417 protein-coding genes, 6 tRNA genes, 1 rRNA gene and 1 pseudogene are annotated in these 451585 nt (G+C 31.2%); 159 read left to right on the forward strand and 266 right to left on the reverse strand.

The annotated features are described in order from the left end of the window. The 9 genes from VK164_RS05895 to VK164_RS05935 form a co-directional block, all read right to left on the reverse strand. A partial coding sequence (locus tag VK164_RS05895; RefSeq protein WP_324208476.1) for a choice-of-anchor J domain-containing protein occupies positions 1–3070 on the reverse strand: 3070 nt, incomplete at its 3' end. Positions 3071–3230: 160 nt separating this feature from the next. Then, positions 3231–4421: an enoyl-ACP reductase FabV gene (fabV, locus tag VK164_RS05900; RefSeq protein WP_324208477.1), complete on the reverse strand. Its 1191-nt coding sequence runs from the start codon at positions 4419–4421 to the stop codon at positions 3231–3233. A 64-nt stretch (positions 4422–4485) separates the two neighbouring features. Then, positions 4486–6138, reverse strand: a complete 1653-nt coding sequence (recN, locus tag VK164_RS05905) for a DNA repair protein RecN (protein WP_324208478.1) — start codon at positions 6136–6138, stop codon at positions 4486–4488. Between the two features lie 31 nt (positions 6139–6169). Next, positions 6170–7060, reverse strand: a complete 891-nt coding sequence (locus VK164_RS05910) for a DUF4835 family protein (protein ID WP_324208479.1) — start codon at positions 7058–7060, stop codon at positions 6170–6172. Further along, the gene (coaBC, locus tag VK164_RS05915) at positions 7050–8261 is read right to left on the reverse strand and encodes a bifunctional phosphopantothenoylcysteine decarboxylase/phosphopantothenate--cysteine ligase CoaBC (RefSeq protein ID WP_324208480.1); all 1212 of its coding nucleotides are present in this window, start codon (positions 8259–8261) and stop codon (positions 7050–7052) included. The genes VK164_RS05910 and coaBC overlap by 11 nt, the downstream gene beginning before the upstream one ends. A 6-nt stretch (positions 8262–8267) precedes the next feature. Beyond that, complete coding sequence (locus tag VK164_RS05920; RefSeq protein ID WP_166235835.1) at positions 8268–8582, reverse strand: DNA-directed RNA polymerase subunit omega; 315 nt, start codon at positions 8580–8582, stop codon at positions 8268–8270. A gap of 6 nt (positions 8583–8588) precedes the next feature. Continuing rightward, positions 8589–9383 (reverse strand): outer membrane protein assembly factor BamD, encoded by a 795-nt coding sequence (locus tag VK164_RS05925; RefSeq protein ID WP_324208481.1) that lies wholly within the window; start codon positions 9381–9383, stop codon positions 8589–8591. Positions 9384–9481: 98 nt separating this feature from the next. Then, positions 9482–10360, reverse strand: coding sequence for a 4-hydroxy-tetrahydrodipicolinate synthase (gene dapA, locus VK164_RS05930; RefSeq protein WP_324208482.1), 879 nt, complete (start codon positions 10358–10360; stop codon positions 9482–9484). A 1-nt stretch (position 10361) separates the two neighbouring features. Beyond that, positions 10362–10880: a DUF6913 domain-containing protein gene (locus VK164_RS05935; RefSeq protein WP_324208483.1), complete on the reverse strand. Its 519-nt coding sequence runs from the start codon at positions 10878–10880 to the stop codon at positions 10362–10364. Positions 10881–10925: 45 nt separating this feature from the next. Here VK164_RS05935 and VK164_RS05940 point away from each other — a divergent pair, with 45 nt between their 5' ends. Continuing rightward, positions 10926–11711, forward strand: coding sequence for a 5'-nucleotidase (locus VK164_RS05940; protein ID WP_324208484.1), 786 nt, complete (start codon positions 10926–10928; stop codon positions 11709–11711). 14 nt (positions 11712–11725) lie between these two features. Beyond that, the gene (locus VK164_RS05945) at positions 11726–12640 is read left to right on the forward strand and encodes a metallophosphatase (protein ID WP_324208485.1); all 915 of its coding nucleotides are present in this window, start codon (positions 11726–11728) and stop codon (positions 12638–12640) included. Here VK164_RS05945 and VK164_RS05950 read toward each other — a convergent pair. The 12 genes from VK164_RS05950 to VK164_RS06005 form a co-directional block, all read right to left on the reverse strand. Beyond that, positions 12630–13355, reverse strand: a complete 726-nt coding sequence (locus VK164_RS05950; protein ID WP_324208486.1) for a hypothetical protein — start codon at positions 13353–13355, stop codon at positions 12630–12632. The two genes, VK164_RS05945 and VK164_RS05950, sit on opposite strands and share 11 nt — an antisense overlap. After that, positions 13324–14040, reverse strand: a complete 717-nt coding sequence (locus tag VK164_RS05955; protein WP_324208487.1) for a hypothetical protein — start codon at positions 14038–14040, stop codon at positions 13324–13326. The genes VK164_RS05950 and VK164_RS05955 overlap by 32 nt, the downstream gene beginning before the upstream one ends. Next, complete coding sequence (ligA, locus tag VK164_RS05960) at positions 14033–16024, reverse strand: NAD-dependent DNA ligase LigA (RefSeq protein WP_324208488.1); 1992 nt, start codon at positions 16022–16024, stop codon at positions 14033–14035. The genes VK164_RS05955 and ligA overlap by 8 nt, the downstream gene beginning before the upstream one ends. A gap of 1 nt (position 16025) precedes the next feature. Then, positions 16026–16499: a DUF6495 family protein gene (locus VK164_RS05965; RefSeq protein ID WP_324208489.1), complete on the reverse strand. Its 474-nt coding sequence runs from the start codon at positions 16497–16499 to the stop codon at positions 16026–16028. 73 nt (positions 16500–16572) lie between these two features. Then, positions 16573–17016: a 50S ribosomal protein L9 gene (gene rplI, locus VK164_RS05970; RefSeq protein WP_324208490.1), complete on the reverse strand. Its 444-nt coding sequence runs from the start codon at positions 17014–17016 to the stop codon at positions 16573–16575. A gap of 64 nt (positions 17017–17080) precedes the next feature. After that, positions 17081–17377 carry a 30S ribosomal protein S18 gene (gene rpsR, locus VK164_RS05975; protein ID WP_008253655.1) on the reverse strand — a complete coding sequence of 99 codons (297 nt, stop codon included), beginning with the start codon at positions 17375–17377 and terminating at the stop codon, positions 17081–17083. Positions 17378–17379: 2 nt separating this feature from the next. After that, positions 17380–17721, reverse strand: a complete 342-nt coding sequence (gene rpsF / locus VK164_RS05980; RefSeq protein ID WP_166235845.1) for a 30S ribosomal protein S6 — start codon at positions 17719–17721, stop codon at positions 17380–17382. A 113-nt stretch (positions 17722–17834) separates the two neighbouring features. Continuing rightward, entirely contained in the window at positions 17835–19184 is a 1350-nt protein-coding gene (locus VK164_RS05985; protein ID WP_324208491.1) for a hypothetical protein, read from the reverse strand. After that, positions 19177–20442 carry an O-antigen translocase gene (locus VK164_RS05990; RefSeq protein ID WP_324208492.1) on the reverse strand — a complete coding sequence of 422 codons (1266 nt, stop codon included), beginning with the start codon at positions 20440–20442 and terminating at the stop codon, positions 19177–19179. The genes VK164_RS05985 and VK164_RS05990 overlap by 8 nt, the downstream gene beginning before the upstream one ends. A gap of 1 nt (position 20443) precedes the next feature. Beyond that, positions 20444–21013, reverse strand: a complete 570-nt coding sequence (locus tag VK164_RS05995; protein WP_324208493.1) for an acyltransferase — start codon at positions 21011–21013, stop codon at positions 20444–20446. Beyond that, the gene (locus VK164_RS06000) at positions 21014–22114 is read right to left on the reverse strand and encodes a DegT/DnrJ/EryC1/StrS family aminotransferase (protein WP_324208494.1); all 1101 of its coding nucleotides are present in this window, start codon (positions 22112–22114) and stop codon (positions 21014–21016) included. Then, positions 22111–23088, reverse strand: a complete 978-nt coding sequence (locus VK164_RS06005; protein WP_324208495.1) for a GNAT family N-acetyltransferase — start codon at positions 23086–23088, stop codon at positions 22111–22113. The genes VK164_RS06000 and VK164_RS06005 overlap by 4 nt, the downstream gene beginning before the upstream one ends. A 112-nt stretch (positions 23089–23200) precedes the next feature. Between VK164_RS06005 and VK164_RS06010 the strand changes: the two genes are divergently transcribed. Next, positions 23201–25015: a gliding motility-associated C-terminal domain-containing protein gene (locus VK164_RS06010; protein WP_324208496.1), complete on the forward strand. Its 1815-nt coding sequence runs from the start codon at positions 23201–23203 to the stop codon at positions 25013–25015. On the opposite strand, the gene VK164_RS06015 is transcribed toward VK164_RS06010, so the two are convergent. Beyond that, on the reverse strand, positions 25016–25756 hold the full coding sequence (locus VK164_RS06015; protein WP_324208497.1) for an RDD family protein: 741 nt from the start codon (positions 25754–25756) through the stop codon (positions 25016–25018). Positions 25757–25776: 20 nt separating this feature from the next. Between VK164_RS06015 and VK164_RS06020 the strand changes: the two genes are divergently transcribed. From VK164_RS06020 to VK164_RS06120, 21 genes are all read left to right on the forward strand, one after another. Further along, positions 25777–26754 (forward strand): stage II sporulation protein M, encoded by a 978-nt coding sequence (locus tag VK164_RS06020; RefSeq protein WP_324208498.1) that lies wholly within the window; start codon positions 25777–25779, stop codon positions 26752–26754. After that, a complete protein-coding gene (locus VK164_RS06025; RefSeq protein ID WP_324208499.1) occupies positions 26738–27676 on the forward strand; it encodes a hypothetical protein in 939 nt (312 codons plus the stop codon). Before VK164_RS06020 ends, VK164_RS06025 begins: the two co-directional genes overlap by 17 nt. Next, the gene (locus VK164_RS06030) at positions 27666–28370 is read left to right on the forward strand and encodes a DUF4129 domain-containing protein (protein ID WP_324208500.1); all 705 of its coding nucleotides are present in this window, start codon (positions 27666–27668) and stop codon (positions 28368–28370) included. The genes VK164_RS06025 and VK164_RS06030 overlap by 11 nt, the downstream gene beginning before the upstream one ends. 52 nt (positions 28371–28422) lie before the next feature. Beyond that, positions 28423–29568: a DUF4350 domain-containing protein gene (locus VK164_RS06035; RefSeq protein WP_324208837.1), complete on the forward strand. Its 1146-nt coding sequence runs from the start codon at positions 28423–28425 to the stop codon at positions 29566–29568. Next, positions 29568–30578, forward strand: a complete 1011-nt coding sequence (locus VK164_RS06040) for a MoxR family ATPase (protein ID WP_324208501.1) — start codon at positions 29568–29570, stop codon at positions 30576–30578. Before VK164_RS06035 ends, VK164_RS06040 begins: the two co-directional genes overlap by 1 nt. A 24-nt stretch (positions 30579–30602) precedes the next feature. After that, complete coding sequence (locus tag VK164_RS06045; RefSeq protein ID WP_324208502.1) at positions 30603–31937, forward strand: DUF58 domain-containing protein; 1335 nt, start codon at positions 30603–30605, stop codon at positions 31935–31937. Between the two features lie 83 nt (positions 31938–32020). Then, complete coding sequence (locus tag VK164_RS06050) at positions 32021–35047, forward strand: amidohydrolase family protein (RefSeq protein WP_324208503.1); 3027 nt, start codon at positions 32021–32023, stop codon at positions 35045–35047. A gap of 2 nt (positions 35048–35049) precedes the next feature. Beyond that, on the forward strand, positions 35050–36342 hold the full coding sequence (locus tag VK164_RS06055; protein ID WP_324208504.1) for an amidohydrolase family protein: 1293 nt from the start codon (positions 35050–35052) through the stop codon (positions 36340–36342). Between the two features lie 62 nt (positions 36343–36404). Then, complete coding sequence (locus tag VK164_RS06060) at positions 36405–37193, forward strand: RNA methyltransferase (RefSeq protein ID WP_324208505.1); 789 nt, start codon at positions 36405–36407, stop codon at positions 37191–37193. 83 nt (positions 37194–37276) lie between these two features. Then, the gene (locus VK164_RS06065; RefSeq protein ID WP_324208506.1) at positions 37277–39496 is read left to right on the forward strand and encodes a RelA/SpoT family protein; all 2220 of its coding nucleotides are present in this window, start codon (positions 37277–37279) and stop codon (positions 39494–39496) included. A 95-nt stretch (positions 39497–39591) separates the two neighbouring features. Then, complete coding sequence (locus VK164_RS06070; protein WP_166235861.1) at positions 39592–40029, forward strand: Fur family transcriptional regulator; 438 nt, start codon at positions 39592–39594, stop codon at positions 40027–40029. 32 nt (positions 40030–40061) lie between these two features. After that, positions 40062–41333 carry an adenylosuccinate synthase gene (locus VK164_RS06075; protein WP_324208507.1) on the forward strand — a complete coding sequence of 424 codons (1272 nt, stop codon included), beginning with the start codon at positions 40062–40064 and terminating at the stop codon, positions 41331–41333. 118 nt (positions 41334–41451) lie between these two features. Continuing rightward, positions 41452–43116, forward strand: coding sequence for an OstA-like protein (locus tag VK164_RS06080; RefSeq protein ID WP_324208508.1), 1665 nt, complete (start codon positions 41452–41454; stop codon positions 43114–43116). A 69-nt stretch (positions 43117–43185) separates the two neighbouring features. Beyond that, positions 43186–44388 carry an aspartate aminotransferase family protein gene (locus VK164_RS06085; RefSeq protein WP_324208509.1) on the forward strand — a complete coding sequence of 401 codons (1203 nt, stop codon included), beginning with the start codon at positions 43186–43188 and terminating at the stop codon, positions 44386–44388. A gap of 157 nt (positions 44389–44545) precedes the next feature. Further along, a complete protein-coding gene (locus VK164_RS06090; protein WP_324208510.1) occupies positions 44546–45940 on the forward strand; it encodes a tetratricopeptide repeat protein in 1395 nt (464 codons plus the stop codon). Positions 45941–45952: 12 nt separating this feature from the next. Further along, a complete protein-coding gene (locus VK164_RS06095; protein WP_324208511.1) occupies positions 45953–46603 on the forward strand; it encodes a VTT domain-containing protein in 651 nt (216 codons plus the stop codon). 75 nt (positions 46604–46678) lie between these two features. Continuing rightward, the gene (gene aroE, locus VK164_RS06100; RefSeq protein ID WP_324208512.1) at positions 46679–47434 is read left to right on the forward strand and encodes a shikimate dehydrogenase; all 756 of its coding nucleotides are present in this window, start codon (positions 46679–46681) and stop codon (positions 47432–47434) included. A gap of 188 nt (positions 47435–47622) precedes the next feature. Then, positions 47623–49518, forward strand: a complete 1896-nt coding sequence (locus VK164_RS06105) for a DUF349 domain-containing protein (protein WP_324208513.1) — start codon at positions 47623–47625, stop codon at positions 49516–49518. Between the two features lie 129 nt (positions 49519–49647). Beyond that, a complete protein-coding gene (locus tag VK164_RS06110; protein WP_324208514.1) occupies positions 49648–50880 on the forward strand; it encodes a hypothetical protein in 1233 nt (410 codons plus the stop codon). A gap of 198 nt (positions 50881–51078) precedes the next feature. Then, on the forward strand, positions 51079–51705 hold the full coding sequence (locus VK164_RS06115) for a Crp/Fnr family transcriptional regulator (protein ID WP_324208515.1): 627 nt from the start codon (positions 51079–51081) through the stop codon (positions 51703–51705). Positions 51706–51795: 90 nt separating this feature from the next. Next, complete coding sequence (locus VK164_RS06120; RefSeq protein WP_324208516.1) at positions 51796–52002, forward strand: DUF2892 domain-containing protein; 207 nt, start codon at positions 51796–51798, stop codon at positions 52000–52002. 48 nt (positions 52003–52050) lie between these two features. Here VK164_RS06120 and VK164_RS06125 read toward each other — a convergent pair whose 3' ends face one another. From VK164_RS06125 to VK164_RS06150, 6 genes are all read right to left on the reverse strand, one after another. Next, positions 52051–52338: an antibiotic biosynthesis monooxygenase gene (locus VK164_RS06125; protein WP_324208517.1), complete on the reverse strand. Its 288-nt coding sequence runs from the start codon at positions 52336–52338 to the stop codon at positions 52051–52053. Between the two features lie 95 nt (positions 52339–52433). Beyond that, a complete protein-coding gene (gene mazG / locus VK164_RS06130; RefSeq protein WP_324208518.1) occupies positions 52434–53207 on the reverse strand; it encodes a nucleoside triphosphate pyrophosphohydrolase in 774 nt (257 codons plus the stop codon). A gap of 116 nt (positions 53208–53323) precedes the next feature. After that, positions 53324–53755, reverse strand: coding sequence for a DUF5606 domain-containing protein (locus tag VK164_RS06135; protein ID WP_324208519.1), 432 nt, complete (start codon positions 53753–53755; stop codon positions 53324–53326). Positions 53756–53870: 115 nt separating this feature from the next. Continuing rightward, a complete protein-coding gene (def, locus tag VK164_RS06140; protein ID WP_324208520.1) occupies positions 53871–54458 on the reverse strand; it encodes a peptide deformylase in 588 nt (195 codons plus the stop codon). 55 nt (positions 54459–54513) lie between these two features. After that, positions 54514–54927, reverse strand: coding sequence for a Holliday junction resolvase RuvX (gene ruvX, locus VK164_RS06145; RefSeq protein WP_324208521.1), 414 nt, complete (start codon positions 54925–54927; stop codon positions 54514–54516). Positions 54928–54955: 28 nt separating this feature from the next. Then, entirely contained in the window at positions 54956–55792 is an 837-nt protein-coding gene (locus VK164_RS06150; RefSeq protein ID WP_324208522.1) for a copper resistance protein NlpE N-terminal domain-containing protein, read from the reverse strand. Between the two features lie 108 nt (positions 55793–55900). On the opposite strand from VK164_RS06150, the gene VK164_RS06155 reads away from it, so the two are divergent. Both VK164_RS06155 and VK164_RS06160 read left to right on the forward strand, forming a co-directional pair. Continuing rightward, entirely contained in the window at positions 55901–56716 is an 816-nt protein-coding gene (locus tag VK164_RS06155) for a 2,3,4,5-tetrahydropyridine-2,6-dicarboxylate N-succinyltransferase (RefSeq protein WP_324208523.1), read from the forward strand. A gap of 142 nt (positions 56717–56858) precedes the next feature. Beyond that, the gene (locus VK164_RS06160; RefSeq protein WP_324208524.1) at positions 56859–58727 is read left to right on the forward strand and encodes an LTA synthase family protein; all 1869 of its coding nucleotides are present in this window, start codon (positions 56859–56861) and stop codon (positions 58725–58727) included. Here the strand turns inward: VK164_RS06160 and VK164_RS06165 are convergent. Then, a complete protein-coding gene (locus tag VK164_RS06165; RefSeq protein WP_324208525.1) occupies positions 58713–59474 on the reverse strand; it encodes a glycosyltransferase family 2 protein in 762 nt (253 codons plus the stop codon). The two genes, VK164_RS06160 and VK164_RS06165, sit on opposite strands and share 15 nt — an antisense overlap. 87 nt (positions 59475–59561) lie before the next feature. Between VK164_RS06165 and VK164_RS06170 the strand changes: the two genes are divergently transcribed. Next, complete coding sequence (locus tag VK164_RS06170; protein ID WP_324208526.1) at positions 59562–60623, forward strand: glycosyltransferase family 9 protein; 1062 nt, start codon at positions 59562–59564, stop codon at positions 60621–60623. On the opposite strand, the gene VK164_RS06175 is transcribed toward VK164_RS06170, so the two are convergent. From VK164_RS06175 to VK164_RS06185, 3 genes are read right to left on the reverse strand one after another with little or no spacing between them, the layout of a single operon-like run. Continuing rightward, positions 60613–61434: a glycosyltransferase family 2 protein gene (locus VK164_RS06175; protein ID WP_324208527.1), complete on the reverse strand. Its 822-nt coding sequence runs from the start codon at positions 61432–61434 to the stop codon at positions 60613–60615. The genes VK164_RS06170 and VK164_RS06175 overlap by 11 nt on opposite strands. Before the next feature lie 24 nt (positions 61435–61458). Continuing rightward, on the reverse strand, positions 61459–62226 hold the full coding sequence (locus VK164_RS06180; RefSeq protein WP_324208528.1) for a lipopolysaccharide kinase InaA family protein: 768 nt from the start codon (positions 62224–62226) through the stop codon (positions 61459–61461). A gap of 3 nt (positions 62227–62229) precedes the next feature. Continuing rightward, complete coding sequence (locus VK164_RS06185; protein WP_324208529.1) at positions 62230–63084, reverse strand: hypothetical protein; 855 nt, start codon at positions 63082–63084, stop codon at positions 62230–62232. Positions 63085–63141: 57 nt separating this feature from the next. On the opposite strand from VK164_RS06185, the gene VK164_RS06190 reads away from it, so the two are divergent. Both VK164_RS06190 and VK164_RS06195 read left to right on the forward strand, forming a co-directional pair. Further along, entirely contained in the window at positions 63142–63939 is a 798-nt protein-coding gene (locus tag VK164_RS06190) for a glycosyltransferase family 2 protein (RefSeq protein WP_324208838.1), read from the forward strand. Further along, positions 63939–64859 (forward strand): glycosyltransferase family 2 protein, encoded by a 921-nt coding sequence (locus tag VK164_RS06195; protein ID WP_324208530.1) that lies wholly within the window; start codon positions 63939–63941, stop codon positions 64857–64859. Before VK164_RS06190 ends, VK164_RS06195 begins: the two co-directional genes overlap by 1 nt. Positions 64860–64906: 47 nt before the next feature. Here VK164_RS06195 and VK164_RS06200 read toward each other — a convergent pair whose 3' ends face one another. Beyond that, positions 64907–65827 carry a hypothetical protein gene (locus tag VK164_RS06200; protein ID WP_324208531.1) on the reverse strand — a complete coding sequence of 307 codons (921 nt, stop codon included), beginning with the start codon at positions 65825–65827 and terminating at the stop codon, positions 64907–64909. Positions 65828–65832: 5 nt separating this feature from the next. Then, positions 65833–66969 (reverse strand): glycosyltransferase family 4 protein, encoded by a 1137-nt coding sequence (locus VK164_RS06205; protein ID WP_324208532.1) that lies wholly within the window; start codon positions 66967–66969, stop codon positions 65833–65835. A 168-nt stretch (positions 66970–67137) separates the two neighbouring features. Between VK164_RS06205 and VK164_RS06210 the strand changes: the two genes are divergently transcribed. The 5 genes from VK164_RS06210 (at position 67138) to VK164_RS06230 (ending at position 71698) form a co-directional block, all read left to right on the forward strand. Further along, a complete protein-coding gene (locus tag VK164_RS06210; protein ID WP_324208533.1) occupies positions 67138–68157 on the forward strand; it encodes a polysaccharide pyruvyl transferase family protein in 1020 nt (339 codons plus the stop codon). A gap of 20 nt (positions 68158–68177) precedes the next feature. After that, positions 68178–68738 carry an L-threonylcarbamoyladenylate synthase gene (locus tag VK164_RS06215; RefSeq protein ID WP_324208534.1) on the forward strand — a complete coding sequence of 187 codons (561 nt, stop codon included), beginning with the start codon at positions 68178–68180 and terminating at the stop codon, positions 68736–68738. Positions 68739–68813: 75 nt separating this feature from the next. Then, positions 68814–70229 (forward strand): CCA tRNA nucleotidyltransferase, encoded by a 1416-nt coding sequence (locus tag VK164_RS06220; RefSeq protein ID WP_324208535.1) that lies wholly within the window; start codon positions 68814–68816, stop codon positions 70227–70229. Positions 70230–70303: 74 nt separating this feature from the next. Continuing rightward, positions 70304–71323, forward strand: coding sequence for a COX15/CtaA family protein (locus VK164_RS06225; protein WP_324208536.1), 1020 nt, complete (start codon positions 70304–70306; stop codon positions 71321–71323). Between the two features lie 6 nt (positions 71324–71329). Next, positions 71330–71698: a hypothetical protein gene (locus tag VK164_RS06230; protein ID WP_324208537.1), complete on the forward strand. Its 369-nt coding sequence runs from the start codon at positions 71330–71332 to the stop codon at positions 71696–71698. A gap of 3 nt (positions 71699–71701) precedes the next feature. Here the strand turns inward: VK164_RS06230 and VK164_RS06235 are convergent, their stop codons facing one another. The 5 genes from VK164_RS06235 to VK164_RS06255 all read right to left on the reverse strand — a co-directional run bounded on the left by VK164_RS06235 (position 71702) and on the right by VK164_RS06255 (position 77215). Next, positions 71702–72454, reverse strand: coding sequence for a LytTR family DNA-binding domain-containing protein (locus tag VK164_RS06235; RefSeq protein ID WP_324208538.1), 753 nt, complete (start codon positions 72452–72454; stop codon positions 71702–71704). A gap of 22 nt (positions 72455–72476) precedes the next feature. Next, positions 72477–72845, reverse strand: a complete 369-nt coding sequence (locus VK164_RS06240) for a 2TM domain-containing protein (RefSeq protein WP_324208539.1) — start codon at positions 72843–72845, stop codon at positions 72477–72479. Between the two features lie 20 nt (positions 72846–72865). After that, complete coding sequence (locus tag VK164_RS06245) at positions 72866–74203, reverse strand: 2TM domain-containing protein (protein ID WP_324208540.1); 1338 nt, start codon at positions 74201–74203, stop codon at positions 72866–72868. 14 nt (positions 74204–74217) lie between these two features. Beyond that, a complete protein-coding gene (locus tag VK164_RS06250) occupies positions 74218–74838 on the reverse strand; it encodes a hypothetical protein (RefSeq protein WP_324208541.1) in 621 nt (206 codons plus the stop codon). 223 nt (positions 74839–75061) lie between these two features. Further along, the gene (locus VK164_RS06255) at positions 75062–77215 is read right to left on the reverse strand and encodes a TonB-dependent receptor (protein WP_324208542.1); all 2154 of its coding nucleotides are present in this window, start codon (positions 77213–77215) and stop codon (positions 75062–75064) included. 131 nt (positions 77216–77346) lie between these two features. Here VK164_RS06255 and VK164_RS06260 point away from each other — a divergent pair, with 131 nt between their 5' ends. From VK164_RS06260 to VK164_RS06320, 13 genes are all read left to right on the forward strand, one after another. Continuing rightward, on the forward strand, positions 77347–78261 hold the full coding sequence (locus VK164_RS06260) for a glutaminase (protein WP_324208543.1): 915 nt from the start codon (positions 77347–77349) through the stop codon (positions 78259–78261). An 11-nt stretch (positions 78262–78272) separates the two neighbouring features. Then, entirely contained in the window at positions 78273–78728 is a 456-nt protein-coding gene (locus tag VK164_RS06265; RefSeq protein ID WP_324208544.1) for a YciI family protein, read from the forward strand. A gap of 81 nt (positions 78729–78809) precedes the next feature. Next, positions 78810–79361, forward strand: a complete 552-nt coding sequence (locus VK164_RS06270; protein WP_324208545.1) for an IS1096 element passenger TnpR family protein — start codon at positions 78810–78812, stop codon at positions 79359–79361. A 101-nt stretch (positions 79362–79462) separates the two neighbouring features. Further along, the gene (locus tag VK164_RS06275; RefSeq protein ID WP_324208546.1) at positions 79463–80521 is read left to right on the forward strand and encodes a nucleoid-associated protein; all 1059 of its coding nucleotides are present in this window, start codon (positions 79463–79465) and stop codon (positions 80519–80521) included. 141 nt (positions 80522–80662) lie between these two features. Beyond that, positions 80663–81322 carry a TetR family transcriptional regulator C-terminal domain-containing protein gene (locus VK164_RS06280; protein WP_324208547.1) on the forward strand — a complete coding sequence of 220 codons (660 nt, stop codon included), beginning with the start codon at positions 80663–80665 and terminating at the stop codon, positions 81320–81322. Positions 81323–81327: 5 nt separating this feature from the next. Continuing rightward, positions 81328–82638 carry an ABC1 kinase family protein gene (locus VK164_RS06285; RefSeq protein WP_324208548.1) on the forward strand — a complete coding sequence of 437 codons (1311 nt, stop codon included), beginning with the start codon at positions 81328–81330 and terminating at the stop codon, positions 82636–82638. A gap of 128 nt (positions 82639–82766) precedes the next feature. Further along, on the forward strand, positions 82767–83663 hold the full coding sequence (locus VK164_RS06290) for an ABC transporter ATP-binding protein (protein ID WP_324208549.1): 897 nt from the start codon (positions 82767–82769) through the stop codon (positions 83661–83663). Positions 83664–83670: 7 nt separating this feature from the next. Continuing rightward, a complete protein-coding gene (locus tag VK164_RS06295; RefSeq protein ID WP_324208550.1) occupies positions 83671–84522 on the forward strand; it encodes an ABC transporter permease in 852 nt (283 codons plus the stop codon). A 16-nt stretch (positions 84523–84538) separates the two neighbouring features. Continuing rightward, complete coding sequence (locus VK164_RS06300; RefSeq protein ID WP_324208551.1) at positions 84539–86545, forward strand: choice-of-anchor L domain-containing protein; 2007 nt, start codon at positions 84539–84541, stop codon at positions 86543–86545. Positions 86546–86589: 44 nt separating this feature from the next. Next, a complete protein-coding gene (locus VK164_RS06305; protein WP_324208552.1) occupies positions 86590–87606 on the forward strand; it encodes a bifunctional oligoribonuclease/PAP phosphatase NrnA in 1017 nt (338 codons plus the stop codon). Further along, entirely contained in the window at positions 87606–88166 is a 561-nt protein-coding gene (gene gldI / locus VK164_RS06310; RefSeq protein WP_324208553.1) for a gliding motility-associated peptidyl-prolyl isomerase GldI, read from the forward strand. The genes VK164_RS06305 and gldI overlap by 1 nt, the downstream gene beginning before the upstream one ends. A 9-nt stretch (positions 88167–88175) precedes the next feature. Then, positions 88176–89264, forward strand: a complete 1089-nt coding sequence (locus tag VK164_RS06315) for a peptidylprolyl isomerase (protein WP_414655547.1) — start codon at positions 88176–88178, stop codon at positions 89262–89264. 10 nt (positions 89265–89274) lie between these two features. Further along, positions 89275–90456 (forward strand): peptidylprolyl isomerase, encoded by a 1182-nt coding sequence (locus VK164_RS06320; RefSeq protein WP_324208555.1) that lies wholly within the window; start codon positions 89275–89277, stop codon positions 90454–90456. Between the two features lie 60 nt (positions 90457–90516). On the opposite strand, the gene VK164_RS06325 is transcribed toward VK164_RS06320, so the two are convergent. From VK164_RS06325 to proS, 6 genes are all read right to left on the reverse strand, one after another. Further along, positions 90517–90948, reverse strand: a complete 432-nt coding sequence (locus tag VK164_RS06325) for a hypothetical protein (protein ID WP_324208556.1) — start codon at positions 90946–90948, stop codon at positions 90517–90519. Positions 90949–90993: 45 nt separating this feature from the next. Then, a complete protein-coding gene (typA, locus tag VK164_RS06330) occupies positions 90994–92793 on the reverse strand; it encodes a translational GTPase TypA (RefSeq protein ID WP_324208557.1) in 1800 nt (599 codons plus the stop codon). 145 nt (positions 92794–92938) lie between these two features. Further along, the gene (gene rpsT / locus VK164_RS06335; protein ID WP_073583040.1) at positions 92939–93190 is read right to left on the reverse strand and encodes a 30S ribosomal protein S20; all 252 of its coding nucleotides are present in this window, start codon (positions 93188–93190) and stop codon (positions 92939–92941) included. Between the two features lie 155 nt (positions 93191–93345). Continuing rightward, positions 93346–93417, reverse strand: a tRNA-Glu gene (locus tag VK164_RS06340). Positions 93418–93447: 30 nt separating this feature from the next. Then, positions 93448–93519 (reverse strand) — tRNA-Glu (locus VK164_RS06345). Positions 93520–93603: 84 nt separating this feature from the next. Next, a complete protein-coding gene (gene proS, locus VK164_RS06350; RefSeq protein WP_324208558.1) occupies positions 93604–95082 on the reverse strand; it encodes a proline--tRNA ligase in 1479 nt (492 codons plus the stop codon). A gap of 99 nt (positions 95083–95181) precedes the next feature. On the opposite strand from proS, the gene VK164_RS06355 reads away from it, so the two are divergent. From VK164_RS06355 to VK164_RS06370, 4 genes are all read left to right on the forward strand, one after another. Continuing rightward, a complete protein-coding gene (locus tag VK164_RS06355) occupies positions 95182–96201 on the forward strand; it encodes a hypothetical protein (RefSeq protein ID WP_324208559.1) in 1020 nt (339 codons plus the stop codon). Between the two features lie 45 nt (positions 96202–96246). After that, positions 96247–97779 carry an OmpP1/FadL family transporter gene (locus VK164_RS06360; RefSeq protein WP_324208560.1) on the forward strand — a complete coding sequence of 511 codons (1533 nt, stop codon included), beginning with the start codon at positions 96247–96249 and terminating at the stop codon, positions 97777–97779. 188 nt (positions 97780–97967) lie between these two features. Beyond that, positions 97968–99269: a 30S ribosomal protein S12 methylthiotransferase RimO gene (gene rimO / locus VK164_RS06365; protein WP_324208561.1), complete on the forward strand. Its 1302-nt coding sequence runs from the start codon at positions 97968–97970 to the stop codon at positions 99267–99269. A 130-nt stretch (positions 99270–99399) separates the two neighbouring features. Beyond that, positions 99400–99636, forward strand: coding sequence for a YdcH family protein (locus tag VK164_RS06370; RefSeq protein WP_166235911.1), 237 nt, complete (start codon positions 99400–99402; stop codon positions 99634–99636). A gap of 68 nt (positions 99637–99704) precedes the next feature. Here VK164_RS06370 and VK164_RS06375 read toward each other — a convergent pair whose 3' ends face one another. From VK164_RS06375 to VK164_RS06405, 7 genes are all read right to left on the reverse strand, one after another. Then, positions 99705–101123 (reverse strand): MBL fold metallo-hydrolase, encoded by a 1419-nt coding sequence (locus VK164_RS06375; RefSeq protein WP_324208562.1) that lies wholly within the window; start codon positions 101121–101123, stop codon positions 99705–99707. A 68-nt stretch (positions 101124–101191) separates the two neighbouring features. Then, positions 101192–102319: a LysM peptidoglycan-binding domain-containing protein gene (locus tag VK164_RS06380; RefSeq protein ID WP_324208563.1), complete on the reverse strand. Its 1128-nt coding sequence runs from the start codon at positions 102317–102319 to the stop codon at positions 101192–101194. A 92-nt stretch (positions 102320–102411) separates the two neighbouring features. Continuing rightward, the gene (locus tag VK164_RS06385; protein WP_324208564.1) at positions 102412–103953 is read right to left on the reverse strand and encodes an acyl-CoA carboxylase subunit beta; all 1542 of its coding nucleotides are present in this window, start codon (positions 103951–103953) and stop codon (positions 102412–102414) included. Positions 103954–104034: 81 nt separating this feature from the next. After that, positions 104035–105474: an acetyl-CoA carboxylase biotin carboxylase subunit gene (locus VK164_RS06390; RefSeq protein WP_324208839.1), complete on the reverse strand. Its 1440-nt coding sequence runs from the start codon at positions 105472–105474 to the stop codon at positions 104035–104037. A 97-nt stretch (positions 105475–105571) separates the two neighbouring features. Next, positions 105572–106057: an acetyl-CoA carboxylase biotin carboxyl carrier protein subunit gene (locus tag VK164_RS06395; RefSeq protein WP_324208565.1), complete on the reverse strand. Its 486-nt coding sequence runs from the start codon at positions 106055–106057 to the stop codon at positions 105572–105574. 91 nt (positions 106058–106148) lie between these two features. After that, positions 106149–108254, reverse strand: a complete 2106-nt coding sequence (locus VK164_RS06400) for a response regulator (RefSeq protein ID WP_324208566.1) — start codon at positions 108252–108254, stop codon at positions 106149–106151. An 88-nt stretch (positions 108255–108342) separates the two neighbouring features. Continuing rightward, positions 108343–110532 (reverse strand): B12-binding domain-containing radical SAM protein, encoded by a 2190-nt coding sequence (locus VK164_RS06405; protein WP_324208567.1) that lies wholly within the window; start codon positions 110530–110532, stop codon positions 108343–108345. Positions 110533–110642: 110 nt separating this feature from the next. On the opposite strand from VK164_RS06405, the gene VK164_RS06410 reads away from it, so the two are divergent. From VK164_RS06410 to VK164_RS06425, 4 genes are all read left to right on the forward strand, one after another. Beyond that, the gene (locus VK164_RS06410; protein ID WP_324208568.1) at positions 110643–113987 is read left to right on the forward strand and encodes a T9SS type B sorting domain-containing protein; all 3345 of its coding nucleotides are present in this window, start codon (positions 110643–110645) and stop codon (positions 113985–113987) included. Positions 113988–114059: 72 nt separating this feature from the next. Next, entirely contained in the window at positions 114060–115655 is a 1596-nt protein-coding gene (bshC, locus tag VK164_RS06415) for a bacillithiol biosynthesis cysteine-adding enzyme BshC (RefSeq protein ID WP_324208569.1), read from the forward strand. Positions 115656–115806: 151 nt separating this feature from the next. Further along, positions 115807–116634 carry a formylglycine-generating enzyme family protein gene (locus VK164_RS06420; RefSeq protein WP_324208570.1) on the forward strand — a complete coding sequence of 276 codons (828 nt, stop codon included), beginning with the start codon at positions 115807–115809 and terminating at the stop codon, positions 116632–116634. A gap of 57 nt (positions 116635–116691) precedes the next feature. Beyond that, entirely contained in the window at positions 116692–117111 is a 420-nt protein-coding gene (locus VK164_RS06425; RefSeq protein WP_008253880.1) for a nucleoside-diphosphate kinase, read from the forward strand. Between the two features lie 48 nt (positions 117112–117159). On the opposite strand, the gene VK164_RS06430 is transcribed toward VK164_RS06425, so the two are convergent. Next, positions 117160–118635: a helix-turn-helix domain-containing protein gene (locus VK164_RS06430; RefSeq protein WP_324208840.1), complete on the reverse strand. Its 1476-nt coding sequence runs from the start codon at positions 118633–118635 to the stop codon at positions 117160–117162. 190 nt (positions 118636–118825) lie between these two features. On the opposite strand from VK164_RS06430, the gene aceB reads away from it, so the two are divergent. Together aceB and aceA are read left to right on the forward strand one after the other, a co-directional pair. Continuing rightward, the gene (aceB, locus tag VK164_RS06435) at positions 118826–120406 is read left to right on the forward strand and encodes a malate synthase A (protein ID WP_324208571.1); all 1581 of its coding nucleotides are present in this window, start codon (positions 118826–118828) and stop codon (positions 120404–120406) included. 85 nt (positions 120407–120491) lie between these two features. Next, positions 120492–121769, forward strand: a complete 1278-nt coding sequence (gene aceA / locus VK164_RS06440; RefSeq protein WP_324208572.1) for an isocitrate lyase — start codon at positions 120492–120494, stop codon at positions 121767–121769. Between the two features lie 63 nt (positions 121770–121832). On the opposite strand, the gene VK164_RS06445 is transcribed toward aceA, so the two are convergent. Beyond that, positions 121833–122129: a DUF721 domain-containing protein gene (locus VK164_RS06445; RefSeq protein WP_324208573.1), complete on the reverse strand. Its 297-nt coding sequence runs from the start codon at positions 122127–122129 to the stop codon at positions 121833–121835. Positions 122130–122131: 2 nt separating this feature from the next. Then, entirely contained in the window at positions 122132–122548 is a 417-nt protein-coding gene (locus tag VK164_RS06450; protein ID WP_324208574.1) for a lipocalin family protein, read from the reverse strand. Positions 122549–122652: 104 nt separating this feature from the next. Between VK164_RS06450 and VK164_RS06455 the strand changes: the two genes are divergently transcribed. Then, positions 122653–123720 carry a serine hydrolase gene (locus tag VK164_RS06455; protein WP_324208575.1) on the forward strand — a complete coding sequence of 356 codons (1068 nt, stop codon included), beginning with the start codon at positions 122653–122655 and terminating at the stop codon, positions 123718–123720. A 198-nt stretch (positions 123721–123918) separates the two neighbouring features. On the opposite strand, the gene ftsY is transcribed toward VK164_RS06455, so the two are convergent. The 11 genes from ftsY to VK164_RS06510 form a co-directional block, all read right to left on the reverse strand. Next, the gene (gene ftsY, locus VK164_RS06460; protein ID WP_324208576.1) at positions 123919–124872 is read right to left on the reverse strand and encodes a signal recognition particle-docking protein FtsY; all 954 of its coding nucleotides are present in this window, start codon (positions 124870–124872) and stop codon (positions 123919–123921) included. Between the two features lie 125 nt (positions 124873–124997). Then, on the reverse strand, positions 124998–125150 hold the full coding sequence (locus VK164_RS06465) for a DUF4295 domain-containing protein (protein ID WP_113988621.1): 153 nt from the start codon (positions 125148–125150) through the stop codon (positions 124998–125000). 8 nt (positions 125151–125158) lie between these two features. Then, positions 125159–125341: a 50S ribosomal protein L33 gene (rpmG, locus tag VK164_RS06470; RefSeq protein ID WP_008253902.1), complete on the reverse strand. Its 183-nt coding sequence runs from the start codon at positions 125339–125341 to the stop codon at positions 125159–125161. Between the two features lie 21 nt (positions 125342–125362). Then, positions 125363–125605: a 50S ribosomal protein L28 gene (rpmB, locus tag VK164_RS06475; protein ID WP_008253904.1), complete on the reverse strand. Its 243-nt coding sequence runs from the start codon at positions 125603–125605 to the stop codon at positions 125363–125365. Between the two features lie 79 nt (positions 125606–125684). Further along, positions 125685–126932 carry a CinA family nicotinamide mononucleotide deamidase-related protein gene (locus VK164_RS06480; protein WP_324208577.1) on the reverse strand — a complete coding sequence of 416 codons (1248 nt, stop codon included), beginning with the start codon at positions 126930–126932 and terminating at the stop codon, positions 125685–125687. Between the two features lie 30 nt (positions 126933–126962). Next, positions 126963–127307, reverse strand: coding sequence for an Hpt domain-containing protein (locus VK164_RS06485; RefSeq protein WP_166235925.1), 345 nt, complete (start codon positions 127305–127307; stop codon positions 126963–126965). 1 nt (position 127308) lies between these two features. Further along, complete coding sequence (locus VK164_RS06490; protein WP_324208578.1) at positions 127309–127920, reverse strand: fumarylacetoacetate hydrolase family protein; 612 nt, start codon at positions 127918–127920, stop codon at positions 127309–127311. Positions 127921–127989: 69 nt separating this feature from the next. Further along, positions 127990–128760, reverse strand: a complete 771-nt coding sequence (locus VK164_RS06495) for a 3'-5' exonuclease (RefSeq protein WP_324208579.1) — start codon at positions 128758–128760, stop codon at positions 127990–127992. A 38-nt stretch (positions 128761–128798) separates the two neighbouring features. Continuing rightward, positions 128799–129365 (reverse strand): DUF2306 domain-containing protein, encoded by a 567-nt coding sequence (locus VK164_RS06500; protein ID WP_324208580.1) that lies wholly within the window; start codon positions 129363–129365, stop codon positions 128799–128801. A 65-nt stretch (positions 129366–129430) separates the two neighbouring features. Then, complete coding sequence (locus VK164_RS06505; protein WP_324208581.1) at positions 129431–130381, reverse strand: YARHG domain-containing protein; 951 nt, start codon at positions 130379–130381, stop codon at positions 129431–129433. Positions 130382–130391: 10 nt separating this feature from the next. Then, on the reverse strand, positions 130392–131270 hold the full coding sequence (locus VK164_RS06510; protein WP_324208582.1) for a PPK2 family polyphosphate kinase: 879 nt from the start codon (positions 131268–131270) through the stop codon (positions 130392–130394). Between the two features lie 83 nt (positions 131271–131353). On the opposite strand from VK164_RS06510, the gene VK164_RS06515 reads away from it, so the two are divergent. The 5 genes from VK164_RS06515 (at position 131354) to VK164_RS06535 (ending at position 135174) form a co-directional block, all read left to right on the forward strand. Continuing rightward, positions 131354–132175: a DUF6929 family protein gene (locus VK164_RS06515; protein WP_324208583.1), complete on the forward strand. Its 822-nt coding sequence runs from the start codon at positions 131354–131356 to the stop codon at positions 132173–132175. 64 nt (positions 132176–132239) lie between these two features. Beyond that, on the forward strand, positions 132240–132773 hold the full coding sequence (locus VK164_RS06520; protein ID WP_133607877.1) for an RNA polymerase sigma factor: 534 nt from the start codon (positions 132240–132242) through the stop codon (positions 132771–132773). Positions 132774–132775: 2 nt separating this feature from the next. After that, positions 132776–133672 carry a hypothetical protein gene (locus tag VK164_RS06525; protein ID WP_324208584.1) on the forward strand — a complete coding sequence of 299 codons (897 nt, stop codon included), beginning with the start codon at positions 132776–132778 and terminating at the stop codon, positions 133670–133672. Positions 133673–133709: 37 nt separating this feature from the next. Next, entirely contained in the window at positions 133710–134837 is a 1128-nt protein-coding gene (locus VK164_RS06530; protein WP_324208585.1) for a carboxypeptidase-like regulatory domain-containing protein, read from the forward strand. After that, positions 134827–135174 (forward strand): hypothetical protein, encoded by a 348-nt coding sequence (locus VK164_RS06535; RefSeq protein ID WP_324208586.1) that lies wholly within the window; start codon positions 134827–134829, stop codon positions 135172–135174. The genes VK164_RS06530 and VK164_RS06535 overlap by 11 nt, the downstream gene beginning before the upstream one ends. Positions 135175–135210: 36 nt before the next feature. Here the strand turns inward: VK164_RS06535 and VK164_RS06540 are convergent, their stop codons facing one another. The 10 genes from VK164_RS06540 to VK164_RS06585 all read right to left on the reverse strand — a co-directional run bounded on the left by VK164_RS06540 (position 135211) and on the right by VK164_RS06585 (position 144830). After that, a complete protein-coding gene (locus tag VK164_RS06540; RefSeq protein WP_324208587.1) occupies positions 135211–136845 on the reverse strand; it encodes an ABC-F family ATP-binding cassette domain-containing protein in 1635 nt (544 codons plus the stop codon). Between the two features lie 163 nt (positions 136846–137008). After that, positions 137009–137227: a DUF2007 domain-containing protein gene (locus VK164_RS06545; RefSeq protein ID WP_324208588.1), complete on the reverse strand. Its 219-nt coding sequence runs from the start codon at positions 137225–137227 to the stop codon at positions 137009–137011. Between the two features lie 18 nt (positions 137228–137245). After that, a complete protein-coding gene (locus VK164_RS06550; protein WP_324208589.1) occupies positions 137246–137860 on the reverse strand; it encodes a DEAD/DEAH box helicase in 615 nt (204 codons plus the stop codon). Between the two features lie 77 nt (positions 137861–137937). Then, complete coding sequence (locus VK164_RS06555) at positions 137938–139101, reverse strand: sigma-54 dependent transcriptional regulator (protein ID WP_324208590.1); 1164 nt, start codon at positions 139099–139101, stop codon at positions 137938–137940. 68 nt (positions 139102–139169) lie between these two features. Next, on the reverse strand, positions 139170–140468 hold the full coding sequence (locus tag VK164_RS06560; protein ID WP_324208591.1) for an ABC transporter permease: 1299 nt from the start codon (positions 140466–140468) through the stop codon (positions 139170–139172). Positions 140469–140470: 2 nt separating this feature from the next. Then, complete coding sequence (locus tag VK164_RS06565) at positions 140471–141391, reverse strand: ATP-binding cassette domain-containing protein (RefSeq protein WP_324208592.1); 921 nt, start codon at positions 141389–141391, stop codon at positions 140471–140473. 159 nt (positions 141392–141550) lie between these two features. Then, positions 141551–142669, reverse strand: coding sequence for a molecular chaperone DnaJ (gene dnaJ / locus VK164_RS06570; protein ID WP_324208593.1), 1119 nt, complete (start codon positions 142667–142669; stop codon positions 141551–141553). 61 nt (positions 142670–142730) lie between these two features. After that, positions 142731–143294, reverse strand: coding sequence for a nucleotide exchange factor GrpE (locus VK164_RS06575; protein ID WP_324208594.1), 564 nt, complete (start codon positions 143292–143294; stop codon positions 142731–142733). Between the two features lie 83 nt (positions 143295–143377). Then, complete coding sequence (locus tag VK164_RS06580) at positions 143378–144283, reverse strand: TIGR01777 family oxidoreductase (RefSeq protein ID WP_324208595.1); 906 nt, start codon at positions 144281–144283, stop codon at positions 143378–143380. Positions 144284–144374: 91 nt separating this feature from the next. Next, positions 144375–144830 (reverse strand): DUF4442 domain-containing protein, encoded by a 456-nt coding sequence (locus VK164_RS06585; RefSeq protein WP_324208596.1) that lies wholly within the window; start codon positions 144828–144830, stop codon positions 144375–144377. A 234-nt stretch (positions 144831–145064) separates the two neighbouring features. On the opposite strand from VK164_RS06585, the gene VK164_RS06590 reads away from it, so the two are divergent. From VK164_RS06590 to VK164_RS06605, 4 genes are all read left to right on the forward strand, one after another. Then, positions 145065–145394 (forward strand): PadR family transcriptional regulator, encoded by a 330-nt coding sequence (locus VK164_RS06590; RefSeq protein ID WP_166235945.1) that lies wholly within the window; start codon positions 145065–145067, stop codon positions 145392–145394. Between the two features lie 5 nt (positions 145395–145399). Beyond that, positions 145400–147148 (forward strand): PspC domain-containing protein, encoded by a 1749-nt coding sequence (locus VK164_RS06595; RefSeq protein ID WP_324208597.1) that lies wholly within the window; start codon positions 145400–145402, stop codon positions 147146–147148. A 2-nt stretch (positions 147149–147150) separates the two neighbouring features. Continuing rightward, positions 147151–147876, forward strand: a complete 726-nt coding sequence (locus tag VK164_RS06600) for a head GIN domain-containing protein (protein WP_324208598.1) — start codon at positions 147151–147153, stop codon at positions 147874–147876. A gap of 282 nt (positions 147877–148158) precedes the next feature. Next, entirely contained in the window at positions 148159–148995 is an 837-nt protein-coding gene (locus VK164_RS06605) for a GIN domain-containing protein (protein ID WP_324208599.1), read from the forward strand. 63 nt (positions 148996–149058) lie between these two features. Here VK164_RS06605 and trxB read toward each other — a convergent pair whose 3' ends face one another. Both trxB and VK164_RS06615 read right to left on the reverse strand, forming a co-directional pair. Next, on the reverse strand, positions 149059–150006 hold the full coding sequence (gene trxB, locus VK164_RS06610; protein ID WP_324208600.1) for a thioredoxin-disulfide reductase: 948 nt from the start codon (positions 150004–150006) through the stop codon (positions 149059–149061). A 135-nt stretch (positions 150007–150141) separates the two neighbouring features. Next, a tRNA-Pro gene (locus tag VK164_RS06615) sits at positions 150142–150216 on the reverse strand. A 189-nt stretch (positions 150217–150405) separates the two neighbouring features. Here VK164_RS06615 and udk point away from each other — a divergent pair. The 6 genes from udk (at position 150406) to VK164_RS06645 (ending at position 158273) form a co-directional block, all read left to right on the forward strand. Next, positions 150406–151014, forward strand: coding sequence for a uridine kinase (gene udk / locus VK164_RS06620; RefSeq protein WP_324208601.1), 609 nt, complete (start codon positions 150406–150408; stop codon positions 151012–151014). After that, the gene (locus VK164_RS06625; RefSeq protein ID WP_324208602.1) at positions 151014–151379 is read left to right on the forward strand and encodes a septum formation initiator family protein; all 366 of its coding nucleotides are present in this window, start codon (positions 151014–151016) and stop codon (positions 151377–151379) included. The genes udk and VK164_RS06625 overlap by 1 nt, the downstream gene beginning before the upstream one ends. 11 nt (positions 151380–151390) lie before the next feature. Then, positions 151391–152755 (forward strand): methylmalonyl-CoA mutase subunit beta, encoded by a 1365-nt coding sequence (locus tag VK164_RS06630; protein ID WP_324208603.1) that lies wholly within the window; start codon positions 151391–151393, stop codon positions 152753–152755. After that, a complete protein-coding gene (gene scpA / locus VK164_RS06635) occupies positions 152755–154881 on the forward strand; it encodes a methylmalonyl-CoA mutase (protein WP_324208841.1) in 2127 nt (708 codons plus the stop codon). Before VK164_RS06630 ends, scpA begins: the two co-directional genes overlap by 1 nt. A 115-nt stretch (positions 154882–154996) precedes the next feature. Then, the gene (locus VK164_RS06640; protein WP_324208604.1) at positions 154997–155782 is read left to right on the forward strand and encodes a hypothetical protein; all 786 of its coding nucleotides are present in this window, start codon (positions 154997–154999) and stop codon (positions 155780–155782) included. Positions 155783–155786: 4 nt separating this feature from the next. After that, a complete protein-coding gene (locus tag VK164_RS06645; RefSeq protein WP_324208605.1) occupies positions 155787–158273 on the forward strand; it encodes a DEAD/DEAH box helicase in 2487 nt (828 codons plus the stop codon). Between the two features lie 8 nt (positions 158274–158281). Here the strand turns inward: VK164_RS06645 and VK164_RS06650 are convergent, their stop codons facing one another. Continuing rightward, positions 158282–158848 carry a hypothetical protein gene (locus VK164_RS06650; RefSeq protein ID WP_324208606.1) on the reverse strand — a complete coding sequence of 189 codons (567 nt, stop codon included), beginning with the start codon at positions 158846–158848 and terminating at the stop codon, positions 158282–158284. 60 nt (positions 158849–158908) lie between these two features. Here VK164_RS06650 and VK164_RS06655 point away from each other — a divergent pair, with 60 nt between their 5' ends. From VK164_RS06655 to VK164_RS06690, 8 genes are all read left to right on the forward strand, one after another. Further along, a complete protein-coding gene (locus VK164_RS06655; RefSeq protein ID WP_324208607.1) occupies positions 158909–160036 on the forward strand; it encodes a methionine aminotransferase in 1128 nt (375 codons plus the stop codon). Positions 160037–160465: 429 nt separating this feature from the next. Continuing rightward, on the forward strand, positions 160466–161230 hold the full coding sequence (locus tag VK164_RS06660; RefSeq protein WP_291264470.1) for a ParA family protein: 765 nt from the start codon (positions 160466–160468) through the stop codon (positions 161228–161230). An 8-nt stretch (positions 161231–161238) separates the two neighbouring features. Further along, positions 161239–162138, forward strand: coding sequence for a ParB/RepB/Spo0J family partition protein (locus VK164_RS06665; RefSeq protein WP_324208608.1), 900 nt, complete (start codon positions 161239–161241; stop codon positions 162136–162138). Further along, positions 162138–162701, forward strand: coding sequence for a DUF5683 domain-containing protein (locus VK164_RS06670; protein WP_324208609.1), 564 nt, complete (start codon positions 162138–162140; stop codon positions 162699–162701). Before VK164_RS06665 ends, VK164_RS06670 begins: the two co-directional genes overlap by 1 nt. Positions 162702–162745: 44 nt before the next feature. Continuing rightward, the gene (gene dapB, locus VK164_RS06675; protein WP_324208610.1) at positions 162746–163453 is read left to right on the forward strand and encodes a 4-hydroxy-tetrahydrodipicolinate reductase; all 708 of its coding nucleotides are present in this window, start codon (positions 162746–162748) and stop codon (positions 163451–163453) included. A gap of 36 nt (positions 163454–163489) precedes the next feature. Further along, positions 163490–165052 (forward strand): signal peptidase I, encoded by a 1563-nt coding sequence (gene lepB / locus VK164_RS06680; RefSeq protein WP_324208611.1) that lies wholly within the window; start codon positions 163490–163492, stop codon positions 165050–165052. 29 nt (positions 165053–165081) lie between these two features. Further along, on the forward strand, positions 165082–165450 hold the full coding sequence (locus VK164_RS06685) for a four helix bundle protein (protein ID WP_324208612.1): 369 nt from the start codon (positions 165082–165084) through the stop codon (positions 165448–165450). A gap of 33 nt (positions 165451–165483) precedes the next feature. Beyond that, complete coding sequence (locus VK164_RS06690) at positions 165484–166095, forward strand: WbqC family protein (protein WP_324208613.1); 612 nt, start codon at positions 165484–165486, stop codon at positions 166093–166095. On the opposite strand, the gene VK164_RS06695 is transcribed toward VK164_RS06690, so the two are convergent. From VK164_RS06695 to VK164_RS06730, 8 genes are all read right to left on the reverse strand, one after another. After that, positions 166096–167133 carry an endonuclease/exonuclease/phosphatase family protein gene (locus VK164_RS06695; protein WP_324208614.1) on the reverse strand — a complete coding sequence of 346 codons (1038 nt, stop codon included), beginning with the start codon at positions 167131–167133 and terminating at the stop codon, positions 166096–166098. Between the two features lies 1 nt (position 167134). Beyond that, on the reverse strand, positions 167135–167998 hold the full coding sequence (locus VK164_RS06700; RefSeq protein ID WP_324208615.1) for a rhomboid family intramembrane serine protease: 864 nt from the start codon (positions 167996–167998) through the stop codon (positions 167135–167137). A 109-nt stretch (positions 167999–168107) separates the two neighbouring features. After that, positions 168108–168905 (reverse strand): rhomboid family intramembrane serine protease, encoded by a 798-nt coding sequence (locus VK164_RS06705; RefSeq protein ID WP_324208616.1) that lies wholly within the window; start codon positions 168903–168905, stop codon positions 168108–168110. Beyond that, the gene (mutL, locus tag VK164_RS06710; protein WP_324208617.1) at positions 168902–170755 is read right to left on the reverse strand and encodes a DNA mismatch repair endonuclease MutL; all 1854 of its coding nucleotides are present in this window, start codon (positions 170753–170755) and stop codon (positions 168902–168904) included. The genes VK164_RS06705 and mutL overlap by 4 nt, the downstream gene beginning before the upstream one ends. Positions 170756–170855: 100 nt before the next feature. Beyond that, on the reverse strand, positions 170856–171623 hold the full coding sequence (locus tag VK164_RS06715; protein WP_324208618.1) for a sulfite exporter TauE/SafE family protein: 768 nt from the start codon (positions 171621–171623) through the stop codon (positions 170856–170858). Positions 171624–171694: 71 nt separating this feature from the next. Continuing rightward, the gene (gene murA, locus VK164_RS06720; protein ID WP_324208619.1) at positions 171695–173005 is read right to left on the reverse strand and encodes a UDP-N-acetylglucosamine 1-carboxyvinyltransferase; all 1311 of its coding nucleotides are present in this window, start codon (positions 173003–173005) and stop codon (positions 171695–171697) included. A 4-nt stretch (positions 173006–173009) separates the two neighbouring features. Continuing rightward, complete coding sequence (locus VK164_RS06725) at positions 173010–173708, reverse strand: DUF4290 domain-containing protein (RefSeq protein WP_324208620.1); 699 nt, start codon at positions 173706–173708, stop codon at positions 173010–173012. A 6-nt stretch (positions 173709–173714) separates the two neighbouring features. Beyond that, the gene (locus tag VK164_RS06730) at positions 173715–173999 is read right to left on the reverse strand and encodes a DUF493 family protein (protein WP_324208842.1); all 285 of its coding nucleotides are present in this window, start codon (positions 173997–173999) and stop codon (positions 173715–173717) included. A 126-nt stretch (positions 174000–174125) separates the two neighbouring features. Between VK164_RS06730 and VK164_RS06735 the strand changes: the two genes are divergently transcribed. The 5 genes from VK164_RS06735 to VK164_RS06755 all read left to right on the forward strand — a co-directional run bounded on the left by VK164_RS06735 (position 174126) and on the right by VK164_RS06755 (position 178671). Further along, a complete protein-coding gene (locus VK164_RS06735; RefSeq protein WP_324208621.1) occupies positions 174126–174665 on the forward strand; it encodes an ATP-binding protein in 540 nt (179 codons plus the stop codon). Positions 174666–174703: 38 nt separating this feature from the next. Further along, complete coding sequence (locus VK164_RS06740; RefSeq protein WP_324208622.1) at positions 174704–176590, forward strand: ATP-dependent DNA helicase RecQ; 1887 nt, start codon at positions 174704–174706, stop codon at positions 176588–176590. Continuing rightward, positions 176590–177537, forward strand: coding sequence for a methionyl-tRNA formyltransferase (gene fmt / locus VK164_RS06745; protein WP_324208623.1), 948 nt, complete (start codon positions 176590–176592; stop codon positions 177535–177537). The genes VK164_RS06740 and fmt overlap by 1 nt, the downstream gene beginning before the upstream one ends. Positions 177538–177714: 177 nt before the next feature. After that, positions 177715–177993, forward strand: a complete 279-nt coding sequence (locus VK164_RS06750; RefSeq protein WP_111567791.1) for an HU family DNA-binding protein — start codon at positions 177715–177717, stop codon at positions 177991–177993. A 117-nt stretch (positions 177994–178110) separates the two neighbouring features. Continuing rightward, positions 178111–178671: a YqgE/AlgH family protein gene (locus VK164_RS06755; RefSeq protein WP_324208624.1), complete on the forward strand. Its 561-nt coding sequence runs from the start codon at positions 178111–178113 to the stop codon at positions 178669–178671. Here VK164_RS06755 and VK164_RS06760 read toward each other — a convergent pair. Then, positions 178664–179503, reverse strand: a complete 840-nt coding sequence (locus VK164_RS06760) for an aminotransferase class IV (RefSeq protein WP_324208625.1) — start codon at positions 179501–179503, stop codon at positions 178664–178666. The genes VK164_RS06755 and VK164_RS06760 overlap by 8 nt on opposite strands. Before the next feature lie 49 nt (positions 179504–179552). Then, the gene (locus VK164_RS06765) at positions 179553–179945 is read right to left on the reverse strand and encodes an START-like domain-containing protein (protein ID WP_166235965.1); all 393 of its coding nucleotides are present in this window, start codon (positions 179943–179945) and stop codon (positions 179553–179555) included. A 150-nt stretch (positions 179946–180095) separates the two neighbouring features. On the opposite strand from VK164_RS06765, the gene VK164_RS06770 reads away from it, so the two are divergent. Together VK164_RS06770 and VK164_RS06775 are read left to right on the forward strand one after the other, a co-directional pair. Continuing rightward, positions 180096–180169: transfer RNA gene (locus VK164_RS06770), tRNA-Met, on the forward strand. Between the two features lie 332 nt (positions 180170–180501). Continuing rightward, on the forward strand, positions 180502–185433 hold the full coding sequence (locus tag VK164_RS06775) for a LamG-like jellyroll fold domain-containing protein (protein WP_324208626.1): 4932 nt from the start codon (positions 180502–180504) through the stop codon (positions 185431–185433). Positions 185434–185468: 35 nt separating this feature from the next. Here VK164_RS06775 and VK164_RS06780 read toward each other — a convergent pair whose 3' ends face one another. Together VK164_RS06780 and VK164_RS06785 are read right to left on the reverse strand one after the other, a co-directional pair. Next, a complete protein-coding gene (locus tag VK164_RS06780; protein WP_324208627.1) occupies positions 185469–191159 on the reverse strand; it encodes a choice-of-anchor D domain-containing protein in 5691 nt (1896 codons plus the stop codon). Between the two features lie 11 nt (positions 191160–191170). Next, on the reverse strand, positions 191171–196132 hold the full coding sequence (locus tag VK164_RS06785; protein ID WP_324208628.1) for a reprolysin-like metallopeptidase: 4962 nt from the start codon (positions 196130–196132) through the stop codon (positions 191171–191173). 321 nt (positions 196133–196453) lie between these two features. On the opposite strand from VK164_RS06785, the gene VK164_RS06790 reads away from it, so the two are divergent. Together VK164_RS06790 and VK164_RS06795 are read left to right on the forward strand one after the other, a co-directional pair. Then, positions 196454–197131: a prolyl oligopeptidase family serine peptidase gene (locus VK164_RS06790; protein WP_324208629.1), complete on the forward strand. Its 678-nt coding sequence runs from the start codon at positions 196454–196456 to the stop codon at positions 197129–197131. Positions 197132–197149: 18 nt separating this feature from the next. Then, a complete protein-coding gene (locus VK164_RS06795) occupies positions 197150–198094 on the forward strand; it encodes a tRNA-dihydrouridine synthase family protein (RefSeq protein ID WP_324208630.1) in 945 nt (314 codons plus the stop codon). A 2-nt stretch (positions 198095–198096) separates the two neighbouring features. Here VK164_RS06795 and VK164_RS06800 read toward each other — a convergent pair whose 3' ends face one another. Both VK164_RS06800 and hisS read right to left on the reverse strand, forming a co-directional pair. Beyond that, a complete protein-coding gene (locus VK164_RS06800; protein ID WP_324208631.1) occupies positions 198097–198444 on the reverse strand; it encodes a hypothetical protein in 348 nt (115 codons plus the stop codon). A gap of 43 nt (positions 198445–198487) precedes the next feature. Further along, entirely contained in the window at positions 198488–199861 is a 1374-nt protein-coding gene (gene hisS / locus VK164_RS06805; protein ID WP_324208632.1) for a histidine--tRNA ligase, read from the reverse strand. A 301-nt stretch (positions 199862–200162) separates the two neighbouring features. Here hisS and VK164_RS06810 point away from each other — a divergent pair, with 301 nt between their 5' ends. Next, complete coding sequence (locus VK164_RS06810; RefSeq protein WP_324208633.1) at positions 200163–201404, forward strand: ABC transporter permease; 1242 nt, start codon at positions 200163–200165, stop codon at positions 201402–201404. A 67-nt stretch (positions 201405–201471) separates the two neighbouring features. Here the strand turns inward: VK164_RS06810 and prmC are convergent, their stop codons facing one another. After that, positions 201472–202326, reverse strand: coding sequence for a peptide chain release factor N(5)-glutamine methyltransferase (gene prmC / locus VK164_RS06815; RefSeq protein WP_324208634.1), 855 nt, complete (start codon positions 202324–202326; stop codon positions 201472–201474). Between the two features lie 3 nt (positions 202327–202329). After that, complete coding sequence (locus tag VK164_RS06820) at positions 202330–202809, reverse strand: GNAT family N-acetyltransferase (RefSeq protein ID WP_324208635.1); 480 nt, start codon at positions 202807–202809, stop codon at positions 202330–202332. Positions 202810–202890: 81 nt separating this feature from the next. Between VK164_RS06820 and ribD the strand changes: the two genes are divergently transcribed. Genes ribD through VK164_RS06835 form a run of 3 tightly spaced genes read left to right on the forward strand, consistent with a single transcriptional unit; the run spans position 202891 to position 205149 of the window. Further along, positions 202891–203934 carry a bifunctional diaminohydroxyphosphoribosylaminopyrimidine deaminase/5-amino-6-(5-phosphoribosylamino)uracil reductase RibD gene (gene ribD / locus VK164_RS06825; protein WP_324208636.1) on the forward strand — a complete coding sequence of 348 codons (1044 nt, stop codon included), beginning with the start codon at positions 202891–202893 and terminating at the stop codon, positions 203932–203934. Beyond that, complete coding sequence (locus VK164_RS06830) at positions 203927–204532, forward strand: HAD-IA family hydrolase (protein ID WP_324208637.1); 606 nt, start codon at positions 203927–203929, stop codon at positions 204530–204532. Before ribD ends, VK164_RS06830 begins: the two co-directional genes overlap by 8 nt. A 2-nt stretch (positions 204533–204534) precedes the next feature. After that, positions 204535–205149, forward strand: a complete 615-nt coding sequence (locus VK164_RS06835) for a YigZ family protein (protein WP_324208638.1) — start codon at positions 204535–204537, stop codon at positions 205147–205149. A 4-nt stretch (positions 205150–205153) separates the two neighbouring features. On the opposite strand, the gene VK164_RS06840 is transcribed toward VK164_RS06835, so the two are convergent. Then, a complete protein-coding gene (locus tag VK164_RS06840; RefSeq protein WP_324208639.1) occupies positions 205154–205555 on the reverse strand; it encodes a thioesterase family protein in 402 nt (133 codons plus the stop codon). A gap of 203 nt (positions 205556–205758) precedes the next feature. On the opposite strand from VK164_RS06840, the gene dnaA reads away from it, so the two are divergent. The 3 genes from dnaA to VK164_RS06855 are packed head-to-tail and all read left to right on the forward strand — an operon-like array spanning position 205759 to position 208384. After that, a complete protein-coding gene (gene dnaA, locus VK164_RS06845) occupies positions 205759–207186 on the forward strand; it encodes a chromosomal replication initiator protein DnaA (protein ID WP_324208640.1) in 1428 nt (475 codons plus the stop codon). A gap of 3 nt (positions 207187–207189) precedes the next feature. Further along, positions 207190–207645, forward strand: coding sequence for a low molecular weight protein-tyrosine-phosphatase (locus VK164_RS06850; protein ID WP_324208641.1), 456 nt, complete (start codon positions 207190–207192; stop codon positions 207643–207645). Between the two features lie 4 nt (positions 207646–207649). Continuing rightward, positions 207650–208384: an SAM-dependent methyltransferase gene (locus VK164_RS06855; RefSeq protein WP_324208642.1), complete on the forward strand. Its 735-nt coding sequence runs from the start codon at positions 207650–207652 to the stop codon at positions 208382–208384. On the opposite strand, the gene VK164_RS06860 is transcribed toward VK164_RS06855, so the two are convergent. The 5 genes from VK164_RS06860 to dapF form a co-directional block, all read right to left on the reverse strand. Next, positions 208385–209029: a peptidoglycan-binding protein LysM gene (locus VK164_RS06860; protein ID WP_324208643.1), complete on the reverse strand. Its 645-nt coding sequence runs from the start codon at positions 209027–209029 to the stop codon at positions 208385–208387. It abuts the gene before it with no gap. 96 nt (positions 209030–209125) lie between these two features. Next, a complete protein-coding gene (locus tag VK164_RS06865; protein WP_324208644.1) occupies positions 209126–210034 on the reverse strand; it encodes a DUF2279 domain-containing protein in 909 nt (302 codons plus the stop codon). A gap of 11 nt (positions 210035–210045) precedes the next feature. Beyond that, entirely contained in the window at positions 210046–211086 is a 1041-nt protein-coding gene (mltG, locus tag VK164_RS06870; protein WP_324208645.1) for an endolytic transglycosylase MltG, read from the reverse strand. 19 nt (positions 211087–211105) lie between these two features. Next, positions 211106–211630: a GNAT family protein gene (locus VK164_RS06875; protein WP_324208646.1), complete on the reverse strand. Its 525-nt coding sequence runs from the start codon at positions 211628–211630 to the stop codon at positions 211106–211108. Positions 211631–211665: 35 nt separating this feature from the next. After that, a complete protein-coding gene (gene dapF / locus VK164_RS06880) occupies positions 211666–212454 on the reverse strand; it encodes a diaminopimelate epimerase (RefSeq protein ID WP_324208647.1) in 789 nt (262 codons plus the stop codon). Positions 212455–212578: 124 nt separating this feature from the next. Here dapF and VK164_RS06885 point away from each other — a divergent pair, with 124 nt between their 5' ends. From VK164_RS06885 to VK164_RS06905, 5 genes are all read left to right on the forward strand, one after another. After that, positions 212579–213961 carry a Do family serine endopeptidase gene (locus tag VK164_RS06885; RefSeq protein WP_324208648.1) on the forward strand — a complete coding sequence of 461 codons (1383 nt, stop codon included), beginning with the start codon at positions 212579–212581 and terminating at the stop codon, positions 213959–213961. 126 nt (positions 213962–214087) lie between these two features. Continuing rightward, complete coding sequence (locus tag VK164_RS06890; protein ID WP_324208649.1) at positions 214088–215536, forward strand: glyceraldehyde-3-phosphate dehydrogenase; 1449 nt, start codon at positions 214088–214090, stop codon at positions 215534–215536. Between the two features lie 230 nt (positions 215537–215766). Beyond that, on the forward strand, positions 215767–217224 hold the full coding sequence (locus tag VK164_RS06895; RefSeq protein ID WP_324208650.1) for a hypothetical protein: 1458 nt from the start codon (positions 215767–215769) through the stop codon (positions 217222–217224). Positions 217225–217441: 217 nt separating this feature from the next. Beyond that, complete coding sequence (locus VK164_RS06900) at positions 217442–217948, forward strand: hypothetical protein (RefSeq protein ID WP_324208651.1); 507 nt, start codon at positions 217442–217444, stop codon at positions 217946–217948. 7 nt (positions 217949–217955) lie between these two features. Beyond that, a complete protein-coding gene (locus tag VK164_RS06905) occupies positions 217956–218396 on the forward strand; it encodes a hypothetical protein (RefSeq protein ID WP_324208652.1) in 441 nt (146 codons plus the stop codon). An 88-nt stretch (positions 218397–218484) separates the two neighbouring features. On the opposite strand, the gene VK164_RS06910 is transcribed toward VK164_RS06905, so the two are convergent. The 11 genes from VK164_RS06910 to VK164_RS06960 form a co-directional block, all read right to left on the reverse strand. Continuing rightward, entirely contained in the window at positions 218485–219036 is a 552-nt protein-coding gene (locus VK164_RS06910; RefSeq protein ID WP_324208653.1) for a TlpA family protein disulfide reductase, read from the reverse strand. Between the two features lie 23 nt (positions 219037–219059). Beyond that, entirely contained in the window at positions 219060–220463 is a 1404-nt protein-coding gene (locus tag VK164_RS06915; RefSeq protein WP_324208654.1) for an APC family permease, read from the reverse strand. A gap of 95 nt (positions 220464–220558) precedes the next feature. Further along, complete coding sequence (locus VK164_RS06920; protein ID WP_324208843.1) at positions 220559–223330, reverse strand: bifunctional aconitate hydratase 2/2-methylisocitrate dehydratase; 2772 nt, start codon at positions 223328–223330, stop codon at positions 220559–220561. A 278-nt stretch (positions 223331–223608) separates the two neighbouring features. Beyond that, a complete protein-coding gene (locus VK164_RS06925) occupies positions 223609–224715 on the reverse strand; it encodes an acyltransferase (protein WP_324208655.1) in 1107 nt (368 codons plus the stop codon). Between the two features lie 43 nt (positions 224716–224758). Next, complete coding sequence (locus VK164_RS06930; protein ID WP_324208656.1) at positions 224759–225712, reverse strand: MoxR family ATPase; 954 nt, start codon at positions 225710–225712, stop codon at positions 224759–224761. Between the two features lie 88 nt (positions 225713–225800). Further along, complete coding sequence (locus tag VK164_RS06935) at positions 225801–227153, reverse strand: peptidylprolyl isomerase (protein WP_324208657.1); 1353 nt, start codon at positions 227151–227153, stop codon at positions 225801–225803. Continuing rightward, positions 227137–227979, reverse strand: a complete 843-nt coding sequence (locus VK164_RS06940; protein ID WP_414655544.1) for a hypothetical protein — start codon at positions 227977–227979, stop codon at positions 227137–227139. The genes VK164_RS06935 and VK164_RS06940 overlap by 17 nt, the downstream gene beginning before the upstream one ends. Before the next feature lie 10 nt (positions 227980–227989). Beyond that, positions 227990–229957 carry a peptidylprolyl isomerase gene (locus VK164_RS06945; RefSeq protein WP_324208659.1) on the reverse strand — a complete coding sequence of 656 codons (1968 nt, stop codon included), beginning with the start codon at positions 229955–229957 and terminating at the stop codon, positions 227990–227992. Positions 229958–230086: 129 nt separating this feature from the next. After that, positions 230087–232042 carry an OmpA family protein gene (locus tag VK164_RS06950; protein WP_324208660.1) on the reverse strand — a complete coding sequence of 652 codons (1956 nt, stop codon included), beginning with the start codon at positions 232040–232042 and terminating at the stop codon, positions 230087–230089. A gap of 12 nt (positions 232043–232054) precedes the next feature. Next, the gene (locus VK164_RS06955; RefSeq protein WP_324208661.1) at positions 232055–232984 is read right to left on the reverse strand and encodes a type IX secretion system membrane protein PorP/SprF; all 930 of its coding nucleotides are present in this window, start codon (positions 232982–232984) and stop codon (positions 232055–232057) included. Positions 232985–233037: 53 nt separating this feature from the next. Beyond that, on the reverse strand, positions 233038–236793 hold the full coding sequence (locus VK164_RS06960) for a gliding motility-associated C-terminal domain-containing protein (RefSeq protein ID WP_324208662.1): 3756 nt from the start codon (positions 236791–236793) through the stop codon (positions 233038–233040). Positions 236794–237086: 293 nt separating this feature from the next. Here VK164_RS06960 and VK164_RS06965 point away from each other — a divergent pair, with 293 nt between their 5' ends. Continuing rightward, entirely contained in the window at positions 237087–240071 is a 2985-nt protein-coding gene (locus VK164_RS06965) for a sensor histidine kinase (RefSeq protein WP_324208663.1), read from the forward strand. On the opposite strand, the gene VK164_RS06970 is transcribed toward VK164_RS06965, so the two are convergent. Beyond that, a complete protein-coding gene (locus VK164_RS06970; RefSeq protein WP_324208664.1) occupies positions 240068–240694 on the reverse strand; it encodes a response regulator transcription factor in 627 nt (208 codons plus the stop codon). The genes VK164_RS06965 and VK164_RS06970 overlap by 4 nt on opposite strands. A gap of 90 nt (positions 240695–240784) precedes the next feature. On the opposite strand from VK164_RS06970, the gene VK164_RS06975 reads away from it, so the two are divergent. Both VK164_RS06975 and VK164_RS06980 read left to right on the forward strand, forming a co-directional pair. Beyond that, complete coding sequence (locus tag VK164_RS06975; protein WP_324208665.1) at positions 240785–242380, forward strand: peptide chain release factor 3; 1596 nt, start codon at positions 240785–240787, stop codon at positions 242378–242380. A gap of 52 nt (positions 242381–242432) precedes the next feature. Continuing rightward, a complete protein-coding gene (locus tag VK164_RS06980; RefSeq protein WP_324208666.1) occupies positions 242433–242642 on the forward strand; it encodes a hypothetical protein in 210 nt (69 codons plus the stop codon). An 80-nt stretch (positions 242643–242722) separates the two neighbouring features. Here the strand turns inward: VK164_RS06980 and VK164_RS06985 are convergent, their stop codons facing one another. The 4 genes from VK164_RS06985 to VK164_RS07000 all read right to left on the reverse strand — a co-directional run bounded on the left by VK164_RS06985 (position 242723) and on the right by VK164_RS07000 (position 246755). Beyond that, complete coding sequence (locus tag VK164_RS06985; protein WP_324208667.1) at positions 242723–243604, reverse strand: bifunctional 5,10-methylenetetrahydrofolate dehydrogenase/5,10-methenyltetrahydrofolate cyclohydrolase; 882 nt, start codon at positions 243602–243604, stop codon at positions 242723–242725. A 128-nt stretch (positions 243605–243732) separates the two neighbouring features. Further along, the gene (gene ffh / locus VK164_RS06990) at positions 243733–245079 is read right to left on the reverse strand and encodes a signal recognition particle protein (protein ID WP_324208668.1); all 1347 of its coding nucleotides are present in this window, start codon (positions 245077–245079) and stop codon (positions 243733–243735) included. A 134-nt stretch (positions 245080–245213) separates the two neighbouring features. Continuing rightward, positions 245214–245678 (reverse strand): hypothetical protein, encoded by a 465-nt coding sequence (locus VK164_RS06995; RefSeq protein WP_324208669.1) that lies wholly within the window; start codon positions 245676–245678, stop codon positions 245214–245216. Between the two features lie 42 nt (positions 245679–245720). Beyond that, a complete protein-coding gene (locus VK164_RS07000; protein WP_324208670.1) occupies positions 245721–246755 on the reverse strand; it encodes a hypothetical protein in 1035 nt (344 codons plus the stop codon). Positions 246756–247058: 303 nt separating this feature from the next. Between VK164_RS07000 and VK164_RS07005 the strand changes: the two genes are divergently transcribed. Genes VK164_RS07005 through VK164_RS07015 form a run of 3 tightly spaced genes read left to right on the forward strand, consistent with a single transcriptional unit; the run spans position 247059 to position 251065 of the window. Beyond that, on the forward strand, positions 247059–247574 hold the full coding sequence (locus VK164_RS07005) for an RNA polymerase sigma factor (RefSeq protein WP_324208671.1): 516 nt from the start codon (positions 247059–247061) through the stop codon (positions 247572–247574). A gap of 44 nt (positions 247575–247618) precedes the next feature. Beyond that, a complete protein-coding gene (locus VK164_RS07010; protein ID WP_324208672.1) occupies positions 247619–248518 on the forward strand; it encodes a FecR family protein in 900 nt (299 codons plus the stop codon). Next, positions 248519–251065, forward strand: a complete 2547-nt coding sequence (locus VK164_RS07015; RefSeq protein ID WP_324208673.1) for a TonB-dependent receptor — start codon at positions 248519–248521, stop codon at positions 251063–251065. Between the two features lie 207 nt (positions 251066–251272). Here the strand turns inward: VK164_RS07015 and VK164_RS07020 are convergent, their stop codons facing one another. From VK164_RS07020 to argS, 15 genes are all read right to left on the reverse strand, one after another. Then, a complete protein-coding gene (locus tag VK164_RS07020) occupies positions 251273–251737 on the reverse strand; it encodes a hypothetical protein (protein ID WP_324208674.1) in 465 nt (154 codons plus the stop codon). Then, the gene (locus VK164_RS07025) at positions 251712–252119 is read right to left on the reverse strand and encodes a hypothetical protein (protein WP_324208675.1); all 408 of its coding nucleotides are present in this window, start codon (positions 252117–252119) and stop codon (positions 251712–251714) included. Before VK164_RS07025 ends, VK164_RS07020 begins: the two co-directional genes overlap by 26 nt. A gap of 193 nt (positions 252120–252312) precedes the next feature. Further along, positions 252313–252501: a DUF2892 domain-containing protein gene (locus tag VK164_RS07030; protein ID WP_324208676.1), complete on the reverse strand. Its 189-nt coding sequence runs from the start codon at positions 252499–252501 to the stop codon at positions 252313–252315. 9 nt (positions 252502–252510) lie between these two features. Further along, the gene (locus VK164_RS07035) at positions 252511–252816 is read right to left on the reverse strand and encodes a hypothetical protein (RefSeq protein WP_324208677.1); all 306 of its coding nucleotides are present in this window, start codon (positions 252814–252816) and stop codon (positions 252511–252513) included. A gap of 50 nt (positions 252817–252866) precedes the next feature. Beyond that, positions 252867–256064 carry an efflux RND transporter permease subunit gene (locus VK164_RS07040; protein WP_324208678.1) on the reverse strand — a complete coding sequence of 1066 codons (3198 nt, stop codon included), beginning with the start codon at positions 256062–256064 and terminating at the stop codon, positions 252867–252869. Between the two features lie 78 nt (positions 256065–256142). Next, the gene (locus tag VK164_RS07045) at positions 256143–257225 is read right to left on the reverse strand and encodes an efflux RND transporter periplasmic adaptor subunit (protein ID WP_324208679.1); all 1083 of its coding nucleotides are present in this window, start codon (positions 257223–257225) and stop codon (positions 256143–256145) included. A gap of 4 nt (positions 257226–257229) precedes the next feature. Further along, positions 257230–258537: a TolC family protein gene (locus VK164_RS07050; protein ID WP_324208680.1), complete on the reverse strand. Its 1308-nt coding sequence runs from the start codon at positions 258535–258537 to the stop codon at positions 257230–257232. A gap of 143 nt (positions 258538–258680) precedes the next feature. Then, positions 258681–258887, reverse strand: a complete 207-nt coding sequence (locus tag VK164_RS07055; RefSeq protein ID WP_324208681.1) for a hypothetical protein — start codon at positions 258885–258887, stop codon at positions 258681–258683. Between the two features lie 106 nt (positions 258888–258993). Beyond that, positions 258994–260595: a hypothetical protein gene (locus VK164_RS07060; RefSeq protein WP_324208682.1), complete on the reverse strand. Its 1602-nt coding sequence runs from the start codon at positions 260593–260595 to the stop codon at positions 258994–258996. A gap of 66 nt (positions 260596–260661) precedes the next feature. Next, the gene (locus VK164_RS07065; RefSeq protein ID WP_324208683.1) at positions 260662–260976 is read right to left on the reverse strand and encodes a hypothetical protein; all 315 of its coding nucleotides are present in this window, start codon (positions 260974–260976) and stop codon (positions 260662–260664) included. A gap of 44 nt (positions 260977–261020) precedes the next feature. Further along, positions 261021–261209, reverse strand: a complete 189-nt coding sequence (locus VK164_RS07070; RefSeq protein ID WP_324208684.1) for a hypothetical protein — start codon at positions 261207–261209, stop codon at positions 261021–261023. Positions 261210–261274: 65 nt separating this feature from the next. After that, entirely contained in the window at positions 261275–262966 is a 1692-nt protein-coding gene (locus tag VK164_RS07075; protein ID WP_324208685.1) for an MBOAT family O-acyltransferase, read from the reverse strand. Between the two features lie 2 nt (positions 262967–262968). Beyond that, positions 262969–264381: a GDSL-type esterase/lipase family protein gene (locus VK164_RS07080; protein WP_324208686.1), complete on the reverse strand. Its 1413-nt coding sequence runs from the start codon at positions 264379–264381 to the stop codon at positions 262969–262971. Further along, a complete protein-coding gene (locus VK164_RS07085; RefSeq protein ID WP_324208687.1) occupies positions 264371–265819 on the reverse strand; it encodes a hypothetical protein in 1449 nt (482 codons plus the stop codon). The genes VK164_RS07080 and VK164_RS07085 overlap by 11 nt, the downstream gene beginning before the upstream one ends. A gap of 49 nt (positions 265820–265868) precedes the next feature. Then, the gene (gene argS / locus VK164_RS07090; RefSeq protein WP_324208688.1) at positions 265869–267647 is read right to left on the reverse strand and encodes an arginine--tRNA ligase; all 1779 of its coding nucleotides are present in this window, start codon (positions 267645–267647) and stop codon (positions 265869–265871) included. Positions 267648–267814: 167 nt separating this feature from the next. Between argS and VK164_RS07095 the strand changes: the two genes are divergently transcribed. Next, the gene (locus tag VK164_RS07095) at positions 267815–270229 is read left to right on the forward strand and encodes a TonB-dependent receptor domain-containing protein (protein ID WP_324208689.1); all 2415 of its coding nucleotides are present in this window, start codon (positions 267815–267817) and stop codon (positions 270227–270229) included. A 92-nt stretch (positions 270230–270321) separates the two neighbouring features. Here the strand turns inward: VK164_RS07095 and VK164_RS07100 are convergent, their stop codons facing one another. After that, positions 270322–271329, reverse strand: coding sequence for a beta-ketoacyl-ACP synthase III (locus VK164_RS07100; RefSeq protein WP_324208690.1), 1008 nt, complete (start codon positions 271327–271329; stop codon positions 270322–270324). A 110-nt stretch (positions 271330–271439) separates the two neighbouring features. Between VK164_RS07100 and VK164_RS07105 the strand changes: the two genes are divergently transcribed. Then, complete coding sequence (locus tag VK164_RS07105; RefSeq protein ID WP_324208691.1) at positions 271440–272057, forward strand: hypothetical protein; 618 nt, start codon at positions 271440–271442, stop codon at positions 272055–272057. 23 nt (positions 272058–272080) lie between these two features. On the opposite strand, the gene VK164_RS07110 is transcribed toward VK164_RS07105, so the two are convergent. Next, positions 272081–273007 carry an ABC transporter ATP-binding protein gene (locus VK164_RS07110; protein WP_324208692.1) on the reverse strand — a complete coding sequence of 309 codons (927 nt, stop codon included), beginning with the start codon at positions 273005–273007 and terminating at the stop codon, positions 272081–272083. Between the two features lie 127 nt (positions 273008–273134). Between VK164_RS07110 and VK164_RS07115 the strand changes: the two genes are divergently transcribed. The 9 genes from VK164_RS07115 (at position 273135) to VK164_RS07155 (ending at position 279706) form a co-directional block, all read left to right on the forward strand. Continuing rightward, the gene (locus VK164_RS07115; protein WP_324208693.1) at positions 273135–273740 is read left to right on the forward strand and encodes a hypothetical protein; all 606 of its coding nucleotides are present in this window, start codon (positions 273135–273137) and stop codon (positions 273738–273740) included. Positions 273741–273890: 150 nt separating this feature from the next. Further along, positions 273891–275777 (forward strand): molecular chaperone HtpG, encoded by a 1887-nt coding sequence (gene htpG / locus VK164_RS07120; RefSeq protein ID WP_324208694.1) that lies wholly within the window; start codon positions 273891–273893, stop codon positions 275775–275777. Between the two features lie 81 nt (positions 275778–275858). Continuing rightward, positions 275859–276377, forward strand: coding sequence for a TlpA disulfide reductase family protein (locus tag VK164_RS07125; protein WP_324208695.1), 519 nt, complete (start codon positions 275859–275861; stop codon positions 276375–276377). Positions 276378–276389: 12 nt separating this feature from the next. After that, positions 276390–276836 carry a hypothetical protein gene (locus VK164_RS07130; protein ID WP_324208696.1) on the forward strand — a complete coding sequence of 149 codons (447 nt, stop codon included), beginning with the start codon at positions 276390–276392 and terminating at the stop codon, positions 276834–276836. A 2-nt stretch (positions 276837–276838) separates the two neighbouring features. Beyond that, on the forward strand, positions 276839–277228 hold the full coding sequence (locus tag VK164_RS07135) for a VOC family protein (RefSeq protein ID WP_324208697.1): 390 nt from the start codon (positions 276839–276841) through the stop codon (positions 277226–277228). A 6-nt stretch (positions 277229–277234) separates the two neighbouring features. Further along, complete coding sequence (locus VK164_RS07140; RefSeq protein WP_324208698.1) at positions 277235–277591, forward strand: iron chaperone; 357 nt, start codon at positions 277235–277237, stop codon at positions 277589–277591. Beyond that, positions 277588–277986: a DUF2721 domain-containing protein gene (locus tag VK164_RS07145; protein WP_324208699.1), complete on the forward strand. Its 399-nt coding sequence runs from the start codon at positions 277588–277590 to the stop codon at positions 277984–277986. The genes VK164_RS07140 and VK164_RS07145 overlap by 4 nt, the downstream gene beginning before the upstream one ends. 68 nt (positions 277987–278054) lie before the next feature. Then, the gene (locus VK164_RS07150) at positions 278055–278885 is read left to right on the forward strand and encodes a hypothetical protein (RefSeq protein ID WP_324208700.1); all 831 of its coding nucleotides are present in this window, start codon (positions 278055–278057) and stop codon (positions 278883–278885) included. A gap of 2 nt (positions 278886–278887) precedes the next feature. Further along, positions 278888–279706 (forward strand): hypothetical protein, encoded by an 819-nt coding sequence (locus VK164_RS07155; protein WP_324208701.1) that lies wholly within the window; start codon positions 278888–278890, stop codon positions 279704–279706. Between the two features lie 61 nt (positions 279707–279767). On the opposite strand, the gene VK164_RS07160 is transcribed toward VK164_RS07155, so the two are convergent. Next, positions 279768–280364: a murein L,D-transpeptidase catalytic domain-containing protein gene (locus VK164_RS07160; protein ID WP_324208702.1), complete on the reverse strand. Its 597-nt coding sequence runs from the start codon at positions 280362–280364 to the stop codon at positions 279768–279770. A 103-nt stretch (positions 280365–280467) separates the two neighbouring features. Between VK164_RS07160 and VK164_RS07165 the strand changes: the two genes are divergently transcribed. From VK164_RS07165 to VK164_RS07200, 8 genes are all read left to right on the forward strand, one after another. Next, positions 280468–281865 carry a DUF1800 domain-containing protein gene (locus VK164_RS07165; protein ID WP_324208703.1) on the forward strand — a complete coding sequence of 466 codons (1398 nt, stop codon included), beginning with the start codon at positions 280468–280470 and terminating at the stop codon, positions 281863–281865. A gap of 10 nt (positions 281866–281875) precedes the next feature. Continuing rightward, on the forward strand, positions 281876–283039 hold the full coding sequence (locus VK164_RS07170; RefSeq protein ID WP_324208704.1) for a DUF1501 domain-containing protein: 1164 nt from the start codon (positions 281876–281878) through the stop codon (positions 283037–283039). Positions 283040–283110: 71 nt separating this feature from the next. Further along, positions 283111–284016: a DMT family transporter gene (locus VK164_RS07175; RefSeq protein WP_324208705.1), complete on the forward strand. Its 906-nt coding sequence runs from the start codon at positions 283111–283113 to the stop codon at positions 284014–284016. 47 nt (positions 284017–284063) lie between these two features. Next, positions 284064–284666: an alpha-ketoglutarate-dependent dioxygenase AlkB family protein gene (locus VK164_RS07180; protein ID WP_324208706.1), complete on the forward strand. Its 603-nt coding sequence runs from the start codon at positions 284064–284066 to the stop codon at positions 284664–284666. Between the two features lie 135 nt (positions 284667–284801). Beyond that, positions 284802–285083: a TIGR03643 family protein gene (locus VK164_RS07185; protein WP_166237124.1), complete on the forward strand. Its 282-nt coding sequence runs from the start codon at positions 284802–284804 to the stop codon at positions 285081–285083. Between the two features lie 53 nt (positions 285084–285136). After that, positions 285137–285418 carry a TIGR03643 family protein gene (locus VK164_RS07190; RefSeq protein ID WP_324208707.1) on the forward strand — a complete coding sequence of 94 codons (282 nt, stop codon included), beginning with the start codon at positions 285137–285139 and terminating at the stop codon, positions 285416–285418. A gap of 52 nt (positions 285419–285470) precedes the next feature. Then, a complete protein-coding gene (locus tag VK164_RS07195) occupies positions 285471–287333 on the forward strand; it encodes a peptidase M61 (protein WP_324208708.1) in 1863 nt (620 codons plus the stop codon). Between the two features lie 121 nt (positions 287334–287454). Continuing rightward, positions 287455–288177 (forward strand): DUF4369 domain-containing protein, encoded by a 723-nt coding sequence (locus VK164_RS07200; RefSeq protein WP_324208709.1) that lies wholly within the window; start codon positions 287455–287457, stop codon positions 288175–288177. 240 nt (positions 288178–288417) lie between these two features. On the opposite strand, the gene VK164_RS07205 is transcribed toward VK164_RS07200, so the two are convergent. The 6 genes from VK164_RS07205 to idi all read right to left on the reverse strand — a co-directional run bounded on the left by VK164_RS07205 (position 288418) and on the right by idi (position 291362). Beyond that, positions 288418–288491 (reverse strand) — tRNA-Thr (locus tag VK164_RS07205). 75 nt (positions 288492–288566) lie between these two features. Next, entirely contained in the window at positions 288567–288836 is a 270-nt protein-coding gene (locus VK164_RS07210) for a hypothetical protein (RefSeq protein WP_166237120.1), read from the reverse strand. Between the two features lie 57 nt (positions 288837–288893). Continuing rightward, the gene (locus VK164_RS07215; protein WP_414655545.1) at positions 288894–289859 is read right to left on the reverse strand and encodes a type I phosphomannose isomerase catalytic subunit; all 966 of its coding nucleotides are present in this window, start codon (positions 289857–289859) and stop codon (positions 288894–288896) included. Positions 289860–289919: 60 nt separating this feature from the next. Next, the gene (locus VK164_RS07220) at positions 289920–290372 is read right to left on the reverse strand and encodes a peroxiredoxin (protein WP_324208711.1); all 453 of its coding nucleotides are present in this window, start codon (positions 290370–290372) and stop codon (positions 289920–289922) included. A gap of 2 nt (positions 290373–290374) precedes the next feature. Beyond that, entirely contained in the window at positions 290375–290785 is a 411-nt protein-coding gene (locus tag VK164_RS07225) for a 6-pyruvoyl trahydropterin synthase family protein (RefSeq protein ID WP_166237117.1), read from the reverse strand. Positions 290786–290834: 49 nt separating this feature from the next. Next, positions 290835–291362 (reverse strand): isopentenyl-diphosphate Delta-isomerase, encoded by a 528-nt coding sequence (gene idi / locus VK164_RS07230; protein WP_324208712.1) that lies wholly within the window; start codon positions 291360–291362, stop codon positions 290835–290837. 301 nt (positions 291363–291663) lie between these two features. Here idi and VK164_RS07235 point away from each other — a divergent pair, with 301 nt between their 5' ends. Then, entirely contained in the window at positions 291664–292110 is a 447-nt protein-coding gene (locus VK164_RS07235) for a cold shock domain-containing protein (protein ID WP_324208713.1), read from the forward strand. Positions 292111–292160: 50 nt separating this feature from the next. Here VK164_RS07235 and VK164_RS07240 read toward each other — a convergent pair whose 3' ends face one another. After that, on the reverse strand, positions 292161–293723 hold the full coding sequence (locus VK164_RS07240) for an NAD(P)/FAD-dependent oxidoreductase (RefSeq protein WP_324208714.1): 1563 nt from the start codon (positions 293721–293723) through the stop codon (positions 292161–292163). A gap of 82 nt (positions 293724–293805) precedes the next feature. Here VK164_RS07240 and VK164_RS07245 point away from each other — a divergent pair, with 82 nt between their 5' ends. Further along, complete coding sequence (locus VK164_RS07245; protein WP_324208844.1) at positions 293806–294054, forward strand: hypothetical protein; 249 nt, start codon at positions 293806–293808, stop codon at positions 294052–294054. A 64-nt stretch (positions 294055–294118) separates the two neighbouring features. Here the strand turns inward: VK164_RS07245 and recQ are convergent, their stop codons facing one another. Beyond that, positions 294119–296314, reverse strand: coding sequence for a DNA helicase RecQ (recQ, locus tag VK164_RS07250; protein WP_324208715.1), 2196 nt, complete (start codon positions 296312–296314; stop codon positions 294119–294121). Positions 296315–296399: 85 nt separating this feature from the next. Here recQ and VK164_RS07255 point away from each other — a divergent pair, with 85 nt between their 5' ends. The 4 genes from VK164_RS07255 to lptB all read left to right on the forward strand — a co-directional run bounded on the left by VK164_RS07255 (position 296400) and on the right by lptB (position 299496). After that, positions 296400–297365: a KpsF/GutQ family sugar-phosphate isomerase gene (locus tag VK164_RS07255; RefSeq protein ID WP_324208716.1), complete on the forward strand. Its 966-nt coding sequence runs from the start codon at positions 296400–296402 to the stop codon at positions 297363–297365. Further along, positions 297365–298186: a twin-arginine translocase subunit TatC gene (gene tatC, locus VK164_RS07260; RefSeq protein WP_324208717.1), complete on the forward strand. Its 822-nt coding sequence runs from the start codon at positions 297365–297367 to the stop codon at positions 298184–298186. Before VK164_RS07255 ends, tatC begins: the two co-directional genes overlap by 1 nt. Positions 298187–298189: 3 nt before the next feature. Then, on the forward strand, positions 298190–298534 hold the full coding sequence (locus VK164_RS07265) for a carboxymuconolactone decarboxylase family protein (RefSeq protein WP_324208718.1): 345 nt from the start codon (positions 298190–298192) through the stop codon (positions 298532–298534). Between the two features lie 161 nt (positions 298535–298695). Continuing rightward, positions 298696–299496, forward strand: coding sequence for an LPS export ABC transporter ATP-binding protein (lptB, locus tag VK164_RS07270; RefSeq protein ID WP_288982265.1), 801 nt, complete (start codon positions 298696–298698; stop codon positions 299494–299496). A 43-nt stretch (positions 299497–299539) separates the two neighbouring features. Here lptB and VK164_RS07275 read toward each other — a convergent pair whose 3' ends face one another. Both VK164_RS07275 and VK164_RS07280 read right to left on the reverse strand, forming a co-directional pair. After that, on the reverse strand, positions 299540–300391 hold the full coding sequence (locus VK164_RS07275) for a glycoside hydrolase family 25 protein (RefSeq protein WP_324208719.1): 852 nt from the start codon (positions 300389–300391) through the stop codon (positions 299540–299542). Continuing rightward, the gene (locus tag VK164_RS07280; protein WP_324208720.1) at positions 300391–301134 is read right to left on the reverse strand and encodes a CDP-alcohol phosphatidyltransferase family protein; all 744 of its coding nucleotides are present in this window, start codon (positions 301132–301134) and stop codon (positions 300391–300393) included. Before VK164_RS07280 ends, VK164_RS07275 begins: the two co-directional genes overlap by 1 nt. Before the next feature lie 213 nt (positions 301135–301347). Here VK164_RS07280 and VK164_RS07285 point away from each other — a divergent pair, with 213 nt between their 5' ends. Further along, complete coding sequence (locus tag VK164_RS07285) at positions 301348–302337, forward strand: PorV/PorQ family protein (protein WP_324208845.1); 990 nt, start codon at positions 301348–301350, stop codon at positions 302335–302337. Positions 302338–302381: 44 nt separating this feature from the next. Further along, positions 302382–303491 (forward strand): DUF4105 domain-containing protein, encoded by a 1110-nt coding sequence (locus VK164_RS07290; RefSeq protein WP_324208721.1) that lies wholly within the window; start codon positions 302382–302384, stop codon positions 303489–303491. Between the two features lie 46 nt (positions 303492–303537). Here the strand turns inward: VK164_RS07290 and VK164_RS07295 are convergent, their stop codons facing one another. From VK164_RS07295 to VK164_RS07350, 12 genes are all read right to left on the reverse strand, one after another. After that, the gene (locus tag VK164_RS07295) at positions 303538–304920 is read right to left on the reverse strand and encodes an exopolysaccharide biosynthesis polyprenyl glycosylphosphotransferase (protein ID WP_324208722.1); all 1383 of its coding nucleotides are present in this window, start codon (positions 304918–304920) and stop codon (positions 303538–303540) included. Between the two features lie 69 nt (positions 304921–304989). Next, on the reverse strand, positions 304990–306006 hold the full coding sequence (locus tag VK164_RS07300; RefSeq protein WP_324208723.1) for a glycosyltransferase family 4 protein: 1017 nt from the start codon (positions 306004–306006) through the stop codon (positions 304990–304992). Then, positions 305963–307324: an O-antigen ligase family protein gene (locus VK164_RS07305; protein ID WP_324208724.1), complete on the reverse strand. Its 1362-nt coding sequence runs from the start codon at positions 307322–307324 to the stop codon at positions 305963–305965. The genes VK164_RS07300 and VK164_RS07305 overlap by 44 nt, the downstream gene beginning before the upstream one ends. 3 nt (positions 307325–307327) lie before the next feature. Next, positions 307328–308413, reverse strand: a complete 1086-nt coding sequence (locus VK164_RS07310) for a glycosyltransferase (RefSeq protein ID WP_324208725.1) — start codon at positions 308411–308413, stop codon at positions 307328–307330. Positions 308414–308493: 80 nt separating this feature from the next. After that, entirely contained in the window at positions 308494–309621 is a 1128-nt protein-coding gene (locus VK164_RS07315; protein ID WP_324208726.1) for a glycosyltransferase, read from the reverse strand. Position 309622: 1 nt separating this feature from the next. Next, complete coding sequence (locus tag VK164_RS07320; protein ID WP_324208727.1) at positions 309623–310174, reverse strand: serine acetyltransferase; 552 nt, start codon at positions 310172–310174, stop codon at positions 309623–309625. Further along, positions 310171–311316 carry a glycosyltransferase family 4 protein gene (locus tag VK164_RS07325; protein ID WP_324208728.1) on the reverse strand — a complete coding sequence of 382 codons (1146 nt, stop codon included), beginning with the start codon at positions 311314–311316 and terminating at the stop codon, positions 310171–310173. The genes VK164_RS07320 and VK164_RS07325 overlap by 4 nt, the downstream gene beginning before the upstream one ends. 262 nt (positions 311317–311578) lie before the next feature. Continuing rightward, positions 311579–311971, reverse strand: a complete 393-nt coding sequence (locus tag VK164_RS07330) for a response regulator (protein WP_324208729.1) — start codon at positions 311969–311971, stop codon at positions 311579–311581. A 24-nt stretch (positions 311972–311995) separates the two neighbouring features. Then, complete coding sequence (locus tag VK164_RS07335) at positions 311996–312751, reverse strand: LytTR family DNA-binding domain-containing protein (protein WP_324208730.1); 756 nt, start codon at positions 312749–312751, stop codon at positions 311996–311998. 78 nt (positions 312752–312829) lie between these two features. Continuing rightward, positions 312830–314023, reverse strand: a complete 1194-nt coding sequence (locus VK164_RS07340) for a GAF domain-containing sensor histidine kinase (RefSeq protein WP_324208731.1) — start codon at positions 314021–314023, stop codon at positions 312830–312832. A 186-nt stretch (positions 314024–314209) separates the two neighbouring features. Next, on the reverse strand, positions 314210–315142 hold the full coding sequence (locus VK164_RS07345) for a type IX secretion system membrane protein PorP/SprF (RefSeq protein WP_324208732.1): 933 nt from the start codon (positions 315140–315142) through the stop codon (positions 314210–314212). A gap of 150 nt (positions 315143–315292) precedes the next feature. Beyond that, on the reverse strand, positions 315293–319531 hold the full coding sequence (locus VK164_RS07350) for a gliding motility-associated C-terminal domain-containing protein (protein WP_324208733.1): 4239 nt from the start codon (positions 319529–319531) through the stop codon (positions 315293–315295). A gap of 350 nt (positions 319532–319881) precedes the next feature. Between VK164_RS07350 and VK164_RS07355 the strand changes: the two genes are divergently transcribed. From VK164_RS07355 to VK164_RS07380, 6 genes are all read left to right on the forward strand, one after another. Then, positions 319882–323901, forward strand: a complete 4020-nt coding sequence (locus VK164_RS07355; RefSeq protein WP_324208734.1) for a PAS domain S-box protein — start codon at positions 319882–319884, stop codon at positions 323899–323901. Next, positions 323898–325514, forward strand: a complete 1617-nt coding sequence (locus VK164_RS07360; RefSeq protein ID WP_324208735.1) for an ATP-binding protein — start codon at positions 323898–323900, stop codon at positions 325512–325514. The genes VK164_RS07355 and VK164_RS07360 overlap by 4 nt, the downstream gene beginning before the upstream one ends. Positions 325515–325531: 17 nt before the next feature. After that, a complete protein-coding gene (locus VK164_RS07365; RefSeq protein WP_324208736.1) occupies positions 325532–326455 on the forward strand; it encodes a sensor histidine kinase in 924 nt (307 codons plus the stop codon). A 112-nt stretch (positions 326456–326567) separates the two neighbouring features. Then, complete coding sequence (locus VK164_RS07370) at positions 326568–326999, forward strand: response regulator (RefSeq protein ID WP_324208737.1); 432 nt, start codon at positions 326568–326570, stop codon at positions 326997–326999. A gap of 1 nt (position 327000) precedes the next feature. Next, complete coding sequence (locus VK164_RS07375) at positions 327001–327981, forward strand: response regulator (protein ID WP_324208738.1); 981 nt, start codon at positions 327001–327003, stop codon at positions 327979–327981. Between the two features lie 5 nt (positions 327982–327986). Continuing rightward, positions 327987–328373, forward strand: a complete 387-nt coding sequence (locus tag VK164_RS07380) for a response regulator (RefSeq protein ID WP_324208739.1) — start codon at positions 327987–327989, stop codon at positions 328371–328373. A gap of 12 nt (positions 328374–328385) precedes the next feature. Here the strand turns inward: VK164_RS07380 and VK164_RS07385 are convergent, their stop codons facing one another. From VK164_RS07385 to VK164_RS07490, 22 genes are all read right to left on the reverse strand, one after another. Next, positions 328386–328958: a hypothetical protein gene (locus VK164_RS07385; protein ID WP_324208740.1), complete on the reverse strand. Its 573-nt coding sequence runs from the start codon at positions 328956–328958 to the stop codon at positions 328386–328388. After that, positions 328955–330331, reverse strand: coding sequence for a hypothetical protein (locus VK164_RS07390; protein WP_324208741.1), 1377 nt, complete (start codon positions 330329–330331; stop codon positions 328955–328957). Before VK164_RS07390 ends, VK164_RS07385 begins: the two co-directional genes overlap by 4 nt. Beyond that, entirely contained in the window at positions 330328–331212 is an 885-nt protein-coding gene (locus VK164_RS07395) for a hypothetical protein (RefSeq protein ID WP_324208742.1), read from the reverse strand. Before VK164_RS07395 ends, VK164_RS07390 begins: the two co-directional genes overlap by 4 nt. Beyond that, positions 331212–332645, reverse strand: a complete 1434-nt coding sequence (locus tag VK164_RS07400) for an MBOAT family O-acyltransferase (RefSeq protein WP_324208743.1) — start codon at positions 332643–332645, stop codon at positions 331212–331214. Before VK164_RS07400 ends, VK164_RS07395 begins: the two co-directional genes overlap by 1 nt. Then, complete coding sequence (gene neuC / locus VK164_RS07405) at positions 332645–333769, reverse strand: UDP-N-acetylglucosamine 2-epimerase (RefSeq protein ID WP_324208744.1); 1125 nt, start codon at positions 333767–333769, stop codon at positions 332645–332647. Before neuC ends, VK164_RS07400 begins: the two co-directional genes overlap by 1 nt. A 130-nt stretch (positions 333770–333899) precedes the next feature. Continuing rightward, on the reverse strand, positions 333900–334205 hold the full coding sequence (locus tag VK164_RS07410) for a GIY-YIG nuclease family protein (protein WP_324208745.1): 306 nt from the start codon (positions 334203–334205) through the stop codon (positions 333900–333902). A gap of 220 nt (positions 334206–334425) precedes the next feature. Next, positions 334426–335466 carry an N-acetylneuraminate synthase gene (neuB, locus tag VK164_RS07415; RefSeq protein WP_324208746.1) on the reverse strand — a complete coding sequence of 347 codons (1041 nt, stop codon included), beginning with the start codon at positions 335464–335466 and terminating at the stop codon, positions 334426–334428. 490 nt (positions 335467–335956) lie between these two features. Then, positions 335957–336619: an acylneuraminate cytidylyltransferase family protein gene (locus VK164_RS07420; RefSeq protein ID WP_324208747.1), complete on the reverse strand. Its 663-nt coding sequence runs from the start codon at positions 336617–336619 to the stop codon at positions 335957–335959. A 2-nt stretch (positions 336620–336621) separates the two neighbouring features. Then, on the reverse strand, positions 336622–337635 hold the full coding sequence (locus VK164_RS07425) for a glycosyltransferase family A protein (protein ID WP_324208748.1): 1014 nt from the start codon (positions 337633–337635) through the stop codon (positions 336622–336624). Continuing rightward, entirely contained in the window at positions 337626–338774 is a 1149-nt protein-coding gene (locus tag VK164_RS07430; protein ID WP_324208749.1) for a glycosyltransferase family 4 protein, read from the reverse strand. The genes VK164_RS07425 and VK164_RS07430 overlap by 10 nt, the downstream gene beginning before the upstream one ends. A 2-nt stretch (positions 338775–338776) precedes the next feature. Continuing rightward, entirely contained in the window at positions 338777–339940 is a 1164-nt protein-coding gene (locus VK164_RS07435; RefSeq protein WP_324208750.1) for a glycosyltransferase, read from the reverse strand. A 1-nt stretch (position 339941) separates the two neighbouring features. Beyond that, on the reverse strand, positions 339942–340931 hold the full coding sequence (locus tag VK164_RS07440) for a glycosyltransferase family 2 protein (RefSeq protein ID WP_324208751.1): 990 nt from the start codon (positions 340929–340931) through the stop codon (positions 339942–339944). A gap of 11 nt (positions 340932–340942) precedes the next feature. Then, positions 340943–341884, reverse strand: coding sequence for a glycosyltransferase family 2 protein (locus tag VK164_RS07445; RefSeq protein WP_324208752.1), 942 nt, complete (start codon positions 341882–341884; stop codon positions 340943–340945). Positions 341885–341888: 4 nt separating this feature from the next. Further along, a complete protein-coding gene (locus VK164_RS07450; protein ID WP_324208753.1) occupies positions 341889–342797 on the reverse strand; it encodes a glycosyltransferase family 2 protein in 909 nt (302 codons plus the stop codon). Beyond that, positions 342798–343517 carry a DUF1796 family putative cysteine peptidase gene (locus VK164_RS07455; protein ID WP_324208754.1) on the reverse strand — a complete coding sequence of 240 codons (720 nt, stop codon included), beginning with the start codon at positions 343515–343517 and terminating at the stop codon, positions 342798–342800. It abuts the gene before it with no gap. Beyond that, on the reverse strand, positions 343517–344467 hold the full coding sequence (locus VK164_RS07460) for a glycosyltransferase family 10 domain-containing protein (RefSeq protein WP_324208755.1): 951 nt from the start codon (positions 344465–344467) through the stop codon (positions 343517–343519). Before VK164_RS07460 ends, VK164_RS07455 begins: the two co-directional genes overlap by 1 nt. Then, positions 344445–345071 (reverse strand): acyltransferase, encoded by a 627-nt coding sequence (locus tag VK164_RS07465; RefSeq protein ID WP_324208756.1) that lies wholly within the window; start codon positions 345069–345071, stop codon positions 344445–344447. The genes VK164_RS07460 and VK164_RS07465 overlap by 23 nt, the downstream gene beginning before the upstream one ends. Before the next feature lie 5 nt (positions 345072–345076). Then, positions 345077–346204 (reverse strand): dTDP-4-amino-4,6-dideoxygalactose transaminase, encoded by a 1128-nt coding sequence (gene rffA / locus VK164_RS07470; RefSeq protein ID WP_324208757.1) that lies wholly within the window; start codon positions 346202–346204, stop codon positions 345077–345079. Then, a complete protein-coding gene (locus tag VK164_RS07475; RefSeq protein ID WP_324208758.1) occupies positions 346204–347079 on the reverse strand; it encodes a methionyl-tRNA formyltransferase in 876 nt (291 codons plus the stop codon). Before VK164_RS07475 ends, rffA begins: the two co-directional genes overlap by 1 nt. Positions 347080–347083: 4 nt before the next feature. Next, the gene (locus VK164_RS07480; protein ID WP_324208759.1) at positions 347084–348394 is read right to left on the reverse strand and encodes a glycosyltransferase; all 1311 of its coding nucleotides are present in this window, start codon (positions 348392–348394) and stop codon (positions 347084–347086) included. After that, complete coding sequence (locus VK164_RS07485) at positions 348382–349632, reverse strand: ABC transporter ATP-binding protein (protein WP_324208760.1); 1251 nt, start codon at positions 349630–349632, stop codon at positions 348382–348384. The genes VK164_RS07480 and VK164_RS07485 overlap by 13 nt, the downstream gene beginning before the upstream one ends. A 58-nt stretch (positions 349633–349690) precedes the next feature. Continuing rightward, a complete protein-coding gene (locus VK164_RS07490; RefSeq protein ID WP_324208761.1) occupies positions 349691–350635 on the reverse strand; it encodes an ABC transporter permease in 945 nt (314 codons plus the stop codon). Positions 350636–350930: 295 nt separating this feature from the next. Between VK164_RS07490 and VK164_RS07495 the strand changes: the two genes are divergently transcribed. Continuing rightward, a complete protein-coding gene (locus VK164_RS07495; protein WP_324208762.1) occupies positions 350931–351665 on the forward strand; it encodes a tyrosine-protein phosphatase in 735 nt (244 codons plus the stop codon). On the opposite strand, the gene VK164_RS07500 is transcribed toward VK164_RS07495, so the two are convergent. The 24 genes from VK164_RS07500 to recR all read right to left on the reverse strand — a co-directional run bounded on the left by VK164_RS07500 (position 351666) and on the right by recR (position 379283). Continuing rightward, the gene (locus VK164_RS07500) at positions 351666–354032 is read right to left on the reverse strand and encodes a GumC family protein (protein WP_324208763.1); all 2367 of its coding nucleotides are present in this window, start codon (positions 354030–354032) and stop codon (positions 351666–351668) included. It lies immediately after the preceding gene. Positions 354033–354036: 4 nt separating this feature from the next. After that, positions 354037–354801, reverse strand: coding sequence for a polysaccharide biosynthesis/export family protein (locus VK164_RS07505; protein WP_324208764.1), 765 nt, complete (start codon positions 354799–354801; stop codon positions 354037–354039). A gap of 47 nt (positions 354802–354848) precedes the next feature. Further along, positions 354849–356801, reverse strand: coding sequence for a nucleoside-diphosphate sugar epimerase/dehydratase (locus tag VK164_RS07510; RefSeq protein ID WP_324208765.1), 1953 nt, complete (start codon positions 356799–356801; stop codon positions 354849–354851). A 52-nt stretch (positions 356802–356853) separates the two neighbouring features. Beyond that, the gene (locus VK164_RS07515) at positions 356854–357984 is read right to left on the reverse strand and encodes a DegT/DnrJ/EryC1/StrS family aminotransferase (protein ID WP_324208766.1); all 1131 of its coding nucleotides are present in this window, start codon (positions 357982–357984) and stop codon (positions 356854–356856) included. Further along, the gene (locus VK164_RS07520) at positions 357984–358628 is read right to left on the reverse strand and encodes a NeuD/PglB/VioB family sugar acetyltransferase (RefSeq protein WP_324208767.1); all 645 of its coding nucleotides are present in this window, start codon (positions 358626–358628) and stop codon (positions 357984–357986) included. Before VK164_RS07520 ends, VK164_RS07515 begins: the two co-directional genes overlap by 1 nt. Positions 358629–358649: 21 nt before the next feature. Continuing rightward, entirely contained in the window at positions 358650–359255 is a 606-nt protein-coding gene (locus VK164_RS07525) for a sugar transferase (RefSeq protein ID WP_324208768.1), read from the reverse strand. An 8-nt stretch (positions 359256–359263) separates the two neighbouring features. Continuing rightward, the gene (locus VK164_RS07530; protein ID WP_324208769.1) at positions 359264–360466 is read right to left on the reverse strand and encodes a glycosyltransferase family 4 protein; all 1203 of its coding nucleotides are present in this window, start codon (positions 360464–360466) and stop codon (positions 359264–359266) included. 47 nt (positions 360467–360513) lie between these two features. Further along, positions 360514–360864 (reverse strand): four helix bundle protein, encoded by a 351-nt coding sequence (locus VK164_RS07535; RefSeq protein ID WP_324208770.1) that lies wholly within the window; start codon positions 360862–360864, stop codon positions 360514–360516. A gap of 20 nt (positions 360865–360884) precedes the next feature. After that, entirely contained in the window at positions 360885–362021 is a 1137-nt protein-coding gene (gene wecB, locus VK164_RS07540) for a non-hydrolyzing UDP-N-acetylglucosamine 2-epimerase (RefSeq protein WP_324208771.1), read from the reverse strand. 158 nt (positions 362022–362179) lie between these two features. Then, positions 362180–363298, reverse strand: coding sequence for an NAD-dependent epimerase/dehydratase family protein (locus tag VK164_RS07545; protein ID WP_324208772.1), 1119 nt, complete (start codon positions 363296–363298; stop codon positions 362180–362182). Continuing rightward, on the reverse strand, positions 363298–364341 hold the full coding sequence (locus VK164_RS07550) for a polysaccharide biosynthesis protein (RefSeq protein ID WP_324208773.1): 1044 nt from the start codon (positions 364339–364341) through the stop codon (positions 363298–363300). The genes VK164_RS07545 and VK164_RS07550 overlap by 1 nt, the downstream gene beginning before the upstream one ends. Continuing rightward, entirely contained in the window at positions 364325–365455 is a 1131-nt protein-coding gene (locus VK164_RS07555; RefSeq protein WP_324208774.1) for a glycosyltransferase, read from the reverse strand. The genes VK164_RS07550 and VK164_RS07555 overlap by 17 nt, the downstream gene beginning before the upstream one ends. After that, positions 365452–366717 (reverse strand): O-antigen polysaccharide polymerase Wzy, encoded by a 1266-nt coding sequence (wzy, locus tag VK164_RS07560; protein ID WP_324208775.1) that lies wholly within the window; start codon positions 366715–366717, stop codon positions 365452–365454. The genes VK164_RS07555 and wzy overlap by 4 nt, the downstream gene beginning before the upstream one ends. Next, positions 366717–367850, reverse strand: a complete 1134-nt coding sequence (locus VK164_RS07565; RefSeq protein WP_324208776.1) for a glycosyltransferase family 4 protein — start codon at positions 367848–367850, stop codon at positions 366717–366719. The genes wzy and VK164_RS07565 overlap by 1 nt, the downstream gene beginning before the upstream one ends. After that, the gene (locus tag VK164_RS07570) at positions 367847–369055 is read right to left on the reverse strand and encodes a glycosyltransferase family 4 protein (RefSeq protein WP_324208777.1); all 1209 of its coding nucleotides are present in this window, start codon (positions 369053–369055) and stop codon (positions 367847–367849) included. Before VK164_RS07570 ends, VK164_RS07565 begins: the two co-directional genes overlap by 4 nt. Further along, entirely contained in the window at positions 369042–369563 is a 522-nt protein-coding gene (locus VK164_RS07575) for a CatB-related O-acetyltransferase (protein WP_324208778.1), read from the reverse strand. The genes VK164_RS07570 and VK164_RS07575 overlap by 14 nt, the downstream gene beginning before the upstream one ends. A gap of 2 nt (positions 369564–369565) precedes the next feature. Continuing rightward, positions 369566–370300, reverse strand: coding sequence for an FkbM family methyltransferase (locus tag VK164_RS07580; protein ID WP_324208779.1), 735 nt, complete (start codon positions 370298–370300; stop codon positions 369566–369568). Then, positions 370284–371567, reverse strand: coding sequence for an O-antigen translocase (locus VK164_RS07585; protein WP_324208780.1), 1284 nt, complete (start codon positions 371565–371567; stop codon positions 370284–370286). Before VK164_RS07585 ends, VK164_RS07580 begins: the two co-directional genes overlap by 17 nt. A 31-nt stretch (positions 371568–371598) precedes the next feature. Beyond that, positions 371599–372876: a nucleotide sugar dehydrogenase gene (locus tag VK164_RS07590; RefSeq protein ID WP_324208846.1), complete on the reverse strand. Its 1278-nt coding sequence runs from the start codon at positions 372874–372876 to the stop codon at positions 371599–371601. Positions 372877–372886: 10 nt separating this feature from the next. Continuing rightward, the gene (locus VK164_RS07595) at positions 372887–374275 is read right to left on the reverse strand and encodes a UDP-glucose 6-dehydrogenase (RefSeq protein WP_324208781.1); all 1389 of its coding nucleotides are present in this window, start codon (positions 374273–374275) and stop codon (positions 372887–372889) included. Positions 374276–374285: 10 nt separating this feature from the next. Next, positions 374286–375269, reverse strand: a complete 984-nt coding sequence (locus VK164_RS07600; protein WP_414655546.1) for an SDR family oxidoreductase — start codon at positions 375267–375269, stop codon at positions 374286–374288. A gap of 7 nt (positions 375270–375276) precedes the next feature. Next, entirely contained in the window at positions 375277–377733 is a 2457-nt protein-coding gene (locus VK164_RS07605; RefSeq protein WP_324208782.1) for a polysaccharide biosynthesis tyrosine autokinase, read from the reverse strand. A 6-nt stretch (positions 377734–377739) separates the two neighbouring features. Beyond that, positions 377740–378525 carry a polysaccharide biosynthesis/export family protein gene (locus VK164_RS07610; RefSeq protein WP_324208783.1) on the reverse strand — a complete coding sequence of 262 codons (786 nt, stop codon included), beginning with the start codon at positions 378523–378525 and terminating at the stop codon, positions 377740–377742. 140 nt (positions 378526–378665) lie between these two features. Next, positions 378666–379283: a recombination mediator RecR gene (gene recR / locus VK164_RS07615; RefSeq protein WP_324208784.1), complete on the reverse strand. Its 618-nt coding sequence runs from the start codon at positions 379281–379283 to the stop codon at positions 378666–378668. Positions 379284–379373: 90 nt separating this feature from the next. Between recR and VK164_RS07620 the strand changes: the two genes are divergently transcribed. After that, a complete protein-coding gene (locus tag VK164_RS07620) occupies positions 379374–380870 on the forward strand; it encodes a sodium:solute symporter (protein WP_324208785.1) in 1497 nt (498 codons plus the stop codon). On the opposite strand, the gene VK164_RS07625 is transcribed toward VK164_RS07620, so the two are convergent. Next, positions 380867–381223 (reverse strand): CoA-binding protein, encoded by a 357-nt coding sequence (locus VK164_RS07625; protein ID WP_324208786.1) that lies wholly within the window; start codon positions 381221–381223, stop codon positions 380867–380869. The genes VK164_RS07620 and VK164_RS07625 overlap by 4 nt on opposite strands. 110 nt (positions 381224–381333) lie before the next feature. Here VK164_RS07625 and VK164_RS07630 point away from each other — a divergent pair, with 110 nt between their 5' ends. Then, entirely contained in the window at positions 381334–381975 is a 642-nt protein-coding gene (locus VK164_RS07630) for a MarC family NAAT transporter (protein WP_166237037.1), read from the forward strand. Between the two features lie 76 nt (positions 381976–382051). Here VK164_RS07630 and ctlX read toward each other — a convergent pair whose 3' ends face one another. Both ctlX and VK164_RS07640 read right to left on the reverse strand, forming a co-directional pair. Further along, positions 382052–382987 (reverse strand): citrulline utilization hydrolase CtlX, encoded by a 936-nt coding sequence (gene ctlX / locus VK164_RS07635; protein ID WP_324208787.1) that lies wholly within the window; start codon positions 382985–382987, stop codon positions 382052–382054. Positions 382988–383063: 76 nt separating this feature from the next. After that, positions 383064–383978, reverse strand: coding sequence for a dimethylarginine dimethylaminohydrolase family protein (locus tag VK164_RS07640; protein WP_324208788.1), 915 nt, complete (start codon positions 383976–383978; stop codon positions 383064–383066). 163 nt (positions 383979–384141) lie between these two features. Between VK164_RS07640 and VK164_RS07645 the strand changes: the two genes are divergently transcribed. After that, positions 384142–384507: a hypothetical protein gene (locus VK164_RS07645; RefSeq protein ID WP_324208789.1), complete on the forward strand. Its 366-nt coding sequence runs from the start codon at positions 384142–384144 to the stop codon at positions 384505–384507. 54 nt (positions 384508–384561) lie between these two features. Here the strand turns inward: VK164_RS07645 and VK164_RS07650 are convergent, their stop codons facing one another. The 35 genes from VK164_RS07650 to rpsL all read right to left on the reverse strand — a co-directional run bounded on the left by VK164_RS07650 (position 384562) and on the right by rpsL (position 405887). Further along, entirely contained in the window at positions 384562–385845 is a 1284-nt protein-coding gene (locus VK164_RS07650; protein ID WP_324208790.1) for a citrate synthase, read from the reverse strand. A 163-nt stretch (positions 385846–386008) separates the two neighbouring features. Beyond that, on the reverse strand, positions 386009–387304 hold the full coding sequence (eno, locus tag VK164_RS07655; protein WP_324208791.1) for a phosphopyruvate hydratase: 1296 nt from the start codon (positions 387302–387304) through the stop codon (positions 386009–386011). A 99-nt stretch (positions 387305–387403) separates the two neighbouring features. Then, on the reverse strand, positions 387404–388513 hold the full coding sequence (gene carA, locus VK164_RS07660; protein WP_324208792.1) for a glutamine-hydrolyzing carbamoyl-phosphate synthase small subunit: 1110 nt from the start codon (positions 388511–388513) through the stop codon (positions 387404–387406). Between the two features lie 132 nt (positions 388514–388645). Then, positions 388646–389128, reverse strand: a complete 483-nt coding sequence (rplQ, locus tag VK164_RS07665) for a 50S ribosomal protein L17 (RefSeq protein ID WP_324208793.1) — start codon at positions 389126–389128, stop codon at positions 388646–388648. A gap of 61 nt (positions 389129–389189) precedes the next feature. After that, complete coding sequence (locus VK164_RS07670) at positions 389190–390182, reverse strand: DNA-directed RNA polymerase subunit alpha (RefSeq protein WP_324208794.1); 993 nt, start codon at positions 390180–390182, stop codon at positions 389190–389192. Between the two features lie 21 nt (positions 390183–390203). Continuing rightward, complete coding sequence (rpsD, locus tag VK164_RS07675; RefSeq protein ID WP_324208795.1) at positions 390204–390809, reverse strand: 30S ribosomal protein S4; 606 nt, start codon at positions 390807–390809, stop codon at positions 390204–390206. 84 nt (positions 390810–390893) lie between these two features. Then, positions 390894–391277, reverse strand: coding sequence for a 30S ribosomal protein S11 (gene rpsK / locus VK164_RS07680; protein ID WP_008254446.1), 384 nt, complete (start codon positions 391275–391277; stop codon positions 390894–390896). Between the two features lie 11 nt (positions 391278–391288). Beyond that, on the reverse strand, positions 391289–391663 hold the full coding sequence (gene rpsM, locus VK164_RS07685; RefSeq protein ID WP_008254460.1) for a 30S ribosomal protein S13: 375 nt from the start codon (positions 391661–391663) through the stop codon (positions 391289–391291). 2 nt (positions 391664–391665) lie between these two features. After that, a complete protein-coding gene (gene ykgO / locus VK164_RS07690) occupies positions 391666–391782 on the reverse strand; it encodes a type B 50S ribosomal protein L36 (protein WP_002987490.1) in 117 nt (38 codons plus the stop codon). A 10-nt stretch (positions 391783–391792) separates the two neighbouring features. After that, positions 391793–392008 (reverse strand): translation initiation factor IF-1, encoded by a 216-nt coding sequence (gene infA / locus VK164_RS07695; protein ID WP_014387717.1) that lies wholly within the window; start codon positions 392006–392008, stop codon positions 391793–391795. Positions 392009–392013: 5 nt separating this feature from the next. Beyond that, the gene (gene secY, locus VK164_RS07700) at positions 392014–393360 is read right to left on the reverse strand and encodes a preprotein translocase subunit SecY (RefSeq protein ID WP_324208796.1); all 1347 of its coding nucleotides are present in this window, start codon (positions 393358–393360) and stop codon (positions 392014–392016) included. A 13-nt stretch (positions 393361–393373) separates the two neighbouring features. After that, the gene (gene rplO / locus VK164_RS07705; RefSeq protein ID WP_166237026.1) at positions 393374–393826 is read right to left on the reverse strand and encodes a 50S ribosomal protein L15; all 453 of its coding nucleotides are present in this window, start codon (positions 393824–393826) and stop codon (positions 393374–393376) included. Between the two features lie 12 nt (positions 393827–393838). After that, on the reverse strand, positions 393839–394021 hold the full coding sequence (rpmD, locus tag VK164_RS07710; RefSeq protein ID WP_166237025.1) for a 50S ribosomal protein L30: 183 nt from the start codon (positions 394019–394021) through the stop codon (positions 393839–393841). 13 nt (positions 394022–394034) lie between these two features. Beyond that, positions 394035–394559, reverse strand: a complete 525-nt coding sequence (gene rpsE / locus VK164_RS07715) for a 30S ribosomal protein S5 (protein WP_166237024.1) — start codon at positions 394557–394559, stop codon at positions 394035–394037. Positions 394560–394565: 6 nt separating this feature from the next. After that, on the reverse strand, positions 394566–394916 hold the full coding sequence (gene rplR, locus VK164_RS07720; protein ID WP_073583312.1) for a 50S ribosomal protein L18: 351 nt from the start codon (positions 394914–394916) through the stop codon (positions 394566–394568). Positions 394917–394927: 11 nt separating this feature from the next. Then, positions 394928–395470: a 50S ribosomal protein L6 gene (gene rplF / locus VK164_RS07725; protein WP_324208797.1), complete on the reverse strand. Its 543-nt coding sequence runs from the start codon at positions 395468–395470 to the stop codon at positions 394928–394930. 16 nt (positions 395471–395486) lie between these two features. Then, a complete protein-coding gene (gene rpsH / locus VK164_RS07730; RefSeq protein WP_166237022.1) occupies positions 395487–395885 on the reverse strand; it encodes a 30S ribosomal protein S8 in 399 nt (132 codons plus the stop codon). Positions 395886–395989: 104 nt separating this feature from the next. Beyond that, positions 395990–396259, reverse strand: a complete 270-nt coding sequence (gene rpsN, locus VK164_RS07735; protein ID WP_008254474.1) for a 30S ribosomal protein S14 — start codon at positions 396257–396259, stop codon at positions 395990–395992. A 3-nt stretch (positions 396260–396262) separates the two neighbouring features. Then, a complete protein-coding gene (gene rplE / locus VK164_RS07740) occupies positions 396263–396814 on the reverse strand; it encodes a 50S ribosomal protein L5 (RefSeq protein ID WP_324208798.1) in 552 nt (183 codons plus the stop codon). A 2-nt stretch (positions 396815–396816) separates the two neighbouring features. Then, on the reverse strand, positions 396817–397131 hold the full coding sequence (rplX, locus tag VK164_RS07745) for a 50S ribosomal protein L24 (protein WP_153200734.1): 315 nt from the start codon (positions 397129–397131) through the stop codon (positions 396817–396819). An 11-nt stretch (positions 397132–397142) separates the two neighbouring features. Then, positions 397143–397511: a 50S ribosomal protein L14 gene (gene rplN, locus VK164_RS07750; RefSeq protein WP_007803649.1), complete on the reverse strand. Its 369-nt coding sequence runs from the start codon at positions 397509–397511 to the stop codon at positions 397143–397145. Positions 397512–397513: 2 nt separating this feature from the next. Then, complete coding sequence (gene rpsQ / locus VK164_RS07755; RefSeq protein ID WP_026725636.1) at positions 397514–397771, reverse strand: 30S ribosomal protein S17; 258 nt, start codon at positions 397769–397771, stop codon at positions 397514–397516. 18 nt (positions 397772–397789) lie between these two features. Continuing rightward, positions 397790–397981 carry a 50S ribosomal protein L29 gene (rpmC, locus tag VK164_RS07760; RefSeq protein ID WP_008254482.1) on the reverse strand — a complete coding sequence of 64 codons (192 nt, stop codon included), beginning with the start codon at positions 397979–397981 and terminating at the stop codon, positions 397790–397792. A gap of 12 nt (positions 397982–397993) precedes the next feature. Next, entirely contained in the window at positions 397994–398413 is a 420-nt protein-coding gene (rplP, locus tag VK164_RS07765) for a 50S ribosomal protein L16 (RefSeq protein ID WP_008254483.1), read from the reverse strand. A 19-nt stretch (positions 398414–398432) separates the two neighbouring features. After that, positions 398433–399164: a 30S ribosomal protein S3 gene (gene rpsC, locus VK164_RS07770; protein WP_026725638.1), complete on the reverse strand. Its 732-nt coding sequence runs from the start codon at positions 399162–399164 to the stop codon at positions 398433–398435. Positions 399165–399172: 8 nt separating this feature from the next. Beyond that, positions 399173–399583: a 50S ribosomal protein L22 gene (gene rplV / locus VK164_RS07775; protein WP_324208799.1), complete on the reverse strand. Its 411-nt coding sequence runs from the start codon at positions 399581–399583 to the stop codon at positions 399173–399175. A gap of 9 nt (positions 399584–399592) precedes the next feature. After that, entirely contained in the window at positions 399593–399871 is a 279-nt protein-coding gene (rpsS, locus tag VK164_RS07780) for a 30S ribosomal protein S19 (protein WP_073583326.1), read from the reverse strand. Between the two features lie 10 nt (positions 399872–399881). After that, positions 399882–400706 carry a 50S ribosomal protein L2 gene (gene rplB, locus VK164_RS07785; protein WP_324208800.1) on the reverse strand — a complete coding sequence of 275 codons (825 nt, stop codon included), beginning with the start codon at positions 400704–400706 and terminating at the stop codon, positions 399882–399884. 6 nt (positions 400707–400712) lie between these two features. After that, positions 400713–401003 carry a 50S ribosomal protein L23 gene (gene rplW / locus VK164_RS07790; RefSeq protein ID WP_324208801.1) on the reverse strand — a complete coding sequence of 97 codons (291 nt, stop codon included), beginning with the start codon at positions 401001–401003 and terminating at the stop codon, positions 400713–400715. Positions 401004–401010: 7 nt separating this feature from the next. After that, positions 401011–401640 (reverse strand): 50S ribosomal protein L4, encoded by a 630-nt coding sequence (gene rplD, locus VK164_RS07795; RefSeq protein WP_166237016.1) that lies wholly within the window; start codon positions 401638–401640, stop codon positions 401011–401013. Further along, a complete protein-coding gene (rplC, locus tag VK164_RS07800; RefSeq protein WP_324208802.1) occupies positions 401640–402257 on the reverse strand; it encodes a 50S ribosomal protein L3 in 618 nt (205 codons plus the stop codon). Before rplC ends, rplD begins: the two co-directional genes overlap by 1 nt. A 236-nt stretch (positions 402258–402493) precedes the next feature. Then, positions 402494–402799: a 30S ribosomal protein S10 gene (gene rpsJ, locus VK164_RS07805; protein WP_009779180.1), complete on the reverse strand. Its 306-nt coding sequence runs from the start codon at positions 402797–402799 to the stop codon at positions 402494–402496. Between the two features lie 11 nt (positions 402800–402810). Further along, the gene (fusA, locus tag VK164_RS07810) at positions 402811–404967 is read right to left on the reverse strand and encodes an elongation factor G (RefSeq protein WP_324208803.1); all 2157 of its coding nucleotides are present in this window, start codon (positions 404965–404967) and stop codon (positions 402811–402813) included. Positions 404968–404978: 11 nt separating this feature from the next. After that, positions 404979–405455 carry a 30S ribosomal protein S7 gene (rpsG, locus tag VK164_RS07815; protein ID WP_073583337.1) on the reverse strand — a complete coding sequence of 159 codons (477 nt, stop codon included), beginning with the start codon at positions 405453–405455 and terminating at the stop codon, positions 404979–404981. Between the two features lie 24 nt (positions 405456–405479). Further along, positions 405480–405887 carry a 30S ribosomal protein S12 gene (rpsL, locus tag VK164_RS07820; protein WP_026725646.1) on the reverse strand — a complete coding sequence of 136 codons (408 nt, stop codon included), beginning with the start codon at positions 405885–405887 and terminating at the stop codon, positions 405480–405482. 263 nt (positions 405888–406150) lie between these two features. Here rpsL and VK164_RS07825 point away from each other — a divergent pair, with 263 nt between their 5' ends. Genes VK164_RS07825 through VK164_RS07835 form a run of 3 tightly spaced genes read left to right on the forward strand, consistent with a single transcriptional unit; the run spans position 406151 to position 409078 of the window. Continuing rightward, positions 406151–407764, forward strand: coding sequence for a hypothetical protein (locus VK164_RS07825; RefSeq protein ID WP_324208804.1), 1614 nt, complete (start codon positions 406151–406153; stop codon positions 407762–407764). Positions 407765–407817: 53 nt separating this feature from the next. After that, positions 407818–408552, forward strand: coding sequence for a 23S rRNA (guanosine(2251)-2'-O)-methyltransferase RlmB (gene rlmB / locus VK164_RS07830; RefSeq protein ID WP_324208805.1), 735 nt, complete (start codon positions 407818–407820; stop codon positions 408550–408552). Between the two features lie 22 nt (positions 408553–408574). Further along, the gene (locus tag VK164_RS07835) at positions 408575–409078 is read left to right on the forward strand and encodes a hypothetical protein (protein ID WP_324208806.1); all 504 of its coding nucleotides are present in this window, start codon (positions 408575–408577) and stop codon (positions 409076–409078) included. A gap of 12 nt (positions 409079–409090) precedes the next feature. On the opposite strand, the gene VK164_RS07840 is transcribed toward VK164_RS07835, so the two are convergent. Then, positions 409091–409843 carry a rhomboid family intramembrane serine protease gene (locus VK164_RS07840; protein WP_324208807.1) on the reverse strand — a complete coding sequence of 251 codons (753 nt, stop codon included), beginning with the start codon at positions 409841–409843 and terminating at the stop codon, positions 409091–409093. A gap of 72 nt (positions 409844–409915) precedes the next feature. On the opposite strand from VK164_RS07840, the gene VK164_RS07845 reads away from it, so the two are divergent. After that, the gene (locus VK164_RS07845) at positions 409916–411193 is read left to right on the forward strand and encodes a replication-associated recombination protein A (protein WP_324208808.1); all 1278 of its coding nucleotides are present in this window, start codon (positions 409916–409918) and stop codon (positions 411191–411193) included. Between the two features lie 3 nt (positions 411194–411196). Here VK164_RS07845 and VK164_RS07850 read toward each other — a convergent pair whose 3' ends face one another. The 7 genes and pseudogenes from VK164_RS07850 to radC all read right to left on the reverse strand — a co-directional run bounded on the left by VK164_RS07850 (position 411197) and on the right by radC (position 416885). After that, on the reverse strand, positions 411197–411940 hold the full coding sequence (locus VK164_RS07850; RefSeq protein ID WP_324208809.1) for a hypothetical protein: 744 nt from the start codon (positions 411938–411940) through the stop codon (positions 411197–411199). 2 nt (positions 411941–411942) lie between these two features. Then, entirely contained in the window at positions 411943–412635 is a 693-nt protein-coding gene (locus VK164_RS07855; protein ID WP_324208810.1) for a YjjG family noncanonical pyrimidine nucleotidase, read from the reverse strand. 6 nt (positions 412636–412641) lie between these two features. Continuing rightward, positions 412642–413127, reverse strand: a complete 486-nt coding sequence (locus VK164_RS07860; protein WP_324208811.1) for a hypothetical protein — start codon at positions 413125–413127, stop codon at positions 412642–412644. Continuing rightward, positions 413120–414370, reverse strand: coding sequence for an ABC transporter permease (locus VK164_RS07865; protein WP_324208812.1), 1251 nt, complete (start codon positions 414368–414370; stop codon positions 413120–413122). Before VK164_RS07865 ends, VK164_RS07860 begins: the two co-directional genes overlap by 8 nt. Continuing rightward, on the reverse strand, positions 414367–414996 hold the full coding sequence (locus VK164_RS07870; RefSeq protein WP_324208813.1) for an ABC transporter ATP-binding protein: 630 nt from the start codon (positions 414994–414996) through the stop codon (positions 414367–414369). Before VK164_RS07870 ends, VK164_RS07865 begins: the two co-directional genes overlap by 4 nt. Before the next feature lie 464 nt (positions 414997–415460). After that, positions 415461–416120: pseudogene (locus VK164_RS07875) on the reverse strand (superoxide dismutase); the annotation flags it as partial. An 81-nt stretch (positions 416121–416201) separates the two neighbouring features. After that, a complete protein-coding gene (gene radC, locus VK164_RS07880) occupies positions 416202–416885 on the reverse strand; it encodes a RadC family protein (RefSeq protein ID WP_324208814.1) in 684 nt (227 codons plus the stop codon). Between the two features lie 105 nt (positions 416886–416990). Between radC and VK164_RS07885 the strand changes: the two genes are divergently transcribed. Continuing rightward, positions 416991–417629: a DUF1287 domain-containing protein gene (locus tag VK164_RS07885; protein ID WP_324208815.1), complete on the forward strand. Its 639-nt coding sequence runs from the start codon at positions 416991–416993 to the stop codon at positions 417627–417629. A 66-nt stretch (positions 417630–417695) separates the two neighbouring features. Here VK164_RS07885 and VK164_RS07890 read toward each other — a convergent pair whose 3' ends face one another. Next, positions 417696–419051 carry a UDP-N-acetylmuramate--L-alanine ligase gene (locus VK164_RS07890; protein WP_324208816.1) on the reverse strand — a complete coding sequence of 452 codons (1356 nt, stop codon included), beginning with the start codon at positions 419049–419051 and terminating at the stop codon, positions 417696–417698. Positions 419052–419121: 70 nt separating this feature from the next. Next, positions 419122–419802 carry a tetratricopeptide repeat protein gene (locus VK164_RS07895; protein ID WP_324208817.1) on the reverse strand — a complete coding sequence of 227 codons (681 nt, stop codon included), beginning with the start codon at positions 419800–419802 and terminating at the stop codon, positions 419122–419124. Between the two features lie 121 nt (positions 419803–419923). On the opposite strand from VK164_RS07895, the gene VK164_RS07900 reads away from it, so the two are divergent. The 3 genes from VK164_RS07900 (at position 419924) to VK164_RS07910 (ending at position 428049) form a co-directional block, all read left to right on the forward strand. Continuing rightward, on the forward strand, positions 419924–426448 hold the full coding sequence (locus VK164_RS07900; RefSeq protein WP_324208818.1) for an MG2 domain-containing protein: 6525 nt from the start codon (positions 419924–419926) through the stop codon (positions 426446–426448). Positions 426449–426532: 84 nt separating this feature from the next. Continuing rightward, the gene (locus tag VK164_RS07905; RefSeq protein WP_288980094.1) at positions 426533–427279 is read left to right on the forward strand and encodes an MlaE family ABC transporter permease; all 747 of its coding nucleotides are present in this window, start codon (positions 426533–426535) and stop codon (positions 427277–427279) included. Further along, positions 427279–428049 carry an ABC transporter ATP-binding protein gene (locus tag VK164_RS07910; protein WP_324208819.1) on the forward strand — a complete coding sequence of 257 codons (771 nt, stop codon included), beginning with the start codon at positions 427279–427281 and terminating at the stop codon, positions 428047–428049. Before VK164_RS07905 ends, VK164_RS07910 begins: the two co-directional genes overlap by 1 nt. Before the next feature lie 37 nt (positions 428050–428086). Here the strand turns inward: VK164_RS07910 and VK164_RS07915 are convergent, their stop codons facing one another. The 8 genes from VK164_RS07915 to porU all read right to left on the reverse strand — a co-directional run bounded on the left by VK164_RS07915 (position 428087) and on the right by porU (position 438947). After that, on the reverse strand, positions 428087–429142 hold the full coding sequence (locus VK164_RS07915; protein ID WP_324208820.1) for a mannose-1-phosphate guanylyltransferase: 1056 nt from the start codon (positions 429140–429142) through the stop codon (positions 428087–428089). Positions 429143–429179: 37 nt separating this feature from the next. Continuing rightward, positions 429180–429782 carry a SprT-like domain-containing protein gene (locus tag VK164_RS07920; RefSeq protein WP_324208821.1) on the reverse strand — a complete coding sequence of 201 codons (603 nt, stop codon included), beginning with the start codon at positions 429780–429782 and terminating at the stop codon, positions 429180–429182. Between the two features lie 2 nt (positions 429783–429784). Beyond that, complete coding sequence (locus tag VK164_RS07925) at positions 429785–430462, reverse strand: SDR family oxidoreductase (protein ID WP_324208822.1); 678 nt, start codon at positions 430460–430462, stop codon at positions 429785–429787. Between the two features lie 79 nt (positions 430463–430541). Further along, complete coding sequence (locus tag VK164_RS07930; RefSeq protein WP_324208823.1) at positions 430542–432134, reverse strand: 2-oxo acid dehydrogenase subunit E2; 1593 nt, start codon at positions 432132–432134, stop codon at positions 430542–430544. A gap of 5 nt (positions 432135–432139) precedes the next feature. Then, complete coding sequence (gene pdhA, locus VK164_RS07935) at positions 432140–433138, reverse strand: pyruvate dehydrogenase (acetyl-transferring) E1 component subunit alpha (protein ID WP_324208824.1); 999 nt, start codon at positions 433136–433138, stop codon at positions 432140–432142. A 142-nt stretch (positions 433139–433280) separates the two neighbouring features. Then, positions 433281–433760 carry a cytidine deaminase gene (locus VK164_RS07940; RefSeq protein WP_324208825.1) on the reverse strand — a complete coding sequence of 160 codons (480 nt, stop codon included), beginning with the start codon at positions 433758–433760 and terminating at the stop codon, positions 433281–433283. 66 nt (positions 433761–433826) lie between these two features. Continuing rightward, positions 433827–435038: a type IX secretion system outer membrane channel protein PorV gene (gene porV / locus VK164_RS07945; protein WP_324208826.1), complete on the reverse strand. Its 1212-nt coding sequence runs from the start codon at positions 435036–435038 to the stop codon at positions 433827–433829. A gap of 39 nt (positions 435039–435077) precedes the next feature. After that, positions 435078–438947, reverse strand: coding sequence for a type IX secretion system sortase PorU (gene porU / locus VK164_RS07950; protein ID WP_324208827.1), 3870 nt, complete (start codon positions 438945–438947; stop codon positions 435078–435080). A gap of 210 nt (positions 438948–439157) precedes the next feature. On the opposite strand from porU, the gene gldJ reads away from it, so the two are divergent. Both gldJ and VK164_RS07960 read left to right on the forward strand, forming a co-directional pair. After that, positions 439158–440876 carry a gliding motility lipoprotein GldJ gene (gene gldJ, locus VK164_RS07955; RefSeq protein WP_324208828.1) on the forward strand — a complete coding sequence of 573 codons (1719 nt, stop codon included), beginning with the start codon at positions 439158–439160 and terminating at the stop codon, positions 440874–440876. An 84-nt stretch (positions 440877–440960) separates the two neighbouring features. Beyond that, complete coding sequence (locus tag VK164_RS07960) at positions 440961–442244, forward strand: UDP-N-acetylmuramoyl-tripeptide--D-alanyl-D-alanine ligase (protein ID WP_324208829.1); 1284 nt, start codon at positions 440961–440963, stop codon at positions 442242–442244. 41 nt (positions 442245–442285) lie between these two features. Here VK164_RS07960 and VK164_RS07965 read toward each other — a convergent pair. Together VK164_RS07965 and VK164_RS07970 are read right to left on the reverse strand one after the other, a co-directional pair. After that, a tRNA-Val gene (locus tag VK164_RS07965) sits at positions 442286–442360 on the reverse strand. Between the two features lie 84 nt (positions 442361–442444). Beyond that, the gene (locus VK164_RS07970; protein ID WP_324208830.1) at positions 442445–443659 is read right to left on the reverse strand and encodes a folylpolyglutamate synthase/dihydrofolate synthase family protein; all 1215 of its coding nucleotides are present in this window, start codon (positions 443657–443659) and stop codon (positions 442445–442447) included. Between the two features lie 129 nt (positions 443660–443788). On the opposite strand from VK164_RS07970, the gene VK164_RS07975 reads away from it, so the two are divergent. Together VK164_RS07975 and VK164_RS07980 are read left to right on the forward strand one after the other, a co-directional pair. Beyond that, positions 443789–444490 (forward strand): MotA/TolQ/ExbB proton channel family protein, encoded by a 702-nt coding sequence (locus VK164_RS07975; RefSeq protein WP_324208848.1) that lies wholly within the window; start codon positions 443789–443791, stop codon positions 444488–444490. After that, positions 444480–444875 carry an ExbD/TolR family protein gene (locus VK164_RS07980; RefSeq protein ID WP_166237493.1) on the forward strand — a complete coding sequence of 132 codons (396 nt, stop codon included), beginning with the start codon at positions 444480–444482 and terminating at the stop codon, positions 444873–444875. Before VK164_RS07975 ends, VK164_RS07980 begins: the two co-directional genes overlap by 11 nt. A 58-nt stretch (positions 444876–444933) precedes the next feature. On the opposite strand, the gene VK164_RS07985 is transcribed toward VK164_RS07980, so the two are convergent. From VK164_RS07985 to VK164_RS08000, 4 genes are all read right to left on the reverse strand, one after another. After that, positions 444934–445920, reverse strand: coding sequence for an energy transducer TonB (locus VK164_RS07985; RefSeq protein ID WP_324208831.1), 987 nt, complete (start codon positions 445918–445920; stop codon positions 444934–444936). Positions 445921–445965: 45 nt separating this feature from the next. Next, positions 445966–447108, reverse strand: a complete 1143-nt coding sequence (gene nhaA, locus VK164_RS07990; protein ID WP_324208832.1) for a Na+/H+ antiporter NhaA — start codon at positions 447106–447108, stop codon at positions 445966–445968. Continuing rightward, the gene (locus VK164_RS07995; protein ID WP_324208833.1) at positions 447108–448334 is read right to left on the reverse strand and encodes a Glu/Leu/Phe/Val dehydrogenase dimerization domain-containing protein; all 1227 of its coding nucleotides are present in this window, start codon (positions 448332–448334) and stop codon (positions 447108–447110) included. The genes nhaA and VK164_RS07995 overlap by 1 nt, the downstream gene beginning before the upstream one ends. 87 nt (positions 448335–448421) lie before the next feature. Further along, entirely contained in the window at positions 448422–449483 is a 1062-nt protein-coding gene (locus VK164_RS08000; RefSeq protein WP_324208834.1) for an anhydro-N-acetylmuramic acid kinase, read from the reverse strand. Positions 449484–449579: 96 nt separating this feature from the next. Here VK164_RS08000 and VK164_RS08005 point away from each other — a divergent pair, with 96 nt between their 5' ends. Together VK164_RS08005 and VK164_RS08010 are read left to right on the forward strand one after the other, a co-directional pair. Next, the gene (locus VK164_RS08005) at positions 449580–450719 is read left to right on the forward strand and encodes an acyl-CoA dehydrogenase (RefSeq protein ID WP_324208835.1); all 1140 of its coding nucleotides are present in this window, start codon (positions 449580–449582) and stop codon (positions 450717–450719) included. 73 nt (positions 450720–450792) lie between these two features. Next, on the forward strand, positions 450793–451437 hold the full coding sequence (locus VK164_RS08010; protein ID WP_324208836.1) for an endonuclease III: 645 nt from the start codon (positions 450793–450795) through the stop codon (positions 451435–451437). Positions 451438–451485: 48 nt separating this feature from the next. Here VK164_RS08010 and rrf read toward each other — a convergent pair. Beyond that, a 5S ribosomal RNA gene (rrf, locus tag VK164_RS08015) occupies positions 451486–451585 on the reverse strand; the annotation flags it as partial.

Raw genomic sequence — 451585 nt, forward strand, 5'->3', positions numbered from 1 at the left:
CTCCATGTAATAAAGTCAACGTTACTGAAGATCCACTTGTAAATGGACCAACATTTACTACTCCAAGAGCAGTTACTGGCCATGTAGTAGTACCATCTGTAATTGAAGGTGTACCATTTCCTAATGCTGTAACTGTTACATCAACTGAGAATTGACCTGAACCACATGCAGGAACTACTGCTGTGGTAGCTGCTGGTGGTGTACATGATGCTGCAACTATATTAACTGTAAAATCTAAAGTAACACCCCAAGAACCTGAATAACATGGTGCTGGAGGAACTTGACCTACATCTGCAGTACCAATTCTCATTCTGTGTTGTCCTAACGGAGCTGTTCCAGGCATTACAAAAGACGCATTCAATGTTGTAGGATTAGCATTTGTTGAAGCAATACCAGTTTGAACTAACTCTCCTGCATCATCAAAATCAAAATCATTATTGAAGTCAATCCAAATATTTGTATCATAAGTATACCCTGTTGCAAAAGTAATTTGAACATTATTACTAACTCCTTGTGACATATCAACTGGAGTAGCTGTATGATCAGTATACGAAGCTGGAGTATTTGCAAAATTTGTAGCAACTAATTGAACATTTGTAATTCCACTTCCGTCAACAGAAGTAGGAACTGAAGTACAATAACATCCTGTTGCTACTGTAGAAAAAGATAACTCAGTACATCCAGTTGCAGAACCGTTAGCATTAAACGGAACTACAGTATAATAATATGTAGTTGCAATTGCTCCTGTAAAACTATATGTAGTTACATTACCTAAATTAATATTATTTGCAATATCTGTTCCTGCAGGAGTTGTTCCTACAGAAATATAATAACCATCAGCACCTACTGTAGCATCCCAAGTGATTAAATTTGAAAAATTACCACAAGTTGCATTAGGTGTTGCTACAATATTAGAAGCACATGAAGGCGGAGTAACTGGTATATTTTCAATTATTACATTATCAATATATAATCTCCATCCATCTAATCCTCCAGCAGGCACATGCCATGCAATATTTACATTTCCAGAATATGCTGATAAATCAACTATTTGTTCAACATAAGTTGTATTTGAATAACTAGCAGTAGGCAATAATACAGTAGTAAAACCAGCTGGAACTGCACCTGTTGTAGATAATAATAATTCAAAGTCATTAGGCTCAAAATTAGACTGAACTCTGTAATGATATTTTAATCTTTGTCCACCAGTTAAAGTAATTGTTGGTGAAATTAACCAATCATCATTTACACCTCCATTAAAGTCAGTATACATAACCGCTGATTGATTTCCTTCGTATGGATTTGTAGTATAGTTCATATCCCAAGCTTCAGTATCGCCATTAGCATTTAATACAGTCCAACAAGCTTCTGTAGATGATGTAGAATTGAAGCCTTCAGAGAAAGGAACTGTAAGAGCTGTACATGCTGTTCTGAAGTTTACTGGGCCAACCCATGGACTTTGCTCTGAAACACTACAAAATGCTCTAACATATACTTCATAAGCAGTATTAGGAGATAATGTAGAATCTGTTTCATTAGAAGAAGTTACATCAACAATTCCAGGTTCAGAACCTGTAGGTGTACCTGTACCTTGTGGTTGAATTAAATATTGCCAATCCAATTCAGTACCACCAGCAACCCATGATAAATCAACACTAGAATCAGTAATTCCAGCAACTGCCAAACCTGTTGGCTCTAAACATGCTGGAGTTTCTCTAATTTCAAAATTATCAATTGAGAAATCAATATCAGCATCACCATTTGCAGTACCTTCAACAGCTCTAAATGCAAATCTTACATTTAAACCAGCAAAAGCATCTAAATCAATAACATTTGTAGTTCCCGTATTAGAAGGAATATTAGCATTTGCAGCGTTATAAGTATATAAAACCACCCAGTTAGTTGTACCTGTAGAAACTAACACCTCAACAAAATCGTCTGCTTCCCAAGCAGTTGTCGGAGCTCCTGTTCCTGCATATTGAGTTGCAGCTGCATCATATTTTAATTCATAACCCGTAGTTGGTATTGCATAAAAAGGAGAGATTACCCAATCATTTGCGACAGCTTGATATACATTATAGTTTATTGCTCCTGTTGTGCCTACATTAGCAAAACCATCAGCTGCCCAACCTGAAGCACCAAAAGTTGCCGGTCCAGCAATAAGGTCACCATTGTCAGCTTCTACCCAACAACCTGGTAAAAATGTAGCAAATGGTTCTAATACTGGAACTGCATTTGTTCCACAAGTTGTAAAAGAAGATTCTGTACATCCTATTGCATCTCCATTTGCATTGTATGGAACAACTTTAACATAATAAGTAGTTCCTGCATTTAGAACACCTAAATTATATGTCAATACATTTAGAACATCTAAAGCATTAAAGACATCTGTACCTCCTGGAGTAGTTCCAACAGTTAATTTATATCCTGTAGGCACTCCACTAGCAGCAGGCCAAGACACAATACTTGAATCTATATTCACAGCACCATTGGCTGGTGAAGACAAAGCAGTACAATTTGGAGGCAAAGCAGTAACCTGAGTTGCAGAAATGTTATCAAAATAAATATCATAATCTCCCGCTACCCATGTTGATAAAAATCTAAATCTTACATCAGATCCAGCTGGTAAGCTAGCTCCTGGTATAACATTTGAAAATGTAGCACAAGTATTAGCTACAACGTGATTTGAATCATCAACCGTGAAAAAAGTTGACCATGTTGCTCCATTATCTGTAGAATATTGAACTACAAAGTTTCCCCATCCTGCTGGAGTTGCAGTAGTTGAGTTCCAATTTTCGATTTTATAATCAAAACTGAAAGTTAAATTTGTACCATTTGAAGCCGCAACTTGATTTGGTGAGATTAAAGTTCCAGATGTACTAAAAGAATATCTATTAGTTCTGTGAGAATTTCCTGCACAAGCATCTGTTGCAGTTGGAGTTGAAAAATCAGAAACAGACCATCCTGCTGGTAAAGCAGTGCTAGCATCAAAATTTTCTGTTAATCCAACTTGACTGTAAGTTTGCCAACAAGTCAGCAAAGCAAAAAGCCATAGAGTAATTTTTTTCATAAATAATTAGATTAATTGTTAAGCAAAGGCTAATTTATAATTTTTTTTAAAATACCAATCAAATTTTATGAATAATATCGATAAAATGCATCAATCAAAGCTTTAAAACAAAAAATCTCGAATTAATTCGAGATTTTTAAAAATTTACTTTAAATAGAATTTACTTTATACTAGGTACCAAAACCATCTCATTGGCATCAGCTTGATAATCAACACCATCAAACCCGAATCCAAATAAATTTAAGAAATCTTGTTTATAACCCGCTAAATCTCCTAATTGAACTAATGATTCAGTAGTAGATTCAACCCATAATTTTGCAATTTTTTCTTGTACATCGGCACGCATTTCCCAATCATCAATTCTAATTCTTCCTTTATCATCAGTTGGAATTGCACTTCCAGTGTACAATCTCTCTGCATATAATCTTTGAATTTGCTCTATGCATCCTTCGTGAATTCCCTCTGCTTTCATAATCTTATATAATAAAGATATATATAATGGAATAACCGGAATTGCTGAACTCGCTTGAGTAACCAATGCTTTATTTACAGAAACATAACCTTTTCCATTTATCCCTTTTAATTTTTCTGTAATTTCAAATGCTGTAGCTTCTAAATGATCTTTTGCTCTTCCAATTGTACCTTTTCTATAAACTGCCTCTGTTACTTCTGGACCTATGTATGAATAAGCTATTGTAGTTGCTCCATTAGCTAAAACTCCAGCCTCCTTTAACGCATCCATCCACATTGACCAATCTTCACCTCCCATTACCACGACAGTATTATCAATATCTTCTTGATTTGCAGGCTCTATTGAAACTTGAGTCACATTTCCTGTATGAAAATCAACTGTTTTATTTGTAAAAGTAGATCCGATAGGTTTTAATGTTGAGCGATGTAAAACTCCTGTAACTGGATGAAGACGAACTGGCGAAGCCAAACTATAAATTACTAAATCTACTTGACCTAAATCAGATTTAATCATTTCTATTACTTGTTGTTTTACTTCATTAGAAAAAGCATCTCCATTGATACTTTTAGCATATAATCCTGCTTTAGTTGCTTCTACTTCAAAAGCTGCAGAATTATACCATCCTGGAGAAGCTGTTTTTCCTTCTGCTGGTTCTTTTTCAAAAAACACACCAATTGTAGCAGCATCAGACCCAAAAGCACTAGTAATTCTTGAAGCTAAACCAAAACCTGTAGAAGCTCCAATGACCAAAACTTTTTTTGCACCGTCAATTTTTCCTTTTGACTTTACATATTCTATTTGATTTTTTACATTTTGTTCACAACCTTTTGGATGGGCTGTTAAACAAATGAATCCACGCATTCTAGGTTCTATAATCATCTTCTATATTTTTATATTTGATTTTGTATTATTTGTAAATTGAAAACAAAAGTAATTCAAAAAATTAATTCAACAAAGCTTTTGCATGTTGCAATGCAGATTCGGAAACTTCTTTACCCGATAACATTTCTGCAATTTGTTGAATTCGCTCTTCGGTAGAGAGTAAGATTAATTCCGATATTGTCGTTTCACCATAACTTCGCTTAGATACTTTATAATGTGAATCACCTTTTGCAGCAATTTGAGGCAAGTGAGTAATCGCAAAAACTTGCATTGTTTTACTCATATCTTTCATAATCTCTCCCATTTTTATTGCAATTTCACCAGAAACACCTGTGTCAATTTCGTCAAAAATAATGGTTGGTAATTTTGAATAATTTGCTAAAATAGATTTTATAGCCAACATAATGCGTGACATTTCTCCTCCAGAAGCTACTTTTTTCAAGGTTCCAAAACTGGTTCCTTTATTAGCAGAGAACAAAACATTTAATTCATCTTTACCTGTAGTAAAATATTCTTCAGACGCTGTAATTTCAAATTGAAAGTTAGCTTCAGCCATTCCTAATTGTGAGAGAATCTCTTTAATTTTTCTTACCAAATGAGGCACTGCTTCGATTCTATTTTTTGAGATATTTGCAGCTATTCCATCAATTTTTCCCTTCAAAATATGTAATTCTTTTTCGGCATTTTTAATTCCTACTTCTAAATCATCAACCTTTACTACTTTATTATCCAAATCGTTTTGAATTAATAAAAGTTCTTGAATGGAACCTACCTGATGTTTTTTCTGAAGATTATAGATAGATTGTAATTTGGTGTTTACTAATTCTAATCGTTCAGGGTCGGCAATTATTTTTTCATTACTTTGCTCGCATTCATTAAAAATATCTTCTATTTCTAAAAAAGAACTTTGCAATCTTTCTTGAAGTTGTGCATAAATAGGAGAAAAAGTCGTCACTTTTTGAAGTGCCGATTTGATTTCTTTCAAATTGACAATTACACCGATTTGTTCTTCGTTTGCAACCGCTAATATTCGAGCAAAATTTTCTTTGATAAATTCCACATTACTTAATTGCTCTAATTCTTGTTCAAGTGATTCTTGCTCTCCATCTATTAAATTTGCAGACAATAACTCATTCAAAAGAAACGAATTGTATTCATATTCTTTTTCCAAAGCTACTTTTTCAGCAATCATTTGCTTCAACTCTTTTTGCTTGGCTTTAAAAGAAATTAAAACATTTTTATAATTTAATATCTCAGTTCCATTTTCCGCAACAGCATCAATAATTTCTAATTGATAAGATTCTTCTGTAAGTTCACGGGTTTGATGTTGTGAATGAATATCCAACAAATAAGAACCTAATTCTTGTAACTCTTGAAGATTAACCGGACTATCATTTATAAATGCACGCGATTTTCCAGAAGGCAAAATTTCTCTTCTAATGATTGTTTTATCTTCATAATCCAAATCATTCTTTTGAAAAAATGGCTGCAGATTATAATTTGAAAGCAGAAAAACAGCTTCAATAATACATTTTTGTTCTTTGTCTTTTAATGAAGTTAAATCAGCTCTATTGCCTAGAACCAAACCTAGCGCACCTAATAATATAGATTTCCCTGCTCCTGTTTCTCCTGTAATAACAGAAAACTGATTGGAAAAATCAGTTTCAAGCGATTCAATTAGCGCATAATTTTTTATGGAAAGCGAAAGTAGCATACTTTATATTTTCAATGTGATAATTATTACATTATCTTATTTTACTCCACTTTTGAGAATTTAAAGGTGATATTTTGTTCAAAGTTTCAACAACTTGCGCTACATTAATTTTTGGGCCACCCGAAAAAACAGAAACAATTTCATCAACTTTTGCATCAAAGAAAGTTCTAGCTAATAATGAATTTGGTCTTACTTTTTGAATTTCCGCAAGTGTTTCAATTGATGTTGCTACACCTTCTTTTCCTTTAGTAACATTTTCACTCATTAAATCTAATCCCATTCTATGATATTGATATAATGCAATTCTAAAAGGTGAAAAAGTATTTGATAATAAATCTGAAATTAAAAAATTTCTATTGTTATTATTTCCTTCAGACTGACTCCATCCTTTATAACCACTAGTTTGAGCAACATTTACAATATTTGAGGCAACTTCTAAATATTTAGTTCCACCATTTTCAGAAAACGAATCAAGATCTAATCCAATAATTATATTTGAATAATAGGCTAAAACTGACACCAAATTTGAATTAAAACTATTTGGATCATAATTCATTGTTTCAAATTCAATAAATCTAAACGAGAAATTTTTATCGTTAATGTTTAAAATTGGAGATGATAAAGTTGAGTTAAAAACTGGTCTTGATGATTGAATTTGTAATGTTGCTTCAAAATTATTTGAACCATACCCCGTAATGTTGATAAAAAAATTACATTCTATTTTTTCTTCATCTTTTATTTCTCTATCGGTCCATTTTGTAGTATTTAAAAACTCTTTAACTTGTTTTTCTAAGTTTTTAAATAATTGTGGATTTCCATTATTTACTTGCTGGTAGTTTACAGAAACAGTTGCCTGAAGCTCTTGAGAAACTCCAATTTGAGTAAAAAATAAAACTATAATTAATCCTAAACTACGCTTCATAATGTTGAATTATTTTATTTATAATATCAAAGGCTACGGCTTCTTTCGATTTTAAATCCATTGGTTCAATAGAAAAATTGCTATCTATAAATGTGACTTTATTTGTAGGTTGACCAAAACCAGCGCCTTTATCATTTAATGAATTTAAAACTATCAAATCTAAGTTTTTTTTCTGGATTTTCAACTTAGCGTGCTCAATTTCATTTTCTGTTTCTAGTGCAAAACCTATTAAAAACTGATTTTTCTTTTGCTCGCCTAATGATGCTAAAATATCTTTTGTTTTTTCCAGTTCAATAATAAACGTAGCTTCTGTCTTTTTTATTTTTTGATTAGCTACATTTTTTGGCCTATAATCTGCAACTGCTGCTGCCGCAATTGCTACATCCATATCTTTATAATACAAATGACAAGCTTCATACATTTCTTGAGCTGAAGTAACTCTTATCAAATTAATTTGCGCATCTTCAAGCTTTAAATATGTTGGTCCAGAAATCAAAGTAACTTCGGCTCCCATTTTAGCAGCTTGTATAGCAATGTCAAAACCCATTTTTCCTGAAGATTGGTTCCCAATGAAACGAACAGGATCTATAGCTTCATAAGTTGGACCAGCAGTAACTAATATTTTTTTACCTTTCAATGGCAATTTTTCTAAAATATCATTTTCTAAAAAGGCGACAATATTTTCAGGCTCAGCCATTCTTCCTTCGCCAGATAAACCACTAGCTAATTCCCCATTTTCAGCAGGAATTATTATATTTCCAAATGATTTAAGTTTGTGAAAACTATCTAAAGTTGAAGGATGCTTGTACATATCCAAATCCATTGCTGGTGCAAAATAAACTGGGCATTTTGCAGACAAATAGGTTGCTATCAATAAATTATCACAATTTCCATTTGCCATTTTAGATAATGTATTTGCTGTTGCTGGTGCAATAAGCATAATATCAGCCCAAAGCCCTAACTCTACATGATTATTCCATTCTCCATTTCCATCCTCTTCATTATAAAAAGTAGAATAAACCGGATTTTTAGAAAGAGTGGATAAAGTAAGTGGTGTAACAAAATGCAAAGAAGCAGGCGACATTACAACTTGTACTTGTGCACCTGCTTTTATGAAAAGTCTAACCAAATTGGCTGTTTTATAAGCAGCTATACCACCAGATATACCTAGCAAGATTTTTTTACCGCTTAAAACAGACATATCAATTTATTTAGAATCTCTGTAGTAGATTTTCCCTTCTTCCCACTCTTGTACTGCTAATGCATGTGGTTTAGGTAATTTTTCATAGAATTTTGAAACTTCGATTTGCTCTTTATTTTCAAAAACTTCTTCTAAACTATCGTTATATGTTGCAAATTCTTCTAATTTTTCAATTAATTCCTTTTTGATTTCGGTATTAATTTGATTAGCTCTTTTTGCCATGATAGTTATCGCTTCATAAATGTTTCCAGTAGGCTCTTCCAATTTACTTTTATTATAAGTAATTGTGTTTACAGGAGCATTCGTTTTCTTTAAATCCATGATTTTTTATTTAGAAAATTGTTGTAATTCTTGTTCAATATCAGCTAACATTTTATCAGCTTTTTCTTTATACTCGGTATCTGATTTGAATTTCATCAAATTAGCATACGTGGTTTTTGCATAATCTAAACGTTCTTGTTTTTTTGATTCGATACTATTAATTGCTAGTTGATAAGCAGAATCTAATCTATAATACAAAGCTTGTTCTTTATATGGTGTTCCAGGAAAATCAGCAATAAAATTATCAAATGCTTTTAATGCTGCTTTAAAATCTGAGATACTATTATATTGTTTTGCAATTTCAAATGCTTTCTTTTCTTGTTTTTCTCTCAATTCTTTTACATACTCATTTGCTTTTGGCAAATATTCCGAATTTGGATATATATCAATAAATTTTTGCACTTTTTCTAATGCTTTCTCTGTATCTGTTTGGTCTAAACTATAGACTGGCGATAATTTATAAAAACACTCAGCTGCTAAGAAATACGCTTCCTCTCTTTTCTCACTTTTTGGGTAACTCGCAGCAAAATTTTCAAATTGATAACCCGCTAAATAATATTGCTTAGTATTATACAACGATTTTGAATACATATAAAACAAACGTTCCGCTTGAGGTTTTCCTTTATAAGCTGGAGCTACTTGTTCATATAAACGGATTGCTTTTGTATATTTTCCATCTTCATACATCTTGTTAGCTGCTTCTGTTTTTACAGCCACATCATCAGACTTTAACGCTTTTTGATACTGACTGCATGAAGCAAGAAGTATAATGGTAAGAAAGAAACTAAAAATTTTATTCATTTGGTTTTTATTTTAACTTTAAAAATATCAATACTACTGATACCTAAAAAAGCAACTGCAAATTTAGATATTATTTACTTACTATGAAAATCTTTTTTTTAACTTAACTTTTTTGTGAAATTTTGAAGCCTTGAAGCCAAATCTTCGTTTACATTTACTAATGGTAATCGCAAAGTATTTTCCGACAATCCTAATGTTTTGAAGACTTCTTTAATTCCTCCAGGATTTCCTTGTTCAAAAATCATATCAATACTATCTGCTAATAGATAATGTAATTTGTATGCTTCGTCTACTTTTCTTTGCAAACCTAAACGCACCATTTCGGAAAATTCTTTAGGAAAACCTTCTCCAATTACAGAAATCACTCCCGCTCCACCAGCTAAAACCATTGGCAAAGTAATCATATCGTCTCCAGAAATCACCAAAAAACCTTCTGGTTTGTTTTGAATTAATTTCATTGCTTGAACAATATCTCCGGCAGCTTCTTTAATTCCAATGATATTTTGAAAATCATTTGCTAATCGAATTACAGTTGCAGGCAACATATTGCTTGCTGTTCTACCTGGAACATTGTAGACAATGACTGGAATTGGCGAAGCTTCAGCAACCGCTTTAAAATGCTGGTAAATTCCCTCTTGCGTTGGCTTATTATAGTAAGGCGATACTGATAAAATTGCTGAAAAATTAGAAAAATCTCTTGTTTTTAATTCTTCAACAACTTTCATAGTATTGTTACCTCCAACACCTAATACTAATGGTAATCTTTTTGCATTAGCTTTGACAATTGTATCAATTACTAGTTCTTTTTCTTCTTGAGAAAGAGTTGCAGTTTCGGCTGTTGTACCTAAAACTACTAAATATTCTACACCACCTTCAATTACATAATTTACAATTCTTGTTAATGCATCAACATCAACCGAAAAATCTTTTTTAAATGGTGTAACAAGTGCAACACCAGTTCCTATAAATGATTGCATTTTATATTTTGTTTAAAATTTTTAAATATTTAAATAATTCATCTGTAAATTCATTGTAGTTTTCTACCAAAGAATTAATTATAAAATGATTAACTCGCTTATCGATAGTAGCAAATCCAACTTTGAATTTAGCTTTTGATTTTTGAGAAAGTAAAACTAAAGAAAACTTATTTACATCATAATAATTGATTAACAAATCAAAAGGTGTTTCAATAAAAGTAACGGCTTCAGGATTTGAAATTTCTCCAGAAATTGATATATTTTTTAATGAAACAGACGGATAATTAAACACTTCTTTCTTTTTAATTTTATCTTTATATATCAATACAGAAATCGCATCTTTTTTAAAACCTTTCGCTTCGATTGCAGCTATTAATGCTTCTTTTTCTGCAAAATAAGTTTCATCAACTAACAACCCTATTGTATTTATTTTTTCGTTAGAAGGAAATGTATTTTCTTTTAATAACTTTTTAGTTACAATTTTTTTTAGAAAAAAGTTCTTTATAATCGTATAAAACATAGTATTTTTACCTCTCGGACAAAATTATAAATTAAGTCTTTTATTATGATGGTAAATGTAAAAAAGAATACGATATCTTTTCGCTATTTTGTTATATTATTAACATTTAGTTTCTTATTTTCTTGTAAAACTAAAGAATACTATAATTATAAGATAGAAGGAAAAAAAATTGGTGTAACTAATGAAAAAGGAGAGAACACGCAAATCGAAAGCTATGTTGCTCCATATAGAGAACACATAAAAAAAGATTTAGACAATGTATTAGCCTTTTCCCCTGAAACTTTAGACAAAAGCAAAGGAAAATGGCAAACCACAATTGGAAATTTATTAGCTCAAGTAGTTTTTGAGCTTGGTAATCCAATATTTGAAAAAAGAGAAAATAAAACCATAGATATTTGCCTATTGAATCATGGTGGAATTCGTTCTATAATTCCAAAAGGAGATGTTACAACCCGAACTGCTTTTGAAGTGATGCCTTTTGAAAATGCATTAATTGTTGTTGGATTAAAAGGAAGCAAAATTAAAGAACTAGCAACTTATATTTTAACTGAAAGAAAACCACATCCTTTATATGGCATCAAAATCTTTGCTGATAAAAATTCATTAACCCTAAAAAATATAGAAATTAATGGAAAAATCATTGACGACGATAAAATATATTATGTTGCAACTTCTGACTATTTAGCAAATGGTGGTGATAACATGACTTTTTTTAAAGAAAGTACAATAAAGTTTGATATGGATTACAAGTTAAGAAATATGCTTATCGATTATTTCAAAAAGGCAGATACGCTTCCTGTGATTACTGATGAAAAAATTATTTTAGAATAACAAAACTTAAACATATGAAAAGAAGAGATTTTATCCAAAAAACAGCTGCTAGTTCTGCATTATTAGGATTAGCCAATATAGGTTTAAGTAGCTTTTCTACAATTGAAACAAAAAAAATTACCATTCTACACACTAATGATGTACATAGTCATATTGACCCATTTCCAGCAGATCATCCTAAGAATGCCAATATGGGTGGAGCTGCAAGAAGAGCTGCTTTAATTGAAAGTATCAGAAAAGAAGAACCTAATGTATTATTACTAGATGCTGGTGACATTTTTCAAGGAACACCTTACTTTAACTATTATGGTGGAGAACTTGAATTCAAATTAATGAGCATGATGCAATATGATTTAGCCACAATGGGAAATCATGATTTTGACAATGGAATTGATGGATTTTACGCACAATTACCACATGCAAAATTTGAATTTGTTTCAGCAAATTATGATTTCAAAAACACCATCTTAAACGATATTGTCAAACCTTTCAAAATTTTTGACAAAGACGGAATTAAAATTGGAATTTTTGGATTAGGAGTTGAACTTGATGGTTTAGTTGATAAAAAATTATATAAAGAAACCGTTTATAATAATCCAATTGAAGTAGCACAAGATATGTCTAGAATTCTAAAACATGACAAGAAATGTGATTTGGTTATTTGTCTTTCACATTTAGGATTTTCATACAAAAACGAGCCCTACAAAGTGTCGGATTTAGAGTTAGCAAAAAAAACAAAAGATATTGATTTAATTATAGGTGGACACACCCATACATTTTTAGACAAGCCAGTTATTGAAAAAAATAGCGATAATAAAGATGTTGTTATCAATCAAGTAGGTTGTTATGGAATAAATCTGGGCAGAATAGATTTTTACTTATCAAACGATAAAGTGTATCATAACCAAACCAAAAACATTATCGTGTAATACTATGTTCTCTATGTAAAAGATATTTTAACAAAAAATAATAAATAGGAACATCTACCAAACAACTAAGAAATATTAATGTATTATTGTGCAAATAATAGCTATTCAATGCTTCAAAAGTATCTGATAAAAAAAGACATAAAAGCATAAATAATAAAAATCTAGAAGCTATTGATTTAGCTCTAATTGCATTATAGATGCTAATAATTAAAACTGTTAAAAACATAAAGATATACAACAATACAACTGCCGCTTCTTTAAAAGGAATGTCATAAATAAAATTCAAAATTTTATAGATTACTACTCCAGACGAAATTGCAAGCAGAAAATAAGGGTAATTTCGCTCAATTATTGGCATTCTTCTAAATAATCTAGAATCAGAAACAACATAATAAAATAGAATTGAAATCGCTATTAAATATAAGTATGTTGAAAAAATATATAAACTTCTATCTTCAAGCAGAATTAAATTATCCGCAAAATATATTACCAAGTATAACAACATATTAAATAGGTAATTTTTCTTTTTTGTCAAAAAGAAATAAGCAAAAGCAATTGACGGAACAATAAGTGGTTTAAAATATAGCGCTAAATCAACGTCATTAAATATTTTATATATCACTAAATATATAATATTAACAATAAAATATAAACCAATTGCTGCGTTAGCTATTTTTTTTGAACTATTCTCCGATAGATATACTTCTTTTTCCATTCATTGAAAATTTTGTTCTATAAATAAAGTAACCTACATAAAAAAAGTATGACAATTGCTGAGTAACCACATTGATTAATTTCAAAGCTATTTCATCTTTCATTCGTAATGTAAATACAAAAAACAAATCAGAAACTATGAAGGTAGTTACTGCTAAAACCATATATAAGACAGTTCTATTATTAAAATTAAACTGAATTAAAAAAGTCAATATTCCCATCACAAACAACTGAATGCCATACATGATATATATGCTAAACTCAAATTGAGATGATTCATTTATAAATGATAAAACATTATATAACAGATAGAACAATAATAAAAGTACAATATAAAATGAGACATTACTAATATTATATTTCTTTTTTTTAGAATAGAATAAAAAATCCTGTCCAATAAAATAGATAATTATAAAATAAGGTATTCCAAAAAAAATCAAACCTGGAATCAAAAAATCTTCTCGGCTAATTAAATGCAATATTTCACCGATAAAAAAAGACAAAATAGATATTGAAAACAAAAAATCTACCCTACCTTTTACAGAAATAAAATAAAAATAATAAATCGACGGAATAATTATTGGCTTACAAAAAAGCTCTAAATTATCACTACCTATCATTACCGCTATCACATAAAAAACAACAGCCGCAAAGTATAAAAGTAACGCCGAATTTATTTTAACCATCTATCATATTTTTAAAATCTGTTTCCGAAATTATAGCAATTTTTAATTGATTCGCTTTTTCTAATTTTGATGGTCCCATATTATCTCCTGCAATCACATAATCCGTTTTTGAAGAAATAGAACTACCAACTTTTCCACCGTTATCTTCAATCGCTTTTTTGAGTTCATCTCTCGAATAAATTTCAAAAACGCCTGAAACAACAAAAGTTTTTCCTTTTAATTTCTCTGAAAGTAAAACATCATCAACCTTCGATTCTAATTGAACACCATATCGTTTTAATCTGTCAATGATAGTTATATTTTCTTGATTTTCAAAAAATTGAACTACACTTTGCGCAATTTTATCTCCAATCTCGTCTACTAAAATCAAATCCATTATGCTGGCTTGTGCAATCGCATCTATTGATTTGTAATGTTTGGCTAGTTTTTTGGCAACAGTTTCACCCACATAACGAATCCCTAACGCATACAAAACACGTTCAAAAGGAATTGTTTTTGATTTTTCAATTCCGTTGATTAAATTTTCGGCAGATTTCTCAGCCATTCGTTCTAAAGGAATAATTTGCTCTTTTTTCAGTTCATACAAATCTGCATAATTCGTAACCAAACCTGCATTAAACAACAAAGCAACTGTTTCTCCACCTAAACCATCAATATCCATGGCTTTTCGGGTAATAAAATGCTGAATTCTTCCAATAATCTGCGGTGGACAACCATAGAAATTTGGACAAAAATGGTTCGCTTCTCCTTCCGTTCTAACTAATTCGGTATGACATTCTGGACAATGAATAATGTATTTCGTAGGTTCCGCTTGATTTCCTCTTTTGGCTACAGCGATAATTTTAGGAATAATTTCGCCTCCTTTTTCAACAAAAACTTCATCACCAATTCTAATATCTAACTTTTCAATTTGGTCGGCATTGTGTAATGATGCACGTTTTACAATTGTACCCGCCAATTGTACCGGTTCTAAATTTGCAACTGGCGTAATCGCACCTGTACGCCCAACTTGATATGAAATCGAGTTTAATTTCGTAGTTACTTGTTCGGCTTTAAACTTATATGCCATTGCCCAACGTGGAGATTTTGCAGTAAAACCTAATTCATCTTGATGTTGTAAGTTATTTACTTTAATTACGACTCCATCTGTTTCATAAGGTAAATCGTGACGGTGTTTGTCCCAATAATTAATGTATTCAAAAACTTCTTCAAGATTTTTTGCTAATTTAGATTGAGTTGGTACTTTAAATCCCCAATCTCTTGCTTTTTGCAATCCTTCAAATTGAGTTTTAAAAGGTAGATTATTACCAATTACAAAATACAACAAACAATCTAATGGTCGCTTGGCTACTTCGGCACTATCTTGCAATTTTAAACTTCCTGAAGCTGTATTTCTAGGATTTGAATAAGGTGTTTCACCTATTTCAATCAATTCTTGATTCATTTTTTCAAATCCAGCAAACGGAAGAATAATTTCTCCACGAATGTCAAATTTATCAGGAAAATCACCTTTCAAATGAATAGGAACAGCCTTAATGGTTTTAATGTTATTGGTTACATCATCGCCTTGAAAACCATCGCCACGCGTTACAGCACGCACTAAACGACCATTCTCATAACTAATACTAATTGATGCACCATCATATTTTAGTTCGCAAGTATATTCTAACGGAACATCGCCTAAAACTTTCTGAATTCGGTTTTCCCAATCTTGCAAATCTTCAACAGAATAAGAATTATCCAATGAATACATACGATACTCGTGTGTAACAGTTTCAAAATTCTTGGTAACCATTCCTCCTACTCTTTGGGTAGGTGAATTTTCATCAAAAAATTCAGGATGCTGTGCTTCTAATTCTTGTAATTGTTTTAGTTTTTGATCAAATTCAAAGTCAGAAATCGTGGGATTATCCAATACATAATAGTTATGGTTATGCTGATTTAATTCGTCTCTTAAATTTTTAATAGTCTCTAAAACGCTCATATTACTGATTGATTAAGCTGTCTAATTTGGTAAACAATTCTCCTTTGCTAATGATTCCACCTTGTTTGATGATTTCAAACAATGATTCATTTCTGTTTTCTGATAGATCTTTCTTACCTCTTGTAATTTCTACATCATCGGAAAATAAATTTTCTGATAACCAATGAATTCCATCGGCAGAAACAAAGTCAATTTGTGGATTATTGGTTTTAATTACGAAAGAAAAAACTGCATTTTGCATGCATTTAAAAAGAAAAATGTAATTTTTAGAAAAATGATCAATGTGCGTAACATTCGTCAGTGCTTTTTCCCAAATCATATCAGAAAAAACGTCAATCTCTTGTTCGGCAAGGTGTGGTTTATTTTGCTTGATTTCATCCCATTCCTTTTTATCTATAGATTGTGTGGCTAAAAAAGTAATAAATTCGGGATGCAATTCTTCTAATTGCTCTTTGGTTAATCTTGCGTACTTCATTTAATAATTTTATAAAGTAAAGATAAAAAAAAAGCCCCGATAAAATCGGAGCTAATTTAAATTTTAAGAAAAATTATGCTTTTTCTCCTACGATTTCGTAAGGTAATTCAACGATAACATCTCTGTGTAATCTTACGTTTGCAGTATATTTACCTACACGTTTTACTACTCCACTTGTGATGAATTTTCTATCAATTGAATGACCATTAGCTTCTAATGCCTCAACAATGTTAGCATTAGTAACCGAACCAAACAATTTGTCACCACCTGCTTTAGCAGTAATTTTAATTTCTAAAGCTTTTAAAGCTTCAGCTAAAGATTTTGCATCTGCAACAATTTTAGCCTCTTTGTGTGCTTTTTGCTTTAAGTTTTCAGCTAAAACTTTTTTAGCAGATGGAGTTGCTAAAATAGCAAAACCTTGAGGAATTAAAAAGTTACGTCCGTATCCGTTTTTCACAGTTACTACATCATCTTTAAATCCTAAATTTTGAACGTCTTGTTTTAAGATAAGTTCCATGTTGTTGTCCTTTAAATTAGAAGTTAGCCCGCCAATGGCGTGGCAACAACTATAATGTTAATGATTATTTTAATAAATCGGCCACGTATGGCATTAAAGCTAAGTGACGAGCTCTTTTTACAGCTACAGAAACTTTTCTTTGGTATTTTAATGAAGTACCTGTCAAACGTCTTGGTAAAATTTTACCTTGCTCGTTAACAAATTTCAATAAAAAGTCAGCGTCTTTATAATCGATGTATTTAATACCTGATTTTTTGAAACGACAATACTTTTTCGTTTTGTTTGTATCTATATTCAAAGGCGTAAGATATCTGATATCTCCGTCTTTTTTACCTTTTGCAGATTGCTCTAATGTAGACATAATTAGTTTGTTTTAGATTTTAATTTTGCTCTTCTTCTTTCTGCCCAAGAAATTGCATGTTTGTCTAAAGACACAGTTAAGAAACGCATAACACGCTCGTCACGACGGAATTCAGTTTCAAATGCAATAATAATTTCAGCTGGTGCTTTGAATTCGAATAAGTGGTAAAATCCACTTTTCTTGTGTTGAATTTCGTAAGCTAATTTTTTTAAGCCCCAATCTTCTTTCGATACCATCTCAGACCCTTTAGAAGTAAGAAAATCTTCAAACTTGCTTACTGTTTCCTTTACCTGTTGCTCAGATAAAACGGGATTCAAGATGAAAACAGTTTCATAATGATTCATAATCTTTATATTTATTGTTATAAAATTGGGTGCAAAAATAGTAATTTTATTCTAATTATCAAGTTTCGATTGATTTTTTTATTTCGATCCAGAAAACGATATTTTTTAAATTTTCAAACAAGACCTATTTTATTTCTTTTCAACTTAATTTTATCCTTAAGAAATAACAAAACAACAATAATCATAATAAATTCAAACGGAAAACTATATCTATCATTTGTACCAAAAGTAACTAATGCTTGCAAAATAGAATTTGAAAATACGATTACAACACTAATAACCTCATTTGACAAGTCTTTCGTTTTGAAAAAAAGGTATAAATAATAGGGAATCGATATAACAAAAAGCAATCTAAAAAACGTTAAAATAGCATATTGAATGTACCAAATTCCCATACACAACTTATTCCCATACTTAAAATTAAATTTTGAATCATTAAACTTTATAGTTGGCTTCCAAAAGTTAAACCACGACCTAAAAATAACTTGCTTTGCGTAATCTAAAGGATTTTCTTTGATAGCAACTTTTGCAAACTTTCCTAACTCAATTGAAAATTCTTGAAAAGTCAAATTGTATTTATCATAAGCACCATCTTCATAAGCAAACCAAATAGACATCGCTACATCTTTGTTTTCTTTTATCGCCTTTTCTCTGTATTGAACATAAGGTTTTGAAATCCAATCAAACTCTTCAGGTGTTTTCTCCGCAAAATAAACACAATTTTGAGCATTAGTTAAACCATAATACGACGTTGCAGCAAAGTAGCCTGTATTAACTTTATTAACATAACACCAACCATAATAAGCAAATAAAGAAAAAACTATTAGTATTAAATTTTGAGAAAGTATGGTTTTCAATTTTGGCTTTTTAAGAAATAAAAAAAGTAAAAATAAAAAAGGTAAAAAAGCATAAAAAGGCTTAATTAAAACCAAGTAAGAAAAGAACAAACTCAATCCAATAAGTGAAACTATATTTAATCTATCTAAAATTTTAATCGAAATTAAATAAAACAATACAGACATCATAAATAACACTAAAGACTCAACTAAAATGCAAGTTTCATAAAAGAAAATATTGATAAAACTAGATAAGAAAATAGTAATTATAAAGCTTGATTTTAAACTAAATTTAAAATTTAAAAGAATTTTAAACCACAAGATCATAGAAATTACTCCAATTATAAATTGTGACAAGAGAACTAAGTACAGATTTTGATTGAAAAAAGAAATAACTATTGGATATCCTAAAGAGCGTAATCCATGATAACCTTTTAAATTGAAAGAAGAAACAAAGTTTGCTAATTCGATATAACCATCAGAATCAGGAAAAATGGTTATTGAAGTATAGAAAAATAAAAAAAAGAACGCTCTGAATAGCACTCCAAATAAAACTAAACTTCTAATTGGCCTTTTTAATAAACTGCCAAGCAACTTATTTATCTTTTTCAATATCTTTTCAATCATTGTTGCGTTTTTTAAAAAATAATTTACTAAACATAAATAAAACCATCAAAAAAGTAATTGCATTTGCAATTACATACGCTTGCATGATTCCATTCAAATGAAGTGAATCAAATAGAAAAAAACTTAATATTAAAAATAATACATTATAAATTAACTCAACCAGAACATACTTTATAACCATTGCTTTTACCAAAATTTGAAAACCAAATGCCAATGTCATAATGCGAAATAAATCACCTAAAAGTTGCCAAATTAAAAATTCACTCACTGGTTTAAAATCCGAAGTTAATACGATTGAAATTATAATATCTTTTAATAAAAAAACCAATATAAGCACTCCAATAAAAACTGGAACTAATATTTTAAAGTAATATTTTAATTCGGCTTTAAATTCATCATCCGTTTTTAAAGCTGATAACTTTGGCAAATAATACAACGATAGTCCTGCATTAAAAAACATCATGTAAAAACCAGAAATTCTTGTAATTGCTTCCCAAATTCCAGCATCATATAAATTTGAATTGTCTATAATATAATTACGAACTAAAATAGCAGTAACAGGAATTACAATGGCACTAACTAGAGCCATTACAATAAATTTGGAGATGGTTTTTAAATATTTTGACTGAAATTTAAAAGAAAAAACAAACCGTTCCCTAACAAAAAAAAAGGTTACTACAAAACTTATAAAATCAGCAATTGCAATTGCAAAAAAAGCACCTTCTAAATTTTGCTTATAGATAAAATAAAAAGAACTCACAAACAAAAGAATATTTGTTACGATTTGAATTCCAACTATTTTTTTGAATTCTTGATTGGCATTAAAAATAGTAACCAGCAATGTTTGTAATACAAAAAACGGCAATAGTACTGCAAAATATCGCAAATAAGTTGCAAATAGTATCTCTTTAAAAAGATATACACTAAAATCTTCCGCAAAAAATAAAATTAAAAAAGCTAAAAAAAAAGAAATCAATAAAAAGAAAACTAAAAATGAGGAGATCACATTATTTTTTTCTTCTTTACTTTCTGAATTTTCTAAAAACAATTTAATTAATCCTTCTTTTAAACCTAGGATACTTATCGATTTGAACAGACTAGTAAAACTTCTGAAATTACCAGTTAACGCCATTCCGTTTGGACCTAAAAACTCAGAAATAATTCGCACAGAAAAAATCCCTAATACAAATTGAACCAACACACTAAATGCATTTAGTGATAAAACTTTAAGTAGCTTATGTCGTTCAAAAAAACTCAAATTAAATTTCTTTAATAATTTTTACAGGATTTCCGACAGCAATTACGTTGGCGGGAATATTCTTAGTTACAATAGCACCATTACCAATAACTGAATTTTCTCCAATTGTAACTCCTTTCAAAATAGTAACATTGTCTCCAATAAAGACATTCTTTTCAATTATAATTTCTTCAGATTTTGGAATTCCAGAAAGTCTCTTATCTATAGTTAAATCATGCCCATCATTATCCAAAATTGCACAATTAATTCCAATCAAAACGTCATCTTGAATTGTTATTTTTAAAAGTGCTTCAATAGAACAATTATTGTTTATTGTAACATTATTTCCAATGATAATTTCGCTTTCTAAATTTCTTGCTTCAAAATAAGAATAATGCGTGTAATATTTTGGTGAGTTAAGCACACCTATTTGGACGTTTTTTCCGAACGAAATTTTTCCTTTTCCATTCAAAAGTAATGGATGATATAATTTAGGTTGCCCCAAAACTTGTTGACAACTTGACAAACTCTTGTATTTAAAAATACGAAGATTTACAAAAGCGAATTGTTTCAGTTGATGCAAAATTCCCATTTAATAATTGTTTATAGTTGTAATAATAAGTTGGATTTCCTCTTCGGTTAAAGTTGCATTCAATGGAATGCTCAGCACCTCATCATGAATCTTTTCTGTAATCGGAAATGATAAATTATTCCAACAACTCAAAGCTTTTTGTTTATGTGGAGGAATTGGATAATGAATCATTGTTTCAACACCGTTATCTAGCAAATATTTTTGTAATTGGTTTTTGTTTGCAGTACGAATCACAAATAAATGAAACACATGATTATCCGTTCCGTCCCAATGTGGTAATACTATTTTATTATTCTTAATTTCGGAAAGATAGCGTTTTGCAATTTGCCTTCTTGTGTTGTTTTCTTTGTCCAAGCAAGGTAATTTTACATTTAAAAAAGTCGCTTGTAATTCATCTAAACGCGAATTTACACCTAAAAACTCATTTTGATATTTTACTTTAGAGCCATAATTTCGAAGTGAATATAAAACAGCTGCTAATGCATCATCATTAGTTGTTATAGCACCTGCATCACCCAAAGCACCTAAATTTTTTCCTGGATAGAAACTAAAAGCAGCAGCATCAGATAAATTTCCGGCTTTTTTAGTTTTGGAAAACAGGCTCCCGTGTGCTTGAGCAGCATCTTCAATTACTAATAATTTATATTTTTGAGCAATTGTATCTATTTTTTCCATCTCACACAATTGTCCATATAAATGCACAGGTAGAATAGCTTTGGTTTTGGCAGTTATTTTTTCTTCTATTACATCCGGATTAATATTGTAAGTATCTAATTTAGGTTCCACTAAAACTGGAACTAAATCGGATTGTAAAACAGCTAAAATAGTAGCAATATAGGTGTTTGCAGGCAAAATAACTTCATCACCTTTTTGCATTTTTCCTAATTGGATATAAGCTTTAAAAATTAAGACTAAAGCATCTAAACCGTTTCCTACACCTACACAATACTTTGCACCACAATAGTTTGCAAAATCAACTTCAAATGTTTTGACTTCACTTCCTAAAATATACCAACCACCTTCAAGAAACTGCTTCATTTTTTCTTGTAGTGCCGTTTCAAACGGTTGATTTATTTTTTTTAAGTTAAGAAAAGGAATCATATCAATACATTTTCTATAAGTGGATAATTTTTAGTTTCAATTTCATAAAAATTTTGAACAATTGTTCTTGCTCCAAAAGATTCTTTCCAAAATAAAATACCTTCCTTTATTTTTTTTCCATTCTCTTCGCTTGAAGGTCCAAAATCGAAATATTCTTTTTCTTTAAATTCACATATTAAAAATTCATATAAAAAATCTAAACTTCCTAATCCATTTTTATCTGAAGTTCCAGAAATATATTGAGGTTTAGCAACTTTATCATAAACAAACATGGTTGTTCCTGCAACAATTACCTCATCTTTATACACATTAAATTGCCTAATATTATTTGGAAATTTTGATTTTAAAAAATTTATTTCTTCTAGTGAATGCACTGGTTTTGCATTATATTTTTGTTCTAAATTAGGAATTAAAATTTCATTCCAAAATGTTTTAAAATCAGTTTCTTCTTTGACCTTCAAATTATTTTTAATACCCCGATTTATAGCTTGTTTTCTGTCTTTTGAAAAACTATAATCTGTTTTCAAATCTAAAACTGATAAGCTATCTCTTCTCACCAATTTAGCATTTAAAATAAAACTCAAATACTCCATTTCATCCGCTGGAAAGTTGGTATAAATTGATGGTAATTGTTTTACATGTAATTTTAACACTTCATTTTCATCCAAATAACGCAATATATTATATGTTATTTCAAGCACATCTTGCAATTTTGATTTTTGATTTAAAACCAATCCTCCATAAGTTAATCCTTGATGTGAATAAATAGTATTCCCTAATTTATTTGCAGGTAAAATAGCTTTCAGATTTTCTTTTTCGTCAAAAATTAATAATGAATAATCTTGAAATCTATCGCTATGATATTCCATAAAATCTCTGTGAAATAAAAAAGTAGCATTTTTAGCAGCTGCTACAAATTCATTCCAAAGCGAATAATTTGTTGATTGATATTTTTTAACGACGTAATTCTTCAAAACTTATTTTAATTGCGGAAAATTACTAATTTTTTAGTTGACAAAGTTTCAATATTCTATTTTTTAAAAAAAATATAGTAAATTGGAACCAAAATTTCTCAAAAACAATACGTTGAAAAGAATTATTGGCCTTATTTTCTTGTTTTGTATACTGCTTCCAACTTTTGTTAAAGGTCAGGATATTTCTTTATTTAACCAACTTAACGGGAGATATGATTTTACCTTTATTGGAAACACTTTAAATCCTGACGAAAATACATTTCAATACCCAACTTTTTTAAATACTCAATCTTCCGCAACCCTAAATTTACAAAGTAACGACAATGTCATTGCTGCTTATTTATATTGGGCAGGAAGTGGCAGTGGAGATTTAGAGGTAAAACTTAACGGAGTAGATATAACTCCTGACATTTTAAGTAATGTGGTTGGTACATCAAGTAATCTGACTTATTTTAGTGCTTTTAAAGATATTACAAGTTTTGTTCAAACAACAGGAAATGGCACATACACGCTTTCTGATTTTGATTTAAATAGCTTAGTAACTACTTATTACAATAATGCAACACAATTTGCTGGCTGGGCAATTTTGATTGTTTTTGAAAATCCAAATTTGACACTGAACCAAATTAATATCTATCAAGGTTTAGAAGCTCTTTCTCCGAATTACCCAACTATTGACTCAAAAACTATCAGCTTAAATAATTTATATTTAATTAGTAATACAGGAGCAAAAATTGGTTTCATTGCTTGGGAAGGTGATCGATTCATTCAACAAAGTGAACAACTTAGCTTTACTTCAAATGGAAATACAAATATTCTGAGTAATAGCATAAATCCAAGCAACAATGCATTTAATGGTACAAATACCGAAACCAACTCAATAGTCTTGTACAATATGGATTTAGATGTTTATTCTATTGAGAATTATATTATACCTGGAACTACCTCTGCAACAGTATCTTTACAATCAGCTCAAGATTATGTAATGTTGAATACTATTGTAACAAAACTCAACAGTCAATTACCCGATGCAACTATTGTAACTAGTAACCCCATAACCAATTGCAATTCAAGAGAAGTTACCATCGATTTTACAGTTTCAAACACCAATAGTACTGAAGTTCTACAATCTAATACACCAATCACTTTTTATGCTGACGGACAAGCTATAGGCACAACCTTTACACAAAATAGTATTCCAATTGGCGGTAGCGAGAATGGATTTTTTACAGTAGCTATTCCAAATTCGGTGCCTTTAAATTTTAATTTATTAGCTGTCGTGGATGACGCAGGAAATGGTATTGGAATTGTAACCGAACTTAACGAAAACAATAATACTTTCCTTCTACCTATTGAATTAATTGTTTCTCCAGAAGTTAATTCTCTAGAAAATTTAATTTCATGCAATTTAGGTTTAACCCGAGGATACTTTGATTTTTCTAGCTATGAAAGTATCGTAAAGACTGATCCTACTCATATAGTAACATTTCATGAAAATTATACTGATGCCAACACTGGAATAAATCCAATTTTAAATTCAAATAATTACGAAGCACTTACAACTCCAAAAGAAATATTTATCCGAATAGAAAATGAATTTTGCAACACCATAACCTCTTTTCAACTACTTACAGAAAACTGTCCTCCAACGATTTACAATGCAGTTTCTCCAAATAATGATTATTCAAATGATACTTTTTATATTGAAGGATTACGAGATATTTTTGTGAATTTTAAATTAGAAATTTACAATCGATGGGGAAAACATTTATGGACAGGAGATAACAGTAAACCCGATTGGAATGGTTATGTAGCAGATGGCATTGGGGAAAAGATAGCTCCTTCTGGAACATACTTTTACATCTTGTATCTTAATGATATTAACTATCCAGAACCTTTAACTGGTTATTTATACATCAATCGATAATTACATGTTTTGCGTGTAATAATTGTAATCCTTTAAAAGAGTTCTGATAAAATCACTATCTGTCCCCGATTGATTTTTTATTCCGGTTACGTTCACTACTTTTTCTCTCAATTTCACAATAGTTACATAATCTCTCTGCACTATTGCTGCTTCAAAAGTTTCTTTTACAATCCGAACATCATTATCTGAAAGTTTTATCACTAAAGGATAAGTAGGTACATAATCGGCATTAATATCTTGAATAATAGTGTGATTAATGTTGATATTGTTTTTCAATGTGATTATTGCCGTTCCTGCAGCCATATCTCCCAAACGTTGGTTTTTTTTACTCGATACTATAGCAATTAAACCGATTACACCATACCCGATGGAAATTTCAACCAATCTAAACAACCATCTGATTAAATAATCACCAAAACTTGCTTGATAGCCATCTAATTTAATCACTTTTAATTTCATGATTTTTTTTCCAATTGTTTGCCCTTCCCAAAAGCTTTCTTGCACAAGGGAATAAAACATAACTGGTAATCCAATAATAGAAATTATGGCAATAATTGACCATTGATCTAAATTTTGAAATAAATTCTCTAATTCGAAAATTTGAAACATAAAAAAAACTAAGACACCATAGGCTATTTTAACCAGTAAATCAAGTAGTTGTGCCAAAATTCTATCACCAACAGAAGCTGCGATAAAATTAATATTTACATTTTGGGTCGTATTTATTGATAATTGTGTCATATTTTATATTTTAGCAATTCATGAGAGAAGTTGCATTCATTAAACAAAATAAAGAAAAATGGCTTGAATTTGAACAAGCTATTTTTGGTAAAGCTAAAAAAAATCCAGATGACTTAGCGCATCTGTATATACATTTGGTTAATGATTTGTCATACGCACAAACGTACTATCCAAAAAGTAAAACCGTTATTTATCTGAATCATTTAGCTGCACAAACCTATCAAAAAATTTATAAAACTAAAAGAACTGAGACAAATAGATTGGTTTATTTCTTTAAAACCGAAGTTCCTCTTTTAGTTTATGAATATCGCAGATATATTTTATACGCATTCATTCTTTTTGGATTATTAACGGCAATCGGTGTTGTTTCAGCCCATAATGATGAAAACTTTGTTCGACTCATACTTGGCGACCAATATGTAAACATGACTCTAGAAAATATTGAGGATGGAAATCCTGTTGCAGTTTATAAATCAGGGAGTAATTGGGGTAGTTTTATTGGCATTACCTTAAATAATTTGCGTGTAGGTGCACTCTCCTATTTCTTTGGAATCTTTTTAGGCATTGGAACTTTTTATGTTTTAATGCAAAATTCTATAATGCTTGGTTCCTTTCAATATTTCTTTTACCAACGTGGTGTTTTTTGGGAAAGTGTTCGTGGCATTTGGATTCATGGGTCAATGGAAATTTTTGCAATTATAATAGAAGCTGGTGCTGGATTTATTCTTGGAGCTAGTATATTATTTCCAAGAACATTCTCTAGAATGAACTCTTTTAAAATTGGATTCAAAAATAGTTTTAAAATATTTTTAAGCACCATGCCCTTTACATTTGCGGCAGGATTTTTAGAAGGTTATATAACCAGATATTCCATGGAAATGCCCACTTTTTTAAGTATTGGAATTATTTTAGTTACACTATCACTAATAAGTTTTTATTACTTAGTTTACCCATTTATCGTTCATAATAAAATTAAAAATAATGTTTCAACTATATAAAAAAAGAGACTTTAGTGCGCTTGTTGGTGATACTTTTAACTTGTTTAAGTTAGAAGGAAAAAATTATTTCAAAAATTACTTCATCATCAATGGTGGTCTTCTGTTATTGCTTGTAGTAATTCTTTATTTTTTCATGAAAATTTTCCTTGATGGAGCATATACAGCAGCAAGAACAAATAATGACAAAGCTTTTCTAAATACCATTTTATCCGATTTACCTCTATTTGTAGGATTTGGAATTGGAATGATTTTATTAATTATTTTAGCTTCACTTATTAATTATATTTATCCTGTTGCTTATCTGAAATTAATTGAAGAAAATCAAGAAAGAAATAATCAAAATCTTATACAATACATCAAAAGTAAAATTGGGAAAACAATAATTTTCTATATTATATCAATTTTCGTTGCTATTCCAATTCTTTTCATATTGATGGCATTGACCTTTTTATTAATTTTTGTTATCATTGGTATTCCATTATTGTTTATACTTATTCCTACATATACAAGTTGGATTTCATTATCTTACTACCATTATATTTCTACAGATGCTGGCTATTTTGAAGCCTTAATTAAAGGATATGAATTATTAAGAAGTAAATTTTGGCCTGTAATAGGATCAAACTTTGTAATGCAAACCATTGTACAAATTACATTGGGAATTTTAATCATGGTTCCTTATTTTATTGGGATAGCCTCCATTATGGTAAACCCTGAAGGTATTCAACAAGACCCAGAAAAAGCTTTTTCTTTTGTAACTATTCTGTTAACAGTTATCATGATTATTTCGATTTTATTCAATTACACATTGCAGAATATAATCCTAATCAATCAAGGTGTAATTTATTATAGCATTAGGGAAGAACAAGAAAATATTAGTGTCATTAATAGTATTGATTCAATAGGAACAAATGAAGAGTAAATTATTTTTTTATTTCATCCTTTTCTTGGGAAGCTGTTTTGCTTTTGCCGAAAGTAAACTTGATTCTATACCATATCAATCAAGAAAATTTAACAATTTAAAAGAAAAATACAATGATGAAGAATTTAATTATGAAGAAAAAATAACTTCGGTTGATTCTTCAGCTTGGGAACGTTTTTGGCGAGCTGTAGGTAACTTTTTCGAACGTTTATTTAGTTTTGGCAGCTCAGAAAAAACACTAAGTGGGCTTGAAATTTTAATGAAAATTTTGGCCATTTTAGTGATTCTTTTCGTGGTATATATGATTGTAAAAATTATCATAAACAAAGAAGGTGGCTGGATTTTTAGTAAATCCTCAAAGAAAATTCTTGTTACTGAACACGAAGAAGAAAACATTCATACGTTAGATTTTAAAACCATAATTACAAAATCAATAACTTCTAATAATTATCGATTAGCTGTTCGTTATTATTATTTATGGCTATTAAAATCGCTTACTGATAAAGGTAAAATTGAATGGGATATTGAAAAAACCAACGGAGATTATCTTAATGAAATTAAAGATGAAACCTTAAAAAAAGAGTTTCAATTCCTATCCTATGTTTATGAATACAGCTGGTATGGAGAATTTGAAATAGACAACATTGATTTTTCAAAAATTGAAGCATCTTTTTTAAAACTAATAGCCAAATGACACAATGCCTAGAAGCTTAAAAATATATATATTCCTTTTAGTTCTCATTTTGGTGGGAATCATCTTTGCTGATGCCAACAAAAAGAAACCAATCGATTGGCGACCAAGTTATTCATTAAGAGAAAAAATTCCCTTTGGCCTTTATGTTTTTGATAACGAGAGTAAGAACATTTTCAATCCTCAAAAAATCACCAAATTTGGTGAAACACCTTATGAATTTTTTGATAAAAATTACAACATTGAAGACTCCATTTATGATATTTCTGGAACATTTTTACATATTGACAATACGTTTAGCATAGATGATATTTCAGTAGATGAACTTCTATATTTTGTAAGTCATGGTAATAATGCCTTTTTAAGCAATACTCAATTTCCAGAAAAATTAGCAGACTCACTACATTTTGAAATAACACAAAGTGCTACTTTTATGGATTCTGTTCAGTTTAAAGTAGCTCACAATCAAAAAACAGATAATTTTTATTTTAATAAAGAAGTAAATGATGTTTATTTTTCAAAAATTGATTCAACATATACAACTGTTTTAGGAACACAAATAGATGCACAAGGCAAAAGCCATGCAAATTTCATCAGAGTTCCTTATCGAAATGGAGCATTTTATTTGCATATACAGCCTGTTGCCTTTACTAATTATTATTTATTAAAAGATAATGCAAAATACACACAAGATGTTTTGGGCTACATTTCACCTAAAGATAAAATTTTTTGGTATGTAAATCAATACGAAAATCAAAACTTAGCAGAATCACCTTTGAGATACATCTTAAGTCAACCTGCTTTAAAATGGGCTTGGTTTCTGGCATTAATCAGCATTATCATTTTTATGATTTTTAATGCCAAGAGAAGACAACGTATAATTCCAATTAAAGAACCTTTGAAAAATACTACAATAGATTTCACAAAAACCATAGGGAATTTATATTATCAAGAAAAAGATCATCAAAATATTGCCGAAAAGAAAATCGTTTTCTTACTAGAAAAAATTAGAAATGAATATTATATTGATACTTTTAATTTAGATGAAACATTTATCAATAGACTACACCAAAAAACAGGAAAAGATAAAATAGCTATAGAAAATGTGGTAAGAATGATTAAAAAAATTAGAAATCAATCACAAACAACTGAAAAAGAATTAATTACTTTTAACGAACTACTAGAAAAAATCAATTTATAATGGAAAATAATTTTGAAACTAATAATGAACAAAACGAAAATGTAAATTTTGAAGCACGTATCAATTTACAACCGTTACAAGAGAATGTTCAAAAAGTAAAAGCAGAAATTGCTAAAGTAATTGTGGGTCAAAATAAAATGATTGATCAACTTTTGGTAGCAGTTTTATCAAACGGACACGTTTTATTAGAAGGAGTTCCTGGTGTTGCTAAGACCATCAGTGCAAAACTTTTAGCAAAAACATTGTCTTTAGATTTTAGTCGTATACAATTCACTCCAGATTTAATGCCTTCAGACATTATTGGTACATCTGTTTTTGATTTATCAAAATCTACATTTGAGTTTAAAAAAGGACCTATATTTTCCAATTTTGTATTAATTGACGAAATCAATCGTGCTCCGGCAAAAACGCAAGCTGCCCTTTTTGAAGTTATGGAAGAACGTCAAATTACTGCCGATGGTACAACTTATGTTTTGGACCGACCATTTTTAGTAATTGCAACACAAAATCCAATTGAACAAGAAGGAACTTATCGCTTACCTGAAGCACAATTAGACCGTTTTCTTTTCAAAATCAATATCGATTATCCAAACTTAACTGAGGAAATTCATATTATTCAAAAAGAAAATGAATTACAAAACCGTGATAAAATGAGCGCTATTGCAACCATTATCTCGCAAAGTCATATCATTGAATTTCAAGAATTGGTAAAACAAATTCTAATTGAGCAAAATTTAATTGAATACATCGCAAAAATTGTTCTAAATACACGTGAAAATGCCTTTTTATACCTAGGGGCTTCACCAAGGGCCTCAATTGCAATTTTAAATGCAGCTAAAGGTTTTGCTGCCTTGAGAGGAAGAGATTTTGTAACACCAGACGACATTAAAGACGCGGCAATTCCGGTTTTACAACATCGTGTTGTAGTCACTCCAGAACGCGAAATGGAAGGAATTACAAGTACCGAAATTATCAAACAAATTGTAGATTCTGTAGAAATTCCAAGATAATTAATTTCAATATAATTTCAACCAATGGTTCAATTTTTTAAGCAACTTTATCTCAATAACTTCCTTTTTTATTGTCTGATGGGAATCATTTTGCTATTTATTATAGCTTACTTTTTTCCTATGTTTTTCAATGCGGCTTGGTATTTATTGTACATATTAATTGCTTTCTCTGTTATCGATATTTTAATACTTTTTGCATCCAACAAAAAAGTAATTGGTATGAGAAACATTGCGGAAAAACTATCCAATGGTGATGAAAATGAAATTAGAATAGTACTAAACAATCAATATACATTTCCTGTTCATTTAAAAATTATTGACGAAATTCCATTTCAATTTCAACAACGAAATTTTGAAGTAAAAAGAAGAATAAAAGCACAAGAAAAAGACGATTACAAATATTTTTTAAGACCTACTGAACGTGGCGAATATTCTTTTGGAAATTTGAATATTTATGTAGCATCTCCCCTTCGTTTAATTAGTCGAAGATTTACATTTGATAACAATCAGATGGTACCAACGTATCCATCCTACATGCAATTAAGAAAGTATGATTTGATGGCGTTTTCTAATAATTTATTTCAATATGGATTGAAAAAAATTAGAAGAATGGGGCACACAATGGAGTTTGAGCAAATCAAAGAATATGTACAAGGTGATGATTTGAGAACCATCAATTGGAAAGCAACTGCAAAGAAAAACCAATTAATGGTAAATCAATTCCAAGATGAAAAATCACAAAATGTGTATATGGTTATTGATAAAGGGCGTGTAATGAAAATGCCTTTTAATGGATTAAGTTTGTTAGACTATGCCATAAACGCTACTTTAGTTTTGTCAAATGTAATTCTTAAAAAACAAGACAAAGCAGGAATGTTTGCTTTCTCTAAAAAAGTTGAAAATCGTGTGGTTGCAGAAAAACGACAAAGTCAAATGCAACAAATCATGGAAAACTTATATAATATAAAAACAGATTTCTTTGAAAGCGATTTTAGTCGTTTGTATGTCGATGTTAAAAAGCATGTTAATCAACGAAGCTTAATAATGCTTTACACAAATTTTGAAACTTTAGACGGATTATACCGACAATTACCCTATTTAAAAGGAATTGCAAAAAATCATTTACTTGTAGTAGTCTTTTTTAACAATACAGAACTAGACGAATTAATACATCAAAAAGCAAGCAACGTTCAGGAAATCTATGACAAAGTAATTGCTGAAAAATTTGCTTTTGAAAAACGATTAATCGTTAACGAACTAAGAAAATATGGTATCTATTCGGTTTTAACCCAACCCGAACATTTGACTTTAGACACTATAAATAAATATCTTGAAATTAAAGCAAGAGGAATTCTATAATAACAACAATTGTTAAATTCCAATTCTGATAATTTTTTATAATAAGATAATTTTTATCTTTAGCCTTTACTAAACAAAAAAACATGAGATACTTATCGTTATTGTTAGTATTCTTGCTTTCCTTTTCAGTGAAAGCCCAAGAGTATTTTCCTAAAAATGATGGTGTAAAACAAAGTTTCAAAAACTATTTTGCACTAACCAATGCAACTATTTATATTTCGGCTACTCAAAAAATAGAGAAAGCAACATTACTTATCAAAGAAAACAAAATTGTTGATGTTGGAACTATGATAGCTATACCTAAAGAGGCAACTATTATTGATGCAACTGGAAAAACAATTTATCCATCTTTCATTGAATTGTATAGCGAATTTGGTATCAATAAACCTACTGCTAGACCTAATGGCAACTTCACACCGCAATACGATACAAATCGTGAAGGTTATTATTGGAACGACCACATCAAACCAGAATATAATGCTTATGAAAACTTAAGTTACGACGAAAAAGCAGCCGGAAATTTAAGAGAAGTTGGTTTTGGGTCTATATTGAGTCATCATAATGATGGTGTTATAGCTGGAACTGGACTTTTTTGGACCTTAAATGATAAAGCTACCAATGCAGATAGAATTATAAAAGAGAAAATTTCTCAACATTTTACGTTTAGTAGAAGTAAATTTACCAAACAAAGCTATCCCTCTTCAATGATGGGAAGCATGGCATTAATCCGTCAAGTTTTTCATGATGCAAAATGGTACGCACAAGGAAATACAACTAATAAAGATTTATCATTAGAAGCTTTCAATGCAAACAAATCATTACTCCAAATCTTCAATGCGGGTGACAAACTAAATGATTTAAGAGCCGACAAACTTGGTGATGAATTTGGAATTAAATTTCTAATTAAAGGTGGTGGAAATGAATTTGAACGTATAGAAGAAATCAAAAAATCGGGAGCAACTTATATTATTCCTTTAAACTTCCCTGATGCTTACGATGTTTCTGACCCCTATTTAGCACAACAAGTAAGTTTGAGCGATATGAAATTTTGGAATCAAGCACCTTTTAACTTGAAGCTTTTAGCTCAAAACAATGTTTCATTCGTTATAACTTCTGCTGATTTAAAAGACACAAAATCATTTCTTCCCAATTTAAGAAAAGCTGTTTTGTATGGTCTTCCAAAAGACAAAGCGTTACTAGCTTTAACCGAAAATCCAGCAAAATTGGTAAATCAATTTGACAAAATAGGTTCAATTACAAAGGGTAAATTAGCTAATTTCATCATCGTATCTGGAGATTTATTTGACGAAAAAAGTACTATTCTTGAAAACTGGGTGCAAGGAGATAGAAATATCATTGATAAAATTAACCCAACCGATATAAGAGGAACATATGATTTAACGTTCGACAACCAAAAATTTGAATTAAAAATTGAAGGCGAAACTTCAAAAATTGAAGCTAAAATTAGTAGAGATAGTATCAATTATGGTACAAAAATTCAGTTTAATGACCCTTGGGTAAACTTAGTCATCAAAAATCAAGATACTACAAAAGCAAATTTCGTAAGACTTTCTGGAACTTTCGTGAAAGGCCTTATACAAGGAAAAGCGGTTTTAGAGAATGGAAACGAAACCACTTGGACAGCTATTAAAAAAGAAATTATAAATACAGAAGAGAAAAAAGATGACAAAAAAGACGAACCAAAAGTACCTGAAATGTATGCAGTTACTTTTCCTAATATAGCTTTTGGCACCAAAGAAAAACCAAAACAAGAAACAATTTTATTCAAAAACACAACCGTTTGGACTGGAGAAAAAGAAGGAATCTTAAAAGGAACCGATGTTTTAATTCAAAACGGAAAAATTGCAAAAATTGGTAAAAACTTACCTTCTTCAGGAGCAAAAGTAGTTGACGGAACAGGAAAGCATTTAACCGCTGGAATCATAGATGAACATTCACACATTGCTATTTCAAATGGCGTAAACGAAGGCGGACAAAATTCTTCTGCCGAAGTTACTATAGAAGATGTTGTAAATTCAGATGATATTAATATTTATAGAAATTTATCGGGTGGTGTCACTTCAGCTAATTTATTACATGGTTCTGCAAATCCAATTGGTGGTCGTGCCGCATTCATTAAGCTGAAATGGGGTTATTCTCCAGATGAAATGCTAGTAAAAGATGCTCCAAAGTACATCAAATTTGCTTTGGGAGAAAATGTAAAACAATCCAATTGGGGAGATAATGCTCGTAATCGTTTTCCACAATCGCGTATGGGTGTGGAACAAGTTTATGAAGATTATTTTACCAGAGCAATCGAATATAAAAACGAATGGGATGCATACAAATCTGGAAAAGGTAAAAATAAAATTATGCCCAGATTTGATATTGAAATGGAAATTTTAGGCGAAATTTTAGCAAAAAAACGTTTCATTACTTGTCATTCATACGTGCAATCTGAGATTAACATGTTAATGAAGTTAGCCGAACGTTATAATTTCAGAATTCAAACCTTTACACACATTTTAGAAGGTTATAAAGTAGCCGATAAAATGAGCGCACATGGTGTTGCAGGTTCCACATTTGCCGATTGGTGGGCATATAAATTTGAAGTAAACGATGCTATTCCATACAATGCAGCCATTATGCAAAGCCAAGGCGTAAGTGTCTCAATTAATTCCGACGATGCAGAAATGTCGCGCCGTTTAAATCAAGAAGCAGCAAAAACAGTAAAATATGGAAACGTAACTGAAGAAGAAGCTTGGAATTTTGTAACTCTAAATCCAGCAAAAATTCTTCAAATAGATAACAAAGTGGGAAGTATTAAAATTGGTAAAGATGCGGATGTTGTGCTTTGGTCAGAAAGCCCACTTTCAATCTATACGAAAGCTGAAAAAACAATAATAGACGGAATTATTTTCTATGATTTAGAAAAAGAAAATCAAACTTTAAGTCAAATTCAAAAAGAAAGAGCTGACTTAATTAATGCAATGCTAGATGCAAAAAACAAAGGAATGAAAACACAAGCGCCAAAGAAAAAAGAAACAGGTCATTACCATTGTGATACATTAGGCGAATATTGTAAAGAATCTCACTACAAATACAACTAGTCATGAAAAAATATATAGTTCTTTTATTTATTTCGTTTTTAGGTTTTGCCCAACAAACGCCTGCTCCTAAGCAAAGTAAATCTATTTTAATCATTGGAGCCAAAGCCCATTTGGGTAATGGACAGGTTATCGAAAACAGTTTAATTTCTATTATTGATGGTAAAATAGCCACTATCGGAGATGCTACCATAATGAAACCTGCTAAACATGATATTGTTATTGAAGCTTCTGGAAAACATGTGTATCCAGGTTTTATCGCTCCAAACTCAACATTAGGATTAGTTGAAATTGATGCAGTAAGAGCTTCCGATGACGAAAGTGAAATCGGTGAATTTAATCCTCATGTAAGAAGCATAATTGCCTATAATTCGGAATCTGTAGTTACTGAAACCACAAGGCCAAATGGAGTTTTATTAGCTCAAATTACACCAAGAGGAGGAAGAATTTCTGGCACTTCATCTATCGTACAATTAGATGCCTGGAATTGGGAAGATGCAGCCATCAAAGAAAATGATGGAATTCATCTAAACTGGCCAAGAAGCTACTCAAGAGCAGGCTGGTGGGCAGAACCAGGAGGAATTGAAGCTAATAAAAATTACGAACCACAAATAAAAGCAATACAAGACTATTTTAACAATGCTTTTGCCTATTTAAATACAAAAAACAATAAAAAAGATATCCCTTTTGAAGCAATGAAAGGTTTACAAAATGGAGAAAAAAAATTATATATTCATGTAAATGGAGAAAAAGAAATCATTGATGCGGTATTGTTTAAAAAGAAAAACAATGTTAAAAATATGGTTATTGTTGGTGGATACTATGCTTTTAAAGTTTCAACTCTATTAAAAGAAAACAATGTTGCAGTTTTATTAAAAAGAGTACACGATTTACCTTTATTAGAAGATGAAGATGTAAATTTACCTTATAAAAACGCAAAAATGTTAGTTGATGCAGGGGTTTTAGTCGGATTAGAAAACGCTGGCGATATGGAACGTATGCAAACCAGAAATCTTCCATTTTATGCAGGAACTTGTGCTGCTTGGGGACTTTCAAAAGAACAAGCATTACAATTAATAACGGGAAATACCGCAAAAATTCTAGGAATTGACAACCAATATGGAACTTTAGAATCAGGCAAGAGTGCGACTTTATTTATTTCTGAAGGAGATCCTTTAGACATGAAAACAAATATCATTTCATTCGCTTTTATCGACGGAAGACAAATTAGCTTACAAAGTCACCATACCGAATTATACGAACGCTACAAAGGAAAATTTGAACAACAAAAAAAATAAGATACGAAGCCTTTCAGTAAATGAGAGGCTTTTTTGTATTTTTGCACTATAATTTCTATTTCATGAAACAAATTACCTCGGTTCAAAATCCGTTTATTAAATCGTTAGTCCAATTGCAAGAAAAAGCAAAAGTTCGTAAGCAAACGGGCACTTTTTTAATAGAAGGAAAACGCGAAATTGAGTTAGCACTAAAAGTAGGTTACGAATTAGAAACAATTTTATTTTTATCTGATATCATTTCGGAAAAACAACTAAACGATTTAACAATTAAACCTTTAAACGTAATAGAAATTTCAAAAGATGTGTATCAAAAATTAGCTTATCGTGATACAACCGAAGGCATTTTAGCAATTGCCAAAACAAAATCATTAGCTTTATCCAATTTAAAGCTTTCTAAAAATCCACTAATTTTAGTTGGTGAATCATTAGAAAAACCAGGAAACTTAGGCGCCATTTTAAGAACTGCAGATGCTGCAAACATTGATGCTGTCATTATAGCCAATCCAAAAAGCGATTTATACAATCCAAATATCGTTCGCTCAAGCGTTGGTTGTTTATTTACCAGACAAATTGCTGTTGGAACTACGGAAGAAGTAATTGCTTATTTGAAAGCGAATAGCATCAATATTTATTCGGCTACTTTACAAGATTCAACAGAATATCATACCCAAAACTACACTACTCCTACTGCTTTAGTTGTAGGAACAGAGGCAACAGGTTTGTCTGAAAAATGGAGAACAGAAAGCACCAAAAACATCATCATTCCAATGCAAGGCGAAATCGATTCTATGAATGTTTCTGTTGCAGCAGCCATTTTGTTATTCGAAGCCAAAAGACAACGCGGATTTTAGTCATTATATTTTTCCTTTTTTCTATTTTCTAGATTTGCACAATTAGAAAAAAAACCTTACTTTTAGTTGGTTAAAGAAAATGTATGACAGAGCTAGAATTAGAAGCCGAAAACAAAGCCATTGCGCAAGAATATAAAGAATTACTTCGCATCAGTTATCAAACCCTTACTGATGAAGACAAAAAAATCATCCGTAAAGCATTTGATGTAGCTGTTGATGCTCATAAAGACCAACGTAGAAAATCAGGGGAAGCTTATATTTTTCATCCTATTGCTGTGGCAAAAATTGTTGCACGCGATATTGGTTTGGGAGCAACTTCTATTGCTGCTGCATTGATGCACGATGTGGTGGAAGATACAGACATTACGGTTCAGGATATTGAAAAAATGTTCAACCCAAAAATTGCTCAATTGGTTGAAGGCTTGACTAAAATTGCCAAAGTAAAAACCGATCAAGAAATCTCAATGCAAGCGGAAAATTTTCGCAAAATGCTATTGACTCTGAATGATGATGTTCGGGTAATTATTATCAAAATAGCTGATAGATTGCACAATATGCAAACTATGGGAAGTATGGCCGATTACAAACAAGCCAAAATTGCTTCCGAAACCTTATATATTTATGCTCCACTAGCCCATCGTTTAGGATTATACAACATCAAAACACAATTAGAAGATTTAGGATTAAAATATACTGAACCCGAAATTTACAATGATATTGTTAGCAAAATTAAGGAAACCAAAGAAGAGCAGGATGCTTATATCAAAACAATTTCTGATATATTAAGCAAATCGTTAAACGAAGAAGGTATAGAGTTCACGATTAAAGGTCGTCCAAAATCAATTTATTCTATCCGTAGAAAGATGAAAGCGCAAGGCGTTACTTTTGATGAAGTATATGACAAATTTGCACTTCGAATCATCTATAAATCAAATCCACATGATGAAAAATTCATCGCTTGGAAAATATATTCAGTAGTTACTGACCATTATCGACCATCTCCAAGTAGATTACGCGATTGGATTTCATCTCCAAAATCAACAGGTTATGAAGCGCTACACATCACTGTAATGGGGCCAAAAGGGCGCTGGGTAGAAATTCAAGTGCGTAGTGAACGCATGGATGAAATTGCAGAAAAAGGCTACGCAGCACACTATAAATACAAAAATGGCGCAACCGAAGAGCATGGTTTGGAAATTTGGCTAAACCAATTAAAAGAAGCATTAGAAAATTCAGCAAGCAATGCGGTAGATTTTGTAGAAGATTTCAAACTGAATTTATATGCCAAGGAAATTTATGTATTTACTCCAAAAGGAGAAATTAAATCGTTACCAAAAGGAGCCACTTCATTAGATTTTGCTTTTAGTATTCACTCAGAAATTGGTGTAAAAACAAGAGGAACAAGAGTTAATGGAAAATTAGTCCCACTAAATCATGTTTTAAATAGCGGTGATCAGGTTGAAATTATTACATCCGCAAATCAAAAACCAACTTCACAATGGTTGGATTATGTAACAACTTCTAGAGCAAAAAATAAAATAAAAAACGTTTTAAACGAAAACACTAAAAAAATTGCGGAAGATGGAAAAGAACTTTTAGAACGAAAACTACGTCACTTAAAAATTACGTTAAACGAAAATACTGTTAACGAGCTTGTAAACTTTTTCAAATTACAAACCAGTTTAGATTTATTTTATAGAGCAGGAATTGGAACAATTGAAAACCAACAATTGAAAGACTATGCTGCTCAAAAAAGTAATACGTTAGTTAATTTCTTTAAGAAAACTATAAAACGCTCTCCATCATCTCAGCCAGAACAAATTCATAAAAATGAAATCAGCAAAAAATTTGACATGCTGGTTTTTGGAGCTGAACAGGATAAATTAGACTATAAACTATCGAGTTGCTGTAATCCAATTCCTGGTGACGATGTGTTCGGTTTTGTAACCATTAACGAAGGAATTAAAGTTCATAAAAAAGATTGTCCAAACGCTATTAGTATGCAATCTAACTACGCTTATCGCATTATTCAAGCCAAATGGATTGATTCATCTCAAGAAGAATTTAAAGCCGTTTTAAAAATTACAGGAATGGATATTTTAGGTTTAACCAATGATTTAACTAAAGTTATTTCAAGCCAAATGAACGTGAATATTCAAAGTATTTCATTGAGTAGTGAGGCAGGAATTTTTAATGGACAAGTTACTGTAGTAGTACAGAATAATACCATCTTGAAAAAACTTATAGATAATATCAAAAAAGTAGATGGAATTGATAAGGTAACACGTGTTTATAATAATTAACAAAAGTTAATAACTAAAACACAATCAATCAAATTTAGGGTTTTATTCAATGCAAAAATAACACTATCTTTGCCAATATTTCATTTACCAAAGCAATGGAAAACAAAAATCAGGAAATTGTAAAAAATGTTTTTACAAAATATTTAGAAGAAAAAGCACATCGCAAAACACCAGAACGATACGCTATTCTTCAAGAAATTTACAATGCAACCGAGCATTTTGATATCGAGTCTTTGTACATCAAAATGAAAAATAAAAACTATCGCGTAAGTAGAGCCACACTTTACAACACTATCGAACTTTTATTAGAATGTGGTTTGGTGCGTCGTCATCAATTTGGACAAAATCAAGCACATTACGAAAAATCGTATTTCGACAAACAACATGATCACATTATTTTGACTGATTCTGGTGAAGTTATCGAATTTTGTGACCCAAGAATTCAACAAATTAAACAAACTATGGAAGAAATGTTTGGGATTGATATTCAAACCCATTCTCTTTACTTCTATGGAACAAAAAAACAACAATAAACAACTAACTACAAACAATAAACAATAGCACAATGACTGTAGATTTACTACTTGGATTACAATGGGGAGATGAAGGAAAAGGAAAAATCGTTGACGTTCTTACATCAAAATATGATATTATTGCTCGTTTTCAAGGTGGACCAAATGCAGGACACACTTTAGAATTTGACGGAATCAAACACGTTTTAAGAACAATTCCTTCTGGAATTTTCCATAAAAATGCCATCAATATTATTGGAAATGGTGTAGTAATTGACCCTGTAGTTTTTCAAAAAGAAATTGAAGGTTTAGCAAAATTCGACATGGATATTACAGCTAAACTATTCATTTCTAGAAAAGCACACTTAATTTTACCAACACACCGTTTATTAGATGCCGCTTCTGAAGCATCAAAAGGAAAAGCAAAAATCGGTTCAACTCTAAAAGGAATTGGTCCAACATACATGGATAAAACGGGAAGAAATGGACTTCGTGTAGGTGATTTAGAATTAGAAGATTTCAAACAGCGTTATAGAGTTTTAGCGGACAAACATGAAGCCATGATTGCATTCTATGATGTTGATTTACAATACGATTTAAAAGAAATGGAAGAAGAATTTTTCTTAGCTGTAAAAGAGCTGAAAAAACTAACTTTCATTGATAGTGAAGAATACTTAAACAAAGCATTAAAAGAAGGAAAATCGATTTTAGCAGAAGGAGCGCAAGGTTCATTATTAGATGTTGATTTTGGAACATATCCTTTTGTTACTTCTTCAAACACAACAGCTGCCGGAGCTTGTACAGGTTTAGGAATTGCACCAAACAAAGTAAAAGACGTTTTCGGAATTTTTAAAGCATACACAACACGTGTTGGTAGCGGACCTTTCCCAACAGAAGATTTCAACGAGGCTGGGCAAACTATGGCAAAAGTTGGTAACGAATTTGGTTCAGTTACAGGACGTGCTCGTCGTTGTGGTTGGCTAGATTTAGTGGCTTTAAAATATGCCGTTCAAGTTAATGGTGTAACGCAATTATACATGATGAAAGGTGATGTACTTTCTGGATTTGACACCTTACAAGTTTGTACAGGATATAACTACAAAGGTCAACAAATTCAACATTTGCCATACAATATTGAACCTGAAAACGTGACACCAATTTTCACAGAAATGAAAGGTTGGAAAGCCGATTTAACAGGAATGACAACATATGATGAATTACCACAAGAATTAAAAGCATATATTGAGTTCATTGAAAAAGAGGTGGAAGTGCCAATCAAAGTAATCTCAGTTGGTCCTGATAGAAAACAAACTATTACCAAATAATTTTCAAAAACGCTTTCTAACTGAAAGCGTTTTTTTTTATTTTATAATGATAAAAAAATCTTAATAGATAACCGCATTTCTACTTTTTACTTAAATTTGGCTCAAAATAAAACACGTCTTGAAAAAAACTTTTTTTTATATCACATTTTTACTTTTATCGATTGCTAGTACAATAGCGCAAGAAAAGAAAAAAATCATCATTGAAAATTCAGATTTCATTGATATGAATCAAACCGAAATTCCTGGAGCAATAGTATTCACTGGAAATGTTCGAGTACTTCATAATGGTGTTAAAATAAATTGTAATAAAGCCTATCATTTTAAAGACGAAGAATACATCAAAGCCTTTGGAAATGTACAAATCAATCAAGGAGATTCAATTTTTTTGAATAGTAGATATGCTGAATACGATGGAAAAATTGAATTTGCATTTGCAACAGGTGATGTTTCAATGCGCTCACCAGAATCTACCCTTGTAACCGATACGGTTTATTTTGACAAGAAAAACCAACAAGCTTTTTACAATTCTTTTGGAACAATTCGTAATAAAGAAAATACATTAAAAAGTAAATCGGGTCGCTATTATGTAGATCAAAAAAAATATAAATTCACAACTGCTGTAACCGTAACCAATCCGCAATCAACCATTAAAACCAATCATTTGGATTTTTATGAAAATTCTGGACATGCTTATGTTTTTGGTCCATCTACAATAACTAGTAAAGAAAATGTGATTTATACCGAAAATGGTTTTTATGACACCACAAATGATGTTGGAAAATTATCCAAAAATTCCAAAATCACCTATGACAATAAAATCATTGAAGGTGACGACTTGTATTATGACCGAAAGAAAAATTATTCAAGAGGCATTAACAATGTAAAAATTACCGACACAATAAATAACGTAATCGCTACTGGACATTTTGCAGAATTATACAGAAACATTGAAACTAAAAAAGATTCAATGGTGCTAACTAAAAAAGCACTAATAAGAACATTAGTAGAAAAAGACACTATGTTCATGCATGGGAAAAAAATCATTGTCTCAGGGCCAAAAGATGATCGAATCATTAGAGCTTTTAACAACGTTCGTTTTTATAAAACCGATATGAATGGAAAATGTGATTCATTACATTCAAGTACAAAAAACGAATTAACCCAACTCATAGGAAAACCAATACTTTGGAACAACAACAATCAAATGACTGGCGATGTGATGCATTTAATCGGTAATAATAAAACCGAACAATTGGATTCCTTAAAAGTACTAAATAATGCTTTTATCATTCAAAAAGATTCGTTGAGTACCAATGGCTACAACCAAATTAAAGGACAAAACTTATATGGTAGATTTGTTGATCAAAAACTAAAAGAAGTTGATATTGTTAAAAATGCAGAAGTAATTTATTACATGTACAATGATGCTAATGAATTCATAGGAATCAATAAAACCGTATGTAGTAAAATAAATTTAATATTAAACGAAAATAAAATTGAAACCATTACGTTTTTCACAAAAGCGGATAGTTTTATTTATCCAGAAAAAGATTTTCCTGAAAATGCACGAAAACTTAGAGGTTTTATATGGCGTGGTGATGAACGCATATTATCCAAAGATGACATTTTTCCAGCAGAAGAATTAGCTATCGATGAAAAAGCACAAATTGAAGCTAAAAAAAATGCTGTCAAAGCAGAAAAACCAATGGAAATTCAAAAAGAAACTTTAGAATACGACGAGAAAAATCCGAAACCAAAAGATAAAACCGTTAAAAAGCAATAAGCTTTATGCAAAATATTGTTAAGCAATTCACAACTCAAGCATAGAGCCAAAGCTTAAAGCAAATTAAAAATGATTAAAGATTTTTTTAAATACCAAGCGCAAACTTCACCTTACCCATTAGCATTAGAAGTTGCTCATGCAAAAGGTTCTTATATATTTGATACAGATGGAAATGCCTACTTAGATTTCGTAGCTGGGGTTTCAGCTTGTACATTAGGGCATCAGCCAAAGCGTGTAAACGATGCTATCAAAAAACAGTTAGACACTTATTCTCACGTAATGGTATATGGCGAATATGCCCAACATCCAGCAACGGAATTATGTAAATTATTAGCCGAAAACCTTCCCTATCCACTAACAAAAACATATTTAGTGAATTCTGGAACGGAAGCAATTGAAGGGGCATTAAAACTAGCTCGTCGTGTTACGGGAAGAAGCCAATTAATATCGTGTCACAATGCTTATCATGGCAACACTATGGGAAGTATGAGTGTGATGGGATTTGAAGAACGCAAACAAATTTTTCGTCCATTAATTCCTGATGTCGATTTCATTACATTCAATAATGAAGCCGATCTAGAAAAAATTACTACAAAAACAGCAGGAATATTATTAGAAACCATTCAAGGTGGTGCAGGTTTTATTGAACCTCAAAACGATTTTCTAAAAAAAGTGCGACAACGTTGTGATGAAGTTGGAGCTATCATGATATTAGACGAAATTCAGCCTGGATTTGGTCGAACTGGAAAACTTTTCGGATTTCAAAACTATGATGTTATTCCTGATGTAGTCGTCATGGGAAAAGGAATGGGTGGCGGAATGCCTGTTGGTGCTTTCACTGCATCCGAAAAAATGATGGATTTATTAAGTCATGATCCAAAACTCGGACACATAACTACTTTTGGAGGACACCCTGTCATTGCGGCAGCATGCTTGGCTACATTACAAGAAGTTACTGAAACCAACTTAATGCAAGAAACTTTAGAGAAAGAAAAAATATTCAGAAGCCTTTTAGTTCATCCATTAATTAAAGAAATTCGCGGTCGTGGCCTAATGTTAGCTGCCATGACAGAAACTCCTGAAATAACTAACGAAGTTGTGCTTCGCTGTCATAAAAGAGGTCTTATTTTATTCTGGCTATTATTCGAAGGTTGCGCGGTTAGGATTACACCACCACTAACACTTACTAATGAAGAAATTAGAAAAGGTTGTGGCATTATTATTGAGGTACTTAATGAGATTGAGAGCGAAATGAAGTTAGGAAATTTATAGGTTTTCCCATCACTAATTTTTGTTTGAACTTGTAATTGAAATTGTTCTTGAACATGAAAAATTGTTAATTAAATTGTTTAAAACAATTCCATTTCAAATTGATGCCTGCATCAAATATAAGTACCTTTATTAAGGATAAATCAAAAAAGAAAGCGCTATGAATTTGAGTCACGAAGAAGAAGAAAACAGCTTATCCTTATCTAAATTCGAATCGATGTTAAAAACTAACAAAGTTTTTTTCTTTGATTCAGAAGAATTTGAAGACATTATTCTTCATTATATGGATACTGGCCGATTAAATTTGGCCAAAAAAGCGCTAAAATTAGGTTTAGAACAACACCCAAAATCTACTGGATTAAAATTGGTTCAAGTAGAAATGTTAGTCTATGAAGATAAACTCGATGTGGCTGAAAAGTTATTAAACGAGTTATATGCTATTGAACCAACTAACGAAGAAATCTATATTCAAAAAGCCAACATACATTCTAAAAGGGATGAGCACGAAAAAGCCATTGAGTTTTTAAAAATCGCACTTAAATACACAGATGATTATGCTGATGTGTATTCGATGATTGGCATGGAATATCTTTTCATGGATAATTTAGAATTAGCTAAAGAAAATTTTATAAAATGTTTAGATGAAGATACCGAAGATTATTCGGCACTTTATAACGTAGTGTATTGCTTTGATTTCTTAGATCAAAATGAAGAAGCTATCGTATATTTAAACAAATTTATAGATAAAAACCCATACAGCGAAGTTGCTTGGCATCAATTAGGAAGACAATATTATGCTTTAAAAAACTACGAAAAAGCAGTTTGGGCATTCGAATATGCAACTTTAATTGACGAAAGCTTTTTAGGCGCAATAATGGAAAAAGCCAAATCGTATGAAAAACTAAAAAAATTCCAAGAAGCTATCGATTGTTACAAAATTGCAATTGAATTAGACGATCCTTCATCATTTGTTTTATTGCGTATGGCAAAGTGCTACGAGCGTCTTGGTAATGCAGAGTTTGCTCTTAATTTTTATTTAAAAACAGTTCATGAAGACCCATTATTAGATAAAGGTTGGATTGCCATCACAGATTTTTATATTCGCCAAAAAAACTATCAAAAAGCCTTGTATTATGTAAATAAAGCCATTGGAATTGATGGTGATAATCCACTATATTGGAAACGTTTTGCAGCTGTAAATAGTGCTTTACATTTTTTTGAAGAAGCTGAATATGGTTACAGAAAAGCATTTGAATCGGGTGATATAAATCTAGACACTTTCACTCTATGGACAGATGTATTACAGTTTTTAGGTGAATTTGAAACAGCTATAGAAATATTGTTAGAAGCCACTAACCTATTCCCAGAAGAATATGAAATTGAATATCGCTTAGCTGGTTTGTACTTTTTGAGTAACGAAAACAATAAAGGTAATTTCCATCTAAACAATGGATTACGATTAAATTACAAGAACAAAACCGTATTAAAAGATTATTTTCCAGTAGTTTGGGAAAGAACAGAAGTACAAAACCAAATTGCAAAATTTAAAAAATAGTCCCAAAAAAACATGGAATTAATTGAATTTTTATTAGAATTTCTAAAAGACCCATTAACCGTAATTCAAGAATTAATCAAACAATACGATAATTTAATTTACTTCATACTTTTCTTAGTTGTTTTTGTCGAAACAGGATTTGTAGTGATGCCTTTATTACCAGGCGATTCAATGCTTTTTGCTATTGGAGTAATTGCAGCAACTACTGGGCAATTAAGTATGACAATTATAATTCCTTTGCTAATAATTGCAGCACTTTTAGGCGATAATGTCAATTATTTTGTTGGGAAAAAATTTGGTGGTCTTATCAAGAAAAAACAAAAAATACTTTTTCTAAAAAAAGAATACATCACACAAACCGAACAGTTTTTTGAAAAAAATGGTGGAAAAGCAGTTATTATGGCGCGTTTTGTTCCAATTGTAAGAACTATTGCTCCATTTGTTGCCGGAGCAGGTAGTATGCAATATTACAAATACATCATGTATTGCATTACAGGTGCTGTGGTTTGGGTTATGAGTATTACCTTTTTGGGTTATTTTTTAGGTCAAGTGCCTTGGGTTAAAGAAAACTTTGAAAAAGTAGTTTTATCCATTATTATTATATCTGTATTGCCAATTGTTATCAAATTGTTTAAAAAGAAAAATCAGGAAAAAACTGCCTAAAAAATAACATTCTCCTAACATTAAATAGTGAAATACTAACTAATTTTGATTAGTATCATTCATAAAATTTATACAATGAAAAAGAAAAATAAAAAACAGCTAAAATTTGGTCTCATCGGTCAAAACATTAGTTATTCTTTTTCTCAAAAATATTTTACCGAAAAATTTGAAATTGGTCATTTTGACAATTGCGAATACAAAAATTACGACATAGCATCCATCAAAGAATTCCCTAAAATTGTCAATGAAACAAAAGGGTTGATGGGTTTCAATGTAACTATTCCATACAAAGAAGAAATCATTCCGCTTTTAGATAAACTTTCTAAAACCGCTAAAATAATTGGTGCTGTTAACTGCGTTACTGTTTCTAAAAAGAAAAAATTAAAAGGCTATAATACCGATTATTATGGTTTCAAAAAAACGCTATCACCTCTTTTAAAAGACCACCACAAAAAAGCCTTAATACTTGGAACTGGAGGTGCAAGTAAAGCGGTTGCTTATGCGCTACGAAAACTAAAAATTGAATACGATTTTGTTTCTAGAACTCCAGATGAATTTCAATTTGGTTATGCAGATTTAAATGCTGAAGTTTTTGATGAATATCACATTATCATCAATACAACACCTGTTGGAACGCATCCAAACGTGGAAAATTGTCCAAATTTAGATTATAGTTTGTTTACCAAAAAACATATTGCCTATGATTTGGTTTACAATCCAGAAGAAACTACCTTTTTGAAAAAAGCCAAAGAGCATGGGGCAAAAACTAAAAATGGATATGATATGTTAGTTTTTCAAGCGGAAAAAGCATGGAAAATATGGAATGAGTAGCACTTAAAATTAGTAATTTTAAGCTTTAAATTTGTATAAAAAGCAACAAATTCTATCCAAAATAAGCTTTAATTTCTATCTAAAATTCTCGTTTCAAAGAAAATAATAGATAATTTGTCGATTTTTTTTGAATTTTCGTAGTGCTTTACTATCTTCACACCTTAATAGTAACCTTAAGCATTTATACAATGTCAGAAGCACAACACGATAACCTGCAAAACGCAGACGGACAAGACCCAATTGAACAACAAATCGAACAACAAGATGATGTTACAATTATTAGTCAATCAGTTTTAGAAGAAATTGATAATTCGAATGCGGAAGAAAATGAAGATGATTCGATAAAAGAAAAGCACGAAATCCCAATGCTGGATTATGATGCTTTGTCGATGGAAGAATTAACAGATGAACTAGAAAAACTAGTTGAAAATGAAAAAGTAATGGCTATTAAAGACCATGCTGAAGGAATCAGAAAAGCTTTTTCAGACAAATACCATCATTTTATAGATGAAAAAAGAGAGGAATTCAATGCACAAAACAACGAAGAAGGTGTTGATTTTGAGTATCATTTTCCTTTAAAAAATAAATTTGATACAATTTTTAACGCATACAAAGCCAACAAAGCCAAACATTTTAAACAACTACAAAACAATTTAGAACACAACTTTGCGGTTCGTGAAGCGTTGATTGAAGAGTTAAAACAACTCATCGATTCTGGCGATTCTAACATTGGTGACATGTTTAAAAAAGCGAATGACATCCGTGAACGTTGGAAAAATGCTGGAGCTATTCCAAGAGACAAATACAACATCTTATGGAACAACTATCATTTTCACACAGAGCGTTTCTATGATGTAATGCATTTAGACAAAGAAGCACGAGATTTAGACTTGAAAAACAATCTAGAGCAAAAACAACACATTATTGTTAAAGCGAAAGAATTGCTAAACGAAGAAGATGTCATGAAAGCCTTCCGTGAATTGCAATTGTTACATCGCGTTTGGAAAGAAGAAATTGGCCCAGTTGACAGAGAACATAGAGAAGCGATTTGGAACGAATTCAGCGAGATTACCAAACAAATGCATGACAAACGCGAAGCATTATACGCCATAGCAAGAGGTAAAGAAACTGAAAACTTAGCCGTTAAAAACGAAATTATTACACAAATTGAAGCTTTGGGAACCGAGAAAATCGATTCGCACAGTGGATGGCAAGCACAAATTAAAAAATTAGAAGCTTTGCGTGAAGCTTTTTTCAAAGCAGGAAAGGTACCAGCAGAAGTTACTGAAGATACTTGGTCAAAGTTCAAAAATGCGGTTAGAGCATTCAATGTTCACAAAAACGTATTTTACAAAGATATTAAGCACGAACAACACGAAAACCTGACTAAAAAATTAGCTTTAGTTGAACAAGCAAAATCTTTACAAGAAAGTACCGATTTCAATACTGCTACGCCAATCATGAAAAAAATCCAAGACGATTGGAAAAAAATTGGTCACGTGCCTCGTAAATATTCAGACAGCATTTGGAAAGATTTTAAAGATGCTTGTAACGCTTATTTTGACAGAATGCATGAAGCTAGAAACGCTGAAAGTAGCGAAGAAGTAGAAGCTTTTGAAAAGAAAAAAGCTTTTTTAGAAGAATTGAAAGATTTTACCCTTTCTGGAGAACATAAAGCTGATTTAGATGCAATAAAAGCACACATTGCAACTTGGAAAACATTTGGTAAAGTGCCATTTAACCGCAGACATATCGAAGGAAAATTCAATAAAATTTTAGATGCCTTATTTGAAAAATTAAGTATGTCTAAAAAAGATACCGAAATGATGCGTTTTAGCAATCGTTTAGAACAATTATCGGAAGGAGACGACAAACGTGCTTTAGAACAAGAACAATTCTTTATTAGAAAGAAGATCGACGAAGTACAAAGTGAAATTTTCCAGTTAGAAAACAACATTCAGTTTATTAGCAGTAGCTCAAAAGGTGAAAATCCTTTTATTAAAGAAGTTCAGAAAAACATTGAACGCCACAAAGACGACTTGAAATTGTGGAAAGAAAAATTACAACAAATTAAAAATATGTAAGATAAAATCCCAAGTGAAAGCTTGGGATTTTTTTATAATTAAAAATTAACAAAATGTACAGATTTTCTGTAATTGGTTTTGTGTGAATTTGGGTATATTTGTTTGAATTAAATTCTACAATATCAATCAATGTCTTTAAAAAATTTACAAAAAAATAATTCGACAATCGAATTTAAAGAAATCGAACAAAAAGGAACACTTGTTGTAAAATCGTGGAATGATAATTCTTTTGGTTTTTTTATACCCAAAAAAACCAAAATACCATCTTTCTCAAATATTTATCTATTTGAAGAATTCAGTTCAATATATAATAGTAAAACTAATATTTGGGAATTTATTTTTACACCTGAGAAAAGAGATAGTAATATAGTAAAACGTGAGTTTGAATTTAATTATGATGGAGAGATTTTCAATTGTTACTTTGACGTTTCATCAAATATTTTGAATTTTTTCGCAAAACACTTTGTCTTACTAAAACAAGAAACAAAAACTTCATATCGAAACTTAAGACAATTTAAAGATTACTTCATAAAAGACAAACCTGATTATGTAAAAGAATATTATAAAGACAGAATTCCTTTCTCATTTTATGTTAAAGGAAATATTGACAAAATAGTAGATAAAATTCATTTTGCTAAAACTCTTAATTTTTACCTAAGTTATTATGATAGAGAATCTCCTATAATACAAATATTCAATAATGACGTAACAGAAAATTTATTTAAAAAACCTTGTTATTCACTATTTGATGAATTTCCAAACTCTATAAATGCTAATAAAATGGATTCTACGCTTTTAGACATTTTAAATGTTGCACATAAGACCGAAGACATAAGATTAGAGTTTATATTTTATTATCAAATTCTAGAATACTGCTCATATTATTTTATTGAACAGGAAGATGAGTTTAAATTAAAAAAAATACTCAAACAACCAGATATAAATTATAAAGCTGACGATTATATAAAAGAAATATTAGAAGTTCTTTCCGAGAGATTTAATGTTCATAAAACAAGTGACAAAATCAGATTAGATAAAACAATAAAAAATTATTGTAAAATTGAAGATATTGAACTAGAGTTATATGAAAATGAATCATTATTTAAACAAGACATTCATTTTGATGGAGGATTAAAAATAAAAGCTCTCTTTAAAGATAAGACAGCAATTGAAACAAATGGACCTGGAATATTCAATGATGTTATAAACAATATAACTAAAATAAGAAATGTCATAGTACATCTAAGAGAAAGTAGAGAAAATACTGTAATTCTACCTACAGAAAGAAACAATATATATTTATTACCATACTTATACCTATTAAGAAGAATTTCAGAAAAAATAGCATTACAATTTAATTAACCCAGTTAGCCCCAGCTAGCGCGAGCGTTACGCTCTTGAATATAAAAAAACCATTAAAAATCCCATAAGATATGCTTAACAAGCATGACAAAGTATTGACTTTAAAAGCTATACTATCTAACATTCAAACTAAACATTAAAAATCTTTTTCTCAATTCCACACAAAAACACTAACTTTGGTTACCAACCATTGTACAAATGAACCGCTCGCAAGAAATAAAAAAACAGTTTCCGTATTTTCAAGATGCACTTGTAGCAGAATTAGTTACACACGGTATTGAAAAACATTTTGAAAAAGAAACCGAGTTGGTTCGTGAAGGTCAATACATTAAAGTGATTCCGCTAGTAATTAGTGGATTAATCAAGGTTTTTACCCGTTTTGAAGATAAAGAACTCCTACTCTATTATATCAAACCAAATGAAAGTTGCATAATGTCGTTTTCGGCAGGCATTAATGAAGCACCCAGCAAAATTTTTGCAATCACCGAAGAAGACAGTCACGTTTTGCTTATTCCGGTTGAAAAATTATCCAAATGGATGAAAGATTTCCCCGATTTTAATTCGCTTTTTTACATGCAATACAACATGCGCTATGCCGATTTGTTGAGTACGATTAACTCGTTGCTGTTTGAAAAATTAGATAAGCGCGTGTATGATTACTTAAAAGAAAAAGTGACGATTTCACAGAAAAATCCTTTAAAAATTTCGCATCGACAAATTGCCAACGAATTAGGAACCGCAAGAGAAGTTATCAGTCGCATCATGAAAAAGCTTGAAACTGAAGGTAAAGTCAAACAATTTGCTACTACCATAGAAATTTTTTAAACTTTTTTTTCGCGTGGTGACTATAGTCACTGCACAGCTATTTTACGCTATCTATCTTTGCTTCATATTAATCAGTAAAAATTATTTATTATGAAAAAAAATATGGGAAATGCAGATAGAATCATCCGCGTTTTGATTGCTGCCGTGTTAGCGTTTTTATATTTCAACGGAACAATTTCTGGCACATTAGGAATTGTTGCTGTAGTTGCTGCTATAGTTTTTGTTGTAACAAGTTTAATCAGTTTTTGTCCTCTTTACCCTTTACTTGGCATAAATACTTGCCCTACAAAAAAGTAATTTTTGGAATAAAAAATCCCGAACTCACACTCGGGATTTTTGTTTCTTTTAAAACTCATATTCTCTTTCCACTTTAGCAATTCTTACTTTGTAATTTTTGTACCAAGTGGTTTTACCTTTTTCTTGCGCTTCTAAATGTTCCATATTTTCTTTCCAGTTTTTTATGGCTTCTAAGCTTTCCCAATACGAAACGGTAATTCCAATTTCACTTCGTGCGCTTTCCATACCAATGTATCCTGTTTGGGCTTTGGCTAATTCCACCATTTTTGTTGCCATTTCAGCATAACCTGCTTCCACTTCGGTTCGGGTAGAGGTAAAAATTACTGCGTAGTACATGAAAATTACGAATTAAAAATTATGAATTACGAATAGTTCTCGATACGTTTTCCACGAAATCACTCGAACTAACGACTATTACTGAACACTGAATACTAAAGTTTTTTTGCTTCTTCCCAAAAAACATCCATTTCTGCTAACGTCATATCCATTAAAGGTTTGCCTAATTCGGTGGCTTTGCTTTCTAGATATTGGAAACGTTTAATGAATTTCTTATTCGTACGTTCTAAAGCGTCTTCTGGGTTTACATTTAAGAATCTTGCATAATTTATCATAGAGAACAAAACATCGCCAAATTCGGCTTCTATTTTATCTTGATTGCCAGCTTGTACCTCAACTTGGAGTTCATTTAGTTCTTCTTGCACTTTGTCCCACACTTGATGCGGTTCTTCCCAATCAAATCCAACGCCTTTTACTTTATCTTGAATACGACTTGCTTTTACTAATGCAGGCAAACTTTTAGGCACACCTTCTAAAACTGATTTTTTGCCTTCTTTCAGTTTTAGTTTTTCCCAATTTTGCTTTACTTCTTCTTCGTTAGCCACTACCACATCACCATAAATATGCGGATGACGATCGATTAATTTTTCACAAATTGAATTGGCTACATCACCAATATCAAACGCATTGGTTTCGCTACCAATTTTCGCATAAAACACAATGTGTAATAACACGTCGCCCAACTCTTTTTTTATTTCTTGTAAGTCGTTATCTAAAATTGCATCGCCTAATTCGTAAGTTTCTTCAATCGTTAAATGACGTAAACTTTCAAGTGTTTGCTTTTTATCCCACGGACATTTTTCGCGCAAATCATCCATGATATCTAAAAGACGGTTAAAAGCTTGTAATTGTTGTTGGCGTGTGTTCATTTTGGAGTTGAATCGTTAAATTGTTAAATTGTCTGGAATATATTTTGCATTAACATTGTAAAAATAAAAAATCCCACGTGGAAAACGCAGGATTTTAAAATATAATTTTCAACTACTTATTCAGCAGCTGGAGTTTCTTCTTCTTTTACTTCTTTAGATAAAGCTTCAACAGTAACAAAACCTTTTGGCTGTAGCAAATTGTACCAGTTTAAGATTTTTTTGATGTCAGAAGCATATACTCTATCTTCGTCAAATTCTGGTAAAATTTCTCTAAAATACGCTTTCAATTTTGCATCATCTTCTTTGTGAGACATTGCTAAACCGTCGTTTTCTTTTGTTGCAATTGCTTTTAGAACTTCTGCTAAACGCACTTCTTCAGAATAAGTGTACACTGCAATTTCAGACAATAAACTTACGTTAGCTCTCATTCCCACTGTTATTTTTTTTCCATCTAATAAAGATTCGGCTACAAAACCAGTACGGGTTTGAATTTTTAATTCATATAATCCTGGTTTTCCAGAAACAGCTAATATTTTTTGAATACTCATGTTGCTTAATTATTAAGGTTGGCAAATATATTATTTAAAGTGAAAAGTGAAAAGTGAAAAGTAAAAAAGTTTAGTTAAAATAACTATTTACTTTTCACCAGTTACTAATCACAACTTAACGTCCTTTTTTGTTTACAAATTTCATTTTATAATCTGGTCTAGCTTTGCCATCCATGATATTTTGTAACTTCTTGGCAACCAATTTCTTTTTCAAAGATGAAATATGGTCCGTAAATAAAATTCCTTCTATATGGTCATACTCATGTTGTATTACACGAGCAATTAAACCATCATATACTTCTGTTTTTTTAATGAAATCTTCATCCATGTATTCTATAGTAATAGTGTCATGACGAAAAACATCTTCACGCACATCTGGAATACTTAGACAGCCTTCATTAAATCCCCAAACATCACCTTCTTCTTTGATGATTTTTGCGTTAATGAATGTTTTTTTAAATTCTTTCATTAAGGCAGCTTCTTCTTTAGAAACATCATCACTATCACTAAAAGGTTCCGTATCTATTACAAATAAACGAATAGCTAATCCAACTTGTGGTGCAGCTAATCCTACGCCGTGTGCATGATACATCGTGTCATACATATTGGCAATCGTTTCTTTTAGATTCGGATATTCTGGAGTAATTTCCTCACAAACTTTGCGTAACACTGGCTCTCCGTATCCATATATAGGTAAAATCATAATCTGTATTTTCTAATTTCTAAATGCTGAATTCTAAATTTCGAGTGCAAAAGTACTACTTTTTATAATGTAAATAATCCTGAAGTATAATTGTTGCTGCAATTTCGTCTACCAAAGCCTTGTTTTGACGTTGTTTTTTATTTAAACCACTATCAATCATTGTTTGAAACGCCATTTTAGATGTAAAACGTTCATCTACTCTATCAACTGGCATTTCAGGAAAAACTTCTTGAAATTTAGCCACAAAAGTATTGATGATTTCTGCACTTTGCGAAGGAGTTCCATTCATTTGTTTAGGCTCGCCAACGATAATTCGCTCAACTTTCTCTTTTGAAAAATAATCTTTTAAAAAGGTAATTGCTGTTTCAGATGGGATTGTGGTTAATCCAAAAGCAATCATTTGCATTTCATCAGTAACAGCAATACCTGTTCGTTTAATTCCGTAATCTATGGCTAAAATTCTTGGCATTTATTTTTTTTACAAAGATAACTGCAATTTATTTAATAATTTCAAATTCGGCTATTGTTGCCATTCTACCTTTATTCAATTTTAACATTTGTCCATCAAAATTGTAATTATCAGTTATTTCTAAAACTTTAGCTAATTCTTGTTCGGTTAACATATCTTGGCAAGCCATCATGGTTGAAACAACTTTTGAAAATTTGATACGACTTGCTTCTTCATTCAATTCATAACTTCCCGCCATACTATTACAACCTGCAAATGCAGAAAATCTTCCATCTGTAGCAAAAATAATTCCATATTCTTTCTTAGAATCTTTACTTTTTACAATAGAGTTACCATGCAATTTTATCAAACGCCATTTTGAATTTTTTAATGCTACTTTAGACTTTGCTTCTTGTTTTTGAACTGAAACAACTGGTTCTGAAATTTCCACTTTCTCTAATTGATATTTAGATGCTAAATCACCTTCAATTCTTCTACCATTAGCATCTAAATGAAATAGTATATTTTCACCCACAAAATATTGATTTGGAATTTCTGAAGCAGAAAGTGTAATTGTATTACCTTCCTTATTCCAAGAATATTTTCCAGTTTCTTTAAAAACTTCTTTAGATTTTCCTTTGTATATAGTTTCTTTAGTATAAGTATCGGCTTTCAAAGCTATAGTTGTTTCAATTGCTTCACAATCTGCGCAAGGTAAACTTCCTTTATATGTTCCTTGGAAATCTATACTATTCATAGCGTTGTGATCATCTGACAAAACAGTCACTGAATCATTTGCTGGAATTACATCTTGAGTTTTGATTTCTTTTTTACACGAAGTAAAACTAATAGTAAGTATTGCTAAAATAAAAACACTTTTCTTCATAGGGATTATAATTTTGTGATATCTGTAAAATTAATGTATTTTTCTATAATCAAAAACAATTCCAAAATTGTATAAAATACTATCTTTGCTACACAAATTTTTAAAAATATGACCAATTTACAATCTACGATAGAGCAAGCATGGGAAAATCGTGCATTATTACAAGAAGAAACCACACAAAAAGCCATTAGAGAAGTTATCGAATTATTAGATAGCGGAAAACTTCGTGTGGCTGAACCAGTTGAAAATGGTTGGCAAGTTAACGAGTGGGTTAAAAAAGCAGTCGTAATGTACTTCCCTATTCAAAAAATGGAAACTTGGGAATCGGGTATTTTTGAATACCACGATAAAATGTTGTTGAAACGCGATTATGCTGAAAAAGGAATTCGTGTAGTTCCAAATGCGGTTGCTAGGTATGGTGCTTATATTTCTTCTGGAGTAATTTTGATGCCAAGTTATGTAAACATTGGCGCTTATGTAGATGAAGGTACAATGGTAGACACATGGGCAACCGTAGGAAGTTGTGCACAGATTGGAAAACATGTTCATCTTTCTGGTGGCGTAGGAATTGGTGGCGTTTTAGAACCACTACAAGCAGCTCCAGTAATTATCGAAGATGGAGCTTTCATTGGTTCAAGATGTATTGTCGTGGAAGGTGTTCACGTAGGAAAAGAAGCGGTTCTAGGTGCGAATGTATGTTTGACAGGCTCTACTAAAATTATTGATGTTACAGGTGATGAACCTGTTGAATATAAAGGAGTTGTTCCAGCTCGTTCGGTAGTAATTCCTGGAAGTTATACGAAGAAATTCCCAGCTGGAGATTATCAAGTCCCTTGCGCGATTATTATTGGACAAAGAAAACCATCAACCGATTTAAAGACTTCGTTGAATGATGCATTGAGAGAATATAACGTAGCGGTTTAATCAAAATTAAATATAAAATTGAATTCCAATTCATGACAAGATTGTTGTGAATTGGAATTTTTATTTCCCTTCAAAAGTAAATTACAAGTAAATAAATTGTAAATTTTATATGAATAGTTAAATTTGCTAAAAATTACCTTTTATGTCAAACTATTTTAGCAGTGTAAAACTATTTTTCAAGCGCTTTTTAATTGTTCTTTTTATTTACCAAATTTGTCGTTTGTTGTTTTACTTTTTCAATCGAAATGCCTTTGAAAACATTTCTGCTAAAGGTTTTTTAGGCGGAATTCATTTTGATTTATCGGCAATAGCGTACATCAATTTAGTTTTTGCGCTTTTGCATTTTATGCCAGGTAATTTTAAATACAAACCTAACTATCAAAAGTATTTGAAAATTGGATTTTTTATTGTGAATTTCATCTTCATTTTAACCAATTTTGTTGATTTCGAATATTACAAATTCACCGGAAGAAGAAGTACTTTTGGCATGATTACCGCAAGCGGAATGGAAAATGAAATTGGCGGATTAATCTTTTCGTTTTTAATTGAATTTTGGTATTTACCAATTCTTGCATTGGTTTTAGGAATACTATTTTGGAAAGCACTTCCGAATTTAAAACCTGCAACAGAACAAAGTTCCAACTGGTCTCAATTAACTAAACAATTTGGATTTTTTATACTATTAATGGGGCTTGTGTTTTTATTAGGTCGTGGTGGTATACAAAAAAAACCATTAAAAATTGTTGACGCTGTAAACTATGGTTCTATCAATCAATCTGCAATTGTATTAAACACACCGTTTTGTATTATCAAAACTATTGGTAAAAAAGAAACCTTAGAATCCCCAAAATACTATTCGGAAACAGAATTAAATCAAATTTTCAACCCAATTACGGAAATCACTTCAACTGAAAATCCAAACAAAAAAAATGTGGTAATTATTATTTTAGAAAGTTTCGGAAGAGAAAATATTCAGCGTGGACAAACTCCTTTTTTAGATGGCTTAATTGAAAAATCATTGTTTTTTGAAAATGGTTTTGCCAATGGAAAACTTTCAATTGATGCGGTTCCTTCTACACTTTCGAGTATTCCGAGTTTGATGAATAATTCGTTAATTACGTCAAGTTATTCGATTAACGAAGTGTATGGTTTACCAAAAATTTTAAAAGATAACGGCTATCAAACTGCGTTTTTTCACGGAGCTTTCAACGGAAGTCAGAATTTTGATCAATATTGTAAAGTAGCTGGTTTTGATAATTATTTTGGCAAGAATGAATATGTTGGTCCAGAAGCATTTGATGAAAGATGGGGCATTTTTGACGAAGAATTTATGCAATATTTTTCAGGTAAAATGACCGAATTCAAACAGCCATTTTTCAGTACGATTTTTACAATTTCGTCACATAATCCGTACATCATTCCAGAGAAATACAAAGGAAAATTTCCAAAAGGAACTACTAAAATTCATGAAAGTATTGCGTATGCTGATTATGCCTTGAAACGTTTTTTTGAAACAGCTTCTAAAGAAGATTGGTATAAAAACACACTATTCGTAATAACTTCCGACCACACTTCATCAGAACCAACAGAGAAAAAGTTTAAAACTAATGTTGGGAAATTTAGAATACCCATTTTGTTCTTCGATCCTTCAAATCCTTCTATTGTTGGGAAAAATCAGAAGAATTTACAACAAATTGATATTATGCCATCGATAATTGATTATTTAAATATTGATAGCAAAATGATTACGTATGGTAAATCATATCAGTCTGAAAAAGATTTTGTGGTGTATTATTTAGATAATATTTACCATTATGTTTCGGGCGATTATTACTTAGCTTTCGACGGAAAAAAATCGTTGGGTTTATATAATTTCAAGAAAGATGAATTGCTAAAAACCAATTTAATAAAATCTGAAAAAGCTAAAGCAACCGAAATGGAAACGTTTATAAAAGCGTACATTCAATCGTTTAATGAGCGAATGATTGGAAATAAATTAACGCTTCAATAATTTTTCTTGGCGTTGTAATTTCAGCAATTTAGCGTATTTCATGTGCGAGAAAAACCCTTGGATTAAAGCGATTGTGATACCATCAATTCCGTTAAAAATTCCCTTTTTGAAGAAATAACATCTGATAAAAGCAGTTAAACCATTAATTACGGGTTTCATTGCTCCTACTCTTTTTCCTTGATCAAAAAGTTGTTGCGCATGCCAAGTTGAATATTGGTTTTTCTTTGCAATAATTTGCTCAAAAGATTCCCAACCATAGTGTAAAATGTGAACGGCTACCTTTTTCTCGTTAGTTGTTTCTATTTTTTGATGCACTTTAGCTTCTGAAGGTTTCGCTGTTTTCTTATTAAAAAAACGCACTTTATGATCGGGATACCAACCTGAAAAATCAATCAATTCATCGGCTAAAAAGTTTTTAACTCGAAACGAAAAAGCATCGTAATTTCCTTCTAAATACTTCCCTTTTAAGATAAATTCTTTGGCATCTTTATCTAAAAATTCGTCTGCATCTAAATTTAAAATCCAATCGTTTTTGCAAAATGGCAATCCATGCGTGCGTTGTGGTCCATCGCCAAGAAACTTTTGAGAAATCACTTTCGCGCCTTTTTCTTCGGCAATTTTTACTGTATTATCAGTACTTAACGAATCAACAATGATTACTTCATCGCACACTTCAAACAAAGCATCAATGCATTTTCCAATATTTTTTTCTTCATTATAAGTAATGACTAAACCGCTAATTGCCATAAAAATTGTATTTTCACAAAAGTAATCAAATTATTTTGTTGGCAAAGTTTCAAAATCAGTGTATTTTAGCCAAATAATTTATCAAAAATGAAAATTTTAGTCATACAACAAAAGCGAATTGGAGACGTACTTACCTCAACTATTCTATCCAATAATTTGAAGCAAAAATATCCGAATGCGCAAGTGGATTACATGTGCTACGCCAATTGTGTTGATGTACTAAAAAACAATCCAAACATTGATAATATTATTGTTTTGGAAGAAAAAGTGCGAAAAAATTATCTTTCCCTTTTTCAATTTATTTTCAAAATTAGAAGTACCAAATACGATGCGGTGATTGATGCTTACAGTAAGTTGGAAACCAATTTAATCACTTTATTTTCTGGTGCAAAATATAAAATCTCGTACAAGAAAGGCTACTCTAATATTTTTTATAACTATAATATTGAACGACTAAAAAACGGCACAAAATCGGATATTGGATTGGCAATTATTAATCGTTTACGTTTACTAAAACCACTTATTGAGGAAGAAATCACAGATTATAAACCAAAAGTTTTTTTAACGGACTTGGAAATTAATCAAGCAAAGGAAATGCTATCAAAATTTCCTTTAAAAACCGACAAACCCACTTTTATGATTGGGATTTTAGGTAGCGAATGGTACAAAACCTATCCGTTTGAAAAAATGGCAGAATTGTTAGATTTTACCATTCAAACCACTGATGCGAATTTGCTTTTCAACTATATTCCGAAACAAAAAGAAGATGCTCAAAAAATCTTCGATTTGTGTCAACCCGAGACACAACAACGCATTTATTTTGATTTGTATGCCAATGATTTGCGTTCGTTTTTAGGTTTATTGTCGCAATGTGATGCTTTGATTGGCAACGAAGGCGGAAGTGTAAATATGGCAAAAGCATTGTTTGTTCCTACTTTTTCGCTATTCTCACCAAGTGTTGATAAAGAAACATGGCAAATTTTTGAAGATGAGAAAAATATCTCAATCCATTTAAAAGATTTGAAACCAGAAATTTATACCGAAGTTGACGAAAAATTTATTAAAGAACACACTTTCAAATATTTTGAAGAATATCCAATTGCATTAATTAAGGAGAAATTAAAGGATTTCTTTGAGATTATTCGTTAAGGTCTTTCGACAAACCATTTTCAATAAAAGTCACATTGTGTTTTTTATTGAAATTGCGAATGGTATTGTTTTTCTCCCAAGTTTCAGGCGTAGCATAACCTCTTTTGTGGTCTAAATGCAAACAAACAGCACTATAACGAATTTGCTTGGATAAAATTCCGAAGTTGAACAAACGTTCGCCTACTTCTCTATCCAAACCGCCGTATTGCATTTCTTCATTAAAACCATTCACCACAACTAAATCTTTCTTAAAACATGATGTATTGTGACCGTTGAAGGTTCGCTTTGTTGGTGTTAACCAATTCATGAAATTGGCAAAAAGAGAAATTTTCGTCAACTTTGATAATTTAAAAGTCTTAGAAACTCCATTTTTTATCAACCAAGAAATAGAAAAACAATCTTGCATTTGTATGTTTTCTAATGAAATTTTATGTGAAGCTTCCATCGGCAATTTAAAATAGCCTCCAGAAAGAAAATAACCTTCTTCTTGATGTTTTAAGTGTTGGGCCACAAAATCTTTTCGTGGAATACAATCACCATCGGTAAAAAGTAGGTAATCAGAATTAGTTTTTAAAATGGCTTTATTTAAGATTTTACATTTCTGAAAACCATTATCTTCTTGCCAAACATGAACAATTGGAAACTTAAATTGATTTTGAAAGGATTCAATTACTGCTTTTGTTTTTTCGGTAGAACCATCATCGGCAATAACAACCTCAAAGTCTAGCTCGGTTTGGACACTATATCCAACAAGCACTTTTTGAAGCCATTCTTCCGAATTGTAAGTGGTGATAATTACCGATAATTTCATGCAAAGAATTAAAAGTGAAAAATACTACTTTTTCCAGAACTTTAATTTCTTTTTGATTCTTTTTTTTCGGTGAAATCGATATTGAAAATTGGCCGTTAAACCCCACATAGTTTCAAAAATAGTAGTTTCATTACCCTTTGAAAGTTTTGCATACTCATTACTCATCACTGCAATCATGTCTTTTTTGTGCGTGATTTTCGATAAATTTTTCATTCGGGTTTTGAAATCGATAGTTTCATGAAACTTCATTCGATTCAAATCCACAAGAAAAAATGAATAACTTCCATCTGGATTTTTATGAATTAAGGTATTTCCTGGTGAATGATCTAAGAATTCAATACCTTTTTCGTGCATTTCAAAGGTAAATTGAGTAAACTTTCTAATGATAAAATCTCTATTTTCAAAAGCTTCATTTTGAACAATTTCTCTAAATTCAAATACATCCTCTAAATGTTCGCATGCGTAGTAACTTTCTTTTAATCCGATAAAATCATAATTTTCAAAGAAAGCAACGGGTTGCGGCGTTCCAATTTGCATTTCCATCAATTTTGAAGCAAACTCGAAGGAACGACGCGCTTTAGATTTTCTGAAATATCTGTACGCAATTTTGTTAATTATATTTGGTTTTTTGAACGATTTGATATTCAATACAATTCCTTCAATTGTAAACAATTTTATAGCGTTTCTTTGACCATTTACAAGAACACTACCTTTAGAATTAAAATTGACGATATTGTCTAATATTAATTCCTCAATAGAATGAAACTTGCTATTAATTTTAAAATTATTCATGAATTACTTTATGAAAAGATAATCTTTAAATTTAGAATTAGCAGCATTTTCTTGAATATATTTTGGCAATGAATCTAAACTATCCAACATTTTGAATTGCATATCACGTCCAAACAAATCTTTTCCAGAAGTTATAAAACTTTCAATTTGTTCTTGGCTTTTAAAATTTTCATTATTGTATTCTGTATGAGAAAAAGCTTCTAATTTTTCAATAATTTTTTTAACTCCACCAAGATAGGTAAAATGCCAACCAGCGCTGGGAATTATTTTAAAAACTTCTCCTCTACGCTTTGTTCGCATGATTATTTTTCTAATTCTGTTTGGTTTTTGCTTCAATAATTTATAGGGTAAAACTGCGGTACAATGCCAAATTCCATCTTTAGCTTCTTCAATAGACATTGAACTTCCTCCGTCATAGATCAATTGATTGTTTAAAAAATACATATACATATCCATTTTTAAACCATGAATTTCATTAATGCCTTTATCGATAAAATTCTGAATAACACTTGGTTTTGGTATTTCATCAACATCGGATATAAGAATTATATCTTCAGGTTTACAATTAGCTAAACCTTTAACTATTGAATTTCTCTGAAAAAATTCTAATTTCCAAGGCGTAAATGGATTAATAATTGGTATAAAAAGCGGGTATTTATCTAATTTTATGTGAATTATTTTTGAAGAAAATTGCGAAAAACGTTCTTTGCTTTCTTCAAAATAATAAGGCTTATGGTTGTTTTGAAATGTCTTGTTTGCTTCAATAATAACAAACTTATCTACCACATTATTTAACTCGTTTAATCTTATTTCTAATAAATCTAGTTCATTAAAAAAAATAAAACAATCATATACCATAAATCTTTTTTTTACAAATATAAATATTTATATTAATTTGCACTATATTTATAAATGATGAATAAAAAACCAACTTCTAGTTTAGTTACTCCAACATACAATTGGCCAAATGCACTAGAGCTACTACTTCTGAGTGTAAAAAAACAGACAATTTTACCAAATGAAGTAATCATTGCTGATGATGGCTCTAAACCAGAAACAACAGAATTAATTAAACAATTTCAGAAAGATTTTCCAGTCCCTTTAATTCATGTTTGGCATGAAGATAATGGCAACCAAAAGCCAAAAATAATGAACAAGGCCATTGCTAAAGCAAAACACGAGTACATTATTGAAATTGATGGTGATATTATTATGCATCCAAACTTTGTTGAAGATCATTTAAAATATGCTGAAAAAGGAGTTTATTTATTTGGTTCAAGAGTAAATATTCAAAAAAATATTTTAGAACAAATCTTCAAGAACAAGACTACTTTTTTCCATTTCTTTTCTGAAGGAATTAAAAAAAGAGGAAGAACGTTACGCATTCCTTTTTTTATGAACTTTGCCAAATTAATTGATAAACGTTCCTCAAAATTAAGAGGTTGCAATATGTCTTTTTGGAAAGAGGATTTTATAAAAGTAAATGGTTTCAATGAAGGATTAGTGGGTTGGGGGATTGATGATTCTGAAATGATTCAAAGACTTCACAATATTGATATTAAAGGAAAAAGATTAAAAAATGTAGCTATTGCTTACCATATTTATCATAAAGAACAAGATAAAAGTCACATTGAAGTAAATCATATTATTGAAAAAGAAACAACTGAAAAGAAAATTACTTTTATAGAAAAAGGTATTAATCAATATTTATAATGAATACAATAGCTGTTATTTTAATCAACTACAACTCTGCAAAATATACAATAAATTGTATAAAAAGTATTTTGGAAAAGACTTCATCACATCTTAATTTTGAAATTATTGTGGTTGATAATAATTCGGAAGTTGATGATATAAAATTGGTAGATACGTTTGTAAAACAGGAAAACATTAGTAATTTAAAATTAATCAAAAGTAAAATTAACACTGGTTTTGGTGGCGGAAATATGATTGGTGCTCAAGCAGCAAATTCAAAATATTTAGCTTTTGTAAACAATGATTCTGTTTTTATGAATGATTGTTTGTCGCTTTTACTAAAAGCTATGGAGAGTAATGAAAATTATGGTGTATGTGGTCCAAAAGCATACAAAGAAGATGGTTCAATTTTACCAACATTAGACCACTACACTTCACTATCAAAAGAATTTCTAGGAAGAACATTATTAGAAAAAATAAATCCCCAAATATATCCAAATCGTAAGAAAAATTATTTAACCCATCAAAAAGGACAATTTGTTTCAGGTAGTTTTATGATGGTAAAATCTACTGATTTTTGGAAAGTGGGCGGTTTTGACACTAATATTTTTTTGTATCACGAGGAAACTGATTTGTGTAAAAGAATAAACAAGTTAAATAAACATTCATACTTAATTCCAGAAGCAGAATTTATTCATTATCATGGAGCAAGCACTCCAAAATCGATAGCTATAAAAACGGAACTAAAACTTTCGCAATTGTATGTAATTAGAAAACACTATGGATATTTAAAATTCAAAGTTTTATTAACGTTTTTTCAATTTAGATATTTTATTTCTTCACTATTTAAACCAAAATATTGGTCATTATTTTTTGTACTATTAAAAGGTGCACATCTATCTAACTCGTTAAAGCAAAAACAAATTTCTAGAACGTAAATCATAAACATAATTTTTGTTTAAAAACTTGAAAATTTTATATTAAACTAATTATCAAATTTTTCCACTAATTTTTCAAATTGATTTTGAAAATAAAAATCAAATCCATTATCTCCAACTGGAAAAACGGCTGGTATAAAAGGATTTGCTTCAAGAATACGATTCACCTTTAATCCTTCGGCTAAAGCAAAAGCAAAAGTTTGATTGGCAATTACAAATTTTGAAGCTTTCATAATTTCGGCCAGCTCTAAAAAGTTTTTTACATCATAAAAATCTGTATTCGGAACTTCTTTTACGAAATCTTCATACTCACTTTTAATACCTAAAAAAAGTAAGTTATCATACTTTCTTAAGAATGAATAATTAATCATTGGATTTCTACCTCTAAAAGTTCTAACAACTACTATTTTATCCTTAAACTCTTCGCTTGGTTTAGCATCAATGAAACTTGAATTCATATCTGGTTGAAAGCCCGTAATATGATAATACCACCTTATAGAGTGAAAATTTGACGAGAAAGGAAAATCTCTAAACAAATCTAAATCAATATCAATTTCTTCGTTGTCCCAATTTTGCACTGCATGAATGTAGTCTTGCTTTTTTAATAATGGTACTACCATATCAAAAATTCTATCGCTAATCATTACATTTCCAGAAGGATGCTTGTAATAATTTTTCTCACCAATCGAATGATTTATTTTAATGTATAAATTACATTTTTTAGTTTTTGAAATTTCTTTTATAACTGGCAAAGCATATATAAGATCTCCAATATGCCCAGAATGTTTAAAGTTTATCTCCTCTTTTTCAATTAGAGCTGTTTCAATAGCATCAATTTTAGATTTAAAATTATTATGATACAGCTTTAAAATTTTTTCATCTTTAATCGCTTGTTTATATTCATAATACTTTTCTTTATTTGTTCTTTTGTAGTAAAATTTTCGTAATTCGGATATGATTTTTTTCATTTCGTTTAATTAAAAATACTGTCTAATTTACCATATACTACATCAATATGATGATTCCTTTTAAAATACTTCTCGGATTGATTTGAAATTTCATCATAATATTCTCTATCTTCAATCAATTTATGAATGAAATGGGCAAATTTTTCAGGATTATTGGTTACCAAACTTCCGTTATCTGTTTTATTGTAAAGTCCATCTATTCCGCGTTCATTACAAACTACTGGAATTCCAAAAGACATTGCCTCAACTACTTTTATTTTCAAACCTGTTCCAGTAAACATTGGACAAATAGCTAGTTTTGAATTGGAATAATACTGATTTAAATCATTCACAAATTTATTTTTTTCAACATTAGGATAATCCGCAATGCAATGAGTTATTTTACCAATAATACAAATTTTAATTTCTCTATTTAATAGTGGAAAAACTTTCTCTAAAAACCAATTAATTCCATTTCTATTGTGTGGATTATCACTTGCAACATAAATAATATCATATTCTTTTTTTTCTGTTTTTGAAATACAATTATCTGTTAATGTGTGTGGAATTATTTCAATTCTACTTTTTAAAAATTGAGAATAAATATAATTTTCCTCAACCGAAATGGCTATAACTATATCAAATAAACATAATAATTCTATTTCTTTCTGAAAAAATCGACCAAGTTTAAATTTTTTAGTTGTTTGGAATTGTGAAGTTAAAAAATCATGTGTATCAATCACTAATTTTGCGTTCTTTAATTGTGAATTGTTTTTAACTAATGATGCCCAACAACTATAGGATATAATTATATAATCGTATGAATTATTTTTTAATATTTCGTTAAACTCTACTTGATGATTTAACTTTGCTCGCCTAAACTGCTTAATTCTATTTAAAAAGAAATTTGGCAACGATTCTTTAAAAAAGTAACTTATCTGATAAAATTTTGTTTTATGTTTTTTTAATAAGAAAACATTGTCTGCTAACTTATGCTCTACTATTGTTGCAGCATCACTTTCAGCATAGTCAACTGACTTGCAACCCACTAAATCTATACTAATAGCCCTACTTTTAAAATAGTGCAATAAGGCGCTTGCTCTAGCATTATTTCCTTGAGTAGATGACAAAGGATTATCTGGGTAGAAATAAAGTATCTTCATAAAAAAAATTTATCAAAAGTATTATTATTTGGTGTGAAAATTAAGAAAGCTTTATACAAAAGAAGCATAAATTTTAATAAAAAATGATTATAAATAAAAACTTATTTAAAATGCCCTATTTTTTGTTATTTTGTATTTCTAAAAAATCGAAAACTTTAAAAAAATAATATGAGAGAAGCTTTATTAAAATACGATTTTACAAATAAAGGTTTAAATATTGGTGATTATATTCAGAGTTTAGCTGCTAAACAATTTTTAAATGATCAAAGCCCTGTTTTAATCAGCAGAGAAGCATTAAATGAATATGATGGAGAGCAAGTGAAACTAATCATGAACGGATGGTTTTTAATGAAAGGTGAAAATTTTCCTCCATCAAATAAAATTACTCCATTACTAGTATCACACCATATCAATAAATTAGTTCATTCGCATTTTAAAAAAGAAGAAGTTATAAACTTTTACAAAGAAAACGAACCTGTTGGCTGTAGAGACTACTTTACAGTAGATTTTTTAGAAAGCTTAGGAGTAAAATGCTACTACACAGGTTGTCTTACTTTGACATTATCTGAAAAATATAGTTCAAACGAAAAAAACGATAACATTTACTTTGTTGACCCAAGATATAAAAGATCTAGAGGTTTATTAGGACAATTGACTCGACTTTTTTTGTTAGTAACAAAATTTAATACTATAAGTACAATTCGATCTAGATATATTAGATCAAATAATAAAAAAAGTTGGAAAAAAACCATTGATTTTTACCGCTCATTCTCACAAATATTTGAGGATGAAGTTCTAAAAAAAGCTATATATATAAAACACTACATGCCTGCGGATAAATTTAATAATGATGATGAAATATACTCTTTTGGAGAAGAATTATTAAGAAAATATGCTTCTGCAAAATATGTTGTCACTTCAAGAATTCATTGTGCTCTTCCAAGTCTATCCTTAGGAACTCCAACATTATATATAGATATACCAAATGACCATGATATAAGTTCTTGTAGATTAAATGGTATAAAAGAACTTTTCCATATAATTCACACTAACGGAACAAAACTATCATCTGATTTATTGAAAAATGGGGAAAAATTCAATTTAAAATCAACATTTACAAATAAAGAAGATTTTAAAATCATTAAAGATAATATAAAAAAAACTGTTTTAGATTTTATAAAAAAGTAATAAAATTAACTTTTATCAAAATGCAAGAAGAAATACACAAAGCATGCGAAGTCATTAAAAATGGGGGTATTATTTTATATCCAACCGATACGGTTTGGGGAATTGGTTGTGATGCCACTAATGAAGAAGCCGTAAGAAAAATCTATGCTTTAAAACAACGTGAAGAGACCAAAAGCATGATTGTTTTAATAAACGGTGAACGCATGATGTACAACGTTTTCAAAGAAATTCCTGAAGTGGCTTGGCAAATTTTAGATTTATCGGAAAAACCAACAACTTTAATTTTAGATAATCCACGAAATGTTGCCAAAAATATAATAGCAGAAGATAACACTTTAGGCATTCGAATCGTTACTGAACCTTTTTGTTATAAACTGATGGAACGCATGAAAAAACCATTAGTTTCTACATCAGCAAATATATCTGGGGAAGCAACTCCAAAAACTTTCAAAGAAATTAGTCCCGAAATTATAAAAGGTGTAGACTATGTAGTAAATTTGCACCACGATAAAGTTTGCAAAAATCCTTCTACGATTATTAAATTAGGTTTAGATCATCAAGTAAAAGTGATTAGAAAATAATAATTTGAAGATTTGAAGATTTGAAAAATATCCTAATTTTCAAATTAACTAATTTTCAAATTTTCAAATTAAAGCATGAATTACAAACAACATTTAGAACATAACATCTTCAAAATCATTTCACAAGCAGCACAAGAACTTAACTTGGAATGCTATGTGATTGGTGGTTTTGTTCGTGATATTTTACTCGACAGAGACCACAAAAAAGACATCGACATCGTTGCTGTTGGTAGCGGAATCGAATTGGCTTTAAAAGTTTCTGAATTGATTCCATTCCATCCAAAAGTACAAGTTTTTAAAAACTATGGAACAGCAATGTTGCGCTATGATGACATTGATGTAGAGTTTGTGGGTGCTCGAAAAGAATCGTACACTCACGATAGTCGAAATCCATTAGTAGAAAACGGCACGTTAAAAGATGACCAAGAAAGGAGAGATTTCACCATAAATGCTTTGGCTTTTTCATTGAATTCTGAAAACTTTGGTGATTTAGTTGATCCTTTTAATGGCGTAGAAGATTTGCAAAATAAAATCATCAAAACACCATTAAATCCAGATATTACCTATTCAGATGATCCGTTACGAATGATGCGTGCGATTCGTTTTTCTTCTCAATTAAATTTTGAGATTGAATCTGAATCATTGGAAGCAATTTCTAAAAATAAAGACAGAATTAACATTATTTCAGGCGAAAGAATTGTGGATGAAATGCACAAAATTTTGTCTTCTAAAAAACCATCCATTGGATTTTTACATTTGTACCAAACTGGCTTATTAGATATAATTTTACCTGAATTAACTGCTTTGAATAACGTCGAAGAAGTTGAAGGTCATACCCACAAAAACAATTTTTATCACACCTTAGAAGTTGTCGATAATATTTGTCCAAATACCGATGATGTTTGGCTACGCTGGTCGGCATTGTTACACGATATTGGAAAAGCACCAACCAAAAGATTCAATAAAAAACAAGGCTGGACTTTCCACGGACATGAATTTTTAGGTGGGAAAATGGTCAAAAAAATATTTGAACGTTTGCACATGCCGTTGAATCATAAAATGAAATTTGTGCAAAAAATGGTAACCATGAGTTCGCGACCAATTGTAATTGCGGAAGATATTGTTACAGATAGCGCAGTTCGTCGATTGGTTTTTGATGCAGGTGAAGATATTGATAGTTTGATGACCTTGTGTAAAGCAGATATCACTACAAAAAATCCAAAGAAATTCCAGAAATATCATAAGAACTTCGACATCGTAAAAGAAAAGATTGTAGAAGTAGAAGAAAAAGACCGAGTACGTGTTTTTCAACCACCTATTTCAGGTGAAGAAATTATGGAATTATTCGGTTTAAAGCCTTGTAGAGAAATTGGAATTCTGAAAGAAGCCGTTAAAGAAGCAATTTTAGAAGGTGAAATCCCAAACGAATATGATGCAGCAAAAGATTTTGTATTGAACAAGGCTTCAAAAATGGGATTGAAAAAAATATAAAAATTATAATCTGTTAAAGCGCTTTTCAAATACACATTATGTAAATTTGGGGTGCTTTTTGAATATCAAGAAATATGAAAACAAATAAATCAGTTATTTACTGGCTACTTTCGGGATGTATTTTGTTATTTATCATGGTAACTGTGGGAGGAATTACACGTTTAACCAACTCCGGTTTATCCATGACTGATTGGCATTTAATCAACGACACCTTCCCTCCTATGTCGGAAGAAAAATGGGTTGAAGCCTTTGAAGAATACAAGAACTTTCCTGAATATCAAAAAGTAAATCAATACAAAGATTTTCAATTAGACGATTATAAATTTATTTTCTTTTGGGAATGGTTTCACCGTTTTATTGGTCGCATTATTGGTGTGGTTTTCATTATTCCTTTCGTTTACTTTTTAATTAAGAAAAAATTAGATAACGAAACCATTAAAAAATGTTTCATTCTATTAGGAATGGGTGCTTTTCAAGGATTTTTAGGTTGGTTCATGGTGGCTAGTGGTTTAAAAGATATGCCCGATGTGAGTCACTTTAGATTAGCGATTCATTTAACATTTGCTTTTATTACGTTTGCATACACGCTATGGGTAGCTTTAGACTTAATTTATCCTGAACGAAAATTACCGGTTGTAGAATTGAAAAAAATTGCCCGAATTGCATTGGTAATTCTAATTATTCAAATTATTTATGGCGGATTTGTGGCTGGTTTAAACGCTGGTTTAGTTCATAATCATTGGCCCCTAATGAGCGACGGACAATTTTTCCATGAAAGTATTCAATTAGAACAATCGAATTTACTTTTAGCATTTACAGAAGGAAAAAGTGGTGTGCAATTCATTCACCGAACTTTTGCTTATGTTGTAGTTGGAATGATTATTTTCTTATTTATTAAAAGTAGAAAATTTGTATTAGACAAAACACAAGATAACGGAGTTAAAACATTATTAATTTTTGTATTTATTCAATTTATTTTAGGAATTTTCACCTTGTTATTCCATGTACCTCTTTGGTTAGGTTTGGCACATCAAATAATGGCTTTCTTTTTATTAACAGCAATGACGTTTACGTTGCATAGATTTTCAAAATAACTTTTAATGAAAAAAATAATTTTGTTATTCTACTTACTATTTTTGGGTACATTTATTATAAATGCCCAAAATACTAATAATTTAATTTTCAAAGACGGAAATCAAACAATTAAAATTGAGTTTGAAACAAAAAAATCTTATTTAGAATTAAATAAAAATACTAAATTTATTGTTTCTGTTGAAAATATTGAGTTACAGAAAACTTCAATAATTGGTAGAGGAATTAGAATTTTAGGTTCAAATAATGAGACTGGTTTTGAATGTTCTGTTTTAGTTGATAAAAATGGTGTAGAAAATGGAAATTTTAAAATGCGCATAATCTATTACAATGAAGATAAGCTAAAAACACATGTTTTCATAATTCCAGTGAAATAATTACTACCCAATCCACTCTTTAAAATCACTCACACGTTCTCTAGCTACAATAACCTCATCGTCTTTGTATGTTGGTAAAATAATTTTTAATCTCGAATTAGAATAAACCTGAATTTCCTTAACCGCTTTTAGAGGAATAATAAATTTTCTGTTCACTCTATAAAAGTCTTTTGGATTAATTTCGGTTTCTAAAAGCTCTAAAGGCGAGTCAATTAAATAATCGCGATTATCTAAAGTGTGAATATATGTTCCTTTGTTTTCGCTGTAAAAACATTCAACTTCACCAATTGAAATCACTTTTAATTGTTGCCCAATTTTTATTGAAAAACGTTTTTTATATTCTTTTTCCAATGGATTAACCAACATACGTTTAATCGCTTCAAAATCTAATGAAATATTTTGCGATTGTGTTCTGGATTTGAATTTATTGACGGCAATTTCCAAGTCTTCTTCATCTATTGGCTTCAATAAATAATCAATACTATTTAACTTGAAAGCTCGCAAAGCATATTCATCATAAGCAGTTGTAAAAATCACTGCGCTTTTAATATCAATTTGCTCAAATATCTCAAACGACAAGCCATCAGACAATTGAATGTCGAGAAAAATTAAATCGGGATGTACATTATTTTGAAACCAAGCAATTGATTCTTCCACCGAATGCAGCATTGTATCTACTTGCAAACCTAATTTTTCTACTTTACGTTGCAACAATCGTGCAGCTGGTTTCTCGTCTTCAATTATTATAATATTCATCAATTCAAAATTTGCTGTTTTATTATTCCCACTTATTCGATTTTTCCTTTTCCATCAATTCTTTGATTTTTCGTTCTTCCCAATCAGTTCCTAAAATCCATTGAGGCATAAATGTTGAAAGTCCGTGTGCTAACAAACCAATTCCCCAAAAGAAAGCAGTTATGAAATTTTTATACTGAAAATAAGATTCGCCTTCATTCAAGTTTTGAATATTTATCACCACTATCATTAAGTTAATTACCAAATATACTATAGCATGGGTATAAAATCCTTTGATTTTTTTTACTCGTTTTGCTGCTTCATAATAAGCCGCTTCTTCAGGTGTTGATGGAATAAAATTTCTAAAATCTCTTCTCTCCTGTCTTCTTTGTCTTCTATTTTCGATACTCATTTTGTGTCTTTTTGATGGAATTAATTCCAATTGCTTTTTGTTGTTTTTTCTTTATTGATTATTTCTTGAATTTTTCGCTCTTCCCAAGATTTTCCATAACCAAAAGTTTCCAAGGCATGAAAAGTAACACCTAATCCCCAGCCCAACATTGGAAACCAAAACCATTGAAAATTAGAAGTGTTTACATTAATAATGATTAAAATAGGGATTACAACGCAATATGAAATTAAATTACCGTAAAACCCTTTCAATTGTTGTACTCTTTCTTTTGCTCTTTGATAAGCTAAATCTTCATTATATATATTTTGTGTTTCCATAGTAATTTGTTTAGTCAAAATAGGTAAAAAAATCTTGAATTTTTGTTCGTTTTCTTCTACTAATACTTTTCTTTTGGTTAAAATAGCATAGCGATTTACAATATTTTGCAATCCCACACCTTTTCTGTCAGATAGCACTTCTTTCTTCTGTAATTTATTAGCTACAACTAACTGATTATTTTCGATGCTAATTTTTATATGAAGTGGCTTAGTTTCGCTTACTACATTATGTTTGATGCAATTCTCTAATAATAATTGTAATGATAACGGAACTACTTTTGCTTCATCATTATCAAAATTTTCGGGAACTTCAAATGTAATACTGTTTTCAAATCGCATTTTTAATAAATTCATATACGTTTTTGCGAATTTCAATTCTTCTTCAACTGAAACCAATTCTTTATCTTTTTGTTCCAATACATAACGATAAATTTTAGACAAAGAAGTTGTAAACTTTTGAGCGCTCTCTGGATTCTCTTCAATTAAAGAACTCAATACATTCAAACTATTAAAAAGAAAATGTGGATCGATTTGATTTTTTAAACTTTCAAATTGTGCCGATGCGGTTCCTGCAATAATTTTTTGCTCTTTAACTTTATTTTCTTGGTATGCTTTGTAAAAATAAAAAGCATGAAAGGCTAAAGTCACAAAAAAAGTTATGATAGTGGTTACTAAATAATTAGCAGAAGATTCATTTTGAATGAACACTTCAAAATTTTCACCTTCTATTAGAACGTCTTCAACCATTCTAAGTAAAAAAATAACAAAAACAGAAAGAATAAAAGAACCTAAAAACCCTATAACAATCCTTCTTTTTGTAAATCGTTCAACTTCAAAAACACTGTCCAAGTAGATGAATAAAGAAGCATTTGCAAAATACAAAGACATTCCATAAAGCAAGGTATAACCAAAATTGATTATCAAATCCCTATTCAATTCTATAGTAACCCCTGTAATTAATCTTATCAATAACAACACTATGAATATTGAAACCGATATTATAATTGCTCTAGGAATTTCTTTTATTAGTTTGTTTATCATTTTTTTATGAAATATTATTTACAATTTTCAGCTTCTTGTTTTGCTCTTTCTATTCCCCAATTTGGATGAAATGGAGTTTCTGGTTTAAAATTAGCAAATAATTCGATTGAAGCTTTTATTTTTTCACACATCGGTTGCGTGTCTTGTCCGAAATATTGTGCACCTCCTTTTTCAAAACTAGCTTTATTAAAAACTACTCTTGGATTGTTTGGAGCAATTTTTTCTGCCTTTTCATATAAATACATTACATCTCCATATAATTTTTGACCATTTGTCATAGGATCATAAACAATCCATGCCGTATGAATCATAGCTTGCATTACTATTACTTCTGGATTATCAATTGCTAGATTGTTACAAACATCTTGTGCTTTTTGAGCTGCTTCTAATAATGCAACAACTTTAGTTTTATCCTGTTCTTGAAATGCTTGTGTTGTATTTATTAACGCAATGTAATAATTTGGCAACCAATTTGTTTTTTCTACTAAAGCTATACGCTCAAATTGAGCTATTGCTTCCGTATTTTTACCCTCGCTCCATAATTTTAAAGCGTTACCCATTCCTTTTTCATACTGTGTTTGTGCGCTAACTATCGAAGCTACAAACAATGCGATAATAGTGATAATTTTTGTCATGATATTTAAATTTTTTAGTTAATTGTTTGATTTTTAAAATTGTACTTGTTTTTGATTTTGTTTTATCTTGATGATTCAAATTTCCGTCAGATTATACGCTTTTAAAACTTATACTTACCGAACTGTTGTTTTTTGATGATGAATTGTAGTTTTAAGGATTATAATGTCAAACTAAGACTTAAAGAAACTCTTTTTACTTTTTACTTTTTACTTTTTACTTTTTTCACAAATTATCCAAATTATTTGCTTTTTTATTATCGCTAATTGTCCAAAAGAAACCTACAAAAAAGAACCTATCTGCTGTTTGCGTGATTGCTTGTCGCTGAAATTGACCAGCTAAATCAGGCGAATTTGCATATTGATAACCAAAGACATTAGAACTTCCTGCAACATTTGAAACCGAGAAATAAAGTATTTTTTGTTGTGATAATAAATAAGCCCAACTCAAACTTACATTATTGTATGATTTCGTTTTTCCATTCATAAATTCAACTGCATTTGGGTTATCATAAGGTCTTCCAGAATTGAAAGAATAGGTTACACCAATTTGCGATTTTAATTTATCTACCCAATATTTTGTCACAATTGAAAAATTATGAGTAGCAATAAACGATGGAGTGACTTGCGATTCATAATTCTTGTAATCTCGTTCCGAATCAATAAACGAATATGAAATCCAGTAATCTAAGTTTTTAACCGTTTTACTATCTCTCCAAAATAAATCCAATCCTTTTGCATACCCAAAACCTTTATTGTTATAATTGCTCGTATAGTCAGGTTGTGTTCCATCATATTTAACTAAATTATCATAGTCTTTAAAATAAGCTTCTGCTCGAAACATTTTTCCAGATTTATTGTACATATAATTTAAAATATAATGCGACGTTGATTCATAATCCAAATGATTTGCAAACTTCAAATAATCTGCTTTTGCTGTTTGATTAAAGTTTCCATAAGCCATTGAAAACTGACTATTCTCGGACACTTTATAAGCAAATGAAAGTCGCGGTTCTAAGGTAAATTTATCTACAATTGAAGCATTTGACGAACGTAATCCTAAATTAAAAGCTACATTTTTAGAAAGAAAAATTTCGGCTTCACTAAAGAAAGCAACCACATTATTTTGATAACCATACCCAAATGTATTGGTACCAAAATCGGTAAAATCTTCATCAAAATTGGTATGAAACATTTCTGCTCCAATATTTAATTTAAAACGATTAGAAAACGATTGACGTAATTTAATTTTATAATGCAAAGCACGTTCGTTATTAGCAACTTTATCGTCAGAAATACCAATATTATTTTTACTATATCCAAAACTTAATCCAGTTTGAATTTGCGTATAATCGGTTAAATTTCCTTTGTAAGAAGTATTCATATAGAAGTTACTATTTTGCAAATCGAAACGAATTTTATCATCAAAATTGATATCTTTTTGATTCAAATCAAAAGTTGAATAATCAAACGCACCATATATTTTTAATAAACCCGACTTGAATTTATATCTAAAAACACTTTCTCCCGAAATGGCTTGCACTGGTTTATTCCAATCGATATGTTGTGGAACAATTAATTGATAAGGAGCCAAATTAATATAACTTGTATTGATGGAAAAAGAACTTTTTTCCCATTTTTTTGTTTTTCCTAATCCAACACCTACCGTCATAATTGAAATATCCGTTTGGTTTTGTTCTGGCTCATCTATTGTATTCAACAACAGTACACTCGATAAAGCATCTCCATATTCTGCACTATAACCTCCTGTTGAAAAAGTAATCCCTTTAAATAAAAATGGTGAAAATCGGCCTCGAGTTGGGATATTATTTGCCGTTGCACCATAAGGTTGTGCTACACGAATTCCATCAACATAAGTTTGTGTTTCATCAGATTCACCTCCTCTAACAAACAACCTACCACTTTCTCCAACGGTTTGTGTTCCTGGCAATGTTTCTAATGCTGCAATTATATTTCCTGCCGAACCAGCAGTTGTAACAATATCTAAGGGTTTTAAAGCAGTTACTTTACTATTATCTCCTGCTTTAAAAGTTCCAGCAGAGATAACAACTGCATCTAAACTTCCAATACTTTCTTTCAATTTGAAAGTTGTCGGTTGGTAATTTGAAACTTCAAAATCATAATTAATTGTTTCATAGGATAAAAAACTAATTTGTAATTTTTGTGTTCCTATCTCAGTAGTTGTAAAACTAAAGCTGCCAGTTTCATCAGAAATAGCTCCATCATAAGTTCCTACGATAAAAACGTTTGCTGAAGCTATTGGACGACCTTTTTCATCTTCAACTTTTCCATTAATTGTAGTTTGCCCAAAAATTGAATAACTTAAAATGAAAATAAAAATTTGAACTATTGATTTCATGTGTTTTAATTTTGATGAAACAAATTTGCAACAGAAAAACCATATTTAAAATTGAAACTAACCCAACTGTCATTTTTTGAGGATGAATTGTAACTCGAATGATTTTAATTACTTTTACCAAAATTAATACAATGGCATACCAAGATATTTTAGACGGAATTTATTACGAAGTTATCCAAATTGAAAACACAGGAAAAGTAGCCAATTACATTCCTGAATTAGCAAAAGTAGATGAGAAAAAATACGGAATTGCATTAGTTGATAAACATCAAAATATATTTACAAAAGGTGATGCTTTAGAAAATTTTTCGATTCAAAGTATCTCAAAAGTAATTACCACTTCATTGATTTTTTCTAAAATTGGGAATAATTTATGGGAACGTGTAGGTTATGAACCTTCAGGAAATTCGTTTAATTCTTTAATACAATTAGAAAATGAAAACGGCATTCCGAGAAATCCATTTATTAATGCTGGAGCTTTAGTAATAGCCGATTTGATGTTAGAGCATTTTGATAATCCCAAAGAGCTTCTTTTAAACTTTGTCAGAGAGCTAACTGAAAACCCAAACATTAATTACAATGAAAATGTAGCACAATCTGAAAAAGCATTTGGATACAGAAATGCAGCTTTGGTGAACTTTATCAAATCATTTGGTAATATCAAAAATGAACCAGAAGCTGTTTTAGATTTCTATTATCATCAATGTGCTATTGAAATGAATTGTGTTGATTTAGCCAACTGTTTTCAAGTTTTCGCTAACAATGGAATTATTCCAAAAAACAATAAAAAATTCCTTTCATCTAGCCAATGTAAACGCATGAATGCACTAATGCAAATGTGTGGTTTTTATGACCAAGCGGGTGAATTTACTTTCAAAGTGGGTCTTCCAGGAAAAAGTGGTGTTGGCGGTGGTGTAGTTGCTGTTTTTCCAAATCATTACACCGTAGCCGTTTGGAGTCCAAAATTAAACAGAAAAGGAAATTCTTTCTACGGCTTAGAAACCTTAGAAAGATTAACAACAGAAACTTCATTATCAATTTTTTAAACTTATTAAAGATGAAAAAAATATATTTATTCGGATTAATTCTAATATCGTTCACAACGGTTTTTTCTCAAGAAAATAAAGATTTTGATGCTAAGCTTGCGAAAGATTTAGGAGCAGATGAATATGGAATGAAAACTTATGTCTTTTGTATTCTTAAAACCGGCTCAAATGCAACTGCAACAGCAGAAGAAAGGCAAAAATATTTTGAAGGACACATGGCAAACATTAACAAGTTAGCAGAAGAAAAAAAATTAGTTGTAGCTGGCCCTTTCATGAAAAACGATAAAAACTATAGAGGCATTTTTATTTTTAATTGTACTACAATTGAAGAAGCAAGAGCATTAGTAGATTCTGATCCAGCAGTTGCAGCAAACTTTTTTGAAGCAGAACTTACTTTATGGTACAGCAGTGCCGCATTAATGATGGTAAATGAAAATCATAATAAAATTGCAAAAACCAAAATTTAAAATCTTATTAACAATTCGTAAAAGCAAAAAAGTTTCTCATAAATAATAATTACTTTTGCGTTTCTTAAAATTTCAAAGATTATGATTTATAAATTCAGAGTGATACTCGATGCTGAAGAAGATATTTTTAGAGATATTGCTATCGAAAGTGATAATACATTAGAAGATTTACACAATGCAATTGTTAATGCTTTTGGTTTTGATGGAACCGAAACTGGATCGTTTTTTACATGTGAAGACGATTGGACTTGGAATGAAGAAGACGAAATTCCGTTGTTTGATATAGGGGAAGTTCCTGGCGAAATGAAAACCATGGTAGATTTCAAAATTGATGACTTGCTACACCAAGACAATACTAAAATGGTATATGTATATGATTTCTTTAGTATGTGGACATTTTTTCTTGAATTAGCAGCAATTGAAGAAGAAAAAGATGCTGGCGAAACTTATCCGGCCTTACTCTTTTCTCACGGAGAACTTCCAGCAGAAGCAGGTCAAAGCGGGCTAAGAGGCGATCTTTCAAACGATGATATCTATGGTGATTTTGAAGATGATTTAGATGATGACGATTATGACATGTTTGATGGCGATGACAGCTTCGAAGACATGGGATTTGAAGAAAACTGGAACTAATTAGCCGATGGGCTAATATGGCAATGTGCCAATTATAAAACTTAATTACTAACATTGTTAATTGGCATATAGACCAATTGACGAATTGACACATTAAAAAAATGATCAACTTATTCAACGCACATATTGAAAACCTATCGATTCATAGAGTAGGAAACAAAAGTAGAAACGAAGCCATTTTCTTATCTGACAATCCGTATGGATTAAATGATGAAATTATGCCTTTGTTGAAAGAATATTTTTTTAAACCATTTAGAGAAAAAGAAGAAAATTACTTTCAATTTGCTCACGAAGTAGATTTAGAATACAACGATATGTTCAATTTTGCTACCGAGGTTTTTAATAACCCAAGCGAAATTCATAACGTATCAAAAAAAATTACAAAACACCTTTTTGAACAATCCAATCATCCACATATCAAAAACGGAGAAGTGTATGTAGCATATTTTACACATGTTTCTATTGATAATAATGTAGTTGATGCAATCGGAGTTTTCAAAAGTGAAGTACAAACCGATTTCTTACAATTTGAAGAAAATGGAAGCAACTTAGAAATGATTTTACAACAAGGAATCAACTTGAATAAGTTAGACAAAGGTTGTATCATTTTCAATTACAAAAAAGAAGAAGGCTACAAAATTTTAACCGTTGATAGCAACCGTTACGACGCGCGTTATTGGTTAGAGCATTTCTTGTCAGTTGATGCGTTTCAAGATGAAAACTTCATGACGAAGAAATACTTAAAATTCTGTCAAGAGTTTGCTAAAGAAGTAGTTTTACCAGCCGAAGACAAGCAACAAGAAGTATTGTTTATGAATCGAGCTATCAACCACTTTGCAAAAAATGATGAATTTGAAGAAACCGCTTTCTTAAACGAAGTAATGCAGAATCCTGAATTCATTCCAGAATTCAAAAATTATAAAGTAGATAAAGGTGCCAAATATAGCATCGAAGACGTTTCAAGTTTCCCAATTGCGAATGCTGCCGTTACCGATGTGCGTCGAACGCTAAAAAACACGATTCAATTAGATACAAATATCCAAATCAAATTGGATTTTATCAACCCAGAAAGTGCGGAGAAATTTGTTGAAAAAGGTTGGGACGAAGAAAAGCAAATGTATTATTACTTGGTTTATTTTAATAAAGAACAGAAATCATAAGACATTTACATACAAAATATTAAACCTCAATTACAACCTTGTACTTGAGGTTTTTTTTGAAAGAACTTTAACAAAATATTTTGTTTAACTTTTTTGATTACAAATTAAACATTCTTTATCTTTGATAAAATTTTAAAAGTCATGGCTAAGAAGAAAGAGATTACTAATCAAGATATTTTAGGTTTCTACATTGATTATTTTTTAGAAAATAACAAAGCGCCACATTCGGTATATAAATTCGCGAAACAGTACAATTTTGAAGAAGCTGTATTTTATGCGAATTTTTCATCTTTTGAACAAACTGAAAAAACCTTTTTCACTTCATTATTTCAGCAAACAATGAGTTTATTAGAAAAAAGTGAAGATTTTGAATCGTATGATGCACGAACTAAATTATTAAGTTTTTATTTCACGTATTTTGAAATGTTAACCGCAAACAGAAGTTTCACGGTTGCACTTTTAAAAGAAGATAAAAACAAATTGAAAAGCCTTTCTAAATTGACAGAATTGAGAAAACACTTCAAACAATTCTTTGATACTTTAGAAATTGAAAAAGTCGATTTAAAACAAGAAAAGTTAGTCGAATTTCAAGAAAAAACCATGAGCGAAATGGCTTGGTTACAATTCTTATTCACTTTGAAATTTTGGATAGAAGACACTTCGCTATCTTTTGAAAAAACAGACATTTTCATTGAAAAATCAGTCAATACAAGTTTTGATTTACTAGATATTACACCTCTAAAAAGTTTAATTGACTTCGGGAAATTTATGTGGCAAGAAAAAGCTTCATTTAAAATGTAATTATTATGAAAACTATAGATAGTATTCCTACATCAAAAATTCAGAGAGCATCCAAACTGATTCAAACTGGAGCAAAAATTGGTGTAAATTACATTAAATATTATGGTGATAAAATCACCAAAACCGAAGCTGAAGCCAAAGAAAATCTAAACATTAACAATGCTTCTGACATTTACGACGGTTTAAAACAAATGAAAGGAAGCGCTTTGAAAGTAGCTCAAATGCTAAGCATGGACAAAAGTATTTTGCCTCGTGCTTATGTTGAGAAATTTTCATTAGCACAATTTTCAGTTCCTCCTTTGTCGCCACCATTGGTAAACAAAACCTTTAAAAATTATTTTGGCAAACAGCCAAACGAAATATTTGACACTTTTAATGCCACTTCAATAAACGCTGCTAGCATTGGTCAAGTCCACCAAGCTAGCAAGGATGGGAAAAATCTTGCTGTGAAAATTCAATATCCTGGAGTGGCAGAAAGTATCAGTTCTGATTTGGCGATGGTAAAGCCAATTGCGATTAAAATGTTCAATATCAAAGGAAAAGATTCAGACAAATATTTCAAAGAAGTTGAAGATAAATTGATTGAAGAAACCAATTACATCAACGAAGTCAAACAAAGTATTGAAATGGCTGAAGCTTGCGCCACTATTCCTAATTTAATTTTTCCAAAGTACTATCCTGAATGGTCATCGGAAAGAATTATAACAATGGATTGGATGACAGGCGAACATTTGTCAGAATTCACCGCACACAATACTGATACTGAAAAGTCGAATATTTTAGGACAAACACTTTGGGATTTTTATATGTTCCAAATGCATAACTTAAGAAAAGTGCATGCCGATCCACATCCTGGAAACTTCTTAATTACGAAAGACACTAAACTAATTGCATTAGATTTTGGTTGTATTAAAGAAGTTCCGAATGATTTTTATGTGCCATATTTTGAATTAGCTAAGAAAGAAAATTTAGCAAATCCAGAATTTTTCAAATCAAAATTATACGAATTAGAAATATTAAGAACAGACGATTCTAAAGAAGAAACCGAGTTTTTTACTGCAATGTTTCACGAATTATTAAGTTTATTCGCAAGACCATTTCATGTAGAAGAATTTGATTTTTCTGATGATGAATTCTTTGGTCAAATTGCCGATTTAGGCGAACGCTATTCAAAAAGCACCGAATTAAGAAACATGAATGGCAATCGTGGTTCAAAACATTTCATATACATCAACAGAACATTCTTTGGTTTATACAATTTAATGCACGATTTAAAAGCTAAAAATGTAAAAATTAACAACTTTATAAAATATTAACTTTTTTGTCCTGAATAATTTTTAAAATTCCTAACGATTTCATTTGTTAGGAATTTTTTATTTTAATTTTCAATCGGTAACAAAATACAATATCATTCGTCTTATCATAAATCAAAAAACGAACAATCTTGGAAACTATTTTAAAAATCACCAATCTTAATAAGATTTTTAACAGAAAATTACACGCCGTTAAAAACGTGTCTTTTGAAATCAAAAAAGGGAATGTATATGGAATTCTTGGTCCAAATGGATCAGGAAAATCGACCACTTTAGGAATAGTATTGAATGTTGTGAATAAAACTTCAGGCGAATTTGAATGGTTTGAAGGAAAAACCAGCACCCATGATGCTTTAAAGAAAGTAGGCGCCATCATTGAAAGACCTAATTTTTATCCATATATGTCTGCTAAAGAAAACTTAGAATTAGTATGCAAAATCAAAGGAACTTCTTTTGCAAAAGTGGATGAAAAATTAGAGTTGGTAGGACTTCTAGAACGCAAAAATGACAAATTCAAAACCTTTTCTTTAGGCATGAAGCAACGTTTAGCAATTGCTTCGGCGTTACTAAACGACCCTGAAATTTTAATTTTAGACGAGCCAACAAACGGTTTAGATCCGCAAGGAATACGTCAAATTAGAGATATCATTCGTATCATAGCCTCACAAGGAACAACTATTTTATTGGCTTCCCATTTATTAGACGAGGTTGAAAAAGTATGTAGCCATGTGGTAGTTTTGCAAAAAGGCGTAATGTTATATCAAGGTTCGGTTCATAACATGATTGAAAACAACAGCTTTTTTGAGTTAAAATCTGCCAACATTGGACAATTAAAAGAAGCGCTTCAAAATCAGACATACATAGAGAAAATGATTGAAGAAGAAGGAAAGTTATTGGTTTATTTGAAACAAGAAATTGCAGCACAAGATATCAATTCTTACTTGTTTGAACGCAATATAATTTTAGAACATCTTGTGAAAAGAAAAAATAGCTTAGAAGAACAATTTTTAGAATTAACCAAAAACTAACAACAGCATGTACAGATTACTTTCTATCGAATTTCAAAAAATATGGAAAAACAAGGCGAGTCGTGTTTTAGTACTAGCATATTTTATTCTATTAAGTTCAATTGCTTTAGTTGCCTCAATCAAATTTAGTTTTGGAACTTTCGAAATCAGGATTGCAGACCAAGGTATTTTTAATTTCCCTTATATTTGGCATTTTAATACATTCATAGCAGCATTATTCAAAATATTTTTAGCTGTAGTAATTGTTTCTATGATGGCAAATGAATATACTTATGGAACTTTAAAGCAAAATTTAATTGACGGATTGAGTAAAAAAGAATTTATTCTTTCAAAATTCATTGTAGTAGGGACTTTTGCATTAGTTTCAACTGTCTTCATCTTTATTTTGTCATTAATTTTAGGCTATTCTTTTTCATCTTATACTGAATTATCAATTGTATTTACGGATTTAGAATATTTATTAGCTTTTTTTATTAAGTTATTTGCCTTTTTTTCTTTCTGTTTGTTCTTGGGAATATTAGTAAAACGAAGTGCTTTTGCTCTAGGATTTTTAACTTTATGGTTCATTGCCGAACAGATAATATTTTGGATTGTTAAATTTGTTATTTTAGGTGGTGACGACAAATCTAAAAACTTTGGAGATACAATGATAAAATATTTTCCAATGGAATCTATGTGGAATTTAAGTAGAGAACCTATAACCAGATTCAATGCTGTAAAAACAATAGAAAATGCCATGGGAGGCGCACAAAATGTTAAAGATTATAGTGTACACTTTTCAGAAATTAGCATTGTTTTAGTTTGGACATTAATTTTCATTTTTGCATCCTATTACATCGTAAAAAAGAGAGATTTGTAGTATCTTTGCCGATGCTATGATTACAAAAATAAATACCCTTATAATTGTGCTTTTCGGATTGATTTTTCAGTCTGGAAAAGCACAATATATTTCTGTTGATGAAGGTTATTCCGCACAATATTTAGTTGAAAATGTTTTAATCGATAGTCCATGTGCAAACGTATTTAATTTTAGTGTTTCTGGTGGAAACTTTACCTCTGGTGAAAAAAGCTATGGCTATTTTGACGCAAGCGGAACTGGATTTCCTTTTGAAAATGGAATAATTCTGTCAACTGGGAAAATAAATAATGCTCCTGGTCCAAATTCATTTGTTTCAGACGATGGTAATGGAATGGGTTGGAATGGTGATGCTGATTTGAATCAAGCTTTAAACATTAGCAACTCAATCAATGCTACTGTTTTAGAATTTGATTTTATACCATTAGGAAGCACTATTAGTTTTGATTATATTTTTTCTTCTGAAGAATACCACGGCACTGCAACTTGCCAATATTCAGATGGCTTTGCATTTTTATTAAAAGAAGCAAGTGCCACAACCTATCAAAACTTAGCAGTTTTACCAGGCACAACTATTCCTGTAAAAGTCACTTCAGTTCATCCAGCGATTTCTGGAGGTTGTCCTGCTCAAAACGAGCAATATTTTGATGCTTTCAATAGTACGAATCATCCCACCAATTTTAACGGTCAAACTAAAGTGTTAACTGCACAAGCAAATGTAATTCCTGGAACAACTTATCACATCAAATTAGTAATAGCTGATGAAGGAAATTATAGATATGATTCAGCCATTTTTTTAGGCGGAGGAAGTTTTAATTTTGGAATTGATATAGGTACAGACAGATTAATTGCAACTGGAAACCCCCTTTGTCAAAGCGAAACACTACTTTTAAATGCCAATCAAACAGGCGCAACAGGTTACCAATGGTTTCAAAACAATATTGCATTAGTAGGTGAAACAAACCCAACATATCTAGTGAGTTCAGAAGGAGAATATTCGGTTGAAATTAATTATGGAACATCGTGTCAAACAACTGGTGAAATCAAAATTGAATACGCTACAAATCTTATTGTAAACCAAGATACATTTACGTTATGTGATGCAGATAGTAATCAGGACGGAAAAACAGTTTTTGATTTGAACGCAATTACACCTAATTTATTTACTAATTTACCTACAAACTACTCTGTTTCATTTTTTGAAAATTCAAGTAGTACAACTGCTTTACCTAATGCTTTTACTAACACTACTGCATTTAATCAAACTATTTATGCACGAATAATGAATATTCAAGGTTGTTATACTGATTATCCAGTGCATTTAGTAGTGAATACATTTTCAACAATAATTATTGATGAAGAAGTTGGTCTATGTGAAAATAGCCCAATTACTCTAAATGCGGGGTCTGGTTTTTCTAGCTTTACATGGAATACAACTCCAGTTGAAAATACTCAAACTATTACTGTTGACACAGCCGGAACATATATTGTTACACTTACAAATGCAAACAATTGCTCAAAGACCAAAACGTTTACCGTTACAGCATCAGGAATTGCTACTATTAACGACATTATAATAAATGATTTTTCAGATAATAATACTATGACTGTTGATTATTCTGGATTAGGTATTTATGAATTTTCATTAAATGGTAGTAGTTTTCAAAATTCTCCATTTTTTACAAATCTCAATGAAGGAGAATATACCGTTTTTGTTAAAGACACTAAAGGGTGTGGCATTGTTTCTAAATCATTTTACATTTTAAACTATCCAAAATACTTCACACCAAATGGTGATGGAATTAACGATACTTGGTACATTAAAAATCTACAAAAACGCAATTTAGAAAATAGTACTATTTCAATATTTGACCGCTATGGCAAATTATTGAAACAAATAAACAGTATTTATGACGGTTGGGATGGAACTTTTAATGGAAACGTACTACCAAGCTCTGATTACTGGTTTGTTATTGAATTGACCAATGAAAAAACAGTAAAAGGTCATTTTACGCTAAAACGTTAGGCATAATTATTGCACAATAGCCTACAAAATAATATATTCGCAGTATGATGCAAATACACGAAATTGAAGCTATAAAATTAGCATTAGCTACTCCAAAAAAAATTACCATAATTCCACATAGAAATCCAGATGGTGACGCTATGGGCTCAACATTAGGATTATATCATGTCTTAAAACAGCTACATCACGATGTAGCTGTAATAGCTCCAAACGAGTTTCCAGATTTTTTAGCTTGGTTACCTGAAAGTGAGAAAGTATTAATTTTTGAACGTAGCTTTGATAAATGCAAAGCAATTATAGAAAAATCGGAAGTAATTTTTACTTTAGATTTTAATGCCTTGCATCGAATGGGTGACCAGATGGAAAACCTTTTAAAAGCACTTACAGCAACAAGTATAATGATAGACCATCACCAATCGCCAGATGGTTATGCTACTTATACTTTTTCAGATACTTCTTATGGATCTACTTGTCAAATGGTATATGATTTTATATATCAATTAGGTTATGAAAACTTATTAAATAAAACGGTAGCCACTTGTTTATACACAGGAATTGTAACGGATTCTGGAAGTTTTCGTTTTCCAAAAACCACTAGTGAAACTCACAAATGTGTAGCTAATTTAATAGAAAAAGGAATTAACAATAGTGAAATTCACAATTTATTATTCGACAATTCTAGTTATAATCGATTGTTATTACTTGGAAAAGCATTACAAAATTTAAAAATTTTAGACCAATACAAAACTTCATACATTACTTTAAGTCAAGATGAATTAAACGAATTTGGACATCAAAAAGGTGATACAGAAGGTATTGTAAATTATGGTTTAAGCATAAAAGGAATAGATTTTACAGCCATTTTTATAGAACATAAAGAAGAAGGAATTATAAAAATATCATTCCGTTCACAAGGTGATTTTGATGTGAATCAATTTGCTAGAAATCATTTCAATGGAGGCGGTCATATCAATGCGGCAGGAGGAAAATCTTTTTTATCTCTTGAAGAGACGGTACAACAATTTATTGCTATTTTAGCAACAGAAAAAAATAATAAGTAATGAAACTACATCCATACATACTAATTGCTCTAATTGCAATAACTCTCATAAGTTGTTCAAAACAACAACAAGCACGTAAACCTATTTCACATTCTTCGGGAACTTTTATCAAAGAGTCTATAGAAAGAAATAAAAAATTAGTTGCTAATGAAGAAAAGCTTATAGATTCAATTATTAAAAATGATACACTAAAACAATATATAGCTTCAAACAAAGGATATTGGTATAAATACGAGACCAAACTTGAAGAGAACACTGCATTTCCAAAAAGAGGTGATATTGCTTATTTTGATTATGAAATAAAAGATTTATTAAGCCGCATAATTTACACCAAAGAAGAAACCAAACCTCAAATCTATTATGTTGATAAGGAAAATATTATGATGGGATTGCGCGATGGAATTAAATTAATGAAAAAAGGAGAAACTATTACTTTTCTTTTTCCTTCTCATATGGCATATGGATATCATGGTGACGATAAAAAAATTGGAACAAACGAACCACTTATTTGTACAGTAACATTAAACGATATTAAATTAGATACACAAGCAAAAAAATAAATGAAAACAATGAAACCCATTTCGATTTTATTCTTAAGTTTAATTACATTTCTTTCTTCTTGCTCAAAATCGCATGACCAATTAGCTGAAGGATTATATGCCGAAATTGAAACTTCAAAAGGCACTTTGATTGCAAAATTGGAGTATAAAAAAGTTCCAAATACTGTAGCAAACTTTGTAACATTAACAGAAGGTAAAAACCCTTTTGTAAGCGAAGAATTCAAAGGAAAGGCATTTTATGACGGATTAAAATTTCACCGCGTAATTCCTGATTTTATGGCACAATGTGGTGACCCAAACGGTGATGGTTCTGGTGGCCCAGGTTATAAATTTAAAGACGAATTTCATCCCGATTTAAAACATTCAAAAGCAGGTATATTATCTATGGCTAATGCTGGACCTGGTACTAACGGGAGCCAATTTTTTATCACACACAAGGAAACACCTTGGTTAGATAATATGCATAGTGTATTTGGAGAAGTAATTGAAGGATTAGACATTCTAAAAACTATTGAAAATGAAGACCAAATCGAAAAAATTACGATAGTTAGAATTGGAAACGAGGCTAAAAAATTTGATGCTGTGAAAACTTTCAAAAGCTACTATGCCAAAGAAGCTAGAGCTCAAAAAGAAGCTGAAGAGAAAACAAGACCAATCAGAGAAGCAAAAGCTAAAGAATTTGAAACGATAAAAGTAACAGGTACAAAAACGCAATCAGGCTTAATATATAAAGTCATTAAAAAAGGCACTGGTGTAAAACCAACAGTAGGTACAAATGTTTTTGTGCATTATGCAGGTTTTTTAGAAAATGGCCAACTTTTTGATACAAGTTATGAAGAAACAGCAAAGCTATTTGGAAAATTCGAACCTAGTAGAGCTGCACAAAATGGATACTCTCCAATACCATCAATTATTGGAAACCTAAGATTTATTCCAGGTTTCAACGAAGGTGTCGAAATGATGAGTTTTGGAGACAAAATGGTTTTCTATATACCATCTAATTTAGCATACGGAGAACAAGGTGGTGGAGATGTTATACCTCCAAATGCTAATATTATATTTGAAGTAGAACTTTTAGAAAAATTACCAAATAAATAATATCTCAAAAATGAAACAATTATTAAAAATTACACTAGCAATCCTTGGATTTGCAACCTTTGGATATGCTCAAGATAAAAACCAAGAAGGAATTTTTGCCGAAATCAATACATCAAAAGGTAAAATTGTTGTAGCATTAGAATTCAAAAAGACACCTATCACAGTGGCTAACTTTATTTCTCTTGCAGAAGGAACTAACACACAAGTAAAAGAAGCTAAAAAAGGAAAACCATATTATAATGGTTTAAACTTCCATAGAGTAATTGCAAATTTCATGATTCAAGGTGGTTGTCCTGACGGGAATGGCTCTGGTGATCCAGGTTATAAATTTACTGATGAAATTACTGATTTAACACATGAAGGTCCGGGAGTTTTATCAATGGCAAATGCAGGTGCTGGAACAAATGGAAGTCAATTTTTTATTACTCATAAAGAAACAGGCTGGTTAAATGGCAAACACACAGTTTTTGGACACGTAATTTCCGGACAAGAAGTTGTAGACAAAATAGCTCAAGGTGATATAATTAATTCAGTAGTAATTATTAGAAACGGAAAAGAAGCTAAGAAATTCAAAGCTGAAAAAGTTTTTGCTGAATATTTTAGCAAAAAAGAAGAAAACGATAAAATTCAAGCTACTAAAAATGATGCTGCAAGAAAATTACAAGCTGAAATAGCGGCTGAAAAGCAAAAAAAACAAGCAGAACTTGAAGCACAAAAAAGAAAAGTAATCGAAGAAAAACTAGTTACAGTAAAAGCTGAAAAAGTAGCTTCATTTAATGCAATGAAAGCTACTGCAACAAAATCTCCTTCAGGATTACAATATGTTATAACTAAAAAAGGAGATGGCAAAAAGCCTGTTGAAGGTACAGATATTTATATTCATTATGCAGGATATTTTGAAGATGGCTCTTTGTTTGATAGCAGTTATGAAGATATTTCTAAATTGTACGGAAAATTTGATCAAAATAGAGCAGCTCAAAATGGATACGCTCCATTCCCTTTTAAATTTGGGAACAAAGGTGGATTAATTCCAGGATTTTTAGAAGGTGTTAACATGATGTCATACGGTGATAAATTAACGCTTTTTATCCCTTCAAATTTAGGTTATGGAGAAAAAGGAGCTGGAGGAGTAATTCCACCAAATACAAACTTAATCTTTGAAGTAGAAATTTTAGAATCTCAAACTAAATAATTAAGCATAAAAAAAAGCCACTAATTAATTTTAGTGGCTTTTTTTATATCTAATGATTAATTAGAACTTCCAGTCAAATTCGTCTTTATCACTAAAAACGGCTCCTACTTCAATCTTCACAATTTCATTATAATCTACGTGAATAAATAACCAATTTTCTTCATTAAAGTAACTCATCATACCTTCAACAGTATCCGTTTCAAAAGGCTTTACTTTATTCTTTTCTAAAATAGGAAAAACATCGCTCCAATTTTTACCAATTAAATTCGTGTTGAATAACTTCACAATTGGATTTGTTGTTGTCATATATCCTAGTCTAAAAGCTTCTTCTTTGTAAAAAATCAAGCGAAGTTTTCTAGCATTATACATAAACACAACATTTTCTTCTTCATCTTTATATTGTGTATCTGGTTTACCCAAAATTTTAGTAACATCTTGCTCTTTCATCCCGAAAAGCAAATTGTCTATTCCATATTTTAATTTTATTTCCATTCTTCTTTATGCTAAAAAATCCCGACTCTCATCGGGATTTAAAAATTATGCTATTTTGAAACGCTTTCTGTCGTTTTCATTCAAATAAATTTTACGTAAACGTAACGACTTTGGTGTTACTTCTACATACTCATCTTTTTGAATATATTCTAAAGCTTCTTCTAATGAGAATTTTATTGCAGGAATAATTCTTGCTTTATCATCATTACCAGAAGAACGTACGTTTGTTAATTTTTTAGTTTTAGTTACATTCACCACCATATCATCTCCACGTGAATTTTCACCAATTACCTGACCTTCATAGATATCTTCATTCGGGTCAACGAAGAATTTACCTCTATCTTGTAATTTATCAATAGAATAAGGAATTGCTTTTCCGTTTTCCATAGAAATTAATGAACCACCTAAACGTCCAGGAATTTCACCTTTGAATGGTTGATAATCAATAAAACGATGCGACATAATAGCTTCACCAGCCGTAGCAGTTAACAATTGATTTCTCAATCCAATAATTCCACGAGATGGAATGTTGAATTTGATAATCATACGCTCACCTTTAGGCTCCATAGACAACATTTCACCTTTACGGATGGTTACAAATTCTACCGCTCTACCTGAAAGATTTTCTGGTAAATCAACAGTTAATTCTTCAATTGGCTCGCATTTAACACCATCAATTTCTTTTATGATAACTTGTGGTTGCCCAATTTGTAGCTCATACCCTTCTCTTCTCATGGTTTCAATTAAAACCGACAAGTGTAATACACCACGACCAAATACTAAGAATTTATCAGCACTGTCTGTATCTGCTACGCGTAATGCTAAATTTTTCTCTAATTCTTTTGCTAAACGATCTTTGATATGACGAGAAGTTACAAATTTCCCTTCTTTACCAAAGAAAGGAGAATCGTTAATAGTAAACAACATACTCATTGTTGGTTCGTCAATAGCAATAGAAGTTAAAGCTTCTGGGTTCTCAAAATCAGCAACAGTATCACCAATTTCAAAACCTTCTAAACCTACGATTGCACAGATATCACCTGCTACAACTTCTTCTACTTTTCTACGACCTAAACCTTCAAAAATATGTAATTCTTTAATTTTTGATTTGCTTATTTTACCATCTCTTTTTACTAAAGAAATATTCATTCCTTCACGTAAAACACCTCTTTGCAAACGACCAATCGCAATACGACCTGTAAATGAAGAGAAATCTAAAGATGTAATTAACATTTGAGGGGTTCCCTCAGAAACTTTAGGAGCTGGAACATGCTCCAAAACCATATCTAACAAAGGTTCTATGTTTTCAGTTTGATTTTTCCAATCATCAGACATCCAGTTGTTTTTAGCCGAACCATAAACTGTTGGAAAATCTAATTGTTCTTCTGTAGCACCTAATTCAAACATTAAGTCGAATACTTTTTCATGTACTTCTTCTGGTGTACAGTTCTCTTTGTCAACTTTATTAATAACCACACAAGGTTTTAATCCTAAATCAATAGCCTTTTGTAATACGAATCGTGTTTGAGGCATTGGACCTTCAAAAGCATCTACCAATAAACAAACACCGTCAGCCATATTAAGTACACGCTCAACCTCACCACCAAAATCGGCGTGACCAGGAGTATCGATAATGTTGATTTTTGTTCCTTTATAAGTTACAGAAACGTTTTTAGAAGTAATAGTAATACCTCTTTCACGCTCTAAATCATTATTATCTAAGATTAAGTCTCCCGTGTTTTCGTTTTCACGAAACAATTGACAGTGGTACATAATTTTATCAACCAAGGTAGTTTTACCGTGGTCAACGTGTGCAATAATTGCGATGTTTCTAATAGAAGTCATTTATTTTATTTTTGAAAGTGCAAAGGTAATCTTTATTTTTATAAAAACACTATAGTAATCAACACATTAGTTGAAAATAATAATGTGATAACATATAAAAAAAGCTCTCAAAATGAGAGCTTTAGTATATTTTACTAACAGTAGACTATAAAGAAGCTACATGTTTAGTTAACTTAGATTTTAAGTTAGAAGCTTTGTTATCATGTATGATATTTTTCTTAGCTAACTTATCAATCATAGAAATTACAGTTGATAATTTTGCAGAAGCCTCAGCTTTATCAGTAGCTAAACGAATAGCTTTGATTGCATTACGAGTAGTTTTGTGTTGGTATCTGTTCAACACTCTTTTTTTCTCGTTACTTCTAATTCTTTTTAAAGCAGACTTATGATTTGCCATTTTGTTCTTTTTTTAATTGTAATAATTGTTATAAACTACTAGTTAAAAAAGAAAAACCTCCCACAATCACGTTTGCAATCACTTTGGTTTTAACTAATAAAATAATAACCGAGACACCAATTATTATTTTATAAAACTTATTTACAACTAATTTGTAGCCCGTAGGGGAATCGAACCCCTCTTACCAGGATGAAAACCTGGCGTCCTAACCGATAGACGAACGGGCCATTAACCAATTCTTTTTTAATCTCAATATGTAGCCCGTAGGGGAATCGAACCCCTCTTACCAGGATGAAAACCTGGCGTCCTAACCGATAGACGAACGGGCCATTACATTATTTTTGTAATGCGAGTGCAAAAATACAACTAATTTTGATTCCTGCAAGACCTAAAATAAAAAATTTTATTTTTTTTTAATACGCTTTAGCAAAAAGCACACGCCCTTTTGATGGAGCACCTGTAAAAACGCAGCTTCCTGCCTCTTCGACTCTATCCAAAGCAATACATCTAATAGTTGCTTTTGTTAGTTCTTTTATCTTTTCTTCCGTTTCTGCTGTACCATCCCAATGTGCTGCCAAAAAACCTCCTTTGGTTTCTAACAACTCTTTAAATTCTTCAAAAGAATTGACTTCAGTTATATGTGAATTTCTGTAATCCAATGCTTTAGCAAACATATCATTTTGAATAGTTTCTAGTAAGTTTTGAATATATGAAGCCACGCCCTCCTTAGAAACAACTTCTTTTGACAAATTATCTCTACGAGCGATTTCGTATGTTCCGTTTTCTAAATCATTAGGACCAAGAGCAATTCGAACAGGAACACCTTTTAATTCCCATTCTGCAAATTTAAATCCTGGTTTTTGTGTATCTCTATTGTCATATTTTACAGAAATACCAAGTTTTCTTAATTCGGCCGTCAACAAATTCACTTGTTCAGAAATTGCATCAAATTGTTCATCTGTTTTATATATAGGAACAATCACTACTTGAATTGGTGCCAAATTTGGAGGCAAAACCAAACCTTTATCATCAGAATGCGTCATCACTAAAGCACCCATTAAACGCGTTGAAACTCCCCAAGAAGTTCCCCAAACGTGTTCTTGTTTTCCTTCTTTATTGGCAAATTTAACATCAAAAGCTTTAGCAAAATTTTGTCCCAAAAAATGTGAAGTTCCCGCTTGCAATGCTTTTCCATCTTGCATCAAAGCTTCAATACAATATGTCTCATCAGCTCCTGCAAAACGTTCTGTTTCTGTTTTTAAACCTTTTACCACTGGAATTGCCATGAAATTTTGCACAAAATCCGCATATACATTCATCATTTTTTCTGATTCTTCAATAGCTTCCTGACGAGTTGCATGAGCTGTATGCCCTTCTTGCCATAAAAATTCAGCTGTTCTTAAAAACAAACGCGTTCTCATTTCCCAACGAACAACATTTGCCCATTGATTTATTAGCAACGGTAAATCTCTATAAGATTGCACCCACCCTTTATAGGTTGACCAAATAATTGCTTCACTAGTTGGACGAACTATTAGCTCTTCCTCCAGTTTAGCATTTGGATCAACCATTAATTTTCCCGGACGAGTTTCATCATTTTTTAAACGATAATGTGTCACGATAGCACATTCTTTTGCAAAGCCTTCCGCATTTTTCTCTTCGGCTTCAAACATACTTTTAGGTACAAAAAGTGGAAAATAAGCATTGCTATGCCCTGTCTCTTTAAACATTTTATCTAATTGGGCTTGCATTTTTTCCCATATCGCATAGCCATATGGTTTGATTACCATACACCCTCTTACTCCTGAATTCTCCGCTAAATCAGCCTTTACGACTAATTCGTTATACCATTTGGAATAATCTTCCGCTCTTGTTGTTAAGTTCTTGCTCATTATGAATATTTTGGCACAAAAATTGTTTGTATAAATTTTAACTAAAATGTTTGGCAAAAATAGTTAAATTTGAAGTGTCCAACAATAAAAAAAAGAGTTATGAAAACTTATTACCCTATTAATCCAAAAAATATTGCCTTTTCCTTGATGGGATTAGTTGCAATTTTCGCTACTTCATGTGGTTCCTATCAAAATTCATCTTATTATGATAATGATGGCGTTTACAGTTCTTCTGAACGACCAAATGACCAAGTTGAAAACAAATATAGCGAACAAAATATAGAAAAATCGAATGAATATGCTCAACAATTTAGAGCTATGCAGGACGATTATACCTATTTTACAGACGTTGATAATTATCAATCGCAAGAACCTCAAGACACAGTAGTTAGTGTTTACAGAAACGAATATAACAATCAAAATTACGCAGGATGGGGTAATAATGCATCTGAGGTAACCATAAATTACTACAACACTAACTGGGGATATAACAATTGGTATTCTCCTTATTGGGGATACTCAAACTGGGGATGGAACTCATGGTATGGTGCAAACTGGGGATGGGGATGGAATTCTTGGTACGGACCTAACTGGGGATGGGGATGGAATTCTTGGTATGGAAATGGTTGGTATGGATATTATGGCCCAGGATGGGGTGGTTACTACAATAATGGCTGGGGTTGGAACGGCTATAGAGGAAGAAATGTAGCATACAATAGCGGACCAAGAGGCGGAAACGGATATTACAATAATGGTGGAGGAAGAAATAGCTCAAATTATAATGGTGGAAGAAGAGCTACTAGTCCAAATTTCAATGGAACACCTAGAACTTCAAACCCAAGAGGCACATTTCAAAATCCAAGATCATCACAAAATAACGGAACACCTAGAACTACAACGAGTCCAAGAACAAATACACCAAGAGAAAACAGCACTGGCACACCTAGAACAAACAATTATTCTGAACCAAGAAGTAACATAAATACTTCTACACCAAGAAGTAATAATTACTCTTCTCCAAGAAGTAGCTCTTCATCTTCGGGCGGAAGCTTTGGAGGAAGTTCTTCTGGCGGAGGAGGAGGTCGTTCTTCTGGCGGAGGAAGAGGTGGAAGAGGTTAATCAATGTACTCAAAAGATAAGTTTTCTTAAAAATAAAAAATTGTAATGAAAAAAATATTTCTATCACTACTAATAGGCAGCTCTATAGTTTCATTTGCGCAAGAAACTACGACTCAAGACGCCTTACGCTATGCAGTAAATAATTTAACGGGAACTGCTCGTTTTAGAGGAATGAGCGGTGCTTTTGGAGCAGTTGGTGGAGACTTGTCTTCAATCAACATAAATCCTGCAGGGTCATTGTTTTTTGCTAACAATTATGCAAGTATTTCTGGAAGTCTTTACAACATACATAATCGTTCAGATTATTTTGGAACAAGAACAAAAGAAGATTACAGCACACTTGATTTAAATCAAATAGGAGCAGTAATGGTTTTTAATGATAAATCTGGGAAAAGCAATTGGTCAAAAATCGCTATTGCTTTAAATTATGAAAACACTGCTGACTTTGACAATGAATTATTTTCAGCAGGTATAAACCCAACTAACTCTATTGATAAATACTTCCTAGACAAGGCACAAGGCTTACCAAACGAATTTGTAGAATTACAACCCGGAGAAACAATTACTGATTTATATGCTTATTTAGGAGAAACTAGCGGACTAGGTTTTCCTGCACAACAAGCAATGATGGCATACCAAGCTTATCTATTAGAATCAGACGGACCAGGTTCGTATTATACAAATGTACCACCAGGTGGCAATTATTACCAAGAAAATTATGTTTCTGCAACAGGTTATAATGGAAAGCTTTCTGCGAATATAGCAACTTCATACAAAAACAGATTATTCTTAGGAATGAACTTAAATGCTCATTTTACAGATTATGTAAGAACAACATCTGTTTATGAAGGCAACAACAACCCTTTATATTCAACAGGATATACTGCTACCGACATTCAATTTGACAACGAATTATATACTTATGGAACTGGTTTTTCATTAAACTTGGGCGCAATCGTAAAAGTTACAGAAGAATTTAGAGCTGGTATTGCTTATGAATCGCCAACATGGTATAGATTAAACGACGAATTATCGCAACGTTTAATAGTAAACACAACTGATGGAACCGATAATTTTCAAGAAGTAATAGCTCCAGATGTTATCAATGTCTACCCTACATATAAAGTACAAACGCCGAGTAAAATCACATTTAGTGGTGCTTATATTTTTGGCAAAAAAGGTTTAATCAGCATTGATTATGCTACTAAAGATTACAGCAATACTAAATTCAAACCAACAAATGATAGTTTTTATAGTGATTTGAATAGCCAAATGAAAAACGAATTAAAAAACGCTTATGAGTTAAGAGTTGGTGGTGAATACAAAATTAAACAATGGAGTGTTAGAGGTGGTTATCGTTTTGAAGAAAGTCCTTACAAAGTAGATTTTGCAATGGGTGATTTAACTGGGTATTCTGCTGGAATTGGTTATAATTTTGGTGAAAGCAAATTAGATTTAGCATACGCAAACGACCACAGAAATTATAATTTAGCTTTTATTTCTTCAGGAATGAATGATACAGCAAGAATAAGAACTACAAATAACAATGTTACACTTACCTACTCTATCAATTTCTAAGAAATTAAGAACAAAACAATAAACCACTTCCTAGTCGAAGTGGTTTTTTTTTACTCAAAAGATTGATTTTAGCAACTATTGGAACGATATCTTGAAGAGCAAACGGAAGGACAAAAAATTAAAAAATTCGCAATAGCTGGTGCTTCAACTGATTATTTTATGTAATTTTGCACCTCAAATTTAAAAGCATGAGAACCAAATCGTTAAAGAAAAATAAAATCAATGTAATTACACTTGGATGTTCTAAAAACACTTACGATAGTGAGGTTTTGATGGGACAACTAAAAGCCAATGGGAAAGATGTAGCGCATGAACAAGAAGGCAATATCGTAGTAATTAATACTTGTGGTTTTATTGATAATGCAAAAGAAGAATCGGTGAATACGATTTTGGAATATGTGGACAAAAAAGAACAAGGTTTAGTTGACAAAGTATTCGTTACTGGATGTTTATCAGAAAGATACAGACCCGATTTAGAGAAAGAAATTCCGGATGTTGACCAATATTTTGGAACCACAGAATTACCACTTTTATTGAAAGCTTTAGGTGCTGATTACAAACATGAATTACTCGGTGAACGTTTAACTACAACACCAAAAAACTATGCGTATTTGAAAATTGCCGAAGGTTGTGATAGACCTTGTAGTTTTTGTGCTATCCCATTAATGCGTGGTAAACACGTTTCGCAACCTATTGAAAAATTAGTTAAAGAAGCGGAAGGTTTGGCTAAAAATGGTGTAAAAGAATTAATCTTAATTGCTCAAGATTTAACCTATTACGGATTGGATTTATACAAAAAACGTAATCTTGCCGAATTATTAGAAAACTTAACTAAAGTTGAAGGTATCGAATGGATTCGCTTACATTATGCTTTTCCTAGTGGTTTCCCGATGGACGTTTTGGATTTAATGAAAAGGGAACCAAAAATTTGTAATTATATTGATATTCCACTACAACATATTTCAGATGATATTTTGAAATCAATGAAACGTGGAACGACAAAAGAGAAAACAACTAAATTACTACAAGAATTTAGAGAGCGTGTCCCAGGAATGGCAATTAGAACAACTTTAATTGTAGGATATCCAGGCGAAACACAACAAGATTTTGAAATTCTACGTGATTGGGTACAAGAAATGAAGTTTGAACGTCTAGGTTGTTTCACCTATTCTCATGAGGAAAACACAGGCGCTTTTGCTTTGGAAGACAATGTACCTCAAGAAGTTAAACAAGCGCGTGCAGCTGAAATTATGGATTTACAATCGCAAATTTCATGGGATTTGAATCAAGAAAAAATTGGACAAACTTTCAAGTGTGTAATTGACAGAAAAGAAGGTCAATATTTTATTGGAAGAACCGAATTTGACAGCCCTGATGTAGATAACGAAGTGTTAGTTGATGCTTCGAAATTCTATTTAAAAACAGGAGATTTTGTAAATTTAAAAGTAACGGATGCTACTGAATTTGATTTGTATGCTGAACCCGTGTAATCAGTATTTAAAACAATATAAAAATCCTTGCAATTTTGTTGTGAGGATTTTTTATTTAAAATGACATTTGTCATATCAAATTATATTTTTTGCTAGTAACTTTGAGTATACTAATAAAAAAACCAATATTATGATAACGAAACATCCTATTTATCAAGACTTTCCAGAATATGCAGAAAAGATTAAAGACTTGTATCATCACAATGATGAATTCCAAGTTTTGTTACATTCATATACTGAATTAGACACTAAAATCTACAAAATCGAAACAGATGAAGAATTAGCAATGGATGACGAATTAAGTCATTTGAGAAAAGATAGAGTTTTTCTTAAAGATGAAATTTATAACTTTTTGAAAAACAACTAGAAACAAAAACCTAAACCAACTAAAAAGCCGCTTTTATTAGCGGCTTTTTTATTAATTCACATCAAATATTACAGCATTGTTGACGGACAAACATAAGTAGTTTTTGGCAACTTAGTAACTTTAGCAATATCATTAAAACCACCTGATACTTCTACAAAATTTTCAAATCCATTTTGTTTTAAAATTGATGCAGCAATCATGCTTCTATATCCTCCAGCACAATAAATAACAAATAATTGGTCTTTTGGGAATACATCTAAATAATGTTTAATTTGATTCAAAGGAATGTTTTTTGAATCAATAAGATGTTCAGAATCAAACTCACTTTGCTTACGAACATCAAATAAAGATAATTCTTCTGTTGCAAGTATTTGCTCTAATTGCTCAGCCGATATTCTTTTTAGAGAATCTATTTCTTTCCCCGCGTTTTTCCATTTCGCGAATCCTCCTTCTAAATAACCTATAGTATGGTCATATCCTACTCTAGACAAGCGAATCATACATTCTTCTTCTCTGCCAGACTCAGCAACCAATAAAATTTTTTGATTAATATCTGAAATCATTTCACCTACCCAACTAGCAAAACTACCATCAATTCCAATATTTATACTATTTGGAATAAATGCTGTTGCAAAATCTGTTGCATTTCTTGTATCTAAAATTATTACATCCTTCCTTTCAGAAATCACCTCAAATTGATCGGCAGTTAAAGGATGTTTAGCTTTTTCCAATACTTTGTCTAACGATTCGTATCCTTTCAAATTCATTAATACATTCTTAGGAAAATAACCTGGAGGAGTTGTTAAACCAGTCAATAATTCTTCAACAAATTCATCTTCAGTCATATCAGGACGTAAGGCATAATTAGTACGTTTTTGATTTCCTAAAGTATCGGTTGTTTCTTTACTCATGTTTTTACCACAAGCACTTCCAGCACCATGATTTGGGTATACAATTAAATCATCGCTTAAGGGCATAATTTTTTCACGAAGTGAATGATATAAATGTCTAGCTAATTTGTCTTGTGTTAATTCTGCAATCACATGTTGCGCTAAATCTGGTCTTCCTACATCTCCAATAAACAATGTATCTCCAGAAATAATACCATGTTCTTTACCATTCTCATCAATTAACAAATAAGTTGAGCTTTCCATTGTATGACCCGGAGTATGAATTACTTTGATTTTATAATTTCCTAAATCAAAAAACTGCCCGTCGGTGGCAACAGTTGCTTCATAACCTGGTTTTGCAGTAGGTCCAAAAACAATTTCCGCACCAGTTTTTGCTTTTAAATCTAGGTGACCACTTACAAAATCTGCATGAAAATGTGTTTCAAAAACATATTTAATTTTTGCATTGTCTCTATTAGCTCTATCAATGTAGGGTTGTACTTCTCGTAAAGGATCAAAAATGGCAGCTTCACCATTATTTTCAATGTAATAGGCTGCATGCGCAATGCAACCAGTATAAATCTGTTCTACTTTCATGACGTAATTATTTTAAGGTACTAATTTAACCACATCAATACTAGCACAAAATGATAAATATCATGAATCTATTCCGGTAAAACTCTATTAATTTGAACAAATCTTCTTGAATAGTAAGGTTCTTTTGTAGAAGAAATAATTACACCTGACTGAACAGATGAATGAATAAACTTGATTTCATCATCTAAAACTTCTGTAATCATTCCAACATGATTAATGCTTCCTCTTCCATTGGTAGTAAAGAAAATCAAATCACCCTTTTGAGCTTGAGCCCTATCAATTCTTACACCAGCTCCAACTGCCATTGAACCAGATGAACGTGGCAAAGTCATGTCTATATGTTTAAAAGTAGCAAACATTAAACCCGAACAATCAAAACCTGCACTTGTTGTTCCACCACCTCGATAGCGAGTTCCAATATGTTCCGAAGCTTTTGCAATTAAGAACTCAGCTTTTGACATATTTTCTAGAGAAAGTGGTTTTACATCTATTGATTCTTTGCTATCTCTAGGTTGATTTTCCAATTCGACAGTTCCAAGTTTAATAATTAACTGATATCCTTCTGGAAGATTTTCAACTACTTCTTCATTCAACTCTTTTAAATCGTTGAGTTTAATTTTATATTTTTTTGCAATTTTATACAAAGTCTCTCCTTTTTGAACAGTGTGAATTTTATTCCCTAATTCATCCTCACAATCAATTGGCATCATCTCTACCGTAGGCGTAGCTACAATTGGTGTTTCTTCTTTTTTAGGAGTTATTATAGTTGCTTTTTCTTTTTTTGAAGCTAAAACTGTTATCTTATCACCTATTTGAATAGCTTCAGGTTTGATATCTGGATTTAATTCTTTTAATTTTTCTAACGAAATACCGTGCTGTTTTGCGATTTTATATAACGACTCACCAGTCTCAACTATATGAAATTCTGTAGCCTCTACATTTTTTGATGTTACTTTTTTCTTTTTATTCTCAGCTTTATAATTCTTGTTTGGAATTAACAAAACTGTTTTTAATTGTAATAAAGTTCCTTTAGCTTTTGGATTTAATTCATAAATATCCGACTCCGTTACTTTATATTTTTTGGCAATTGAATAAAAAGATTCACCTTCAACTACAGTATGTTTAATCGTTTTTTGCGAAAAAGCAATACTGGTAAAGCACAGAAATATAAAAGTAAAAATAGTTATGAATCTCATAGAAAATTATTTTAGATGGATTGGAGTAAAATTTTGAGTTTGCAAGATAAAAAAAACTCCCATTTTAAAGGGAGTTTTAACATTTTTTTATCTTACAACGGAATATTTCCGTGTTTACGTTTTGGTGTATCAACTACTTTATTTTCTAGCATACTGAAAGCTTTAAGTAACTTTCTTCGGGTATCGCGTGGCAATATCACCTCATCAATAAAACCTCGTTGTGCAGCGGTATAAGGATTTGCAAATAATTCAGCATATTCTGCTTCTTTTTCTAATAGTTTTGCTGCTGGATCAACTGCTTCGCTAATTTCTTTTTTGAAAATAATTTCTGAAGCTCCTTTTGCACCCATAACTGCAATTTCTGCACTTGGCCAAGCAAAATTCATATCAGCACCAATATGTTTAGAATTCATTACATCATATGCACCTCCATAAGCTTTTCGAGTAATTACGGTAACTCTTGGAACTGTTGCTTCACTAAATGCATATAATAATTTAGCTCCATGAACGATAATTCCATTCCACTCTTGATCGGTTCCTGGTAAAAACCCTGGCACGTCTTCTAAAACTAATAACGGTATATTGAAGCAATCACAAAAACGTACAAATCTAGCTCCTTTAATAGAAGATTTAACATCCAAACAGCCAGCAAGGTATTTAGGATTATTAGCCACAATTCCAATACTTCTACCTCCTAATCTTGCAAAACCTACGATGATGTTTTCTGCAAAATCTTTATGGATCTCAAAAAATGAATCTTCATCAATAATGTTAGCGATTACATCGTGCATATCATATGGCTTATTTGCATTATCAGGCACGATTGTATCTAATTTTTCACGCACTTCATCTCCTAAAACATATGGTAATTTTGGAGTTGTTTCTCTGTTATTTTGTGGAACATAGCTCAGTAATTTTTTAATATCCTCCAAACATTCAATTCCGTTTGGAGACGTAATGTGAGCCACACCTGATTTTGTTGAATGTGTGCTTGCACCACCTAATTCTTCTGATGTAACTTCCTCATTTGTAACAGTTTTTACTACATTGGGACCTGTAACAAACATATAACTATTCCCTTCAACCATCATGGTAAAATCGGTCATCGCTGGTGAATAAACTGCTCCTCCAGCACAAGGTCCAAGTATAGCAGAAATTTGAGGAATAACTCCAGAAGATTGAACATTTCGGTAGAAAATATCTGCATAACCACCTAACGAACGAACACCTTCTTGAATACGTGCACCACCTGAATCATTTAATCCAATCATTGGCGCACCACTTTTCAAAGCCATATCCATCACTTTGCAAATTTTTTCGGCATGTGTTTCTGATAATGAGCCCCCAAAAACCGTAAAATCTTGGGCAAAAACATAGACGACCCTTCCGTTAATAGTTCCATAACCCGTTACCACTCCATCACCATAATAAATTTCTTTATCCATTCCGAAGTCAGTAGTTCTGTGGGTTACCAGCATCCCTATTTCTTCAAATGAACCTTCGTCTAAAAGATATTCAACTCTTTCACGAGCAGTTAATTTCTTTTTAGTATGATGTGATGCAATTCGTTTTTCACCTCCACCTAATTTGGCTAAGGCAATTTTATCGTTTAATATTTTTATTTTATCTTCCATTTTACTTTTTGTTTCAAGTTTAAAATTTCCAGTTTCAAGTTAAGTTATTGTCTTATTACTTAATACTTAAATCTTAATACTTTAGTTTGGTAATCGTAATACTTTTTGATCTTCAAGATATTTTTGCAATGCAACCATAGCTGCAATTTCTGCTTCTGTGTCTAGTTTTGATTTAAGCTTTTCAGCATCATAATAGGCTTTTACAAAACCAGTATCAAAATCTCCAGAACGAAATGCCTCGTGCTCCATTACAAATTTTCCGAAAGGTAAAGTAGTTGCAACACCTTCAACATGATAATTATCGATGGCTTTAATCATTAATTCGATAGACTCTTCTCTTGTTTTTCCGTAAGTTACTAATTTTGAAAGCATTGGATCGTAATAAATTGGCACATCCATTCCTTCTTCAATTCCGTTATCCACTCGAATTCCTTCGCCTTCAGGTAATTTATAGGTACTCAAAAATCCAACATTTGGTAAGAAATCATTCATAGAATCTTCAGCATACACACGAAGTTCCATAGCGTGCCCGTGAATTTTTAAATCTTCTTGTTTAATATCCAATGCTTCGCCTCGAGCCACACGTATTTGCAATTCCACCAAATCTAATCCCGAAATCATTTCAGTAACTGGATGCTCTACTTGCAAACGGGTGTTCATTTCTAAAAAATAAAAATTATGATCCGCATCCATTAAAAACTCAACTGTTCCTGCACCTAGATAATCACAAGCACGAGCCACTTTTACCGCAGCTTCTCCCATTTCTTTACGCTTTTCAGGTGTTAAAATACATGAAGGAGCTTCTTCAACAACTTTTTGATGACGACGTTGAATGCTACATTCTCTTTCAAAAATATATAAAACATTCCCATGGCTATCTGCCATAATTTGGATTTCGATGTGTCTCGGTTTGGTTACATATTTTTCAATAAAAACTGAACCATCACCAAAAGCAGAAGTTGCTTCACTAATTGCACGATTCATTTGCGATTCAAAATCTTCCTCTTTTTCAACCACACGCATTCCTTTTCCACCACCACCTGCAGATGCTTTTATCAGAATTGGAAAACCAACCGCTTTTGCAGTTTTCTTAGCTTCTTCCACATCAATAATTGCATGATCCACTCCAGGAACCATTGGAATATCATATTTCACAACCGCTTCTTTAGCCGCTAATTTACTTCCCATCATCTCAATAGCTTTCGATTTTGGTCCGATGAAAATAATATTATTTTTCTCGCAAGCTTCAGCAAAAGATGAATTTTCACTTAAAAATCCATAACCAGGATGAACAGCATCAACGCCTAAATCTTTACAAACTTCAATGATTTTATCTCCACGCAAATAAGATTGACTTGAAGCAGCTTCTCCAATGCAAACGGCTTCATCAGCATATTTTACATGAAGTGCATTTCTATCCGCAGTTGAAAAAACGGCTACTGTTTTTATACCCATTTTTTTTGCGGTTTTCATTACTCTAATGGCAATCTCACCGCGATTTGCTACTAATATTTTTTTTATTTCTTTCATAATATTAAGATGAAAGAAGAAAGACCGCTTTACTGAAAAGAAGAAAGATAAATTCTAACTTCTTTTTTCTTGCATCTTGCCTCTTTTTTTATTCAAATTCAACTAATAATTGTCCTTTATCTACAGCATTTCCTTTTTCTACAGCGATAGATTTAATAACACCATCACGTGGTGAAAGGAAACTATTTTCCATTTTCATGGCCTCAAGAATTAACAAAGGGTCGTTTTCTTTTACGGTTTGACCAACTTCTACGCTGATCTCAAGAATTAAACCTGGCATTGGTGCTTTGATAGCATTAACAATCTTAGTTCTTCCTCGCTCAATTCCCATACTCTTGATTAATTCATCTAAAGCATCTGAAATTGCCACTTCGTAGGTATTGTTATTGACTTTTACAGTATATTTTTTTGCTATAAAATCTGCTGAAACAATTTCTGCCTTGTATGGTTTATGATCTTTTAATATATGAAATTTTGATTGCTCAATGCAGACAGCATCAAGGCTTTTTAAACTACTTTCAGTCAATTCAAGATTATTAGAATTATTGACTAAAAGCTTATAAGAAGTATCCATATGAGATTATTTTTAGTTGTCGTAAACTTACAAAAAGAAATCGTTTGCGTAAATGACAAATCTCATAAAATTTGTAAAAATACTATAGTTTTTATCGGTTCATATAAACCTTTATTAATTCAAATAATTTTTGCTTTTGAATAGGTTTAGAAATAAAATCGTCAAACCCTAATTTTTTAATTTTTTCTAATTCCTCCTCAAAAGAATAGGAAGTTTGAGCTATAATTGGAATTGTCGGATTAAATTTTCGAATTTCAATGAAAGCCTCATAACCATCAAGATTTGGCATTTTTATATCCATCAAAACTAAATCAATTTCTTGATTCATTTTACAAAATTCTACTGCTTCTAATCCATCTTTTGCACGAATAATTCTAAAATTATAGCTTTTCAAAATATTTTCAATAAGCAAAAAATTGATATTATCGTCTTCGGCTACCAGAATAACTTCCTCTTCACCTAAACTAGTAGTTGCTTTAATCTGCGAAACAATCGCTTCTTCACTTTTTTTCTCAAGAGCAAAACAAAGTGGAATGGATATAAAAAAAGTAGAACCAACACCTTCTTGAGAGGTAAAGTTAATTTGACCTCCAACCATATCAACATATGCTTTTGAAATTGCCAAACCTAATCCAAGTCCTTCATTAGCTGAAATTCCTTTGGCGTTAATCTTACTAAATCGTTTAAAAATATTCTCTTGAAAAGCTTTTGGAATTCCTATTCCAGAATCTTTAACACTGAAATTAATTTTATTACTTTTCTCATCAACTTCATAATCTAAAATAACAAATCCTTCTTCAGTAAACTTATAAGAATTATTCAATAAATTAGTAATGACTTCACCTAATTTTACTTTATCTGAAATAATTTGTTTTTGAATAGGTTTTTCAGGTTTGATTAATTTAAATTCTACTTTTTCATTGCTGTAAAGCTTTTCATATGATAGAAAAATTTGTTGAATAAAATCGTCTAAATCAAATGGCTGCAAGTTTGGTTTAATTAATTGAGAATCTATTTTAGACATTTCGACTAAATCGTCAATAATTTCCAGAAGATTTTTTCCGCTTTGCTGAATTACTTTTATGTATTCGTTTCGGTCTTTTTCAGACAATTTAGAATTAGAGAGTAATTCAGAAAATCCTAAAACTGCATTCATTGGAGTTCTAATTTCGTGTGACAAATTCATCAAAAAAGCAGATTTTAATTTATCACTTTCTTCTGCTTTATTTTTAGCAATTTCAAGTTCCTTTGTCTTAGATTGATTCTCTTCAAACAATTTTCCAATATATCTAAATTCGCCTCTAATATTTTTTAATGACTGAATTGCATTTTTATCACCATTCTTTAAAATTTTTTTGATAAAACTCAATGGAAGCTTTGACCATCTGTTGGCATAATAGTAATAAACAATCCATGATAAAATCAAAGCAATAGTAATAACGATTAAAATGAATTTAGTTATCCAAAAATCAATATTATAAGCTCTTTTATAAATAAGCTGCTGAATAGTTTGATTCTTATAATCCTTTAGCGGTTTAACAAAATAAACTGCTTTTGATTTTTCTTCTGGATACTTAAAAAAATCAATATTTGATGTGCTTATTTTTTCAAAATTGGCGAAATATTCATTATCTAAAAGTCTAGCCATAAAAAAACAACCCGAAGGTTTTGTCTTATTTTTATATGGGTCATCTGAAGGATGAATGGTTGCTCCATATACTTCAACAACGCCTTCTGGAATTTTGATATAAAATTTATCTACTTTTTTAGCTAATAATTTAGTTATAGCTTCGTGTGGAATAAATTGAACTGTTTTAATCTTTGGAGTTGAAACTTTTGTTAAAAATGCTCCTTTTGTATCATAAACACAAACATATTCAACTTTATAATTATCTAAAATATTGGCAACCGAAGTATTAAACCATTTGACATCTTTAGTTTTTACAAAATCAACAAATTCATCCCAATAAGTAATTTCAACAGCTAAGGAAGTATAATTTTCAGAATTTAGTTTTATTAAAGAATTTATTTCATTCTTATAAATCTTATTACTAGAATCATAAATATCTTTTTCTTGTACTTTCATATAATAGTACAACGAACCCACTAAAACCAATAGTCCAAAAGACATTAGTGAAAGTAAACTTATTACTTTTGTATAGGTAGAATCTGCATTTTTAGGGAAAATAAATTTCACACCATATCGTATTAGATGTTAAATTTATATATTTTTTTCAATAATTATAAAATATTTAATGAAAAATAAAGACTATTTAGTAAAAATTCTACAAAACCAACAATGAAGTGTTTTTAATAATTTGCAAGGATTTACTATACCAAAACAATTCGAAATCATCAAATTGTTGTTCAAAATGAGATTTCAGTTGAGCAAAAGTGAATTTATTTTCATTAAAAACCGAAACTTTTTCTAAAACTTCAACCAACCATTTTCCTTCTTCTGCATTTAAGGAAATATCATAAGTCTGCGTTTTATCATGAAACGTTAATTTCATCATTTGCCAAGTATTTCCTTTTTTGGATTTTGTAAAGATTTCAGTTTGAGGTTTCCCTCCTATCCAGACAATTTTAGCATTGGATTTTGTAGAGAAATTTTGCTCTTTTTGAAGACAATTATAAATAAAATCAGATGGAATTTTTGTTTTTGGAATTTTAAAATCAAACCAATCTTGTAAATCGTAATCGAAACAGATTCCGTGCATGTAATTGAATAACGATTTCTTTAATCCAAAACTGAACTTATCGTGATTGATTCCGGTTTTGTCTTTAAAATTAATATCATTATTGGCAAACGTAATTTTATTTTGTTCCGGAATTACTCCAAATTCTTCAGGAAACATTCCCACCGGAGAATGTGCAGTCATCGCAAATTGATGCCAAAAACCACTTTGCAAAACACCTAATTCAAACAATTGACGCACCATTTCCAAACTATCCACCGTTTCCTGAATGGTTTGTGTTGGGTAACCATACATCAAATAAGCGTGAACCATAATTCCTGATTCCGTAAAATTTCTTGTAACTTGTGCTACTTGCTCAACAGTAACTCCTTTTTTGATTAGTTCTAAAAGTCGGTCCGAAGCCACTTCTAATCCACCTGAAACAGCTATACAACCTGATTCTTTTAATAACAAACACAAATCAGCAGTAAAGCTTTTTTCGAAACGAATATTTGTCCACCAAGTAACAACTAATTTCCGCTTGATAATTTCTAAAGCTACTTCTCGCATTAAAGCCGGTGGCGCTGCTTCATCTACAAAATGAAATCCATTTTCGCCTGTTTGAGCGATTAATTCTTCCATCCTATCAACCAAAATTTTGGCCGCAATGGGTTCATATAACTTTATATAGTCTAGAGAAATATCACAAAATGTACATTTTCCCCAATAACAACCATGCGCCATTGTAAGCTTATTCCAACGACCATCGCTCCATAAACTATGCATTGGATTGGCAATTTCTATAACCGAAATGTATTTATCTAACAACAAATCAGAATAATCAGGCGTTCCTACTTCTGCTTGTTTGTAATCCTGTTTTGTTGCATTATTTTTATAAACTACTTGGTTATTTTCTAAAATAAAAGTTCGTTTCAAAGGCATCTTGAAATCACCAGATACAACAAAATCATAAATTAATTCAACAGGAAGCTCTCCATCATCTAAAGTAATAAAATCGAAGAATTCAAAAACTCTTTCATCTTTTAATTCACGCAATTCAGTATTCGGAAAACCGCCACCCATCGCAACTTTTACAGTTGGAAAATTAGCTTTTAAAAACTGAGCACAACGAAAAGCGCTGTATAAATTTCCTGGAAAAGGAACAGATATTAAAACTAATTTGGGCTGTACTTCGTCTATTCTATCTTCTAGAATTTTAATTGTGATTTCGTCAATGTAAGTTAATTCGTTTTGCAAGTGATTGTATAATTCATCAAACGAATTCGCACTTCTTCCCAAACGCTCTGCATAACGACTAAAACCGAAATTCTCATCGACACGCTCAACAATAAAATCAGATAAATCTTCTAAATATAATGTTGCTAAATGTTTGGCTTTGTCTTGCATTCCCATACTACCAAACGCAAATTCCATATCGTCTAATTGGTCAAATCGCGATGCTTCAGGTAAAAAATTTCCTGAACAAATTTGTCGCGCCAATGAAGGATTCTTTCCTTGAAGAAAGGTAATTACAGCATCAATGGTTTTGATGTAATCATCTTTTAGAGAATAAATTCGCTGTGAATTTGGTTCAAATTCTTGAAACTCAGAACTCGAAACTTGAAACAAACTTTCTAACCCTTTTTTTGAAAACAATTCTAAAATCACTTCAATACCTAAATCCATTTGAAACGATGAAATATTTTTGGTATTCAAAAAACCTTTTATATAAGCCGTTGCTGGATACGGTGTATTCAGTTGGGTAAAAGGTGGAGTGATTAATAGTGTGTTTTTCAAGGCATGGATTTTTTTGCAAAGTTAAAACTAAAAATCGTTTCGAGCTAATTTGTAATAATTTGGATACAATGTCTTTTTAAATTGTTATTTTTGCGAAAATGTTTTTCAGTATGCGCTATATTTTCTTTATATTAATCTTATTTATTTCTTATAGTTCCTTTTCTCAAGACTTTCAATGGGTTAAACAAATAAGTGGAGATAACAAAGATTTCACAAATTTTATAGAAATTGACAATTTAAATAACAATTACTCATTAGGTGTAACTGAATCAAGAATCTTTGATATAGACCATAGTCCAAATAATATTCAAATAATTGATAACACTAATACCTGGGGAAGTCCATTAAGAGAAATATATCTCATAAAGACAGACGAAAATGGGAATTTTATTTGGGGACGAACATACAGCATTAGAAAGTCAGGGGATGAAGTATATGGATTAAAAATTGGAAATGATGGTTTTGTATATATTCTTGCAATGGTTTCCGAATTTGATTCTTCATCGAATGTAATCTATGGTTATGTTTCAATTATTAAAGTTGATCCAAATGGAAATGAAATATCTAGGTTTAAATTCAGAAATTTAAACAGTTGGCAAACAGGCACTCTACATGTAAACTCATTTGACATAGACTCTATTGGTAACTTCTATATAACCGGATATTTTACTAATAATGTAAGTCTAGTATTATCAAATCCCAATTTTGATTTAAATGCTAATGGAATTGGTTCATACATTATAAAAGTTGACAATTCAGGCAATATTATTTGGAAAAAAACATTTGATTATCTCGCTTCAAGAGATGAAATGATAAATTTAGGAAATGATGGAAATCCTTATCTGTTAATTAATACAGTTGATACCAATAATCAAAACACACAAAGACTATTCAAAATTGATTTTACAAATGGAAATACAATATGGGAAAAGGAATTTGAATTTCAAATACCAGAACTTTTTCATATTTCAAATAATGGTAATTTAATAATTGGAAGTAGTTGGAATAAAGAAATAGGTGAAAATATTGATGTAGACCCATCAAACAATACTTTTCTATTAAATGGAAACGGATATAACAATAGGTATTTCTTAAATTTAAATAGTGATGGTGATTTTATTCAAGTTAAAGAATTTAGAGGAAATGGTTCATTCGGTGCAAATATGATAATCCCAAGAAGAATCGCTTCCGATAATTATAACAATTATTATATAGTTGGAGAATTTGGTGGAACAGTTGATTTCGACCCTTCGATTAATTCACACTCATTAACCGCTGAATCAACACAATTAGGTGAAGGTTTTTATCTAAAATTTGATGTTAATTTAAATTTTATTACAGCATTTAAAATGGGTAAATTAACTCCCCAGACGAATCCTTACCATAACTGTTATGGATTTGTTTTTAATGATATAAAAATTAAAGATAATGAGATTTATTTTGTTGGAGAGTTTCAATGGTGGGCTGACTTTGACCTATCTAATAATGTAGTTTCTTTCAATTCCACTAGTGGAGGAACTATTTATAAAGATGGTTTCATTTTGAAACTAAGTAACTGTGACACAACAATTCCTTTAGGTAATTCAATTCAAACATTTTGTTCAAGTCTAAACCCAACTATTGCTAATTTAACTCCCAATTCTGGTATAATAAAATGGTATGATAGCCAAACTTCTACATCACAACTTCAAAATACTCAGGCTTTAATTAATGGACAAACTTATTATGCGTCTAAACAAGTTGGAAATTGTCCTGAGAGTACTGATAGATTACCTGTTACAGTTTCAATAGTTCAATCGCCATCAGCTCCAAATTTAACAAATCAAGACTTTTGTGAAAGTGAAAATGCTACTTTAAGTTCACTTAATATCGTAGGACAAAACTTAACTTGGTACGACTCAAACAATAATATATTACCAAACAATACCATTTTAATTAATAATGAAACCTATTATGTAAGCCAAACAATTAACAATTGTGAAAGTGACAAAACCTCTTTTACTGCTATTGTTAATCCTAATGCATTACCAACACTTACATCACCACAACAATTTTGCATCCAAGAAAACGCAACGTTAAACAACATTGCAATTTCAGGTCAAAATATACAATGGTATGATGCTGTAACTGGCGGAAATTTACTACCAAACACAACACCTTTACAAAACGCAATAACTTACTATTCCTCGCAAACTATAAATGGATGTGAAAGCACTAGAGTTCCCGTTTTAATATCTATTCAAAATACTTCAGCTCCATCTGGAAATCAAAATCAAAGCTTTTGTAGTACCGAAAATGCTACTTTGAACAATATTGCTATAACTGGAACGGATATTATTTGGTATGATAGTTTAACTGGAAATACTATTTTGCCAACTTCTACTCTATTACAAAATGGAGTAACTTATTATGCTTCACAAACTGTAAATGGTTGTGAAAGTCAAACAAGGTTAGCTGTTTCAATTCAACTTATCAATACATTAAATGCTAATAATTATTCTGAAACTATTTGTGATGATTTGAATAATGGTTTTGAAACAACAACCCTTTCCAATTACAATTCGTTACTAATATCGTCGACTGGAAATATTTTTAAATATTACAATTCTTTAAACGGAGCTCAAAATCAGTTGACTTCAGATGAAGTACAGAATAGTTCTAATTACAATTTATCACTAGGAAATAAGCTTTTCTATGTCAGAATTGAATCGCCAAATACTTGTTTCCAAATTGTAACACTTAATTTAACTTTAGTTAGTAAACCATTTATCAACATTAATGATGTTATGCCAATTTGTGAAGGAAGTTCAATCACAATTGATGCAGGTTTTGGATATGATAACTATACTTGGTCTACGAATGAAACAAGTTCTTCCATCATAGTTACGCAACCTGGAAATTATTCAGTGACTGCTTCAGAAAATCACGGCACTTTAGTTTGTTCTACTACTAAAAATTTTACTGTTGTAAACTCCAACATAGGAACCATTTCAGAAATTATTACTTCTGATTGGACACAAGATGAAAATACAATTTCTGTTTTATTATCTTCAAATAGTGCCGGCATCTACGAATATTCTTTAAACGGAATTGATTTTCAAGACAACAATACTTTTTATGGTTTAGAAAATGGGGAATACACAGTTTTTATTCGTGACAAAAATGGATGCGGTGTAAGTTCAGAAGATGTTTATTTATTGATGTATCCAAAATATTTCACTCCAAATGGAGATGGATATAATGATTATTGGAGAATTAAATTTTCAGAAAATGAGCCAAATTTATTAGTTACAATTTTTGACAGATACGGAAAATTAATTACACAATTTTATTCAAATAGTAATGGTTGGGATGGAACATACAATAACAAAGAACTTCCTTCAACAGATTATTGGTTTGTAGTAAAAAGAGAAAACGGAAAAGAACACAAAGGGCATTTTTCTCTGAAAAGATAATTTCATAAGCGTTTGTTAAACCAAGACAATAGCATAGAAAAATTGATTATTTTAGCAAAAAATAATTCTAAAATGCCAAACGACAGTATAACGTATCAAAATTCAGGATATTTTTCAAAACTAATTGTTGATTATTTAGACCAAAAGGCTGAATTAAAAACTTTATACAATCGTTTTCCAACATTAGAAAACTTTAAACTTCAAATTGAAGAAAAAAGTAAAAATTTCGCTATTGAAAACCGTGAAATATTAGCAAAAGTATTAACAAATCAGTATAATAGGTTTGAAACTTCAGAAGCCACTACTGCAAATATTGAACTTTTAAAAAATTCAAAAACCTTTACCATTACAACTGGTCATCAGTTGAATTTATTTACCGGACCATTATATTTTTTATACAAAATTGCTTCCGCAATTAAGCTGTGTAAAGAATTAAAATCAAAATATCCCTCTCATAATTTTGTTCCCATTTATTGGATGGCAACAGAGGATCATGATTTTGATGAAATCAATTATTTCAATTTTAAAGACAAAAAATTCAGATGGAATAGAGAGAGTAATGGCCCTGTTGGACGTCTTTCAACAGAAGGGTTAGATTTGGTCTATGACGCATTTTCTAAAGAGATTGGAATAGGAAGAAACGCAAACTACTTACTTGATTTATTTAAAAAATCATATTTAGAACATCAAAATTTAGCCAATGCTACCCGATTTTTAGCAAATGAATTATTTAAAAATGAAGGATTAGTTATTGTGGATGGTGATAGTAAAGAATTGAAAAAACTTTTTGTTCCGTATATAAAAAAAGAATTAGTTGAACAAATATCTTTTCAAAAAGTAAACGAAACATTACCTAAACTTAAAGATTACAATATTCAGGTAAATCCGAGAGAAATTAATCTTTTTTATATTCAAAACGAATTAAGAGAACGCATTATTTTTGATAAAGGAAATTACAAAATTAATAATACACTTTTATCATTTTCAGAAAGTGAAATCCTTACTGAACTAAATAAAAATCCGGAAAATTTCAGTCCAAATGTCATTTTAAGACCATTATATCAAGAAATAATTTTACCAAATTTATGCTATATTGGTGGTGGTGGAGAAATCGCATATTGGTTAGAGTTAAAATCAAATTTTGAAGCAAACAACGTTACATTTCCAATGCTTTTGGTTAGAAATTCTATGCTTTTAGTTACAGAAAAACAAGCATCAAAATTGGATAAATTAGGTTTAAGTTGGAATGATATTTTTATGTATCAAAAACAACTTTCTGACAAAAAAACAAAAGAATTTTCTGCATTCACAATCGACTTTTCTAAACAAAAAGCAATTTTGAAAGAGCAATTTAAAACATTACTAGAGATTGCGAGCCAAACTGACAAATCATTTATTGGCGCTGTAAAAGCTCAAGAAGCAAAACAACTCAAAGGTTTAGAAAATTTAGAGAAGCGATTATTGAAAGCTGAACGTAAAAATCATGCTTCAAAATTGGATCGTATTTTTGAAATCCAAAATGAGTTATTTCCAAACAAAAGTTTGCAAGAAAGAAATCAAAATCTAACATCTTTTGTCTCTGAAGTAGATGATTTTGAAAGTTTTGTAACAAAAATAATTACTGAACTTTTACCATTAGAGCAAAAATTTTCAATTACTATTTTATAATTTATCGATAAAATACTTTTTTATTCGATAAAAAGTATTATTTTTCATTTTTTTAACAATAATTTTACTTAATACGTGCTTTTGTAACAATATTAATTTACAATGTTAAATTATTATTATATTTGCACACCTAAATTAATTTTAAACCCCTATGAAAAAAATTACTTTTTATTCAACATTATTAATTACACTTTTAGCTTTTTTCGCTTTTAGAAATATACTTATCGAAAACAGTCTGGTACAGATAAAAGGAGGAACATTTAAAATGGGTTCAAAAGATTCTGACGGAAACGCAGAAGTAGATGAACAAAAAGAACATAGTGTAACTTTAAACTCATTTGAAATTAGCAAATTTGAAGTAACTGTTTGGGAATGGAAACAGTTCATCAAAGCAAATAACATGAAAATGCCCGTAAAACCAACTTGGGGATGGCAAGATAATTATCCAATTAATGGTGTTACATGGAATGAAGCAATTGCATATTGTAATTGGTTGAGTATTAAAGAAAAATTACAACCGTGTTATACTAAAAAAGGACCAAATTTTATTTGCAACTTTAAAGCTAATGGTTATAGATTACCTACAGAGGCTGAATGGGAATTTGCAGCCAAAGGAGGAACGCTTACAAAAATGTTTAAATTTAGTGGCAGTGATAAACTTGACGAAGTAGCTTGGCATAAGGCTAACAGCAACGGCCAGCCACACACAATAGGAACAAAATTACCAAATGAATTAGGCGTATATGATATGAGTGGAAATGTTTGGGAATGGTGTTGGGATTGGTATAACAAAGATTTTTACAAACAAGAAAAAGGAGACAACCCAAAAGGACCAGAAATGGGAGAAAGAAGAACTGTTAGAGGCGGTTCTTGGGATAGTCAACCAAACTACATTAGACCAGCAAACCGAATTTCTACAATTCCATCAAAAACACATGAATTTTATGGATTTAGAGTAGCTCGAACTGTTACAAAATAATAAAAAACAATATTGCAAAACCTAATTAAAATAGTACCTTTGCAAAAAATTTAAAAAATGGCAACAAACAGAACTTTTACAATGATTAAACCAGATGCTGTAGAAAACGGACACATTGGTGGAATCTTAAACATGATTACTGAAGGTGGTTTCAAAATTGTTTCTTTGAAACTAACTCAATTAACTATTGCTGATGCTCAAGCTTTTTATGCTGTTCACGCAGCAAGACCATTTTTTGGTGAATTAGTTGAATTTATGACAAGAGGTCCTATCGTAGCAGCTATCTTAGAAAAAGAAAATGCTGTGGAAGACTTCAGAACTTTAATTGGAGCTACAAACCCAGCTGATGCAGCTGAAGGAACAATCCGTAAAAAATATGCAACTTCAATCGGAGAAAATGCAGTTCACGGATCAGATTCTGATGAAAATGCAGCTATTGAAGGTGCTTTTCATTTTTCAGGAAGAGAGCAATTCTAATTTTAGAATATTATATAAAAATCCCGATTCAATGAGTCGGGATTTTTTTTACTTATATTTTTCCATTATCTCTTTAACAACCATATCGGTTTGCAGAAAACGAGCTTTTCGATCCAGATTTTTTGGTGGAGCAACTCTTTCTATACAATCCGAAATTGAACAAGATTCACAGGTCACCCCTACTTTTCTTCGTTTAATATTTTCATCTTGTAAAAAAGCTATTCTACTTAAAGAATGTTGATTAATCATTATACCTAAAGCAATACTTCTATAATACCCTTTTCTAAAAGGATCTTTTGTAGCAGAAGAAATTACAAAATATTCATTATCTGTATGATTATAAGAAGATATTTGACTATCTAATACATGACTTTCACTTGTTTCAGTCAAACCTTGAATTGTTTTTAAAGATATCCACCTGCGACAATAATGTTCATTGCGTTCATTCGCATGTGGTTCTAATAAATTTGTAATATGTAATTCTTTGGTCAACTGAAAATCACCACGTTCAGGTTTGTAACTAAATCGCAAAAAGAATAAATTTTTCAGATTAAAATCTTTTGGTAATACATTCGTTAATCGTTGATAAAATGTTTCGGGAGAATCTGTAAAACTATCCATCAATAATTGAAAATCATAAGTAGAAAAAGTTTTCTGCTCAAAAAACAATTTCAGTGACGCAACTAATGATTTACGCGGTATTAACAATGCTCCTGCAAAATATGAAGCAATAAAATTATTTAAAACCTGATCAAAGCTATCAAATTTTATCCATGAAAAAGTAAACAATCTATCTGTTATATTCAAAAAATTGTAAGCAATTTCTTTTGCATAAATAAACATTCGTTGTGAATCATCGGTTTCAGAGGAAACCAAAAGAGTTTTAGAACTTAGTACAAAAACAGAACGCAAATTATTCAATTCTTTATGCTGTGTTAATTCATGATTATTAATTGTATAACCATATTCTTCAACTAAAATTTCTTCAAAATCTTTTGAATTTAGACGTTTGTTTAAATCAACTGAATATGCTTTAGCAAATTTTTCAACCTGAAACTCAATCTCTTCAAAGTAATTATTATTAGCTTCCTGGTATGAACGTAAAGCCGCTAGAAAGAAACTTTCACGTGTTAAATTATAGTGCTTAGCAATTTCAAAAAGCGTACTAATAAAGGCATTAACCTTTACTGGGGCTTCAGCAATAATATCAATTAAATCGCTTTCTTTAATTCCAAAAATATCCAATGGAATCTCTTTTAAAATTCTGGACTGCAAAATTTCTCCAATTGGCGCCAAATTTTTATCCAATTTTAAAGAAACCAATTGATCATATGTAGTATCCAAGGCTTCAGCTAAAAGTACGATTTTATCTCTTTTAGGATATTTTTTCCCTTTTTCAATTTCGTTTAAATACGATTTAGACAAACCCGTGATTTTTGCCAAACCAAACAACGATAGATTTTTTTCGGTTCTAATTTGTTTCAATTTTAAACCAAAAATCAAACGAATATATTCTTCTTCAATCATCAATAAACTATTTATAAAAAATTAAAAATCTTTTACTCTTTGCCTCATTTTACAATAGAAAACAAATATAATACATTTTTGCGAAAAACATTTTTTAAATTTATTTTACATTTTTGCGAACGTTCGCTTGTTTTGTGTTTTTAAATTTTATAATATTGTGCCAATCAAATAAATAAACTTTCTAAATATGGAAACGAATATCTCGCGACTTCAAGTAAAACAACAAGAAAAGTATCCTGAAATTCTTTCAGATGGTGCTTTACAATTTATAGAAAAGCTACAAGTAAAATTCAATCCGAAAAGATTAGAATTACTAGAGAAGCGAAAGGAACAACAAAAACGTTTTGATTTAGGCGAAAAACCTCAGTTTCCAAAAGAAACATTAGAAATAAGAAGTAGCAATTGGACAGCCGCACCAATTCCAAAAAATTTACTAGATAGAAGGGTTGAAATTACAGGACCTGTTGACCGAAAAATGGTTATTAATGCATTAAATTCAGGCGCGAAGGTTTTTATGGCTGACTTTGAAGACAGCTGTTCTCCTACTTGGTCTAACTTATTAGAAGGTCAACAAAATTTAAAAGACTCCATAAACAAAACCATTTCATTAGTACAAAATGATAAAAAGTATGAGTTAAATAATCAAACAGCCACACTTTTAGTTCGTCCAAGAGGCTTGCATTTAGAAGAAAAAAACATTCAATTAGATGGGGAAAATTTTTCTGGTGCTTTAGTAGATTTTGGTTTATTCTTTTTTCACAATGCAGAAACTCTAATAAAACAAGAATTAGCTCCATTTTTCTATTTACCAAAATTAGAACATTATGAAGAAGCTCGTTGGTGGAACGATGTTTTTTTGTATGCACAAGACTACTTCAAAATTCCTATTGGAACAATAAAAGCAACCGTGTTAATTGAAACAATTACAGCAAGTTTTCAGTTAGATGAAATTATATATGAATTAAAAGATCATATGGCTGGATTAAATTGTGGAAGATGGGATTATATTTTCTCATATATCAAGAAACTAAAATTGCAGCCTAGTTTTATGATCCCAGATAGAGACCAAGTTACAATGACCAGTCCTTTTATGAGCGCCTATTCTCAAAGAGTAATTCAAGTATGCCACAAAAGAAATGTACTAGCTATTGGCGGAATGGCAGCACAAATTCCTATAAAAAATGACGATCATGCAAATGAAATAGCTTATGAAAAAGTAAAAACAGATAAAGAAAGAGAAGTCAAAAACGGACACGACGGCACTTGGGTAGCTCATCCAGGATTAGTTCCTCTAGCAATGAAAGTTTTCAACGAAAATATGCCAACAAAAAACCAAATGCATATTAAAAGAGCTGAATTGAATATAACAGAAGAACAATTGTTAGAACTCCCGAAAGGAACCATAACAGAAAATGGAGTCCGTAAAAATATTAACGTTGGAATTTTATATATCGAATCTTGGCTAATGGGTGTAGGCGCTGCAGCATTATATAATTTGATGGAAGATGCTGCCACAGCCGAAATTTCAAGAACACAATTATGGCTTTGGTTACATAAAGAAGTTAATCTTGAAAATGGAAAAAAATGTAACGCGGAACTATATCTAAAGTACACTTCTGAAGAATTAATTAAAATCAAAGCTTATGTTGGAGAAGAACGATTTAATTCAGGAAAATTTGAATTAGCGACTAAACTTTTCACAGATATGATATTAAATTCAGAATTAGACGAGTTTTTAACCTTGAAAGCATACGAATATATTGACTAACAAAAAACTGCCGAATGCTGCAACATCCGACAGTCTATCCATAAATAATTACAAAATAATAACTATCTAAAAACACCACAAAATTATGAAAACTGAAGAAAGAATTCAACAATTAGTTACAGATTGGACAACAAATCCAAGATGGAAAGGTATCGAAAGACCTTACACAGCAGAAAAAGTAATAGAACTACAAGGTTCATATCAAATAGAATATTCTATTGCACGCCGTGGAGCTGAAATTCTTTGGAACAAATTAAACAATCAGGATTGGGTTGCTGGTTTAGGCGCATTAACAGGAAATCAAGCTATTCAAGAAGTAGAAGCTGGATTAGAAGCTATTTATTTGAGTGGCTGGCAAGTAGCTGCAGATGCAAATGTAGCTGGCGAAATGTATCCTGATCAATCTCTATATCCTGCTAACAGTGTTCCATTAGTTGTTAAGCGTATTAACAACGCATTGTTACGCGCCGACCAAATTCAGTCTGTGAACAAAGTTGAAAACAAAAAAGATTATTTAGTTCCAATTGTTGCTGATGCTGAAGCGGGTTTTGGAGGTAACTTAAATGCTTTTGAACTCATGAAAAGTATGATTGAAGCTGGTGCTGCAGGAGTTCACTTTGAAGACCAACTTTCATCTGCAAAAAAATGTGGCCATTTAGGCGGAAAAGTTTTAGTTCCCACACAAGAAGCTATCAATAAATTAATTGCTGCACGATTAGCGGCTGATACAATGGGTGTTCCAACATTAATTGTGGCTCGAACCGATGCAGATGCTGCAAATTTATTAACCAGCGACATTGATGAAAGAGATAGAAAATTTATTACTGGAGAGAGAACTCCAGAAGGTTTTTTTTACGTTGATGCTGGAATTGAACAAGGAATTGACAGAGGATTATCATATGCTCCATATGCAGATTTAGTTTGGTTAGAAACTTCAACACCAGATTTAGAAGAAGCTAGAAAATTTGCCGCTGCAATCCATGCACAATATCCTGGAAAATTATTAGCATATAATTGTTCTCCATCATTCAATTGGGCTGCAAAATTATCTGTTGCGCAAATGGAAACATTTCGTGAAGATATTGCAAAAATGGGATATAAATTTCAATTTATAACATTAGCTGGATTCCATGCTTTAAATACATCAATGTTTGAATTAGCTTTAGCATACAAACGCAAAGGAATGGCAGGGTATTCAGAATTACAAGAAAAAGAGTTTGCTTTACAAGCTGAAGGATTTAGAGCTGTAAAACATCAAAATTTTGTAGGAACAAGTTATTTTGATGAAGTTCAAAATGCAGTCACTGCAGGATTATCTTCAACTGTAGCGATGAAAAATTCTACAGAAACCGCACAATTTTAATCTTATTAGTCTTTAATTTTTGGTTTGTTGAAGTCCCATTTCTATTAAGAATTGGGGCTTTTTTTATCGTAAAATCAGATTTGTCACTACATCTTTTCGAAGTTCTTCGTTAATCATTTTGATGATTTTATCTTTTCCATAACTCAATTCTTCTCTCAAAACAGCTGAAGACAAAGCTACATATAAAGTAGAACCTTTTAATTGTATTTCGGTAGTATAATTATTAACACCATTTCCCATTAAATTTTTCCAAGCATCACGAACATTAACAACATTCATACCTGCTTCCAACTTGTTTTGAGAAATAAATTGTTTCAACACATCTCCAATAGGACTTTCTTCGTTGAATCGTTTTGCCATACCTATTTAATCGAAAATTTAACGGGTCTTTTGTAGTGATACTCCAAATCTTGCTGGTTTTTGACCACTAATTTATCTTTAGATAATTCAATAATTTCTTCGTTCCAATTAGCATAATTTGTTTTATACTGAATAGTAGCATCACCATCTTTAAGCACAACAACAACACCTTCTTTTAAATCATTTGTTAAATATGTCCCATCAATTTGCGGCATTACTTTGCTACGAAAACCTTTTTTATCAGTAATTTTAAAAAAGTCTATAGTTTCATTTACCTTGTATTCTTTCTTATTACCATCAGGGAGCTCAACTTTTTCAATTTCCCAATAACCATTTAAATTTTGCAAATCAGCTTCAGAAATAGATTGTTTACAGGATAAAAACAATCCAAAAACAAAAAATAATATTATTTTTTTCATTGTACACACATTATTATGGTATAAAATTACAATTATTTATCTTTCAAATTAAACTATTCCTTACTTTTATTGTCTAATGAATATGTAACCATTTTATAAATACTATGAAAAAAATTCTATCCCTATTTGTACTTTCAACTCTATTTAGTTGTGGTTCCGATGATTCAGCAACTCCTTCAACTCCAGAAGAGCAAATGTACTTCCCCCCAATTGGTTCAACGGTTTGGGAAACAAAAAGCATTGCTAGTTTAGGTTGGAATCAATCACAAGTACAACCATTATTAGATTATTTAGAATCTAAAAACACCAAAAGTTTTATAATATTACAAAATGGAAAAATTGTGATGGAAAACTATTTCAACGGTCATACCTCAACTGATACTTGGCAATGGAATAGTGCAGGAAAAACGCTTACTGCAACAGTTACGGGAATAGCTCAACAAGAAGGTTTATTAAATATAAACAATAAAGTTTCCGATTATCTTGGAACAGGTTGGACTAGCGAATCTATTGATAAAGAAAACTTAATTACTTCTAGACATTTACTAACCATGACATCTGGAATTAATGACGAGAACGACTTAGTAACAATAACTAACATGATCTATTTAGCAGATGCTGGCTCAAGATGGTCTTATCATAATGTATTTCAAAAACTAATGGATGTGGTAGCTGCTTCTAGCGGACAAACCTATGAAAATTATTTTAATTCTAAATTAAAAAATAAAATTGGGATGGATGGCTTTTGGAACAATGGTATCATTTATAAAATATACCATAGCAACACTCGAAGCATGGCCAGATTTGGACTCCTTGCTTTAAATAAAGGAAAATGGAACAATGAACAAATTATTAATGAAACGTATTTTAACGAAAGTATTTCTACATCACAAAACATTAATCCATCTTATGGTTATTTATGGTGGTTAAATGGAAAATCAAGTTATATGGTTCCTGGTAGTCAAACACAATACAATGGTTTCTTAGTACCTAATGCTCCAGCAGAAATGTATGCTGCTATGGGAGCTTCAGACCAACGAATTTATATAATTCCAAGTAAAAAAATAGTCATTATAAGAATGGGAGAAGCTTCAGATCCAACAAATCCAAGTTTTGCAGTATCGGGATTCGACAATGCTTTATGGGAAAAAATAAATGCTGTTATCAACTAACAGCATTTATTTTTATTTTTTTACTTTCTTTTTTGCACTTGTAAGTTTAATAAAAACATACATTAATATTGCGAACGAAACTAACCTTAAAGTCAAATAAATCGCATCTATTTCATCAAAAGGAATGGCAATTAGAGCGAGTACTAAAGCTGCAATTAGCAACTTAACCATTTTATATTTTAAAAATTCCATCAGCTTTTATTTAAAAAATGAATCTACAAATTCATACTTATTGAATACCTGCAAATCTTCTATTCCTTCACCAACACCTATATATTTAACTGGAATTTGAAATTGATCTGAAATTCCAATCACTACACCTCCTTTTGCAGTTCCGTCTAATTTTGTTACCGCTAAACATGAAACTTCAGTAGCTGCAGTAAACTGTTTTGCTTGTTCAAAAGCATTTTGCCCTGTTGAACCATCCAATACTAAAAGTACATCATTTGGTGTATCTTCTACCACTTTTTGCATTACTTTTTTTACTTTAGAAAGTTCATTCATTAAACCAACTTTATTGTGTAAACGACCAGCTGTATCAATAATAACAATATCTGCATTTTGTGCTACAGCGCTTTGTAAAGTATCAAAAGCTACAGAAGCAGGATCACTTCCCATTTGTTGTTTTACTATTGGCACACCTACTCTATCTGCCCATATTTGCAATTGATCAATAGCTGCAGCTCTAAAAGTATCAGCAGCACCAAGAACTACTTTATATCCAGCTTTTTTAAATTGATATGCTAATTTCCCAATTGTTGTGGTTTTTCCTACACCATTAACTCCAACTACCATGATTACATATGGTTTTTTATTGGTTGGAATTGAAAATTCAGTAGCTTCTCCTGAGTTAGTCTCAGATAATAAGCTAGCAATTTCTTCACGAAGAATTCCATTTAATTCATCGGTTCCTAAATACTTATCTTTGGAAACTCTTTCTTCTATTCGATTAATAATTTTAAGTGTTGTATTTACACCTACATCAGAAGACACCAATATTTCTTCTAAGTTATCAAGAACCTCATCGTCTACCTTAGATTTTCCAGCAACAGCTTTAGTAAGTTTAGAAAAAAACGATATTTTAGTTTTTTCTAAGCCTTTATCTAAAGTCTCTTTTTTATCAGAAGAGAATATTTTTTTAAAAAAACTCATAGAATTTGGTTTGATTATTTTTTTTAAGCGATTGAAATCATCAATATCTTAATACTGCAACAAATGTAAAAATAAAAAAGCTACTTTCAAACGAAAGTAGCTTATCTATATAATTGTTTTATGAATTATTTCTTTTTCAAGAATTCATCTACTAATTCAGGAGCCATCACAGATTCAACGAATGTGTAAGCGCCAGTTTTTGGAGATTTAACCATCTTAATAGCTTTGGTTAATCTTTTAGAAGCTGTTTGTAAAGTTGCTACGGTTTTCTTTGCCATGACTTATCTTATTTAATTTCTTTATGTACAGTTACTCTTTTTAAAATTGGATTAAATTTTTTAATCTCTAATCTATCTGGAGTATTTTTTTTATTTTTTGTAGTAATGTAACGAGATGTTCCAGGAACTCCTGAAGTTTTGTGCTCCGTACATTCTAAAATAACTTGGATTCTATTACCTTTCTTTGCCATTTTGATATATATTATTGCGGATTATACAGATTTTACAAATCCGTTTGCTTTTGCATTTTTCAATACAGCAGCAATTCCATTTTTATTAATAGTTTTTAATGCAGCAGTTGAAATTTTCAACGTTACCCATCTATCTTCTTCAGGAATGTAAAAACGTTTTTTTACTAAGTTAACAGAGAATTTTCTCTTTGTTTTGTTCATAGCGTGAGAAACATTGTTCCCTACCATTGCTCTTTTACCTGTAAGTTCACAAACTCTTGACATTATTATTCAGCTTTATTTCGTTATCTAAAATCAGGGTGCAAAGAAACAAAATCGATTTCATATACACAACTATCTTTTATTATTTTTTTAAAATTTCTTTATAAATGAGTTCCAATGCTTTACTAACCGCCCTATCTATTACCTTTTCACGTGGTTGACCAAAGTTAAACTCTTCAACATACACATCATTTGGACATGCAATTGCAATAAAAACTACTCCTAATTCCGCATCAGCATCACCTTTTAATGGCCCAGCATTTCCTGTCGTAGCGATTGCATAATCTGACTTTGTCAGTTTTTGAACGCCTAATGCCATTGCTTTAGCTACTTCAATACTAACCACACCATATTTATCTATAATTTCTTTTGAAACATCTAAAATATCAATTTTAGTTTGCGTAGCATAACTTACAACACTTCCTTTAAAGTAATTTGAAGCCCCCGGATTTGCAGTCATTAAAGCAGCTATCTTTCCGCCTGTACAACTTTCCGCAGTTGAAATTGTTACCTTATTTTCAGTCAATAATCTTCCTAAAACTACTTCAATAGGCTCATCTTCATTATATCCAACAATAATCTCGTGAATCAATAAATCAAGCTTTTGAACTTGTCTTTTTATTTCATTTTTTAACAATTCTTCATCTGTTCCTCTTGCTGTTAATCGTAAACGAACTTTTCCAGGACTTGGCAAATAAGCTAGTTTTATAAAATCTGGCAAACTATCTTCCCATTCTTCAATTTGTTCTGCAATCAAACTTTCTCCTCTCCCATAAGTCATAATTGTCTGATGCACAATGTAAGGGCGCTCAAACTTTTGAATTAAATTAGGAATTACTTCATTATCAATCAAATATTTCATTTCAAACGGCACTCCTGGCAAGGAAATAAAAACTGTATTTTCTTTTTCCATCCACATACCTGGGGCAGTTCCTGCTTTATTAAAAAGCACTTTTGCTTTGGTTGGCACCAAGGCTTGTTCTCTATTAATTTGAGTGATTGGCCGTTTGTAAAAACCTTCAATAATCTCTTTAACATGAAGTAAAACCGCTTCATTTTCAATTAATGTATCTTCAAAATAATCACAAAATGTTTTTTTAGTAATATCATCTTTTGTTGGACCTAGCCCACCCGTAATAATTACAACTTCAACATCATTTTGTAGTTTCTGAAAGGTATTTAAGATATGCTCCTTGTCATCAGAAATTGATAACATTTCATGTGTGGCAATTCCAATTTTATCTAATGCTTTAGCAATATAAGATGAATTTGTATCTACAATTTGGCCAATAAGAATCTCATCGCCAATTGTTACAATTGTGGCTTTCATAGGTAATATTTATAGTTTGGGAATTGGCAATTATAATTTGAAATCTTTTTTTATTTCTTTAATAGCTAAATCAATTCTATCTTTTAAAGATTTGTAAACTTCTTTAATTTCTTTTCGTTTTCCTTCAGCTTTTGCCCATGTCATAATCTGAATATTTTCTTCATAAGCCATATCCATTCCTAATAAATCTAATGTTGGCTTAATTTTATGACAAGCAGAGTAAGTTCTAGTATAATCTTTTTCTTCAATAGCAGTCTTAATAGATTTCATTTCGGCAGGTACTTCTTCTAAAAACAAAGTAACAATTTGCAAGGCAAACTCAGTATCATTTTCTGATATTTCATACACTTTTGCTAAATTATACTGTAACGCCATATTACTTGATTTGAATTTTAAACATTGATTTATTTTCAATAAAACCTTCTAAAACATCACCTTCAGCAACTTTAGCAACACCTTTAGGAGTACCTGTAAAAATAATATCTCCTTTTTTTAATGTAAAATATTGTGAAACATAAGCGACTAGCTCATCTATTTTCCACAACATTAAATCTGTGTTACCAACTTGCACTGATTTTCCATTAGATTTTAACTCAAAGTTAATATTTTCTACAGAAGAAAAATCTTTTTTCGATAAAAAGGCACCAATAACCGCTGAATGGTCAAATGACTTCGCTTTTTCCCACGGCAAACCTTTTTCTTTTAACTTAGCTTGAACATCTCTTGCTGTAAAATCGATTCCTAATCCAATTTCGTCATAATACTTATGCGCAAATTTAGCATCAATATATTTTCCAACCTTACAGATTTTTACCAAAATTTCTACTTCATGATGCACATCATTGCTAAATGCGGGAATTACAAATGGCGTTTTTTTAGGTAGTACCGCTGTATCTGGCTTCATGAAAATTACAGGTTCTGTAGGTTTTTCATTGTTTAATTCCGAAATATGGTCAACATAATTGCGACCGATACAGATTATTTTCATAGTTCTGGTGATTAGTAAATAGTAAAAAGTAATTAGCAACTATTCACTAATTACTTTTCACTAATCACTTTATTTAGTATTTAACTTTCTCAATTTTATTCCTGTCAACACTTTTTTAGTATATAATGGAAAATCAGCATTTTGAATCCAACCAAAATAACCTGGTTCTTTATCAAAAACATCATCTACCAAAGCTCCTTTGTGTTTTCCGAAAGTAAAGATTTCTTTTCCTTCATTATTCAAAGCAATGAATCCAGCAAAATCAACTGATTTTTTTCGTGTTGTAAATTCAGATAACGATTTCATATCATTTTCTAAATTTTCATATCTATCTAATTGTGATTTTAAGATTTCGTAAGTTGCCATCGTATCAGCTTCTGCACTGTGGGCGTTTTCTAAACTTTGCCCACAATAAAACTTGTATGCAGCACTCAAAGTACGTTCTTCCATTTTATGAAAAATCGTTTGAACATCTACAGAAACTCTATTTTTCATATCAAAATCTACTTCAGCACGTAATAGTTCTTCAGCTAAAAGTGGAATATCAAATCTATCCGAATTAAATCCAGCCAAATCAGAATCTTTAATCATATTATGGATTTGAGACGCTAACTCTTTAAATGTTGGCTCATTGGCTACTTTTTCATCAGTAATTCCATGCACTGCTGTCGTTTGAGGCGGAATTGGAATGGTAGGATTTACCAACCAAGTTTTACTTTCTTTATTTCCGTTTGGATATACTTTAAATATTGATATTTCTACGATTCGATCTCTTGCTACATCAATTCCTGTAGTTTCAAGGTCGAAAAAGCAGATTGGGCGTGTTAATTTTAATTCCATAGCGATTTTATATCCTACAAAGATAAATGAAGATTTTTTTATTTACTAATTCTTGAAAATTTATAGTAAATAATTAATTCGGCAACCAATAAATTAAACGTCCAACCTGACCAGGCTGCAATCCTGTATGCATCCATCGGCAAAGGCTCAAAAAAGAAAACCAACAAATATTTGAACAATCGAAGTGAAATTGCAGATAATGTTAACGCAAAACTTCGAATAGCGAATTTTTGGTGTTTAATCACTTGTTTTTTTAAAATAAAATACAAAGACAAAAAAGTAAATAACATCCAAAAAGTTGACAATAACAAGAAAGAAACTTGTGCCAACAACCCACCATTTGCATAATATGACATTACCAAACCACTTGGCCCAGAAAGCAACAAAAGGATTCCAACATAAAATTTTCCTGAAATTCGATGCAATTGTATGTGTTTTTTTTGGATGTAATTTGAAAATTGTAATGCTCCAAAAATCATCAAAAATATACTTGTGTAAACATGCGTAAAAAAAGCAATTTTATAATGATTTAGGACAATTACTTCTTGTTTAATTCGTAAAAAAGCAACATCTGTATGATATGGAATATATTGAAGTGTTATCAATAAAAGTAGATATGAAAAATAAATATATCCAATCCACAAAAGGTATTTTGAATATTTAATCCACATTATCTACCAAAAGTATCATAGTATTCCTCAGCATTTTTCTCATATCGAAGTAGCAAATCTATATTCTTCTTTTCGATTTTCGTTAATTCGTCTTTAACATCACCAAAAACAGGCATATACCAATTAAATTGTTCAAAATACATGCGTAATTGCTTATCGCGAAAAGCGAATCCATGACGTGCAAAAATGGAATTTCTGAGAATAAAAATATCGGCTTTTGATAGATTGGAAACAAAATTTGAAGTTAATTCTTCATTTGAAGCATTCTTTTCAAACAACTTTTCTGTAGTTGCATAATATTCGCTATCTACATACTCTTCTACTTTTCCTTCAATTGTGTCTGTAGTATAAACATATTCTTTTGACTTATCTGTATCAAAAAAAGTTATATCTAATTCTTGTGTTTTATCATAAACAAAAAGTTTCTTTTTTAAATCGAAATTTCGTTTATAAATCATTAATTCGGAATGAGAATATGCATCCCAATTTCCTTTTAAAATAGAATCAGATTTTTTTATTTCTACAATAAATTTTCCATCGGTTCTAGCTTTTTTGAATTCATCAACTTGCATGGTAAAAGCAGAAGCATTCTCAATTAACAAACCTTTAAATGGACTAATGTTTCCAGCAGAAATAGAATGACCAATTATTGAATCTCCTTTAATTTCATCTATCGAAAATGTTATTTTTCTAGTAATTAAATTTGCGTATTTTTCATTTCCATAAATTGTATCCATTTCTTCATCTGATAAATTGGCATTAAAATCGCCTACCCAATAACCTAATAAATCTTCTTTTGTATTTACAATTAAACTATTACTAACCTTTGGTTCAGTGAATTGAATATCTTCAAAATCTTGCTCAGCAACAAATTTCGCATCGTTCTTAATCGCTTCTTTACATCCAAATAAAGAAGAAATAAGCAATAACCCTATTAATTTAACTTTCATATTTTGAATACTATTTCGTTGTTAACTGTGCTCTATATGTTTCAATATTTGCTTTTACTTTTGGGTCTAATTCTGGCTCTGTAATGCCTTTTAAATTTTCTAATGCCTCCCAAATCACTTTAGCCACAATGTATCTTGCGACTCCTTTATCATCAGCAGGAACTATATACCATGGAGCAAAATCGGTTGATGTTTTATTAATAGCTTCTTCATAATATTTCATGTAATCGTCCCAACGTTCGCGCTCTTTTAAATCGCCAGTACTAAATTTCCAATTATCCTCAGGATTTTCTAATCGTTTCAGCAAGCGTTCTCGCTGTTCTTCTTTACTCATATGAAAATAAAATTTCAAAATTTTTGTCCCATTTTGCGAAATATGCTTTTCAAAATTCATAATTTGCTCCATTCGATTCTCCCAAAATTGAGGTGTTATATCCTCAACTTTTTCAATTCCAGGCAAATTTTCAAACAAAATATATTCGGGATGGACACGTGTTACCAATACGTTTTCATAATGCGTGCGATTAAAAACCGCAAATTTTCCTTTTTCAGGCAAAGCCAAATAATGACGCCATAAATAATCGTGCTCTAATTCGGTTGAATTAGGCGTTTTAAAACTATGCACTACTACTCCACGCGGATTAAATTCTTTAAAAACTTCTCTAATTAAGCTGTCTTTTCCACTAGTATCCATACCTTGCAAGCAAATTAAAAACGCATAACGATTATGTGCATACATGGCGTCTTGTTTTTTAGATAGCTTTTTCTGAATTTTATCCAACGCTAATTCTTCTTGATTTTTGTCTGTATCAATTGGCAACTTTGTGGTAAAATCAGTTAATTTAATTGTTCCTTTTACCTTAAAATCTTCAATATTTATATTTTCCATCCTAATTTCAATTTAATATTTGTAAAAATAGTAATTTTAGATGCTATTTAAAGCTTCTAAACCTAAAACACATTTGTAAAAATATGGAAAAATTTCAACTTCAAATCTTTTTAAATATTATAGGAATTGGTTCTGCATCTGGAATATTATTTCAAAACAATTCCTTATTCATTATTTCTGATAACAGCTCTTATCTATATGAATATGCAATTGACGCAAAAGAGCTTCATAAAATTGCTTTGGTAGAAAATCCGAAAGAAAATATTGCTAAAAAAGAAAAACACGATTTTGAATCCATTGCTAAAAATGGAAACAAACTTTATATCTTCGGTTCAGGTTCTACAAATAATCGAAATCAAATGATGACTTTTCACTTGGAAACCCAAAAAACAAAAAGTAGAGATTTGAGTGAATTATATGTTCAACTTCGTATGTTGGCCAATTTAAAAGAAGACGAACTAAACATTGAAGGCAGCATTAGTATTGAAAAAACAATGTATTTATTTCAAAGAGGTAATGGTTCACAGTCTAAAAACGGCATATTTGTGGTTGAAAATGATAAAACACAACCTATTAAATTCCATCCCATTTCACTTCCAAAAATTAAAAACGTCGAAACTACTTTTACAGATGCTATTATGGTTCAAGACAAATTTTACTTTCTTGCGTCTGCAGAAGATACAAACTCAACATATTTAGATGGAGAAGTTCTAGGTTCTTTGGTTGGTGTTTTAAATCCAGAAACCTTTGAAGTTGAAAAAACAATAATTATTTCTGACAAACATAAATTTGAAGGCATCACACTTTATAGAGAAAGTACAACCGAATTAGATTTTTTATTGTGTGAAGACAATGATACTGACGTTTTAGAAGCAACTATATATAAATTGACATTAACTAAATAATTTTTTACTTACTTCCCAACCTTCTACTAATTTTTATGCTCTATATAAAAAAGCAAGTTTACTAATGGATGTAAAACACATACAAGGCTGCCGAAAACAACACCGTGAAGCACAACGCTTGGTGTATGAAACTATGGCACCAAAACTCTATCGTTTGTGTAAACGGTATTTAAAAAAGGAAGAAGAAATAGAAGAAGTATTGGCCGATGCTTTTTTTACCATATTCACAAAAATAGAACAACTTAAAGAAGACTTGGCTTTTGAAGCTTGGGCACGAAAAATAACGGTGAACAATTGCCTTTTACAAATTAAAAAGAACATCAACTTTAATTTGTATTTGGAAGATGTGAGTTACAATTCGCAACCTTTAGCTGATGAAGTTACCGATTTAGAAGAAGAAGATTTGCTCAATTTACTGAATTATATTCCCGATGGATGCCAAACGATTTTTAATTTGTTTGTGATTGAAGGTTATTCACACAAAGAAATTGCAGAACAACTTGGCATAAGTGAAGGAACATCAAAATCGCAATTGAATGCGGCAAAAAGTAAATTAAAAGAATTGGTAAGAACTTTTTATTATCAAAAAGCAAAATAGTCATGGGAACAGAAGAAAAATTATATAAAAAAATACAACAGGCTGCCGAAAACGCCGAGCAAAAAGACTTTCCTGGCATGGAGAAAATTTGGGCTCGTGTAGAAGACAAAATGGAAACACAAACACTTCAAAAAGAGAAGCATTTGTGGAAAAAATTAGCTATGGCAGCATCAGTAGTTTTAGTAGGAACGTTAACTTTTTTCTTATTACAAGAAAATGAAGCTATAATTATTCCTGAAAGTACAATTACTACAGTTGACACGACAAAAAGTAGCATTCCAACACCAGAATCAGAAAATGGCTTGGTAAATACAAATCCGGAAATTAAAAAAGAGGCAGAGCAGATTTTACAGCAACAAATTGTAATTCAAAACAACATTGTAATCAACGATACTATCAATTATAAATCGAAAAAAGAAGTGCAACTTGCAACTCCAATTGCAATGGAAGAAGTAGACGAACTTGCTAGAACAAGTTTTGCACCAAATAACAAAAATGATATTTCTAATTCTGCTTCAATTAATAATTCTGGTTACTTAGCAAAAGGAAGACGTTATGATGCTGTAAGTGTAATATCTGCTGAAGCTATCCAAGAAAAAGACAAAAAAGTAGCCAATGATGACTTAGTACTTATTGATGGAAAATTAACCAAAAAATCACCAAAAAATATTTCAAATGCAGATTATGAATCTGTTATTGAACTTAAAAATCCATTATACTATATCAATGGAGTCGCTTATACAGAAGAAGAATTATATGGTGAAAATCCGACGAGTCCATATGCACCATTGAGCAAACAAAATATTGACACCATAGTTGTTTTACAACCTGAAAGAGCTATTCCGATTTATGGTGATAAAGGAAAAAATGGGGTTATTATAATTACGATTAAGAAATAATAAAATCAAAAATAAGGACAATTTCAAAAATTTAATTATGAAAGCATTACTAAATTTATTTATTTTTTTATTCACAATAACAACTATATTCGCTCAAGAAACAACTGATAATTCTCCTTTAATAGTTGTTAATGAAAATATTCTTCATAAAGATGTTCTTGAAGCAATTGATCCAAAAAACATCGAATCTGTAAATGTTTTGAAAGACAAAGCAGCAACTGCAATTTATGGCCAAAATGCAAAAAACGGTGCCATTCTAATTACTACAAAAGATATTTCCAAACGAGAATTAAAGAAATTATATAAAAAATATTCGGCAGAAAATTCAATAAACAAAGAAACTGAAGTTTTTAAAATTTCTGGAACCGTTTATGATTGTGAAAAATTAGAACTTTCAGGTGTATACATTAAAAATCTAAACTCAAAAGCTGAAACGCAAACCGATTTTGATGGGAAATTTTCAATTGAAGTTAAAATAAATGATGTTTTAGAGATTTCTTTTTTACAATTCAAATCACAAAAAGTAAAAATTGAAAACAAAGAAAATCTTGTTATCAATCTCAAATCAGACCAACAGATTATACTTGAAAAACCTGTCATCTATCTTTATCCAACTGAAAAAACAACAATTGATTTAAAAATTGATTTAAAAGGCAAACTGCTAACAACCTTTCCAAAATACGACAAAAGTTGGGATGTAATTGCTGAGCCAAACGGACAAATTTTCGATAAAAAATCTAAACGTTATTACAACTCTTTATTTTGGGACGGAACGATTGATTTCCCAGAAGAGCATTATAAATATGATGATGGTTTTATTGTACCAAAAGAAAAGTTAACCGAATTTTTCATTGAAAAGCTGGAACACATTGGTCTAAACAATCAAGAAACAAATGAATTTATACAATATTGGTTGCCAATTTTAGAACGAAATAGATACAATTTTATTCATTTCTTGATAAACGAAGAATGCGACGAAATTGCTACTTTAAACGTCAATCCAAAACCAGAAACTACTATTAGAATTTATATGGAATTTTATGGTTTAGAAAATTATACACAAATTAACGAACAGCATCTTCCAAAAACCGAAAGAAAAGGGTTTACTCTTGTGGAATGGGGTGGTGCTGACGTTTCATCCAAAATTAGAAAAAATGAATTTTAAATTATTATTCTGCTTCTTTACTGCTTCTATAGTCCTTCAAGCACAAGAGAAAAAACAAAACGACACTATCAAAATCGAAATTAATTCAAACACTAAAACTATTTATCTTTTAGGCGGAATTGATTCTGTAATTACCAAAGAAGATTTGGATTTTGCTAAAAAATACAATATTCAGTTTCACGATTTTGGTTGCATTGCTCCTACAAATTTTGAAGAATATGAAGTTAAAAACGAATTAGTTTTTGAGTTCTTAAATAAAAATTACGGAAAACAATGGCAAAAAGAAATCAAGCCAAGTGTTTTAGGTTTTGAGAAGTGGAAAAAGAAAGAAATATAAAAAAAGCTCCAACAGGAGCTTTTATATTTACAAATCTTACTTCTCAATCTCTTTCAAAGAATCCATTTTTTTGTGTGCTAAGAATCCTTTGATGTCTTCGAAATGTTCTTTTACGCGTTTGTGTCCAAATTCAAATACTTTCTCGGCCAAACCATCCAAGAAATCTCTATCGTGTGAAACTAAAATTAAAGTTCCATCAAAATCACGTAAAGCATCTTTGATGATGTCCTTTGTTTTCATATCTAAATGGTTCGAAGGCTCATCTAAAATAAGAAGATTTACAGGTTCTAATAATAATTTTATCATTGCCAAACGCGTTTTTTCTCCTCCAGAAAGTACCTTAACTTTCTTTTGAATATCATCTCCTTGAAACATAAATGCTCCAAGAATATTTTTAATTTGAGTTCGAACGTCGCCAACGGCAATTCTGTCAATGGTTTCAAAAATTGTTGCATTTTCATCTAACATTGCTGCTTGATTTTGAGCAAAATAACCAATCTGGCAATTGTGACCAATTTCCACAGAACCTCCATTAATTTCAATTTCTTTCATGATAGCTTTAATCATGGTCGATTTTCCTTCACCATTTTTACCCACAAAAGCTACTTTTTGACCACGTTCTATAACTAAATTTGCATCTTTGAAAATTAATTTATCACCATATGATTTTTCTAAATCTTTAACAATCACAGGATATTGACCTGAACGAGCCGATGGTGGAAATTTCAACTTTAAAGCCGAATTATCAATTTCGTCCACTTCGATAGGAACAATTTTTTCTAACATTCTAACACGAGATTGCACCTGTTCCGTTTTAGAAAAAGTTCCTCTAAAACGCTCAATAAAAGCTTGATTATCTGCAATGAATTTTTGTTGCTCTTCATACGCTTTTTGTTGGTGAACGCGTCTGTCTTTTCGCAATTCTAAATAGTGAGAATATTTTGCTTTGTAATCATAAATTCTTCCCATTGTAACTTCAATCGTACGATTTGTAATGTTGTCAACAAATGCTCTATCGTGCGAAATAACCATAACAGCTTTCGCTTGATTAATCAAAAATTCTTCCAACCATTCAATACTATCCATATCTAAGTGATTAGTTGGCTCATCTAAAAGAATCAAATCGGGTTTAGTTAAAAGGATTTTAGCTAATTCAATACGCATTCTCCAACCTCCTGAGAATTCTTTAGTTGGTCGATTAAAATCTTCTCTTTCAAACCCTAATCCTTTTAATATTTTTTCAACTTCAGCTTCGTAATTTACTTCTTCAATTGAATAATATTTTTCAGATAATTCCGAAACTTTTTCAATCAATTTCATGTACTCATCGCTTTCATAATCGGTACGAATAGTCAATTGCTCATTAATTTCGTCGATTTCTTTTTTCATATTTAACACCGAAGCAAATGCTTTCGATGTTTCTTCCATTACCGTACAGTTATCTTCTGTCAACAAATGTTGCGGTAAATAAGCAATAACTGCATCACTTGGCGCTGAAATAACACCACGAGTAGGTTTATTTGCTCCTGCAACAATTTTTAAAAGCGTAGATTTTCCAGCACCATTTTTACCCATTAGGGCAATTTTATCGGTTTCATTGATGGCAAAAGTTACTTCACTAAAAAGTGTGGTTCCACCAAATTCTACGGCAATGTCGTTTACTGTAATCATTTTTTAAAGTAAAAAGTTAGAAGTAAAAAATAAAAATTATTTTACTGAAATTTTTGAAAGGTGCAAAGATAGATTAATTAGTTAATTAGGCAATTAAGAATTTGTTATTGAAATAAAAAAAGCTTCTGTAAATAGAAGCTTTAAGATTATAATTAATTTTGAATTACAAACTCATTCTAAATTCTTCTAAAACGGGACTAATTTTTCCGTAATAGCGTTCATCTACAAATAATTCTACTGCTAAATCAGTATTTCCGAAACCTGCCAAACGAGCTGATTGTAAATTATCTTTTTTAACAACTATAATCCCAACTGCTTCAATTTTTTGTTTTAATGTTTCTGCTAAAATTTCACTTCCCGAAAAAACTTTCATCATTCCCATAGTTGTATGTTTTTAAAATCAATCTTCCATTTCAAAGAAAAGAGGCTCAATCATTATTCTATCGGCTAACACTTCTACTCTTTCTGTGATTTGTGAACAAAAAAACAAACGTTGCGTTTTTTCAGCACTCATTGAAAGTCTATGAATAATTGAATCTTCTCTTTTACGCAACATTTCTTCTACATCATCAACCACAAACATTTTAATCGTATTCATGTTAAATCCAGCAGAAGAAAACATTTCATTAATACGAATTGGAGTTCCAATTAAAACATCCATTCCTAAAGAAATTTGGTTTTTATCATAATCCATATCCCCTTTTTCATGCACCCCAAAAACACGTAAATTCGTGTAATGGTTCATTTTTTTAAATATTTCCAATGCTTCCAAGACTTTTTCTTTGTCTTGCACTAACACCAATGCTCTTGTACTTTCACCTACTGGTTTCTCCATTCGTTGGATAACATTCATCAAAATAGTAGTTGTTTTTCCACTCTTTTTTGGAGATTGAATAACTGCATCAACACCACTTTTTATTGTTGAAAAAGTTTCTTGTTGCATTTCATTTGCCTCGATTAAATTGTTTTCAATCAGTGCATTTTGAAGATTTGTATTTATTTTTTTTAACTGCATTTTTATTTAGTAATTAGTGAAGAGTGATTAGTAATTAGCAAACTTTTCACTAATTACTAATCACTCTTCACTTGGTATTATTTACTCGCAAATAGTTGAACGTCTTGCTCTGAAATTTCGCTTCCTCCTAAAATAATTAAGCGTTCTACTACATTACGTAATTCTCTAATATTCCCGGTCCAATCGTATTCTTGTAATAATTTAATGGCTGATTTTGAAAAACTTTTAACCGCATTTCCTTGTTCTGAAGCAATTTTTGCTGCAAAATGTTCAATTAGTTCTGGAATATCATCTCTTCGATCATTTAAAGCGGGAACTTTAATCAAAATAACGGCCAAACGATGATATAAATCCTCTCTGAATCTGCCTTCTTCAATTTCCTTTTTTAAATCTTTATTAGTTGCTGCAACTACACGAACATTAACTTTAATGTCTTTGTCTGCTCCAACTCTTTGAATTAAATTTTCTTGCAAAGCACGTAAAACTTTGGCTTGAGCTGACAAACTCATATCTCCAATTTCATCTAAGAAAATGGTTCCGCCATCTGCTGCTTCAAACTTTCCTGCTCTATCCTTTACAGCAGAAGTAAAAGCACCTTTTACGTGACCGAACAATTCACTTTCAATTAATTCAGATGGAATAGCAGCGCAATTTACCTCTATAATTGGAGCCGATGAACGCTCGCTCTTTTCGTGCAATTGATGCGCCACTAATTCTTTTCCAGTTCCATTTGGCCCTGTAATTAAAACTCTGGCATCTGTTGGCGCTACTTTATCAATCATAGTTTTAATATGATTAATAGCCTCGCTATTTCCTATCATTTCGTAGTTTTTAGAAACTTTCTTCTTCAAGATTTTATTCTCAACTACTAGCTGTTTTCTATCTAATGCATTACGAACGGTATTCAATAAACGATTCAAATCTGGTGGTTTTGAAATGTAATCAAAAGCACCTAAACGCATAGTATTTATTGCTGTTTCCAAGTCGCCATGTCCAGAGATCATAACCATTGGAATCTCAGGTTTAATTTTTTTAACGGCTTCTAATACCTCAACACCGTCCATTTTTGGCATCTTGATATCACAAAGAATTAAATCATAATCTTCATTTTTGACTTTTTCTACACCTTGCAATCCGTCTTCTGCTTCTTCTACTTTATACGAGTCATTCTCTTCGGAAAGTATTTTAGTTAACACTCTTCGAATAGCTGCTTCATCTTCTATGATAAGGATTTTACTCATTCTTTTTACTTTAAAAGGGTTGAGTTTAAAAGGGGAAACTCTTAAACATATAAATTCTTAACCTCTTTTTAATATTTCAACCATTTATATAATTCTTTCCAAGTTGGTTTTTTTCCGTACATTAAAATACCTACTCGGTAGATTTTTGCTGCAAACCAGACTACAAAGATAAACGTTCCATACAATAAAACTACAGAAAGTAGTAATTGCCACCAAGGTACTCCAAAAGGAATACGCATGAGCATTACAATTGGTGAAGTCAATGGTATTATAGAAAAAATTGTTGCAACTGTACCATGTGGGTCGTTCATAACGGTAATAAAACCTACATAAACACCTAGCATTAGCGGCATGATAATCGGTAACAAAAATTGTTGTGAATCGGTTTCAGAATCAACAGCAGCACCAATTGCTGCATAAAAAGAGCTGTATAGAAAATAACCTCCAATAAAAAAAACCACAAAGGCAGCTAAAATTGTACCAACAGGAATTTCATTTAAATACATTTGAATTTTAGCAGTAAAACTCATAGCTAATTCTGCTTGCTCAGCAGACATTTGTGCTGTAGCAACAGATTCCTGACTTTGCCCCATAAATAAAGTAGCAGCAAACATAATTACACCACCTAAAATAATCCAAATTAAGAACTGAAGAATTCCAGCTAAAGAAGTTCCTATGATCTTTCCCATCATCAATTGAAATGGCTTGACTGATGAAATAATAATTTCAATGATACGATTTGTTTTCTCTTCAATAACACTTCGCATTACCATATTTCCATAAATAATAATAAACATCATGATTAAATATCCAAAAGCAAAACCAATAAATATTTTAATCTCATTTAAATATTTAATCCCTTCTTCTCCAGAAAATTTTGCAACTTGTATATCTGATTTGATTTTGGCTTTTTCTATTTTATCCGCATCAAAACCCAGTTTTTTCAAGTTCTCTTTATTTAATTTAGCTTCTATTGTTCCTTGTAAATGACTTAAAAATTCCATTTTAGGACTTTCGTCCGAAATATAAACTGTTTTTTTTGCTAATTCATCAATACTTTGTACTTCTGGAACATAGATTAAACCTTCATATCCATTACTTGCAGAATCTTTTGCTTTTTCAATTGGCATTGAAGATAAATCAATGTAAAGTATGTCATTATTGCTTTTTAAATCGTTTACAAATACTTTTGCTGTGTCGTGAACACCAATTTTTTTGATTTCTCCTTTATTTACACTCGATAAGTAAACAATTAAAAAAGTCATTCCAACTATTAATAATGGTCCTAAAAAAGTCATTACTATAAATGATTTATTACGCACTTTGGCAATAAATTCTCTTTTTATAATTAAAGATAATATGCTCATGATTATTTGCTTACAGTTTGAATGAAAATATCGTTTACACTTGGAATTTTTTCTACGAAATGTGTTACTTGACCAAATTGTGTTAAAATAGAAAGTAATTCATTTGAATTGTGTTCGCCTAATTGTACTTCTAATTTTAAATCATCATTTAATGATTTAAAATTGGTTTGTCCAATTGTAAACTTTTGTGTTAAATGCACCATTAATCCTTCAATATTATTGGTTAATACACCCACTTCAAAAGTATTTGAGCGGTGTTGACGCTTTACATCTTCTAATTTACCTTCAATTAGTTTATTTGATTTGTGAATCAAAGCGATATAATCACACATTTCTTCAACCGATTCCATTCGGTGCGTTGAAAAAATGATTGAAGTTCCTTTTTTGTTCAATTCGATGATTTCATCTTTAATCAAATTGGCATTTACTGGATCAAATCCTGAAAAAGGTTCGTCAAGAATTAATAATTTTGGTTGGTGCAAAATCGTTACAATAAACTGAATTTTTTGCGCCATACCTTTTGAAAGTTCTTGAATTTTTTTATCCCACCAGCCTTGAATTTCAAACTTTTCAAACCAATATTTCAATTGTTTTTTAGCTTCTTCATGTGGCATTCCTTTTAATTGCGCCAAGTACAAGCATTGTTCACCTACTTTCATGGTTTTATATAGACCTCGTTCTTCTGGCATATAACCAATATATTGAACATGTTCAGGTTTTAATTTTTCACCATCTAACAAAACCACACCGCTATCTGGCATTGTGATTTGATTAATGATTCGAATAAGAGATGTTTTTCCAGCACCATTTGGACCAAGCAGTCCATAAATACTTCCTTTGGGAACTTGCAACGAAACATTGTTAAGCGCAGTATAATTACCATATTGCTTAACCACATTTTGTACTTCGAGAATATTACTCATAGTAAAGGTAAATTTGTTTGTTTAGTTAGTAGTATAAAACTGTATTTTGTTACAAAAAAAACCCACCCTTTATTGCTAAAGGATGGGAAAAATTGCTATGAAAAAGAAAAACTCACTCTCCTAAGAAAGTGAGTTTCAAATGTATTAAATTATATTTAATTATGAAAACATATCTTTAACTTTTTCAAAAAAAGATTTATCTGATTTTTCTGGTTTCGGAATAAAGTTTTCATCTGTAAGCATTTTCTCAAAAAATTGCTTCTGTTCTTTGCTTAAAGTCTTTGGTGTCCAAACATTTACATGTACTAACAAATCCCCATTTCCGTATGAATTTAAACTCGGAATTCCTTTCCCTTTTAGGCGTAAAATTTTACCCGATTGAATACCTTCTTCCAACTTGATTCGTACTTTTCCTGAAACAGTTTCAATATCTTTTGAGGCTCCTAAAGCAGCTTCTGCAACACTGATATATAAATCAAAATGTAAATTTTCACCTTCACGTTTTAAGAATTCATGTTCGATTTCTTCGATAGCTACAATTAAATCACCTGGAATACTATTACTTCCTGGCGCTTCGTTACCTTTATTAGCTACTTTTAACTGCATTCCATCAACAACTCCAGCAGGAATTTTGATAGAAACCGTATCGTCTTCTAATAACATTCCTTGCGCATCTGCTCCCGCTGGTTTTTGATCTAATATTTGACCAGAACCACTACAAATATGACACGTAGTTGCTGTTTGCATTCTACCTAAAATTGTATTGGCAACTTTCATAATTTGTCCAGAACCATTACACGTTGGACATGTTCTATAAGTTACACCTTTCGCTTGAACTTTACGTTTTACTTTCACTTTCTTTTCAACACCATTAGCAATTTCTTCCAAAGTCAATTTTACTTTGATACGAAGATTGCTTCCTTTTACTCTACGCTGACCTCCGCCACCGCCAAATCCAGAAAATCCGCCACCGCCAAAAGCACCACCAAAAATATCTCCAAACTGACTGAAAATATCATCCATATTCATATGATGACCATCGCCAAATCCTCCACCATCAAAAGCTTGGTGACCATATTGGTCATATTTAGCTTTTTTATTAGCATCGCTTAAAACCTCATAAGCTTCAGCTGCTTCTTTGAACTTTTCTTCCGCTTCTTTATTGCCCGGATTTTTGTCAGGGTGAAACTCGATTGCTTTCTTACGATATGCTTTCTTTATTTCTTCGGCCGTAGCATTTTTTGAGATACCTAATATTTCGTAAAAATCTTTTTTCATTATATCTTAATATTATAATATGTAGAAAAAGACAAGCAAAAACTTGTCTCCATGATAAAAATTATTGTCCGATTACAACCTTTGGAAAACGAATAATTTTGTCTCCTAATTTGTAACCTTTTTCAATTACATCAACAATTTTACCTTTTAATTTATCGTTTGGCGCTGGAATTTGGGTAATAGCTTCTGCAAAATCAGCATTAAAAGCATCGCCTGCTTTAACTTCTACTTCTTCCAAACCTTTAGAAACTAAAGTACTTCTCAGTTTATCATGAATCAATTGTACACCAGTTACTAATGCTTCATCATCAGATTTAGAAACTTGAGCCCAAGCTCTATCAAAATCATCTAAAACAGGTAGCATAGCTTGTAAAACTTCTTGATTTGCAGTCTTGAATAAGTCGATACGCTCTTTAGCAGTTCTTCTTTTATAATTTTCGAATTCAGCAAAAAGACGCAAAAATTTATCTTTTTCGTTGCTCAACTCTTCTTGTAATTGCTCTTCTACAGATAATTCTGGTGTTGGAATTCCTTGATTTTCTGAAACATTTTCTTCATTAATGTTATCCTTTTCGATGTTTTCAGTACTTTCTTGACTCATATTTTTGAATATTTTTTTAAACATTTTTACTTTAGTAAATGGGATTGCAAATGTATTGCCAAATGTTTAAAAATGTCAAATTGTCAGGAAAAAATATTTATAAAAGTTTATTTCAACAAATCATTCAATGCTTTGTCCAAAGAAGCAAATTTGAATTGAAAGTTTTCATCCAATAATTTTCTACAACTTACATGTTGACTCGAAAATAAAATTTCGTGCATTTCGCCAAGAATAATTTTCATAACAAACTTAGGGACATTTGGTAAAAACAATGGCTTTTCTAATGTTTTAGCAATTGCTTTTGTGAGTTCTGCATTTGATACTGGATATGGAGAAACGCCATTGTAAATTCCAGGCAACTCGTTTTCAATTACGTGATAGAAAACAGCAACTAAATCTTGAATATGAATCCAAGATTGATATTGTTCACCCGAACCAAAAGCAGCTCCTACTCCATATCTAATAGGTTTTGCCATTTCTTGTAAAGCTCCACCATTTTTAGCAAAAACGATTCCAATTCTAATTTTTGAAACGACTATTTCTAATTTTTCAAACTGGCTGACTTCATTTTCCCATAGTTTTACAACATTTCCAAGAAAAGAAACATCAACATCTAAGTCGGTTTCATGATAAATATTGGTTAAACTGTCTGGATAAATTCCAATAGCTGAAGCTGAAACGATTTGTTTTACTCGATTTGGTGTTTTTTGAAGCGTTTGAAACAACAACCTAGTCGAAAGTATACGACTTTCTATAATTTCTTCTTTATAAGATTTTGTCCATTTTTTAGCCACATTTGCTCCAGCTAAATGCACAATAACTTCAACATCTGTTAACGAAGCTATATCTATTTCAGCTGTTTTTGGGTTCCAATAAAACCCTTTATAATTAGTATTAAAAACTAATTTCTTCTTTGAAGTAGACAAATAATGAACAATATGTCCGTTTTGTAATAACAAGCTCACCAATTCTTGCCCTACTAATCCTGTTGCACCTGTAATTAAAATGGTCATTTTCTTTTTCCTTTTTCTCAAAGTTACAATCAAAAATAGAACAATGAAAGTAAATTAACGTATGTTTAGGATTAGTTTGAAGATGAGAATTTTAAGCTCTAACTTTAATAGTCCACTCGAATTGCATTTCAGAAACTTGTTCCCCTTTTTCATTTTTACCTATTGAAGTTAGCCAAATAGTCTGTCCTTCCATAGTATCGATAGCTTTTTGAATAGTTTCTTTTATTGCATTCCCTTGATTACATGTAAAAATAATTCTTCCAGTAGCTTTTTTTGTAAACACACTCTTATTTTGAGCCACTAACATTGATATATTTTTACCGCTTTGTTTGATTTGAAACATAACCAAAGCACCCGTAGTAAACTCAGCTGCCATAGCTTGCACAGCAAAATACATTGAGTTAAACGGATTCTGATTGAACCAACGGTGTTTTACAGTTACTTCACAAACTTCTGGCGAAATCGACTTAACACGGACACCACTCCAAAATGCAGAAGGTAGTTTAAAAAAAGTAAAAAGATTAAGTTTTGAGGGTGTAAACTCCATAATTCATTGATTTAATTTGTAAAAATACAAAAAATACTATGCTTTCCTACTATTTTTAATTTGTTAATTTTTTGTTAAATATTAGTACTATGCGTAACACAATACCTGTTTTTAGACTTATCTTTGTATAAGAAATTAATAGGTAATCTAATTTCAATCATCAAATCAATTAATTTGCGCAAGCAAAACAAAGTCAAAAAATGAACAGTTTAATTAAAAAAATCAAAAGGAATTATGAACATTGAAAACACTAAAGCGCAAATGCGAAAAGGTGTTTTAGAGTTTTGCATTTTATCTGTATTAAAAGAAAAAGATGCTTACACTTCTGAAATATTGGACACGCTAAAAAACGCAAAACTACTTGTAGTGGAAGGAACAGTATATCCTTTATTAACAAGATTAAAAAACGATGGTTTATTGAATTATCGTTGGGAAGAATCAACATCGGGACCACCTAGAAAATATTATGGATTAACCGAAGAAGGAAAAGATTTTTTACAAGAATTAAACGGCACTTGGAAAGAATTAGCAGATGCCGTGAACATAATAACTAGTCAAAACTAAGAGTCATGAACAAAACAATAAGTATAAATTTAGGAGGTTTTTTCTTCCATATTGATGAAGATGCCTATCAAAAATTATCGCGTTATTTTGATGCGGTGAAACGCTCACTTGCTCCTGATGGAAGAGAAGAAATTATGAAAGACATTGAAAGCAGAATTGCTGAATTATTTCAAGAGCGTATTAAAAATGACAAACAAGTCATTGGCTTAGTAGAAATTGATGCTGTAATTGGAATCATGGGGCAACCTGAAGATTATAAAATTGATGATGAAAAAACTTCTTATCAATCAAACACCTCAACTTCTGCTTCAGGCAACTATTATTATCCTTCAAAAAGATTATTCAGAGATAAAGAAAATGGAATGCTTGGTGGGGTAATGGCCGGACTAGGTCACTATTTAGGAATAGATGCTCTTTGGTTACGTATAATAATGGTAATTTTATTCTTTGGGTTTGGAACAGGATTATTTGTATATATAGTGTTATGGATTTTAGTTCCAGAAGCTATCACAACAACTCAAAAACTTGAAATGAGGGGAGAACCCATAAATATTTCAAACATTGAACGAAAAGTAAAGGAAGGAATTGATGATATTTCTTCAAAAATAAGCGGTATTGATCATCAAAAAATTGCCAGTACAGCAAAATCTGGTGCTGAGAAAATAGGTTCAACTTTTGAAGAGATTTTCAAAACAATTTTCAAAGTTTTTGCAATATTCATAGGTGGAATCATCGTATTAGTAGCTTCATTTTCACTTCTCGGATTTATCATTACAGGAATAGTCATGATGTTTTCCTCTACAATGCCAGACAACTATATATTAAATCATTTTAATACACCTATCGGATTAGAAACACCACTTTGGGTACAAGGTTTATTAGTTATTTTGGTCTTTGGAATTCCTTTTTTCTTCTTGCTTTTATTAGGATTAAAATTATTAGTAAACAATTTAAAATCAATTGGAAATATAGCAACATATACACTAATTGCACTATGGGTTATTGCAGTTGGAATTGCAATTTCATTAGGAATTAATGAAGCAACACAAATGGCATATGAAGGAAAAGTGGTTCAAAAAGAAGAAATTATATTAGCTCCAAACGACACATTGCATATTAAATTCAAGAACAACGATTTTTATTCTAAAAATAGTTATCATGAAACCGATTTTAAATTAACACAAGACGAAAATAAAAACGAAATCATCTATTCAAATAATGTTACTATAGAAATTATGGAAACTGATGAATTGATGCCCTATATTCAAGTAGAAAAATTGGCACGTGGCAAATCTGCAACCGAAGCTAATAAAAGAGCAGAAAAAATTAAATATGGATACAAAATTGAAGGAAATACATTAATTTTAGATAATTATTTAATTTCAGCTGTTGAAAACAAATTTAGAGGCCAAGAAGTAGCTTTGTACTTGTATTTACCAAAAGGAACATTATTCAAAACCAACAAAAACTTTGACCATTTTGACCGATCTAACAACGATTTTTTCAACTTACACTATAGTTCATCAGATTATGTATATAGAGTAGATAAAGAAAAGGTGAAATGTTTAAATTGTCCTATCTCAGAAAATGAATATGGAGATATTGAAAACAACGAAATAGTAAACGATTCAACTTCAACAATTATTTATGATGAAAATGGTGTTTTGATAAAAAAAGAAATCAAAGAAGTAAAGGAAGAAGTTCAAAACGTAAAAATTGAAATAGATACTAAAAAAGAAACCAAAACTAAATAAACATGAAAACTACATTCAAAATATTGGCTCTTTTAATTGTATTAACATTAACATCATGCAACGCTAATCTCAACTTAGGTAACGGTGTTGACGGAAGTGGTAATATTATTACTGAAAAAAGAACTATTAATGAAAATTTTGACAAAATTTCATCAAGTACTGGAGTTACTGTCATTGTAGAACAAGGCACACCAACCGATATTGAAGTAGAAACTGATGACAACTTAATGCAATATGTAATTACTAAAGTTGAAAACGGAACCCTAATTGTAAAAATAGAGGGAAATATAAACACAATGTCTTCTATAGATGTAAGAGTAAAAATGAATTCAATTGTTGGATTGGAAGCTTCAAGCGGTTCTTCAATTACTTCTAAAAACACCCTAAAAGGAAATACGATTGCTGTAAAATCAAGCAGTGGTAGTGAAATTGAAGCCGTGTTGGAATACGAAAATGTAAGTTGCGAATCATCAAGCGGAAGCAACATTACTGTTTCTGGAAAAACTTTAAAACTAGAAACAGCATCATCAAGTGGAAGTGAAATAGATGCCAATCAATTAGCAGCAAATGATGTTTTTGCTCAATCGTCAAGTGGAAGTTCAACTTCTGTGAAACCAATAGTAAAATTAGACGCAAAAGCTTCCAGTGGTAGTTCAATTGATTATGTACAAACACCCAAAACAATTACAAAAGAAGAAACATCTGGCGGAAGTGTTGAAGGAAACTAATAAACTACAACCTATTCATTATCAAATCAATTCATTGTATTTAACAAATAATTAGTATAAAATTAACAGCCTGAATTAATACAAAGAATTAATTTTACAAAAAACAATACAGCTAAACAAACTAAATTCGACTCTCATGATAAAGCTAGTTATTCAAATAATAGAATTTGTATTTACTTTTATCGCAAACTTGGTAGAATCTATACTATAAATACAAAAATAAAACATCAGTACTTTCACTGGTGTTTTTTTTTATATTTGTAAAAACAAATTCGAATTAAAATGTTTAAAAACATCCCATTTCTATTAGTTGCTTTACTAGTAACTATGTTTTCTTTAGCCCAAAAGAAAGAAAAAATCAAAGGTTCAAAAATAGTAACCGTAGCCATTAAAGAATTAAAAAGCTTTGAAAATATTGAAGTTGGTGACAATTTTGAAGTATTACTAGTTAAAGGTGATAAACCTTCATTAGAAATAGAAGCTGACGATAACCTGCACGACATTATTAATTTTGAAGTAACAGGCAATACCTTAAGAGTAACTTCTTTAAAAGAAGCTTCTGGCGTTAAAAAATTTGCCATTCGTATTAACTATTCAGATAGTTTAAAGCTAATTACCGCCAGAAATGAAGTAGAAATAAAAGCATTAGCTGATTTAGAATTAGACAATATTACTATTAAAAACTACGACAATTCAAAATCATTTTTAAATGTAAAATCAAAATATTTTGCCTTAGTTTTAGATGACAAAGCAGAAGCAGAAATTAATGTTAAAGCAGAAAGCACAAACCTTGAATTAAGTAAAAGTAGCGAATTGAAAGCACTCGTTGCTTCTCCAGAAGTTAAAATTGATATGTATCAAAAAAGTAAGGCTACTATTGAAGGGAATGCTGCAAATGCAAAAATACGATTAGACAACAGTAGTAATTTACTAGCACAAAAATTCGTAATTGGAGATTTAGAACTAGACACCGAGAGTTATGCAAAATGTGAAGTAAATGTAAGCAAAGAAATTACTATTGAGGCTGCAGGAAAATCAGAAATTGAATTATTTGGTGAACAAAAAATCTCCATAGAAAAGTTCACAAATAACACAACACTATATAAAAAAGAAAAATAACCGTTCATTATAATAAACAAAAAATCCGACAAATGTGTCGGATTTTTTGTTTATATACTAATATTACTCCTTTGAAGCAATATATCTTTCTGCATCTAAAGCAGCCATACAACCAGTCCCAGCAGCAGTAATTGCCTGACGGTATACATGATCGGCCGCATCACCAGCAACAAATACACCTGGTACATTGGTTTTTGAACTTCCAGGTACATTTACAACATATCCTGTTTCGTCTAAGGTAATATAATCCGCAAAAATATCTGTGTTAGGTTTGTGTCCTATAGCTACAAAAAATCCTGTCGCTGGAATTTCGGTTAATTCTCCTGTAGTTCTATTTTTAACTCTTACACCTGTAACAACTTGTCCATCACCTAAAACTTCTTCTGTTTCTGTATGCATTAAAATGTCAATGTTTTCAGTTTTTTGAACACGCTCAGCCATAATTTTAGAAGCTCTAAATTTATCACTTCTCACTAACATTGTTACTTTTTTACATAATTTAGAAAGATAATGTGCCTCTTCACAAGCGCTATCTCCTGCACCAACGATTACGACTTCCTGATTTCTGTAGAAAAATCCATCGCAAACTGCACAAGCAGAAACACCACCTCCTAGTTTCAAATAATGCTGTTCAGATTCTAATCCTAAATATTTAGCAGAAGCTCCTGTAGAAATAATTACTGTTTCTGCATGTACTTCTTTGGTATCATTAATCCAAACTTTATGAATTTCACCTGAAAAATCAACTTTTGTTGCCCAACCATCACGAACGTCTGTTCCAAATCGCTGTGCTTGTGCCTGTAATTGCACCATCATTTCAGGTCCTGTAACACCGTCTGGGTAACCTGGAAAATTCTCTACTTCATTTGTAGTTGTTAATTGACCACCAGGTTGTGTACCTTGATATAACACAGGATTCATATTTGCTCTAGCCGCATAAATAGCTGCAGTATAACCTGCTGGACCAGAACCTATAATTAAGCATTTTACTTTTTCGATTGTATTTGACATAACTTTATTCTTTTAAGAGTAGCAAATGTAAGTTTTTAATTAAAATTATTTCTTAAAAATAGATTAGTTTTAACTATCTAAGTATAGTTTTTTAAAATAAAAAAAACCTTCTTGATTTATTCAAGAAGGTTTTTGTCGGGGTGGCAGGATTCGAACCTGCGGCCTCCTGCTCCCAAAGCAGGCGCGATAACCGGGCTACGCTACACCCCGTAAATGAAGTTGCAAATATATAACTAAATTCTATTCTAACAAATAAATTAAATGTTTTTTTTGAAATTAAATAAACACTTCAAACAACCTATATTTTTTTAGCATTTATTCCCAAAACTTTCTCATCAAAACAAAAAACACATAGAATATTATTTCTATTTTTGCTAAAACAAAACTATTCAACATTTTATGCTAATTATTGGAATTGCCGGTGGCACCGGAAGTGGAAAAACTACTGTTGTACATCAAATTATGAATGAGTTACCTTCTTCTGAAGTAGGAATCATTTCACAAGATTCATACTATAAAGAAACACACCATTTGAGTTATGAGGAACGTACAAAAATTAATTTTGATCATCCAAGAGCTATTGATTTTGAATTATTAGTAGCCCATTTAAAAGATTTAAAAGCGGGAAAAACAATTGAGCAACCGGTTTATTCTTTTGTAACTCACGATAGAACGGATGACAAAATCATCACACACCCAAGAAAAGTAATGATTGTTGAAGGTATCTTAATTCTTACAAATCCAGAATTAAGAGATATGTTTGATATTAAAGTATATGTTCATGCTGATTCAGACGAACGACTAATTCGTCGTTTAAAACGTGATATTGCAGAACGTGGACGTGATATGGAAGAAGTTTTGAATCGTTATCAAACCACTTTAAAACCAATGCACGAACAATTTATAGAACCAACAAAAGCATTTGCCGATATTATTATTCCTAACGATAAATACAACACCGTAGCTATAGATGTAGTTCGAGCTGTAATCAACCAAAGATTAGTATAATGAACAAATTAAAGAATTTAATTACCAATTATCCGTTCCTAAAAATTTTAGCAAACCGCTATGTTTTGGTGTTAATTTTCTTTACTATTTGGATTTTGTTTTTAGACAATTATTCCTATTTAGAACATCGCGTTTTAGATAAAGAAATTGAAGAAATTGAAGACAATATCAACTACTACAAAACTGAGATTAAAAAAGACAGTGCCAGTATTAAGCACTTAAAAAACAATGATAGAGTCGAAAAATATGCTCGCGAAAAATATTATATGAAACGCGAAAACGAAGATATCTACATTATTGAATTTGAAGACGACAAAAAAGCCGAAAAAGAAGCTGAAGCCAAAAAAATAAATAGTAACAATTAAATATATAATTCGTGACTAACAATAATCTATTTTCAGAATTTGAACCTATTTCCAGCAAACAATGGAAACAACAAATTCAATTTGAACTAAAAGGCGCTGATTACAACGAAACCTTAGTTTGGGAAAGCCCAGAAGGTATTAAAGTAAAACCGTTTTACCACAATGATGAAACAGTGATAAATTTTGATGCCATTGCTCCTAAAAAACCTTTTGCAATCGTTCAAAATATTTTTGTCCACGATGTAAAAAAATCGAATGCTCGTGCGCTAGAAACATTACAAAGAGGAGCTGAAAGCGTTCGTTTTACATTAGAAAATGATTTGGTTTCTATTGAAGAATTGATGCAAAATCTTCCGTTAGAAAATGTGAATTATTATTTCAATTTGCCGTTTCTATCAATCGATTTCGTAGTTAAAATAAATGAGTTTAGCTTAAAAAACAAAGCAACTATCTTCATTCAAATTGACCCTATCGGACAATTAACAAAAGATGGAAATTGGTTTGAAAATCTTGAAAAGGATTTCGAAAAACTAAATGCAATTGCTCCTAAGTCAACTGTTCCATTTTTAACTATTTCAAGCGGAATTTATCAAAACGCTGGTGCGAATATCGTGCAACAATTGGCTTACACTTTAGCACAAGTAAACGAATATTTCAATAGAATTCCAGCCATCAACAAACCCATTACGATTGAAGTTGCAGTTGGAACCAATTACTTTTTCGAAATCGCAAAACTAAGAGCCTTACGCCTTTTATTCAACACGTTAGCATCAGAATACAATCATAATTTTGATTGTCATATCATTGCAACACCAACAAAACGTAACAAAACCTTATACGATTACAACGTAAATATGCTTCGTACAACTACGGAATGTATGAGTGCAATTCTTGGTGGAGCTGATGCGGTTGCGAATTTAGCTTACGATGCGATTTATCACAAAGACAACGAGTTTGGCGATAGAATTTCGAGAAACCAATTGTTAGTTTTAAAACACGAAAGTTATTTCGACAAAGTGAATAATCCAGCTGATGGTGCTTATTACATTGAAACTTTAACAGAACAATTAGCCGAAAAAGGTTTGGAATTATTCAAAGATATCGAGAAAAATGGCGGTTTAATTTCGCAATTAATCGATGGAACTATCCAAAGAAAAATCAACGAAAGCGCACAAAAAGAACAAGAATTTTTCGATTCAGGGAAAGAAGTTTTATTGGGAACCAACAAGTATCCGAACAAAAACGACCAAATGAAAAACGATTTGGAATTGTATCCTTTCGTGAAACAAAACGCCAGAAAAACATTAATCACACCGATTATTGAAAAACGCTTGGCTGAAAAATTAGAACAAGAACGATTATCTCAAGAGCAATAATCATGAGAAAAGATATACAACATTTAAAGTTAGAAGTTAAAAGTCAGAAATCAGAAGTTTCTGAAAAACAACACTTCACAACTGCAGAAGGAATTGAAGTTAAACCAACTTACACTAAAGAAGACATTTCCGATTTAGAACACCTTGGTTTTGGAGCTGGTTTTGCACCCAATTTACGCGGACCATACGCAACCATGTACGTTCGCCGTCCTTGGACAATTCGTCAATACGCAGGATTTTCAACTGCGGAAGAAAGTAATGCTTTTTACAGAAGAAACTTAGCAGCCGGACAAAAAGGGTTATCCGTTGCCTTCGATTTAGCAACACACAGAGGTTACGATTCTGACCACGAACGTGTGGTTGGTGATGTTGGAAAAGCTGGGGTTGCGATTGATTCGGTAGAAGATATGAAAGTACTTTTCGACCAAATTCCGTTAGGTGAAATGTCGGTTTCGATGACGATGAATGGAGCGGTTTTGCCTATTATGGCATTCTACATCGTAGCAGCTGAAGAACAAGGCGTTACTCCTAACCTATTGTCGGGAACGATTCAGAATGATATTTTGAAGGAATTCATGGTGCGAAATACCTATATTTATCCACCAACGCCTTCGATGAAAATTATTGCAGATATTTTCGAATATACGAGTAAAAACATGCCGAAATTCAACTCAATTTCAATTTCGGGTTACCACATGCAAGAAGCGGGAGCTACTGCTGATATTGAATTAGCTTACACTTTAGCAGATGGTTTAGAATACATTCGCACTGGTTTAGCCGCTGGAATGGATATTGATACGTTCGCTCCTCGCCTTTCGTTTTTCTGGGCGATTGGAATGAATCATTTTATGGAAATTGCGAAAATGCGTGCCGGTCGTATGCTTTGGGCAAAACTATTAAAACAATTCAACCCAAAAGACGAAAAATCATTAGCATTAAGAACGCATTGCCAAACTTCGGGTTGGAGTTTAACGGAGCAAGATCCTTTTAATAACGTGGCTCGAACTGCGATTGAAGCAGCCGCAGCAGCTTTTGGAGGAACTCAATCGTTACACACTAATGCTTTGGACGAAGCCATTGCTTTACCAACCGATTTCTCAGCACGAATTGCTCGTAATACCCAAATCTTTTTACAAGAAGAAACCAAAATTTGTAAAACGGTTGACCCTTGGGCAGGAAGTTATTATGTAGAAAGTTTAACGGCTGAAATTGCTGAGAAAGCTTGGGCTTTAATTCAAGAAGTAGAAGAATTAGGCGGAATGACTAAAGCGATTGAAGCTGGAATTCCTAAACTAAGAATTGAAGAAGCTGCTGCGCGTAAACAAGCTCGTATTGATAGCAGTCAAGATATTATTGTTGGGGTGAACAAATACCGTTTGGAAAAAGAAGATCCGTTACATATTTTGGATGTGGATAACCAAATGGTGCGCAAACAACAAATTGAACGTTTAGACCAAATTAAAGCGACTCGCGATAACGCTAAAGTTGCCGAATGTTTGGCAAAATTAACCGAAAGCGCTAAAAATGGTGGTGAAAATTTACTATCTTTAGCCGTAGAAGCAGCAAGAAACAGAGCTACATTAGGTGAAATTAGTGATGCTTTAGAAGTAGTTTTTGGAAGATATAAAGCACAAATTAGAAGTTTTAGCGGCGTGTATAGTAAAGAAATTAAGAACGATGTAAGTTTTGAAAAAGCAAAACAATTAGCTGATGCTTTCGCGAAGAAAGAAGGTCGTCGTCCTCGTATTATGATTGCGAAAATGGGACAAGACGGTCACGATCGTGGTGCTAAAGTAGTAGCAACAGGTTATGCCGACGTAGGTTTTGATGTGGACATTGGTCCATTATTCCAAACACCACAAGAAGCAGCCAAACAAGCGGTTGAAAATGACGTGCATATTTTAGGCGTTTCTTCTTTAGCAGCGGGACACAAAACCTTGGTACCACAAGTTATTGAAGAACTAAAAAAATACGGAAGAGAAGATATCATGGTAATTGTTGGAGGAGTTATCCCAGCACAAGATTACCAATTCTTATTCGACGCCGGAGCTGTAGCCGTTTTTGGTCCTGGAACTAAAATTAGCGATGCCGCGATAACGATTTTAGAGGTTTTATTGGAGGAATAGTTTAAATTCAATATAAAACAAAAAACACCAGCAGATATGTTGGTGTTTTTTTTATGTTGTTAAAATAGCTTATTTAAAAAAATAAATTTATAGATTTACAATAAACTCATATATTTTGATTGAATCCGATAAAATATTTAATTTAAAAACAAAAGAATTAGGAAATAATAATTTTCTATTTGTCATTGAAATTGACAAAATAGAAGGCCGCCTAAAGGAATATATTGATGAAAAATTAGTTTCAATATGTTATGGCCCAAGAAATATTGACTTTGAAACAGTAAAAAAAAAGATATTAAATTTTTTGCTCAAGAAAAAAGAAAATGAAAAAGAATTAAATGATAATACTATTTTAATGGGAGCAATTTCGGAGTTTATGATTCATCTATTTTTAAATAAGATGAACTTCAAACAAGAATTTACATTTAAAAACTTAGAAGAAGGTTCCATAAAAAAAGGATTTGATGGATATTACAGCTTTGATAATGATAGTTGGATTTTAGAAAGTAAATCTGGAAGCATAAAAACTAATGGAAATTCTCATAATTCTAAAATTAAGGAAGCCTATTCTGGTCTTAAGAAAATGTTGAAAGGAGAAACAGCAAATAATCCGTGGGAAAATGCATATAACCATTCTAAAGTAGTTGATTCTGATGATAGTATTTCTAAAAAATTAAATCAATTAGATATTAACTATACAAATGGGAAATTTGAAGACATTAAAGAACAAAACATAATTCCAGCTTCTACAATAATTTATGATGAAAAATGGAATGAAAAAAATGATGATTTTATTAATGAAATAGATGAATTAATAAAAGAATTCGATTTTAAACAAATTAGATTAATTTGTTTAAACAAAAAATCTCTCACAAACTTTATAACTTATTTAGAAAGTTAATTACATGCAGAATCAAAACACACAATTTACATCAGCTTTCAAAAACGAAAACTTTAAAAATTTAATTGAAAAACTTACATGTGATAAAATTTTAAATGAGAATGAAAAATCTTACATTTTATCATGTGCATTATTATTCCTAAAAGAGTACGAAAAAGATAAAAGATACTCAAGTTTTGCTGATTTTGCATATTATATTATTTTAAAATACTCAGTGTTTTATGGTGATTACAAACCTCTTTATGATTTTTCTATAAACTTTGGTTTTTATCCAATTACAAAAGTCATTTTAGAAAATAATTTACTTCCAAAAACAAGTATAAATGATAAACTAATCGAACTTGAACTTGACAATTTTCAAAATATTGATGAAAAATATTTTGAAACATTTGAACAAAATAGAAATAAAAAATTATTCCTAAATGAAAAATCAAATGAAAAAAGCTATTTGGCACCGACTTCTTTTGGGAAAAGTTCTATTATAATTGACTATATTAAAAAAATTGGAAACAAAGAAAAAATTGTAATTGTAGTTCCAACAAAATCATTACTAATGCAAACTTATAAAATGATTAAAGATGCTGGTTTAAAATACAAGCTTCTTTTTCATGACGAAATGTACCAAAATGAAGATTCTTTTATCGCAATATTCACACAAGAAAGAGCATTAAGATTATTGAAAAAAGAAAAAAAAATATTTTATGACAATTTAATTATTGATGAAGCACATAAAATATTAGAAAGTGTAAAAGATAAAAGCAATAGAAGTATTTTACTTTCTAGACTAATTTCAATAAATAAAAAATTAAATAAAGATCACAAAGTTATTTATTTATCTCCATTAATTGAAGATGTTAAAAACATTGAAATATATGAAAATCAAAACATTAAAAGCTACAGGATAAATTTCAATATAAAAGAACCAGAAATATTTGAATATAAACTCAACGGAGATATAATAAAACATAATAGGTTTTTTATAAATGATATATTTAAAGGTTTTAAAATTAATGAGTTTCAAAATTATTTTGAATATTTAATATTAAACTCATGTGAAAAAAATTTTATTTATCATGCAAGACCAAAAAAAGTTGAAAACATAGCTAGAGATTTATGTAAAAATCTAAAAAGAACAGAAAAAACAGAAAGTGTAAAAACCATCATTGATATATTAAGAAATGAAGTTCATAAAGATTTTTATGTTATTGATTGTTTAGAATATGGTGTTTCATATATTCACGGGCAAATGCCAGATTTAATAAAAGAATATTTAGAATTAAAATATAAAGAATTAAACGAAATAAAGTTTTTGGTTGCAAATTCAGTAATACTTGAAGGCATAAATATGCCTATTGATTCATTATTTATTTTTAATACTTATGGTTTGGGTCCAAAGGGTTTAAATAATCTCATTGGTCGGGTGAATAGATTGAATGAAATTTTTAGAAATAATGAAAATAAACTTTTTAAGTTACTTCCTAAAATTCACTTTATCAACAATAACGAATATGACTCAACAGAAAAAACAATTAGTAATATGTTTCCAAGTATTAAGTCTTTGAGATCAAGAGTTTTTAAAGATGAAATAAAAAATCCAACATTACTAAACTATGATATTGAATCAATAAAAGATAAAATTCCTGAAGAACAAGAACGATTAAGAGACTTAAAAAGAAAAATTCAAAATCAAGAAAAATTTCTTAGTGAAATTCCAAACAACAGATTTGATGAGCTTAAACAATATTTGATAGAGTCAGGAATTATAAATCTATACAAATGTGATATTGAAAAATTAGTCACAATAGTTTTAAATAATTTAGAACAAAAAAATCTTTGGGAAGGTTTAGATTTATTGGAAAAAATATATATAATTTTTATTAAAAACAATTTAGAGATTGTTCAAGATAATGAATTTAAAAGGTTTGATTTTGAAGAAACAAGAAAACACTATAAATTTTATATTGAGGTAAATCAAAAAAGGTCATTAAAAGAAAATGTTGAATCACTAAAAAAATATTTTGAAGAAAAAGCCAAGTCCGAAATTAAAAAAGAAAGAATGTTCTATTTTGGATCTGCGTATGGTAACGAAGTATATGATAGTAATAACTACATTAAAAGTTCAAAAGTTTATATTGATTTAGGAAAAATTAAAGATGAAAGAGAATTAATAAATTTAGCTATTGTTAAACTAAAAATGGAAGACAACTTTGTGAGTTTTACATTAAATAAATTTATTGTTTTCCTTTACGATTATGAATTAATATCAGAGAACGAATACAATCTCTATGTCTATGGCACAATTGATAAAAACAAAATAAAGTTTACTAAATTCGGCATGAATATTAGCTTAATTAGTAAGCTTGAAAATGACAATCAAATCAACAATATTGACTTTGATGACAACAATAACTTAATTATCAATGAATCTTTTAAAAGTTATCTAAATACATTAAATGATTTTCAAAAATTCGAAATTGAGAGATTTTTATAGATAACAATTTAATATTCACAACAAGAATCAATCACTATAACACCCTCTAAAAAATCAATACTTTTCACTTCTTCAAAAAAGTCAATTTCGGTTTCGTGAGGTAAAAAATCGGAGATGATGCGCACGATAAAATCTTGTGGTTTTTTCAAATATTTAAACGTGTAATCTTCCATATTTACAACCGTTTTTTCGGCTAAATCGGTTGTTCTTACAAACTTATCTGAAGTTAAAGAAGACAAACAAGGTAAATTTAGCTTTGGCTTTTCGGTGATAATGGGTTTTCCGTTTTCAAACAAGCCGCCTTCGTAACCGTATAGCGAAGCATTGGTAATTTCGATAGGTTTACCTAAATGCAAATAATCGGGTAAATGAGCTTCTTTTCCAACTACAGCAGCAAAACCCATTAACACACAAATATCGTGTGGTGGCATTTGCATCATCGCCTTAGCCGTACTTTCACGACCAATTCCAGAAACGATTACTTCGTACGTATGATTCAAATTGGAAATTCGATCTAAAGCGTTTAGGACTTTTTCTCGCTCAATTTCCATTGGGGTTAGGATGATTATCTTCAATGTGCAATTTTTTGAAATACAAAGTAAAAGAAATCTATCTTAGTTTCCTAAATTTGTAACATGTCAAAACTACCTAATATCACCACCAGTATTTTCTCTGTAATGTCGCAATTAGCGAACGAGCACGGAGCTATTAATTTATCGCAAGGATTTCCAAATTTCCCTGAAGATGAACGTTTGTTGCAAATTTCGGAACGCTTAATTCGTTCGAACATTCACCAATATACACCAATGGCAGGTTTACCTTCGTTATTGGAAAAAATTGCGAATCAAACGTTAAAACAATACGGCAGAAAAGTCAATACCACAACTGAACTATTGATTACCGCTGGCGCTACACAAGGCGTTTTTACTGCAATTAATACGTTTGTAAATCAGGGAGATGAAGTGTTGATTTTAGACCCAAGTTATGACAGTTACGAACCTTCGGTTTTAGTTGCTGGTGGAAAACCCGTACGTGTTTCATTAAACGATGATTACACGCCGAATTTCAACCGAATTGAAAGCGCGATTTCACATAAAACCAAAATGATTGTCATTAATAATCCACATAATCCTACAGGGAGAATTTGGACCGAACAAGATTTTGAAGCTTTAGAAACCATTTTAGAAAAACATCCTCAAATTCTTATTTTGGGAGACGAAGTATACGAATACATTACGTTTTCACAACCGCATATTTCGTTTAATACACGTCCAAAATTAGTAGAGCGAACTATTATTGCATCTTCTTTTGGAAAATCGTTGCATGTTACGGGTTGGAAAGTGGGTTATTTAATTGCGCCTGAAAATCTAATGTTCGAAATGAAGAAAGTGCATCAGTTTTTGGTGTTTAGTGTGAATAGTTTTTCACAACACGCTATTTCGGAATACTTGGATGTGGTTGATTTTAGTGAAGTTTCCAAAATGTACCAACGCAAACGGGATTTGTTTCAAAACCTGATCAAAAGCAGTCGTTTTGAGTTAATGCCTTGTGATGGAACGTATTTTCAAGTGGTGAATTACAACCAAATTTCGAATAAAAACGATGTGGATTTTGCTAAAGAATTGATAGTAAATCATGGTGTGGCTTCCATTCCGATTTCAGTTTTTTATAATGATGCTACGGATAGACACATGCTTCGTTTTTGTTTTGCCAAAACGGATGAAACCTTAATTGCGGCGGCTCAAAAGTTGATTCAAATTTAATTTTTAAAAACATATAAGCCCTATACACTTTTGGTATCTCTTTTTAGTTTATATTTACTAAAAACTAATCTATTATGGCAAAAAGTCAAGACGCAAAGAAAACTTCAAAAAAGGAACCTTTGAAAACCGCAAAAGAGAAAAAAGAAGACAAACGCAATAAGAAAAACACGCCAAAACGTGATTAAAAATTTTAAGAAACACGAATTTTTTTCGTGTTTTTTTATTCTTAATAACTTCAAGATTAATCGTAATAAAACGGCACAAATAAAGACTAAAAAAGGCAGTACTAATACATTCAAAAATATTTTTATTTGGTTATTTTTCTAATTCTAAATCAGTTATATAAGACTTTAACCCATTGTTAACAAAATTGCCTTGAAAAAACCATAAATAATTGTATTTTTACCACTTAAAATTTTTAACAATCAAATGGGTAAAATCATTGCAATTGCCAATCAAAAAGGTGGTGTAGGAAAAACAACTACTTCAGTTAACTTAGCAGCTTCTCTTGGTGTTTTAGAAAAAAAAGTGCTTTTAATCGATGCAGATCCACAGGCTAACGCCAGTTCGGGTTTAGGAATTGATGTGGAAAGTGTGGAAATTGGTTCGTATCAAGTTCTAGAACATAGCGCAACACCTGAAGAGGCAACCGTTTCTTGTTCGGCACCAAATGTTTCGGTGATTCCAGCTCATATTGACTTGGTGGCTATCGAAATTGAATTAGTAGACAAAGAAAATCGCGAGTACATGCTAAAAACAGCATTGGAAAGTGTAAAAGATAAATACGATTATATATTAATTGACTGTGCTCCTTCTTTAGGGTTATTAACATTAAATGCATTGACAGCTGCGGATAGCGTGGTAATTCCAATTCAGTGCGAATATTTTGCATTAGAAGGGTTAGGAAAATTATTAAACACCATTAAAAGTGTACAAAAAATTCACAATCCTAATTTAGATATTGAAGGATTGCTCTTAACTATGTATGATTCTCGTTTGCGTTTATCAAATCAAGTAGTTGAAGAAGTACAAAAACACTTCAACGATATGGTATTTGAAACTATTATTCAGAGAAATATCAAGTTAAGTGAAGCTCCAAGTTTTGGCGAAAGCATTATTAATTATGACGCAACGAGTAAAGGAGCGACTAATTATTTGAACCTGGCGGAAGAAATTATTAAGAAAAATCAATAATAGAGAAGATGACAAAAGCGGTAAAAAAACAAGCCTTAGGAAGAGGATTATCAGCTTTATTAAAAGATCCTGAAAACGATATTAAATCGGTTGAGGATAAAAATGCTGATAAAGTAGTAGGAAATATTATTGAATTAGATATTGAATCGATTGAAATTAATCCGTTTCAACCGAGAACAAATTTCAACGAAGAAACTTTACAAGAATTAGCCAAATCGATTAAAGAATTAGGTGTAATTCAACCCATTACTGTTAGAAAATTAGATTTCAATAACTACCAATTAATTTCAGGAGAGCGTCGTTTGCGAGCTTCAAAATTAATCGGATTAAAAACAATTCCGGCTTACATTCGTTTAGCTAATGATAATGAATCATTGGTTATGGCATTGGTGGAAAACATTCAACGTCATGATTTAGATCCAATTGAGGTCGCTATTTCGTACCAACGTTTAATCGAAGAAATCAATTTAACACAAGAAGAATTGAGCGAGCGCGTAGGTAAGAAACGTTCAACTATTACCAATTATTTGCGTTTGTTGAAATTAGACCCAATTATTCAAACTGGAATGAGAGATGGATTTATATCAATGGGACACGGAAGAGCGTTGATTAACATTGAAAATCAAGATGTTCAAAGCGATATTTATCATAAAGTGGTAACGCAAAATCTTTCCGTAAGAGAAACAGAGGCATTGGTTAAAAATTACCAAGATAGTTTAAAACCAAAAACGGCAAAACCTGCAAAAGGTAACTCATTTGACATCAAAGAAGATGAGAAAAAAGTATTTGCAAATTATTTCGGAACTAAAGTTGACGTTAAAGTAGCTGGTAATGGGAAAGGGAAAATTACTATTCCGTTCCATTCAGAGGAAGATTTTAATCGTATTTTAAAATTAATTAATTCTTAGTGAGAGTTCTTCGTTACATAGTAATACTAGCCTGTCTTTTTTTGAGTTTTCAAGGAAATGCACAGGAAGAAATGTCATTGCGCCCTGCTGATACTGTAAAAACATTTATCAATCCAAATGCTCCTGCAAAAGCAGCTTTTTATTCTGCTTTGGTTCCGGGATTAGGACAAGCTTATAACAAAAAGTATTGGAAAATTCCGATTGTATATATTGGATTAGGTGTTGGAATTTATTCTTATGCATGGAACCAAAAAAAATATCACGGCTTTAGAGATGAATATAAAAAACGTTTAGATGGAACTTCTCTAGGTGATGCAGACCCAACTTATGGTGATTTTACAAATGATAAATTAATAAGAGGTCAAAAATTTCACCAAAGAAATAGAGATTTATCAGCATTAATCACTGCTGGAATTTATATCTTAAATATTGTTGATGCCAATGTTGATGCACACTTAATGCAATTCAATGTAAACGACAATTTATCCGTTAAACCTGATTTGAACCAAAATGAATTGGATTATAAATACAATTATGGCTTAACACTTACCTATAATTTTTAACAAAAAATTGGGTAACAATTTCTTAAAAATCCAACTAATTCATTATGAAAATAGCACTTTTAGGTTACGGAAAAATGGGAAAAGTTATTGAACGAATAGCTTTAGAACGCGGTCATGAAATAGTATTAAGAAAAGACCATAATTCTTCATTTAACGGATTAGAAAATGCCGATGTTGCCATTGATTTTAGTGTACCAGATAGTGCAGTCGCTAATATTTCAGAATGTTTAAATAGTGGAATCCCTATTATTTCTGGAACAACAGGTTGGTTAGCTAACTATCCAAAAATGGAAACTTTGTGCCTAGCTAAAAATGGAAGTTTCATTTATGGTTCTAACTTCAGTTTAGGTGTAAATGTATTTTTTGAATTGAATGAATATTTAGCAAAAATGATGGCAAATTTGAAACAATATAAAGTTTCAATGGAAGAAATTCATCATACACAAAAACTAGATGCACCAAGCGGAACAGCTATCACACTGGCTGAAGGCGTTATCAAACATACTGATTATGCTAATTGGACATTAGAAACCCCTATTAGCAACGAAATACATATCGAAGCAAAACGTATTGAAAATATCCCCGGAACGCACAGCATTTTTTATGATAGTGAAGTAGATCAAATAGAAATCAAACACACCGCTCACAGCAGAGAAGGATTTGCTTTAGGAGCCGTAATTGCTGCTGAATGGCTAATTGGCAAAAAAGGTGTTTTCACTATGAAAGATGTTTTGGGGTTTAACTCAAAATAAACAATTATACAATTTAACAATTAAACGATATTAAAAATGGAAATATCTGGTTGGTTACTTTTTATCTTATTAGTTCAATTAATTCATGGAATTGGAACTTGGAAATTATATGTAAAAGCGGGTAGAAAAGCATGGGAAGCATTCATTCCAGTATATAACGGAATTGTTTTGATGCAAATGATTAATCGTCCAAAATATTGGATATTATTGCTATTCATTCCTGTTATCAATTTGTTTTTGTTTCCGATTATTTGGATTGAAACACTGAGAACTTTTGGTAAAAAATCAACTACCGACATGCTTTTAGGTGTGTTTACATTAGGTTTTTATATTGCCTATGTTAATTACACGCAAGAAGTAACGTATCATGAAAAGCGTGACTTAAAAGCACCAAACAAAACAATGGATACGCTTGGTTCATTGTCGTTTGCCATTATAGTAGCCACTTTAGTACACACCTATTTCATTCAACCTTTTACGATTCCAACTTCTTCTTTGGAAAAATCATTATTGGTGGGTGATTTCTTATTTGTAAGTAAATTTCATTATGGTGCTAGAACTCCTATGACACCAATTGCTGCACCAATGGTTCACGATACTTTACCGTTTGTAAAAGTAAAATCGTATGCAGCTAAACCACAACTGCCCTATTTTAGATTTCCAGCCTTACAAAAAATAGAACGCAATGATATTGTAGTTTTTAACTGGCCAGCAGATACTTTATACCACATGTACAAAGCTGCTGACAAGAGATACGACAAACCAATTGACAAGAAAACCAATTATGTAAAACGCTGTACCGCAATTCCTGGTGATAAGATAGAAATAAAAGACGGTATAATTTTCATTAATGGGAAAGAATCAATACTTCCTGAAAGAGCTAAACCTCAATATTCATACAAAGTAGCTTGGGACGGAAAGACACAAGTAAACTTAGATTACTTAGCAAAAGAATTACACATTACCGATGGCTTTGGTCAAATAGCTAATGATACTTTAATTTTTAGTGCTTTACCAAATGAATCTGTAGAGCGAATTAAAAATGTTCCTGGAATTACAAAAGTAGAACGCATAATCCACAAAGAAACTGATAAAACAATTTTCCCTGGTACAAAAAATTGGAATGTTGATAATTTAGGTCCAATTTATATTCCTGAAGCGGGAAAATCAGTTGAACTAAATAAAGAAACCTTACCTTTTTATAAAAAAATAATTAGTGATTATGAAGGTAAAGACTTAAAAGTAACAGGTGATGAAATCAGAATTGATGGTAAAATAGCTACTTCATATACATTTGAGCAAGATTACTATTGGATGATGGGTGACAACCGTCATAACTCTTTAGATTCACGTTATTGGGGATTTGTTCCAGCTGATCATATAGTTGGAAAACCTATCTTTATTTGGATGAGTATTGATGGTATTAATGATGGCATTAAAAACTGGAGCATCCGTTGGGATAGATTATTCACTACTGTTAGTGGAACAGGTCAACCACAATCTTATTTTAAATATTTCTTAATTGCTTTAGCAGGATATTTTGCTTTTGATTATTTCAGAAATAAAAAGAAGAAGAAAGAAGAAGAGAATAATGTTTAATTGTTAAACCGTTTAATTGTTTAAAAGGAATGCATAAATTTTCATTTGAAAAATTAGATGTTTGGATTGAATCAAAAGAGTTAACAAAAACAATTTATAATTTAACTATATCTTTTCCTGATTGTGAAAAATTTGGACTTGTTTCTCAATTAAGAAGAGCTTCCGTTTCCATTTGTTCAAATATTGCGGAAGGAACTTCGAGAATTTCAGATAAAGATAAAGCACATTTTATTTCTATGTCTTATAGTTCAACAATGGAAGTTTTAAATCAATTAATACTTTCTTTTGAATTAGATTATATAGATGAAACAAACTATATTAATTGTAGAAATCAAATAAATAGTATTACTAATAAATTGAATTCCTTAAGAAACTATATTCTAAAAGATAAAAACTAAACAATTTAACGATTAAACAATTCAACATTTCTAATGAACATTCTTATACATCCCACCTATTTCCCATCTATCAGCCACTATATTGCCATGGTTCAAGCTGAAAGTGTTACATTTGAAATGGAAGACAACTTTCAAAAGCAAACCAATAGAAACAGAATGTATATTTATAGTCCTAATGGAGTGCAATTATTAAATGTTCCCATAAAACATAGCAAAGATAAACACCAAAAATACAAAGACGTTAAGATTGAAAACGATTTTGATTGGCAAAAGAATCATTTCAAATCGTTAGAAGCAGCTTATAGAACTTCACCTTTTTTTGAATATTTTGAAGATGATTTTCGTCCACTTTTTGAGAAGAAACAAGAATTTATTATGGACTTAAATTTTGAGATATTTGAACTTATTAATAGTTCGTTAGGCATTAAAATTGAAGCACAAAAAACAACTGAATACTTTCACGATGTTAGAGACTACATCGATTATCGCTCTCTAGCAAATGGTAAAAAAGACACCACACAAATTGAAGAATATACTCAGGTTTTTAATGAGAAACATGGTTTCTTAAACAACTTAAGCATTTTAGATTTGTTATTTAATGAAGGTAGGTATGCGGTTGATTATTTAAAAAATCAGCAATTATAATTATTCTTTCTCTTTGATTTTTAGTCGGGCTAATTGTGGAAAATGGTCGCTCTGAATAAAATAATCTAGTGAAGAAAACTCTTTGACTTCAATATTTTTTTCTACAAAAATATAGTCAATTCTAGCAGGATAATATTTGTAGTTATATGATTTTCCAAAACCAGATCCTGCTTCTTCAAAAGCATCTTTTAAATCACCTCTAATTGTTCGATACACATAAGAAAATGCACTATTATTCATATCACCACAAATGATTTTAGGATGATGGCACGATAAATAATGCTCTTTAATTAATTCTGATTGATGTTGTTGTTGGCTAAAGGCTTTACTAATGTTCTTAAAAATAAACTTTGAACGTTTTTCATCCATTTCTTCATTGATATCGGCACTGATTTTAACCGATTCTAAATGCATACTATAAACACGTAAAGTATCTTTATCTTTTAAAATATCTGCATAAATGACACTATTGAACGAATTTGGAAACTCAATTTCACCAGAATTCACAATCTTATATTTTGAATAAATTGCTTGGCCAAATTTTAATCGGTCACCTTCTAGTTTGATTAATTTATATTTATACATATTCACATTTACGTCATCATTGGGTGAATAATCTTGCAAACATAAAATATCAGGTTGTTCGTCTAACAATAAATTCGAAATTTGATAAGGCACATCATCATTAGGTAACCATTCATATAAGTTAAATAAACGAACGTTGTAGCTCATCAATTTAAAATCGGTTTCTTCATTAGGTAAATTGGTTTCTGAGAACTTGTAAAAGCGGTGTAAAAAAGAAATTCCGAGCAACAATACCATTCCAGAAAGCAGCATTTGTCTTTTTAATTGCAATAGCCAATACACAAAAAACAGAAAATTAAGCAATAAAAAAAATGGAAGTATTAGCGTCAGTACGCTCAAAAACGGAAAAGCTTTTGGTGCCAAAAAAGGCAATGAATAGGCAACAAAAGTAGCTACAGTAAGTACTATATTAAAAAAAAACATTATTTTACTTAACCAGCTTTGCTTTTGCATTTTATTTACCTGCTTTAAACAAGAATTCTTTTTCTTCTTTTGTTAAACTATCATAACCCGATTTACTGATTTTATCCAAAATTTCATCAATTTGTTTTTGGGTAAAATCTTTATTCTGTTGAAACGAATTTACGGTTTTTTTTGTGGTATTTCGATGTACTTTTTTAAATGGTGTTTTCTTACTTGGTTTAAAAACATTTGCAATCGCATCAAAAAGGGCTGAAACAGGTTTTGTTAAATCGGTACCTAATTTTAAAAACTTAATATAAACAAACCCAAAAAGTGCTCCACCCAAATGGGCAATATGTCCGCCAGTATTTTCTAGTGGTAGTTGTATTAAATCTACAACAAGAATTACGAAAGCTATGTGCCAAAGTTTGACTATTCCAATCAGAGGGATTCGCAGCAACATAAAAGGCGCATAAACAGTTGTTGCAATTAACAACGCCATAATAGCACCACTTGCACCTACTAATAACGATGTTTTTTCTATGATAAAATACATCGAAACAAAGGTTAATCCAGAGCATATTCCACCAAGTAAATAAACACCAAGCAACTGTTTATCGGTAAAATAAGTATTGAATAATCTTCCTGAAAAATGCAGTACTAATAAATTAAAAATCAAATGAAAAATGGTTGCATGAAAAAAGTTAAAGGTAACTAAGGCCCACGGTTTGGCTAAAAACTCTGATGTATTTGAAGATAAAGCAACGAAATCAAAATAATGAAAAGCAACATTAGAAAACTTTAAAACGACTTCTAAAAGGGAGAACACTACAAAAAGACCTGTGTTCCAAAAGATTAACTTTTGCACCATACCTCCTGTTCTATATTGTAATTTTAAATCGTCTAAAATATTCATAATCTAAATTTTTCAAGCTCAAGCTCAAGTTCAAGCTTAATTGCAAAATACTTCTATAATATGAGTTTGGCATAACAAACTGAACGCTGCGACTGCCAACTGAACACCCTTACCTATCCCAGCGGTTATGATTGAATTGATTTTTTTTCCAATACCACATCATAATAAAACCAACCAATGCTCCACCTACGTGTGCAAAATGTGCAATTCCACCACCAAAAATACTATATCCCGTTACACCTGAAAATAAATCTAACAATACAATAGCTGGTACAAAAAATTTAGCTTTAATAGGTACTGGAATAAACATCAAGGCTAGTTCGGCATTAGGAAACATAAAAGCAAAAGCTACTAATAAACCATATATGGCTCCAGAGGCACCTACTGAAATTGCTTGATTACTACGTGCTACTTCATATAATATTGAAAAATTATCGCTACTAAAATTATATTTTTCAAGTAAGTGTTTAGTTGACTCATATAATAAATCTGATCTAAAAGTATTTCCATCTGTCATATCTGCATTTAACATTGTGTGCATATCAGCAGTTGAAACAGATAAACTAGAAAGTTCATTTAATAAAGAATGTATTTCATAATAATTCACTCCAGAATGAATTAAAGCTGCTCCAATTCCGCATGAAAAATAAAAGAATAAAAACTTTTTAGGTCCCCAAAAATGCTCTAACGCACTACCAAATGACACCAATGCAAACATATTAAAGAAAATATGCATTAAACCACCATGCATAAACATATGGGTAATTGGTTGCCATAATTTAAAACCATCGCTTTCAAAATAATGTAAGGCTAATAAATCAGTTGCTTGAGGCACAAAAAAAGCACCTACAAAAAATAAAACATTTAATATTAATAACTGTTTTACAGTATCGGTCATGTTCATCATATAGCAAATCTTTTATCTAAATCTTCTACCGTTATGGTAATGAATGTAGGTTTTTGAAAAGGTGAAACATTTGGTTCTTTACAAGCAAATAAAGAATTTACCAGGTTTTCTTGTTCCTTTTCGGATAAATAGGTTCCCGTTTTTACAGCTAAACTTTTTGCCATCGATTTGGCAATGCTATCGCTTTGCGAAAAACTGCTTTCTGGAATTTCGTTTTGCAAATTGCTTATTAATTCTTCCAATACAATTGAAACTTCGCTTTCAGCCATTGCAATAGGTAAACCCGAAATTTGAACCGAATCTGTATTAAATGTGTCAAAAACAAATCCAGTGTTTTCTAACGTGGGCTGTAATTCTTGTACCAATTGCATTTCATCTGTAGAAAAATACAATTCTAATGGAAACAATAATTGCTGGCTAGCTGCTTTTTGAACCGTAATATTGGTCAAAAACTGTTCATACAAAACACGTTGATGTGCTCTTCCTTGATCGATGACAAGCATGCCCGATTTGATAGCGCTTACAATATATTTTTTATGTATTTGATACGTAGTATTGGCATTGGTTTCCAGTGCTTCCTCCTCAAATAATTTCCCTATTACTTCTTCACTTTCAAAAGAAAGCGAGTCGATTTCTTCAGTATCTTGTTTGAGTCCAACATACAAACTTTCCCAATTAGCAGTATTGGTTTCCTTTTTATAACTCCCAAAAGAAGACAATGCTTTAGAAGGCTTGTCAGTAGCAAACGGATTAAATCCTGAATCCACTTGAATGGTTGGAAAATCGGCTACTTTATCTTTGTATTGGTAGGGTGTATCTAAGTTTGCATCGCGTTCAAAATCTAAAACAGGTGCTACATTAAACTGCCCCAAACTATGTTTTACTGCCGAACGCAAAATGGCGTATAACGACTGTTCGTCGTCAAACTTAATTTCTGTTTTAGTAGGATGAATATTGATATCAATAGTGTGAGGAGGCACTTGCAAATACAAGAAATAACTCGGTTGGTTTCCTTCTTTTAACAAGCCATCATAGGCACTCATAATAGCGTGATGCAAATAGGCACTTTTGATATATCTATCATTTACAAAGAAGAACTGTTCCCCTCTACTCTTTTTGGCAAACTCGGGTTTTCCTACAAATCCTGTAATATTGATTAACTCCGTTTCTTCAGAAACAGGTACTAATTTTTCATTGGTTTTTCCACCAAAAATATTCACAATGCGTTGGCGATAATTGGAACTCGGCAAATTATACAATTCACTACCATTGTGGATCAAGGTAAATGAAATGGAAGGATGTGCCATTGCAACGCGCTGAAATTCATCCATTACGTGTCGAAATTCAACGGTTTCCGATTTTAGGAAATTTCGTCTAGCTGGTATATTAAAAAACAAGTTTTTCACTGCAAACGAAGTTCCTTTGGGTAAAACTGCTATGTCTTGCTTGATTAATTTACTTCCTTCAATAATGATAAGATTACCTAATTCTTCTTGGTCTTGCTTGGTTTTCATTTCCACGTGTGCAATTGCGGCAATAGAAGCTAATGCTTCTCCCCGAAAACCTTTGGTATGTAAATCAAATAAATCTTCCGCCTGACGAATTTTTGAAGTGGCATGACGCTCAAAACACAAGCGTGCATCGGTTGTATTCATACCTAATCCATTGTCAATGACCTGTACTAATGTTTTTCCAGCTTCTTTTACAATTAATTTAATATCAGAAGCTTTGGCATCGACTGCGTTTTCTAACAATTCTTTTACTACAGAAGCTGGACGTTGAACGACTTCTCCTGCAGCAATTTGATTGGCAACATGATCGGGTAAAAGTTGGATAATACTAGCGGCCATTTCTATTTTTTTCTCTGTAAATAATCTGTTTCCTGCAAAAATAATGAATTATAAATGGTTAAATTATAAAAAAATCAAAACAGTTTGTTAGAATTTTAATTTATTTTATAAACACGTCATAACCAAAACGCAACAAAGCAATGCTTACAATGATTAAAAAGAATACACGTATAAATCCGTTTCCTTTTGAAATGGCTAATCTTGCTCCTAACCAAGAGCCTGTGGCATTACAAATTGCCATAGGGATTGCAACTGCCCAAATGATTTTCCCTTTTAACACAAATAGGGTTATGGAACCAAAGTTTGTAGCAAGGTTTACTAATTTTGCATTGGCAGAGGCTTGTAAAAAATCGAATCCTAAGAAAGCGATGAATGCCATAATTAATAGACTTCCTGTTCCAGGACCAATAAATCCGTCATAAAATCCGAGCACGATGCTTATAAGTATGGCATAAAAATAGTGTTGTTTGCTACTTAATTTATTAGATTGATATTGTCCAAAATCTTTTTTTAAATAAGTGTAAAGTAATAACAATATTAGTATTGCAAAGAGTAAGGGTTTCATGAAATCGTTTTGCATCACATTCAACAAACTAGACCCTAAATAGGCAAATGTGAAAGACACCAAAGCCATAACGGCAAATAATTTCCAATTGACATTTACCCTTTTTAAATATTGGTAGGTAGCTATACTAGTACCACTGAAGCCAGGAATTTTTAGGGTTCCAATAATGGAAGCAACAGGAACATTAGGCAATAAAATCAAAGCTGCTGGTGTTTGAATTAAGCCACCGCCACCAACAATGGCATCAATAAAACCTGCTACGAAAGAAGCAATACAAAGAAAAAGGATGGTGTAGGTTTCCATTTTTTAGTTTTCAGTCACAGTTTTCAGTCACAGTAAAACTACTTACTGCGACTGAAAACTGAAAACTGAATTTATACTCTTACGATATTAGCTCCGATAGCGCGAAGTCTTTCATCAATGCGCTCATAACCTCTATCTATTTGTTCAATATTTTGAATGGTTGAAGTTCCTTTTGCTGTTAAAGCGGCAATTAATAATGAAATTCCGGCTCTAATATCAGGTGAACTCATTGTAGTTGCTTTTAATTGTGATTGGAAATTATGTCCCATTACTACCGCTCTGTGTGGATCACACAACATAATTTTTGCCCCCATATCGATTAATTTATCTACAAAGAACAAACGGCTTTCAAACATTTTTTGATGAATTAACACATCACCTTTTGCTTGGGTACAAACTACTAATACAATACTCAATAAATCTGGTGTAAATCCAGGCCATGGTGCATCAGAAATTGTTAAGATAGAGCCATCGATATCGGTTTTAATTTCATACCCGTCTTTGTGAGCTGGAATATATATATCATCTCCTTTTCGTTCTAAGGTAATTCCTAACTTTCTGAATACGTTTGGGATTTGTCCTAAGTTATCCCAACTTACGTTTTTAATTGTAATTTCACTTCTTGTCATGGCTGCAAGACCAATCCACGAACCAATTTCAACCATGTCTGGTAAAATCTTGTGTTCGCAACCACCTAAACTTTCTACTCCTTCAATAGTTAATAAGTTTGACCCAACCCCTGAGATTTTAGCTCCCATTGCGTTTAGCATTTTACACAATTGCTGTAAATATGGTTCACAAGCAGCATTGTAAATTGTAGTGGTTCCTTCTGCTAAAACAGCTGCCATCACAATATTTGCAGTTCCAGTTACAGAAGCTTCATCTAACAACATGTAAGAACCTTGTAGTCTTCCGTCAATTTCTACACCATAAAAATGGTCTTCTCTTTCGTATCTAAATTTAGCACCAAGATTGATAAAACCTTCAAAATGTGTATCTAAACGACGACGACCAATTTTATCTCCTCCAGGTTTAGGAATATAACCACAACCAAAACGGGCTAATAATGGTCCCACAATCATGATGGAACCTCTTAAACTTCCGCCTTCTTTTTTAAAGGCTTCTGTTTTTAGATAATTTACATTGACTTCATCTGCTTGAAATGTATAATCGCCAGGACCGTTTTTTTGAATTTTTACACCTAAATTTCCTAAAAGTGTAATTAATTTATTAACATCAATAATATCTGGAATATTGGTAACTCTTACTTTTTCAGAAGTTAGTAAAACAGGACATAAAACTTGTAAAGCTTCATTTTTTGCACCTTGAGGAGTAATTTCTCCTTTTAACGATTTGCCCCCTTCAATTTTAAATGTTCCCATGTAATTAACTATTTTTTTTGAATGTATTTTTATTGTTTTTGTTTAAGTGTCCTTTGTTGTTATTTTTCTTCACAATTCCTGGTTTATTTGTACTGAATTGAGTTTTATTAGACACTTTTTTATTGACTTTCATCAAATCATGTGTATTCGAAAGTTCTTCATTTGATTTAGAAAGATTTAATTTACCACCCGAAAGTTCGAACAAATGTTCAAAAATCACTTCGTCAGTTACTGTATCTTTATTCCAACTCAAATAGCATTTTTTCATGTGATTAGCGATAACTAGAACTAATGCATTTTTTAATTCGCTTTCTTCCCAGCTGTTAGCAACATCAATCATGTATTTGATGTTATTTCCATAAAAACGATACTTTGGAAAGTTTTGAGGATATTTTAATCGATCTGGTTTTTGTGTTAGAATATCTTTTGAAGGAATAGGATAAGGTGAATCTACCTCTAAATTAAAATCAGACATGATAAATAGCTGATCCCATAATTTGTGTTGAAAATCGGGTACATCTCTTAAATGAGGGTTTAATGACCCCATTACAGAAATGATGTATTTTGCAGCTTTGTTTCGTTCTTCTCTATCTTCAATTGCCGTTGCTTGGTCAATTAATTTTTGCAAATGCCTTCCATACTCTGGAATAATTAAATGAGAGCGTTGCGAATTATATTCTAAATAACTTACTTCTTCTATCATGATTTTTTATAATGAAATGATGCCTTCTATATCAGAAACAGCAATATATTTATCAATTACACTTTGAGCACTAGGCATCAATACACTAATCGAAACACTGGTAAACTTTCCAGTTTTAGATTGTTGTGTACTTATTACAGCACCCATATCGTTAAATTCTGCTTCTATTTTAGCAATACTATGATTATCTGAAGGCAAAATAAATTTAAATAAATACTCTGAGGGCCAAAGTGTTGCGTTTGACAGTTCTTCTTTTAATCGAATGTAAAAATCTTCTGTTTTCTTATCCATCATCATTTCTTAATTGAAAAGCAAATATACTTTTTTATGTTCAGAATTATATTGTTACCACTTATAAAATTTTTAAGTTGATTAGATTTTTAAAAAAACTTACTTTTGCCAATTAGATTTTCGTTTATGAATAAAGAAATTGTGGTTTTAATAGGCGGGCCTAGCTCAGGAAAAACAACCTTAATTGAAGCACTTAAAGAAAAAGGATATACATGTTATCCAGAAATTTCGCGTGAAGTAATTAAAGAAGCACAAGAACAAGGCATTGCACAATTGTTTCTTGAAAAGCCCTTATTGTTTAGCGAATTGCTTTTAGAAGGCAGAAAAAAACAATTTCGTTCTGCACAAAACGAAGCTGCTCCAATTGTATTCTTAGACCGTGGAATTCCTGATGTTTTGGCCTACATGCATTACATTGGTGATTCATATCCTGCTTTTTTTGACCAAGCATGTAAAGACCACACCTACACTTCCATTTTTGTATTACCCCCTTGGAAAGATATTTATGTAAGTGATGCAGAACGTTATGAAAACTACGAGCAAGCCGTTTTAATTCACGGACATTTGATGGAAACCTACCAAAAGTATGGTTATTCAATAGTAGAAGTTCCAAAAGACACTGTTGAAAACCGTATTGATTTTATTATGAAACATCTTGCAAAATAAAACTTTTTGTACCTTAGTGTTTCTAAAAGCCTTATTACATGTCTGAAGCCTTATTATTACTTCAAAAATACTGGAAACACGAAAGTTTTAGAGCTCCACAAGAACAAATTATTCAATCGGTTCTAGAAGGGAATGACACCTTTGCTTTATTACCAACAGGTGGTGGAAAATCGGTTTGTTTTCAGATTCCAGCTTTGCTTTTAAATGGAATTTGTTTGGTTGTTTCGCCTTTGGTTGCTTTAATGAAAGATCAGGTACAAAATTTACAAAGCAAAAACATCAAAGCAATTGCCTTAACTGGTGGAATTTCGCAAGATGAAGTGATTGATATATTAGACAATTGCCAATTTGGAAATTACAAATTTTTATACCTTTCACCAGAGCGCCTTCAACACGATTGGATTGTAGAACGTTTGAAACAACTCCCTATAAATTTAATTGCTATTGACGAAGCACATTGTGTAAGCCAATGGGGACACGATTTTAGACCCGCATATTTAAAAATTTCGGAACTAAAAACTTCATTTCCTAAAACCCCTTTTTTAGCTTTAACAGCAACTGCAACTAAACGTGTACAAGATGATATTTGTAAAAATTTAGCCTTAGAAAATCCACAATTTTTCACCAAATCATTTACCCGAGAAAATTTAGCCTATCACGTTATTAAAACAGAAGATAAACTATTTAAAATACAACAAATTCTCACCAAAAACCCACAATCATCAATTATCTATGTACGCAATCGAAAATCGTGTATTGAAACTTCGCAACAGTTGAATCAATTGGGATTTACAACCACTTTTTATCACGGTGGTTTACCAGCAAAAGAGAAAGAAAAAAACATGCAATCTTGGCTAGAAAGCAAAGTTCAAGTTATGGTTGCTACGAACGCTTTCGGGATGGGAATTGACAAACCCGATGTAAAAACCGTTATTCATATTCAACTGCCTGAAAATATTGAAAATTATTACCAAGAAGCAGGAAGAGCTGGAAGAAACGGTGAAAAAGCCTTTGGAATTATTCTAACCAATTCGAGTGATATCGAATACACAAAAAGGCAATTTATTGATGTTTTGCCAGATAAAAAATTTGTTCGTGAAGTTTATATAAAATTAAACAACTATTTTCAAATTGCCTATGGAGAAGGTTTTAACGAAAGTTTTGCTTTTAACCTAAACCAATTTTGTTCACACTATAATTTACCAATTTTAAAAGTTTTTAATAGTTTACAATTTTTGGACCGGCAAGGTATTTTGACCTTTCAGAGCGAATCTTCTGAAAAAATCAGTTTGCAATTTATCATACCAAGTAAAGAAGTACTTCGCTACATTAGTTTACATCCGCATGATGAGGCTATTATTACCACCATTTTGAGAACCTATTCAGGTATTTTTGATATGGAAACAATAATTAATCCGCATCTCGTTGCAAAGAAATCTAATAGCACTGAATCTGCCGTAATAAAAGTTGTCGAGCAATTATCTGAAAGTCAATACATTATTTTACACGCTAAAAACAATGATAGTTCGATTACATTTAATGAAGTACGTGAGGATGATTTAACCATTAATCGAGTTGCTAAATTTTTAGAACACCAAAACCAATTGAAGCAAGATCAATTTCAGAGTGTGGTTGATTATATTTTAAATGAAGATAGTTGTAAGAACAAGCTGCTTCTCGCCTATTTCGATGAGATTACCAATGAAGATTGTGGTATTTGTTCTTATTGCTTTTCGAAAAAGAAACAACATCCTGTAGCAACAACAGATTTAATTCTACAATTATTACAAAAAAGAAATTTATCTTCACGAGAAATTGAAAATTCGCTTCAAATTTCTTCTGAAGCCACTATCTTTGCATTGCAATTGTTATTAGAGCACAATAAAATTGCCATTAATTCTTACAATCAATATTACTTATTATAATGGAAAAACTTAGAATTGTATTCATGGGAACACCCGACTTTGCCGTGGGAATTTTGGATACTATTTATCAAAATAATTATGAAATTGTTGGTGTAATTACTGCACCAGATAAACCCGCAGGTCGTGGTCAAAAAGTAAGCATAAGTGCGGTGAAAGCATATGCCGTTTCAAAAAACTTACGCTTACTACAACCTAGCAACCTAAAATCTGAAGATTTTTTAGCCGAGTTAAAAAGTTTGAATGCTAATTTACATGTTGTCGTTGCATTTAGAATGTTGCCAGAAGTGGTGTGGAAAATGCCAAAATTAGGTACGTTTAACCTGCACGCTTCTTTATTACCTGAATATCGTGGTGCAGCACCAATCAATTGGGCAATTATTAATGGTGAAACTAAAACAGGTATAACTACTTTTTTTATTGACGACAAAATTGATACCGGTGCGATGATTTTAAGTAAAGAAACTACCATTGGAGACAATGAATCAGCAGGAGAATTGCACGATAGATTAATGCATTTAGGAAGCGAAACAGTTATTGAAACGTTGCAATTAATAGAAAAAGGTGAAGCTACTACAACAATTCAAACGGAACATCCTGATGTTAAAACGGCTTATAAATTAAACAAAGAAAACTGCAAAATAGATTGGTCGCAAACTGGAAAAACTATTTTTAATTTAATTAGAGGCTTATCACCATATCCAGCTGCTTGGACCTATATAAAAGATGGCGAAAACGAATGGAATGTAAAAATATATACCGCATCGTTTGAAGAAAAAGAGCATACTGATGCCGTAGGAAAAATTAGCACAACAAAAAAAGAAATTTTCATTTCCACAAAAGATGGTTTACTAAAAATTACTAGCTTGCAATTTCCAGGAAAGAAAAGAATGTTAGCACATGAACTCTTAAATGGAATATCATTTTCAGAAAACGCTATGGCGCTGTAAGCCTTGAAAACGCTACAATTGAGCCTAAATTTTAAAAAAACAAACAATGTTATTAACATTTAAGCTATTTTATTAACATTTTCATCGAAAAGTTTGTCAAATACTTGCACAGCTCAATTATACCGCTAAATTTGTGATATAATAATTAAGTTTAACCAATTATAAATAACTTTAATCATGAACAAATCAGAATTAATCGATGCAATGGCAGCTTCTGCTGGTATTACAAAAGCAGCTGCTAAATTAGCTTTAGAATCATTTTTAAGCAATGTTGAAGGAACTTTAAACAAAGGTGGAAGAGTTTCTTTAGTAGGTTTTGGATCTTGGTCAGTATCTAAAAGAGCTGCAAGAGATGGTAGAAATCCACAAACTGGAAAAACTATCAAAATTGCTGCTAAAAATGTAGTAAAATTCAAAGCTGGTGCTGAATTAGAAGGAGCAGTAAACAAAAAATAATTTTTTGATTATACAGTATAAAAGTCTCGATAATATCGAGACTTTTTTGTTTATAATCGAATTTATTTGATTTTGTAAAGTTTTTTTGATAACTTTAGTTAATAAAATTGCAGAAATATGATATCAACTTTACCCAAAAAAGGTCACTTACTTATAGCTGAGCCTTCTATTTTAGGCGATGTTTCATTTAATCGCTCTGTAATTTTACTTGCTGAGCATAATGACGAGGGTTCAATAGGTTTTATATTAAATAAGCCTTTAAATTACACTATAAATGATTTGCTTCCCGAAATTGACGCTTCGTTCAAAATTTACAATGGTGGTCCAGTAGAACAGGATAACTTGTACTTTATCCACAATATTCCAGAAATTATACCGAATAGTATCGAAATTTCAAATGGTATCTATTGGGGTGGCGATTTTGAAACCACAAAGTATCTTATCAACACAGGAAAAATCAGCAAAAACAATATTCGTTTTTTTCTTGGATATAGCGGTTGGAGTGTGAATCAATTAGAACTTGAATTACATGAAAACGCGTGGATTGTTACCGAAAACACATTAAAAAACAAATTGCTATCTAAATCTAGCAATCAATTTTGGAAAGAAAAAATTATTGAGCAAGGTGGCGAATATATTTTGTTTTCTAATGCTCCCGAAAATCCTACCCTTAATTAAGTCTGATTTTAGTATTTAATTTGACTAATAAATCTTTAGAAAATTCTGAAGTAAATTCTTTTTTTCTGTATTTTGTTATGGGCTGAATTCCCAAAATTACATTGGTAAGGAATAATTCGTCTGCTTTTTGCAAATCAAATGGAGAAATACTAACTTCTTTAAGCTCTATAGCTTCCATTTTTTTTAAAATATCAATTATTTGCTTTCTCATAATTCCGTTTAAACATCCATCAGCAATAGGTGGTGTAACTACCACATTTCCTGATTTCATGAACAAATTACTTTGCAAAGCTTCCACCACATTTTTTTCATCATTTAAGACTAAACAGTTATCATAACCATTTTCTTTAGCAAAAATACTTCCGGCAATTTGAAGCATTTTATTGTTAGTTTTTAAAGTTGAAAGTAATTGTTTTGGAATAAAGAAATCTTTATATAATTCTACTTCGTAATTTGATTTTTCGATAGTATAAACTGAATTTTCAAAAGGAATTGCCATTACAATAAATTCAATTTCATTACTAATTGGTGTGTAAAATCCGTCGGTATTTCTAAAAACAGAAAAGCGAACTCTAAACGAATTAGACTTTGGTAATGAATTTATTAAGCAAAGAATCTGTTCTTCGAAGAATTCCATGGTAAAATTCATTGGGATTTCCATACGACAAATTCGCATAGAAGCCATCAATCTAAAATAATGATCTTCAAGAAATAACACTTTATTATCAAGCACTTTTATAGTTTCAAAAAGAGCATCACCAAACAAAAAACCTCTATTGGAATCGATTAAAACAGTGCTGTTTTGCTGAATATTCCCGTTATAATTTACCATAAAAAATCCCGATTAAAAATCGGGACAAATATACTCTTTATAATTTATTTTAAACAGAACCTAGTACATGTTTTAAATCGGAAATTTGATTTTCCCAAAGTAATTTTGATTCGTCTAATTCATCTTCATGAGCAAAATCAGAAATTACAATTGATACATCTTTAGTAATTTCATCTTCCAAAATTTTCATTTCAAAAAAGTAATCTGTTTCAGTATCATCTTCATTCAACCATTTGAATTTTATTCTTTCTCCCGATTTTTTTGAAGCCAGTTTTGCTTTTTCTTCAGAATCATCCCAGATAAAAGTAAAAAACTCACCTCTAGAATTTACATTATCTGCAAACCATTCCGATAGTCCAGAAGGTGTTGATATATATTGATATAATAATTGTGGCGAAGACTGAATTGGAAATTCTAATTCATATTTTATTTTTACACTCATTTCATAAAATTTAAGGATGGAAATATATAGAGAATTAATTGAAAATACAAAAAAAGATTTTATTTATTTTTTGTAAAATTATATTTGCAAAGAATATAAATAGTTTTATATTTGCACCCGCATTCAACGAGGATGCTAGACGAACATTTTGGCGAGGTAGCTCAGTTGGTTAGAGCGCAGGATTCATAACCCTGAGGTCACGGGTTCAACTCCCGTCCTCGCTACGGATTTTAAAAGGTTTCAAGTTTTTTCTTGAAACCTTTTTTATTTTAAAAAACTACTATTTAAAGTGTTGAATATTAAAATTTTAAATCAAAAATAACAAGTTATTTTCCTACTTATTCTCCTGCTTAAACACTTATACTAAAATCTACACCGGTTATTAATTATCAATAGGCATTCACATTTATATTGTTCAACTTTGTGGTACAGTGAAATAATCCATAGCGCCTTTAAAATTCATATTTCTTCGAATTACACCCCAAAATAGCATTTATACCCAAAAATCTATTCACTGAAATGATCTAAATGAATACTAATTTTAATGCAATGATTTATGGAAAAGAAAATTACCTCAACTACAAGCAATTTTCTATGGGCAATCCTATTTTGGTGCAGCGGACAAATTGCGTGTTACTCACAAACATTGATAACTTCTCAAGGGTTCGACAGTACTGTTGCTGACACATGGAATTATACTAGCTCTCTAAATATGGGAACTATTGGAACAAACACATCGAGATTTGTTTCAACACCTAATTCATTACGTTTTGGAGGTTCAAATTCGTCCATTGTAGGACTTTTATTTAATGACCCTGCCATCACTTTCACCAATGTAAATATTAGTGCTTATACAAATGTAAAGGTAACCATACATTTTTCATGTGATGGAACTCCAGATGATAGTGACGATTTGTATTTAGACATTTCTTACAACAATGGTCTCTCCTACACCTCGACAAAATTAATAGATGGAAAAAATGACACGTCCGACAATCTAGCTTTTTCTCATACTGCCTCAGCAGGAATTACAGTTGGCTCATCATATACTCTTAATATCCCAAATGGAAATACACAAGCTCTAGTAAGAGTCCGATTTGACGAAAGAGATAATCAAAGTAACACAGGTGATTACTATTACATAGATAACGTAAGTTTATCTGGAACTCCTATTGGGAGTTTTATCAACGTAACTGGAACAAATAATAATATAGTAGCATATAACTCATCTGCTATCACAACAAATGGAACCGATTTTGGAACTACACAGATTGGAGCTACTCCAATTATTAAGACTTTCACCATTAAAAACATAGGCTCAAATACCATTAATTTATCAGGGAGTCCAACTGTTCAAATAAGTGGTAGTAGTGCTTTTAGCGTTTCTAGTTTTCCTTCAAATACAATTAATAGTGAGGCTTCAACCACCTTTCAAATCACTTTCAATCCTATAACACTAGGTATCAAAACCGCCACTGTTTCCATCTCAAGTAACGCTGACACAAATAACCCCTATATTTTTGAAATAAAAGGTGAAGGCATTCAAACGTTTTTTGATAGCGACGACGACGCAGTATATGACAATATTGATATTGATGATGATAACGATTGTATTCAAGACACTACAGAGGAAAGTAATTGCAATTTGATGAATGGTCCAAAAGTAAATTACAAATTTTTACATGAAACTTTTGGCACGGGATCAAGAACAACAATCAATACTACTTACAATGCTATTACAACTTATTGCTACGAAGATGGTACAGCAGGAACAAATACTCCAGAATGTCCAAACTTAAGCACCGTAGATTTGAATGATGGTAAATACACTGTTGGATCCTCAGCACAAATTGCTTCTTGGGCGGCAGCATATTGGTATCTAGGAGGCGATCATACAGGTGACACAAATGGAAGAATGGCAATTTTTAATGCCTCATATACACCAGGAATATTTTATACCGCAACAATTTCAGGAGCTTTGCCAAACATCCCAATAACGTACAGTTTTTGGGTTTTAAACCTAGATAGAACAGACGCTCCAGGAATTGCTACTAGATTAAGACCAGATGTAAGAGTAGAATTTAGGGACATGAATGATGGTTTAATAACTTTCATTGAAACTGGCGATATTACACCTACAACAGCGGGAAATTTAGCTGGCGATTGGCAGCATTTTACTGCAGACTTGGTGCTAAACGTAAGTGCTTTTAAAGTAATTTTTATCAATAATGAAACAGGAGGTACAGGAAACGATTTGGCTTTAGATGACATCTTAATATCTCAAACTTTATGTGATTTAGACAGTGATGGTGTAGCTGATGTATTTGACTTAGATTCCGATAATGATGGTTTACCTGATATTGTTGAAGTAGATTTAGGAAATCTTAGTGAAGGGAAAGCCTATGTTGTAAATTGGGTTGATGTCAATTCAAATGGAATGCATGATATTGCTGAATCACACTTAGTACCTGATACTGACGGTGACGGGGTTCCAAACTATTTAGATTTAGATAGTGACAATGATAGCATTTTTGATGTAGATGAATCATGGGCCGAAAACAGCAATGCTTATTTAGGTTATGAAAATGGTGATGGCGACATCAATGGAGATGGAACTGGAGATGGACCAGAATCTGAAACGTTTAGAAACAAAGACACTAATGCTGATGGAAATTTAGAAGGTTTTGGAGATGGAATTCTAGATATTTATGATTACAATTTTAATGTTTATGGTAATTTGGATCAAGGTACAACTATAGCTCCTTTTCTAAATTATGTAATTGACACTAATGGAGATGGCTTCCCAAATTATATTGACTTAAAATCAAATGGTAGTAACTTTGATATTTTACCAACCCTTTATGCAAATTTAGATGCAAACAACGATGGTATAATTGATGGCTCTACCGATAATGATAAAGATGGAATCATTGATAATTTTGATACAAATGACAATCAATTCGGTTCACCAAGAGATTTAGAACGCAAACTGTTTTTATCTTTAGACGGAAGAAATGATTATGGTGCTGATGCTTCACTAATTGGCGGCTGGCAAAATGCTTCGTTAATGGCATGGATTAACATAAACAGTTTATTTGATTCTGAAGGTGTTATTGTAGGTCAGGATAAATTGAAATTAGTTATAGATAGTACTAAAAAATTAAAAGTTATAGCTAATGGAACTACTTTACAATATGACAACTTTTTGTCAGACTCTCAGTGGATTCATGTTGCCACTGTTTATGACGGAACAAATGGCCTATTAAATTTATATGTAAATGGTGAAAAAATAAAAAGCACTTCAATATCGGGTGCAATAAATGCCGATACATCTTTATTTACCATTGGAAAAAACCCGATCTCTAACACGCAATATTTTAAAGGAAAAATCGATGAAATAAGACTTTTTAACATTGCTTTATCAGATGCACAATTACAAAAAATGATTTATCAGGAAATTGGTAATAATGCTGGGCAAGTAAGAGGATTAATCATCCCAAAAGACATCCCATCATTACCTTGGGTTAATTTGATTCGATACTTCAAAATGGATAACTACAAAGATGATATTATTGATAATCACACAACAGCTACAATTGATACTGCAGTAGGAGCAACAATTTATAATGTAAAAACTATAAAATACCAAGAAGCCCCAATGCCTTTCATTACAGAACAAACTGGTGATTTTCCTACAGCAGTGCATTCAACAACTAAAGAAATTAGAGGTATTGATGCAGAAGAATATGATTGGTCTATAATACATGCAGAACACAATATAACAACTACATCTAACAACATTGATTTAGGCTTATTAATCGATCCAAACATAAATATAATTATGCAAGGTGACTCTAAACTTCAAAATGACTGGTATTTGAAACTAGATGGAAAAATAGATCTTCAAGGACGATCACAACTTCTTCAAACAACCGATAGCGATTTAGACCCTTCAAGCATTGGTATTGTAGAACGAGACCAGCAAGGAACAGGTAATAAATTTAATTATAATTATTGGTCATCACCCGTAAGTTCTATAGTTTCATCAACTGAAAACAATACTGGTTTTACAATAGCTAATGTTTTAAAAGATGGCGCCAATTCAAGTAGCCCACAACCTATCACTTGGGTAAACGGATATGATGGTGCTTCAAACCCATTACGATTGGCTAAATTTTGGTTAAATAAATTTACAAATCTTACACCAATTTATGCCAATTGGCAACAGATTAATGAAAACTCAACGCTTTTAGTTGGTCAGGGATTTACAATGAAAGGAAGTGGTATAGCCACGGCTCCTGCCATAGTTCCACAAAACTATGTTTTTTCAGGAAAGCCTAATAATGGCATTATAAATCACGCTGGAATACAAATAGCACCAAATAACATTTTGCTAACCGGAAATCCATATCCGTCTGCACTTGACGCAAATGATTTTATTTTAGATAATTTAAGCTACATTACTGGAACATTATACTTTTGGGAGCATTATCCATCAAACAATACACACGTCTTGGCGGGATATCAAGGAGGATATGGTGCGAGAAATCTTGTGGGCGGAATTGCCCCTATTGCTCCTGCTTTAATTAGTGGAATAGGATCTAGTTCAAGAATTCCAGGAAGAGAAATCCCTGTTGCTCAAGGCTATATCATAAAAGGCAACAACATTGGAGGCCAAATAACTTTTCAAAACAGTCAAAGAGATTTTGTCAAAGAGAATGAAGCTGATTCCAATATAATGTTCAAAGGTACTGTTAAAGAAAATAAAACTGAAAATACAATCACCTCACAATCTACAGGATTTGCAACTGTAAGATTAGGTTATACCGGTTGTACCAATATGCACAGACAACTATTGCTTGGCTTTATGAATCAATATGCTGATGACAACTATAACCCTGGCTATGACGGAGAAATATTGGACCCGCAACCAAATGATATTTACTTCCCGTTAGGTAATATCAACCTTATCATTCAAGGAGTTGGCTATTTCAATAACACAAACATATATCCACTGACTGTAATTAGTAATCAAACAGGATTAGTTAAATTTATGATTGATAATTTAGAAAATTTTGATCCCAATCAACCCATCTATATTCATGATAATTTGACTAATTCTTACCACGACATTAGAACCAATTTGTTTGAAATAACTATTCCCGCGGGAGTAATTGCCTCAAGATTTAGTTTACGCTTTTACAACCCAACATTATCAACAGATTTAAACACTATTGATAACATGATTACCATATATTATGATAATGAATCTCAAGAAATTAAAATAAATAATTTTTCAAATGATGAGATAATAAAAGAAATTACCCTCTTTTCAATATTAGGTCAAAAAATTGAAACTTGGGAAATTGTTAATCAAAATCAAGAAAACATTACAATTAAAGTAAAAGGATTAAGTAAAGGCATTTACATTGTACAAGCAGATACGATAGATTCAAAACGTTTTAGTAAAAAAATAATTCATAAATAAAAAAAAGCCCTTTTTAAGGGCTTTTTTTTATTTAACTATTTGATAATAATTTTCTTAGAATATTTACCTTCTAATGTGGTGATGTTTACAATATAGATTCCTTTTGCAAATGTTTTTGTAGATAAAGTAACTCTATTTGAAATTGCTTCAATACCATCACTTTTCCAAGTTTTAATTTTTTGACCTAGAATATTGAAAACATTAACTTCTTTAATTTCTTCTTTAACAAGTTTGTCTAAAATTATGATTTCGTTGTTAGAATGATAGAAAAGATTAATATTCCACTCAAAATCATCATTTCCTAACGTTTCATTTTTAAAACGAATAGTAAATCTATTTGCATTATCCCCTATTGTAACAGGCAAAACAACTTCTCCTGTTTTTAAGTTATGATAAACTCCAGTTTGATTATCGTGTAAATATATTTCTTGTGCTTCATCAAAATTCACCAACTCTTCAATAACAAATTTACCATTTGTACTAGCAGAAGCTTTTACATTAACTGGAAAAATTCCATCTTCATTAAAACTACCCTCTGCTTGAATTACTAAATTTTTATCGGCTAATGGAAAATAAGCATCATTTGTTTGTAAATCAAATAAAACACCATCATATCCATTATCAATTCCTGAAGTAGCTTCGTTATTAGACGTGAATCCTAATAATAACTGTCGATGCATATTTGTATTCAATGCGGTAAAACCTATTCTAATAAGTTTATATGGATTCACTTCATATGCATCTTCTTGGTTACTTTCTTCAGGTGCAATTGAAGGAGTAAATACTGATGAATTTCTAAACATAATATTTGAATCAAAATTATCTTCCTTAATAAACAATCTTTGATTGTTATTAAATCTAACCGTTCCACCTGATGCGCTTCCTTTAACAAAAAATGCCTGTCCAACTGGAATAAATCTACCCGGAATTCTTGTACTCGAACCAGAACCACTAATTAAAGCAGGTGCAACAGGTGCAACACCTCCTAAAGCTGTCCTAACTGCATAGCCTCCTTGATAACCTGATAAAATATGCGTGTTATTGGTTGCATAATGCTCCCAGAAATAGAGCGTTCCATCAATATTTGCTAAATTATCATTAATAAAAGTTGTAGCATCTAAAGCAGATGGATAAGGGTTACCAAGTAAGTTGATACTTCCTGCCCCAATATTCAATCCAGATGAAGAAATTAAACCATTATTTGGTTTTCCCACAAAAACATAATTTTGAGTTATAATTGCTGGAGGAGCTGCTACTCCACTTCCTTTCATCGTATATCCTTGACCAGTAGCTAAAACTGAGTTTTCATTAACTTGTTGCCAATTTGCATAATTTGGAGTTAAGTTAGTAAACTTATACAACCAATATCTTGCAATGTTAAAAGGAGTTGTGCTACCATTATAACCACCGACCCAATTAATATTTGATGGTGTTGCAGGATTTGTTCCATTTTTCATTGCATTATTAATCGTAAATCCCGTATTATTAGAAACTACACTCGCTACAGTACTAACTGGAGATGACCAATAATTGTAGTTGAATAAATTTCCAGTTCCTTGTTGATCTCTTTCGATAGTTCCTGCACTTGCAACATCAAAATCACTATTTAATGTTTGTATTAATTGTGAACGACCTACTAAATCAATTTTTCCATCTAATAATAAATAATGAGAAATTTGCATTTTAGTGTCGTTTTGAACTAGTAAATTGCGATTGGTATTCACAAACAATCCTAAAACTGTTTTATTACCCGTTGAAATTACATCGTTATTAATTTTCACAATGTTCCAATCAATTGGTGTTGTACCATCGATAACAGAATTTGAATTTGGAATATAATTTAATGTCCCATTTGTCCATGTTCCTGCTGTATTCCAATTTCCATTTGTACCAGATTCGTATGGTAATGGAGCCGTTTGTCTATCAACCGTAGTTAAGTTTTTCAAAGCTCCAGTAATGTTATTATCAGACTTATCTTTAACGTTTGTATACGTATAAGTAGACATTGGGTAATACAACATTAAATTACTCCATGGCAAACTTACAACTTCATTTAATGTAATATTTTGAGGAATGATAACACCTTTTGTAAAACCATCAGTGTGTTTATCCATTTCTTGATTCATTAAAAATCGTAATTGATTTAAAGTTAATGGAGTATTCCAAACTCTAACTTCGTCTATTGTTCCATTAAAATGTCTTGTTAATGCAGCTGAATTTGATGCAGCAACTAAAAATTCAAAAGCATTGCTTTGAGGAGTTAATAAATTGGCAGAACTATTTAAAACACCATCTATATACATTCTTGCTGTAGTTCCATCATAAGTTACAGCTAAATTGTGCCATCTTGAAGTTGGTATAACAATTGTTGAAGTAATTGATTGTGTTGCTGCTCCGTTAGTCCAAGTCATTTGTGCATTTCCTGCTGCATTTATAAAAAACTCGTAACCGGTGGTTGCATTTTTTTTGCTTATGATTGTTCCATTAGAAGCATCTCGTTTAATCCAAGCAGAAACTGTAAAACTTCCATTTAAATTTACATTATTACCTGAATTAATGTAATCAGTTGTACCATTAAAATCAATTGAGCGCACAAATGTTCTTTCTGGAGCAAATCCAAAAGTTATGTATTTTGTTCCATTAAAATCATAAGAAGTTTCTAAATTTGATCCATTAACAGTCATTACTCTATATTCTGCTGTAGGTGTAAACACAGGAGTATCAGAAATAAACATATAAAAATCTCCAGGAGGGGATAAAGTTGCTGTTAACATGACTGATGGAAGTGAAACTTTAACCGTTCCAACATCACCACCTGTTTCCACAACTTTCCAAATTCTTTGAACTGCTGTAAAATCTACATTTGTTGTTAAAGCTGGCGCAATTCCAGAACTTATATTAACCATTAATGGAGTTGCAGCTGCTAAGCTTGCATTGTTATTCCCCCAAACTAAGAATCTTCTGTCTCCAGTAAATGTATTTGTATTCAAATCATTTGTGGCAAAAATACTATTCAGACCTATTGTAATGTCATCAGCTTTATTTACCGTTTTTGATTGTTTTTGATTCAATTGAGCAATATCATCTCTTCCTACTCCAGCAATGTCGTAATTATAACCTGCAGAAGCAGTATATATTGTAGTTCCATTTGAATCTACGTAATCTAAGCTTGTTCCATTATTTCCTAATGTAATTCCGTATTTGATAGCTAAATATGATTCAATTTTTCTTCGGTTACCATCATTATTTCTGGCATCATAGGTAATAACTTCTAAAATATCCCCACCATAACTTGCATCAAAAAACTCGCTTCTTCCTAACCAATATCTTGAATTTAAAATATTTTTATAGGTTCCTGTTGCAACATTTGATGTTGTGAGTTGCAAACCATTATTAAACAAATGCATTAAACTTGTTCCTGTATTATCTCTTTTTCTTGGGTTAAAAATTTGTGGTCCCGTATACGATTTTGTCAAACTCGTTTCAGCCTCTCCATACTCTGTATTTGCTGCTTGATTGTAAGCTACAATTTCATTGGAATATCGAGCAGAAGAATTTCCCATTGAAAACCCAGTAACGTCTTGGCTTCCTTGATTTGTATTTACATCATCTCCACAGAATATGTCTTGTGCACTTGTTAATCTGTTTACTGGATTAGTAGGCTTTACTACAATAAACATGTCATGATTATTAAACCCTTGACCAGCAAACATAGCACTTCCACCAGTAAAATGAACAACTGGATTAAAGTTAACATTGTTTGTTGCATTATTATAAAAGATAGGATTTTTTGATGTTTTAGAAGATGCATTTCTTGTATTTCCAAACACATTATCTTGCCAAGTTGTAATAGCAGCACCATCAGCAACAGAACCTAAATTTCTATCTGCTTTCAACCAAAGCCTTAAATTTCCTGTAACTCCGCCAGGAGCATTTGTAATTGCAGGCATTGCTGCAACTTGAGCCGTAACTCTAAATGTATAAACATTTTTGCCTCCAGTTACATTACTATCATTATTAACTGTTAGAGTAGCTATAAAAGTTCCAATAGCTGTAGGTGTAAAAGTTACTACAAAAGAAGCAACTCCGCCCGAAGCTATATCAACATTCACTAGATTAGTTGATGTAAAACCAGTACCACCTGTTACTGCAATGGAAGTAACTCTCAAAGTATTTGTTCCTAAAGAATATACTTGAAACGGAATAGTAATTGGCAAACCAACATAAGTTGTTCCAAAATCAGTTAAATCAATTGTTGCTGGGGTAATATCTCCATCTGGTATAGAAGTATCATTACCTTGAATATCAATTTCTCTACCAGTTACAATACAATTTCCTTGAATTACATAATCATATGTACTTTCATCAGCATCATCATTAGGAATAGTTACAATGGCTAAATAACTTCCAACAGCAGTTGGACTAAATGTTATGGTAAATGTAACAGATCCCCCTGCAGGTATAGGAGAAGTAGGAAAACCTGTTACAGCAAAAGTTCCACTACCCGATAATTGCACAAGTGGAGTACCTGTTAATGTTAAAGGTGTTGTACCTGTATTTTGAATGGTGAACGTTCTTGTTGAAGTTCCGCCTGGTGTAGCAGTCGGAAAAAGGGTTCCATTTCCAGCTGCACCCGATGAAGCTCCGTCTAAAATATTATTTCCTAAACCAGTTAAATTAATTTCTGGTTCACCTCCTGTTCCTCTTATGGAAAAATTAAAAGGATCCTCATTGGAATCATTATTAACAAAAGAAATAGTTGCATTTCGAACACCTAATGCTCCTGGTAAAAAACTTACCGTAAAAGTGGTTGTGACACCTATTGCAAGTGATGCCACTGGAGGAGTTACCAATGAGAAATCACCCGCATTAGCACCGCTAAAAGTAAAAGCGCCTATAGTTAATGGTAACAAACCTGTGTTTTGAATAGTAAAAGTTCTTGTTATGGGAGTACCAACAGTGGTTGCTCCAAAATCGGTAAAATCTGCTAATACAGGAGTTACATCTCCATCGGTTATACTATTTGCATTTCCTAAAACTCCAATTTCAGGAGTAGTAAATCCAGATAGTCTAAAATTATCTATAGCTACACCAACATCACGTATACTTCCATTGGATATAAAAACAACCCTAAACTCAACAGATTCATTTCCATTAAAATTAATATTTTGTGCAGAAATATTGATACTTCTTGTTTGCCATTGAGAATTATTATTCCCATCATGCCATCCATTAGATCCTAAAGCATTAACAGCTCCATCGTACCAACCTGCAACTCCATTACCTAAGTTATTCCAAGCCCCTCCATTTAAACGATACTCAAGTCGCATACCATCATCATTAATTCGGCTATCTGTTCTGGTATCAATTGATAGTGTTATATTTTCATATCCTGAAAAATCAATTAAAGGTGAAGTTATTTGAATATTAGTGTTATTCTGATATTGTGTTGCATGTCTTTGAGTATACATACAATTTGTAGTATTACCAGTTCCTGGATCAACTAAAATAACAAATGGTCTATTGTGTTGAGCATTATCAACTCCTCTTAACCAACTACTAGCGTTTCCTCCTGTAGAAGTAGAAGTCCATGCATTTACACCTATACCATTTTCAAAATCTGCATTAAAAAAAGTGGTTTGAGCGTTTGTTAAATTCAAAAACAAAACCAATATAAATGTTAGTGATGCTTTTATTTTTTTAGTTTTTTGCAGGGGTGCAATCATAATAATAAAAATTAATTTGTAATTATTTTTGTTGTTGTTAAACCTTTGTTTTTAGTTGTAACTTTAACAACTAACACTTGATTTCTGATATTTTGCACAGAAAAACTATGCGTTGTCTCGTTTATTTTTGATTTATAAAAAATGCTTCTTCCTAATAAATCATAAACTTCAATCTGTTCAATTTCATCATTATACGATTTAACATATACGAGATTATCTGATTGATGGATTGTCACATTTGAAAATTCTTCTAAATTATTTGATAAAGCTTCGTTTTTAAATACAATTTCAAATCTGTCTTCAATAGTTTCAACTGATGCATTGAAAGAATATGAAGCGCTTTTTAAATCATGAATAATATTTAAAGCTTTATCTTTTAAATAAATATTTTGGTTTCCTGCAAACAATCCGTCTAAATTTTCAATCTCAATTTCATAAACACTTGGTTCAATAATTGACATCCCTAATGATACAATGTCTTCATCTGTAAATGGAAGTATTCTCCCTTGCACAACATATTTATTTGACTCTTCAACCGAGTATAAATTACTGCCTTGGTTACCAAAAGTAAGTCCATCAATTCCAAAGTCATAATCATTCGTTGCTTCATTCATATATCCAACTAAAATTTGGCTAAATTGTCCAGAATTGTTTTTAAGATTTAACCAAATTCTGTGCTTCTCTTCTAAATCAAATACAACAACTAAAGGGTTAAATGCTTTAAAAAATTGATTTCCATTGTTAATCAATCGCATTTCGTTTGAAAAAGAAATATAACTTGGTACAACTGCATTTACAATAAATCCCTGACCTACTTGAATTATTCCGTTTGGAGTTGCTCCACCTGCTGCAGAAGCAGTTCCTCCTAATAGCGTATAAGTTGCATAATTATTTAAAGGATATGTTCCGCTAACTGCTTGTTGTGTATGCGTCCAAAAATATAAAGTTCCATCGATGGTTTGATTTTCTGTTCCTCTATTAAACGTATTCTTTAAGATAAAATCATTAGCGCTAATAGTTGATGGATAAGGATTTCCAACAGCATTGTAACCCGAAGTTCCTCTTTTGATTACTGGCTTAAAATATGAATTATTTAATGTTCCTGTGAAGATTCCATTATAAGGAGAATAAACAGTGCTTGACCAGTTGTTTGGAGCTCTTACTAAATAACCTTTTGTAGGCAAAAAATCATTCGAACTCGGAACAATTGCATCATAAGCACCATTTGTTCCTGTTATTGGATTGTAAACATAAAATCTATTAGCAACCGTTTGTGGTGAGAATGTTAATAAATTTTGATTCACTACTGGCGATGACCAAAGCGTATAATCTAAACGAACTATTGGTGTACTATTCCTATTTACTATTGCTGCTCCTGTATTATTTAGATGCTCAACTTGAATTAAATTGGCATTATTTTGAACAATGATATTTGCTGAAGAATTTATCGAAACTGCTCTATTTACGGTAACATTTGTACCAGAAGAAATAGTCAAAACTGCCGAACCATTTACTTGAATTGAACAAGCCTCTAAATTTACAGAAGTTGTAAAGTTTCCATTAAAAACAACATTTTTATTTTTATCTGGAGTTCCATTACTCCAAGTTGTTCCATTCCATGTAGTTGATGTTAAACAAGCTTGTGGTGTTACATTTATTGTAAAAGTTTGACCTCCAAGTAAAGCTAAATTATTTCCTTTTATAGCAACAACAAAATCATCCGCAACAACACTTAGTGCATTATGTTTGTATGAAAATTGAGCGTTATTAATATTTGCTTGTGTAAATGAATCACCAACAAACAAACGTTGTCCGTTCAATAACAAATAACCATTTGTAGGTAATTTAGTAATCGTATACTCTAATTGTGCAGCTGTTGCACCTGATTGGGTGGCGTTTAAAAATGCTGAAGTTATATTTTGAGTTGCTCCTTGATTAATTGTTAAAACATTATTAACTAAATTAATGTTATTCACAATTTGTAATTTCCCACAAATTGTAATACTAAATTCATTAAATGTTCCTCCTGAGGTATTTGAAACGCGGTCAGTTGCTAACAAATTCCATGTTCCTTGTGCATTTGACCCAATGAATCTAGAGAAAGCTTGACCTGGTTGTTGAATCCCTTCTAATCCTGCAACAACATTAGGATCTACATTTCCACAAGTTAATGGAATTCCGTCGTCATCAAAAGTTACGTTAAAGTTTGCCCCTGCACAATCTCTATTGTAGATTTCTGCAAAAATACCATTAGGAGCTCTAAATTGCATTTTTATATCTGAAAGCAATGGATGTGTAGCTCTCATATAAAAACTAACTTTACTGATTATCAAATTATCGTTAACATCCATTCTTGCACTTACTGCATTGTTTGAATTGGTATCCCAAATATTATCATTACCTTCAAAATATTCATTGGTATAAGTATTACAAAAGTCTCTTGAAATTTGAAATGAATATATTTCGGAATATGAACCATAAATACATGTATTTTTTGGACGAACTCTCCAAAAGTAAATTTTGCCTTCTACCAATGAAGTTGTTTGATATTCTAATTTTGATGTAGTAATGGTTTCTGAAATGGTAGAAAATAATGGAGACTCTGAAACTTCTACAATATATTCTTCCGCACTAGTTAATGTATTCCATTTCAACAAAACTGAAGTAGCTTGATTAGTTGAACCATTAACTGGAGAATTCAATGTCAATTGGTCAATAAAATCTTCATATACATTTAAAGAAACTGGAATAGTTTCTGAAGCATTTGTAGAAGTTCCTTTTAAAATAATAGGATAACTTCCAGCAGAGACTGTGGCTGCTCCCGAAAGTGTTAGTGTAACTTGTCCATTAACTGAGAGAGAAGCTGGTGAAAAAGTTGCCGTGATTCCAACTGGTAAATTGTCCATTGAGAAAGTTACAAGCTCAGAAAAATTTGGCGCTTTTGCGTAGTCAAAAGTAAAAGTTCCTGCATTAGGCTTACAAACTGGAATATTAGTATTAGATGTAACAAATTCAAATGTACTAGGTTTAATTTCGAAATCTTGATTAGAAATGTCAAAGAAAATATTTGTTGCTGCTTCAATTTTTACTCTGGCTCTTTTTGTAACATTATTAGGGACGGTTATGGTTTGAGTTCCATCATTTGTAGTATTTGAAACTAATGTAATTGGATACGTATAACCTCCATCAAGAGATAATTTAATATTTACATTTGCAGATAAGGTATTTGTAGAATTTACCGCCCAAGTTACCGTTTTGGTTTCGCCTGCATACCAAACTTCTGTTCCTAAATTAGGAGAATTAACTACAAACGGACCAGTTGTATTCACCGTTATTACTACGTTATCGCTATTTGTTTGTCCGACTTGAGCATTATTATCTCTAACTGTTAATCTAAAATTTAAAGTTCTTCCAACTGACGGCAATACTTCCCAACTTGGGGTTTGATTGGCAATTATTGCATCCATATTAGGAAAAATTCTTAAAGGATTAGTAGTTGGAAAAAATGAACGAAAAACTGGACCTGCTGTATTAGTTGAAACTGGTGGCTGAACACCTCCATCATTTGCATCATATTGTTCCCAACAATACGTTAAAACATCTCCAATAGTTGGATCAGAGGATAAATTTCCGTTTAAAACAAAAGGCGTACTTTTAGGAATGGTGTAGTCAGAACCAGCATTCGCAGTTGGTTCTACATTTGAATAAGTAGTTTCCGTTTCACAAGTATGTGAATTTACTGCGGTTGTCATTTGTGCTATACTTCTTGCATGAAAATAACCATCACTATTTGCTTGAACGTTTGGAGCACAAATTCCAGCATAACCTAAAATTGTTGAAGCACTTCCTGGTTCGTAATCATCGGAAACTTTAGAGCCAAAGCAAGGATTATAATACGTATGGCCCGCACTAAATTGATGACCGATTTCATGTGCAACATAATCTATATCAAAAGGATCAAATTCTGGAGTTACAATTCCTGTTACACCAGAACCTTTATTAGTCCCGCAAGGACCAGTGCCCGCGATTCCACCACCACCAGTACTAAACACGTGACCAATATCATAAGCTGCTGCAGTTATTAATCCAGAAATATTAGATGTATTGGCTCCTAACATTTGTGATCCGCTGTAATTATCGTATGGGTCTGGATCTGGTGTACTATCAATATTGAAACCATTGATATAAATAAGCCGGTTGTTGGCTGGAACAATTTGAAATCTTAACCCCATATCTCGTTCAAAAACACTATTTACTCTTGTCATTGTAGTGTTCATTGCTGCTAAAACATTTGCAATGGTATTACCATGATAAGCAGAATATTCAGAAGTACATGCAATTGCAATGTCATAAGTTCTAAATCTTCCATCAGTAATATTTCTTTGAAGTTGTTGTGTCCCAAATTGTACTATTTCTTCGGCATTTTCTTCATCAACATAAGCACAACTAAAATCATCATCAGTAGCTTTATTGAAATTTTTTCTATTATAAACAATTACATAATCAGATTCACCTCTTTTATATGGATCCAAATAAATTGTTTTTTCACCATTTATTACACCATAAAAATTATCTTTTGATAAACTAATATATATTTTATGCAATGGATTTTGTCTGCTAACACCAACATAAGATTGAATTTCAGGATATAATGCATTCAAGTCTTTATGCATATAATATACCCTTTTCATGCTAAAATCTTCAACATGTCCATCTTCAAATGGAAAAGTGATAAAAATTCCAGAACTATTTATTAAATCAAAATTTTCTTCAGGTGCAAGTGTTAATCGATTTTTTAATTCTGAAAGACTAAAATTATACAAATAATAAGACGATGGGAGTTGCTCTTTAGTTCCATTTCCAATTTCTGCCTGCACATCTTTAACTTCAACTTGTTTCCAAATAGATTGAGCTAACGAAAAATTAAAACACACTAAATAAATTAACGCGATTAGTAGGGGAGTTTTTTTCATAAATTATTAAGTATTAGGGGAGAAATGACTGTAAGATTTATTACAATTACTTCATACATAATTTACACAAAATTAAGTTATTTTCTTACAGATTTTTCGAACAAAAAACTATAAATACTATATTTAACAACATCATAATATTTTGTGCTTTTTCTTACACTTTAATTAATTTTAACTTGATTTTTATTTAATAAACACTATAATTTTTTTAAAATTTTACTTACGATAATTCACAAATATTGGTTTCAAGCAACAATGTTTTTCTCTAAAGAGAATCAATTAGAACAAATAGGCTATTTTTGCATTATAAAATCAAAAGTTATGAAACCCCTATATATTTTTCTGTGGTTTTTAAGTATTCATTCGGTTTCTGCACAACTAAAAACCATTACCGACAAAACCACTTACCCATTTTGGATTAACGTTCCCGAAAAAGAAAGCGCTGAAAAGCAACCTATTCTGATTTTTTTACATGGCAAAAGTCTTTCTGGAACTGATTTGAATCGTGTGAGAAGATACGGTGTGCTTCGGGCTATGGATAAAGGAAGAAAAATTCCTGCCATTGTAGTAGCACCTCAATTAGCAAAAGGGAGTTGGAATCCTGATAAAGTTTTGGAAGTTTTAGAATATGTACAAAAAAATTACAATACTGATTCTACTCGAATTTACGTTTGTGGCATGAGTTTAGGCGGCTATGGAACTTTGCATTTTGCAGGAAAACACGCTGATAAAATTACGGCTGCAGTTGCTATTTGTGGCGGTGGAAATGTAAACGATGGATGCAAATTAGCCACTATCCCGCTTTGGATTCAACATGGCGATAAAGATTACATTGTTCCTATCTCAGAATCAGAAAAAGTAGTGAATGCCATTCGAAAATGTAACGAAAAAGCAAAACTAATATTCACAGTAATAAAAGGAGGAAATCACGGAAGTGTGGAAAATATTTTTCATCAAGATGCAATGTATAATTGGCTATTCGAACAAAAGAAAGAATAATCCATTACCTTTGTCTTCATGAGCATTACCTTATTATCATCACCTTTACAAGGATTTACCGATTTTAGATTCCGAAACGCCTTTCACAAACACTTTGGCGGCATCGATACTTTTTACTCGCCATACATCAAATTAAACGGGAAATTAGTAGTCAAGGGTTCATACGAGAGAGATATCCTTCCTGAAAACAACACCACTTTAGAAGTCATTCCTCAAATTATAACCAATGATGCTGAAGAATTTTTATTCGTGGCTAAATATGTTCAACAATTTGGTTACAAAGAATTAAATTGGAATTTAGGTTGCCCGTATCCAATGGTGGCTAAATGTGGAATGGGTTCGGGATTAATTAGTAATACTTCACAAATTGAACACATCTTAAAACGTGTACACAATGAAACGGATATTATCGTTTCTATGAAAATGCGAATGGGTTATGAAAATGCTACCGAAATTTTAGATGTTTTTCCCGTTTTAGACCAATATCCAATTAAAAACATTGCGATCCATGCCCGAATTGGGAAACAACTTTACAAAGGTGGTGTCGATTTGGATTCGTTTCAAAATTGCTTAGACCACACCAAACATAAAATTTACTACAACGGAGATATTACTTCTGTGACAAAATTTAAAGAGTTGCAAGAGCGTTTTCCATCCATTGATCATTGGATGATAGGTAGAGGTTTAATTGCTGACCCTTTTTTACCTTCTATGATTAAAAAGAATACGACAGAATATCCGAAAAATAAATTGGAAATTTTTGAAGCATTTCATGATGAAATTTATCAAGAATATGATGCGTATTTATCTGGACCAACGCCAATTCGCATGAAAATGTTAGGCTTTTGGGAATACTTTTCAGAATCTTTCTCAAACCCGCAAAAGACTTTTAAAAAGATTAAAAAAGCTGGAAATAGTAAAAATTATGAAGCTGCTGTGAAAGAGATTTTTAAAAATGGGTAAATCTATATTTTAAACTTATCGCCTAGCTTTTTTCCTATTAAATAAGCCATTCCAATCCCTAAAATTAAAATCCAAAGATTCATAAAAATATAAAACGTGAACGCTAATGGATTTTCAGTCGAATTGAAACAATAACTCTCAATTAAAAAACAAAAATCAGTTGATTGGGTAGCAAATTGCGATAAAGCAAAACTCATCAAAAGGGTAATCCCTAATGCCGACAAGACATAAACCACGGTTTTATTCATCGGTTTTTTGCCTGTGGGTTGAAACACATTTCGTTCTGCCTCAGTACGTTTATTGTTCTGAAGTGACCAAATTACTTTTTTAGCTTCGCCGTCTACATCCATATCCAATTCTATTATAAGTTTGACTATAAAGTTCGGCTTTTAATTATTGTAATAACGTAACTAATGTTGCAAAGTCTACTTTTTGCTGTTCGCCAGTAGCTAAATTTTTCAAACCAAATTCTTCACGCTCGATTTCTGATTCACCTACAATAACAGCAAATGGAATACCTCTTCTGTCGGCGTGTTTAAATTGTTTGTCGATTTTTGATTTATCTGGATATAATTCGACTTTGATTCCTTTTTGACGTAATTTTCCGATGGCTTTCATCGCATACAAAGCTTCTTTATCGCCAAAGTTCAAAAACAAAGCTTTTGAAGTCGCCAAAACAGCTTCTGGAAATAAACCAACTTCTTCCATTACCAAAGCAATTCGGTCTAAACCAAATGAAATTCCAACACCCGACATTTTATTTTTAGCATCGAAAATCCCCGTCAAATCATCATAACGACCACCGCCACCAATGGAACCCATAGCCACACCTTTTGGAGCTGCAACTTCAAAAATAGCGCCTGTATAATAATTTAAACCTCGCGCTAAAGTAACGTCCAAATCTAAGAAAGCGGTTTGTAAACCTAAAGTCGTAACGTTATCACAAATAAATTGCAACTCGTTTACGCCTTTCATTCCTTCTTCAGAATTGGCTAATAAATTCGCTAATTTTTCTATTTTTTCGTTGATGGTTCCGGTGAAATTGAACAACGGTTGTACTTTTTCAATCGCTGTCTCCGAAATGCCTTTTTCTAACATTTCTTTTTTCACGCCGTCTTCACCTATTTTGTCTAATTTATCTAATGCTACGGTAAAATCAATCAATTTATCCGAAGCGCCAATTACCTCAGCAATTCCAGATAATATTTTGCGATTGTTAATTTTAATGGTAACGCCACCTAAACCTAACTGACTAAAAACCGAGTCATATAATTGTACCAACTCCACTTCTTGCCAAAGTGAATTCGAACCCACCACATCGGCATCACATTGATAAAACTCTCTAAAACGCCCTTTTTGAGGTCGATCGGCACGCCAAACGGGTTGAATTTGGTAACGCTTGAACGGAAACTCAATTTCGTTTTGGTGTTGCACCACGTAACGCGCAAAAGGAACAGTTAAGTCGTAACGAAGTGCTTTTTCTGAAATATGACTTGTCAATTTTATAGAATCTCTATTTTCCAATAATTTAGCATCCGCTTTAGATAAATAATCCCCCGAATTCAAAATCTTAAAAATCAAACGATCCCCTTCTTCTCCATATTTTCCCATTAAGGTTTCTGAGTTTTCAAACGAAGGCGTTTCAATAGGTTGAAAGCCAAACTTTTCAAAATTGGTTTTTATCGTACTGAAAATATAATTGCGTTTCGCCACTTCTGCAGGTGAAAAATCTCGGGTTCCTTTTGGTATGCTTGGTTTTTGTGCCATGATTCAATTTGAAAATTTGATGATTTGAAAATTTGAAAATCAGTATCGTTTTTCTAATTTCATTGCAAATATCGGACATATTCGGCAGTATAAAAAATCTATTTTTTGGTTTTAAACACATAGGCACATAGAATAAACTTAAAACTAAAGGCATTATATTTTACATCAAAACACATAGTCTCTGTGAACTATGCAAAGTGAAACGCCTAAAACCATAAACAATCCAAATCTATTGTGTCTATGTGTTTAAAAAAATAAACAGAATACTGTAACATTTCACTCTTACTTTAGTCTTATAGTCATGGTAGGATTATTTAAAGAAAATACAAAAATTGCGCTTGATTCTATTAGAAGTCAGGCTTTGCGTACTTCGTTAACAGTTTTAATTATTGCAATTGGAATTTGGGCTCTAGTTGGTGTATTAACATTGGTTACCGCTTTAGAAAATTCATTGTTAAATAATTTTGCTTCTATGGGAGCGAATACATTTTCTATAAGCCAGTACGATTTTTCTTCAGAAATCAATCAAAATGATGCAGAGCAGCGTGTAAATCCTATCATTAGCTACCCGCAAGCAAAAGCATTTCAAGACAAATATAATTTTCCGTTTACTACTACCTCATTATCTTTTACGGCAGGTTCAGCCATTGAGGTAAAATATCAAGACAAAAAAACCGATCCTGAAATTTCTGTAGTTGGTATTGACGAAAATTTTTGCCCTAACAAAGGTTTGGAAGTGGTAAAAGGAAGAAATATGAATTCATTTGATGTTGCTAACAACAACTATGTATGCATTTTAGGTTCTGATTTTGAAAAAGGTTTGTTTGCCAATTTGAATCCGATTGATAAAATCATTTCGATACGTGGTGCAAAGTTTAAAGTAATTGGCGTTTTAAAAGAAAAAGGTTCCACATTTGGAAATAGTCAGGATTTACGTGTTTTGATTCCTACTCAAGTAGCGCGTTCGCTTTTTTCGGCGCCTAATATCAATTATGACTTAGATGTGATGGTAAACAACGAAGCCTTATTAAATGAAGCAGTTGATGACGCTATCATCACTATGCGAAGAGTTAGAAAACTGAGTCCGGTAGAAAAAGACAATTTTGGGATAGAACGTAGCGATGATTTAAGACGTACTTTGCTAGAAGAAGTAGAATTTTTGAGTTGGATAGCATGGATTATAGGATTACTTACTGTTTTTGGTTCGACCATTGCGCTAACAAATATTATGTTAGTTTCTGTTACCGAAAGAACACGAGAAATTGGTATTAGAAAATCTTTAGGAGCTAAAAAATCAACTATTGGATGGCAATTCTTAACAGAAACCTTTGTAATTAGTCAACTGGGCGGACTACTCGGATTAATTTTAGGTATTGGCACAGGATATTTAATTGCTTCCTTACTTAAATTTGAATTCAGCACACCATGGTTAGCAATTACTGCTACTATAATTACCACGATTTTAGTTACCATTATTTCTGGATTGGTTCCTGCTTTAAAAGCCGCTAAATTAGATCCTGTGGAAGCGTTGCGTTACGAATAATTTAAACGCAAAGACGCAAAGTTTTTTACGCAAACTTCGCTAAGGAGTTTGTGTAATTAGTGTTAGGTTAAACCGAACATCTAATCATTCGATCATTACCATACATATCTTTTTTCAATTCGATATTTTTGAAACCTAGATTTTCAAGTAATTCAACCGTTTCATTTCCTAAATATTGATTGATTTCAAAAAATAATAATCCGTTTAGTGACAAGTTTTTTAAGGACAATTGCGCAATTTTTCTATAAAAAAGTAAGGCATCAGTATCTTCTACAAATAACGCCAAATGAGGTTCGAAGTCCAACACATTTTTTTTGATTTCTTGTTTTTCTAAATTGCGAACATAAGGCGGATTGGAAACGATTATATCAAAAGGTTGATTCAAATCTTCCACTTCTAAAATATTGGTTTGAATAAAATTTATTTCAACTTTATTTGATGCTGCATTTCTTTTGGCTACTTCTAATACTTTTTCGGAAATATCAATAGCTGAAACGTTTGCTTGTGGCAAATTAGCTTTTAATGAAATTGGAATACAGCCTGTACCGGTTCCAATATCCAAAATCTCTAACTTTTGACTTTTAACTTTTGACTTTTGACTTTGAATAATCCATTCCACCAATTCCTCAGTTTCAGGTCTTGGAATTAAAGTGTTCTCATTAACTTCAAATCGCAAACCATAAAACCAAGCTTCGTTTGTGATGTATTGAATGGGTTTTTCTTGTTGCAATTCAGATAAAATAGTATTCCACTTTTCAACTTCTTCGTCCGAAATTTCAAAATCTGGATTCAAAGCTACATCTACCCGCTTCATATGATGCAAATATTCGGTAAGAATGAAAAAGAAACTTTCGATTTCTTGATCATCTTGAATATTTTTTAACGAATTGAAAAAGTGCGCTTTGTATTGTTTTAATAGCATATCTTAAACTAATTTCTTTGTCATCCATACTTCACAACTACTATGTCCAGTATTTCCCATTGGACCACAAATATTTTCAAAACCTATTCTTTTGTAGAGTTTTTGAGCGGTTGTCATAAAAGATAAGGTTTCCAAATAACAGATTTCAAATCCTTGCGCTTTGGCAAATTTCAAGCATTTTTCAATAATTTTTTCTGCATAACCTGTTCCTCTAATCTCGGGCGCAAAATACATTTTTTGCAATTCACATACCGAAACATCTGCATTGTCTAAAGGTGCAACTCCACAACCACCAACGACTTTTCCGTCCTTTTCCACTACATAATATACAGAACGTTGTGCTTGATATACTTCATATAACGTATCTAAAATTGGGTCAGCATACGCCGTCCCTACTTTTGGCGCATCTAATTCATGAAAAATATCGCGAATTACCTTAGCAATCGACTCATTATCTTTTTGTTGGATTTCTCTAATAAACATTACATTTTTATTGTTGGGTAAAAGTACATAAATTGATAGAATCGATTATTAACTCTATCTTAAAAATACTACTTTTGTATTATGACTACACACGAATTTTACATGAAACGCTGCATTGAACTTGCTAAAAATGGCTTAGGAACTACATATCCTAATCCTTTAGTAGGAAGTGTAATTGTGCATGAAAATAAAATTATTGGCGAAGGTTGGCACAAAAAGGCTGGCGAGCCCCATGCTGAAGTCAATGCAGTGAACTCGGTAAAAAACAAATCATTGTTGAAAGAAGCTACGATTTACGTAAGTTTAGAACCTTGTAGTCATTTTGGAAAAACACCGCCTTGTTGTGATTTAATCATAGCAAATAAAATTCCAAATGTAGTGATTGGTACGGTTGACCCATTTGCAAAAGTGGCTGGAAACGGTATCAAAAAACTAATTGAAAATGGTAAAAATGTAACCGTAGGTATTTTAGAAGAAGAATGCAACGAACTCAACAAGCGATTTTTTACCTTTCATCAAAAGAAAAGACCTTATATTATACTGAAATGGGCAGAAACCACTGATGGATTTATTGCCCCAATTTCGAAAGAAGAAAAAAAACCTGTTTGGATAACAAATCAATTTTCAAGACAATTGGTTCATAAATGGAGAACAGAAGAACAAGCCATTTTAGTAGGAACCAATACGGTTTTAGAAGATAATCCTAAATTAGATGCACGCGATTTTTCAGGAAACAATCCAGTTCGAATCATATTGGATAAATCCGGAAAAATTACAAAAAACTATCATGTAAAAAATAATTCGCAAAAGACAATTTTTATAACAGAAAGTGAAAATTTTTCAACAACTGAAAATTGTATCTATGAAAATGTTATCTTTGGTAAAAGCCTTGTTCAATCTATTGTATCAATATTATACAAACATGAAATTCAATCGGTTATAATTGAAGGTGGTTTAAAAACCATACAAAGTTTTATAAACGAAAAGATTTGGGATGAAGCAAGAATTTTTAACGGACAAATAAAATTTCAAAACGGAACAAACGCCCCAAAGTTAACTGGATTTCCAGTAAGCCGTTTTGACATAATGGATGACCAACTTAAAATTATCAGAAATTATGATTGAAGCAATTATTTTTGACTTTGGAGATGTCTTTATCAATTTAGATAAGCAAGCAATTGATACCGAATTTAGAAAATTAGGCTTAACCGCTTGGCATGAAGATTTAGACGCTTTAAATAAAAAGTACGAACTCGGAAAGATTGACGAATTAGAATTTATGTCAGGATTTCAAAAACACTTACCTAATGCTGATTTAATAAGTATTAGAAGTGCTTGGAATTCTATTCTAGGTGATTTTCCATTGTATCGATTAGAATTTTTACAAATGATTTCATCAAAGTATCGTTTGTTTCTTTTAAGTAATACAGATCATACTCATATTGAAAAATTTGAACACAAAGAAGGACAAACTTTTGCCCGCGACTTTTATAGTTGTTTTGAAAAAGTATATTTTTCATATGAAATTAAACTTAGAAAACCAGAAGAAGACGCTTTTAAATATGTGATAAACAATCATAATCTGAATCCAAAAAAAACATTATTTATTGATGACAAAAAAGAAAATACAATAGTAGCTGAAAAACTAGGTCTTCAAGTTTGGAATTTAGAGGTAGGCAAAGAAGATGTAGTAGATTTATTTTCAAAAAAATTTAGTTTTTAATTTTGACACCATTAATTAACGATACTTATAAAACCATTGCAGCTGCTTCTGAAGAAATTTTATTTAAAGAAAAAAACAGCAAATTCTTCGGCTATGCCTTTCCTGTAAAATCTGAAGAAGAAATCAAAGAAATTTTAGACCGATTAAAAAAAGAACACTTTTCTGCAAGACATTGGTGTTATGCCTACCAAATAGGTACAGAAAAAATTCAATACAGAGCAAATGATGATGGCGAACCAAACAATAGTGCTGGAATGCCAATTTATGGTCAAATACAGTCCTTTGAAGTAACCAACACACTAATTGTAGTAGTTCGTTATTTTGGTGGCGTAAAACTAGGCGTAGGCGGATTAATTTCAGCATATAAAACAGCCGCTCAAATGGCTATGGAAAATGCTATTATTATTGAAAAAACAATTGACAAACATTTTATCATATCATTTGGTTATGCACACATGAATAAAGTGATGCGAATTATCAAAGAGAAAAATTTACAAATCGTTTCACAAAAAATGGAAATGGATTGCGAAATTGAGATTACAACACGAAAAAAAAATGTCCAAAATCTATTGGACACTTTTGAAAACTTGTATGAAGTAAAACTAATTGAAAAATAATTTTTTACAGCGCATTTATTTTTTCTAAAACATAACTTGGCGGCACCATTGGACGACCAGATTTCATATCTACAAATACTAACATTGAATAACCTGTTGTTAATAACTCATTTGCTTCATTATAAATTTCATAGTCAAATTCTATCTTAACCGAAGTCTGACTTTTAAAAATAGTTTTAACAGTCAATAGGTCGTCATACCGAGCTGGCTTTTTGTAATTCATTGCCAAAGAAACTACAGGAAGCATGACTCCGTTTTCTTCCATCCATTTATAGGAAACCCCCATGTTTCTTAACCATTCCACTCGTCCCATCTCAAAATATTGTGCATAATTCCCATGATAAACTACTCCCATTTGATCGGTTTCTGCATAACGTACACGAACTTGAAATTGATATTCCTTCATATTAAACTGATATTAAATTAATCTTAAAAAATTATTAAAATGACTTACAATATTTTTTTTAAAAAATCAATAGCAAAAAAATTTTTTTTAAAGAAAATTGTTCACATATTTGCTATCCCAAAGAATAAAAAAAGAACCCCTATTCTTTTTTGTAAGATAACCTATACAAAACAAAAAAACAACTATTAATAAGAATAGAATTTATGACTAAAACTGCGCAATCGGTATGGAATAACTGTCTGTCTTTCATAAAAGACAATATTCAAGATCAAGCTTACAAAACTTGGTTTGAACCTATACAGTCAGTTGAGCTAAACGATAACGCGTTGTCTATTCAAGTACCTAGTAAATTTTTCTACGAATGGTTAGAAGAGCACTATGTAAAATTATTAAAAGTAGCTCTAACCAAAGAATTGGGTCCGAGTGCAAAGTTATTGTATAAAATTAAAATGGAAAACACTTATGGCAATAAACTTCCATTTACAGAGCAAATTCCAAGTTACAATAGAACTGCTGTAAAACCTCAAGAAGTTGATGTGCCAATTGTTAATAAAAATCCAGAACTTAAAAATCCATTTATCATTCCTGGTATTCGTAATTTAAAAATCGAATCACAGTTAAATGCAAACTATAGTTTTGATAATTTCTTAGAAGGAGATTCTAATCGTTTAGCGCGTAGTGCTGGTATGGCTGTAGCAAACAAGCCGGGTGGAACTTCATTCAATCCATTATTAATTTTTGGAGGTGTTGGTTTAGGAAAAACTCACTTAGCGCACGCTATTGGAGTAGAAATCAAAGATAAATATCCAGAAAAAACTGTGTTGTATATTTCAGCTGAAATATTCACACAACAATATATAGATTCGGTTAAGAAAAACACACGTAACGATTTTATTCATTTCTATCAATTAATTGATGTTTTGATTATCGATGACGTTCAATTCTTATCTGGTAAATCAGGAACACAAGATGTGTTTTTCCATATTTTCAATCATTTACACCAAAATGGAAAACAAGTAATTCTTACTTCTGATAAAGCTCCTGTAGATATGCAAGATATTGAGCAACGCTTATTATCTCGTTTTAAATGGGGACTATCAGCAGAATTACACCAACCCGATTATGAAACACGTATTTCTATCTTAAAAAATATTTTATTTAGAGATGGTGTAGAAATGCCAGATGAAATAATTGAATATGTTGCCAAAAACATCAAATCAAATGTTCGCGAATTAGAAGGTGCAATTATTTCTCTAATTGCTCAATCTTCATTCAACAAACGAGAAGTTACTATTGATTTAGCAAAACAAGTTGTTGAAAAATTTGTAAAAAATGTAAAACGAGAAATTTCTATTGATTATATTCAAAAAACAGTTTCAGATTATTTTCAATTAGATGTTGAAACTTTGCAATCTAAAACAAGAAAACGACATGTGGTTCAAGCTAGACAGTTAGCTATGTTTTTTGCAAAGAAATTTACTAAAGCATCTTTAGCAAATATTGGTTCACAAATTGGAGATAGAGACCACGCGACAGTTTTACATGCGTGCAAAACTGTTGATAACTTAGTAGCTACCGATAAGCAATTTAAAAAGTTTGTTGAAGACATCAACAAAAAACTATCGCTATAATTTATGCCGGTTAGCATCTTAATGGTTTGCTTAGGAAATATTTGCCGTTCTCCTTTGGCAGAAGGCATTATGCGCTCTAAACTCTCTGAAGATTTTGTAGTTGATTCAGCCGGAACTGGAGGTTGGCATGCAGGCGAATTACCCGATAAACGCTCTATTACAACCGCAAAAAGCAAAGGGATTGATATTACTAACCAAAGAGCTCGACAATTTAAAATTGCTGATTTTACAACATTTGACTATATTTTTGTAATGGATAATTCCAATTACAAAGATGTAATTGCTTTAGCTCCAAATGAAGAAGCAAAATCTAAAGTGAAATTAATTTTAAACGAACTTTTCCCAAACGAAAATGTAGATGTACCAGACCCTTATTATGGAGGACAAGAAGGTTTTGAAAATGTATATAATATGCTAGACCAAGCATGTGAGGAAATTGCGAAAAAACTTAAATTTTAGAACTATGAAATCAAATTCTTTAGGTAAATTATATTTAATTCCTTGTACATTATCAAATCCAGGAGAAACTACTGTAATACCTGAAGATGTGCTTCCTCATTCAATTAAAAGAACTATAGATTTTATTGACTACTATATTGTCGAAAATGAAAAAACAGCTCGTAAATTCATAAAAAGCATTCATCCAGAAAAAAAACAACCTGATTTAAAGATTTCTATCTTAAACAAACACACTGAAATAACAGACCACTATGAATTCATAAAACCCATATTAAATGGAGAAAACATTGGCTTAATGAGTGAATCAGGCTGTCCAGGCATAGCTGACCCAGGTGCAGCAATTATAAAAATAGCACATGAAAAAGGCATTCAAGTAGTCCCATTAGTTGGCCCAAGCTCTATTTTACTAGCTTTAATGGCGAGCGGAATGAACGGTCAAAGTTTTGCCTTTAATGGCTATTTACCTATTGATAAAAATGACAAAAAACAAGCCTTAAAAGGTTTTGAGCGTTTATCACAAGAAAAAAATCAAACTCAATTATTTATTGAAACACCCTACCGAAACAATAAATTGATGGATGATTTACTACAAATCTTACAACCAAACACTCATTTGTGTATAGCTTGTGATATAACTTTACCAACCGAATACATTAAAACAAAAACAGTAAACGAATGGAAAAAAGAAAAGGCCGATTTACACAATCGACCTTGTATTTTTATTTTACACAAAATGTAATTATTCTAAATTCACTTTTGCATTAGAATCTGCCTTAATATGCGAAATGTCGTATCCTGAAAATTTTCTGATATAACTTGATAACGACGTTCCAAAACCATCTTTAAAACCATTACGCCCATTACTTCTCAAGTATTTTTTTACAGAACCAGCACCACCTAAATGAGCAGCAGCAACTAAACCAGACTCGGTAATTTCTACACCATTAATAATTCTTCCAGAATATTTTGCAATTTCTTTACGCAATTCCCATTTATTACGCGCAATTAATGCTTGGAAAGCTTTGTCTTGCCATGCAGCGTTTCGTAAAAATTCTTGAAAATCATAAATACCTACAGTACGTAGTGCACTTTTACCGAATTGATATTTACCCATATATCCGTAAGGATTAACTAAGTGTAATATACCTCTTGACTCTTTGTAAGCCATTTTTTGAGCAAAACCATTAAATGTTTTTCCTACATGTGGTACTTTTAATACCACTACATCTTCGTTTTCATATTGATTAGGAACATGATATAACATCACTTCGTTATCCGCTAAATGAAACCCTTCTATTTTCTCTGCTTCTATAGTTATAAAACCAGATGAAACTACTAATACTAGGAGTGTCAATCCTAAAATGTATGACCCTTTTTTTATCATGAATTGTTATTTCTCAGCGTCTGTCACCCATCTGAAATTACCGGTACAAAGATACAAAAAAAATTATAATATTGATTTACAGGTTGTTAATAATATCTAAAAGTAGACAAAGTGCGCTTTAACTCCGTTAAAATCATCATATTGCAAAGTTGGAGCAGGTACCTTTATAGTGTTAAAAACTGAAAAAAGTGTCTTTAAAAAATGAGACTTTGTTTGAATTTTGGTTAAATCAACATCAAAACTCAAGTAAAATTGACGGTATGGATTTTGAAAAATACTATTTTGAACAGCTTCAGCATCTTTACCATACAACATACCTTCACCTCCATAACCAAAGGCTATATTTAGCCATTTAGGAAAAAAAGTATCTTTAGTAAAGGAATTTATATTCAGTGATAACCAATAGGTTTGACCATTATAATCTTTTAAAATTTGCTCATTCAAAGTAGCTCCTAATGCATCAGGACGTTGTGGTGCAAATTTAGTTTGATGAAAAGAAAATTTAGGGATAATTCGTTGTTCTTTCCATAGCAATTCTTGAGAAACATAAAGAGCAGTACCCATTGTATTAGCAATTATATCACCTGAAGAAGCACCCCACTCTTGTGAGAAACCATCAAACACCTCAACTACAGTTAAAAAACCCAATCCTAAAGTAGATCCATAAACTAATTGATCCTTCTTTGAAGCTCCACTCCATGACAACAATTCTGCACCAACTCGACCTAAATGATAGGACGAATATACATGCCCAACCTTATCAAGCTGGAGCCATTGCTCATTATCATTAATAAAATGGAAATTTGTTTGCGGATAATCTTTATACCAAATTTGATTCAATCCCACCAAAGTAGTTCCTAAAGCCACAGATTCACTAATATAAACTCCAGCCTGCCTAGCTATATTTAATGAATCTGAAGGTTTTAAAAAATCTTCAAAATTAGATTGTGCATGACAAAAAAATGAGAGCAACAATAGAAAAGACAATAATCTAATCCTTGTCATAGACTCTTAAATTATAATTTTATACCTAATTTATTTACCCATTCTGCATATTTTCTAGCATTTACCATGTGTGCTTCATATGTAGTTTCAAAAGCATGATACCCAGGTCTATTTGGATCTGCACAAAAATAAATATAATCGTGCTTTTCAGCATTCAAAACAGCATCAATAGCAGAAATGTCTGGCATAGCAATTGGACCTGGAGGCAATCCTTTATTTATGTATGTATTATAAGGTGATTTCACGAAAAGATTACTTCCACCAACTCTTTTTATAACTTGATCGAAGTCACCAGATGTTTCTTTAATTGCATAAATTACTGTTGGATCAGCTTGCAAAGGCATGTCTTGATTAATACGATTTAAATAAGCACCAGCAACACGAGGTCGCTCATCCGCTTTTACAGTTTCTTTGTGTACTATTGAAGCCAAAGTATACACTTGAGCTGGTGTCATATTTAATGCTTTTGCTTTTTCTAAACGATCATTTGTCCAGAATTTTTTATGTTCTTTTGCCATTTTATCGGCAATTTTTTTAGCTGATGTATTCCAATAAAATTCATAAGTATTAGGAATAAAAAGCGTTAAAGCTGTTTCTTTAGTTAATCCATTCTCTTGTAAAAAAACTTGATTAGTAAATGCTTGATTTAGCGCTAGTGTATCTGGTTCTAATTGAGTTGATAATCGTTGCACTAGCTTACCTAATGTTTCTTGGTTATTAAAAGCAACATTAACAGGGACATTCAAACGTAAGCTTCTAACCATATCAAAGCTAGTCATTTCTTTTTTGAATAAAAACTTTCCTGATTTTACATTAGTACTATAATTTCTGGAAGTAGCCACAAAGTCAAACTTTTCAAAATCTTTTACCAATGGGGCAACAATTTCTTTTACTTGTTCATAAGTTGCATCTGTAGGAATATATACAAATACTTCATCTTGAGAAAATTGTGTGTTTGGTGTAAAGGCTTTTAAATACACATAAACCCCCACTATTGTAGCAATTACAATTCCAGCTACAGCAACTATTGAAATTAGTTTTTTTACGTTCAAAGTAAATTTATTTTAATTGTTATTTTATTAATTGAAAAAGTAATTCGTCTTTATAGATATTATTCACTTTAATCCAATCTTTTTTTGTACCGATTTTTTGAAAGCCAAATTTAGTAAAAAGTTGCAAACTAACTTCATTATCACTTCCAATATTTGCATACAACTGATGTAATTGCAATTGTTCAAAAGCATAGTTAATAATGAGTGCTAATGCTTCAGACCCCACACCTTTTTTCCTGTTGGATTCATTACTTATTAAAATTCCAACTCCTACTCTGTTATTCTTTGGATCAAAATCAAATAAATCAATTAATCCAATTGCTTCAAAGGAATTTTTAAGACAAATTGCCAATCGCAATTGTTTTGCTTCATAAATATCCTGCTGAGCATTTTCTAAATACTGACGAATTAAAAAACGACTATAAGGTGTTTGTGTATTACTCATTTCCCAAACTAATTCATCATTTTCTATGGCATAGACAAACTCTAAATCTTCGGGCTCGAGTGCTCTTAAATAAACAGTATTTCCAGTTAATGTTATCATTTATGAGGTAAAATGTTTTGGGTAAAAATTCTTTATCAAAAAACTAAATTAATCTTTCCTTCAAATACAAAAGTAGCTGGTCCAATCAGAAAAACATTTGTATAATTTCCATTGTTTTTTTGAAATTGCACCTTAAGTTTTCCACCTTCAACGTTTAAATCGATTTGATTACTTTTTGCATTTCCTGATTCATACATTGCAATCGCTACAGCTGTAACTCCTGTACCACAAGACAAGGTTTCGTCTTCCACACCTCTTTCATAGGTACGAACTGCAAAAATGTCATTTTCTAATTGCTGTACAAAATTAACATTACTTCCTGCGGTTCCATACAAATCAGAATAGCGGATTTTAGCACCTTCAGATTTTACATCCAAAGCTTTTAAATCGGTTACAATTTGCACATGATGAGGCGAACCCGTATTTAAAAAAGTGAAATTTGATTCATTCTTTATTGTGCTTACATCTTTCATTTGAAGCGAAACTATATTTTCAGCATCAATTGTTGCATAATGATAACCATCAACCGCTTCAAACTCGGCTATTTCAGAAATCACACCTAATTTTTTTGCAAAAGCAACCAAACATCTTCCACCATTTCCACACATAGAACTTTCATTCCCGTCAGAATTATAATACACCATCTTAAAATCATAGTTGTCGTGATTTTCAAGCAAGATAAGTCCGTCTGCTCCGATACCGAAACGTCTATCACATAATCTCTCAATAAGATAAGTATTATTTTTAGGAAAGAAATTTGAACGATTATCAATCATTACAAAATCATTCCCTGTGCCTTGATATTTATAAAAAGTAAGTTGCATTGCTTAATTAATTTATACAAAAGTACAAATATTAATAAGATGTTAAACATTGTTAATCGTGCGTTAAAGTGATTTATGGAATAAAATTTGTTTTTAATTTTGAGTGATTAAAAAATTAATAGATATGAAAAAATTTGGAAGTTTATTTTTAGTATCGCTCTTAAGCGGAGCAGTAACATTAGGTGCTTACAAATTCTTTTTGGAACCAAATAACGCAGGAAAGCTAACTCTTGCATCTCCTAATTATGCCAAAAATGTAAATTTAGGCGCAGAAAACATTGATTTTACAACTGCTGCTGAAAACACAATTCACGCAGTAGTACACGTTAAAAACAAGTCTATTTCAAAAATTCCAAGCAGTCCATTTATGGAATTTTTCTATGGATATCAGGGTGATCGCGAACAAACACAAATTGGAACAGGTTCGGGAGTTATTATCACCGAAGATGGTTATATTGTAACCAACAATCATGTAATTCAAGACGCAACCGAATTAGAAGTTACGCTGAACAATAATAAATCTTACATTGCAAAATTAGTGGGAACCGATTCAAAAATGGACATTGCCTTATTGAAAATTGATGCAGATGAAAAACTGCCTTTTGCGGTTTTTGGAGATTCTGATGGTATAAAAGTAGGCGAATGGGTTTTAGCGGTTGGAAATCCATACAACTTAAACTCAACTGTAACTGCTGGGATTGTTTCTGCAAAAGCAAGAAATCTAGCTAATGATGGCATTCAATCTTTTATTCAAACAGATGCAGCTGTAAATCCAGGAAATAGCGGAGGGGCATTGGTAAACACAAGAGGAGAATTAATCGGAATCAACACGATGATTTCTTCACCAACAGGAAGTTATGCAGGATATTCTTTCGCAGTTCCTTCTAACATTACTAGAAAAATAATTGAAGATTTAATGCAATTTGGAAACGTACAACGAGGAGTACTTGGCATCGAAGGCGGCGAACTGAATTCAAACTTTGCCAAAGAAATCGGCATTAAAGAAACGCAAGGTTTCTACATTAACAAAGTTACTAAAAATTCTGGTGCTGAAAAAGCAGGTTTAACTAAAGGCGACATTATTATACAATTGGACGATAAAAAAATAAATGGTTTCGCTGAATTAACTGCTTATATCAATACAAAACGACCAAATGATGTTGTTCAGGTTAGTATTCTAAGAGATGGAAAGCAAAAAACAATTCCAGTAAAGTTGACAAAAAAAGAAATACTAAACTATGAATTTAACGGAATTGAATTTGAAGATATTGATACATCAGATAAAAAACAATTAAACATTAAAGAAGGAATTAAAATTAAATCCATTTCAAATCCAGAATATGCAGAATACAAAGACATACTCGAAGGTGCTGTTATTTTGAGCATAGACGGACAAAAAGCAAAAGATATGGAAGCTGTTTCTAGTTATTTAGCCAAAAAAGAAAATCAAAAAGCGCGCTATCAAATAATTACTAAAACAGGACAAATGTACAGTATTATAATGTAGTTATTAATTCACACAAAGTTACAAAACCAGTCTACAAAAAAAGACTGGTTTTTTTATGTAAAAAAATTTTACGAAAACGTTTGAAATCTATACTTTTGCACTCGTAAACACACAATAACTATTTACATGAACAATACATCTTTATACGAAAAGGAAATCGCTTTTCAGGCAGACAGAAGAAAAGCTGGTGTTGAATTTATTAAAATCATCAGTGATTTATGGTTTGACAAATCAATCGAATTAGTACTATTTCGCAATCAATTGATTGACAAAAATGTAAGTGAAATCATCAACTTACATGAATATGCAGTAGCTTTTGTAGGCAAACCAATTAATGTTTTTGATTCTGTTGAAATTGCTAATGCAATAGTAGATTTAGATTTACCTCCTTCTAGAATTGATATTGGAAAATTAACCTACGAATATCATCTAGAAGACAACAAATACAACGATGCAAAAGCCTTTGTGATTGACAAATTAAGAAACGCAAAAAACTTTCAAGAAATCAAACCTAAAGATGTTGTTTTATATGGTTTTGGAAGAATTGGACGTTTATTAGCACGCGAAATGATGTCAAAAATTGGAAAAGGACAACAATTACGATTAAGAGCTATTGTTACAAGAGATAAAAACGATACAGTACTATTAGAAAAAAGAGCTTCATTATTACGATATGATTCGGTTCATGGTGATTTTCAAGGTTCTGTAATTGCTGACCCAGAAAATAATGCTTTATTAATTAACGGTACAACTGTTCATATTATCACAGCAAATTCTCCTGAAGAAATAGACTATACATCCTATGGAATTGAAGATGCATTAGTTATTGATAATACTGGAGCATTCACAACAGAAGAAGCATTAAAAAGACACTTAACATCTAAAGGCGTAGATAAAGTATTATTAACTGCTCCTGGAAAAGGTGTTCCAAATATTGTTTATGGTGTAAATCATGAAGAATACAACCCTGATGAAGTTCATATTTTTTCAGCGGCATCATGTACAACAAATGCAATTACTCCAGTATTAAAAGCGGTAGAAGATACTTTAGGTGTTGTAAAAGGACATTTAGAAACGATTCATGCCTATACTAATGACCAAAATTTAGTAGACAATATGCACAAAAAATACCGTCGTGGTCGTGCAGCAGCATTAAATATGGTAATTACTGAGACAGGTGCTGGAAGTGCTGTTGCAAAAGCATTACCAAACTTGGCAGGCAAATTAACTTCAAATGCTATTCGTGTTCCTGTTCCTAACGGCTCATTAGTAGTATTAAATTTAGAAGTAGGAACAGCTACTTCTATTACAGAAGTAAATAACATCATGAAAAAGTATGCTTTAGAAGGCGAATTAGTAGAGCAAATTAAATATTCGCTAAACAACGAACTAGTTTCCTCAGATATTGTAGGTACTTCTGCTCCAGCAATTTTTGATAGCAACGCCACTATTGTTTCTGGAGATGGAAAAAATATAGTATTATATGTTTGGTATGATAACGAATATGGTTACAGTCATCAGGTAATTCGTTTAGCAAAATATATAGCTAAAGTAAGAAGATATACTTATTATTAGTAGATGAAATTTTAAATAAAACAAAGCCGTCTCAAAACTAGAGGCGGTTTTTTTATACCAAGAACCTATAAAACACGTTTAAACTTACTTTTAATAGTTTTTTTTTAAAATCTATAACATAAAATAAACCATAAAATTTTAACAAAATGTACAGAAAATCTGTAAAATAGTTTCATTTTACCTTTTTATATTTATTGCGAAAATTTCATTAACTCTAAAAAAACATTTTTATGAGACAACAAATTAAATTCCTCCTTTCTTTTCTTAGCATTGGTTTTCTACTTTTGATGAGTAGTTGTGAAAAAGAAATTTATGATGATGCTATTTATCAATCGCAACATCCTCAAAACTTAAGTATTAGTAAAATTAGTTTTAATGAACTAAAGTCTAATAAAAAAGCTGTTGAAAAAATCAAGAGTGTTATTACTAAAAAATTGCCGAATTCAATAGCGCAACGTGCCGTTTATAATGAAGATTTTGGAGTTTTAATAGACACTACAAATATTGTTCAAGTAACAAGTACTACAGAACAATCCATAACCTTTAATATTGTTGATTACACCGATTCAACTAAAAAAGAAAACCTAATTTTAGTTTCTAAAAATGATGGCTCTTTTGAAGCTTATATTGCTGAATATGAGTTAACTCAACAAGAATTAGATATTTTAGCAAGCGGCGGAACTATTGAAAATATTCAACCTACAAGTATTTCTGAAATCGAAAGCACTTCTAAGTTTGCAGTTTCTGGTGATTGTGTAATTACAAATACATTTACAGTCGGTATGTGTGAAGATGCAAATGGCAATGACATTGTAAATAATGGTAATTCAGGTAATGATTGTGTAAGAAATTGGTACGAAATCGATTACCAAGTAATAACACTTGACATGGCATGCCTTTCTGGAGGTGGCGGAAGTGATAGTTCTTCTGGTTCTACAGGAAACACAACTGGCTCTACAGGATCAAATTCTGGATATAGTGGTAGCGGTAACTTAGGCAATGGTAGTGTAAATACAACTTACGTTGGCTGTTCAAATTGCCCTGATATTTCTTTAGAATTAGAAGAATTTTTATCAAATTTAACTTCTGATCAATTGAATTGGTGGAATAACCCAAGAAATAGAAATGCTGTAGAATCTATTGAAGGTTATCTATCACAAAATAATTTTAACGCTCAAAGCAATCAGTTTGTAAATGAGTTGATAGATTTGGCAATTGAAAATAATGCTACATTTCAATTTGATGATTCAATTGATTCTTCAAATTCTTTAGTTTTTAATACCATTCAGGACTTTGAAAATCATTTAGAAACAAACCTTGCTACACTTGAAGAAACTGATTTTGAAATTGATGCTCAAAATCAAAGAATTGCGACAGCTAAACTTTCATACGGAACATTTGGGATTACTATAAAAGTAAAACAAAATATGCTACCAACTTATGAAGTTGTTAATGTTTCTTCAGTAAAAACTGGTCTATCAATTTTATTATCTTATGAGCAAACTGACTATAATGTTGATATTGTAGGTAGCTATGTAAATGTTGATGTTTACGGTTTAGCAACTACTGGTATTAAAATTACTGTACCATTTGAAGCAAATATTACTTTTGAAGATGAAGTTCATTTTAGAGTTGTAATCGATAAAAATACAGGACATTTAATAACCGCATACGAGATAAACGATTAATTATGAAAGCATTGATTATACCTATTAGTTTATATTATACTTCTATTATTCAAATTATTTTATTGATAGTGAGTATAGCATTATTAATTTTTATTATTTTCTTTCTATTGAAGATATATAAAAAATTCAAATAATACAACCTACAACAACAGTTTGTAGCTATAGCGGCTTTCAAAACAAAGAAAGCCGCAATATTATTACAAGAGTTTTTCAGCAAATGGAAAAATCTAAAGTAGACATTGCATTAGTAATTATTCACGAGAGTATACACGCCTATCTAAATGTAAAATTCAGAAGTCCTACAATTGGAATGAGTATCGCAAATATTAACAATATGGATATTGCAAATTGTATAAACACTTATTATAATGGTTTTTCAGGTAATCAAACGCAACATAGTTTTTTTGTCGACTATATGATACCAACCATAACTGAAATATTAACAGACATTAAAGACTCTCTTGTAACTCCACAAGAAGCGACAGAGGCAGAATATCCAACAAATGGAGGTTCAATAATATATGAACCATTAACAACAAACCCACCGTCAAATGAAATTTCCGATGTACAAGTACAATGGAATTGGATTACATTTTTTTATTATTTTTCATTTACTGGATTACAAAATTGTAGCGCTTTTCCTTTTAACTTCCCCTTTCAAACTTTAAATGACTATTATTATATTAGATATATGAGTGCATTTAATTTTATTTTTAATCCTTAAAATAGCTATGAAAAAACATTTAACAATATTTGTATTATTTATTTCTTTTAATCTGTTTTCTCAGACTATAGATAATATAAAAGTCAATGATACTGTTTATATTATTTTTGATGAGAAAGAAAGTTTTGATGATTTACATTTAAAAGTTTCTAAAAATAAATTTAATGAAATTTATAGTTATATTTTTCCTGACAATAACACTTTAATTTTAGAAGTCCTTTTACAAAAAAACAGTAAAGAAATTTTCTACAAGAAAAAATCTTTTTTTGAAAAAATAAAATTAAAAACTATAAAACTTGAAAATATTCAAAAAGATGGATATGGTAAGACATTAACTACTTTGTTTGAAAAAAAAGTTATAATCTATATCATAGATAAGGCAGAAATAAAAAGAAAAATTAAGATTAAACGCGCTTTTTTAAAAAATATTCCAAATATTAAGATGTAAATAATATAGTTTTACCTGTATGTCTTCAAACTAAATTGGAATTTTAAATAAAAACCGCTTTATGTTAAACATAAAACGGTTTTTTATTCTATTTTTTCAACAAGCCATCTAATAATTCTCTAAATTCTTTGTCTTCCCAATTTGCCGGTCCAGAAAAATCAACAGCAATCCTCCCCTTGCTACTAATAACATAAGTTTGTGGAATAATTGCATCTGAAAAATATTTAGGAGGTGTTCTTAAATAAAAATACAGCGGAAAATAAAAATTATTATCAGAGAAATAATCACTTATCATTTTATGATTATCATTTGAAACAAAAATAAAATTCATTTTAGTATTATAATCCTCATAAATCTTCTTTAATGAATGAAGTTGATATAGACTTTCTTTTGATTTTGTTGAAACAAAAACTAACATTAATACTTTACCTTTATATTTTTTAAAATATAATTCATCACCATCAACTGTATACAAAGGCCACGTGTATGAAGTAAATACATTTTGTTCTGCATATGGAACAAAACTTGGTTTATCATATGAATTTGCTACAATTTTTTCATATGCTGATTTTCCATAGAAAAGTAAACCTAAAAAAACTATTATTCCAAAAAAACCAAATTTTAATATTTTCTTATTCATTTTCAATTTGTTATTAAATATATTTATTTACGCTGTGTCAAATAGTAAATTGGAATACCTGTTAGCATTATCAAAACACCCCAACCACAAGTTGCAAACTTAGTAAACAATAACGCAACACTCAAAGCTAACGCAATAATTATGTATAACATTGGCAAAAAAGGATAACCAAAAGCTTTATAAGGGCGATCTGCATTAGGCCTATTCTTACGAAGAATAAAAATACCATAAATGGTTAGGATGTAAAAAATCAAAACAATAATAACAACAAAATCTAACAAATCACCATATTTTCCAGTCAAACACAATGCTGAAGCCCAAAAACATTGTACCCATAATGCCCAAGAAGGCACACTTGCATAGTTCAAATTGGCTGCTTTTTTAAAAAACAAACCATCTTTCGCCATCGTATAGTAAACGCGAGCTCCTGCCATTATTAATCCATTATTGCAGGCAAATGTAGAAATCATTATCATTATTGCAATAATAATTGTTCCAACAGATCCAAAAATATTTTGAGAAGCCACAACAGCAACTCTATCAGAAGGTGCAGTTGCAATATCTTGAAGCGGAACTACCGCAAGATACATAACATTAGCCAATACATAAATTAATGAAACAATGAATGTGCCTAAGAAAAGACTTAAGCCAACATTACGTTGTGGATTTTTAATTTCACCTGCTATAAAGGTAACTCCATTCCATGCATCGCTTGAAAACACAGAACCCACCATAGCAGCAGAAATTGCAGAAATTATTGTAGTACCGGCTATTGAAGACCACAAACCAGTATCTTTGTCAAAAGATTGTAGCACAAATGCATTTTCCCAATTGGCATTCCAAATTTCAGCTTTAGCACCATAAATAAATCCAAAAACGATTAACCCTATTAAAGATAAAATTTTTATAATAGTCAAAATAGTTTGCAATAACTTACTATCTTTTACACCTCTGCTATTCAAATATGTTAGAAAAATAATCGTAATGATAGAAACTACTTGAGCAGCATTTAATTTAAAAAAACTTGCTTCAAACAAAATATTCTCATCACTCAAAGGCGGATATAAATAGGCTGCAAACTTGGAAAATGCAACACCTACCGCTGCAATAGTACCTGTTTGAATTACTGCAAAAAAGCTCCAGCCATATAGAAAAGCTATTAATTTACTATAAGCTTCTTTTAAATAAACATATTGTCCTCCAGCCTTTGGGAACATTGCGCTTAATTCACCGTAACTAACCGCAGCAATGATTGTAATCACACTTGTTAATAACCAAATAGCAATTAACCAACCAGCAGAGCTAACTTGTCTAACAATATCGGCACTTACAATAAATATTCCTGAACCAATCATGGAACCAACTACAAGCATAGTTCCGTCTAACAAGCCTAATTCTTTCTTAAATTCTTTTTCGTTTTCCTCCATAGTTAGTTTATATAGTTTTGATAAAGATAAAAAAAGAAATCAAACAAAAAAACTCCCACAAATGCGGGAGTTTAGTTTAACTATAGGTTTGAATGTTATCCTACCAATAACTTGTGAGATGGTGCAAATTTTGTCAAATTAATACCTTCCACAGCTTTAATATATTCTTCGATTGAAGGCGTTCTGCCTAAAATTGTTGACAAAACTACAACAGGAGTAGAAGATAAAAGAGACTCTCCTTTCTTCTCTGCTGAATCCTCAACAACCCTTCCTTGGAACAAACGAGTTGAAGTAGCCATAACCGTATCACCCTTAGAAGCTTTTTCTTGGTTACCCATACATAGATTACAACCAGGACGTTCTAAATACAACATATTTTCATATTCTGTACGTGCTACTGCTTTTGGATTATTATCATCAAATTCAAAGCCAGAATATTTTTGTAACACTTCCCAATCTCCCTCTGCTTTTAATTCATCTACAATATTATAGGTTGGAGGAGCAACAACTAGTGGCGCTTTAAATTCAACTTTACCATTTTGCTTTTCAATATTCTTAAGCATTTGGGCTAAGATTTTCATATCACCTTTGTGCACCATACATGAACCGATGAATCCTAAATCTACTTTTTTATCGCCACCATAAAAAGAAAGCGGACGAATAGTATCGTGAGTATAACGTTTAGATACATCTTTATTATTTACATCAGGATCTGCAATCATTGGTTCGCTAATCAAATCCAAATCAACTTCAACTTCTGCATAATATTTAGCATTTGCATCTGGTTTAAGTGCTGGTTGCTCACCTGAACGAATTTCAGCAATTCGTTTATTTGCCTTATCAATCAACCCTTGTAATACTTTTTTGCCATTATCCATTCCTTTATCAATCATGATTTGGATTCTAGATTTAGCAATTTCTAATGATTCTATTAAAGTTTCATCTTCCGAAATACAGATAGATGCTTTTGCTTTCATTTCAGCCGTCCAGTCAGTAAAAGTAAATGCTTGGTCTGCTGTTAATGTACCAATATGCACTTCGATAATTCTACCTTGGAAAACATTTTCACCCCCAAACTTTTGTAACATTTGAGCTTGAGTAGCATGAACAACATCACGGAAATCCATGTAGCTTTTCATTTCTCCTTTAAAAGTTACCTTTACAGAATCTGGAATTGGCATTGAAGCTTCACCTGTAGCAAGAGCCAAAGCTACTGTTCCTGAATCTGCTCCAAACGCAACACCTTTAGACATTCTAGTATGTGAATCACCACCAATGATAATAGCTCTATCATCTACAGTGATATCGTTTAGTACTTTATGGATAACATCTGTCATTGCATGATATACTCCTTTAGGATCACGAGCTGTAATTAAACCAAAATCATTCATAAACTGCATCAATTTTGGAATATTGGCTTGTGCTTTTTTATCCCAAACCGAAGCAGTATGACATCCCGATTGATAAGCACCATCAACAATAGGAGAAATAACAGTTGCAGCCATTGATTCTAATTCTTGTGCAGTCATTAAACCTGTTGTATCTTGAGAACCAACAATATTTACTGTAACACGCACATCAGAACCAGCATGTAAAACTTTTCCAGGAGTTGTTCCAACAGCATTTCTATTAAAAATTTTTTCAACAGCAGTTAAACCTTGTCCTTCATGGCTAATTTCTTTTGATGGAGCAAAAACAAGTGGTGTATCAATTCCTAATGTTTTTGCTGCAAAAGTTTGAATTTTTTTACCAAAAACAATTGCATATGAACCACCAGCTTTGATGAATTCCATTTTTTGTGGTGTAAAAGCTTTTGAAATATCAATCAATTCTTTTTCACCATTGTATAACTTTTTAGTTTTTGTATTAATAGTCAAAACAGTTCCTGTTGCAACCGAATAAACTTGCTCTAAAACTGGCTCACCATTTGCATCACGAACAATTTCTCCATTTGAATCTGTTTTTTTAACCCAGTTTTTCAAATCTATTCCAATACCACCTGTAACGTCAACTGTAGTAAGGAAAATTGGAGATATACCATTAGTTCCACCAACAATTGGTGCAAAATTTACAAAAGGAATATAAGGACTTGCTTGTTTTCCTGTCCAAAGCGCTACATTGTTTACTCCTGACATTCTAGAAGAACCAACACCCATTGTCCCTTTTTCCGCAATTAACATTACACTTTTATCAGGATGTTGTGCCTGAAGTGCTTTTATTTCCTCTTGAGCTTGAGGTGTAATCATACATTTACCATGTAATTCACGGTCAGAACGAGAATGCGCTTGATTTCCTGGTGAAAGCAAATCTGTAGAAATATCTCCTTCTCCAGCAATGAATGTAACTACTTTTATTTCTTCAGCAACTTCAGGTAGTTTTGTAAAAAACTCAGCTTTTGCATAACTCTCTAAAATATCTTTTGCAATTGCATTACCGTTTTGATAAGCTTCTTTTAATCGATCAGTATCAGCCTCATATAAATAAACTTGTGTTTTTAATACATCAGCTGCTTCTTTTGCAATAGTAATATCATTTCCTAAAGCTAAATCTAATAGCACCCCAATTGATGGACCGCCTTTCATGTGCGACAATAGTTCTAAAGCAAAAGCAGGTGAAATTTCATTTACTACAGCTTGTCCTAAAATTATTTCTTTTAAAAATTTTGCTTTTACAACAGCTGCACTCGTAGTTCCAGGCAACGTATTATAAATAAAGAATTTTAAAGAATCTTCTCTATTCACGTTGTTAACATCTTTGATTTGCGCAATGATTTCACTTAATAATTCAGCATTATCAATTGGCTTAGGATGAAGACCTTGACCTTTACGCTCTTCGATTTCTTTAATGTACTCGTTATAAAGTTTCATTTCAATATCTAATGACATAATATAAATATGTTTAATTTGTTTGTTAGTTTTTCAATAGCCACAAATTTAAGAAATCTTAATGAGATTTAAAAATTTTTAATAAATCGAGTGATTAAAAGAATTATTATTTAAAAAGATTCTATTTTGTTACCAATATTTCAACAAATAACTTTAAAAGACATTTTTTTTGAATAATTCGTAATTTAAAAACAAACTATTGCTAAATTAGCAAAAAAGCGTATTCAATTTTAATATACTAATAATTCAAATACAAAATTTTAAATTCTATCTCTTAGATTCATCATTGGTTTTTCGTAAAAACGATTTAAAATGTAAGCCATTAAAAATGTAATTATTAAATAAGAAATTGTAAAAAAATGCCTTTGAAATGAAGTCATCAATGTAGTATCTACAAAGTATTTCATCAATTGCAAAATTATACTATAATGAATTAAATATATTGAGTAGGAAATTTTACTAACAAACTCAATTGGATTTTTTAGAAAAGAATTTGATAATTTCCATTCTGAAAAAAATGGAAAAAAGAAAGCAAAGCCTAAAGAAGTAAGTGGTAAATATATTACATTCCAAAAAAAAGGGCTTTGTTCAATCCTCAAATTTGAAGATGTAATTCCGAAAAGCAAAAAGAAAAATATTCCAATTCCAAAAAAAACAAAAAGTCCTTTATATTTTTTCCAAAAAGCTTCAAAATTAAAACGAATCCAAGCAACTATAACACCAAGCAAAATAGCATCAATTCTATAAATTACAACTGATTTTAAATTTGAATTCCAATCGGTTAAATTCGAAACCGTTTGTGTAGCATTAAAAACAACTTTAGCAAAAAAGAAAGCAATCAATAGCAGAAAAACTATAATTAAAAACCGTTTTGCGTTATTTTTAACAAACCCAAAAGTTCCAAAAAACAAAGCAAAAGGCAATAAAAGATAAGCAAATTCTTCAACAGACAAACTCCATGATTCAGGAAAAAAAAATGGTGATTTACTTATAAAATTCTGCATGAAAATAAAATACAGACCCATATTTTCTAACTGATAACCAATAAAAAATGCAATAAAAATATTAGCAATTAAAACCAAATAATAGTTTGGCAATGTTCGAAACCACCTCCGCTTTAAAAAAAGAAAAACAGATTGCAATGTAAACGAATCTGAAACATAGGATTGATATAAAATAGAACCTATAAGAAAACCACTCAAAACAAAAAAAAGTTCTACTCCCCAAAATCCGAAAAGTTCCAGTAATTTGATGATAAAATTATTGCTTTTTGGATAAATCCAAAGTACATGCGAACTCACAACCATCAAAATAGCAGTAGCTCTAAACACATCTAAACCAAAAATTCTGTTTTGTGAATTTATCATCAAATAGTTTGAATTGATCTATAAAAGTAATAAAAAAAGCTGTTTAAAACAGCTTTTTAATAATATCTTCTTCCGAAATTCCCTCAGCATCAGCTTTGTAATTCTTTACAATTCTATGACGCAGAATTCCAGTTGCAACTGCCTGAACATCTTCTATATCTGGAGAAAACTTTCCATTAAAAGCAGCATTGGTTTTAGCGGCTAAAATTAAATTCTGAGAAGCCCTTGGACCTGCACCCCAATCGATATAAGTTTTTACATATTCATTTGACAATGAATTATCTGGACGCGTTTTACTTACCAATGAAACTGCATATTCTATAACATTATCTGCTACAGGAATTTTACGAATTACATTTTGAAAATCAATAATCTCATGTGCTGAAAACAACGGATTAACAACAGGTTTTAAATTAGAGGTGGTTGCTTTTACCACATCAACTTCTTCTTGAAAACTTGGATAATCTAGCTTAATTGCAAACATAAAACGGTCTAATTGAGCTTCCGGCAACGGATAAGTTCCTTCTTGTTCAATTGGATTTTGAGTTGCCAAAACAAAATAAGGTAAATCTAACTTATAATGATGACCCGCAACTGTTACTGCACGTTCTTGCATGGCTTCTAATAAAGCTGCTTGTGTTTTTGGTGGCGTTCTATTAATTTCGTCAGCCAAGATAATATTTGAGAATATTGGCCCTTTAATAAACTTAAAATGACGGCTTTCATCTAAAATTTCACTTCCTAAAATATCTGAAGGCATTAAATCTGGGGTAAATTGAATTCGTTTAAAATCTAACCCTAAAGCTTGAGAAATTGTATTCACCATTAATGTTTTGGCTAATCCAGGAACACCTACCAATAAAGCATGTCCTCCAGAAAATATACTCAAAATAATTTGATGAACAACTTCATCTTGACCCACAATTACTTTAGCAATTTCTTGTTTTAATGCTTTTTGTTTTTGAACTAATTCTTGAATGGCTACTACGTCTGACATATTGATTTTAGAATTTAGAAAATTGAATTTAATTATGAAACGTCTAAAATAATAAAAAACCCTCTGAAAATTCAAAGGGTCAGTTAATTTATTTTTTCAACCAGTTATTTGTGAATTCACAATCTTTATACTCGTCGTTAATTTTGATATATGTTTCTTTAATTTTTTCTTCAGTCCACTTTGCAATTTCTTTGATTTGTTTATCGCGAAGTGCTAATTCTTTAATTTTAATATAATCTTTAGAAAAATCTGCTTGGTGCTCTTCAAATCTATTATTTACAGTAACTATTTTATAAAATTTACCACCACCACGCTCTTCTTCTAAAATTGGTAAAGAAACTTCTCCATCTTTTAATTCAGAAACTTGTGCATACAATGTAGGATCCATTTTTGTTAATTCAAAACGTGGTTCCATTGTTCTTGGATTTAATAAAACACCTCCATTATTACGTGTTTCTTTTTCATCCGAGGAAGATTTTGCAGCATCTGCAAACGTAATTTCTTTATTAATAATTTTTGTTCTAATAGTTTCAATTTTAGCTTTAGCATCTTTAATTGCTTGTGAAGAAACTTTTGGTGAAATTAAAATATGACGCAATTCCACCTCTTGTCCTTTAATTTTTTCTACCATAATAATATGATAACCAAACTCTGTCTCAAAAGGAGCAGAAATTTCACCTTCAGCTAAACTAAATGCAACATCTTTAAACTCTTTCACAAAAGCTGTTTTTCTGTTCATTTTATAAAACCCTCCATTTGAGCTTGAGCCCGGATCTTCTGAAAACAAAACTGCCTTACTGAAGAAACTAGAACCTGTTATGACATCTTGACGAATTTCATTCAATTTATCGATAACTCTTTTCTTTTCTTCTTCTGTGATTACAGGTTTTACTACTATTTGAGCTACTTCCATTTCAGCACCAAAAGTAGGAATTTCATCAGCAGGAATTGCTTTAAAGAAATTTCTAACTTCCTCTGGTGTTATGGTAACTTCGTCAACAATCTTTTTTTGCATTTGAGATGTTAACTTGTTCATTTTAATAATATCAAAAAAGTAACTTCTAAAGTCTTCTTCAGATTTCTTTTTATAGAATTTAATTACTTTATCTAACGAGCCTACTTGTTCAATCATAGCATCTAATTGCTCATTCATGTAGCTATTAACCTCTGCGTCTGTTACAACAATACTATCCTGAATTGCTTGGTGAGCATATAATTTATCTTCTAACTGTTTTCCAAAAAGTTCGCAACGTGTAATATCTTTAGTATCTACTCCTTGAGCTTTTAATTGAATATATTCTAAATCAATATCAGAATCTAATACAATATAATCGCCAACTACCGCAATAACACCGTCAACTTTTTCTTTCTTCTGAGCAAATGTTATTGATGTGGCTACTAAAAATAGGCTTAAAAGGAACTCTTTATTTATAAATTTCATACTTTTTGTCATTGATTGCGTCATTGGTAATCTCTTTTTCTATTGTATTTACTAATTCTAATTTTCTATTATTGATAATAATTTGTTTTATTGTTGGCTTTAAAAACTCTAACGGAGTTGGGCTATCCTTTGGTAAAACTTTATTCACTTTAACAAGCCAAACTGTTGTAGAATCAGGATATTGAAAATTAATCCCTCCTGAAATATACTTTTGTTTGTTCTCTATATTAATGAAGGGTAATTTTTCATATACCTGATTAATATCAACCCAAATAGAGTCGTTAAAAGCATAACTTTTAAATTGAACGGCTAACTGTTCAAGCTCTTTCTTATCTTTTTTGGTAAAGGAACTAAACTTTGATTTAATTTTTGCAAATTTTGGATTTTCTTTAACTAAATTGATGTATCTCATTTTTACCAATTCGGAAGCATTTTTGAAATATTGCTTATTTTTAGAATAATAATCTGCAATTTGCAATTCAGTTACAACTGTGTCTATTTGCCTGATGACTAATTCTTCTACATAAGCTTTTGTATATAAATCTACTTTATATTGATCAATTAACTCATTAAACTCTTCAACTTTTGCATTACTTAAGTTTCGTTCAGCTGCTTCAAAAAGTAATTTCTGTGTAGCCCATCTATCAATAAATGATTTTACAATAGCTATACTATCTTTTTTAGAAGTTGCTTTTGGTACCAAATCTACTATATCCTCTTGATACAAATAACTTTTTCCTACACGCGCAATCGCTTTTGGTTCCTTTGGTGCACTAAAATAGTCGCACGAAGAAACCAGTAATGAAAAGAAAAATAGTTGTATCAAAAATTTCATACTATTGCTGAAGCTGTTTTTTTACGGTTTGAAAAATGTCTTGATTAATTTTTATATCAAACTCTTTTTTCAGTTCATCAACCCAATTATTTTCTAAATACTGTTGATAATCGCTGATTACTTTTCCTTTACAATCATTGAAGTCTTTTGGACCTGCTTCTTTTACATCTAAAACATTTACTACAAAGTAATATTTATCTTTAGAAACGATAGTTGCAACTCCTTTAGGCAAGTTCTGATATTGTGGTAAAATATCATAATCTTCTTCAAAAAGACCCGATTTTACCATAATATGAATCTTACCGTCTTTATTCAATTTTTCCTTGATGTATTCAACAGATTTAACTTTTTTTAAGAAATTTTGTGCTTTTTCAATGATTGCTTTATCTGTTGATGAGAATATATCTACACCATATCTTTTCTTCCATTGATATTTACTCAAGTTTTCTTTATAAAACACCTTAATTCCTGTAGTATCCGTTTTAGCTCTTGTCCAAATTTCTCTATCCATCAAATCAAACAATAACAATCCATCACGATATTCGTCCATTACGTTTTTGAAGTCAGGGAATTCATTTTCTAAATTATCATTATAGTATGCAATTAGCTGTTCATCAATAAATTTTTCAAATAACTCATCAACTAATTTAGAAATAGGTTTGGTTTTAATATTTGATTTTTGTTGTGTATGAATATATTTTAAAAAAATGATTGAATATACTTTTTTGGTTTTGTTAATTGTTAAAAGTAAATCGTTAATCTCTTTTTTGTTTTGAGGAATTTCCCAAGTTTGGGAATAAAAATCATCTGTAACCAACGTTTTTATTTGGTTTAATAATTTTTGATCTTTTGTATAAGTGTATTTCGTTCTTAATTTTTTAGCCAAAGAATTTGTGATTAATAACGATCGTTCGTCTTTTCTTACTTTATCCTCTAGTTCAGATTTCATATCAGCTAGGGCTTGAACTGGATGCTTATCTATTAGTTTTACTATATGCCAACCAAATTGAGATTGAAATGGTTTTGAAATATCATTCTTATTTTGAAGCGAAAAAGCAACATTTTCAAATTCTTCAGAACTTAATTGCCCAGAACCAAAACGCTGCAAAAGACCTCCTTTTTGAGCAGAAGATTTGTCTTCGGAAAATTGACTTGCTAAACTTTCAAAACCTTCACCTTGTTGAATTTTTTGATAAATATCATCGATTGTTTGTTTAGCCTTAGCCTCTAATTGGGCATCTGCTGTCGAAGGTTTTAATATCATTATATGAGCAACTGTAACTTCTCCTCTATTATCTCTTTTGTCAACCACTTTAACTAAATGATATCCAAAACGCGTTCTAAAAGGCTTTGAAACTTGTCCGATATTGGTTTTGAAAGCCGCATTTTCAAATGGATACACCATTCTAAATGCAGAGAAATAACCTAAATCTCCATTATTTTCTTTTACAGAAGGATCCTCTGAAAACTGTTGGGCAACTTTTATAAAATCTTCACCGTTGTCAATCCTTTTTTTAATATCTAGAATTTTGTTGTATGCTTTAAGAGTATCTTCTGGAGCGGCACCTTCATCTACTAATACTAAAATATGTGAAGCTCTTACTTCTTTTTGGACTCTATTATAAGCTTCTTGAACTAATTCGTTAGTTACTTTTGAATCGTTTACGTAATTTTTAGAAAGTTGATTTCTATATGATTTTAATTCATTTTGATAATTAACACTATTTTGCAAACCTATTTTATTTGCTTTTTCAACTTTCAGTTTATATCCTAAAAATAACTCCAAATAATTATCAAGATTTTTCTGAGAATCATCTTTAACCAAATCAAGATTTTTATTATATACTCTAACAAACTCATCTGTATAATATGGATGGTTGTCAATTGTAAACAAAACTTCTTTGTTTTGCGCTAATAAAAAAGATTGTGACAGTAAAAAAACAAAAATAATCAGGCGATTCATTTTCATATTAATTAAACATTTATTGTTGTAATGGACAAAAATAGCAATTCATAAGTATTTAACAACATTTATAACCTACTATTAACAAAAAAAGCATCAATTTCTTGATGCTTTTTTAATTGAATTATAACGCTCTTACATTGCTGTAATAATAAATTCACTTCTTCTATTAGCTTGGTGCTCTTCTTCAGAACATTTAGACTCATTTGTTGGTTCGCAACCACAATCATTTACTAATTGTGATTCCCCATAACCTTTCCCTGTTAATCTATCTGCAGCAACACCGTTTTTAACTAACCAAGCAATAGTTGATTTTGCTCTTCTATCAGATAGCACTTGATTGTATTTTGCTGTTTGACGACAATCTGTATGTGAACGAACATCTACTTTCATAGTAGGATATTGTTTCATTACTTGCAGAATTTTTTCTAACTCTAATGCTGCATCAGGTCTGATATTTGATTTATCTAAATCAAAATAAATGATTTTAATATCAAATGCTTTCGCTAAATCTGAACCAACACCAACTTGTTTTACTCGTTTTGTGATTGGTAATTTTGCAGTAGTCTCTCCTGGCGCGCTTCCAGTTACTACAGAAGTTTCAACTGTTTCATAATCTTTACTTTCAGCTCTTACAAAATATGTTTTTTCGCACTCTAATCCTTCAAATCTATATTCCCCTTTTTCATTAGCAATCATATCGCTAATTACTTTCATATCTTCGTCAAATAAAGTTACTTTTGCATTTGCTAAAACTTCTTTCGTCTCTTCATCTGTAATAACCCCAGAAACTACTTGTTTACAATTGTATGGTAAAGGAATTTGTTCAACAAATTTGTAAATATCATCGTTTCCTTTTCCCCCTTCTCTATTTGATGAGAAAAATCCGAATTTTGTTTTTGAGTCAAAAAGGTAAGCAAAATCATCTTGTGGACTATTTACTGGAGAACCAACATTGAATACTTTTGACATAGTTCCGTCTTCATAAATTTTTACAGAAAAAACGTCTAAACCTCCTAAACCTAACTGTCCATCAGAAGCAAAAAATATCTCATTTTCATCTGTTACAAAAGGAAATGTTTCACGTGCTTCAGTGTTAATACCTCCACCTAAACTTTCTGGAGTTCCAAAAGAACCATCTGTATTTACTGCAACTTTAAAAATATCTGATTGACCAACAGTTCCAGGCATATTAGATGCAAAATATAACGTTTTATCATCTGGGCTTAAAGCTGGATGCGCACAACTATACTCATTACTATTAAATGGTAATTCTTCTACATTTGTCCATTCTCCACCATCTCCTTTAGTAGCTTTGTACAATTTCAACAAGGTAGTTTTTGTAGCATCGGTTCTTTGTTTTCCGTTAGTGTAATTATTACGTGTAAAATACATCGTATTTCCATCTTTTGTAAACACTGCAGAAGATTCATTAAATTTAGAATTTACTTTTTTAGCTAAAGGCTCTGGATTAGTTAAATATCCTTCTGAGCTAACTGTAGCACTATATAAATTATAAAAAGAAGCATTAGTCCATTTATGTTTCATGTTTGAAACCCCACCTGTATCTCTTGCAGAAGTGAATACAAAATTTTCTTTGTAGAAAGAACCTCCATAGTCAGAATATTCAGAATTGATTCCTGCATCTTCAATTTTTTGTCTTCCCGAATTTTTCTTGATTTCTGACAAATAATCTTTATTTTCTTCGAAAATCTTTGCACGATTATCTGAAGCTGTTTTTTGAGAAAATTTAGCTAAATATTCATTTGCTTTTGAATAATCTCCAACCGATTTCAATGTTTGTGCATATCTGAAATAATATTCAGGCTCAACTTCTTGACCTAGCGCGAATAATTCTCCATACCATTTATTAGCTTCTAATAAATTTGCATTAAAATAATATGAGTTTCCTAACTTTTGAAATAAATCAACCGATTTATGTCCTTTTTCAGCAACCTTTTTATAGATTTCAATAGCATCAATATAAGCTAAATCATTAAATTTTTTATCTGCTGAAGCTAGTTTACCTTTTTGAGCAAATCCAGAAGAAATACCCAACACAAACAATAATAATATTACTTTTATTTTCATAATGTATCTTTTTTAGAAGAATCTTGGAGAAACTACTTTGTCATAATTTTTAAACAATTCATAGCGCAAGAAAATTTCATGTGAACCAGAATTGTAGTTTGCTAATTTAGTAACTTCCATATCATATCCATAACCAATAAACCAAGAATTTGAAACTTGAAAACCAGCTAATAAACTTGCTGCTGCATCCCAACGATAAGCTGCACCTAAAGTAAACTTATCATTAAATAAGAAATTAGCCGATAAATCAACTTGTAATGGTGCGCCTTGAACCATTTTAGTTAAAATTGCTGGTTTTAATTTAACATTCCCAGATAAATCAAAAACATGACCTGCAATTAAATAATAATGCATTCGCTCTGAAGCAACTGATTCTGAAGAAAAGGCAGATTCGTCTTTGTCAAAATGCTTAGTCTCTAAGAAATTAGGAACCGATAAACCAAAATATGTCTTATCAGAATGAAAGTAAACTCCAGCACCAACATTTGGAGAAAACTTATTATCAACATTATATTGCGCTAAAGCATCTCCTGGATTATAAATATTCAATTTTGTAAAATCTACATTTAAAAGGTTTGCTGTAGCTTTAATACCAAACGACAATTTAAACTTTTCTGATGTCTTAACAGAATAAGAAACATCTGCCGAGATTGAATTATCATCTGAAGGACCAATTCTATCATTAACTATTGAAAAGCCTAATCCAAAATTTGAGTTATTGATTGGAGTATTCAATGAGAATGTATTAGTTACTGGAGCTCCATCTAATCCAACCCATTGATTTCTATGCAATCCAAAAATACTTAAAACACCACGAGAACCAGCATAAGCAGGGTTGATATTAATAGTGTTATACATATAATTTGTGAATTGTGAATCTTGTTGTGCATATGATGATGCAGCGACAAGTGTTACAATAAATATTAAAAATCTTTTTTTCATTTTTTTCACTTTTTATAATTACTAAAAGGGGAATTGCTTCCCCTTAAAGCTTTTTATCTATTAATATATAAATATCCTGAACGTTCTTTATTGTTTCCTGCACTGTCTCTGTATTTCACTACATAGAAGTATGTTCCAACTGGTAATTCTGAAGCTTGACTAATTGTGACTCTTCCTTCTGAAATACCTACAAATGCACGTCCTTCAGCTGGATTATAGCTTGAAACTTCATAAACCAAGATTCCCCATCTGTTATAAATCTCAACCGTGTTATCTGGGAATAATTCAATATTTCTAATTACAAATACATCATTATCACTATCTCCATTTGGAGTAACTAAGTTAAAGATTTCTAAATCGTCTGTTGAAGGCGCATGATTATTAAACTCTAAATAATCTGGTGTACCATCTCCATCTGAATCAAATGCATCATCAGGATTACCATCACCATTTTCATCACCATGTTCATTTTCAGTTAATAATCCATCACCATCATCATCGATATCTCTATAATCAACATCTTCTGTACCATCTGTATCTTGAAGATCATCACTTGGTGTAACAAACACACCATTTGGATCATCATAACCAGTTGTTGTATCAACATTGTCATCTAAACCATCATTATCAGAATCTGTTCCAGCTAAGTCAACACCTGTCTCGTATTGATCATATACTCCATCTCCATCAGAATCTAAATCAAACATATCGTTTGTTCCATCTCCATCAGTATCTATAGGTGTTAATCCTGTATCATAAGCATCATCAATTCCATTATTATTAGCATCAACTCCAGAAGGAACTATATATCCAGCTGTTGTTTGAGCCTCAACGTTATCTGGAATTCCATCCCCATCTGAATCTTGATCTAAATAATTAGGCAAACCATCACCATCTGTATCAGTAGCTAAACCTTCATTATAAGCAATAATTCCATCATTATCATCATCTGCATCTAAATAATCAGGTGTACCATCACCATCTGTATCTTGTGCATCTGATGGATCTCCATCTCCGTTTGGATCTGGGTTTTCATCAGCTGTAGGAATACCATCGCCATCATCATCTACATCTAAGTAGTCTGGTGTACCGTCTCCATCTGTATCTTGAGCATCAGCTGGGTTTCCGTCTCCGTTTGGATCTGGATTCTCAAACTCTGTATCTACTAAGTCTCCATCGTCGTCTACATCTTGGAAATCATGAATTCCATCTCCATCTGTATCTTGAGGAATATAATCTGGACCCGCTCCATCAACACCACCTTCCGCTGTATCTGGCATACCATTAATTCCAACTGCCCCATCAACCATACCGTCATTATTAGTATCTGATTCTCCATGACCAGCTTCAAAAATATCATTCACTCCATCCCCATCTGCATCTATATCAAAACTATCAATTATTGCATCTCCATCCGTATCTAACAGAACATTTCCATTTTGTTCTTCAACATCAGTAATACCATCATTATCATCATCAATATCAGTAACATCATCTATTCCGTCTCCATCATTATCAGGTAAAACAACAACTGTTACAAAGGCATTATCACAATTTAAAGGGTTAGTTATCTCACAAATTGAATACTCAACAGAATAAGTTCCTGATGGAGTTCCTGGAGCAACAGTTATTGTACCATCTGCATTCAAGGTCAAGCCTGCAGGAACCGTTACTCCTGTCACTGTTACCTCACCTGGATTTGTTCCTACAACTACTAACGAACCATTTAAAGTATCATTTGCTGCAACTGTTGTAGTATTACCTCCATTAGTCGTGGTTATATTAATTGATGAAAAATCATCATCATTAGCTATAATAACTGGTGCTGAAACTGGTACTACTGATATTACTGTATCACAATTTAATGGATTAGTTACCTCACAAATTGTATATTCTACATTATAGTTACCCGCTGGAGTGTTTGCTGCAACTGTTACTGTACCATCTGCATTCAAAGTCAAGCCTGCTGGAACCGTTACTCCTGTTACTGTTACCTCGCTTGGGTTTGTACCTACAACTACTAACGAACCATTTAAAGTATCGTTACCTGTTAATGCTGCGGTTGTGCCTCCTGTTAATCCATTTACTGCAGCTGTAGTCTCTGTTACTGCATCAATAACTGGTGCTGAAACTGGTACTACTGATATTACTGTATCACAATTTAATGGATTCGTTACCTCACAAATTGTGTATTCTACATTATAGTTACCCGCTGGTGTATTCGCAGCAACTGTTACTGTACCATCGGCATTCAAAGTCAAGCCTGCTGGTACACTAACTGGAGTTACAGTAACCTCTCCTGGATTAGTACCTACAACTACTAACGAACCATTTAAAGTATCGTTACCTGTTAACGCTGCGGTTGTTCCTCCTGTTAATCCATTTACTGCAGCTGTAGTCTCTGTTACTGCATCAATAATATTAGTTATCGTTAAATCTGCAGAAGTTGATAAAACATTAGCACATACGAAATTTGATTCTGTTATTATTATTCTGTAATCATATCCATTATTTGCAAGAGTTACTGCGGTTAAAGTTAAAGTATTCGTAGTAGCTCCACTATAAATACCTCCGTTAACAACATTATTCCATGTAATTCCGCCATCTGTACTTTCTTGCCATTGATATATAGTTACACCAGAACCACCTGAAACAGCAACAGAGAATGTTGCTAAACCACCATTAGCAGTAGTTTGATTAGTTGGCTGTGTATTAATTGTACTCGCCAAGCCAGGAGAAACAACATTAATATATGATCCAGTATAACTAGCAGCAATAACAGTTCCGTTTGGATTTACAGCAGGGGATCCTACTCCATATACACCACCATCACCACCATCAGCAGTTGATAAATTATAATTTTCATTTGCATCTGAACAACCATCATCATCAGAATCTAAGTCTAAATGATTTGGAATTGCATCTCCATCTAAACTTGATTCATAAATATCTGGCAAACCATCACTATCTAAATCCGTATAATTTGTAACTGAACCATCTGCATTAGCTATATAAGTAGCAGAAGCACCTGTATTATCAGAAGTATCTAAGAAATTTGGAAGTCCATCACCGTCATGATCTCCATTTGGATCATTACCCCCAGCTTCAGTGACATCTAAAATACCATCATTATCATCATCTAAATCTAAATCATCTGTAACACCATCTCCATCAGTATCATTTAAACAAACCGCATATAATGGTGTAGCAATTGGAAAATTATTTTGATTCATATCAAAATCTTTCAAATAGCCACTATCAGCATAATTATCGAACTCTATTTGAGTAATATCGTTAAATTCATACATTACCCTACTAGGCGCTCCATTAGTCTCATTAACACTACCAGTTGCATTTAAGTCAGGAGGTGTATTATTAATCACCAAATTTGTTGGATCAGCTGTTGCTGTAAAACGAACTGAAGCACCACAATTAGTTGCTAATGACTCATTATTTGGTCCATCAATATCATTGATTACAAATCTATAATCATTGATAGGAACAGGTGTAATTCCATCTGCTTGCAAAAATGTAAATCTAATTCTGGATAAATTTGCTGGAATTCCTGGACCTGCAGGATTAGAAGTATATCTTATATTATCCAAATTCTGCGTAAATGCACCTGTGCCAGGTCCAGCAACAACTTGGGCTCTAACTCGAGCTAATGTCGGAATTGTTGCCGAAGTAGCACTAAATAATGCATTTGCTGAATTGTTCCCAGAAATAACACCTGTTATAGTAACATTCTCAAAATTTTGAGAAAAAACATTAACAGATGCCAATAAAACAAATAACATCATCAATGACATTATCTGTTTTTTTAAAGATTTTTTCAAGTTTAAAAAATCAATTAGTAAAGGATTGTTCATAATCTATATTTAATAGTTATTTTTTGTATATAATTACAAATTTTTTAAATCTTAAGACCGTAGGGGTTCGTTAAAATAAAAACTAATTTGAAATTAAATTAACCGAGCAAAACTATTAAGTTTTTTTTAAGATATTTGCATACGACAGCAACAAATACTTGTAGAATAATTACTACAATGTAATTCGTCGGAATAAAAATGCTTTTCGTCGGATTAAATTAAAAAAAATACTTTTGAACAGATTTTGGTTTTTACTTCTCGTATTCCAATTTGGTTTTTCACAACAGAATTACCATGAGGAATGGTATTCTGCAGATACTGAACACTTGCCTCAAAATTCCGTTAAAAGTATTGCGCCTGATAAGTATGGATTCGTTTGGATGACTACAGAAAATGGATTAGTAAGATTTGATGGCTCAAACTTTAAAACTTTTAACAGTAATACAACAGGAAACATTTCTAATAGATTTTTATACTTGAGCGGTAATGCGGTTGAAGATTCATTACAAACATTCACTGAAGGTTATGCTGACAATATTATTATTAATAAAAGAAAAGCTACAAAAATAAAAGACAACAATAATACGCCTTTTGATGAGTATCAAAATTTAAGATTTTATTTAAATAATAATAGCAAACAAAAATTTGATTTTTTACATTGTAAAATTAAAACCCAAAATGGAGATTACTATAAAATTGAACAAAATAAAATCATTTTATTCAATAAAAAAAACAAGATAAAAAAGGAAATAAATCATCAATATAAAGCTAATACAGACTATTTTTTATTGAACAACGAGCTTATTTGGTTAAATAATAATGGCGACTATGCTACTTTTGACAATAGCGAGAAAAAAAATAAAATTTCCACAAAGAATAATTCTAAAATGATTTATAATCATTTAACTCAACAATATTTTGTTTGTACTAACAATGAAATTTTTATTTTAAAAAAAGCAACTAATAAACTTTACCTTTCACTATTACATCATGTAAGTATTCCACGTCAATATACTATAAAGTGCTTATTTTATGATATTAAGAGTAATAAACTATTTATTGGAACTGACAATAAAGGACTTGGAATAATATCTTTAAACAAGTTTAGTATTCTTAATAACTTTAAAAATATTGAAAATTATTATTATTCAATAATTCCAATTTCCAAAGAAAGCTTCATTACTGCTAAAGGTGAAATTTTTAGTGTAAATAAATTAATTGCTGATTTAAAACTTAACACCAATGGATATCAATTTGGAATTACTATAGACAAGCAGAAAAATATTTGGATTCAGAACAATACAACTCTTACTTGTTTTTTTAAAAGTACAAATTACAAAACTTCAACAAAGCACGAGTTTAAAGCAACTATTAATAGTATATTTTGCGATTCAAAAAATAAAATTTGGATAGGCTTTAGGAAAGAAGGAAAAATGAAAGTTTCTGTGGCTACAATAAACGCTAGCGAACCTAATTCAAAACCAAATTATATAAAAGATTTAGATGAAGCCGTTAATTATTTTGCAGAAAATAAAGATTATAATATATTAATGGCATCTCCTGGCAACCTAATTATTTATGACGTAATAAAACAAAAAACAAAAAAAATACCCTGTGACAAAAACGACATAAGAAGCATTTTTATCAGTAAAGACAATACTATTTGGATATGTACATACAGTAACGGTTTTAGCTTATTTAAAAGCAATAAGTTTTATAAAATGCCTATTGATAACTATTCTTATTTAACATCTGCTCATTGTATTAATGAAGATTTAAAGGGGCATTTTTGGATAAGTACTAACAAAGGATTAATAGAAGTTGACAAAAAAAGTCTATTAGCATACTATAAAGATAAATCTCCTGTTTACTATCATCATTATGATTCAAAAAATGGCTTTTCAACCAATGAATTCAATGGAGGCTGTCAACCGTGTAGTGCCAAATTAGAAAACGGTTATTTTATATATCCAAGTTTAAATGGTTTAGTAGCATTTCATCCAGATAAAGTAAACAAGATATTGCCTACTAATAATTTTTACTTAAATGAAATTGAATTGGACGGAAAAACAAGTTTCTTCAATGATACATTGTTTCTAAATAGAAATTTTAATCGAGTAAAATTTAAAATTGATTTTCCTTACTTTGGAAATCATGACAATATTTATTTTGAAGCAAAACTAGACCTTAATAAAAATGATAAATGGATTCATCTAAATGATGAAAAGGAAATTAGTTTCACAAATATTCCTCCTGGAACACATACTTTATATGTAAGAAAACTAAAACCTTTTTCGTCATCATATGAGATCGAAAAAATAATCGTTAATATTCCTTTTCTTTTTTATGAAAAACTATGGTTTAAAATATTTTTAGTCATAATAATAGCCTCCTTTTTAATTATTGGTATACGTCTACGTTATAATTTTATAAAAAAGAAAAACGACGCTCTAGAACAAATAATAAATGAAAGAACAGCAGATTTAATTAGCACTGTTACCAATTTAAAAGCAGCAAAAAACAATCTTTCTCAAGAAGTTTTACAACAAAAAAAGCTGATTGGAACCATCAGTCACGACATTAAGAGTCCTCTTAAATTTTTATCCATTACTGCTAAACATCTACATGAAAAATCGCTAATTTCAAACGATGATAACATAAAAGACAATGCAAAGATTATGCACGAATCCGCAAATCAACTTTATCGATTTGTTGAAAACCTTGTTGATTATTCAAAAATTTTTATTGAACATAAAAACATAAACGAATTAAAAAAAGAATCTATTGACAGCATAATTTACGACAAAATTAAACTATTCAAAAATATAGCTGAAGGAAATGCTATAGTTATAACTTACAAGAACTTTGCATCTTCTCAAATTAATTTAAACAAAAAAATCATAGGAATCATTATTCACAATTTGTTAGACAATGCAATTAAAAACACAGTCATTGGAAGTATAACAATTGAAACAAACCTAATTAAAAATAAAATTTACATCAGTGTAGAAGATACTGGATGTGGAATGCCTGATGAAATAAAAAATTACTACTTAAATCTTCAAAAAAACTTTGAAACAGATAAACTTGCAATTCAAAACTATGGCTTAGGATTACATATGGTTTTAGAACTTTTGCGTTTATTAAAAGGAGATTTAAAAATCTATTCTAAAGAAAATGAAGGCACTAAAGTTACAATAATAATAGATGATAATTAAACATGTAAATTATATTTTTCTATTAATTCAACAAGATTATTAATTTTTAACTTTTCAAAAATTCTGTTTTTATATGTACTCACAGTCGACATTTGGATGCCTAAATTATTAGAAATCTCAAGATTACCATCACCTCTTACCAATAATTTTGCAATTTCTATTTCTCTATTTGATAACTTATCAAAAGGATTTATGGGCTCGTTATTTACCTGACTATTGTTTAATTTATCAATTATTTCATCGGTTAAATACTTACCATAATCTATAATAGAATTAACCGCTTCAACAATTTTATCTTCACCACTTAGCTTATTTAAATAACCATCTGCACCTGCATAAATATATCTTAAAGCATAAAACTCTTCTTCATGAGCCGAAAACATAAGGATCTTAACATTAGGCAAAAATGATCTTATCTCCCCAATCATTTCAGTATTTTTTCCTCCAGGAATATTAATGTCTAGAATAATTAAATCTAATTGTTCTACTTTAATTTTTTGTAAAGTTTCAGAATAATTACAAGCATATGAAATTTCTAAATTTGAAATTTCACTATTCAAAATAATTGAAACACCAGCCTTTACAACTAAGTGATCATCAACAATTAATATTTTATATTTCATGGGGGATAAAATTTAAAGTGCTAAAATAATAAATAAATGATAGAATAAAATGTTATTTATAAATACTATTTTTGCACAAAATTATTACACATGAGCTTTATAGAAGAAATCGCAAGAAGAAGAACTTTTGGAATTATATCACATCCCGATGCTGGTAAAACAACGCTTACAGAAAAATTACTTTTGTTTGGTGGAGCAATTCAAGAAGCTGGTGCCGTAAAAAGCAACAAAATTAAAAAAGGTACAACTTCAGATTTTATGGAAATAGAGCGTCAAAGAGGAATTTCTGTCGCTACTTCTGTTTTGGCATTTAACTATAAGGACAAAAAAATTAACATTTTAGATACTCCCGGCCACAAAGATTTTGCCGAAGATACTTTTAGAACATTAACCGCAGTAGATAGTGTTATTGTGGTAATTGACGTTGCTAAAGGTGTTGAGGAACAAACTGAAAAACTAGTTGAAGTTTGTAGAATGAGAAACATTCCAATGATTGTTTTCATTAATAAATTAGATCGCGAAGGAAAAGATGCATTTGATTTGATGGATGAAGTAGAACAAAAATTAAAACTTAGAGTAACACCATTAAGTTTCCCTATCGGAATGGGATATGATTTCAAAGGTATTTATAACATCTGGGAAAAAAACATTAATCTTTTTGAAGGAGATAGCAGAAAAAACATTGAAGAAACAATCGCATTTTCTGATATTGAAAGCAAAGAATTAGAAGGAATAATAGGAGAAAAACCAGCCAATCGATTAAGAGAAGAGCTTGAATTAATTGGAGAAGTATATCCGGCTTTTAGTACTGAAGAATATCTTTCCGGTGATTTACAACCCGTATTTTTTGGCTCTGCCTTAAATAATTTTGGCGTAAGAGAATTGTTAGATTGTTTTGTTGAAATCGCTCCAACTCCAAGAGCTAAAGAATCTGACACAAGATTAGTTAGACCAGAAGAAGAAAAATTAAGTGGTTTTGTTTTTAAAATTCATGCAAATATGGATCCAAAACATCGAGACAGATTAGCCTTTGTCAAAATTGTTTCAGGAACTTTTGAAAAAAACAAACCCTATTTACATGTTAGACAAGGAAAAAATCTAAAATTTTCGAGTCCAAATGCATTCTTTGCTGAAAAAAAAGAAATTGTAGACATTTCATATCCAGGTGATATTGTAGGTTTACACGACACTGGAAATTTTAAAATTGGTGATACATTAACTGAAGGAGAAAAAATGAATTTTAAAGGAATTCCAAGCTTTTCTCCAGAACATTTTAGATACATAAACAACGCTGACCCACTAAAATCCAAACAATTAGAAAAAGGAATTGATCAATTAATGGACGAAGGTGTTGCACAGCTTTTTACTCTAGAAATGAACGGACGAAAAGTAATTGGCACTGTTGGTGCATTACAATATGAAGTTATTCAATATCGTTTAGAGCATGAATATAGCGCAAAATGTACCTATGAAAATTTTCCTGCATTCAAAGCTTGTTGGGTAAAACCCCAAGATCCTAAAAATGAAGAATTCGCTGAATTTAAACGTGTTAAACAAAAATTTATGGGAACTGACAAATATGGTCAACTAGTTTTTTTAGCAGATAGTGAATTTTCAATTCAAATGACACAACAAAAATACCCTTCTGTTGAGTTATTTTTTACATCAGATTTTCAAAAGAGATAATTTTTTACTACTATTGTATTATATTTTTAATTTATCCCCCAAAACACGAAATATGAAACCTAATTTACTAAAACTTTATGCAACCATTTTGATGGCTTTTATTAGCTTTTTAAGTGTTGCTCAGCCGGTAGATCCACCAGCAGATGATGATCCTCCAGCATCTCCAATTAACACAAAATTGGTTTGGCTAGCAATTTTTGGAATCACTTTTGCTTTTTATTACTTTAAAAATCAGAAAAAGACAAGTTTACAAGATAAATAGTAAACAACCATAAAAAAAGACCTCTGTTGAGGTCTTTTTTTATTTATTTGGAATTTTAAAGGGTTTTCAAATAATTATTTTTACTTATTTCTTTTCTGCTCTCTTGCTAAAAGAGTGTTTTTTAACAACATTGCAATTGTCATTGGACCAACACCTCCAGGTACTGGGGTAATGTAAGATGCTTTTTTAGATACATTTTCAAAATCTACATCACCAACAATTCTATATCCTTTTTCTGTAGTATCATCTTCAACTCTAGTGATTCCAACGTCGATTACGACTACATCATCTTTTACCATTTCTGCCTTTAGGAAATTTGGAACTCCTAGTGCCGAAATAATAATATCCGCTTGTGAGGTAATTTGATTGATGTTTTTAGAATGACTGTGTGTAACTGTTACTGTTGAATTTCCAGGAAATCCTTTTCTTCCCATTAAAATTCCCATCGGTCTTCCTACGATATGGCTTCTTCCGATAACTACAGTGTGTTTTCCATCAGTTGGCACATTATATCTTTCTAGTAATTCTAAAATTCCAAAAGGTGTAGCTGGAATAAATGTGGACATATCTAGAGCCATTTTTCCAAAATTCTCTGGATGAAAACCATCTACATCTTTACTTGGATCAATTGCTTCAATAATTTTTTGTGTATCGATTTGTTTTGGCAAAGGCAACTGAACAATGAATCCATCAATATCATCATTTTCATTCAACTCTTTGATTTTTTTTAAAAGCTCTGTTTCAGAAGTAGTACTTGGCATTTTAATCAAAGTCGATTCAAAACCTACTCGCTCACAAGACTTTACTTTACTTCCCACATAGGTTAAACTTGCACCATCATTACCTACAATAATTGCAGCCAAATGCGGCACTTTTTCACCTTTAACTTTCATTTGTGCTACCTCAGCAGCAATCTCATTTTTAATATCTTCTGATACTTTTTTTCCGTCTAATAATTGCATTGTTTTTTGTTTCAGGTTTAAAGTTTTAGGTTTAAAGTTGTGTGTTACCCAAAACTAATAGTTAGTATATTTAAAAAAATAAGGTTCAAAATTTTCTATATCCAAAATTTTAAACCTTATACTATAATTTACATTCTAGGCATTCCACCTTTCATTCCGGCCATGGCTTTCATTAAATTTTTTCCGCCGCCACCTTGCATCATTTTCATCATTTTGCTCATTTGGTCAAATTGTTTCATCAATTGATTTACTTCTTCAATTTTTCTACCAGACCCTTTTGCAATTCTATTTTTACGTTTTACATCGATTAATGAAGGTTTACTTCTTTCAGCAGGTGTCATTGACTGGATGATTGCCTCAATATGCTTGAAAGCATCGTCTTCAATTTCAACATCTTTTAATGCTTTTCCAGCTCCAGGAATCATTCCAACAAGGTCTTTCATGTTTCCCATTTTCTTGATTTGCTGTATTTGTGCTAAGAAATCGTCAAAACCAAATTCATTTTTAGCAATTTTCTTTTGTAATTTTCTTGCTTCTTCTTCATCATATTGCTCTTGTGCTCTTTCTACTAAGGAAACAACGTCTCCCATTCCTAAGATTCTATCAGCCATACGAGATGGATAAAACACATCGATAGCTTCCATTTTTTCACCTGTACCGATGAATTTAATTGGTTTATTAACTACCGATTTAATCGAAATTGCAGCTCCACCACGAGTATCACCATCTAATTTCGTTAAGATAACTCCGTCAAAATTTAATCTATCATTAAATGCTTTTGCTGTATTTACGGCATCTTGTCCCGTCATCGCATCCACAACAAATAATGTTTCTTGTGGCTCAATTGCTTTATGAACGTTTGCAATTTCATTCATCATTTCCTCATCAACAGCTAAACGACCAGCCGTATCGACAATAACAACATTGAAGCCATTTGCCTTTGCATACTTAATTGCATTTTGAGCTATTTCAACAGGATTTTTATTTTCTGGTTCAGAATAGACTTCAACTCCAATTTGTCCACCTACTACATGCAACTGGTTAATAGCCGCAGGTCGATAGATATCACAAGCAACCAACAAAGGCTTTTTGTTCTTTTTAGTTTTTAAGAAGTTTGCTAACTTACCCGAAAAGGTAGTTTTACCAGAACCTTGTAAACCTGACATCAAAATTACAGAAGGATTCCCTGATAAATTAATTCCTGCAGCATCCCCACCCATTAATTCAGTCAGTTCATCTTTCACGATTTTAACCATTAACTGACCTGGTTGCAAAGTAGTTAATACGTTTTCTCCAATGGCTTTGTCTTTTACTCTTGTGGTAAAATCTTTGGCAATTTTAAAGTTAACGTCTGCATCTAATAATGCTCTTCGTACTTCTTTTAAAGTATCGGCAACGTTTACATCTGTAATTTTACCATGTCCTTTAAGTAGGTGTAACGCTTTATCTAACTTATCGCTTAAATTATCAAACATAATTCTGAATTTGTGTAATGAAGTGCAAAGATAACATAAAGTTATAAAGTTGCAAAGTGAGTGAATGGGTTTGTTTTAAATAAAAAAACCAGCCTTGTAGACTGGTTTAATTGGGGCAAAAAGTGTAAAAAATTTTAGTTTTTTTCTAAAGTCAAATAATCAGTTCCTCCATTACCACCACTCACATCAACTAATTCAATTTTTGTATCCGTTCTAGATAAAATGTCCCAATCATCTGATAACTCATCAGCAAAAACAGCTGGAGTTGAAAATAATACATTAAAATCTAAATCATTACTAGGACTATCGTCATTTATATTACTATTTGTAACAGACCAAGACCCTGTATAAGTATTTGTTCCATTTGTTGCAGTTAAAACATTTGCAGAACCAAAAGTAAAATTATAACCAGTAAAATGATATGTTTCGTTTACTCCAGAATCTTCATAGAATGTAATTCTCCAGGTTCCAGAAGTTACTGTATTAATTACTGGATTTGGGTCAGCTGATGAACTTGAATTATCGTCACTTGAACACATTGAAGCTACATTTAACATGAAAATCAATGATAACATTGGGATTAGAGCTAATTTTTTCATAAGATTAAAGTTTAATTTGTTTACGTTTATAATTTAGTTTGTTTAATTTTTTGTTAAGTACAAATAGTCAGTTCCTCCATTGCCACCACTTACATCTTTCAATCGTATTTGCGTTGCAGTATATTCGATTACTTCCCAATCGTCTTCTAATTCATCCAATGTAGTTCCATCAAAAGAAAACTCAAGCTTTTCTTCACCACTATCCATATAATTAGACCAAACCCCATTCAATGAAATTGTATTTTTTACCGCCAATGAAGTTCCATTACTATTAAAAGTAAAATTATAACCTGCATAATCTAACGTTTCATCAGTGTCGTCAAAGAAATATGACACATACCAAGAACCATCAACAATAATTGTACTCAATGTAGTACTACTACCACCTCCAGACGAAGAATCATCACAATCATCAATTGAGTCTTCAATAACATCTTCTAACTGATCATTATTCGTTATTGTAACATTCTGTCCGTTAGCATTTGTTAACGAAATTGGGTATTGAATAGCAATAAATTCATTATCCTCGAGATTTTCTAAGAAATTATACAAATCACTATTGTTATTAATTGTAATTGTATCTGCTAATTGATTATTAGAATTATACACGTTAATTACTATTGGAAAATTGAAACTGATACAATCAATTTCATCAAAACCATCATCTTCTCCACAGTCATCAATTACATCATCTAAATCATCAGAATCTTGTAAAACTTGTGTTGAAAAATTTTGATATTGAATTGTTATTGGATAAACAAAATTTACAATATCATCATCGTTTGAGAAAGCATCAATAGCATCTTGAACCGTTTGATAATCTGCTTGAGTCGACACAACAATATTTTGACCATTTACAATTACTGTTACTGGCAAAACAACGCTAAAGCAGCTTGAATTATCCATAACATTATCACTAGATGTTGGGTTTTGTGTAACTCTAGTAACTAAAGTTGTTAGCGGAGAAGTATTAGTTAAATTCTGAGTCGCATCTTGAATAACTTCGTTTTCTTCACTCTGACATGACATTAATAACAAACCTACTAGGCTTAAAATTAAAAAATGTTTTGCTTTCATAATTATATAGTGTTTTTGGGTTGCTAATAGTAAAACAATTTACATTCCTTTTACCCTACCTTTTTTTTAAAATAATTTTAAAACAAAAAGATTGAGTACTAATAAAAAATTAAAAATCCATATAACAATTTGTGTCATCAAGTAAATTGATTTTTCATCCTTATTCATAGCTTTTTTAATTACTGTTTCCATATTTCAAATTTTTTTAATCAAATAATGATTATATTTGTATGTACAGATATAACAACCTACTTTTAAAAAACCCTACCAAAAAATTATTTTATTTTAAGTAATTCATAAAATATGTCCGAAAATAGTGCTATTTGCCAAGAAAATATTTTTTCAACTTTTTTTAAAAGTCATGCTAAAGGATTACGAAATTTCCTCTATTACAAATTTGGAAATACAGACCAAGCAGAAGATGCAACACAAGAAGCTTTTATAAAATTATGGCAAAATTGTAAAGATGTTCCGCTGGAAAAAGCCAAATCTTATATTTATACTATTGCTACCAACAATTCATTAAATGCAATTGCACACAACAAGGTGGTTTTGACTTATGAAAAGAATAATACTTTAGTAGATAGAACAAACGAAAGTCCAGAACATATATTAGAACAGGAACAATTTGAGTCTAAACTACTAAACGCCATCAACAAAATCAATGAAACACAACGAATTGCATTTTTAATGCACCGAATTGACGGCAAAAAATATGCTGAAATTGCCTCAGAGTTAAATATTAGTGTTAAAGCCGTTGAAAAGCGTATTCACTTGGCGTTGATTGAACTAAAAAAAGAAATTGAAAATTTTAAGTAGGGTAAAAAACAACATAATTGTTTTTATATTGTAATACAAAAATTATGGACGAAGATTACAAATTAGCCAAATGGCTTAATAACGAACTAACTGCTGAAGAATTAGCCGAATTTAAACAAAATCCGGACTTTGCTTTGTATGAAAAAATCAAAGAAAATTCAGCACGCTTAAAAACACCAGCATTTGACCAAGATAAAATGTTGAGTAACGTTGTTACTACTAAAAAAACAACCAAAATTATCAAACTACAACAAAATTGGCTGGCTCGAATTGCTGCTATTTTGGTAATTGGGATTGGGTTAAGTTTTTTTGTTATTAATAATTTCAAAGAAAAATATTATGGTACAGAACTTACTCAAACAGTAAGTTTACCTGATAATTCAGAAGTAATAGTCAATAATAATTCACACATAGAATACAAAACTTTTTTTTGGAAAAACAACCGAACAATTGATTTAAAAGGTGAAGCTTATTTTAAAGTAGCAAAAGGAAAAACATTTGAAGTGAATACTAATTTAGGGAAAGTTACTGTTTTAGGAACACAATTCAATGTGAACTCAGACAATAATAAATTTGAAGTAACTTGCTACGAAGGAAAAGTAAAGGTGAACTATAAAAATCAGGAAATCATCTTAACAAAAGGTATGCTAGTTACATTTGAGAACAATTCTAAAACAGAAGGAAAAACCACTTTATCAATGCCAAACTGGGCTTCTGATGAAACAGAAACAAGCTTTACAAATCAAAACTTGCAAACCATCATAGCTGATATTGAAAAAACATATAACGTTACCATTAAAGCAAATACTATAGCAACAAATCAATTATTTACTGGAAAAATACCAAATAATAATTTAGATGTAGCCCTACAAATAATTGCCTCAACCTATCATTTACAAATTAAAAAATCAAACGAAACAAGTTTTGAATTAGTAAAAAAGTAAATGAAATATAATCGTTTTTTATTAGTTATTATTAGCTTATTTGTCTTTGTCTTTCCACTCCGTGCACAAGACAAAGACAATACTGTTTTATTAAAAATAATATTAGATAATATTAGTAAAAAACATCAAGTCAGCTTTAATTACATTGAAGAAGAAATTGCAGTTTTTAAATTGGTGCCACCTTCAAATTCATTAACACTTCAAAAAAAACTGAACTATATTACTGAAAAAACACAATTAAAATTTAAATTTATTTCAAAAAAATACATTTCTGTAATTAACAATCAAAAACTTGACAAACCTTTGTGTGGCTATCTTTTAGACGAAGAAACTAAAGAACCCATCATTGGTGCTTTTTTACAAATAACAGCAACGAATAGCTCCGCAATTACAAATGATTTAGGCTATTTTGAACTCAATGTAAAATCGGCAAACGATATAGAAATTTTTCATTTGAATTATAAAACTAAGTTGGTACAATCAACATTTTTATATGTTGAAAATTGTCCAAAAATCTATCTAAAAAGTATTATCAACGATTTGGAACCCGTCATAACAACAGTTTATTTAACTAAAGGAATTACCAAAAGAAAAGACGGAACATATGAAATAAAACCAAAAAAAATCGGTCAACTTCCTGGACTAACTGAACCTGATGTCTTTCAAACTATGCAACAAATTCCTGGTATAAATGCTACAGATGAAAGTATTTCAAATACGAGTGTTAGAGGTGGAACACACGACCAAAACTTATTTCTTTGGAATGGAATTAGATTGTATCAAACAGGCCATTTTTTTGGATTAATTTCTTCTTTAAATCCCAATTTAGCTCACAAAATTAATATTGCTAAAAACGGGACATCTGCTTTATATGGTGATGGTGTTTCAAGTTCAGTTTTAATTTCAACACATACCGATTCTATAGAAAACACAAAAGGAGCCGTTGGAATTAACCTAATTAATGCCGATTTTTATACGAAAGTAAAAACTTCAAAAAAATCAAATATTGAAATCAGTGGAAGACGATCATACACAGATTTAGTAACTTCTCCAACCTATACGAATTATTTCAATAAAATTTTTCAAAACACTATTGTTACTAATTATTTTGACAATCAAAATATTAAATATAGTTCAGATGAAGATTTTTATTTTTACGATTTCACCGCGCAATATCATCAAAAAATAAAACAAAAAACAGATTTATTTGTTGATATTCTGAGCATTAGTAACGTTTTAGACGTATTACAAACTAAAACAGAAAACAGCATTACAACTTCGAAATACAGTTGTTTAGAACAACAAACATACGGAGCAAATGCATTATTAAAAACAGATTGGAATGCAAAAAACAGTAGCGAAATTTCAATATACGCATCCTATTATAACATTAATTCTGAAAATGAATCGATAGAAAACAATCAAATTTTTAATCAAGAAAACACTATTTTAGATACAGGAATAAAATTACAAAATAGTCATGTTTTATCAGATAGATTTACCTTTTTGAATGGCTATCAATTTAATGAAATTGGTGTACGAAATGTAGATATTGTAAACACCCCTATTTTTTCAAGAAAAATTAAAGAAGTTTTAAAAAATCATGCACTAATTACCGAACTAAAATACCATTCATCCAACGACAAATTTTATGGTCGAATTGGTTTCAGACAAAATTACATTCAGGAATTTTCTACCTATATTTTTGAACCGCGAATTCAGTTAAATTATAAATTCTCTCCGTTTTTTCAATTGGAAATTATGGGTGAAAGCAAACATCAAACTACTTCACAAATTGTAGATTTACAGCAAGACTTTTTAGGCATCGAAAAACGAAGATGGACTTTATCAAATAATGAAGACATTCCAATTGTTAAAAGTAATCAAGTATCGTTAGGATTTTCATTTAATAAAAACAATTGGTTGCTAACTTTGGAGAATTTCTACAAAAAAGTAGATGGTATTACCAGTATGAGCCAAGGTTTTCAAAACCAATATGAATTTATAAAAACTAACGGAAATTACAAGGTTTATGGAACCGAATTTTTAATTCAAAAACAATTCAAACCAATTACTGCTTGGATAAGTTATACTTTTCAAGAAAACAATTATGAATTTAAGACATTAAACGCAACAGCATTTCCGAATAATTTTGAAATAAAACATACCATAAAATCAGCTATAATTTCAGATTTTAAGAATATAAAAATTGCAATTGGAACTCAATGGTTTACTGGAAAACCAACAACTTTACCTACAAGCACAACACCAATCTACACTGACCCAGAAACCCCTACTGTAGGTTACCAATCGCCAAATTTATCTAATTTAGAAGACTATTTTCAAATGAATTTATCTGGTGCTTATGTTTTTGATATTGGTAAAAATTCAAAATTAAATTTTGGTTTTTCTATACAAAATGTATTGAATAATAAAACAAGTATCAATCAACATTATCGTATCAACAATAACACAAATGTTGTGGAACAAGTAAATACTTTTTCATTAGAAAGAACACCAAATGCTTTTTTAAGATTTACATTCTAAAGAAAAGTCAGGCTTTCACCTGACTTTCTATCTTAATTTTGAATTTTTAATACTTTTCTTAAAATATCCCACCGCTAGTGCGAGCATCTTGCTTGTACTTATTTTGTTAAAGTCAATTTTCAAAAATATAAAATTAAATAAAATATTTAATGTACTGTGTTGATTTTAATTGTGGGCACGAGCAAGATGCTCGCGCTAGCAGGGTATTTATTTATATATATCAAAATCTTTACCGATTCGTATTTCAATTTTTTTTATTTCATAATTTTCACTGTAAAAGAATTTATAGCAAACAGGTCTTATATTAGACTTTTGTTCAGTACAAAAAAATCCATTAACTTTATCTTTAATTATAATACTATCATTAAGCAATGAAAATTTATCAACAATAAGATATTTAGTCTTTTTTTTTGATAAAAAAGGTTTAGTTTTAATATTTTTATTGAATTTTCTAGGTAATTCATTGTCAAAAAATTCATCTTCAACCTTTACTAAATCCTTTAACACTTTCTTATTTGATTTATCAAATTCATAAATCAATATATGATTTTGTTTATATTCAACTTCTATTAAATTGCCTTTTTCACATTTAAGAAAATTATTATTACAACTATATAGAAATAATAATACAAAGATTAATAGCGATTTATTTGTGCTTTCTATTCTTGTCATCATCCATTTCTTTTTTATAATTTGGGTTAATTTTAATCAATTGATCCATCACTCCTTTATATGTCTTATAGGCAATATTTTCAATGTCAGAATTTTTCAATACTTTATGATCCATTGATGCAGTTGGAATTTGGTTATTTTTTGTTCCATTCATGATAGCCTCAATATGTTTTCCATATTTATAACCATGTAATGCTAACTCATGTGCAATTGTTTCTCCTAGTTCTACTGTAGTTCGATTCCCTTTAACATCTGAAAAATAAACATATAAATCCATATCATCTTTAGATTTTGGGAATTCTGCATCACCTTCCCAAACAGTCCCATCCCTTTCCACAAAAACAGAACCTCTTTCTGATGGTGTGGCATTCTCTAAAGTCAATCCCCCGCTAGTGCGAGCATCTTGCTCGTACTTATTTTGTTAAAGTCAATTTTCAAAAATATAAAATTAAATAAAATATTTAACGTACTGTGTTGATTTTAATTGTAGGCACGAGCAAGATGCTCGCGCTAACGGGGGCTTTTTTAAGATATACATTCTAAAGAAAAGTCAGGCTTTCACCTGACTTTCTATCTTAATCTTGAATTTTAAATACTTTTCTTAAAATATCTTCCATCAAACACCATTTGGTAATGGATGATTGTAATAAATTGGCACCTACAAAAATGGTAAACCAATACCAATTTTCGTTGACATACATTCCTAGCAACACACTTAAAATAATGAAAGTTCCTGCTATTGCTCTAATAATTCTATTTATCATATTGTAATTTTAATTAAATCGTTCTACTGAAAAAACTGCGGCATGTACTTTTGAAGCTGAATTTTGTTTTCCATTAAATTCACCAACAATGCCACATAACAAATCCACATTTTGCTTTTCTACAAAAGCATAAAATACTATAGAATCAATTTCATTCATTTCTGTTCCAAACCAATTGGTCTCTACACCTTCTTCTGAAGCGTCTCTAAAACCTTTAACATCTCTGTATGAATAAGACTTTACTTTAGCTTCTTTCAGCATCTTTTTGACGTCTTTTTCAAATTCAGCTATAGCAGTGATTAATATTAATTTCATGATTTTATGATTTAAACCCAATAGTTTTTCAAAACATCTCAGGTTGATTTTTATTTATTTTTCTCCCATTTTTTACGTTCCGTAATGTAGTAAATCAATGGAACTACAATCAATGTTAATAAAGTTGAAACAATTGCACCAGCCACTAACGAAATCGCTAATCCTTGGAAAATTGGATCAAACAAGATGATGGATGCTCCTATTACAACTGCTCCAGTAGTTAATAAAATTGGTGTTGTTCTTACTGCTCCAGCTTCAATAATAGCTTGCTTCATTGGAATACCATCGTTCAAACGAATTTCGATAAAGTCAATCAGTAAGACCGAATTCCGAACCATAACTCCGGCTAAAGCAATCATTCCAATGAACGAAGTTGCTGTAAAGAAAGCACCTAAAAACCAGTGACCTAATACAATTCCAACTAACGAAAGTGGAATCGCAACCATCATTACTAATGGGGTTTTGAAGTTTTGAAACCAACCTACAATCAACATGTAAATCACAATAATTACGACCAAAAAAGCTGCGCCTAAATCACGAAATACTTCTAAGGTTATTTGCCATTCACCATCCCATTTTACAGTAAAATCACTTTCATCAGATGGAGTGTCCATATACAATTCGTTTACTTTATAACCTTTTGGTAATTGCATTTTTTCTAACTTCTCATTCATTCCTAAAATCGCATACACTGGACTTTCTAATGCTCCCGCCATATCAGCTAAAACATACACCACGCGTTTTTGATCTTTTCTGTAAATCGTATTTTGAAGTGTATCTGTAGTAACTTTTACCAAATCGCTCACAGGAACCACATTGCCACGACTGCCTTTTATTTTCAAGTTTTGAATATCTTGAATCGAAGTTTTGTCTTTGTCTTCCAATGATAGTGTGATGCCAACAGGATTATTCGAACGTTCATCGTATAAATTAGAAACTGGCATTTCTCTTAACAAATACGTTAAGTTACCAACTACTTGCTGTGGGGCGATTCCATTTAACATGGCTTTTTCTCTGTCAACTTCTAATTTGTATTCTACTTGAGGTGCTTCTACCATCCAATCAGTATCTACTACGTCAGAAGTAGTTTCCAAAATGGTTTTCACTTGGTTCGCAACTTTGATTTGGTCTTCATAATTTGGTCCATACACCTCAGCAACTAAAGTAGATAATACCGGTGGTCCAGGTGGTACTTCAACGATTTTTACATTCGCACCATATTTTTTTGCAATTTTTTGTACTTCTGGACGAACCACTTTTGCGATATCATGACTTTGTAAATCTCTATCTTCTTTGTGTAGCAAATTCACCTGAATATCAGCCATATTGCTTCCACCACGCATATCATAATGACGCACCAAACCGTTAAATGTTATTGGAGCAGATGCACCTACATAATTTTGATAATCCACCACTTCAGGAACCGTTGAAAGATATTGCGCAATTTCTTTTGTAACTGCTGCTGTTCGTTCTAACGTAGTTCCTTCTGGCATATCGATTACAACTTGGAATTCGTTTTTATTATCAAAAGGCAACATTTTAACCGCAACTGATTTCGTAAAAAACATTAAAACCGAACCGATTAACAAAACACCTGTAACCAAAAACATTAGATTACGCTTTTTAGAATTGTCTAAAAGTGGTTCTTCAATTTTTTTATAAATTCTATAAATCCATGAGGTTTCTAACCCTTGTTCTTCTTTGTGTTCTTGTTCGTCTTTTTCATGTAATAAATGGTATCCCAAATAAGGTGTAACGGTTAAAGCCACAAACAACGATAATATCATCGCAATCGAAGCACCAATTGGCATCGGACTCATGTAAGGTCCCATCATTCCTGACACGAAAGCCATTGGCAAAATAGCTGCAATTACAGTAAAAGTCGCTAAAATGGTTGGGTTTCCTACTTCGTTAATCGCATAAATAGCCGCTTGTTTGAACGGCAGTCGCTTCATTTTAAAATGGCGGTGCATGTTTTCGGCAATAATAATACTGTCGTCCACAACAATTCCTACCACAAAAACTAAGGCAAAAAGCGTGATTCGATTTAAAGTATATCCTAATAAATAATAACTAAATAAAGTCAAAGCAAAAGTCAATGGAACGGAGAAAAACACAACTAATCCTCCTCTCCAGCCCATGGCTAACATTACTAAAACAGTTACTGCAATAATGGCAACACCTAAATGTAATAACAACTCTCCTACTTTGTGCGATGCTGTTTCTCCATAGTTTCTAGAAACTTCAACGTGTACATCAGACGGAATTACATTTTTCTTTAAAGCTTCTACTCGTTCCAGAATTTTCTCTGAAATTTTCATTGCATCAGCACCTTTAACTTTTGCAATCGAAATGGTTACAGCTGGATATTCCGAATTGTGTTTTGCGAAATTTTCATTCGCTTTTCCGTATCCAAAAGAAACATAATTCTTTGGTGTTTGTGGTCCGTCTTGAATGGATGCGACTTGTTTTAGATAAACTGGCATATTGTTATTTACGCCAACCACCAAGTTTTCTACATCTTCTGAAGTGGCTAAAAATTTACCTGTTGTAACTAAATATTCTGTGTCATTTTGTACAAAACTTCCTGATTGTGAACTTCCGTTATTGGCTTGAATCATTTGCATAATGCTCAATGCATCTACACCATTTTCGCCCATTTTGTCTTTATCCAAAACTACTTTTAGCTCGCGCGTTCTTCCACCAATTTCTTTCGTAATCGCAACGTCTTTTACTTTTTCAACTTCCGAAGTAACTTCTTCTGCTATTTGACGCAATTGAAAATCATCGTATTTTTCGCTCCAAAGGGTTAATCCTAACATCGGAACATCGTCAATAGAACGCGTTTTCACCATGGGTTGATAAACACCTTGTGGAAACATATTTTGGTGTTTCATCAATTCGTCGTATAATTTTACATACGAATCTTCGCTGTTTTCACCCACATAAAATTGCACGACCATCATGGCCTGACCGTTCATGGCCATACTATGAATGTGCTCTACTCCTTTGATGTTTGAAATTACTTTTTCAAGCGGTTTAATCACTCTGCTTTCTACTTCGCTTGGACTTGCTCCTGGATAACCCACCATTACGTCGGCCATAGGAACGTTAATTTGCGGTTCTTCTTCTCTTGGAATTAAGAATGAACTGTATGTACCAATTATCATCAACGCTACCATCAATAAAATGGTTAGTTTTGAGTTGATGAAAAAATTGGCTATTTTACCTGATATACCTTCTTGCATGATTTTATAATTTGATGATTTGAAAATTAGATAATTTGAAAATTGATAAAATCATCTTCAAATTTTCAAATTGACTCATTAATTAATTTGAACTTTAGCTCCGTTGAATAATTTTCCTTCAGCTGAAATGATGTATTGTTCGTCTGCTGATAATCCCGATAAAACTTCTACTTGATTCCCGAATGTTTTTCCGATTCGTAACCATCTTAGAATAGCTACATTGCCACTTCCTATAGTATAAATTCCTGTCAATTGACCTTGTTTTACTAAAGCGGTTTCTGGAACCATAACTACTGTTGATTTTACAGCTGTTGCTACTTTTTTAGCCGTTGGAAATTGAACGTTGACAAACATCCCAGATAAAATTTCTTTATCCATTTTGTCTAAAGTTACTTTCACCAAATATTGTCCACCCGTATTTTTTGCAGATAAACTCACTTCAGAAACTTTTCCAGCAACTTCTTTATTTAAAGATTTCACGTTGATTTTAACTGGCATTCCGTTTTTTACATTCGAAATATCACTTTCTGAAACCATTGCCGTTACTTGTAATCTTGAAGCACCTTCAATACTTACTAAAGGCATTCCTGGATTGGCCATATCGCCTTCTTTTACGAAAGTATTAGTTACAGTTCCTGAAAATGGAGCTGTAATATTCGAATAAGAAAACTGCGCCATCACTTCATTACGCATTTGTTTGGCTGCTTCTAAACCTGCTTTTGCCATTTCGTAGCGCGCTGTCATATCATCCAATTCTTTTTGCGAAGCTGATTGTTGCGCAAACAAATTCACAAAACGATCATAATCTTTCTTAGCATTGTTATACCCTGCAGTGGCTTGTGTGATGGATGCGTCTACTTGTGCTTTTTTGGCTTGTAAATCGGTGTTATTAATGCTTACCAAAAGTTGTCCAGCCGAAACATTTTGTCCCACTTTCACATTCACTTTTGTTACATAACCCATCATTCTGGTGCTTAAATTCGCACTGTTTTCCGATTCTATTTTTCCACTTGCTGTTATGTATGGACTATTAGAGTTTCCAGAATTTCCAGCCACTTTTACAGGAATTGCAGGTAAATCAGCTACATTTTCTTTTTTATCACTTCCACAAGAGGTTAAGATTAGTGATGAAATGGTTAGTATTGTTAGTATCTTTTTCATGTTGTTATTTTGTTAAAAATTGTAAGTATTGTTTGGTAAAGTTATATTCGAAAACGGCTTGCAAATGCTCTAATTCTTTTTGTGCCATTTGCGTTTCAGCCATTAATAAATCAGTTGTTTTTTCTAATCCTTGTGTGAATCTATTTTGACGAATTCTAAAAGCTTCTTGCGATTGTTCAAAAGCTAATTTGGACAAATTCACTTTGTTTTCTGCATCTAGCAATTGACGATTGGTTTTACTCAATTCTAACTGGCTTTGCTTTTTGTATTGTTCAGTTTCAATTTCGGCTTTTTCAAAATCAGCTTTTGCTTTTTGCGTTTTTCCAATGGTTTTAAATCCATCAAAAATATTCCATGATAATTGCGCACCTACTAAATACCCTTTAGCTGAAGTTCCGAAAATATTTTGATCATATAATTCATAACTTCCAAAAGCATTCAATCGAGGTAAGAATCCAAATTTGGATGATTGAAACATTTTTTTGTACGCTTCAGACGATTTTTGCATCGCTTGAATATCTTTTCTGGAATCAGAAATTGTTATATTCATACTTTCGATTGCAATTGAATTGTCTAAAGCTTCTGCTGGTTTGTAGGTTTTTCCAGCCATATCTTCGTTCAATAAAAATGCTAAATAATCGGATGCGTTTTGCACATTTGATTTGGCATATTGTAATTGATTTGTAATTTCATTCACACGAACTTGCACGTTTAACAAATCGGTTTTTTGCAACATTCCGTTTTTGAAGTAGTTTTCTACCATTTTTAAATTGCCATGTGCGGTTGTATTGGCTTTTTCTAAGACTTTCACTGCTTTGTAAGCCAATTGCAATTGCATATATGCTTTTGAAACTTCCAATTCTAAATATTCCTTAGTTCGTTCAGTTTGTAATTGAAAAGCGTCCATTTTTGCTTTAGCGGCTTGTCTTGTATATAAACCATCTAAATTAAAAAGAGGTTGTTGTACTTCGATTTTAGTTGCGAAGTTTTGAGTTACATCTGGATCATTCAACAACGCAGGATTAAAATCGGAAGCGGTTAAAATTTCTTGATTTAACTTCGAACCAAAAGCCATTAACGGATTCGTTGTTGAAATTCCGGTATGCGAAACATTAATATTGGGTAAAAAAAGCGCATTTGATTGACGATAATCTGCTTTAGCCGATTGATATGATTTTTCAGCCACTTTAATTTGTAGGTTATTTTCAGTGACTTTTTGCAACAAATCATTTTTTGAAATCGATAAGGTATCTTGCGCATACAAATTGGCAGTTCCCAAAGCAATTGCTATTAATAGATTGATTTTCTTCATCGTTTTGTTTTCATTTTATTACTGAACAAAAGTACGATGCCAAAAAACCGTAGTCGGTAACAAGAGTTACATAGACTTGCAATATATGTTACAAAAAAAATGCCCCGAAAAAATCGAGGCACTTTAAATTTATTTGAATAAAACTACTCAGCTTTTTTCTCAGCAGCTTTTTTAGATGAACAACATCCACCTGATTTACCTTCAGAACCACAAGATTTTTTTTCTGCAGTTGAACAAGATTTTTCAGTCTTAGCAGTTTCTTTTTTTGCTTTTTGTTTTGGCTCTTGAGCATTAACATTCATTGATAACATAAAAGCTGCTACAGCCATAATTGAAACTAATTTTTTCATCTTTATTATTTTTAAAATTGTTATTTATTTTTTGTGTTCTACTTATACTATGACAAATATATATAATTTTAGAAATAGTACTCTTAATTTTTTATTAATTTAACAGTTATTGCTTTCTAATTACTTTTTCCGAGACATAAAACTTATCATCAAATACAAAAGTAATAATTACAAAATCTGTTTTAGCCGATGCAACACTAAAATCCATACTCGTTTTACCAGCATGGAGATCTTCGATATCTCCTTCTTCAACTACTTTCCCTTCTAATGTTGAAATAAAATAACTAACAGTTGTATCGTATGGCATATTAAATTCAACACGCACAGTGTCAATTGTCGTTGGATTTGGTGAAACAATAACGGAAAAAGGATTTTTCCCATCAACTTGTTGGATATTTAAAACTGGGGTTTTCACCAATTTTACTTCGTAAACAGTAGGATCAGCAGAAGTCAACCCCGTTTGATTATCTGTAAATGCAGACAATGAAGAACTTTGAATGCCACCATATAAATGCCCAATCACAAATTCATTAGAAGTAATATTAGATAATTGGATTACTTCATTTGCATAATGTGGTAAGGTTTTATTCGGAATAAACTCGGCTCCGGCTCCTTTAAGATTTGGCATTTCAACTGGCAAATTATATTCATACAAATTACCTGAAGCATCTCTTGAAGTTCTACTAATTGTTTTTACAAACGGAACTGTATTATCTTGAACTAAATTACCTGCCTGATAATAATACTGACTCATTCCACCAAAAAACAAGTTGTGCATTTGATTTAAAGTAGCATCATATAAACCCGCTTTCCCAGTGTGATAATTACTTAAATATTGGTTAAAACTTGTTTGTGGATAATAGCCACTTGCTTTTATATCTACTGGATACAAAAAAGGTAAATCAACCGCTATTTGAAATACACCTGACGAAATCGTATACCCTAATTCTCCATCAGGAAAAACTTGTGGCACTAAATTATAGTCTCTACGGTGCAAATGAACCGCATCTGTTATTATTTCATAATTAGTAAAACTTAAATTACTTCCCGAATTATCAATTGTAAATTTTCTAATTTGATTTGAATAGGTTTGTGTAAACGTTGGGTTATTCATTGGATTATATCTTCCGTCAAAACGATGGCCTCCTACTAAATAAAAAGTAGTTCCAATTTTAGCTAATTGTCCACCCGTTATTGCAAAAACATCGTTCGATATTTGTTTGAAATAAGAAGTTATTGGTGTTCCAGCAATGATGGCGTTCATCAAATTTGGCACATCAACTGAAGTCAAATTATTAAATGTTTTATGATCAGCCGCTGATGTTGCATAAGCATATCCACCAATAATATATAACGTATCACCCTCCTGGTAAAAATTCATATTAGTAGATTGCAATTGTTCTTTAATTCCTACAGGAAGTGAATTTACTGACGCAGACCAAGATTGTTGTGTGGCAATATCAACAACATAAATATCTGTGTTATTTTGTGCTCCTGGAAATGAATTAAAAGGCTGACGAGCATGAACACCATCTTTTCTTCCTCCAATAATTAACCATTTACCATTATGCTGTCCAAAAGCATAAGAATGCAAACCAGGCAATCCAGAAACCGAAACAGGAGTTAAAACTACATTATAATCAAACGTAGTTTGTGCTATTAATGACTGTATAGAAGCCAATAATATTGCTATTAAATATTTTTTCATTTTGATAAACTATAAGTTAGACCTATACTTAAAAAGTATAAGCAATTAATAAACTTTTAAATTTTTTCAAACGAAAAATTTTGGCGGATGCCAGATAGAATGTTGGTATTTTGGTATGAAAATCTTTTCGTAATTAGATTTTTGTTTTTCTGAATAGAACTCTGGAGTACTATTAATTTCTTTTAATGAAATTTCAGCAACAAACTGTATGGGACTGAAATTTAAACCCATTATAATTTTACTTTTCTCACAACCTGAAGATTCTGAACTATGGCAAGAAGTTCCACATTCTGAACTTACTAACATTTTTATAGCTCTAACCGATGGCAATGTATTTAATGTCATTAGATAGAAAAAGAGTAAATAAGTTAGAAATTTCATTTTCACAATCTTACAAATTATTTTTAGCAATAAAAACTATCGTGTCATTTTTTAGGAATTTGGCAACCATTTGGACCACATCCCGTATTAAAAATAGCTTGAATCAAAAAAAACAGACCAAAAACAATAAAAAACCATTCAAAAGTAACATAAGCTTGAACAAATAAAAATATGGCAAATACTAATCGTACAATACGCATTAAATGCCAATTTGTAAACAAAATATGCTTCATAATTACTTTTGATTTTATGGTCAAATATAAATCAACAAAAAATGATTTTGTGTATCAAATGTTACTTAAAATTGAAAGTAAATAAAAGGCTGTGGACCTGCTGAAGCTGTAGCATAAACCACCCAGAACACAAATCCTAAAACAATAGCCTTTCCAATTAACGGTAATGCTTTAAAACTATTCTGCATCAAATTAACGATTTTTTCAGGAAGAAAATGCCATATAAATCCAATGGTCATTAATAAAAATACATTTTTATATCCAGAAATAATAACCATCCATTGGTTCATATCAAAGGTTACTTTTCCAATGTTTTGAATTACTTCTATAGCTGTCACAAAATCTTTTGCTCGGAAGAAAATCCAACAAAAAGTTACAAAATGAAATGTCAAAATAATAGCTAAAACAGTCCACAAATGACTAAATATATTTTTCTTTTCTTCAGCTTTTACAGGAAAATATTCCAAAACAATTTTATGAACCGCTAAAGCAATTCCATGTAAGGCACCCCAAATGATAAAACGCAAACTCGCACCATGCCATAAACCACCAAGTAACATTGTTGTCAGTAAATTTACATTGGTAAACATATTTCTCTCTCTGTCTTTTGAAAGCAAGAAGGTCATTACAAAAGCGACAGCTCCACCTACTGATATAAACAAAGGTACGTGGCTAGTTCCAATGAATGAAATGCTCCATAAAATCAATATGAAAAAGAACAAAGCTGGAAATAAAAATCCTGCAAATGTTCCTTTTCTGTTTCCTCCTACCGAAATATATAAGAAATCTTTTAACCAAGTTGATAAAGAAATATGCCATCTTCTCCAAAATTCAGTAATCGAAGCCGATTGATAAGGTGTTCTAAAGTTGGTTGGTAATTTGAACCCTAGCAACAAAGCCACCCCGATAGCCATATCAGAATAACCCGAGAAATCACAATAAATTTGAATGGCATAACCATAAGATGCCATTAAATTTTCAAAAGCAGTATAACTTGAAGGTGCATCAAAAACACGATCTACAAAATTGATTGAAATATAATCTGAAATTACCGTTTTTTTAAGCAAACCACCAATTATCAGGAGCAAAGCTCTATTTACTTCTTCTTTAGTGATGTTTAATTTCTGATAAATTTGCGGTAAAAAATCTTTCGCTCTTACAATTGGCCCAGCAACTAACTGTGGAAAAAATGAAACGAAAAATAAATAATCAACATAATGTTTTGTTGGTTCGATTTCTTTTCGATATACTTCTATAATATAACTAATAGATTGGAACGTATAGAATGAAATTCCGACAGGAAGTATAATTTTTTGAAATGCAAAATGAGCTCCAGAAACCGAATTATAGGTGTCAATTACAAAATTAGTGTATTTAAAATAACCCAGAAAACCAAGGTTTAAAATAACGCTAAATGCTAAGCACAATTTTTTATAAAAAACACTCGTTGTACGATGCACTAAATTTCCTAAATTGTAATCAACCACTGAAGAAGCAACCAATAATAAAAAGTATATACCACTCGATTTATAATAGAAAAACAATGAAAAAGCTATTACATAAACCAATCGTTTATAAAACGTATTTTGCAACGAAATATAAATAGCATAAAAAACAATAAACAAGCCCAAAAACAAACCTGTATTAAACAACAAAGGCTCTTTTGGATTATAAACAAACCAATTTCTAACAGTTTCTAACGTTATTGTACCAAAGGTTTCTGTAAACCAATTTTGTATTGAAAAAAGTGCTATCACAACTATTTTGCAGATTTATATAATTCATATGATTGTAAAAATGCTTCAAAGAATAAATCGGCTTGTTTTTCATAACCAATTTTGGAATAATGTACTTTATCTCGAGACATTAAACCTTTTGCTGCATTTTTAAAAATATTTTTATTCCCACCAAAAACTTCAAATAAATCCCAAACAGCATAGCCATTTGAATGGGCATTTTCTTTGATTTTTACTGCATAATCAGCAATAAAAGTGTTGGTGTATTTTCTATGTAAAACCGAAGGTGGCGGTGTTGTTACCAAAATGGTCGCTAGGGGCGTTTTTTCTTTAATTGAAGCAATCATCTGATTCAACTGTTTAAAATATTGTTCTGCAGATTGTTTATCAAAACTTTCATTTGTACCTAACGATATAATAATTAAATCAGGTTGTAAAGCAGGAAGTTGCTCAAAAAATAATGGAAACTTATTATAATCTGAACATTTTGCCCCATTAACGCCAATTCCACTGTAAGTAATTCCGGCCGAATTGTTTCCTAAAATTAATCCATTTAAAGCAAAATCATTTGTATTTTGATTCGGAACTATTGCAATTTTATCCAATGACTTTTCAGAAATATAATCATTTGAAAAAATTGAAGACTGCAAATCAATTGGCACAAACTCTGTTTTAGTTACAAATCTTGGTTGTGTTTGCTTTGAAGGAATTGTCAATATCTTTCCATCTCTAATCATATCACTTTTTAACCCATTTGCTTTTTTAAGAGCTTTCAATGACACATTATATTTGTCTGCAATTCCTCCCAAAACTTCACCAGGTTTCACCTTATGAGTTATTTTTTTAGGCACTTTAGTTTCGATTACAATATTCTTATTAGAAACAGAGACATCAAATAAATTAGCATTTTGAGGTGTGATTACTTTTAAATTGGTAAAATTGTACCTTACATCTTTTACTTGTAATTGTATGGCAAAATTTTCGGATTTAGTTTCCAAAGCTATTCCGCTTAAACCAACAGGTTTTGATGAATCCGCATATAAATTTCGTATACTCTGAAAACTTCCCGAAGCAGTAAATCGAATGGGTGCGCTATTATTTGTTTTTGCAACACTATATGGAAATGTAAATCCAAAACCTGCATTTCCAAAAGCATTTTGCATATGATTTCTCATTCTTGCAGTAAATAAATCGGCTTGAATGTGTGAATCTCCAATATGAACAATATTTATTTTACCTTCTTTTGATTGTTCTAGTTGGTACAATCTTTCATAAAAAGCAGTAATTGCGCTTGTATTTTGAATGTCATTTTTATCAAAAGTGACCTCAACGGTATCAACAATAGTAGAATCAATCACAACAAAAGTTGTATCCACTTCTTGAGCAAAACCAAAGGAAGTCAATCCAAGTAAAAACAATATTATCTTATTCTTCATGTATTGAATCCTTTTTTACAGCAACCGTATCTCTTTTTACAGGAGTGGTTGGTTTGCGTTTTTTTCTTAATTTTTTATAAGTTTCGTACCCTTGATTAATTTGGTTAAAAATCATATTTGCTACTTCTTTAGCTCCTCTATGATTAAAATGTGTATAATCTTTATTTGCTTTTGCAGGAACTTCATCTACCCATTTTACCATAGAACCATCACCACCCATTAATGTATAAATATTTACAAAACTCGCTTCTGATTTAATAGCATATCTCTTTTGTGCTGTATTCAATGGAACAACAGCTGAATCCGTTTTCATCTCCAAATCATACTTTGTTGATTTATCCGCAGTTGATATGATTAATATAGAAACCCCTGGAAAACATTCTTTCAAATGGTTTACAACTTTAGTCATTCGTTTTTCATACCAAGTATAATCTAATGTCCCATAATTTAATACGTTTGCCCCATATTGCAATACTATTAGATCATAATCTAATTTTGCATGAAACGCTTTCATTGTAGCTGTATCAAATGTTCCTAATGGAAGTCCTGAATTTCCTCTGTTTGAAAAATTATCTACATGAACACCTTTTCCATCATCAAAATTAAAACCATAAAAAGGAATTGAATCAGCTTTTGAAAAATTAACTTTTATATTTTTTAAATTCCCTTCTGACAATGTCAATGTATTTAAAGTATTGTTTGGAGATAATTTTTTGAAAATAGTATCTGAACCCACTGAATAAAAAACCTTTCCATTTTTATTTGATGAACTCCCATAGAACAATGTTGGTTTTGGTAATTCTGTAGCAAATTTTGTTTTGGTTGCTTTGTATTTTACCCAAGCCACATTTGAAGTATCGTTAGCAAAAAACACATGTCCATTTACACCAAATGCACGTGATGGTCTTTTAACTTTCAAATAGGATTGTGTTTTCCAATTACCTGAAAACTCATGTGTAAGGGAACTTCTCGAACCAGCTGATTCTGATGTAATATTAACAAAACCAACACCTTGACCTCCAAAACGTTCTTGTAAATAAGTTCTAAAATCTTTAACAATTAAATCTCCATCTGTCATTGAATCACCAAAATAAGCTATACGAACATTTCCTTGCTTTTTAGTTTCTAATTGAAATAATTTTTCGAAAAAAGTAACCAAATATTGATTCCCTTTGTATTCATCAAAAGTTTCATCTGGAAATTTTATTCCGTTAACAACCTTAAAATCAATTGTTTTATTTGACAACGTATCTTTTTCTTTAACAGCACCATCTTCTGCTAGTGCTTCTAAAAGCAAGCTATCTACAACAATATTTTTAGAATTGGCTGTGCTTTCAGGAAAAATTTTCTTAGGTAGAAATGTTTTAAATACTAAAAATGATAGGGTTGAAAAAACCACTACAATTAAAGCTTGAATGAAATATTTTGATGTGTTCACTTACTTATTTTATATTTTAAAACTTAACTACTTTTACTCTTAGCTTCAATTACATTCTTTCTGGAACTTCAATACCTAATAACTGAAATGCGTTTTTTATCGTAGTTCCAACTAATTTTGACAATTGTACTCTAAACACTTTTTTATCGTGATTTTCTTCTCCTAAAATCGAAACTTGTTGATAAAACGAATTGAATTCTTTTACCAAATCATACGTATAATTCGCAATTAAAGCTGGACTATGATTCTCTGCCGCATTTTGAATTACTTCAGGAAATAATTGTACTTGTTTGATTAATTCTTTCTCTTTTTCGTGTAATTCTAATCCCGAAATCGAAATTGAAGTATCAAAATCTGCTTTTCTCAAAATAGATTGAATACGAGCATATGTGTACTGAATAAATGGCCCTGTATTTCCTGCAAAATCAACTGATTCTTCTGGATTGAACATCATTTGCTTTTTAGGATCAACCTTTAACATATAATATTTCAACGCACCTAAACCAATTGTTTTGAATAAAACCGCTTTTTCAGCTTCCGAATAACCATCAAGTTTTCCTAAATCTTCAGAAATTTTTTGAGCTGTGGTAGTCATTTCTGCCATTAAATCATCAGCATCTACAACTGTTCCTTCACGAGATTTCATTTTTCCTGAAGGTAATTCTACCATTCCGTATGATAAATGATATAAGCTATCAGCCCAATCAAATCCTAACTTTTTCAAGATTAAGAATAACACTTTGAAGTGGTAATCTTGTTCATTCCCTACAGTGTAAACCATTCCACCAACATCTGGAAAATCTTTCACACGTTGGATTGCGGTTCCAATATCTTGCGTCATGTAAACAGCAGTTCCATCAGAACGAAGCACGATTTTTCTATCTAAGCCATCCGCTGTTAAATCAATCCAAACCGAACCATCAGGATCTTTCTCAAAAATGCCTTTTTCTAAACCAAATTGCACTACTTCTTTTCCAAGTAAATACGTATTGGATTCATAATAATAGCTATCAAAATCAACGCCAAGATTTTTATAGGTTTGGGAAAAACCATCATACACCCATTGGTTCATGGTTTTCCAAAGTTCGATAACCTCTGGCTTTCCATTTTCCCAATCTAAAAGCATTTGTTGTGCTTCTAAAATAGATGGTGCAAGTTTTTTTGCTTCGTCTTCGGTTTTACCTTGAGCGATTAATTCAGAAATTTCTTTTTTGTATTGTTTATCAAACTCAACGTAGAAATTTCCAACCAATTTATCTCCTTTCAATCCAGTTGATTCTGGCGTTTGTCCTTTTCCGAATTTCTGCCATGCCAACATCGATTTACAGATATGAATTCCTCTATCGTTAATAATTTGGGTTTTATATACTTTTTTTCCGGAAGCTTTTATGATTTCGGCAACGGAATAACCTAACAGATTGTTACGAATGTGTCCTAAATGCAAAGGTTTATTAGTATTTGGCGAAGAATATTCAACCATTACCGCTTTTTCAACTTCTTTTGGAGTTACAAAACCAAAGGTTTCGTTGCTTTTAATCGTATTGAAAAATTCCACATAAAAAGCATCTGAAATCACAATATTCAAAAATCCGCCTACAACATTAAACTTAGCCACTTCATTTACGTTTGCCACTAAGTAATTCCCAATCTGATTTCCGATTTCAACTGGATTACCTTTTAATGCTTTTACCAAAGGAAAAACTACCATAGTTATATCACCTTCAAAATCTTTCCTAGTAGCCTGAAATTCAATTTTTTCGATAGCTATACCGAATAATTCCTGAACTGCTTTTTGGATGTGTGATGTTAATGTGTGATGTAATGTCATTTTTACCTAATTTTTAGAACGCGCAAAGGTAATAAATAGTAGTTTGTGAATGGTAATTCACTGTTAGTTTTTTTACATCAAAAAAATAATTTCAAAAAAATTGTAACAATTAACAAATGTTGAAGTCTATTAGCTACAATCATCAATAATATTTTAAAAACAAACAAATGAAACTAAAATTAATTATTACGTGTTTTTTATGTAGTCTTTTCTACGGATTTGCTCAAAATTCGGGAACAATTAAAGGAAAGATTATCGACAAAAATACTAAACAACCTTTGCCATATGTAAACATTGTCATTAAAGACAATGATAAAATTATCACAGGCGGTGTAACAAAAGACGACGGAAGTTTTTCTATCAATCAATTAGCTGTTCAGAAATATACAGTTGAATTTCAATTTATAGGTTATGTCACAAGCAGTAAAACTGTCGACTTAACAACTGATGCAAATTTTAATTTAGGAACAATTACCATTGAAGAAGATGTAACAGAATTAAAAGAGGTTCAAATTGTTGCTGAAAGATCAAGTATGGTACAAAAAATTGATAGAAAAGTAATCAATGTTGGAAAAGATTTAATTGCTTCTGGAACAACCGCTTCTGAAATCATGAATAACATTCCTACAGTTAGTATCGATCCACAAACGAAAGAAATTAGCATGAGAGGAAATAGTAATGTGAGAGTTTTGGTTGATGGAAAACCATCTAATGTTTCTATTGAGCAATTATTACAACAAATTCCTTCAGCTTCTATCAAACAAATTGAATTGATTACAAATCCTTCCGCTAAATACAACCCTGAAGGAATGAGCGGAATTATCAATATTATTTTACACAAAAATTCACAAGATGGTTTTAATGGTTCTATCAATACGGGTGCAACTTTTGGGATAACACCAAAAACCAATTCAGCTTTGAACTTAAACTATCGTGTTGGAAAAGTAAACTTTTACACCAATTATGGATTTAATCATGGTAAAAATGCCAATCACGGATTTGTAGAAAGCGAAAGAACAAACCAAGAAAACAGACAAGATTTTCAATTTAACAATAAAAACAATTCGCATTTAGTAAAGTTTGGAATGGATTATTACATCAATGATAAAAATACTTTATCAGCTTATACCAATCAAAGTTTTACATATGGCGATGGAAATGGATTTACTACCGTAATTTATGATGATGCAATTGCAAACAGAAATACTAATCAACTTTTTGGAAGCTACAGCACCAACAAAAACCAAACCTACGACATGGTTTTTAAACATGATTTTGAAAAGAAAGATGAAAATTTTGAACTTCAATTAAATTATTCGCATACAGTGAATGATGAAAACACGGTGTACAACGAGACCATTTCAAATCCAACAGAAAGTTTTGAAAGAACCAATTTAGTCAAAGGAACTACCGATTATTTTCAGATGAATGCTGATTATGTGAATCCGATATCAGAAACATTAAAATTAGAATTAGGAGTTGAAACTAGAATTCAAAATTCTGGGAATCAATTTAACGATATCAATCCAAGTTTTACAAGCGCAAATAATTCATTTGATTTTGGACGAAATATTTATTCCGCATATGCTAATTTAGGAAAGCAAATTGGAAAATGGAGCGGACAACTTGGTGTTCGTTTAGAATATTTTGACTTAGATGCTAATTTTGCCATTGAAGAAACAAACCCTGCTTTTAGTGATACTCAAAATATTTCAGATGATTTATTTACAGCGTATCCTTCAGCTTTTTTTACTTACACTGCAAACGATAAAAACTCCTTTAATTTCAATTATTCCAGAAGAGTTGACCGACCAAGCATTGGTCAAATAAGTCCAATTAGAGAATGGACAACTCCATTAATGGAATCTAGAGGAAATCCAGCATTAGAACCACAATTTACAAATTCGTTTGAAGCAAATTACACAAGAACAACAAAAATTGGTTCAATTACAAGTGGAATATTTTACAGAAGTATATCTGATGAAATTTCAAGAACAGTTTATAACGACCCAAATAACGTGAATCGAAACATTTTATCGTATGCTAATTTTGACAACAACAATGCATATGGAATTGAATCTTCTGCTAATTTAAAGTTCACAAAATGGTGGTCAGCTAATGCAAGTGCAGATATTTACTTCAAAACGGCAAAAGGAACGATTCAAAATGCAAATACGAATGCTTTAGAAAATGCTGAAGTAGATGTAACAACATTCAATGCAAGAATTAATAACAGTTTTACAGCTACGAAAGATTTACGTTTTCAATTATTTGGAATGTACAGAGGTAAAGACAAAGGGTTACAATATGACCGAAAAGCAATGTATAAAATGGATTTTGGTGCCACTTATAATATCTTAAAAGGCAAAGGAACAATTACTGCACGTTATAATGACGTATTTGAAAATATGCGTTTTGCTTTTGACGGTCAAATTCCATACCGCCAACAAGGAGCTTTTTATTGGGAGAGTCAAACATTTTATGTAGGAATCAACTATATTTTTGGTGGTGGAAAAAACCGTGCCCTAGCTAGAAAACAAAGAGACGCTAACGAAACACAAGGTGGTGGCGGAATGTTTTAGTTAAATGCGAATACAAGATTGAAAATACAAAACAAAAAGCGCTCTGAAATTTCTCAGAGCGCTTTTTTTATTCATTCTTAGCATAGAGCCTATTACCATCTAATCATCACACTTCCCCAAGTAAAGCCAGAACCAAAAGCAGCCAAGACTACTAAATCCCCTGATTTAATCTTTCCTTGTTCCCATGCTTCGGTTAAAGCAATTGGAATAGAAGCTGCAGTTGTGTTTCCATATTTTTGAATATTATTGAAAACTTGGTCATCCGTTAAACGAAATTTCTGTTGAATAAATTGTGAAATTCTCAAATTCGCCTGATGTGGTACCAACATGTTAATATCTGAGACCTGCAAATCATTAGCTTGCAATCCTTCATTAATTACTTCACTAAAGCGAACTACAGCATTTTTAAATACAAATTGTCCGTTCATGTATGGATAATAACTTTCATCATTTGGATCATTATCAGCGATAATATCGGTTACCCAACGTTTTCCCATTCCTGGAGCTACAAGAGACAATTCTTCGGCATGTTGCCCTTCAGAATGCAAATGAGTTGATAAAATTCCTTTAGACAAATCTTCTTCTCTTGAAAGTACTGCAGCACCTGCTCCATCACCAAAAATTACTGATACACCTCTACCACGAGTTGTCATATCTAAACCTGTGGAATGCAATTCAGAACCAATTACTAAAACGTTTTTATACATTCCAGTTTTGATGTATTGGTCGGCAATTGAAATTGCATAAACAAAACCCGAACATTGATTTCGAACATCTAAAGCTCCGACTGTTCTTAAACCCAAATCACGTTGTACTAAAACACCTGGGCCAGGAAAATAATAATCAGGACTTAATGTAGCAAAAATTACAAAATCAATATCTTCTTTGGCAACTCCAGAACGCTCAATAGCAATTTTAGCTGCCTTTACACCCATCGTTGTAGTAGTATCTTCTCCTCTAATCACATGACGACGTTCTTGAATTCCAGTTCGCTCTTGAATCCATTCATCATTGGTTTCTATAATTTTTGATAAATCATCATTTGTTACAATATTTTCAGGAACATAATAACCTAATCCCGCTATTTTTGAATGGTACATATTCTAATGGTATTTGTTTTTAGTATAGCAAAAATACGAAATTAATAATTTAGGAACGATTTATTTAGTTTTTGATAATTTGAATTACATTTGTTGATAAAGATTCGATAATGAAAAAGATTATTACTTTACTACTACTAACATCAGTGTTAATTAACTGTAAATCAACAGAAAATCAAGAAGTTGAAGGTTTGTTTATTAACAAAACAATTGCCGGTAGTGAATTTCTAAAAATTTATAGCAATCATACTTTCGAATTCTACAGTGAGATACCTCTATTAATTAGTAAGAGTAAAGGTAATTGGTATTTAAGAAATGATGCAATAATAATAAACAGCTATCCAGAATATAAGAATGATTATTTCGTAGCAGAAGAATCCTTAAAAGAAAGTGATGATAAATCAATAATATACGTAATTGACGAAAACGATGAAGGTATTTATGGTGTGAATTTTATTATAAATGGAAATATACATATTGCAACAAATGAAGAGGGAAAAATAATTGTTAACAATTACTCATTTAATGTATCTGACAAAATTGAATTTTCATCAATAAACTTGTCTTCAGAAAAAAATGTTTATTCTGTAAAAAAATCAAAAAGCAACTTTATAAAAATTAAAATATTCAATAAAAACTATGAAAAAAAATATTTTGAAAACGACACTATCAAAATAAAAAGAAACAAAATTATTTTGCGTAATGAAAATTTCAACAAACTCAAGTAGGTCGCTAATGAAATAAACAATATTTAGTTTTTGATAATTTCTAAGCACAATTCTCTACCGATTTCTATATCCGTCGCATTTTCAAAAAACACAGATTGGTTTTCATATTTAGCTTCAATTAAATAATGATTTCCTCTAAAATAGTAATGCGTCACATTTACTTTCAATTCTGATTTCTCACAAACTTTTAATTGATGGGGATAAACTAAATGATTTTTCCCATTAATAACTATTGCATTAACATCCCCAAAAAGTGAAGCTATATATTTATTTTTGGGGTGATTATAAATTTCTTTTGGATTTCCATTTTCAATGATATTTCCTTCTTTTATAATTAATACCTCATCTGCAAAAGCCAAAACATCTGTACTGTCATGTGTGGCAACAATACAGGTAATATTATTTTGTTTTAGATAACCAAACAATCTTCTACGAAGACTATTTTTTCTAAAATTATCAATATGACTAAAGGGCTCATCAAGCAATAATACTTCGGGTTCCAAGGCTAAGACTCTTGCTAGTGCTACACGTTGCATTTGTCCTCCACTCAATAATTTTGCTTTCACGTTTGCATATTCGGTCATTTCTACAATTTCCAACAATTCTGCAATTCTAGCTTGTTTCTCTTCTGGAAAAAAATTGGACAAATACTTACCAACATTTTCTGCAACGGTAATAAATGGCATCAAATCAAAATCTTGAGCTAAATATTTCATAAAAGGCATTCCAGGAATCAAATGGAATTTTGGTCCTAAAATAGCAATATCATCCCAAAATATTTCTCCTTCGTCAACATCATGTAAACCATAGATTAATTTTAACAATGTGCTTTTACCACAACCGCTCTCGCCTATAATAGCCATGTTTTTTCCTTTGGATAAAGAAAAAGTTAAACTATTAATCACCACAGTATTGAGATATGAAAATCGGATGGATTGTACTTTTAGCATATAATTGTGCGTTTCTTTGAGCAAAGAAAATCATAAAACATTTACGAATTAAATTTAAAGAAAATATTTTTTTTAAATAGTGAAAATAATTCTATATTGCACTCCCCAATTTTAACGAAATTTAACAATGAAAAAAAAATCCCTATTTTTTGCAATAACCCTTGTTGCAATATTTTTCACAAATACCTCACACGCACAATTTAGTATCGAAGCAAATTATGGATTAAATGGTTCTTTTGAGCCTAGCTATAACGGATTTACACATTTTGGTGGTGGAGTTTCTTATGATTTTGATGAAACTTTTGGTGCTAAAATTGATTTTGCTTCTGATACTTTCTCGATTGAAAACGAAGACACTGGAATTGAATCTGGTTCAAAAAATACAAGAATTTCTTTACAAGGTGTAATGAATGTTTCAAATTTAATTGACTCAAGAGCTTCTTATGGAAATTTTAGAGTACTTGCACATGCTGGTGGTGGATTATCAATTTTGAAATCTGATATTCCAACTTTAGATAAAACTGACCACATTGCAAATGTAATTATGGGAATTAGTCCACAATATAAAGTCGCTGAAAACTTATATTTAGAATTAGATGCTTCAATGATTTTTAATATTTCTCAACATTACTATTTTGATGGAACTTTAACCTATGTAGGTCAAGCTAATTCAATTACAGGAATTATGTACAATGTAACCGCCGGTTTAACATACAAATTTGGTAGTTACTAAATTAAGAAACCAACCCCTACTTAATACTTAACCTATCCTAATTCTCCTTTTTGAATTAGGATTTTTTTATGTCAATTTGTCACCAAATATAGTTTGGTACTTGTTTTGAAGTATCTGAAACATCAAATTGTTTAACTAAAATTTTAAAATATGGCATCAGGAAAAATTAACGTTTCTGTAGAAAACATCTTTCCACTAATTAAAAAATTCTTGTATAGCGACCACGAAATTTTTCTTCGTGAATTAGTTTCTAATGCAACCGACGCTACTTTAAAATTAAAACACTTAACCAGTATTGGCGAAGCAAAAGTTGAATTTGGCAACCCAATTATTGAGGTTAAAATCGACAAAGAAGGTAAAAAACTACACATTGTTGACCAAGGCTTAGGTATGACAGCTGATGAAGTAGAAAAATACATCAACCAAATTGCTTTTTCTGGTGCAGAAGAGTTTTTAGAAAAATATAAAGATTCTGCCAAAGATTCAGGTGTAATTGGTCATTTTGGATTAGGATTCTACTCAGCTTTTATGGTGGCTTCAAAAGTGGAAATCATCACAAAATCATACAAAGATGAACCAGCTGCACATTGGACATGTGATGGAAGTCCAGAATTTTCATTGGTTCCACACGACAAAACCGATAGAGGTTCAGAAATAATTTTACACATCGCAGAAGATTCATTAGAATTTTTAGAAGATTATAAAATTCGTGAATTGTTGACAAAATACAACAAATTCATGCCTATTCCGATTAAATTTGGAACCAAACAAGAAGCTCTTCCAAAACCAGAAGATGCTCCAGAAGATTACAAAACAGAATACATTGACGTAGACAACATTATCAACAATCCAAATCCAGCTTGGACAAAACAACCAGTGGATTTAACAGATGAGGATTACAAGAAATTCTATCACGAATTGTATCCAATGCAATTTGAAGAACCTTTATTCAATATTCATTTGAATGTAGATTATCCTTTTAATTTGACTGGAATTTTATATTTCCCAAAAATGTCATCTGATTTACAATTGCAAAAAGATAGAATTCAATTATATCAAAATCAGGTGTATGTTACCGATAATGTAGAAGGAATTGTACCTGAATTCTTGGGAATGTTAAAAGGTGTAATTGATTCGCCAGATATTCCATTAAACGTTTCACGTTCCTACTTACAGGCCGACGGAAACGTGAAGAAAATTTCAAATTATATTACGCGCAAGGTTGCCGATAAATTAAAATCGTTATTCAACGAAAATCGTGAAGATTTTGAACAAAAATGGAACGACATCAAAATTGTGTTGGAATACGGAATGCTTTCAGAACCAAAATTTTATGAAAAAGCAGGTGATTTTGTATTGTATCCAACTACAGAAGACAAATACTACACTTTAACAGAATTAAAAGAAGCTATTGCGTCAAATCAAACCGACAAAAACGGAAAATTAGTCGTTTTATATGCTTCAAATAAAGAGGCACAACACAGTTACATTGACATTGCAAAAGAAAAAGGATATCAAGTTTTACTTTTAGATTCGCCAATTGTATCGCATTTGATTCAAAAATTAGAAGCTGACAACGAGAATTTAACTTTTGTTCGTGTAGATGCCGATCATATTGATAAGTTAATTCAAAAAGATGATGTTCAAATTTCGAAATTATCCGATGAAGAACAATCAAATTTAAAAACAGTTTTAGAAGCAATTGTACCAAAAGCAAATTATACAGTTCAATTAGAACCAATGGATAGCAACGCCGCACCATTTATGATTACACAACCCGAATTTATGCGAAGAATGAAAGAAATGAGCGCAACTGGCGGTGGTGGCATGTTTGGTATGGGTAATTTCCCAGACATGTATAATTTGGTTGTAAATTCAAACTCAAATTTAGCTACTGCTATTCTAAAAACCGAAGATAAATCTGCACAAGAATTGCTAGTAAAACAAGCATTAGATTTAGCAAAAATTTCGCAAGGATTGCTAAAAGGTGAAGAGTTGACAGCTTTTGTAAAGAGAAGTTTTGAGACTTTGAAGTAAGAAATAGAACTTTATTATTAATCCTGACTGGTTTATGAAATCAGTCAGGATTTTTTTTTAAATTTGAGAAAAAATCATTTCATGAAGAAACTAGCATTATTATCAATTCTTTTCCTTTTCAACCTTGTATCAGCACAAAACAATGTAGATTATGAAAAGACAAACATTTTAAAGGTTGGTGATAAACTACCTATATTTAGTTATATAAATGAAAAAGGAGAATCTAAAAACATATCAGAACACAAGGGAAAAATAATTTTAATTAACTTTTTTGCTACTTGGTGTGGTCCGTGTATTCAAGAAATGCCTCATTTAGAAACTGAGATCTGGAATGTTCATAAAAACGATAATTTCATTTTAATGAGTTTTGGTAGAGAACATAAATTAGAAGAGACCAATGCTTTTATCGCAAAGAAAAAATTCACTTTTCCTATTTATCCAGATGAAGCAAGAGCTATTTATAAACTTTTTGCAACACAATTCATCCCAAGGAATTATCTAATTGATGAAACAGGAACTATTATTTATACTTCAATTGGTTTCAAACAAGATGATTTTGAAGAATTAAAAAAGAGAATTGAAGAGTTAACAAAAAAATAAAGCAGATTTGAAATGATGAATATATTAAAAAAAGTTGTTGTTGCTTTAGGAGGAGTTGACACATCAGAAAAAAATCATGTTGATACTTTTACAGAAAATATCATTACGAAAATTACTGGAGACAAAATTGCTTTGACGTCAAATGGCGGTGGGATTTGGACAGAAATAGCTGAAATCGAAGAGTATGAATTTCTTGATATTTATGTTGTAGGTTTTAAACCTTACAAAAGTTTTAATGGTGCTGAATTGATTTTTATTAAAGATAGAAAAGAAGTTGCTGTATTAAATTCAGACACAAAAGAAATTGTTAGTACTCATTCAAATGTTACCGAACGTTATTTAACATCGGTTAGTTTTGAAATCACAAACAAAAATTTAGATTTTCTTTTTGATAGAGAATGTCATAAAGTAATCTTTAAATGTAATAATAAACAAGAAGAATTTGAAATCTTAAAATAAAGATGCAAATCCAAAAAATAGAATTCATCCTATACGTTTCAAACCAAGAAAAAAGCACAAAATTCTATAAAACGATTCTGCAACAAAATCCAAGTTTAAATGTACCTGGAATGACTGAATTCACCTTAAATGAATTTGTAAAAATAGGTTTAATGCCCAATGATGGAATTGCAACAATCACTACTCCAACATTGCCGCATCCAACATCGGGAAATGGAATTCCAAGATGTGAATTGTATCTTCGAGTAGAAAATATTGAAACTATTTTTGAAGAAGCAAAAAGAGCTGGAGCAATTGAAATTAGCCCAATAGCATTAAGAGATTGGGGCGATACAGTTGGTTATGTTGCGGATTTTGATGGACATGTGATTGCTTTTGCAACTAAAATTTAAATTATTATGCAAACAAAAACTTATAGTATTGACGAGTATATTAATAATTTTCCTGAAAATGTTCAAAATATTTTAACCAAAATAAGAACGATTATTCAGGAAATTGCTCCTGAAGCCACAGAAAAAATAAGCTACGGAATACCTACTTTTTACTTTAACGGAAATCTTGTACATTTTGCAGCTTATAAAAATCATGTAGGTTTTTATCCAGGCGCTTCTGGGATTGAAAAATTTCAAAAAGAAATTTCAACATATAAAAACTCAAAAGGAACTGTTCAATTTCCATTAAACGAAGATTTACCTATTGATTTGATTAAAAAAATTGTTGCTTTTAGAATTAACGAAAATAAAATAAAAAAATGACTTTATCACTTGAAACTCCTGCGCTTTTATTCTCTGCAACTTCGCTTATTTTATTAGCCTATACGAATCGATTTTTAACCATTGCACAAATTGTTCGTGGGCTAAAGAAAAATTATGACGACAATCAAAACAAAAGTATTTTATTAGAGATTAAAAACCTAAACTTACGATTAACACTTATCAGATATATGCAATTATTTGGTGTAATGTGTTTATTTTTATCTGTATTTGCAATGCTTTTATTATATGTTAACCAACCTACAATTGGCATTTATATTTTTGGAGCAAGCTTACTTAGTTTACTTATCTCATTAGGTATTTCATTTTGGGAAATCAGTATTTCAGTAAACGCACTTCGTGTACACTTAAAAGATTTATCTGAGGATGTTGAATAATTTTTACTTTTCATTAAACCTTTTTAGTTATACAATGTCTAAATAGAATAATCGCTAAAAAAACAACTATGAAAAATTTAAAATTTTACACTTTTGGACTTCTATTAATGTCTTTAAGTTTTGTTTCTTGTAATAGAGAAGAAAACCTAGCACTTGATAAAGAATTAATAAATGCGTCGGCAGATATTGATTTAACAAATGAATTAGATTTTAATTCTGGAATTGATGTATCTAGCGATAATTCAAGTTACTCTGATAAAAATTCTCTTCAAACAAACGCAATTGCTCCTTGTGCATCAATAAACGTTAACAACACAACTCCTGGTGTATTCCCTAAAGTATTTACAATTGATTTTGGAACAGGATGCACCTACAATGGCATGACACGTTCTGGAATTATTACTATCACAATTACAGATTATGTAATGAATAACGGAAGTATCATGACTATTGAAAGAGGAAATAATTATTATGTAAACGGCAGAAAAGTAGAAGGCACAGTAGTCTATGAAAATACAACTACAAACACAGCTATACCTCAGTGGACACGAACAATTACGAATGGCAAAATAACTAATCCAGCAGGTGTAGTTTTTAATCATTATGGCACCAGAACTGTAAAACAAACTGCTGGGGTAAACACATTAATATTAGCTGATAATATTTACGAAATCACTTCTGGAAACCACACAATTACCAAAACAGGTGGTACATCTTTAAGTGTTACAGTGGTTGAGCCTTTAATTAAAAAATATGCTTGTAGTCATATTTCACAAGGGCAATTAGACTTACAAGGAAGTGTTCTTGATGGAATCTTAGACTATGGAAACAATACTTGTGACAACTTAGCCACCTACACACATTCAAACGGAACTATTTATAACGTAATATTGTATTAATTATGAAAAGATTATCCTTTCTTTTGTTGCTAATTCTAGGAATTACAACAAGCTTTGCTCAAGATGATGATAAAAATGATTTACCAGAATACACGGGTGAAAACTTTAGTCTAGAAGGTGCATTAGCATTATTCAAACAAGCAAATTCATTGGAAGAGTTTGAAAAATTAATCAATGAAGAAAACAACAATGTCAACAATCTTGATTTAAATAATGATGGAGAAATTGACTATATTGTGGTGCAAGACATTCAAGAAAATGATACCCACGTAATTATTTTAAGCACTTATTTAAGTGAAAAAGAAAAACAAGACATTGCAACAATTGGTATAGAAAAAACAGGAAACGAAACAGCAATACTGCAAATTGAAGGCGATTCAGAATTATATGCCGAAAACACTATTGTAGAACCTTTTGAAGTAGATGAAAAGATCGAAAAATCAAAAGGCGGACCAAATGTTCCTGAAATTACAACAACTGGCGTAGTAATAAATGTTTGGTTTTGGCCAAGTGTACGCTTTTTATATGCGCCAGGTTATGTAGTATGGGTTTCTCCTCACAGATGGGGATTCTATCCAAGATGGTGGAAACCTTGGAGACCATATCGTTACTCTGTTTTTTACGGAAGATGTGCACATCATCGAGTATCTTATCACAGAACAGCAACACATAGAGTTGTTGTTGCTCGAAAAGTATATGCGCCAAGAAGAAGCAAATCAACTGTAGTAGTACATAACAGAAGAGGAACTACGGTAATACACAAAAGCAAAAGAGGGAAAACTACGGTCGTAAAAACAAAACGTCGTGGTGGTAGAAGATAAGGGTTAGTTTATTATATTATTTGGAGTAAAATCTCGTTTAATCTAATTTTAAACGAGATTTTTATTCTACAATCCACAGCAAAACTGGTCTTTTTGACTGCTGTAAACGAGTATCAAGCTTTTTCATAAATTCGTTAGAAACAGCTGGACAACCCCAACTCAAAGGTGAATATTTTGGAAACACTTCGTTGTTTTTTACAGCGTTCCATGAATGCAAAACAACAACTCGTTTTTCAGCATTTATATTAGACGCTTCTAATCCGTGAAGCCAATATTTTACATTTATTCCCCATGAACTATAATCGCGATTACCGATTTTATATTTTCCTTTCATGGAACAATGACTATCAACTCTATGATCAAACTTTACCTTTTCCCACTTTTCTGGATTTTCTTCAAACTGATCGCAACTCCCATGTGTTACAAGACTTTTTTCCAAGACTTTTTTAGATGCAAAATCATAAATAAAAAATCTATTTTTACCCGAATGGACACTTAAATCAATCAAAAAATAATATTCTTCACCAAACTTCTCTTTCTGACAAAATGCTAATGCTTCTGCGTGAATTTTAGAATAATCTTTTGGAGCATCAATATTTCTTTCGGCATTATTGCAACATAAAAAACTAAGAATAGCTAGTAGTAAAAAGTGTTTCATATTTTAAGTAAGTTAATTCTAAGATAAAAACTCATTTTCTCTTTTTTTATTTAAACCTTTTGTGTTAAATAAAGTCTAAAATTTATATTCAATACAATACATTATGAATAATTCAAATCTTTGGTCTCTTCGCTTAGGATTTTCGGGAAATCAGGCCCAGAAAATTAATACTATTGGAATTGAAAAATTTCTAAAACAATCTTTTACAGCTTCATTTGAAAATAAAATGCCCAACTGTTTAAAAGATGATCCAAAAACTTTAAGTGAACTGAAAGATTTTAGAGAAAAAGTAAAAAATATCAATTCAGAAACTGCTAAAACCGAATTAAAAAAACAAATCAAAAACAGTATTGAATTAAGAAAATGGTGGGTTAATGAAATTAGAAAACAAGAATTTCCATTACGAGAAAAAATGGTGCTCTTTTGGCACAATCATTTTGTAACTACTTCGCAAAAAGTTAAAGTAAATTGGTGGATTTATCAAAATAATTATTTATTGAGAGAAAATGCTTTTGGAAATTTTAAACAATTAACCAAAATAATGATTCAAACCAACGCTATGGTTCGTTATTTAGATAATGTTGACAATAGAAAAGGTAAAATAAATGAGAATCTAAGCCGTGAATTATTAGAACTATTCACATTAGGCATTGGAAATTACACAGAATCCGACGTCAAAAATGGCGCAAAAGCATTGGCGGGATTAGGATTAGGTGAAATGGAAGCTAAATACAGAAAACCTTTTGAAGACAATGACATCATTACCTATTTAGGAAAAACTGGAAATTTTAAAGCAGATGATTTAGTGGATATTATTTTTGAACAGCCAAATATTCCATATCTCATTACTCGAAAAATCTTAAAATGGTTTATTTATGATAATCCAAAAGAAGAATTGGTAAAATATTATGGTGATTATTTAAGAACAGTAAATTTTGAAATTGAACCTTTGCTTTTAAAAATGATTACCGAAGAATATCCAAAAAATACAGCTGGAAGCAAAATAAAAAATCCATTAGAATATATTTTACAGCTTATCGAAGCCTTACAAATTAAAGAAATGGACGAAGCCATCATTGTTTTTTTCTTAAAACAACAAGGCATGGATTTGTTTAATCAACCTAATGTTAAAGGATGGGATGGTGGAAAATCATGGCTAACATCACAGCTTTATTTACAACGTAACAATGTATCAGATTTGCTTTGTAATGGAAGAAACATCAACCGAAAATCGTTCAAAAATTTACCTGAAGATGGAGAAGAACCTAAAATTTCATTAGAAAAAATCGATATAAAAATCAATTTTAATCCAAAAGCAACTAACAAGCAAATCATCAAAGAATTAAGTGATACTTATTTGTTTCAAGTAGATGAAATATCGCAAAAAGACATGGAAACTATTTTAAAGTATGATTTTGATGCCGAAGCCGAAAATGCACAACAAGCTGTCATTAGATTATTCAATTTCATAACCAAACTACCAGAATTTCAATTAATTTAAACCATTTGCTATGAACAGACGTAATTTTTTATCACTCACAGGTACATTTACTGGAGGAATGTTAATTTTGCCAGAGTTTCTTCATGCTTTTGGTAATCAAACGCAATTTATTCAAGGTAATTCTTCAATTGTATTTATTCAATTAAATGGAGGTAATGACGGATTGAACACTTTTATACCATATGAAAATGAGTTATATTATGATTTACGTCCAAAAATTGCCATTTCAAAAAACGAAGTCATTGGAAAAAACAAAGGTATGGCTTTCCATCCTGCCTTGAAAGGATTTGCTACAATGCAACAAAATGGACATTTATCAATAATTCAAAATGTGGGATATCCAGAACCAAATCGTTCCCATTTTCGTTCTCAAGAAATTTGGCAAACAGCCTCAGCATCAAATCAATATCTTAATGAAGGTTGGTTAGGGCGTTATTTAGATTTACAATGTATAGAACACACACCTACAGCGGCTATAAACCTTGACAACATTGACAATTTGGCATTAAAAGGCACAGAACCAAATTTCATTACAGTTAAAGATCCTAATCGTTTTAAATCAAAATCTGAAACAGAAAGCACACAACTTTCAGATAATCCACAATTAGATTTTGTTAGAAAAATTGCAAATTCAATTACCGAAGGTGCCGACGAAATCCAAAAAGCATTAGAACAATCTAAAACTGAAATCAACTATCCGAAAACGCAACTGGGTAAAAACTTAGAATGGATTGCTCGATTAGTAAAAGGAAATTTAAATTCGAAAGTATATTATACTTCTCAAAATGGATACGATACGCATGACAATCAATTAGCCATTCACAACAATAAACTAACCGAATTAAATGATGCAATATTTAGCTTTTATTTAGAATTAAAACAAGCTAATCTACTACAAAATGTTACAATAGTAGTGTTTTCTGAATTTGGACGTCGCGTAAAAGATAATGGAAATGGAACAGATCATGGAACTGCTGCTCCACTATTTATTATAGGTGGAAATAATAAAGGAACTATTATTGGAAACAATCCAAATCTATCCAATTTAGACAATGGTGATTTAAAATTTGAAACCGATTTTAGAAGCATATATGCAACACTTCTAGAACAAAAACTCCAATTTGATTATACAAAAATTGGAATCAAAAATCAGATTCTAAACGAATTGTTTTAATTTATTTAATTTCTGAATTCAGAATTATAATTTCTAATTCCCTATATTTGCGCCCCCTAAAAAATCAGGAGATGTCAAATAACAATATAATCAAAGGCGTTTTTTTAGTAGCTCTAGGAGCTACTAGTTATGGAATGTTAGCAACTTTCGTAAAATTAGCTTACAAAGAAGAATTTACTACAGCCGAAGTAACTTCATCTCAATTTATTTATGGAATTATTGGAATTTTAATCATCAATTTATTCCAAAGAACTAAAAATAAAAACACTGCTATAAAAGCAAGTCCTAAAAACATTTTACAATTAATGCTTGCAGGAACTTCTCTTGGTATGACAAGCGTTTTTTACTATTTAGCAGTAAAGTACATTCCCGTTTCAATAGGAATAGTATTGTTGATGCAAACGGTTTGGATGGGTGTATTATTAGAATGGTTTTTAGATAAAAAAGCGCCATCATTACAAAAAATTATTGCTGTAATTATAGTTTTAATAGGAACAGCTTTAGCAATAAATATTTTCAAAATAAATTTTAACGATCCGAATATTGATTGGGCAAATGGATTATTTTGGGGATTATTAGCCGCAACTTCATTTACAACCACAATGTTCACAGCAAACAAAGTAGCACTTGGAATTTCATCTGCACAAAGAAGTTTGTATATGCTTTTGGGTGGAGCAATAATTGTTTTTGGCTTCAGTCTTTACACCCAAACCACTCCTTTTAACTTTGAAATTTTTACAAAATGGGGAATTGTTTTAGCTCTTTTTGGAACAATTATCCCACCAATGTTACTAAATGCAGGTTTTCCTAACACAGGAATTGGATTGGGAAGTATTGTTTCTTCATTAGAATTGCCTGTTTCAGTAATGATGGCTTTCTTCCTTTTAAACGAAGAAGTTTTAGGAATTCAATGGTTAGGAATTACATTAATCATTTTAGCTATCATAATCATGAATATTCAGTTCAAAAGAAAATAGTCAAACAAAAAATAAGTAAATTAGCGGTGTCATTCATCGCTTTTTTTATGCTTAATTTGTTCCCAAAAGAAAAAATAATTTTACCATTACCCGATGCAATTTTTGAATTTTATCCTAACTTCTTTTCTAAGGAGGAGGCAGATATATTGTTTGAAAAATTAGTAAACGAAACACCATGGCAACATGATGAAATTGCAATCTTCGGAAAAAAAATATTGCAACCACGATTAACATGTTTGTTTGGAAATGAAGGAAAACCATACTCCTACTCAGGATTAACTATGCAACCCCAACCATGGAACAATACAATAATGCATATAAAAAATAAAGTTGAAGCCAATTGTGATGAAAACTTCACAACCGTTTTAGCTAATTTATACCGAGATGAAAAGGACAGTAACGGTTGGCATGCCGATAACGAACGTGAATTAGGCAGAAATCCAATAATAGCATCTGTTAGCTTTGGGGAAGAACGAAAATTTCAGTTAAAACATTGCACAAATAGTAACACAAAATTATCACTAAATTTAAGCCACGGAAGTTTATTACTTATGAAAGAAGGTAGTCAAATTCATTATAAACACCAAATTCCAAAAGCTTCACAACCAAAAAAGAGTAGAATAAATTTAACATTTAGAACAATTTTGTAATTATTCTTCAAAAAACATCTTGCATCAAGCAATATTTTTAAAAATTCCCAAAAAAGTACTTCGCCTATTTTTTGAATTTATTTTTTTACTAATATTGAAGTATTAACCAATAAAAGTTAGAAATAGATTCACTTCATGAAAAAGAAGAAAATTTCAGAATTCGACAACGAAACACTAGATAGAGTTGTTGCTATGGCACAAGAGGAAAAAAAACCTTTTGAAGTTTTAAAAGAAGAATTTGGTGTATCAGAAAATGATGTAACTGAACTAATGCGTAAACGTTTATCCAAAGATAATTTTGAACTTTGGAAAAAGAAAGTTACGGCAAGCAAACCGAAACCAAAACCTATGAAATATAACGATTTGGAAGATGATGATTTAGACAGTAAATATTACTTTAAAAATAAATTTGATTAAAATTTAACTCTTGTTGAACAAGAGTTTTTTTATTTTATGTAGAAATTTGTTACATGCAAAACAATAACTTTACCGAAATTCAAATTGATCGAATTGTTGAAATGGCTTGGGAAGACCGAACACCTTTTGAAGCAATAACTTTTCAGTTTGGCATTTCTGAGCAGAAAACAATTGAAATTATGCGCCGTGAAATGAAACCCTCAAGTTTTAAAATGTGGCGCAAACGTGTTCAAGGCAGAGCAACAAAACATACAAAACTTCGTGCTAATGGAATAGACCGATTCAAATGTAAATTACAAAGACAAATCACAGGTAATAAAATCTCTAAACGATAACTGTAACATTTTATTCATTTCATCTACTTATGCTTATAAACTAAGATTAAAGATGAAAAAAATAATCCTTTCACTAGCTTTAGTGAGTTTTCTTTGGAGTTGTAATTCGACTCAAAAAGCAGCAACAGCAAAAAATGAAGTTGACGTAACTATTGATTTAGTAAATGTAAAAGACGACAAAGTTCAAGTTACAATTGCTACACCAACTTTTACAACTGAAACAGCTACTTTTTTAATTCCTAAAACAGTTCCTGGAACATATTCGGAAGACGACTACGGTCGTTATGTAGAAAATGTTAAAGCATATGACGCAAAAGGAAACACGCTAAAAATTGCAAAAACTGACGAAAATACTTATGTAATTTCTGAAGCAACTAAATTAGCAAAAATCACTTATTTAGTAAACGACACCTATGACACAGAAAGTGGTGCTGGATTTGGCGAAGGAGATGATGTGTTTTCTCCTGCTGGTACAAATATAAATGCAGGTGTAAACTTTATGTTAAACACTCATGGCTTCATTGGTTATTTCAAAGGAAAAGAAGAAACACAATACAAATTAACAGTAACACATCCAGCAAACTTATTAGGCGTTTCTGCAATGACAGATACAGATGCAAGTACTACTTCTGACGTATTTGTAATGCCTAAATATGCTAATTTGGTAGAAATGCCAATTATGTACTCAAAGCCAGATTACACATCATTTATGGTAGATGATATGGAAATTATCATCAGTGTATATTCTCCAACTGGAAAATATACAGCTAAACAAATTACGCCAAACATGGAAACGATGATGAAAGCTCAAAAACGTTTCTTAGGACCTATCAATTCTACTAAAAAATATGCAATCCTACTTTATTTATCTGATATGGCGGGAAAAGATGCAAAAGGATTTGGCGCACTTGAACACCCAACATCAACAACGGTTGTAATGCCAGAAATGATGGGATTAGAAATGCTACAAGAACAATTGAAAGATGTAGTTTCTCACGAATTTTTTCACATTGTCACACCTTTAACAGTTCATTCAAACGAAATTCAATATTTTGACTTCAATAATCCGCAAATGTCTGAACACTTATGGATGTATGAAGGCGTAACAGAATATTTTGCAAACTTATTCCAAGTAAACCAAGGCTTAATCGACGAAAAACAATTCTTTGAAAGAATGGCTGGTAAAATTGCTCAATCTCGTCAAATGAATGATAAAATGAGTTTTACTAAAATGAGTAAAAACGTTTTAAATGCACCTTATAAAGACCAATATATTAACGTTTATCAAAAAGGAGCTTTAATAGCAATGTGCGTAGACATCTTAATCAGAGAAAACAGTAATGGTAAAAAAGGGATCTTAAATTTAATGCAAGATTTAGCAACAGAATATGGTACTAAAAAAGCATTCAAAGACGAAGAATTATTCGGAAAAATTACTGAACTTACCTATCCAGCAGTTGGCGAATTTTTAAACAAATATGTAGCTGGAGAAACACCTATTCCTTACGAACAATTTTTTGCGAAAATGGGCGTAACAGAAGCATCTATCGAAATAACAGGAAATCCATTCTTAAAAGATCAAACCCAACCTTATATTACAGTTGATCCTAATACGAAAGAAATCATGATATTACCTGAAATTGAATTGAATACTTTCTTTACTACTTTAGGAATTAAAAACAATGATAAAATTATCGCAATTAACGATACGGCTTACAACTTAGACAACATCTACGACATGATTATGAAGAGCATGAACTGGAAAGATGGCGAAGCTATTACTGTAAAAATCAAAAGAGACGGAAAAGAACAAATTTTAAAAGGAAAAATTGTAATGCCTAAAGAAAAACAAGACGGTTACCAAGCAACTGATGCTAGCAAAAAAGCAATTAGAGAAGCTTGGTTAAGAGGTTAAAATTACAGACTTTTAAATTTCTAATTAGTATTTCTCTTGGAATTAAAAATAGAATCCTCAAAGTACAGTGTATTTTGAGGATTTTTTATTTACTTTGCGAACTTAAAATAAAAAATTTAAAATGAAGAAAATAGTATTATCATTACTTATAATAATAGCGTTCATATCTTGTGAAAAGAAAGACGGAGCAGAAGGAGAAAATGTACATATTACAGGAAATGTAGAAGGATTAGGTCAAGGTAAATTATACATTCAAAAAATTCAAGATTCTGCTTTAGTGATTTTAGACAGTATTATTATCAAAGGAGATTCTAAATTTGAAAGTAATATCAAATTAGAAAGTCCAGAAATACTTTACTTGTTTTTAGATAGAGGTCAAACTAATTCAATAGACAATAACCTGATGTTTTTTGCAGAACCAGGAAACATACAAATTGAAACTACATTAAAAGAATTTTTTGCTGGGGCTAAAATTACAGGTTCAAAAAGTCACGATTTATGGGTAGAATTCAATAAAATTAACCGTCGTTTTAACGAAGAAAACCTAACATTAATAGAAAAGCGTTTAAAAAACGAATTGAAACCAAATCAAGCCACTTCTGACAGTATTGAAACCGCTTACCAAAAACTTTTGAAAAGAAAATACCGATATACAGCAAATTTTGCAGTAAATCATAGCGATAATGCAATTGCACCTTATTTAGCACTTTCTGAAATTGCTAATATAAATATTACCTACTTAGACACCATTCAAAAAAGCATGAAACCCGATATAGCCAAATCAAAATATGGCAAAATGCTTACTGAATATGTAAAAGAAAGAAAAACTACTGGAAATAATTAAAAGTAAAAAACCACAACTAATTAGTTGTGGTTTTTTATTTACTAAAACATCATAAAACAAAAAACCTCACCGCTAGCGCGAGCATCTTGCTCGTGACTACAATTTCAAATATTCAAAACACACATTATACTTTATGTGCACAAGCGTGACGCTTGCGCTAGCAATATAAAAGATTCTAAATCAAGTACAGAATGTCACAAAACAAAAAACCATCACTTAAAAAGTGATGGTTTCAATTAGAGCCGATGGAGGGACTCGAACCCACGACCTGCTGATTACAAATCAGCTGCTCTAGCCAGCTGAGCTACACCGGCAACTCTAATGCGGTGCAAATATAATTCTGAATTTTAAATTTACAAAAAAAATCTGCACTTTTTATTGCATTTTTTTTAGTTTAATTCGTTTATTTTCGCAACAAATTGATTAGCAGCCGCTTCGTAATCTTTACGAATTTGTTTAAAATGTGCTTTTTTGCTCTCAACGTCTTTTTGATTTGCTCTTGTCATTAAAGAATCAAAAGTTTCGTAGATTTCATCAACTAATTTATCAGAAGCTTCAGTTGGTTTTCCTACTGTAGTCATTTCCCATACATAAACGATATTTACAATATCACCTAAAACGTAGTTGATTTCTTTTTTCAAGTTTTTAACGCTTGCCATTTTTTATTTATTTAAAATTTAATGCAAAATTACATAATATATTTTGTTCTCAATACATTATATCGAAATTTCTAATATTGTCGCTTTACCTTTTAAAGTCAAATGATCTATAATTGCAGGAATCAAAATAGTATCACCCATTTGAAAACGCATAATTTCACCATTCAAAATCAATTCAAATTGACCGTTGGTACACATAAAAACAGTGAAAGATTCTTTAGTCTTTTTCCATATAAAATGATCTTGCAAAGCAACAATATTTGTAACAAAATAAGGACAATCAACCACTTTAGCGGTATGATTTGTTTGCTCTTTATAATCTACTTTAGATGTTGTAATCTGATAATTAATTGCATCCAGAGCTAATTCGGTATGCAATTCTCTCCCCTTTCCATTACTATCAACCCTATCCCAATCGTAAATTCGATAGGTAATATCACTGGTTTGCTGAATTTCGGCAACTACAACTCCAGCTCCAATTGCATGAATAGTTCCTGTTTCTAGAAAAAAAACATCGCCTCTTTTAACTGGATATTCATTTAATAAAGAAACCAAATCTTTAGTTGCTAATTTTTCTAAATATTCTTGCTGATTAGAATCGTTTTTAAATCCAACTACTAAACGAGAAGATGCATCGGCTTGCATTACATACCACATTTCAGTTTTACCAAATGAATCATGACGCTCTTTAGCTAATTCGTCATTTGGATGCAATTGTATGGATAAATCCTCTTTGGCATCTATAAATTTAAACAACAATGGAAATTGTTTCCCAAAACGAGTAACAACTGCCTTCCCTAATATTTCTGTAGGATATAAATCGATTATTTCATTGATGTTTTTACCTTCAAAAGCACCATTATTTACGACACTCACATCGCCAGGAACTGTTGATATTTCCCAACTTTCGCCCGTGGTTTCAGAAATAATTGACTTATTTAGATAAGTTTTCAATTTAGTTCCGCCCCAAATGCGGTCTTTCAAAATAGGTGTAAAAGTTAATGGATAAAACTTCATTGTCAATATAATAAGATTGCAAAGATGCAAAATTTATAGTTAATTATAACTGCTATTGGTAATGCTTTATTTAATAGATTGAAGTGTAATTAATGCATTCGCAATATGATTTTTAGCTTTCATACTATCAAATATATAGATGCATTTTCCATAAGCATCAAAAACATACGTTACTCTCCCTGGAATTAAACCAAAAAGCGCAGTAGGAACTCCAAATAACTTACGTAATTCCCTATTAGCATCTGAGAGTAAGATGAACGGCAACTTGAATTTTTGCTGAAAATTTTGATGCGAAATAACTGAATCTCCACTTACACCGATAACTTCTGCACCCAAATCTTGAAAATCTTGGTAAGCATCTCTAAAACTGCAGGCTTGTGTGGTACAACTTGGTGTATTGTCTTTTGGATAAAAATAAATTACAACTGGTTTGTTTTGTATAGAATTAGAATCAAAAGTATTTCCATCTTGTTTAACAGCTATAAAATGTGGTAACTTGTCTCCTATTTGAATTGCCATAATTAGTTTCCTTTATAGATTACAAAGTTTCTTGGTGTTTCGTATAAAGTAATTTCTAACTCTTTATCTAAAGTAATTAAACCTCTAAGTTTATTCCAAATAATGTAAGCAATATGTTCGGCTGTAGGATTCAATTCCTTAAACTCAGGAACATCTTCGTTCAAATTTTTATGATCAAATGCTTCTTCAATATGCTCTTTAATCAAATCAGACAAAACTTTAGTATCAATAACATAACCTGTTGCTGCATCAACTTCACCAGTTACCGAAACAATCAATTCGTAATTATGGCCATGAAAATTTGGGTTGTTACATTTTCCAAAAACTTCCTGATTTTTTTCCATAGACCAATCTTTTCGATACAATCGATGAGCGGCATTAAAATGGGCTTTTCTTGAAACAGTTACTCTCATGGTAATTTAAAATTTAGAAATTTGAATTCAGAATTAGTGGCTTGGAAATTTAGAGTTTATGATCTTCTAAATAATGATAAAACTCATCAAAAATTATTTTAAACCAAACCGTATAAATTGCTGGATTTTGAACCATATCATCTTTAATTGCTTCAATCTTCATCCATTTCCAACTTTCTACTTCATCATCATTAATAATAGGTTCTCCGTTATAATAACCTATCATCACATGATCCAACTCGTGTTCGGTTAAACCATTATCAAATGGAGCTTTGTATATAAAATGAAATAATTCTTTCAGCTCCACTTCAAACCCCATTTCTTCAAACAAACGACGTTTTCCCGCTTCAATATTAGTTTCACCAGCACGCTGATGACTACAACAAGTATTGGTCCATAACAATGGAGAATGATATTTATGATGCGCACGTTGTTGCAACATCACTTCATTTTTATCATTCAAAATAAAAACAGAAAAAGCTCTATGTAAAACTGCTTTTTCATGCGCTTCCATCTTGTTCATTAGTCCAATTGGCTCATCATTTTTATTCACTAATATTACTTGTTCTTCTTTCATAACTTTTTATATACTTGTCAAAAATACGAAAAAAGTAAGGATATTAAAGTGGTTTTATCGTTTGTGAAAAGTTTAACTTATGTTGAATCAAAACGCATCTTAAAAAGTAAAACATAAAAGAAAGTGCCAAAATGAAAAAGTAAAGCATATTTTGACTACTTTTGTAGCATTGGTAAAGATAATAATTTCTTCTTGCAAAACTTTGACTCAAAGTACTTTATACATTTTTGTTTAATTCGCTTGTGTGTTTTTATCCTTATACTTTTAACATATTATTAATTTTAATTACGAATTACATTTAATGGCTAGACCACAGGAAACTTTTAACAAAAAAGAACAAGAGAAACTTAGAGCAAAGAAAAAGAAAGAAAAACAAGAAAAAAAGGAAGCTCGAAAAGCAAATCCAAAATTATCTGGAGAGGACATCTATGTGTATGTTGATGAAAACGGACACTTGACTAATACACCACCAGACCCTTCTAAAAAAATTATTGTAGATGTAGAAAGCATCGAAATTGGAATTTCAAGAAGAACAGCAGCTGAAGAAGTACCAGTTGACAGAAGAGGAACAATTGATTTCTTTAACGAATCAAAAGGATTTGGATTTATTAAAGAGATTGAAACTGGAGAAAAATACTTTGTTCACATCAGTGGTTTATTAGACGATGTAAAAGAAGGAAACTTAGTAACCTATGAATTAGAAAAAGGCGCTAAAGGAATGAATGCCGTTAGAGTTAAAAAAATATAATTCTTTATAAGATACATAAATACAAAATCACAGTGCGAGCTGTGATTTTTTTATTTAACCAAACTCTCAGCAATTTTTAAAGCACATTTTTCACCATCAATCGCTGCTGAAATAATACCTCCCGCATAACCTGCTCCTTCACCACAAGGATACAAACCTTTTATTTGAACGTGTTCCAATGAAAAATTATCTCTCGGAATTCTTACTGGTGATGACGTTCTGCTTTCTGGCGCATGTAAAATAGCCTCGTTAGTCATATAACCTCGCATCGATTTTCCAAATTGTACAAAACCTTCTCGCATGATTTGGGTTAAAAACCCAGGAAAAACTTGCCCCATTTCTATTGAAGTAGTTCCTGGAACATATGATGTTTTTGGAATATCCTTTGAAACTTTATTTTGTGTAAAATCAACCATACGCTGCGCGGGAACTTTCTGTGTTGAACCCGCTAAATACCATGCTTTTTGTTCAATACTTTTTTGAAATTCCATTCCTGCTAATGGACCAAATTTTTCAAATGGTTTAAAATCTTCCAATTTTAATTCCACCACAATTCCTGAATTAGCTGTTGCCTGATCTCGTTTTGACGGAGACCAACCATTAGTAACCACTTCGCCAAGAGCCGTTGCACAAGGAGCAATAACACCTCCTGGGCACATACAAAACGAATACATTCCTCGACCATTTACTTGCTTCACAATTGAATATGGCGCTGGTGGTAAATAATCACCTCTAAAATCGCACGAATATTGAATTTGGTCAATTAATTCTTGTGGGTGCTCTGCGCGAACACCTAATGCAAAAGGCTTCGCTTCGATAAATATATTTTTTTTATGCAACAGTTCAAAAATATCACGAGCAGAATGTCCTGTTGCTAAAATGACTTTACTAGCTGAAATTACATCACCATTTTGAATAACAACACCTTGCATTTCATTATTTCTCAATACAAAATCAGTTACTCGGGTTTCAAACAGTACTTGACCTCCACAAGCGATGATTTTTTCTCTGATGTCTTGAATTATCTGCGGTAATTTATTGGTTCCAATGTGCGGATGCGCTTCTACTAAAATATCTGGAGTAGCTCCAAAACCAACTAAAAGTGCTAAAATTCGGTCTACATCACCACGTTTTTTAGAACGAGTATATAATTTCCCATCCGAATATGTTCCTGCACCGCCTTCTCCAAAACAATAATTAGAATCTTCATTTACAATTCCATCTCGATTAATCGCTTTTAAATCGCGACGACGACCACGAACATCTTTACCTCGTTCTAAAACAATTGGTCTTAAACCTAATTCGATTAATTGTAAAGCAGCAAATAATCCTGCAGGACCTGCACCAACAACAATAACTTCTTGCTTATTAGTCACATTAGGATAATCTGGCAATTCGATTTTTGAGTCAACATATTCTTCACCAACCAAAAAAACATTTGCTTTTATATTCATTTTAATGGCTTTCTGTCTCGCATCAATAGAACGCTTTAGAACCACCACTTTTTGAATATCTTTTAGGCCTACTTGAAATAACTTTGCAACATGTTGGGCTAACAAACTTTCGTTTGCGGCTACTTCTGGTGAAACTTGAAATTGAAATTCGCGTGGCATTTAATTAATGAATTAAGATTATTCCGTTGCAAAAATAGTAATTTGAAAGTTGACTTTGTAACTTTGTATCCTTGAAACTTATATAATGCGAAAAATAAAATTAATTTGGGATTTTAGAGGAGAAGCAGCTGCAAAAACAGCAGAACATCATGATATTCATCTGAACGAATACTTAGAAAAAGAGAATATTGTTTTAGAAAAAACAGGTTTTGAAGTTATTAATGAAATGCATGCCATTGCTTTTATTGTGGTGGATGAAAATGACATGATTACATTTAGAGACATTTTAAAACCTCATCGCGGAGAAGTATTTCAAGCTGAAAATCAATAAAAAAATTCCAAACTCTAATTTTAGAAATTTAGAATTTGGAATTTATATTTTTTGAGATTAACTATTAATTTGCTACCTCACTAATAAACTTAATTCGCATCAAACGAAGCTCTTCGATATCATAATCGCCATCAAATTCTTTTAATGCGTCTTTAATATTATCAGATTCAGAATCCATGAAATAATCATGAATTTCTTCTTGTTGATCTTCATCTAAAATATCATCAATCCAATAATTAATATTTAATTTTGTTCCTGAATAAACAATTTGCTCCATTTCTTTTAACAAACCGTCCATATCTAAACCTTTTGCTTTTGCAATATCGTCTAAGGCTAATTTTCGGTCAACATTTTGAATAATATACAATTTCAACCCCGAATTAGCCCCTGTTGATTTTACCACCAAGTCATCTGGACGAATAATATCATTATCTTCTACATATCGTGCAATTAATTCAACAAATTCTTTACCATATTTTTTAGCTTTACCTTCTCCTACTCCATGCACATTACTAAGTTCATCGATTGAAATCGGATATTTTAGCGCCATATCTTCTAACGAAGGGTCTTGAAACACCACAAATGGAGGAATTCCAAGTTTTTTTGCCACTTTTTTACGCAAATCACGCAACATACTCATCAAAGCTTCGTCTGCAGTTCCAGATGATTTTGCTGCTGTTACAATAGCTTCATCTTCTTCTTCATTATATTCATGGTCTTCAGACATCTGAAACGAAGCTGGTTTTTTGATAAAAGCTTCTCCTTTTGCTGATAATTTTAAAACACCATAAGTCTCTATATCTTTTGTCAATAATCCATCAACTAAAACTTGTCGAATTAATGCCATCCAATATTTTTCATCAAATTTTGAACCGCTACCAAAATAAGGTTGTGTGTCTATTTTTTGCGCTTTAATAATTGCATTTATTTTCCCAACTAATGCAAAAATAACTTCTTTAGATTTAAATAATTGTTTAGTATCGCGAACCACTTTCAACAAAGTAACTACTTGATCTTGTGCCTCTACTTTAGATTTTGGATTACGAACATTGTCATCCATATCGGCACCTTCGCCATCAATATCATCAAATTCTTCACCAAAATAATGTAATAAAAATTTACGGCGCGACATTGATGTTTCTGCATAAGCTACAACTTCTTGTAATAATGCAAAACCAATTTCTTGTTCAGCAACAGGTTTTCCAGAAAGAAATTTTTCTAATTTTTCAATGTCTTTGTATGAATAATACGCTAAACAATGTCCCTCTCCACCATCTCGACCAGCTCGACCAGTTTCTTGATAATAACTTTCTAATGATTTTGGAATATCATGATGGATTACAAAACGAACATCAGGTTTATCTATTCCCATTCCAAAAGCAATGGTTGCCACAACAACTTCTACATCTTCCATCAAAAACATATCTTGATGTTTTGCACGTGTTTTAGCATCTAAACCTGCATGATAAGGCACCGCGCTAATACCGTTTACTTGTAAAACTTGTGCAATTTCTTCCACTTTTTTACGACTTAAACAATAAATAACTCCCGATTTCCCTTTATGTTGTTTAATAAATCGAATAATATCCGATTCAATATTTTTAGTCTTAGTACGTACTTCGTAATATAAGTTGGGACGATTAAATGAAGCCTTGAATGTATTTGCGTTAGGCATATCCAAGTTTTTCAAAATATCTTCTTGTACTTTAGGAGTTGCCGTAGCGGTTAATCCAATAACTGGAACATCGCCTAATTGACGCACAATGTTTCTTAAATTTCTATACTCAGGTCGAAAATCATGTCCCCATTCTGAAATACAATGCGCTTCATCAATTGCTACAAAAGAAATTTTAACTTCATTTAAAAATTGTAAATATTCCTCTTTTGTAAGTGATTCTGGAGCTACATATAACAACTTTGTTATCCCTGAAGTGATGTCTTTTTTAACTTGATTAACTTCTGTTTTGTTCAAGGATGAATTTAAAACATGGGCAATTCCAGTTTCAGAACTTAAGCTTCGTATAGCATCAACTTGATTTTTCATTAAAGCAATAAGTGGCGAAACAACAATTGCAGTTCCGTCTAACACTAAGGCTGGCAATTGATAACACAACGACTTACCGCCACCAGTTGGCATAATAACAAATGTATTATTCCCGGTGATGATACTCTTAACTACTTGTTCCTGAAGACCTTTGAATTGGTTAAAACCAAAATATTTCTTTAATTCTTTATGTAAATCAATTTCGTGTGGATTCATTCTCTATTAATATGATTTTACCTAAATTTGCAAACATAAAGATACGATTTTCTTTTAGACATACAAATTTTTTAATATTTCTATTTTGAGCACAACTGAAACGATTTTAGCTACCGCAAAAAGAACACTTTTATCAGAAAGTAAAAGCATTGAAAATCTAGTAAACTATCTAGATGAAGACTTCTCAAAAAGTGTTACCGAAATTTTTAATACCAAAGGAAGATTGGTAGTAACTGGAATAGGGAAAAGCGCATTAATAGCACAGAAAATTGTAGCCACATTAAATTCTACAGGAACTCCTTCAATGTTTTTACATGCCGCAGAAGCAGTTCATGGTGATTTAGGAATGGTACAACCTGAAGATATTGTAATTTGTATTTCAAAAAGTGGCAACAGCCCTGAAATAAAAGTATTGGCTCCTCTTTTAAAACGTTTTGGCAATACATTAATCGGAATGACAGCTGACAAAAACTCGTTTTTAGGAAAAGAATCGCATTATATTTTACATGCTTATGTAGAAAATGAAGCTTGCCCAAATAATTTAGCTCCTACAAATAGCACAACTGCACAATTGGTTTTAGGTGACGCTTTAGCCGTTTGTTTAATGGAAATGAGAAACTTTAAAAGCGAAGATTTTGCCGTTTATCATCCAGGCGGTGCTTTAGGAAAAAAATTATTGCTTCGTGTGAAAGATATGTTAGACACTACTCACAAGCCAATAGTAACACCTGATGCTTCTATCAAAAAGGTAATCATGGAAATTTCTGAAAAACGCTTAGGTGTAACTGCCGTAATAGAAAATAATCAAGTTATTGGAATTATTACAGATGGTGATATCAGAAGAATGCTGAATAATCGTGACACTTTTTCAGATTTAACCGCTAAAGATATTATGACAAAAAATCCTAAACATATTAGCTCAACAATATTGGTTTCTGAAGCTTTAGATATTTTAGAAAACAATGCAATTACACAACTGGTTGTAATTGACAACAATGAGTACAAAGGCGTATTACACTTACACGATATTTTAAAAGAAGGAATTGTATAATGGCAAAAAAGAATATGGGTGAGATGTCATTTTTAGATCATCTTGAAGAATTACGTTGGTTATTAGTTAGAAGCACAATTGCGATTTTAGTTTGCGCCACAATTGCTTTCTTTTTTAGTGATTTTATTTTTAACGAAATTATTTTTGGCCCAAAAGACCCAAACTTTATTACCTACCGCATTTTTTGTGAACTATCAACTGAATTACAACTGTCAGAATCTTTTTGTGTCAAAGAATTACCTTTTAACATCCAAAACACAGCTATTGAAGGCCAAATATCGTTATTAATTTGGACGTGTATTACGGCTGGTTTTATCATAGCTTTCCCATACATATTGTGGTTATTATGGAAGTTCATTAGTCCGGCCTTATATGAAAAAGAAAGAAAATACGCTAAGTCATTTATTTCAATTGCATCCTTATTGTTTTTTCTAGGAGTATTATTTGGCTATTTTGTAATCATTCCAATGTCGGTAAATTTCTTTGCTACTTTTACAGTAAGTCCTGAAATCAAGAACGACATCAATATCCAATCCTATATTGGAATGATCAAAACTTCTGTAATTGCGTGTGGATTAATTTTTGAAATGCCAATAATAATTTATTTCTTATCAAAAGTAGGATTAGTAACACCAGAATTTTTAAGAAAATATCGAAAATATGCAATTGTATTAATACTGGTAGTTGCCGCAATTGTTACACCTCCTGATGTGGTGAGTCAAATTGTAGTTTCAATTCCTTTATTAATTTTATATGAAATCAGTATTTTTATAAGTGCTATAGTGATTAAAAACAAAGAAAAAGAAAAATTAAACGCATAAATAATGGCTGATTTAGTAAAAGAATTTAACGATTACCGTTCAAAAATGAACGAAAAATTATTAGCAGACAACAACAAAGTCATCAAAAGAATCTTTAATGTAGATACGAATGCTTACATGGAAGGCGCTTTAGACGTAAAAACCAAAGAACTTTTAGGATTAGTAGCTTCGGCGGTATTACGATGTGATGATTGTATCAAATACCATTTAGAGACCGCTTACAAAAACGGTGTTACAAAAGAAGAAATGATGGAAAGCATGGGAATTGCTACTTTAGTAGGCGGAACCATTGTAATTCCTCACTTAAGAAGAGCTTACGAGTTTTGGGAAGCTTTAGAAAACAATTAGTTAATTTTAAAATTAATCAATTTGAAAATTTGAAAATGTAATTATTTGTTAATTCATTTATTCTATTGATTATTTTTACTTTATTTGTTTATTGATACTATTTAAGATATGATTTTGAGCATTCACTCATTTTCAAATCTTCAAATTTTCAAATTAAAATCATGAAATTAAGAGCAGAAAATTTAGTTAAAACCTATAAAAAAAGAAGTGTAGTTAAAGGAATTTCAGTAGAAGTAAATCAAGGAGAAATCGTAGGTTTATTAGGTCCAAATGGAGCTGGAAAAACAACATCATTCTACATGATTGTAGGTTTAGTAAAACCAAATAGTGGCAATATTTATTTAGACGATATGAATATTACCAACTTCCCTATGTACAAACGCGCACAAAATGGAATTGGCTATTTAGCACAAGAAGCTTCTGTTTTTAGAAAATTAACTATCGAAGACAATATTATGAGTGTCTTACAATTAACTACTCTTTCAAAAGCAGAACAAGAGGCTAAAATGGAAGCGTTAATTGACGAATTTGCTTTGCAACACATTCGCACCAATCGCGGTGATTTACTTTCTGGAGGAGAACGCCGTCGTACGGAAATTGCTCGCGCATTAGCAACTGATCCAAAATTCATTCTTTTAGACGAACCTTTTGCTGGAGTTGACCCAGTAGCAGTAGAAGATATTCAAAGAATTGTTGCACAATTAAAAAACAAAAACATCGGAATTTTAATCACCGACCATAATGTACAAGAAACATTAGCCATTACAGATAAAACATATTTAATGTTTGAGGGAGGCATTCTAAAAGCAGGAAAACCAGAAGAACTAGCTGCTGACGAAGTAGTAAGACGTGTTTATTTAGGACAAAATTTTGAGTTGCGTAAGAAAAAAATCGATTTTGAAGCTCCAAAAACGACTATCATTCACGGTAAAGGAGAATTAAACTTGAATAAAGAAGAATAAAAAAATCCCTCAAATCAATGAGGGATTTTTTTATTCTTCTTTATTATTGAATACACTTCAATAACAACTTATTTTTATCTCCATTAAAAATATTTACATCAACCATACCATTAACGCCTTCAATTTGTGCTTTTTCAGTGAATTGCCAAAACTGCCAATCAGATTCTAAATCATTGCGCCAAAAATTATAATTGGCAATCCAGAGCGGATACTCAGAAAACTCTTCTTTTAAAAAATCGGTATAATAACTTTCTCCTGAATAAATGATTGGCTTTACTTTATAGTGCTTTTCAACTTTTTCTAACCAGCGTCGTAATCCAATTTTTAGACTATCAATGGATTGCGATTTAGGCAATTTTTCAATATCTAAAACAGGTGGTAAGTCCCCTTTTTTGAGTCTAACATTTTTAATGAAATTTTCAGCTTGTTCGATTGAGTTTTCGTTTGGTCGATAATAATGATAAGCACCGCGAATCAATTGACGTGCTTTTGCTCCTTTCCAATTCTCTTCAAATTGTGAATCTACTCTGTCTTTTCCTGCTGTTGCTCGAATAAACACAAAAGACAACTCAAATGATTCATCAATATGATAGGTTTGTTCCCAATCAATTTCGCTTTGATATTCAGAAACATCAAAACCAATGGCTTTGTCATCGTGTTTTTGCAAAACTTCATAAATTCGAATATCGGCTAATTTTCGTTCATCTGCGGTTAATTCATTAGCATATTTATCAGTTTTAAATCCTAAATAATACAAAAAACCATCATGAAATTTATATATACCAATCAAAACAATTAAAAACAAAAAAAAGGAAAAAACAACCAAAAACCACTTTCCAAAAAAACGTGGTTTACTTTTTTTAATTGTTCTTTTTCTTCGAATTGGTTGCGCCATTATTTTTTAGTCAAAACAGCATTGTTCAGTACAGATAACGCAACATAAAGTAATATTATTACAGGTAAAGCGGTAAATTCTAGTACAAACAATAAAACTACTGACAATACTAAAAAGATAACTTGCATTTTATTTTTTTCCCAACTAAAGTTTTTAATTTTTAGAGAAAATAAAGGAATTTCTGCATTTAACATGTAAGCACTCAACAAACTAATTCCCAACAATACAAATGGATTGAACAAAGCATCAACTAGCCACTCGTGGGTCCCAGCAAATTGAATCATTGGAATACTCATAATAAATAATGCATTAGCTGGAGTTGGCAAACCAATAAATGAATCTGTTTGACGTGTATCAATATTAAATTTTGCTAATCTATAAGCAGAAGCCAATGTGATGATAAATCCCAAATAAGGTACAAATCCCATGTAGTAATATTCTTCCGTTAAAAAATATTTTGAAGTATCATCTTCCTGAATATCTTGCAACAACTTGAAAATCATAAGTCCTGGCACTACTCCACTTGTAACTACATCCGCAAGCGAATCCAATTGCAAACCTAATTCGCCAGAAACATTAAATTTACGAGCAAAAAATCCGTCCCAAAAATCAAAAAAGATGCCTACACATACAAAAATAAAAGCCTCATCATAATAGCCTTTAAAAATGGCAATAATAGCTAATAAACCACTAGCAAGGTTTAATAAAGTAATAGCGTTTGGAATGTGTTTTTTAATTTGCATACAAATACGTTTAAAAAATACTCAAAAAGTAGAGCTTTAAATAATTTACAGCAAATGTAATACAATAAGTTAATACATTTAGAGTTTAGTATTTAAGAAATTTATTTCATCTTTGTAAAAAAATTGGCATTGAAAAAGACCGTTTTATTTCTTTTCGTTTGTATTACTTCATTAAACTACGCACAAACCGTTCGAAAATACTCGAATGAGTTTATGAATATTGGTGTTGACGCCGCGGCTTTAGGTATGTCCAATGCGGTAGTTTCACATACAAATGATGTAAATTCAGGTTATTGGAATCCGGCAGGTTTATTGCATTTAGAAGACAAACAGTTTTCATTAATGCATGCTAATTATTTTGCAAATATTGCCCAGTACGATTACGCTGGATTTGCAATGCCAATTGACGACCGAAGTGCCGTTGGAATTTCGTTAATCCGCTTTGGAGTAGACGATATATTAAATACCACCCAATTGATTGATAGCGAAGGAAATATAGACTACAACAGAATTTCATTATTTTCCACAGCTGATTACGGCTTAACTGTTTCCTATGCCAGAAGCTTACCTATTGAAGGTTTAAATTATGGGGTAAATGCCAAAGTAATTCGAAGAGTTATTGGCGACTTTGCTAATTCATGGGGATTTGGATTGGATTTAGGAATTCAATATATCAGTGATGAGGAAGACTGGAAATTTGGCTTAATGATTCGTGACATCACCACAACTTACAATACTTGGACTATCGACGAAGAAAAATATCAAGAAATTGCAGATGCTATTCCAGGTGAAAATCAAGAATTGCCAGAAACCAGCGAAATTACCTTACCAAAAGCACAATTAGGAATGTCTAAAAAATGGATTATTCGTTATGATTATAGTCTGCTAGCGGCCGCCAACTTGAATATGCAATTTGCGCAGACTAACGATATTATTTCTACAAGTGCAGTAAGTATAGACCCTGCTTTAGGATTAGAGTTTGGTTATATTGATTTAGTTTACCTACGTGGTGGTGTTGGAAATTTTCAACAAATCACACAAATTGACGATTCTAAAAAACTAAGTTTCCAACCTAATATTGGCTTAGGATTCAAATACAAAGGCATTCAAGTAGATTATGCACTAACTGATTTGGGCGATCAAAGTGCCGCTTTATATTCCAATATTTTTTCGTTAAAAGTAGATTGGGAGTTGTTTAGATAATTTCAGAAATAAATATAGAAACAAGAAGAAAGACTTTAAATAAAATGATAAAAAAACTACTTTTCGCGTTATTAATTTTGATTTCTTTTAATGGTTTTTCCCAAAATATTTCACTTTCAAATCAAGCAAAAGTAAGTATTTTAACTTGCGGTACTGGACCAGAATCATACGCAATGTATGGTCACACTGGAATTCGAATTCAAGATGTTTCACAACAAATTGATGTAGTATATAATTATGGCGCATTTGATTTTAGCACACCAAATTTCATTGGAAGATTTGTAAAAGGCGATTTACAATATTTTGTTACTAATGGCAGCTATATTGACTTTTACAACAATTATCAGGCTGAAAATAGAGAAATTATTGAACAAGAATTAGCACTATCTTCAACACAAATCAATCAATTGTTTCAGCAATTAAATGCTTCTGTTTATAGTGATGAACGATTTTACACTTACAAATTCATTGATAGAAATTGTACTACGATGGTTGTAGATAAAATCAATAAAACTTTAGGAAAAGAGTACATAAAATCAAACAGTTCAAATCAATCATATAGAGAAATATTATATCCATATATGTCTGATTTTTACATGAAATTAGGCATTCAATTAATTTTTGGAACTAAAGTAGACGAACCTGCTACGCGCCTATTTTTACCTTATGAATTCAAAAAAGCAATTTCGCAAACTAAAGTTAACGGAAAAACTGTAGAGAAATCAAATGAAACAATTTTAGTTGCCCAAAAAACTAACATCCCTTTCAATTGGTTAAACTCTATTTATTCTTTAATTGGCGGATTGCTACTTTTAGTTATTTTAGGCAAAAAATGGATTCAAACTACCTACTTCATTATCGCTGGATTATTAGGTATGTTTTTCTCTTTAGTTGGTTTATATTCTCTCCATGAAGAAATATTATGGAATTATAATATTTTATTATTCAATCCAATTTTATTAGTTTTTGCTTGGTATCATTGGAGACAGAATTACGTTAAAATAGTTTTAATTGGTAAAATTTGTCTTGCCTTTTTACTAATATATTTCGTTTATATGTTAAACAAAATTCACTTAGAAATTGTGTGGCCGTTTATAGCACTCCATTTTTATTGGATTGGAAAACTTGTTTTACAGAGTAAGAAATTAAAGTAATTAGAACTACTTTAAACACACAAACAACTAATCTTATAAAACTATTTTATTGTCCTCTAAAAAACAAAACCGTACTCATTGTTTTTACTACAATATTAATATCTAGAAACAAACTTCTGTGTTTAATGTAATATAAATCGTAGCGCAATTTCATCAGACTATCTTCAAGACTTGTACCGTAGGAATAATTCACTTGTGCCCAACCCGTTAGCCCAGGTTTAATAACATGTCTTGTTTGATATAGCGGAATTGTTTGAGCAATTTCGTTTACAAAAATGGGGCGCTCGGGTCTTGGGCCAATTACCGCCATATCTCCTTTTAAAACATTTATAAACTGAGGCAATTCATCCAAACGAGTCTTTCTTAAAAACTTACCAAAAGGTGTGATTCTAGTATCATTTACTGTCGCAAAAACAGCTCCATTTTTCTCAGCATCTTGAACCATTGTTCTTAATTTGTATATTGTAAATGGAATACCGTTTTTCCCAACCCGTTCTTGTGTATAAAAGAAAGCTCCTCTGTTTGCAAAAAGATTAACAAACAACAAGATTGGAGCAATTAAAAAGAAGCCAAACAAACCAATTATTGAAAAAGCAATATCAAAAATTCGACTATAATACACATACAATTTATTCTGATTACTTCTACTAAAAGGAAAAAACTTATATAGTTCTTTACTTTCAAAATTAATCGGCAATCTATAGGTACTATTTTCATAAACTTCCTTGTATTGACGAATAACAATTCCTCGCTCTAAATAGCTTAGTAATTCTGAATACAATTCAATAGAATTAGTCTTATTCTTAATTTGAGTAACAACAATTTCAGAAACATAATTCTTATGAATAAATGATTCCAAACAAGTTTCATCAACTAAATTAATTTTGGTTTTTTGAGGTGTTTCATCTGTTGCCACATATCCCACAACACTATAATGAGGATTAACAGAAAATAATTCAGCAACTAATTGATCTATTTCTTTGCTGCTTGCAATAAACAAAACCTTTTTAAGGAATCGATTCGATGCTAAGAATACAATATATAAATTACGCCACACTAATAAAGCCACTAAAATAGCAAAGAAAAACAAGATAATTTGCAAACGATTAGATGGTAAAATAGGAGTATAAAAAGGTGTCAATAGATACAACAACACAGTCAATGCTGTTGTGAGAATGATACTTTTGGTAATTTGAAATCGATTACTTGCGGTTTGCAAATTATACATCTCAAAAATTGTCCCAAAGAAATTAATATATAAGGCTAAAACTAATGTCCAATAATAATTTGTCTTAGAAACTTTAAAATAATCAAATTGCAAAAAATGACCTATAAGTGCTAAAGTTAACACAACAAAAAGTACATCCAAGATACGTAAAAGAATTTTGCGCTCAGATATTTCAAAATGAATTTTTTTGGCACTAGTCATAATTTTTGGGGGATTATTCTTGTGCAAAGTAATAAATAAAACTTTAAAAGTAGAACAATTATTTTATTTTTACTCAAGTAATTCATTCCACTTCTTTTTTACTATTTCCCAGTCCATTTGTTCAATATAGCGTCTTGCCTCAATCGACAACTTTTTTGACTGCGGAGGATTTTCAAGTAATTTAAGTATGGCCGCCACCATTTGATTAGTATCATCATCATCAACTAACAAAGCGTTTTCATTATCCGTAAGTAAAAAAGGAATACCTCCAACATTTGTACTAACAACAGGCAATCCTAAAGCCATTGATTCCATTACACTCACTGGGGTATTATCAAAATGTGTGGTATTAATAAAAATATCATGGTCTGCAGCCAATTGCCACCAATCTTCTTTAGTTAATTTTCCTGTAAAACATACTGCAACACCTAATGAATCAGCAAACGCTTTGGTGCTTAGCAAACTTCCGTCTTTATCTGGTCCCACCATAGTTAAAGTTGCATTAGGATATTTTTTTCTCAATTCAAATAACACTTTAACCGCCATTTCAGGATTGTATATTGTTGCAAAAGCACGAACCCACAACAAATTTGGAGCTACTTTTTCACGTAGTTTATAAGGATACTTCTGAATTTCAATAGAGTTTGGAATATACAAAAGATTGGAATAACCTCTTTGTTCAAAAGCTTGCTTTAAATAGCCTGAAGGCACTACATTTTTATAGGCATTAGCAAATATCATTTGACATAATTTAGGATTTTTTTTTAGTCGATTTGGTAAATCTCCGCCATGCAAAATAGGAACATATTTGATATTAAATAATCTAGCTGTTTGGCTACAAAAAAATGCATACCAAAAAGCCTTTGTACTATAAGTATCTATCAAAATATAATCTATATTTCTTCTATATTGAAACATGGATAAAACCATATCTAACAAACGAAATAAAAAATTTATTTTAGTTGAGGCATACAAAACTTTGAAGCTCTCTGATTCCAACTGTGGCCCTAAAGTTTCTATTGTAGTTTTGTTTAAACCGTGTTTATACAGCTGATTCCCTAGATATAGAATTTTGATTTTCTTCATCAAAATGAACTTTTAAAAGTGATAAAGCATAAATAAAAGCAGGAGCTGCTAATCGCATAGCAGCATGATTGATAGTTAATATCCAAAAGACAACAAATGAAAAAACAAAAATATTCTGTTGATTATTAAGATATAAAACCATAGGCGTTATCAATAATATTATTAATGCAAAGAGACCAAACATTCCATGTTCTGCTAACATTCGAGTAATTTCGTTGTGTGATGCTGCATCAACTCCAGTTGTTTCTAATCTATACTCTTTATTTTTTCCTACCCCAATACCAAAAACAGGATTATCTAAAAACATTTTAAATTCAGATTCAATTAATCGCTCTCTACCTGTTAGTTTACTCAACTTTTCCCTCCCTCTAGCATCCTGATTAGCATATCGTTTATCAATTAATCCACCCGTTTGAATAGAACTATAAACCCATATACCTAATAGTGAAAAGGTTCCAAATACAACTAATAACAAAACTTTAGATTTTGCATATGATTTTGTATAAAACAAAAGCAGAATTACAACAATAATAATCATTATAAATCCTGTAATTATACCTCCTCTTGAAAAAGTTACAATCCCTCTAAAAGTAATTATAATAAATAAAAGAATATTAATAAGTTGAATAGCTATTGTTTTAGAATTTAAAACAATCTTAATAAAAAACAAGAAAATTCCAAGACCTAATATAGTTGAAACTTGATTTGGTCCAAATCCACCTGATGTTTCAAAATTAGACTCTGTATTTGTAACCACATCTTTTACACTCGGCGTATACAAATACATATAAATTAATGTAGCCATAAGGGGATAGGCTAACATATCTATAATTTTTTTTATTTGTTCAAAAGCAATCTTTCTTTGATAACAATAAATAGCGCTAATCATTAAGGTTATTGGTCCTATTATATTAAATGTTATAGCCTTTCTTATATCCGTATCAAAATTCAAGGTAAAAAAAGACAAAAAAATACCTGGCAACAATAATATTCCAAAAATCCAATAAAGAATGGAATTTTTTGAAAACCCTCTATAAATCATCCCTATTATTAAAATTCCTATTACACCATATTTAGCGTATTGCTCAAAAAAGTTACCTTGAGTCATTCGCAAGAAAACTTCAGCACCAACAAGATAAGCAGCCATATAAAGTGCTTCATTATTCGCATTCTTTCGAAGTATAACATATCTGTAACCTACTAAAATAATAGCAATAGCATATAATTTCGAAATGACTGGAATAAAATAAACAGCCAACCCAATAAATAAATGAATAAGTACTAATTTAATATAAGTTGAAGTATCATTTGATTTCATACATTATTTTTGATAGATAGAAAGTATCTTTTTTATTACAACTTTAGCCGAATAATTTTCATTAACAAAATCATTCAATTGCTGAGCTAAAACTTTATTTTTAGCTACATTATCTACTAAACTTTTAAAAATGAATTCTAGCTCATTCTCTTTATTTGATTCAAAACAAGTTCCTGTTTCTGTATTACGAATAATTTGATTACAATAACCTACATTTGATGTGATTACAAATAAATTTGCCATCCCATATTCTAATAAAGTTACTGGAAAACCTTCATATGTTGAAGTTAATAAACCTACATCACATTGCTTTAAAATATGTTGTACATCTACACATGATCCATAAATAAAAACAGATTCTGTTAAATTGTCGTTGATTATTTTATCTTTCAAATCCTTTGAATAAGAATCATAATTATCTTTGCCTATGAAATGTAAAGTCCACCCTAAAGAAGCAATTTTACTTTTAGAAAAAGCAGAAAGAGCTAATTGATGATTTTTAGGGATTCTTAAATTAGCCAAAACTACAATTCTCTTCCCTTTTTCTCCTTTCAAAACAGTATACTTCTGTTCAATCGGAGTTTCTTCCACATAATTTGGTAAAAAAAACACATTTGAAGTTTTTAAGTTTTGTAAAGCCCATTTTTGAAGCTCTAAATTCACTGTAAAAACACCACTAAAAAAAACAGAAACCAACTTAATTATCTTGTTTGAATTTTTACTTTTTAAACGATTACCATAATGATCATGCCAAAATATTTTTATTGATGGCATAATTATTTTTAGTAAAACTGCAAAAAAATAAGAACTACCATGTGCATGAATAATAGTAACTCTATTTTTTTTTAAAAATTTTCTGAACCGTAATAACGCATATAAATCTATTGATCGTTTCTTTCGCAAAAAAAGATAATTTACCTTTGAACTTATCGTTTCTTTTAACCCCCCTTCTAAACGCGTTACAACAATTCCTGAAAATTTGAGCTCTTTTCCAATAGTATTTGCAATTGTAACAGCCATCCGTTCAGCACCTCCTGGCTCTAAACTATCAATTAACTGAACTACTCTTATATCTTGAACTGATCTCACTTGTAAGAATTAATAATCATGTAAATATAGAAAAATTAAAAGCAAGCACAAGTTCAAAATCAACACAGTACTATTTACTTTCATTTTAATAATTTACTAATTTCTTGTTTAAATTTATCAGTTGTAAATTGTTGCGACCAAAATAGCCCTTCATCTGACATTTTTTTTAACATTTCTTGATCATTAATCAATTTTTCTATTACAACAAAATCAATTGATAATTCTTCTTGCAATAAAATTCCTCTACTTCCATTACCTACCATATAAGGGACACATGAAACTGGTGTTGCAATCGGAACGCATCCCCAAAACATAGCTTCAGCAACCACCTTTGGCCAACCTTCGCTTTTTGAAGGTAAAATTAAAAAATGACTGGTTTGATAAGCATATAAAACAGTTTCGTTGGTTTGATTTCCTTTCAAACAAATTATCGAATCTAAACCTTTGGTTTTAATATAAGTTTCAATCTCACTTCTCATTACACCATCACCATACAAATCAAGACTAACTTTATTTCCTCTCATAGACAACTGCTCAACTAATTGAATGGCATATAACGGTTGTTTACCTTTAGACAAAGTTCCCACAAAAAGAAATTTAACAATTTCATTATCATTTTTATTCTGAATCCTAATTTTTGAATTCTGAATTTCACTTTCACTATATGTAGCTGTAAAAAAAGGCTTGATGTTCTTAGTTTGATTTTTCCAATCTCCATAAACTAAAACTTGCATATTTTTAGTCAAGAAAGTATTACTCAAAATCCAACGCTGCAATTTATAAGTAAAAGGTTGTTTGGCATTGGGATCCCAATTACCAGCATATTTGGCAGTTTTTGTTTTTTTTGGAAACAAAATTTGAATAAAAGAAGCTAATAATGCCATATTTCCAGGACATCTTAAATGAATATGATTAGCCTTTTTCATTGCCTTAAAGATACGTATAGAATCAACAACAATATTTGGTATTGCTATCAATATATTGGTAAAAGAAAGAACATCAAACTCTTTTAAAACAATTATTTTTTCAATTTCAAAAGAGATTGGAACAATTAGTAATTTTTTATCTTCCTCCCACATGGGGCAACAAAACTGAATAGAATCAACATATTTTGCCCACAATCGCATTTCCTTCTCATAAGGGCTATATAAGAAAAATTGATTTTCTTTACTTATTATTGGTGCAGATGAAATTACAACGAATCGCATATTATATATAGCCCTCCGAACCCTTTTCTGATACTCTTATTGCAGGAACCCCTAGTACCACACCATTCGTTTCAACATCTTTGTTCACTAAAGAACAAGCTGCAATTAAAACATTATCTTTAATTAAAATCTTACCAGCAATAACAGCATTTGCACCTATATAAACATTGTTGCCAATTTTGGGCACACCTCTTTTATCGCCTAACCCAGAAACACCAATTGTTACCCCTTGCGAAATATTACAATTATTACCGATTTGCGTTTTTGCATTTAAAAAAACACCTCCAAAATGCCCAATATAAAAAGAATGCCCAATTTCCACAGACGCAGGAATTGAAATCCCTGTAACAATTTCGATACTTTTTTGCCAAAACAAACAAAGAATTTGCAGTATTTGTTTCAAAACAGGAATAGGTAATTTATAAATCGCATGAGCTATTCTGTGTTGAAATATAGCCCAAAAGCCTTGTGTAAAAAACAAAATAGTTATAAAATTACCACCATATTTTTTATATTTTCTATAATCCGAAAAAATCAGTGTAATAAATTTCATTGTAATATTGCGTTATAAAAAGTAATATTTTTTAATACCAAATTAGTGATTTCAAACTGTTCCAATACTTTTTCCCTTGCTTTTTTTCCATACTTGATTGCAGATTCATGATTATTAAGTAAAAAAATCACTTTCTCTGCTATATCTGTCGGATTAAACGGATCACATAACAAACCTGTTTCACCATCAATAATTACTTCTGGACCTGGCCCTAATTTTGTAAATATTACTGCTTTCCCCATAGCCATTGCCTCAGGAGCAACTAAACCAAGAGTTTCCATATGAGAAGGAAATACACAAACCGCTGCCTTTGCGTAAACATTTGATATCTCCGCAAAAGAAATTGCTCCATGAAAAACAACATCACGCGCATTCTCTCCAAGCATAGGCAATTCTTGTTCTTCCAACATTTTAATATATGAACTTCCATCTGGAAAAAACCAATCTCTCCCATATAAATTTAAAACTACATTTGGGAACTTCGCTTTTATTAAAGAAAAAGCCTGGATTAATTGCCGAACACCTTTTTTCTCACAAATTGTTCCAGCAAATGTTATATTATTTGTTTGAATTTCTGCATTTTGAGGATTAAACAACTGACTATTAATAGGATTAAAAATTACTTCTATTGGTTTATTATGATAATTTAAATAGTTTGCGGTGTGATTTTTTACATAGCTTGAAACAGCAACAAAAGCATCAGCTTTCTTAAATGACAACTTTTCCTGAAAACCTTTCCACCAATTAATCCCTCTTTTTTCTCCTTCAGCAAAAAAGTGATGACCTCCATGCAAACGAATTATATATTTTATATTTTTAATTTTTGGAAGAAAAGCCAAAGAAGATTCTGCTCCTTCAACAATATTTATTGGGTTATGCATATTTAATTTAAAAATTTGATTTGCAATAACTTTTGAATTATAATACCAAGTCAAACCCTTAGTTTTACTCTTTTTAAGACGAATTATAGTAACTCCATTAACTCTTTCAATCTCATTAGAAGCTGTATAATTCAATCCAATCACAGATACTTGAACTCCATTGTTAATTAAGGCTTCAGCAATAGTTTTTACAAAACTACCAAAACCTCCATGCGGAAAACCTTCTTTAGGATATTCGTTAGTTAAAAAACAGACATGCATATTTATGTTGGGGTAAATTGAAAATTGAAATAAAAATATAGAAATTCAATTATTAATACTTTTTTATAAAAAATAGCTCTTTAGAGATAAAAAAACATATATAAATAATATTCATCTCACGAACATAAGGAGAATAACCATAATATTGATGATTATGCTTTATATGTTGAACGTGAGTTATAATTGCCAGTTTCATAAATAGGTTTTAAATGGTAAAAATAACACATTTAACAAGAAACAGAACAATTCATAAATCAAATGATTATTGAGCTATGCTTTGAATAAACTCCATAGTAATGGGTTTACTTGTAAACAATACATTTTCATCAATTTTTGCTTTGTGTATATGAAAATCATCTACAGTTGTAGACAGAATACAAATCTTAGTATAATCTTTAATCTTTTCAGAAAGCGCTGAAAATCTCTCTATAAACTTAAAACCATCTAAAAGTGGCATGTAAATATCTAAAAAAATTAAATTAGGCAATTTTATTAAATCACTTTGATACTCTTCCAAATATTCAATTGCAGTTGTTGAGGAATTAAATTCCATTATATCTATTGACGAATCAAAACTATTAATCAATTTTGATGTTATATAACAATCAAATTCATTATCATCAACAATCATTATTCTTTTAAACTTCTTGGACATAACTTAATAAATGTAATGTTAGCATTATAGCTTAATAAACTTAATAAATTCTTCTTGTCTTCGTTTAGCTATCGGCAAAGCAACACCATTAGTAAACTCACAATACAAACCATCTTTCTTAGTAATTTTTGAGATGTGTTTAATATTGATAACATAAGAATGATGGATTCTAAAAAAGTAATTATAAGTCAATACATTATTGTATTCCCCTAAATTTTTACTAGATAAAATCTTAGTTCCGTTACTTAATACAAACTCTGTGTATTTACCATCCGCTCTACAAAAAACAATATCATCAACCTTAATCAATTCAATTTTATCAGTAGACGAAATGGCTAAAAATCCATTATTCTGATTGGTAGAATTAATCGAATTTATTTGGTTTAACTTTTGATCTTGAAAACTAATTTCCATCTCTATATTTTTAATAACTTTATATAGAGAAACAATCAAATCATTAAAATCTAATGGTTTTTTTAAAAAATCAATTGCGTTATGTTTAAAAGCTTGAAAAGCATCTTTCTCATCTTTTGAAATAAAAATAAACTTCGGAATATTAAAATCTAATTCCTTAAGTAAATTAAAATGCGCTAGATTTTCTATAGAGGGATTGAAAAAAATAAGTTCGGGCTTAGCTTCTTTAATAAACCCAATACTTTCTTGAAGTGTGTTTGAATACCCGCAAACAGAAATAATTACAGCATTTTCTTCACCAAATTTTTTAATTTGTTGAATTGCATCTAAATCATCATCTACTAACAAGGCCTTTATTAACTTCATAGAATATTGAAATTAAAACGAATTTATTTTAATTAATAAAGGTATAAATATAATAAAAAAATAATGAAATAAATACTTTTATTTTGGAATTGAAAAAGTAAAGACTGAACCAACTCCCAATTGTGAGCTAACTGAAATCAATCCCCCTAAACTTTCAACCATCTTTTTTACTGAAGCCAAACCTAACCCACTACCTAAAAATTCTGCTTGAGTATGTAGTCTTTTAAAGGGTTGAAAAATTAATTCCAAATACTCTTCTTCAATACCAATTCCATTATCAATTATTTCAAAAACATAAAATTTTGAATCTTCAATACAATTAATTGTAATAGCAGCAACATTATCGGTTTTTTGATATTTCAAGGCATTGTCAATCAAATTATGAAATATCATATTAATAGCAATCTTAGACGTAAAAACCTCTGGCAATTTATCTACTGAAAGAATCGGTTTTTCAACCATACTGTCTTCAATCAAACTTGAAAAAATATCTGTAACCAACTGATTTACATCAATTGGTTCTTTATCAGCTATTTTTTTATTTGATTTAGCATATTCTAACAAATCTACAATGAGCTTATCCATTCGTTTTACACTATCAAAAACAAATTTAAAATACACTTTTTCTTTTTCATCTTCTGGATTACTTTTTGCCTCAATCATTTTTAAAAAAGAATTGATAGCCCTCAAAGGCGACCTTAAATCATGTGCAGCTGTAAATGCAAAATTCTCCATTTCTTGTGCGTAATTCTCAACCTGTTCATGATATACAGCTAACTCATCCTGCTTTTTTCTTAATTCTAAAATATAAATAACTTGCTTTGCTAATTTTTTTAATGACTTTTTTTGTTCTTCCGAAATTGTTTTTACCTCGCCTTTACTCAATACGCATAAAGCTCCAAAAGCAATTCCTTGGGTATTTAACAAAGGAACACCAAAATAAGAAACAAAATGTGGCTCATTAACAACTAATGGAAATGTTTTAAATCGATCATCCATTCGCAAATCAGGCACTTCAAAAACCTCATCTTTTGAAAGGACAGCATGATAACAAACCGAATTTTCAATAGGTGTTTCTGAAATGTCAACACCGATGTGTGACTTGAAAAATTGCCGGTTTTTATCAACCAAACTAATCATAGCAACAGGCATATTACAAATAGAAGAAGCTATTTGAGCAATGTCATCATAAATCTCTTCAGGCATAGTATCAAGAATATTATACTCTTTTAAAACCTTTAATCGTTTTTCTTCTTCATCTTGATGCATCATTTGAAAACAGTATTAAATTATTAATAATCGACTTCTAATAGCAATTTCTTTCAAAAAGATACTAACTATTATAAAATTAGATAAAATTTATTAAAATAGCGTATAAAAAAGCTATAAGTAATAAATAAGTCTGCATTTCTTAAATAATTTTCAAAGGAATCACAAAATCTAGATACTTTAAAAAAATTAAAAAAATCTTGGGGAATAAATTTTTTCTTCGGTTTTAAAAATTTCAAATCTCAAAAAAATTTCATGAGAACCTGAATTGTAATTAGCTAATTTAGTGGTTTCAGCATCATACGAATAACCCATAAATAGCTTGTCAGTTAATTGAAAACCAACTAATCCGCAAACAGAAGCATTCAATCGATAGGCAGCTCCAACAGTTAATTTTTCATAAAACAAAAAATTCGCTGTCATATCCAATTGAAGAGGAGCACCTGCAACTACTTTTGAAAGAAAAGCAGGCTTCATTTTAATATCTGAAGTAAGATCGAATACATAGCCAGCCATTAGATAATAATGCATTTTTTCTTTAGCCAAGCTAGTCATATCATTATCATCATAATGTTTGGTTTCTAAAAAATTTGGCACTGATAGCCCAACATAGTGATGATCAGAATACCAATAAGCACCAGCTCCAAAATTAGGAGAAAATCGATTATCAATATTGTTTTGAAACTGTGGGTCCGTAGGATCGTATATACTCAATTTGGTATAATCAACATTCAGTAAATTAGCAGTCGTCTTAATACCCAAAGCCAAGGTAGAAAGATCGTCAAAATTTAATCGATAAGAAAAATCAATCGAAATGGTATTCTCATCTGAAGGACCAATCTGATCATTCACAAAAGACAATCCAAGTCCCATATTAGAAACTCCGATTGGAGAATGCAAAGAAAAAGTACTTGTCACTGGCGCACCATCTAAACCTACCCATTGTGCTCTATACATTCCTAATATGCTCATTACTTCTTTCGTTCCTGCATATGCTGGATTCACATTCATTGTATTATACATATAATTTGTATACTGAGGATCTTGTTGCGCAAATAATGCGTTAGCCAAGCATAAAAGCAAAATGGGGATTACTTTTATGAGTTGAGTTAAATAATTCATGATGTCAATTTTTGGGAGTTTTTTTTAAGAATTATAATTGAGTAAAAGCTTTTCTAGGTTTATTAATCTTATTACCCGAAAGGAGTTAAGACACTCCTTTCATGGTAATAAGCCCCAAAAATTGAACTTAAAAAACTCAACTATTCCTTACTAATTATTGTTTACATACAGATAACCTGTTTTTTGAACATCTTTTCTTTCACCTAAATTTTCAATAACAAAATCATATTTTATGATATAGAAATAGGTTCCTGTTGGCAATACATCTCCTGAAACATTCCATTCCGCTCCAGATTTACCTGTAAATACATTGCTAACATTATCATATCCTTTTACTTCATAAATTTTTGCTCCATATCGGTTAAAAATTTCTACAGAATTATTAGGATAACATTCAATTCCTTCTAGATAAAAAATATCATTTTTACCATCATTATTAGGTGTTAATGCATTAAATATTGTAATCTCACAAGCCATATTTAATACTTGTGTAAAAGTGGAACTATTGCCACACGCGTCTTCAGCAGTCCATTTTCTAATAATTCTAGACATACTCACACAATCACCTTGCTCTTTTGTTTCTTCAAAAGTTATTGTAACCTCACTAGTAGTATCAGTAGCATTCAATTGTGGTGCAACAGGAATACTACCACAATCTACATAAATTACTTCTTGTAAATTTTCTGAAAAAACTGGGGCCGTAGTATCTACAATAGTAATTACTTGAGAAATCATTTCTGCATTTCCACATGAATCGGTAGCTGTCCAATATCTTACAATTTCATAATTCCCAGAACAACTTCCTTGAATAGTTTCTTCTTCATATGAAATTGTTGCAACTCCACAATTATCAATAGCAGTAACTGTATAAGTTGGTATTGCCTCTCCATTCTCAATAGTTAATTCAGACGGAACATTGAAAGTAAACACAGGAGAAGTAGTATCTTGAACAGTAATATTTTGAACATGACTTACAGAATTTCCACAATCATCTGTTGCCATCCAACTTCTAACAATAGTATACGAGTTGTTACAAGATCCTAAAACTATTTGATCTTGAGAAACAACTGTTACCACACCACAGTTATCAGTAGCTTGTAAAGTTTCAACAGAAGGAACAGCATTACATTCTACAACTACATCAGCAGGTAAAACACTTGAAAAAACAGGGGCAATAGTATCGTTTACATGAAACACTTGAGAACAGGTTATAGTGCTTAAAACTGCATTTTCATTAACATCTTTCAATCCATTCAAATTAGTATCAGCATAAACCGATATAGTATAAGTTCTAACAACATCTGAATTACAACCCGCAAAACCGCTGTTAGTAGCTGTAATAACTACATTTCCACAAGAAGTATTACCGATAGTACCAGAACTATCACCAAGCTGCTCAAATGCAGCTATTGTTAAAATTGTAGCCGTAGGAATTTCGGCGTAACATTGGACAGTAGTAATTTCAAAATTTGGACAAGTAACTTCTAACTCACATTGAGAATTTAATGTAATAACAGCTTGATTAGAAACATTTCCCTGTAAATCACTTACTTGATAATTTTTAGGTGTTGGTGTGCCATAAAACCCTGCTTGTGGCACAAATGTTACAGCACCCGAAACTGCATCAATAGACCAAGAACCTTCACCAGGAACTACCATACTTAATGGCGTAGTAACTATTCCACTAGGAGAAGTTGGTGCAATAAAAGCAACTGTTTGAGGATTAACCACATCACCTAAAGTATCATTTGAAACCACATTAATAGTTATAGCTGTTCCAACAGTATAATAAGCGGTATCGTCTACAGCTATTGGTAACAAATCAAAACTAATAACCGCTTCATTACTCAAATTTTCATTAAAATCTTTAACATTATAAGAAATATTACTTGGAATCCCTACAAAATTTACAAATGGTGTAAAAGTTACTATACCAGAAACAATATCTGCAGTCCAATCACCTTCATTAGGAATTTTAAATCCAATAACTTGCCCTGTACTACAAAAAACCAAATCCGTAGCAACAGAAGGCGCTATCAATCTAATAGTTGTAGGATTAACTTGTGCACCTTGTATATCATTTGAAGTTACATTTATAGTAGAAACTGAACCACTAGTATATAAAACCACATCATTTGTTGCAATCGGACAATTTGTATAAGCCACAATTGAAACAGGTAATGCAACCTGATTAGCACAGTTAGTATTTACATCTTTAAAAATATAATTATAAGTCCCTACTTGTAAATTTGAGATAGTATATGTACTGGTTGTCCCAGTATAAATAGTTCCAGAATTCATTTCTGTAATAGACCAATTCGCTGGCAAACCACTAAATGTTACAGCCCCTGTAGAAGATTGACAAGTTGGTTGAACTAAACTTGCAATCGTTGGATTTGGAGCAAGATACACGTAGAACTGTTGTGTAAATTCTCTTCCGCAATCATCTTTTGCTTTGGCTGTATAAGTGGTTCCTGGAACCAACCCTGTAAACGAAGAAGAAGACTGATATGCTGTCAATTGTGTAGTTCCTGCAACATCTAACAAAGTATATGTATATGGTGCTTTTCCTCCAGTTGCTACCATATTTACAGAAGTATCACATGCATCAATTGACGCAAAATAAAACGGATTCAAATCTACACTAAATTGATATTCATATAAATAACCACCTACAAGTCTTGGCGTTCCATTTAAACCTCCAAACTGAGGAGGAAACATCGGTGTATTGTGTAAAATAACACCTCCGTATCTAAAATAGTACGTTTGATCATTAGGTAAGCTAAATGACACTTGATAACCACCAGGCACTGCTGTATAATTAAATGGAGCGCCATAACCTATTATACCCGACATTACTAAAGTCCCATCTGCTCTATAAACTGCAGCTGAAGTATTAGCTAAAACAGCAGGAACTCTTAAATATACTGTTACATCTTCTGTAACCAAGCCACAATAATCTAAAGTATGCGTAATTTCTAAACTTCTTGAACAACTTGTTGTATAATCAAAAGTACTTGACTTACCACACACATCTGTTACAGTAAAATTATAAGTCCCTGGTGGAAATGATTTCACAGCATCAACAACTAATGGAGAAGATATGTTTGGTGTATTAACAGTTGTAGTAAAGGGATAATTTATTACAGCTGAAGAAACTACTGCTCCTGTTCCTGATTGTGTTAAATAATTAGTTGGTCCAGAATTAAAGGTAATTGTTAATGGAGCAATTGCTAAACTTGAGATAGGCAATTCATTCAAATTTAAAAAAGTAATATCATCAAAGAAAACATTATCTCCTGTCCAAATACTACTATGACAAGATATGGTAGGTTGAAAGGGAACACTTTCTTGTGTAATTGTTTTTTGAAATGTAACCCCACAAGCATCTACCATTGTTAGTACATAGTCTATGTCAAACTTCAACCCCAATGAAACAGGAACCGAACCACCCATTTGCACAGCATTTAAGTGAGTTAAATTGACTGTTTGAGTTAAAATTGGTAAATTATTTATATCTAATGCAACCCCTCCTGGATTTGATGCTTCTGAAACAGAAATTTGAACTGGATTTGTAACATTGACACGAAACATTTTTACATCATATCCTAATGAACACATATCACTTGAACTACCAACACTAACAATCCTTGGCGTATCAAAAACTATATCTTGTGAACTTGGTAATAACAAAGAGCCTCCTGTTATAGCCCCACAATTATTGAATCCTGTGTAAGTTATAATATCTCCATTAAAAAATGAAACAGGTATATTTATATCAATCCTAAATTGATTGAAAGCATAATTAGAAGTCTGAGCTATTGGATTAATAAAAGTTAATGATTGCCCTAGATTATTTTCAAAAATATATGTTACATTACCAGTAGTTGTTCCTGAATTAGTTGCTAATCTAAATTTTATAATATCCCCACAATTATTAGCTGTAGAATATTTATCAACTTGTGTTAAAGTTGTTAATATTGACGGAATATTTGGCAGTGTATTATATATAGTAACCACTCTATCCGCACTATTACCACCACATTGATCAATTATATCTACTGTATAAACTCCAGCAGATAATCCTGTTATTGTATAATTTGAAGAGTTCAATGGAATAGGATTAACAGAGCTCCCATTTGGACCACTTAAAATTCGAACCGAATATTGTTGATTAGTAAAATCATTTGTTCCTACTGTACTATATAGATTTGAGAAACGTAGCTCGCCATCTGTACCATTATTACATCTTGGAGAATAAGTATTCACTATGAAATTATCTGCAGGACGAACTGAACCATTCACACATTGCGAATAGACTGCTGTGTTCAATGACAAAAGAACAATCAAGCTAATTTTAGCAACTAGTATAAGTATTTTTGTTCTCATAAGCGTTCAGTTAAATTAATCTTCCTTTTTGGTGAGACAAAGTTGCTTTAACTAAACGAGGGAATCAATCGACTATTAACAAGTGGTCTTGTTTTATTAATAAGTGGTATTATTTGGAAAGATTATGCTTTTTGAATATTTTTCATTATTGTACAAAAACAAACTAAAAGCAAAACTTTTATCAAAACCACAACAAAACCAATATTTTATTCAGATAAATACAATGATTTAATATTTTTTTTATTAACTTTACGTAGTGATTTGAATTGAATAAACCCATATTTAAGAAACAGCAAAACACTACCCTTTTGTTCTTTTAAAACTATATCCGTTTTCTAATTTATTAAGCTATGCCAGAAAAAAAAGTGATTGAAGACCAAAACGTTTTAAATCAAGAAAAATATCAAGCACTAAACCAACGAAGTCTTGAATTATCAGCCATAATTGACACGAAAGGTAATTACACATTTATTAGTTCTAATGCAGAAAAATTAATTGGCTACAAAGAAGATGAACTAATTGGTAAAAGCATTTTCCAATTCATCCACCCTGAAGATGCAAATAAAGTAAAAAGCGAATTTGAAAAAATTGCTACTAACGAAGCTATAGATTGTACTCCACATCGCTTTAAAACAAAAAACAATAAATGGATTTGGCTCAATTGTGCAATTTCGAATCATATTTATGACAACAAAATTAATGGCTATATCATAAATAGCACTGATGTAACAAATTTAATCGAAGTACAAAACCAACTTAAAAAAAATAACGAAAGATTTGACCTCCTAAATAAAATCACCGATGATATAATATACGAAGGAGATTTAACAACTAGAATTGTTGAGTTCAACGAAAATTTCTACAATTATTTTAGCCATGAATATAACAATAAAAACTTCAATCTAAACGATTGGAAAAAACTCGTTCATCCAGCAGACTACAAAGAAGCAAAGAAAAACTGGGACGAATTTATTTCTAACAGCAACAGCAACAAATGGATTGGAGAATACAGAGTTAAAAAACAAGACGGCAAATATCTTTATATTGAAGACACGGTTTATATCATTAGAAATGAGAAAAATCAACCTCAAAAAGTTATAGGAGTCTTAAAAAACAACAATACTAAAATAAATTCAAAAATTAAAAACAAAATAGAAAGTCAGCTAGCAACATTTTTTAAAGAAGAAATAAACCTGAAAAATATTCTAGAATCTTCATTAAAATTTTTAATAGCGTATGGAGACTTTCTAACTGCAGAAATTTGGATTCTTAACAATGATGCAAACAAAATCCATTTAATTCAATCGCTTACAAAAGATAAAAAAACAGATTCAATTTACAAAAAAACAAACTCAATCAATTCTTTTGAAAAAGGAGATGGACTACCAGGTACTGTATGGCAAAAACAAGAACCTGAAATTTGGAACCCTGAAGAAATAAAAGAAAAATTCAAACGAACCGAACTTGCTATCTCTTTAGAAATAAAATCAATTTTAGGAATACCTCTTTTTTACAACAATAATTTCATTGGAACATTAATTCTAAGTGCCAATGAAGACTTAAAAAATGATGAATTAAGAACGCAACCTTTCCTAAACTTAGGAAATTTTCTTGGTGCAGAGATCAAAAGAAAAGAACAAGAAGAAATGTTGTACCTAATGTTTCAAAGTTCTTCAGATATTTTAGCAATCGTTAACACAAAAGGATATTTCACTAAAGTAAATCCAGCATTCTGTAAATTATTAAACTATAGTGAAAAAGAATTAATGGCGAATCCATACACCTTTTTCTTACATCCCGACGATTTGAATGCTACTAATAAAGAATATGAAGAAACCATTACGGGTGAACGAAATTCTAATAACTTTACTAACAGATATCGATCAAAAAACGGAGATTATAAATGGATATCTTGGAGTTCATCAGATATTTTTGGAGAAGAAGGACAAGTATTTGCTTATGGTAGAAACATAACTGACATCAAGGAACTTCAACAATTATTTCTTGAAACAGCAAAACTCGCCAAAGTGGGAAGCTGGGAATACACGTTAAAAAATAATGATGAAATCTTTTTATCAAGTATAGCTAAAAAAATATTCGAATTTGAACAAAATAAAAATATTAAATACAAAGACTTTTTAAACACATTCTCCGATAAAAACAAGGAAGATGTAAACCTAACTTTTAATAATTTAATTAAGTTTGGTGATTCTTTTGATAAAGAATTTAACATAAGAACAAAAAACAATAAAAATAAATGGATTAGATGTATTGGACAATCTGAGCAAGATAAAAAAGGTAACTGCATAAAAATTTCAGGCAGTATTCAAGACATAAACGCTCAAAAACAAAACGAACTAGAATTAGCCAAAAAAAACAATTACTTATCAGCCCTAACAGACATTATTACAGAACTATTACAATCCAACAACTGGTATGAATCTTTAAACAATGTTTTTAAAATCGCTGGAAATACAATTAATGTGGATAGAGTTTATTATTTTGAAATACATGAACATCCTGAAACAAACACAAAAAGTTGTAGTCAAAAAATTGAATGGACTCAAGAACATATAGAACCAGAAATAGAAAATCCGCTATGGCAAAATATCCCAGTAGCATCATTCTCTGATTTTTTTAACCCATTACAAAAAGGAGAACCTTTTACAGCCATTGTTTCACAATTACCTGAAGGAGAACTTAAAGAATCCCTATTAATTCAAAATATCAAATCAGTATTAATTCTACCCATAACAATTAACAATACACTACATGGATTCATTGGTTTTGATGATTGTAGCCTAGAAAGAAAATGGAAATATAGCGAAATATCTTTCCTTCATAATGTAACATCAAATTTAGCCGCTAAAATTCACAGAATGAAAGTACAGGCTGATTTAGAAAGCACATTAAAAGAACGCAATAATATTATAGAAAGTATTGGAGATGCATTTTTTACTTTAGACAAAAACTGGATAGTAACCTACTGGAATAAAGAATCTGAAAAAATAACGGGTGTAAAAAGAGAAGAATTAATAGGAAAGAATTTTTGGGAATTTTTCCCTCATTTAAAAGGCGGTGTTTATGATATCAATTATAAAAAATCAGTAAAAACCAATAAGAATGTTTATTTCCAAGATTTTTTTGAATATCTAGATGTTTGGCTAGACGTTAGTGCATACCCATCAAAAGAAGGACTTTCAGTATATTATAAAGACATTACCGCTACAAAAAAATACGAAGAAGAACTCAGAGCTTCAAACGAAAGATTTGAAAAATCAACATTAGCAACAAACGACGCTATATGGGACTGGAATTTAGAAGAAAACTCTATATACAGAGGAAATGGTTTCATGAAATTATTTGGTTATGCCGTACCAAACAAAATCTACGACATTGATATTTTAAATTTAATTAAATCAAGAGTACATCCCGATGAAGCAGAAGAAGTTATCGACTCATTAAAAAAGGCAATTAAAAACCCCAAAAAAACAAATTGGGAAAAAGAATACCGATACATCAAAGCAAATGGCAAATATGCTTTTGTAGTAAATCGTGGAATTATAATAAGAAATGAATCTGGTGTAGCTACAAGAATCGTGGGTGCACTTCAAGACATAACAGAACGAAGAGAACACGAAGAATCATTAAAAATATTAAATAAAAAACTAGAAATTCAAACAAAAGACTTAATCAATTCAAACCAAGAGTTAGAACAATTTGCGTACATTGCGTCACATGATTTACAAGAACCGTTACGCATGGTAACCAGTTTTTTAACACAATTAGAAAACAAATACCAAAGCAAACTAGACGACAAAGGAAGGCAATATATTCACTTTGCGGTTGACGGCGCAAACAGAATGAGAAATATTATATTAGACATTCTAGAATATTCTAAAGTAGGAAAAAACACCAATGAAGAAAAAGAATTAATCAATATCAACATAATCGTAGATGAAGTTTGCAAAATAAATCAAAAAGTAATCGAAGAAACAAAAGCAAAAATTATTTTTAATGACTTACCTGAAATACAAAGTTATAGATCTCCATTAATGCAAATTTTTCACAACTTAATTGGAAACGCTATTAAATACCAAAAACCAAACAACACCCCAATAATCAATATTACGTATGAAAAACTTGATAAAAAATGGCAATTTAAAATAGAAGACAATGGCATTGGAATAGCTGAAGAATATTTAGATAAAATTTTTGTTATTTTTCAAAGATTACACTCAAAAGAAGAATTTAGTGGCACGGGTATGGGATTAGCAATAGTTAAAAAATTAATAGAAAATTTAGGTGGAAAAATCTGGATAGAATCTGAAGTCGGAAAAGGAAGTGCATTTTATTTTACATTACCATGAAAATAGTTAAAAAATTAAACAAATCATTGGATTATTGGCCAAATCAATTGGCATTAATGGCTTTTTTTGTGTTATTCATCATTACACAAACAATAGCTTTTAGAATTTTTTCTGTAGAAAAAGAAAATGAATTTTTACAAGTAAAAGAAGAAGCTGTAAACACCAAGAACCAACTCGAAAACGCTATTAATTTTAACCACAATGCTGTTAAAATAATCAGCTTTTTAGTTGAAAACGATTTAGAAGAAAAAAATTTTGAATCCGTTTCAAAAGATTTATTAGAAAAAAATAAATTCATTGACGCACTTCAACTCGTAAAAGGAAATACTATCACAAAAACCTACCCTTTAATTGGAAATGAAGCAACCATTGGTTATAACATCTTCTCAGACAAGCAGCACGAAAAAGCAGCATTACAAGCAGTTAAAAAAGACAAACTGTTTTTTGAGGGACCTTTAAAATTAATTCAAGGAGGTATTGGGATCATAGGCAGACAACCTATCTATAAAAACAATAAACTCTGGGGATTCTCTGCCATAATAATCAAACAAAAAACATTTCTAAATGCAATTGGACTAAACGACACAGGGAGTAAAAAAAGATTTGACTACCAATTAGTAGAAAAAAACGACAATACTGAAGATAAATTTTTATTCAAAAACAAAACAGATTTTAATAAAGGAATCACTTATAAAACCTTTATTTCTTCAGGGGAATGGTATTTATATGTAAAATTAAAAGACCCGCAACACCTAAATAGAGCATCAATCTTTGGTTTCTTTGGACTTGCGCTAAGCATTATAATTGCTTTTTTTATCAGACAATTGGCCGAACAACCTATCAAACTCAAACGTTTAGTTGCTGAAAAAACAAAAGACTTAGAAAAACTAAATTACATTCTCGATAACCGAGCAAAAGAACTATCCTCAACAAATAAAGAATTAGAATATTTTGCATACATCATTTCACATGATTTACAAGAGCCTTTGCGAATGATATCGAGCTTCCTATCGCTTTTAGAAAAAAAATACAACGATTTACTTGACGAAAAAGGTAAAAAATACATATTCTTTGCCGTAGATGGAGCAAAAAGAATGAAAATGATAATATTAGATATTCTAGAATTCTCAAGAGCTGGAAAGTATAACGAAGAACCTACAGAAATAAATGTAAATGATTTGGTTGAAGAAATTGTTTCCTACCATAGAAATGCAATCAACAACAAAAAAGTAGTCATTGAATATGATAATTTACCAACTATCTTTTGTTATCGCTCACCAATCATGCAAATATTTCAAAATCTAATCAGTAATGCTATAAAATATTCGAAAGAAAATGAAGATGTAATCATTCAAATTAACACGTTTGAAGAAGATAAAAACACATGGGGATTTGCAATAAAAGATAATGGTATTGGCATTGAAGAAAAATATTTTGAAAAAATTTTCATACTCTTCCAACGATTATTAACAAGAGAACAAGATTCTGGAAATGGTATGGGACTAGCAATAGTAAAAAAAATTATTGAAAACTTAGGTGGCAAAATTTGGGTAGAATCAATAGTAAACAAAGGCAGTACTTTTTATTTTACCATTGCCAAAAAAATGGAATAAACCAAAATCTAATCACCATGAAGTCAGAAATTAAAGTGACGCTACAGTACATATTCATCGGGCTACTATGGATTTTTGTTAGCGATGAGTTACTACTCATATTTATGAGTAAAAATGATTTAGATGCAATTACGCATTTTCAAAATATTAAAGGAACTTTTTATATTCTTTCGACGGCATTGTTGCTATATCTAATACTAAAAAGACACAATGATGCAATTAAACAAAAAATGAATCAATTAAAAAAAAATGCTCAAGAATTAGAAATAACAAATCAAGAATTAGAAAAATACATCAATCTTGCTTCACATGATTTACAAGAACCCGCTAGAACTGTAACTAGCTTCCTAACACATATTGAAAAAAAATATACACCTGTTTTAGACGAAAAAGGGAAAAACTATATACACTTTGCAGTAGAAGGTGCTTATAAAATGAGAAGAATTATTCTAGATTTATTAGAATATTCAAAAATAAATAAAGTAGTTGTTTTTGAAAAAGTAAACATTCATAATATAATATACACCATTGAAGAACAGTTCAAAGCACAAGAAATCAATAAAAACATTACAATAAACTACCAAAACCTTCCTGTAATAACTTCCGATAGAGAATTAATTTTTATTGTTTTTAAAAACTTAATTGATAATGCCATTAAATTCAAAAAAAGCAACACTCCTTTAACCATAACTATTGAAGCTATAGATTTTAAAAACAAATGGTTATTTAAAGTAAGTGACAATGGAATTGGAATTGAAGAAGAATATTTTGATAAAATTTTCATTCTTTTCCAAAAATTAAACAACAATTCTAGCGATGTGGGAACTGGAGCTGGATTAGCTATTGCAAAAAAAATCATAAGCAATTTGAATGGCAAAATTTGGGTAGAATCAAAAATAAATATGGGAAGCAATTTTTACATAAAATTACCTAAATCATAATTTTGTAAGACTTTTTAAACAATTTTATCTAAAAATGTAGAATAAGTTCTACATTTTTAGATTTTTTTTGTAATTTTATGTTCAAAACAAACAACCTTAACGCAACTATTTAATGAAAAAAATTGAAATTCTACTCGTCGAAGACAATGAAGGCGACATTGTTTTGACTACTGAAGCATTTGAAGAATGTGAATTCAACTCAAATATCAATGTCGCAAGAAACGGAAAAGAAGCTCTTAATTATTTATCTCTTGAAGAAGGAAGACCAGAAGGGGAACTTCCCGATTTAATCCTTTTGGATATTAATTTACCCCTTTTAAATGGACATGAAGTGTTACATCATATAAAACAAAATGAACGCACAAAACATATACCCGTAATCATTTTGACAACATCTTCATCTTCTAATGATATTAACGCAACATACAATAATCAGGCGAACTGTTACATCACTAAGCCTGCAGATATAAACGACTTTTTTGATGTAATTAATTCATTAGGCAAGTTTTGGTTCAAAATTGCTAAATTGCCCACATTAAGATGATATGCAAAAGGACAATAAAAATTATAAATTAATTGTTGTAGAAGACAATCTAGGTGATTATTTTCTTCTGGAAGAATATCTTAATGAAAAAATTGAAAACCCTACTATTTTTCATTTTGAACGATTCAAAAATTTATTTGAATTTCAAGACAAAATCACTACCGACTTTGATTTAATTTTTCTTGACCTTTCTTTACCCGACAAAAGTGGAACCGAATTAATTATAGAAGTTCTAAAACTATCAAAAAAAATTCCTGTTGTAGTACTTACAGGATACTCAGATTTTTCATTTGCAACAAAATCGCTAGCGCTAGGTATTTCAGATTATTTGTTAAAGGATGATTTAAGTAGCCCTACACTTTACAAAAGCATTATTTACAATATCGAAAGAAATAAAAACTTAGTAAAAATTAGAGAATCGGAACAACTATATTCAGATTTATTTCAATTAAGTCCATTACCTATTTGCGTATACGACATAGAAACTTCATTTTTCCTAGATGTGAATGAAGCTGCTGTTAATTTATATGGATATAGCCACGCTGATTTTTTAGAGTTAAAAATAGAAGCAATTATTCACGAAGACGACGCAATAGACAAAGAAGAAAGCACGTCTAGAATAATGACACACAAGAAAAAAAACGGTGATATTATTTTTGTTGACAGCAGAAGTAACACCATAACCTTCCATGGAAAAAAAGCGAAAATTGTACTTACAAATGACATCACCAAAAGCCTAAACCATATAAAAGAAATTGAGTTGCAAAATCAAAAACTCAAAGAAATAGCTTGGACTCAATCACATATTGTAAGAGCTCCTATTTCGCAAATATTAGGCTTGGCACAACTCGTTTTAGAAGACAAAAATGCCACGGAAGAAACAAAAGAATTAGTAGCCATTTTAAACAATTCAGCACAAGAATTAGATACAATTGTCAAAGAAATTATAGACAAATCCAAAGAAATTTCATTAAATGAGTAAAACTCATGAAACATTTGTTAATCATAGATGACGATGCAGTTTCTGTATTAATTTTAAAAAAAATGCTCTTAAATGCAGGTTTTTTAGACAATCCTATGGTTTTTAAAAACGGAAACGAAGCTATTATCTATCTATACAACAATCATAAATCAATTGAAAAATATAGTATTTTCTTAGACATCAATATGCCTATTATGAACGGCTGGGAGTTCTTAGAAGAAATAGAATCAAAAATAAATATCGAAAATTTTTCTATTTATTTGCTTACATCATCTACAAGTGAACAGGATATAGTCAAATCTAAAAATTACAAAAGCATCAAAAAATTCATCTCAAAACCAGTTGCCAAAGAAATACTACATGAGATAAAAGAAGAATTTTGCAAATTATAATTTACTCATTCATCAATATCGATTATTTTTAATAGTTACAACTGTATTATCTGGAACATCTTTACTAATTAAAATATGAGCACCAATAACGACATTACTTCCAATATTTAATGCTCCAATTATTGAAGAATTAGCATATAAAATAACATTATTGCCAATTACATTGCCCGATCCTGCTCCATTTTTTTTATGACCAATTGTACATCCTTGATGCATTACAAAACCTTTACCTATTTTATTTCGACTACCCAAAACGGAACCCTCACCATGCACTATATAAAATCCATCATCAATATCATTATTAAAATACAATTCACAACTACAATACTGCTTTAACAACCAATGTATTTGAGCCTTTAAATCATGCAATTCAGCTCTATGAATTTTCTGACCTAAACGAAATAAGAATATTGCTAATTCATTATTATTACTTATAATTCTACTTTTTATTTCCGTTTTAGTTAAATTAGGAAAATGAAAATTCACATCCCTAACAGTTTGATCAAAAGCTGAATCAACAATCTCAGGATTAATAAATTGAGGCTTATAAACATTTTTTAAAAGAAAATTCAAAAATTCTATCATAATTCCAAAACAGATTTAATACTTTCTGAGGAAGTTTTATAATTTGATAATATTGTTTTTTTCCAACTTTCTATAGAGCTTGAACTTTGATTCAATGCAATTTTTTCGCTAATCTCATTTTTATTATGAATCCAAAGTACAGCATTTCTATCTTTCATACTCCTAAAATGTTGCAACTTATAAATCCAATTAATTGACCATTTAGGGTTCTCCTTCACCTCTTGGTCATAATTGATATAAAGACAAGGTTTTTGAAACATCCCAAAGTCAAATGCCATTGTAGAACCTAAATTCACAACTAAATCACTATAATACACCGTAGAAACCAATAAACTCACATCTTCAGGCAAGGGATAAATTGTAGTCCAACTACTATTTGGCTCAAAATTCCAAAGTGGTGGCGCTTGCTTAATCAAATCGGGATATTTTGAAATAATTGGTTCAAATCGTCCTGAAATATCTACTGGACAACGCCTTAATAAAATTTGATAAAATCCGTCCAAATTATGCTTTATCAATTCATCAGCTAAATCAGCTAAATATTGAGGGTCATCCGGACAAGTCAACACATCATCGCCTGAATAACAAATAATTTTTTTATCAAGATCTAAACTATATCTTTCATAAAAAACTTCTTTCGGAATTATATTTTCAGGCTGATGATAACATTCAAATTGAGGTGTTCCTGTCACAAAAATTTGTTGTTCTTTGATTTCAGGATAATACAATTTTAATTCCTGTTTCATATAATCTGACCAAACCAAATACTTGTCTGCTTGTAAAGCCATTCTAGCTTTGGGCAAATTGTCCCACGAATAAATGACAGTAATTGAGTCGATTCCTAAATCTTGTGCAGCCGCAAAAATAGGAGCACATTGCACACCTCTTTGATGCGAACAAAATAGTTTTGCAGGCGCAACGGTAACTAGAATTTTTCGCACTTCATCATAAAAACTTGAACTTCTAATGACTTTTTGATACCACTTTTCAAGTCTTAAAATATGCTTATAATTTGTAATTCCATAAGAAAAAATTTGAATTAACTTATAAAATAAAACTTTAGAAAAACCTTTGTGATTAGATTTCCAATACGTTAAAATAGTAGAATTATCAACCAATTTAGCATTATGCTTTAAACGAGCTAAACAAATTAATTCTCTTAAAAACTTTTCTTTTAATGATTCCGTATACTTAGGAATAGTTAGAGTGTTATCAATAGCTGTAATATCTTTAACTGCCTGTTCAGTTTTAGTATCAAAAGCATGAAATAAAACCAATTCTTTTTCCATTCCTTTAAAAACATCAGAATACAAATAGTTGCGAATACCAACACCATCAGGAAAAAGTAATACTATTTTATTGTTTTTTTTCATTTTTTATCTAATCCTAAATCTTCAATAACTTTAGTGGTAAATAATCTAGCTCCTTTATCATTCAAATGCCCACAAGAAGAAAAGTATTGATCTCCTTGTACCACATGTTCATATTCTTTAATTTCAGGATACAATTTCTTCACCTTTTTAAAATAATCCATCCCTTTTACATTAGAACACATGGGCGTAGTCACTGCAATTAGATTGATGTTATTACTTTTACAAATTTGCTTAATTTCTTCGAAATAACGGTTACGCAATGGCACTAAACTTTCAATATTATTTTTCATATTGGCTTTTGGATTAAATCCTAAGGGATAATAACCTTTATTTGCCAATACATTAGTAGCTTCGCCAACAGCTGTTTTATAAAAAGCTCTGAATCCAACTTTCGCATCAAACTGAATATAACGATAAAAAGGAACGTAATAGAGTTCGGCAAAATCAGGTTCATTTTTAAAATGATTTGTTATAATCTTAGATTGATGCATAAAAGGCATAAAACGACCAAAAGTACCATCATCACGTTTTTCATTGGATAAATTCAAATCCGTTTCCAAGATGATGTTTTTTATTTTCCAACCGCGTTCTACCATTAATTTCAACATAAGGGAAGTTTCAAATAAATGTGCACCACTCATTCCATAATTAAAGGTTTTCAATCCTTTTTTCTCAAACAATTCGGATACAAAATGATTGTTGGCTCTAGAAGTTCCTAAAATAATAACATCATAATTTTGAGCTTTCGAATTGATTACATTTTCTACTTTATTTCTAGTTTCTGATTGAGCAAAAATAGTTGTATAACAGAAATCCAATGCAAAAGCAACCAGCAAAAGCACTACTATTATTTTTCCGATAAAAAGTAAAAACTGTTTCATTAAAATTGGAAATAAATAAATTCTTTATAATCGGAATACACACCTAAAGCCAACAATGCCATAAGGGCTATCGTTACTTTTACCCAACTTGCTTTACCCGATAAGGGTTCCACTTTGGAACGATTGAACCATTCTATAGCTATAAAAACAAGTACTAACAACAACAATTCATAATTATAGCGCTCGTTACTTAAATACTGACTTTCGAAATGGAAATCGGTCAGCATTTTTTGAATATATCCGATAGCTTCTGAAATTGATTTGGCTCTAAAGAATATCCAAGCCAACGTACTTAATGTGAATGTAGCCAGAATATTCAAAATAGTCTTTAAGCTACTAAAATTCCATCCCATCACTATATCGCCCATATTTGAACGATTTTTATTTTGAAGTAATAATGGTAAAAAATATATAGCATTGATCAATCCCCAAACTATATAAGTCCAATTGGCGCCATGCCAAAATCCGCTCACTATAAAAATGACAAATGTATTTCTAACTTTCATCCACATACCACCTTGACTTCCTCCCAAAGGAATGTACAAATAATCCCGAAACCATGACGACAATGAAATATGCCAACGACGCCAAAATTCTGCAATATCACGAGAAAAATAGGGATAATTGAAATTCTTTAACAAATCAATTCCAAACAATTTAGAGGTTCCTAATGCAATATCTGAATAACCGGAAAAATCACCATAAATCTGAAATGCAAAATAAACAGCACCTAAAATTAAGGACAACGAATTCATAGATTCATAATGATCAAAAACGGCATTAGCATAGGTCGCACAACTATCAGCAATGACCACTTTTTTAACCAATCCCCAAAGGATTTGATACACACCTTCTTTGGCTTTCTCTAAATCAAAATGACGCTTAACTTTTACTTGTGGCAATAAATGTGTAGCTCTTTCAATAGGGCCTGCCACTAAAAGCGGAAAATAACTCACAAATAGTGAATAATCTATAAAATTGCGTTCGGCGGTAATACGTTTGTAGTAGATATCAATCACATAAGACAAGCCATGAAACGTATAAAATGAAATTCCAACAGGAAGAATCAATTTCAACAAAACGGGATTGGTTTGGAATCCAAATCCATGCAATAAATCAGCAAATGATTGTGCAAAAAAATCGTAATATTTAAAAACACCTAAAAACCCTAAATTAATACCAATTGTCAACCACAACCACAATTTTCGCTTATTATCAGTCGTACTATTTTCCATCATAATAGCACTGAAATAATCCAACAACGTAGAAAACACCAATAAAAACAAAAATCGCCAATCCCAACAAGAGTAAAAATAATAACTCGCGACGATTAGAACAGTATTCTGAGTAGTTTTGCTTTTATTAAATACCAACCAATATAAAATAAAAACAATTGGTAAAAATATAGCGAAGGATAAGGAGTTGAAAAACATTAAATATCTCTAAATTGTTTTTGATGATTGAGTTGCCAAATATCAACATTTAAAAGCGATTTCAAAAATAATTCGGCACTATTTCCTTTTCCAAAATCATTTTCAGAAGGCTTAACTTCATGCAAATCGATTGTACCTAATGCTTCTGTAATACTTTTAGTTGTATAACCTACATTAATAATATCGGCATGCAACGCTCGGTTTTGCTGGCGTGTACCTATATTAATAATTGGCAAGCCATAATAAGGAGCTTCACGTATACCTGCACTACTATTCCCTATAATAAACTGAGCTTTTTTTAATAAAGTTAAAAAATATTCAAAACGCAAAGATGGAAAAACACGAAAACGTGGATTATCTTTTAGCCTACCATATGCTTTTAAAACTGCTTGACTTCCCAAATCGTTATTTGGATATACTACTATATAATTATGATTATCTTTCAACAATGCTTCAACAAAATTATCAGCATATTCTTGCATGTATTTTGCTTCCGTAGTAACTGGATGAAACATTGCTACAGCATAACGATCAAATTGAATTTCATAGTATTGTTTTGCGGTTTCTATATCAGGCAAGTTATTTGAAAACATAATATCTACATCTGGAGAACCTATTATAAAAACAGCATTTTCTAATTCACCCATTTGTATCAATCGTTTTTTTGCTTGCTTGTTAGAAACAAAGTGCACATGACTCATTTTACTGGTAGAATGACGAATCAGTTCGTCAATAGTTCCTGAAACTTCACCTCCTTCAATATGTGACACTAAAATATTATTCAAACTTCCAACAATAGCTCCAGCTAAAGCTTCTACTCTATCGCCATGGATTACAATCATATCGGGTTCACACTGTTTTACATAAGCAGATAATCCTTCAATAGTTTTGGCTAAAGTTAAATCCATCGTGGTTTCATGGGTGTGATTTTCAAACGTGTGAATATTCGAAAAACCACATCTTTCCACTTCTAACAAAGTAAAGCCGTATTCCTTTTGCAAATGCATACCCGTAACAAAAATAAAAGGCTCAAATTTGGGATGTGCTTCCAAAATTTGAATCAACGATTTTATTTTACCAAAATCGGCACGAGTACCCGTAAGAAAGAGGATTTTTTTGGACATTTTATTAATTGATATAGGTTTGCAAATATATGGTTTTTGATTAATTCTTTTTTAATCGAAATACAACTGAAATTCAATTCATCTTACTTACTAGAATGTCATACTGAGCTTGTCGAAGTTCTTAGTAGCACTAATCTTCTTTTCCAAACTGAGTGTAATTCTTAGAAAATCTTACTAGTTTATCCCAATCTTCATCAATTAAAGCTTGTTTTTTTCTTCTGCTCCATCCTTTAATTTTCTTTTCAACCATAATTGCTTGAGTAGAATCAGTAAACATTTCAAACCAAACTAATTCAACTGGTCTTCTTGAATAAGTATAAGCGTCTTTATCAACTCCTACGTTATGTTCATATAATCTTCTTTCAATACTATTAGTGATTCCTGTATAAAAGGAATCATCTTTACATTTTAAAATATAAACATAGAATAATTTCATAAGATGTAATATAAAACCATTTTCAATAGGCTTCGACAAGCTTCAGCTTGACAAAGGTGAAATTACAAATTTAAATAACTTACTTTTCAACTGAAACTAATTGACTCCAATGTCAGACTGAGCTTGTCGAAGTCATTTGTAGCAATATATATTTTCAATAGGCTTCGACAGGCTCAGCTTGACAAAGTTGGAAATACAAATTTAAAAGAACTATAAAAATCTACTCAAAATCACCAAAATCCAATTGCTCATCATTTGCAATGTCTCTTGTCGCTTTTTTACCTAATAACGAATCAAAATGTTCGGCTAAAATTTTACCCGTTCCAGGACGTTTCACCCAAATATTCTCTTTGGTTAAGATTTCGCCTTTTTGGATAGAGGCAATAGAACAAACCGTTGCAAAAGCAAAATCAATAGTTACTTGTTCTTCGTCTGCAGGTTTTTTTGTTCCACCACGCATTTGAGCCATCTCGGCACTGTTGATAATTAATTCTTTTGTAGCTTGTTCATCCATACTACATACAATATCTGGACCTGTTCGGTTCATGTGATCTGTAAAGTGTCGCTCTAAAATGGATGCACCTAATGCAACTGCACCTAAACAAGCATTATTATTTAAGGTATGATCTGATAATCCAAAAACTTTATCAGGAAACGCTTGATGCATTTCCATCATGGCGCCAAATCGAACTAAATGAATAGGTGTTGGATATAAATTAGTAGTATGTAATAAAGCCACAGGAACATTATGTTTGTCAAAAATGGCTACTGCTTTTTGAATACTTTCAATTGTATTCATACCTGTGCTTAAAATGACTGGCTTTCCAAAAGAGGCAATATGTTCTAATAAAGGATAATTATTACATTCTCCAGAACCAATTTTATAGGCAGGTATATCAAACTTTTTTAAACGTTCGGCAGCAGCACGAGAAAATGGAGTAGATATAAAAATCATACCTTTACTTTCTACATAGTTTTTTAATTCTAATTCGTCGTCTTCATTTAAAGCGCAACGCTCCATAATTTCATAAATGGAAACATCTGCATTTCCTGGAATTACTTTTTTAGCTGCACCACTCATTTCGTCGGCAACAATATGTGTTTGGTGTTTGACTACCTCAACACCAGCTCTATGTGCTGCATCAACCATTTCTTTGGCTACTTGCAGAGAACCTTCATGATTGATTCCGATTTCTGCAATGACTAATGGTGGAAAATCTTGACCAATTTTTCTTCCTGAAATTTCTATGTAGGGATTCATATATTTAGTGATTTTGTAAATAGTAATTTGTTTTTTTCAAATATAATAAAGTTTATGAAGTTTAATAGAATTAGCTTGACTTCTTAAATCAATATTGTTGATATTGGTAGTAAACAACATCCGTAACACCCCTAAAGTCCCCTCAAGGAGAAAATTCCTTCTAAGATTTTTTACTTTAACTCATTTAAATTAAAAAAATCCGTGTTCATCAGCTAAATCAGTATCATCCGCGTTCCATAAAAATCAACATTCAAAAACTTGAAAGCTGAAACTCGTTCTAGTAAAACGGCTCTGTTTAACTCTCTCAACACAATCCACTTCAAAAAAACTCAGTGTAACTCTGTGCAAAAACTATGTTTCTATGTGGCTAAAATCAAACCATATAAGTCATATAAGTTTTTAAAGATTATTAAGATTATTTTAAAAAGTTCATAAAAGATTTTTCCGATTAAATTAATTCCTTTAATCTGTGTTCCAAAAACCTGAAACTTTAAACCTGAAACTTCCCGATCAAATACTCCGCATAATCAAAATCCTCCTGAGTATCAATATCTACATTAGCAAAAGGATGATTTACTTCTAATGGAAAAGCATCTTTTGTAATGATTTCATTATTTAATATTACAGGTGCTTTTGTAATATAAAGCAACCCATTTTCGTAATATAAAGGTTCTAAGTCTTGACTGCGTTGTCCCACTTCATAATTAAACGGAATAAATTTATTATCCATTATTTTTCCTAATTTATGATGACTTCGTGAAACGGTAAACAAACTGTTCACTTGTTTTTCTTGAAAAAGAACAAAGGCTTCTTGTAATAAATTATCTGGACGCAGTGGATTAGTAGCTTGCAAAAGAATTACATTTTCAACTACTCCATCAATTGATTCTAAAACATGTTTTAGAGCAGAAACAGTAGGTTCAAAATCCCCTGAAAGTGATTGAGGTCTATCGATTACTAAAGCGCCATATTGTAACGCTACTTTTTTTATGGCGGCATCATCTGTGGAAACATAAACTGCATCTATAAATTTGTGTTGTTGTGCATACAAAATACTGTGCGCCAACAAAGGAATACTACCTAATAGTTTTATGTTTTTTCCTGGTAAGCGTTTTGAACCACCCCTTGCAGGAATTATAGCTATTGTTTTCATCTTTAATACTGTTTAGCTTCTTCTGAAGTTAGACCTTTGAAACGCAAATACAATTGCCAAAAAGGTTTTCTAAAAATTAATCTCGAGAAAAATTTCATATAAAAATCATTCAAAACTCCAGAATATACTTTATTGTCAACACTATTTTCAAAAGTTGAGGAATCGGAAATTATATTGTCAAACTCATCCAGCATCCAATTTTCTTTCACATTTCCTAAATGATAGGCGTAGTTATTTTGCGTAGATAATCTCCACAATCCCAAATCGGTAGCGGGTTTATCTAATAATAATTTTTCGCTATCTCCTCCTAAACTATAAGTTGAAAAACGTTGTTTTAGTACATCAAAGCTAACCCCTTTGTATGTTGCTACAAAATGTCCAGCACCAATCAAAGCGGTAGTAGTCTCTTTTGTTATTGTTAATTGCTTTTTTAAATGAATCTCTTTATATAGAGATTCATTGCCAATACTCTTTGCAAAAGAAATCATAGCATATTTAGCAGTAACATAAGTAAATGCCGTATTTTTAGAAAATAAAGTACTCCCAATTACATTAGCAGTGTTGTGGCGCAATAATTTTGAATTAGGTACTGGCGAAACAACACCCGCTTTTGGAAAAGCCTCAAACACTTCATAAGTAGCTTTTTGCCAATCATTTAAAAACAACACATCAGCATCAGTTATGGTAATTAAAGGAAATTGATGTCCAGACAATCCTTTTAAAATTGCGTTTAATTTTCCAATTGCAGTAGTATGAATAACTTCTTGTAATTTGGCTTCTTGTTGTAACTGATTCAGATAGTTTACTACTTCAATACAACTTCCATTGTTTACAATAGTAATGTAAGTTTTGTCATGGCATGTTTTAAAAAGCGACTCCAAACACAACTCCAAAATTTGAAAACTATCTTTAAAATAATCTTTTTGATGCGGAATATAAACAGGAACAATTACCTGATGGGTGTAATCAGATTTTGGAAGAACTTTATCTTTGTTTGGATTAAAACCTACTCGCATTTATCGTTTTCAATTTGTTGGTATAAAGCTACTATTTTTTGTTGGTTTGTTTTTAAATCAACGTATTCTTTAGCTAATTTATAATTTTTCATTGAAGCTGAGGCAATCCATTCTTGATTTTGAATAGCTTTTAAAATTAAATTTCTAATTTCTTCAATATCCTCAGGATCTTGAATTAAAAACCCATTATTACCTTCATCTATAATTTCAGCTGTTGCACCGCCTGGATTTGACTGAATAGGAAAAGCACCCATAATCATAGCCTCCAATACTGTGTTAGGCATTCCATCTGAAATATTATTGCCTATATAAATAGCAGACTGACCCATTAATTTTAAAACATCTTCTTGCTTTAAGCCATGCCTGTCATAGACTTGAAAAGGTAGTTTTTTATTATTAACGTAATCTTCAACAATTTTATGAGCTCCAAACACAACAACTGTATAATCATTTAATTGCTCTCTGACACTTTCTAATGCTTTGATAACATTCAAGGCTCTTCCAAAAAGATGGTGATATCCTTTAACAATAATAATTTTTCTATCTATAAACGGTTTTTTAAAATTTTCAAAAAAAGACAAATCATAACCACCACCAGTTGGAATTGCTCCGAGAAATTTCCCTTTAAAACCATTTTGATTAGCTAAAACAGCATCGCGATTACAATCAGCAGTCATATAGTCTACTCTAGACAATACTTGATTTAATTTGGATTTATGATTTGGTAAGTTTTGATAGTAGAAAATATCATTACCCCAACAGTTATATAACCATTTGATTTTAGAATATTTCAACATGGTTTTTACAATAGGATAAGAACAACTTTGCATTTCAAAACTCTGAACTAAATCAGGCTGAATGCTTTTGATTATTTTTTCTAACGCTTCGTTTTCTGTTACTTCTAAAAACGGACGAATTAATTGATAAAAGCTTGGAAACTTTTTAGAAAACCAATGCTCTCCTTTTATGTAAGGCAATTTCCTTTTTTTCCATCCGGTAAATTGAATAATAGACTCAAGTGTATTTATTTTTCCTTTTCCTGAAATATCAAACCAATACAATTCATGACCCGATTCTTTCAGATTTTCAATCCAACGAGTAGCATGAATAGAATGCATTGATAGTAAAAGGATTTTCATTTTTAATTGTTCAATATTATTTGTAATTCTTTAAAATAATTTTCAGCAGAGCTTTGGCTAATCATTTTAGCGTTCTTTTCTCCTTCATTTTTTCTTAAATTTTCATTCGCTATTAATTCTTTCATTTTCTGAATCAAAATATTTTTATCATTCGGAATTAAAAAAGGAGAATCTCCTAAAAGAGCACAACAACCTTTATGATTCGATGCAATAACTGGCAATCCATACAACATATACTCCATAACTACATTTGGCGTTCCTTCTATTTCGGAGACTAAAACTCCTATATCCAAAACATTTAACACCTCATGTACGTCAACCCCTGAAAGCAAAGAAACCTTATCTTCAATATCTAGTTTTTTGATTAATTCAATTAGTTTGTTATACTTTTTTAGTGTATTCTCGTTGTTATCTTTATTTCCTAATAGTACTAAATGAATGTTAGTATTTAAAGCGATATGAGAAAATGCTTCAATTAATAACTCTTGATATTTTTCTTCTCTATAATGTGCTATCATACCTATAATCAATGAATCTTTCGGTATTGATAATTGCTCTTTTAAATTTTCTTTATCTAAATCTTGCTTTTCAATTGCTAAAAATTGCGGTAAAATTTTTAATTTTTCTTGAGGAACTTTATAATACTCTTTAAATACTTGCAAACCATTTTCTGCATTTGCAATAATTGCTGGTGATTTTTCAACTGCAATTCTTTCTAACCAATCATAAAAACAGACTTCTAAACCTAACTGATGCCAAAAAGTGTTTTTTGCTCCCGTGAAGTTATAAATTAGTGAGGCAATTTTAGAAGGTCCATTCATAAATGGGACTAAAACATCTGGTTTTAACTTTCTAATTCCGAGAGTTATTTTTATTAAATATCTAAGAGCTCTTATCCCTTTTTTTAAATTCTTTACAGATAATTCATTTTTTACAGACAATGAAGGCTCACCAAAATAATTTACTTTATCAATTCCAATCTCGTTAAGAAAACTTTTAAACTCATCTGATTGGTCATTAGAATACGTTACAACAATTGAAACCGAACAATTATAGTGGTCTTTTATATATTTTGCGAATCCCAAAGCTTGACGTTCTGCCCCACCTAGAATAGCATCTTTAATAAGAATAACAACATTTTTATTTTGAAAGCTAAAATCTGCCATGTTAGTTATATATTTTTTTTATTAATCGAGCAATGCCACTTCCTTTAATGGAAGCAAAAGGCAATAAAACACGGTCTACCAAAAAGAATTTAAAAGCCGTTTTACTGTCCAAGAAACCATATGCTGCTAACAAATGTACTATTTTCTTGTTGTCTTCTTTGAACGCTTCTATATTTTCTAATATCTGAAAACGAAATATTTTTTTATAGGATTGTATAAAATAAGATTTTATATCTTGATTTTTAAACTGTTTTTCAGAATTTTGTCGCACCAACTCTACAACACTTAATAATAGTGTTTGAAAAGATTTCACCATTTTGGTTTTAATCTCTAAAGAGTTATACTTGGTTTGATAATTTGAATCGTTTCTATAATAACAATCAATAGTGTTGAAAACATGAAAATCGATTGCTTGTACAATTGCCTTTATAGCTACTTCTAAGTCTTCAAAAACGACCAAACTAGTATTAAAATGGATGGTTTTGAAAAAATTTGTTTTATAAATAGGTGATGTAATAGGCCATTGTCCGTGCAATTGAATAAAAGATTCTAACACTCTATTTTTATCTTGTTCAACAACAATTTCTTTTATTGAGAAATCGGGTTCGTCAAGGAAGCGCTCCATTTGAAACACTAAGAAATCACACTCATGATTTTGTTGGAACTGCGCTACTCGATTTTCCAAACAAGTAGAGACTAATAAATCATCGGCGTCTAAAAAAATAAGATACTCACCTTTGGCTTTCGTTACGCCATAATTTCGTGCCGAAGAAGGTCCTTTTGGCAAATCTTCTGGTCGTTTATAAAGTTGAAAACGATTGTCTTTTTCTTGATAATTTACAGAAATAGTTTCGGTTAAGTCGATAGAACCATCATCTACTAAAATACATTCCCAATCCGTATAGGTTTGCGAAAGCACGCTATCAAGAGTGGCTTTTATATGCTTACTACTGTTAAAAGTGGGAATAATTATGGAAACCAGTGGTTGCAAATTGTTTGTGTTTATCGGAACAAAATTGGGAAAAGTTGCTTTCTTTTCCTAATAATTGGGCAGTATTTAATAGCTAAAGTTGAGGCAAGTAGTTTCGGATTTGATTTTAGCAAATAAAACCAATACTTGAACTCTGTTAATAAGCTATACTTTTCTTTGTAGCGGTAATAAAATAGCCAATTCAATAGTAAATCGATTTTAGCTTTTTCGATGTTATTTTGAAAACTCCAACAAATAACCGATTTGTACATTTTTTGACGGTGTATTTTATATTGTTCCGTTTGATTAAAAATATTGGCATCATGAACACCTCGCATAGCAACGGCTTCTTTGATGTTTCCAGCCACTAATTTTGAGGTTAGTGCCATTTTAAGCAACCAATCAGTATCTTCAGCTACTACTAAATGCTCTTGAAAAAGTCCGATTTTAGTTAATACTTCTTTTTTGATAGTTAAACCATCAATTGAAAAATAGCCTTTTTTACCGTTTAATAAATAGCCAAATAATTCTTGCGGCGGAATAGCCTCTGTAACGGTAGTTAAAGATAATTCTTGGTGTTCTTCATCTGAAAAATCTCTATAAAAATGAACTCCAATAGCATTGTAAACACCGTCAATTGTAGTATCGCTACCAAAAATTTTGCTGTCGGTTTCAAAACGATTTTCCAAGTAAAAATCATCGGCATCTAAAAAGGCAATAAAAGGTTGGGTTGCTTTTTGCAAGGCTAAATTACGACTGGCAGAACGTCCTTTATTGACCTTATTTTCATGATGATAGATTATAATTCTAGCATCGGATTGTTGTAATTTCTGAAGAATAGCTAAAGAATCATCTGTACTTCCATCGTTTACTAAAACAACTTCTTTTACTTGGCCATGAAACAAAGCTGAAGTCACCGCTTTTTCAATATAAGCAGCAGCATTGTATACAGGGATGATGACAGAGATTCTCATTAGATTATTTAAATTGTGATTTTATAACTCTTCTTAGAAATCGGATTGCATTATAAAAACTGACTAATTTAATCAACGAAATAAGAACTATAAAGCCTTTTTTGACAGGAAATGGTTTTTGATTTTGAAGCAAAACTCCGTAGAATAACAATAAATCTTCTTTTTGTTCTTTTGTAAACTGTAGCTGTTTGTGATTCACAATAAATTCATAAAACTGAATTTTTGCCTTTTGCTTCAGCGCTTCATTATCTTTTTTTCCAGTAATACTTTCAGATGTAACTCTAACCTCAACAAAAACATCATTTATGCTGTAAATTGGTCTCTTATCCGCAAATTCAAGCCATGCTCTATCATCAGAATGCCATGCTAAAGGATAATTGTAAAAACCAAATTTAAGGTAAGTGCTTCGTGAGAAAATATGTTCCGACAAAGAACTTCTAGATTGCCCTGAGAAATTTCTGTAAAACGACTCTTCAACTTTTTCTAGTTTTGGATTAAAAAAATCTGGATATCCTTTTAATGATTTTTGATTTTCATCTATATATCGAGAAGCAAATCGAATTACTTGGCATTCATTCGAATTTATTTCGTCTTGGTTTTCATAGAAAGAAGCAACTACATTTTCATCTAAAACATCATCGTCGCCTAGAATCAGTAACCATTCTTCATTCTTAGACAAATCAATACAGCGTTTCCATTGTTCGGTTAAATTAGATCCTCCAAAATTAGTTTCAAAACGATGATAATCTAAATCAAAATGCGTTTTATACTTTGCAATTAAAGGAGCACAGTTTTCTGGACTAGCATCATCTCCAACATATACTTTAAAACGTTTATCGCTCTGATTGGCTAACGATTTTAACGTAGCTTCAAAGTAAGTGAATTTATAATACGGGATGATTATGGCGAGCATTTATTTTTTTTTAATTAGTGTGATTTTAGGAAATCCTATTTTGGTTTGAATTCCTATATCATTTACAAGTTTTTTATAGTATGTTTCATCGCCCCAGATTCCAAATGCTTCCTTTTGTCTCACATAAGAAATCATTTTAACTTGCGGATACGATTGAATTGCCCTTTCTAACAACTGAGCATTTTGACTGTTTTCATTTATTGATTCATCAAAACGCAAATAAATCAAAAGTTCATCATTAGGTTTTAGGATCGAAGAAAATTTATCAATAGATTGAATTACAAATTGCAAATCAGATTGCTCTTTTATTGCTTGACTGGTTACAGTGTGCAAAAAATAACAAGATTTATTTTTATGTAGTTTTAAAAATCGTTGCGTACGATCTTTAATTTTTTTTTGAAAAGCTTTATTCTCCATTAAATCATTAAAATGATAAAACAACGCTTCTGGATGCTTCTGAGAGAACACTTTTCCTTGTACATTTTTATCTAAATCGCTTAAAAAAAAATTAAATTCAGATTGTATGGTTTCAAAAGTAAAATTTAATGCTAAATGTGGTTTTATATCTAACCAATCGAAAGGCAAACTCTCTTTTCGTAGCTCCAATTTTGACAACATATAGGCTGGATGACAATCGCAACCAATAGGCAATAAAGATTTAACAGGCTTATATTGCTTATTAATTTTGAGTTGGTATTGAAAGGGTAGATTTATTTTCATTAGCCACGCAACTTAGAATATGCTATTTTTTTATAGTAAGGTATTTTTAATTTTAATCGATGCACATAACTCCATAAAGTTTGAGCAATTGGAGGTTTATCACTTTCAATCAATTTAGTGAGTTTTTTTAGCACCAATTGGAGCTCCTCTTCATAAGATACTTTTTTAATATTAAAAGGCTGCTCCATTATCATTTGAATTCCTAATTCGTCGTCGGAATCAATTTCAAGCATTTTTTGAATTACTGCTTCTTCTGAATTAAAATCAAAATAGTTCACAAATCGATTTTTATTAAAATCTTTATGCACTAATTTATTCCCCCAATAAATTGGTATACAATGCATAAACATAGGTTCTAGAACTTTTTCTGTTGTATAACCATCATGAATGCCATTTTCAAAAGACAAAACAAATTTATAATCTTTAATAAACTCAAATTTATCTAGCACAGGACCACCCACGTTGTTTAAATATTTTCCTCCCGAATCTACTTGTTTTACTTTTGATAAATTATGATAAAAATCGATACGTTCCTTACAATCGGGATTTGAAACCACCATACAGCAAAAATTAGTTTTGGATTTCCAAATCTGCTCAGCTTCTTCTCTTGACAATTTTCTATTTAATTTATCTAACATATTGTGATGCTCTATATACAGGGAATATAATGGCAATCTAAAATGTCTATTACTAGAATTGAAATCATAGGAAAAAGCTAAATCACAAGAAGTTAAATCTGGCCGAATATTTTCACCAAGAAACAATACACGTTTACAAGTATATTTTAAGTATTTAAACCCAAAACAAGAATAAAATAAAATTTCTGGATTTTTTTCATCAATTATTACCTCATATTTTTGCGCTAACAAATTATAAAAGTAGTTATTGGTTTTTTCATAACCAGCCCAAAAATCTTCAAAATTTACTCTAATGGTTGGTTTCATCTTCATTTATGATTTTTATGATTTCGGCAGGCACACCTCCAACTACTGTGTTTTTTGCTACATCTTTTGTGACTACTGCATTTGTTGCAATTACAACATTATCTCCAATTTTCACTCCACCCAATATTGCCGCTCCTTCACCTACCCAAACATTTTTACCAATAGTAATGATTCCTGAACTTATTAATGGCCTATCAGCAGGAGGAATAGATAACATCTCAAAAGTAGTATCCCCATGATTATGGTCTGAGATAAAAACTCGACTAGCAAACAAACAATTATCACCTATGTCAATTTTGTTGACACAACCTATATGACAATCTGGATTAAAAGTAACATTATTACCAATTGAAATGCAAGGGTCAAATTTTTGAGCCCCATATTTTGTAATAGCCTCAATTCTAAATCTGAATGAAGCCATGAAATTATCCCCAAACTGCATACTCTGTGGATTCAAAACACTATAATCCCTTCCTAAAGCAAAACCAACACCAACCTTTTTGAATTGTTTTTTTAAACTTTCCAATTCTTGAATCTCTTTTTTCCTTTGCAGTTCTTGCATTTGTAAAAAGATATATTGAATAATTCTATTCTTGATTTTTCTAATCATATCAATTATTTAAAGCACGAAACGATACTATCAATCTCATTTTCACTAAGCTCATAGAATAAAGGTAATCGCAATAGTGTGTTTGTAAATTTATCGCTATTCATCAATACTCTTCCATCATGTTTTTCATGATAATAAGGACTTGAATGTAAAGATATATAATGAAAAACGGCTAAAATTTCCTTTCCTTTTAATTTTTGTATAGCTATTGACCGCTGTTCTAAAGTATCAAAGTTAATAAAAAACATATGGGCATTATTAGTCGCATATTCAGGAACTAAGGGTAATTGAATGGCTAAATCAGAAGCTATAGTGCTCAACTTTTTATAATAATAATCCCAGAGTTGTTTTCTCTTATTTTGAATGGTTGGGATATTCTCTACTTGCGCCCATAAAAAAGCCGCTGTTACTTCGGATGGCAAAAAAGAACTTCCTGTATCTACCCATCCATATTTATCGACTTCGCCTCTGAAAAACTGAGAACGGTTGGTTCCTTTTTCCCAAATAATTTCGGCTCTTCCTATAAAACGGTTATCATTGATGGTTAACATCCCTCCTTCACCAGCTATAATATTTTTCGTTTCATGAAAAGAAAAAGCCCCTAAATGTCCTATGGATCCTAATGCTTTTTTGACACCATTTCTTCCGATATAAAAACTATCTACGGCTTGTGCAGCATCTTCAATTACTAATAAATTATACTTATCTGCCAAATCCATAATCAGATCCATATCACAAGCTATACCTGCATAGTGAACGGGCACAATCGCTTTTGTCTTAGGCGTAATTAACGCTTCTATGGTGGTGGCATCAATATTAGGGTTATCCAAATACGAATCAGCAAAAACAATTTTAGCACCTTGTCTTACAAAGGCTAAAGCGGTAGACACAAACGTATAACTTGGGATAATTATCTCATCTCCTTCTTTAATGTCTGCTAAAATAGCTGCCATTTCTAGTGCATCTGTACAAGAAGATGTTAAAAGGGTCTTTTTAAAACCATATTGTTGTTCAAAAAACTCTTGACACATTTTGGTGTACTTCCCGTTTCCAGATATTTTTCCAGAACGAACCGCATCTTCAATGTATTGAATTTCATTCCCTATTAGAAAAGGTTTATTAAACGGAATCATTATTTGAATTTTAATCTAAATTTACTCAAAGGTAAAATATTTTCTTTCGTATTTACGTTTTTTGCAACGGTAAGTCGTAATAATCCTTTACCACAAACTATCACAGGACAATTTTCTTTTACAAAAATCACTTTCCCAACCGTTCGATTTTCGATTTGAACATCTTGTTCCACTTCCACTTTCTCAATCATAATGATATCATTCTCTAAAATTGTTTTAGCACCATCATAAGGAAAGCCACAAGCATCTACTTTTCTTTTTATTTTTTCTGCGCTCCAATTCCAATCTATAAAATAATCTTCGTGATCTAGCCATAAAGAATAAGTAGCCTCTTTTTCATTTTGCTGTTTTGGCTTAAAAGAATTTAATAAACTTTGACGTATAATTTGATTAACAAGCTCAATATACAAATTGCCAACAACAGTTATTGCCTCTGCTATTGTAATTGGATATTGAATAGCTATTTTTTCTTGAGCTAAAATATCGCCTTTATCATATTCATTTGAAGCAAAAAGAGCTGTTGCACCGATTTCTTTTTCACCATTTATCAACATATTTACCAAAGGAGCAAAACCTCTGTATTTTGGCAATATAGAATCGTGAATTATAATTAAATTAGATAAATCAAGTAACCAACGCCAGGAAATAGCAATATAAAAATCACTATTTAAAACTCTTTCAGAAAGTGATTCTTTAAAAAAATAAGTAATCGTATGGATTTCACACAACTCTTTTATCTTATCCGAAAAGTCGTCTTCTAAATTTGCGTCTATTCCGATACAAATAAAATCAACGAATTGAGTTTGTTGATTTTTAATTAATGAATTTAAAACGTCAAACCCTTTTTGGGTCATTAAAAAGAATCCAAACTTCATAATTTTAAGTATTTAAATTCAAAATTTTATCAACCGCATTTAGTGAAGAATATTGTTCAACTTGTTTAACAGCGTTTTTAGAATATTCTTTATAGCTTTCAGGTGATAATTCAAAAATTGTTTTTATTCCATTAGCTAAATCTTTACTATCTTTCAATTTGGCTTTATAACCATTGTATCCTGAAATTACCATATTATTAACTACACCCATATCAAATCCTACAACTGGCGTACCACACGCTAAAGCCTCCGAAACCATCATAGGCCCAGCATCTTCTATAGAAGAATTCACAAATACATCAGAAGCCTGATACAATAAGGCTAACAAACGATAATCATTTATATAGTCAATATGCTTTTTATGAAAAGGAATTTCATTAAAAGAATCTACCTTACTTCTAGAAACAATTAACACTTCTATTTTACTTTTTTGCTCCACTGTTAGTTTTTTTTCTAAACTCTGCAATGCAGCAAGTAAATATTCAAATCCCTTTCTTTTAGCATTCGCGTGTTGACATCCCATCAAAATATAGAATGTATCGTCGTTCATATCAAAAATTCGTTTCGCTATAGCTTTATTATTGGAATTAAATAAAGAAGTATCAATTAAACTGTTTACATTAAGATATTCTTTTTGACCTCTATAAATATAAGAATCTTTAGCTTGATTTACTGTCCATTGTGACATTCCTATGATTTTGAAGTTACCTTTTTTCGCATTACTTAATTTGGTTTCAAAATTTATCTTTGGAATTTCCTTTCCTTCAACACCCAGAATAGCTGGACATTTACTGGAACATCCTTCAATATAACCATTACAATCCCATGCAAAATGACAACCACCAGTAAAATGATTCATGTCTACAGCAATGTTATAAACCTCAGCATTAGTTAATTGTTGTAAATTAAGTAAATCTGTTGAATTCATAAAGTTATCCGTCATTCCAGTGTATACAATTTCTGGAGTAAAACCAATTAATTCTAGAATTCTATTAGATGAAACATTCACAGAAGTTTCATCTACACTTATAAAATCATAATTTAAATCATAATTTATTTTAGGCGTAATTATCTTTATACTGAATTTGTTTTTAATTTTTTGTAATAACCGCTCTAAAATACTTTTACGTTTATATGGCTTTGGAGCATCTAAGTAAGTAATAATAAAACTATCAGGCTTGGTTCTATTTTTAACTAACATTTTTACTTGATGACCTTTTGAAATAAAGTGCTTTCCTAAACGATAAACAGCCTCATAAGCTCCATTTACATCTCCTGAAGATAATAACAATATTTTTTTCTTTATTTGCTCCATATAACCGGCATTTTAAAGACTCCATTCTCAGTATCACCATATTTGAATTCATCCTGAGCAATATTAACTATACTAAGATTGATCTTTTCTGTTGGATAATCCAATACTTTCACTTTTGGAATATCTAAAGCTAATCCTATTTTGTATTGATTGGCAATAATAGTGTCACTTGGAATTTGGACTAACCATTCAGAAATCCCTGTAAAATCTAAATCCTTTCTGTTGATAAAAATAACATTTTCAAATTTATCTAAAAGAGAAAAATTTAATCTAACACCCTTACTCAATAGTGTATTTTTTAAAGTAATGTGCACACAAATTTCTTGATTAGAATAAAACTCAATAACATTTTTTCCTTCTTTGTCTTTTAAAGCAACACTTAAAATTTGTGCTTCTTTAGTTTCATCTTCATGAAAATTAAGTTCCGACTGTTTTTCATTTGAAGAATAATTTAATAAATAAGAATCTAAAGTAGTATCTATATTCCCATCATGAATGAGTTGCCCGTGATGCAATAATAACCCTTTATTACAAAGTTTTTTTACAGCATCTAAATTATGACTCACAAACAAAATAGTCCTACCTTCTCCCTTACTAACATCATTCATTTTACCTAAACACTTTTTTTGAAACTCTGCATCACCTACAGCTAATACCTCATCTACTATCAAAATCTCAGATTCCAAATGGGCCGCAACTGCAAACGCTAAACGCACATACATCCCTGATGAATAACGTTTAACAGGTGTATCAATATATCGTTCTACTCCAGAAAAGGCAACAATTTCATCAAATTTACGCTTAATTTCATGCTTTCGCATGCCCAAAATAGCACCATTCAAATAGATGTTCTCTCTACCCGTCATTTCTGGATGAAAACCAGTTCCAACTTCTAACAATGAAGCAATGCGACCTTTTGTATAAATTTTACCAGTGGTAGGTTGGGTAACTTGACTTAATATTTTTAACAACGTAGATTTTCCAGCACCATTACGACCAATAATCCCAACTGAATCTCCCTGATTGATTTCAAAATTAATATCGCGCAAACTCCAAACATAATCACTTTCGCCTTTGCTACTCCTATCATTAGCTTCACCTATTTTTAAAAAAGGATCTTCTTTTCCACGCAAATTATGCCACCAACGTTTCATATCGTCTTTAACCGTACCTGTACCTACAAGCCCTAAACGATATTGCTTAGATATATTTTCTGATTTTATTACTACTTTACTCATTTGTTCTTACCTAATTTTCATTCTAAATCGACATCTTACCATTTCTCACTTTTTAAAACTATACCGTATCCATGAACGTTTTCTGTACTTTATTAAAAACCAAAATCCCTACAAACAAAACAACTAATGCAAAAACAAATGGATAAATAAAATCAGAAAAAACAAACGAGCCAACTCCTAAATAAGCATAACGCACATAATCAAACAAACCAACTAAAGGATTTAACTCCACCACCCATTGATAAGCTGTAGGAACAGAAGAACTAGGATAAATTACTGGTGTAGCATACATAAAAAGTTGCACTCCAAAGGCAATCAATTGATTCAAATCTTTATACTTAGTGGTCATAGAAGACAAAATCAAACCAATTCCCATTGAAATTAACGCCATTAAAACAATTACAATTGGAGTTGCCACTATCCAAAGATTTGGTTTAATTTCATTTTGAGAATAATAATAGCCCACAAAACATAGAAATAATATAAATTGAACACCAAACTTCATTAAGTTTGAAATTACAATGGTTAAAGGCATAATCAAACGAGGAAAATAAACCTTACCAAATATTGAAGCATTAGCATTAAAAACACCTGAAACATTTGTTAAACATGTGGAAAAATAATTCCAAAGTGTAATACCTGACATATAAAACACCAACTTAGGAGCTCCATCTGTAGAAAGTTGAGCAACATTTCCAAAAATAATGGTAAAAGTAATAGTGGTTAAAATAGGCTGAATAAAAAACCACAAAGGTCCTAAAATGGTTTGCTTATAAACCGTAACAAAATCCCTTCGCACAAACAACACCAATAAATCACGATAATGCCACAATTCTTTCAAATTTAAATCCAAAAGCGAATGCTTGGACTCAATAACAGCGTCCCATGACTCAGAGTCATCTCCAGTATTATTAGGGTTAGAAAATTCATTTTCGGAAGCATCCTTAAACAGCTTTTCTTCGTCTGAAAATTCGGTTTTATTCATGTATTCAGGGACTTTCATTTTTACCATATCAAAAATACACTATTTTAAACAGAAGACAAATTAATTCAAGAAATAACGCAAATTCTATACAAAAAAGTCAAAATTGAGTTTACAAAATAAGTAATTAAGCTTGAATACGGTATTTTAAAAGCATGTTATAAATTATTATACAGCACTAATATAGCATAGATATAGCACTGATATAGCACTAATCATATATACAAAATGAATAGTATAGCAACACAATTGCATAACTTCTTATTCAGATATTGAACTTCATAAAAAAAACTATCTTTGCATCAAATTCCCAATCATGTTATCCTTTTTCAAAACAAAACCTAAACTTTCTGAACTAATTCCCACTAATTATGTGGACATTCATTCGCATATATTACCTGGAATTGATGATGGTGCACAAGAAATAGAAGATTCTAAATTTTTATTAGAATCAATGATAGGATATGGTTTTTCAAAAGTGATTACCACACCACATACGATGAAAAATGTATGGGATAATACAACAAGTGCTATAACAACAGCTCATCAAAAAACCCAAACAGAGCTACCAAGTTTAACCAAACAAGTTGATTTACAATTTGCTTCAGAATATTTTTTAGATGAAAATTTAATACTGCAAGTACAACAAGAAAAACTATTAACATTAAAAGACAATTTCATTTTAATTGAAATGTCATATTTGAATGCTCCTATTCAATTGTATGATTTTCTATTTGAATTACAATTAAAAGGATATCAGTTAGTTTTAGCACACCCAGAACGATACACTTACTTACATTCAAATAAAAAAGAATTTGCAAAACTGAAAAAAGCCGGTTGTTTATTCCAGTTGAATTTGCTTGCAACGGTAGGTTACTATGGCAAAAATGCGTCAGAAATTGCTGATTATTTACTAAAAGAAAAACTATACGACTTTGTGGGTTCCGATTTTCATCACAAAAACCACATAGCAGCATTCCAAAACAAACTGGTTATTAAAAACAATCAAATACTTGAAGAAACAATTGCTAAAAATGTGTTTTTCAAGTAACTATTTCTTAAAAAATCGCTTCCAAGCTGGTACTAATTTTTCATCTGAACCATAGCCATAACCGTAACCATAGCCATAACCATAACCTTTTGTAGAATCGGTATCGTTGATTAAGATTGACATATTAGGTAATTTCTTTTCTTGATACAATTTTTCTGGCAAAGACAACATACGTTTGTCTAAATAATTAGCACGAGTTACATAAATAAATGTATCGGCATATTTTGCAATTAACAATGTATCCGTCACCAAACTTACAGGAGCTGTATCAACAATAATATAGTCGTAATCTTGCTTTAATTTTTCAAATAACTCACCTACTTTTTTACCCATCAATAACTCAGCTGGATTAGGAGGAATAACACCTGCAGGCAACGCATAGAAATTAGAAAAACCATCCACCTTAGTAATAAAATCTTCAATTTTTGTGTACTCTTTGGATGCTAAATAATTAGTTATCCCCACTTTCGGAACTACTAAATACTCTTCTAATTTAGGGTTTCTAATATCCAATCCAACTAACAATACTTTCTTATCAGACAAAGCAATGGTTGACGCCAAGTTTACTGAAATGAATGTTTTTCCTTCTTTTGGGAATGTTGATGTTAGGAAAATTGTTTTCGCAACTCCTTCTGGTACTTCATTCAGTAAAAACTCTAAATTAGTACGCACAATTCGAAGTGCTTCAGCCGTACTTGTTCTACTATTGGTATTAATGATTTGTTCCGAAGTTTCCGATTTTGGTACATCACCTATAAAAGGCATTGTAGTTGCTCTTTCAATATCCAATCGAGATTTTACTTTGGTATCAAATAATCGAATTACATAAATAACAGCAAATGGAATGAATAGCCCTAAGAAAAGCGCCACTATATAAACCACCTTTCTATTAGGTGAAACAGGACTTAATGCAGCATGCGCTTGATCAATCACCTTTGCATTGGGTTCTGTAACTGCTAAAGAAATAGCCGTTTCTTCCCTTTTTTCCAATAAGTATAGATACAACGCTTCTTTAACTTGTTGCTGTCTAGCAATAATTCTAAATTCTTTTTCTTGCGTAGGGATTTGAGAAATTCGTCCATCCACTATAGCATTTTGACGCGCTAAATCATTCTTTTTAATTTGCAAGGATGCTTTTAATTGATTCAAACTAGAAGAAACATTGCTTTTTAATGACGCAATTTTTTTATCCACTGCCAATACCATACTGTTTTTTGGACCCGCAGTTTTCAATATTCGGTTTCGCTCAAGAACCAATTGATTATATTGATCAATTAAGCCCACTGCATTTACATCAGAAGTTAAAATATTGGCTGGAATTAAATTTTCATTTGTTGTGTTTTTCATGTAATCCAACATTGTGTTAACCACTTTCAGTTGGGTTTCTGTTTCAATTTCACGTTTTTCAAACTCACTTGCGTTTTCTAAAAACAAACCTGCTTCTGAAGTTATATCAGTTACTTTATTCGTTTTTTTAAATTCTTCCGCATCTTTTTCAACACCTTCTAGTTCTTGTGAAATTAATTTCAATCGTTGTTCTATAAACTTTGAAGTATTTTCAGAAATAAAGTTTTTATCATCAATAGCATCTTGATTGTAATTTCGAACCAAAGCATCTAAAAAATCCTCTGCTCTGTACAACACTGGATCTACAAACGACAATTCAATAACGCTAGTGTTTTTACTCAAAGCCATCACCTTTAGTCGGGCTTTATAGCTTTCTGCAACTTGTAAAACTGGCTGAATTTCAATTCGAATAGAAAATTCAGTTTTATTCTTTTCTGGTTCTAAATTATTTTTTAAAATACTACAAGTCCCCGATTTATATTTAATAGTTTCACCATATTTAAAAACACCTCTTTTACTACCAGCTTCATCATATAAAGTATACGTAGAAGCAGAAGCGGCAACAACTCTAAGCTTATGGTTCTCTTTATAAAATTGCTCGTTTTGATTAGAAAAGAAAACCACAATTGGAGAATCTTTATAAATTTCACCATCTTTGATTCTTCCTTCGTTAATGTAGGAAATATTTAACCCTAAATCCTTAACTGTTTTTTCAACAAGTGTTCTAGATTTAATGACTTCTATTTCGTTATCCACATTACTTTTAACGTTTTTTAGCATTCCTAAATCTGAAAACGCAGACAGTTCAGAAGCCAAACCTCCTTTTCGTTCATCTTTAACCAGTATAGTAGAACTAGCGCTATACAAAGGAACAGCATAACGCAAATAAATAAACGCTACAGAAACCGTGATGGCAACACCAACAACAAACCATTTCCAATGGCTTAAATATCCTTCAATTTGTTCTCGAAGATTAAAATTTCTCTCTGAACTATCTTCTGAATTGCTATACTGATACATCTTATTATTTTATTGTTAAGGCTAATATAGTAACCACTAATGATAATGCAGAAATTCCAACAGCTATATTAGGTCCAATTACTGATGAATTTACTCTAGTTTTATTAGGTTCAATATAAACCACATCGTTTTGAGTTAAATAATAATACGGAGAATTAATAAAATCCGATTTCGTTATATCAATACGCTGCATAGTTTTTATACCTTCTTTTTCTCGGATTAAAAGAATATCATTTCGTTTACCGTAAATGGTTAAATCTCCCGCTAAAGCCAGAGCTTCAACTAAAGTTACTCGCTCACTTTGAATGGTATAAACCCCAGGTTTTGCAACTTCACCTAAAATAGAAACTTTAAAATTTACAATTCTTAAATTAATTATAGGATCTTTAATATGGTCTGTTAATACTTTTTTAAGTTCATTAACCGCTTCTGTTCTAGTTAAACCTGCTAATTTCACGTTACCAACCATGGGCAACTCTATAAAACCTGTCTGGTCAATTAGATACGTTTGTAAACGCTCTTGTGCCACACTACTTTCTGCATTACCTTGAAAAACAACTGTTTTTAAATTATAAGGCGCTGCAATCTCAGGATTTTCAGAGGAGATTACAATATTCAAAACATCGTCTGGCTGTAGAACAGGTTCAAACTTTTGTGCAGTCGAACTTGCAATAGTATCCTGAAAATAAGCAATATTTTTTGATGAAGAACAAGACTGTAATACAACAGCAAGTAACAAAAATGTGGCTAAGCGATAAATTGCATTCATAGGGGATTTTTTTACAAATATAATTTCTTTCATGAATTATAGTTCTTTTAGCTGTCTAAATCTGTAAATTCAGAATTATTACTTTTAAATTCGGGCACAAGTATTTTCATTTGTTTCACAATTTCAATAGTTGTCAAACTTGATGCTTCTAGCACTAATCTATTAATATCCGTTTTAATTTGTTTAAATTCTTGCGTACTCTCTTCTTTAGCAATCATTATTTTTTCATGATGTGTTGGTTGAGTTTTAGAAGAATTATTCAATAATTCTTCAAATAATTTTTCTCCAGGACGTAAACCAATAATTGCAACTTGAATATCTTTTTCAGGTACAAAACCAGCCAATCGAATCATTTTATGAGCCAAATCAATAATTTTTACTGGTTTTCCCATATCAAAAATATAGATTTCACCACCATTACCCATAGATCCTGCTTCTAAAACCAATTGACAAGCTTCAGGAATTGTCATGAAATAACGAATAATATCAGGATGTGTAATTGTGATTGGTCCACCAGCTTCAATTTGTTTTGTAAATAAGGGCACAACTGAACCATTTGAACCTAATACATTTCCAAATCGAGTAGTAATAAATTTCGTTTTATGAGAAGGTTCATTTTCTACTTCATACGCTAACGATTGTACATATTGTTCTGCTATTCGCTTACTAGCTCCCATAATATTACTGGGATTTACCGCTTTATCTGTCGAAACCATTACAAAAGAATCGCTTTTGTGTTTCAAAGCCAAATCAGCTATCACTTTTGTACCAAAAACATTCGTATAAACAGCTTGAAAAGGATTACTTTCCATCAATGGCACGTGTTTATAAGCCGCAGCATGATACACCACATGAGGTTGATGCAACTCGAAAATTTGTTCCATCACCTTTTCATCCCTAACATCAGCAACATATGGAATAAAAGCACTTTTATTCATTTTCTTTTCCAAATCAAGACACAATTGATGCAATGGTGTTTCAGCTTGGTCTACAACAATGATTTTTTGAGGATTAAATTCGATTACTTGATTTACTATTTCGCTACCTATAGAGCCCGCAGCTCCAGTGATTAAAACAACTTTGTTTTTAATTTGATTTGAAATTAAACTTGTATTTAAAACAATAGGCTTTCTATCTAATAAATCTTGAATTTCAAAAGTTTTAATACGCTTTGTAAGCTGTCTTTGATTGTTCCAATCGGTTACCACAGGAACAGTCAATAATTTAATATCGTTTTCTAAACACTGATCTATAATCAAAAGTTGCAACTTACTAGGAATATTTTTATCTGCAATAATTAAGTTATCAGCATTTAATTCTTCTAAAATTTTAACAATAGATGTTTCATGAGATACAATAGGCAAATCCAAGATGGTCTTAGTAACATTATTCTTATATTTATCAATAAAACCAACTAATTTATACCGTCTTGGTTGTTCCGCTTTTAAAGCATTTGCCAGAGCAATTGCATGATTATCGGTCCCATAAATCACTACTCTTTGATATCCAGAAGCATGACTTGCCTCAATATAAATTTGGTAAATAATCTTTACCGCTATTCTAAAAGATAACAAAAAAATAAAGGAAATAAAAAACATCAACAACAAAGCTGGCATTAAAAAAATCTTAGTCCCTATAAAATAATAATGAGAATAATTTAATACCGCCAAAGCAAGAAAGGTGCTAAATGTTGCTTTGAAAAGATTAAATCCGTCATTCAAAGTAGAATGTCTTATAATCCCCGCATAAGTCTTAAATGCAAAAAAGAAAAAAATCTGTGTCAATACAATAATCAAAGTTCTTTGGAAAACTGAAGCTGTATCGTAATATTTGAAAGTCAAATTAGAAACTATCAAATAAGTAACTAAATTAGCAAATAGGATAATGGCTATATCAATTAAAAATATAACCCATCTAGGAAGATAACCTAAGTGAATAATTTTGTTCTTCATTAAAAATGAAGCAATTGACGAATTATTTTCGTTTTTATTTTGTGGCACTAAATTTAATTTGGGGAGACAAATTTAACAAAATTTGATTAGCAATCTCAAATTACTTCATAAAGAAACAGTTAAGCACCGATAGAATTCTATTTTGCTCATTTTCAGAAAGATTAGAACCAGATGGCAAACACAATCCATTATTAAACAATTCTTCAGAAACTGTAGTTCCATAATAAGGAGATTTTTCAAAAACTGGTTGTAAATGCATTGGTTTCCATAGTGGTCTAGTTTCAATATTTGCTTGTTCAAAAGCTAATCGCAAAGTTTCTCTTTTTTCGTAAGATTCTAATACAATAGCCGTTAACCAATGATTAGAATAATAATCAGCTGTCGGTTCGTGCAATACTTTAACCGAATCTACCGTTGAAAAGAAATCTATATAAAATTGATGTATTTTTCTTCTCAAACTCACATGAAGATCCAAAACCTCCATTTGTCCACGACCAATACCTGCACAAATATTGCTCATTCTATAATTATAGCCAATTTGAGAATGCTGATAATGTGGTGCATTATCTCTAGCCTGAGTTGATAAAAAAACGGCTTTGTCTTTTAATTCTTTGGTACGAGCAACAATTGCCCCACCACCCGAAGTAGTGATGATTTTATTTCCATTAAAAGACAATACTGAAATAGCTCCAAAAGTACCGCATTTGCGACCTTTATATGAACTCCCTAAAGCTTCAGCACTATCTTCCAAAACTGGAATTTCATATCGATTTGCAATCGCTGTAATTTCGTCCATTTTTGCTGGCATTCCATATAAATGAACTGGAATAATAGCTTTAGGCTTTTTACCTTTTGAAATTCTATCTTTAATGGCTTCTTCTAATGCGATTGGACACATGTTCCAAGTATCTATTTCGCTATCTATAAAAATTGGTGTAGCTCCCAAATAAGCAATAGGATTGGCTGATGCCGAAAAAGTCATTGATTGACAAATTACCTCATCACCAGCTTTTACTCCTAATAAAATCAAACCTAAATGCAACGCCGCTGTCCCTGAACTCAAAGCACCAACAAAAACATTTTGATTTAAATACTTTTCTAATTCCTGCTCAAATCCATTCACGTTAGGACCCAATGGTGCTACCCAATTGGTTTCAAATGCTTCTTGTACAAATTTTTGCTCCTTACCTCCCATATGTGGTGAAGACAACCATATTTTTTCTTGTTGCATTATGAATGTAATTTTATTGGTTTAGCAGGAATTCCAACAGCCGTACAATTTTCTGGAAGTGATTTAGAAACCACAGCTCCAGCACCAATTGTGGTGTTTTTTCCAACAAAAACTTGATTGATTATTTTTGCTCCTGTACCTACATAAACGGCTTCCTCTACAACTACTTCTCCTGAAACATTCACCCCTGGCATCAAAGATACATAATCTTCTAAAACAGTATCATGACCAATTGTACAAGCTAAATTAATAGTCACATAATCTTTAATTATAATGTTGCATGTAATAATATTTCCCGCACAAATCACAGCTCCCTTCCCAATTAAAACATCATCATTCCCGATTAAAACAGAAGGATGAATCAACGTTTCATATGTTATATTTGAATTATGAATTAAAGTAACAACATTCTTTTTGTAAACTGGATTTCCTAATGCCAAAGCAACAGTAATTTCTTCAGAAACACTATTCAAATCGGCTACCATTCCTAAAACTGGAAAACCATTTATCAATGTTCCTTTTTCTTTCCCATCATCATAATAACCTATGAATTGGTATTTATTTTCAACTGCATTAATTTGGTCAATAAGCATTTTCACTTCTCTTCCAAAACCTCCAGCTCCTATAATAGCTATTTTTTTCATATGTAGGGGGCACATAAATAATTAATATTGACCTTCAAAAGGCTCAATTGTAGCGGCATTTTCCGCATTTATTCCTTCGCTAATTACTACTTTTTTAGCGGTTAAAAATAAGATTTTTAAATCTAATGCAAAAGAAACATGATCAACATAATAAACATCTAATTCAAATCGTTTATCCCAAGAAATTGCATTTCTACCATTTACTTGAGCCCAACCTGTAATTCCAGGTTTAACTTCATGTCTACGATTTTGAAAGGTACTATATAGATGTACATAATCTGTTAATAATGGTCGAGGTCCTATTAAACTCATCTCACCTTTTATCACATTTAACAATTGTGGTATTTCATCTAAAGAAGTTTTCCGAACAAACTTCCCTACAGTTGTCAATCTTTCTGAATCATGTAATAATTTTCCCGCTGCATCTTTTTTATCATTCATTGTTTTAAACTTGATAATACTGAACACTTTACAATTCTTACCAGGTCGACGTTGAATAAAAAAAGGTTTTCCTTGGTTGGCAAAAAACAACAAAAAAGTTACCAATAGAAATACTGGTAATAAGATTATGAATCCCATCACGGCAAGTAGAAAATCTAAAATTGGTTTTATTATTCTTGAATACATATTACTTTTTACTTGGCTCTTTTTACTTGGCTCATAATAACTTCATAACTATGTTTTGGTGTTACATTATTGATAAAATACTGATATCCATTTTCACCCATTTGTTTACAAAGTTGGGGATTTGAACGCAATAAATCAATTTTTTCTTTAATTAGATTAGGTTGGTTTGATGGTGCCCAAACTCCAGCTTTGAGTTCGTCTTGAATAATCGTTCCGTAATCTGTATTAATATCAATTGCTGCCAAAACAGGAATTTTTGCATTAAAATAACTCAACGATTTGGATGGAATATTCGGAATTGTAAAATTTTCATGTAAAGAAATTAAACCGCAATCAGCAACCGATATAATATTTTGATAATCTCCCCGCGGTAATGAATTCTTAATTATAACGTTTTGAATGTTTTTATCTACTATTAGTTTTTCAATCTTAGCTTTTTCCGTTCCTTGTCCAACAATAAAAAACAAGACTTTGTCTTCTGGCTTAAACAATTCTGCAACCATCAAAATATTTTCTAACTTTTGAGGCAAACCAATATTTCCTCCAAAAATAATGACAAACTTATCATCAAAATTATACTTATTTCTTAAAGATTCTCTATCTTCAGAAAACTGTGGAATTTCTTTTTGCCAATTGGGTAATAAATGTAATTTTTCAACTTTCATTTTAGGATTATGTTGGATTACATAATCAATATTTCCTGGCGACATACAACCTATTTCATCAGCTACTTCATATAGAAAATGTTCTTTTTTTCGGAAAAAATTATACAGCAATCCGTCTTTTTTCATCATGTTTAAATCGACTGCATTTTGAGGGAAAATATCTCTTAAAATCAAATATAATTTCGATTGATATTTCTTTTTTAACCAACTCGCCACATCAACCAAACTAATAGGTGGAGTTGGCATGATGATTAAATCTAAGGTTTTAGACTTGAAATATTTTTTAATCGCTTTTTTATATTGAAAAGGTAATAAAACATTCGCAATTCCTTTTTGGATAGGATTTACATTTAACAGCTGAAGTGTTTTAACACGAATTACAGAAATCCCTTCTTCATTTATCAATCCAACTTCAGAATCATTCACAGCTGGCGCCACGACAAAAACTTCATGACCTTGATTGCGAAATTCTTCCATTAAATCGGTATATAAATTACTCGAATTTGGAATTTTTGGATAAGCTAATGCTAAGAAGATAATTCTCATACAAATAAAGAGCCAAGTAAAAAGTAAAAAGTAAAAAGTTTCATACTTTAATTATTATTAGATTTATTGACAATTGCACCAAGAATACTCTTAATTTCTTTACTTTCCTGAATAAGATATTCAAGATTTTTATCATCTTTATCAGATAATTCTTTTAAAATTCTCAACCAATAATTAGATTCTCTGGCTTCTCTTAATGATATTTTAACTTTATTTATAAAATCAGGTTTTGAAGATCCTGCTTGTGATTCTTCATAATTTGCTCCAACCGAAGTGCAAGATTTTCCTAATTGAAATCTTATTAAATTATTCTCTGGATTAGCTTCTAATTTTCTTAAATATTTTAAACAATCAACTCCAAAATTGAAAGTTCTTTTTAGTAAATCATTTTCTTTCATAATAATTTTACTTGGCTCTTTTACTTTTTTGACCAAACCACTCGATTCACATAATCCGTATAACTCAATATTATTCGCACCATTTTTTCTGAGACATTTGGCATAGAATAATCGGCAACAAGGCGGAAATTTCTTTCAGAGTCCGTTTTTTGAGTTTCTAATTGCACTAACCCTTGCATAATTCTTTCAGATGAAAGTCCAACCATCATTACAGATGCTTCCTCCATAGCTTCTGGTCGTTCGTGTGCTTGGCGAATATTTAATGCTGGGAAATTTAAAATTGAAGATTCTTCTGAAATCGTACCACTATCCGATAAAACAGCAAAAGCATTCATTTGCAATGCATTATAATCGTTAAATCCCATTGGCTTTAAAAACTGAACCTCCTCACGAACTTTTACATTCTTACTTTCAATCATGTTACGAGTTCGCGGATGGGTGCTCACAATAATTGGAAATTTATAGTGCTCTGCAATTTGATTTAAACTTTCGATTAAGCCATTAAAATTATCCGGATTATTGATGTTTTCTTCACGATGTGATGAAACCACAAAGTATTTTCTTTTTTCTAAATTAAGCCTTGAAAGAATGTCTGATGCTTGAATATTCGGCAAATAATAATGTAGCACTTCAAACATTGGCGAACCCGTTTTAATAATTCTATCAGCAGGTAAGCCTTCACGAAGTAAATATTCTCGAGCAATATCGCTGTAAGTCAAATTCACATCGGAAATATGATCTACAATTTTACGATTGGTTTCTTCAGGAACACGTTGATCAAAACAACGATTTCCAGCTTCCATATGAAATATAGGAATTTGGCGTTTTTTAGCAGGAATCGCACACAAACAACTGTTCGTATCGCCCAAAACTAAGAAAGCATCTGGTTGCACTTTTTCTAAAAGCGGATCAATTTTAATTAAAATTTGTCCAACGGTTTCTGTAGCTGTTTTTCCAGCAGCATTTAAAAAATAATCAGGTTTACGAATGCCTAAATCGTCAAAAAAAATCTGATTCAATTCGTAATCATAATTTTGTCCTGTGTGAACAAGTATATGTTCTATAGCTTCAGAAGCATCCAAAGCAGCCATCACTCGTGATAAACGGATGATTTCTGGACGCGTTCCAACAACAGTTATAAGTTTTAGTTTTTTCATATATCTTTTTTAAGAGACAAGGCAAAAGTAAAAAGTAAAAAGTTTGATTCGAATAAAGAAAAATAACTTCTTTAATATTTCCCTATTACTTCATTCTTATTTTCTTGTACTTGCTCTTTTCACTTGATTCTTTTACTTTTTACTTGTATCTTATCTAATTAAACCACTTCAAAATAGGTATCTGTATCATTTGGATTGAAAAATTCATTTATCCAAAAGTTGGTATATAAAATATCATCTCCAATGTTTTTAATATTATGTGTGTACCAAATAGGCATATCAACATAAGCTGGTTCATCACCATTTAATTCGAAATTTAGTACTTCATCTGTTCCGATTTTTCGTAATTGAATTAGGGCTTTCCCTTTGATTACTGCAAAACGTTCAATTTTCCGAGTATGAAAATGATTACCTCTTGTAATATTTGGTTTGGTTGTTGAAAAAGAAACTTGTCCACCAACTTCTAACCTGATAATTTCTACAAAACTTCCTCTATCATCTGTATGTTGCATCAATTTCACTGGAAAATGATTCGCAATATCCATATAACATCGATAGGTATTGAATAAGTTTAATTCAAATGTTGATGCTAATGTTGGAATGCTTCCTTTATCTTCATATTCCGATTTATAATGCTGTAATAAAGCTAAAATTTCAGAAACTTTCTTTTCCGATGTGTGTTGAACTTCAAGTTTTGGCTGATTATTTTTTGCTCTAATTTGGTTAATGATTTCTTGTACCAATTCACCAACATAAATCAATTTTAAATCAGTATCAATATCAATTCTTGGAGTTTCATTATGTGAAACTTGATGACAAAATGTAGCTACAACTGAATTATAAAAAGGTTTTCCGAAAGGTCCAAAAACATTTGGAATAACCAAACCTGTAAAAATAGCTTGATTCTTTTCTGCCCAATTTGCAACTAATTCTCTTCCTTCTTTTTTTGATTTTCCGTATAAATTATCACGTTCTTCCTGACTTGAAGAAGAAAGTAAAACATGAGGTTTTGAGTTCGTTCTTTCTAAAGAAGCTACTAATTTTTGAACCAAATTTATATTCGTTTCATAAATAACTTCCTGGCTTTCATGGCGATTTATGGCCGCTAAATGCACAATCACATCACATTGAGAAACAAAATGATCTAATTCATTATCCTTCTGAAAAAAATTACGTTGAAATTCGACATGCAAAAATTCATTAGGAAATAAACCTAATGTATTGTATAAATGTTTACCAACGAAACCATCTTGACCTGTGATACCTATTCTAATCATTATAAATCAAAATATTGATTCATGTTTTCTCCTAAAACATCTTTTCTGATTAAAGGCAATTGCAACAACAACTGTTTCATGCCTTCTACATCTAAAATTTCGGTATTATGCGAATGATATTCTTCTAAATCAGCTAATTTAACCTTTCCTTCAGAAAAATATTGCTCATAATTCAAATTACGATTATCAGCTGGAATTCTATAATAGTTTCCACAATCTTCAGCTTTAATCATATCTTCTCTATTGACTAATGTTTCATAGACTTTCTCACCATGACGTGTACCAATGATTTTAATTTCTGCTTCAGATTTATATAACGAATTTAAGGCTTTAGCCAAGACTTCAATTGTACAAGCTGGTGATTTTTGTACGAATAAATCGCCTTGCTTTCCGTTTTCAAAAGCATATAAAACCAAATCAACCGCATCTTCTAACGTCATCATGAAACGTGTCATATTTGGATCGGTGATAGTAATTGCTTTTCCTGCTTTAATTTGTTCTACAAACAAAGGAATTACCGAGCCACGCGAAGCCATTACATTTCCATAGCGTGTACCACAAAAAATGGTTTTGGTATCATCTAAATTACGAGATTTAGCAACCATCACTTTTTCCATCATAGCCTTAGACATTCCCATAGCATTGATTGGATAAGCGGCTTTATCTGTACTGAGTACAACTACTTTTTTAACTTCGTATTTTTCGGCAATTGTTAATACATTATCAGTTCCAATGATATTTGTTTTTACGGCTTCCATTGGAAAAAATTCACAAGAAGGGACTTGTTTTAAAGCAGCAGCATGAAAAACATAATCAACACCCTTAACGGCTGCGTCAATACTATTTATATCACGAACGTCACCAATATAAAATTTCACTTTAGGATTATTTACTTTTTTTCGTAAATCATCTTGCTTTTTCTCATCGCGACTTAAAATTCGGATTTCTTTGAAGTGTTCTGTAGGTAAAAATTTGTGCAAAACTGCATTCCCGAAAGAACCAGTTCCTCCAGTAATCAATAATATTTTATCTTTTAATTGCATCTTTTGATGTGATTAGTTCTATATATTTTTTGGCTCTAATTTGGGACGAGTCAAATGTTTTTAATTGGGGGATTCCGTATTTTTTTATTTTATTTTGTAACTCATTATTTATAGCTAATTCATAAATTGTATTTGCCACATCATTTTCATCCATTGGATTAAAATATTCTGCTGCTTTTCCGCAAATTCCTTTCGCAAATGATAAATCTGATGTTAAAATTGGTTTTTGCATAAACATTGCCTCACAATACGATGCTGAAAAACATTCTAACAATGTCGGTAAAAATAAGAAATCACATTGAGAATATAGGTTTGGACATTGATTTATTGTTACTTTTCCTAAAAACTCTATATTTTGGTTTAAAGAATCTGTTTCTGAAATTCCGAATTCACTTCTATCAATGGTTAGAAAAAACTTAAATTGAAACGCTGGAAATTGCTTTTTTAAAACTGGAATTACTTTTTTAATAATCGCTAAATTTTTATGCGGATAATTTGCCGAAATTGTTAACAATTTTATGGTCTCCTTCGATTCATCTATTAGAATTGATTTGTCCCAAAGCGATTCATTTTCGAAAATTTGGTTATAAAAATTAGTAACCGTTACTACTTTTTGAGGCACTTTTTGGGCAAGAATTCGAGTCACATCTGGATTTTCTGTGATCAACAAATCGTTATTCTTTTTAAAATCCAACATATGAAAAAACTCCATTGCATTTAATTTCAATTTTTGAAAAAACGAAATTTGTTTAAAATAAGGAGAATCTTTGTAAATATAATCTGGCTTAGCAAATCCACAAATATGTTTTGCTTTTGGGCGCCAATACGTAGGACCAAAAACAGAAAAAACAACTTCTGGTTGAAATATATGTTCAAAATCGTCTAATTGTTTGTCTCTACCAAAAACCGTTTTTGTAACAGATGGCTTGACACTATAATTTACAAATTGAAAGTTTTGACCAAAATCATCTTTATTGATTTGCGGTTGCAAATTCTCTGACAACACCACCAAAAAATGGTGTTCAATATTTCTTTTAATTTCATATAAAAAAGAATGAGCAACTTGCAAACCACCGCCAACGCGCAAATTTGAACAATTGATTAGTATTTTCATTTTACAGGAATTGGTTTCTTAATAAAATATAAAATCATAATCGGTAAGTAGTTCAAAAATGGAAATAATATTAATGAAATCATTCCATCTCTCCACACTTGAAATAAGACCATATTGAACAGTAAAAGCAATAAAAACCCTTTGTGTTTGGCTGGCAAATTTGAATATTTATTGTACAAATAAGAATACCATCTACCAATTAAAAATGAAACTATAAAAACACCAAAATATCTAAAATTAGCATACGATTCACCACTAATTAATGAAATTTGTCCCATTTCACCAAAATCACGTCCAGAAATTGAAATTTGATGTTGCCATTCGTTCAAGGCAGGTTTTTCTGCCCACATACTTCTCGGCACAAAGAAAAAGAAAATAGGTTGATAAGTACTTCCATAAAAAATCTTGTTTTTTAATTCCATAGCACCAACCATACCAGCGCTTTGCTCTATAAACGACATATCACCCGATTCACCTTCTGAAAACTCTTCGAATGAATCTCTAACCACTTCTGAAACATCTATTTTTCCTGTTTCTTGAAAATTTTTACCCACTTCTTTTAATGGAAAACTGAATAAAATAAACACAAATCCAAGAATGTAGTATTTCCAAGGTGGCATTCTAAGATTCAGTGTTTTCAAGTAATACATTAACACGAATAATAATGCCAATACTACTCTAAATCTATTTTCTCCTTGAAGAGAATAAAAGACAATTAATAAGAAGAAATAAGCTATATATACCTTTTTAAATCCCTTTTCATACAATAAAACAATTGCTGAAATAATCCCTAAACTAGTCAAAAAGTTTGAAAATGTTGAAAATTCTTCGGTATCAACATCTCTGTCAGCAATTGAACGATAGGTTACAATTCCAATTATTCCTGCCACAAAAACAGCAATTAAATAATAGTCAATCCAACGTTGTCTTGATTCTTTATAGTTGTGAAATTTTTTTATTAACAAAGCACCCTTTTTTCTAAAACCATCAGTAAAAAAATTGAAACCTATAAAAAAAGCAACTAATGAAATATCGGCTAAAAATATTGCTTTATCAATTTCACCAACAGTAATATAAGTTGAATACCACTTATTTGAGATGATTTTTGCATCCAAGAAAAAGATTTGAACTCCTCTCAATGTAACAAAAAAAACGTGAATAAATAAGTAAATTAATGACGAATTTAGAATATTCAGTTGCTTCTCTTTTACTAAATAGATAAAGAGAAAAGCGACTAAAACTATGTCTAAATAAATACTCATTAAGCGTTATTTAATTGTTTCATAAAATTACGAGCAACTTGCTCACTATCAAAATTTTGTTTTACATTTTGAAAAGAAATTTCGCCACTTTTACTTGATGAAAATTGTTTCATTTTTTGGAAAGCATTTTCAAAGGTAGCAAAACTAATTTCCTGCAAAACAACACCATTTTCTCCAACCACAATTTCATCGCAATTTCCAGCAAATTTTGTGGTTAGAATAGGTAATTTCGCAAAACTGGCTTCAATAAGAGTCAATGGATTTGGGTCATTTTTAGTTAATAATACAAAAACATCTGAAGCAAATAATAACTTTCGAACATTTTCTTTGGTTTGATTTCCCAAGAAATGAATGTTATCAGATTGATTTTCTGCTATTAATTTATTTTTTAATGAACCTTCTCCAACTAAAACTAAATGATAATTTTCTTTCTGTTGCAATTTTTGCCAATAAGAAACAAGCTCAACAACACCTTTTCTGTCTTCAATTTGTGAGACTTGAATGATAATTTTTGAATTGTTTGGAATATTAAATTCTGATTTAACTTCTTTTGAATTCTCTATATTCCAAGATTGTGGTTTTGTAAAAAAATTACCATCAACTGTGTTGGGCAAAATCAAAATTGGTTTTTCATTCAAACGTAAATTTGTAAACAAATACGATTCACTTCTTTGATTTGGAACCGCAAAAGCATCAAATTTATTCTGAATAAATTTTCTAATGGTTGGCACAATTCCTGATTTATGCAAAATACTTCCATCATGGCCTTCGCTCCAAAAAATTTTCTTGTATTTTGTATTGAAGACCGAATTGAAAAGTAAACTAAAAACTACTGTTGGCATATTCCAAGAACCTGCGTATAAAATATAATCTGGATTAAATGCTGCAGTTTTCTTTAAAATCGACGGATTAAAATGGAGAAATAAACCTCCAATAGTTGCATGAAAACCTTTGAGAATTTCATACTCAAATTGTTGATCAGAAAAATCAATTTCCCAATGACGATCAGGTTCATTTTCAGCACAATATAATACTTTTAATTTCCCGTTTTGAAACAATAGTTGTTGTTGCAATACATTAAAAAATGCAATGCGATAAGGTGTTGGAATATTGGTAATAACTAGTAACTTCATTTAGAAAGTGATTGAATATGAGTTACTAAATCAGATCTAAACTTTTGCCAAGTATATATTTTAGCTTTTTCGTGCGCAGCTTTTCCCATTGTTTGCACTAAAGAAAAATCTTTTTGTAATTTTTCTATACTTTCTTTTATTGCTTGAACATTTCTAGTTGGTATTACAAAACCTTCTTTTCCAGTTTCAATAATATCAACAGCGGCTGTATTCTCTGTTGCAATTACTGGAATTCCAGTTGCCATAGCTTCAAGAATCACTTGGCCAAATCCTTCCAAAATTGAAGGTAAAACAAAACAATGCGCTTGGTGCAATTTGTCTTGTAATTTTTCATGTGGCACATCGACTACGACATGTATTGGAAAATTATAATTTTGAATAAGCATTTCATCATAAATTCCTCGAGTTACAATGGTTAACTCAATGTTTTGTAATTGCGCTAAAGCATCTAACAAATAAGTAATACCTTTTCGTTGGTTCAAACTTCCGATAAAAATCACTTTAAAAATCTCTGAATGTTTTCTTTCCGAAAAAGTAAATTTAGTTGTATCAACTCCATAAGGAATTACTTTAATTTTATCTTCAGAAACACCTTTGAAAGTCAATGATTTTTTAGTTAATGAGCTCGCACAAAGAAAATCTGTTGCTAATTTCACCTCGCTCGAAAGAAGTTGTAATTGTGCTGCTGAAAGTGAAAACTCATATTCTTGTAATAATGTTTTTTCTGCTTTTGGATTGAATTTAATTTCTTCTAAAAATAATTCTTTAACAAAATCAGCTTGTGGATGAAATTGGAATAGAATTTTTGGTTGAATCAAATTTCCTTTAAAAGCATCAGCCGCACAAGTGTTTACAGCTATTATTGGAATATTATATTTTTGGCTTAATTTTCTTGCATGTTTGCCTAAAGCATACCCTTTTTTACTATCAAATAAAATATTTTTAGTCCATAAAAACAACATCTCATAAAAATGAGCTTCCCAAGGAATACAAACTTTTGATGAAGGCAAACCTTCTTTATATCTTCTAAAGAATTTTGAACGAATACCTAAGAAATCAGCCAAAATATCAAACCACTTTTTGTCCAATGGAAAATAAGCTTCGGTAACTAAACAATACAACATATTTGCTTCATGTAATGCTAAAGCCACTTGGTAATCATCTCGTTTACCCGCATGAACAACGATGTATTTATTTTGTTGCATTTTTATCTCTGTTTCCAATGATTTTTGCAGGAACACCACCTACAATTTCATGTTCATTTACATTTTTAGTAACAACAGCTCCAGCAGCAATAACACAATGATTTTCAATTATTACTCCAGATAAAACAATTGCATTTGCACCTATCCAAACATGATTTCCAATAACTGCTTTTTTTTGTTCCATTTTAGGATAAAAATGTGGATGTGTTGATGCTTTATCTAATGGATGTTCATCTAAACCTATTTTAACATCTGGTGCTAATGAACAATAACTACCTATAATTGCATTATTAATATTTACATTATAGCCATAAGTAAAAGCGCCAATTTTAGCGTTTTCAGTAATGATTGTATGTCCAGAAAAAACACAACCTTTTTCAATAATAGCTTTTCTTGAAACTTGACAAGAAATTGTAATTCTTACTCCTTTAAAATTCCAAAAACAATAAGAAATTATCCTTTCGAAAAAAGATAAAACATCAGATATTATTGATTTAATTAATTTCATTATTAGTTTCTTTTAGCTACAACATTTGAACCGTATTGCTCAATAATTGAATAACCTATCTCCTGAATTCTTACTTTTAAATCTTCAACCGAAATTAATTTATCATCAATTTGAATAGGATGTAGTTCCATAATTAGCATTGAACAATTTTTAAAAACAGCTTCATTTTCATTTAAAACAAAATATTCGGCTCCTTCAATATCAGAAACCAAAATATAATCTTGAATTTTATATTTTTCTAAAATAGCAGATAGCGAATTCATGTTGTTTGAGACTATATCACTTTTGGAAATTTTGCCCATAGTATTGTCTTCACCTGGAATAAATTCATAACCCGAAGCACCTATGATTTCGTTAAAGCAATTGGCATTATCAATCTTATTAATTTTAAAATTGTTAATAATAATAGGAATAAATCGAGAATCTGCTTCAAAAGAAAACAATTTTGCTTTTGGATTTATTTTTGCTAACGTGGAAGAAACCACGCCAATACTTGCTCCAAATTCCACAATATTCCCATCAAAATTTTGCAAATATTTTAATATGAATCGAACCTCAGCAGTTTCATAAGTTTTAAAATATAGTGCTGCTGCAATTCTTTTTCTAATTACAGGATTAGAAATATCAATTGTCAAATTATGAAATGGAATTTTGCTAGAAAACAATGAAGCTATTACTTTTCCAGTAAAATCATTTACAAATATTTTTGCGATTAACGCTTTAATTTTCAACAACATTTACTATTTTCTTGTAGGTTAAAAACAAAGTTAGGAAATATAAAAATGTATAAATTGGATAAGCCCAAATAATATTTGCTAAATCTGGAAAACTTGAAACCAAAATATAATTAGATACAATATAAATCGCAGTAAAAATAATTTCAAAAAACACCATTACTTTCGTTTTGTCTCTGCTTAATAGAACCATAGAAAGTAACATTTTAGCTATTAAAAAAATATCTCCAATTACTTGAATGTATAAAATATCATTTATTGGTAAAAAAGATTTTGAAAGGACTAATGGAGTTATAAAGCTTTTTAATACTATAAGTAAAAATCCGGCAAAGAGAGTTGCTCCAACAAATATTTTGAATGCAAAATTTAGTTCTTTACTAACTTCTTGAATAGTTTTTAAATTGCTAATTTTTGGGAAAAAATAAACTCCAATTGCACTTGCAATCAACAACAAATACATACTTGAAATACGATTTGTTCCTTCCCAAATTCCAGCAGAATCGATTCCTAAAGTGTCGATTATTAAATTTCTTACTAAGATTTGTGCAAAAGGAAAACAAAATGCGCTTACAATAACATAAAGTGAAAAATGAGATAGCTTTTTTGTAATCGATATATCTATTGCAAAAGAAATTGTTTCTTTCCACTGAATGGTTTTACTATAAAATAAACTCACAAAAAAGATTAGTGTTTGTGTCAAGATATATGCCAAAAGTGCACCATCTATAGTGTAAAAATAAACTAACCCTACTGTCAGAATTACGCTTAATATACTTGAACATATATTGATAGTAACATATTTTTTAAATTGATGCAATCCACTAATTACAGATAAAATAAAATTATTTATTGCAATTAAAGGAGTTCCAATAGCGACAAAATATAACAACCATTTATATTTTAAATCATTAAAAACAAAAAGTGTAAGTTGATTTTGAAATAAAAAAATTAGCAACAATATTAAACCCGAAAATAAGATATTTAATGTAAACGAAGTATCAATAACTTTTTTGAGTTGCGGTTTGTCTTCTTTATATTGGCCTGTGAGTTTCACAATTCCTGTTCCTGTTGCGCCAGTAGAAACTTGTATTAAGATTGTAATGAAATTTGTCAATTGTCCTAACATGGCAATTCCTGCTGGACCAGTAAAAACTGCCAAAACTTTAGCCGAAATAAAAGTAGTTCCTATTTTTATCAATGTTGAAATTGACGTAAAAGAAGATACTTGTACGAGCTGAGAATTTAAAAGAGATTTTATTTTTTCTTTCAATAGATTTGGGGGATTTTATTAAAATGAAAAACTATAATCTTCCGTCTACTACATCTGATAAAAAGCCTTTAACATCGTAAATTACATTTGAATCTTTAGTCAATAATTTTAAATCTAAGGCAGCAAACTCTTTATGTGCTACACCTAAAATAACAGCATCAAACTTAGAATTTGGTAAAACCTGAGTAGTTTCTATTCCATATTCATGCTTTACTTCTTCTGGTTTTGCCCAAGGATCATAAATAGTAATATTGATTCCATATTCTTTTAATGCATGAACAATATCAACAATTTTAGTATTACGAACATCTGGGCAGTTTTCTTTAAAAGTAACGCCTAAAAGCAATAATTCCGCTTCATGCAAAACAATTTCTTTTTTAATCATTAACTTCACTACTTGTGAAGCAACATATTCTCCCATACTATCATTCATACGGCGGCCTGCTAAAATAATTTCGGGATGATAACCTGCCTCTAATGCTTTTTGAGCCAAATAATACGGATCAACCCCAATACAATGCCCACCAACCAAACCTGGCTTAAAAGGAAGAAAATTCCATTTTGTCCCAGCGGCTTCTAATACAGCTTTAGTATCTATTTCAAGAATATTGAAAATTTTCGCCAATTCATTTACAAATGCAATATTAATATCACGTTGTGAATTTTCGATCACTTTTGCTGCTTCTGCTACTTTGATTGTTGGTGCTAAATGAGTTCCTGCAGTTACAACGCTATTGTATAGAGCATCTACTTTTTTGCCAATTTCTGGAGTAGAACCAGCAGTTACTTTTAATATTTTTTCAACAGTATGTTCTTTGTCTCCAGGATTAATTCGTTCAGGAGAATAGCCCGCAAAGAAATCTTCATTGAATTTTAATCCCGATTTTTTTTCTAAAACAGGGACACATTCTTCTTCCGTAACACCAGGGTAAACCGTTGATTCATAAATTACAATATCCCCTTTCTTTAATACTTTAGCGACTGTTTCACTTGCTTTATAAAGAGGAGTCAAATCGGGCTTATTGTGTTTGTCCACTGGTGTTGGAACTGTAACAATATAATAATTACAATCAGTTATATCTGCTAATTGATTTGAACAATATAATCCTATTTTATTTGAAGATTTATCAACCAATACTGATTTTAATAAATCTTCTTCTACTTCTAACGTTAAATCAATTCCGTTGTTTAATTCAGAAATACGTTGTTCATTAATATCAAACCCAATTACAGGATATTTCGTTGCAAACAATCTTGCTAACGGAAGCCCTACATAACCTAAACCAATTACTGCAATTTTTACACCCATTATTTCTCTATTATGAACCAATTGCTTGGTAAACAAAACCGATTTTTTCTAATTCTGCTTTATTTAGTAAATTTCTTCCATCAAAAACAAATGCAGGCTTTAACATATTATCATAAATCTTTTGCCAGTCATATGTTTTAAATTCGTCCCATTCTGTTAAAATAGCAATAGCATGTGCATTATTGCATGCTTCATATGCATTAGTTACTGCTTGAACACCTTTTAAATTTTCAGCTACTGAACGAGTTTCCAAATAGTTTAAATCAAATTGAATTTGTTCTAAACCAACTTTTGGATCATAAACACTAATATTTGCTTGCTCACTTAATAAATCATCTGCCACATAAATTGCTGCTGATTCACGAGTATCATTGGTGTCTTTTTTAAATGCCCAACCTAAGAAAGCTATTTTTTTTCCCGAAACAGTATTGTATAATGTTTTGATGATATTTTTTGCAAAACGACGTTTTTGATGATCGTTCATAATGATTACTTGTTCCCAATAATCAGCTACCTCACTTAAACCGTATGATTTGGCTATATAAACTAAGTTCAAAATGTCTTTTTGGAAACATGATCCTCCAAAACCAACAGAAGCTTTTAAAAATTTAGGTCCAATTCTACTATCTAATCCAATTGCTCTTGCTACTTCATTTACTTCAGCACCTGTTTTTTCGCACAATTCACTCAATGCATTAATTGAAGACACACGTTGTGCTAAAAAAGCATTTGCAGTTAATTTAGACAATTCAGAAGACCAAACATTAGTAGTTAAAATTTTATCTTTTGGGACCCAATTTGCATATATATCAACTAATTGTTGGATTGCCTTTTGTCCTTCAGGAGTTGTATCTCCTCCAATTAAAACTCTGTCTGGCGCAAATAAATCTTGAACTGCCGTTCCTTCTGCTAAAAATTCTGGATTAGATAAAATTTGGAAATTAACTCCATTTCCTGTATTATCTAAAATATCTTTAATAGCACTAGCTGTTCTAACTGGCAATGTTGATTTTTCTACAACAATTTTATCATTTTTTGATACACGTGCAATTTGACGTGCACATAATTCAATATATTTTAAATCAGCAGCCATTCCTTTTCCTACTCCGTAGGTTTTAGTTGGTGTATTTACCGAAATAAAAATCATTTGTGCCTCATCAATTGCCTTATCAACCTCGGTAGAAAAAAACAAATTTCTTCCACGAGCTGCTGCTACAACATCACTTAGTCCTGGTTCATATATAGGAATATTATTTACGTCTGCATCATTCCAAGCAGCAATTCTCTTTTCGTTTAAGTCGACAACAGTAACTTTTATATGTGGACATTTTTGTGCAATAATAGCCATAGTAGGACCTCCAACATATCCTGCACCGATACAACAAATATTTGTAATCATTGTATAAAATTTATTTTTTTAAATTATTCCAATACCAATTTACCGCTTCTCTCAAACCATCTCTCAATGAGAACTTTGGTTGGTAATTTAGTAGTTTTTTTGCTTTCTCAATACTTGCTAACGAGTGTGGAATATCTCCTACTCTATTTTCTCCATAAATAATGGGAACATTCGCGATTTCATTATCGAATTCTGATAAAAAATCTTTCAACGAATTTACTAATTCATTTAAAGTTGTTCTCTCACCGAAAGCAGTATTATAAACTGTATTTATAGCTTCCGTATTTTCTGTCAACATAGCTAATTCGTTCATTTGAACCACGTTATCTATGTATGTAAAATCACGAGAAAAATTTCCATCTCCATTAATAACTGGGCTTTCGTGGTTTAAAAATTGGGCTACAAATTTAGGAATTACAGCTGCATAAGCACCATTTGGGTCTTGATTTCTTCCAAAAACATTAAAATAGCGCAATCCTATTGTTTGAATTCCGTAGGTTTTACTAAAGACATCTGCATACAATTCATTTACATATTTAGTAACAGCATATGGCGATAATGGTTTTCCAATAACTTCTTCAATCTTTGGCAACTTTTCAGAATCACCATAGGTAGATGAACTTGCAGCATATATAAAACGCTTAACATTTGCATTTCTAGCTGCAGTCAACATATTTAAAAACCCCGAAACATTTACTTCGTTTGAAGTGATAGGATCATTAATTGAGCGTGGTACGCTTCCTAATGCAGCTTCATGAAGTACAAAATCAATTCCAGAAACTGCTTTTTCACAAGTTTCAAAATTTCTAATATCTCCTTCAATCAAAGTGAAATTTGGATTTGAAAACAAATGCTCAATATTGTGTCTATGCCCTGTTGAGAAATTATCTAAGCAAACCACTATATTGTTTTTTAAAAAATAATCACAAAGATTTGAACCGATAAAACCCGCTCCACCAGTAATCAATATTTTTTTATCAACTATTCTTGTCATTTGCATCTTATTTCTTAAACTTCTCAAGGATTTTTTTCCATCCTTTTGGTTCTATTTTATCGTCATGATAACCTTCTCCATAAGCTCCATACCCATAACCGTAGCCATAACCATAACCGTAGCCATATTTTGCTTTATTTTGAAAACCATTGAAAAGGACACTAATATTGTGTAATTCACCACGTTTATGTTTTTCATTTACAACGCTTAACATTCCTTTTTTAGTAAAACTCTGTCTTGTTACATAAAGAGTTGCATCACAAAAATGTGCTAATTCTAGTGCGTCAGAGACCAAACCAACTGGTGGAGTATCCAAAATTATGTAATCATATTTTTGCTTTAATTCTTCAATCATTTCCGCCATAGATTCTCCCATCAATAATTCAGCTGGATTAGGAGGGATTGGTCCCGAAGGAATCACATCTAAAAATGGAATATGTGTTTTTTGAACAACTTCATCTATTGTTTTTTGTCCAATAAGATAATTTACAACTCCGGTTATGTTATCAATATTAAAATCTCCAAAAATTCTTGGCTTTCTTAAATCTAAACCAACAATTACTGTTTTCTTTTCACTTAAAGCAAAAACAGTGGCTAAATTAATTGAACAAAATGTTTTACCTTCACCACTTACAGATGAAGTTAGCATTAGTATTTTTGCTCCATCTTTTTGTTGTTTTTTATACAAAAACTGAAGTGAAGAGCGAATTGCTCTAAATGATTCTGCCAAAGGCGATTTTGGTTTTTCAAAAACGGATAAATTATTATCCGTATTCTTTTTTCCAATAACCCCAATTACAGGAATTTTTGTTAATTTTTGAATATCTTCAACACTATTAATATTATTATCTAGAAGAGTAATAATAAATACAATTACTAGTGGAATTAAAAAACCTAAAAGCGCCGCTAAGATGTAATTAATACTTGTTTTTGGACCTCTTAGACCACCTCCAACATCTTTTGCTCTATCTAAAAAATTGATATCTGATATATTGGCTGCTTTTACAATTTCTGCTTCGCTTCGTTTTTCTAAAAAAGTGCTATAAATTTTGTCCTTTAAATTATATTTTCTAGTAATTTTTAAATGTTCTTGTTTTTGTTCTGGCAATAAACTCGCTTGACTTTCTGCAAGACCTATGTTTTTATTTACAATTGACAAATCAATCATCAAAGCACTTTTTGAGCTAGCGATATTTTCTAGAAGCACATTTTTAACAGCTTCCATTTGCACATCAAAATCAGTAAACATTCCTTTATTTTTTACTGAATATGCCATTTTTGAGCGTTCAGCAGAAAGTTGAATTAATCTTGAAACATTTCCAATAATATTTGGATCATCAATACCAGCAACAGTTGGAGCAGGTAATTTAGAATAATCTGTACTTTTGACTAAATAATTCTTTAAGAGATTATAATAGGCAATTTTTCTGTCAATTTCATCTTTTTGAATATCATAAGTTGATAGCTTTTCAGAAAGCATTGAACCACCTTCCTCTTCTAAGTCAAAAACATTTTTACCTTTTCTAAATGCCTTCAATTCGCCTTCTGCATCTTTTATTTGACCTTCCATTTCAACTAATGTACTGTCAATAAAATTAATGGTATTGTTAGCAAAAAGATTTTTACTGTCTAATTGATTTTTTCTTAAAACATCAACTGTTGTGTTTAAATATTCAACCAATCTATACTTATTTGAACCTTCTAGTTGCAGTCTTACAACAGACAAAGCTTTCACATCTGCAGACACATCAATTCCTCTGTAAGCACCAACAGTAGCATTAAAATCATCAAATTGCAAATAATATTCTGCATTTACATAATCAAATGCTTCAGGTTTAACTTCAACTTTTAGATGTAAAAAAGGAAGATTAATTTGTTCTCCTACTTTAAATACTTTTTTAAATTCTTTATTTCCAACAGCAAAATTAGTTGTAGACAAATCAGCATAATGCATCAACGGAACCGAAGTTGCTTCTTCAAAATCCACACTTATTTCAAACTGAGTTGGACTAACAAATTTGACTTTGATGGGTCTTGCAAAAAGTTGTCCCTTACTTTTATCAATTTTTATATAGAAAGGAACTTCTCCATAAGCATCTTGATAATAGTATTTACCTTTTCTTAAATACTTGATGTAATATTGCAATTTATCAACAACAACTTCATTATGTGAACGAGATTTTAAAGAAGTAATAATGGTTTGCACTTTATCTGATGTTCCTCCCCAATTGAAAACTAAACTTGTATTTGAAGTAAAAAATGGATTATTTTGGTCTTCAACCACAATTAAAGATTCCATTCCATAAATCTTCTCTTTTCTAATATTTACATTGTATGCAATTAAGAAAGTTATTATCAAAGACAACACAAACCATTTCCAATAACTTAAAATTTTTAAAAGAAATCCTTTAAAATCAAAGCTGTTTTGTGACTCAAAAAAATTAAAATCTTTTGTATCTAACATAATTAATTATAGATTTTTGCTTAACAGAATTGCAGTAGTTACTAATGAAAGTGCTGAAACTATAGTTGCTACGGTTTGTACTCCTGTAGTTCCTGTTCCCCATGATTTTTGCTTCAAAGGTTTAACAATGATATAATCGTTTGGTTGAATATAAAAATACGGAGAATTCATAGATTTTGCATCGGTTAAATCTATAGAATGCGTTTCAAAACCATGCGGAAATTTTCTAATAATTTGAACTTCTTTTTTATTTCCGGTAATTGTAATATCTCCTGAGTTTGCAATTGCTTCCATGATAGTCGCTCTATCTTGATATAAAACATTTGTTCCTGGAGAGCCTATTTCACCATTGATAGTATAACGCAATCCTGCCAATTTAACTGTTACAAAAATATTGGCTTCAGCTTTAAAATATTCGTCTAATAATTGTTTTTCGACTTTTTGTCTTATCTCATCTAAGGTAAAACCTAATACATTTAATTCTCCTAAAACTGGAATTCTAATATTCCCATGATCATCAACTGTAAAACCTTTAAAGTACAAACCTTGCTGAGAAGTTTCTGTCGAACCTGATTCTGACGGATTAAACATATCGACCAATTTTTGATCAAGTGCTTTTATTGAAATGGTAATAATATCGTTTGTTTGAACTCGATATGGCTTTGAAGCTTCTTGAGTTACTTCAATTGAATTAGAATTCGAACCTTTATTTTGTAGATAAACCAAATCTTTATTTGGAATACAAGACGCAAATAAAGAAGCAATTATAGCAAAAACAATTATTTTTTTCATCAGATAAATAACATATAAGTTAGGGAATTTATTTTACTTAGCTATAAAACTAAAAAACCTACACTATTTTAGGAAACAAATATAGTTTTTACAATTAAAATAACGAAGTGATTATAACAATTTGATGTAAATTTCATCAATTATTGCTTGATAGAAGTTTCAAACGGAATTCTGTTTAACAAACTTCTACCTAAAGTAACTTCATCTGCATACTCTAATTCGTCACCCACAGCGATTCCGCGTGCAATTGTAGAAGTTTTGATTTGATACTCTTTGATTTGTTTATAAATGTAAAAATTTGTTGTGTCACCTTCCATTGTTGAGCTCAAAGCAAAAATGATTTCAGAAACAGTTCCTTCTTTTACTTTTTCTACTAATGATGTAATTTTTAGTTGACTTGGACCAATTCCTTCAATTGGAGAAATTTTTCCACCAAGTACATGATAAACACCTTTGAACATATTTGTGTTTTCAATTGCCATTACATCTCTAACGTCTTCAACAACACAAATAATTGATTTATCTCTCGCAGGATTTGAACAAATTGCACAAACTTCGGCATCAGAAATTGTGTGACACTTTTCGCAAAACTGAATATCTTTTCGCATGTTTGCTAGTGCGATTGTAAGTTCTTCAGTTTGCTCTATAGGTTGTTTTAATAGATGCAATACAAATCGTAATGCCGTTCTTTTACCAATTCCAGGTAATTGAGACATTTCGTTGACCGCATTTTCTAATAATTTTGAAGGCAATTCCATGATGCAAAAGTAACAAATTTTGAGGTTTAGATAATTTGATTTTTTGAAGATTATTTATGTAAATTGCCACCAACAAAAATTAGTATAAAAATGAGTCCATTTGCAATTTTATCTTTAATCATTATTTACTTTGGTTTATTATTTATCATCTCCCATTTTGTAAGCAGAAAAGATAGTGGAAATGAAGCTTTTTTTAAAGCAAATAAAAACTCAAAATGGTATTTAGTTGCTTTTGGAATGATAGGAACCGCATTATCTGGTGTAACTTTCATTTCGGTTCCTGGCGAAGTAGGCAATCCTGATTTGCAATTCAAATATTTTCAGTTTGTTCTTGGAAATGCTATTGGTTTTTTAATCATTGCTAAAGTGCTATTGCCATTATACTATCGCATGAATTTAACTTCAATTTACGGCTATATTGAACAACGTTTAGGAATTGTAAGTTACAAAACGGCCGCATCCATTTTTTTAATTAGTAGAACTATTGGATCTGCATTCAGATTATACTTAGTGGTTATTGTTTTGCAACGTTATGTTTTTGATTATTATAAAATTCCGTTTTCTTTAACCGTTTTAATTTCATTAGCATTAATATTTGCTTACACTTATAGAGGTGGATTAAAAACAATTATTATTACAGATACTTTACAAACTTTCTTCTTGGTTTCTTCAGTATTTTTAACCATTATTTTTATTTGTAAAAGTTTAGATTTAAGCTTTTTACAAGCTTTTGAAACTGTAAAAGAAAGTCAGTATTCAAAAGTCTTCTTTTTTGAAGATTTTTTAAAAGGAAACTATTTTTGGAAACAAGTTTTAGGTGGAATTTTTGTAACTATTGCTATGGTTGGGCTTGACCAAGACTTGATGCAAAAGAATTTGAGTTGTGCCACCATAGGCGAAGCACAAAAAAACATGTTTACCTTTACAGGGATTTTTGTAATTATCAATATTTTCTTCCTTAGTGTTGGAGCGCTACTTTATTTATTTGCCGAAAAAAACGGCATTCAAGTTCCTATGGTTGATGGTGTTGCTAGAACCGATTTTTTATTTCCTGAAATTGCTTTAAAATCATTAGGACTAATTCCTGCAATAGTTTTTTTATTAGGATTAACTGCGGCTACTTTTGCTACAACCGATTCTGCATTAACGGCCTTAACCACTTCTTTCTGTGTTGATTTTTTAGGCATGGATAAAAGTGAAAATTTAAACAGCCCAAATATTGTTCGTAAAAGACATATTGTTCATTTAGGTTTTTCCCTTTTAATGTTTTTAGTAATTGTATTTTTTAATACTGTCAATGATGCTTCTGTGGTTAAAATGATTTTTAAAATAGCATCTTATACTTATGGACCACTTTTAGGATTATATGCTTTTGGATTATTTGTAAAATCTAAAACAGTAAATGATAAGTTAGTTCCGCTCATTTGTGTGATTTCACCTGCCGTTTGCTTTTTAATATCCACTTATTCTACCCATTTATTTGGCGATTATATATTTGATAATGAACTAATTATTGTAAATGGATTAATTACTTTTATAGGTTTATTTTTAATCAGTAAACCAGCAACTGGACAAACAAAGTTTTAATATTGATTAGTAGCTAATAATACTAAAGTACAAGCTACTTCATATTGAATATTATTTGCCTCAAGAAGTTTGAAAAAAGTTGGATTTTCGGTTCCAGGATTAAAAATAACACGTCTTGGTTTTAATGACAAAACGTAGTCATAATATTCTTCTTGGGCAGTTGGGTTCAAATATATAGTTACAGTATCAATTGCTCGAAAACCTATTTTATCCGTTTCAATTGGAATATCAAATGCCATTCCTTTTTTAGCACCTATTGCTACTACTTGATGACTCTTATCTACTAAGTTATGAATAGCTTTGTATGAATAACGTTCTTTATTGGTTGAGGCTCCTAATACTAATGTCTTCATATGAATAATATTTTCTATAAATTTAGTAAATTAAAATAATAAGTATAACTTTGAAATTACATTATTTTAATACCCTACAAAAAAATCGCTATTACATTTGCAAAAAAACTATGGAAATATTCATTTATCTATTTGCCGCTTTATTTTCTGTTCTAAATCCAATTGGAACTGTTCCTATATTTGTTGGACTTACACAAGGTTATAGCAAAGCCGAGCGATCCAAAGTGTCCTTATTGACATCTTTTAATGTTTTTATAATATTAATTATTTCCTTTTTTATTGGTCAATATGTCTTGAGTTTTTTTGGCATAACCATTACTGCACTTCGAATTGCTGGAGGAATAATCATTACAAGTTCTGGATTTGGGTTACTGAATGGAAACTTCAGTAAAAACAAAGGAATTAATAAGAAGGTACAAAAAGAGGTTGAAAATCGCCATGATATTGCATTAACCCCACTAGCAATGCCTATGCTGGCTGGACCAGGATCTATTTCATTATTGATTGCCTACTATCAAGAACTAAAAGAAAGTGGTGAAGTCATCTCAACTTATGAAATTGTAAGTTCTTGCATTGCTATTTTAACAGTTGCTTTTGCAATCTATATTATTTTAAGAAGTGCACACTATTTGGCAAACATTTTAGGTTCGTCTGGAATTGTTGCTATTTCTAGAATCATTGGTTTTTTAACGATTGCAATTGGTATTCAATATATTATTAGCGCTGTTTTGAGTATTGTAAGAGGAATTTAATTTTTGAATCTAAAAAAGAATCCCAAATTCCGAATGAGATTGGAATTTGGGATTTTAAGTATTTGATAAATAAGTTTTATTCTTTCGGCAAGAAAACCTCTGCCATCATACAACGTGCACTTCCGCCACCGCAAGCTTCAATGGTATCTAAACTTGAGCTTACAATAGTTACATGCTCTTCTAATTGTGCAATTTGCTTTTTAGTCAAACTTTGATGTGCAGATGCACTCATAATTAAATATCTTCTGTCATCGGTTCCTTTTACTTCTAACATGTTTCCGGCAAAATTATTTACCTGATCTTCTGTAATTAAGATTACTTCTTTTTCATCTCCTTTTAAGCTATCCAATACCATTTTACGCTCTTTTTTATCATCGATACAATCGGCACAAATAACAGCAAATGTTTCTCCTACACACATGATTACATTGGTATGATAAATGTGTTTTCTTTCACTATTGACCGTTTGAAATGCTTCAAAAATTACAGGTGTAAACTCAAAATCTTCACAAAATTCGATAAACAATTCTTCATCTGCTCTTGGCGATAAGGCACAATATGCTTTCCCGTTAGCTCTATCTAAAACGATACTTCCTGTTCCTTCTAAGAAAACTTCGTCTTCTTCAGCCGAAGTGTAATCCATAATTTCATTGATTACAAATCCTTCCTCTTCTAATCTATCTAATACATCTTCTCTTCGTTCTAATCGTCGATTCTCGGCAAACATTGGGTATAAAACCACATCTCCATTTTCATGAAATGAAATCCAGTTGTTTGGAAAAATACTATCTGGCGTATCTGGACTTAATGTATCTTCAACCACCACAACATTTAATCCAATCATTCTTAATTTTTGAACAAAAACATCAAACTCTTCTTGCGCTTTTGCATTTACTGAAGCAGGTGTTAAATTATCTAATATCTTTTGATAATAATTATTTACAGCCGTTTGTTCGTTCATTCGGAATGCCACCGGACGAATCATTAATATGGAATTAGTTGTTTGGTTCATGTTATATTTTGTTTATGGTTTCAGATTTCATGTTTCAGGTTTCACAACTTGAACCGTTAAACTTGAAACAAAGTTTTTAATCTCTAATTAATGGTAAAGTTGAGCATCTTAATAATCCTTCTTGTTTTGCAATTTCTGCATACGGAATTTCTTCAACTGTAAATCCGTTTTCGCGAAGCCAATTATTTAATCTGGTAAAATTCTTTTCAGAAACTACAACATCAGGAGCAATTGAAAACACATTTGAATTCATATGATACATTTCCTCTCTTTCGATGTGAAACAAATTCTCTTTTCCGAATAAATTCACTAAAAACATATAATCTGCTTCTTCGCGGAAACCACTTTTGTAGATGATTCCTTTATTAGTACCTATTGGTTGAAAGCAGCAATCTAAATGCAAAGCATTATCACGCGGCTCTATTTTAGATTTGACCAAGTCAAATGCTTTCACAATTTTATTTGGGAACAAAGTTTTTATATAATCCACACCTTGCCAATTGGTTCTAGCAGTTATATAATCTTTATAATCTGAACCTTTATATGTTCCAATAAAAATATAATCATTCCAAGGCATTACATCACCACCTTCTATATGAACTTCTTCAGGTGGTCGTACAACCTTATTAGGGTCAATCTGATCAATTACATACTGAATTGCATCTAATTCACGCTCTCTATCAGGCAAAATATTTGCTTTAATAAAAATATCATCTATAACAAATCCAATATCTCTAGCGAAAATTTGGTTATAATTTTCAATTATTTGCGGTCTAAAAACTTTAACATCATATTTTTGAAATACAGCGTTAAAAGCTTCCATTTCTTTAACCATATCAACCTCTATAGGATAAGTACCTGCTTTGATATGTTCTAATGATTTTGGATCATAAGCTTCTTCTATTGTAGGTGTTGGACCATTACTAAGAGCGGTTCCTAACACCACTGCCCTTAATCGTGACGTTTCGTTTTTTACATTTAATTGTAACATAACTTTAGTTTTTTGAATGCGTTTATTGGTTTCGCTAATATGGCAAATATAGAAAAAGCAAACGATATAGTGATTGCCAATTATTGCTTTATTTCATATATTCAACCTCTTGAAATTCATAATTTTTCACTACATTTGATAAGAACTTAAAAATCAAATTATCATGGGATTATCAAATTTTTTTAGCTCTCTTTTTGGAAAAGCTAAACAAACAGCAGAAAGCGCACAAGAAAATTTAAGCGAAGTTGCAGAAAATGCGATGGAAAAAGTAACTGAAGTTGCAGTGGACGTTAAAGAAACTGTAGAAAATGTTGCTGAAACTGCTTCTCATAAATTAGATGAAATGGGCGTTTCTGAAAAAGTTGCAGATTTTGTTGAAACAGCTAAAGAAAAAGTTGCAGATGCAACTGAATGGATTGAAGAAAAGGCACATCAAGCAAAAGACGCTGTTGAAAACATAGTTGAAAAAGCCGAAGAAAAAGTGGAAGACTTAACAGATAATAAAGAAGCTGAAAAACCAACTGAATAATTTCAAAATCATAAAAAAACCCACTACAAGTAGTGGGTTTTTTTTATGATTTGATTATCTATCTTTCACTTCTTTAAAAGGACGCAATGGATGTCCAGTATAAACTTGTCTTGGACGGCCGATAGGTTCTTTATTAACTCTCATTTCTTTCCATTGAGCAATCCAACCTGGTAAACGACCAATAGCAAATAACACTGTAAACATTTCAACCGGAATTCCCATAGCACGATAAATGATTCCTGAATAGAAATCTACATTTGGATATAAATTTCTTGATTTAAAATATTCATCTTCTAAAGCTACTTTTTCTAATTGTTTTGCAATTTCTAGTAATGGGTCATGAACATCTAAAGCTCCTAACACATCATCTGCTGCTTTTTTAATAATTGTAGCTCTTGGATCAAAGTTTTTATATACTCTATGGCCAAATCCCATTAAACGGAATGGATCATCTTTATCTTTAGCTTTTAGAACAAACTTTGCAACATCTCCTCCATTTTCATGAATTTCTTGTAACATTTCTAGAACCGCTTGATTAGCACCTCCATGAAGTGGTCCCCATAGTGCAGATACACCTGCAGAAATTGAAGCAAATAAACCAGCATGAGAAGAACCAACAATTCTTACTGTTGATGTTGAACAATTTTGCTCATGATCTGCATGAAGAATGAATAATTTATCTAAAGCATCAACTACTTTTTTATCTACTTTATATGGTCCCGTTGGTAATTCAAACATTAAACGCATGAAATTTTCAACATAACCTTTTGTGTTATCATAATAATTTAATGGAAATCCCATAGTTTTTCTGTAAGTCCAAGTTGCAATAACTAAGAATTTACCCATAGTTTTACAAACGGCATCGTACATTTCTGCTTCATTATGAGGATTAACTGATTTTGGGTTAAAAGCAGTTAATGCACTTGTTAATGACGCCAAAACGCCCATTGGGTGAGCTGTTCTAGGAAAACCATCAATGATGTTCTTCATTTCTTCACTAACCAATGTATATTTTCTAATGTCATTTTCGAATTTTTCTAACTGAGCAGTCGTTGGAAGTTCTCCAAAAATCAACAAATAAGAAACTTCAAGAAAATCAGCTTTATCTGCTAAATCTTCTATTGAATATCCTCTGTAACGCAAGATTCCTTCTTCTCCATCTAAAAATGTAATCTCACTTGTACATGACCCAGAATTTTTATATCCAGGATCGATAGTAATAGCACCAGAAGCACTACGTAATTTGTCGATATCGATAGCAACCTCATTTTCAGTTCCTACTATAACTGGAAACTCATACTTTTTGCCATCTAGCTCTAATATTGCAGTTTTTGACATATAATTATAATGTATTTTTTGATAAATATTTATGTATTTTGCGAATTTAACAAATAATCCTCGAACAATAAAGAAATTTTATATAATTTATGGTTAAATAATATACATAAAAAATCCTGCTATAAATGGATTATAACAGGATTTTAAAATATTATGAAAAAAATTATCTTTTTACTTTAAAGGCATTTACACCAGGAAAATAAGCTACATCAGCTAATTCTTCTTCTATACGCAATAATTGATTATATTTTGCCATACGATCTGAACGCGAAGCCGAACCCGTTTTAATTTGTCCACAGTTTAAAGCAACAGCTAAATCAGCAATGGTATTATCCTCTGTTTCTCCAGAACGGTGTGACATTACTGAAGTATATCCGGCGTTATGTGCCATGTTTACAGCTGCAATAGTTTCAGTTAAAGTACCTATTTGATTTACTTTAATTAAGATTGAATTTGCAATCGATTGATTAATTCCGCGAGACAATCTTTCAACATTTGTCACGAATAAATCATCTCCAACTAATTGAACTTTATCTCCGATTTTCTCTGTTAATAATTTCCAACCTTCCCAATCGTCTTCATACATTCCATCTTCGATAGAAATAATTGGGTATTTTTCTGATAATTCTGCTAAGTAAGAAGCTTGTTCTTCAGAAGTTCTAATTTTTCCTGTTTCACCTTCAAATTTAGTGTAATCGTATTTTCCGTTTACATAAAATTCTGAAGCGGCACAATCTAAAGCAATCATTACATCATCACCAAAAGTATAACCAGCATTTGTAACTGCTAATTTGATTGAATCTAAAGCGTCTTCTGTTCCACCAGCTAAATTTGGAGCAAATCCACCTTCATCACCTACTGCAGTAGATAAATGTCTATCGTGTAATACTTTTTTCAGATTGTGGAAGATTTCAGTTCCCATTTGCATAGCGTGCGTGAAATCTTTTGCCTTAACTGGCATAATCATGAATTCTTGAAACGCAATTGGAGCATCAGAATGTGACCCCCCATTAATGATATTCATCATTGGCAACGGCAATGTATTTGCAGAAACACCTCCTACATAGCGATATAAAGGCATCCCCAACTCATTAGCTGCAGCTTTTGCTGCTGCCAAAGAAACACCTAAAATAGCATTTGCACCTAAATTAGATTTATTAGCAGTTCCGTCTAATTCAATCATTATTTTATCGATTAAATTTTGCTCAAAAACAGACATACCCACAACCGCTTCTGCGATTTTTGTATTTACATTTTCAACAGCTTTTAAAACACCTTTACCCATATAAGCCTTACCACCATCACGAAGTTCAACTGCTTCATGCTCACCAGTAGAAGCACCACTTGGAACAGCCGCTCTTCCTAAAATTCCATTTTCTGTAATTACATCAACTTCGATTGTTGGGTTTCCACGAGAGTCTAAAATTTGCCTTGCGTGTACTTTTATAATTATACTCATTTTATATTTTTTTAGTTAGTATTTTACGAATAATAACAAATTTAAAACTTAAAATTGAACTATTTTATGAATTTAAAAAAACTTATAAACGATAACGTTTTAGTTGAATGAAGATTTAATATTGTCGATAAATTGGTCAAACAAATAACTAGAATCATGAGGGCCTGGACTAGCTTCAGGATGATATTGTACTGAAAAACAGTTTTTAGATTTCATTCGCATTCCAGCAACTGTTCCGTCATTCAAATGTTCGTGAGTTAATTCGAAGTCTGGATGTTTATCCAATTCTTCTCTTACAATAGCAAAACCATGATTTTGAGACGTAATCTCACCTTTACCTGTTATTACATTCTTTACAGGATGATTAATTCCTCTGTGACCGTTAAACATTTTATAAGTTGAAATTCCATTGGCCAATCCAATGATTTGGTGACCTAAACAAATTCCAAATAAAGGTTTATTTTCGTGTAAAATATGACGCGCTACTTCTTGTGCACTTTCTAAAGGCTCTGGATCGCCAGGCCCATTAGACAAGAAATATCCATCTGGATTAAACGATTTCAAATCTTCAAAAGAAGCGTTATATGGAAATACTTTAATATAACAATCTCTTTTTGCAAGATTGCGAAGAATATTAGTTTTGATTCCCAAATCTAAAGCAGAAATCTTATATTTAGCTGATTCATTCCCAAAGAAATAAGGTTCGGTAGTAGAAACTTTTGAAGCCAATTCTAAACCATTCATATCTGGAACTTGCGCTAATCTTTCTTTTAATTCTGCGATTGGAGTACCATCTGTACAAATAACAGCATTCATAGCTCCATTATCTCTAATATAACTAACCAATGCTCTTGTATCAACATCAGAAATTACAATAAGATTTTGCTTATTTAAGTATTCGAATAAACTTTCAGTAGCGTCTTCACGTGAATAGTTAAAACTAAAATTTTTACAAACTAATCCAGAAATTTTAACTGAATCAGATTCTACTTCTTTCTCATTTACACCATAATTCCCTATGTGTGCATTGGTTGTAACCATAATTTGTCCGAAATATGATGGATCAGTAAAAATTTCTTGATAACCAGTTGTTCCGGTATTAAAAGCGACTTCACCAAAGGTTATACCTTCAATTCCAATAGATTTTCCGTGAAAAATGGTTCCGTCTTTAAGAAGTAAAACGGCTTTAGAACGATTGTTGTATTTCATTGCGTTGTGTTGTTGTGATGCAAATTTAGTTATAAAAGTTGTTTTTAGAAAATGTTTGATTCGTAAAACCAAAAAAAAAGGATAAACTTAAAAAAGTCTATCCTTATTATTTTTACATGAATGTTATCATGATTATTCTGTAGCTTCAGTATTTTCAGAAGTTTCAGCTGCAGGAGCTTCAGGAGTTCCTTCTGCTTTTTTAGCTTTACCACGACGAGTCGTTTTCTTAACTTCTTTTTTACCACCATTGTACAATGTGTTGAAGTCTACTAATTCAATCATTGCCATGTCAGCGTTATCTCCTAAACGATTACCTAACTTGATGATACGAGTGTATCCTCCTGGACGGTCACCAACTTTAGCAGCAACTTCTCTGAACAATTCTGTCACAGCATATTTATCTCTTAAATAAGAGAAAACTGTACGACGATTGTGAGTAGTATCTTCTTTTGATTTTGTAACTAATGGTTCAACAAATTGTTTTAAAGCTTTAGCTTTAGCAACAGTAGTGTTGATACGTTTATGTTCGATTAAAGAACAAGCCATATTAGCTAACATAGCTCTTCTATGTCCTTTTTGTCTACTTAAATGATTGAATTTTTTTCCGTGTCTCATGACGTCTATTATTTATCTTCATCTTGCATCAATCCTTAATGGAGCGCAAAATATGAAGCAATTATTCTTTATCTAGCTTATATTTAGTTAAATCCATTCCGAAAGTAAGGTTTTTATTAGCCACTAACTCATCTAATTCAGTTAATGATTTTTTACCAAAATTACGGAACTTCATTAAGTCATTCTTATTGAAAGATACTAAATCACCTAATGTATCAACTTCAGCCGCTTTTAAACAATTTAATGCTCTAACAGATAAGTCCATATCAACTAATTTAGTTTTCAACAACTGTCTCATATGAAGTGACTCTTCATCATAAGACTCAGTTTGAGCAATTTCATCTGCCTCAAGAGTAATTCTCTCATCAGAAAACAACATAAAGTGGTGAATCAACGTTTTAGCTGCTTCAGTTAATGCATCTTTAGGATGAATAGAACCGTCTGTAATGATTTCAAAAACTAATTTTTCATAATCTGTTTTTTGTTCCACACGGAAATTTTCAATAGAATATTTTACATTCTTTACAGGTGTGTAAATTGAATCAGTGAAAATTGTTCCTATTGGTGCATTTGATTTCTTGTTCTCTTCTGCAGGAACATAACCTCTACCTTTTTCGATAGAAAGCTCCATATTCAAAGTTGTTTTACTATCTAAATTACAGATAACTAAATCTGGATTTAAAACTTGGAAACCAGAAATAAATTTTTGAAAATCACCTGCAGTAATTTTATCTTTTCCAGAAAGAGAAATAGAAACAGATTCATTATCGATATCTTCTATTTGACGTTTGAAACGTACTTGCTTAAGATTTAAGATAATTTCTGTAACATCTTCAACCACACCAGAAATCGTAGAGAACTCATGTTCTACACCTTCAATTCTTACTGATGTAATTGCATATCCTTCAAGAGAAGAAAGCAAAACTCTTCTAAGTGCATTACCAACAGTCAATCCGTAACCAGGTTCCAAAGGTCTAAATTCAAATTTACCTTCGAAATCCGTAGAATCGATCATGATAACTTTATCGGGCTTTTGAAAATTAAATATTGCCATATTTTCGACTAATGTCAATTATTATTTGTTATACAACTCAACGATTAGTTGTTCCTTAATATTTTCTGGAATTTGAAGTCTTTGAGGTACAGAAACAAAAGTACCTTCTTTAGTATCATTGTTCCATGTAATCCACTCATATACTTGAGAAGACGCAGATAAAGAACGGTCGATAGCTTCAAGAGATTTTGATTTTTCACGTACAGCAACTTTATCACCAGCTTTTAAGTGATAAGAAGGAACGTTTACTAATTCACCATTAACAGTGATATGTCTGTGAACAACGATTTGACGTGCAGCTCTACGAGAAGGAGCAATACCCATTCTGTAAACAACATTATCTAAACGTGCTTCACATAATTGAAGTAAAATTTCACCTGTTACTCCAGAAGCAGCAGATGCTTTTTTAAATAAATTTCTGAATTGTTTTTCAAGAATTCCGTAAGTGTACTTCGCTTTTTGCTTTTCCATTAACTGAACTGCATATTCAGATTTTTTACCTCTCTTTTTAGCTAAACCATGTTGCCCTGGAGGGTAATTTCTTTTTTCGAAGGCTTTGTCTTCTCCGAATATTGCTTCGCCAAATTTACGAGCAATTTTAGTTTTTGGACCAGTATATCTTGCCATTTTAAAAAAATTAAAAAAGGTAGGAATTATGAATTCAGGTCTATATCCTTCGATAATTTTAAACCTACCTATATTATACTTAAATTATACTCTTCTTCTTTTCGGAGGACGACATCCGTTATGTGGCATTGGAGTTACATCAATAATTTCTGTAACTTCAACTCCAGAATTATGAATAGATCTGATTGCAGATTCTCTTCCATTACCTGGACCTTTCACATAAACTTTAACTTTCTTTAGTCCAGCTTCAAGAGCTACTTTACTACAATCTTCTGCTGCCATTTGAGCTGCATAAGGAGTATTCTTTTTAGAACCTCTAAAGCCCATTTTACCAGCTGAAGACCAAGAAATTACTTCACCTTTCTTGTTTGTTAAAGAAATGATGATGTTGTTAAAAGTAGCATTAATATGCGCTTCACCCGAAGATTCAACGATAACTTTACGTTTTTTTGCAGTTGCTTTAGCCATATTATTACTTATTATTTAGTTGCTTTTTTCTTGTTAGCAACAGTTTTTCTCTTACCTTTTCTAGTTCTAGAGTTGTTTTTAGTTCTTTGACCTCTTAATGGAAGTCCAGCTCTGTGACGAATACCTCTTTGACATCCAATATCCATTAAACGTTTGATGTTTAATTGAATTTCAGAACGCAATTCTCCTTCAATTTTGAAATATGAAACAGCATCACGGATTGCTCCGATCTCGTCGTCATTCCAATCTTGAACTTTTTTGTCTTCGCTCACTTGAGCTTTAGCTAAAATATCTTTAGCTCTGCTTTTACCAATACCAAATATGTATGTTAAAGCAATGATTCCTCTTTTTTGTTTAGGTATATCTACCCCTGCAATTCTTGCCATAATTATCCTTGTCTTTGTTTAAATCTAGGATTCTTTTTGTTAATAACGTATAATCTTCCTTTTCTACGTACAATAATGCACTCGGCACTTCTCTTTTTAACTGATGCTCTTACTTTCATTTTAATAGCTTTAGTATCTATAAGTAATTCTTGCTTTAGACAAATCGTAAGGACTCATTTCAAGTTTTACCTTGTCACCTGGTAATAATTTTATATAATGCATACGCATTTTACCAGATATATGAGCAATTACAACGTGTCCGTTTTCTAACTCTACACGAAACATAGCATTTGACAATGCCTCTACAATTGTTCCGTCTTGTTCTATTGCTGATTGTTTTGCCATAAAAATTAAGCTAATGCTTTTCTATTTTTACCACTTTTCATCAAACCATCATAGTGTTTATTCAATAAATAAGAATTTATTTGTTGAATAGTATCTATTGCAACTCCAACCATGATTAATAAAGAAGTACCTCCATAAAAATAACCCCAAGCACCTTGCACACCAAGTAAACTTACTGCTATAGCTGGGAACACAGCGATTAAAGCAAGAAATAACGAACCTGGGAAAGTTATTAATGACATTATTTTATCTAGGTAATCTCCTGTTTCAACTCCAGGTTTAACACCTGGTATAAAACCACCACTTCTTTTTAAATCATCGGCCATTTTATTTGTTGGTACAGTAATTGCGGTGTAAAAGTACGTAAAAATTACAATTAACAAAGCAAAAACAATATTATATACCAAACCAAATGGATCATTAAACATTGCTGCTAATGAAAGTGCACTATCAGATTTTGACAAACCTGAAACTGCAGCTGGAATAAACATAATCGCTTGAGCAAAAATGATAGGCATAACACCTGATGCATTTAACTTCAAAGGAATAAACTGTCTGTTTCCTCCCATCATGTCTTGTTCAAAATCTCCAGAAACTGTACGTCTAGCGTATTGTACTGGAATTTTTCTTACAGCCATTACTAATAAAATACATGCTATAATTACTAAGAACCAAAGTATTAATTCGATAACAATCATCATCACACCACCATTTGCTTGTGTTGTTCTAGATGAAAACTCTTGAATAAATGCTTGAGGCATTCTAGCAATAATACCAACCATTATCAATAAAGATATACCATTACCAATACCTTTGTCGGTAATTTTCTCTCCTAACCACATTGCAAAAATTGTTCCTGTAACTAAAATTAGTACAGAAGAAAATAAGAATGGGAAAGAACCGGCTCCTAACATAAATGCCTCACCTGGCAATGTGTTGTATAAGTTATAAATATAACCTGGACCTTGAACTAAAGTAATTAAGATCGTTAACCATCTTGTAATTTGGTTAATTTTCTTTCTACCACTCTCTCCGTCTTTTTGTAATTTTTGCAAATATGGCACTGCAATTCCCATTAATTGAACTACAATGGAAGCTGAAATATATGGCATGATACCCAATGCAAATACAGAAGCCTGCGAAAACGCACCTCCTGTAAATACATTAATTAACCATCCAATACCTTCATTAGTTTGGTTTGTAAGATTTGTCAATTTAGTAGCATCAATTCCAGGAAGAGTTACTTGCGCACCAAAACGATACACCAATAACAATCCAAGAGTTAATAAAATTCTATTTTTTAACTCTTCAATTTTCCAAACGTTGATGAATGATTCTATAAATTTCTTCATTTTACTAAAAGGATTATAAAGTTACAGCTTCTCCACCAGCAGCTTCAATTGCCGCTTTAGCAGATGCAGTAAATTTGTGAGCACTTACTTTAAGTTTTGTTTTTAGCTCACCTCTTCCTAAAATCTTTACTAAGCTATTTTTTGTAGCCAAACGCGTATCAACATATACAGTAAAATCAACTGTATCTGTAACTACTCCGTTTTCTACTAATAATTGTAATGAATCAAGATTAATACCTTGATATTCTACTCTATTAATATTCTTGAAACCAAACTTAGGCACACGTCTTTGAAGTGGCATTTGACCACCTTCAAAACCAATTTTCTTAGAATACCCAGAACGAGACTTAGCTCCTTTGTGTCCACGTGCAGCGGTACCACCTTTACCAGAACCTTCTCCTCTACCTACTCTTTTATTTTGGTTGTGAACTGAACCTTCAGCTGGTTGTAAGTTACTTAAATTCATAACTGTATAGTGTTATTTAGTTTCTTCAACAGAAACTAAGTGTTTAACTTTATTTACCATTCCAAGGATAGCAGGATTTGCATCATGCTCAACAACTTGTCCCATTTTACGAAGACCTAAAGCTTCCAAAGTTCTCTTTTGATCAAGAGGACAATTGATTTTACTTCTTACTTGTTTTACTAATAATTTTGCCATGATTTCCTGTTAATTAACCTTTGAATACTTTTTCTAAAGATACTCCTCTTTGTTTCGCAATAGTTACAGCGCTTCTCATTTGTAATAAAGCATCAAAAGTTGCTTTTACTACATTATGAGGGTTTGACGAACCTTGTGATTTAGATAATACATCATGAATGCCTACTGATTCTAATACGGCACGAACCGCACCACCAGCAATTACTCCAGTACCATGAGAAGCAGGCATTAAAAATACTCTTGCTCCACCAAATTTACCTTTTTGTTCATGAGGTACAGATTGACCATGTAGAGGAATTCTAACTAGATTTTTCTTTGCATCTTCTACTGCTTTAGCAATAGCTTCAGAAACATCTTTAGATTTTCCTAATCCATGACCTACCACACCGTTTTCATCACCAACTACTACGATAGCAGAGAAACCAAATGCTCTACCTCCTTTAGTAACTTTAGTAACACGATTTACACTCACCAAACGATCTTTTAATTCAAGACCTCCTGGTTTTACAATCTCTACGTTTTTATAATTATGATACATAATTTCTTAGAATTTAAGTCCAGCTTCTCTAGCTCCTTCAGCTAATGATTTCACACGTCCATGGTATAAATACCCACCTCTATCAAAAGAGATTGTTGAAATACCTGCTTTAAGTGCTTTTTCAGCAACTAATTTACCAACTGCTTTTGCAGTTTCAACAGCAGTTCCTTGAGCAACACCTTTATCTCTCGATGAAGCTGCAACTAAAGTTGTACCGTTTACGTCGTCTATGATTTGCGCATAGATTTCTTTATTACTTCTGAATACAGAAAGTCTTGGTTGAGCAGCAGTTCCGCTTACAATCTTTCTGATTCTGAACTTAATTCTTTGTCTTCTTTCAGATTTCGTTAATGACATAGTCTTAATTTTTAAGCTGATTTACCTGCTTTTCTTCTTAGTTCTTCTCCTACAAACTTAACTCCTTTTCCTTTATATGGTTCAGGTTTGCGGAAACCTCTGATCTTCGCAGCTACTTGACCTAATAATTGTTTGTCGAATGATGATAATTTCACTATCGGGTTTTTACCTTTTTCTGAAACTGTTTCAACAGTAACTTCTTTTACAACTTCTAGAACGATATTGTGAGAAAATCCTAAAGCTAAATCAAGTTTTTGACCTTGATTAGAAGCTCTATAACCTACTCCAACTAATTCTAATTCTTTTGTAAAACCTTCAGAAACACCAACAATCATGTTGTTGATTAATGAACGATAAAGTCCGTGTTTCGCTCTCTCATCTTTATAATCTGATGAACGCTCAACGATAACATTGTTATCTTCGATTTTTACTGTTACATCAGAAAATTCTTGAGTAAGCTCGCCTAATTTTCCTTTAACTGTAACTACAGCATCTTTAACTTCTACAGTTACTCCTGCTGGAATTGCAATTGGATTTTTACCTATTCTTGACATTGTCTCGTCTTTATTATTAATATACGTAACAAATTACTTCTCCACCAACATTTAATTGCTTAGCTTGTTTTCCGGTCATCAATCCTTTTGATGTAGAAACAATAGCAATACCTAAACCATTTAAGATTCTAGGTAAGTTAGCTGAACTTGCATATTTACGTAAACCTGGTTTACTAATTCTTTGGATATCTTTGATAACAGACTCTTTTGTGTCTTTATCATATTTAAGAGCAATTTTGATTGAACCCTGAACAGAGTTATCTTCAAATTTGTAACTTAAGATATATCCTTGATCGAATAAAATCTTTGTGATTTCTTTCTTCATGTTAGAAGCTGGAATTTCAACCACTTTATGGTTGGCTCTCACTGCATTTCTAACTCTCGTAAGATAATCGGCAATTGGATCTGTATACATATGTATATATTTGCGGTTATGGTTTTCAATCCGCCCTCAGCGGATTGAACCTTTAACCAGTTAAATTATTTTTTGGATTGCAAAAGTAATAACTTTATTTCAAATTACCAAGATGCTTTTTTAACACCTGGAATTAATCCTTGGTTAGCCATTTCACGGAATGTAACACGAGAAAGACCGAACTGACGCATATACCCTCTTGGTCTACCTGTTAATTTACAACGATTGTGCAAACGTACTGGAGATGCATTTTTAGGTAATTTTTGTAATGCTTCAAAATCTCCAGCAGCTTTAAGCGCTTTTCTTTTTTCTGCATATTTGTCAACAACTGCTTGTCTCTTTACCTCACGGGCTTTCATTGATTCTTTAGCCATATCTTAATTCTTTTTAAAAGGTAATCCTAATTCCGCTAATAATGATTTTGCTTCTTTATCTGTTTGAGCAGACGTTACAAAAGTGATATCAAAACCAGATATTTTGTTTACTTTGTCAATATCAATTTCTGGGAAAATGATTTGCTCTAAAACACCTAAGTTATAATTTCCTCTTCCGTCAAAACCAGTAGATTTAATTCCATTAAAATCTCTAACACGTGGCAAAGATGATGTAATCAATCTATCTAAAAATTCATACATTCTTTCTCCACGCAAAGTTACTTTAGCACCAATTGGCATACCTTTTCTCAATTTGAAAGACGCAACGTCTTTTTTAGAGATAGTAGCAACTGCTTTTTGCCCAGTAATTTTTGTCATCTCTTCAACAGCATAATCAACTAACTTTTTGTCAGATACAGCTGCACCAACTCCACGGCTTACAACAATTTTTTCAAGTTTAGGAACTTGCATAACATTTTTGTAACCGAATTCTTCTGTAAGAGCAGCAATTACTCTGCTCTTATATTCTTCTTTTAGTCTAGGAATATATGCCATAACTATAGTACTTGATTAGATTTTTTTGAAAATCTCACTTTCTTGTCTCCTTCTTGTTTGAAACCAACTTTCGTTACTTCTTTTGACTTAGGGTCAATCAAAGACAAGTTAGACACATGAATAGGAGCTTCTTTCTTAACGATTCCTCCTTGAGGGTTTTTTGCACTTGGTTTTGTGTGTTTTGAAACCATGTTAACTCCTTCAACAATCGCTTTGTTTTTTTCACGAAGAACGCGTACAATTTTACCTTCAGAACCTTTATGGTCTCCAGCAATAACTCTTACGATATCTCCTGATTTTATTTTTAGCTTTATCATTTGTATAAGAATTAAAGCACTTCTGGTGCTAATGATACAATTTTCATGAATTGTTTTTCACGAAGTTCTCTGGCAACTGGACCAAAAACACGAGTTCCTCTCATTTCACCTGCAGCGTTTAACAATACACATGCGTTATCGTCAAAACGGATGTAAGATCCATCAGCTCTTCTCACTTCTTTTTTGGTACGTACAACAACTGCAGTCGATACAGCTCCTTTTTTAACGTTTCCGTTTGGAGTAGCATCTTTAATTGAAACTACAATTTTGTCACCAACAGAGGCATAACGACGTTTCGTTCCTCCTAAAACACGGATCGTAAGAACTTCTTTCGCTCCTGTGTTATCTGCTACTTTTAATCTTGACTCTTGTTGTACCATAATTACTTAGCTCTTTCAATGATTTCAACTAATCTCCAACATTTAGATTTACTTAATGGACGTGTCTCCATAATTCTTACAGTATCTCCAATATTACAATCGTTTGTTTCGTCGTGTGCAACATATTTTTTAGTTTTTAACACGAACTTACCGTATAATGGGTGTTTAACTTTTGTAGTTTGTGACACAACAATAGATTTCTCCATTTTGTTTGAAGTCACCACACCAATTCTCTCTTTTCTTAAATTTCTTTTTTCCATCTTTCAGCTAGTGTACAATTATTGTAACTCTCTTTTAGTTAACTCTGTATGTAATCTCGCAACTGATCTTCTCAAGCCTCTTAATTGAAGAGGATTTTGGATTGGCGAAATTGCATGAGCATTTTTTAGGTCGGTATACGTTTTCTTTAACTGACTAAGTTGTTCTTGTAACTCAGCTGCAGATAGATTTTTAATTTCTGATTGTTTCATAATAAATTTTGATTATGCTTCGAAATCTCTAGCAACGATAAACTTAGTTTTAACAGGAAGTTTTTGAGCTGCTAAGCGTAAAGCTTCTTTTGCAACTGATAGAGGCACTCCTCCAACTTCAAACATAATTTTACCAGGTTTAACAACTGCAGCCCAATACTCAACTGCACCTTTACCTTTACCCATACGTACTTCTAATGGTTTCTTTGTAATAGGCTTATCTGGAAATATTTTGATCCATAATTGACCCTCTCTTTTCATGAAACGTGTTGCTGCGATACGAGCTGCTTCAATTTGACGAGAAGTAATAAATGAAGAATCTAAAGATTTGATACCAAACATTCCATTTGAAAGCTCGTGTCCTCTTTGAGAAACGCCTTTCATTCTACCTTTCTGTACCTTACGGTATTTTGTTCTTTTAGGCTGTAACATTTTTCTTTAGTTTAAATAATTACTTTCTTTTGCGTGCGTTTGGTTTACCATCTCTTTTTGGAGCAGAAGATCCTGAAGGTTTAGACTTTTGTTTGTCCATTCCTACTAACGGAGAAAGATCTCTTTTTCCATAAACCTCACCTTTCATTATCCATACTTTGATACCCATTCTACCATAAGTAGTATGCGCTTCAGCTAATGAATAATCGATATCAGCTCTGAAAGTTGACAAAGGAATTCTACCTTCTTTGAAGTTTTCCGAACGTGCCATTTCAGCACCATTCAAACGACCAGAAATTTGAACTTTGATACCTTCTGCGTTCATACGCATTGCAGCAGCAATAGCCATTTTAATTGCTCTTCTGTATGAAATTCTACTTTCAATTTGACGAGCAATACTTGTTCCTACTAAGTAAGCATCAAGCTCAGGTCTTTTAATTTCAAAGATGTTAATTTGAACTTCCTTGTCTGTAATTTTCTTAAGTTCTTCTTTTAACTTGTCTACCTCTTGACCACCTTTTCCGATAATAATACCAGGTCTAGCAGTAGTGATAGTAACGGTTACAAGTTTTAAAGTTCTTTCGATAATTATTTTTGATACACTAGCTTTAGATAAACGTGCATGGATATACTTTCTGATTTTGTAATCTTCAGCGATTTTATCACCGTAGTCATTACCTCCATACCAGTTTGAGTCCCATCCTCTGATGATACCAAGTCTATTTCCGATTGGATTTGTCTTTTGTCCCATACTGTTTATTAATTGCTTTGTATGTTATTATTTGATCCTAACACGATTGTTACGTGGTTAGAACGCTTTCTAATTCTGTGTGCACGACCTTGTGGAGCTGGACGAAGTCTTTTTAACATCATACCACCATCTACTGTAATCGTTTTTACAAATAAGCCTGCTTCTTCTAAATTAGCATCTTCGTTTTTCTGTACATAATTATTTATGGCAGATAATAACAATTTCTCTAATTTTCTTGAAGCTTCTTTTTGACTAAATCTTAATATATTAAGAGCTAATTCAACTTTCTGACCTCTTACTAAATCTGCTACTAAACGCATTTTTCTAGGTGAAGTTGGACAGTTATTTAATTTAGCAAAAGCAACTTGTTTTTTTGCTTCCTTAGTCTGCTCTGCTCTTTCTCTTTTACGAACTCCCATAGCTTCCTATTATTTTTTACCTTTATTTTTAGCCCCAGCATGACCTCTAAAAGATCTTGTTGGTGAAAACTCTCCTAATTTGTGTCCTACCATGTTTTCTGTAACGTAAACTGGTACAAACTGACGACCATTGTGAACTGCGATTGTTTGTCCAACAAAATCCGGAGTAATCATTGATGCTCTAGACCAAGTCTTAACAACACCTTTATTACCACCTGCGATATTTTCTTGAACTTTCTTCTCTAATTTATAATGAACGAATGGTCCTTTTTTTAATGAACGTGCCATGTCTATCTAATTATTTCTTTCTACGTTCTACAATATACTTATTACTCGGGTTAACTTTAGAACGAGTTCTATAACCTTTAGCAGGTAAACCTTTTCTTGAACGTGGATGACCTCCAGATGAACGTCCTTCACCACCTCCCATTGGGTGATCAACTGGGTTCATTGCTACTGGTCTTGTTCTTGGTCTTCTACCTAACCATCTTGATCTACCAGCTTTACCTGATACGATTAATTGGTGGTCTGAGTTAGAAACAGCTCCAATAGTTGCTGAACAAGTCAACAAGATTAATCTTGTTTCTCCTGAAGGCATTTTAATTGTTGCATATTTTCCATCTCTTGCCATTAATTGAGCGAAAGTTCCTGCAGAACGAGCGATTACAGCTCCTTGACCTGGTCTTAATTCGATACACGAAATAACAGTTCCTAGAGGAATTTTACTTAAAGGCATTGCATTTCCAATTTCTGGAGACGCATCAACACCTGAAACTACAGTTTGTCCTACTTGTAATCCATTTTGAGCAATAACATAAGTTTTAGCCCCATCAGCATACACTAATAATGAAATAAAAGCTGAACGATTTGGATCGTATTCTATTGTTTTAACTGTAGCTGGAATTCCATCTTTAGTTCTTTTAAAATCAATAATACGATACTTTTGTTTGTGACCACCGCCTGTGTAACGCATGGTCATTTTTCCTTGACTATTTCTACCTCCAGAGTTTTTTTTCGGTGCGATCAATGAACGCTCCGGCTTATCAGTTGTAATAGTGTCAAAGCTATTAACAACTCTAAATCGCTGACCCGGGGTAATAGGTTTTAATTTTCTAACTGACATTTTCTATTAGATATTAGTATAAAAATCTATTGTTTCTCCCTCTTGAACTTGAACAACTGCTTTTTTGTAAGCATTTGTTTTCCCACTGATTAAACCACTTTTGGTATATTTAACACTTCTATCAGCTCTATAGTTCATTGTATTAACTGCGACAACATTCACTCCAAAAGCTGCTTCAACAGCATTTTTGATTTGAATTTTATTAGCAGATTTTGCAACTACAAAACCAAAACGGTTAAAAATTTCACCATCTTTAGTTATTTTCTCAGTTATAATAGGCTTAATTATGATACTCATAATCTTATTATTTACTTAAATTAGCTTCAATTCCGTCTACTGCACCTTCTAAAAGAACTAAACTTTTTGCGTTTAAAATCGCATAAGTACTTAATTCTGAAGTAGTTACAACACTAGACGCTTTTAAATTGCGTGACGACAAATATACATTTTTATTTGTATCACCCAACACAAATAAAGATTTTTTATTCTCTAACCCTAAAGATTTCAATACGTTAATGAAATTTTTAGTGCTTGGTGTTTCAAATGTAAAGTCTTCAACTACTACTAAATTTGATTCGTTTACTTTTAAAGACAAAGCTGATTTACGAGCTAATCTTTTTAAGTTTTTGTTCAATTTAAACGAGTAGCTTCTTGGTCTTGGTCCAAAAACAGTACCTCCACCTTTAAACAAAGGGTTTTTTGCAGATCCTGCACGAGCAGTTCCTGTTCCTTTTTGTTTTTTGATTTTACGAGTACTTCCAGCAACTTCTGCTCTTTCTTTAGCTTTATGGTTTCCTTGTCTTTGATTTGCTAAATATTGCTTAACATCAAGATAAACCGCATGCTTATTAGGCTCAATTGCAAAAACTGAATCAGAAAGTTGAACTTTTCTTCCAGTTTCTTTTCCGTTGATATCTAAAACTTTTACTTCCATTACTTCTGAATGATTACATAAGAGTTTTTATGCCCTGGCACACAACCTTTTATCACTAAAAGATTTTTCTCACCAACAACTTTTAAAACTCTAAGGTTTTGTACTGTTACATTATCTCCTCCAGTTCTCCCAGCCATACGCATTCCTTTGAATACTCTAGATGGATAAGATGACGCTCCTACAGATCCAGGCGCTCTTAAACGATTATGCTGACCGTGTGTTGCTTGTCCAACACCGCCAAATCCATGACGTTTAACAACCCCTTGGAATCCTTTTCCTTTAGAAACTCCAACAACATCAACAAATTCACCTTCAGCGAATAAGTCAACAGCGATTACATCGCCTAATTTGTACTCCTGATCAAAACCTTTGAATTCAACGACTTTCTTCTTCGCAGCTGTTCCCGCTTTCTTAAAGTGACCTAACTCAGCTTTAATAGAACGTTTTTCAGCTTTGTCATCGAAACCTAACTGAATAGCAGAATATCCATCTACTTCATTGGTTCTGACTTGGGTAACAACGCATGGACCACACTCGATTACTGTACAAGGAATATTTTTCCCGTTCTCATCAAAGATGCTAGTCATGCCAATTTTTCTTCCGATTAACCCAGACATATTAAACTAATTATTAATTAAACTCTTATTTATACAATAAATAGTATTTGCACACTACTCATTTTGAGGGTGCAAATATATAAATTATTTTTTAATTATCGCAAAAATAAATAGTTAAGTAAAATTTCCTTCTTTAAAGACGATTTTACCAACTAATTTTGATAAGAAAAAAACCGTAATGTTTAAAAACATTGACGGTTTTTTTGCTATTTTTTGCAATTTTGCAATCTAAATCACTAAACTTTGATCTCTACTTCAACTCCGCTTGGTAATTCTAATTTCATTAAAGCATCGATAGTTTTAGAAGAAGAACTGTAGATATCTAACAATCTCTTGTATGAACTTAATTCGAATTGCTCTCTTGATTTTTTATTAACGTGTGGAGAACGTAATACAGTAAAAATCTTTTTGTGAGTTGGTAATGGAATTGGACCAGTTACCACAGCACCTGTACTTTTTACAGTTTTTACAATCTTCTCAGCAGACTTATCTACTAAATTATGATCGTAAGATTTTAATTTTATTCTGATTTTTTGACTCATTTTCTTAAAAATTAAGCGTTACCTTTTGCTTTTTTGATTACAGCTTCTGAAATATTAGAAGGTGTTTCTGCATAATGTGAAAACTCCATTGTTGATGTAGCTCTACCCGACGACAATGTTCTTAATGTTGTAACATAACCAAACATTTCAGATAAAGGCACATCTGCTTTGATAGTTTTAGCACCATTTCTATCACCCATATCATTAACTTGACCTCTACGACGATTCAAGTCACCAACGATATCACCCATATTTTCTTCTGGAGTAATAACTTCAATTTTCATGATTGGCTCAAGAATAACCGCTCCAGCAGCACGTCCAACCTCTTTATATCCCATTTTTGCAGCTAATTCAAAAGAAAGAGCATCAGAATCCACAGGGTGGAAAGATCCGTCTAACAAAGTTACTTTTAAACTATCCACTGCATATCCTGCTAAAGGACCTGCTTTCATAGCTTCTCTGAAACCTTTTTCAACAGCTGGAATATATTCTTTTGGCACGTTACCACCTTTAACTTCATTAACAAACTGTAATCCCATAGGAGCTTTACCGTCTACTAAATCAGCAGGTTCTAAACGGAATACGATATCACCAAATTTACCACGACCTCCAGATTGTTTTTTATAAACTTCTCTGTGTTGTGCAGATTTTGTGAACGCTTCTTTATATTCTACTTGTGGCTCACCTTGGTTTACCTCAACTTTAAATTCACGTTTCATACGATCAACAAGGATGTCTAAGTGCAACTCACCCATACCTGAGATAATCGTTTGACCTGAAGCCTCATCAGTTCTAACCGTAAACGTTGGATCTTCTTCAGCTAATTTAGCTAAAGCCATACCCATTTTATCTACGTCAGCTTTTGTTTTAGGCTCAATTGCGATACCAATTACTGGATCAGGGAATTTCATTGACTCAAGAATAATTGGGTGTTTTTCATCACACATTGTATCTCCAGTCTTGATATCTTTAAATCCTACAGCAGCTCCAATATCTCCAGCCTCAATATATTCAATTGGATTTTGTTTGTTAGCGTGCATTTGGTAAATACGAGAGATACGCTCTTTATTTCCTGAACGAGTGTTCAAGATATAAGAACCTGCATCTAAACGACCTGAATAAGCACGGAAGAAAGCTAAACGACCAACATAAGGATCAGTAGCAATTTTAAATGCTAAAGCTGCAAAAGGCTCTTTTGGATCAGGGCGACGTAAAATTTTCTTTTGATCTTCTTCTAACAAATCTTTATCATCAGGATGAATTCCTTCGATACCTTCTTTATCCATTGGAGATGGCAAATATTTACATACTGCATCTAACATGAATTGAACTCCTTTATTTTTGAATGAAGAACCAGCAATCATAGGAATGATAGCCATATCAATTGTAGCAGCTCTTAAAGCTGTATTGATTTCTTCCTCAGTTATAGAATTCTCATCTTCCATGTATTTTTCCAATAAGTTTTCGTCGTAAGTAGCAATCTCTTCAATCAAAATTGAACGATATTGTTTTACTTCGTCAACCATATCCGCTGGAATAGGCACGATATCAAAAGTTGCCCCTTGAGTTTCGTCATGCCAAATAATAGCTTGGTTTTTTACTAAATCAACTACTCCTTTGAAGTCATTTTCTTCACCAATAGGTAAAGTAATAGCAACAGCGTTTGATTTCAACATGTCTTTCACTTGTTGACAAACGTTTAAGAAGTTAGAACCTTGACGGTCCATTTTATTTACGAATCCCATACGTGGAACTCTATATTGATCTGCTAATCTCCAGTTAGTTTCAGATTGTGGTTCAACACCATCAACCGCACTAAACAAAAACACCAAACCATCTAATACACGTAACGAACGGTTTACCTCAACTGTAAAGTCAACGTGTCCCGGAGTATCAATAATATTAAAGTGGTAAGGTTTTGATTCTGGTAAAATTTTACCTTGTTCTGTTGGAAAATTCCACTCACAAGTTGTTGCAGCTGAAGTAATTGTAATACCTCTTTCTTGCTCTTGTGCCATCCAGTCCATTGTTGCAGCACCATCATGTACTTCACCAATTTTGTGTGATTTTCCTGTATAGAATAAAATACGCTCTGTAGTGGTAGTTTTACCCGCATCAATGTGAGCAGCAATACCAATGTTTCTTGTAAATTTTAAATCTCTAGCCATTTCTATACGAATTAAAATCTAAAATGAGAGAATGCTTTATTCGCATCTGCCATTTTGTGAGTATCCATTCTTTTCTTAACAGCAGCACCTTCTTCTTTAGCCGCAGCTAAAATTTCAGAAGCTAATTTTCCTGCCATTGATTTTTCATTTCTTCTTCTTGCATAAAGAATCATCCATTTGATAGCATAAGAAATCTTTCTATCTGGACGAATTTGCATTGGAATTTGGAATGTAGCTCCACCCACTCTACGTGAACGAACTTCTACGTGAGGCATAACATTTGTTAATGCATCTTTCCAAATCTCTAAAGCAGATTTTTCTGCATCTTGCTTTTTAGTTTCAACGATTTCTAATGCATCATAGAAAACTTTAAAAGCTGTTGATTTTTTACCATCCCACATTAAGTTGTTTACAAAACGTGTTACTAACTGATCGTTAAATTTTGGATCTGGTAAAAGTGGTCTTTTTTTGGCCGCTCTTTTTCTCATGTCTTTTCTTTAAAAGATTTTAAATTACTTTTTCTTTCCAGTTGGTGCAGGTGCTTGTCCTGGTTTTGGACGTTTTGCTCCATACTTAGATCTACGTTGTGTTCTTCCTGCAACACCCGCTGTATCTAATGCTCCACGTACGATGTGGTAACGTACACCTGGTAAATCTTTTACTCTTCCACCTCTAACTAATACTATCGAGTGCTCTTGTAGATTGTGACCTTCTCCAGGAATGTATGCATTCACCTCGTTACCGTTTGTTAAACGAACCCTAGCTACCTTTCTCATTGCTGAGTTTGGTTTTTTAGGAGTTGTTGTGTAAACACGAGTACACACACCTCTTCTTTGAGGACAAGAATCTAAAGCAGCCGATTTACTCTTCTTAGTTATTTGGGTTCTCCCTGTTCTTACTAATTGTTGAATTGTTGGCATAATTAAATACTAAAAATTTTTACTGTTTAAAATTCCCGCTTTTTACGGGGTTGCAAATGTAAGAATTATTTTTTACTTTCCAAATCATAATTTATTAATTTTCAATACAGTTGCATTTTCATAGTAATTTGATTTATATTTAGTTACAAAAATAGAGCCGCAACACTCTTACAACAAATAAAATTTATTTTGCTTTTTTTCGTTTCTTTACAGCAATGAAATCTATTTTTCTTTTTATCGTGTGTTTCTGCTTCCAATTTTCATTGGGACAAAATTTTTATTTAAAGATAGAGGGAACTTCCGAAATCGAAAAAAGCACCATTGATAGCTTACAATATGAATCCAAACATTCAACAGTAGCATTACTTTTAGAAGAACAAAAACGTTTTGAAAGCAAATTAACAAATCAAGGTTTTTTTGATTGGTTACTGTTGGAACAAAAAAAAGTAAACGATAGTAGTTTTGTTTTTAAATACAATTTGGGAAATTCAGTAAAAAGCAACACCATATATATAGACAAACTTTCTGCCGAAGAAAAATCCCTATTGCAATTAGAAAATGACACTTTAGTAATCGCCATAAATAAAGTTGAAAGTTTCATGAAAGAAAAAATTACTTTATTAGAAAAGAAAGGATATTCTTTAGCGAATTTGCAGTTGATTAATCAGCGAAAAGTTGACAACAATGTTTTTTCTGAATTACAAATAAAACTCAATTCAAAAAGAAATATTACCGATATCGTTATTATAGGCTACGATAAATTTCCAACAGGAATTAAAAAAGCAATTACGAAAAAAGCCAAAAAAGCGACTTTTAATCAAGATAATTTAAAACAGATAAACGATGAGTTTGACAAACTACAGTTTGTAAGCCAGTTGAAATATCCTGAGATTTTATTCACAACCGATTCCACGAAAATTTTTGTGTATTTAGAAAAATCGAAACCGAATAAATTTGATGGCTTTATAGGATTTTCAAACGATGACAAAAGCAAATTGACTTTTAACGGATATTTAGATTTGCAATTGCAGAACATTTTGAATTCGGGCGAAAAATTCAATTTGTATTGGAAAAACGATGGCAACAAACAAACCTCTTTTAATTTAGGAACAGAATTACCCTATTTATTTAAAACTCCCATTGGAATTAAAGCAAATTTGAGAATTTTCAAGCAAGATTCCACATTTCAAAATACGATTACCGATTTGAATTTGGGATACTACTTTTCGTACAACACCAAAGCGTATTTGGGGTATCAAAAAACAAATTCAGTTGATATCCAAAATACAAACTCATTTAGCTTGAACGATTTTACCAATACGTTTTTAACTTCAAGTTTTGAACACATAACTTTTTCTCAAGACAATTTTATTTTTCCGGAACGAACAAAAGTTTTTACCAAAATTGGATTTGGAAACAGAACCATTTCGAGTTCAAAATCAAATCAGTTTTATGGACAATTAGAAGTTAGTCATCATTCCGAATTGAATCAAAAAAACAGTATTCTCATAAAAAATCAATCCTACTACTTACAAAGTGATGATTATATAATTAACGAATTGTATCGCTTTGGCGGCATAAACTCGATTAGAGGTTTTAACGAAAATAGTTTACAAGCAAATGTATTTAGTGGAATTATGGCCGAATATCGTTATTTAGTAGCGCCAAATTTATATGTTCATTCCATAACCGATTATGGCTATTTTCAAGATAAAACATCTGATATTGATGAAAAATTGTTAGGATTGGGTTTTGGATTTGGATTATTTACCAAAAATGGCTTGTTCAATTTGATTTATGCCAACGGAAGCACAAGCGACCAAGCTATAAAACTTTCTAATTCGATTGTGCATATTAGTTTTAAAACGAATTTTTAATTCGGACATTTTGAAACCATCAAAAAATCAAACTAAAATCCTATCTTTGCACCATGGAAAAAGACAACCAAATATTCGGGATTAGAGCAATAATTGAAGCAATTAACGCTAAAAAGGAAATTGATAAAGTATTCGTTCAAAAAGATGCGCAAGGCGACTTGATGCAAGATTTGATGAAAACAATGAAAAGAAACAACATCAACTTTTCATACGTTCCTGTTGAAAAACTAAACCGATTAACTCCAAATAATCACCAAGGTGCCGTGGCAACTATTGCTCCTATTTCTTTTGTTTCATTAGAAACTTTAGTAGAAGGTGTTATCGAAAGTGGTAAAAAACCTTTATTCCTAATTTTAGACCAATTGTCTGATGCACGTAACTTTGGCGCCATCATCAGAACAGCAGAATGCACGGGTGTTGACGGAATCATTATCCAAAAACAAGGTTCGGCTCCTGTGAATGGAGATACGGTTAAAACTTCTGCTGGAGCTGTTTTTAATGTGCCAATTTGTAAAGTAGATCACATTAAAGATGCCATTTTCTATTTGCAAGGAAGCGGAATTAAAACCGTTGCGGCAACTGAAAAAACAGAGCAACACATTTATGACATCAACTTCAACGAAGGCGTAGCAATTATTATGGGTAGCGAAGACCGAGGAGTAAATCCTTCAGTACTAAAAATTGTAGCTGAAAAAGCAAAGTTGCCTATGTTTGGCACAATCGAATCATTAAATGTTTCGGTAGCTTGTGGTGCTTTTTTGTATGAAGCTTTGAGACAGAGAATGTAGATAATTTTTATATTCATTTCGAATGCAAAAACCTTTTCTTTTATTAGTGTTCATTTCTATTTATTCGTCATTTTGTTTAGCACAATCTGATGAACCGTTTTATGAGCAAATAGCATTTGAGTTTTATTGTTCGGAAATTTTAGCAAAATCAGAAATAGATGTGCGTTTAAAAATTAATGGTCATTTAAATTATGTAAATTACATAAGTGCTGATTGTCTAAAAGAAAAAATAATAAACGAGAAAAACTTTACTATAAAACCCAAAAACAATTTTGACACTCTTTTTCTTGAACTAAAAAACATAAATAAAAAGAAATTCAAAATAGTTAAAAAAATAAACACAAACACAAATAAAGAAAACTATTTATTAGTCTCTAGATCATTAGAAGTTGAAAATAGAATTTTTGTAATTATTAACGAAATGGTTAATGTCAATGGTAGAGGATTTACTTTTGAATTTGATTCAGCAGGAAATATTATTGATTGGTGCCAATCATCAAAATCAGTCTTTTTAATTATTCATTAATTATTTTAATCACTACTTCTTCCCACCCAAAAACTCATAAATCACTTTCATAGAAGAATTAAAATATTCCCGAATCACTTCTTCTGGTTTTGGTGGTGGATTGAAATTTCCTTTTTCGTCGAAGTTTTTCATAAAGGGATCGAGTTCTGGATTGAAATCGGGTTTTTGCCATTCATAGAAAATTGTTTTTCCAAATTGTGGCGTTTTCAAAACCAATGCTAAAGCCAATCCAACGAGAAATCCTGCTAAATGTCCTTCCCACGAAACACCTTCTTTCACATTTGGGAACATATACCAAACGCTTCCACCATACAAAATTACGATGGTGAATGATAAAGCTACTAATCGGTAATATTTGGTAAAAATACCTTTGAAGAAGATAAAACTTACCAAAGCATAAATTAATCCGCTGGCGCCAATATGATAACTCGGTCTTCCTAACAACCACGTTCCTAATCCTGAAAAGAGAATTCCTAAAAACAAAACCACAAACGATTGTTCTTTGTAGAAATATCTCAAAATAGGCAACAACACCAATAAAGCAACTGAATTATTCGCCAAATGCTCGATATCGCCATGTAAAAATGGGCTAAAAAGAATTCCTTTTAAACCGAAAACTTCCCTTGGATAAACACCAAAATGCGACAAACTATGATGGAAATGCAATTCGTACCAAAAAACCAACCATAGCGTCAATACAAAAAATAACGGCAAATAAATGACCGCTTTTGTAAACTGAAAAGGATTATCGTGATGTTTTTCCATATTGATTTGAACTCAAAGATAAAGCCAAAAATATTTCTATGCACATTTGTCATAAAATTGTAATTTTACATCATGAATCAACCATTAGCCGAACGCATTCGCCCACAACAATTATCGGATTACATCAGCCAATTGCATTTAGTTGGACCTGAGGGTTCATTAACACAACAAATTGCCAAAGGATTAATTCCGAGTTTGATTTTATGGGGACCACCAGGAACTGGAAAAACTACCTTGGCACAAATCATGGCGCAAGAAAGCAAGCGTCCGTTTTACCAACTGAGTACTATACATTCAGGCGTTAAAGACATTCGTGAAGTCATTGAAAAAGCGAAGCAAAGCAGCGGCTTATTTACAGCTAAAAATCCTATTTTATTTATAGATGAGATTCATCGCTTTTCTAAATCTCAACAAGATTCTTTGCTAGCGGCAGTAGAAAAAGGCTGGGTAACTTTGATTGGCGCAACAACTGAAAATCCTAGTTTTGAGGTCATTCCCGCTTTATTGTCAAGATGTCAGGTATATGTATTGAATGCGTTTACTAAAGACGATTTGGAAGCACTACTATACCGTGCCATGAAAACTGATGTTCAGCTTCAAAACAAAGACATTCAATTAAAAGAAACCGAAGCATTATTAAGACTTTCTGGTGGCGATGGACGAAAATTATTAAATATTTTCGAATTGGTTATTAATGCTACTGAAAGTGATTCGATTGAAATTACGAATGAAAAAGTAATGCAATTGGTACAAAAAAACACAGTGTTGTATGACAAAACTGGCGAACAACATTACGATATTGTTTCTGCTTTTATTAAATCGATTCGTGGAAGTGACCCAAATGGCGCTGTTTATTGGTTAGCTCGAATGATTGAAGGTGGCGAAGATGTAAAATTCATCGCCAGAAGAATGCTTATTTTAGCTAGTGAGGATATCGGAAATGCCAACCCTACAGCTTTTATCATGGCAAATAATGCTTTTCAAGCGGTGGCAACTATTGGTTATCCTGAAAGTCGCATCATTTTGAGTCAATGTGCGATTTATTTGGCAACTTCGGCAAAAAGCAACGCTAGCTATATGGCCATTGGCAAAGCACAACAAATGGTAAAACAAACTGGCGATTTACCAGTTCCAATCCATTTACGAAATGCACCAACCAAATTAATGAAAGAATTGGGTTATGGCGAAGAATACAAATACTCACACGATTTCCCAAACAACTTTGCCGAGCAAGAATTTTTACCAACCGAAATTTCAGAGACTAAATTCTTTGAACCTGGTGAAAATGCGCGCGAAAAAGAATTACGCCAATTTTTAAAGAATCGTTGGAAAGATAAGTATGGATATTAAGTTTTAAAATTTAACCTCAACTTTTTCTGAAACTAAATTATCATTCAAATAATATTCAAAAAACCAATTGTTATCTTTTTTAAATAAAATTCCGGATTTTGAATCTTTTTGAGCAATGAAAACACTGTCAACAGTAGTTTTCTTTAAAGTAAAAATTGTTTCTGGTTTATCATTGACTAATTTATATCCTGTTGATGTCGGAATCGCAAAAAGTTGATTACTGGTGAGTGTAACAGCAGCAGTAGTTTCCTCAACAACATCTGACCCAACATCTGAAGCAGATTTCACTTCAACGGGAGTAGAAACTACAATTTCGTTGTTTATTTCTGATACTTTAAAATTTAATTTGCCAGACATTGATGACAAAGCAATTCTAAAAGCATCTTTGTAAGCTTTTTGAAATTCTTTTTCTCTACTTGTTCCTTGATCACTAATATAAACCACTTTATTGTAGCAATCAATTAGCTCAATTGTAATCTTTGTAACTAGCAAATTGCTATTCTTAACAGCTCTTGCTGATAATGCTAAACAACGATTATTTGCTAATTCTTGAGGGAAATTATCAGTATCATATAACACTTTAAAACCTTCTCTCTCAAAAAAGGATTTGGCCATGAAATTAGTATTATACTCGTTTTCGTTTTTGAAAAATTCAAATTTTTTAGGAACTATTATATACTTGTATTTTTCTTGAGCAAATGAGAAAGAAAAAGCAATTAAAAGCAGTAACAGAGTTATTTTTTTCATGATTATAAAATGTTTTTTAATTCTAATAAATGTTTTATTTGTATGACGGAACTTTCAATATTACTATTATGCTCATTGAAAAACACAGCTTCGATTCCGGCATCTTGTGCTCCTACAATGTCGGCTTCATAACTATCACCTATCATTAAACTTTCATCTTTTGAGGCTTTTGCCAAAGATAAGGCAAAATCAAATATGTTTCGATGTGGTTTTTTAACACCAGCCATTTCCGAATTGGTTATGGTATCAAAATAATGATTAATATTAGAATTCTTGAGTTTTTTAGTCTGAACCGACGCAAAACCATTCGTTATGATATGTAATTTATAATTAGGCTTTAAGTAGTCTAATAATTCAATAGCGCCATCAAACAGATGATTATATTCGGGTAAATATTTAATATAATCTTCCGAAAGTTGATGAATGGTTTCATCTGAGACTTCAAATTGCAAAGCATCAAAAACATCTTTCAACCGATAATAACGTAAATCTTCGTGTGAAATTTTATTCACTTGATACAATTTCCAATAATGCTGGTTTCTCGGAATATAAATATTTAAAAAATCTGGTAAAGAAATTTCAAATCCTTGCTCTTTAAAAATAGTCTCGAAAGCAAAGGCTGAATTTTTATCAAAATCCCAAAGCGTATGATCTAAATCAAAAAAAAGGTGTTTCTTGTGCTTAAAATTTTGCAAGTCTTCTTATTTTTTAGAAACTATTTCAGCATTTTCAATGTTGTAAATCCAATTATCTACATCAGTTTCATTAACTTTAAAAGTTCCTTTAATTGTTAAATAAGTATCGGTTTTTAATTTTGGCAATGTACCTTTAAATTTCAAACCCGCAATAGTTTCTGGTCCCGATTTTCCACAGAAAAAACAAGAAGCAAATACATTTTTACTCAAAGCATAATTTTTGCTATCGATGGGCACAATAAAACCAGTTAAATAAACCGTTTTATTGTGATAACCTTTTAATTTTAAATTCACTTGCGGAAATTCAACCTCTCCATATGTTGCGTGTTTTTTACGAACATATTTAATATCTCCTAGTAGTTTCCAGGTCAAAGTATCGTTTGCAACTGTTGTTTTAACAAAAGTTTGCTTCTCTGTTTTGGAACTTTTCTCAAAACTCATTAATGAAATAAATACTAATAGAGCTAAAGCTATTTTGATAAAATTACGCATTGGCTAATGTTTTTGATATATTTAAATTATAAGCTTTTACTGCTGGAATTAACGCTGCAATAAAACCAACAAATAGTGTTAATAAAAATAAAGTTCCTTCTTTTTGCCAAAGAAACTCATATGGATTAAAACTCATCTTAAAATCTTCTTCGGATGAATTAGATAACAAACTTAATGCAACTCTTCCCAAAATCGTACCAAAAATAAACCCTACAACACAAAGCAACAAACTTTCAATCATAACTACTTTTAACAATTGAAATCTTCTTGCTCCATTAACACGCATTAAAGCAAATTCAGCTTTTCGTTCTTTTAAAGTATTAAACAAGGCTATAAAAATTGAAATCCCTGAGATAAGCATAATTCCATACGCTAAATATTGTAAAGCAGTTACTCCGATTCCAAACAAACCAAACAATCTATTAACTTCAAATGCGGGAGAAACAGCCTGCATCTTAGTGTTTTGAGGAACTACACGTTGCCATGTTAACTTTGCCATTTGATTTCTAATTTTTAACAAAACTGCGGTGATTTCCATATTTGGCTCGTCTAACGTCAAATCGGCTTTTTGGTGCTCATCGCCTTCCTCATGTATATGACCTTCTTCTCCGTGAGCTGGAATTTCTTCATGACCATGATGCATTTGCCAAACAGTTGGAATTGTACATAAAATTAAATTATCTACAACTTTTCCAGTTTGCGAAGCAATTCCAACAACTTTATACGCATAATTTTCATGTACTTCTCCCTCTTCTGCATCGCCATGAGAACCATAAAACTCATCTTCAATCTTTAAATTTAATTTTTGAGCGATTTCGCTACCAACAACCACTTCAAAATTCTTTTCAAATAGTTTTCCTTCTGCTAATTTTGCTTTATATTTTGCTAAATAATCTTGTGTTGTTCCTAAAATTTTATAACCTCGATAATTATCACCAAATGCTAAGGGAATTGCTTTTTCAACATACGGATTATTCATCCATACTTTAGCAGAATCATAATTAATATTTCCCGTAGGTGAATCCACCTGATACACGGAAGACAAAATCAATTGCAGCGGACTTCCTTGAGCACCCAAAACCAAATCTACATCTTCAATATTACTAGTAAATTTTTCTTCAAATTGCTTTTCTACTAAAATCAAAGTAGTAATAATTGCCACACTTGAGGTTAACAAAATAACACTCAAAATAGTATTTAATGGTTTAAACCATATATTTCTCCATGCTAATTTTGTAATCATACCAAAGTAATTTTATTGATAAACTTTTCTTTAATTCGGCTATCGTGGGTTACAATTAATAATGCTGCCTTGTATTCTTTTGATAAAGAAGTTAGTAATTCAATCACTTTTTCAGCATTTTTATCATCTAAACTTGATGTTGGCTCGTCTGCTAACAGTACTTTTGGCTCATTAATTAGTGCTCGAGCAATTGAAACACGTTGTTGTTGTCCAATACTTAACTGCGAAGGCAATTTAAAAGCTTGATTTTCAATTCCTAATTGTTCCAATAATCTTTTAGCACGTTTGGAATGTTTTTTTCCGGTTGCTAACCAACTTGCCATTTCTAAATTTTCTAACACTGTCAAAGCATCTATAAAATGTGATTTTTGAAAAACTACTCCAATGTGTTTCCCTCTAAACCTATCTGTTGATTTTTCTGTAAGTGTTAGAATATCCGTTTTATCAATTACAATTTCTCCTTTAGTTGGTTTCAGCAACCCCGCTAAAATATGCAAATAAGTAGTTTTTCCCTTTCCTGAATCACCTGTTATCAACAAAGTACTTCCGGCTTCGCAATACAAATCTGGAAAAATAAATTCTTGTTCTTTACTGTATGCAAATCGTATGTTTTTAGTGCTTATCATTATTGTATCAGCATTAATTTAGTGTCGCAAGATACTAAATTCGTTAGAAAAATTTCTTAAATTATCTTTAATAAAAAACCTTGCGCATAATAACAAGCACAAGGTTTTTTAATTTAATTACAAAACTATTCCTCATCATGTGAACACAATCCTACAATAGTATGAAACACATCATGTAAGCCATTTAAAGCTTTTGTTATTTTATCATCAGAAGCTTTTGATTTCACTAATTTATCCAAAGCTTTACTATCTTTAACTAATTTATTTACCGAAGTAAGAATTTCTTTTTTGTTGAATTCTGCAGGAATTTTTGCTGTTTTTAAAGCCATAGCTTTTTCAGCTAATTCCGTACTTCTTTCTTTGATAGGTTGCAAATTTCCTTCTTCACTTGGATGAAATGTTTGCGACATTACTTTGTGAAATGCTTTAATTTCTGGCCAAGCTGCAAATTTATCTGGTTTTGGCATAGCCGCTTTATATCTGTTACTTACTTCAGTCCAATTAACCACATTCCATAAAGCGGATAAATAATCAGCTCTTTTGTTTTGATATTTTAAATAATAAGCATGCTCCCAAACATCTATTCCAAAGATTGGTGTTCCTTTAACCTCAGCAACATCCATTAATGGATTGTCTTGATTTGGAGTTGAACTTACAACTAATTTTCCTTCTTTAGTCACAAGTAACCAAGCCCAGCCTGAACCGAAACGACTTGCTCCAGCAGCATTTAATTTTTCTTTTAAAATATCTAAACTACCAAAAGTATCATTAATTGCTTTTTCTAATTCAACCGACATTTTAGTATTTTTCTCAGGTGTCAAAACAGACCAAAACAACTCGTGGTTATAATGTCCGCCTGCATTATTTCTAATTGCTGGTGACATGGTAGAAACTTTAGCGAAGATCTCGTTCAAACTTAATTTTTCATCTGCAGTTCCCAATAAAGCTGTATTAAGATTTTTTACATAAGCCGCATGATGCTTACTGTAATGAATTTCCATTGTTTGCGCATCTACAAATGGCTCTAGAGCATTGTAAGCATATGGCAATGCTTTTTGTGTAAACTGGGCAGATGCCGTTAAGGTTACTAAAAGTGTTGCAACTAAAAGTTTTATATTCTTCATGATATATTAATTTTTGATAAAAATACAGCTTATCGATTAGATAAAAAATTAAGAAATCTTAAAATTTCCATAATTCTATACTTAAAAAATACTATCGTCTTGAAAGCTCAAATATCCGCTCTCTGTGATGATAACATGGTCTAGTACTTGTATTTCTAGTGTTTGCCCTGCTTCTTTGATTCTTTTGGTGATTTTTAAATCAGCTTCACTTGCTATTAATTTTCCTGATGGATGATTGTGAGATAGTATTAAAGCTGTAGCATTTTGCTCGAAAGCCATTTTGAATATTAAACGAATATCTACAACGGTTCCTGTAATTCCTCCTTTTGAAAGTTGAGCTTTGTAGATGACTTTATTGGAATTGTTGAGATATAAAACCCAAAATTCTTCGTGAGGCAATTCCCCGATGATGGGTTGCATTATATCGAAAACCGCTTTACTGGAAGTGATTTTTTTGAGTTCGATGGCATCTTCTGCTCTTCGTCTTCTTCCTAATTCTAATGCTGCGGAGATGGAAATAGCTTTGGCTTCTCCAATTCCTTTAAATTGCATGAGTTGAGATACCGACATTTTTCCTAAAGCATTCAGATTGTTTTCTGAGGAAGCTAAAATGCGTTGACACAATTGCACGGCGCTCTCATTTCGAGAACCGGAACCAATTAAAATAGCAAGTAATTCGGAATCAGATAAGGTAGATTTACCTTTAAGAAGAAATTTTTCACGTGGGCGATCGTCTTCAGCCCATTGATTGATTGGCGTGTACATAAAAATTTATTTTGGCGTTTATAAAAACAAAGTAAATTAATTTTTTAAACACCTCAAAATAAATGGCTTAAAAATTGCGTTTAAATCAACAACAATTAATAAAACATGAAGCTAATTCTTCCTCTTCTTTTAATATGTTTTTCTTTTGGATGTAAAAAACCTGAAACTAGTACTGAAAACATATCCGAATCAAAACCAACAACTCAACTTATAGAAAACCCAACTGATTTTTATGAAAAACTATCTAATGCAGCAATTTCGATTATTGATCCTGAAGTGGTTTACACGCCGGCTTATGTTGGGATAAAATATCCAAATGGTAATGTTCCTCCCAAAACGGGTGTTTGCTCCGATGTAGTGATTCGTGCTTATCGAAAATTAGGAATTGATTTGCAAAAAGAAGTTCACGAAGACATGAAAACAAATTTTTCAAAATACCCTAAAACTTGGGGTTTAAAAACTACGGATAAAAATATTGACCACAGAAGAGTGCCTAATTTAGAAGTTTTCTTTGCTCGAAAAGGAAAAACTTTAACCATTACAAAAAATGCAAGCGATTACAAAACGGGCGATATAGTTACCTGGCTTTTAGCTGGTGATGCTATTCCTCATATTGGTATTGTAACGCACATAAAATCAAACAATGGTAACCCAATGATTGTGCACAACGTAGGAAGTGGACAAGTTTTAGAAGATTGTTTGTTAAGTTGGAAAATTGTGGGGCATTTTAGGTATGAAAAATGATTTGTAGAGTATTTAATTTGAAGATTTGAAAATTCAATAACATTTTCAAATCTTCAAATTCTCAAATTAATTTATCAACCCTTTCACCTCATCAAAATTCAATCCACCATAATTTCCTGAACTCATTAATAGTAAAGCAGAATTTTCTAAATTTTGGTTGAATAAAAAGTCTTTGAATTCGGTTGGATTGGTGTAAATAATCAAATCTTCTCTTTGGAACGATTGTGCAATTTGGTCGTAAGTTACTTCTTCCAAACGTTTGATTTTTACTGCATCTGGTGAATAGAAAACAACGGCAACATCCGCTGCGTCTAAAGCGCCTTGGTATTCTTTTAAGAATTCGGCATTTAAACTGCTGTACGTATGCAATTCTAAACAAGCGATTAATTTTCTATCGGGATATTGAGCTTTTACGGCTTTTGTAGTGGCAGAAACTTTACTTGGGGAATGCGCAAAATCTTTGTAAGCAACTTTATTAACACTTTCGGCAATTTTTTCTAATCGTTTGGATGCTCCTTTGAAACTGGCAATAGCTTCGTAAAATTCGGCTTCGTCTACGCCCATGCATTGGCAAATCCACTTGGCACCCGCTAAGTTGCTTAGATTGTGTGCGCCAAAAACTTCAATTGGCATTGAACCTTCTGGTGTGTCTAACAAAGTGGTTCCGTTTTCTACTGTGTAACTTGGCGTTTGATAAGCAATTTTACGTATTTGATTTTCCGTTCCTTCTGCAACTGATTTTACTGCTTCGTCTTCTTCGTTATAGACTAAAATTCCGCCACGTGTGATTTGGTTAGCGAAAATTCTGAATTGTTCTACATAATTATCAAACGTTGGAAACACATTGATATGATCCCAAGCAATTCCTGATAACAAAGCAATATTCGGTTGGTACAAGTGGAATTTTGGTCGCAAATCGATTGGAGAAGTTAAATATTCATCGCCTTCTAATACGATAAAATCGTTGTTTTCGGTTAAATGCACCATCGTATCGAAACCTTCCAACTGTGCTCCTACCATATAATCTACTTCGATATTGTGATAATGCATTACGTGTAAAATCATCGAAGTAATTGTAGTTTTTCCGTGCGAACCACCAATAACTACTCGGGTTTTATTTTTCGATTGTTCGTATAAAAATTCGGGGTACGAATAAATTTTCAAACCTAGTTCTTGTGCTTTTAATAATTCTGGATTGTCGGCTTTAGCGTGCATTCCTAAAATAATCGCTTCGATATCTGTTGTGATTATTTCAGGAAACCAACCTTCTTCGGCTGGCAACAAACCCTTTTTCTCCAAACGCGATTTTGATGGTTCGAAAATTGCGTCATCGCTTCCAGTTACGTGATACCCTTTATTGTGTAATGCTAATGCTAAATTGTGCATCGCAGCTCCGCCGATTGCTATGAAATGTGTTCTCATTTATTATGTTGAATTGTTAAACTATTAATTTGTAAAATCGATTAATCGATTTTACATTTCAACAATTACACTATTTGTTTTCAAATTCTAGTTTTAACTTATTTGCTTTTGCTTTGTCTTTCAACTTGTTCAAATATAAGTCATATAATTTTTCGAAAGTGGTTTTTGAATTACCAATTTCGTGTGCTTTTTTATAGTTTATTTCTGCTTTTGTATAGCGCTTAAAATATATATCGATATATCCTTTTGCTAAATATCCATCTACTTTTGAAAGTATCATTAACTCATCGGCATATTTTTGAGATTTTTTCTCACTTCCACCAATAATAGCAGGCAGTTCAACATATAACATAACAAGAGCCCAACGTGTTTCAATATGTTTACTATCTAATTTTGCAGCGGTTAGAAATGATTCTTCTACTTCATCAATCATTCCTAAAGCCTTGAATTTATTTGATTCTTTGGCTTTCATTCCGAGTGCACCACCATATTTATACCAATAATTAGCAATCTTAGGAAAACTTGTTTTAAGCTTTTTATAATTATCAATAGCTTCATCCCATTTTTTCTGATATCCAGCAATGTCGCCAAGATATTCTATAGTTTTGGAGTGATTTGGGTGCGATTTTAAATAATCTTGAAATAATTGCTTTGCTTCATTGTATTTTTTTTGCACAAATAACTTCTCTCCTTTCTCAAAATTAGATTGAGAAAAAGCAATTAGTGAAAAAAATAAAAAAAACAGTTGCATATTTTTCATTGCTCAAAAATAGTAAATTGATTTTAGTTAACTTTACTTGTAAATAATTAAATTTTATACGTTTCCCAACCTTTTTAAATTTTTTACTCTCTATATATAGAAACAGACGATTATGCGTAACTTATTATTTTTATTTTTTTTGGTGCTTTCTGCAAATTTATATTGTCAAAATGATAATCAATGGAAAAAAGTTTATAAAGATGAATTGAATGGAAAAATTGAATCCGCTCAAAAAAAAGTGGAAGAAATATACAAAATTGCAAAACGAAAAAAAAATGAAGTTCAAATTGTAAAATGTTTTTTTTACTTGTCCAAATTTGAGCAAGTATTTGACGAAAAAGCGCAAACAACTATTATTCAAAACTTAAGAAAAGAAATAAATGAAGCCAATCCAGCTTCAAGGGCATTATTATATTATATCTATGGAAATATTTTGCAAGATTACTATAATACTTTCTCATATCAAATAAAGCAAAGAACAATACTAGCTGACCAAAAAAACGATGATTTCTTAACATGGACCAGCGTTAATTTTGAAAAAGAAATTGAAAGTGCATTTTCAAATTGTATTGAAAATGAAAAAAAATTACGTATAATAACTATTGACTCCTTCAAAGAAGTTTTTGAAATTGCTCCAAATATTGATCAAAAAAATTACAGCTTATATGATTTTTTAGCTGAAAAAACCGTTTTGCATTACAAAATAAAAATAAACACTTGGGATATTAAATCAAATAAAAAAAACAATGATTTATTTGAGAACATTTATGTTGATTCGAAAAATTTTATCAACTATAAAACAACTCATTTAGAAGATGAAAATCTCAAAAAACTATTGCAGATTTTACAAAAAAACGAACAATATTATCTATCAACAAATAATAAAAAAATAGACATCGCTTATTACGAACGATTAAAATTTGCTCATTCTATTTTTCAAAATGATTTTGTTTTTCAAAATCACATTTTCCATTTAGAAAAAAACACATCTGACGAATTACTAAAGCAACAATTAAGAGTTGATAGAGCTAAATTTTATACTTCACAAGCATCTAAAGAATCTAAAATAAATATGCACTATAAAGCACTTGTATTAATTGATACCATTTTTCAATCAAAAGTAAATATTAATGCATTAGCGGACGCAGAAAAAATAAAACATGACATAGAAAGTAAATGGTTAAGCATTGAGTTTGAAAAAACCATATACCCAAATCAAAATTGCAGGGCATTAGTTAATTTTAAAAACATAGATTCTATTAAAATTAGCTATTATCTTTTACCTGTAAAAAATAATGATTGGTTTAACAACAATAATTATTATAGAAATAATAAACTTTTTAACACAGACTCATTAGTTTTAGATTTTAAAAACAAAAATATTCCAATAAAAAGTTACACAAGAAAACTTCCTTCAAGAGGTGACTATTTTCAATATTCAACAGAAATTTTACTAGAAAAAATGGATGTTGGAAATTATTTAGTTGTTATAGAAACTACAACAGATTCGTTTAATTCAAAAACTTTTTTTACCTATGATAGAATTGAAGTGACTAATTTTTTCGTTGTAGAAGATAATCTATTTACAGAAGATTCTTTTTCTATTTTGGATAGAAAAACAGGGAAACCAATTGAAAAAGTGTTTTTTAGAAATGAAGAAGAAACAATAACTACAAACGAACAAGGGAAAGCATATTTCAAGTTAAAAAAGTATGATAATGAAAGAAAATATGACCAAAGTATTTTAATTTTCAAGGACAACGATACCCTTAAAAAAACATACAACAGAAATTTCATTTACGACAATAATAGTCAAGTTAAATATGATAAATATGAACATTTTGAGGCAAAAGCGATGATCTATTTTGATAGAGCAATTTATCGCCCAGGGCAAAAATTGTACTATAAAGGCATATTAATACAAAACATAGATAATATAAAAAGCGTGGTTCCTTATGTGAGTGTTCATGTTTCTATTTCAGATGTTAATAATACTATTTTAAAAGAATTTGATATACAAACCAACGAATTTGGTTCTTTTTCAGGCGAATTTGATATCCCTAAAAACGTGTTGACAGGAGAATTTAATTTTGAAGTTGAAGAAGCCGAAAATTATGCGGTTGACACAAAATATTATAACGAAAAAGAAGACGAACATGAGTTTTGGGATAATGTAGATTTTGATCAATATGATGAATTTTCATTTCAAGTCGAAGAATATAAACGCCCAACATTTGAAGTGAAATTTGACACAATAAAAGAAAATTACACTATTGGTGATAGTATTAAAATTAAAGGAAATGCAAAAGCCTTAGCAGGAAACAACTTAACTAATGCTGAAGTTGCTTATAGTATTTCAAGAAGCATTTCTGTTTATGGACAATATTTTCCTCAAGAAACAAACTTTATAAATACTGAAACATCTACAGATGAAAATGGGAATTTTACAATTGAGTTTCCTGCAACTTTTGAAAACATAAAAAACGACAGTATCAATTCATTAGACTATACAATAAATGTAAATGTTATTGACAGTAATGGAGAAACAAGAAGTGCGTCACAAGTATTAAAAGTTGGCAAAGAAATGCTAGCTTTAAATGTTTTATTAAACAACAATTTATTCATAGAAGATACAAATAAGTTAACCATAAACAGTACTACACTAAATAACTATCCAATTGATACTAAGGGCGAAATAAAAGTATATGAAAACCAAAGCAAAAAATTTTTAAAACAAAGACTTTTACAAATTCCTGAAATTCAAACAATATCTCGAAGCGAATTTGAAGTACTTTTCCCTAATGAACCTTATGATCAATCTGATAATGAAAACAAAGAAACATTAATCAATACTATTCCATTTGATACAAAAAATGGAAAAGAAATTTCATTAGCTTTTTTAAAAAATGCTACCATTGGAAATTATTCTATCGTTATAGAAGCTTATGATTTTAAAAACAATCTGATTACTGAACGCAAACACTTTACGGTGGTTTCAAAAAAACCAACTTTTTCTAAAAATGAACTTTTCACCTATAAAGATATTTCCAAACCAAACACAAATCAAATTGAAATAGAAATTCAATCCGTAATTCCTGATTTATGGATATCATCGCGCTTTTATGAAGATAAAGACACTGTTGAAAACGAACAAGTTATTCAATTAGAAAATGGAAAAGGAACATTTAAGTTTTTAAAAAAATCAGATTACAAAAACAATTTAAATTTTCATTTCTCAACAATTTGGGAAAACATTAGTTATTGTAAAACATATTCTATTCAAAAAAACGATACAGAAACTTCTTTAAAAATAGAAGTTGAGAGTATACGGAATAAAATTGAACCTGGAAGCGAAGAAACTTGGTCATTCAAAATACTAGATCAAAAACTTCAGTCTGAAATTCTGGCAAGCATGTATGATAGCTCATTGGATCAATTTATGGAAAAATATTGGGAAAATATTTATTTCTATAATCATACTAATACACCGGATTATCCTAATCTCAATTCTCATAGTTTAACTGAAAAATATTTTTATAACTTAAATGATGCTGTTAAACTATATTCTGCATATTATTATAAAAAGACCAATTTAAATTGGTTTGGATTTGATTTTAAAAATCCGAAAAATACTTATGTAAATGAAGAATATTTATACAGTATCGAGTCTAAAATCAAAGCTCCTAAAAACGCAAAAAACATAACTGGCATTGTATCAGATGAAATTGGACTTGTTGTTGGGGCAATTGTCAAAGTAAAAGGAACCAATAGAACTACTACCACAAACTTTGATGGTGAATTTGAAATTGAAGCTGCACCAGGAGAAATTTTAGAGATCTTATTTTTAGATAGTAAAGAAAAAATATTAATTGGTTCTAATAAAAACTACACAATCACACTAAAATCTGAATTAAAAGAGGTGGTAATTACAGCATATGGGATTCCTCGAGCAACTAAAAAAATGGCTTATGCAACACAAAAAGTTGAACGATATGATTTAAATCAAAACACAAAGAAAAGTTTAATACAAGAATTAGAAGGAAAAATTTCAGGTTTACAGATTAACACAAAAAACTCAAATGACGCATCAACTTCTATAATATTAAGAGGTAATAAATCTTCTTCAGACAACAACGAAATATTATTAGTTATTGATGGAGTTATTTCTTCTGCAAACAATTTACTAAGCATCTCACCAGATATTATTCTAGAAGTGCAAGTTTTAAAAGGACATCAAGGCACAGCTCTCTACGGAAGTCAAGGAGCAAATGGTGTTCTAGTAATTACCACTAAAAATGCTTTAAAAGAAATGGCACAAGTAAAAACAAGAACAAATTTTAATGAAACTGCTTTCTTTTATCCAAACTTAAAAACAGATACTAACGGAAAAGTTTCTTTTAATTTTACAACCCCAGAATCATTAACACAGTGGAAATTACGCTTATATGCTCACAACAAAAAAGCTGAAACTGGCTATTTTGAATCAAGTATTATTTCACAAAAAGATGTTATGATTCAAACCAATATGCCACGCTTTGTTAGAGAAAAAGACACTATAAACATAGCTGCAAAAGTAGTAAATATGACTCATGAAACTAAATCTGGAATTGCCATGTTAATACTTTATAATGCATCTACAATGAAGCCCATTGATAGTATTTCTTTGAATATGAAAAACACAAGAAATTTCAGTTGCAAACCTAAAGAAAGTGTTGCTGTCAATTGGAAAATCACTATTCCTGAAGGCTTACAAGGTTTACAATACAAAATAGTAGCAAAATCAGACAATTTTTCTGATGGCGAAGAAAATATATTACCTGTTTTAAGTAATAAAACTCTTATTACAGAAAGCATCCCTATATGGATAAAAGGTAATTCTAATAAAGATTATGTTTTTGAGAATTTAAAAAATAATGATTCAAAAACGTTAAAAAATCATCAATTAACTTTGGAATATACTTCAAATCCAATATGGTTTGCTATTCAAGCTCTTCCCTATCTAATTGAATATGAACATGAATGTGCAGAACAAACATTCTCAAGGTATTATGCAAATTTCATAGCAACTGAATTGATAAATAGTAATCCAAAAATTGCTACATTATTCAACTCTTGGAAAGACAATCCAAAAGCAGTTTCAAAATTAACACAAAACGAAGAATTAAAATCAGTTGTGTTAAATGAAACACCTTGGTTATTAGATGCCGAAAATGATGAGCTAAAAAATAAGCGCTTAGCTCTTTTGATGGACATAAATTCGATGAAAGAATCTCAAGAAAAAACTTTGGAAAAACTAAAAGACAAACAACAACCTTCGGGTGGATTTTCATGGTTTGATGGAGGTGATGAAAATGTATATATTACCCAACATATTATTTCTGGCCTGGGACATTTAAACAAAATGTTTCCAAAAGATAGTTTAAAATTTGAACCGATTATTACAAAAGCTATCCCTTATTTGGATGCAAATTTTATTAAAACAAGTTCTTTAAAAAACGAGAGAATAAATTATTATACCTATTCTAATCTACATTTTATGTATGCAAGAAGTTTTTATTTGGAAAAAATACCTATTTCTAAGAAAATGGATTCGATTTTAACAATACAAAAAGCAGAATTTAAAACAAATTGGTTAAAATATTCGATATATAAAAAGGCACTTTTGGCTCTTACTATGCATCGTTTTGGAGATGAAGCATTTGCGTATAAAATTATTAACCACTTAAAAGAAACTGCTGCACGAAATGAAGATAACGGAATGTATTGGTTAGAAAACAGAAATGGATACTATTGGTATCAATCTTCAATAGAAACACAAGCACTACTAATTGAAGCTTTCAACGAAATTGAAAAAGACAAAAAGTATGTTGAGGAAATGAAAGTTTGGTTATTGAAAAACAAACAAACTAATCAATGGGCAACCACTAAAGCTACAACTGAGGCAATCTATGCATTACTATTACAAGGTAATGATTGGACAAGCATTAAAGACAACACAAAATTTAAAATCGGAAATGAGAAAATAATGACAAAAAAACTTTCCGAAAAAAATAAAGAAGCAGAAACAGGTTATATTAAAATAAACTGGAAATCCGATGAAATTCTAAATGAAATGGGAACAATTTCTGTAGAAAACAAAACTGAAATTCCAGGCTATGGTGGCGTTTATTGGCAATATTTTGAAGATTTAGAAAATATAAAATCTGACAAAACGGCTGAAATTTCAGTCACAAAAAATCTATACAAAAAAATAAAAACTATTAATGGAAATGAATTAATAGATTTAACAAAAGAAAGTTTAAAAACAGGTGATTTAATAACAATTCGCTTAATTATAAAAACTGAAAATGATTTAGAGTTTGTTCATCTAAAAGATTTAAGAGCATCTTGTTTTGAACCAATAAATGTAATTTCTAACTACCAAAGAAAAGACAATCTTAGCTATTATATGAGTACAAAAGATGTGGCGACACATTTCTTCTTTGACACAATTAAAAAAGGAACTTATGTTTTAGAATATGATGTACGAATTAACAATTCTGGTAGTTTTAATGATGGTATTGCAACCATACAAAGTATGTATGCCCCAGAATTTTCTGGACATTCCATTTCAAATAAAATAAATGTGATTGAATAATTTTTATTTTCAATTTAGAAAAAAATCAAAACTCATTAGCTATAAATCGTAACTAATAACTATTTTAGCCAATATTTTTAAACTATGATGCTCGTTAGGTATTTATCGCAAATTGGAAAGTACTTTATTATGTTGAAAGAAATATTCAACAAGCCTACAAAATGGTCGGTAATGAAGCAATTAATCTTTAAAGAAGTTGATGATTTGATCATTGGTTCATTAGGAATTGTTGCTTTTATTTCTTTTTTTGTAGGTGGTGTGGTTTCAATTCAAACAGCATTAAATCTAACTAACCCATTAATTCCAAAAGAGTTAATCGGTTTTGCAACACGTCAATCAATTGTTTTAGAATTTGCTCCTACTTTTATATCCATCATTATGGCTGGAAAAATGGGTTCTTTTATTACATCCAGTATAGGAACAATGCGTGTAACCGAACAAATTGATGCTTTAGAAGTTATGGGTGTAAACTCGTTAAACTATTTAGTTTTTCCAAAAATTATTGCTTTACTCCTATATCCATTTGTTATAGGACTTAGTATGTTTTTAGGGGTTTTAGGAGGTTGGATGGCTGCTGTGTATGGTGGTTTTACAAGCAGTCCCGAATTTATAACAGGTTTACAAACTGAATTTATTCCATTCCATATAACTTATGCATTTATTAAAACAGCAGTATTCGCAATTTTATTAGCTACTATACCTTCATTCCATGGATATTATATGAAAGGAGGAGCATTAGAAGTAGGACAAGCAAGTACTGTTTCTTTTGTTTGGACATCGGTAGTGATTATTTTAATGAATTTTATCTTAACACAACTTTTACTAAGCTAATGATTGAAGTAAAAAACATAATAAAAAAATTTGGTGAGCAAACCGTTTTAAAAGGAGTTTCTACTCGTTTTGAAGCTGGAATGACAAATTTAATCATTGGACAAAGCGGTTCAGGAAAAACAGTTTTTTTAAAATCTTTGTTAGGTATTCATACTCCAGATAGTGGCACGATTTCTTTTGATGGCCGCATATATTCTGAATTATCAAACGATGAAAGAAGAGAATTAAGAACTGAAATTGGAATGGTTTTTCAAGGAAGTGCATTATTTGACAGTATGACCGTTGAAGAGAATGTTGGTTTCCCTTTAAAAATGTTCTCTAATAAATCGCCAAAAGAAATAAAAGAACGCGTTGATTTTGTAATTGACAGAGTACACTTGGTTAATGCACATCAAAAAAGACCTTCTGAAATTTCTGGAGGAATGCAAAAACGAGTTGCAATTGCCCGTGCTATAGTAAATAATCCAAAATATTTATTTTGTGACGAACCTAATTCGGGCTTAGACCCAAAAACAGCTATTGTTATTGACAATTTAATTCAAGAGATTACACAAGAATACAATATTACAACAGTAATTAACACACACGACATGAACTCGGTGATGGAAATTGGTGAAAAAATTGTTTTCTTAAAAAATGGGCTCTTAGAATGGGAAGGTTCAAATAAAGAAATTTTCAAAACCGATAACGAAGCAGTTACCGATTTTGTATATTCTTCAGAATTATTCAAACGGGTGAGAAAAATGTATTTAGAAGACGATGTAAAATAGTTCTAATTTAATTTTGCCACTATTTTCTTGAATAGTTCTAATTTAATTTTGCCACTATTTTCTTGATATCTTGCTCTTTATCTTTTGGATAAATCAACAACACATCATCTTTATCTACAATGATAAAATCGTTTAAACCATCAATAATTATGAGTTTTTTTGCATCTGTTCGAATAATATTATTTGATGCATTCTCTAACACAACCGTAGCATTTACTACAGCATTATTATTCTCATCCTTATCTAGTTTTTCATGAAGAGAACCCCAAGTTCCTAAATCGTTCCAATCAAAAGTAGCCGGAAGGATGTAGACATTTTGGGCTTTTTCTAAAATTGCATAGTCAATTGAAATGTTTTCGGCTAAACTATAATTTGCAGCTATAAAAGCTTTTTCATCTTTACCGTTATAACTTTCATAACCTGACAGAAACAAATTGTTCATCACAGGTTGAAAATGTAAAAAAGCTTCAGTAATAGCTTTTACAGACCAAATAAAAATCCCTGCATTCCAAACAAAATTTCCGCTTTTCAAAAAAGCTTTTGCTGTTTCATAATCAGGTTTTTCTCTAAATTGAGACACTTTTTTAATTGTGTTTGTGTCTTCTTTATTATACTCAATATATCCAAATCCAGTATTTGGGAAAGTAGGCTTTATTCCTAAAGTCATCAAAGCGTTGTTTGCTTCACAAAAATTAAACGATTGTTGCAAATCATATACAAACGCAGTTTCATCTTCTATCCAATGATCGCTGGGTGCAACTACCATAACCGCATTCGGATTTTGCTTCTGAATTTTTAAAGAAGCATATAAAATACATGGAGCTGTATTTCGCATAGCGGGTTCTAATAAAACCTGGTCTTGTTTTACTTGAGGCAATTGATTTAACACTAAATCATTGTATTTTTCATTGGTTAAAATCAATATATTCTCAACAGGGATCAGTTTTGATAGCCTGGAAAACGTTTTTTGAATCAACGTTTCCCCTGTCCCTAACATATCGTGAAATTGTTTAGGAAAATCGCTTGTACTTACTGGCCAAAAACGTGAACCTACTCCACCTGCCATCAATATTGCGTAATAATTTTTGTTCATTATTTCTTAAATCTAATATTTTTAATCATTGTCAAAATCAATTTGGCAACAATTCAACCTCAGCATTGGGTTGAAACAAATACAATCGTCCGGAACTAATTTCTAAGCATTCGTATCGTTTAACACGTAAAGCTATTTTTTTAAAAATCTTTCCATTGTGAATTCTAAAATGACTTCCAAACGGTATTTCAAAGATATAATTTTTATCGGTTTCTTTTTGATCAAATTGTTTTAATGCTAAAGCTAATTTTGCATCGGTATCGCTACTTGCTTTTGGATTTCTGAAATGTTTCGCAAGTAAAGGTAACAGCTGATGAGGAAAAATTTCTGGACGTATAAAAGGTATCATCATTCGCTGAAAAGTTAATTTCCATTCATCTCCATGCGGTTTAATATATCTTCCATATTTTTCAAAAGCAACCAAGTGAGCCATTTCATGAATTAATGTGATCAAAAAACGATATTTATTCAAACTCGCATTCACCGTAATCAAATGATATCCTTGCGCATCTTTACGATAATCACCATGACGCGTTTGGCGTTCATTAACAATTTTAAGATGCACATGATTCGCTTTGATTAATTCAAAACAATGATGAACAGCGTGTTCTGGAAGATATTTTTGTAAAACTTCGCTCAATTTTAAGGCGTTGACGATGAAACTTGTAATACTTTCCCGTTATAATATTTGTTCCCTTTCAATGCAAAGTTAAAAATATAATCTGCCATTTCTTTTGCCGAAAGTGGTGCCTCGTATCCTGGAAACGCTTCTTGTAACATTTCAGTATTTACAGCTCCAAGGGCTAAAACATTGAATGATATTCCTTGTTCTTTATATTCTTCTGCTAATAATTCAGACAAAGTAATCACAGCTCCTTTACTAGATGAATAAGCGGAAAGTCCAGCGAATTTTAGACTTCCTTGAATGCCTCCCATAGAACTTATAGTTACTACATGGCTACCTTTACCCATAAATGGAATACAAATTTTTGTCAATTCGGCTACCGCAAAAACATTGACTTTGTAGATATTTTGAAATTCTTCTGACGTAATTTGTGTAAATGGTTTATGTATTAAACTTCCTGCATTATGAATCAAAACATCTACCTTTTTCCAAGTTTGAGTGATGATTTTTTCAACTTGAAGTAATTCATCATTATTTGAGATATCTATTGCCAAGCAGGTAATGTTTGGGTTTTCTATTAATTCTATTGGTGTTTTTCTAGAAATGGCTAGAACTTGATGCCCAGCATCTGCAAATTGCAAGGCTAATTCGTAACCTATTCCACGAGAAGTTCCGGTGATGATAATGTTTTTCAAAATAGTTTTATTTTATGTAAAAATAGGAAATAAAAAAATCCCGAAAAAATTTCGGGATTCTAATATAACAAATATAATTTTATGCTAACATTGTTACTGGATTTTCCATAAACGCTTTAAACGTTTGTAAGAATTGAGCTCCAGTTGCACCATCTACTGTTCTGTGATCACAAGCCAATGTAACTGTCATTGTGTTTCCAACCACTATTTGTCCATTTTTAACCACTGGTTTTTCAATAATTGCTCCAACAGATAAAATAGCAGAATTTGGTTGATTGATAATAGATGTAAACGATTGAATTCCGAACATTCCTAAATTAGAAATTGTAAATGTACTTCCTTCCATTTCTGCTGGTTGAATTTTCTTAGATTTTGCTTTCCCAGCTAAATCTTTCACATTAGCACCGATTTGAGTTAAACTCATTTGGTCTGTAAATTTCAATACTGGAACCATTAAACCGTCTTCAACAGCAACAGCAACACCTATATTCACATGATGATTGATAACCATTGCATCTTCTCTCCATTGTGAATTTACTTGTGGGTGTTTTTTAAGTGCCATAGCACTTGCTTTGATTACCATATCATTGAAAGAAACTTTCGTGTCTGGTAATCCATTGATCATATTTCTTGAAGCAATTGCATTGTCCATATCTAACTCGATAGTTAAATAATAATGTGGTGCTGTAAATTTAGATTCTGATAATCTTCTCGCAATAGTTTTACGCATTTGCGAATTTTTGATTTCTTCTTGGAATACTTCACCAGCTGGTACAAATGGTTTAACAGCTGCAACAGTATTTGTAGCTTCTGCTACTGCTTGAGCTGGAGTTGCAACTGCTGATGGAGAGAAATTCTCAACATCACTTTTTACAATTCTTCCGTTCTCACCTGAACCTTTTACTTGAGATAAGTTGATTCCTTTATCTTGAGCAATTTTTTTAGCTAATGGAGAAGCAAAAACTCTACCTGAAGTGGATTGTTCCACAACAGCAACTTCTTGAGCAACTGTTTTTACTTCTTCAGCTTTTGGTGCTTCACCAACTTCACCAACTTTATAATTAGCTGCAATTCCTGAAACGTCAGTTCCTGCTGGTCCTAATATTGCAAGTATTGCATCTACTGGAGCAGAATCACCTTCTTGCACTCCGATATATAATAAAGTTCCTGCATTAAATGACTCAAATTCCATCGTAGCTTTATCCGTTTCGATTTCAGCTAGAATATCGCCTTCTTTTATAGTGTCTCCTACTTTTTTCAACCAAGTTGCAACGGTTCCTGTTGTCATAGTATCCGACAAACGAGGCATAGTTACTACTTTCACACCAGCCGGTATCTCAACTGCAGCTGAAATTGATTTTGCATCTTCAACTACTTTTTCTTCTTTAGTTTCAGTAGTATTTCCTCCACTTAATAAAGCTGAAATATCCTCACCTGCTTTTCCAATGATTGCTAACAAAGAATCAACTGGAGCCGATTGTCCTTCTTGAATTCCGATGTGTAATAAAACTCCATCATGAAATGATTCAAATTCCATTGTAGCTTTATCGGTTTCAATTTCGGCAAGAATATCACCTGTTTTGATTGTATCACCCACTTTTTTTAACCAAGTTGCTACAACTCCTTCTGTCATCGTATCACTCAAACGGGGCATTGTTATAATTTGTGCCATAGTTTTTATAATTTATGAGGTATAAATGGATAATTTTCTTCTTCATACACTACATCATATAACTGATTTACTTCAGGGAAAGGAGATTCGTCAGCAAATTTTTCACATTCTGCCACCAAATCAGCAACCCTTTGATCGATTACTTCGATTTCAGCTTCAGTAGCGTAGTTGTTTTCTTTTATAATGTCTAAAACTTGAGTAATTGGGTCAATTTTTTTATATTCTTCAACCTCTTCTTTTGTTCTATATAATTGCGCATCAGACATTGAATGTCCTCTGTAACGGTATGTTTTCATCTCTAGAAAAGTTGGTCCGTCACCGCGTCGTGCTCTTTCTATTGCTTCATGCATTGCTTCAGCAACTTTGATAGGATTCATTCCATCAACTGGACCACATGGCATTTCGTATCCTAAACCAAGTTTCCAAATATCTGTATGATTAGCTGTTCTTTCAACAGAAGTTCCCATCGCGTAACCATTATTTTCAACGATAAAAACTACTGGCAATTTCCAGTTCATTGCCATGTTGAATGCTTCATGTAAAGAACCTTGACGAGCAGCACCATCTCCAAAGTATGTTAAAGTAACTCCTCCTGTATTGAAATATTTATCTGCAAAAGCTATACCAGCTCCTACTGGAATTTGAGCACCAACAATACCATGACCTCCATAAAAACCATGCTCTTTAGAGAAAATATGCATTGATCCACCCATACCTTTTGAAGTACCTGTAACTTTTCCGTACAATTCAGCCATTACTTTTCTTGGATCTACACCCATTCCAATTGGCTGAACATGGTTACGATAAGCAGTAATCATTTTGTCTTTTGACAAATCCATAGCGTGTAAAGCTCCAGCTAAAACTGCTTCTTGACCGTTATATAAATGTAAAAATCCTCTAACTTTTTGTTGGATATAAACAGCAGCTAATTTGTCTTCAAATTTTCTCCAAAACTGCATGTCTTCATACCATTTAAGGTAAACTTCTTTGGTTATTGGCTTCATTATGTTTGTTTTTTTAATTCAATTGTATTATTTACAATTTTTACGAAAAGCAAAAATACTACATAGAACCTTATTGAAAAAATTAAATTCTATGATTTTTGTGTTTTTTTGTGCAAAATCGTTAAAAAAATCTACGAAATCGTTATAGATGATTCTTATCGAAAACTAATGGTAAAAGATTTTTTAACGAATCTGATTTATAAATTAATCCTTTTGCTCCCATAAAAAGTATTTCGATTGGAATTTCTTGCTTGAATTCGTACTCAGCAATGGCTTGACGACAACTACCACATGGCGGAATTGGTTCCTCTAAATCTCTATCTTGTGGCGATGCAGTGATAAACATTTTTACAATTTTTGCATTTGGATAGGTAGCACCCGCATAATAAATTGCTACACGCTCTGCACATAAGCCCGATGGATAAGCTGCATTTTCTTGGTTTGATCCTTGCACTACAATTCCATTATCTAATAAAATTGCTGCACCAACTGTAAATTTTGAATATGGTGCATATGCCTTGCTTCTTGCCTCAAAAGCTTGAGTCATCAAATCGATTTCTTGTTGCGACAATTCATCTTTTGAAAGAACTGAAATAGTAGTGTTTATTGAAATTTGCTTCATATGTAAGGAAAAAAAATCCAAATTCTAAAAAAAGAATTTGGATAGTTTGTTAATTTATTTTTTTATCTATAGTTCATCGTAATTGTCACCAAAATTAAATGTTAGTGAAAAACGCAATGTATTTTCTAATGGATTTCTAACTTTTGAAGCAGAAAACAAATAAGACACATCTACTTTTACTACATTATATTTAAAACCTGCACCTAATGTAAAGAACTTTCTTGCTCCTTTTAATTCATTTTCATTAAAGAACCCTAAACGCATTGCAAATGAATCTTGATACCAATATTCAGCTCCTAGAGCCCAAGTAAACTCTTTCAATTCTTCAGAAAATCCATCTGGCGCATCATTGAAAGATTTAAAAACTCCTTCTGTCCAACCAATCTTTCTGTAATCACTCAAAGCTTGCGCATAAGCATCATCTGCAATGTCTTGTTCTGCAGGCTCAATTGCTCCACTCCCATCAGCATCAATTGCAGCTACTAACGCTGGCGGTGTTGGTACTAATAATTTTGTAATCTCTGCTGTGACACCTACTTTATTGTATTCATCAAATATAAAATCAAATCCTCCACCTAAACGCATATTGGCTGGTAAAAAATTATTATTTAAATCATCATTATCGTAGCTGATTTTTGGACCTAAATTTTGAAAATTAAATCCTGCTCTCCATCTACCGTTAAAATCATCATAAGCTACTTCTTCTGATTGATAATATCCTGCAACATCTACCGCAAAAGTTGAAGCCGCACTCGCATCATTTGAACCATCGTTTATCTTTAAACTCGAACGAATATATCTTCCTGCAACGGCCATTGAAAAGCGCTCACTTAATTTCAACGAATAAGAACCATCCAATGCTAATTCATTTGGATTAACAACTCTTGGCACTTCATTTGGATCTCCAGTTTCTCTTAATTCAATATCTCCTAAACCAAAAAAACGTAACGATCCTGCAAAAGCACTTCTTTCGTTAATTCTATTGTAATATGTTAATTGTCCTAACGAAATATCATTTGCAATACTGGTTAAGTAAGGCGTGTAACTTACTGAAAAACCTTGTTTTTGCAATGAAAAAGCATATTTTGCAGGATTATATTGTTGTGAAAAAGCATCTGCAGATGTTCCAACACCCATATCTGCCATACCTGCAGAACGTGCATCAGCAGCGATAAGTAAAAAAGGCACTCCTGTTGTTATAACTCGGCTATTATCTTCTTGAGCTTTTGCAAATTGACCAACTACTACAAGGGTTAATAATAAAGCAATTTTTTTCATTTTATACATAGAAATTAATTTGACAAATATAGTATTTTATTACAGGATTACAAGTTTCTCGTATTTTTCTGCTGATTTACCTGTGGAAACAGACTTCACCGTTAATTTATATACATAAACTCCTTTTCCTATTTTATCTCCAAAATCATCTTTTCCATCCCAAGTAATTTCTCTAGACAAGAAACCTTCTGTCATTACTTGTTGATTGATGGTTTTAACTATTTTTCCTGAAATAGTTAAAATTTGAACTTGAACATCCAATTGTTCAAACGGCATATTGTGATTAAACCAAAATTCAGTATAACTAACAAACGGGTTTGGATAATTCAATACTTTTTCAATTCTTAATCCTTCGTCTGAACAAATAGCATTAAATTGAATTTCAGCAGTAATCAAATTATTATAAACATCCCATGCCTTGAACAATATAGTATGTAATCCTGGAGTTAAATCTCTAAAGGGGAAGCGAACACTCCCGTTTGTATAATCATCGTTTTCAGTTTCATAATACTCATTCAACACATACGGATTTGTTTCATCACCATCTAAAATAGCTACAATATCATGTCCAATTCCACTAGCAGTATTAATACCATTTTCATCAGACAAAAACGCTAATAATATAGGAGCACAATTAGTAATACCCCCCGACACAAAACCCTCATCATTCATATGCAAACGAACCGTTGGCGGCGTGGTATCAATAGGAGCATTTACGTTAACACCACCTATTTGGATTGTTTTATCATAACCCGTTTGATCCTCTAAATTTGGAACTGCCCTCTTTGCATAAAAACTAATCTTCCCATTTCCAACAGGAATTCTAATATCTTGAGGTACAATAAAACTAAATTCAAATTGCCCATTTACGACAGACGCATTTCCTCTAAAAATGGTTTCACCTAATGTTACAAAATCCATTATAATTAAACCATTCGAATCAGTTGTTCCATTATTACCTAATGTACTTCTATTAATGTCTTTATCAAAAATTTGAACCGCTAAATCCCCATTATAATTTGAAATTAAAACATCATTCTCATCCCTAACCTCTCCTGTTATTTTAACCAAACTTAATGCTTGCATAACTGGCAAAGGCTGATTAACTGGAATATCATTAATTTTTGTTAAAACAACTTTTGGTTTTGGTATCGCTAATTTTAAAGCTGGATCACCAATATAAAAAACAACTCTTCGATTGTCTGAACCTGTAGATAGCTTAGTTTGTCTTAATGCTTCCGAAATAGTCGGATAATTATTTGAACCAAAAGCATACAAATCTTCACTCAATAAATTATTCATTTGAAATCCTGTACCAACACCGATTTGTCTGGTAGTAGCAATTAATCCTATTGCGCCTCCTGCTTTATTCCAATACATATACTCTCCTCCTGTAAAACGATTTGGATCATCAAAACGGGTAAATTCACAAGTTATTGTAACAAATAACGGATACCTGTATCGATTGGTTAAATTTTGTGCATCTAATTTTTCAAACAAGCGTTCTCTAGCCAAAAACTCTTCATTTCCATGTCCGAAATAATTAAACACCAAAGCCCCCAATTGTAAAGCATCTAAAAAATCTGTTTTTGCTTCTGGATAACGTTCACCACCCGCAGCTACCTGCTGTACATAAGCATCTGTGTGTATTTTTTTTACATTAACAAATGGTTTTTGAGTAATTAACACATCTGCCAAATCATTCAATCCAAACTGTAAAGTTGCATCAGTAGAATTATCTGCATCATCAGAATAAATAACATAATTATTGCGCCATCTACCATATGATTGCTCGTCATGATATTCAATTACCTTGTTAACCATTTCTTCAGCTTGAGCTGTAGTAGTCACCAACATTCTTCCTACAGCTATATCAATTCCATCAAAACCTCCTGTCATAGTTCCTTCAGTATCATCCATTAATCCGTAAAAATCATCAGACATAAAGGAAGTGTACAATGAAAAATTTGAACTATTATTCGTTTCTGAAGCACCAGGGTTAAAACCGTGAAATACAGGAACAATGTTTGTATTACTAAACAATCTATCTTTGTAATCATAAGAAGCATCTCCAAAAAGGTTTACATATTTCACTCTTTTGGCAGGTGTAGATGCGTTCCAATACACATATTTAATAAAATTACGAATCGCAGCAACATCTTGCTTTCCTGAAGCAAACTCTTGATATATTTTTTCCAGAGTTACTACACGAACACTCAAACCAGAATTATTTCTATGGAAATTTGCTAAAGTTTCTGCTTGACTTGATAAAAATTGTGGTGTAATAATTAAATAATCTATGTCTTGAAAAGCCCCAGAATTATCATTAAAAATAGTTCCTTTTAAATTTTGATTTACAACAACAGTATTTGCTTCCTTTAATGGAGTGAACACATCTGACAAATCAACCGCTACATATTTTCTGGCTGTTCCTAGATTTACTTTAAATGAAAAACTTGCACCCGTAAGGTTATCATATTTAGTTACGTTGTACAAATCTGTCACATCCCAAACTTGAGAAATTGCAGTTGCACCTGTCAAATTATACTGACCCACTCCAATATTTGTTTGCTCTAAATCATTTGAAAACACAAATTGCTTTCCATATCCAACTAAATTACGTTTGGCTTTTAAACGAATAAAATCTAAATAACCATTTGAATTGGGCACCCCTCCATCATCATAAGTCATTAAAATAGAAATGGAAGGTGAAGTTGTAGAAAAAGTTGTATTTATTGCAGATTCATAACCCTCAATACCACTAAAAGCAACTAATTGAGGAAAATTTAACGTTCCAATATCTTGATTATTAGCTTTGAAATTAAAAGACGAACTCCCAAACGACTTTGAAGCTGTATTTATTTTTACTTCTATTGGAACAGAAGTATCAATATTTAGGATAGTAAAATCAAATGTTTGTGTATTATCAATATTAAATTGCTCTCCAAGCCATCTTCTACCTACTTTACCACCATTTACTAAATCTTTTTCATAATAAATTACATCATCAAATTGAGTGAAATTTAAAGTTGGTGATGCAGAAGGTTCTGTAGCCACTTGTATTCTTTTCCCAGTGCCACTAGAAGATGTAATATAGTAATAGGATTTATCTGTAAATAAATTTACACTCGTTAAACTTTCTGTATTCCAGGTATCAACTCCTTCGGCATAAAACAAGATATAATCACTATTATCAAAAACACCATCACTTTCACCTATAAACTGAATTGCATTTTCTTCTAAATCATTTGGATAAGAAGTAGCATTTAATAAAGGTAACATTCTTCCTCCATTTCCATAGATTTTAATATTTCTTGGATCAACATTTACATTAAATCCAAGACTTTGTAAAAATGATTTAGAAACTTTATAAATACCAGATTTTTCAACATAAAAACGATACCAATTACCAGAAGCTAAAACAGAATTTGAAATAGATTGAACTACATTTGAATTTGAAATTTTATTAGAAGGAGATGCATTTGTAACAGAATAAGTAAAAGAGACAACTTTTTTATATCCCGAATCATCTCTTATTATTGGAGAAAATGAGATCAATCCTTTATATGAATCTCTAGCAGAAACAACTTCAAATTTTGAATTTATAGTCGAAGACAAAAAATTAAGATTCAAATCATATAATTCTGAACTTGAAATAGATTGATAATTTACAGCAGTAATTTGTAAAGTAGCATTAACAGCATTTACATCAACAACTTTTTTAAAACTAATTTTTTTAGCAGAAACATCAATATCATAATATTCCGATTGAAATTGGGGAATTTTAAAAGAGAATTCTCCTAAATTATAATTAACCTCTTGCTTCCAATTAAGAGTAATCGTTTCGCTTTGTTGTGCGAAAAGAGTTGAAGCAAATAAAAGTAATAAGTATTGTATCTTTTTCATCATTTCTACAACGTGATTTGGCAAAATATATTACAAAGAGAAAAAAATATTTTCATTTTAAGCTAAATTATTGCAATAAAATATGATTTAATCCGTTGTAAAGGAAAGCATTTTAACACAAGATTAAATTTTTTTTACAAATTTTTAAAAACGTGTTGCATATTAATACATAATTATTATCTTGCGACACTAAATTTATTACCTACTGAAAGTATGAAAATTAAGAAAATTATGGCTTTAAAATTGTTAGTTGTAATGGCGCTAACAATTGGTTTTACTGGTTGTAGTAAAAAAGGAAGCACTAAAGGTGGTTCATCAGCTACAGGTTGGAAAATTAATGACAAGAAAGGTGGTTTCCAGTTTAACGACAAGTTCAAGAAACAAGAAACTCCTCCAGGAATGATTTCTGTAGAGGGTGGAACATTCACTATGGGTAAAGTTCAGGATGATGTGATGCACGATTGGAATAACACACCAAGTCAACAACACGTTCAATCTTTCTTTATGGATGAAACAGAAGTTACTAACAAAATGTATGCTGAATACTTATTTTGGGTAAAAACTGTTTTCCCTCCAACTGAAGAAAACTATAAAAATATTTACAACGGAGCAATTCCAGATACATTAGTATGGAGAAACCGTTTAGGATATAATGAAACCATGACAAACAATTACTTAAGACACCCAGCATATGCTGATTATCCTGTAGTTGGTGTTAACTGGATTCAAGCAGTTGAATTTAGCAAATGGAGAACTGATCGTGTAAATGAAAATATTTTAGAACGTGAAGGTTATCTTAAAAAAGACAACAAAGTTAAGTTAGGAACAGATGTAAAAGCTGAATCATCATTCAGTACTGAAGCTTATATTAACTCTCCTTCAAAATCTTTCGGAGGAAACGAAGAAATAGTTCTTAAGAAAGAAATGGGCGGTGGAAGAAGACAAGCTGCCGATACTGCTAAAAATGTATATGCACAAAGAAGTTCAGGTTTAATTTTACCAGAATATAGACTCCCAACTGAAGCTGAGTGGGAATATGCAGCTGTTGCATTAGTAGGTAATAGAGAATACAACATTTACAAAGGACAAAAGAAATATCCTTGGAATGGTCAATATACTCGTTCATCAAAAAGACAATACAGAGGAGACCAATTAGCTAACTTTAAGCAAGGAAAAGGAGACTACGGAGGAATTGCTGGATGGTCTGATGATGGTGCAGATATTACTAACAAAGTAAAAAGCTATGCTCCAAATGATTTTGGACTATATGATATGGCTGGTAACGTAGCAGAATGGGTACAAGACGTTTACAGACCTTTAGTTGATGACGAAGCAAACGATTTTAACTACTTTAGAGGTAACGTGTACACTAAAAATAAAATCGGTGAAGATGGAACTGCTGAGTTAGTTACTTCTGACAACATCACTTATGACACTTTAAGCAATGGTAGAATTATGGCTAGAAATTTCCCTGGTCAAATTGCTCAAGTACCTGTTGATGAAAACGAAACTTATTTAAGAACTCAATTCTCAACTTCTGACAACAGAAACTACAGAGATGGTGATAGACAATCTACACGTTATTTCAAATTTGGTGGTTCTGAAGAGGAAAACGCTGAAGGTGGAGAAGAAAAATTCAGAATGTATGAATCTCCTAAGCACAAAATTTCAACAGTAGTTGACTCAACAAACACTGAAAAGAAAATGCTAAAACAATATGATAAATCTGACAAAAGAACATCTTTAGTTGATGACAACGTAAGAGTATACAAAGGTGGTTCATGGAGAGATAGAGCATATTGGTTAGATCCTGCTTCAAGAAGATACTTCCCACAAGACATGGCAACTGATTACATTGGATTCAGATGCGCAATGTCTAAAGTAGGACCAAAATCAAACAAGAAAACTCCGAGAGGTAACGTGAAAAATTAATTTCACTAAAAAATACTTACTAAAGCCCTTTTTTACAAAAGGGCTTTTTTTTATCTTCGTTTCTAAATAATAACAAAATTGCAAATGACTATAAATACAATTCATTCTTTATTCTTAGAATGCTCAACAGTTTCGACTGACACTAGAAAAATTGAAAAAAACTGCTTATTTGTAGCTCTAAAAGGAGAGAATTTTGACGCCAATGCATTTGCAAAAGAAGCTTTAGAAAAAGGAGCAAAATATGTAATTATTGACAATCCTTCTTATTACATCGATCAAAAAACAATACTTGTAAACAACTCACTTGAAACTCTACAAGAATTAGCAAAATTTCATAGAAAATATATTGGATTGCCAATTATTGCTCTAACCGGAAGCAATGGAAAAACAACAACCAAAGAACTTATACATGCCGTACTAGCAAAAAAATATAATACTATAGCTACAATTGGCAACTTAAACAACCACATTGGAGTTCCTTTAACACTTTTACGTTTTACAAAAGACACTGAAATTGGAATAGTTGAAATGGGAGCCAATCATCAAAAGGAAATAGAATTTCTTTGTGATATTGCACAACCAGACTATGGCTATATAACTAATTTTGGAAAAGCACATCTAGAAGGCTTTGGAGGAGTTGAAGGTGTTATCAAAGGAAAAAGCGAAATGTACTCTTATTTAGAAAGAAACAACAAATTAGCATTCGTTAATTTAGACGACTCTATTCAAAATGAGAAGACCAAAGCATTGAAAAGATATAGTTTTTCCATATATGAAAACAATCCTAATTTAAGAATTAGTTCTATTGAAGCCAATCCAATGGTTCAAATAAAATATGAAAACTACGTTATAAATTCGCACCTAATAGGTATTTATAATGCTAATAATATTAATGCTGCAATAACAATAGGGAACTATTTTGAAGTCCCAGATGAATTAATCAAAGAAGCAATTGAAAATTATATACCAGAAAACAATCGTTCTCAAATGATTCATAAAAATGACAATGAAATCATTTTAGACGCATACAATGCAAACCCAAGCAGTATGAGTGCAGCAATTGCTAATTTTATTCAACTTGAAAAACCCAATAAAATTGCAATTCTGGGAGACATGTTTGAATTAGGAGAAGAAAGCTTAGCAGAGCATAAAAAAATTATTCAACTTTTAGAAAATGAAACAGAAATAACTTCCTATTTTATTGGGAAAGATTTTTTTGCAAATAAAATAAAAAATACACATGCCTTATTTTTTGAAGATTATAGTTCATTCTCAAAATATTTAATAGAGAAAAGACCCACAAACAATTTAATCTTAATAAAAGGCTCAAGAGGAATGGCTCTTGAAAAAACATTAGAAATTATATAAAACAAAAAAAGCACCTCAATTGAAGTGCTTTTTTTATTTTGTGGGCGATGAGGGGTTCGAACCCCCGACCCCCTCGGTGTAAACGAGGTGCTCTGAACCAGCTGAGCTAATCGCCCCAATAAATCAACAATACTTATTTCGTTATTGCGAGTGCAAATATACACTGAATATTTGTTTTTGCAAGTCTTTTTTAAAAAAAATTACACAATTTCTGCAACTACAAAAGTACTTCCTCCAATATAAATAAAATCACGTGGCATTGCATTATTTAAGGCTTTAGCATAAGCATCTGTAACAGAATCATATATACAACCAACCAGTCCAAACTCTTTAGCTTTTTCTTGTAATATTTTCGAATCAAATCCCCTAGGAACATTTGGTTTTGAAAAATAATAAATTGCCTTTTTAGGAAAAAGAGGCAAAATAGAATCTAAATCTTTATCATTTACAACTCCTAAAACAATATGTAACGACTCATAATTATTCTTTTCTACTTGATTTAAAACAATTTTTAAGCCATGAGAATTATGCGCTGTATCACAAACCACAAAAGGATTAGCATTCAAAACTTGCCATCTACCAAGTAATCCAGTATTTAAAACCACATTCTTAAATCCTTCTATAATATTCTTTTCTGATATTATAAAACTGGTTTTAAGCAATTCAATAGCCTGTAAAACTGTTTTTTTATTTTGAACTTGATAATCTCCTAATAAAGCACAATCAAACATTACCTCGGGATTATCTTGGGCAAAATAAATTGGTGCATTTTCAATTCTTGCTTTTCCTTGAAATACTTTTTTTGTTTCTTCAACATATTCACCTATAACTACTGGAATATTTTTCTTAATAATCCCTGCCTTTTCGAAAGCAATTTCCGACAATGTATCTCCTAAAAATTGGGTATGATCAAAACCTATATTTGTAATTACAGAAATTAATGGAGTAATAATATTTGTAGAATCAAGCCTTCCTCCCATTCCAACTTCAATAACCGCAACATCAACTTGTTTTTTTGCAAAATAATCGAATGCTAAACCAACAGTCATTTCAAAAAAACTTAATTGATTTAATTCAAAAAAATGCTTGTTTTGCATAACAAAATCAATCACAAAATCCTCGGAAATCATTTCTCCATTAATTTTAACACGCTCTCGAAAATCTTTCAAGTGAGGCGATGTGTATAAACCAACTTTGTAACCAGCTTCCTGTAAAATTGAAGCAATCATAGAAGAAGTAGAACCTTTACCGTTAGTTCCTGCCACATGTATCGATTTAAATTTAGTTTCAGGATGTTGCAAATGTTCTGATAACAACAATGTATTAGTTAAATCTTTTTTATAGGCAGATGCGCCTTGCATTTGAAACATTGGCAACTGTTTAAATAACCACTCTGTCGTTTCTTTATAGTTCATTCCTAAATTTTTTATAAAATTAAACATCTTATAAAATATTTCTACTTTTTTTTAGTTTAATATACTAGAGAAAAGTATCTTTATTGCAAATTCTATTTAAACAATTAACTTTAAGAGTAAATTTATATGATGATTTATTTTTTACAGACCCAGCTAGACACTATAGCACAAAGTACCACAGAAGTTTTAGACAAAAAACCAATTGACACAGAAGTATCTGTTTTAGAATTTATTTTTAAAGGTGGTGTTTTTTTAATACCAATTGCTATTCTATTTTTTTATACTATTTACTTAATTATTGAACGATATATTTACATAAGTAAATCTACCAAAAACGATGTTTTTCTATTAAAGGAAGTAAGAACTCATTTAAACAATGGCAATATTGATTTAGCAGTAGGAGCATCAGAAAGAGTTAATAACGCTACTGCAAGAGTTGTTAAGGAAGGAATTTTAACTATTGGCCGTCCAATTGCAGAAATTGAATCTAATATGGAACGTGCTGCGCAGATAGAGTTAGGTGAAATGGAGCAAAAAATGGGTCATCTAGGTTTAATTGCAGGTATGGCACCAACACTTGGTTTTGTAGGAACTATTGGTGGTGTAATTAAAATTTTCTATAGCATTTCAATTACAGAAGACATTAGTATTGGAAATATTTCAGGCGGTTTATACGAAAAAATGATTTCGTCTGGAGCAGGGCTTATTGTAGGGCTCTTTGCTTATGCTGGTTATCATTTATTAAATGGCAAGATTGACCATTTTATGTTAAATGTTCAAAAACAAGTTTTAGAATTCGTAAACATAATCCAAAGACCACATGGCAATTAAAAGAAACAGACGATTTCATGCAGAAGTTCATGCGTCATCAATGAGTGACATCATGTTCTTTTTGCTATTGTTTTTTCTAATTATTTCTACATTGGCAAATCCAAATGTAATCCGAATGACTTTGCCAAAATCTAAAACAAATGAAAAAACAAACAAACAGTTAATTACAATATCTGTTACAGAAGAAAAAAGATTTTATATAGATAAACAAGAAACTTCATTTGAAAACCTAGAAAAGGAATTACTATCACAATTGGATCCCGCAAAAGAGCAAACAGTAGTAGTTAGAATTCCTTTCAACATGCAAGTGCAAGATTTAGTAGATGTTTTACAAATAGGTGTGAAAAATAATCTAAAATTTGTAATCGCCACAAATCCTAATTAAAAAAAGAAAGACCAACATCAATTTATTTGTTGGTCTTTCTTTCTATTAACAATATTTATTACTCAGAAATTGTAAAGTTGTAAATTATATTCCCTCTTTGGGTATCTGGAGCGCTCTCACTAGCTTGCCATTTTGTGTTTAAAGCTGCAATTTTTGCCTGATCTAATAAACACTTCGCTGTATTTGTAGTTCCTTTAACTCCTGCCACAGCACTAATTGTTTTTCCTGTTTTATCAACTTGAACTTCAACAACAACTTTACCAGATTCGTTACAAACATATTTTGGTGCTGGTTTAACCAATGCCTTTCTGTTTCCTAATGAATAACCAACTCCACCACCGCTTCCATTACCAGAACCAGGCCCTGTACCATCTCCGTCTCCAGTACCTGTACCTTTTCCATTACCACCTCCAGAGCCACCATCACCGTAATAGTCAGTAGAACTCAAACTTCCATTTTTCTTTCCCTTATTACCAGCAACATTATCATCACCGTCACCACCTTTTTTCTTTCCATTTAAGATATTTGTCAAAGCCGCATTCTTCTTAACTGGAGTCACCTTGGTCTCGGTTGGTTTTACTTCTTTTTTTACAACTTCTTTTGATTTTTCTTTTGATGGTGTTTTAATCACAGAAGGCACATCTTCTGCAGCATTATCCTGGGTGATTACATCTTCCGCTGGAGCTTCATCTGCATTAGAAACCGATTTTTCATTATTCACATCTAAAACCTCACTCTCGTAATTATTTCCAGAACCTAAATCACTATCTCCAAAATTAACTTCTATGCCTCCACCACCACCTCCTTGTGCAATGATGATTTCTTTAATATTTGAAGGAGGCCAAAAACGTATAGAAAATAATATTAGAACAATGGACACAAAAGAGTATGTACTCAAAATAAAAGACCTTCTTTTATCAGGTATCATTTTTTTTTGAAGTTGTTGGTATAAAACAAAAAACAATACTGAAAATAATACTGTCAGTAATAACGACAAAGGAACATATTCTATTAAGAATTCTAGTATTTTACCTTTTCTTCTCATGGATAACAATATTATTAGTGTTATAACGCATAAAGCTATTAAAAATTATACAATTTTTGAGCCATTTTTCACTTTAAAACACAAAAAACCTATAATTCCTGATAATAAAGATGCTACAAGAATCATAAACTTAGCATTATTTACAACTACAATGTTATCAAAAGCTAACAATGTAATAAAGATTGACATTGTGAATCCGATTCCAGCTAAAAAACCAACGCCAATTATTTTTTTCCAATTTAAATCTTCTGGTAATTGAGTAAGCCTCAATTTTACCATTAGAAAAGTAAATAAAACAATACCTAATGGCTTTCCAACAACTAATCCGAAAATAATTCCTAATGAATATTCTTCAGAAAAATTATGCAACCAATCAGAACCAATTACAATTGCTGTATTACACAAAGCAAACAAAGGCAATATAAAAAAGGCAACCGGTTTATGTAAAAATTGCTCTAATTTGTAGGAAATTGTATTCTCTGATCCATCTTGAAATGGAATTGCAAATGCCAATAAAACTCCAGTTATAGTTGCATGAACTCCAGAATTTAACATAAAATACCACATGAAAACGCCAGCTACTAAATAAATCAATAGATTATTTACCTTCATTCTATTTAAGATTAAAAGTCCAGCAAAAATAGATAATGAAATTATCAGATTAACAAAATAAAGCGTTTTAGTATAGAACAATGCAATAACAATGATAGCTCCTAAATCATCTATTACAGCTAAGGCAGTTAAGAATACTTTTAATGAATTAGGCACGTTTTTTCCTACTAATGACAAAATACCTAATGCAAAAGCAATATCGGTAGCCATCGGAATTCCAATTCCCGATTGAGTTTCTGTTCCAAAATTGAATAGTAAAAAAATTAATGCTGGAAAAATCATTCCACCTAAAGCCCCTGAAATAGGCAATATAGCTTCCTTTAATTTTGATAGTTCACCTATATAAACCTCTCTTTCTAATTCTAAACCAATCATCAAAAAGAAAATCGCCATTAGCCCATCATTAATCCAATGTTCAAAACTATGATTTGCTATCGGATGGTGCCAAATTGCAAAATAACTTTCTGAAAATGATGAATTTGAAATCAATAACGAAAAAGCGGTGCAAATTAATAAAATTAGTCCGCCCGCTTTTTCGCTTTCAAAAAAAGAAGTAAAAAGTTTTGTTAGTTTCATTACACTAATTGCTTCAGTGCAATTTCAAAAGCCGTTGCACTAATATTCTTTTTATTTGAGTTCAAATTATATGCTTTTTGAATTGCATTTTTGATTGTATTTGACGTGTCTGAAAAAATAGCCTCATCAGTCATTTGCACTTTTTTCTCCATGAAATAAGCAAAAACTCTTGCCATTCCACAATTTGCAATAAAGTCAGGAATCAAACTTACTTTTTTATCAGTTTCTTCCATAATTGGTCCAAAGAAAATTTCTTTATCAGCAAAAGGAACATTGGCGCCACTAGAAATCACTTCCAATCCTGAAGAAATCATATTGTCTACTTGTTCTTTTGTGACCAATCTTGAAGCAGCACATGGAGCAAATACTTGAGCACCCATTGACCAAATCTTCTCGTTAATTTCTGCAAAAGGGATCATACTATCAGCTACCAATTTATTACCATCTTTATTTAGAAACAATGCTTTAATCTCTTCAAAAGAGTAACCATTGTCATTGATAATACCACCGTCTCTATCGATGATTCCAACAACTTTGGCTCCCATTTGCGCCAAGTAAAAAGCAGCTGCAGAACCAACATTTCCGAAACCTTGAACAATTGCTTTTTTACCAACAATAGTTCCGCCGTAAATATCATAATAATGACGTGCAGCTTCTGCAACACCATAACCCGTAATCATATCGGCTACTGTATATTTTCTGTTTACATCTGGAGAAAAATTAGGATTTTCAATCACTTTAATTACACCTTGACGTAATTGTCCTATTCTGTTAATTTTATCAGCTTCTGTTGGTCTAAAATGCCCATTAAAAACCCCTTCTTGTGGATGCCAAACACCGCAATCTTCCGTCATTGGAATAACTTCATGAATTTCATCTACATTCAAATCGCCACCTGTTCCATAATAGTTTTTTAACAATGGCGAAACGGCTTTATACCATCTTTCTAACACCCCTTTTTTTCTTGGATCGTTTGGATCAAAATTGATTCCTGATTTAGCTCCTCCAATTGCTGGTCCCGAAACAGAAAACTTAACTTCCATAGTCTTAGCTAACGAAAGAACTTCATTCATATCCAAACCTTTTCGCATTCTAGTTCCTCCACCTGCTGCACCACCTCTCAACGAGTTAATTACTGTCCAACCCTCTGCATCAGTTTCTGGATCTTTCCAATTAAATATTATTTCTGGTTCTTTGTTTTCAAATTTTTGTAATAAATCTTTCATTGTGTTAGTTAATTTTTATGGTTTTGCAAATATACATATTCTGTATAAGCTCTTATATTTAATCTATAATTTTTGATTCTAAATAATTCATCTAAAAATTATTCCTGAAGAATGGTCCTTTTTTGCTCCTGTTACAGAAGACAAAACGTTAATTTCATCTCGCAATCTTAAAACTCCTAAAAATCCAAAAATCAAAGCTTCTTTAAATTGAATGGTTTTATCATCTGGAATTACCAGTTCTGTCGTAGGCAAATAATTACGCAATATTTCAATTAAAAATCGATTATAAGCTCCACCACCTGTGATAAATAATTTAGCATTTGGCTTATTACAAATTTTCGCAATTTGAACCGCAATATGTTCTACAAAAGTGCGAAGTTTATCTTTTACATCAATTGGATATGAATTTATCAAAGGAAAAATCTTTGCATTCACAAATTCCATCCCTAATGATTTTGGATAAGGCAAAGTATAGAATTCTAAATCATTCAGTTTTTTCAATAAATCTTGATTTAAGCTTCCTGATTTTGCTAACTTCCCAGCATCGTCATACTGAAAACCCAATTCATTTGCATAATAATTCAAAACCGTATTCGCTGGCGAAATATCAAATGCTATTCGCTTTCCATTTTCACTAAATGAAACATTCGAAAATCCGCCTAAATTCAAACAATAATTATATTCCGAAAAAAGTAATTCATCTCCTATAGGTACCAATGGAGCGCCTTGACCACCTAATTTTACATCTTGCACTCTAAAATCGCAAACAATTGTTTGATTAACTAAATTTTGAATAATTGGAAGATTTCCGATTTGAAGTGTAAATCCGTTTTGAGGTTGGTGTAAAATCGTGTGACCATGACTACAAACGGCATCGATTTTGGTCAGCTGATGTTTGGAAATAAATTCAGAAATTATTGAAGCTAAAAGTTTGGTATAGGATACATTTAATTCTTCTAATTCTGATGTGTCAAAATGAATTGCATTTTTCAATTTGGTAAGCCATACATCTGAATACGAAACAGTCTCCGATTGATAAATTTCAAAGGTCCAACGCTCTGAATAATTGAATTTTATATAAGCCAAATCGACACCATCTAATGATGTACCCGACATAACACCTATAACGTTGTAGTTTTCTTTAAACATGGGTTAAAATTACAAATTGTTATTGAAATTTCCCTAATAAATAGTTACATTTGAAGTCTCAAATTAAAAAATTATCAAACATTACATCTAAAAAATATGGATTTTAAATTAACCGAAGAGCATTTAATGATTCAGCAAGCTGCTAGAGATTTTGCTCAAACAGAATTATTACCTGGAGTTATTGAAAGAGATGAACATTCAAAATTTCCAACAGAACAAGTGAAAATGATGGGAGAACTTGGATTCTTGGGAATGATGGTTGATCCAAAATATGGAGGAGCTGGATTAGATAGCGTTTCTTATGTTTTAGCAATGGAAGAAATTGCAAAAGTAGATGCTTCTGCAGCGGTTATTATGTCTGTAAACAACTCATTGGTTTGTGCTGGTTTAGAAAAATATGGTTCAGAAGAACAAAAAATAAAATATCTAACTCCTTTAGCAAAAGGTGATGTAATTGGAGCTTTCTGTTTATCAGAGCCAGAAGCAGGTTCAGATGCAACATCACAAAGAACAACTGCTATCGATATGGGAGATTATTATTTAGTAAACGGAACAAAAAACTGGATTACAAATGGTGGAACAGCTTCAACTTATTTAGTAATTGCTCAAACTGATGCTTCAAAAGGACACAAAGGAATTAACGTTCTTATTGTGGAAAAAGGAATGCCAGGTTTTGAAGTAGGCCCAAAAGAGAAAAAAATGGGAATTCGCGGTTCTGACACACATACTTTATTATTTAATGATGTAAAAGTTCCAAAAGAAAACAGAATTGGTGCAGACGGATTTGGTTTTGCATTTGCAATGTCGACTTTAAACGGAGGACGTATTGGGATTGCATCTCAAGCTTTAGGAATTGCACAAGGAGCTTATGAATTGGCATTAAAATATTCACAAGAGCGTGTAGCTTTTGGAAAACCAATTTTCAATCACCAAGCGATTGCATTCAAATTAGCTGATATGCATGTTAAAATCACATGTGCTAGATTATTAATTCACAAAGCAGCATCTGAAAAAGATAATGGTGAAGATATTGCTCATTCTGGTGCTATGGCAAAATTATATGCTTCTGAAATTGCTTTAGAAGTAGCAAATGATGCTGTTCAAATTCATGGTGGAAATGGTTACGTTAGCGAGTACCACGTAGAAAGAATGATGCGTGATTCTAAAATCACTCAGATTTACGAAGGAACTTCAGAAATTCAAAGAATTGTAATTTCGAGAGGTTTAGTAAAATAATTAAAAGGAGTAATTCACAAAAGGAGTCCAACAATCAAGTTGAACTCCTTTTTTTATTATCTTTAAAATAAAAATGTTATTTGAGAATTGGAAAGAAAATCTGGAACCATTAATTGATAAATATAAAGGAAGGAAACATCCCCTGAATTATAATAACACTTATCAATTGCTAATAATGGTGATTTTGTCTGCTCAAGATTCAGATGTCAATATTAATAATATCACTATTTCTTTTTTTGAAAGTTATCCAAATATGGAAAGTATATCGAATTCAAGCATTGAAGAGATAACCCCTTACTTTACAAAAGTTAAAAATTATCCAACAAAAACAACTTGGATATTTGAATTAGCTAAACTTCTAAAAACGGATAATAATATACCGATAAATTTAACCGATTTAATTGCTTTAAAAGGTATTGGAAGGAAGTCTGCGAATGTAATATTAAGAGAAACCCATAAAAAAGCAGAAGGAATCATTGTTGATTTACATGTCATTAGAGTTGTGCCAAGGATTGGTCTTACAGCAGAATATGAAGATGGTAATAAAATTGAAAAGCTATTAATGCAACAGCTACCTTATGAAATTTGGAACGAAATAGGAATGGCTTTCTCGTTTTTAGGTAGAGAAATCTGCCGCCCAACCCATCCTAAATGCGAGAAATGCCCAATAAATAAGCATTGCAACTATTACAAAAACACTAAATATTTTCTTCACTAAATATAACAAACAAAAAAGCCTGTCTATAACTAGACAGGCTTTTCAAAAGAAAGGCGGCGACATACTCTCCCACATAACTGCAGTACCATCTGCGCAGTCGGGCTTAACTTCTCTGTTCGGAATGGGAAGAGGTGAGCCCCGACGCAAT

This window comes from Flavobacterium sp. (assembly GCF_035299005.1).
GTDB lineage: Bacteria > Bacteroidota > Bacteroidia > Flavobacteriales > Flavobacteriaceae > Flavobacterium.

What these genes read in the sequence shown, in the direction of transcription:
- VK164_RS06480 (WP_324208577.1), bottom strand. Translation starts at nt 126,932, where the DNA reads ATGAAAGCCACAATTGTAACAATTGGCGATGAGATTCTTATTGGCCAA.
- VK164_RS06535 (WP_324208586.1), top strand. Translation starts at nt 134,827, where the DNA reads ATGAATTTTAAATTATTATTCTGCTTCTTTACTGCTTCTATAGTCCTT.
- VK164_RS06510 (WP_324208582.1), bottom strand. Translation starts at nt 131,270, where the DNA reads ATGGAAAATATAAATATTGAAGATTTTAAGGTAAAAGGAACAATTAAA.
- VK164_RS07475 (WP_324208758.1), bottom strand. Translation starts at nt 347,079, where the DNA reads ATGAAGTTTGGATTCTTTTTAATGACCCAAAAAGGGTTTGACGTTTTA.
- VK164_RS06060 (WP_324208505.1), top strand. Translation starts at nt 36,405, where the DNA reads ATGAAACAAATTACCTCGGTTCAAAATCCGTTTATTAAATCGTTAGTC.
- rplR (WP_073583312.1), bottom strand. Translation starts at nt 394,916, where the DNA reads ATGTCATTAACGAAATCTGAAAGAAGACAAAGAATTAAGTTCAGAATC.
- fusA (WP_324208803.1), bottom strand. Translation starts at nt 404,967, where the DNA reads ATGGCTAGAGATTTAAAATTTACAAGAAACATTGGTATTGCTGCTCAC.
- VK164_RS06865 (WP_324208644.1), bottom strand. Translation starts at nt 210,034, where the DNA reads ATGACAAGGATTAGATTATTGTCTTTTCTATTGTTGCTCTCATTTTTT.
- VK164_RS06900 (WP_324208651.1), top strand. Translation starts at nt 217,442, where the DNA reads ATGGAAAAATCTAAAGTAGACATTGCATTAGTAATTATTCACGAGAGT.
- VK164_RS08000 (WP_324208834.1), bottom strand. Translation starts at nt 449,483, where the DNA reads ATGTTTAAAGAAAACTACAACGTTATAGGTGTTATGTCGGGTACATCA.
- rplN (WP_007803649.1), bottom strand. Translation starts at nt 397,511, where the DNA reads ATGGTACAACAAGAGTCAAGATTAAAAGTAGCAGATAACACAGGAGCG.
- VK164_RS06690 (WP_324208613.1), top strand. Translation starts at nt 165,484, where the DNA reads ATGAACATTCTTATACATCCCACCTATTTCCCATCTATCAGCCACTAT.
- VK164_RS06305 (WP_324208552.1), top strand. Translation starts at nt 86,590, where the DNA reads ATGATGCAAATACACGAAATTGAAGCTATAAAATTAGCATTAGCTACT.
- VK164_RS07305 (WP_324208724.1), bottom strand. Translation starts at nt 307,324, where the DNA reads ATGAAATCAAATGATACTTCAACTTATATTAAATTAGTACTTATTCAT.
- VK164_RS07480 (WP_324208759.1), bottom strand. Translation starts at nt 348,394, where the DNA reads ATGGAGCAAATAAAGAAAAAAATATTGTTATTATCTTCAGGAGATGTA.
- VK164_RS06015 (WP_324208497.1), bottom strand. Translation starts at nt 25,756, where the DNA reads ATGACACAATTATCAATAAATACGACCCAAAATGTAAATATTAATTTT.
- rpmC (WP_008254482.1), bottom strand. Translation starts at nt 397,981, where the DNA reads ATGAAACAATCAGAAATTAAAAATCTATCTGCAGCTGAGTTACAAGAA.
- VK164_RS07850 (WP_324208809.1), bottom strand. Translation starts at nt 411,940, where the DNA reads ATGAAAAAAATAACTCTGTTACTGCTTTTAATTGCTTTTTCTTTCTCA.
- VK164_RS06250 (WP_324208541.1), bottom strand. Translation starts at nt 74,838, where the DNA reads ATGACAAAAATTATCACTATTATCGCATTGTTTGTAGCTTCGATAGTT.
- VK164_RS06040 (WP_324208501.1), top strand. Translation starts at nt 29,568, where the DNA reads ATGGAAAATAATTTTGAAACTAATAATGAACAAAACGAAAATGTAAAT.
- VK164_RS06855 (WP_324208642.1), top strand. Translation starts at nt 207,650, where the DNA reads ATGAAATCAAATTCTTTAGGTAAATTATATTTAATTCCTTGTACATTA.
- VK164_RS06585 (WP_324208596.1), bottom strand. Translation starts at nt 144,830, where the DNA reads ATGGAGTTTACACCCTCAAAACTTAATCTTTTTACTTTTTTTAAACTA.
- VK164_RS07620 (WP_324208785.1), top strand. Translation starts at nt 379,374, where the DNA reads ATGAGTCCATTTGCAATTTTATCTTTAATCATTATTTACTTTGGTTTA.
- recN (WP_324208478.1), bottom strand. Translation starts at nt 6,138, where the DNA reads ATGCTACTTTCGCTTTCCATAAAAAATTATGCGCTAATTGAATCGCTT.
- VK164_RS07930 (WP_324208823.1), bottom strand. Translation starts at nt 432,134, where the DNA reads ATGGCACAAATTATAACAATGCCCCGTTTGAGTGATACGATGACAGAA.
- dapA (WP_324208482.1), bottom strand. Translation starts at nt 10,360, where the DNA reads ATGCAATCATTTATAGGAACTGGTGTTGCACTTGTTACACCATTTAAA.
- VK164_RS07865 (WP_324208812.1), bottom strand. Translation starts at nt 414,370, where the DNA reads ATGATTACAAAATTAGCATGGAGAAATATATGGTTTAAACCATTAAAT.
- VK164_RS06490 (WP_324208578.1), bottom strand. Translation starts at nt 127,920, where the DNA reads ATGAAAATAATCTGTATCGGTCGCAATTATGTTGACCATATTTCGGAA.
- VK164_RS06945 (WP_324208659.1), bottom strand. Translation starts at nt 229,957, where the DNA reads ATGAAAATGAATCGCCTGATTATTTTTGTTTTTTTACTGTCACAATCT.
- VK164_RS07375 (WP_324208738.1), top strand. Translation starts at nt 327,001, where the DNA reads ATGCAAAAGGACAATAAAAATTATAAATTAATTGTTGTAGAAGACAAT.
- VK164_RS06735 (WP_324208621.1), top strand. Translation starts at nt 174,126, where the DNA reads ATGAATAAAGAAATTGTGGTTTTAATAGGCGGGCCTAGCTCAGGAAAA.
- rplC (WP_324208802.1), bottom strand. Translation starts at nt 402,257, where the DNA reads ATGTCTGGGTTAATCGGAAGAAAAATTGGCATGACTAGCATCTTTGAT.
- VK164_RS06295 (WP_324208550.1), top strand. Translation starts at nt 83,671, where the DNA reads ATGTACAGATTACTTTCTATCGAATTTCAAAAAATATGGAAAAACAAG.
- VK164_RS06025 (WP_324208499.1), top strand. Translation starts at nt 26,738, where the DNA reads ATGTTTCAACTATATAAAAAAAGAGACTTTAGTGCGCTTGTTGGTGAT.
- VK164_RS07455 (WP_324208754.1), bottom strand. Translation starts at nt 343,517, where the DNA reads ATGAAAATAAATCTACCCTTTCAATACCAACTCAAAATTAATAAGCAA.
- VK164_RS07885 (WP_324208815.1), top strand. Translation starts at nt 416,991, where the DNA reads ATGAAGCTAATTCTTCCTCTTCTTTTAATATGTTTTTCTTTTGGATGT.
- VK164_RS07995 (WP_324208833.1), bottom strand. Translation starts at nt 448,334, where the DNA reads ATGAAAGATTTATTACAAAAATTTGAAAACAAAGAACCAGAAATAATA.
- rpsM (WP_008254460.1), bottom strand. Translation starts at nt 391,663, where the DNA reads ATGGCAAGAATTGCAGGGGTAGATATACCTAAACAAAAAAGAGGAATC.
- VK164_RS07010 (WP_324208672.1), top strand. Translation starts at nt 247,619, where the DNA reads ATGGACGAAGATTACAAATTAGCCAAATGGCTTAATAACGAACTAACT.
- VK164_RS06125 (WP_324208517.1), bottom strand. Translation starts at nt 52,338, where the DNA reads ATGTACTACGCAGTAATTTTTACCTCTACCCGAACCGAAGTGGAAGCA.
- VK164_RS06210 (WP_324208533.1), top strand. Translation starts at nt 67,138, where the DNA reads ATGAGAGAAGCTTTATTAAAATACGATTTTACAAATAAAGGTTTAAAT.
- typA (WP_324208557.1), bottom strand. Translation starts at nt 92,793, where the DNA reads ATGACTTCTATTAGAAACATCGCAATTATTGCACACGTTGACCACGGT.
- aceB (WP_324208571.1), top strand. Translation starts at nt 118,826, where the DNA reads ATGGAAACGAATATCTCGCGACTTCAAGTAAAACAACAAGAAAAGTAT.
- VK164_RS07290 (WP_324208721.1), top strand. Translation starts at nt 302,382, where the DNA reads ATGATAAAAAAACTACTTTTCGCGTTATTAATTTTGATTTCTTTTAAT.
- VK164_RS05910 (WP_324208479.1), bottom strand. Translation starts at nt 7,060, where the DNA reads ATGAAGCGTAGTTTAGGATTAATTATAGTTTTATTTTTTACTCAAATT.
- VK164_RS06960 (WP_324208662.1), bottom strand. Translation starts at nt 236,793, where the DNA reads ATGTCATTGATGATGTTATTTGTTTTATTGGCATCTGTTAATGTTTTT.
- VK164_RS06560 (WP_324208591.1), bottom strand. Translation starts at nt 140,468, where the DNA reads ATGAGCATATTATCTTTAATTATAAAAAGAGAATTTATTGCCAAAGTG.
- VK164_RS07150 (WP_324208700.1), top strand. Translation starts at nt 278,055, where the DNA reads ATGAAAAATTTAAAATTTTACACTTTTGGACTTCTATTAATGTCTTTA.
- VK164_RS06030 (WP_324208500.1), top strand. Translation starts at nt 27,666, where the DNA reads ATGAAGAGTAAATTATTTTTTTATTTCATCCTTTTCTTGGGAAGCTGT.
- VK164_RS07985 (WP_324208831.1), bottom strand. Translation starts at nt 445,920, where the DNA reads ATGAGAAGAAAAGGTAAAATACTAGAATTCTTAATAGAATATGTTCCT.
- VK164_RS07495 (WP_324208762.1), top strand. Translation starts at nt 350,931, where the DNA reads ATGTTATCCTTTTTCAAAACAAAACCTAAACTTTCTGAACTAATTCCC.
- VK164_RS07890 (WP_324208816.1), bottom strand. Translation starts at nt 419,051, where the DNA reads ATGAGAACACATTTCATAGCAATCGGCGGAGCTGCGATGCACAATTTA.
- VK164_RS06660 (WP_291264470.1), top strand. Translation starts at nt 160,466, where the DNA reads ATGGGTAAAATCATTGCAATTGCCAATCAAAAAGGTGGTGTAGGAAAA.
- VK164_RS07410 (WP_324208745.1), bottom strand. Translation starts at nt 334,205, where the DNA reads ATGAAATTATTCTATGTTTATATTTTAAAATGTAAAGATGATTCCTTT.
- VK164_RS06200 (WP_324208531.1), bottom strand. Translation starts at nt 65,827, where the DNA reads ATGAAAAAAATCATATCCGAATTACGAAAATTTTACTACAAAAGAACA.
- VK164_RS07915 (WP_324208820.1), bottom strand. Translation starts at nt 429,142, where the DNA reads ATGAACAAAAATTATTACGCAATATTGATGGCAGGTGGAGTAGGTTCA.
- VK164_RS06505 (WP_324208581.1), bottom strand. Translation starts at nt 130,381, where the DNA reads ATGAAAGTTAAATTAATAGGGTTATTGCTTATTTCTTCTTTATTTGGA.
- VK164_RS07285 (WP_324208845.1), top strand. Translation starts at nt 301,348, where the DNA reads ATGAATATTGGTGTTGACGCCGCGGCTTTAGGTATGTCCAATGCGGTA.
- bshC (WP_324208569.1), top strand. Translation starts at nt 114,060, where the DNA reads ATGCCAAACGACAGTATAACGTATCAAAATTCAGGATATTTTTCAAAA.
- VK164_RS07400 (WP_324208743.1), bottom strand. Translation starts at nt 332,645, where the DNA reads ATGTTTTTCAACTCCTTATCCTTCGCTATATTTTTACCAATTGTTTTT.
- VK164_RS07175 (WP_324208705.1), top strand. Translation starts at nt 283,111, where the DNA reads ATGTCAAATAACAATATAATCAAAGGCGTTTTTTTAGTAGCTCTAGGA.
- VK164_RS07140 (WP_324208698.1), top strand. Translation starts at nt 277,235, where the DNA reads ATGCAAACAAAAACTTATAGTATTGACGAGTATATTAATAATTTTCCT.
- VK164_RS06695 (WP_324208614.1), bottom strand. Translation starts at nt 167,133, where the DNA reads ATGCAAAAGCAAAGCTGGTTAAGTAAAATAATGTTTTTTTTTAATATA.
- VK164_RS06260 (WP_324208543.1), top strand. Translation starts at nt 77,347, where the DNA reads ATGGCATACCAAGATATTTTAGACGGAATTTATTACGAAGTTATCCAA.
- VK164_RS07960 (WP_324208829.1), top strand. Translation starts at nt 440,961, where the DNA reads ATGACTATAAATACAATTCATTCTTTATTCTTAGAATGCTCAACAGTT.
- mazG (WP_324208518.1), bottom strand. Translation starts at nt 53,207, where the DNA reads ATGAACACACGCCAACAACAATTACAAGCTTTTAACCGTCTTTTAGAT.
- VK164_RS06975 (WP_324208665.1), top strand. Translation starts at nt 240,785, where the DNA reads ATGAGCTTTATAGAAGAAATCGCAAGAAGAAGAACTTTTGGAATTATA.
- VK164_RS06755 (WP_324208624.1), top strand. Translation starts at nt 178,111, where the DNA reads ATGATATCAACTTTACCCAAAAAAGGTCACTTACTTATAGCTGAGCCT.
- ykgO (WP_002987490.1), bottom strand. Translation starts at nt 391,782, where the DNA reads ATGAAAGTAAGAGCATCAGTTAAAAAGAGAAGTGCCGAGTGCATTATT.
- VK164_RS06300 (WP_324208551.1), top strand. Translation starts at nt 84,539, where the DNA reads ATGATTACAAAAATAAATACCCTTATAATTGTGCTTTTCGGATTGATT.
- VK164_RS07580 (WP_324208779.1), bottom strand. Translation starts at nt 370,300, where the DNA reads ATGTTGTTGAAAATTAAAGCGTTAATCGCAAAAATATTTGTAAATGAT.
- VK164_RS06600 (WP_324208598.1), top strand. Translation starts at nt 147,151, where the DNA reads ATGAAAACTACATTCAAAATATTGGCTCTTTTAATTGTATTAACATTA.
- ligA (WP_324208488.1), bottom strand. Translation starts at nt 16,024, where the DNA reads ATGAGCGTTTTAGAGACTATTAAAAATTTAAGAGACGAATTAAATCAG.
- rpsQ (WP_026725636.1), bottom strand. Translation starts at nt 397,771, where the DNA reads ATGGAAAAAAGAAATTTAAGAAAAGAGAGAATTGGTGTGGTGACTTCA.
- VK164_RS06270 (WP_324208545.1), top strand. Translation starts at nt 78,810, where the DNA reads ATGATTTATAAATTCAGAGTGATACTCGATGCTGAAGAAGATATTTTT.
- VK164_RS05965 (WP_324208489.1), bottom strand. Translation starts at nt 16,499, where the DNA reads ATGAAGTACGCAAGATTAACCAAAGAGCAATTAGAAGAATTGCATCCC.
- VK164_RS06790 (WP_324208629.1), top strand. Translation starts at nt 196,454, where the DNA reads ATGAAACCCCTATATATTTTTCTGTGGTTTTTAAGTATTCATTCGGTT.
- VK164_RS06385 (WP_324208564.1), bottom strand. Translation starts at nt 103,953, where the DNA reads ATGGAAGATAAAATAAAAATATTAAACGATAAAATTGCCTTAGCCAAA.
- VK164_RS07520 (WP_324208767.1), bottom strand. Translation starts at nt 358,628, where the DNA reads ATGAAAAAAATAGCTATTATAGGAGCTGGAGGTTTTGGAAGAGAAGTG.
- rpsG (WP_073583337.1), bottom strand. Translation starts at nt 405,455, where the DNA reads ATGAGAAAAAGAGCGGCCAAAAAAAGACCACTTTTACCAGATCCAAAA.
- VK164_RS06985 (WP_324208667.1), bottom strand. Translation starts at nt 243,604, where the DNA reads ATGCAATTATTAGACGGAAAAAAAGTATCAGAAGATATTAAAAATGAG.
- VK164_RS07240 (WP_324208714.1), bottom strand. Translation starts at nt 293,723, where the DNA reads ATGCCACGCGAATTTCAATTTCAAGTTTCACCAGAAGTAGCCGCAAAC.
- VK164_RS07340 (WP_324208731.1), bottom strand. Translation starts at nt 314,023, where the DNA reads ATGATGCATCAAGATGAAGAAGAAAAACGATTAAAGGTTTTAAAAGAG.
- VK164_RS06075 (WP_324208507.1), top strand. Translation starts at nt 40,062, where the DNA reads ATGACTGTAGATTTACTACTTGGATTACAATGGGGAGATGAAGGAAAA.
- VK164_RS06495 (WP_324208579.1), bottom strand. Translation starts at nt 128,760, where the DNA reads ATGGAATTAAAATTAACACGCCCAATCTGCTTTTTCGACCTTGAAACT.
- VK164_RS06160 (WP_324208524.1), top strand. Translation starts at nt 56,859, where the DNA reads ATGTCAAACTATTTTAGCAGTGTAAAACTATTTTTCAAGCGCTTTTTA.
- ruvX (WP_324208521.1), bottom strand. Translation starts at nt 54,927, where the DNA reads ATGCCAAGAATTTTAGCCATAGATTACGGAATTAAACGAACAGGTATT.
- VK164_RS07170 (WP_324208704.1), top strand. Translation starts at nt 281,876, where the DNA reads ATGAACAGACGTAATTTTTTATCACTCACAGGTACATTTACTGGAGGA.
- secY (WP_324208796.1), bottom strand. Translation starts at nt 393,360, where the DNA reads ATGAAGAAATTTATAGAATCATTCATCAACGTTTGGAAAATTGAAGAG.
- rplD (WP_166237016.1), bottom strand. Translation starts at nt 401,640, where the DNA reads ATGGAAGTAAAAGTTTTAGATATCAACGGAAAAGAAACTGGAAGAAAA.
- gldJ (WP_324208828.1), top strand. Translation starts at nt 439,158, where the DNA reads ATGAAAATTAAGAAAATTATGGCTTTAAAATTGTTAGTTGTAATGGCG.
- udk (WP_324208601.1), top strand. Translation starts at nt 150,406, where the DNA reads ATGCTAATTATTGGAATTGCCGGTGGCACCGGAAGTGGAAAAACTACT.
- VK164_RS06955 (WP_324208661.1), bottom strand. Translation starts at nt 232,984, where the DNA reads ATGAAAAAAAGATTTTTAATATTTATTGTAACACTTGTCGCTGCATCA.
- dnaJ (WP_324208593.1), bottom strand. Translation starts at nt 142,669, where the DNA reads ATGAAAAAAGATTTTTACGAAATATTAGGTATCTCAAAAAATGCTACG.
- VK164_RS06645 (WP_324208605.1), top strand. Translation starts at nt 155,787, where the DNA reads ATGCAGAATCAAAACACACAATTTACATCAGCTTTCAAAAACGAAAAC.
- VK164_RS06775 (WP_324208626.1), top strand. Translation starts at nt 180,502, where the DNA reads ATGGAAAAGAAAATTACCTCAACTACAAGCAATTTTCTATGGGCAATC.
- VK164_RS06840 (WP_324208639.1), bottom strand. Translation starts at nt 205,555, where the DNA reads ATGAAGGAATATCAATTTCAAGTTCGTGTACGTTATGCAGAAACCGAT.
- rpsH (WP_166237022.1), bottom strand. Translation starts at nt 395,885, where the DNA reads ATGTATACAGATCCAATTGCCGATTATCTTACGAGAGTTAGAAATGCA.
- VK164_RS07910 (WP_324208819.1), top strand. Translation starts at nt 427,279, where the DNA reads ATGATTGAAGTAAAAAACATAATAAAAAAATTTGGTGAGCAAACCGTT.
- def (WP_324208520.1), bottom strand. Translation starts at nt 54,458, where the DNA reads ATGATTTTACCTATATATGGATACGGAGAGCCAGTGTTACGCAAAGTT.
- VK164_RS06120 (WP_324208516.1), top strand. Translation starts at nt 51,796, where the DNA reads ATGAAAAAAAATATGGGAAATGCAGATAGAATCATCCGCGTTTTGATT.
- VK164_RS07385 (WP_324208740.1), bottom strand. Translation starts at nt 328,958, where the DNA reads ATGATAGAATTTTTGAATTTTCTTTTAAAAAATGTTTATAAGCCTCAA.
- VK164_RS06230 (WP_324208537.1), top strand. Translation starts at nt 71,330, where the DNA reads ATGAAAAAAATAATTTTGTTATTCTACTTACTATTTTTGGGTACATTT.
- wzy (WP_324208775.1), bottom strand. Translation starts at nt 366,717, where the DNA reads ATGAGTATTTATTTAGACATAGTTTTAGTCGCTTTTCTCTTTATCTAT.
- radC (WP_324208814.1), bottom strand. Translation starts at nt 416,885, where the DNA reads ATGTACACGCCAATCAATCAATGGGCTGAAGACGATCGCCCACGTGAA.
- VK164_RS06375 (WP_324208562.1), bottom strand. Translation starts at nt 101,123, where the DNA reads ATGAAAGTAGAACAGATTTATACTGGTTGCATTGCGCATGCAGCCTAT.
- VK164_RS07065 (WP_324208683.1), bottom strand. Translation starts at nt 260,976, where the DNA reads ATGAAATTTCTAACTTATTTACTCTTTTTCTATCTAATGACATTAAAT.
- VK164_RS07670 (WP_324208794.1), bottom strand. Translation starts at nt 390,182, where the DNA reads ATGGCAATATTTAATTTTCAAAAGCCCGATAAAGTTATCATGATCGAT.
- VK164_RS06950 (WP_324208660.1), bottom strand. Translation starts at nt 232,042, where the DNA reads ATGAAAATAAAAGTAATATTATTATTGTTTGTGTTGGGTATTTCTTCT.
- VK164_RS06685 (WP_324208612.1), top strand. Translation starts at nt 165,082, where the DNA reads ATGCATAAATTTTCATTTGAAAAATTAGATGTTTGGATTGAATCAAAA.
- VK164_RS06110 (WP_324208514.1), top strand. Translation starts at nt 49,648, where the DNA reads ATGTCTTTAAAAAATTTACAAAAAAATAATTCGACAATCGAATTTAAA.
- VK164_RS07535 (WP_324208770.1), bottom strand. Translation starts at nt 360,864, where the DNA reads ATGAAAGAAAATGATTTACTAAAAAGAACTTTCAATTTTGGAGTTGAT.
- VK164_RS06020 (WP_324208498.1), top strand. Translation starts at nt 25,777, where the DNA reads ATGAGAGAAGTTGCATTCATTAAACAAAATAAAGAAAAATGGCTTGAA.
- VK164_RS06595 (WP_324208597.1), top strand. Translation starts at nt 145,400, where the DNA reads ATGAACAAAACAATAAGTATAAATTTAGGAGGTTTTTTCTTCCATATT.
- VK164_RS07325 (WP_324208728.1), bottom strand. Translation starts at nt 311,316, where the DNA reads ATGCATGTCTGTTTTTTAACTAACGAATATCCTAAAGAAGGTTTTCCG.
- VK164_RS07905 (WP_288980094.1), top strand. Translation starts at nt 426,533, where the DNA reads ATGATGCTCGTTAGGTATTTATCGCAAATTGGAAAGTACTTTATTATG.
- VK164_RS07895 (WP_324208817.1), bottom strand. Translation starts at nt 419,802, where the DNA reads ATGCAACTGTTTTTTTTATTTTTTTCACTAATTGCTTTTTCTCAATCT.
- VK164_RS06760 (WP_324208625.1), bottom strand. Translation starts at nt 179,503, where the DNA reads ATGGTAAATTATAACGGGAATATTCAGCAAAACAGCACTGTTTTAATC.
- recR (WP_324208784.1), bottom strand. Translation starts at nt 379,283, where the DNA reads ATGGAATTGCCTTCAAAATTATTAGAAAATGCGGTCAACGAAATGTCT.
- VK164_RS07115 (WP_324208693.1), top strand. Translation starts at nt 273,135, where the DNA reads ATGAAAAAAAAATCCCTATTTTTTGCAATAACCCTTGTTGCAATATTT.
- VK164_RS06590 (WP_166235945.1), top strand. Translation starts at nt 145,065, where the DNA reads ATGAACATTGAAAACACTAAAGCGCAAATGCGAAAAGGTGTTTTAGAG.
- VK164_RS06915 (WP_324208654.1), bottom strand. Translation starts at nt 220,463, where the DNA reads ATGGAGGAAAACGAAAAAGAATTTAAGAAAGAATTAGGCTTGTTAGAC.
- VK164_RS07565 (WP_324208776.1), bottom strand. Translation starts at nt 367,850, where the DNA reads ATGAAGTTACTAGTTATTACCAATATTCCAACACCTTATCGCATTGCA.
- VK164_RS07840 (WP_324208807.1), bottom strand. Translation starts at nt 409,843, where the DNA reads ATGGAAAAACATCACGATAATCCTTTTCAGTTTACAAAAGCGGTCATT.
- VK164_RS06910 (WP_324208653.1), bottom strand. Translation starts at nt 219,036, where the DNA reads ATGAATAAGAAAATATTAAAATTTGGTTTTTTTGGAATAATAGTTTTT.
- VK164_RS06550 (WP_324208589.1), bottom strand. Translation starts at nt 137,860, where the DNA reads ATGCAGTTAAAAAAAATAAATACAAATCTTCAAAATGCACTGATTGAA.
- VK164_RS06885 (WP_324208648.1), top strand. Translation starts at nt 212,579, where the DNA reads ATGAAAAAATTTGGAAGTTTATTTTTAGTATCGCTCTTAAGCGGAGCA.
- VK164_RS06785 (WP_324208628.1), bottom strand. Translation starts at nt 196,132, where the DNA reads ATGAAAAAAACTCCCCTACTAATCGCGTTAATTTATTTAGTGTGTTTT.
- gldI (WP_324208553.1), top strand. Translation starts at nt 87,606, where the DNA reads ATGAAACTACATCCATACATACTAATTGCTCTAATTGCAATAACTCTC.
- VK164_RS07355 (WP_324208734.1), top strand. Translation starts at nt 319,882, where the DNA reads ATGCCAGAAAAAAAAGTGATTGAAGACCAAAACGTTTTAAATCAAGAA.
- VK164_RS06255 (WP_324208542.1), bottom strand. Translation starts at nt 77,215, where the DNA reads ATGAAATCAATAGTTCAAATTTTTATTTTCATTTTAAGTTATTCAATT.
- rplV (WP_324208799.1), bottom strand. Translation starts at nt 399,583, where the DNA reads ATGGGAGTTCGTAAAAGAGAAAGAGCAGAGCAGACTAAGGAAGCAAAA.
- VK164_RS06175 (WP_324208527.1), bottom strand. Translation starts at nt 61,434, where the DNA reads ATGAAATTATCGGTAATTATCACCACTTACAATTCGGAAGAATGGCTT.
- VK164_RS07035 (WP_324208677.1), bottom strand. Translation starts at nt 252,816, where the DNA reads ATGAAATTAATATTAATCACTGCTATAGCTGAATTTGAAAAAGACGTC.
- VK164_RS07100 (WP_324208690.1), bottom strand. Translation starts at nt 271,329, where the DNA reads ATGTACCATTCAAAAATAGCGGGATTAGGTTATTATGTTCCTGAAAAT.
- infA (WP_014387717.1), bottom strand. Translation starts at nt 392,008, where the DNA reads ATGGCAAAACAATCAGCAATAGAACAAGACGGAACAATTGTAGAGGCA.
- VK164_RS06325 (WP_324208556.1), bottom strand. Translation starts at nt 90,948, where the DNA reads ATGGAAATAAAATTAAAATATGGAATAGACAATTTGCTTTTCGGGATG.
- recQ (WP_324208715.1), bottom strand. Translation starts at nt 296,314, where the DNA reads ATGAATCCACACGAAATTGATTTACATAAAGAATTAAAGAAATATTTT.
- VK164_RS06820 (WP_324208635.1), bottom strand. Translation starts at nt 202,809, where the DNA reads ATGTTTATTAGAGAAATCCAACAAAAAGATAATGAGTCGATTGCTAAG.
- porU (WP_324208827.1), bottom strand. Translation starts at nt 438,947, where the DNA reads ATGATGAAAAAGATACAATACTTATTACTTTTATTTGCTTCAACTCTT.
- VK164_RS06275 (WP_324208546.1), top strand. Translation starts at nt 79,463, where the DNA reads ATGATCAACTTATTCAACGCACATATTGAAAACCTATCGATTCATAGA.
- VK164_RS06380 (WP_324208563.1), bottom strand. Translation starts at nt 102,319, where the DNA reads ATGAGATTCATAACTATTTTTACTTTTATATTTCTGTGCTTTACCAGT.
- VK164_RS07420 (WP_324208747.1), bottom strand. Translation starts at nt 336,619, where the DNA reads ATGAAAACAATAGCTATAATTCCTGCAAGGGGTGGTTCAAAACGCTTA.
- VK164_RS06850 (WP_324208641.1), top strand. Translation starts at nt 207,190, where the DNA reads ATGCCGGTTAGCATCTTAATGGTTTGCTTAGGAAATATTTGCCGTTCT.
- rpsN (WP_008254474.1), bottom strand. Translation starts at nt 396,259, where the DNA reads ATGGCTAAAGAATCAATGAAAGCCCGTGAGGTAAAGAGACAAGCAGTT.
- rpsT (WP_073583040.1), bottom strand. Translation starts at nt 93,190, where the DNA reads ATGGCAAATCATAAGTCTGCTTTAAAAAGAATTAGAAGTAACGAGAAA.
- VK164_RS06180 (WP_324208528.1), bottom strand. Translation starts at nt 62,226, where the DNA reads ATGAATAATTTTAAAATTAATAGCAAGTTTCATTCTATTGAGGAATTA.
- rpsL (WP_026725646.1), bottom strand. Translation starts at nt 405,887, where the DNA reads ATGCCAACAATTCAACAATTAGTAAGAACAGGGAGAACCCAAATAACT.
- VK164_RS07835 (WP_324208806.1), top strand. Translation starts at nt 408,575, where the DNA reads ATGCAAAAACCTTTTCTTTTATTAGTGTTCATTTCTATTTATTCGTCA.
- VK164_RS07110 (WP_324208692.1), bottom strand. Translation starts at nt 273,007, where the DNA reads ATGCTAAAAGTACAATCCATCCGATTTTCATATCTCAATACTGTGGTG.
- dnaA (WP_324208640.1), top strand. Translation starts at nt 205,759, where the DNA reads ATGACTAAAACTGCGCAATCGGTATGGAATAACTGTCTGTCTTTCATA.
- VK164_RS06115 (WP_324208515.1), top strand. Translation starts at nt 51,079, where the DNA reads ATGAACCGCTCGCAAGAAATAAAAAAACAGTTTCCGTATTTTCAAGAT.
- VK164_RS06765 (WP_166235965.1), bottom strand. Translation starts at nt 179,945, where the DNA reads ATGAGTGTAAAAATAAAATATGAATTAGAATTTCCAATTCAGTCTTCG.
- VK164_RS07570 (WP_324208777.1), bottom strand. Translation starts at nt 369,055, where the DNA reads ATGCAACAAAATAAATACATCGTTGTTCATGCGGGTAAACGAGATGAT.
- VK164_RS07235 (WP_324208713.1), top strand. Translation starts at nt 291,664, where the DNA reads ATGGCTAGACCACAGGAAACTTTTAACAAAAAAGAACAAGAGAAACTT.
- VK164_RS05920 (WP_166235835.1), bottom strand. Translation starts at nt 8,582, where the DNA reads ATGGATTTAAAGAAAACGAATGCTCCTGTAAACACAATTACTTATAAT.
- VK164_RS05985 (WP_324208491.1), bottom strand. Translation starts at nt 19,184, where the DNA reads ATGATTGAAAAGATATTGAAAAAGATAAATAAGTTGCTTGGCAGTTTA.
- VK164_RS06705 (WP_324208616.1), bottom strand. Translation starts at nt 168,905, where the DNA reads ATGATGAACATGACCGATACTGTAAAACAGTTATTAATATTAAATGTT.
- VK164_RS05940 (WP_324208484.1), top strand. Translation starts at nt 10,926, where the DNA reads ATGATGGTAAATGTAAAAAAGAATACGATATCTTTTCGCTATTTTGTT.
- VK164_RS07940 (WP_324208825.1), bottom strand. Translation starts at nt 433,760, where the DNA reads ATGAAGCAAATTTCAATAAACACTACTATTTCAGTTCTTTCAAAAGAT.
- VK164_RS06150 (WP_324208522.1), bottom strand. Translation starts at nt 55,792, where the DNA reads ATGAAGAAAAGTGTTTTTATTTTAGCAATACTTACTATTAGTTTTACT.
- VK164_RS07045 (WP_324208679.1), bottom strand. Translation starts at nt 257,225, where the DNA reads ATGAAAAAGATACTAACAATACTAACCATTTCATCACTAATCTTAACC.
- VK164_RS06360 (WP_324208560.1), top strand. Translation starts at nt 96,247, where the DNA reads ATGAAAAAAATATTTCTATCACTACTAATAGGCAGCTCTATAGTTTCA.
- VK164_RS06935 (WP_324208657.1), bottom strand. Translation starts at nt 227,153, where the DNA reads ATGAAATTTATAAATAAAGAGTTCCTTTTAAGCCTATTTTTAGTAGCC.
- VK164_RS06070 (WP_166235861.1), top strand. Translation starts at nt 39,592, where the DNA reads ATGGAAAACAAAAATCAGGAAATTGTAAAAAATGTTTTTACAAAATAT.
- rpmD (WP_166237025.1), bottom strand. Translation starts at nt 394,021, where the DNA reads ATGGCAAAATTATTAGTAAAACAAGTAAGAAGTAAAATCAATTGTCCT.
- VK164_RS07335 (WP_324208730.1), bottom strand. Translation starts at nt 312,751, where the DNA reads ATGAAGTTAATAAAGGCCTTGTTAGTAGATGATGATTTAGATGCAATT.
- VK164_RS06715 (WP_324208618.1), bottom strand. Translation starts at nt 171,623, where the DNA reads ATGGAAACCTACACCATCCTTTTTCTTTGTATTGCTTCTTTCGTAGCA.
- lepB (WP_324208611.1), top strand. Translation starts at nt 163,490, where the DNA reads ATGGAAATATCTGGTTGGTTACTTTTTATCTTATTAGTTCAATTAATT.
- rplW (WP_324208801.1), bottom strand. Translation starts at nt 401,003, where the DNA reads ATGAGTATCATAATTAAGCCTATTATAACTGAGAAAATAACTAAAGAT.
- VK164_RS07845 (WP_324208808.1), top strand. Translation starts at nt 409,916, where the DNA reads ATGAATCAACCATTAGCCGAACGCATTCGCCCACAACAATTATCGGAT.
- VK164_RS06425 (WP_008253880.1), top strand. Translation starts at nt 116,692, where the DNA reads ATGGCAACAAACAGAACTTTTACAATGATTAAACCAGATGCTGTAGAA.
- rplI (WP_324208490.1), bottom strand. Translation starts at nt 17,016, where the DNA reads ATGGAACTTATCTTAAAACAAGACGTTCAAAATTTAGGATTTAAAGAT.
- VK164_RS06265 (WP_324208544.1), top strand. Translation starts at nt 78,273, where the DNA reads ATGAAAAAAATATATTTATTCGGATTAATTCTAATATCGTTCACAACG.
- aroE (WP_324208512.1), top strand. Translation starts at nt 46,679, where the DNA reads ATGAAAAAGAAAAATAAAAAACAGCTAAAATTTGGTCTCATCGGTCAA.
- VK164_RS06920 (WP_324208843.1), bottom strand. Translation starts at nt 223,330, where the DNA reads ATGAAACTTTATAACGAGTACATTAAAGAAATCGAAGAGCGTAAAGGT.
- VK164_RS06780 (WP_324208627.1), bottom strand. Translation starts at nt 191,159, where the DNA reads ATGATTGCACCCCTGCAAAAAACTAAAAAAATAAAAGCATCACTAACA.
- rimO (WP_324208561.1), top strand. Translation starts at nt 97,968, where the DNA reads ATGAGAACCAAATCGTTAAAGAAAAATAAAATCAATGTAATTACACTT.
- VK164_RS07395 (WP_324208742.1), bottom strand. Translation starts at nt 331,212, where the DNA reads ATGAAACAGTTTTTACTTTTTATCGGAAAAATAATAGTAGTGCTTTTG.
- VK164_RS07630 (WP_166237037.1), top strand. Translation starts at nt 381,334, where the DNA reads ATGGAAATATTCATTTATCTATTTGCCGCTTTATTTTCTGTTCTAAAT.
- VK164_RS07055 (WP_324208681.1), bottom strand. Translation starts at nt 258,887, where the DNA reads ATGAAAAAATTAGTTTCAATTATGGCTGTAGCAGCTTTTATGTTATCA.
- VK164_RS07530 (WP_324208769.1), bottom strand. Translation starts at nt 360,466, where the DNA reads ATGAGAATTATCTTCTTAGCATTAGCTTATCCAAAAATTCCAAATTCG.
- VK164_RS07320 (WP_324208727.1), bottom strand. Translation starts at nt 310,174, where the DNA reads ATGAAATTTATTACACTGATTTTTTCGGATTATAGAAAATATAAAAAA.
- VK164_RS06465 (WP_113988621.1), bottom strand. Translation starts at nt 125,150, where the DNA reads ATGGCAAAGAAAACCGTAGCAACTTTACAAACAGCTTCTAAAAGATTA.
- VK164_RS06095 (WP_324208511.1), top strand. Translation starts at nt 45,953, where the DNA reads ATGGAATTAATTGAATTTTTATTAGAATTTCTAAAAGACCCATTAACC.
- VK164_RS07350 (WP_324208733.1), bottom strand. Translation starts at nt 319,531, where the DNA reads ATGAGAACAAAAATACTTATACTAGTTGCTAAAATTAGCTTGATTGTT.
- VK164_RS06895 (WP_324208650.1), top strand. Translation starts at nt 215,767, where the DNA reads ATGAGACAACAAATTAAATTCCTCCTTTCTTTTCTTAGCATTGGTTTT.
- VK164_RS08005 (WP_324208835.1), top strand. Translation starts at nt 449,580, where the DNA reads ATGGATTTTAAATTAACCGAAGAGCATTTAATGATTCAGCAAGCTGCT.
- aceA (WP_324208572.1), top strand. Translation starts at nt 120,492, where the DNA reads ATGAAAACTGAAGAAAGAATTCAACAATTAGTTACAGATTGGACAACA.
- VK164_RS07575 (WP_324208778.1), bottom strand. Translation starts at nt 369,563, where the DNA reads ATGAAATTAATTAAATCAATAATATCTGATGTTTTATCTTTTTTCGAA.
- VK164_RS06055 (WP_324208504.1), top strand. Translation starts at nt 35,050, where the DNA reads ATGAAAAAATATATAGTTCTTTTATTTATTTCGTTTTTAGGTTTTGCC.
- eno (WP_324208791.1), bottom strand. Translation starts at nt 387,304, where the DNA reads ATGAGTATAATTATAAAAGTACACGCAAGGCAAATTTTAGACTCTCGT.
- VK164_RS06090 (WP_324208510.1), top strand. Translation starts at nt 44,546, where the DNA reads ATGAATTTGAGTCACGAAGAAGAAGAAAACAGCTTATCCTTATCTAAA.
- VK164_RS07370 (WP_324208737.1), top strand. Translation starts at nt 326,568, where the DNA reads ATGAAAAAAATTGAAATTCTACTCGTCGAAGACAATGAAGGCGACATT.
- VK164_RS06930 (WP_324208656.1), bottom strand. Translation starts at nt 225,712, where the DNA reads ATGTCAGACGTAGTAGCCATTCAAGAATTAGTTCAAAAACAAAAAGCA.
- VK164_RS07005 (WP_324208671.1), top strand. Translation starts at nt 247,059, where the DNA reads ATGTCCGAAAATAGTGCTATTTGCCAAGAAAATATTTTTTCAACTTTT.
- VK164_RS07225 (WP_166237117.1), bottom strand. Translation starts at nt 290,785, where the DNA reads ATGAGAGTAACTGTTTCAAGAAAAGCCCATTTTAATGCCGCTCATCGA.
- VK164_RS06730 (WP_324208842.1), bottom strand. Translation starts at nt 173,999, where the DNA reads ATGGATAAGAAAACAGAAGATTTTTACATTCGATTAAAAGAAGAACTG.
- rplP (WP_008254483.1), bottom strand. Translation starts at nt 398,413, where the DNA reads ATGTTACAGCCTAAAAGAACAAAATACCGTAAGGTACAGAAAGGTAGA.
- rpsE (WP_166237024.1), bottom strand. Translation starts at nt 394,559, where the DNA reads ATGTATCATAATTATAAAAACGTAGAGATTGTAAAACCAGGAGGTCTT.
- VK164_RS07640 (WP_324208788.1), bottom strand. Translation starts at nt 383,978, where the DNA reads ATGTTACAATTAAATGTAAAAAACGAAACGTCACGATTAAGGGCAGTG.
- VK164_RS07605 (WP_324208782.1), bottom strand. Translation starts at nt 377,733, where the DNA reads ATGTTAGATACAAAAGATTTTAATTTTTTTGAGTCACAAAACAGCTTT.
- VK164_RS06000 (WP_324208494.1), bottom strand. Translation starts at nt 22,114, where the DNA reads ATGATTCCTTTTCTTAACTTAAAAAAAATAAATCAACCGTTTGAAACG.
- VK164_RS05995 (WP_324208493.1), bottom strand. Translation starts at nt 21,013, where the DNA reads ATGGGAATTTTGCATCAACTGAAACAATTCGCTTTTGTAAATCTTCGT.
- VK164_RS07525 (WP_324208768.1), bottom strand. Translation starts at nt 359,255, where the DNA reads ATGTATTCAAGAATAATAAAACCAATTTTAGATTTTCTACTTGCCGTG.
- VK164_RS07295 (WP_324208722.1), bottom strand. Translation starts at nt 304,920, where the DNA reads ATGACTAGTGCCAAAAAAATTCATTTTGAAATATCTGAGCGCAAAATT.
- VK164_RS06045 (WP_324208502.1), top strand. Translation starts at nt 30,603, where the DNA reads ATGGTTCAATTTTTTAAGCAACTTTATCTCAATAACTTCCTTTTTTAT.
- VK164_RS06395 (WP_324208565.1), bottom strand. Translation starts at nt 106,057, where the DNA reads ATGGATACTTCTTATAAGCTTTTAGTCAATAATTCTAATAATCTTGAA.
- VK164_RS06800 (WP_324208631.1), bottom strand. Translation starts at nt 198,444, where the DNA reads ATGGATGTAGACGGCGAAGCTAAAAAAGTAATTTGGTCACTTCAGAAC.
- VK164_RS06655 (WP_324208607.1), top strand. Translation starts at nt 158,909, where the DNA reads ATGTCAAAACTACCTAATATCACCACCAGTATTTTCTCTGTAATGTCG.
- VK164_RS06240 (WP_324208539.1), bottom strand. Translation starts at nt 72,845, where the DNA reads ATGAGTATCGAAAATAGAAGACAAAGAAGACAGGAGAGAAGAGATTTT.
- dapF (WP_324208647.1), bottom strand. Translation starts at nt 212,454, where the DNA reads ATGCAACTTACTTTTTATAAATATCAAGGCACAGGGAATGATTTTGTA.
- VK164_RS07275 (WP_324208719.1), bottom strand. Translation starts at nt 300,391, where the DNA reads ATGGCGCAACCAATTCGAAGAAAAAGAACAATTAAAAAAAGTAAACCA.
- VK164_RS07650 (WP_324208790.1), bottom strand. Translation starts at nt 385,845, where the DNA reads ATGTCAAAAACTGCAATATTAGAGCTAGATGGCAAAAAGTATGAGTTT.
- rpsJ (WP_009779180.1), bottom strand. Translation starts at nt 402,799, where the DNA reads ATGAGTCAAAAAATCAGAATAAAATTAAAATCTTACGATCATAATTTA.
- ribD (WP_324208636.1), top strand. Translation starts at nt 202,891, where the DNA reads ATGACTACACACGAATTTTACATGAAACGCTGCATTGAACTTGCTAAA.
- VK164_RS06455 (WP_324208575.1), top strand. Translation starts at nt 122,653, where the DNA reads ATGAAAAAAATTCTATCCCTATTTGTACTTTCAACTCTATTTAGTTGT.
- VK164_RS07505 (WP_324208764.1), bottom strand. Translation starts at nt 354,801, where the DNA reads ATGAATGCAATTTATCGCTTAGCCACATTTTTGTTACTTGCTGTTGTA.
- proS (WP_324208558.1), bottom strand. Translation starts at nt 95,082, where the DNA reads ATGAGCAAGAACTTAACAACAAGAGCGGAAGATTATTCCAAATGGTAT.
- VK164_RS06320 (WP_324208555.1), top strand. Translation starts at nt 89,275, where the DNA reads ATGAAACAATTATTAAAAATTACACTAGCAATCCTTGGATTTGCAACC.
- rlmB (WP_324208805.1), top strand. Translation starts at nt 407,818, where the DNA reads ATGGAAAAAGACAACCAAATATTCGGGATTAGAGCAATAATTGAAGCA.
- VK164_RS07600 (WP_414655546.1), bottom strand. Translation starts at nt 375,269, where the DNA reads ATGACAAGAATAGTTGATAAAAAAATATTGATTACTGGTGGAGCGGGT.
- VK164_RS05925 (WP_324208481.1), bottom strand. Translation starts at nt 9,383, where the DNA reads ATGAATAAAATTTTTAGTTTCTTTCTTACCATTATACTTCTTGCTTCA.
- VK164_RS06530 (WP_324208585.1), top strand. Translation starts at nt 133,710, where the DNA reads ATGAAAGCATTACTAAATTTATTTATTTTTTTATTCACAATAACAACT.
- VK164_RS06215 (WP_324208534.1), top strand. Translation starts at nt 68,178, where the DNA reads ATGCAAGAAGAAATACACAAAGCATGCGAAGTCATTAAAAATGGGGGT.
- VK164_RS05955 (WP_324208487.1), bottom strand. Translation starts at nt 14,040, where the DNA reads ATGGTTAAAATAAATTCGGCGTTACTTTTATACTTTGCGGCTGTTGTT.
- VK164_RS06515 (WP_324208583.1), top strand. Translation starts at nt 131,354, where the DNA reads ATGGAAAAATTTCAACTTCAAATCTTTTTAAATATTATAGGAATTGGT.
- VK164_RS07125 (WP_324208695.1), top strand. Translation starts at nt 275,859, where the DNA reads ATGAAGAAACTAGCATTATTATCAATTCTTTTCCTTTTCAACCTTGTA.
- VK164_RS05945 (WP_324208485.1), top strand. Translation starts at nt 11,726, where the DNA reads ATGAAAAGAAGAGATTTTATCCAAAAAACAGCTGCTAGTTCTGCATTA.
- VK164_RS06565 (WP_324208592.1), bottom strand. Translation starts at nt 141,391, where the DNA reads ATGAGTAATATTCTCGAAGTACAAAATGTGGTTAAGCAATATGGTAAT.
- ctlX (WP_324208787.1), bottom strand. Translation starts at nt 382,987, where the DNA reads ATGAACCAAACAACTAATTCCATATTAATGATTCGTCCGGTGGCATTC.
- VK164_RS06520 (WP_133607877.1), top strand. Translation starts at nt 132,240, where the DNA reads ATGGATGTAAAACACATACAAGGCTGCCGAAAACAACACCGTGAAGCA.
- VK164_RS07020 (WP_324208674.1), bottom strand. Translation starts at nt 251,737, where the DNA reads ATGACAAGAATAGAAAGCACAAATAAATCGCTATTAATCTTTGTATTA.
- VK164_RS07040 (WP_324208678.1), bottom strand. Translation starts at nt 256,064, where the DNA reads ATGCAAGAAGGTATATCAGGTAAAATAGCCAATTTTTTCATCAACTCA.
- VK164_RS06165 (WP_324208525.1), bottom strand. Translation starts at nt 59,474, where the DNA reads ATGGCAATTAGCGGTTTAGTCATTACTTATAATGAAGAAAAAAATATT.
- VK164_RS06725 (WP_324208620.1), bottom strand. Translation starts at nt 173,708, where the DNA reads ATGATAGAAGAAGTAAGTTATTTAGAATATAATTCGCAACGCTCTCAT.
- VK164_RS07220 (WP_324208711.1), bottom strand. Translation starts at nt 290,372, where the DNA reads ATGGCAATTCAAATAGGAGACAAGTTACCACATTTTATAGCTGTTAAA.
- VK164_RS07465 (WP_324208756.1), bottom strand. Translation starts at nt 345,071, where the DNA reads ATGATTAGAAAAATCAAGAATAGAATTATTCAATATATCTTTTTACAA.
- VK164_RS06545 (WP_324208588.1), bottom strand. Translation starts at nt 137,227, where the DNA reads ATGGGAATGATGAAAGTTTTTTCGGGAAGTGAAATTTTAGCAGAAACA.
- VK164_RS07860 (WP_324208811.1), bottom strand. Translation starts at nt 413,127, where the DNA reads ATGCGTAATTTTATCAAAATAGCTTTAGCTCTATTAGTATTTATTTCA.
- VK164_RS06925 (WP_324208655.1), bottom strand. Translation starts at nt 224,715, where the DNA reads ATGATAAATTCACAAAACAGAATTTTTGGTTTAGATGTGTTTAGAGCT.
- rplB (WP_324208800.1), bottom strand. Translation starts at nt 400,706, where the DNA reads ATGTCAGTTAGAAAATTAAAACCTATTACCCCGGGTCAGCGATTTAGA.
- VK164_RS06995 (WP_324208669.1), bottom strand. Translation starts at nt 245,678, where the DNA reads ATGAAAAAATTAGCTCTAATCCCAATGTTATCATTGATTTTCATGTTA.
- VK164_RS07200 (WP_324208709.1), top strand. Translation starts at nt 287,455, where the DNA reads ATGAAGAAAATAGTATTATCATTACTTATAATAATAGCGTTCATATCT.
- rpsF (WP_166235845.1), bottom strand. Translation starts at nt 17,721, where the DNA reads ATGAATCATTATGAAACTGTTTTCATCTTGAATCCCGTTTTATCTGAG.
- VK164_RS06135 (WP_324208519.1), bottom strand. Translation starts at nt 53,755, where the DNA reads ATGAGTATTCAAAAAATATTAGCTGTTTCTGGAAAACCAGGATTATAT.
- rplF (WP_324208797.1), bottom strand. Translation starts at nt 395,470, where the DNA reads ATGTCAAGAATAGGTAAAAATCCAATTGCAATTCCAGCAGGAGTAACT.
- VK164_RS06355 (WP_324208559.1), top strand. Translation starts at nt 95,182, where the DNA reads ATGAAAACTTATTACCCTATTAATCCAAAAAATATTGCCTTTTCCTTG.
- VK164_RS07210 (WP_166237120.1), bottom strand. Translation starts at nt 288,836, where the DNA reads ATGGCAAGCGTTAAAAACTTGAAAAAAGAAATCAACTACGTTTTAGGT.
- VK164_RS07095 (WP_324208689.1), top strand. Translation starts at nt 267,815, where the DNA reads ATGAAACTAAAATTAATTATTACGTGTTTTTTATGTAGTCTTTTCTAC.
- VK164_RS06220 (WP_324208535.1), top strand. Translation starts at nt 68,814, where the DNA reads ATGAATTACAAACAACATTTAGAACATAACATCTTCAAAATCATTTCA.
- VK164_RS06065 (WP_324208506.1), top strand. Translation starts at nt 37,277, where the DNA reads ATGACAGAGCTAGAATTAGAAGCCGAAAACAAAGCCATTGCGCAAGAA.
- VK164_RS06195 (WP_324208530.1), top strand. Translation starts at nt 63,939, where the DNA reads ATGAATACAATAGCTGTTATTTTAATCAACTACAACTCTGCAAAATAT.
- VK164_RS06575 (WP_324208594.1), bottom strand. Translation starts at nt 143,294, where the DNA reads ATGTTTAAAAAAATATTCAAAAATATGAGTCAAGAAAGTACTGAAAAC.
- VK164_RS07345 (WP_324208732.1), bottom strand. Translation starts at nt 315,142, where the DNA reads ATGAATTATTTAACTCAACTCATAAAAGTAATCCCCATTTTGCTTTTA.
- VK164_RS06525 (WP_324208584.1), top strand. Translation starts at nt 132,776, where the DNA reads ATGGGAACAGAAGAAAAATTATATAAAAAAATACAACAGGCTGCCGAA.
- VK164_RS07870 (WP_324208813.1), bottom strand. Translation starts at nt 414,996, where the DNA reads ATGATAAGCACTAAAAACATACGATTTGCATACAGTAAAGAACAAGAA.
- murA (WP_324208619.1), bottom strand. Translation starts at nt 173,005, where the DNA reads ATGGGAACATTTAAAATTGAAGGGGGCAAATCGTTAAAAGGAGAAATT.
- rpmG (WP_008253902.1), bottom strand. Translation starts at nt 125,341, where the DNA reads ATGGCAAAGAAAGGTAATAGAATCCAAGTTATTTTAGAATGTACGGAG.
- VK164_RS07445 (WP_324208752.1), bottom strand. Translation starts at nt 341,884, where the DNA reads ATGAGAATCTCTGTCATCATCCCTGTATACAATGCTGCTGCTTATATT.
- porV (WP_324208826.1), bottom strand. Translation starts at nt 435,038, where the DNA reads ATGAAAAAAATTGCTTTATTATTAACCCTTGTAGTAGTTGGTCAATTT.
- VK164_RS06420 (WP_324208570.1), top strand. Translation starts at nt 115,807, where the DNA reads ATGAAAAAAATTACTTTTTATTCAACATTATTAATTACACTTTTAGCT.
- rplE (WP_324208798.1), bottom strand. Translation starts at nt 396,814, where the DNA reads ATGGCATATATTCCTAGACTAAAAGAAGAATATAAGAGCAGAGTAATT.
- ffh (WP_324208668.1), bottom strand. Translation starts at nt 245,079, where the DNA reads ATGTTTGATAATTTAAGCGATAAGTTAGATAAAGCGTTACACCTACTT.
- rplX (WP_153200734.1), bottom strand. Translation starts at nt 397,131, where the DNA reads ATGATAAAGCTAAAAATAAAATCAGGAGATATCGTAAGAGTTATTGCT.
- VK164_RS06410 (WP_324208568.1), top strand. Translation starts at nt 110,643, where the DNA reads ATGCGCTATATTTTCTTTATATTAATCTTATTTATTTCTTATAGTTCC.
- VK164_RS07015 (WP_324208673.1), top strand. Translation starts at nt 248,519, where the DNA reads ATGAAATATAATCGTTTTTTATTAGTTATTATTAGCTTATTTGTCTTT.
- VK164_RS06810 (WP_324208633.1), top strand. Translation starts at nt 200,163, where the DNA reads ATGGTAGGATTATTTAAAGAAAATACAAAAATTGCGCTTGATTCTATT.
- VK164_RS06905 (WP_324208652.1), top strand. Translation starts at nt 217,956, where the DNA reads ATGAAAAAACATTTAACAATATTTGTATTATTTATTTCTTTTAATCTG.
- neuB (WP_324208746.1), bottom strand. Translation starts at nt 335,466, where the DNA reads ATGAATCCCTACATAGAAATTTCAGGAAGAAAAATTGGTCAAGATTTT.
- VK164_RS07265 (WP_324208718.1), top strand. Translation starts at nt 298,190, where the DNA reads ATGGCTGATTTAGTAAAAGAATTTAACGATTACCGTTCAAAAATGAAC.
- VK164_RS06225 (WP_324208536.1), top strand. Translation starts at nt 70,304, where the DNA reads ATGAAAACAAATAAATCAGTTATTTACTGGCTACTTTCGGGATGTATT.
- lptB (WP_288982265.1), top strand. Translation starts at nt 298,696, where the DNA reads ATGAAATTAAGAGCAGAAAATTTAGTTAAAACCTATAAAAAAAGAAGT.
- VK164_RS07185 (WP_166237124.1), top strand. Translation starts at nt 284,802, where the DNA reads ATGAAAAAGAAGAAAATTTCAGAATTCGACAACGAAACACTAGATAGA.
- coaBC (WP_324208480.1), bottom strand. Translation starts at nt 8,261, where the DNA reads ATGTCTGTTTTAAGCGGTAAAAAAATCTTGCTAGGTATATCTGGTGGT.
- VK164_RS07160 (WP_324208702.1), bottom strand. Translation starts at nt 280,364, where the DNA reads ATGAAACACTTTTTACTACTAGCTATTCTTAGTTTTTTATGTTGCAAT.
- VK164_RS06280 (WP_324208547.1), top strand. Translation starts at nt 80,663, where the DNA reads ATGGCTAAGAAGAAAGAGATTACTAATCAAGATATTTTAGGTTTCTAC.
- VK164_RS07390 (WP_324208741.1), bottom strand. Translation starts at nt 330,331, where the DNA reads ATGAAAAAAAACAATAAAATAGTATTACTTTTTCCTGATGGTGTTGGT.
- neuC (WP_324208744.1), bottom strand. Translation starts at nt 333,769, where the DNA reads ATGTCCAAAAAAATCCTCTTTCTTACGGGTACTCGTGCCGATTTTGGT.
- VK164_RS07080 (WP_324208686.1), bottom strand. Translation starts at nt 264,381, where the DNA reads ATGAAGAATAAGATAATATTGTTTTTACTTGGATTGACTTCCTTTGGT.
- VK164_RS07485 (WP_324208760.1), bottom strand. Translation starts at nt 349,632, where the DNA reads ATGAGTAAAGTAGTAATAAAATCAGAAAATATATCTAAGCAATATCGT.
- VK164_RS07105 (WP_324208691.1), top strand. Translation starts at nt 271,440, where the DNA reads ATGAAAAAGATTATTACTTTACTACTACTAACATCAGTGTTAATTAAC.
- VK164_RS07970 (WP_324208830.1), bottom strand. Translation starts at nt 443,659, where the DNA reads ATGAACTATAAAGAAACGACAGAGTGGTTATTTAAACAGTTGCCAATG.
- VK164_RS06450 (WP_324208574.1), bottom strand. Translation starts at nt 122,548, where the DNA reads ATGAAAAAAATAATATTATTTTTTGTTTTTGGATTGTTTTTATCCTGT.
- rplO (WP_166237026.1), bottom strand. Translation starts at nt 393,826, where the DNA reads ATGAATTTAAGTAACTTACAACCAGCTGAAGGTTCAGTTCACAACCAA.
- VK164_RS07645 (WP_324208789.1), top strand. Translation starts at nt 384,142, where the DNA reads ATGGGATTATCAAATTTTTTTAGCTCTCTTTTTGGAAAAGCTAAACAA.
- VK164_RS07460 (WP_324208755.1), bottom strand. Translation starts at nt 344,467, where the DNA reads ATGAAGATGAAACCAACCATTAGAGTAAATTTTGAAGATTTTTGGGCT.
- VK164_RS06370 (WP_166235911.1), top strand. Translation starts at nt 99,400, where the DNA reads ATGATAACGAAACATCCTATTTATCAAGACTTTCCAGAATATGCAGAA.
- VK164_RS07545 (WP_324208772.1), bottom strand. Translation starts at nt 363,298, where the DNA reads ATGATTAGAATAGGTATCACAGGTCAAGATGGTTTCGTTGGTAAACAT.
- VK164_RS07130 (WP_324208696.1), top strand. Translation starts at nt 276,390, where the DNA reads ATGATGAATATATTAAAAAAAGTTGTTGTTGCTTTAGGAGGAGTTGAC.
- VK164_RS07315 (WP_324208726.1), bottom strand. Translation starts at nt 309,621, where the DNA reads ATGCGATTCGTTGTAATTTCATCTGCACCAATAATAAGTAAAGAAAAT.
- fmt (WP_324208623.1), top strand. Translation starts at nt 176,590, where the DNA reads ATGGAAAAACTTAGAATTGTATTCATGGGAACACCCGACTTTGCCGTG.
- ftsY (WP_324208576.1), bottom strand. Translation starts at nt 124,872, where the DNA reads ATGAGTTTTTTTAAAAAAATATTCTCTTCTGATAAAAAAGAGACTTTA.
- VK164_RS06485 (WP_166235925.1), bottom strand. Translation starts at nt 127,307, where the DNA reads ATGGCGTTACAGTATAATTTAGCAAAAGTGTATGAAATATCAGAAAAT.
- carA (WP_324208792.1), bottom strand. Translation starts at nt 388,513, where the DNA reads ATGAAATACAACAATCGTTCTAAAGCCGTTTTACTTCTTAAAGACGGA.
- VK164_RS06750 (WP_111567791.1), top strand. Translation starts at nt 177,715, where the DNA reads ATGAACAAATCAGAATTAATCGATGCAATGGCAGCTTCTGCTGGTATT.
- rplQ (WP_324208793.1), bottom strand. Translation starts at nt 389,128, where the DNA reads ATGAGACACGGAAAAAAATTCAATCATTTAAGTAGACAAAAAGGACAT.
- pdhA (WP_324208824.1), bottom strand. Translation starts at nt 433,138, where the DNA reads ATGAAGCCAATAACCAAAGAAGTTTACCTTAAATGGTATGAAGACATG.
- VK164_RS07590 (WP_324208846.1), bottom strand. Translation starts at nt 372,876, where the DNA reads ATGGGTGTAAAAATTGCAGTAATTGGTTTAGGTTATGTAGGGCTTCCG.
- VK164_RS07280 (WP_324208720.1), bottom strand. Translation starts at nt 301,134, where the DNA reads ATGCAAATTAAAAAACACATTCCAAACGCTATTACTTTATTAAACCTT.
- VK164_RS07070 (WP_324208684.1), bottom strand. Translation starts at nt 261,209, where the DNA reads ATGAAGCATATTTTGTTTACAAATTGGCATTTAATGCGTATTGTACGA.
- nhaA (WP_324208832.1), bottom strand. Translation starts at nt 447,108, where the DNA reads ATGAAACTAACAAAACTTTTTACTTCTTTTTTTGAAAGCGAAAAAGCG.
- rffA (WP_324208757.1), bottom strand. Translation starts at nt 346,204, where the DNA reads ATGATTCCGTTTAATAAACCTTTTCTAATAGGGAATGAAATTCAATAC.
- VK164_RS06605 (WP_324208599.1), top strand. Translation starts at nt 148,159, where the DNA reads ATGTTTAAAAACATCCCATTTCTATTAGTTGCTTTACTAGTAACTATG.
- VK164_RS06740 (WP_324208622.1), top strand. Translation starts at nt 174,704, where the DNA reads ATGTCTGAAGCCTTATTATTACTTCAAAAATACTGGAAACACGAAAGT.
- prmC (WP_324208634.1), bottom strand. Translation starts at nt 202,326, where the DNA reads ATGCTATTAAAACAATACAAAGCGCACTTTTTCAATTCGTTAAAAAAT.
- VK164_RS07145 (WP_324208699.1), top strand. Translation starts at nt 277,588, where the DNA reads ATGACTTTATCACTTGAAACTCCTGCGCTTTTATTCTCTGCAACTTCG.
- VK164_RS07555 (WP_324208774.1), bottom strand. Translation starts at nt 365,455, where the DNA reads ATGAAAATACTAATCAATTGTTCAAATTTGCGCGTTGGCGGTGGTTTG.
- hisS (WP_324208632.1), bottom strand. Translation starts at nt 199,861, where the DNA reads ATGGCACAAAAACCAAGCATACCAAAAGGAACCCGAGATTTTTCACCT.
- VK164_RS06315 (WP_414655547.1), top strand. Translation starts at nt 88,176, where the DNA reads ATGAAACCCATTTCGATTTTATTCTTAAGTTTAATTACATTTCTTTCT.
- VK164_RS06155 (WP_324208523.1), top strand. Translation starts at nt 55,901, where the DNA reads ATGACCAATTTACAATCTACGATAGAGCAAGCATGGGAAAATCGTGCA.
- VK164_RS06665 (WP_324208608.1), top strand. Translation starts at nt 161,239, where the DNA reads ATGACAAAAGCGGTAAAAAAACAAGCCTTAGGAAGAGGATTATCAGCT.
- idi (WP_324208712.1), bottom strand. Translation starts at nt 291,362, where the DNA reads ATGAAAGAAGAACAAGTAATATTAGTGAATAAAAATGATGAGCCAATT.
- argS (WP_324208688.1), bottom strand. Translation starts at nt 267,647, where the DNA reads ATGACATTACATCACACATTAACATCACACATCCAAAAAGCAGTTCAG.
- VK164_RS07000 (WP_324208670.1), bottom strand. Translation starts at nt 246,755, where the DNA reads ATGAAAGCAAAACATTTTTTAATTTTAAGCCTAGTAGGTTTGTTATTA.
- VK164_RS06185 (WP_324208529.1), bottom strand. Translation starts at nt 63,084, where the DNA reads ATGGTATATGATTGTTTTATTTTTTTTAATGAACTAGATTTATTAGAA.
- VK164_RS06205 (WP_324208532.1), bottom strand. Translation starts at nt 66,969, where the DNA reads ATGAAGATACTTTATTTCTACCCAGATAATCCTTTGTCATCTACTCAA.
- rpsC (WP_026725638.1), bottom strand. Translation starts at nt 399,164, where the DNA reads ATGGGACAAAAGACAAATCCAATCGGAAATAGACTTGGTATCATCAGA.
- VK164_RS07515 (WP_324208766.1), bottom strand. Translation starts at nt 357,984, where the DNA reads ATGCAACAAGAAAAAATATGGTTGTCTTCACCACATATGGGAGGTAAG.
- VK164_RS06285 (WP_324208548.1), top strand. Translation starts at nt 81,328, where the DNA reads ATGAAAACTATAGATAGTATTCCTACATCAAAAATTCAGAGAGCATCC.
- VK164_RS06830 (WP_324208637.1), top strand. Translation starts at nt 203,927, where the DNA reads ATGATTGAAGCAATTATTTTTGACTTTGGAGATGTCTTTATCAATTTA.
- VK164_RS07430 (WP_324208749.1), bottom strand. Translation starts at nt 338,774, where the DNA reads ATGAAAATCCTTTTACTATCAATGCATTCTATTCATGCTACTCGTTGG.
- VK164_RS07490 (WP_324208761.1), bottom strand. Translation starts at nt 350,635, where the DNA reads ATGAAAGTCCCTGAATACATGAATAAAACCGAATTTTCAGACGAAGAA.
- rpsD (WP_324208795.1), bottom strand. Translation starts at nt 390,809, where the DNA reads ATGGCAAGATATACTGGTCCAAAAACTAAAATTGCTCGTAAATTTGGC.
- VK164_RS06795 (WP_324208630.1), top strand. Translation starts at nt 197,150, where the DNA reads ATGAGCATTACCTTATTATCATCACCTTTACAAGGATTTACCGATTTT.
- VK164_RS07365 (WP_324208736.1), top strand. Translation starts at nt 325,532, where the DNA reads ATGAAGTCAGAAATTAAAGTGACGCTACAGTACATATTCATCGGGCTA.
- VK164_RS07435 (WP_324208750.1), bottom strand. Translation starts at nt 339,940, where the DNA reads ATGGCAGATTTTAGCTTTCAAAATAAAAATGTTGTTATTCTTATTAAA.
- rpmB (WP_008253904.1), bottom strand. Translation starts at nt 125,605, where the DNA reads ATGTCAAGAGTTTGTGAACTTACAGGTAAAAGAGCAATGGTAGGGAAC.
- rpsK (WP_008254446.1), bottom strand. Translation starts at nt 391,277, where the DNA reads ATGGCTAAAGCAACTGCAAAAAAACGTAAAGTTATCGTTGAATCTTCG.
- VK164_RS06580 (WP_324208595.1), bottom strand. Translation starts at nt 144,283, where the DNA reads ATGACCATTTTAATTACAGGTGCAACAGGATTAGTAGGGCAAGAATTG.
- VK164_RS06190 (WP_324208838.1), top strand. Translation starts at nt 63,142, where the DNA reads ATGAATAAAAAACCAACTTCTAGTTTAGTTACTCCAACATACAATTGG.
- VK164_RS06085 (WP_324208509.1), top strand. Translation starts at nt 43,186, where the DNA reads ATGATTAAAGATTTTTTTAAATACCAAGCGCAAACTTCACCTTACCCA.
- VK164_RS06890 (WP_324208649.1), top strand. Translation starts at nt 214,088, where the DNA reads ATGAACAATACATCTTTATACGAAAAGGAAATCGCTTTTCAGGCAGAC.
- trxB (WP_324208600.1), bottom strand. Translation starts at nt 150,006, where the DNA reads ATGTCAAATACAATCGAAAAAGTAAAATGCTTAATTATAGGTTCTGGT.
- dapB (WP_324208610.1), top strand. Translation starts at nt 162,746, where the DNA reads ATGAAAATAGCACTTTTAGGTTACGGAAAAATGGGAAAAGTTATTGAA.
- VK164_RS06050 (WP_324208503.1), top strand. Translation starts at nt 32,021, where the DNA reads ATGAGATACTTATCGTTATTGTTAGTATTCTTGCTTTCCTTTTCAGTG.
- VK164_RS07980 (WP_166237493.1), top strand. Translation starts at nt 444,480, where the DNA reads ATGGCAATTAAAAGAAACAGACGATTTCATGCAGAAGTTCATGCGTCA.
- VK164_RS07625 (WP_324208786.1), bottom strand. Translation starts at nt 381,223, where the DNA reads ATGAAGACATTAGTATTAGGAGCCTCAACCAATAAAGAACGTTATTCA.
- mutL (WP_324208617.1), bottom strand. Translation starts at nt 170,755, where the DNA reads ATGGCCGCTAGTATTATCCAACTTTTACCCGATCATGTTGCCAATCAA.
- VK164_RS06105 (WP_324208513.1), top strand. Translation starts at nt 47,623, where the DNA reads ATGTCAGAAGCACAACACGATAACCTGCAAAACGCAGACGGACAAGAC.
- VK164_RS06235 (WP_324208538.1), bottom strand. Translation starts at nt 72,454, where the DNA reads ATGAATATTATAATAATTGAAGACGAGAAACCAGCTGCACGATTGTTG.
- VK164_RS07450 (WP_324208753.1), bottom strand. Translation starts at nt 342,797, where the DNA reads ATGCTCGCCATAATCATCCCGTATTATAAATTCACTTACTTTGAAGCT.
- VK164_RS07155 (WP_324208701.1), top strand. Translation starts at nt 278,888, where the DNA reads ATGAAAAGATTATCCTTTCTTTTGTTGCTAATTCTAGGAATTACAACA.
- VK164_RS07500 (WP_324208763.1), bottom strand. Translation starts at nt 354,032, where the DNA reads ATGTATCAGTATAGCAATTCAGAAGATAGTTCAGAGAGAAATTTTAAT.
- VK164_RS05935 (WP_324208483.1), bottom strand. Translation starts at nt 10,880, where the DNA reads ATGTTTTATACGATTATAAAGAACTTTTTTCTAAAAAAAATTGTAACT.
- VK164_RS06625 (WP_324208602.1), top strand. Translation starts at nt 151,014, where the DNA reads ATGAACAAATTAAAGAATTTAATTACCAATTATCCGTTCCTAAAAATT.
- VK164_RS07550 (WP_324208773.1), bottom strand. Translation starts at nt 364,341, where the DNA reads ATGCAATTAAAAGATAAAATATTATTGATTACTGGAGGAACTGGTTCT.
- VK164_RS06555 (WP_324208590.1), bottom strand. Translation starts at nt 139,101, where the DNA reads ATGAGTAAAATCCTTATCATAGAAGATGAAGCAGCTATTCGAAGAGTG.
- VK164_RS07595 (WP_324208781.1), bottom strand. Translation starts at nt 374,275, where the DNA reads ATGATTACAAATATTTGTTGTATCGGTGCAGGATATGTTGGAGGTCCT.
- VK164_RS06245 (WP_324208540.1), bottom strand. Translation starts at nt 74,203, where the DNA reads ATGATAAACAAACTAATAAAAGAAATTCCTAGAGCAATTATAATATCG.
- VK164_RS06875 (WP_324208646.1), bottom strand. Translation starts at nt 211,630, where the DNA reads ATGATAACATTAACTGGAAATACTGTTTATTTAAGAGCACTCGAGCCC.
- VK164_RS06860 (WP_324208643.1), bottom strand. Translation starts at nt 209,029, where the DNA reads ATGATAAAAAAAGGGTCATACATTTTAGGATTGACACTCCTAGTATTA.
- VK164_RS07425 (WP_324208748.1), bottom strand. Translation starts at nt 337,635, where the DNA reads ATGCGAGTAGGTTTTAATCCAAACAAAGATAAAGTTCTTCCAAAATCT.
- wecB (WP_324208771.1), bottom strand. Translation starts at nt 362,021, where the DNA reads ATGAAAAAACTAAAACTTATAACTGTTGTTGGAACGCGTCCAGAAATC.
- VK164_RS07030 (WP_324208676.1), bottom strand. Translation starts at nt 252,501, where the DNA reads ATGATAAATAGAATTATTAGAGCAATAGCAGGAACTTTCATTATTTTA.
- VK164_RS06970 (WP_324208664.1), bottom strand. Translation starts at nt 240,694, where the DNA reads ATGAAATATAAAATATTAATTGTTGATGATCACTTAGTTGTAAAGGCT.
- VK164_RS07900 (WP_324208818.1), top strand. Translation starts at nt 419,924, where the DNA reads ATGCGTAACTTATTATTTTTATTTTTTTTGGTGCTTTCTGCAAATTTA.
- VK164_RS07165 (WP_324208703.1), top strand. Translation starts at nt 280,468, where the DNA reads ATGAATAATTCAAATCTTTGGTCTCTTCGCTTAGGATTTTCGGGAAAT.
- VK164_RS07360 (WP_324208735.1), top strand. Translation starts at nt 323,898, where the DNA reads ATGAAAATAGTTAAAAAATTAAACAAATCATTGGATTATTGGCCAAAT.
- VK164_RS07975 (WP_324208848.1), top strand. Translation starts at nt 443,789, where the DNA reads ATGATTTATTTTTTACAGACCCAGCTAGACACTATAGCACAAAGTACC.
- VK164_RS07380 (WP_324208739.1), top strand. Translation starts at nt 327,987, where the DNA reads ATGAAACATTTGTTAATCATAGATGACGATGCAGTTTCTGTATTAATT.
- VK164_RS07195 (WP_324208708.1), top strand. Translation starts at nt 285,471, where the DNA reads ATGAAAAAAATAATCCTTTCACTAGCTTTAGTGAGTTTTCTTTGGAGT.
- VK164_RS06170 (WP_324208526.1), top strand. Translation starts at nt 59,562, where the DNA reads ATGAAAATTTTAGTCATACAACAAAAGCGAATTGGAGACGTACTTACC.
- fabV (WP_324208477.1), bottom strand. Translation starts at nt 4,421, where the DNA reads ATGATTATAGAACCTAGAATGCGTGGATTCATTTGTTTAACAGCCCAT.
- VK164_RS07330 (WP_324208729.1), bottom strand. Translation starts at nt 311,971, where the DNA reads ATGTCCAAGAAGTTTAAAAGAATAATGATTGTTGATGATAATGAATTT.
- VK164_RS07190 (WP_324208707.1), top strand. Translation starts at nt 285,137, where the DNA reads ATGCAAAACAATAACTTTACCGAAATTCAAATTGATCGAATTGTTGAA.
- VK164_RS07060 (WP_324208682.1), bottom strand. Translation starts at nt 260,595, where the DNA reads ATGAAAAAATATTTAATAGCAATATTATTGGCTTCTATACAGTCATTA.
- VK164_RS07300 (WP_324208723.1), bottom strand. Translation starts at nt 306,006, where the DNA reads ATGAAGAAAATCAAAATTCTATATCTAGGGAATCAGCTGTATAAACAC.
- VK164_RS06700 (WP_324208615.1), bottom strand. Translation starts at nt 167,998, where the DNA reads ATGAATATTTTAGACGATTTAAAATTACAATATAGAACAGGAGGTATG.
- rpsR (WP_008253655.1), bottom strand. Translation starts at nt 17,377, where the DNA reads ATGTCTACATTAGAGCAATCTGCAAAAGGTAAAAAAGACGGAGATATC.
- VK164_RS07610 (WP_324208783.1), bottom strand. Translation starts at nt 378,525, where the DNA reads ATGAAAAAAATAATTGTTTTTGCTATAATTGCTTCTTTATTTGCGTCT.
- VK164_RS06445 (WP_324208573.1), bottom strand. Translation starts at nt 122,129, where the DNA reads ATGGCAAAACGATTCAACGAAGAAAGTCCTATTGGAGATGTGTTGAAA.
- rpsS (WP_073583326.1), bottom strand. Translation starts at nt 399,871, where the DNA reads ATGGCACGTTCATTAAAAAAAGGACCATTCGTTCATTATAAATTAGAG.
- VK164_RS06980 (WP_324208666.1), top strand. Translation starts at nt 242,433, where the DNA reads ATGAAACCTAATTTACTAAAACTTTATGCAACCATTTTGATGGCTTTT.
- tatC (WP_324208717.1), top strand. Translation starts at nt 297,365, where the DNA reads ATGGCAAAAAAGAATATGGGTGAGATGTCATTTTTAGATCATCTTGAA.
- VK164_RS05950 (WP_324208486.1), bottom strand. Translation starts at nt 13,355, where the DNA reads ATGGAAAAAGAAGTATATCTATCGGAGAATAGTTCAAAAAAAATAGCT.
- VK164_RS07180 (WP_324208706.1), top strand. Translation starts at nt 284,064, where the DNA reads ATGCTTAATTTGTTCCCAAAAGAAAAAATAATTTTACCATTACCCGAT.
- htpG (WP_324208694.1), top strand. Translation starts at nt 273,891, where the DNA reads ATGGCATCAGGAAAAATTAACGTTTCTGTAGAAAACATCTTTCCACTA.
- VK164_RS06540 (WP_324208587.1), bottom strand. Translation starts at nt 136,845, where the DNA reads ATGATTACAGTAAACGACATTGCCGTAGAATTTGGTGGAACCACACTT.
- VK164_RS07135 (WP_324208697.1), top strand. Translation starts at nt 276,839, where the DNA reads ATGCAAATCCAAAAAATAGAATTCATCCTATACGTTTCAAACCAAGAA.
- VK164_RS07050 (WP_324208680.1), bottom strand. Translation starts at nt 258,537, where the DNA reads ATGAAGAAAATCAATCTATTAATAGCAATTGCTTTGGGAACTGCCAAT.
- VK164_RS08010 (WP_324208836.1), top strand. Translation starts at nt 450,793, where the DNA reads ATGTTATTTGAGAATTGGAAAGAAAATCTGGAACCATTAATTGATAAA.